At 62.9% G+C, this 450,508-nt stretch carries 451 protein-coding genes, 7 tRNA genes and 5 pseudogenes (2 of these 463 running past the window's edge); 235 read left to right on the top strand and 228 right to left on the bottom strand.

The genetic code is table 11. The features are described from left to right. Both QY049_RS04065 and efp read right to left on the bottom strand, forming a co-directional pair. Positions 1-986 carry the 5' portion of a M23 family peptidase gene (locus tag QY049_RS04065; RefSeq protein WP_301269008.1) on the bottom strand. It extends 637 nt beyond the left edge of the window, so 986 of the gene's 1,623 nt are visible here — the first part of the coding sequence; it begins with the start codon at positions 984-986; its stop codon lies off the left edge, out of view. Between the two features lie 18 nt (positions 987-1,004). Then, the gene (gene efp / locus QY049_RS04060) at positions 1,005-1,571 is read right to left on the bottom strand and encodes an elongation factor P (protein WP_194476041.1); all 567 of its coding nucleotides are present in this window, start codon (positions 1,569-1,571) and stop codon (positions 1,005-1,007) included. Between the two features lie 162 nt (positions 1,572-1,733). On the opposite strand from efp, the gene epmA reads away from it, so the two are divergent. From epmA to QY049_RS04045, 3 genes are read left to right on the top strand one after another with little or no spacing between them, the layout of a single operon-like run. Continuing rightward, positions 1,734-2,786 carry an EF-P lysine aminoacylase EpmA gene (epmA, locus tag QY049_RS04055; RefSeq protein ID WP_301269007.1) on the top strand — a complete coding sequence of 351 codons (1,053 nt, stop codon included), beginning with the start codon at positions 1,734-1,736 and terminating at the stop codon, positions 2,784-2,786. After that, the gene (locus tag QY049_RS04050) at positions 2,783-3,877 is read left to right on the top strand and encodes a lysine-2,3-aminomutase-like protein (protein ID WP_301269006.1); all 1,095 of its coding nucleotides are present in this window, start codon (positions 2,783-2,785) and stop codon (positions 3,875-3,877) included. The genes epmA and QY049_RS04050 overlap by 4 nt, the downstream gene beginning before the upstream one ends. 40 nt (positions 3,878-3,917) lie before the next feature. After that, positions 3,918-4,169: a hypothetical protein gene (locus QY049_RS04045; protein WP_194476038.1), complete on the top strand. Its 252-nt coding sequence runs from the start codon at positions 3,918-3,920 to the stop codon at positions 4,167-4,169. Positions 4,170-4,223: 54 nt separating this feature from the next. Here QY049_RS04045 and QY049_RS04040 read toward each other — a convergent pair whose 3' ends face one another. From QY049_RS04040 to QY049_RS04020, 5 genes are all read right to left on the bottom strand, one after another. Continuing rightward, positions 4,224-5,309, bottom strand: coding sequence for a 3-deoxy-7-phosphoheptulonate synthase (locus QY049_RS04040; RefSeq protein ID WP_301269005.1), 1,086 nt, complete (start codon positions 5,307-5,309; stop codon positions 4,224-4,226). A 234-nt stretch (positions 5,310-5,543) separates the two neighbouring features. Then, positions 5,544-6,122, bottom strand: a complete 579-nt coding sequence (locus QY049_RS04035) for an HdeD family acid-resistance protein (RefSeq protein WP_301269004.1) — start codon at positions 6,120-6,122, stop codon at positions 5,544-5,546. Between the two features lie 69 nt (positions 6,123-6,191). Continuing rightward, on the bottom strand, positions 6,192-7,232 hold the full coding sequence (locus QY049_RS04030) for a PrsW family glutamic-type intramembrane protease (protein ID WP_301269003.1): 1,041 nt from the start codon (positions 7,230-7,232) through the stop codon (positions 6,192-6,194). A 618-nt stretch (positions 7,233-7,850) separates the two neighbouring features. After that, positions 7,851-8,093, bottom strand: coding sequence for a hypothetical protein (locus QY049_RS04025; protein WP_194476034.1), 243 nt, complete (start codon positions 8,091-8,093; stop codon positions 7,851-7,853). Between the two features lie 115 nt (positions 8,094-8,208). Beyond that, complete coding sequence (locus QY049_RS04020) at positions 8,209-8,835, bottom strand: PilZ domain-containing protein (protein ID WP_301269002.1); 627 nt, start codon at positions 8,833-8,835, stop codon at positions 8,209-8,211. Between the two features lie 129 nt (positions 8,836-8,964). On the opposite strand from QY049_RS04020, the gene QY049_RS04015 reads away from it, so the two are divergent. From QY049_RS04015 to QY049_RS04000, 4 genes are all read left to right on the top strand, one after another. Then, the gene (locus tag QY049_RS04015) at positions 8,965-9,219 is read left to right on the top strand and encodes a hypothetical protein (RefSeq protein WP_194476032.1); all 255 of its coding nucleotides are present in this window, start codon (positions 8,965-8,967) and stop codon (positions 9,217-9,219) included. 250 nt (positions 9,220-9,469) lie between these two features. Further along, on the top strand, positions 9,470-10,915 hold the full coding sequence (locus QY049_RS04010; protein ID WP_301269001.1) for a glycosyltransferase: 1,446 nt from the start codon (positions 9,470-9,472) through the stop codon (positions 10,913-10,915). Positions 10,916-10,977: 62 nt separating this feature from the next. Further along, complete coding sequence (locus QY049_RS04005) at positions 10,978-12,585, top strand: hypothetical protein (RefSeq protein ID WP_301269000.1); 1,608 nt, start codon at positions 10,978-10,980, stop codon at positions 12,583-12,585. Between the two features lie 289 nt (positions 12,586-12,874). Then, the gene (locus QY049_RS04000) at positions 12,875-13,147 is read left to right on the top strand and encodes a hypothetical protein (protein WP_258762386.1); all 273 of its coding nucleotides are present in this window, start codon (positions 12,875-12,877) and stop codon (positions 13,145-13,147) included. Positions 13,148-13,864: 717 nt separating this feature from the next. On the opposite strand, the gene QY049_RS03995 is transcribed toward QY049_RS04000, so the two are convergent. From QY049_RS03995 to QY049_RS03980, 4 genes are all read right to left on the bottom strand, one after another. Beyond that, positions 13,865-14,047, bottom strand: coding sequence for a hypothetical protein (locus QY049_RS03995; RefSeq protein WP_301268999.1), 183 nt, complete (start codon positions 14,045-14,047; stop codon positions 13,865-13,867). A gap of 37 nt (positions 14,048-14,084) precedes the next feature. Beyond that, a complete protein-coding gene (locus QY049_RS03990) occupies positions 14,085-14,288 on the bottom strand; it encodes a hypothetical protein (RefSeq protein ID WP_301268998.1) in 204 nt (67 codons plus the stop codon). 473 nt (positions 14,289-14,761) lie between these two features. Further along, positions 14,762-15,457 (bottom strand): hypothetical protein, encoded by a 696-nt coding sequence (locus QY049_RS03985; RefSeq protein ID WP_301268997.1) that lies wholly within the window; start codon positions 15,455-15,457, stop codon positions 14,762-14,764. A 9-nt stretch (positions 15,458-15,466) separates the two neighbouring features. Beyond that, complete coding sequence (locus QY049_RS03980; RefSeq protein ID WP_301268996.1) at positions 15,467-15,688, bottom strand: hypothetical protein; 222 nt, start codon at positions 15,686-15,688, stop codon at positions 15,467-15,469. Positions 15,689-16,000: 312 nt separating this feature from the next. On the opposite strand from QY049_RS03980, the gene QY049_RS03975 reads away from it, so the two are divergent. From QY049_RS03975 to QY049_RS03965, 3 genes are read left to right on the top strand one after another with little or no spacing between them, the layout of a single operon-like run. Continuing rightward, on the top strand, positions 16,001-17,062 hold the full coding sequence (locus QY049_RS03975) for a hypothetical protein (protein WP_301268995.1): 1,062 nt from the start codon (positions 16,001-16,003) through the stop codon (positions 17,060-17,062). Between the two features lie 41 nt (positions 17,063-17,103). Continuing rightward, positions 17,104-17,619 (top strand): hypothetical protein, encoded by a 516-nt coding sequence (locus QY049_RS03970; RefSeq protein ID WP_301268994.1) that lies wholly within the window; start codon positions 17,104-17,106, stop codon positions 17,617-17,619. Positions 17,620-17,635: 16 nt separating this feature from the next. Then, positions 17,636-17,923 (top strand): hypothetical protein, encoded by a 288-nt coding sequence (locus QY049_RS03965; protein WP_367401172.1) that lies wholly within the window; start codon positions 17,636-17,638, stop codon positions 17,921-17,923. A 346-nt stretch (positions 17,924-18,269) separates the two neighbouring features. Here the strand turns inward: QY049_RS03965 and QY049_RS03960 are convergent, their stop codons facing one another. The 11 genes from QY049_RS03960 to QY049_RS03910 all read right to left on the bottom strand — a co-directional run bounded on the left by QY049_RS03960 (position 18,270) and on the right by QY049_RS03910 (position 29,393). Beyond that, positions 18,270-18,446 carry a hypothetical protein gene (locus tag QY049_RS03960; protein ID WP_301268993.1) on the bottom strand — a complete coding sequence of 59 codons (177 nt, stop codon included), beginning with the start codon at positions 18,444-18,446 and terminating at the stop codon, positions 18,270-18,272. Positions 18,447-18,545: 99 nt separating this feature from the next. Then, complete coding sequence (locus QY049_RS03955; protein ID WP_301268992.1) at positions 18,546-18,791, bottom strand: hypothetical protein; 246 nt, start codon at positions 18,789-18,791, stop codon at positions 18,546-18,548. A gap of 227 nt (positions 18,792-19,018) precedes the next feature. Beyond that, the gene (locus QY049_RS03950) at positions 19,019-21,163 is read right to left on the bottom strand and encodes a hypothetical protein (protein WP_301268991.1); all 2,145 of its coding nucleotides are present in this window, start codon (positions 21,161-21,163) and stop codon (positions 19,019-19,021) included. 227 nt (positions 21,164-21,390) lie between these two features. After that, entirely contained in the window at positions 21,391-21,726 is a 336-nt protein-coding gene (locus QY049_RS03945) for a DUF2190 family protein (RefSeq protein ID WP_301268990.1), read from the bottom strand. 57 nt (positions 21,727-21,783) lie between these two features. Next, positions 21,784-23,625: an HK97 family phage prohead protease gene (locus QY049_RS03940; protein WP_301268989.1), complete on the bottom strand. Its 1,842-nt coding sequence runs from the start codon at positions 23,623-23,625 to the stop codon at positions 21,784-21,786. Between the two features lie 57 nt (positions 23,626-23,682). Beyond that, positions 23,683-24,153 (bottom strand): hypothetical protein, encoded by a 471-nt coding sequence (locus QY049_RS03935; protein ID WP_301268988.1) that lies wholly within the window; start codon positions 24,151-24,153, stop codon positions 23,683-23,685. A 478-nt stretch (positions 24,154-24,631) separates the two neighbouring features. Continuing rightward, positions 24,632-25,114, bottom strand: coding sequence for a hypothetical protein (locus QY049_RS03930; RefSeq protein ID WP_301268987.1), 483 nt, complete (start codon positions 25,112-25,114; stop codon positions 24,632-24,634). A gap of 1,094 nt (positions 25,115-26,208) precedes the next feature. Beyond that, entirely contained in the window at positions 26,209-26,460 is a 252-nt protein-coding gene (locus tag QY049_RS03925) for a hypothetical protein (protein WP_301268986.1), read from the bottom strand. Positions 26,461-26,787: 327 nt separating this feature from the next. Continuing rightward, positions 26,788-27,084, bottom strand: coding sequence for a hypothetical protein (locus tag QY049_RS03920; protein WP_301268985.1), 297 nt, complete (start codon positions 27,082-27,084; stop codon positions 26,788-26,790). 71 nt (positions 27,085-27,155) lie between these two features. Beyond that, positions 27,156-27,797, bottom strand: coding sequence for a hypothetical protein (locus QY049_RS03915; protein ID WP_367401171.1), 642 nt, complete (start codon positions 27,795-27,797; stop codon positions 27,156-27,158). Between the two features lie 639 nt (positions 27,798-28,436). After that, positions 28,437-29,393: a hypothetical protein gene (locus QY049_RS03910; RefSeq protein ID WP_301268984.1), complete on the bottom strand. Its 957-nt coding sequence runs from the start codon at positions 29,391-29,393 to the stop codon at positions 28,437-28,439. A 259-nt stretch (positions 29,394-29,652) separates the two neighbouring features. Here QY049_RS03910 and QY049_RS03905 point away from each other — a divergent pair, with 259 nt between their 5' ends. Next, positions 29,653-30,015 carry a hypothetical protein gene (locus tag QY049_RS03905; protein ID WP_301268983.1) on the top strand — a complete coding sequence of 121 codons (363 nt, stop codon included), beginning with the start codon at positions 29,653-29,655 and terminating at the stop codon, positions 30,013-30,015. Here the strand turns inward: QY049_RS03905 and QY049_RS03900 are convergent. Beyond that, positions 30,003-31,334, bottom strand: a complete 1,332-nt coding sequence (locus QY049_RS03900; protein ID WP_301268982.1) for a hypothetical protein — start codon at positions 31,332-31,334, stop codon at positions 30,003-30,005. The two genes, QY049_RS03905 and QY049_RS03900, sit on opposite strands and share 13 nt — an antisense overlap. Positions 31,335-31,454: 120 nt before the next feature. Next, positions 31,455-31,529 (bottom strand) — tRNA-Glu (locus tag QY049_RS03895). Positions 31,530-31,756: 227 nt separating this feature from the next. On the opposite strand from QY049_RS03895, the gene QY049_RS03890 reads away from it, so the two are divergent. Together QY049_RS03890 and QY049_RS03885 are read left to right on the top strand one after the other, a co-directional pair. Further along, a complete protein-coding gene (locus QY049_RS03890) occupies positions 31,757-32,011 on the top strand; it encodes a PilZ domain-containing protein (RefSeq protein ID WP_194476029.1) in 255 nt (84 codons plus the stop codon). Between the two features lie 53 nt (positions 32,012-32,064). Beyond that, the gene (locus QY049_RS03885; RefSeq protein ID WP_301268981.1) at positions 32,065-32,298 is read left to right on the top strand and encodes a hypothetical protein; all 234 of its coding nucleotides are present in this window, start codon (positions 32,065-32,067) and stop codon (positions 32,296-32,298) included. 168 nt (positions 32,299-32,466) lie between these two features. Here QY049_RS03885 and QY049_RS03880 read toward each other — a convergent pair whose 3' ends face one another. Both QY049_RS03880 and QY049_RS03875 read right to left on the bottom strand, forming a co-directional pair. After that, positions 32,467-33,105 (bottom strand): glutathione S-transferase family protein, encoded by a 639-nt coding sequence (locus QY049_RS03880; RefSeq protein ID WP_194476027.1) that lies wholly within the window; start codon positions 33,103-33,105, stop codon positions 32,467-32,469. A 314-nt stretch (positions 33,106-33,419) separates the two neighbouring features. Further along, positions 33,420-33,872 (bottom strand): VOC family protein, encoded by a 453-nt coding sequence (locus QY049_RS03875; protein ID WP_301268980.1) that lies wholly within the window; start codon positions 33,870-33,872, stop codon positions 33,420-33,422. Between the two features lie 295 nt (positions 33,873-34,167). On the opposite strand from QY049_RS03875, the gene QY049_RS03870 reads away from it, so the two are divergent. Further along, entirely contained in the window at positions 34,168-34,803 is a 636-nt protein-coding gene (locus tag QY049_RS03870) for a LysE family translocator (protein WP_301268979.1), read from the top strand. A 112-nt stretch (positions 34,804-34,915) separates the two neighbouring features. Here QY049_RS03870 and QY049_RS03865 read toward each other — a convergent pair whose 3' ends face one another. Both QY049_RS03865 and QY049_RS03860 read right to left on the bottom strand, forming a co-directional pair. Continuing rightward, positions 34,916-36,217: a hypothetical protein gene (locus QY049_RS03865; RefSeq protein ID WP_301268978.1), complete on the bottom strand. Its 1,302-nt coding sequence runs from the start codon at positions 36,215-36,217 to the stop codon at positions 34,916-34,918. Positions 36,218-36,321: 104 nt separating this feature from the next. Beyond that, positions 36,322-36,972 carry a glutathione S-transferase family protein gene (locus tag QY049_RS03860; protein WP_301268977.1) on the bottom strand — a complete coding sequence of 217 codons (651 nt, stop codon included), beginning with the start codon at positions 36,970-36,972 and terminating at the stop codon, positions 36,322-36,324. A 236-nt stretch (positions 36,973-37,208) separates the two neighbouring features. Here QY049_RS03860 and QY049_RS03855 point away from each other — a divergent pair, with 236 nt between their 5' ends. The 4 genes from QY049_RS03855 to QY049_RS03840 all read left to right on the top strand — a co-directional run bounded on the left by QY049_RS03855 (position 37,209) and on the right by QY049_RS03840 (position 39,941). Then, positions 37,209-37,571, top strand: coding sequence for a YciI family protein (locus tag QY049_RS03855; RefSeq protein ID WP_194476022.1), 363 nt, complete (start codon positions 37,209-37,211; stop codon positions 37,569-37,571). Then, positions 37,568-38,806: an RNA polymerase sigma factor gene (locus QY049_RS03850; RefSeq protein WP_301268976.1), complete on the top strand. Its 1,239-nt coding sequence runs from the start codon at positions 37,568-37,570 to the stop codon at positions 38,804-38,806. The genes QY049_RS03855 and QY049_RS03850 overlap by 4 nt, the downstream gene beginning before the upstream one ends. A 78-nt stretch (positions 38,807-38,884) precedes the next feature. Then, positions 38,885-39,253 carry a VOC family protein gene (locus QY049_RS03845; RefSeq protein ID WP_301268975.1) on the top strand — a complete coding sequence of 123 codons (369 nt, stop codon included), beginning with the start codon at positions 38,885-38,887 and terminating at the stop codon, positions 39,251-39,253. Between the two features lie 388 nt (positions 39,254-39,641). After that, on the top strand, positions 39,642-39,941 hold the full coding sequence (locus QY049_RS03840) for a hypothetical protein (RefSeq protein ID WP_301268974.1): 300 nt from the start codon (positions 39,642-39,644) through the stop codon (positions 39,939-39,941). 755 nt (positions 39,942-40,696) lie between these two features. Here the strand turns inward: QY049_RS03840 and QY049_RS03835 are convergent. Further along, positions 40,697-40,879, bottom strand: a complete 183-nt coding sequence (locus tag QY049_RS03835) for a hypothetical protein (RefSeq protein WP_194476018.1) — start codon at positions 40,877-40,879, stop codon at positions 40,697-40,699. 371 nt (positions 40,880-41,250) lie between these two features. Between QY049_RS03835 and QY049_RS03830 the strand changes: the two genes are divergently transcribed. Continuing rightward, positions 41,251-41,514, top strand: a complete 264-nt coding sequence (locus QY049_RS03830; protein WP_301268973.1) for a hypothetical protein — start codon at positions 41,251-41,253, stop codon at positions 41,512-41,514. A 141-nt stretch (positions 41,515-41,655) separates the two neighbouring features. Here the strand turns inward: QY049_RS03830 and QY049_RS03825 are convergent, their stop codons facing one another. Further along, positions 41,656-41,883: a hypothetical protein gene (locus tag QY049_RS03825; protein WP_301268972.1), complete on the bottom strand. Its 228-nt coding sequence runs from the start codon at positions 41,881-41,883 to the stop codon at positions 41,656-41,658. A gap of 105 nt (positions 41,884-41,988) precedes the next feature. On the opposite strand from QY049_RS03825, the gene QY049_RS03820 reads away from it, so the two are divergent. Continuing rightward, positions 41,989-42,138 carry a hypothetical protein gene (locus QY049_RS03820; protein WP_301268971.1) on the top strand — a complete coding sequence of 50 codons (150 nt, stop codon included), beginning with the start codon at positions 41,989-41,991 and terminating at the stop codon, positions 42,136-42,138. Positions 42,139-42,802: 664 nt separating this feature from the next. On the opposite strand, the gene QY049_RS03815 is transcribed toward QY049_RS03820, so the two are convergent. Both QY049_RS03815 and QY049_RS03810 read right to left on the bottom strand, forming a co-directional pair. Then, the gene (locus QY049_RS03815; RefSeq protein WP_194476015.1) at positions 42,803-43,105 is read right to left on the bottom strand and encodes a hypothetical protein; all 303 of its coding nucleotides are present in this window, start codon (positions 43,103-43,105) and stop codon (positions 42,803-42,805) included. 158 nt (positions 43,106-43,263) lie between these two features. Continuing rightward, a complete protein-coding gene (locus QY049_RS03810) occupies positions 43,264-44,814 on the bottom strand; it encodes a carboxylesterase/lipase family protein (protein ID WP_301268970.1) in 1,551 nt (516 codons plus the stop codon). A gap of 95 nt (positions 44,815-44,909) precedes the next feature. Here QY049_RS03810 and QY049_RS03805 point away from each other — a divergent pair, with 95 nt between their 5' ends. From QY049_RS03805 to QY049_RS03785, 5 genes are all read left to right on the top strand, one after another. After that, positions 44,910-45,734, top strand: coding sequence for a helix-turn-helix domain-containing protein (locus tag QY049_RS03805; RefSeq protein WP_301268969.1), 825 nt, complete (start codon positions 44,910-44,912; stop codon positions 45,732-45,734). A gap of 153 nt (positions 45,735-45,887) precedes the next feature. Then, on the top strand, positions 45,888-46,184 hold the full coding sequence (locus QY049_RS03800; protein ID WP_194476012.1) for an HU family DNA-binding protein: 297 nt from the start codon (positions 45,888-45,890) through the stop codon (positions 46,182-46,184). Positions 46,185-46,676: 492 nt separating this feature from the next. Then, the gene (locus QY049_RS03795; protein ID WP_301268968.1) at positions 46,677-46,817 is read left to right on the top strand and encodes a hypothetical protein; all 141 of its coding nucleotides are present in this window, start codon (positions 46,677-46,679) and stop codon (positions 46,815-46,817) included. Between the two features lie 433 nt (positions 46,818-47,250). Then, complete coding sequence (locus QY049_RS03790) at positions 47,251-47,601, top strand: GrlR family regulatory protein (protein WP_301268967.1); 351 nt, start codon at positions 47,251-47,253, stop codon at positions 47,599-47,601. A gap of 139 nt (positions 47,602-47,740) precedes the next feature. Then, positions 47,741-47,938 (top strand): hypothetical protein, encoded by a 198-nt coding sequence (locus tag QY049_RS03785; RefSeq protein ID WP_194476009.1) that lies wholly within the window; start codon positions 47,741-47,743, stop codon positions 47,936-47,938. Here QY049_RS03785 and QY049_RS03780 read toward each other — a convergent pair. From QY049_RS03780 to QY049_RS03765, 4 genes are all read right to left on the bottom strand, one after another. Further along, positions 47,935-48,060: a hypothetical protein gene (locus QY049_RS03780; RefSeq protein WP_301268966.1), complete on the bottom strand. Its 126-nt coding sequence runs from the start codon at positions 48,058-48,060 to the stop codon at positions 47,935-47,937. The genes QY049_RS03785 and QY049_RS03780 overlap by 4 nt on opposite strands. Before the next feature lie 78 nt (positions 48,061-48,138). Beyond that, positions 48,139-48,369 (bottom strand): hypothetical protein, encoded by a 231-nt coding sequence (locus QY049_RS03775; RefSeq protein WP_258761702.1) that lies wholly within the window; start codon positions 48,367-48,369, stop codon positions 48,139-48,141. Positions 48,370-48,622: 253 nt separating this feature from the next. Beyond that, positions 48,623-48,805 (bottom strand): hypothetical protein, encoded by a 183-nt coding sequence (locus tag QY049_RS38945; protein ID WP_367401170.1) that lies wholly within the window; start codon positions 48,803-48,805, stop codon positions 48,623-48,625. Positions 48,806-49,006: 201 nt separating this feature from the next. Beyond that, positions 49,007-49,171 carry a hypothetical protein gene (locus QY049_RS03765; protein ID WP_164933808.1) on the bottom strand — a complete coding sequence of 55 codons (165 nt, stop codon included), beginning with the start codon at positions 49,169-49,171 and terminating at the stop codon, positions 49,007-49,009. Between the two features lie 269 nt (positions 49,172-49,440). Here QY049_RS03765 and QY049_RS03760 point away from each other — a divergent pair, with 269 nt between their 5' ends. The 5 genes from QY049_RS03760 to QY049_RS03740 all read left to right on the top strand — a co-directional run bounded on the left by QY049_RS03760 (position 49,441) and on the right by QY049_RS03740 (position 52,292). Beyond that, complete coding sequence (locus tag QY049_RS03760) at positions 49,441-50,202, top strand: NAD-dependent protein deacetylase (RefSeq protein ID WP_301268965.1); 762 nt, start codon at positions 49,441-49,443, stop codon at positions 50,200-50,202. A gap of 199 nt (positions 50,203-50,401) precedes the next feature. After that, positions 50,402-51,034 (top strand): cold-shock protein, encoded by a 633-nt coding sequence (locus tag QY049_RS03755; RefSeq protein ID WP_194476005.1) that lies wholly within the window; start codon positions 50,402-50,404, stop codon positions 51,032-51,034. A 162-nt stretch (positions 51,035-51,196) separates the two neighbouring features. Next, a complete protein-coding gene (locus QY049_RS03750) occupies positions 51,197-51,682 on the top strand; it encodes a DUF192 domain-containing protein (RefSeq protein WP_301268964.1) in 486 nt (161 codons plus the stop codon). Positions 51,683-51,773: 91 nt separating this feature from the next. Next, positions 51,774-51,850 (top strand) — tRNA-Pro (locus QY049_RS03745). A gap of 181 nt (positions 51,851-52,031) precedes the next feature. Next, positions 52,032-52,292, top strand: a complete 261-nt coding sequence (locus tag QY049_RS03740) for a hypothetical protein (protein WP_194476003.1) — start codon at positions 52,032-52,034, stop codon at positions 52,290-52,292. A gap of 121 nt (positions 52,293-52,413) precedes the next feature. Here QY049_RS03740 and QY049_RS03735 read toward each other — a convergent pair whose 3' ends face one another. After that, positions 52,414-52,632: an RNA-binding protein gene (locus QY049_RS03735; RefSeq protein ID WP_301268963.1), complete on the bottom strand. Its 219-nt coding sequence runs from the start codon at positions 52,630-52,632 to the stop codon at positions 52,414-52,416. Between the two features lie 274 nt (positions 52,633-52,906). Between QY049_RS03735 and QY049_RS03730 the strand changes: the two genes are divergently transcribed. Both QY049_RS03730 and QY049_RS03725 read left to right on the top strand, forming a co-directional pair. After that, on the top strand, positions 52,907-53,290 hold the full coding sequence (locus tag QY049_RS03730) for a hypothetical protein (RefSeq protein ID WP_301268962.1): 384 nt from the start codon (positions 52,907-52,909) through the stop codon (positions 53,288-53,290). A 633-nt stretch (positions 53,291-53,923) separates the two neighbouring features. Continuing rightward, complete coding sequence (locus QY049_RS03725; RefSeq protein WP_194476000.1) at positions 53,924-54,118, top strand: hypothetical protein; 195 nt, start codon at positions 53,924-53,926, stop codon at positions 54,116-54,118. Between the two features lie 19 nt (positions 54,119-54,137). Here QY049_RS03725 and QY049_RS03720 read toward each other — a convergent pair whose 3' ends face one another. Beyond that, the gene (locus QY049_RS03720; protein WP_194475999.1) at positions 54,138-55,331 is read right to left on the bottom strand and encodes an OpgC domain-containing protein; all 1,194 of its coding nucleotides are present in this window, start codon (positions 55,329-55,331) and stop codon (positions 54,138-54,140) included. Between the two features lie 285 nt (positions 55,332-55,616). Here QY049_RS03720 and QY049_RS03715 point away from each other — a divergent pair, with 285 nt between their 5' ends. Both QY049_RS03715 and QY049_RS03710 read left to right on the top strand, forming a co-directional pair. Next, the gene (locus QY049_RS03715) at positions 55,617-55,922 is read left to right on the top strand and encodes an ETC complex I subunit (protein ID WP_194475998.1); all 306 of its coding nucleotides are present in this window, start codon (positions 55,617-55,619) and stop codon (positions 55,920-55,922) included. A 93-nt stretch (positions 55,923-56,015) separates the two neighbouring features. After that, the gene (locus QY049_RS03710; RefSeq protein ID WP_301268961.1) at positions 56,016-56,507 is read left to right on the top strand and encodes an Lrp/AsnC family transcriptional regulator; all 492 of its coding nucleotides are present in this window, start codon (positions 56,016-56,018) and stop codon (positions 56,505-56,507) included. A 30-nt stretch (positions 56,508-56,537) separates the two neighbouring features. On the opposite strand, the gene QY049_RS03705 is transcribed toward QY049_RS03710, so the two are convergent. Further along, positions 56,538-57,566: an AraC family transcriptional regulator gene (locus tag QY049_RS03705; protein WP_301268960.1), complete on the bottom strand. Its 1,029-nt coding sequence runs from the start codon at positions 57,564-57,566 to the stop codon at positions 56,538-56,540. A gap of 115 nt (positions 57,567-57,681) precedes the next feature. On the opposite strand from QY049_RS03705, the gene QY049_RS03700 reads away from it, so the two are divergent. The 4 genes from QY049_RS03700 to QY049_RS03685 are packed head-to-tail and all read left to right on the top strand — an operon-like array spanning position 57,682 to position 63,420. Beyond that, entirely contained in the window at positions 57,682-58,854 is a 1,173-nt protein-coding gene (locus tag QY049_RS03700) for an isovaleryl-CoA dehydrogenase (protein ID WP_194475995.1), read from the top strand. 40 nt (positions 58,855-58,894) lie between these two features. Beyond that, positions 58,895-60,499 (top strand): carboxyl transferase domain-containing protein, encoded by a 1,605-nt coding sequence (locus QY049_RS03695; protein WP_301268959.1) that lies wholly within the window; start codon positions 58,895-58,897, stop codon positions 60,497-60,499. 4 nt (positions 60,500-60,503) lie between these two features. Continuing rightward, positions 60,504-62,507 (top strand): acetyl/propionyl/methylcrotonyl-CoA carboxylase subunit alpha, encoded by a 2,004-nt coding sequence (locus QY049_RS03690; RefSeq protein WP_301268958.1) that lies wholly within the window; start codon positions 60,504-60,506, stop codon positions 62,505-62,507. Position 62,508: 1 nt separating this feature from the next. Next, positions 62,509-63,420: a hydroxymethylglutaryl-CoA lyase gene (locus QY049_RS03685; RefSeq protein WP_301268957.1), complete on the top strand. Its 912-nt coding sequence runs from the start codon at positions 62,509-62,511 to the stop codon at positions 63,418-63,420. 19 nt (positions 63,421-63,439) lie between these two features. Here the strand turns inward: QY049_RS03685 and QY049_RS03680 are convergent, their stop codons facing one another. From QY049_RS03680 to dctP, 3 genes are read right to left on the bottom strand one after another with little or no spacing between them, the layout of a single operon-like run. Further along, positions 63,440-64,798, bottom strand: coding sequence for a TRAP transporter large permease (locus QY049_RS03680; RefSeq protein ID WP_258761670.1), 1,359 nt, complete (start codon positions 64,796-64,798; stop codon positions 63,440-63,442). Further along, positions 64,795-65,349, bottom strand: a complete 555-nt coding sequence (locus QY049_RS03675; RefSeq protein ID WP_194475990.1) for a TRAP transporter small permease — start codon at positions 65,347-65,349, stop codon at positions 64,795-64,797. Before QY049_RS03675 ends, QY049_RS03680 begins: the two co-directional genes overlap by 4 nt. Further along, a complete protein-coding gene (gene dctP, locus QY049_RS03670) occupies positions 65,346-66,368 on the bottom strand; it encodes a TRAP transporter substrate-binding protein DctP (RefSeq protein ID WP_301268956.1) in 1,023 nt (340 codons plus the stop codon). Before dctP ends, QY049_RS03675 begins: the two co-directional genes overlap by 4 nt. A gap of 351 nt (positions 66,369-66,719) precedes the next feature. Between dctP and QY049_RS03665 the strand changes: the two genes are divergently transcribed. Continuing rightward, the gene (locus QY049_RS03665) at positions 66,720-66,962 is read left to right on the top strand and encodes a pentapeptide MXKDX repeat protein (protein ID WP_194475988.1); all 243 of its coding nucleotides are present in this window, start codon (positions 66,720-66,722) and stop codon (positions 66,960-66,962) included. A 155-nt stretch (positions 66,963-67,117) separates the two neighbouring features. Here the strand turns inward: QY049_RS03665 and QY049_RS03660 are convergent, their stop codons facing one another. Then, positions 67,118-67,465 carry a DUF6481 family protein gene (locus QY049_RS03660; protein WP_301268955.1) on the bottom strand — a complete coding sequence of 116 codons (348 nt, stop codon included), beginning with the start codon at positions 67,463-67,465 and terminating at the stop codon, positions 67,118-67,120. Between the two features lie 264 nt (positions 67,466-67,729). Here QY049_RS03660 and QY049_RS03655 point away from each other — a divergent pair, with 264 nt between their 5' ends. From QY049_RS03655 to QY049_RS03645, 3 genes are all read left to right on the top strand, one after another. Next, positions 67,730-67,966, top strand: coding sequence for a hypothetical protein (locus tag QY049_RS03655; RefSeq protein ID WP_258761667.1), 237 nt, complete (start codon positions 67,730-67,732; stop codon positions 67,964-67,966). Positions 67,967-68,042: 76 nt separating this feature from the next. Further along, the gene (locus tag QY049_RS03650) at positions 68,043-68,279 is read left to right on the top strand and encodes a DUF2273 domain-containing protein (protein ID WP_301268954.1); all 237 of its coding nucleotides are present in this window, start codon (positions 68,043-68,045) and stop codon (positions 68,277-68,279) included. 172 nt (positions 68,280-68,451) lie between these two features. After that, positions 68,452-69,243, top strand: a complete 792-nt coding sequence (locus QY049_RS03645; RefSeq protein ID WP_301268953.1) for a hypothetical protein — start codon at positions 68,452-68,454, stop codon at positions 69,241-69,243. A gap of 82 nt (positions 69,244-69,325) precedes the next feature. Here the strand turns inward: QY049_RS03645 and QY049_RS03640 are convergent, their stop codons facing one another. The 3 genes from QY049_RS03640 to QY049_RS03630 form a co-directional block, all read right to left on the bottom strand. Beyond that, positions 69,326-69,487 carry a hypothetical protein gene (locus tag QY049_RS03640; protein ID WP_194475983.1) on the bottom strand — a complete coding sequence of 54 codons (162 nt, stop codon included), beginning with the start codon at positions 69,485-69,487 and terminating at the stop codon, positions 69,326-69,328. Positions 69,488-70,401: 914 nt separating this feature from the next. Continuing rightward, positions 70,402-70,647, bottom strand: a complete 246-nt coding sequence (locus QY049_RS03635) for a hypothetical protein (RefSeq protein ID WP_301268952.1) — start codon at positions 70,645-70,647, stop codon at positions 70,402-70,404. Positions 70,648-70,922: 275 nt separating this feature from the next. Continuing rightward, positions 70,923-72,131 carry a site-specific integrase gene (locus QY049_RS03630; protein ID WP_301268951.1) on the bottom strand — a complete coding sequence of 403 codons (1,209 nt, stop codon included), beginning with the start codon at positions 72,129-72,131 and terminating at the stop codon, positions 70,923-70,925. 661 nt (positions 72,132-72,792) lie between these two features. On the opposite strand from QY049_RS03630, the gene QY049_RS03625 reads away from it, so the two are divergent. From QY049_RS03625 to QY049_RS03610, 4 genes are read left to right on the top strand one after another with little or no spacing between them, the layout of a single operon-like run. Then, positions 72,793-72,987 carry a helix-turn-helix domain-containing protein gene (locus QY049_RS03625; RefSeq protein WP_301268950.1) on the top strand — a complete coding sequence of 65 codons (195 nt, stop codon included), beginning with the start codon at positions 72,793-72,795 and terminating at the stop codon, positions 72,985-72,987. Next, complete coding sequence (locus tag QY049_RS03620; protein WP_301268949.1) at positions 72,984-73,229, top strand: DUF6074 family protein; 246 nt, start codon at positions 72,984-72,986, stop codon at positions 73,227-73,229. Before QY049_RS03625 ends, QY049_RS03620 begins: the two co-directional genes overlap by 4 nt. Next, positions 73,226-74,050 (top strand): hypothetical protein, encoded by an 825-nt coding sequence (locus QY049_RS03615; protein ID WP_301268948.1) that lies wholly within the window; start codon positions 73,226-73,228, stop codon positions 74,048-74,050. The genes QY049_RS03620 and QY049_RS03615 overlap by 4 nt, the downstream gene beginning before the upstream one ends. A 5-nt stretch (positions 74,051-74,055) precedes the next feature. After that, positions 74,056-74,268, top strand: a complete 213-nt coding sequence (locus QY049_RS03610) for a hypothetical protein (protein WP_301268947.1) — start codon at positions 74,056-74,058, stop codon at positions 74,266-74,268. A 49-nt stretch (positions 74,269-74,317) separates the two neighbouring features. On the opposite strand, the gene QY049_RS03605 is transcribed toward QY049_RS03610, so the two are convergent. Further along, positions 74,318-74,533 (bottom strand): hypothetical protein, encoded by a 216-nt coding sequence (locus QY049_RS03605; protein WP_301268946.1) that lies wholly within the window; start codon positions 74,531-74,533, stop codon positions 74,318-74,320. A gap of 457 nt (positions 74,534-74,990) precedes the next feature. Between QY049_RS03605 and QY049_RS03600 the strand changes: the two genes are divergently transcribed. The 4 genes from QY049_RS03600 (at position 74,991) to QY049_RS03585 (ending at position 78,061) form a co-directional block, all read left to right on the top strand. Beyond that, complete coding sequence (locus tag QY049_RS03600; RefSeq protein ID WP_301268945.1) at positions 74,991-75,362, top strand: hypothetical protein; 372 nt, start codon at positions 74,991-74,993, stop codon at positions 75,360-75,362. 64 nt (positions 75,363-75,426) lie between these two features. Next, a complete protein-coding gene (locus QY049_RS03595; protein ID WP_301268944.1) occupies positions 75,427-76,041 on the top strand; it encodes a hypothetical protein in 615 nt (204 codons plus the stop codon). Between the two features lie 439 nt (positions 76,042-76,480). Further along, positions 76,481-76,831, top strand: coding sequence for a P27 family phage terminase small subunit (locus QY049_RS03590; protein WP_301268943.1), 351 nt, complete (start codon positions 76,481-76,483; stop codon positions 76,829-76,831). A 609-nt stretch (positions 76,832-77,440) separates the two neighbouring features. Continuing rightward, on the top strand, positions 77,441-78,061 hold the full coding sequence (locus QY049_RS03585; protein WP_301268942.1) for a hypothetical protein: 621 nt from the start codon (positions 77,441-77,443) through the stop codon (positions 78,059-78,061). Positions 78,062-78,088: 27 nt separating this feature from the next. On the opposite strand, the gene QY049_RS03580 is transcribed toward QY049_RS03585, so the two are convergent. After that, complete coding sequence (locus QY049_RS03580; RefSeq protein WP_301268941.1) at positions 78,089-78,223, bottom strand: hypothetical protein; 135 nt, start codon at positions 78,221-78,223, stop codon at positions 78,089-78,091. A 394-nt stretch (positions 78,224-78,617) separates the two neighbouring features. On the opposite strand from QY049_RS03580, the gene QY049_RS03575 reads away from it, so the two are divergent. From QY049_RS03575 to QY049_RS03565, 3 genes are all read left to right on the top strand, one after another. Then, on the top strand, positions 78,618-78,881 hold the full coding sequence (locus QY049_RS03575) for a hypothetical protein (protein ID WP_301268940.1): 264 nt from the start codon (positions 78,618-78,620) through the stop codon (positions 78,879-78,881). A gap of 94 nt (positions 78,882-78,975) precedes the next feature. Then, entirely contained in the window at positions 78,976-79,176 is a 201-nt protein-coding gene (locus QY049_RS03570; RefSeq protein WP_301268939.1) for a hypothetical protein, read from the top strand. 576 nt (positions 79,177-79,752) lie between these two features. Next, positions 79,753-79,887, top strand: a complete 135-nt coding sequence (locus tag QY049_RS03565; protein WP_301268938.1) for a hypothetical protein — start codon at positions 79,753-79,755, stop codon at positions 79,885-79,887. 193 nt (positions 79,888-80,080) lie between these two features. Here the strand turns inward: QY049_RS03565 and QY049_RS03560 are convergent, their stop codons facing one another. After that, positions 80,081-80,347, bottom strand: coding sequence for a hypothetical protein (locus QY049_RS03560; protein ID WP_301268937.1), 267 nt, complete (start codon positions 80,345-80,347; stop codon positions 80,081-80,083). Positions 80,348-80,889: 542 nt separating this feature from the next. On the opposite strand from QY049_RS03560, the gene QY049_RS03555 reads away from it, so the two are divergent. Next, a complete protein-coding gene (locus QY049_RS03555) occupies positions 80,890-81,132 on the top strand; it encodes a hypothetical protein (protein ID WP_301268936.1) in 243 nt (80 codons plus the stop codon). Positions 81,133-81,501: 369 nt separating this feature from the next. On the opposite strand, the gene QY049_RS03550 is transcribed toward QY049_RS03555, so the two are convergent. Together QY049_RS03550 and QY049_RS03545 are read right to left on the bottom strand one after the other, a co-directional pair. Next, complete coding sequence (locus QY049_RS03550) at positions 81,502-81,810, bottom strand: hypothetical protein (protein WP_301268935.1); 309 nt, start codon at positions 81,808-81,810, stop codon at positions 81,502-81,504. Positions 81,811-81,857: 47 nt separating this feature from the next. After that, positions 81,858-82,160, bottom strand: a complete 303-nt coding sequence (locus QY049_RS03545) for a hypothetical protein (protein ID WP_301268934.1) — start codon at positions 82,158-82,160, stop codon at positions 81,858-81,860. Positions 82,161-82,345: 185 nt separating this feature from the next. Here QY049_RS03545 and QY049_RS03540 point away from each other — a divergent pair, with 185 nt between their 5' ends. Next, complete coding sequence (locus QY049_RS03540) at positions 82,346-82,693, top strand: hypothetical protein (protein WP_301268933.1); 348 nt, start codon at positions 82,346-82,348, stop codon at positions 82,691-82,693. An 11-nt stretch (positions 82,694-82,704) separates the two neighbouring features. On the opposite strand, the gene QY049_RS03535 is transcribed toward QY049_RS03540, so the two are convergent. Together QY049_RS03535 and QY049_RS03530 are read right to left on the bottom strand one after the other, a co-directional pair. After that, positions 82,705-83,319 (bottom strand): hypothetical protein, encoded by a 615-nt coding sequence (locus QY049_RS03535; RefSeq protein WP_301268932.1) that lies wholly within the window; start codon positions 83,317-83,319, stop codon positions 82,705-82,707. Further along, positions 83,316-83,624: a nucleotidyltransferase family protein gene (locus QY049_RS03530; protein WP_301268931.1), complete on the bottom strand. Its 309-nt coding sequence runs from the start codon at positions 83,622-83,624 to the stop codon at positions 83,316-83,318. Before QY049_RS03530 ends, QY049_RS03535 begins: the two co-directional genes overlap by 4 nt. A gap of 153 nt (positions 83,625-83,777) precedes the next feature. Between QY049_RS03530 and QY049_RS03525 the strand changes: the two genes are divergently transcribed. Next, a complete protein-coding gene (locus tag QY049_RS03525; RefSeq protein ID WP_301268930.1) occupies positions 83,778-84,749 on the top strand; it encodes a hypothetical protein in 972 nt (323 codons plus the stop codon). A 28-nt stretch (positions 84,750-84,777) separates the two neighbouring features. On the opposite strand, the gene QY049_RS03520 is transcribed toward QY049_RS03525, so the two are convergent. Next, positions 84,778-85,197, bottom strand: coding sequence for a hypothetical protein (locus QY049_RS03520; protein ID WP_301268929.1), 420 nt, complete (start codon positions 85,195-85,197; stop codon positions 84,778-84,780). Positions 85,198-85,772: 575 nt separating this feature from the next. On the opposite strand from QY049_RS03520, the gene QY049_RS03515 reads away from it, so the two are divergent. Together QY049_RS03515 and QY049_RS03510 are read left to right on the top strand one after the other, a co-directional pair. Beyond that, positions 85,773-86,222, top strand: a complete 450-nt coding sequence (locus QY049_RS03515; protein WP_301268928.1) for a hypothetical protein — start codon at positions 85,773-85,775, stop codon at positions 86,220-86,222. Further along, positions 86,219-86,446: a hypothetical protein gene (locus tag QY049_RS03510; RefSeq protein ID WP_301268927.1), complete on the top strand. Its 228-nt coding sequence runs from the start codon at positions 86,219-86,221 to the stop codon at positions 86,444-86,446. Before QY049_RS03515 ends, QY049_RS03510 begins: the two co-directional genes overlap by 4 nt. A gap of 702 nt (positions 86,447-87,148) precedes the next feature. Here QY049_RS03510 and QY049_RS03505 read toward each other — a convergent pair. Further along, a tRNA-Arg gene (locus QY049_RS03505) sits at positions 87,149-87,225 on the bottom strand. A 405-nt stretch (positions 87,226-87,630) separates the two neighbouring features. On the opposite strand from QY049_RS03505, the gene QY049_RS03500 reads away from it, so the two are divergent. The 6 genes from QY049_RS03500 (at position 87,631) to QY049_RS03475 (ending at position 98,796) form a co-directional block, all read left to right on the top strand. Next, positions 87,631-92,835 (top strand): alpha-2-macroglobulin, encoded by a 5,205-nt coding sequence (locus tag QY049_RS03500; RefSeq protein WP_301268926.1) that lies wholly within the window; start codon positions 87,631-87,633, stop codon positions 92,833-92,835. A gap of 137 nt (positions 92,836-92,972) precedes the next feature. Next, positions 92,973-95,033, top strand: a complete 2,061-nt coding sequence (pbpC, locus tag QY049_RS03495) for a penicillin-binding protein 1C (RefSeq protein WP_301268925.1) — start codon at positions 92,973-92,975, stop codon at positions 95,031-95,033. Between the two features lie 50 nt (positions 95,034-95,083). Continuing rightward, complete coding sequence (locus QY049_RS03490) at positions 95,084-96,826, top strand: glycosyltransferase family 39 protein (protein WP_301268924.1); 1,743 nt, start codon at positions 95,084-95,086, stop codon at positions 96,824-96,826. 1 nt (position 96,827) lies between these two features. Beyond that, positions 96,828-97,661: a phosphatase PAP2 family protein gene (locus QY049_RS03485; RefSeq protein WP_301268923.1), complete on the top strand. Its 834-nt coding sequence runs from the start codon at positions 96,828-96,830 to the stop codon at positions 97,659-97,661. 65 nt (positions 97,662-97,726) lie between these two features. Continuing rightward, on the top strand, positions 97,727-98,461 hold the full coding sequence (locus tag QY049_RS03480; protein WP_301268922.1) for a glycosyltransferase family 2 protein: 735 nt from the start codon (positions 97,727-97,729) through the stop codon (positions 98,459-98,461). Beyond that, a complete protein-coding gene (locus QY049_RS03475; protein ID WP_194475976.1) occupies positions 98,458-98,796 on the top strand; it encodes a lipid-A-disaccharide synthase N-terminal domain-containing protein in 339 nt (112 codons plus the stop codon). Before QY049_RS03480 ends, QY049_RS03475 begins: the two co-directional genes overlap by 4 nt. Before the next feature lie 14 nt (positions 98,797-98,810). Here QY049_RS03475 and QY049_RS03470 read toward each other — a convergent pair. Together QY049_RS03470 and metC are read right to left on the bottom strand one after the other, a co-directional pair. Beyond that, positions 98,811-100,498, bottom strand: a pseudogene (locus QY049_RS03470) (Na/Pi cotransporter family protein). Between the two features lie 183 nt (positions 100,499-100,681). Next, positions 100,682-101,866 (bottom strand): cystathionine beta-lyase, encoded by a 1,185-nt coding sequence (gene metC, locus QY049_RS03465; RefSeq protein ID WP_194475974.1) that lies wholly within the window; start codon positions 101,864-101,866, stop codon positions 100,682-100,684. A gap of 401 nt (positions 101,867-102,267) precedes the next feature. On the opposite strand from metC, the gene QY049_RS03460 reads away from it, so the two are divergent. From QY049_RS03460 to QY049_RS03435, 6 genes are all read left to right on the top strand, one after another. Then, positions 102,268-103,284, top strand: a complete 1,017-nt coding sequence (locus tag QY049_RS03460; RefSeq protein ID WP_194475973.1) for an amino acid ABC transporter substrate-binding protein — start codon at positions 102,268-102,270, stop codon at positions 103,282-103,284. A gap of 27 nt (positions 103,285-103,311) precedes the next feature. Then, positions 103,312-104,517 (top strand): amino acid ABC transporter permease, encoded by a 1,206-nt coding sequence (locus QY049_RS03455; RefSeq protein WP_194475972.1) that lies wholly within the window; start codon positions 103,312-103,314, stop codon positions 104,515-104,517. Further along, entirely contained in the window at positions 104,514-106,019 is a 1,506-nt protein-coding gene (locus QY049_RS03450; protein ID WP_301268921.1) for an amino acid ABC transporter permease, read from the top strand. The genes QY049_RS03455 and QY049_RS03450 overlap by 4 nt, the downstream gene beginning before the upstream one ends. Before the next feature lie 11 nt (positions 106,020-106,030). Beyond that, positions 106,031-106,768, top strand: a complete 738-nt coding sequence (locus QY049_RS03445; protein ID WP_194475970.1) for an amino acid ABC transporter ATP-binding protein — start codon at positions 106,031-106,033, stop codon at positions 106,766-106,768. Between the two features lie 90 nt (positions 106,769-106,858). Continuing rightward, entirely contained in the window at positions 106,859-109,081 is a 2,223-nt protein-coding gene (locus tag QY049_RS03440; protein ID WP_301268920.1) for a tetratricopeptide repeat protein, read from the top strand. 130 nt (positions 109,082-109,211) lie between these two features. Continuing rightward, on the top strand, positions 109,212-109,748 hold the full coding sequence (locus QY049_RS03435; RefSeq protein WP_301268919.1) for a DUF805 domain-containing protein: 537 nt from the start codon (positions 109,212-109,214) through the stop codon (positions 109,746-109,748). A gap of 8 nt (positions 109,749-109,756) precedes the next feature. On the opposite strand, the gene QY049_RS03430 is transcribed toward QY049_RS03435, so the two are convergent. From QY049_RS03430 to QY049_RS03415, 4 genes are all read right to left on the bottom strand, one after another. After that, on the bottom strand, positions 109,757-110,791 hold the full coding sequence (locus tag QY049_RS03430) for a cysteine synthase A (protein WP_301268918.1): 1,035 nt from the start codon (positions 110,789-110,791) through the stop codon (positions 109,757-109,759). A gap of 83 nt (positions 110,792-110,874) precedes the next feature. Next, complete coding sequence (locus QY049_RS03425; RefSeq protein WP_301268917.1) at positions 110,875-112,104, bottom strand: cyclopropane-fatty-acyl-phospholipid synthase family protein; 1,230 nt, start codon at positions 112,102-112,104, stop codon at positions 110,875-110,877. Between the two features lie 94 nt (positions 112,105-112,198). Next, a complete protein-coding gene (locus tag QY049_RS03420; RefSeq protein ID WP_301268916.1) occupies positions 112,199-113,035 on the bottom strand; it encodes a DUF1365 domain-containing protein in 837 nt (278 codons plus the stop codon). 4 nt (positions 113,036-113,039) lie between these two features. Further along, a complete protein-coding gene (locus tag QY049_RS03415) occupies positions 113,040-114,353 on the bottom strand; it encodes an NAD(P)/FAD-dependent oxidoreductase (protein ID WP_301268915.1) in 1,314 nt (437 codons plus the stop codon). A 394-nt stretch (positions 114,354-114,747) separates the two neighbouring features. Here QY049_RS03415 and QY049_RS03410 point away from each other — a divergent pair, with 394 nt between their 5' ends. The 7 genes from QY049_RS03410 to QY049_RS03380 all read left to right on the top strand — a co-directional run bounded on the left by QY049_RS03410 (position 114,748) and on the right by QY049_RS03380 (position 125,155). After that, positions 114,748-116,223: an efflux transporter outer membrane subunit gene (locus QY049_RS03410; protein WP_301268914.1), complete on the top strand. Its 1,476-nt coding sequence runs from the start codon at positions 114,748-114,750 to the stop codon at positions 116,221-116,223. Further along, complete coding sequence (locus QY049_RS03405) at positions 116,213-117,574, top strand: efflux RND transporter periplasmic adaptor subunit (RefSeq protein WP_301268913.1); 1,362 nt, start codon at positions 116,213-116,215, stop codon at positions 117,572-117,574. The genes QY049_RS03410 and QY049_RS03405 overlap by 11 nt, the downstream gene beginning before the upstream one ends. A gap of 36 nt (positions 117,575-117,610) precedes the next feature. Next, entirely contained in the window at positions 117,611-120,760 is a 3,150-nt protein-coding gene (locus tag QY049_RS03400; protein ID WP_301268912.1) for an efflux RND transporter permease subunit, read from the top strand. Beyond that, on the top strand, positions 120,760-123,864 hold the full coding sequence (locus QY049_RS03395) for an efflux RND transporter permease subunit (protein WP_301268911.1): 3,105 nt from the start codon (positions 120,760-120,762) through the stop codon (positions 123,862-123,864). Before QY049_RS03400 ends, QY049_RS03395 begins: the two co-directional genes overlap by 1 nt. 41 nt (positions 123,865-123,905) lie before the next feature. Beyond that, complete coding sequence (locus tag QY049_RS03390; protein ID WP_194475959.1) at positions 123,906-124,646, top strand: tRNA-uridine aminocarboxypropyltransferase; 741 nt, start codon at positions 123,906-123,908, stop codon at positions 124,644-124,646. Between the two features lie 100 nt (positions 124,647-124,746). Continuing rightward, positions 124,747-124,820: transfer RNA gene (locus QY049_RS03385), tRNA-Cys, on the top strand. 188 nt (positions 124,821-125,008) lie between these two features. Then, entirely contained in the window at positions 125,009-125,155 is a 147-nt protein-coding gene (locus QY049_RS03380; RefSeq protein ID WP_194475958.1) for a hypothetical protein, read from the top strand. Positions 125,156-125,226: 71 nt separating this feature from the next. On the opposite strand, the gene QY049_RS03375 is transcribed toward QY049_RS03380, so the two are convergent. Further along, positions 125,227-125,421, bottom strand: coding sequence for a hypothetical protein (locus tag QY049_RS03375; protein WP_301268910.1), 195 nt, complete (start codon positions 125,419-125,421; stop codon positions 125,227-125,229). 286 nt (positions 125,422-125,707) lie between these two features. Between QY049_RS03375 and QY049_RS03370 the strand changes: the two genes are divergently transcribed. Beyond that, a complete protein-coding gene (locus tag QY049_RS03370; protein WP_258761645.1) occupies positions 125,708-125,971 on the top strand; it encodes a hypothetical protein in 264 nt (87 codons plus the stop codon). A gap of 239 nt (positions 125,972-126,210) precedes the next feature. Here the strand turns inward: QY049_RS03370 and QY049_RS03365 are convergent, their stop codons facing one another. Further along, positions 126,211-127,353 carry a transporter substrate-binding domain-containing protein gene (locus QY049_RS03365; protein ID WP_301268909.1) on the bottom strand — a complete coding sequence of 381 codons (1,143 nt, stop codon included), beginning with the start codon at positions 127,351-127,353 and terminating at the stop codon, positions 126,211-126,213. A 961-nt stretch (positions 127,354-128,314) separates the two neighbouring features. Between QY049_RS03365 and QY049_RS03360 the strand changes: the two genes are divergently transcribed. The 5 genes from QY049_RS03360 (at position 128,315) to QY049_RS03340 (ending at position 132,522) form a co-directional block, all read left to right on the top strand. Beyond that, the gene (locus tag QY049_RS03360; protein WP_194475954.1) at positions 128,315-129,478 is read left to right on the top strand and encodes a PspA/IM30 family protein; all 1,164 of its coding nucleotides are present in this window, start codon (positions 128,315-128,317) and stop codon (positions 129,476-129,478) included. A gap of 12 nt (positions 129,479-129,490) precedes the next feature. Next, positions 129,491-130,153, top strand: a complete 663-nt coding sequence (locus QY049_RS03355; RefSeq protein WP_194475953.1) for an OB-fold-containig protein — start codon at positions 129,491-129,493, stop codon at positions 130,151-130,153. Positions 130,154-130,172: 19 nt separating this feature from the next. Continuing rightward, positions 130,173-131,882 (top strand): flotillin family protein, encoded by a 1,710-nt coding sequence (locus tag QY049_RS03350; protein WP_194475952.1) that lies wholly within the window; start codon positions 130,173-130,175, stop codon positions 131,880-131,882. Positions 131,883-132,123: 241 nt separating this feature from the next. Further along, complete coding sequence (locus QY049_RS03345; RefSeq protein ID WP_301268908.1) at positions 132,124-132,312, top strand: hypothetical protein; 189 nt, start codon at positions 132,124-132,126, stop codon at positions 132,310-132,312. A 135-nt stretch (positions 132,313-132,447) separates the two neighbouring features. Next, positions 132,448-132,522: transfer RNA gene (locus QY049_RS03340), tRNA-Asn, on the top strand. 1,359 nt (positions 132,523-133,881) lie between these two features. Here QY049_RS03340 and QY049_RS03335 read toward each other — a convergent pair. Both QY049_RS03335 and QY049_RS03330 read right to left on the bottom strand, forming a co-directional pair. Next, positions 133,882-134,055, bottom strand: a complete 174-nt coding sequence (locus QY049_RS03335) for a hypothetical protein (RefSeq protein WP_301268907.1) — start codon at positions 134,053-134,055, stop codon at positions 133,882-133,884. Continuing rightward, a complete protein-coding gene (locus QY049_RS03330) occupies positions 134,052-134,492 on the bottom strand; it encodes a hypothetical protein (protein WP_301268906.1) in 441 nt (146 codons plus the stop codon). The genes QY049_RS03335 and QY049_RS03330 overlap by 4 nt, the downstream gene beginning before the upstream one ends. Before the next feature lie 412 nt (positions 134,493-134,904). Here QY049_RS03330 and QY049_RS03325 point away from each other — a divergent pair, with 412 nt between their 5' ends. Together QY049_RS03325 and QY049_RS03320 are read left to right on the top strand one after the other, a co-directional pair. Further along, entirely contained in the window at positions 134,905-136,437 is a 1,533-nt protein-coding gene (locus QY049_RS03325) for a hypothetical protein (protein ID WP_301268905.1), read from the top strand. 7 nt (positions 136,438-136,444) lie between these two features. Then, positions 136,445-137,233, top strand: coding sequence for a hypothetical protein (locus QY049_RS03320; protein ID WP_301268904.1), 789 nt, complete (start codon positions 136,445-136,447; stop codon positions 137,231-137,233). 21 nt (positions 137,234-137,254) lie between these two features. Here QY049_RS03320 and QY049_RS03315 read toward each other — a convergent pair whose 3' ends face one another. The 18 genes from QY049_RS03315 to QY049_RS03230 all read right to left on the bottom strand — a co-directional run bounded on the left by QY049_RS03315 (position 137,255) and on the right by QY049_RS03230 (position 147,095). Continuing rightward, positions 137,255-138,715: a terminase family protein gene (locus QY049_RS03315; RefSeq protein WP_301268903.1), complete on the bottom strand. Its 1,461-nt coding sequence runs from the start codon at positions 138,713-138,715 to the stop codon at positions 137,255-137,257. Further along, positions 138,627-138,974 (bottom strand): hypothetical protein, encoded by a 348-nt coding sequence (locus QY049_RS03310; RefSeq protein WP_301268902.1) that lies wholly within the window; start codon positions 138,972-138,974, stop codon positions 138,627-138,629. Before QY049_RS03310 ends, QY049_RS03315 begins: the two co-directional genes overlap by 89 nt. Continuing rightward, a complete protein-coding gene (locus QY049_RS03305) occupies positions 138,974-139,747 on the bottom strand; it encodes a hypothetical protein (RefSeq protein ID WP_301268901.1) in 774 nt (257 codons plus the stop codon). Before QY049_RS03305 ends, QY049_RS03310 begins: the two co-directional genes overlap by 1 nt. A gap of 41 nt (positions 139,748-139,788) precedes the next feature. After that, positions 139,789-140,187: a hypothetical protein gene (locus tag QY049_RS03300; protein ID WP_301268900.1), complete on the bottom strand. Its 399-nt coding sequence runs from the start codon at positions 140,185-140,187 to the stop codon at positions 139,789-139,791. Continuing rightward, positions 140,184-140,987: a hypothetical protein gene (locus tag QY049_RS03295; RefSeq protein ID WP_301268899.1), complete on the bottom strand. Its 804-nt coding sequence runs from the start codon at positions 140,985-140,987 to the stop codon at positions 140,184-140,186. Before QY049_RS03295 ends, QY049_RS03300 begins: the two co-directional genes overlap by 4 nt. Continuing rightward, complete coding sequence (locus tag QY049_RS03290) at positions 140,988-141,329, bottom strand: hypothetical protein (RefSeq protein WP_301268898.1); 342 nt, start codon at positions 141,327-141,329, stop codon at positions 140,988-140,990. It lies immediately after the preceding gene. Between the two features lie 2 nt (positions 141,330-141,331). Then, positions 141,332-141,550: a hypothetical protein gene (locus QY049_RS03285; protein ID WP_301268897.1), complete on the bottom strand. Its 219-nt coding sequence runs from the start codon at positions 141,548-141,550 to the stop codon at positions 141,332-141,334. Further along, positions 141,550-141,744: a hypothetical protein gene (locus QY049_RS03280; protein WP_301268896.1), complete on the bottom strand. Its 195-nt coding sequence runs from the start codon at positions 141,742-141,744 to the stop codon at positions 141,550-141,552. The genes QY049_RS03285 and QY049_RS03280 overlap by 1 nt, the downstream gene beginning before the upstream one ends. A 184-nt stretch (positions 141,745-141,928) precedes the next feature. Then, complete coding sequence (locus tag QY049_RS03275; RefSeq protein ID WP_301268895.1) at positions 141,929-142,129, bottom strand: hypothetical protein; 201 nt, start codon at positions 142,127-142,129, stop codon at positions 141,929-141,931. Between the two features lie 368 nt (positions 142,130-142,497). Then, positions 142,498-142,671 carry a hypothetical protein gene (locus QY049_RS03270; protein ID WP_301268894.1) on the bottom strand — a complete coding sequence of 58 codons (174 nt, stop codon included), beginning with the start codon at positions 142,669-142,671 and terminating at the stop codon, positions 142,498-142,500. A 218-nt stretch (positions 142,672-142,889) separates the two neighbouring features. Beyond that, positions 142,890-144,059, bottom strand: a complete 1,170-nt coding sequence (locus tag QY049_RS03265; RefSeq protein WP_301268893.1) for an AAA family ATPase — start codon at positions 144,057-144,059, stop codon at positions 142,890-142,892. Next, entirely contained in the window at positions 144,056-144,295 is a 240-nt protein-coding gene (locus QY049_RS03260; protein WP_301268892.1) for a hypothetical protein, read from the bottom strand. The genes QY049_RS03265 and QY049_RS03260 overlap by 4 nt, the downstream gene beginning before the upstream one ends. Then, positions 144,292-144,717 (bottom strand): RusA family crossover junction endodeoxyribonuclease, encoded by a 426-nt coding sequence (locus tag QY049_RS03255; RefSeq protein WP_301268891.1) that lies wholly within the window; start codon positions 144,715-144,717, stop codon positions 144,292-144,294. Before QY049_RS03255 ends, QY049_RS03260 begins: the two co-directional genes overlap by 4 nt. Next, positions 144,714-144,899: a hypothetical protein gene (locus tag QY049_RS03250; RefSeq protein WP_301268890.1), complete on the bottom strand. Its 186-nt coding sequence runs from the start codon at positions 144,897-144,899 to the stop codon at positions 144,714-144,716. The genes QY049_RS03255 and QY049_RS03250 overlap by 4 nt, the downstream gene beginning before the upstream one ends. After that, a complete protein-coding gene (locus QY049_RS03245; RefSeq protein WP_301268889.1) occupies positions 144,899-145,090 on the bottom strand; it encodes a hypothetical protein in 192 nt (63 codons plus the stop codon). The genes QY049_RS03250 and QY049_RS03245 overlap by 1 nt, the downstream gene beginning before the upstream one ends. Before the next feature lie 2 nt (positions 145,091-145,092). Next, positions 145,093-145,245, bottom strand: a complete 153-nt coding sequence (locus QY049_RS03240) for a hypothetical protein (RefSeq protein ID WP_301268888.1) — start codon at positions 145,243-145,245, stop codon at positions 145,093-145,095. A gap of 138 nt (positions 145,246-145,383) precedes the next feature. Further along, positions 145,384-145,857: a hypothetical protein gene (locus QY049_RS03235; RefSeq protein WP_301268887.1), complete on the bottom strand. Its 474-nt coding sequence runs from the start codon at positions 145,855-145,857 to the stop codon at positions 145,384-145,386. Beyond that, positions 145,854-147,095, bottom strand: a complete 1,242-nt coding sequence (locus QY049_RS03230; RefSeq protein WP_301268886.1) for a site-specific integrase — start codon at positions 147,093-147,095, stop codon at positions 145,854-145,856. The genes QY049_RS03235 and QY049_RS03230 overlap by 4 nt, the downstream gene beginning before the upstream one ends. A 411-nt stretch (positions 147,096-147,506) precedes the next feature. Here QY049_RS03230 and QY049_RS03225 point away from each other — a divergent pair, with 411 nt between their 5' ends. From QY049_RS03225 to QY049_RS03205, 5 genes are all read left to right on the top strand, one after another. Further along, the gene (locus QY049_RS03225) at positions 147,507-147,686 is read left to right on the top strand and encodes a hypothetical protein (protein ID WP_301268885.1); all 180 of its coding nucleotides are present in this window, start codon (positions 147,507-147,509) and stop codon (positions 147,684-147,686) included. A gap of 137 nt (positions 147,687-147,823) precedes the next feature. Further along, complete coding sequence (locus QY049_RS03220) at positions 147,824-148,486, top strand: protein-L-isoaspartate O-methyltransferase (protein WP_301268884.1); 663 nt, start codon at positions 147,824-147,826, stop codon at positions 148,484-148,486. A 205-nt stretch (positions 148,487-148,691) separates the two neighbouring features. Then, a complete protein-coding gene (locus QY049_RS03215) occupies positions 148,692-150,083 on the top strand; it encodes a TolC family outer membrane protein (protein ID WP_194482742.1) in 1,392 nt (463 codons plus the stop codon). 303 nt (positions 150,084-150,386) lie between these two features. Beyond that, positions 150,387-151,175, top strand: a complete 789-nt coding sequence (locus tag QY049_RS03210) for a PopZ family protein (RefSeq protein WP_301268883.1) — start codon at positions 150,387-150,389, stop codon at positions 151,173-151,175. Between the two features lie 129 nt (positions 151,176-151,304). Further along, positions 151,305-154,181, top strand: coding sequence for a valine--tRNA ligase (locus QY049_RS03205; protein WP_301268882.1), 2,877 nt, complete (start codon positions 151,305-151,307; stop codon positions 154,179-154,181). Between the two features lie 2 nt (positions 154,182-154,183). Here QY049_RS03205 and QY049_RS03200 read toward each other — a convergent pair whose 3' ends face one another. Then, positions 154,184-154,786 carry a DNA-3-methyladenine glycosylase gene (locus QY049_RS03200; RefSeq protein ID WP_194475947.1) on the bottom strand — a complete coding sequence of 201 codons (603 nt, stop codon included), beginning with the start codon at positions 154,784-154,786 and terminating at the stop codon, positions 154,184-154,186. A 130-nt stretch (positions 154,787-154,916) separates the two neighbouring features. On the opposite strand from QY049_RS03200, the gene lipA reads away from it, so the two are divergent. From lipA to QY049_RS03170, 6 genes are all read left to right on the top strand, one after another. Further along, entirely contained in the window at positions 154,917-155,873 is a 957-nt protein-coding gene (lipA, locus tag QY049_RS03195; RefSeq protein WP_301268881.1) for a lipoyl synthase, read from the top strand. 6 nt (positions 155,874-155,879) lie between these two features. Further along, positions 155,880-156,362, top strand: a complete 483-nt coding sequence (locus QY049_RS03190) for a type II toxin-antitoxin system RatA family toxin (RefSeq protein WP_194475945.1) — start codon at positions 155,880-155,882, stop codon at positions 156,360-156,362. A 431-nt stretch (positions 156,363-156,793) separates the two neighbouring features. After that, a complete protein-coding gene (locus QY049_RS03185; protein ID WP_301268880.1) occupies positions 156,794-158,029 on the top strand; it encodes a site-specific integrase in 1,236 nt (411 codons plus the stop codon). Positions 158,030-158,231: 202 nt separating this feature from the next. Beyond that, the gene (locus QY049_RS03180) at positions 158,232-158,468 is read left to right on the top strand and encodes a hypothetical protein (RefSeq protein ID WP_301268879.1); all 237 of its coding nucleotides are present in this window, start codon (positions 158,232-158,234) and stop codon (positions 158,466-158,468) included. 126 nt (positions 158,469-158,594) lie between these two features. Further along, on the top strand, positions 158,595-160,928 hold the full coding sequence (locus QY049_RS03175; protein ID WP_301268878.1) for a phage/plasmid primase, P4 family: 2,334 nt from the start codon (positions 158,595-158,597) through the stop codon (positions 160,926-160,928). Positions 160,929-161,195: 267 nt separating this feature from the next. Next, on the top strand, positions 161,196-161,498 hold the full coding sequence (locus tag QY049_RS03170) for a hypothetical protein (RefSeq protein WP_301268877.1): 303 nt from the start codon (positions 161,196-161,198) through the stop codon (positions 161,496-161,498). Positions 161,499-162,038: 540 nt separating this feature from the next. Here QY049_RS03170 and QY049_RS03165 read toward each other — a convergent pair. Further along, on the bottom strand, positions 162,039-162,719 hold the full coding sequence (locus QY049_RS03165) for a hypothetical protein (protein WP_301268876.1): 681 nt from the start codon (positions 162,717-162,719) through the stop codon (positions 162,039-162,041). A gap of 131 nt (positions 162,720-162,850) precedes the next feature. Between QY049_RS03165 and QY049_RS03160 the strand changes: the two genes are divergently transcribed. Further along, a complete protein-coding gene (locus QY049_RS03160; RefSeq protein WP_301268875.1) occupies positions 162,851-163,498 on the top strand; it encodes a hypothetical protein in 648 nt (215 codons plus the stop codon). 20 nt (positions 163,499-163,518) lie between these two features. Here the strand turns inward: QY049_RS03160 and QY049_RS03155 are convergent, their stop codons facing one another. Further along, a complete protein-coding gene (locus tag QY049_RS03155; protein WP_301268874.1) occupies positions 163,519-163,695 on the bottom strand; it encodes a hypothetical protein in 177 nt (58 codons plus the stop codon). A gap of 16 nt (positions 163,696-163,711) precedes the next feature. On the opposite strand from QY049_RS03155, the gene QY049_RS03150 reads away from it, so the two are divergent. Then, positions 163,712-164,533 carry a hypothetical protein gene (locus QY049_RS03150; RefSeq protein WP_301268873.1) on the top strand — a complete coding sequence of 274 codons (822 nt, stop codon included), beginning with the start codon at positions 163,712-163,714 and terminating at the stop codon, positions 164,531-164,533. 280 nt (positions 164,534-164,813) lie between these two features. Beyond that, positions 164,814-165,104 carry a hypothetical protein gene (locus QY049_RS03145; RefSeq protein WP_301268872.1) on the top strand — a complete coding sequence of 97 codons (291 nt, stop codon included), beginning with the start codon at positions 164,814-164,816 and terminating at the stop codon, positions 165,102-165,104. Positions 165,105-165,233: 129 nt separating this feature from the next. On the opposite strand, the gene QY049_RS03140 is transcribed toward QY049_RS03145, so the two are convergent. The 3 genes from QY049_RS03140 to QY049_RS03130 all read right to left on the bottom strand — a co-directional run bounded on the left by QY049_RS03140 (position 165,234) and on the right by QY049_RS03130 (position 167,336). Next, positions 165,234-165,884, bottom strand: a complete 651-nt coding sequence (locus QY049_RS03140; protein ID WP_301268871.1) for a hypothetical protein — start codon at positions 165,882-165,884, stop codon at positions 165,234-165,236. 546 nt (positions 165,885-166,430) lie between these two features. Further along, positions 166,431-167,114, bottom strand: a complete 684-nt coding sequence (locus QY049_RS03135) for a hypothetical protein (protein WP_301268870.1) — start codon at positions 167,112-167,114, stop codon at positions 166,431-166,433. 51 nt (positions 167,115-167,165) lie between these two features. After that, on the bottom strand, positions 167,166-167,336 hold the full coding sequence (locus tag QY049_RS03130; RefSeq protein ID WP_301268869.1) for a hypothetical protein: 171 nt from the start codon (positions 167,334-167,336) through the stop codon (positions 167,166-167,168). Between the two features lie 615 nt (positions 167,337-167,951). Here QY049_RS03130 and QY049_RS03125 point away from each other — a divergent pair. From QY049_RS03125 to QY049_RS03100, 6 genes are all read left to right on the top strand, one after another. Beyond that, on the top strand, positions 167,952-168,344 hold the full coding sequence (locus tag QY049_RS03125; RefSeq protein ID WP_301268868.1) for a hypothetical protein: 393 nt from the start codon (positions 167,952-167,954) through the stop codon (positions 168,342-168,344). A 64-nt stretch (positions 168,345-168,408) separates the two neighbouring features. After that, complete coding sequence (locus QY049_RS03120; protein ID WP_301268867.1) at positions 168,409-169,272, top strand: SDR family oxidoreductase; 864 nt, start codon at positions 168,409-168,411, stop codon at positions 169,270-169,272. 65 nt (positions 169,273-169,337) lie between these two features. Continuing rightward, positions 169,338-170,270 (top strand): ketopantoate reductase family protein, encoded by a 933-nt coding sequence (locus tag QY049_RS03115; protein ID WP_301268866.1) that lies wholly within the window; start codon positions 169,338-169,340, stop codon positions 170,268-170,270. Between the two features lie 47 nt (positions 170,271-170,317). After that, entirely contained in the window at positions 170,318-170,683 is a 366-nt protein-coding gene (locus QY049_RS03110) for an excalibur calcium-binding domain-containing protein (protein ID WP_301268865.1), read from the top strand. Between the two features lie 241 nt (positions 170,684-170,924). Further along, complete coding sequence (locus tag QY049_RS03105) at positions 170,925-171,059, top strand: hypothetical protein (RefSeq protein ID WP_258762217.1); 135 nt, start codon at positions 170,925-170,927, stop codon at positions 171,057-171,059. 26 nt (positions 171,060-171,085) lie between these two features. Further along, positions 171,086-171,295 (top strand): hypothetical protein, encoded by a 210-nt coding sequence (locus QY049_RS03100; RefSeq protein ID WP_301268864.1) that lies wholly within the window; start codon positions 171,086-171,088, stop codon positions 171,293-171,295. Here the strand turns inward: QY049_RS03100 and QY049_RS03095 are convergent. Continuing rightward, entirely contained in the window at positions 171,292-171,492 is a 201-nt protein-coding gene (locus QY049_RS03095; RefSeq protein WP_258762215.1) for a hypothetical protein, read from the bottom strand. The genes QY049_RS03100 and QY049_RS03095 overlap by 4 nt on opposite strands. A 188-nt stretch (positions 171,493-171,680) precedes the next feature. On the opposite strand from QY049_RS03095, the gene QY049_RS03090 reads away from it, so the two are divergent. After that, positions 171,681-171,863, top strand: coding sequence for a hypothetical protein (locus QY049_RS03090; protein WP_301268863.1), 183 nt, complete (start codon positions 171,681-171,683; stop codon positions 171,861-171,863). A gap of 10 nt (positions 171,864-171,873) precedes the next feature. Here QY049_RS03090 and QY049_RS03085 read toward each other — a convergent pair whose 3' ends face one another. The 3 genes from QY049_RS03085 to QY049_RS03075 form a co-directional block, all read right to left on the bottom strand. Then, entirely contained in the window at positions 171,874-172,350 is a 477-nt protein-coding gene (locus QY049_RS03085) for a hypothetical protein (protein WP_301268862.1), read from the bottom strand. 72 nt (positions 172,351-172,422) lie between these two features. Then, on the bottom strand, positions 172,423-173,814 hold the full coding sequence (locus tag QY049_RS03080; RefSeq protein ID WP_301268861.1) for a hypothetical protein: 1,392 nt from the start codon (positions 173,812-173,814) through the stop codon (positions 172,423-172,425). A 92-nt stretch (positions 173,815-173,906) separates the two neighbouring features. Beyond that, positions 173,907-174,944 (bottom strand): AbiJ-NTD4 domain-containing protein, encoded by a 1,038-nt coding sequence (locus tag QY049_RS03075; protein ID WP_301268860.1) that lies wholly within the window; start codon positions 174,942-174,944, stop codon positions 173,907-173,909. A 183-nt stretch (positions 174,945-175,127) separates the two neighbouring features. Here QY049_RS03075 and QY049_RS03070 point away from each other — a divergent pair, with 183 nt between their 5' ends. Then, positions 175,128-175,289 carry a Flp family type IVb pilin gene (locus tag QY049_RS03070; RefSeq protein WP_301268859.1) on the top strand — a complete coding sequence of 54 codons (162 nt, stop codon included), beginning with the start codon at positions 175,128-175,130 and terminating at the stop codon, positions 175,287-175,289. Between the two features lie 2,281 nt (positions 175,290-177,570). Here the strand turns inward: QY049_RS03070 and QY049_RS03065 are convergent. Next, positions 177,571-178,182, bottom strand: coding sequence for a CinA family protein (locus QY049_RS03065; protein WP_258761637.1), 612 nt, complete (start codon positions 178,180-178,182; stop codon positions 177,571-177,573). A gap of 3 nt (positions 178,183-178,185) precedes the next feature. Continuing rightward, positions 178,186-179,367 (bottom strand): bifunctional 2-C-methyl-D-erythritol 4-phosphate cytidylyltransferase/2-C-methyl-D-erythritol 2,4-cyclodiphosphate synthase, encoded by a 1,182-nt coding sequence (locus tag QY049_RS03060; protein WP_301268858.1) that lies wholly within the window; start codon positions 179,365-179,367, stop codon positions 178,186-178,188. A 281-nt stretch (positions 179,368-179,648) separates the two neighbouring features. On the opposite strand from QY049_RS03060, the gene dusB reads away from it, so the two are divergent. Genes dusB through ntrC form a run of 3 tightly spaced genes read left to right on the top strand, consistent with a single transcriptional unit; the run spans position 179,649 to position 183,268 of the window. After that, positions 179,649-180,650 (top strand): tRNA dihydrouridine synthase DusB, encoded by a 1,002-nt coding sequence (gene dusB, locus QY049_RS03055; protein WP_258766965.1) that lies wholly within the window; start codon positions 179,649-179,651, stop codon positions 180,648-180,650. After that, positions 180,647-181,816, top strand: a complete 1,170-nt coding sequence (locus QY049_RS03050; RefSeq protein ID WP_194475942.1) for a nitrogen regulation protein NR(II) — start codon at positions 180,647-180,649, stop codon at positions 181,814-181,816. The genes dusB and QY049_RS03050 overlap by 4 nt, the downstream gene beginning before the upstream one ends. 9 nt (positions 181,817-181,825) lie before the next feature. Beyond that, on the top strand, positions 181,826-183,268 hold the full coding sequence (ntrC, locus tag QY049_RS03045; RefSeq protein ID WP_194475941.1) for a nitrogen regulation protein NR(I): 1,443 nt from the start codon (positions 181,826-181,828) through the stop codon (positions 183,266-183,268). A 191-nt stretch (positions 183,269-183,459) separates the two neighbouring features. Here the strand turns inward: ntrC and QY049_RS03040 are convergent, their stop codons facing one another. Continuing rightward, on the bottom strand, positions 183,460-183,606 hold the full coding sequence (locus tag QY049_RS03040; protein WP_194475940.1) for a hypothetical protein: 147 nt from the start codon (positions 183,604-183,606) through the stop codon (positions 183,460-183,462). 186 nt (positions 183,607-183,792) lie between these two features. Here QY049_RS03040 and QY049_RS03035 point away from each other — a divergent pair, with 186 nt between their 5' ends. The 4 genes from QY049_RS03035 to hflX all read left to right on the top strand — a co-directional run bounded on the left by QY049_RS03035 (position 183,793) and on the right by hflX (position 189,435). Continuing rightward, the gene (locus QY049_RS03035) at positions 183,793-186,141 is read left to right on the top strand and encodes a PAS domain-containing sensor histidine kinase (RefSeq protein WP_258761635.1); all 2,349 of its coding nucleotides are present in this window, start codon (positions 183,793-183,795) and stop codon (positions 186,139-186,141) included. A gap of 17 nt (positions 186,142-186,158) precedes the next feature. Next, entirely contained in the window at positions 186,159-187,529 is a 1,371-nt protein-coding gene (locus tag QY049_RS03030) for a sigma-54 dependent transcriptional regulator (protein WP_194475938.1), read from the top strand. A 248-nt stretch (positions 187,530-187,777) separates the two neighbouring features. Next, the gene (gene hfq, locus QY049_RS03025; RefSeq protein ID WP_007591126.1) at positions 187,778-188,026 is read left to right on the top strand and encodes an RNA chaperone Hfq; all 249 of its coding nucleotides are present in this window, start codon (positions 187,778-187,780) and stop codon (positions 188,024-188,026) included. A gap of 11 nt (positions 188,027-188,037) precedes the next feature. Next, complete coding sequence (gene hflX / locus QY049_RS03020) at positions 188,038-189,435, top strand: GTPase HflX (protein WP_301268857.1); 1,398 nt, start codon at positions 188,038-188,040, stop codon at positions 189,433-189,435. A gap of 14 nt (positions 189,436-189,449) precedes the next feature. Here hflX and QY049_RS03015 read toward each other — a convergent pair whose 3' ends face one another. Beyond that, positions 189,450-189,908, bottom strand: a complete 459-nt coding sequence (locus tag QY049_RS03015; RefSeq protein ID WP_194475936.1) for a GNAT family N-acetyltransferase — start codon at positions 189,906-189,908, stop codon at positions 189,450-189,452. Positions 189,909-189,922: 14 nt separating this feature from the next. After that, positions 189,923-190,741, bottom strand: a complete 819-nt coding sequence (gene mazG / locus QY049_RS03010) for a nucleoside triphosphate pyrophosphohydrolase (RefSeq protein ID WP_301268856.1) — start codon at positions 190,739-190,741, stop codon at positions 189,923-189,925. Between the two features lie 127 nt (positions 190,742-190,868). Here mazG and queC point away from each other — a divergent pair, with 127 nt between their 5' ends. Beyond that, complete coding sequence (queC, locus tag QY049_RS03005) at positions 190,869-191,582, top strand: 7-cyano-7-deazaguanine synthase QueC (RefSeq protein ID WP_194475934.1); 714 nt, start codon at positions 190,869-190,871, stop codon at positions 191,580-191,582. A 120-nt stretch (positions 191,583-191,702) separates the two neighbouring features. Here the strand turns inward: queC and QY049_RS03000 are convergent, their stop codons facing one another. Genes QY049_RS03000 through nthA form a run of 3 tightly spaced genes read right to left on the bottom strand, consistent with a single transcriptional unit; the run spans position 191,703 to position 193,368 of the window. Further along, positions 191,703-192,080, bottom strand: coding sequence for a nitrile hydratase accessory protein (locus tag QY049_RS03000; protein WP_194475933.1), 378 nt, complete (start codon positions 192,078-192,080; stop codon positions 191,703-191,705). After that, on the bottom strand, positions 192,080-192,739 hold the full coding sequence (gene nthB, locus QY049_RS02995; protein WP_301268855.1) for a nitrile hydratase subunit beta: 660 nt from the start codon (positions 192,737-192,739) through the stop codon (positions 192,080-192,082). Before nthB ends, QY049_RS03000 begins: the two co-directional genes overlap by 1 nt. After that, on the bottom strand, positions 192,736-193,368 hold the full coding sequence (gene nthA / locus QY049_RS02990; protein ID WP_194482740.1) for a nitrile hydratase subunit alpha: 633 nt from the start codon (positions 193,366-193,368) through the stop codon (positions 192,736-192,738). The genes nthB and nthA overlap by 4 nt, the downstream gene beginning before the upstream one ends. A 121-nt stretch (positions 193,369-193,489) precedes the next feature. Here nthA and QY049_RS02985 point away from each other — a divergent pair, with 121 nt between their 5' ends. Then, positions 193,490-194,296: an enoyl-CoA hydratase/isomerase family protein gene (locus QY049_RS02985; protein ID WP_301268854.1), complete on the top strand. Its 807-nt coding sequence runs from the start codon at positions 193,490-193,492 to the stop codon at positions 194,294-194,296. A 186-nt stretch (positions 194,297-194,482) separates the two neighbouring features. Here QY049_RS02985 and QY049_RS02980 read toward each other — a convergent pair whose 3' ends face one another. Continuing rightward, positions 194,483-195,466 (bottom strand): helix-turn-helix domain-containing protein, encoded by a 984-nt coding sequence (locus QY049_RS02980; RefSeq protein WP_301268853.1) that lies wholly within the window; start codon positions 195,464-195,466, stop codon positions 194,483-194,485. A 177-nt stretch (positions 195,467-195,643) separates the two neighbouring features. Here QY049_RS02980 and QY049_RS02975 point away from each other — a divergent pair, with 177 nt between their 5' ends. The 5 genes from QY049_RS02975 (at position 195,644) to QY049_RS02955 (ending at position 200,584) form a co-directional block, all read left to right on the top strand. Beyond that, positions 195,644-196,840: a serine hydrolase gene (locus tag QY049_RS02975; protein ID WP_301268852.1), complete on the top strand. Its 1,197-nt coding sequence runs from the start codon at positions 195,644-195,646 to the stop codon at positions 196,838-196,840. A 15-nt stretch (positions 196,841-196,855) separates the two neighbouring features. Further along, entirely contained in the window at positions 196,856-198,856 is a 2,001-nt protein-coding gene (locus tag QY049_RS02970) for a primary-amine oxidase (RefSeq protein ID WP_301268851.1), read from the top strand. 93 nt (positions 198,857-198,949) lie between these two features. After that, entirely contained in the window at positions 198,950-199,765 is an 816-nt protein-coding gene (locus tag QY049_RS02965) for a hypothetical protein (protein ID WP_301268850.1), read from the top strand. A gap of 175 nt (positions 199,766-199,940) precedes the next feature. Continuing rightward, a complete protein-coding gene (locus QY049_RS02960; protein WP_301268849.1) occupies positions 199,941-200,435 on the top strand; it encodes a type II 3-dehydroquinate dehydratase in 495 nt (164 codons plus the stop codon). After that, a complete protein-coding gene (locus QY049_RS02955; protein ID WP_301268848.1) occupies positions 200,432-200,584 on the top strand; it encodes a hypothetical protein in 153 nt (50 codons plus the stop codon). Before QY049_RS02960 ends, QY049_RS02955 begins: the two co-directional genes overlap by 4 nt. A 10-nt stretch (positions 200,585-200,594) precedes the next feature. On the opposite strand, the gene QY049_RS02950 is transcribed toward QY049_RS02955, so the two are convergent. Next, the gene (locus tag QY049_RS02950) at positions 200,595-201,302 is read right to left on the bottom strand and encodes a c-type cytochrome (RefSeq protein ID WP_301268847.1); all 708 of its coding nucleotides are present in this window, start codon (positions 201,300-201,302) and stop codon (positions 200,595-200,597) included. Positions 201,303-201,420: 118 nt separating this feature from the next. Between QY049_RS02950 and QY049_RS02945 the strand changes: the two genes are divergently transcribed. Next, complete coding sequence (locus QY049_RS02945; protein ID WP_301268846.1) at positions 201,421-202,179, top strand: CBS domain-containing protein; 759 nt, start codon at positions 201,421-201,423, stop codon at positions 202,177-202,179. Positions 202,180-202,221: 42 nt separating this feature from the next. Here the strand turns inward: QY049_RS02945 and QY049_RS02940 are convergent, their stop codons facing one another. Together QY049_RS02940 and QY049_RS02935 are read right to left on the bottom strand one after the other, a co-directional pair. Beyond that, complete coding sequence (locus tag QY049_RS02940) at positions 202,222-202,356, bottom strand: hypothetical protein (RefSeq protein WP_256442382.1); 135 nt, start codon at positions 202,354-202,356, stop codon at positions 202,222-202,224. Between the two features lie 25 nt (positions 202,357-202,381). Further along, entirely contained in the window at positions 202,382-202,597 is a 216-nt protein-coding gene (locus QY049_RS02935; RefSeq protein WP_301268845.1) for a hypothetical protein, read from the bottom strand. Positions 202,598-202,855: 258 nt separating this feature from the next. On the opposite strand from QY049_RS02935, the gene QY049_RS02930 reads away from it, so the two are divergent. Then, entirely contained in the window at positions 202,856-203,605 is a 750-nt protein-coding gene (locus tag QY049_RS02930) for a trypsin-like peptidase domain-containing protein (protein ID WP_301268844.1), read from the top strand. A gap of 61 nt (positions 203,606-203,666) precedes the next feature. Here QY049_RS02930 and QY049_RS02925 read toward each other — a convergent pair whose 3' ends face one another. Further along, positions 203,667-204,188: an Hsp20/alpha crystallin family protein gene (locus QY049_RS02925; protein WP_301268843.1), complete on the bottom strand. Its 522-nt coding sequence runs from the start codon at positions 204,186-204,188 to the stop codon at positions 203,667-203,669. Between the two features lie 204 nt (positions 204,189-204,392). Here QY049_RS02925 and ftsH point away from each other — a divergent pair, with 204 nt between their 5' ends. Next, positions 204,393-206,237, top strand: a complete 1,845-nt coding sequence (ftsH, locus tag QY049_RS02920; protein WP_301268842.1) for an ATP-dependent zinc metalloprotease FtsH — start codon at positions 204,393-204,395, stop codon at positions 206,235-206,237. Positions 206,238-206,627: 390 nt separating this feature from the next. Here ftsH and QY049_RS02915 read toward each other — a convergent pair whose 3' ends face one another. From QY049_RS02915 to QY049_RS02895, 5 genes are read right to left on the bottom strand one after another with little or no spacing between them, the layout of a single operon-like run. Further along, the gene (locus QY049_RS02915) at positions 206,628-207,566 is read right to left on the bottom strand and encodes a hypothetical protein (protein WP_301268841.1); all 939 of its coding nucleotides are present in this window, start codon (positions 207,564-207,566) and stop codon (positions 206,628-206,630) included. Next, positions 207,563-208,444, bottom strand: a complete 882-nt coding sequence (locus QY049_RS02910; RefSeq protein WP_301268840.1) for a TniQ family protein — start codon at positions 208,442-208,444, stop codon at positions 207,563-207,565. The genes QY049_RS02915 and QY049_RS02910 overlap by 4 nt, the downstream gene beginning before the upstream one ends. Next, entirely contained in the window at positions 208,441-209,448 is a 1,008-nt protein-coding gene (locus QY049_RS02905; protein ID WP_301268839.1) for a TniB family NTP-binding protein, read from the bottom strand. The genes QY049_RS02910 and QY049_RS02905 overlap by 4 nt, the downstream gene beginning before the upstream one ends. Continuing rightward, a complete protein-coding gene (locus QY049_RS02900; RefSeq protein WP_301268838.1) occupies positions 209,445-211,682 on the bottom strand; it encodes a hypothetical protein in 2,238 nt (745 codons plus the stop codon). Before QY049_RS02900 ends, QY049_RS02905 begins: the two co-directional genes overlap by 4 nt. Continuing rightward, entirely contained in the window at positions 211,676-212,548 is an 873-nt protein-coding gene (locus tag QY049_RS02895; protein ID WP_301268837.1) for a hypothetical protein, read from the bottom strand. The genes QY049_RS02900 and QY049_RS02895 overlap by 7 nt, the downstream gene beginning before the upstream one ends. A gap of 603 nt (positions 212,549-213,151) precedes the next feature. Here QY049_RS02895 and QY049_RS02890 point away from each other — a divergent pair. Next, positions 213,152-213,598, top strand: coding sequence for a hypothetical protein (locus QY049_RS02890; protein WP_301268836.1), 447 nt, complete (start codon positions 213,152-213,154; stop codon positions 213,596-213,598). Here the strand turns inward: QY049_RS02890 and xerC are convergent. The 6 genes and pseudogenes from xerC to QY049_RS02865 all read right to left on the bottom strand — a co-directional run bounded on the left by xerC (position 213,570) and on the right by QY049_RS02865 (position 218,328). Further along, positions 213,570-214,070 (bottom strand): tyrosine recombinase XerC, encoded by a 501-nt coding sequence (gene xerC / locus QY049_RS02885; RefSeq protein ID WP_301268835.1) that lies wholly within the window; start codon positions 214,068-214,070, stop codon positions 213,570-213,572. The genes QY049_RS02890 and xerC overlap by 29 nt on opposite strands. A gap of 102 nt (positions 214,071-214,172) precedes the next feature. Beyond that, a pseudogene (locus tag QY049_RS38940) lies at positions 214,173-214,430 on the bottom strand (site-specific integrase); the annotation flags it as partial. Between the two features lie 81 nt (positions 214,431-214,511). Then, entirely contained in the window at positions 214,512-216,494 is a 1,983-nt protein-coding gene (locus QY049_RS02880; protein WP_301268834.1) for an AAA family ATPase, read from the bottom strand. Beyond that, entirely contained in the window at positions 216,491-216,979 is a 489-nt protein-coding gene (locus QY049_RS02875) for a hypothetical protein (RefSeq protein ID WP_301268833.1), read from the bottom strand. Before QY049_RS02875 ends, QY049_RS02880 begins: the two co-directional genes overlap by 4 nt. 150 nt (positions 216,980-217,129) lie before the next feature. Continuing rightward, positions 217,130-217,666, bottom strand: coding sequence for a hypothetical protein (locus QY049_RS02870; RefSeq protein WP_301268832.1), 537 nt, complete (start codon positions 217,664-217,666; stop codon positions 217,130-217,132). Beyond that, positions 217,663-218,328 carry a hypothetical protein gene (locus QY049_RS02865; protein ID WP_301268831.1) on the bottom strand — a complete coding sequence of 222 codons (666 nt, stop codon included), beginning with the start codon at positions 218,326-218,328 and terminating at the stop codon, positions 217,663-217,665. Before QY049_RS02865 ends, QY049_RS02870 begins: the two co-directional genes overlap by 4 nt. Positions 218,329-218,583: 255 nt before the next feature. On the opposite strand from QY049_RS02865, the gene QY049_RS02860 reads away from it, so the two are divergent. The 12 genes and pseudogenes from QY049_RS02860 (at position 218,584) to QY049_RS02805 (ending at position 232,686) form a co-directional block, all read left to right on the top strand. Then, positions 218,584-218,811, top strand: coding sequence for a hypothetical protein (locus QY049_RS02860; RefSeq protein ID WP_301268830.1), 228 nt, complete (start codon positions 218,584-218,586; stop codon positions 218,809-218,811). A 749-nt stretch (positions 218,812-219,560) separates the two neighbouring features. Next, positions 219,561-219,917 (top strand): hypothetical protein, encoded by a 357-nt coding sequence (locus tag QY049_RS02855; protein WP_301268829.1) that lies wholly within the window; start codon positions 219,561-219,563, stop codon positions 219,915-219,917. Positions 219,918-220,017: 100 nt separating this feature from the next. Continuing rightward, positions 220,018-220,425, top strand: a complete 408-nt coding sequence (locus QY049_RS02850; protein WP_301268828.1) for a FixH family protein — start codon at positions 220,018-220,020, stop codon at positions 220,423-220,425. Continuing rightward, positions 220,422-221,870, top strand: coding sequence for an efflux RND transporter periplasmic adaptor subunit (locus QY049_RS02845; RefSeq protein ID WP_301268827.1), 1,449 nt, complete (start codon positions 220,422-220,424; stop codon positions 221,868-221,870). Before QY049_RS02850 ends, QY049_RS02845 begins: the two co-directional genes overlap by 4 nt. Next, positions 221,867-225,082, top strand: a complete 3,216-nt coding sequence (locus QY049_RS02840) for an efflux RND transporter permease subunit (protein ID WP_301268826.1) — start codon at positions 221,867-221,869, stop codon at positions 225,080-225,082. The genes QY049_RS02845 and QY049_RS02840 overlap by 4 nt, the downstream gene beginning before the upstream one ends. Positions 225,083-225,259: 177 nt before the next feature. Continuing rightward, positions 225,260-225,595 (top strand): hypothetical protein, encoded by a 336-nt coding sequence (locus tag QY049_RS02835; RefSeq protein WP_301268825.1) that lies wholly within the window; start codon positions 225,260-225,262, stop codon positions 225,593-225,595. Between the two features lie 58 nt (positions 225,596-225,653). Continuing rightward, a complete protein-coding gene (gene ihpA, locus QY049_RS02830; RefSeq protein WP_301268824.1) occupies positions 225,654-226,925 on the top strand; it encodes a divalent metal ion exporter subunit IhpA in 1,272 nt (423 codons plus the stop codon). Then, positions 226,922-227,869, top strand: coding sequence for a divalent metal ion exporter adaptor subunit IhpB (ihpB, locus tag QY049_RS02825; protein ID WP_301268823.1), 948 nt, complete (start codon positions 226,922-226,924; stop codon positions 227,867-227,869). The genes ihpA and ihpB overlap by 4 nt, the downstream gene beginning before the upstream one ends. Continuing rightward, a complete protein-coding gene (locus QY049_RS02820; protein WP_301268822.1) occupies positions 227,862-231,065 on the top strand; it encodes an efflux RND transporter permease subunit in 3,204 nt (1,067 codons plus the stop codon). Before ihpB ends, QY049_RS02820 begins: the two co-directional genes overlap by 8 nt. Next, entirely contained in the window at positions 231,062-231,433 is a 372-nt protein-coding gene (locus QY049_RS02815; RefSeq protein ID WP_301268821.1) for a hypothetical protein, read from the top strand. The genes QY049_RS02820 and QY049_RS02815 overlap by 4 nt, the downstream gene beginning before the upstream one ends. 88 nt (positions 231,434-231,521) lie before the next feature. After that, a pseudogene (locus tag QY049_RS02810) lies at positions 231,522-231,821 on the top strand (hypothetical protein); the annotation flags it as partial. Positions 231,822-231,828: 7 nt separating this feature from the next. Further along, a complete protein-coding gene (locus tag QY049_RS02805; RefSeq protein ID WP_301268820.1) occupies positions 231,829-232,686 on the top strand; it encodes a cation diffusion facilitator family transporter in 858 nt (285 codons plus the stop codon). Between the two features lie 37 nt (positions 232,687-232,723). On the opposite strand, the gene ligD is transcribed toward QY049_RS02805, so the two are convergent. Further along, a complete protein-coding gene (gene ligD, locus QY049_RS02800; RefSeq protein ID WP_301268819.1) occupies positions 232,724-233,644 on the bottom strand; it encodes a non-homologous end-joining DNA ligase in 921 nt (306 codons plus the stop codon). Positions 233,645-233,760: 116 nt separating this feature from the next. Here ligD and QY049_RS02795 point away from each other — a divergent pair, with 116 nt between their 5' ends. Next, entirely contained in the window at positions 233,761-233,952 is a 192-nt protein-coding gene (locus tag QY049_RS02795; RefSeq protein WP_301268818.1) for a DUF3606 domain-containing protein, read from the top strand. 13 nt (positions 233,953-233,965) lie between these two features. Here QY049_RS02795 and QY049_RS02790 read toward each other — a convergent pair whose 3' ends face one another. Then, a complete protein-coding gene (locus QY049_RS02790; RefSeq protein WP_301268817.1) occupies positions 233,966-235,168 on the bottom strand; it encodes an RES family NAD+ phosphorylase in 1,203 nt (400 codons plus the stop codon). Between the two features lie 872 nt (positions 235,169-236,040). Between QY049_RS02790 and QY049_RS02785 the strand changes: the two genes are divergently transcribed. Together QY049_RS02785 and QY049_RS02780 are read left to right on the top strand one after the other, a co-directional pair. Then, entirely contained in the window at positions 236,041-236,835 is a 795-nt protein-coding gene (locus tag QY049_RS02785) for a hypothetical protein (RefSeq protein WP_301268816.1), read from the top strand. Then, a complete protein-coding gene (locus QY049_RS02780; protein ID WP_301268815.1) occupies positions 236,832-238,043 on the top strand; it encodes a hypothetical protein in 1,212 nt (403 codons plus the stop codon). The genes QY049_RS02785 and QY049_RS02780 overlap by 4 nt, the downstream gene beginning before the upstream one ends. 151 nt (positions 238,044-238,194) lie before the next feature. Here the strand turns inward: QY049_RS02780 and QY049_RS02775 are convergent, their stop codons facing one another. The 3 genes from QY049_RS02775 to QY049_RS02765 are packed head-to-tail and all read right to left on the bottom strand — an operon-like array spanning position 238,195 to position 240,379. After that, positions 238,195-239,217, bottom strand: a complete 1,023-nt coding sequence (locus QY049_RS02775; RefSeq protein ID WP_301268814.1) for a hypothetical protein — start codon at positions 239,215-239,217, stop codon at positions 238,195-238,197. Then, the gene (locus tag QY049_RS02770) at positions 239,204-239,926 is read right to left on the bottom strand and encodes an SOS response-associated peptidase (RefSeq protein ID WP_301268813.1); all 723 of its coding nucleotides are present in this window, start codon (positions 239,924-239,926) and stop codon (positions 239,204-239,206) included. The genes QY049_RS02775 and QY049_RS02770 overlap by 14 nt, the downstream gene beginning before the upstream one ends. Continuing rightward, entirely contained in the window at positions 239,927-240,379 is a 453-nt protein-coding gene (locus QY049_RS02765; protein ID WP_301268812.1) for a hypothetical protein, read from the bottom strand. Positions 240,380-240,950: 571 nt separating this feature from the next. On the opposite strand from QY049_RS02765, the pseudogene QY049_RS02755 reads away from it, so the two are divergent. After that, positions 240,951-241,878 (top strand): annotated as a pseudogene (locus QY049_RS02755) (Ku protein). Between the two features lie 1,221 nt (positions 241,879-243,099). Here the strand turns inward: QY049_RS02755 and qatD are convergent. The 4 genes from qatD to qatA are packed head-to-tail and all read right to left on the bottom strand — an operon-like array spanning position 243,100 to position 248,255. Beyond that, entirely contained in the window at positions 243,100-243,837 is a 738-nt protein-coding gene (gene qatD, locus QY049_RS02750; RefSeq protein WP_301268810.1) for a Qat anti-phage system TatD family nuclease QatD, read from the bottom strand. Beyond that, positions 243,834-245,237 carry a Qat anti-phage system QueC-like protein QatC gene (qatC, locus tag QY049_RS02745; RefSeq protein ID WP_301268809.1) on the bottom strand — a complete coding sequence of 468 codons (1,404 nt, stop codon included), beginning with the start codon at positions 245,235-245,237 and terminating at the stop codon, positions 243,834-243,836. The genes qatD and qatC overlap by 4 nt, the downstream gene beginning before the upstream one ends. Beyond that, on the bottom strand, positions 245,237-246,274 hold the full coding sequence (gene qatB, locus QY049_RS02740; protein ID WP_301268808.1) for a Qat anti-phage system associated protein QatB: 1,038 nt from the start codon (positions 246,272-246,274) through the stop codon (positions 245,237-245,239). Before qatB ends, qatC begins: the two co-directional genes overlap by 1 nt. After that, complete coding sequence (gene qatA / locus QY049_RS02735; protein WP_301268807.1) at positions 246,261-248,255, bottom strand: Qat anti-phage system ATPase QatA; 1,995 nt, start codon at positions 248,253-248,255, stop codon at positions 246,261-246,263. The genes qatB and qatA overlap by 14 nt, the downstream gene beginning before the upstream one ends. 371 nt (positions 248,256-248,626) lie before the next feature. Here qatA and QY049_RS02730 point away from each other — a divergent pair, with 371 nt between their 5' ends. The 5 genes from QY049_RS02730 (at position 248,627) to QY049_RS02710 (ending at position 256,477) form a co-directional block, all read left to right on the top strand. Further along, positions 248,627-249,760 carry a DUF2235 domain-containing protein gene (locus QY049_RS02730; protein ID WP_301268806.1) on the top strand — a complete coding sequence of 378 codons (1,134 nt, stop codon included), beginning with the start codon at positions 248,627-248,629 and terminating at the stop codon, positions 249,758-249,760. 469 nt (positions 249,761-250,229) lie between these two features. Next, positions 250,230-251,249, top strand: coding sequence for a TRAP transporter substrate-binding protein (locus QY049_RS02725; RefSeq protein WP_194475919.1), 1,020 nt, complete (start codon positions 250,230-250,232; stop codon positions 251,247-251,249). Between the two features lie 15 nt (positions 251,250-251,264). Then, positions 251,265-253,154 carry a TRAP transporter large permease subunit gene (locus QY049_RS02720; protein ID WP_258761617.1) on the top strand — a complete coding sequence of 630 codons (1,890 nt, stop codon included), beginning with the start codon at positions 251,265-251,267 and terminating at the stop codon, positions 253,152-253,154. A gap of 26 nt (positions 253,155-253,180) precedes the next feature. After that, entirely contained in the window at positions 253,181-254,830 is a 1,650-nt protein-coding gene (locus QY049_RS02715) for an acyl-CoA synthetase (protein ID WP_301268805.1), read from the top strand. Between the two features lie 243 nt (positions 254,831-255,073). Then, positions 255,074-256,477 carry an autotransporter outer membrane beta-barrel domain-containing protein gene (locus tag QY049_RS02710; RefSeq protein WP_301268804.1) on the top strand — a complete coding sequence of 468 codons (1,404 nt, stop codon included), beginning with the start codon at positions 255,074-255,076 and terminating at the stop codon, positions 256,475-256,477. Positions 256,478-256,546: 69 nt separating this feature from the next. Here the strand turns inward: QY049_RS02710 and QY049_RS02705 are convergent, their stop codons facing one another. The 10 genes from QY049_RS02705 to QY049_RS02660 form a co-directional block, all read right to left on the bottom strand. After that, on the bottom strand, positions 256,547-257,524 hold the full coding sequence (locus QY049_RS02705) for a TRAP transporter substrate-binding protein (protein ID WP_301268803.1): 978 nt from the start codon (positions 257,522-257,524) through the stop codon (positions 256,547-256,549). Between the two features lie 32 nt (positions 257,525-257,556). Continuing rightward, on the bottom strand, positions 257,557-258,870 hold the full coding sequence (locus QY049_RS02700; protein WP_301268802.1) for a TRAP transporter large permease: 1,314 nt from the start codon (positions 258,868-258,870) through the stop codon (positions 257,557-257,559). A 2-nt stretch (positions 258,871-258,872) separates the two neighbouring features. Beyond that, complete coding sequence (locus QY049_RS02695) at positions 258,873-259,469, bottom strand: TRAP transporter small permease (protein ID WP_258761613.1); 597 nt, start codon at positions 259,467-259,469, stop codon at positions 258,873-258,875. A gap of 149 nt (positions 259,470-259,618) precedes the next feature. Next, complete coding sequence (locus tag QY049_RS02690) at positions 259,619-260,416, bottom strand: MBL fold metallo-hydrolase (protein WP_258761612.1); 798 nt, start codon at positions 260,414-260,416, stop codon at positions 259,619-259,621. A gap of 13 nt (positions 260,417-260,429) precedes the next feature. After that, the gene (locus QY049_RS02685; RefSeq protein WP_301268801.1) at positions 260,430-261,206 is read right to left on the bottom strand and encodes a TatD family hydrolase; all 777 of its coding nucleotides are present in this window, start codon (positions 261,204-261,206) and stop codon (positions 260,430-260,432) included. Positions 261,207-261,365: 159 nt separating this feature from the next. Further along, the gene (locus QY049_RS02680) at positions 261,366-263,423 is read right to left on the bottom strand and encodes a PAS domain-containing sensor histidine kinase (RefSeq protein ID WP_301268800.1); all 2,058 of its coding nucleotides are present in this window, start codon (positions 263,421-263,423) and stop codon (positions 261,366-261,368) included. Between the two features lie 221 nt (positions 263,424-263,644). Continuing rightward, positions 263,645-265,609 carry a methionine--tRNA ligase gene (metG, locus tag QY049_RS02675; RefSeq protein ID WP_301268799.1) on the bottom strand — a complete coding sequence of 655 codons (1,965 nt, stop codon included), beginning with the start codon at positions 265,607-265,609 and terminating at the stop codon, positions 263,645-263,647. 109 nt (positions 265,610-265,718) lie between these two features. Beyond that, positions 265,719-266,765, bottom strand: coding sequence for a DNA polymerase III subunit delta' (locus QY049_RS02670; protein ID WP_301268798.1), 1,047 nt, complete (start codon positions 266,763-266,765; stop codon positions 265,719-265,721). Beyond that, on the bottom strand, positions 266,762-267,448 hold the full coding sequence (gene tmk / locus QY049_RS02665) for a dTMP kinase (protein ID WP_301268797.1): 687 nt from the start codon (positions 267,446-267,448) through the stop codon (positions 266,762-266,764). Before tmk ends, QY049_RS02670 begins: the two co-directional genes overlap by 4 nt. A 2-nt stretch (positions 267,449-267,450) precedes the next feature. Beyond that, positions 267,451-268,713, bottom strand: coding sequence for a D-alanyl-D-alanine carboxypeptidase family protein (locus QY049_RS02660; protein ID WP_301268796.1), 1,263 nt, complete (start codon positions 268,711-268,713; stop codon positions 267,451-267,453). A gap of 153 nt (positions 268,714-268,866) precedes the next feature. On the opposite strand from QY049_RS02660, the gene QY049_RS02655 reads away from it, so the two are divergent. Then, positions 268,867-269,823: an alpha/beta fold hydrolase gene (locus QY049_RS02655; protein ID WP_301268795.1), complete on the top strand. Its 957-nt coding sequence runs from the start codon at positions 268,867-268,869 to the stop codon at positions 269,821-269,823. On the opposite strand, the gene QY049_RS02650 is transcribed toward QY049_RS02655, so the two are convergent. From QY049_RS02650 to QY049_RS02635, 4 genes are all read right to left on the bottom strand, one after another. Continuing rightward, positions 269,824-270,339 carry a GNAT family N-acetyltransferase gene (locus QY049_RS02650; protein WP_301268794.1) on the bottom strand — a complete coding sequence of 172 codons (516 nt, stop codon included), beginning with the start codon at positions 270,337-270,339 and terminating at the stop codon, positions 269,824-269,826. 23 nt (positions 270,340-270,362) lie between these two features. Further along, a complete protein-coding gene (locus tag QY049_RS02645) occupies positions 270,363-270,905 on the bottom strand; it encodes a phage tail protein (RefSeq protein ID WP_194475903.1) in 543 nt (180 codons plus the stop codon). A 34-nt stretch (positions 270,906-270,939) separates the two neighbouring features. After that, the gene (locus QY049_RS02640) at positions 270,940-271,467 is read right to left on the bottom strand and encodes a phage tail protein (RefSeq protein ID WP_194475902.1); all 528 of its coding nucleotides are present in this window, start codon (positions 271,465-271,467) and stop codon (positions 270,940-270,942) included. A gap of 109 nt (positions 271,468-271,576) precedes the next feature. Beyond that, positions 271,577-272,125 (bottom strand): phage tail protein, encoded by a 549-nt coding sequence (locus QY049_RS02635; RefSeq protein WP_301269255.1) that lies wholly within the window; start codon positions 272,123-272,125, stop codon positions 271,577-271,579. An 837-nt stretch (positions 272,126-272,962) separates the two neighbouring features. Between QY049_RS02635 and QY049_RS02630 the strand changes: the two genes are divergently transcribed. Beyond that, on the top strand, positions 272,963-276,904 hold the full coding sequence (locus QY049_RS02630; RefSeq protein WP_301268793.1) for an IPT/TIG domain-containing protein: 3,942 nt from the start codon (positions 272,963-272,965) through the stop codon (positions 276,902-276,904). A gap of 53 nt (positions 276,905-276,957) precedes the next feature. On the opposite strand, the gene QY049_RS02625 is transcribed toward QY049_RS02630, so the two are convergent. Further along, complete coding sequence (locus QY049_RS02625; RefSeq protein WP_301268792.1) at positions 276,958-277,887, bottom strand: septal ring lytic transglycosylase RlpA family protein; 930 nt, start codon at positions 277,885-277,887, stop codon at positions 276,958-276,960. An 800-nt stretch (positions 277,888-278,687) separates the two neighbouring features. On the opposite strand from QY049_RS02625, the gene QY049_RS02620 reads away from it, so the two are divergent. After that, positions 278,688-278,816 carry a hypothetical protein gene (locus tag QY049_RS02620; protein WP_256442381.1) on the top strand — a complete coding sequence of 43 codons (129 nt, stop codon included), beginning with the start codon at positions 278,688-278,690 and terminating at the stop codon, positions 278,814-278,816. A gap of 18 nt (positions 278,817-278,834) precedes the next feature. Here the strand turns inward: QY049_RS02620 and QY049_RS02615 are convergent, their stop codons facing one another. After that, positions 278,835-279,131 (bottom strand): hypothetical protein, encoded by a 297-nt coding sequence (locus tag QY049_RS02615; RefSeq protein WP_301268791.1) that lies wholly within the window; start codon positions 279,129-279,131, stop codon positions 278,835-278,837. A 144-nt stretch (positions 279,132-279,275) separates the two neighbouring features. On the opposite strand from QY049_RS02615, the gene QY049_RS02610 reads away from it, so the two are divergent. Beyond that, positions 279,276-279,854: a TIGR00645 family protein gene (locus QY049_RS02610; protein ID WP_301268790.1), complete on the top strand. Its 579-nt coding sequence runs from the start codon at positions 279,276-279,278 to the stop codon at positions 279,852-279,854. A gap of 15 nt (positions 279,855-279,869) precedes the next feature. On the opposite strand, the gene QY049_RS02605 is transcribed toward QY049_RS02610, so the two are convergent. Continuing rightward, positions 279,870-280,199, bottom strand: coding sequence for a DUF1476 domain-containing protein (locus QY049_RS02605; RefSeq protein ID WP_194475896.1), 330 nt, complete (start codon positions 280,197-280,199; stop codon positions 279,870-279,872). Between the two features lie 243 nt (positions 280,200-280,442). Here QY049_RS02605 and QY049_RS02600 point away from each other — a divergent pair, with 243 nt between their 5' ends. Continuing rightward, positions 280,443-280,670, top strand: a complete 228-nt coding sequence (locus QY049_RS02600; protein ID WP_301268789.1) for a hypothetical protein — start codon at positions 280,443-280,445, stop codon at positions 280,668-280,670. Positions 280,671-280,718: 48 nt separating this feature from the next. Here QY049_RS02600 and QY049_RS02595 read toward each other — a convergent pair whose 3' ends face one another. Then, a complete protein-coding gene (locus QY049_RS02595; RefSeq protein ID WP_194475894.1) occupies positions 280,719-280,910 on the bottom strand; it encodes a hypothetical protein in 192 nt (63 codons plus the stop codon). Between the two features lie 382 nt (positions 280,911-281,292). Between QY049_RS02595 and QY049_RS02590 the strand changes: the two genes are divergently transcribed. From QY049_RS02590 to QY049_RS02580, 3 genes are all read left to right on the top strand, one after another. After that, positions 281,293-281,544 carry a DUF3551 domain-containing protein gene (locus QY049_RS02590; RefSeq protein ID WP_301268788.1) on the top strand — a complete coding sequence of 84 codons (252 nt, stop codon included), beginning with the start codon at positions 281,293-281,295 and terminating at the stop codon, positions 281,542-281,544. A gap of 1,545 nt (positions 281,545-283,089) precedes the next feature. Then, positions 283,090-283,317: a hypothetical protein gene (locus tag QY049_RS02585; RefSeq protein ID WP_301268787.1), complete on the top strand. Its 228-nt coding sequence runs from the start codon at positions 283,090-283,092 to the stop codon at positions 283,315-283,317. Positions 283,318-284,380: 1,063 nt separating this feature from the next. After that, positions 284,381-284,584 carry a hypothetical protein gene (locus tag QY049_RS02580; protein ID WP_301268786.1) on the top strand — a complete coding sequence of 68 codons (204 nt, stop codon included), beginning with the start codon at positions 284,381-284,383 and terminating at the stop codon, positions 284,582-284,584. A 302-nt stretch (positions 284,585-284,886) separates the two neighbouring features. On the opposite strand, the gene QY049_RS02575 is transcribed toward QY049_RS02580, so the two are convergent. The 6 genes from QY049_RS02575 to pncA all read right to left on the bottom strand — a co-directional run bounded on the left by QY049_RS02575 (position 284,887) and on the right by pncA (position 292,272). Further along, a tRNA-Ser gene (locus QY049_RS02575) sits at positions 284,887-284,976 on the bottom strand. A gap of 344 nt (positions 284,977-285,320) precedes the next feature. Continuing rightward, positions 285,321-285,644 carry a hypothetical protein gene (locus QY049_RS02570; protein ID WP_194482739.1) on the bottom strand — a complete coding sequence of 108 codons (324 nt, stop codon included), beginning with the start codon at positions 285,642-285,644 and terminating at the stop codon, positions 285,321-285,323. A gap of 244 nt (positions 285,645-285,888) precedes the next feature. Beyond that, positions 285,889-287,736, bottom strand: a complete 1,848-nt coding sequence (ilvD, locus tag QY049_RS02565; RefSeq protein WP_301268785.1) for a dihydroxy-acid dehydratase — start codon at positions 287,734-287,736, stop codon at positions 285,889-285,891. A gap of 618 nt (positions 287,737-288,354) precedes the next feature. After that, positions 288,355-290,388 carry an NAD(+) synthase gene (locus QY049_RS02560; protein WP_301268784.1) on the bottom strand — a complete coding sequence of 678 codons (2,034 nt, stop codon included), beginning with the start codon at positions 290,386-290,388 and terminating at the stop codon, positions 288,355-288,357. Positions 290,389-290,516: 128 nt separating this feature from the next. Further along, complete coding sequence (locus QY049_RS02555) at positions 290,517-291,632, bottom strand: alpha/beta fold hydrolase (RefSeq protein ID WP_301268783.1); 1,116 nt, start codon at positions 291,630-291,632, stop codon at positions 290,517-290,519. Between the two features lie 13 nt (positions 291,633-291,645). Then, entirely contained in the window at positions 291,646-292,272 is a 627-nt protein-coding gene (pncA, locus tag QY049_RS02550; protein WP_301268782.1) for a bifunctional nicotinamidase/pyrazinamidase, read from the bottom strand. Between the two features lie 269 nt (positions 292,273-292,541). On the opposite strand from pncA, the gene glk reads away from it, so the two are divergent. From glk to QY049_RS02535, 3 genes are all read left to right on the top strand, one after another. Then, complete coding sequence (glk, locus tag QY049_RS02545) at positions 292,542-293,510, top strand: glucokinase (RefSeq protein ID WP_301268781.1); 969 nt, start codon at positions 292,542-292,544, stop codon at positions 293,508-293,510. Positions 293,511-293,658: 148 nt separating this feature from the next. Beyond that, positions 293,659-293,862 carry a hypothetical protein gene (locus QY049_RS02540; RefSeq protein WP_301268780.1) on the top strand — a complete coding sequence of 68 codons (204 nt, stop codon included), beginning with the start codon at positions 293,659-293,661 and terminating at the stop codon, positions 293,860-293,862. Between the two features lie 144 nt (positions 293,863-294,006). Then, positions 294,007-294,162: a hypothetical protein gene (locus QY049_RS02535; RefSeq protein ID WP_194475885.1), complete on the top strand. Its 156-nt coding sequence runs from the start codon at positions 294,007-294,009 to the stop codon at positions 294,160-294,162. An 82-nt stretch (positions 294,163-294,244) separates the two neighbouring features. Here QY049_RS02535 and QY049_RS02530 read toward each other — a convergent pair whose 3' ends face one another. Next, a complete protein-coding gene (locus QY049_RS02530; RefSeq protein ID WP_194475884.1) occupies positions 294,245-294,622 on the bottom strand; it encodes a response regulator in 378 nt (125 codons plus the stop codon). Between the two features lie 122 nt (positions 294,623-294,744). Then, positions 294,745-295,563: a Spy/CpxP family protein refolding chaperone gene (locus tag QY049_RS02525; RefSeq protein WP_301269254.1), complete on the bottom strand. Its 819-nt coding sequence runs from the start codon at positions 295,561-295,563 to the stop codon at positions 294,745-294,747. Positions 295,564-296,072: 509 nt separating this feature from the next. Between QY049_RS02525 and QY049_RS02520 the strand changes: the two genes are divergently transcribed. The 6 genes from QY049_RS02520 (at position 296,073) to QY049_RS02495 (ending at position 302,195) form a co-directional block, all read left to right on the top strand. Further along, entirely contained in the window at positions 296,073-297,413 is a 1,341-nt protein-coding gene (locus tag QY049_RS02520; RefSeq protein ID WP_258761589.1) for an ABC transporter substrate-binding protein, read from the top strand. Between the two features lie 144 nt (positions 297,414-297,557). Then, positions 297,558-298,496, top strand: coding sequence for a carbohydrate ABC transporter permease (locus QY049_RS02515; RefSeq protein WP_194475882.1), 939 nt, complete (start codon positions 297,558-297,560; stop codon positions 298,494-298,496). Further along, on the top strand, positions 298,496-299,401 hold the full coding sequence (locus QY049_RS02510; RefSeq protein ID WP_194475881.1) for a carbohydrate ABC transporter permease: 906 nt from the start codon (positions 298,496-298,498) through the stop codon (positions 299,399-299,401). The genes QY049_RS02515 and QY049_RS02510 overlap by 1 nt, the downstream gene beginning before the upstream one ends. A gap of 20 nt (positions 299,402-299,421) precedes the next feature. After that, complete coding sequence (locus QY049_RS02505; protein ID WP_301268779.1) at positions 299,422-300,522, top strand: ABC transporter ATP-binding protein; 1,101 nt, start codon at positions 299,422-299,424, stop codon at positions 300,520-300,522. A 36-nt stretch (positions 300,523-300,558) separates the two neighbouring features. After that, entirely contained in the window at positions 300,559-301,548 is a 990-nt protein-coding gene (locus QY049_RS02500) for a hydroxyacid dehydrogenase (RefSeq protein WP_194475879.1), read from the top strand. Between the two features lie 170 nt (positions 301,549-301,718). Continuing rightward, positions 301,719-302,195: a hypothetical protein gene (locus tag QY049_RS02495; protein WP_301268778.1), complete on the top strand. Its 477-nt coding sequence runs from the start codon at positions 301,719-301,721 to the stop codon at positions 302,193-302,195. A 61-nt stretch (positions 302,196-302,256) separates the two neighbouring features. On the opposite strand, the gene QY049_RS02490 is transcribed toward QY049_RS02495, so the two are convergent. Continuing rightward, entirely contained in the window at positions 302,257-302,754 is a 498-nt protein-coding gene (locus tag QY049_RS02490) for a DUF1993 family protein (RefSeq protein ID WP_301269253.1), read from the bottom strand. A 114-nt stretch (positions 302,755-302,868) separates the two neighbouring features. Between QY049_RS02490 and QY049_RS02485 the strand changes: the two genes are divergently transcribed. From QY049_RS02485 to QY049_RS02475, 3 genes are all read left to right on the top strand, one after another. Next, entirely contained in the window at positions 302,869-303,651 is a 783-nt protein-coding gene (locus tag QY049_RS02485) for a transporter substrate-binding domain-containing protein (protein ID WP_301268777.1), read from the top strand. 155 nt (positions 303,652-303,806) lie between these two features. Further along, on the top strand, positions 303,807-304,718 hold the full coding sequence (locus QY049_RS02480) for a DUF2147 domain-containing protein (protein WP_301268776.1): 912 nt from the start codon (positions 303,807-303,809) through the stop codon (positions 304,716-304,718). Between the two features lie 176 nt (positions 304,719-304,894). After that, complete coding sequence (locus QY049_RS02475) at positions 304,895-305,251, top strand: hypothetical protein (RefSeq protein WP_301268775.1); 357 nt, start codon at positions 304,895-304,897, stop codon at positions 305,249-305,251. 63 nt (positions 305,252-305,314) lie between these two features. On the opposite strand, the gene QY049_RS02470 is transcribed toward QY049_RS02475, so the two are convergent. Beyond that, positions 305,315-305,719 carry a cupin domain-containing protein gene (locus QY049_RS02470; RefSeq protein WP_194475874.1) on the bottom strand — a complete coding sequence of 135 codons (405 nt, stop codon included), beginning with the start codon at positions 305,717-305,719 and terminating at the stop codon, positions 305,315-305,317. 17 nt (positions 305,720-305,736) lie between these two features. Continuing rightward, positions 305,737-306,435 (bottom strand): ribonuclease activity regulator RraA, encoded by a 699-nt coding sequence (locus QY049_RS02465; protein ID WP_194475873.1) that lies wholly within the window; start codon positions 306,433-306,435, stop codon positions 305,737-305,739. Between the two features lie 246 nt (positions 306,436-306,681). Here QY049_RS02465 and pxpB point away from each other — a divergent pair, with 246 nt between their 5' ends. From pxpB to QY049_RS02450, 3 genes are read left to right on the top strand one after another with little or no spacing between them, the layout of a single operon-like run. Then, positions 306,682-307,413 (top strand): 5-oxoprolinase subunit PxpB, encoded by a 732-nt coding sequence (gene pxpB / locus QY049_RS02460; RefSeq protein ID WP_194475872.1) that lies wholly within the window; start codon positions 306,682-306,684, stop codon positions 307,411-307,413. Then, positions 307,410-308,447 (top strand): biotin-dependent carboxyltransferase family protein, encoded by a 1,038-nt coding sequence (locus tag QY049_RS02455; RefSeq protein ID WP_301268774.1) that lies wholly within the window; start codon positions 307,410-307,412, stop codon positions 308,445-308,447. The genes pxpB and QY049_RS02455 overlap by 4 nt, the downstream gene beginning before the upstream one ends. A 27-nt stretch (positions 308,448-308,474) precedes the next feature. Continuing rightward, positions 308,475-309,245, top strand: coding sequence for a LamB/YcsF family protein (locus QY049_RS02450; RefSeq protein ID WP_301268773.1), 771 nt, complete (start codon positions 308,475-308,477; stop codon positions 309,243-309,245). 103 nt (positions 309,246-309,348) lie between these two features. Here QY049_RS02450 and QY049_RS02445 read toward each other — a convergent pair whose 3' ends face one another. From QY049_RS02445 to QY049_RS02425, 5 genes are all read right to left on the bottom strand, one after another. After that, positions 309,349-310,965, bottom strand: a complete 1,617-nt coding sequence (locus QY049_RS02445; RefSeq protein ID WP_194475869.1) for a sulfite reductase subunit alpha — start codon at positions 310,963-310,965, stop codon at positions 309,349-309,351. Beyond that, the gene (locus QY049_RS02440) at positions 310,962-312,758 is read right to left on the bottom strand and encodes a NirA family protein (RefSeq protein WP_301268772.1); all 1,797 of its coding nucleotides are present in this window, start codon (positions 312,756-312,758) and stop codon (positions 310,962-310,964) included. The genes QY049_RS02445 and QY049_RS02440 overlap by 4 nt, the downstream gene beginning before the upstream one ends. Before the next feature lie 13 nt (positions 312,759-312,771). After that, positions 312,772-313,602 carry a formate/nitrite transporter family protein gene (locus tag QY049_RS02435; RefSeq protein ID WP_194475867.1) on the bottom strand — a complete coding sequence of 277 codons (831 nt, stop codon included), beginning with the start codon at positions 313,600-313,602 and terminating at the stop codon, positions 312,772-312,774. A 348-nt stretch (positions 313,603-313,950) separates the two neighbouring features. Beyond that, positions 313,951-315,114, bottom strand: a complete 1,164-nt coding sequence (locus tag QY049_RS02430) for a CmpA/NrtA family ABC transporter substrate-binding protein (RefSeq protein WP_194475866.1) — start codon at positions 315,112-315,114, stop codon at positions 313,951-313,953. Beyond that, complete coding sequence (locus tag QY049_RS02425) at positions 315,111-315,701, bottom strand: ANTAR domain-containing response regulator (RefSeq protein WP_194475865.1); 591 nt, start codon at positions 315,699-315,701, stop codon at positions 315,111-315,113. Before QY049_RS02425 ends, QY049_RS02430 begins: the two co-directional genes overlap by 4 nt. A gap of 111 nt (positions 315,702-315,812) precedes the next feature. Here QY049_RS02425 and rimO point away from each other — a divergent pair, with 111 nt between their 5' ends. Beyond that, entirely contained in the window at positions 315,813-317,138 is a 1,326-nt protein-coding gene (rimO, locus tag QY049_RS02420; protein WP_301268771.1) for a 30S ribosomal protein S12 methylthiotransferase RimO, read from the top strand. Positions 317,139-317,236: 98 nt separating this feature from the next. On the opposite strand, the gene QY049_RS02415 is transcribed toward rimO, so the two are convergent. Next, entirely contained in the window at positions 317,237-318,172 is a 936-nt protein-coding gene (locus QY049_RS02415; RefSeq protein WP_367401178.1) for a hypothetical protein, read from the bottom strand. A 124-nt stretch (positions 318,173-318,296) separates the two neighbouring features. On the opposite strand from QY049_RS02415, the gene QY049_RS02410 reads away from it, so the two are divergent. Further along, positions 318,297-319,445: a tetratricopeptide repeat protein gene (locus QY049_RS02410; RefSeq protein ID WP_301268769.1), complete on the top strand. Its 1,149-nt coding sequence runs from the start codon at positions 318,297-318,299 to the stop codon at positions 319,443-319,445. A gap of 346 nt (positions 319,446-319,791) precedes the next feature. Continuing rightward, complete coding sequence (locus QY049_RS02405) at positions 319,792-320,988, top strand: acetylornithine transaminase (protein ID WP_301268768.1); 1,197 nt, start codon at positions 319,792-319,794, stop codon at positions 320,986-320,988. 113 nt (positions 320,989-321,101) lie between these two features. Here QY049_RS02405 and QY049_RS02400 read toward each other — a convergent pair whose 3' ends face one another. The 3 genes from QY049_RS02400 to pcsA form a co-directional block, all read right to left on the bottom strand. Beyond that, positions 321,102-322,076 (bottom strand): quinone oxidoreductase, encoded by a 975-nt coding sequence (locus QY049_RS02400; protein ID WP_301268767.1) that lies wholly within the window; start codon positions 322,074-322,076, stop codon positions 321,102-321,104. A gap of 75 nt (positions 322,077-322,151) precedes the next feature. After that, positions 322,152-322,877 carry a TerC family protein gene (locus QY049_RS02395; protein WP_301268766.1) on the bottom strand — a complete coding sequence of 242 codons (726 nt, stop codon included), beginning with the start codon at positions 322,875-322,877 and terminating at the stop codon, positions 322,152-322,154. After that, positions 322,874-323,599, bottom strand: a complete 726-nt coding sequence (pcsA, locus tag QY049_RS02390; protein ID WP_194475858.1) for a phosphatidylcholine synthase — start codon at positions 323,597-323,599, stop codon at positions 322,874-322,876. The genes QY049_RS02395 and pcsA overlap by 4 nt, the downstream gene beginning before the upstream one ends. Before the next feature lie 128 nt (positions 323,600-323,727). Between pcsA and QY049_RS02385 the strand changes: the two genes are divergently transcribed. Further along, positions 323,728-324,912, top strand: a complete 1,185-nt coding sequence (locus tag QY049_RS02385; RefSeq protein WP_301268765.1) for a UbiH/UbiF family hydroxylase — start codon at positions 323,728-323,730, stop codon at positions 324,910-324,912. Between the two features lie 17 nt (positions 324,913-324,929). On the opposite strand, the gene QY049_RS02380 is transcribed toward QY049_RS02385, so the two are convergent. Beyond that, positions 324,930-325,883, bottom strand: a complete 954-nt coding sequence (locus QY049_RS02380) for an AEC family transporter (protein WP_194475856.1) — start codon at positions 325,881-325,883, stop codon at positions 324,930-324,932. A gap of 106 nt (positions 325,884-325,989) precedes the next feature. Between QY049_RS02380 and hspQ the strand changes: the two genes are divergently transcribed. After that, positions 325,990-326,322, top strand: coding sequence for a heat shock protein HspQ (hspQ, locus tag QY049_RS02375; protein WP_018317973.1), 333 nt, complete (start codon positions 325,990-325,992; stop codon positions 326,320-326,322). 96 nt (positions 326,323-326,418) lie between these two features. Here the strand turns inward: hspQ and QY049_RS02370 are convergent, their stop codons facing one another. After that, positions 326,419-327,210 carry an invasion associated locus B family protein gene (locus tag QY049_RS02370; RefSeq protein WP_258761569.1) on the bottom strand — a complete coding sequence of 264 codons (792 nt, stop codon included), beginning with the start codon at positions 327,208-327,210 and terminating at the stop codon, positions 326,419-326,421. A 257-nt stretch (positions 327,211-327,467) separates the two neighbouring features. On the opposite strand from QY049_RS02370, the gene QY049_RS02365 reads away from it, so the two are divergent. From QY049_RS02365 to QY049_RS02355, 3 genes are all read left to right on the top strand, one after another. Then, positions 327,468-329,318 carry an extracellular solute-binding protein gene (locus QY049_RS02365; RefSeq protein ID WP_301268764.1) on the top strand — a complete coding sequence of 617 codons (1,851 nt, stop codon included), beginning with the start codon at positions 327,468-327,470 and terminating at the stop codon, positions 329,316-329,318. A gap of 4 nt (positions 329,319-329,322) precedes the next feature. Continuing rightward, on the top strand, positions 329,323-330,825 hold the full coding sequence (locus QY049_RS02360; RefSeq protein ID WP_301268763.1) for a class I adenylate-forming enzyme family protein: 1,503 nt from the start codon (positions 329,323-329,325) through the stop codon (positions 330,823-330,825). An 85-nt stretch (positions 330,826-330,910) separates the two neighbouring features. Continuing rightward, entirely contained in the window at positions 330,911-332,134 is a 1,224-nt protein-coding gene (locus QY049_RS02355; RefSeq protein ID WP_301268762.1) for a GGDEF domain-containing protein, read from the top strand. A gap of 133 nt (positions 332,135-332,267) precedes the next feature. Here the strand turns inward: QY049_RS02355 and mfd are convergent, their stop codons facing one another. After that, positions 332,268-335,786: a transcription-repair coupling factor gene (gene mfd / locus QY049_RS02350; RefSeq protein WP_301268761.1), complete on the bottom strand. Its 3,519-nt coding sequence runs from the start codon at positions 335,784-335,786 to the stop codon at positions 332,268-332,270. Continuing rightward, positions 335,783-336,073: a succinate dehydrogenase assembly factor 2 gene (locus QY049_RS02345; RefSeq protein ID WP_301268760.1), complete on the bottom strand. Its 291-nt coding sequence runs from the start codon at positions 336,071-336,073 to the stop codon at positions 335,783-335,785. The genes mfd and QY049_RS02345 overlap by 4 nt, the downstream gene beginning before the upstream one ends. 193 nt (positions 336,074-336,266) lie before the next feature. Here QY049_RS02345 and recG point away from each other — a divergent pair, with 193 nt between their 5' ends. Then, positions 336,267-338,375: an ATP-dependent DNA helicase RecG gene (recG, locus tag QY049_RS02340; protein WP_301269252.1), complete on the top strand. Its 2,109-nt coding sequence runs from the start codon at positions 336,267-336,269 to the stop codon at positions 338,373-338,375. Here recG and panE read toward each other — a convergent pair. The 4 genes from panE to glmS all read right to left on the bottom strand — a co-directional run bounded on the left by panE (position 338,372) and on the right by glmS (position 343,019). Next, positions 338,372-339,301: a 2-dehydropantoate 2-reductase gene (panE, locus tag QY049_RS02335; protein WP_301268759.1), complete on the bottom strand. Its 930-nt coding sequence runs from the start codon at positions 339,299-339,301 to the stop codon at positions 338,372-338,374. The two genes, recG and panE, sit on opposite strands and share 4 nt — an antisense overlap. Before the next feature lie 64 nt (positions 339,302-339,365). Beyond that, positions 339,366-340,223 carry an NAD(P)-dependent oxidoreductase gene (locus QY049_RS02330; RefSeq protein WP_301268758.1) on the bottom strand — a complete coding sequence of 286 codons (858 nt, stop codon included), beginning with the start codon at positions 340,221-340,223 and terminating at the stop codon, positions 339,366-339,368. Positions 340,224-340,331: 108 nt separating this feature from the next. Then, positions 340,332-341,102, bottom strand: coding sequence for a DUF502 domain-containing protein (locus QY049_RS02325; protein WP_301268757.1), 771 nt, complete (start codon positions 341,100-341,102; stop codon positions 340,332-340,334). A 90-nt stretch (positions 341,103-341,192) separates the two neighbouring features. Beyond that, positions 341,193-343,019 (bottom strand): glutamine--fructose-6-phosphate transaminase (isomerizing), encoded by a 1,827-nt coding sequence (glmS, locus tag QY049_RS02320; RefSeq protein ID WP_258761562.1) that lies wholly within the window; start codon positions 343,017-343,019, stop codon positions 341,193-341,195. A 221-nt stretch (positions 343,020-343,240) separates the two neighbouring features. Between glmS and QY049_RS02315 the strand changes: the two genes are divergently transcribed. Beyond that, entirely contained in the window at positions 343,241-343,459 is a 219-nt protein-coding gene (locus QY049_RS02315) for a hypothetical protein (protein ID WP_194475845.1), read from the top strand. Between the two features lie 20 nt (positions 343,460-343,479). Here QY049_RS02315 and glmU read toward each other — a convergent pair whose 3' ends face one another. After that, complete coding sequence (glmU, locus tag QY049_RS02310; RefSeq protein WP_301268756.1) at positions 343,480-344,835, bottom strand: bifunctional UDP-N-acetylglucosamine diphosphorylase/glucosamine-1-phosphate N-acetyltransferase GlmU; 1,356 nt, start codon at positions 344,833-344,835, stop codon at positions 343,480-343,482. Positions 344,836-345,001: 166 nt separating this feature from the next. Between glmU and QY049_RS02305 the strand changes: the two genes are divergently transcribed. Together QY049_RS02305 and QY049_RS02300 are read left to right on the top strand one after the other, a co-directional pair. Further along, positions 345,002-346,357, top strand: coding sequence for a hypothetical protein (locus QY049_RS02305; protein WP_301268755.1), 1,356 nt, complete (start codon positions 345,002-345,004; stop codon positions 346,355-346,357). Between the two features lie 381 nt (positions 346,358-346,738). Then, positions 346,739-347,119 carry a hypothetical protein gene (locus QY049_RS02300; protein ID WP_194475842.1) on the top strand — a complete coding sequence of 127 codons (381 nt, stop codon included), beginning with the start codon at positions 346,739-346,741 and terminating at the stop codon, positions 347,117-347,119. Here the strand turns inward: QY049_RS02300 and QY049_RS02295 are convergent. Next, on the bottom strand, positions 347,079-348,638 hold the full coding sequence (locus tag QY049_RS02295; protein WP_301268754.1) for a beta-(1-6) glucans synthase: 1,560 nt from the start codon (positions 348,636-348,638) through the stop codon (positions 347,079-347,081). The two genes, QY049_RS02300 and QY049_RS02295, sit on opposite strands and share 41 nt — an antisense overlap. A 335-nt stretch (positions 348,639-348,973) precedes the next feature. Here QY049_RS02295 and QY049_RS02290 point away from each other — a divergent pair, with 335 nt between their 5' ends. From QY049_RS02290 to QY049_RS02280, 3 genes are all read left to right on the top strand, one after another. After that, positions 348,974-349,573, top strand: a complete 600-nt coding sequence (locus tag QY049_RS02290; RefSeq protein ID WP_258761557.1) for a beta-1-3, beta-1-6-glucan biosynthesis protein — start codon at positions 348,974-348,976, stop codon at positions 349,571-349,573. A gap of 213 nt (positions 349,574-349,786) precedes the next feature. Then, complete coding sequence (locus QY049_RS02285; protein ID WP_301268753.1) at positions 349,787-352,459, top strand: glycosyltransferase; 2,673 nt, start codon at positions 349,787-349,789, stop codon at positions 352,457-352,459. Positions 352,460-352,780: 321 nt separating this feature from the next. After that, positions 352,781-352,856, top strand: a tRNA-Lys gene (locus tag QY049_RS02280). 99 nt (positions 352,857-352,955) lie between these two features. Here QY049_RS02280 and QY049_RS02275 read toward each other — a convergent pair. From QY049_RS02275 to QY049_RS02240, 8 genes are all read right to left on the bottom strand, one after another. Beyond that, positions 352,956-353,633 (bottom strand): hypothetical protein, encoded by a 678-nt coding sequence (locus QY049_RS02275; RefSeq protein ID WP_301268752.1) that lies wholly within the window; start codon positions 353,631-353,633, stop codon positions 352,956-352,958. A 172-nt stretch (positions 353,634-353,805) separates the two neighbouring features. Beyond that, positions 353,806-354,234 (bottom strand): hypothetical protein, encoded by a 429-nt coding sequence (locus tag QY049_RS02270; RefSeq protein WP_367401169.1) that lies wholly within the window; start codon positions 354,232-354,234, stop codon positions 353,806-353,808. A gap of 13 nt (positions 354,235-354,247) precedes the next feature. After that, a complete protein-coding gene (locus tag QY049_RS02265) occupies positions 354,248-355,165 on the bottom strand; it encodes a DUF2950 domain-containing protein (RefSeq protein ID WP_301268750.1) in 918 nt (305 codons plus the stop codon). Next, a complete protein-coding gene (locus tag QY049_RS02260) occupies positions 355,162-356,832 on the bottom strand; it encodes a DUF3300 domain-containing protein (protein ID WP_301268749.1) in 1,671 nt (556 codons plus the stop codon). The genes QY049_RS02265 and QY049_RS02260 overlap by 4 nt, the downstream gene beginning before the upstream one ends. Before the next feature lie 161 nt (positions 356,833-356,993). Then, positions 356,994-358,907 carry a HAMP domain-containing sensor histidine kinase gene (locus QY049_RS02255; RefSeq protein WP_301268748.1) on the bottom strand — a complete coding sequence of 638 codons (1,914 nt, stop codon included), beginning with the start codon at positions 358,905-358,907 and terminating at the stop codon, positions 356,994-356,996. 88 nt (positions 358,908-358,995) lie between these two features. Continuing rightward, positions 358,996-359,415 carry a hypothetical protein gene (locus QY049_RS02250; RefSeq protein WP_301268747.1) on the bottom strand — a complete coding sequence of 140 codons (420 nt, stop codon included), beginning with the start codon at positions 359,413-359,415 and terminating at the stop codon, positions 358,996-358,998. A 19-nt stretch (positions 359,416-359,434) separates the two neighbouring features. Beyond that, positions 359,435-360,667 carry an HlyD family secretion protein gene (locus tag QY049_RS02245; protein WP_194475834.1) on the bottom strand — a complete coding sequence of 411 codons (1,233 nt, stop codon included), beginning with the start codon at positions 360,665-360,667 and terminating at the stop codon, positions 359,435-359,437. Continuing rightward, positions 360,660-361,070 carry a hypothetical protein gene (locus QY049_RS02240; protein ID WP_194482733.1) on the bottom strand — a complete coding sequence of 137 codons (411 nt, stop codon included), beginning with the start codon at positions 361,068-361,070 and terminating at the stop codon, positions 360,660-360,662. The genes QY049_RS02245 and QY049_RS02240 overlap by 8 nt, the downstream gene beginning before the upstream one ends. Before the next feature lie 161 nt (positions 361,071-361,231). On the opposite strand from QY049_RS02240, the gene QY049_RS02235 reads away from it, so the two are divergent. Together QY049_RS02235 and ppk2 are read left to right on the top strand one after the other, a co-directional pair. Further along, complete coding sequence (locus QY049_RS02235) at positions 361,232-361,684, top strand: hypothetical protein (RefSeq protein WP_194475833.1); 453 nt, start codon at positions 361,232-361,234, stop codon at positions 361,682-361,684. 40 nt (positions 361,685-361,724) lie between these two features. Continuing rightward, positions 361,725-362,525: a polyphosphate kinase 2 gene (ppk2, locus tag QY049_RS02230; protein WP_194475832.1), complete on the top strand. Its 801-nt coding sequence runs from the start codon at positions 361,725-361,727 to the stop codon at positions 362,523-362,525. 73 nt (positions 362,526-362,598) lie between these two features. On the opposite strand, the gene QY049_RS02225 is transcribed toward ppk2, so the two are convergent. The 4 genes from QY049_RS02225 to QY049_RS02210 form a co-directional block, all read right to left on the bottom strand. Beyond that, on the bottom strand, positions 362,599-363,033 hold the full coding sequence (locus QY049_RS02225; RefSeq protein WP_194475831.1) for a hypothetical protein: 435 nt from the start codon (positions 363,031-363,033) through the stop codon (positions 362,599-362,601). A gap of 18 nt (positions 363,034-363,051) precedes the next feature. Continuing rightward, entirely contained in the window at positions 363,052-364,752 is a 1,701-nt protein-coding gene (locus tag QY049_RS02220; protein WP_301268746.1) for an aspartate:alanine exchanger family transporter, read from the bottom strand. Positions 364,753-364,770: 18 nt separating this feature from the next. Beyond that, complete coding sequence (locus QY049_RS02215; RefSeq protein WP_301268745.1) at positions 364,771-367,524, bottom strand: decarboxylase; 2,754 nt, start codon at positions 367,522-367,524, stop codon at positions 364,771-364,773. Between the two features lie 177 nt (positions 367,525-367,701). Then, positions 367,702-368,382 (bottom strand): YoaK family protein, encoded by a 681-nt coding sequence (locus tag QY049_RS02210; RefSeq protein ID WP_301268744.1) that lies wholly within the window; start codon positions 368,380-368,382, stop codon positions 367,702-367,704. Between the two features lie 135 nt (positions 368,383-368,517). Here QY049_RS02210 and QY049_RS02205 point away from each other — a divergent pair, with 135 nt between their 5' ends. From QY049_RS02205 to QY049_RS02195, 3 genes are read left to right on the top strand one after another with little or no spacing between them, the layout of a single operon-like run. Beyond that, on the top strand, positions 368,518-370,206 hold the full coding sequence (locus QY049_RS02205; RefSeq protein WP_194475827.1) for an aspartate:alanine exchanger family transporter: 1,689 nt from the start codon (positions 368,518-368,520) through the stop codon (positions 370,204-370,206). An 11-nt stretch (positions 370,207-370,217) separates the two neighbouring features. Then, positions 370,218-371,105 carry a S9 family peptidase gene (locus QY049_RS02200; protein WP_301268743.1) on the top strand — a complete coding sequence of 296 codons (888 nt, stop codon included), beginning with the start codon at positions 370,218-370,220 and terminating at the stop codon, positions 371,103-371,105. A 23-nt stretch (positions 371,106-371,128) separates the two neighbouring features. Further along, entirely contained in the window at positions 371,129-371,701 is a 573-nt protein-coding gene (locus tag QY049_RS02195) for an invasion associated locus B family protein (RefSeq protein WP_301268742.1), read from the top strand. A gap of 39 nt (positions 371,702-371,740) precedes the next feature. Here QY049_RS02195 and QY049_RS02190 read toward each other — a convergent pair whose 3' ends face one another. Further along, entirely contained in the window at positions 371,741-372,355 is a 615-nt protein-coding gene (locus tag QY049_RS02190) for a response regulator transcription factor (protein WP_194475824.1), read from the bottom strand. Positions 372,356-372,656: 301 nt separating this feature from the next. On the opposite strand from QY049_RS02190, the gene QY049_RS02185 reads away from it, so the two are divergent. Then, positions 372,657-373,340 carry a helix-turn-helix domain-containing protein gene (locus tag QY049_RS02185; protein ID WP_301268741.1) on the top strand — a complete coding sequence of 228 codons (684 nt, stop codon included), beginning with the start codon at positions 372,657-372,659 and terminating at the stop codon, positions 373,338-373,340. Between the two features lie 14 nt (positions 373,341-373,354). On the opposite strand, the gene QY049_RS02180 is transcribed toward QY049_RS02185, so the two are convergent. The 6 genes from QY049_RS02180 to QY049_RS02155 form a co-directional block, all read right to left on the bottom strand. Further along, positions 373,355-374,044, bottom strand: coding sequence for a MarC family protein (locus tag QY049_RS02180; RefSeq protein WP_301268740.1), 690 nt, complete (start codon positions 374,042-374,044; stop codon positions 373,355-373,357). Positions 374,045-374,211: 167 nt separating this feature from the next. Next, entirely contained in the window at positions 374,212-374,658 is a 447-nt protein-coding gene (locus QY049_RS02175; RefSeq protein ID WP_194475822.1) for a potassium channel family protein, read from the bottom strand. 16 nt (positions 374,659-374,674) lie between these two features. Further along, positions 374,675-374,851: a hypothetical protein gene (locus QY049_RS02170; RefSeq protein WP_194475821.1), complete on the bottom strand. Its 177-nt coding sequence runs from the start codon at positions 374,849-374,851 to the stop codon at positions 374,675-374,677. A 70-nt stretch (positions 374,852-374,921) separates the two neighbouring features. Continuing rightward, a complete protein-coding gene (locus tag QY049_RS02165) occupies positions 374,922-375,272 on the bottom strand; it encodes a phasin (RefSeq protein WP_301268739.1) in 351 nt (116 codons plus the stop codon). 27 nt (positions 375,273-375,299) lie between these two features. Continuing rightward, positions 375,300-376,163, bottom strand: coding sequence for an alpha/beta fold hydrolase (locus tag QY049_RS02160; RefSeq protein ID WP_301268738.1), 864 nt, complete (start codon positions 376,161-376,163; stop codon positions 375,300-375,302). A gap of 8 nt (positions 376,164-376,171) precedes the next feature. Beyond that, a complete protein-coding gene (locus QY049_RS02155) occupies positions 376,172-378,679 on the bottom strand; it encodes an alpha/beta hydrolase (protein WP_301268737.1) in 2,508 nt (835 codons plus the stop codon). Between the two features lie 132 nt (positions 378,680-378,811). Between QY049_RS02155 and QY049_RS02150 the strand changes: the two genes are divergently transcribed. The 5 genes from QY049_RS02150 (at position 378,812) to QY049_RS02130 (ending at position 382,192) form a co-directional block, all read left to right on the top strand. Beyond that, positions 378,812-379,738, top strand: coding sequence for an alpha/beta fold hydrolase (locus QY049_RS02150; RefSeq protein WP_301268736.1), 927 nt, complete (start codon positions 378,812-378,814; stop codon positions 379,736-379,738). Next, positions 379,735-380,343: a hypothetical protein gene (locus QY049_RS02145; RefSeq protein ID WP_301268735.1), complete on the top strand. Its 609-nt coding sequence runs from the start codon at positions 379,735-379,737 to the stop codon at positions 380,341-380,343. The genes QY049_RS02150 and QY049_RS02145 overlap by 4 nt, the downstream gene beginning before the upstream one ends. Before the next feature lie 75 nt (positions 380,344-380,418). Next, positions 380,419-381,066 carry a CoA transferase subunit A gene (locus tag QY049_RS02140; protein WP_258766856.1) on the top strand — a complete coding sequence of 216 codons (648 nt, stop codon included), beginning with the start codon at positions 380,419-380,421 and terminating at the stop codon, positions 381,064-381,066. Positions 381,067-381,069: 3 nt separating this feature from the next. Then, entirely contained in the window at positions 381,070-381,720 is a 651-nt protein-coding gene (locus QY049_RS02135) for a 3-oxoacid CoA-transferase subunit B (RefSeq protein ID WP_194475814.1), read from the top strand. A 13-nt stretch (positions 381,721-381,733) separates the two neighbouring features. After that, positions 381,734-382,192 carry a MaoC family dehydratase gene (locus tag QY049_RS02130; RefSeq protein ID WP_301268734.1) on the top strand — a complete coding sequence of 153 codons (459 nt, stop codon included), beginning with the start codon at positions 381,734-381,736 and terminating at the stop codon, positions 382,190-382,192. Between the two features lie 186 nt (positions 382,193-382,378). Here the strand turns inward: QY049_RS02130 and fabI are convergent, their stop codons facing one another. The 5 genes from fabI to QY049_RS02105 form a co-directional block, all read right to left on the bottom strand. Then, positions 382,379-383,167, bottom strand: a complete 789-nt coding sequence (gene fabI / locus QY049_RS02125; protein WP_194475812.1) for an enoyl-ACP reductase FabI — start codon at positions 383,165-383,167, stop codon at positions 382,379-382,381. Beyond that, positions 383,164-384,378, bottom strand: coding sequence for an acetate/propionate family kinase (locus QY049_RS02120; protein WP_301268733.1), 1,215 nt, complete (start codon positions 384,376-384,378; stop codon positions 383,164-383,166). The genes fabI and QY049_RS02120 overlap by 4 nt, the downstream gene beginning before the upstream one ends. Before the next feature lie 5 nt (positions 384,379-384,383). Beyond that, positions 384,384-385,346, bottom strand: coding sequence for a phosphate acetyltransferase (locus QY049_RS02115; protein ID WP_301268732.1), 963 nt, complete (start codon positions 385,344-385,346; stop codon positions 384,384-384,386). A gap of 29 nt (positions 385,347-385,375) precedes the next feature. After that, a complete protein-coding gene (locus QY049_RS02110; protein ID WP_301268731.1) occupies positions 385,376-387,610 on the bottom strand; it encodes a DUF3141 domain-containing protein in 2,235 nt (744 codons plus the stop codon). 63 nt (positions 387,611-387,673) lie between these two features. Beyond that, complete coding sequence (locus QY049_RS02105) at positions 387,674-388,717, bottom strand: AI-2E family transporter (protein ID WP_301269251.1); 1,044 nt, start codon at positions 388,715-388,717, stop codon at positions 387,674-387,676. Positions 388,718-388,902: 185 nt separating this feature from the next. Here QY049_RS02105 and QY049_RS02100 point away from each other — a divergent pair, with 185 nt between their 5' ends. From QY049_RS02100 to QY049_RS02085, 4 genes are all read left to right on the top strand, one after another. Then, complete coding sequence (locus tag QY049_RS02100) at positions 388,903-389,454, top strand: GNAT family N-acetyltransferase (RefSeq protein WP_301268730.1); 552 nt, start codon at positions 388,903-388,905, stop codon at positions 389,452-389,454. 89 nt (positions 389,455-389,543) lie between these two features. Then, on the top strand, positions 389,544-389,714 hold the full coding sequence (locus QY049_RS02095; RefSeq protein ID WP_164933852.1) for a hypothetical protein: 171 nt from the start codon (positions 389,544-389,546) through the stop codon (positions 389,712-389,714). An 82-nt stretch (positions 389,715-389,796) separates the two neighbouring features. After that, positions 389,797-390,039: a hypothetical protein gene (locus QY049_RS02090; protein ID WP_258766849.1), complete on the top strand. Its 243-nt coding sequence runs from the start codon at positions 389,797-389,799 to the stop codon at positions 390,037-390,039. 427 nt (positions 390,040-390,466) lie between these two features. Further along, positions 390,467-390,736, top strand: a complete 270-nt coding sequence (locus tag QY049_RS02085) for a YciI family protein (RefSeq protein ID WP_367401177.1) — start codon at positions 390,467-390,469, stop codon at positions 390,734-390,736. 292 nt (positions 390,737-391,028) lie between these two features. Here QY049_RS02085 and QY049_RS02080 read toward each other — a convergent pair whose 3' ends face one another. From QY049_RS02080 to QY049_RS02070, 3 genes are all read right to left on the bottom strand, one after another. Continuing rightward, complete coding sequence (locus tag QY049_RS02080) at positions 391,029-391,421, bottom strand: NUDIX hydrolase (RefSeq protein WP_194475806.1); 393 nt, start codon at positions 391,419-391,421, stop codon at positions 391,029-391,031. A gap of 145 nt (positions 391,422-391,566) precedes the next feature. Next, positions 391,567-392,667 carry an AI-2E family transporter gene (locus QY049_RS02075; RefSeq protein WP_309493979.1) on the bottom strand — a complete coding sequence of 367 codons (1,101 nt, stop codon included), beginning with the start codon at positions 392,665-392,667 and terminating at the stop codon, positions 391,567-391,569. A 169-nt stretch (positions 392,668-392,836) separates the two neighbouring features. After that, positions 392,837-393,559, bottom strand: coding sequence for an outer membrane protein (locus tag QY049_RS02070; protein WP_301268728.1), 723 nt, complete (start codon positions 393,557-393,559; stop codon positions 392,837-392,839). A gap of 259 nt (positions 393,560-393,818) precedes the next feature. Here QY049_RS02070 and QY049_RS02065 point away from each other — a divergent pair, with 259 nt between their 5' ends. Beyond that, entirely contained in the window at positions 393,819-394,046 is a 228-nt protein-coding gene (locus tag QY049_RS02065) for a hypothetical protein (protein WP_194475803.1), read from the top strand. 60 nt (positions 394,047-394,106) lie between these two features. Here the strand turns inward: QY049_RS02065 and QY049_RS02060 are convergent, their stop codons facing one another. Next, positions 394,107-394,376: a hypothetical protein gene (locus tag QY049_RS02060; RefSeq protein WP_194475802.1), complete on the bottom strand. Its 270-nt coding sequence runs from the start codon at positions 394,374-394,376 to the stop codon at positions 394,107-394,109. 244 nt (positions 394,377-394,620) lie between these two features. Here QY049_RS02060 and QY049_RS02055 point away from each other — a divergent pair, with 244 nt between their 5' ends. Next, positions 394,621-396,669, top strand: coding sequence for an acetoacetate--CoA ligase (locus QY049_RS02055; protein ID WP_301268727.1), 2,049 nt, complete (start codon positions 394,621-394,623; stop codon positions 396,667-396,669). 92 nt (positions 396,670-396,761) lie between these two features. Continuing rightward, positions 396,762-397,064 carry a hypothetical protein gene (locus QY049_RS02050; RefSeq protein WP_301268726.1) on the top strand — a complete coding sequence of 101 codons (303 nt, stop codon included), beginning with the start codon at positions 396,762-396,764 and terminating at the stop codon, positions 397,062-397,064. Between the two features lie 5 nt (positions 397,065-397,069). On the opposite strand, the gene QY049_RS02045 is transcribed toward QY049_RS02050, so the two are convergent. Both QY049_RS02045 and QY049_RS02040 read right to left on the bottom strand, forming a co-directional pair. After that, a complete protein-coding gene (locus QY049_RS02045) occupies positions 397,070-397,306 on the bottom strand; it encodes a hypothetical protein (protein WP_301268725.1) in 237 nt (78 codons plus the stop codon). Between the two features lie 198 nt (positions 397,307-397,504). Then, positions 397,505-397,789, bottom strand: coding sequence for a hypothetical protein (locus tag QY049_RS02040; protein WP_194475798.1), 285 nt, complete (start codon positions 397,787-397,789; stop codon positions 397,505-397,507). Between the two features lie 190 nt (positions 397,790-397,979). Between QY049_RS02040 and QY049_RS02035 the strand changes: the two genes are divergently transcribed. The 3 genes from QY049_RS02035 (at position 397,980) to QY049_RS02025 (ending at position 399,605) form a co-directional block, all read left to right on the top strand. Continuing rightward, on the top strand, positions 397,980-398,567 hold the full coding sequence (locus tag QY049_RS02035) for a formyltransferase family protein (protein WP_258766843.1): 588 nt from the start codon (positions 397,980-397,982) through the stop codon (positions 398,565-398,567). A gap of 197 nt (positions 398,568-398,764) precedes the next feature. After that, positions 398,765-399,115 (top strand): hypothetical protein, encoded by a 351-nt coding sequence (locus QY049_RS02030; protein WP_194475796.1) that lies wholly within the window; start codon positions 398,765-398,767, stop codon positions 399,113-399,115. Continuing rightward, positions 399,060-399,605 carry a hypothetical protein gene (locus QY049_RS02025; RefSeq protein ID WP_301268724.1) on the top strand — a complete coding sequence of 182 codons (546 nt, stop codon included), beginning with the start codon at positions 399,060-399,062 and terminating at the stop codon, positions 399,603-399,605. Before QY049_RS02030 ends, QY049_RS02025 begins: the two co-directional genes overlap by 56 nt. A gap of 52 nt (positions 399,606-399,657) precedes the next feature. Here QY049_RS02025 and QY049_RS02020 read toward each other — a convergent pair whose 3' ends face one another. Further along, on the bottom strand, positions 399,658-400,056 hold the full coding sequence (locus QY049_RS02020; protein ID WP_194475794.1) for a RidA family protein: 399 nt from the start codon (positions 400,054-400,056) through the stop codon (positions 399,658-399,660). Between the two features lie 148 nt (positions 400,057-400,204). Here QY049_RS02020 and QY049_RS02015 point away from each other — a divergent pair, with 148 nt between their 5' ends. Both QY049_RS02015 and QY049_RS02010 read left to right on the top strand, forming a co-directional pair. Continuing rightward, on the top strand, positions 400,205-401,083 hold the full coding sequence (locus QY049_RS02015) for a DMT family transporter (protein ID WP_258766960.1): 879 nt from the start codon (positions 400,205-400,207) through the stop codon (positions 401,081-401,083). 211 nt (positions 401,084-401,294) lie between these two features. Next, a complete protein-coding gene (locus QY049_RS02010) occupies positions 401,295-402,716 on the top strand; it encodes a caspase family protein (protein ID WP_301268723.1) in 1,422 nt (473 codons plus the stop codon). Between the two features lie 100 nt (positions 402,717-402,816). Here QY049_RS02010 and QY049_RS02005 read toward each other — a convergent pair whose 3' ends face one another. Together QY049_RS02005 and cysK are read right to left on the bottom strand one after the other, a co-directional pair. Beyond that, the gene (locus QY049_RS02005; protein ID WP_194475792.1) at positions 402,817-403,056 is read right to left on the bottom strand and encodes a BrnA antitoxin family protein; all 240 of its coding nucleotides are present in this window, start codon (positions 403,054-403,056) and stop codon (positions 402,817-402,819) included. Between the two features lie 3 nt (positions 403,057-403,059). Then, positions 403,060-404,037: a cysteine synthase A gene (cysK, locus tag QY049_RS02000; RefSeq protein ID WP_301268722.1), complete on the bottom strand. Its 978-nt coding sequence runs from the start codon at positions 404,035-404,037 to the stop codon at positions 403,060-403,062. A gap of 303 nt (positions 404,038-404,340) precedes the next feature. Between cysK and QY049_RS01995 the strand changes: the two genes are divergently transcribed. The 3 genes from QY049_RS01995 to QY049_RS01985 all read left to right on the top strand — a co-directional run bounded on the left by QY049_RS01995 (position 404,341) and on the right by QY049_RS01985 (position 406,702). Continuing rightward, positions 404,341-404,754, top strand: coding sequence for a DUF305 domain-containing protein (locus tag QY049_RS01995; RefSeq protein WP_194475790.1), 414 nt, complete (start codon positions 404,341-404,343; stop codon positions 404,752-404,754). Positions 404,755-404,767: 13 nt separating this feature from the next. Then, positions 404,768-406,276, top strand: coding sequence for a YncE family protein (locus tag QY049_RS01990; protein WP_301268721.1), 1,509 nt, complete (start codon positions 404,768-404,770; stop codon positions 406,274-406,276). A 207-nt stretch (positions 406,277-406,483) separates the two neighbouring features. Further along, the gene (locus QY049_RS01985) at positions 406,484-406,702 is read left to right on the top strand and encodes a hypothetical protein (protein ID WP_194475788.1); all 219 of its coding nucleotides are present in this window, start codon (positions 406,484-406,486) and stop codon (positions 406,700-406,702) included. Between the two features lie 14 nt (positions 406,703-406,716). On the opposite strand, the gene tgt is transcribed toward QY049_RS01985, so the two are convergent. Next, complete coding sequence (gene tgt / locus QY049_RS01980) at positions 406,717-407,850, bottom strand: tRNA guanosine(34) transglycosylase Tgt (RefSeq protein ID WP_301268720.1); 1,134 nt, start codon at positions 407,848-407,850, stop codon at positions 406,717-406,719. A 222-nt stretch (positions 407,851-408,072) separates the two neighbouring features. On the opposite strand from tgt, the gene QY049_RS01975 reads away from it, so the two are divergent. From QY049_RS01975 to QY049_RS01960, 4 genes are all read left to right on the top strand, one after another. Further along, positions 408,073-409,227: a patatin-like phospholipase family protein gene (locus QY049_RS01975; protein WP_301269250.1), complete on the top strand. Its 1,155-nt coding sequence runs from the start codon at positions 408,073-408,075 to the stop codon at positions 409,225-409,227. A 147-nt stretch (positions 409,228-409,374) separates the two neighbouring features. Further along, positions 409,375-410,121, top strand: a complete 747-nt coding sequence (locus QY049_RS01970; RefSeq protein ID WP_301268719.1) for a TetR/AcrR family transcriptional regulator — start codon at positions 409,375-409,377, stop codon at positions 410,119-410,121. A gap of 270 nt (positions 410,122-410,391) precedes the next feature. Next, positions 410,392-410,997, top strand: coding sequence for a PepSY domain-containing protein (locus QY049_RS01965; RefSeq protein ID WP_194475786.1), 606 nt, complete (start codon positions 410,392-410,394; stop codon positions 410,995-410,997). A 219-nt stretch (positions 410,998-411,216) separates the two neighbouring features. Then, entirely contained in the window at positions 411,217-412,254 is a 1,038-nt protein-coding gene (locus tag QY049_RS01960; protein ID WP_194475785.1) for an aspartate-semialdehyde dehydrogenase, read from the top strand. Positions 412,255-412,301: 47 nt separating this feature from the next. Here the strand turns inward: QY049_RS01960 and queA are convergent, their stop codons facing one another. From queA to coaD, 5 genes are read right to left on the bottom strand one after another with little or no spacing between them, the layout of a single operon-like run. After that, the gene (gene queA / locus QY049_RS01955; protein ID WP_301268718.1) at positions 412,302-413,375 is read right to left on the bottom strand and encodes a tRNA preQ1(34) S-adenosylmethionine ribosyltransferase-isomerase QueA; all 1,074 of its coding nucleotides are present in this window, start codon (positions 413,373-413,375) and stop codon (positions 412,302-412,304) included. 51 nt (positions 413,376-413,426) lie between these two features. Next, positions 413,427-413,891: a peptidylprolyl isomerase gene (locus QY049_RS01950; protein ID WP_128966363.1), complete on the bottom strand. Its 465-nt coding sequence runs from the start codon at positions 413,889-413,891 to the stop codon at positions 413,427-413,429. Then, on the bottom strand, positions 413,888-414,313 hold the full coding sequence (locus QY049_RS01945; protein ID WP_194475783.1) for a hypothetical protein: 426 nt from the start codon (positions 414,311-414,313) through the stop codon (positions 413,888-413,890). Before QY049_RS01945 ends, QY049_RS01950 begins: the two co-directional genes overlap by 4 nt. Positions 414,314-414,321: 8 nt before the next feature. Continuing rightward, positions 414,322-414,897, bottom strand: a complete 576-nt coding sequence (locus tag QY049_RS01940; RefSeq protein WP_194475782.1) for a peptidylprolyl isomerase — start codon at positions 414,895-414,897, stop codon at positions 414,322-414,324. A gap of 40 nt (positions 414,898-414,937) precedes the next feature. Beyond that, positions 414,938-415,432 (bottom strand): pantetheine-phosphate adenylyltransferase, encoded by a 495-nt coding sequence (coaD, locus tag QY049_RS01935; RefSeq protein ID WP_258766834.1) that lies wholly within the window; start codon positions 415,430-415,432, stop codon positions 414,938-414,940. 248 nt (positions 415,433-415,680) lie between these two features. Here coaD and QY049_RS01930 point away from each other — a divergent pair, with 248 nt between their 5' ends. The 3 genes from QY049_RS01930 (at position 415,681) to QY049_RS01920 (ending at position 418,149) form a co-directional block, all read left to right on the top strand. Then, on the top strand, positions 415,681-415,938 hold the full coding sequence (locus QY049_RS01930) for a hypothetical protein (RefSeq protein WP_301268717.1): 258 nt from the start codon (positions 415,681-415,683) through the stop codon (positions 415,936-415,938). 191 nt (positions 415,939-416,129) lie between these two features. Continuing rightward, entirely contained in the window at positions 416,130-417,983 is a 1,854-nt protein-coding gene (locus QY049_RS01925) for a potassium transporter Kup (RefSeq protein WP_194482727.1), read from the top strand. A 34-nt stretch (positions 417,984-418,017) separates the two neighbouring features. Then, positions 418,018-418,149 carry a hypothetical protein gene (locus QY049_RS01920; RefSeq protein WP_258766833.1) on the top strand — a complete coding sequence of 44 codons (132 nt, stop codon included), beginning with the start codon at positions 418,018-418,020 and terminating at the stop codon, positions 418,147-418,149. 9 nt (positions 418,150-418,158) lie between these two features. Here QY049_RS01920 and gyrA read toward each other — a convergent pair whose 3' ends face one another. The 3 genes and pseudogenes from gyrA to QY049_RS01905 all read right to left on the bottom strand — a co-directional run bounded on the left by gyrA (position 418,159) and on the right by QY049_RS01905 (position 422,159). Continuing rightward, entirely contained in the window at positions 418,159-420,903 is a 2,745-nt protein-coding gene (gyrA, locus tag QY049_RS01915) for a DNA gyrase subunit A (protein WP_194475779.1), read from the bottom strand. Between the two features lie 168 nt (positions 420,904-421,071). Beyond that, a pseudogene (locus tag QY049_RS01910) lies at positions 421,072-421,409 on the bottom strand (DUF2306 domain-containing protein). Between the two features lie 252 nt (positions 421,410-421,661). Then, positions 421,662-422,159, bottom strand: coding sequence for a single-stranded DNA-binding protein (locus QY049_RS01905; protein WP_092234768.1), 498 nt, complete (start codon positions 422,157-422,159; stop codon positions 421,662-421,664). A gap of 425 nt (positions 422,160-422,584) precedes the next feature. Here QY049_RS01905 and QY049_RS01900 point away from each other — a divergent pair, with 425 nt between their 5' ends. The 6 genes from QY049_RS01900 to QY049_RS01875 all read left to right on the top strand — a co-directional run bounded on the left by QY049_RS01900 (position 422,585) and on the right by QY049_RS01875 (position 429,766). Next, positions 422,585-423,355 (top strand): outer membrane protein, encoded by a 771-nt coding sequence (locus QY049_RS01900; RefSeq protein ID WP_301268716.1) that lies wholly within the window; start codon positions 422,585-422,587, stop codon positions 423,353-423,355. Positions 423,356-423,590: 235 nt separating this feature from the next. Beyond that, on the top strand, positions 423,591-424,268 hold the full coding sequence (locus QY049_RS01895) for an outer membrane protein (RefSeq protein WP_301268715.1): 678 nt from the start codon (positions 423,591-423,593) through the stop codon (positions 424,266-424,268). Positions 424,269-424,540: 272 nt separating this feature from the next. Further along, positions 424,541-427,519 carry an excinuclease ABC subunit UvrA gene (gene uvrA, locus QY049_RS01890; protein WP_301268714.1) on the top strand — a complete coding sequence of 993 codons (2,979 nt, stop codon included), beginning with the start codon at positions 424,541-424,543 and terminating at the stop codon, positions 427,517-427,519. A gap of 70 nt (positions 427,520-427,589) precedes the next feature. After that, the gene (locus QY049_RS01885) at positions 427,590-428,153 is read left to right on the top strand and encodes a DinB family protein (protein ID WP_301268713.1); all 564 of its coding nucleotides are present in this window, start codon (positions 427,590-427,592) and stop codon (positions 428,151-428,153) included. Between the two features lie 18 nt (positions 428,154-428,171). Further along, on the top strand, positions 428,172-428,813 hold the full coding sequence (locus QY049_RS01880) for an HAD-IA family hydrolase (RefSeq protein WP_301268712.1): 642 nt from the start codon (positions 428,172-428,174) through the stop codon (positions 428,811-428,813). Between the two features lie 32 nt (positions 428,814-428,845). After that, on the top strand, positions 428,846-429,766 hold the full coding sequence (locus QY049_RS01875) for a nucleoside hydrolase (protein ID WP_301268711.1): 921 nt from the start codon (positions 428,846-428,848) through the stop codon (positions 429,764-429,766). Between the two features lie 771 nt (positions 429,767-430,537). On the opposite strand, the gene QY049_RS01870 is transcribed toward QY049_RS01875, so the two are convergent. From QY049_RS01870 to QY049_RS01855, 4 genes are all read right to left on the bottom strand, one after another. Further along, entirely contained in the window at positions 430,538-431,305 is a 768-nt protein-coding gene (locus tag QY049_RS01870; protein WP_301269249.1) for an AAA family ATPase, read from the bottom strand. Positions 431,306-431,412: 107 nt separating this feature from the next. Next, positions 431,413-432,273, bottom strand: a complete 861-nt coding sequence (locus QY049_RS01865) for a DUF296 domain-containing protein (RefSeq protein WP_301268710.1) — start codon at positions 432,271-432,273, stop codon at positions 431,413-431,415. Between the two features lie 9 nt (positions 432,274-432,282). Then, complete coding sequence (locus QY049_RS01860) at positions 432,283-433,890, bottom strand: acyl-CoA synthetase (protein ID WP_301268709.1); 1,608 nt, start codon at positions 433,888-433,890, stop codon at positions 432,283-432,285. Positions 433,891-434,013: 123 nt separating this feature from the next. Further along, entirely contained in the window at positions 434,014-434,511 is a 498-nt protein-coding gene (locus tag QY049_RS01855) for a hypothetical protein (RefSeq protein WP_301268708.1), read from the bottom strand. Between the two features lie 94 nt (positions 434,512-434,605). Between QY049_RS01855 and QY049_RS01850 the strand changes: the two genes are divergently transcribed. The 3 genes from QY049_RS01850 to QY049_RS01840 all read left to right on the top strand — a co-directional run bounded on the left by QY049_RS01850 (position 434,606) and on the right by QY049_RS01840 (position 435,812). Next, on the top strand, positions 434,606-434,917 hold the full coding sequence (locus tag QY049_RS01850; protein ID WP_301268707.1) for a hypothetical protein: 312 nt from the start codon (positions 434,606-434,608) through the stop codon (positions 434,915-434,917). Positions 434,918-435,009: 92 nt separating this feature from the next. Then, on the top strand, positions 435,010-435,525 hold the full coding sequence (locus QY049_RS01845) for a DUF3828 domain-containing protein (RefSeq protein WP_301268706.1): 516 nt from the start codon (positions 435,010-435,012) through the stop codon (positions 435,523-435,525). A gap of 11 nt (positions 435,526-435,536) precedes the next feature. Continuing rightward, positions 435,537-435,812, top strand: a complete 276-nt coding sequence (locus QY049_RS01840) for a GNAT family N-acetyltransferase (protein WP_194475766.1) — start codon at positions 435,537-435,539, stop codon at positions 435,810-435,812. Between the two features lie 50 nt (positions 435,813-435,862). Here QY049_RS01840 and QY049_RS01835 read toward each other — a convergent pair whose 3' ends face one another. Next, a complete protein-coding gene (locus tag QY049_RS01835) occupies positions 435,863-436,261 on the bottom strand; it encodes an SPW repeat protein (RefSeq protein WP_194475765.1) in 399 nt (132 codons plus the stop codon). Between the two features lie 326 nt (positions 436,262-436,587). Between QY049_RS01835 and QY049_RS01830 the strand changes: the two genes are divergently transcribed. Next, entirely contained in the window at positions 436,588-436,863 is a 276-nt protein-coding gene (locus tag QY049_RS01830) for a GNAT family N-acetyltransferase (RefSeq protein ID WP_194475764.1), read from the top strand. Positions 436,864-436,929: 66 nt separating this feature from the next. On the opposite strand, the gene QY049_RS01825 is transcribed toward QY049_RS01830, so the two are convergent. Then, positions 436,930-437,349, bottom strand: a complete 420-nt coding sequence (locus QY049_RS01825; RefSeq protein WP_258766819.1) for a DUF3597 domain-containing protein — start codon at positions 437,347-437,349, stop codon at positions 436,930-436,932. A gap of 333 nt (positions 437,350-437,682) precedes the next feature. On the opposite strand from QY049_RS01825, the gene QY049_RS01820 reads away from it, so the two are divergent. Next, positions 437,683-438,585 (top strand): DUF2189 domain-containing protein, encoded by a 903-nt coding sequence (locus QY049_RS01820; protein ID WP_301268705.1) that lies wholly within the window; start codon positions 437,683-437,685, stop codon positions 438,583-438,585. Between the two features lie 145 nt (positions 438,586-438,730). Then, positions 438,731-439,555, top strand: coding sequence for a lytic murein transglycosylase (locus QY049_RS01815; protein ID WP_194475761.1), 825 nt, complete (start codon positions 438,731-438,733; stop codon positions 439,553-439,555). A 78-nt stretch (positions 439,556-439,633) separates the two neighbouring features. Here QY049_RS01815 and QY049_RS01810 read toward each other — a convergent pair whose 3' ends face one another. Next, on the bottom strand, positions 439,634-439,960 hold the full coding sequence (locus QY049_RS01810; RefSeq protein WP_301268704.1) for a hypothetical protein: 327 nt from the start codon (positions 439,958-439,960) through the stop codon (positions 439,634-439,636). A gap of 650 nt (positions 439,961-440,610) precedes the next feature. Here QY049_RS01810 and QY049_RS01805 point away from each other — a divergent pair. The 5 genes from QY049_RS01805 (at position 440,611) to QY049_RS01785 (ending at position 445,328) form a co-directional block, all read left to right on the top strand. Next, entirely contained in the window at positions 440,611-440,763 is a 153-nt protein-coding gene (locus QY049_RS01805) for a DUF1127 domain-containing protein (protein ID WP_301268703.1), read from the top strand. 125 nt (positions 440,764-440,888) lie between these two features. Further along, positions 440,889-442,316: a methylenetetrahydrofolate--tRNA-(uracil(54)-C(5))-methyltransferase (FADH(2)-oxidizing) TrmFO gene (trmFO, locus tag QY049_RS01800; protein WP_258766815.1), complete on the top strand. Its 1,428-nt coding sequence runs from the start codon at positions 440,889-440,891 to the stop codon at positions 442,314-442,316. A gap of 7 nt (positions 442,317-442,323) precedes the next feature. Beyond that, a complete protein-coding gene (locus QY049_RS01795) occupies positions 442,324-443,433 on the top strand; it encodes a serine/threonine protein kinase (RefSeq protein WP_194475758.1) in 1,110 nt (369 codons plus the stop codon). 70 nt (positions 443,434-443,503) lie between these two features. Next, the gene (locus QY049_RS01790; protein WP_301268702.1) at positions 443,504-444,067 is read left to right on the top strand and encodes a CAP domain-containing protein; all 564 of its coding nucleotides are present in this window, start codon (positions 443,504-443,506) and stop codon (positions 444,065-444,067) included. An 82-nt stretch (positions 444,068-444,149) separates the two neighbouring features. Continuing rightward, a complete protein-coding gene (locus QY049_RS01785; protein ID WP_301268701.1) occupies positions 444,150-445,328 on the top strand; it encodes an aminotransferase class V-fold PLP-dependent enzyme in 1,179 nt (392 codons plus the stop codon). 21 nt (positions 445,329-445,349) lie between these two features. Here the strand turns inward: QY049_RS01785 and QY049_RS01780 are convergent, their stop codons facing one another. Further along, the gene (locus QY049_RS01780; RefSeq protein ID WP_301268700.1) at positions 445,350-445,811 is read right to left on the bottom strand and encodes a cupin domain-containing protein; all 462 of its coding nucleotides are present in this window, start codon (positions 445,809-445,811) and stop codon (positions 445,350-445,352) included. A gap of 127 nt (positions 445,812-445,938) precedes the next feature. Here QY049_RS01780 and QY049_RS01775 point away from each other — a divergent pair, with 127 nt between their 5' ends. Further along, positions 445,939-447,480, top strand: a complete 1,542-nt coding sequence (locus QY049_RS01775) for a winged helix-turn-helix domain-containing tetratricopeptide repeat protein (protein WP_301269248.1) — start codon at positions 445,939-445,941, stop codon at positions 447,478-447,480. A gap of 6 nt (positions 447,481-447,486) precedes the next feature. Here the strand turns inward: QY049_RS01775 and QY049_RS01770 are convergent, their stop codons facing one another. The 4 genes in view from QY049_RS01770 to secF are tightly spaced (at most 60 nt apart) and all read right to left on the bottom strand, a layout consistent with a single transcriptional unit that may run on beyond the window. After that, a complete protein-coding gene (locus QY049_RS01770) occupies positions 447,487-448,731 on the bottom strand; it encodes a threonine ammonia-lyase (protein WP_301268699.1) in 1,245 nt (414 codons plus the stop codon). Between the two features lie 45 nt (positions 448,732-448,776). Then, positions 448,777-449,640: a phytoene/squalene synthase family protein gene (locus QY049_RS01765; RefSeq protein WP_301268698.1), complete on the bottom strand. Its 864-nt coding sequence runs from the start codon at positions 449,638-449,640 to the stop codon at positions 448,777-448,779. After that, on the bottom strand, positions 449,637-450,020 hold the full coding sequence (locus tag QY049_RS01760) for an Mth938-like domain-containing protein (protein WP_258766809.1): 384 nt from the start codon (positions 450,018-450,020) through the stop codon (positions 449,637-449,639). The genes QY049_RS01765 and QY049_RS01760 overlap by 4 nt, the downstream gene beginning before the upstream one ends. Positions 450,021-450,080: 60 nt before the next feature. Further along, a protein-coding gene (gene secF, locus QY049_RS01755) for a protein translocase subunit SecF (protein ID WP_301268697.1) crosses the window boundary here: on the bottom strand, positions 450,081-450,508 show its end. The gene runs 592 nt beyond the window's last position; only the last 428 of its 1,020 coding nucleotides appear in the window; the start codon falls outside the window, past its right edge — the gene reads right to left on this strand; the stop codon is at positions 450,081-450,083.

Below are 450,508 nucleotides of genomic sequence, written 5' to 3'. Positions count from 1 at the left end.
AAGGCCGGCGCCTTCTCGAGCGGAAAGCGGATCTGTGCATAAGCCATCGCATCGGGATGGCCGCCCTGTTTGCGATAGCCGGTGTTCGGGATGATGTCGCCGCTCGGCCGGTAGCTGAAATCTGCCGAACGCGCCGCGGGGCGATCGGTCACGTAGGATGCAATATCCATTAGCGGCCGCAGGCGCTGGCCGCCTGCGACGCGCAGCGCCTTCAGGAAGCGTTCGGCAACGGGATACGCCTCCTTGCAGGCGAGCCGCCGCGGTTTTGCGACGCTGTCGAGGCACTGGATCGACACCACATAGGCGACGCCGAAGCGCGTGAAGGCGTAACGCACGTAGCCTTCGCGGATAAACTTGCGCAGATCCGGGTAGATGGCCGCAAGCGCCTTGACCGGCTCGCCCTTGCCGCCCGAGGGATCGGCAATGTCGTAGACGAGCGCCGATCCCGTGATCTGAATCTCGACGGGCTTCGTAAAGACGCGCGTCGGCATGCCGTCACCGGCGCCGGGCTCGAGCGAAAAGCTCGCGCTGTAGCCGGCGGGGCCAGCGTCGAACATGTCGACGGGATTGAAATCGGCCTGGTAGCGCGATGGCGCGAGCGTGGCCGGTGCACCGCTGCGTTGCGCCTCGAGATAAGCCGCGGCGTCGAACGGCAGCAGCACGGGAACTGAGCTGCGGGCGATGCCGGTGAAGAACTGCGAGGAGACGGCGTTGAGCTGTACCAGCGCAGGCATCGCGCGAGGATCGAACGGCGGCACCGAACGGCGTGGCACGAAGATGAAATCGCCCGCGACCTGCGGGCGGCTGTTGATCTCGGAGCGGAGCTGGTCGAGCGCCGCGCGCCAATCGACGCGCAGGGCCGTGAGGGACGGGCTGCGGATTTCATCCGCAGCGAGAGGCGTGGTGGTGAGGAGCGAAAGCGACGCCAGAAGCAGCGAGACGAAGCGGAAACTCTTCCCAACCACTGTCTCGCCCCCCGGCGGCACCTGTCCCTGATCCCTCGCTTAGTCCTTGGCGCGCTCGGAGTAGGACCCGTCTTCAGTCATCACCACGATACGGGTGCCGACCGAAATGTGCGGCGGCACGGTGGTGCGGATGCCGTTGGACAGCACTGCGGGCTTGTAGGACGAGGAAGCCGTCTGGCCCTTGGTCACCGGCTCGGTCTCGACCACTTCCAGCGTCACGCGCTGCGGCAGCGCGAGCGAGACCACGTTGACGTCGTGGGTCGACAGCTTGACGGTCATGTCTGGCTGAAGATAGGCGGCGGCATCGCCGACGACGTCCTTGGGGACCTGGACCTGGTCATAGGTCTCGGGGTTCATGAAGTGGAAGCCGTCGCCATCTTCATACAGGAAGGTGTAGTTGCGCTCTTCGATCGTGGCCTTTTCGACCTGGTCGGTGGTCTTGTAGCGCTCGGAGATCTTTACCCCGTCCGAGATTCGGCGCATTTCGATCTGGCTGACCGGCGTGCCCTTGCCGGGATGGATGTTCTCGGCGCTCACGACGACATAGAGCTTGCCGTCTTGCTCGATCACGTTGCCCTTGCGAATAGAACTGGCGATGACTCTCAAAGCTATATTTCCTGCTTGCTTGGCCCGGCACCGGCCAGGACGTGGTCAAATCGATGGGGGACTTGGGGCCTCAAATCAGGCCTCGGCGCCCTTTTCGGGCCGCAACATACTGATTTTGCCGTTGGATGCCAGCACTTTGCTGGCTCAGAGGGCGGTCGGTTAATGGCTGGGGACAAGCCGATTTCGCCGTTCTGGAGCCCATCGCGGCATCTCGACCGGCGGCCATTCCTCCAGGCCAGGGGGGCCATCACCGGGGCTGTCAGGGACTTTTTCGCCGAGCAGGGCTTCGTCGAGGTCGAAACCTCGATCCTCCAGGTCTCCCCGGGCAATGAGACCCATCTGCACGCCCCCCGGACCGAGATCGTCCGGCCCGATGGCAGCCGGGCCAGCCGATACATGCGGACTTCGCCTGAATTCGCCTGCAAGAAGCTGCTGGCGGCCGGCGAGGAGCGGATTTTCGAGTTCGCCCGGGTGTTCCGCGACCGCGAACGCGGCGACCTGCACCTGCCCGAATTCACCATGCTGGAATGGTACCGGGCGGGCGCGCCCTACGACGCCATCATGGCCGACACGGTGGTCGTCATCGCCAGCGCGGCACAGGCGACGGGAATCGGGACCTTTGCCTTCCGGGGCCGGACCGCCGACCCCTTCGCCGAGCCGGAGCTTCTGACGGTCGCCGGAGCCTTCGAGCAGTTCGCCGGGATCGACCTGCTGTCGACAATCTCTGGCAACGAGGGTAACCGTGCCGGGCTCGCTGAGGCGGCAGCCGGCAAGGTCCGGGTGGCCGAGGACGACACATGGTCGGACATCTTCAGCAAGGTCCTGGTCGAACATGTCGAGCCGCATCTGGGGCAGGGGCGTTTGACCATCCTGTTCGAATACCCATCTCCAGAGGCGGCGCTGGCGCGGGTTAAAACGGACGACCCACGGGTCGCGGAACGGTTCGAGGTCTATGCTTGCGGGGTCGAACTCGCCAACGGGTTTGGCGAACTCACCGACGCTGAGGAACAGCGCAAGCGCTTCACCGAGTCCATGGCGGAGAAGCAGCGCCGTTACGGCGAGGCCTATCCGCTCGATGAGGACTTTCTGGCCGCCGTCGCCGCGATGCCGGAGGCGAGCGGTGTCGCGCTCGGCTTTGATCGGCTGGTGATGCTGGCAAGCGGTGCAACACGGATTGATCAGGTGGTGTGGACACCGCCCGCGGATGAGAGATGACGAAGACCAGTCTTTTGCGAACATTGCGCGAGCCGGCCGATCTCGCGGCCGCGGACCTGGCGCCGGCCACGGCGCTGCCCGCGCTGGAACGCGTTGCGGCGCGTTATGCCGTCGCGATCACGCCGGCGCTGGTTGAACTGATCGACACCTCGGATCCTGACGACCCCATCGCGCGGCAGTTCGTTCCGTCCGCCGCGGAGCTGGAGATGCAGCCCGGCGAGAGCGCCGATCCGATCGGCGACAATCCGCATTCGCCGGTTCCCGGGATCGTGCACCGCTATCCCGATCGTGTCCTGTTCAAGCTCGTTCACGTCTGCGCGGTCTATTGTCGCTTCTGCTTCCGCCGCGAGATGGTGGGTCCCGGCAAGGAGAATGCACTGTCGGACAGCGCCTACCGCGCCGCGATCGACTACATCCGCGCCCATAGCGAGATCTGGGAGGTGATCTTGACCGGCGGCGATCCCTTGATGCTGTCGTCGCGTCGGATGAGCGAGATCATGGCTGATCTTGCTGCGATCGATCACGTCAAGATCATCCGTCTTCACACCCGCGTGCCCGTGGCCGAGCCCGCGCGTATCACTGACGAGATGGTCGCTGCGCTGAAAGTCGAGGGTGCCACCACCTGGGTTGCACTTCATGCAAACCATGCGCGGGAGCTGACAAACATGGCCCGCGCCGCCTGCGCGCGGCTGGTCGACGCCGGCATTCCCATGGTGAGTCAGTCGGTGCTTTTGCGCGGGGTCAATGACAATGTCGTCGCCCTGTCGGATTTGATGCGGGCCTTCGTCGAGTGCCGGATCAAGCCGTACTATCTTCATCACGGCGATCTCGCGCCGGGGACGGCGCATCTGCGCACGACGCTGGCGCAAGGGCAGGACTTGATGCGGCAGTTGCGAGGGCGGGTGTCAGGGCTGTGTCAGCCGGAATACGTGATCGATATCCCCGGCGGCGCCGGCAAGTCGCCGGTCGGGCCGAATTATGTGTTGGCGGCGCAAAATACCGCAGCCAACGCGGGTGATGCGGTGACGGAAACGCGCTATCGTATCGTGGACTATTGCGGCGACGTTCATCTCTATCCGCCCGAAGCTTGAGCGGTGAGAGAAGGCTGGTTTGAGGAACGGAGGATCGGACATGAAGAAGTTCATGGTGGCAGCATCGCTCGTGGTCTTGCTTGGCGGTGCGGCGGTCGCGCAGACCGGGACCAAGGGCGCGACGTCGGGCGGCGCCACGTCAGGCACGCTGCCGCAGGCGCCCGTCGGTCACCGCCAGCCGCGCGCCGGCGACGTGCCGAGCGAGAAGAGCCTGAACGATCCGAACAATCCCGTGAACAAGGAAGACGCTCTGCTCGACAAGAAGATCAAGAGCATCTGCCGCGGCTGCTGATAACAACAACGGGCAGGGCGCGAACACCATCGCCCCGCCCGCCTTGGGCCCTGCTTACGCAGAACGCTCGTGCAGTCCGGCGCGCGCGGTGTTGCGGCGGATCTCGACCGCATCAGCGAGCTGCTCGAGCACCTTGGCAGTGGTCGCCCAATCAATGCATCCGTCGGTGATGCTCTGGCCGTAAGTCAGCGGCTTGCCCGGCACCACGTCCTGACGTCCGGCGACGAGATTGCTCTCGATCATCACACCCATGATGCGGTTCTCGCCGCCCGAGATCTGCCCGGCAATGTCGGCCATCACCAGCGGCTGGTTCTCCGGCTTCTTGCTCGAATTGGCGTGGCTCGCATCCACCATCACCAGCGGTGCAACGCCGGATTTCGCCAGATCGTTGCAGGCCGCCGCGATGCTTGCCGAGTCGAAGTTCGGCTGGCTGCCGCCGCGCAAGATGATGTGGCAGTCTTCGTTTCCCGCAGTCGAGGCGATCGCCGAACGGCCGAGCTTCGTCACCGCCATGAAGTGATGCGGATGCGAGGCCGACTTCACGGCATCCGCTGCGATCCGCACATTGCCGTCCGTGCCGTTCTTGAAGCCGACGGGGCAGGAGAGCCCCGAGGCCAGCTCGCGATGGATCTGGCTCTCAGTGGTGCGCGCGCCGATCGCAGCCCAGGAGACGAGGTCGGCGATGTATTGCGGCGTGGTCATGTCGAGAAATTCGGTGCCGGCGGGCAGGCCGAGATTGTTCACCGCCGAGAGCACGTTGCGCGCAAGCCGCAGGCCCTTGTTGATGTCGAAACTGCCGTCGAGATCAGGATCGTTGATCAGGCCTTTCCAGCCGACCGTGGTGCGCGGCTTCTCGAAATAGACCCGCATCACGATCTCGAGCTGGTCGGCGAGGTCCTCGCGCAGCTTGGCGAGGTGTTCGGCATACTCGATCGCGGCCTTGGGATCATGCACCGAGCACGGACCGACCACGACCAGAAGCCGGTCGTCCTGGCCGTTTAGGATGGCGTGGATGGCGTTGCGCGCCGCCATCACCACACGGGTTGCCGTGAGCGTGCGCGGGACCTCCCGCATCACGTCCTCGGGCGTGCTCAGCTCTTTCAGTTCGCGGATACGAAGATCGTCGGTCGTGCTCAGCACGGCGGGCTCCTGTTTGTTTCAGAACCTGCCGGCCAATAAAAAAGCCGCCAGGTCTGGCGGCTGTTCGGACGTTTGCTTCAATATTCTAGATTGAGCGCGATCCCCCTGCCGCCAGCAAGCTGTCGTAGCTAAAGTACCAAAAATAGCTGGTGGCGACGGTGATCATGGACGGCCATATAGCGCGCCATTGGCGCCTTGTCACCCCCCAATCGGCGCGCGGGTCTGCGAGACGCCTCAACTGTTGCTTTTGCGTGCCGCCAGGGCCATGCCGATCAGGGTGGCACCGCCGAACAAAAGGTTGATGCCGACGAGCACGCCGATGGCCCATTCCGCCGTGCTCGGCAGTCCCGTGATCACCATGAACGCAATCGCGATATCGACGAGGCCCGAGATCAGGAGCCACGACCAGCGGCCGCTCAGCTCGCGGCGGTGCTCCAGCGCGTACATGATGGTGGTGACGCCTTCGGCGAGGAAATAGGCGCCGAGCACGATGGTCAGCGTCAGCACGGCCTGCATCGGACGGGCCAGTAGCAGCATGCCAGCGAACACGGCGAGGGCTGCCGAGATCAATGACCACCAGAAACCAGGCGTGGCGCGCGCCCAATAGGTTGCGATCAATCCGCCGATGCCGCTGATCAGGAACATCCAGCCGAGGAAGATCGTGATGGCAAGGCTTGCGAGCGGCGGCAGGATCAGCGCCGCGATGCCGAGGACGGCGAGCAAAATGCCTTCGAACAGAAAGGCCTTCCAATGTGCCTTCACCGCCTGGCTCATCGCGGATTGCAGCCGTGAAAAGTCTTCAGGCGATGTCATCGGCAAGCTCCAGATCGAAAGATGAGCCCACAATCTAGTATGCGCACGCCAGGCTGGCCATCCCGTAGGTCAGCCGCCGCCGTGCGCTGACGAAAAACCTTCGCCGCTGGTGCGGATGCGGTTGCGGCCGAGGACGTAGATCGCGGTCGTGACGATCAGGAGCGCGAGGCCGAGCAGGATCGAGACGAAGCCGATCGGGATCAACGCCAGAGTCAGATTGCGCTCGGGGTTGATGAGCCAATGGTGGATCGAGGTGAGCACGAAGGCGAGGCCGAGGAAGCCGACGCCGCCGCCGGCGAGCAGCAGCGCCCACATTCGCCGCAACTGGCTGAGCCGTTCCCGCGCGATGTCGGTTCGGGGTGCATGATGGCGCGCGACGCGGCGGACCAGGCGTATGGCAAAGGCGATCGAGCTGAAGCCGACCAGCAGGCTCGCGCCGCCAAGCCACATCCGCAAAGTCGGATCGAGGTCCGGCATACGCTGGAGCGTAAGGAGCGGAAGGTCGAAGGCCGTATGCAGCGCCAGTGGTCCGGCGAAGATCAGCAGGCGGCTGGAGAGGCGGGCCCAGTCGCGGTGATGGCGGTTCGCGCCCAGCGCCGTGCCGGCCCGCGCGATGGTCAGATAGGCGCCCGCGATGATGCCGAGGGCGCCGTGAAACGGCACGGTGAGCACGCTGCGCAGGGCTGCCAGCGACCGCCACATCTCGGCATGCTGAACCAGATAAGCGAGGTTTTCGTAAGCCGCGAAGCCGAGGCCGACGGCTGCGCCATAAACCACGGTATCCATCGGGTTTGAGAAGGTCCGCCGCTTGGTCGATGACACCAGCACGATTGCGATAACTTTCACCGCCTCCTCGGGCACGGCGACGCCGAACACCGAATGCATGACGAGCGCCGTCCAGGGATTGTCGGGCGCCGCAACCATCTTGGCGAAGGGGGCCCGGGCGAGACCCAGCAGCGAGATGCTGGCCGCCCCCAACAGGAAGGCGGTCCAAACCTGGGCCGGGGGGCCAGGTCGTTCTTCGGCGGCAATGACAAGCCACAGCATCAGCAGCGCCGGGGCGATGGCGGCCGTTCCGATGACAGTGGGTAACGCTTCAATCAGATACATCGGCGCCGAAACTAGGTTCCCTTGGTCCGCTTATCTACGTCTGCCGATGCGACCATCTGTCATGTGCTCCCTGTCCCGTCGCTTAACAAGCGCGACAGCTGGCGTTCATCGGGGCTGCAAGGCGTAGAATGCGAGCGCAATCAATTGCATGACAGGACGGCCTCGTCATCGACGGCAACGGCGGCTGGCGCGTTACCGGATTGCGATTGATAAGTCAGATCAAGGCAATATGCAGGTTTCTTCGATTCACGATGCACGCGCGAAGGCGGCGAGTCCAGAGGCGGAATGAGCCTCGTTCGGACCTCACCCATCAGCCGGATTGCCTAATCACGTTTCGTCGGGCGTCCACGGGGGCGCGACGCAATCCGGCGGGCTCGCACCTGCTCCAACTCCCAAAGGGCGCGTATGAGACACGTGCCAAGGCAGAAGACGATGAGCAACAACAGGAAGGCCTGGTCGGTGGATGGGATCTGGGTCATGCCGTTGAATAAGCAACCCGCGTGCCATGCGTTCCCCAAAAAGGCTTCCGGGCCACGCAGGGCGTCTCAGGCGAAGCGCCACCTGCTCCAATTCGAATCGCTGGCTCCCGCGGTCGCTCAAGGACCGTGCTTTCGGTCCTCAATGTGTGGTGAAGGGCGGCGGTGCTTCGGGTGCAATGTCGAAGGCGCCAAGGTGAAATTCTTCGCCGATGGTCTCGTCTGGCTCGGAGTGCTGCGTCAGCAGCGTGAATGCGGCCTGCGGATATTGCTTCCAGATATCGAGGTCGCCGGCCGTGATGGTGAGCCAGCCGAACGTGTACATGTAGCGCCCGGGCTCGGTGACCCGGCCCACCCTGTCCCAGGTGATTTTGTTGACTGCCATCCGGTCCCCCGATCGCAAGTCCGCAAATGACGTCCGGGCACGAGGCTCAGACGCTCCAAAGCTGATCCCGCAATGGGGCCGCGATAGGGCAGCGAAACGGATTGACCGGCCGGGTTCAGGCGGACTGCAACAAGGGTTGGCGCACGAGGAGGCGCACGAGATCGTCCCGCTGCTTCCTCTCGGCGAACTTGACGGCGAAGCCATTGTCGAACTTGCGGATGACGCGCCCGACGCAGGCGCCGACGGCAAGCGGGGTTCCGACTGGCGGGTCGTATTCGCAGGAGATCGCAACGCCGGCGGTGGAGACGTCGATGATGAAGCAGGGGTGAGTGCTGCCGTCAGCGAGCGCCAGAACAGTGTGTGAGGCCTGGGGAACGAAGCGCGCGTCGCGTCGCAGTTCCTCGATGCTGTCGTCCTTCTGCTTCTTTTCGAGCCAGGTCAACTTTTCCGACATCCAGGCGCGACGTGCCCGCGTCATGTCGAGCTCCATCAGAAAGCCCGACTTCAGCGTCGCGCTGATCGTGCATTGGAATTCGCCGAAGTCCTGGAAGTAGGAGGTCACGCGCTCGCCGATCTTGCCGACGACAGGCACGTCGACGATCATGCGGAAGGGAGAGACGCGTTTGGTGCGGCAGGCGAAGTTGCGCAGCTTGCCCTCACAATCGTACCAGCGATGCAGCGAATAGCTGCCGCTCACGCTCACTTCCACTGCTCGCTGCCTGAGGAACTCTGCGACGGACATGGGTGCCAAATGGTGTTTCTGATTGTTTCCGTAATTCCACGGTAGCGATCAATTTCTAAGCAAATGATACCGTCGCTCGCGAGCAGGGGTAAATTTCCGGTAAACGGGCTGGGCGAAGATGTGCCGAGGATGGCGGCAAAACGTCCCGGTTGTCGCGTGGGCACGTTCACAACCACGTCATGGCATCTGCGGCAGCAGGTCAACGCTGTCGCCGCTTCAGCCGTTCCGGCATTTGTCGATGATGCCGTCGACCTGGCGGATCTCATCGAGAGTCCAGTTGCCGAGCAGGGTGATGATCGCCTCGCGCCGATAGTGATGCCGCTCGCGCCGCGGCGTCTGCCGGTAGTCGATGCAGTCCTGACGCGCCGGCGATTAGCGAATTAGTGAACTTGCACAATTGCGAGCGCGCTTCCTCGATGCGCTCGCCGCTTGTCAGGAACATGAACTGATTTCGCCGGATGCGTCCTCGACAATCTTCCTGTTGATCTCGCCCCCCAGTTGCGCTTGTGTAACGAGAGGTCTGGGGGACCATTTTGATGGCTATTTTCAAGGCTGCGTCTTGCGCAGCCGCGTCCGGTTTTACAGTTCGTTTCAATTCGAGCAGGCCCAACCGGGCCTGTGTCTCGCAATGGACATGACAGTGATGTCCGGCTGCCTGTCGCCGCGGAAAGCAGGTATTCTCGATCATGCCGACCGGATCGCCACGGATCGTCTGGCTTGGCGTGAAAAGAACAGCTTCTTTCACGACGAGGATGAACGCTATCTCCGGTTTCTAATTCCGCCCGGAAGTCGCGTCCTCGACATCGGCTGCGGCGTTGGCGATACACTCGCGAGCCTCGCGCCATCATATGGCGTCGGGGTCGATTTCTGTCACAAGCAAATCGGGATCGCGCGGCAGCGTCACCCCGATCTCACTTTCGTCGAGGGTGATGCCGAAGACCCCGCGACGCTCGATGGGCTGCAAGGTCCGTTCGACTTCATCCTCGTCCTCGATACGATCGGTTCGCTCGAGGATTGCCAGAAGTTCATCGCCCTGCTGCATCCGTTTTGCACGCGGGATACGCGGCTGGTGATCGGTTACTTCTCGCATCTCTGGTACCCCGTGCTGAAATTCGCCGAGTTCGTCGGCCTGAGGATGCCGCAGCCGGAGCAGAACGTGCTGTCGCCGTCGGACTTGCGCGGCCTTGCCAGGCTTGCGGATTTCGACCCGGTGAAGTCGGAGCAACGCGTGCTCTCGCCGGTGCGAATGTTAGGGCTTGGGCGTTTTCTCAATCGTTTCGTCAGCGTGCTGCCGGGGATACGCCAGCTGGCGCTCCGCCACTATCTGGTGGCACGCTCGAGCCGCAAAGCGAGGGAAGAATTCGCATCCGCCACCGTCGTCGTGCCGGCGCGCAACGAGCGCGGCAATATCGAGCCCGCGGTCCAGCGCATTCCCGATTTTTGCAGCGACATCGAGATCATCTTCATCGAAGGCCACAGCCAGGACGGCACCTTCGAGGAGATGGAGCGGGTCAAGCAGGCGTATCCATCCAAGGACATCAAGGTGATGCGCCAGCCCGGCAAGGGCAAGGCCGACGCCGTCTTCACCGCCTTCGATGCGGCGCGCGGTGACGTGCTGATCATTCTCGACGCCGACCTGACCATGCCGCCGGAGCAGCTTCCGAAATTTTCCGAAGCACTGCTGTCGGGCAAGGGCGAGTTCGTCAATGGATCGCGTCTGGTCTATCCCATGGACGACGGCGCCATGCGTTTCCTCAACTTGATTGCCAACAAGATCTTTTCCTATCTGTTCTCCTGGCTGCTCAACCAGCGCTATACGGATACGCTGTGCGGCACCAAAGTCCTGCGCCGCAGCGACTATCTGCGCCTGAAGGCCGGCAAGGCCTATTTCGGTGATTTCGATCCATTCGGCGATTTCGACCTGATCTTCGGCGCATCGAAACTTAATCTGAAATCCGTGGATCTTCCGATCCGCTACGCCGCGCGCACTTATGGCGAGACCCAGATCTCGAGGTTTCGCCATGGCTGGATGCTGCTGAAGATGGTGGCGTTCGCCTTCCTTAAGATCAAGGCGATTTAGCCCGTGGAAGCCGCGGTTCGACGACGATGATGTCTGGCGATTGCTGTTTTCCCGACGCGCGGGTGAGCGGAAGGATCAGGACGCTGCTGGTCCTCATCGTGCCGTCGCTGTATCTGGCGGCAACGCTGCTCTATTCGGCCTGGCAGGCGGTATGGGGCGTCCAGGTCGATCCGGAATCGGCCTACACCATGAACGGGCTGGTGGCGGCGGCTGGTTACGGCTCGCTGAAGTTCGACCACCCGGGAACGACGACGACGCTGCTTGTCGAACTGATCGTCAGGGGTTGGGCCCTGGTCGCCCGCGCCGAGGATATCGTCGCGTTCGGGCTCAAGCACTACGATGCGATCACATACGCGGCGCGAACCGGCGAGGCGGTGGTGCTGACGGGCGCGTTGCTGGCGGGCGGGCTCATCGTCGGACGGACGACGCAGAGTGCCATCGCCGCGATGCTGTTTCAGGCCGGCGCGTTCGTGCATCCCGACGCGTTTCATTTCCAGACAGTGCTTGCGCCGGAAGGCCTCATGGCCGCGTTCGCGCTGTTCGGCATGGCGATCGTGGTCAAGGCTGCGCTCGACGCCCATCCGCCGGAAACCAGCCTCGGTGTCATGTCCGGGGTGATCTTCGCGCTCGGGTTCTCGACCAAATATCTCTATCTGCCGCAGGCGGTGTTCGGCGTGTGCCTGCTCAGAAACAGACGGGCGTTCGTCGCAGCCATGATCACCGGCGCGATCGGCTTCGTCGGCTTCAGTCTGATCTTAAATCCGGGAACGATCACGCGCGGGTTCGGATGGCTCGTGCAGATCGCCACCCACAAGGGACAATACGGCGAGGGCGAGGCGGGGTTCATCGACTTCGGCACGTTCTGGTCCAACATGCGCGGGATCGTTGCATCGGCACCGCTCGTGCTCGGCGTTTACGTCGCAGCCGCGGGCACGGTGCTGGCCTGGTGCGCCAAGAGCCGGAGCTGGCGCGATCCGGTCAGCCTGACGCTCGGCGCCGCCGTCCTGGTCTTTGCCGCGCATCTGGTGGCGACGTCGAAGCATTTTGCGCTTCACTACATGCTGGCGCCGTGGGTCCAGACCGGGGGCGTCCTGGTCCTGGTTCTGGTGCTGCTCAGGCGCCTGGTCCCGGCCGTCCCGTCGGCTGCGCTGAGCCTGCTGGCGGGCAGCCTGTGCATCGTAACGGGTGCGGTGACATTGATCGACGCCCGCGCCGCGGCCCTGCAATCGTCGGCGCTGAACGCGGTTGGGGCACGGCTTTCGAAGGCGGTGGTCGCGGCCGGTCCCGCCTGCGCCAACGTCTCCGGCATGTTCGTGCGCGCCCCGGAGAACGACATGAACCACGGCTGGGACATGACGTTGCAGCTCTGGGGCGACCAGGCCATGCGCGAGAGATTTTCCAAGGCCTATGCCAGCGTCTTCACGGTGCCGCTGCTGGACCACAACACTTATACGCACGTCCTCAAGAACGACTTTCGCCCCACCAGCTATGCGAAGCTTGCGGCGGACTATCCCTGCATCGTCGTCCGTTCGGCGGTGGCGCTCGACGCCGAGAATGCGATCGGGCTGCTGGCGCTCGATCCGGACCATTGCGAGATCGCGGGGGTCCACGTCTATACCGTCAACCTCGCCTGCGCGAAGGTGCAGGGCAGCTTCCTGGGCGAGCGATGAGGGGACGTGGTTGGGCTGGCGCTCCCTAGCGGAATGAAACCGCCATCAAGCCTCTAATTTTTGGTTAGATATCAATAGTTTGGATTTTTGGCTCTCTGACGTGTGTCTACGCAGTGTGTCAACGTTTGGGGCAGGGGCGTCTATAGCGCGTATGACGCGCCATCACCGGGACTGCGATCGGTGGACTCCGTCGTCTACCCGCTTGACCAACTTCATGTGATCCGACGCGCGAGCGGCCCCTAGCCCTCGCGGATTGCACCAAGCGATCTCCGCCGCTGTAATCGCGGCCATGCCTACGCTCACCCGCCGCCCTGATCCACACCGCCCAGAGTGCTGGCGCATCCTCTACGGTGACGTTCACGTCGGCACGATCGCCAAGGCGGTCGGCAATCCGAACGCAGGACCTCAATGGCAGTGGTCGTGCGGCTTTTATCCCGGCTCGCGGCCGGGCGAGTGCAGCACCGGCAGCGCCGGGAGCTTCGATCAGGCCCGCGACGACTTCCTTACCGCATGGACGGTGTTTCTGTCCAAGCGGACCACGGACGACTTCGACGCGGCATGATCGTCCGCCTTATCAAGCACGAATGCGTTCCGGGCACTGGTAGCTTTGAGGTGCGCTTCAACGATGGACGCCGGAGTGTCTACTTCTACTTCGACGATCTTCCTTCGCGACGGCTGCGGCCGGAGCAGATGCTCCGAGAACAAGCACTCGGTTGGGCGAAGATGTTCGCGCGGATCATGCGAGGGCTAATCGAAGGGTGGCCGGGGTGTACCCCGCCGCAATCGGCATCATAGGTCAGGTGTCGTAGGGGCCTGTCGGATTAGGGCACGGCAAGTGCCAGCCCAAATAAGACCCGCCCTCTGGAGTTCAGAGGGCGGGTGGTCGAGGGATTATCACTATGCGTAGCGCCGAAGCGCCGGATGAAACGCTACGTCACTCGGGAACAAGTGGCAATTACCTGATGGAACTTTGTTCGTGGTCGGAGAACGCAAAAACGCCGCTCGCTTAAAACTGGCGCGAGCGGCGGTTATCCAGCCCCGAGGGGGATTGATGCAAAACCCCGGCAACTATTGGGTATGCACGAGCCACGCCAAGGTTCATGGCCTAGCGCCGGATATTGGGAAATTTACGGGTGCTCGTTAGGAACGGTCGGCCGATTGCTAAGTTTTCCCGTTGCCCTTCCCCAAGGGTAACCCCGTCGGCCCCAGCTCCATCGCCCCCCACTACGCGAGCTGGGGCCTTTTCGCGGTTGCTCTGAGGGCCGCCGACCGAGCATCATCAGTTCATCTTTTGCCGGAGCTTACGGAGAACCTCCCGAAGGTCGTTCGCGTACTCCTCGATAACGCGCCGCGCTTCCTCCAGCCGGGATGGCTTCGGCTCCTGTACCTCGCTCTGTTTGACTGGCTCGGTCATGGCTTGATGCTCTGCCACGTCGGCGGCGAAACTTTTGAGCCAGATCAAAATCGAACTCTGTTCTAGGCTGGAGTCCGCGCGGTATTTAGTTAGGCAGCTGCAAACCATGTGAGCTGAGCCAATCGTTGATGCGCGATCCGGTCTCCGCGATCTCGGCTCGCCTAAGCAGATCGTCCCGCTCCTTGCCTGCGGGAAGATGGCTGGCTTGCTCTTTGAGCTTTGCGGCCTGTTCGGCCATTCGTTCTTCAAGAGAACGGGTTTGCGTCACGCGACGCCGACGGTTGCTCATTACCATCCTCCTAATCCGCAGGGTTCAAGGTGACGTGCTTAGTCAACAATATGCGCGTGTGCGGCTGTCGGTTCCATCAAGGAGCCTGTCAGATGACTCAGGGAGCCCCGAGGAGAGCCGGTGAGCTAGGCCGGGGGCAAACTGCCGGGTCGGTTTCCAAGCTCATCAGGGATCCGCGCTGACTCATCCATGCTATGGTTCCACCCCCTGCCTGACACCGGAAACGCGCGTTCCTAGTCCCATGACACGCAAGCCCATAGCGCTGCCACTCGGATCAGGACAGAAGTTCGTCGCTGACATGCGAGCGTACTTCGCGGCTGAGACCGAGCTGCAAAGGGATGAGATCGCAGCGAGGCAGCTTCATCGGCTGAGCCAGCATCTCAGGCCGGGGGACAAGAAGCTCCGGCTGAGCGACGTGCGCAAGATGTTTGAGCTGCTCCGCGATGAGATGGACGGGCAATGAGCTTGGGCGATCAGAACACCGGCACGGCATCGCGCCGGAGGCACGCTGCAACACGGTCGAGGGCCTGCCGGTTGAGCTTCTTTACCACACGCCAGTCGCGGCGGAGCTTCATCGCAGCGTAGTCGCTGTCGTACCCCAGCGCTCGATAGAATGCGACGCCTTGCGCGATCTTCGAGAGATCGGGGTCGGAGGCGAGGTATTCCACCGGCCATGCGAGGGCTGCTTCCATGCGGCTGATATCTTGAGCTGATGGTCTATTGCGATGGTTGAACTTCATCAGCTCGGCTTGCTCGGTCTCGCTCATCGCTTCCCATGCCTCGGTGTGGTTCTCATTGTCGTCGGGATCGCGGAAAATCTGGGGCCAGAAGCCACGAGCCGAACGGCTCGGCCTGCCACGCTCCGGCAACGCTGCGAGCGTCTGGTACGCTTCCACAAGCCGGAGACCGACATGCGGGCCATCCCATGCAGAAGGCACGTACTCCTCGCCCTGATCCAGCGGGCTCCAACTCTGACCGGGCACGAGAAACGCTGTCGTCGGTTTAGGCAAGATGATCTCCATCAGGGCAAATAAAAAAAGCAGCCGCCTCACGATGGAGACGGCTGCTTTCGATGCGTTGAGTTGCGGTGCGATGCGGCGCGCGGCGCTGCGGAGCGCGGCGGCGCGATGCCCAAGTTGGCTATATGGTCGCTCGTTGCGAACGTTCAAGCCGCAGCATTAGGAGTACCTCACTCCGGCACGTTCGCACGCTTCATCAGCATAGTCTGTCGCGATCTCCGCGAGCCTGTAGACATTCATGCGTTCGCTGTTGGAAGTCGTCGGCCACTTGACGCCCATGGCCTTCGCCAGCCGCGAAGCCAGCTCGCGTTGATCGATCTCGACAACGCCTTCACGACGTACAGGCTTCGTCAGAACCACATACTTTGCATTCCGTGTCATTGCTCCGTCTCCCGTTGGGTTGATATCGAGGCGACACGTAGCGCGCCGTCGCGCCGCTGCAAGAGTCGAGAACCGCGAGCAAACCCTGCACCGTCAAGTGGCACTTGCTGTTCCTGTCAATCTGCGCCTAGTTGTCGAACGATCACAAAGCCTACGGGCGAGATCAGTGCGTACTGCATGTCAAGTCATGTAGCTATGCGACCGAGCGCTCCTAGATTGATGGGATGGACGGAAACGCAAAAAACGCCCGACCAACCCACACGTGGGCTGACCGGGCGGTATGAGCATCCGTCTCCATGCCTCGAAGGCCGGATGCGTCAATTCAACCTTGTTGGTGGTGATTATCCGTTCGTGCAGCTTGCGCGCGTTGCCCGCTTCCGCTTGAATATCGGGGATCGAAGGCCGGGGAGCTTAGAAGTGACGATCGCTGATGACGACCGCGAGCCAGTTAGCCGACAGACCTTTCAGGTTGCTTACGATGGTGCCGATGACGTTCACTCGATGGACGTTCAGGAGTTAGGGCCAGCGCTCTTGGCTTTCGGGCGTTTGGTTCGTGAGGCAAATGCGGAATTGAACGGGAAGCGCGCGACCATGAAGGTGCTCGTTCAATCCGACTTTGAGCACAAGTGCTTCAACATAAATTTTGAGATCGTACAGACGATCCTCGACCATATCGTAGGCTTTCTTACGAGCGCGGAAGTCAAGACTGCGAGGCAAATCCTCATCGATCTCGGCATCATCGGCGGCGGAAGCGGACTCGGATTGTTCGGATACCTGAAACTGCGTCGCGGTCGTGCGGTGAAGGAGGTTAGCGAACCGGATCATCATGGCGTCGTCATCGTTCAATTCGGCGACGGCAACAATGCCACCGTAAGCCGCGACGCCATCGAGCTTGCCAGAAGTCCTAAGATCAGGTCTGCGGTCGAAGCCGTTCTAGCCCCACTCGGAACAGACGGTATACGCCGGATTTCCTTCCGGGAGATGGCGAAAGAGCTGGAGCACGCGAACGAAGATGACGCAAAGGATATGTTAGCGTCATTTGACATTGCGACCACAGCAGAGATCGAAGATGCCGGAGAGCCTGAGATCGTGACGGCTTGGCTTCGGGTCTATTCTCCAGTCTACGACGAGAAGGCCGACAAGTGGCGGTTCTGGTACGGTGACCATCCAATCTACGCAGACATTACTGAAACGAGCATCGCGAAGGACGCGATTGCGCGTGGAGGCGCTCTTATGAACGACCTCTACAAGGTCAAGCTCCAGATCACTCAGCATCTAACCAAGGGCGGCGCGACGCGACCAGAGTTTAAGATCGTTCAAGTCATGGATTTCAGGGAAGCGCCGCAGCAACGATCGCTTGACCTCTCTCGCTAACGACATGCGGCCTCCCAATCACTCATCGCGGCCTTGATACTATGAACGATTTTTTCCCTGTAGCGGCGCTCTTGGTTTCAGGCTTAGCGTTGATCGTGTCTGCGCTGAGTCTATTTCTCAATTACCGAACTGCGCAACGGGCAAAGGCCGAGAAGGCGATCAACGCGTGGATCGTGTTGTCACATCGCCTCGACAACGAGTGGTGGCTGGCAAAATTGAGCGTCAAAAATAACTCGCACTTGGATATTGCAATCGAGAAGATAGCCGTCGCACCGCCAGATTTTCTTCTGGGAGATTATTCTAAGATAAAATTGGTAGTGGGGCGTGACGAAATTCCGACCGGCTTTATTGCGCTCAAGGACTTTGACCGCTACTTGGCGATGCCGCTCAGTGTTCTTGTTTCGGCAGGCGACACGACGGAAGCAAAGTTTCTTTTACATCAGCCGTCTTACAGCCGACGTAAGGGCACCAAAGTCAGAGTAATGTACTGGACACAGGAGCCCAAACGAAAATGGTGCATTTTACCGGTGGCCGTGCTGACCAGAAGTGACTTCTAGCGACGAGCGCACTCGCGTGCTTGCCGCACTTGACGACTCAGCCTATCGCAGCGCGATGAAGCACGCCGCTCCTCGCCCCTTCGCCGACCCGGAAGCCGCCGCCCGAAAGCTGGTCGAGATAGCCAGCGGGATTGAGCCCGTGCAGGACGGTCGCATCTTCATTGAGCGGGTCAATATGCCGTTTCTCAGGAGCGGCGGTAACGGTGAGGAGTTTCGCGCTGGCATCATGCTCGCCCATGAGCGTGACATGCTAGAGCTTCACGAGTCTGGGACATACGTGCGGTTGCTGACGCGATTGGAATGAAAGAACAAAAAAGGTCCCAGCATCAGAGATGCCGGGGCCATTCTTAGGTCACTCGACGCTGGTACGTCCGCAGCATCAAACGACCCAAGTACCACGTTGCGGCGACCAGTAGATTGCCCCACAGCGGGTCAACACTTCGGTCGCGCCATAGCAACCCCGTGAATGATTGAACACACGAGTGAACGCCGCTGCCCCGCAGTATGCCGAACAGGATGCTACCGCCTCCGCCGCTGCGATTGCCGTTTCCGCCGATGGCATCTCGAATGCAGCGGTCTCATCAGGGACGATCCCGCCGTCGTCGGCACGCTGAGCGATGGGCAGAACCCAAAATAAATCGGAATGCATTTCACTCCTCCGCCTTCGGCTCTGGCTGAGTCTGAAACAGTAAGCTCTCAGCAATCTTGGTATGGCGAGCCTGCGCTTGACGGTCGCCGCGATTGCGAGCAACTCTGGCCTTTTCTGCGTGCCAGCGCGACGTAGCGATCAGGCGGGCGTTTCGTTCGTGGATGGTCGTCGTGGTCATAGCTTCCTTTCCTTCGTTCAAACGAAAACGGAGACCGGCATTGCTGCCGATCTCCGTTCAAACCTGTTTCGTGCTTCTGCTTTTGGATCAGTGTGCAGCTCAACCGCCGCCAGTAACGACCGATGCGATGTAGCCGAGACAGAGCACGGCACCGACGAAAAGCGCCCAGCGTAGAGCCACCGGCATGAAGTAGTCGGTCCCGCTCGACCTCGCCGGTATCTGCGGCAGATCGATCGGAGCCGCGCCATCGCGTGATCGCAACGCGGCGAGCAGCTCCTCATGTTGGCGACGTTGCAGCTCGATCCGATTGAGATCAGGCAGCAACGCGAGCACGATGCCTGCCACGAGCGGCGAAGCCACAACAGCGAATGCGAACCAATTAACTCGGTCGCGTCCACGGCTGTGCGATGCCCAACTCACAAGGGCAGCAAACGATATCCAAGCGACTATCAGTATCATGAAGGGGCGTTCTCATTTTGGGTGATATTCTCCCGACCGACATGGAGTCAGCCCCATCACGCCGCAAGGTCGTCCGCTACGGAACTTTGTCGTCGCTTCCGGCCTCGAACCGATCAGCTATCCTGCGATGCCATAGCCATCGGCCTACCACGATTGAGCTTCACAGCCTTGAACATGCCGCTCGCGCTGGAAGCGAAGCGAGTGCCCTTCGGGAAGCCGTTGAGATCGACGCGGAGCGACGCATCGCCCTGCACCTTCACCGGCCCGCCACTCATGCCCGATCTGATACCCTCATGAACGCTGTGCCGGATATGATCCGAGAGGTGAGCGCCGGTCGTGCCGTGCATAGCCGCGACGGCGACGCCGTGCTCAAGTGCTTCACGGAAGCGTCGAGCGACTGAGTGACCACCGGGACCACCGCCCCAATCGTTGAAGATGTTGCCGCCACCGAAGTCTTTGTAGCCGCCACGCCACCGTCCGTTGGGATCAGTTTTCATCCCCTGATCGGTAGCGCCTTCGAGATCGTTGCTGCCGAAGGCATCCTGCATCGCCTTGTCGAGGCGAGCCTTGAGCTTCGGGTCTCTGCGGATGCGGGCGATAGCGCCTGCGAGCTTGCCGTGGTTGATCGGGCCATAGAAGCCGGAATGCAGCATCCTGCGGACGGACTTGATATTGCCGCCCATGGACCGCTCATAGTCCATACGATTGAGAAGCGACTCCATCGTATGCTTCGGCGTGCCTTCGGTGAGCAACATGCCGCGAACCTCATCCTTGAGGCCGGGATTGCTGTTGATCTCATCCATGAACGGCTTGCGCCGCGCTCGGAGATAATCAGAACCATGCAGGCCAGCTCCGAGATCGGGGCCGGTCATGGAAACGTCGCCGCCAGTGCCCTTAGGAAGCCGCTTGCCGGGCATCCGCTTCGGCGTGATGCCGGTGATGCCCTTGTGAGCATTGCCGCCCTCGATCTGGCTTCCGCCGTCGTCGTATCCAGTGCCGAACGAACCGTTCTGAGAAAGGTGGAAGCTCCTGCCGCTGCGGGTGGTGAATGAAGCATTCTGGATACCTCCGCTTCCCGGAGCGGCGCTCGCACCGGCCCATTCACGGAAGGCCGATAGAACGCCATCTCGAACGCCCTCAGAGAGCGACTTCATCGCGTCGGAGCCACGGTATACAACCGGAGACATGCCAGCGGCGAGCTTCTGCGCCGGAGACCAATCATTGAAGCTGTTGGGCTGCGCGAGGCTGTTATCCTTGGGTCGGTTGAGATCGTGCCACAACTCGCCGGGGGTTTTCTTGAGCCAACCGATGTTCGGTCCATCCCAGATCGCCTCGAGCACCTTATAGAGTGCCTTCGCGTCTCGCACTTCATCATCGATATGCTTCTCGACTTCGCCCATTGAGTCGGCGAGCTTGTCGATCATCTGGACAGCGCCGGGGCCAAACGTGTTGACCAGATCGTTGGAGAGAAGCTGTATCTTGATGCCCAGCTCGGTGTAGGCGTCATCGAGCTTTTTCGTCAGCTTGAAGTCGAGCGAGTGATCGGTGGCGTCGCGCATGCTCTTGATGATCTGCTCGCGCAACTCCTCACCACTCTTGGAAGCAATGCGAGGATCGATGTGGAAGGCGTCCGCCAGCTTGCGCCGCTGGTCGATTGGAATGCGCTCATCCGTCAGCGCCTTCATGATCCGGGTCGAGGCTTCCTCATATGACTGAGCGCCTTTGAGGACGCGCTCAATCCATGGAAGTGTGTTTCCGAACGTGCCCTGTAAGCGCTGCATCTCCTGCGCATTGCCGCGCCGGAGCTTATCGAGCGTCTCGCCAGTCTCGGAGATGAAGCCGTTGGCTTTCGACGCATCTATACCAAGACGCTGGAACGCGAGGCCCATACCCTGCACGAACTGCGACGACACATGGCCGCGCTTTATCGTGTCGTTGAGAATGTTGTATTGCTCTCCAGCGGCCTTGATCTTCTCGGCCATGACGCCGATCGCTTCGCCGACGCTGAATACCGTAATGCCAGCGGTTGCCAGCGCGGGTGTCAGTGCATCCGATACGAATTCCTTCGTCTTAGCGAGACGCTCGTGCAGCTCGCGAATGTGCTTGGCGTGCTCGCGTGCTTCCTTGCTGCCCTTCTTGTGAGCCTTCTGCGACTCCTCGCCGAGGCTCTTGAACGCCTCGCCCATCCTTTTGATCGGGCCGGTGGTCTTATCGACCACCTCCGCGATGAGACGCATCGTTTCGTCTTGAGCGCTCATATGCGCTTACTCCTAGAGTTGATTGTGTTGCTTGCTGCTTCGTGGCGTAGCCAACCGCCATGCGCGACCGAAAACGCAGAATTGAAAAAGGAGCGCGAGACGCGATCACGTTGCGAATGATCGACCCGTGAAGGCCCGGATGATCAGCGCCTCGCGCGACCCAGCGGAGTTGGCATCGAGTGGAAGATCAAAACCCCTCGACGAGAGGATGGCCGCTGGGATTGAAATTAAATGAACGAGCCGTTGAGCCGAACGACGCCGGTTGCGGATGGGTTCGCCGCTGCGACGATAGCGACGCCGATGAGCGTGTTCGCCGTGGCCGTCGTCGTGACGAAGCGCGAGGTGTTGTCCCAAAACACCTTGTCGCCAACGCTCCACGACTCCAAGCTGCGCTTTGTGATGGTGAAACAGCCCTTGACGACGAGAACATCTTCGTCGCCTGAGCTGCCACCATTAGCGCATACGCCGAACATCGAGCCGATGAGAGCGCCGTCGCCCGGATTGCGAGCGTATGGTAGCGCCACGTCGATGTGATCGCCGTAACTTTGATACTGATTTTTCATTCTGTATCCGTGGTGAGGGGCGACGAGCTGTTGCTCGTCGCCGATCAGACTTGAGGGTCACGCGCCGGGGTTCTTGTAGAAGCCCCGGTAATCGATGGCCCCCACCCCGAAGTCGTGCTCCAGCGAAATCTTCACGCCTTGCAGGCCGAAGGGGCTGTGAATATTGGTGCGAGGACCGGACGAACCATTGAGGAAGCCGTAGATGAAGCACGGGACGCGGGTGGGGTCTGATGCGATGTACCACTCATTGCCGGTGATGTTCGCGTCGGTGACGTTGCGCAGCTTGCCCGAGAACGGGTTGACGGACCCAACCAGCGTCGGGGTGATCGAAGCGACGAGCTGATCGGCGACAGTTTCGGTCGAAGGGCCGGTAACTATAAGCGCCGGGGGCACGTTGATGAAGTTGCCAGAGAGCGACTTCATGCCACGCAGCGCTTCGCGAGCTGCCGAGACTGTATCCAAGGACGGAGCCGCGCCAGTGCCAGCGAGGTTTCCGTGGCCGGATGCGAACACAGCGGTTGCGTCGGTCGCGAGCACGGGGTTCGATTTGAACATCGTGAAGAACGTATCGTTCTCGAACACGAGGACGGTATCGCCAGCCGACGCCAAAATCTGATCGATCGCGCCCAGATCGTCGTTCACGAGCATCTGACGAGAGATGGTGAACACGATACCATACGGGCTGACCGACGTGCTCTCGGAGCCGTCGAGCGAACCGCCGACTTTCAGCTCACCGTTCTGTTGCACGGGCTGGATCGCCGGGAAGTCGCCGGTACGAACCTGCGGATGCGGACGGAAGTCTTTGAACGGACGCTCCACCGCGAGCTGCCGATAGGTCGGCATCACGAGCTGGTATCGCGCGAGCAGCGACTTATTGAGCGCGTTCGAGAAGATCGCCGGGAAGTCCGACGTGCCGTTGAATGCACGTTCCAGAATTTGGAGCTTGGCAACGGTGCTCGCGGAGTAAACCGAAGCGCCGCGATGGCCGACGCACTCCGCAGCCATCTCGATCAGTCCATAGCCGAGATACTGACGGGCCTGATCTTTGTGCTGCTCGAAGTGCGCTTTCCCATAGCGGTCCTTCGGGCCGGTGTATTCCATGCCGGACGATGCGAGGATGCGCGTCGTCAAGGCGATCTGCATCGCGTCGGCGACGCCTTCGCGCTCATCGCGAACGATCTGGATACGGGACATTGTGTTCTCCTGCGTGATGCGCTGCGGCGTTTGGGCACTCGCAGCGGAATTGATCTGAGGTTGTGGCTGGTGTGAGCCGACAGTGAGCGATGCTTGCGCGTCAATCATTCGCTGTCTCGACTTCATGCGAGCGAGAGGGCCGGTCACTGGCGATGGAGATGCAGCATCGAGGGAGCGGATCATCGCGCTTGCGTCGGCAGGCACGGTAACCAAGCTCGCTTCAAGTAATTCCCAGCGAGTGGCCGTGAAGGTCAGATCGTCATCCATGCGGATGCGATCTTTTTCGGGGTCGAGTACATTTCCCTCGCCATCGGTAATCGACCACTCGGTCACAATGTATCCGGCCGAAATTCCGGCGATCTCGCCACGGGCAACCATGCCCTCTGCGAGGCGACCGCGTTCGGTGTCGTTGAACTGGAGACGACCCATCAAAGCGCCGTCTTTGAACCAAGTTCGAGTGAAGCGACCGAGGTGGTTTTCAATACCTCTCTGGTTGTGGCTGTCCAAGAGCGGGATGCCGGCCGACGCCATGCGGCTGAGATCGACTGCATCAGGCGAAATTCTCAGCTTCTCAATGCCATAGAACCGCTTGACCGGGGAGCCCATCGAGATCACCGCATCCGCAGAGCGCGATTTCGCGTCGTAACTTGATGGCGCGGCGATGCTCTCCGCAAAGCGTGTGCCTTGCAAATCACGAAGTTTCATGTTCGGAGTTTCCTATCGAGCCGATTTGCATCGGCCCTTAATCGTTGATGCACTCGATCAGGCTGCGCGATCGACCTTGACGAACTTGGCGGGGCGTTCGCGCTTGATCAGCTCAACCGTGTAGCGCACTTCGTCCGCGAGGCGACGAGCTGCGGTCGGCACTTCGGCACCGATGGCACGAGCCAGATTTTCAATCTCGGAAGCGGTGAACATAGTCGCACGCAGCTTGGTTGCCAGGGGAAGCAGCTCGTTCGCATCGGTGACGAGCGCATTCAGCTTCGTCGCAAACGCAGCGTGGTCACGCTCAAGCTCGGCAGCGGCACGTTCCGCAGCTTCGTGCGCGAGATGCTCATCCAATTCGGCTTGCGCGTCGGTGAGTTTGCGATCGTGATCGGCGATGGCCGATTTAAGCGAAGATATACGTCGCTCCGTGATTGCGAGCCGATCTTCCATCTTGGCGATTGCAGCGATAGGGACGCCGTCCTCGTGTGCAGCAAGCAGATCGTCACTGGCGGCCGATGCCGACACGGTGGCTTCATCGAGCTGTGCAATGAGATCAGCGCGACGGTCGTTGAGCTTGACGAGATCGGCCCGCAGGCGAACGTCAATGGGCTCCTTTCTCAATGAAAAAGCCATTGGATGGTCTCCATGTTTTGATTGATGCGAGAGATGGGAATTCCGGTTGATTGAAATCGCGGGTCGATCGACCTACCACGCTCGCGGTTGCGTGCGGCTTGGCTTCGTTCGCCCTATAGCGCGGCTCACGCCGACTTTCTGTCGCTTCCGATCTCTCGCGATCGGGGAGAACGCCTGATCGCTACAGCCCGAGATTACCTGTTAGGCTTGCGATGCCGAGCCCTTCACCGACCGGACGGTATATAGCTTCGACTTGATGCGTGGTCCTACGCCGCAAACGGGAGCCATCGATCAACGATGACACCGTGCAAGATATCTGCCGCATTCTTGGTTCGCATGCCGCTTCCGAAAATTTCCGAAAATGCAAAGCTCAGCTTGACACTTTGCTCGATCGCATCGCTCGGCGATCGTAAGCCGACAAGAAGTCGGAGACCTTCACGGTGATCAACGTTCCGGCTCCGCCCGGCTGGCGACACATGATCGCATTGTCCGGTCGGGCTTCCTCATTTCGACCTGCCCTGACCCACCGGAGGTAACGCTGGCAAAGATCGTTCGCCGTCGAGCCGGGCATGATTTGTGGATCAACCATCTCCAGCGCCAGCACCTCCGGGAGTGTCATCCACGTTGGAAGCTGTGCTCGGTTGGTCGCCTTGATCGGAGCCGTGATGGCATCGATGGGGCTGGGAGAGTTGAGCCGCGCCTTGAGGCGCGCGTTCTCGCGCCGTAGATCGGCGATCTCGCGCTTTAGCTCCCCATCCCGTTCTCGTAGCAGGGCGGCGATCTGAACGGGGTCGGCGGGATTAATGCGCCGGAGCCGCAAGCCGGTCAGAAGATCGAAGTCGTCGCTGGTCATTTGGATATCCCCCTTGCTCCGACATGGGCGCGTTCATCTCGACCCGCAACGTCCGATCAGATTACAGCTCGGCAATCTGCCGTTGACTCTCCGTCGCCGTGAGCGAGGCCGTACAGCGCGCCCGTTTCGGCGTGGTGCTTGGGGCGGTGCCCGGCTCGGTGGATCGCTATGTCAGCTCCGCTGAGTCAGCGTGGGGCCATCTGCCCGATGGCATATTGGGCATTGCCCCGGCCTGTCTCCATCTTCGCATCAAGTGTACGGAGAACGATGCCGGGAGAGATGCGTTCGGCATCGCGCAGTTGGCGCATGTGAGCAACATCACGGCTATGCAAGCCAACATCACGGTGCTTTCGTCAGATGCCTTCCTTGAGGGCATCCGGTCTGTCCTTTTGTGGCAAGTTCGCCCGCCCGCTGAGCGGCGTCTATCTCATCAGCAAGCCGACGCTTCGCTTGCGCCTCGATATCGAGGGCGTCGGCATTCGCCTTGTCCTGCCGTCGCGCCCGATGCGTGGCTCAACTGCCTCATGCGGGGCAGTTGATCGGTGCCGAGCGCGTCGAACCGTTTCGGCCCCAACCCCGATCTGCGCCGCTATCGCTCGATCCGATCTGGCTGGAGTGGTCCTGATCGACTGCATTGCTCATATCTGAGCCAAATGTCAGAGCAGTTGCGCAACATCTGCAAACAAGAACCGGAATTCCTTGTAATTTTATTGCGTCTAGCCCTATGCCGAGCTTGCGCGTTACCGAAATGGCCCTCCGTAGGGAGAAGGACCCGCGCAAGTTGTGCATGGTCACAGATCTATCCCTATGCACGAGCACGTCAGTCTCGATGCGGGGCGGGCAGTGCCATCAGAGGAGAGGAGGGGAATGCTTCCCTTTGATGTACGGGCTCTGCCTTCCTGCATCTCGGTCGGTGTCATTCAATGCGTTCCCTGTGTGGTCGCTGTGCAACGGTTCGATCCGATCGGCTTCAACAGCGCTCCGCTGCGCTCACCCATCGTTTCGATGGATGATGCGATCTCCTGCATGCGGCGAGCGGTGATGCCGGTGGATGACGTAACGCTACGCCAACGTCGTGGGGCTCTCTTGCTGCCTCAGTTCCGCACCATCGAGCGAGCCCGTGTGATCACAGCTCCTCGCAACGGATGCGCCGGCTCATGCTTCATCGCGAGGCGATAGGCAGCCTCGATCTGGTAGCGCGGAGCTGACTTATCGAGCAAGTACCCGATCAAATGCCAGAGGCTTTCCGGTTCGTTGCCCATGTCCCAATTGTGCCAATAGATGCCTTCCGCGATCTGTTGCCATGTGCCGTTGGCCTTGAGGTGCCTTCTGATCTTATCGTCCATTAAACTTCGTCCATCTCAGTTCATCATTTGCCGGGCCTATGGACTCGACTGAGCGGGTGTCCGTTTGGCCGGTGTAATCCAGCGTCCCGATCGCTCCGCGCGCTGTGCGGCTTCGACGGACAGCGGGATCATGGTTCCCATCGGCAATGCTCACGATCTCCAGCGGGCCAGTGTGGCCCTCTGGAGCCGGTCCAAGCCGGTCCAAAATGGGAGCGAACCAAAACTTGCGCGGTACGGTGTAGCGTAAGTTCGCCTTCACAGATCGGCAGAACGGTCGGCATGCAGCGAATGGCAGATCGGTTACGGTGTACTGATTTTGCCCGAGCATCACCGACCGTGAGAGTGCTCACCGCTGCGGTAGCGCGGCACATACGTCGCGGTTCGACCCCGATCGATGCGCTTCATCGCACGATCACGTCGCGCTTCCATCTGGCGTTCATGCTGGCGTTCGGCCGAGAACGTGTCGGCCGCTTCGAGTGCTGCCGATCGATACGGCTTGCCGGGCTGTTCAACGTGCGTACCGGGCACCATCCATACCGAGCAGCTTCGTCCGTGATCGCGATGGTAGACGACGAAAGCAGCCTGCATCGCATGCTTACGCTCGATGTAGGTCGTCGTGCTCAATTTCTGCTCCGGTGGACGCTGTGACTGATTGCGACCCACCACTATCAAATGATCATCGCGCCCGTCGCGGCCTAGTGTGAGTTGGAGCCACGATGCTGATCGGCAGGCCGCGCGTTACGCTCCGTCCTTGTCACGCCATTTGCGATGCGGCTGGTCTGCTGGCTGCCGGGTACCTGTCGGGGAGGCTGCGCGAAAACGAAACGAGACGATACAGGAACTTCCGCATCTGCTCTGCCGTCTTGGCCTATTAAGATCAATCCGGCTCCGCCGTTGGCCACGTTGAGAATAGTCGGTTCGCCCTCCCACGTTCTAATCGCTTCCATTCCGATGATGAGAAACTCACCCAAAGGCTGGTCCAAATATTGAATTCGCAGTTGCGGACCGACCTCCGCCGCAGCAAGTTCAAATCCGAGTTGTCGAGCGCGCTTATAGGCCGCAGCCAATGTCACAGTCTCGGACGTGAACCCAAGCTGGGTTGGCGATACGACGACAAGCTCAACGGCTTGCCTGCTAGGACTGACAGTGAAGGCTGGTCGAGCTAGTACTTCCGCAGCCTCTCCGCCCACCCCGCAACCCATCGCGTCGAGCTTATTCCGAAGCGCAACAGGATCGGCAAAGTTGCCCAGTTCAATCGTCCTCCACGTCGGGACCTCATGGGCGGACTCAATCAATGGCTGGGGCGGAGCGACTGATTGTGCGTTGCCGCCATGCATCAGTTGTCTCTGCAAAATGTCACGAGCTGTGCATTGAGCCCATGCAGAGCTTGCGAATTGAGCGATGCAAGTCGCGCAAAAGATCGTGACGACGAAGCTGCGGCAGTCTCGCCATGAACTCGAATGATGTTCAATGACACTGCGAGCAGCGCGGTCTAGGAGAATAGACATCTCGAAAATCGCAATGTGTTAAATTATCGGACAGAAAAATCCCGCCTCCGAGTCATGGGAAGAACGGAGGGAAAATGCATCACAACAAACATTGCCCAGCCGACTTTTGAAATGCGGCCGGAGGCGGGGCCTCTTAGGGCTAAGAATTTCCAGTTAGCAAATGACAGGCGGTAGTCCGTAAGCCTGATCGCCCGCCCACATCAGACCTAGGAGGAATGATGCTACCTGCACGATAGCACTGCGGTTTCGTCGCTTCAATCCTCTAAATCGAACGGCACGTCGATCCACCGCCGCCAGAGTTGCTCTTTTGCCTTGATCGGCAAAGAGCCTCGCGAAGTCGGCACGTCGCCATTCGCGAACGGGGCATTCAAATCGCATCTCGTGCGCGAATGCCAATCGCTGGTCTCCGACTTGATGCACTCGCCAGCTTGGCGATTTCGCTAGTCGGTCAGCCGGACATCATCTTGATCATTGCCTCGATCTCTTGAGCTTGATGGAGCCGATGGCATCAGATGAAAGACGCGAACGATGGAGCCACGGATCGAAGGGCTTCACCTCACGGCGTAGCGCAGCCGAAGAAACTGCGCCTCTAATGAGAGGCGGGGATGCAATCCGATGGAACGTTTCCACGACATGTGGGGCGGGGCGCTTGCGCGCCCGCCCTGTGGATACACCGTGACGACGCCACACGAGTGCGTTACGCTTAATCGCGTCCACGAGCTTATTATAAAAGAAGAAAACGGACGGAGTTTTGCGTAACGCTTTGCGTCTCTGCCTCATGCGCCTCATTCGCTCAGCGGCTAGAGAATTGCTGCGTTTCAGCTTCTCCTCCTGCGACAGTTTCAGCGCAGGACGCCCCGGCTTGCGACCGGTGCTCCTCGCTGCACGACGCCGCCGATGCCGTTCGGCGTCCTTCTCGGCCTTGATCTTGGCGCGCTTCTCGTAACTAGGATCGTCGCATGCGCCGATCTGGCGAAAGCCCATGGCCGCACGGTCATCGGCTGTTACCCCCAGCACCGTAGCGATCTGATCGGTAGTCCACAGCTTGTTGGAAGTCTCGGTCGCGGCGACGATCATATCCAACTTGGGGCCGAATGCTTGACCGTATCTACGGCACCACCGCCGCACCGAGAGCTCCGGGTTTGACGGGCCTGCAAGCCACGCCAAGTCAGCGCCGAGCCTAAGAATGCAAAGACCTCTATCGGTCTGGGGTAAGAATTTCCAACCGAGATGTTCGAATAGCCGCCGCATCTCGGACAATATGCATCGGGCGCGCATCGCGGCGTTGCTGGTGAGATCGGGTTCCTCGTTTGTGAAGTTCTCGCGCTCAGCTTCCTCGCGGATTGCGACGGCGAAAGCCTCGTTGGCTTCGTCAAATGACCCAAGGTATTCGTGTGGAGCTTGCGAAGCGGATGATGCGGTCATATCTGATCTTTGTTCCTTATCGTCTCGAAGCCGGTCCCACAGGCAGCAATTCTGGGGCCGGCTCTTTTTTCGTCTCAGGGGTGAATAGCTTGCGGCGACATATGCGCTCGGCCTCGATTTTCACGTCTCAACTGTTGGGGATAAGCGTGATGGGATTGCGATCTCTCGCCATCGTGGTTGACGTGCGAGCCCATTGACCTATGTCGGGGGCTGCGAAGCACCTGTTCTAGAAACGACGAATGCCAGAGAGCCAATCCATATGAACCAAGCCATCCCATCGCCTGCGTCTTACGCTGCCCATCAGAGCGCGGCGTGGTTGCGGCTTGTGGTGGACAACAAGGCGATGCCAGTCGTCAGTTTCCGGTTGAAGCCTAGATCAAATCAATGGGACGGTGACACTGGCGGGCTATGGCTGCGATGCGACGTGAGCGATCACGTGACCATCCAGCGGCTGGAAGCCGCGCTCGATCTGATCTCTGAGTGCATGGTGATGCACAACCGTCCACAGTTCGGGCCATACGTTGAGAGGCTGGAGCGCGAGATCGCCGCTCTGCGCTCGACTGATGACGTGATGGAGCGTGCTCGTCGTCGCCTTGCTAAGCGACGCGATCAGGCTGCTTGAGCCTGATCTTCCGCCGCTGGCGTCAACGCGATTGCATTGAGATATTTCGATTTGAGGGCGAGCCCGTAGCCGTCGCCATAGCGCGGCTTGCCGGTGCTGTGCCCCATCAACTCGTCAATCATCTCCTCAGGACACTCAGCGGCCTTGAGACGATCCTTGAAAGCGTGACGTAGGGAGTAAATCGAATGCCTTGGCGTCGGCAGCAAGCCGCGCGCCTTGAAGTGCTTCATGAGCGTTGCGCTGAGGTTTGAGCCCTTGTCGTGATAGCGGGGGAAGCCGTTGCGGTGCCGCTTCATCGCTTCGTGCGCTAGGCCGACGAGCGGAATATCACGTTCGCTGTGCTCGGTCTTGAGCAAGCGGCCTTCGGCCTGAATGCGGATATACGGCACGTCGCAGTCGAGATGGATACGGGACTTGCTGAGGTTCACGATCTCAGAGGGGCGGGCACCTGTCTCCATCACGACATAGATCACGTCGCGAGCTTCATCGTTGAGCCCGTCGAGTGCGCCGGGCGCAAGGATGCGCTCCCGGATATGCTGCACGGTGAACGGAGAGCGCTTGCCATCTCTGCCGCCATCGAGACGGGTGCCTGCGAACACGTTGTCGAGCCCGAGTTGTAGTCGCTTGTTCACGGCTTTGATCATGCCACCGATGTGGCTGATGTTCTTGTTTGCCGACGAGGCGGAGATGCCTTCGGCGATCGTGCGGCCTTCCCAAAAGTCGGCATATGCCACGGCATCAGTGCGGGTAAGGTCTTGCAGGGCTTTGTTGCCACGCTTCTCGATGAGCTTGGCGACCGCGTTCTGCTTTGCAGCACGCCACTTGCGCAACTGATCGGTGGACATTTTCGAGATTGCTGTTCGCTGCGTCTGCTCGAATTCGGCGAACAGATCGCTCAACATGATCCGAGGCTTCTCGACACCACCGAGCACGGCATCCACGACGGCCGGATCAGCCCTACGTTCACCGACCTTCAAGGTCTCGATGCGGGCGAGCAACTCGCTGATCTCGGCCTTCACAGCTTCGGCGGGAGATACGTAGTCGAGCCCATGGGCGCGGGCGAGGGTGACGGCATCCTGATAGCGCTGCTTCGCGGGTGTGCCGGACGCGAGGCTCCGCCAGTGCGCTTCCGTCTGCTCATTGATGCGCGCGGCCACTCGTGCAGCCTTGGTGCCGGTGTGGTCGTCGGCAACCTTGATCTTGGTGGAGATGACGACGAATTTGGCGCGCTTGCCGCCGAGCCCTTGGTACGCTTTGGGCACTCTCCGGCGATACTGCCAGAAGCCGTTTCGCTTAATCAGATAGTCGGGTCGTTGCATTGCTGTTCGACTTCGATGTGTCTACGCGATGTGTCATCGTTTAGATAGCGTCGAAGGGTCGAAAATGCCAGTCGTGGTCGGTAAGTATCTGAATTTGCGATTGTTTTGCTTGGGGTGCTTTGGCGCTCCCTAGCGGAATCGAACCGCTCTCTCCACCGTGAAAGGGTGGCGTCCTAACCGATAGACGAAGGGAGCAAACGCAGGGCCTGACAGCATGTGGCGACGGGCCCGCTGGCCGGTCCGAGTCGTGCCCGGCGGCTTGCAGCGGGCGAACGTATAGTGGCCTTTGCGCCGGTGGGCAAGCCGTTCCGGAACGCTCTTTTGGGCCCGGTGGATAGCCTGACCCGGGATCATCAGGGCTGCGATTTCAACGGTTTTTTAGGGTTCCCTGGGCTAGCGCTGGGGCGGGAGATTTTTCGCCGATGCCACAGCCCAAGAAGCGCGCAGCCCGCAAACTGCTGTCGCAGCATGCCTGGATCACGCTCGAGGGCGGATTCGCGGCGCGGCATTGCCTGGTCCAGGATATCTCGGCCTCGGGCGCCAGGATCACCATGGACGAGGATGCGAGCCAGCTGCCGGGCGTGATCCGCATGGCCTTCGCACGCGACGCCCGGACCGGGCGGAGCTGCCAGGTGGTCTGGCGCCGCGGCAAGTCGGCCGGGGTCCGGTTCCTCTGAGCCCAAGCCGGCCCGGATGGCGCCTGCCGCCGGTCCGGGCTACAAGGCGGCCCATGCGCGCCGCCGTTCTCGTTCTCGCCTCACTCGCACTGACCGCCGCAGCCGGGGCCGAAACCCTGCGCCTGCCGCCGGCCGAGCAGCCGAAGTCCGGCAAGACGCTGCCGCTGAAGGGCGCCGCCGCCAGGCCCAATGGCTGCGCCTCCTATGGTCGGGGTTTTGCGATGGTCGAGGGCACCTGCGTGAAGATCGGCGGCACGGTCCGGATCGACGCCGTGACCGGCCGCTGAGCTGGCGCCGATCGTCGTCGTGCTGGTCGAGCGTCGCATGCACTGGACCAGGCCGCCCGAACCAAAACGCGAAAACAACCCCATGCACAGTAGCCGGCGCGCGCGGCGCGTTTGCGCGGCAAGCGCGATTCATCACGTCCGCACCACACCTTGAGCCGCTTCAGCGGCTCAGGACATCGGCGGGGCCACGTGCTGGGCAAATCCGGGCCGCCGGCCGAGCTCGGCGAGCCACCTCGTCAGGTGCGGCTGCGCCGGCCGGGTGATCCCCTCGACGCCGAGCCAGCGCCGCGCATAGGCGCCGATGGCGATATCGGCGAGCGTGAACGCGTCGCCCTCCATGAACGGCCGCGTCGCGAGCAGGCGGTCGGCGATCGCCCAGACTTCGGCGGCGGCATCGGCATCCTGCTGCACCTTGATCATGTCGCGCTCGGCGGGTGGCGTGCGCACGATGCCCCAGAACACCGGGCGGTCCACCGGCTGTACCATCGCCAGCGTCCAGTCGAGCCAGCGGTCGACACTGGCTCTGCGCTTCGGCGCCTCCGGATAGATCGGCGTGCCGCGCCCATGCGCCATGCAGAGATAGCGCATGATCGAATTGGACTCCCACAGCACGTAGTCGCCCTCGACCAGCGTCGGGATCCGCGCATTCGGGTTCATCGCGAGATAGTCGGCCTCGCGGGTCTTGCCGTATTGCATGCCGGCGTCGATGCGCTGATAGGGCAGCGCAAGCTCGGTGAGGCACCACAGCACCTTCTGCACGTTGACCGAATTGGCGCGGCCCCAGATCGTCAGCTGTGTGTCAGGCATCGAGCGTCTCCCGCGGCGTTCATTTCCCGCGCGTGATAGCGGAATTTCGCGCAAGCAGCGATGCCGATTGCCGCCAGCCACTCATGCAAAAAGCTCCGCTCTGGGAGCGGAGCTTTCATTGCAGAGCAACCGGTCGCGACAAACCCAAGATGCGTTTGCGCTGATATCAATGGCCGAAGAACAGCCACAACAGAATGATCACCGGGATCGGCACGCCCAGCAGCCACAACAAAATTCCGCGTCCCATCGCGTCCTCCTCCAGTATTGTCCTGGGGTGAACGCGGGGGAGCGGCGGTGGTTCCTGCAGATAGCGCCTACCAATGGCCGGTATTCGGCATCGAAGCCCAAGGCTCGGCCGGCGCCTTCGGCTCGCCCTTCTGCAGCAGCTCGATCGAGTGCAAATCGGGCGAGCGGACGAAGGCCATGTTGCCGTCGCGCGGGGGCCGGTTGATGGTGACGCCGGCCTTCATCAGCTTCTCGCAGGTGGCGTAGATGTCGTCGACCTCGTAGGCGAGGTGGCCGAAGAAGCGGTCCTCGCCGTACTTCTCCTCGTCCCAGTTCCAGGTAAGCTCGACCAGCGGCGCACCGCGCGTCTGCGGCTGCTTCTTCAGCGCCTCGAGATCGTCAGCCGAGCACAGGAACACGAGCGTGAAGCGCCCCTTGTCGTTCTCGATCCGCCGCACCTCCTTGAGCCCCAGCGCATCCTGGTAGAACTTCAGCGCGACATCGAGATTGCGCACGCGCAGCATGGTGTGGAGATAACGCATGGTTGTTGCTCCCTTGGACGGTGGGGTTTTGGTTTGGGCCGGAACGGCGGGGGAGAGATAGCAGGAAAGTGGCGGGAGGGGCAGGGGGCGGGGGAAACGTGTGCGTGAAATGAAGGCCAATGGCTACATCAATCAAGCATAGTGACGATGCACTTAAGTCCAGCGACACGTGAGCGAGTGGAGTGCACAATGACCGCAATCACTGTCACCGTATTTTATGATCTCCATTGGGGTGCACCGGGCCGAGCCAAGACCTCGGCAGTGTATCGACGGGAACGTGGAGGAGCAGCGGAATATGTTATTCTTCCTTGCATTCATCGGGACATCGATTGTTGTGATTGTCACGCCGGGGCCTGACACGGCCACGACCATCCGCAGCACCCTTTTGGCCGGGCGGACGGGCGGAATCTGCACGGCGGCTGGCATAGCGGTTGGTCAGACAGTCTGGGCCCTGGCGACCAGCGTCGGCCTTGCTGCTCTCCTGGTGGCCTCGGCGCCGCTGTTTCTTGCCATCAAGTATCTGGGCGCCGCTTACCTTATCTATCTAGGCGTCCTCGCGCTATACGAAGCCCTTCGGCCGCCGGAGCAGGGTTCGGGGATCGCGGTGGGGAACTACGCGCATGGTCGCGTAAGCCCTTGGGTCGCTTTCAGGCAGGGGCTCATCAGCGATCTCGGCAATCCCAAGATGGCTGTTTTCTTCACGAGCCTGCTTCCTCAGTTCGTGCCGACAGGCGGATCGACCTTTGCGGCACTGCTCGCTCTTGGAATTGTCTTTGCAGGCATGACCTTCCTGTGGCTCGCATTTTATGCCGCAGCTATCCACAAGGTGCGGAATGCACTTCAACGGCCTACCGTGCGTCGCCTCGTGGAGGGCGTGACGGGAGTTGTCCTGATTGCTCTGGGTTTGCGCATCGCCACAGAGCAGCGGTGAATGGTGCCAGCTTCGTGAATTCCCGCGGATGGCGCCGCCGAATTACGGCGGCAGGCCCCTATATTGGCCGCAAGGAAAGCGCGCACCACGCCATTTCGTGCGATTGCCTGCCTCAAATCGCCTTCGCCTTCTTCAGCGCATCGAGGTCGTGCCGCACGCCGGCAAGGCCGTCGTGGTTGTAGCGGATCAGAATCCGCTCGGCGCTGAGATATGACAGGGCCGGGTTGCGGAAGCCGTTGTTGAACTTCGCCGCATCCGCAGGGTCGAAGCCGTAGTCGGGCGCGAGCTTGGCGAGGATCGCCACCGCCGCCGTCACCGCAGGTCCCGCGAAGATGTAGTCAGCATCCGACAGATTGTGGATCACGGTCTCGGCCGAGAGGTTGCCGAGCTTGGCAGCGAGGAAGTCGATGTTGTCGGTGGTGCGCGCCGGCGGCAGGCGGAGATGGCCGCTCGCATCCTTCACCAGATAGCCGCGCGCGATCGGGTCGACATGGGCGATGATCGCCGCGGCGCGCAGCCAGTTCACCACCATGTACTCGTGGCCGAGCGTCGGCGCGCTGTGGGCCGAGGCCTGGATCACGATGAACGGCGCGGGCAGGTCGCGCGCCATGGATTCGGCGACGCCGAGAATGTGATGGCCGCCGGTGCGGCTGTCGCCCTTGGCGCCATCAGCATCGGTCTCGCCGTTGCCGCCGAAGTTGAACTCGGCGAACTCGCTGCCGTCGGCATTCCACTGGAACACGATCGGCTTGGCCCAGTCGTGCCACATCGGGGCTGCGATGATTGCGTCGTTGTTGATGACGAGATCGGAGTGGTTGACCGCGTCGAGCGAACCGTTCGGCGGCAGCGGCGCCACCCGCGGCAGACCGTCCTCGCCAGTCAGGCCGACGTTGAGGCGGTAGTTCTCGCTGAAGCTGATGGCGCTCGACAGGTTGAACGATTCATGCACCGGCAGGCCGCCGGGATAGGAGTGGTGGCCGGTGAATCCGCTGCCGGGCGCGGCACCCCAGGCCATCGGCAGGTGCGGGCAGGCGGTGCCGTCGTCGCGCAGCGGCGGAAACACGCCTGTCACCGCGCCGCCCGGAAAAGCCTTGCCGTCGGCTTCGTTGATCAGGCCGAGGCTGACGAGCTCGGCGACGATCTTGTCCTTGTCCGAAGCGGTGAGGTTGGCGCGATGGGCGACACAGGTGTTCGGGTTGAACAGGGCGTCATGGGTGGCGGCCTTCAGCCTGGCGTCGTCGATGCTGGCGATGACCTGCTCGATGCGGGCCAGCGCAGATTTCACCAGCGGCGAACGGGCGGCGAGCTCGCCCGCCGCGGCGTTGCCGGCACCAGGCACGGTCTGGTCGACGGCCAAAGCCGGGGCGGAGGTCGCCAGCACGGCAGCGGCGACGACGGGAAGCATGAGGCGCATCAGCGGGCTCCTTTTGAAACGAGGCGCAGCGCTAGCATCGGATAATGACAGCTCAGTAACAGCAATAGCCACTGACGTTTCTGGAGCGCGCGATCGGCGCGCGTTCAGTTGCGCGACGCCGCGGCGAACACCGCCATTTGCGCATCGAAGGCGCGCCGGAACGCCGGCCGCGTTTCGCCGCGGGCTACATAAGCCGGGAGGTTTGGATATTCGTCCAGCAGGCCGGATGCCTTCAACCGCCGCAGCACCGTGATCATCATGAGGTCGCCGGCGCTGAAGGCGCCATCGAGCCAATCCGCATTGCCGAGACGGACGGACAAATCCCGCAAGCGCTCCCGGATGCGGTCCTTCACGCGCGGCAGTCGCTGCTCGTACCAGGCCTCGTTGCGCTCCACGATCACTGCGATTGTCAGGTCGAGGACCGGTGGCTCCAAGGAGCTGAGCGCGGCGAACATCCACGCGATCGCGCACGCCCGGCCTTCGGGTTCGTCCGGCAACAATCCGGCATGGCGCTCGGCGATGTGGAGCACGATCGCGCCGGACTCGAACAGCACGACGCCGCCGTCCTCATAGGTCGGGATCTGTCCGAAGGGATGCAGCGCGCGATGCGAAGCCTGCTTCATCTCGCTGAACGAGAGCAGACGGACATCGTAGGGCTGTCCAACCTCCTCGAGCGCCCATCGCACCCCCATGTCGCGGGCCAGTCCGCGGCCGCGGTCCGGCGCGTTTGCGAAGGCGGTGATGGTCGGGGGCATGGAAGGCTCCGGGGACGGGAAGAGGAGGCTAGGCGGCCAGAGGACGAACGACCCCAGCCGCTCCCGACATCTTGGCGCAATTTTTCTTGTTGCCCGGAATTGCGGTGATTGGAATTACGGTGATGGTGCACTCAACTGCCGACCTGAGGCGTTGACGGAATCTGCCAGGCAACGATGGTCGAGTTTGTTGCACCGTCACCTTAAATGCTGCAGGCTTTCATCGAGGACAGGATTACATGCGTTACATGCTCATGCTCCACGCTGACGAAGCTGCAGGAAGAGCTGTAGCACCGCAGGATATGGCGCGTTTCATGGGCCAAATGTATGCCTATCAACAGGCTCTGGAGAAGGCCGCGGTATTCATTTCAACGGACGCCCTGGTCAGCTCCTCAGAGGCAAGCATCGTGCGCGTCAAGGACGGTGAAATCAGTGTTCTGGACGGCCCCTATGCCGATGCTCGCGAACAGTTGGGCGGCTATTTCATCATAGACGTTGCCGATATCGACGAAGCCAACAAATGGGCGGCACGCTGTCCCGCCGCGACATGGGGCTCGGTCGAGGTACGCCGCATCAGGGATCGATCGGAATATGCGGGATGACGGTTTCGCAGTCCGCCCTCGCGCGATCCGTTGCGGAGAAGGTCGCGCGCGAGAGCTATGGTCGCCTGGTCGCTTATCTTGGCGGGCGCTCAGGTGATCTGGCATCTGCGGAGGATGCACTCGCGGAAGCATTCCTGGCGGCACTCGAGAAATGGCCTGATACCGGCGTGCCTGATAACCCCGATGCCTGGATGCTGACCATCGCGCGAAGGCGCAGGCTCGACGATTGGCGCAAGGAGAAGGTCAGGGAAAAGAGTGCAGATCATCTCGATCTCGTTGCCGACGAGCTCTCTGCGGCAACGGGTCTGGATGAAGGGATTCCAGATAGACGACTGGCACTCATGTTTGCTTGTGCGCATCCCAGCATCGATGCGGCGGCGCGAACGCCCCTGATGCTCCAAACCGTGCTCGGCCTGACGGCGATGGATATCAGCGCACGATTTCTCGTTTCCCCAAAGACCATGGGCCAGAGGCTCGTGAGAGCCAAGGCGAGGATCAGGGACGAAAAAATTCCATTCCTCGTGCCTGAAAGGGAGGAACTGCCGACGCGCCTGCCGCCAGTGCTGGCGTCCATCTATGCCGCCTACACGAACGGGTGGATGGAGATTGATAGGGCGAAAGCCCTTGGACACGAGGCAATCTGGCTTGCACGCGTGGTCGTATCCCTGCTTCCGCAAGAACCGGAGGCGAAAGGCCTGCTTGCGCTGATGTTTTATGCAGAAGCGCGACGTTCATCTCGCCAGGACCCCGACGGTGGATTCGTGCCACTGGACGAGCAAGACGTCGGACTTTGGGATCGCGCGCAATTGCAAATGGCGGAGGGGCTGTTGCGTGAGGCCAACGCAAACGGTCCCACCGGTCGTTATCAGATCGAAGCAGCGATCCAGTCCGCCCATGTCGCGCGCTGTTTGAGCGGCGTGTCGAACTGGCAGGCTGTGGTTTCCCTCTATGATGTGCTGGAAAGGATCGCTCCATCGCCGGTCGTGACGCTCAACCGCTCCGTGGCTCTTGCACGGATGGGGCACACGGACGCGGCTCTTGCCGACATCGACGCCCTTGCCGGCGATATCAGGATGGCCGACTATTTGCCCTATTGGGCGGCCCGTGCGCAGATTTGTGCCGATCTCGGCAAGCGGGCGGAGGCGGTGGAAGCTTTCACCATAGCCGTCGGATTGTGCTGGTCGGAGGGGGAGCGACGCTATCTCGAAGAACGGCGCTCAAGAATTTTGAGCTAATCGCGAATGTTTTCGCGCCGCCTGTCGAAATCGAGACCTCCTGGACGACATCCATCTGTCCAACCCAGGAGAACGATCATGACGACCAGGATGACCGTACAAGGCATTTACGCTTGCGCTACCGTTTCCAACTTCGACGAAGCTCTCGTCTGGTATGAAAAGCTCATGGGGCGTCCGGCCGACGACCAGCCGATGCCGGGCATGGCCCAGTGGCGCAACATGGGCGCGGCCGGCCTGCAGGTCTGGAAGGATGACGAACGCGCCGGCAGGGGGATCGTGACGATCGTCACTCCCGTGCTCGAAGTTGAGAACGCACGGCTGGCGAGCCTCGGCTTGCAACTCGTCAACAAGATGGAAGGAAAGTTTGGAGCCGTGGCTCAGATATTTGACGCTGAGGGCAACCGCATCAACATGGTCGAGCCTCCCAAGGGCCATGTGAGCGGCTGAATTCGGATCCAGACTCCGGCCCAGGGTAATATCTGCTCTGGGCCGTTCGTCGGAAGTACGGTGACGGTGCACTCAATGGACGCAGTCCCCGAGCAGGACTGAAGCCCGCGGAGAGCGACCGGGAAATGGAATTGGTGCACTGGCCTGCACCGTCACTGCAATTGCAGCTCTAAGGTTCGAACGACCGGACGGGGTGCCGTTTGCTACGGCTTGACATAGAGTACGGCGATTCAACGCGCCGCACCTGGAGGGCAAGCTTATGGCGGATGAGAAGCGAGGGCTCCTATGGCATGGCGCGGCCTTGTTCTTGATAGGATTGCTGACGGGGCTGGTCGAGCAGCATTTCACCAATGTGAGGATGGGATTGGCCGCCCACTTGGAGGGCGTGATGAACGGCACGTTCCTGCTGGCGGTCGGCGCCATCTGGAACGAGGTCAGATTATCGGTACGAACGAAAGCCGTGGCCTATTGGGCGCTGCTGATCGGAACATACGGCAATTGGATCGTCACGACGTCGGCCGCCGTGCTTGGGACTGCCGCGCTCTCGCCGATCACGGCGGCGGAGCACGAAGCGGCGCCCTGGAAGGAGGCCATGATAACAGGCGCATTCGTATTCATCGGCCTGGCCATCATCCTGGCCGCCGTATTGCTCATGCTCGGGTTGCGGAGAACGGCACAGCCGCAGTGAGGCGACGAGCGGGCATGACCCGTTACGTAATTCGTAGCTCCCCTCTTTATTTCATTCTTGATGCTCACTCCAACCGGCCTTGTCCAATTTTGTCGGGTGGGTATTGTACCCCATTGCAACCTGGGGGAGAGTTATGAAGTCGACATTATGTGCGGTACTGGCAATCTGTGTTCTCGCATCTGAAGCCTTCGCCGCGGGCTGTGGCGGGATGGTGTGCAACCACAATTCGACCTGCCAGAGTTTGCGCAATGCAGGCAATTGCGAAGCCGCCCGTGCGGCCGGCGGCACCAGGCCCGACGCTGGCGCCAGCGGCAAGACCGCAAGCGAGTGTCAACGGCAGGCCGGGTTCACGTTCGCGCAATGGCAGGCCGGACAAACCACCAAGGCTCAGCGCAGGGCTTGGGACAAGTGCATGGGTCGGTGAAGCAAGACCGGACGAGCGCAGGGCTTCGGTGAAAGCCGAGGCCTTTTTCTCATCTGAGAGGAGCAGGTGAGCGAACGACCGCTCCGCTCCCCGTTTCGGCCGGAGATCGTCCCGCGCTTTCCTGAGTGGGTGATTGTCTGGTCCAGGGCGCGCTGCTTCGGCTCAGCAGAAGACAAAAACAGCCAAGGTGAAAGAGCATTCGCTCCGTCCCCAAGCATGGACTGAAGCCGCATGGTCGCAAGATTGCCGGCGAATGAATTCAATGCACAGTCAACGTACGTCAATCCATCCACCGCTTCTTGGCGGGCCGTCCGCTCTCAGGGACCGCGCATCAAACTTCAGGCTTGAGCGCAGCGGCGTCGGCTTCCTGGCTCGAGCCTTCGCGCGCGCCGGCGTCGACCGACGGGACGATGTCCGGTGCGGTGTCGGTCTCGCCGAAAAGTCTGACGTACTCCGAAAGCGGCATATAGCCGGCTTCAACCAGTGCTCGAGCACTCGTGCGATCAATGGACATGCGTTCCTCCAGCCTCAGCGTCAGCTTTACTGCTAGGCTGGCTCCGGTAAAGGCGACGTTAGATTGTTGCTTAACGGTCGCGCTGCAGTGCGGTATTTCCTGGTTCCCAGCGGTAGTTTGTTCCCTCAAAGCCAGGGAACCTCCGTGTTTCTACCGCCATTAAATTCGCGTTTACCGTCAGTAAATCCAGTTTATCGGCAGCACATGCCGGAGCTATCGCATCTGAGAGGCCTTCCTGGCTGCGGAGTGCGGCACCTGAACCGCCGGCGAGGCCGCGCGACTAAGCTGCATGGTTCAGAGCTGAAGACGAATCTCGAGATCGCGCTGGCCGCCCGGTTTCTGGTCTCCTCGGTTCTCATGACGAGAGCGGCATGAAGCGCTGGGTACGAAGCCTCGGAAAGATTGCGCGGGTAGCCGCGCTTTGCGGGACCTTCGCGTGGCTTGCGCTCACGACGATCTCTCCTCGAGAGCCTGATGCGAACCATCCTGAACGCTACGTCCAACGGCACGACGTCCGTTACGTCAGCGAGGACATGGGATTGACCCTGCGAATTCTGCTTGGCGCGTCGTTCACGCTCGCCATGGTGGCCTTTGGATGCCACTTCGCGACCAGGGACGCCGCAGATGATTGGTAGCGGGAGGCAAGCCGCTGCCGGCGGATGCGCGATCTTCCGTTCTTGCGACGGTGCAAGCATCTGGACAAACGGTTCATGAATCGAAGAGGCCGCCAACCGAGGCGGCCTCCGGATTTCGCGATGACGTCCGGGAAGACGATATCAGAAGGGAGGCTGGCCCGGTCCACTCCCCGGCCCGAACGGGCCGCGCAGATTGCCCGGGCCCTGCAAGGCGCCGGCGATGACACCGCCGACCCACTCGACGGCGTGGACGATGGCGTTGCCGATGGCGCGGAAGGCGTCGCCCAGCCAGTTGCCGCCGACGATCGAATCGAGCTCGGCATCCGTCAGCTCGATCATTCCCGAGTTCTTGTGTTCACTGCTCTGCATGGTCTGCTCCTGTTGAGATCGGACGGCGGACCATTCCGCCGTCGACGGGGAGTGTTCCCCTTGCACCTGTGATGTCAGGAGTACGCGAGGCGCGTCCGGGCCGCCGTGATCGTCGTCACACAGCAAATGGCGGTGGTGCCCGGCGAGTTCGTGGTCGACATCAAGTCGCGCCTCGTGCGTTGGCAGCGCCGCTGCATTCAACCGTCAGGACCGGCAGAGCCGGCAAGCGGCATGAAGCATGGCGAGGCAGGATGAGCGGCGATGCTTGACGCCTTGCTCTGCCCTGTCTTCGACGTGATCCTCGGCGCGGTCGAGACCGCCATCGTCAAATCGTTCGGTGCGTCCGCGCCGTTGCTAGTAACATCTGGCTGATTGGCTGCCTGGATGCTGGGATTGCCTTGCAATCCAGGATTCCGCAGCACGTCGGCTGTGGAAGCTCCCGACCAGCTGCTCCGACGTTCCGTCGGCGTGGGTCTCCTCGATGACGAAGAGCCCGGTCGCATGAACACACACGGAGTACCGGCAGGCAGGGTCAGGAAGCATGTGCATGTCCCGCGAAGGAGGCTCACGTGCTTCGCAATATATGCGCGCGTTGGTTGCAGGTCTTTGATGCAGATCATGCCGATCGGCACGGCGCCATCGGAATCATAGTGACACCGTGCAGTGGCGCCGTCATTTGCGACGTCGCAACCAAGAAGGTGCAGCTGCCGGGAACAGGTCAGTCGTCAGCGCGTACCGATACGTTGATGTCGCGGGCAGAAACCGGAAAAATGCTCCGCGTCCGACATCCCCATTGCGTCCGGTTGTCACCCGGCAGTGCTTTCGACAACGCCATCGGGCTCAGCCGGTTCAACGGGGCTGGGCCCCAAACGCGGCAGAGCCGGGAGTTCCGTCCGCACGAGGCCTGTCGATGATCCGCTTATGCCGCAATCCGCTGGTCGGTCGGCGCGGTCAGGTATTTCAGCACTTCGGCATGCTCGAGATCGGGAACCGCGATGGCCGTGTGGCTGTAGGCCGCGTGCGAGCGGGACGTCGCGATCTGGTCCAGGATCGCCTTGCCCTTGATCACATGGAGGCCCATGCCGTCTCCGGACGGGAAGATCGCCAGCACGACGTCGTAGGCGTCGATGACGGATCTGAGCGCCGCGGCCTTGTCTTCGGCGACATCGACAAACACGCGGACATCGGCTGCGAGTTCACGCAGCTCATCAAAATTCAGCACTGTAGGTACTCCAACGCAACAAGACTGGAATTGAGAGTGGCGGCGTTGGGTTACCAGAGTCTGAACAACATCGTTCGGATCGAAAGTTTCACGACGAGGTGACGCATGGTGTGGACAACTCCGCCGGGGGCAAGCGGAGGTTTCCTGCGCTGCGGTCGCTAGGCGATGTCGCGCCAGCGCATCGGAAGAGCCCCGTCCTCCCTGAAGCTGCCGAGGAAGCGGAAGCGCTTCGCATGCGGATTGGGGCGGGCTTCGATCGGGGCGCCCAGGATCTGCACGATGTCGGTCTCGTCATAGGCCGGCCAGTCGGGCAGGCCCGGTCCGTTGGGATCGCCTGATGTCGCGAAGTTGACCCAATAGCTCATCATGGTCTGTGACAGCGCACGGTCGGCTTCGGCGGGCGGCGCCGTGCTGCCGATCACCCGCTGCGGTGTCAGGGTGCCGAACACGAAGGGGATCTCGGTGACGTGCGAGGCGATCGGCGTGTACGGCGAGGTGTAGACGAAGTGGTAGCCATAGACGGGCGCGCGCGTGCTGCTGCGATGCAGGCGAAGCGCCTGCCAGCACTGCTCGCCGACCACCATGTCGCCCGTGAGCGCCGCGGCGGAGGCCTTGGCCTGTGCGTCGGTGTCGGCGGGGTAGAGTGTCCGGACATCGGCGACACGGTGCTTGCCGAACATCGCCCCCGTGGCCGTGCGAAAGGCCTGCGGCTGGTGATGGAGAAGCGCTAGCCGCATGAAGGGGAATTCCTCCGCGCTGTTCCACCCCGACAGCAGGGGAATGTGCATCTGCTCGCCGCGCTGGAAGCGCCGCGCGGGCACATCCGGCACCACATGACGATCGATGCTCGGCGAGAACGCCTGCGTGACGTGATCTTGCGCAAAACTCCACGGCGCGGCTGCGTTCAACTGTTCGGCCGGCACCGCGCGCAAGGCCGCGATCGATCCGCTGCCGTAGTTGCGGACGAACGCTGTGCCTCGCGCGCGGGCTTCGTCGAAACCTTGCAGCGGTCCGTGCCGGCCGTCCCAGAAGGCGCCGCTTTCGCAAATGGCTTTGTGGAACAGCCCGTGCGCGAGCGGCGATGCCATCAGGATGCCGACGGCCATCGCGCCGGCGGATTCGCCGAACAGGGTGACGTTGTCGCCGTCGCCGCCGAAGGCTGCAATGTTGGCCTCCACCCAGCGGAGCGCGGCGAGCTGATCCAGCAGGCCGTAGTTGCCTGACGGGGCTTCCGCGTCGAGCTCGGGATGGGCGAGGAAGCCCAGGACGCCCAGGCGATAGTTGAAGCTGACGACGACGACACCCTTCGCCGCCAGCAGCGCACCATCGGTGGCGGGATTGGCGGAGGAGCCGAACTGAAAGCCGCCGCCGTGGATCCAGACCATCACCGGCCGCTTCTCGTCCGCCTCTTGCGCGGCGGTCCAGACATTGAGCGTGAGGCAATCCTCATTGCGCGGCCCGGGCCGCGGATCGTCTTCGAGTGACGAGAGAGACGCCGCGCCGAAGGCCTGCGCATCGCGTACGCCGCTCCATGGCGTCGGCGGCTGCGGCGAGCGCCACCGTAGCGATCCGACGGGAGGCGCTGCGTAGGGGATGCCCTTGAACGCGAGCACGCCGTTTGCGTCGCGTGGCGCGCCGCGCACCTGGCCGGCTCGCGTGCGAACGGTTCGGCCCGGCGGGGTGGATTTCGTGATCATCGCGCCATGCACGGTCGCTTCTCCTCAATTCGGGGCGACCTCAGAACTAACGGCTTTGCGGCTGGATGAATTTATATATAATTCCAATCAATCGCTAAAAATCGTCAATGGTTAGGCAAAAACTCAGCTATCCCTGGCTCGACCTGGATGTGGACGACCGGTCCGCGCCCGTCATTGCCGTGCGCGTCGATGCCGACGGGACCAGGGGCGAGGTGCCCGACCACCGCCATCGCAAGGGACAGCTCGTGGTGTCGCTCGGCGGCGGCGTCACCTGTCGTGTGCCTGACGGCCTGTGGATGGTGCCGCCGCATTGTGCGGTCTGGATTCCGAGCCGCATGGCGCACAGCAATCGCGCCACCGCCAATGCGCGATTGTTCTTCGTCTACATCGAGGCCGAGCTGGTCGACCTTCCGGATCGCTGCTGCACCATTTCGATCTCGCCCTTGCTGCGCGAACTGATCGTCGAGCTGTCCGACGGCGCGCAGCACGACGAGGCGAGGCGGGAGCGCCTGATCGGCGTGCTGCTCGGCGAGTTGCCGCGCATGCCCGTGCAGCAATTGCATCTGCCGCTCTCGACCGAGCCGCGGTTGAAGCGCATCGCCGCAAGCCTGGCGGACAATCCCGCCGACCGCCGCACCCTGGCGGAATGGGCCGATCACGTCGCACTCAGCCAGAGCAGTCTTGCGCGTCTCGTTGCGAAGCAGACGGGGCTGACGTTCGGGCGCTGGCGTCAGCAACTGCATCTGATCGTCGCGATCCGCGAGCTCGCTGCGGGCGCGAGCGTGCAGCAGGTCTCGGCGGACCTCGGCTATGAATCCGTCACGGCCTTCATCACGATGTTCAGAAAGGCGCTGGGCAAGCCGCCCGCGAAATATCTCGCCGGTGTTGCCCGGACGCCATTGCCCGACGGAAACATCACGGAACTCACGTAGAACTGCTGCTTGCGTTTTCGGCCTCGATAGGTTCTAAGCCCGGCTGCTTCGTGGCCGACAGGCATGAGCAGACGCGCCGCCCGCGCAGTTTTACCGCTTCCCGGACATAGCACCATCGCAGCTTGCGCGCACCCAATTCAGAGGAATCCAGACATGGCGAAGATGACCAAGACTCAATTGATCGATGCGATTGCCGAGGGCACGCAGCTCGCGAAGAACGACGTGAAGTCGGTCATTGAGTACATGGCGACGGTCGGCTACAAGGAGCTCAACGAGGCCGGCGAGTTCGTCATTCCCGGTTTCGTGAAGATGTCCGTCGTCAACAAGCCCGCGACCGAAGCCCGCATGGGCGTCAATCCCTTCACCAAGGAGCCGATGCAGTTCGCGGCGAAGCCGGCGAGCAAGTCGGTCAAGGCCTCGCCGCTGAAGGTCGCCAAGGACGCCGTCTGATCTGGCCACCGCATCGCGGCGTGGCCCGAAGGGCGCGCAGGCAATGTGTGCAGCAAAAAGAGGAAAACCCCGCTTGGGGGGAGCGGGGTTTTCTGATGGGGTGAAGCCTGGGGGAAGCTTCATTGAATTAGACGCGCGAGCGCTGAAAAAGTTCAGCGCAGGACGCGCAAGGCGTCAGCCGCATTCGCAAAAAGAAAAACCCCGCGCTTGCGCACGGGGCTCTCTTGCTGACGGCGTTGGGATTTCAGCGCCTGGCCGCCAGCAGTGCCTCTAACTTAAGGTTGAAAATCCAAAAAGCAACAGCGCCGCGGTGACGGAATATATTCGTCCATCGCGGCGCTGTCATGTTAACTGGGCGCTGAAATCCCCAGCATCCGTACGTCTACGGGGCGGCGAAAAGGTTCAACGTGGCTTGCACAGAAATCTGGGGCAAGGGCTGGACTTTTTGTTCTTCCTTTGTTCTAGTTGAGTCATCAGCTTTGGAGATGACTCATGACGCCAGAGAAGCAGCGCGAAGTGATCCGGCTCTGGAACCAGCTCAGGAAGGTCGAGGGCCCGGCCGCGGAAGAGCTCCGCATCCAGATCCTGGAATGCTTCTCGGAGAAGGGTGACGCCAGGCGGGCGGCGGCCTGAGCGTCGTCGCGGACGCGCGCGCGAGGTGACGGCGCGTCGCTTCATCGATCGTTAGGAATCGTGTCGCGCTGATTTGCGCGACTCCGATTCGTTCTTCGGGAACGAAATGGAGTCGTTTGCAGAACAAGTCGCGCGTGTTCGCAGTCGTGCTTGCGACCTGTAGCGAAACGGGTCGGCGCGATGCCTTGAATCACCGTGTCATCGTCGCGGCCGCCGCGAACGATGTGCGACGTGATGGTGCGATCTTTCGCTTGCCGTGGAGCGTCGCTCGTTTGCGTGCAAACGAATGTTTAAGAATTGCGTCGCACCGATTTCGTCGATTCCGATTCGTTCTCCGAGAACGAAATGGTAGCGAAGCCGGAACAAAGCTGGTTGCTGCCTCGACGCTTCCCATGCCCCGCGCTATCGTCACCAGGGGACGGCGGGCGCATCCATGAAGAACGGGCTTTACTCGGTCCACATCCACATGCTCGACGGCGTGAAGGGCCGCGACAGCGGCGTGTTGATCCTGCGCGATGGCGTGCTGCTCGGCGGCGGACCCTACTTCTGGTCGCGCGGCACCTACACGTTCGGCAACGGCACCTGGAAGGGCGAGCTCGCCACCAACCAGCATTCACCGTTCGCCGATCCGCTCGTGAGGCCGCTGTTCGCAGGCAGCGAGGCGACCAGCGGTTTTTCCGGCACGTTCAGCGAGGAGGGGGCCGAGGTCTACGGCACCGTGCTGGTCGCCGGTCATCGCAGCCTCGGTTTTCAAGCGACGCTGAAGTGGCTGGCCGAGATCTGAGGCGCGTCGCAATCTCCTAACGAAAACTTGCGGGAAGCGCGATAACCCTATTCGGTTAGGTTAAGAGTCCAATCGCGTTGCGCTTGCCGCGGGTTGAGATAGGTGTCTGGCAAAGACAACAAGAAAACCGACTATTGCCATGACCCCGTTTTCTGAGCCGTCATTTTATCAGGGCGATCGCCAGACCTATCGCCGCGTCGCCGTCGTCGGCACGCTGTTCTGTCTCGCCTTTGTGACCATCAGCGTTTCGCTGCGGCCGCAGCTCGGCGACTCGCGCGTCGCGGTCAAGGCCGACCGGCTCGTGCGCACCGCGGGCCAGCCGCTGCACGCCAACTAGCGCTTGCCGCGATAGACCTCGTCGTCGGCGGTGTCCTGCCGGCACGCGACGCCGCTGCTCGCAAGCGCGACGAAGCCGGCATAGCCGGACAGATTGAGCAATATCTCGAGCCAGGCGGGCATGGCGAGCCTCCTCGTGCGGAAGATCACCTCAACGTGCGCGGGAGACACTTGTTCCGGGCTTGCAAAGCAAACGCCGCCTCAGAGCGGCGAGGTGGGATCGAGCCGCCGGCCCAGCGCCGCGACCGATTCCGTCGTGGGCGCATCCTTGAGGAACTCGGCGATGGCGCGGGCGAGCTCGCCGTCGCTCATCGGCGTCGGCGGCGGACGCAGCGCGCCGACACCGAAATTGCGGACGATCTCGTCATAGTGCCGTGCGTTGGTGTTGGGAACGAGCCTTCGAATGCGGGACAGCAGAGCGGATATCGGCAATCTCTCCTCCTCGACCTCCGCCCCGTTGGCAGCAATTGATCTCTGCTGCCATTTTCTCGTTTGAAACTGAAAACCCCGCCAGCACCGCGGAGATGCTGACGGGGTCTTCGTGCTGTCGCCTCAACCCGGATGGCGAAGGCTCCCGCACTTGCAGGTTCAATCCGCGCTTGCGGACATTGTTCCCTGCGCTGCGAGATTTTTTCTGCGCCGCTCGGTTCCGACAGACGCGAACCATCGCGCCCGATCGGCGTTGTCATGCCGAGATGCGAAGGAGGAGATCATGAAGAAGACACTCGCTGTTCTTGCGACCGTCGCCGCCGTCGGCGTGACCGCGGTTGCGGCACCGGCGCCTGCGCAGGCGCGCGGCATCGGCCCGGGTCTGGCGTTCGGTCTGGCCGCTGGTGCGATCACCGCTGGCGCGGTCGCCGCGTCCCATCCGTACGGCTATGGCTATTACGGCCCGGGCTACGCCTATTATGGCGGCCCGGCTTACTACGGTCCCGGCCCGTACGCCTATTACGGCAGGCCGTATTATCGACATCACCGTTACTACCGTCACTGGTAACGGTTGAGGAATCGAAAAGCCCGGAGCGACGCTCCGGGCTTTTTTCGTTTGCGCAAATTGCTGCGCGATCTCTCAAGGCCACAGCGAGGGCCGTTCAACCTTGCGGGCGTTCTCGAGCGTCGAGACAAAATACTCTTCGCGCTCGCGCTTGAATTTTTCCTGCGTGGCACGGAAGGCGGCGACACGGGCGGCGATCTCTTCGCGTTCGCGGATCTTGCGTTGTTCGTCTTCGGTCATGTCAAATCCCCACTCCACTTGAGTATGTGTGCACTTCTGAACTCAAGCACTGCCGCCGCAATCACGTTGAGTCGCGTCAACACATGCATTGGCGCTTCTGATTGGGGCGTCAATGGGGAGGCGGCATTGCAGGATTGTGATAAGCGATGGTCGGAAAAAATTGCCGCGCTGATGTCGTCGACGACTTGCGCGGCGGTGGATAAGAGCGTCAACAATCTTGTCGCTTGCGCATGATGCGGCTAGCGCGAGATTGAATCGGGAGGCGGCGCGTGATTGCAGAAGACCTTCAGAGCGGCGTCGAACGGCTCGGCGACATGATCGCGCGCGCGAAGATTATCGTGCCGTTCACCGGCGCCGGCATCTCGACCGAATGCGGCATTCCCGACTTCCGCTCGCCGGGCGGAATTTGGACTCGCAACCGCCCGATCCAGTTCGACGAGTTCGTCGCGAGCCAGTCGGCGCGCGACGAATCCTGGCGGCGGCGTTTTGCGATGGAGGAGGTGTTCGCTGCAGCCAGGCCCGGACGCGGCCATCGCGCGCTTGCCTCGCTTCATCGTGCCGGCAAGATCCCCGCGGTCATCACCCAGAACATCGACAATCTGCACCAGGCCTCGGGCTTCGCCGCCGATCGCGTGATTGAACTTCACGGCAATACCACTTACGCGCGCTGCATCGGATGTGGGCAGGCCTATCAGCTCGACTGGGTGAAGCGCCGTTTCGACGCCGACGGCGCCGCGCCCAACTGCACCGCATGCGACGAGCCGGTGAAAACCGCAACGATCTCATTCGGTCAGGCGATGCCCGAGGACGAAATGCAACGTGCGACCGAGCTGTCGCAGGCCTGCGATCTCTTCATCGCCATCGGTTCCTCGCTGGTGGTGTGGCCGGCGGCGGGTTTTCCGATGATGGCGAAGAACGCCGGTGCACGTTTGGTGATCATCAATCGCGAGCCGACCGAGCAGGACGACATCGCCGACCTCGTCATCCACCACGACATCGGCGAAACGCTCGGGCCGTTCGTCGGCAATTGAGGCGTTATTTTGATTCGCGGCTGTGCAAGCTGTTCATAGGTTCCGGCGAATCTCTTTTTTGTCTATGCCTCGCAACCGGGAGTGTTATCTTTTGAGTCGAAAGATTCGCGTCGCGTCGAAGTGAGAAGATTCTCTTAAGACGCGTGATTCGAGCGCCGCCAATGTGGCGGGTTGCATGAAATGTGTGGGGTCCGGGGTTATGGGGTCGTCGGACGGATTTGAGTCCAAGAAGCTGGGAGTTCCGGCGTCAGCCGAGCACGGCGCCGGTCGCGACAGCGCACTCAGTCCCTTCACCGGGTTAGGTGAGGGCAGCGCCAACCTCGTCGAGGTTCATGGCGTCATCAAATGGTTCGACGCCTCAAAGGGCTACGGCTTCATCGTTCCCGACAATGGCTGGGCCGACGTGCTCCTGCACGTTACCGTGCTTAGGCGCGACGGCTTCCAGACCGCCTACGAGGGCGCCCGCATCGTCGTCGAGTGCATCCAGCGCGCCAAGGGCTACCAGGCCTTCCGCGTGGTCTCGATGGACGAGTCGACCGCGATCCATCCCGCGCAGATGCTGCCGCCGCGCACCCACGTCACGGTGACCGCGACCAGCGGCCTCGAGCGGGCCCAGGTCAAATGGTTCAATCGTCTGCGCGGCTTTGGCTTCCTGACTTGCGGGGAGGGCACCCCCGACATCTTCGTTCACATGGAGACGCTGCGTCGTTTCGGCATGACCGAGCTGCGGCCGGGCCAGTACGTGCTGGTCCGCTTCGGGCCGGGCTCCAAGGGCATGATGGCGGCCGAGATCCATCCCGAGACTGGATCGCCGGGCCTCCAGTCGCATTAGCGGCTTCAAATTCCCGCATTCGTGAGCAGAAGCGCGCGGCCCCGGCCGGCGCGCTTCTGGCTTTTGGGACGGTGGCCGCGTAAGGATGTCGCAGTCCCACACCGTTGGGCCAGTCATTGCCGTTTCGAGTTTCCTGCCCAGTGTCCTGCCGAGTTTCCCGCCATGAGCTTTGATCGAAAGACCGCCTGGTCCGTTGCCGGGTGCTGGCTTGCCGCCGCTCTCGTCATTGTCGGGTTCGCCGTTTCAGGCGCGACCGTCCGCGCCGCCAGCTTCCAGCCGCTCGAGATCGTCACCAGGAACGGCGTCCAGGTGTTCTCGGTGGAGATGGCGACCACGGAGGAGGAGAAGCAGACCGGGCTGATGTACCGCAAGGAATTGGCGGACGGCAAAGGCATGCTGTTCGACTTCAATCCCGAGCAGGAAGTATCGATGTGGATGAAGAACACTTATGTCTCGCTCGACATGATCTTCATTCGCGCCGACGGCCGCATCCTGCGCATCGCGGAAAACACCGAGCCGCTCTCGACCAGGATCATCTCGTCAAAAGGGCCCGCCCGCGCGGTGCTGGAGGTGGTGGCGGGAACAGCGCAGAAATACGGCATCCGCCCCGGCGATCGGGTCGGTCATCCCCTGTTCGGCAGCAAATAGGCTCTGAGGATGTCGCCTGGTCGCTCTGGCCGGTGGCGGGACGCTTGCTGGGCCTTCTGGAAGCGTGTATCGACGGGGCTCGCCGGACATTCGGGGTATAGCGCAGCCTGGTAGCGCGGCAGTTTTGGGTACTGCAGGTCGTTGGTTCGAATCCAGCTGCCCCGACCAGCATTTTCAACGGCTTACACCAGAAGAGAGTCGTCCAGCCTCCCGGAAAATTTGAGTTGGAGGGGGCCCGGTCCCGCGGACATCTTGCGGCTGAAGTCGCGCGCCTTGGGATGTTCTCGCTTGCGCGCGCTGTGCGGTTGTTGGAGCATTTCCTTCATAGGGGCGAGCGAGGAGAAATGACATGGCGCAGACCATTCATTCAGGCATCCTCCGAAAGCTGATTGCCGTCTCACTGGTGCTCGGCAGCTCGAGCGTTCACGCGCAAAACTGCGCGCAAATGTCTCCGGGTCCGCTTCGCCGCCAGTGTGCGGCCGCGAACCATCCGGGATTCGAGGCGAGGCTGGAAAGGTGCAAAGACGAGGCCCGATCGATGGGGCTCACCAAGAGCGCGGGAGATCCCGCCATCAAGGAGTACGTGCAATCGTGCATGCACCGTCGATAGCCGCATAATTCGGTGATGCGCACGGTGGCCGACCTCGATCACGCGATTCCCATGCCGCGACGATCGACGTGAACTGAATCGCCCTGCTGATCGGTTCGGGCGCGGCCGGCCAGTTCCGCCGTCAGGATAACAGCCAGTCGACCAGATGCCAGGCGAGCCAGCCCAGCGCGCAAATCCACCCCATCATCGCGATTGCCGCGACCCCCAGCCAGAACAGTGCAAACAGCGATGTCCGGGGCTCCACTGCCTCGGACAGTTTCTCGGTCGTATCGATTTGGCTCACATCATCCCCTTGGCCGGCGGCCTGTTCGTTGGTCTCTGTTGGTTCACGAAAATTCACCGGCCGCGCTCCAACTCACACGGACGTGAGACGTGGTGACTGTCCATCACGGGCAAGCGGGAGCCGACAGCGAACTGCTCGCCGGCCCGGTGAACAGATGGGAAAAACCTGCAACTCGGCGCGGGGCGATTGGTTGCTGGCCGGGAAGCCGAGATTGATGGGGCCGACGCCTTTAATGCGTGCGGAGCGCCTGATTCGCGCAGTCCCGGCGTTGAAGGGATGAACAGGGCGCAAACGACGCCGTGCCCTCGAGGTCCCTTCAAGCGAGGTTCTCATGTCGATCAGTGCGATTGCGTCATCCACCGCCGCGATGACGGCGATCCCGTCGAGCGCCGCGAAATCGTCCTCGACAAATTCGTCCACGTCGTCGACCTCGTCCACGTCGACCACCTCGTCAGCGACATCGTCGTCGCAATCGGCGAGCGGCAGTTCGGGATCGGGCGGCGGCAGCTCGTCCAAGACCATCGTCAGCGAGGTCTCAACCACCATCAACGGGATCACGACGACGACGATCACCTATTCCGACGGAACCACCGAGGTGGAGACATCGGCCGCCAGCTCCCAGGCCAGCCAGCGCAACAGCCAGGCGGGACAGACCTACAACGCGCAGGGCGCGCTGAGCACCAACGCCGCGACGGCCGCGGCCGGCGGCGTCTGAACCGGCGCGCAATCACCTGGACTTCATCGAACCTTTGGGCGTCGCCATAGACATATCGGTGTTGGGGATTTCAGCGCCCAATGCCTAACGGACGCCGCCAAGCGATGATATTCCGCTTGCGCGGCGTTGCGCTTCTTGCAGCTCAGCTCGATGCGTGCCAGCCCGCCGGAAACGGGATCAGCGGCCAGACCTGATAGTTGTCGTTGGCGGCGTTCGGCGACCCCTCAAGGGGCGGCGCGTCTTGAGGTGGCTTCTCATGAGCTGGTCTGGCCCCGGGTGTCGGCGAAAACATCGCCAGCTGCAAATATGCACACTGCAAATTCATGATGATCAACCTGCGCAATCAGCTTTTCAAAATTCAGTCTGAGCTCGAAATCGAGGGCAGGCACTTCGCAAACGACGTGCGTATTCTCAAATTGTGCAGGTATCTTAGAAAAAATAGACAGGCGATTCAACCGGCAAGGCTGCTGTCTGTCGCCAGGTAAGGTTGATCGGTTAGGTTAAGCACGAGCTCTCGTTGCGGCCGTTTCGGCGGCTGCTATCAAACCGGTCCCGGCACGCGACGACATCCGATCAGCGCCTCACACGAGATCACATTCGTCGCGGCATTTCGTTTCGCGCGAGTTGTCCGTCATGGCTTTCGATCTCACTTCGAAAACTCTCCGCCAACGGTCGAACTGGACCGAGATCTGGCACCTCTGGACCATCATCGTGCCGCGCCGTTCAATCAACGGGCAGCTCGTCTACGGCAAAGTCTGGCGCCGTCACGACGGCCGTGACTGGATCTACAAGAAGTTCACCGAGTATGACGGCGAGGCGGCGGCCTGAACGGACGCCGCCACGCGTCTCAGGCGGCCTTCTCGGCAGCCTTGGTGGCGGCCGGAGGAGCTGCGGGCTTCGCCGGCGGCGGCTTCAGCGGCTTGTCCTGTCGCTTCGACCAGGAGATGTAGTAGGCGACCGTCGTCATGATCGCGATGCCCGCGATGGAGACGAACAGCTGGGCGAACAGCGAGCCCGAGCTCATCGACAACTCGAAATGGCCGACGAAGGACAGGAACACGCCGACGCAGAACACGGCGAGCGATTGCTGGCCGCACACGATCACAGGGTCGAAGATCTTCCACTCCAGGCCCGGCCACTCCTTCGGCACGAAGCGGATCACCATGATCACGATCACGACGAAGTGGATGAAGCGGTAGGGCGCCAGATTGGTCTTGTCGTTCGGGTTGAACGCCGAGAACAGCCATTCCGGAAACATGCCGCCGAAGGTGGGGAAGCGGCCGGCCATGGTCATGACCAGCGCGAACAGCAGATAGGCAATGCAGAACCAGAGCGTGATCGGCGAGTTGATCAGCGTCATCGAGCGGCGTGCGCCGCCCATCGCACACCAGGCGCCGAACACGAACAGCACCTGCCAGCAATAGGGGTTGAAGTACCACTGGCCGGCCGGATAGGCGTTGAGGTTCAGGCCGAAGTGGCGCGCGGTCAGCCACAGGATGATGGAGACCGCCATCGTCAGATCGGGCTTTCGCAGCATGAACCACAGCACCGGCGGAAACAGCCCCATCAGCACGATGTAGAGCGGCAGCACGTCGAGATTGAGCGGCTTGAAGCGCAGGAACAGGCCCTGGCGCAACGTCTCGGTGGCGTTGTCGACGAGGCCTGCGACGTTGAACTCGTTGATCATCTCGGAATCGCCGAAGCGCAGCGCCAGATAGCTGATCGAGGCGATGTAGATCACGAACAGGATGATGTGGGCGACGTAGAGCTGCCACACCCGCTTGGTCAGGCGCGTCGCGCCGACGACGAAGCCGCGCTCCAGCATCATCCGCGCATAGACGAAGGAGGCGGTGTAGCCGGAAATGAAGACGAAAAGGTCGGCTGCGTCCGAAAAGCCGTAATTGCGCGTCGTGATCCAGTTCACGACGTTGTCGGGGATGTGGTCGAGGAAGATCGCCCAGTTGGCGATGCCGCGAAACAGGTCGAGCCTGAGGTCGCGGCCCTTTTCGGGGAGCGTGGCGTTGATGTTCAGGAAGGCCATGCGACGGAAGCTCTCGAATGGGGCGGGTACGCTGAAGTCGGCGAGGCGGATGTTGGCGAGGCAGATGTTGGCAAGAATTGGCCGCCGGGCGGGATTTCCGGGCGGAAGGCGGGGACGCAATTGTCACAGTGCAGCATAATGACTATACCCGTCGGTGAAGGACCCGGGAGGGCCGGAATCACCGATCAGTTCCCGAAGGGTGTCTCTATACTATGCCCGCGGTTTGCACCAATCGCTACCGTGACGCATGAAAATCGAACGAAAGACCAAGAGGCCGGACCGCCAATGACCGCACGCATTTTCAAGCCCGCCAAGAACGCGATGCAATCCGGCCGGTCCAAGACCAAGGAATGGCAGCTCGACTACGAGCCGGAGCAGCCGCGCGCGGTCGAGCCGCTGATGGGCTGGACCTCGTCCGGCGACATGAAGCAGCAGATCACGCTGCGCTTCCACACCAGGGACGAGGCGGTCGCCTATTGCGAGCGCAAGGGCATCGCCTACCAGGTGATCGAGCCCCAGGAATCCCTGCACCGCCAGGTCGCCTACGCCGACAATTTCTCCTTCCGTCGCGGCGAGCCCTGGACGCACTGAGGGCCCCTCGGCCGCCTGATCGCGAGAAGCCTTGGCACCTCTTCCACCGCGTGCTTCGCTGGCCCGCATGACGGGACCATGACGAGGTGGGGGATGGCCGGGCGTGACCAGCTCGACGGCATCGATCTGAAGATACTCTCCGAGCTGCAGCAGGACGGGCGCGTTCGCAACAACGAGCTGGCGCTGCGCGTCGGCGTGTCCGCGCCGAACTGCCTGCGGCGGCTCAAATCGCTGTTCGGCCGCGGCGTGATCCGTGCGGTCCGTGCCGTCATCGACGAACGGCTGCTCGGCTATGAGGTGGTGTCGTTCGTCTCGATCCAGCTCCGCAGTCAGGCCCAGCCGGTGCTCGAGGCGTTCGAGGGCTCGATAGCCGCGATCCCGCGGATCCAGCAGTGCTGGCGGATTTCCGGCGACACCGACTATCTCCTCAAATGCGTGGCGCCGAGCGTCGAGAGCATGCGCCAGCAGCTTCTGCATTTCGCCGCCATGCCCAACGTCAAGAACGTCCGCAGCTTTCCCGTGCTCGGCGTCGCCAAGGACGTACCGCTGCCGGTGCAGGAGCTCGCGGCTGCGGCGGCAGGATAGGGCCATGCGAGATGACGGCGGCTTCGCGCTTCAGCGATAGCGGCCACGAAACTCGCGCGGGCTGGCGCCGGTCCAGGTGCGGAAGGCCCGCGAAAAGCTCTTTTCGTTTCGGAAGCCGGCGATCTCCGCGATCCGCTTGATCGGGGTGCGGCCGCGCATCAGCTCCTGCTTGGCGAGCTCGAGTTTTGCCTCTTCCTTGAGTTCGCGCAGCGAGGTGGCTTCCTCGCGCAGGCGGCGGTGCATGGTGCGGGTGGAGAGCGCGAGCTCGCTGGCGACATCCTCCGCGCCCAGGATACGCCCGCGCGCCTCGCGCAGCACGCGCCTGACGCGCTCGACCAGCAGCCGGTCGCGGCGATAGGGCAGCACGGTCAGCCGCAGCGCGCCCTTGAGCATGCTGTCGAGGTCCGCGGCGCTACGGGTCAGCGGCAGCGAGAGGTAATGCTTGTCGAAGACGATGCGGGCACCGTCCGCATCGAAGCGGACATGCTTGCAGAAGATGGTCGGATAGACCGAGACGTGGCCGGGCTCTGGATACGGGAATTCCGCGGCGCTGAGCGCGATCGCGGAATCCACCGCCCAACAGGAGAATCCGAGGACATAGCGGAGCAGGGTGACGAGGCAGAATTCGCGTAAGGGTCCGAGATCGCGCTGCTCGCGAAGGGAGACGGTCGCGGTCTCGCCGCTGACCGCGAGCTCGAACAGCACGTCCTCGGTCAGCAGGCGGTGATGCCGGCACCAGCGCTTGAGCGCCACTTCGAGATTGGGTGCGGTGATCGAGGCACGGCACAGCATGCCGTAGGTGCCCCACGGCAGTCTGCGCGAAAACCAGCCGAGCGCCTCGTCGTCGAGCTCGCGCATGGCGTGGCCCGCCAGCGCTTCGAACTGGGCCGCCGTGACCCGCCCATCGGCCGATCCTGCCACGTCGGGCTGGACCTGTCCCCTGGCTAGCGCCTCGGCCGGATCCCGCCCGTAACGGCGATAGGCCGCGACCACGCCGCGGACGAAGGCGACGGGGGTCATGGCACGGCGGGGCGTGGCGGTTGCGGCCTGAAAGGTCATCGAAAATCCCTTGGAAAATCCTCGCCAAACTTGGCGGAAAATGCAACCTTTTCGACCGCCACGGCGCCCGGGCGGGGGTAGGTTCGGGGCCGATAAGACCATTGGAGGAATCGCCGTGAACATCCCGAGCATCGACTTCGATCTGGGCGAAGACATCGGCATGCTGCGCGATACCGTGCGCGCCTTCGTGGAAGCGGAGGTCGCCCCGCGCGCCGCCGAGGTCGAAAAGGCAAACCTGTTTCCTGCCGATCTCTGGAAGCGCTTCGGCGATCTCGGCCTGCTCGGCATGACCGCGCCGGAGCAATATGGCGGGTCCAACATGGGCTACCTCGCCCATGTCGTCGCCATGGAGGAGATTTCGCGTGGCTCGGCCGCGGTCGGGCTGTCCTACGGCGCCCATTCCAACCTCTGCGTCAACCAGATCCGCCGCAACGGCAATGATGCGCAGCGACAGCGCTATCTGCCGAAGCTGATCTCCGGCGAATATGTCGGTGCGCTCGCGATGTCCGAGCCGGGTGCCGGCTCCGACGTGGTGTCGATGAAGCTGCGCGCCGACAAGCGCGGCGACCGCTACGTGCTCAACGGCTCGAAGATGTGGATCACCAATGGCGGCGATGCCGACGTGCTGGTGGTCTACGCCAAGACCGATCCTGAGGCCGGCCCGCGCGGCATGACCGCCTTCCTGATCGAGAAAGGATTCAAAGGTTTTACGCATGGCCAGCATCTCGACAAGCTGGGCATGCGCGGCTCCAACACTTATCCGCTGTTCTTCGACGAGTGCGAGGTACCGGCAGAGAACGTGCTCGGCAATGTCGGCGAGGGCGTCAAGGTGCTGATGTCCGGTCTCGACTATGAGCGCGCGGTGCTGTCTGGCGGCCCGCTCGGCATCATGGCGGCCTGCATGGACGCGGTGGTGCCCTACATGCACGAGCGCAAGCAGTTCGGCCAGCCGATCGGCGATTTCCAGCTGATGCAGGGCAAGCTCGCCGACATGTATTCGACCTGGCAGGCCACGCGCGCCTATGTCTATGCCGTGGGCAAGGCCTGCGACCGCGCCAATCACGCGCGCACGCTGCGCAAGGACGCGGCGGCTGCGATCCTGTATTCCGCGGAGAAGGCGACTTGGATGGCCGGCGAGGCGATCCAGGCACTCGGCGGCGTCGGCTACACCAGCGAGTTTCCGGTCGGCCGGCTGTGGCGGGACGCCAAGCTCTACGAGATCGGGGCGGGTACGTCCGAGGTGCGGCGCATGCTGATCGGCCGCGAGCTGATGTCGGAAACCGCTTAAATCCTCCACGCAACCTCGTCACCAGAAACGCGGGACCTCAATGCCGCTCCATTCCAGCATCGATCCATCCTCCCAGGATTTCGCGCGCAATTCCGAATCCATGCGGGCGCTCGTCGCGGATTTGCGCGAGAAGCTCGCCCAGGTCGCCGGCGGCGGCGGCGAGGCCTCGCGCAACCGCCACACCTCGCGCGGCAAGATGCTGGCGCGCGAGCGCGTCGATCTCCTGGTCGATCCCGGCACCTCGTTCCTGGAACTGTCGCCGCTCGCGGCCCATGGCCTCTATGGCGGCGACGTACATTCGGCGAGCGTCGTCACCGGCGTCGGGCGCATTTCGGGGCGCGAGTGCGTCATCGTCGCCAATGATGCCACCATCAAGGGCGGCACCTACTACCCCATGACCGTGAAGAAGCATCTGCGTGCGCAGGACATTGCGCGACAGAACAATCTGCCCTGCGTCTACATGGTCGATTCCGGCGGCGCCTTCCTGCCGCTACAGGACGAGATCTTTCCGGACGAGCGCCATTTCGGCCGCATCTTCTACAACCAGGCCCAGATGTCCTCGCAGGGCATCCCGCAGATCGCCATCGTGATGGGCTCCTGCACCGCCGGCGGCGCCTACGTGCCTGCGATGTCGGACGAGAGCATCATCGTGCGCAACCAGGGCACCATCTTCCTCGGCGGCCCGCCGCTGGTGAAGGCTGCGACGGGCGAGGTCGTCAGCGCCGAAGAGCTCGGCGGGGCCGACGTGCATTCGCGGCAATCGGGCGTGACCGACCACTATGCCCAGAACGACGCCCACGCGATCGGCATCGCGCGTCGCATCGTCGGTACGCTGAAGCCGTCTGCGCGGCCAAACCTCAACATGCATCCGCCGCGCGATCCGCTGTTTGCGGCGGAGGAGATCTATGGCGTGGTGCCCGTGGACGGCAGAAAGCCGTTCGACGTGCGCGATATCATTGCTCGCGTAGTAGACGGTTCCGAGTTCGACGAGTTCAAGAAACTCTATGGCACGACGCTGGTGTGTGGCTTCGCGCATATCTGGGGCTACCCGGTCGGCATCATCGCCAACAACGGCATCCTCTTCAGCGAAAGTTCGCTGAAAGGCGCGCATTTCATCGAGCTGTGCTGCCAGCGCGGCATTCCGCTGGTGTTCCTGCAGAACATCACAGGCTTCATGGTCGGCAAGAAATACGAGGCCGGCGGCATTGCGCGCGACGGCGCCAAGCTGGTGACGGCGGTCGCGACCGCATCCGTGCCGAAATTCACCGTGGTGATCGGCGGCTCCTACGGCGCCGGCAATTACGGCATGTGCGGCCGTGCTTATTCACCGCGCTTTCTGTGGATGTGGCCGAACGCGCGCATCTCGGTGATGGGCGGCGAGCAGGCCTCGATGGTGCTGAGTCAGGTCCGCCGCGACAATATCGAGGCCAAGGGCGATAGCTGGTCGAAGGAGGCAGAGGACAAATTCCGCAAGCCGATCCGCGACCAATATGAGAGCCAGGGGCATCCCTATTACGCGACCGCGCGGCTGTGGGACGACGGCGTGATCGACCCAGCCGACACCCGCCTCGTGCTCGGCCTTGGCCTTTCGGCGGCATCGAATGCGCCGATCGAGCCGACGAAGTTCGGCCTGTTCAGGATGTGATGCGATGGACCGCTCAAAGCTCTACCGCCGTTTTCGCACGCTCCTGATCGCCAATCGCGGCGAGATCGCCTGCCGCGTGATCCGCACCGCGCGCGCCATGGGTCTGCGCACGGTGGCGGTCTATTCCGAAGCCGATCGCGATGCGATGCATGTCGCGCTCGCGGACGAGGCCGTGCTGCTCGGGCCTGCGCGCGCCCGCGACAGCTACCTCGATGTCGAGCGGCTGATCGAGGCCGCGCGCAAGACCGGCGCCGAGGCCGTGCACCCCGGCTACGGCTTCCTGTCGGAGAACGCCGAGTTCGCGCAGGCTTGCCTCGATGCCGGCCTCGTGTTCGTCGGCCCGACCGCCGAGATGATGACGGCGATGGGCTCGAAGTCAGGCTCGAAAGCACTGATGGAGAAGGCGGGCGTCCCGCTGGTGCCCGGCTATCACGGCGAGGCCCAGGACGATGCGACGCTGGCGAAGGCCGCCGACAAGATCGGATTCCCGATCCTGGTCAAGGCGTCCGCCGGCGGCGGCGGTCGCGGCATGCGCATCGTGCGCTCGGCGGCCGAGCTTACGCCGGCCATCGTCAGCGCCAAGCGCGAGGCCAAGGCGGCATTCGGCGACGACCGCATGCTGATCGAAAAATATGTCGACAATCCCCGCCATATCGAGGTGCAGATCATCGGCGACAGCCACGGCAATCTGCTCTCGCTGTTCGAGCGCGAATGCACCTTGCAGCGCCGGCACCAGAAGGTGATCGAGGAGGCGCCGTCGCCGACGCTCAATGCGGCCCAGCGCGAGACGGTCTGTGCCGCAGCGCGGAAGGCGGCGGGTGCGGTGAGCTATGTCGGCGCGGGCACGATCGAGTTCGTCTCCGACGGCAAGGACGTGTTCTTCATCGAGATGAACACGCGCCTCCAGGTCGAGCATCCCGTGACCGAATTGATCACTGGGATCGACCTCGTCGAATGGCAGCTGCGTGTCGCCTTCGGCGAGGCGCTGCCCATGAGACAGGACGAGATCAAGCTCAACGGCCATGCCATCGAGGCGCGCGTCTACGCGGAGAATCCGACGAAGAATTTCATGCCGTCGGTCGGCAGGATCTCGACATGGCGTTTGCCGGCCGAGACCGGCGGCCTGCGCATCGATGCCGGCTATCGCGAGGGCGATGGCGTCTCGCCGTATTACGATGCGATGCTCGCCAAAATGATCGCATGGGCGCCGACGCGCGATGTCGCGATCGATCGGCTCAATCGTGGCCTGGAAGATTCCGATGTCCGCGGCATCGTCACCAACATCCCGTTCCTGTCGGCGCTGATCACGCATCCGAAGGTGCGGGCGAATGCGATCGACACCGGCTTCATCGAGCGCGAGCTGGCGGTGCTGACGCAGGCCCCGTCGGCGCCCGGCGAGCTCGATCTGTGTGCCGCGGTTGCCGCAATCGTCGATGACGAGCGACAGGTAGCGCTAGGTGAGGCGGCGTCACCCTGGCAGATCTTTGGCTGGCAGCCGGTCGGCCGCCGCCAGCGCAATTTTGCGTTCCGCGTCGGGCATGGGTCCGAGCAGAAGATCACGCTGAACTATGGCAGCGGCCCGTCGACGCTCGTTATCGGCGAGCGTGAGCTGGCGTTCACGGTTGCGCCGAAGGATGGCGGCTTCGATCTGACGCTGGATGGCGTCAAGTCCTCCGTTGCCGTCGTGATCGACGGCCACGAACTCTACTTGCGTACACGCAATGGCCGCTTCGACCTGCACTGGGTCGATCCGTTCGGCGGCGAGAGCGAGGAGCATGTCGGCGAAGACAAGATTGCGGCGCCGCTGCCGGGCACCGTCGTCGCCGTGCTGGCCGAGGAGGGCGCCAAGCTCGAGAAGGGCGCCCCCATTCTCACGCTGGAAGTGATGAAAATGGAGCAGACGCTGCGGGCGCCCTATGCCGGCGTGCTGAAATCGATCAAGTGCAAGGTCGGCGATATCGTTCAGGAAGGCATCGAGCTCGCTGTGGTCGAGGCTTCCGGGGAGTGACATGAGCGAACCCGTCCGCATCATCGAGATGGGGCCGCGCGACGGCCTCCAGAACGAGAAGACGCCTGTGAGCGTCGAGGCTCGCATCGCCTTCATCGAGGCGCTGGTCGCCGCCGGGCTCGATACGGTCGAGGTCGGCGCGTTCGTCTCGCCCAAGGCGATCCCTCAGATGGCAAGCTCGGACGCCGTGCTGCGCGGCGTAAGCCACGTGAAGGGCGCCGAGTTCCATGTGCTGGTGCCGAACGAGAAGGGCTATGACGCCGCACGCGCCGCAGGCGCCAAAGTGGTCTCCGTGTTCGCTGCGGCCTCGGAAGGCTTTTCGCGCGCCAACATCAATTGCACCGTCGCGGAATCCATCGAGCGGTTCAAGCCGGTGCTGGCGCGCGCCAAGGCCGACGGCGTCCCGGTGCGCGGCTATATCTCCTGCGTGCTCGGCTGTCCTTTCGACGGCGAGATCAAGCCGAAGGCGGTCGCAGATCTTGCGAGCACGCTGTGGGAGCTCGGCTGCTACGAGATCTCGCTCGGCGATACCATCGGCGTCGGCACGCCCGACAAGGCGAAGGAGATGCTGCGTGCGGTCAGCGCCAATATCCCGCCGGCAAAGCTCGCGATGCATTTCCACGACACTTACGGTCAGGCGCTCGCCAATCTCTATGCCGGGATGGAGGAGGGGGTCCGGGTCATCGATGCCGCCGCCGGTGGGCTCGGCGGCTGTCCCTACGCGCCCGGCGCGACCGGCAATGTCGCGACCGAAGACGTCGTCTACATGCTTGAGGGCATGGGCGTGAAGACCGGCGTCGACATGGAGAAGCTGCTGGCGGCGACCAACGCGATGAGTGTCGTGCTGGGCAAGCCGCCCGTGAGCCGCGTGGCCTCTGCGCTGAACGCGAAGAAGAAGCGGGCCGTCTCCTAGTCCTCCGGCGGAGAGGGCGCTACCTGCTCCCGTCCGGCCCCATCACCAGGTCCGGCAGCCAGGTCGAAATCTCCGGCACCAGGCACAGCAGCAGCACCGCGGCCATCATCAAGAGCACGAAGGGCAGCGTGCCCCAGATCACCTCGCTCAGCGAGATGTCGGGAGCAACGTTGCGGATGACGAAGATGTTGAGGCCGACGGGTGGATGGATCAGTCCCATCTCCATCACGATGGTCATGACCACGCCGAACCAGATGATGTCGAAATTGGCGGCGCGGAGCGGCGGCAGGATGATCGGCGCGGTCATCAGGATGATCGACACCGGCGGCAGGAAAAAGCCGAGCACGACCACCATGACGAGGATCGCGAACAACAGCCCCCAGCGCGGCAGATGCATCGCGACGACGGATTCGGCCGCCGATTGCGAGATGTGCAGATAGCTCATCACGTAGGAATAGAGCAGCGACATGCCGATGATCATCATCAGCATGGTCGATTCCCGGATCGTCGACTTCATGATCGGGCCGAGATCTTCGGGCCGCCACACGCCATAGATCGCCGCGATCAGCCCGAGCGCCAGGAGGCCGCCGAGGCCGGCCGTCTCCGACGGCGTGGCGAAGCCGCCATAGAGGGCTGCCATGACGCCGGTCAGGAGCAGCACGAACGGGATCACGCGCGGCAGCACGCTGAAGCGTTCGGCGAGCGTGTACTCGTCGCGGGCGAGAATGGCGGCCTCGGGGCCGCCGTTCTTGTAGGCGGCTTCGGCCGCGGCATATTCCTGGCGAAAGCGGAAGACCGCATAGAATCCGAACAGCGAGACCAGCAGCAGGCCGGGGCCGATGCCGGCGAGGAACAGGCGCCCCAGCGACTTCTCGGCAGCGACTGCAAACAGGATCATGGTGATCGACGGCGGCAGCAAAATGCCGAGCGTGCCGCCGGCGGCAATGATGCCGGCCGCGAAACCGCCGGAATAGCCGCGCTTGCGCATCTCGGGGATGCCGGCCGAACCGATCGCCGAGCAGGTCGCCGGGCTCGAGCCCGCCATCGCCGCGAACAGCGCGCAGGCGAACACGTTGGCAACGCCGAGACCGCCCGGCACGCGATGCAGCCAGGCATGCAGGGCGGAATAGAGGTCCTGGCCGGCGCGCGATTTGCCGATCGCGGCGCCCTTGAGGATGAAGAGCGGGATCGACAGCAGCGTGATTGAGGCCATCTCCTCATAGACGTTCTGCGTCACCGTATCGAGCGAGGCCGCGGGCATGTAGATGCCCATGAACGCGACCGCGACCGCGCCGAGCGCGAATGCGATCGGCATGCCCGAAAACATCACGAGCAGCGTCACGACCCCATAAGCGACGCCGATGCCGAAAACGCTCATGGACGCCTGGCTCCCGCGAAAGGCAGCGCCAGCTGCACGAGGATCTGTACGCAGAGCAGGCTCATGCCGAGCGCCATCAGGGAATAGGGAATGGCGAGCGGCGGCGACCACATCGAGTTCGAGACCTGGCCGTCGACATAGGCCTCGTGGGTCAGCGTCCACGACTTCCAGGTGAAGAAGGCGCAGAACAGGAATGTCGCGACGTCGACGATCCAGAGCCGGATTTTGTTCGCAAGGGGCGACAGCAGGCCGACGAAGGCTTCGATGCCGATATGGCCGCGGCTCTGCTGTACATAGGCTGCCGTCATGAAGGTCGCGCCGACCAGCAGGAACACGGCCGCCTCGTCCTGCCAGTAGTTGGCGGCCTTGAACAGCGCGCGGCTCAGCACGCTGTAGCTCAGGATGGCGCAGGCCGCGACCAGCGCCAGCGCTGCGAACACGACGATGACGCGATTGAGGATGGCGAGGCCGCGATCGAGCACTGCCGCAAGGCCGGTTCCTGCGGCAGTATTCGCCGTGTCGTCACGATCCGTCAGCGGACCGTGGCTCATGCAGCGACGTCGGAGGCGAGCTTGAGCAGGTTCGCGGCGGTCGCGGTCTTGGCGCCGTAATCCTTCCACGCGGTGTCGCGCGCGATGTCGCGCCACTTGCCGACGGTCGCGGCGTCGAGCGCCGAGACCTTGGCGCCGGCCTTCTCGTAGACCTTGGCAACCTCGATGTCGTCATCCTGCGCGCCCTTTCGGCCGAAGGCCTCGAGCTCCTGACCGACCGCGACCAGGATGTCCTGCTGGTTCTTCGGCAGCTTGTCGAAGATCGCCTTCGACATCATCAGCGGCTCGAGCATGAACCAGTAGGACGCGCCCGCACCAGAGGTCAGCGACTTCGCGACCTCTTCGAGGCGGAACGAGATCAGGCTGGTGGAGGAGGTGATACCGGCGTCGCACGCGCCGGTCTGCATCGCCGCGTAGATTTCGTTGGAGGGCACCGACAGCACCGAGGCGCCGGCGGTCTGGAGCACCATGTCCATCTCGCGCGAGCCGCCGCGCACCTTCATGCCCTTGGCATCTTCCGGCGCCACGATCGGCTTGGAGCGGCTGGCGACGCCGCCGGCCTGCCAAACCCAGGTGAGCAGGATGATGCCCTTGTCGGCGAGGAAGTCGGTCAGCGCCTTGCCGACCGGTTCCTTCTTCCAGCGCATGCCCTGGTCGTAGGTGGTGACGAGGCCGGGCATCAGGCCGATATTGGTCTCGGGGAGTTCGCCGCCGGCATACGGCATCGGATAGAGCGAGATGTCGAGCGCGGCCTTGCGCATCGCGGAGAACTGCGCGTTCGTCTTGATCAGCGAGGAGTTCGGATAGATCTCGGCCGCGATTTCGCCGTTGCTGCGCTTGCTGACTTCGGCTGCGAACATGCGGCACAGCCGGTCGCGGAAATCGCCCTTGTCGATGGTGCCGCCGGGGAATTGGTGCGAGATCTTCAGCGTGGTCGCGGCATGCGCGGTGCCGATGCCGAAGCGAAGAATGGCGGGTGCGACGACGGCGGTCGCGAGCAGATGGCGGCGCGTGAGCATTGGAGTATCCCCCTGGAGCGGTTCTTCGGACGGTTCTTGTTGGACGTGATCTGGGTGGGTGGTGAGATGAGACCGGCGCGGAGGCCATCCTAGCCTGTCTTCAACCCCGAGTTCTCTCATTTGATAGGGCGAGACGGAATGCCGCGGCAAGTGTTCGCCTTGCTGCGCTGCACACGCCCGGCCTGATGTTCCGATCGTTAACGCCGTACATCAGGTGACGATCGGGCGAGGCGCGCCCCACGGCCTCCGAAAAAATCTAGGATCTCGCGTAACAAGGACGTGCATCGATCCGTCGAGATTGTTTAGCGGCACACGTCGCTGACAAACATCACCTCGAAGGGAAGATTTCTCATGACCATTCGCACCCGCATCGTGCTCGGCGTCTCGGCTGCCGCTCTCTCGCTTGGCCTTGCGCTGTCGCCGGCCGCTTTCGCCCAGGACAAGATGGGCAAGGACGACGGCATGATGAAGAAGGACACGATGTCCAAGGACAGCATGAAGAAAGATCACATGTCCAAGGACGACGGCATGAAGAAGGACACGATGTCGAAGGACGGCATGAAGAAGGACGACGGGATGATGAAGAAGAACTGATCTCCTGCCGTCACCCCGGTCGCCTCGATCAGGCGCGCCGGCCATGCGCTCGAGCCGGTTTCGGCCCGGACTCCGTCGTCGCGTCGCGCGCACCCGGCTGATCCGTCATGATTTGACCTGAAGCAAATGCGCTTCAGGTCAAATTCTGTTGAAGCTTACTTCCGCTTGGCCTTGCGGGCGGCGTAACGGGCGTCGCGCTTGGCCTTCTGCTCGGCTTCGAGCTCAGCTTGCCTGGCGATCGCTTCCTCTGCCTCACGGGCTATCCGCGCGGCCTCGGCCGCTGCAGCCTCTTCCGCGATACGCTTCTGCTCGGCCTTTTCGGCTTCGCGCGTGGCTTTTGCCTCGGCGCGCTTGGCCGCGAGCGCTTCGCGCTCGGCACGCTTCGCCGCAACCGCTGGGTCATCGGGCCCGGGCTGCGACTTGAATTTGTTCAAAAGATTTTTGCGTGCGTCCTGCGCCGCCTTTTGCCGGTCTGCGAAGCCGGGTTCCCTGAATCCACTCATCGACGAGCCTTGTCTTCCTCGCTTTCAGTCCTACATCACTGCGTGTTGGTACGTCGGCTGGGCACAAGCAGGCGCCACGCGACGCAGAAGCGTGTACATCGCCGCGCGCCGCGAAGCCACCCATAATCGCAGCCGATCAGGTCCACGAAATCGCTGAACCAGCCGATCCATCGTAGCCCGGAAAAACTGCCGAATTGTGATGTCCCTCATAAGGGCACCCAGCGGCGGCGCCTAGCGTCCGCCCCAACGAGACGGAGCACGGGCATGATGTTTTTCCGGCTGAGCCTGAAAGCCCTTGCAATCACGGTCGCCGCGGTGGCGGTCGCAGGCGCGGTGCTGTTGGCCGCGCGTCCCCAGCCCATCGAGAGCGCCGTTCTGGGGGCCGCCTGGGAGTGCACCCAGACCGCGTTCATCCTCACGAGCTGCGCGCCGCGCAGGCAACAGGTGATCCCGGCGGTCGAGACCTCGCGCAAGGAAGCGCTATTGCCGACCAAGGGCTGAGTCCCGAGGGTACCGGGCTGGATGTGACGCGACGTCGCAGAGGTGATAAAGCGCCTCGCCGAGCGACAGGGTCCCCATGTCCAATTTTGAGTCCAAGCCTGAAATCAAGCCTGGCCCCGCCGAAAAACCCGGTGCATCGGCAAAGCCCCAATCCGGCGACAATCGCCGGGGCGCGATCGCCGGGCTGATCATTGCCGCCGTCATCCTCGGTATCGGCTTGTGGCTCGCCCGCGATCTCACCGCGGCCAGCAAGATGCAGGACTGCCTGATGTCGGGGCGCACCAATTGCAATGTGATCGAGCCGGCGCGCTAGAGCCGTCTCGCGGCCCGCCGGGCCGAAAAATTGCCGTGATCTTAAACATTTGTAACGGGACACGGCCGGCTTTGGCAGGTCAGTTATGTCAGCCGGCATCAGTCAGGCGCGCTCCGAATCGTCTATCGCGCCTGAACCACGGCATTTTCTGGAAGTTGAGGGGTAGGCACGAATGAGTGCGTCCAGCCGCATGAAGATCATCATTCCCATGGTTTCGGCCATGTCCCTGCTGGCGTTGTCGGCGCAAGCGCAGGACGCGGGTCCGCCCAAGGGCGGCGGACAGCCGCCGGGGCAGGACGCCGGTGCTCCGCCCCCGGCCAATCAGAACATCCGCAAGGGGCCTCCGCCGCAGCAGGCGGCGCACCCGGCGCCTCCGCCGGGCGGGCAGGCCCATGCGGGTCCAGGAGCAGGTCCCGGCCAACGTCACGCCGGAGGCCCGCCTCCCGGTCCCGGTCGCCACATGGCACGCGGGCCAGTACCGATGCGCGACTGGGGCGGGCATGCCTACCGCGGCAATCTGGCCTGGGACGGCGGACGCTGGCGCCACGAGGTCCACAACGGCCGGGCCGGCTGGTGGTGGGATGTCGGCGGCGTCTGGTACTATTATCCGCAGCGGATGGATGGCCCGCCCGCCTACATCTCCGAGGACTATATCGACGATGCGCCGGTGGCCTACGCGCCGCCCGGTCCGCCGGTCGCCTATGAACCGCCGCCGCCTCCACCGCCGCCCGCCGATCCCGGCGCGAGTGCGCTCGGCGGGGCCCTCGTCGGCGGTGTGCTCGGTGGTCTGCTTTCGGGCAACGCCACGGGTGCAGCCGCAGGCGCCGTGATCGGCGGTGCGACCGGTGCCATCGCCGGCGCGACCGCCGCGTCGCGACCCGGTTATTATTTCGCCCAGGGCAATTGCTACTACCGCTATCCAAGCGGCCAGTACGTGCAGGCCGACCCGCGCGCCTGCTACTGAAGCTCTCGAGCGAAATCTGACTGAGAAGAGGCGGGCCCGGTGCCCGCCTCTTTTGCGTTTGCGCGCGCGACGGCGTTGAGCGTTAGCCGACGAGCCAGGTCATGAACGCCATCGCAGCCCACACCAGGCCGCCGATCCAGGCCGTCATCACCAGGACGACGGTGGCGAGAAGGGCGAGACCGAACAGGTCGGTCTTGCGGGATGATGTGCCAGCCTGTGCCGCCGCTTCTGCCTTGTGAGCCATGAGAAGATCAGCCGCTCCGTCCCGGGTCGCGTGTTCTTGTCTTGCGTAGCGTGGTGTTTAGCGAACGGGCGGAAACTTGGCTGTGATGCAATTCACAGATGCGCCGGAATGACATCCGGCCTCGGGGGCAGTCGGCCTCAGTTTATGAAAATACGAATGCCGGCGCCGTTGGCGTTGTCACTGACGTCTTTGCGTTTCGGCGGGGATGTTACTGCGCAAAGGTGAGTTTGCGCTGCACGCAGCCGCCCGCCAATGGATCGCGGTAATATCGTGGGGAAACTGCGCGCCGATGCGACTTTTTCCTCCGCAATCATACGGACGAAATTGCCACGTATTTGTTCATATCGGCCGGCTAGACTTGGCTCTATGTGTATGACGTACGACCCACAGCACGAAGCCGAGGCGGCGATGAAGCGCGCAGCGGCGTCCGAAGGCCCGGACCGGCAACGACTCATTGAACTGGCCCTTGCCTGGCATCAGCTCGCCCGCGATCGTCGCGACGACGAGCGGAGAAGCTGATCGTTGTCTGACAGGAAAGTGCGTCCGGTTCAGTCTCGTCACCAGTCATGAGAAAGCCCCGTGCTCGGGGGACAAGCACGGGGTCCTTCAAAGCCGACCGGGGGGTGGTAGGTCGGCACCACTCTGTTTCGTCACATCCAACCTGCGGGTCGTGATCTCGTTCCACGCCAATGCGCATTTTGTCGGATGCCGCAAACGATCCGCGCCGGATTCGGCGCGTGCTCGCACTGCGAATGTGTCGACGGACTGGTTGGACGAAACACGGCGTTAAGACATACGCCGTGAGGGTTTTTCCGATTGCGATTCGTGCGCCGCGAACGGAGCGGAATCGGACCGTGAACAAGCAAACCGGCCGAGTTGTCAGGATGGCGGGCTGACTTGCTGGCGTGCTTGAATCACTCGATCGCGAGGCAATGCTCCAAGGCCGGCTCCTCCTGGCCGTGGCGTGTCCAGGCCTGAACGATGAAGGCGGGTTGGTGCTGAGCCATGGCGGCATCCGCAATGGACGCGCGCGCCGCCTCGATGCGCCCTGCGATTGCGCTTGAGTTGACGTCCACGATCGCATCGAGCGCCAGAAACGACATCGCAACGATCGCCACCACGAAGGCGATTCCCATTCTCGTCAATTCGGCGCGCGGCATTCACAGTCCTTCTCGGGCAAACCTCGCCCGCCGCGCATAGATAGGCCGCGTCCCTACCGTTCAAAGACCGGAGTAAGCCTACCCACGCGTTCGTGAAAGACGATGGATTGCAGAGGGCGACGGGTGGCGCGTTAGGATGAGTGCTGGCGCACTTCGACAAGACCGAGGCTTGGCGATCCCGGCAGGAATCGAACCTGCAACCCTCAGAGTAGAAACCTTTTGTCGCATCAAATAAATCAAAGACTTAGATCGTTCGTGTACTATTGGCGTCTCATTCACGCGCCTAGAAGTCGGGCTTGCACGTTTGCGGCGGCGCGCTGATCGGCATCGGCGTCCGCGAAGAGGTGGCCGTAGATGTCGAACGTCACCTTGATCGAGCTGTGTCCCATTAGCCGCTGGATCTGCTTCGGATTGTAGCCGCTCTCGATCCACAGGGAGGCGCAGGCGTGGCGGAGCGAGTGCATGCCGTATTTGGGCAGGTGCGTTATCTTTGGCTTGCCAGCGTCGTTTAAAACCGGCTTGCCGGCCTCGTCCAGGATGGGGTGAGGTTCGGTGATCTCTTTGGCGACCAGAATCGGTTGGAGCCCACGCTCGAGGAGGTTCGAATGGCTCTCGACTTTGCCGACGCCGTTCGGAAACACCAGGTCCAGCACCCTGATAGGATCTCCGCCGGCGCCTTTTTTCCCGGTATCGCGCTTCGGACAGGCCAGCTTCCATTCTCGCAGCGCGTTGATCACGATCGGCGGACAGGGGATCGAGCGATAGGCGGCCTTCGATTTGAGCTTGCCGATTCGATGCGAGGCATCCGCGCGCTGGGTTAAGCTCAACTGCCTTCCATCGAGATCCACGTTCGACCAGGCGAGGCCGCGGAGTTCGCTGGCGCGTAGTCCGCAGAAGATGGCTGTGAGAATGACCGGACGCCATCGGCCCACAGCCCCGGCAATTATTTCCTGCAACTCGGCCTTGGTCGGAATAACCGGGCGGGGGTCGTCGCGCTCAGGAAGGTCGAGGTCGACACCGACCGTCGGCGCGGTGCTGCATAGACCGCGGCGCCTCAGTTCCTTGAAGATGGCACCGAGCGATCCGACGATTTTCTTTATCATTTCGGCCGAGCGGCCAGCATCGCGCAGTTGGTCGGCGAAAGCATTGACCATTGGCACGTTGAACTCGGAGGCCTTCTTCGTACCGATAAAAGGAACGATGTGCAGATCAACGTGCTCCTCGTAGCACCTCACGGTTGTCGGCTCGAGGCCCTTTTCGTTGCAGCGCTTGATCCACAGGGCGGCACCTTCCTTGATGGTAGGAGAGACGCTTGCTGGCGTATGGAGGCCGCGGGCAACATCGTGTTGCACCTCAACGAGCCAAGCCTCACCATCGCTTTTGCGCGCGAATTGCTTTGTTCTTCGAACACCACCGCCGTCCGTGTAGGAGGCGCGCCAACGAACTAAGCCAGAAGGAAGCACTCGTTTACGGACGGTCGCCATGTTCGATTACTCCGGTTTCTCAGTGGGCTTCCGAAATTCCGCCAGTGCGAGACTAATTTTGTCGAGGTCGCTTAGGATTGATTGTTTAAGAACGCCCGGGTGGCGAGCATCTTCCTCTGGAATGTACAGTTCATAGTGCCGCGGAGCCGCGCCTCTACGCGAGACGAAGTAGGATACCCTCACCAAATTCGAGTTCAGCTCGATCTGAATACGAGGGATACGGCTAGCCAATTCGGGCTCCGTTAGTGCAGTTGTCAAAATATCCGAGAGAAAACTTTTGCCCGTCACCGGGCACGAATGGGAGTCAGGTAGGAAGAAGCTTGCAGCGCAAACCCTTTCAGTGCGGCGAACTTCGGCCAGCGAGTCCGTGCCTGCATATGCAAGCAAAAGAACCGCTACCGTATGCGGCGACAGCCTAACTCCGCTGCCAGGTCCTCGACCTTGTAGCGATTCGAGAAGTCCTCTCTGCACGAGCGAGCGCTGCCGCTCGTACAGAACGCCTTGAGATGCTCCAACTATCTCGGACAGGACGGGAAGGAAGGCGTTTAGGCTTGTCATGGCGACACTGTACACAGGCCAATGCCGTAGGTCTACAACATTCCTTGCGCGCCTGCCCTGAATATTGTAGAGCTACAATATTTGGCGCGGCGGAGGCCATAGCGTGACTGATAGTGACCAGGAAGCGGGGTGTCTCGTTTACACCGTCCCGGAAGCGGGGGCGAAACTTGGGTTGAACAAGAACGCGGCTTATGCGGCGGCTGCTCGTGGCGATCTGCCAACAATCCGCATCGGCAAGCTGCTTAAGGTGCCGAAAGCTGCGTTTCACGCCATGATCGAGGCGGCGGGCCAGAAATGAGCGCCGTAGTCCTTCCGTTTCCGCTCTCACGCCGGTTGGACCTTATCCAGCGACAGGCCGAGTATGCGTTGGCGCTGAAGCCTGACAAAGGTGAGGCCCATATCGAGCGCCAGATCCGCTACCAGGCCGATGCGCTCCGCCGCCGAGGTATTCCCGAGGAGCTTGTCCGGCGCGAGTTAGCGAGCATGCGGGCGGCCATCGGGGTCGCGATGTGGCGCCTAACGTTCGGCGAGACTGCATGAAACGCCGACGCAACCGGATTCTTAGCCAATTTGCCGCGCGCCCGATCGAAATGCTGGAGTCGCCGGCCTTTCGCGCGCTCAGCTTAGCGGCCCGCCGTGTGCTCGACCGTGTCGAGATCGAGTCCGCCCACCATGGCGGTCAGGACAATGGCAAGCTGCCGGTTACATTCGACCAGTTCTGCGAGTACGGCTTACATCGTCACTCGATCGCGCCCGGCATACGGGAATGTGTTGCACTGGGCTTTCTGGAGATCACTCAAAAGGGCAGGGCAGGCAACGCTGAGCACCGTGCGCCCAATCTCTTCCGGCTGACATACCGGTATGCAGATGGGGTCCCGGGCGACGGTTCGCACGAGTGGAAATCTATCAAATGCTTAGCAGATGCGGAGCGTTTGGCAGCCGCCGCGCGCGCCGCTAAGTCCTTCAAGAAAACGAAAAACCAGTGCCGGGAAATGCCAAGTTTCAGTGCCAAAAACCGGCACCGAAACCTGGATTCTCCGGTGCCAAAAACCGGCACTAAGGAAGCGGCAAAAACCGGCACTACCTCTATATCTCGGGACCCTACGGAGCAGACGCCCCGCGAAGCGCGCCTGCCTCAAGGCGCCGTAGCGAGCGGGGCGGCGGGCCACGACGAACCAATTCGCCTGGACCATCTGCACGCCCGCTTAGCGCAGAAGCTGAGCTGGGACGTCGTCAGCAGCATGTCCGATTCAGAGCTCGAAGCCGCGGCGGAGCTGGAGCGGGTCGGGTCATTGGATGGCGTCGCGGCCATACAAATCAGGCTTCGCAACAAGGTGGCGGGTGGAAGGAGTGCCGGATGAGGCCATTGCGCAACCGTCACCAACCGCAGCAGATCGGCGGCGTCGTAAGCCTGACTCGGCTCAGAGATCGAATGGGCGAGGGCGACGAGAGGTTCTCGGTGTCGTGGCACTCGATCGGCGGCGATCTCCGCTGGTTATCGCCGGGCATGTCGGAGGAGGTTGCCGCGGCGGCAGCGCAGTTGCTCGCCAATTTTACCGGAGGAGTGCTCAGAAGGTGACTGTCACCTGGGCCGACGACCCTCACCATCGCCAATGCGGTCGCGCTGCTCAGAAGCGAACCCCGACCGGATCGAACGACGACTTCGGGTACCCGCCGCCAGTGGTCGAAGGACCCGTGGGGCCAGCGGGACCGCTGGGGCCCGTAGGGGCTTGGTTGGTCGACGACGACGAGGTCTTCAGAATCGTCGGAATGAACAACTGCCCGAAGAGGCCCAAGCCGCTGCCTGCCACCGTTTCTAGTTGCGCTTCGTTGAGTTCGAACATTGGTCGTCTCCCGGTTTGTAATGACTGTGGCCCCAACCATACCGCAGGCCGGATTCTGCGAACCGTGACCGACATCACTTGGCTCTATACCCCAGTCTACACCCCTCGCAGCCCTCACAGAGGCGGAGCAGTGAGCGGTGTGAGCACTGTTAGCGGGATTGAGACTGCGTCCACCGCTCCAGCCGCCCGATCGCTGCTTCTCGTTCGTGTTGAGCATACCAAAGCAGAAACAGCGCGATGGACCCGGCGAAGGCCACGATCCCAATCAGAAGGTTTCGATTCCTCATCGTCGAAGAATGTCCGCCGACCGATATGGTTCCGTTGTGGCGCAGGGTGGCATTTCAATCTCTACGCGTTTGGGCAGCCGCAACCGCACACCCCTCACAGTTGGTCAGATGAGGAGGTGGAGCAGTGAGCGGTGTGAGCACTGTGCAGAGTTACTGGGGACGCTGACGCGATGTCCTCTCCAGGTAAATCCTTGACGGTTCTTACTGCGGCTGACGTGCGCGCCGAAGTTGCCAGGCTCAAGCTTTTGGCGGAGCAATCCACAGACGCAACGATTAGGGCTGCTTATCAACGAGCGCTCCGCGCGTTCTTTCAGCAAGCTCCCGGCCGGCCCGCCAAATACAAAGATCTCGACCGATCGCTCTTGGATGATGTCGCTAATAGACTCGCAGCCGGTAACTGGAAGTCCGAACGTGATGTCATTCTGGACGTTGTATGGAGCCGTTCGCATGACGAAAAGGATTTGAAACGGCACTATCGGCGCATTGTGCGCCACCGCCGCAAGCAGGGTCTTAAGCCACCTCAAAAAAAACGTGTGACATAATGATTTTTGTCACACCTCAGGTCCTCTAGCGTGCTTCTCGTCAACTCCATTGGGTAAACGCTAGATGCCAGTCGCTGCCTTGAAATCTGCGAAGCAAAAGGACTTCACGATTCCCTCTCTTGCCGAGGCTTCACCTAAGTATGCCGAAATGATTGCTCGTCGGCAGCAATTGCTCACTGATGCGAGCTCAACTGACGCCGAGATCGCACGGGTCGAAGTGCAGATACGTGGGGTCCCTCGCGAACTTCGACGCGCGAAGGTGGCTGAATTGGTCGGGGATCAAATCCCTGATGCGCCGTCCGCCACTCCCGAAAGGCTGAGAGAGCTTCAACAGCATGCGCGTGCGTTGAAGGATGCCGTTAGCGTGCTGGACACCCGCATCGGGCAGGAGCGCACTAACGCATCCGTGGCCATCTGTAATCAGGTCCGTGAAGAGCACCACCGACGCGCCCGCGAGGTGTGCCTGAAGCTGATCGATTTGCGTCAATCAATGCTGGCGTATGCCGAACTGATCGACGCTCTCAATGCTGAGGACGTCGCTTGGTCCTATCTCGGGCCAGCTCAGCTACTCGCCTTGGGCAACCCGCGGGATAATCAGTCTCGAATGGCGATCTACCTCCGGCAAATGGTGGAAGCCGGACACCTTGATGCAACCGAAGTTCCTCAAGCAATACGATAGGGGCGAACAATGTCTATGCGAACGGTCAATGGTTTCCGGCTGGAGAAGCCCGCAGTTACAGATCTGAGTGATACCTGTGTGATCAGGCTGCGGGGAGGTGGGAAGCTGGAGTTCAAGGGCCATGACGTACCTTCATCGCATACGATCGCACGCGTCTTGAAGGCACGAAATAAGCGGCGCGGGACTGGCCTCAAGGATCGGATGGTTCGCGACCTTGCCGCTCGAGAGCGCTGCTAGTCCGGGCTTGAGGATAAGGACAACGAAGCGATGTTCTTCGACGCGCATCGAGCGAGGCGGCAAACAGCTAGACGAGGACGGCTGGCCGACCCAGGGGTAGGGGGTGGTCAAATCTCTGGAGGGTGGGGCGCCGGAACCGGCCAGGGCCAAAAACGCGCAATCGCGCCGCCCCCGATGAAAAACTGCCAACTTCTGAGCTGACATGAAGCCTAAAACACCGAAAGCACCGCCGCATTTAACAGATCCAACGCGCCTTTGGTGGCGGTCTGTCGTCCGAGAATACGCGCTAGAGCCGCATCATTTGCGGCTGCTTCAAGCCGCCTGCGAGTGCTGGGACCGACTTCAGCAATCTCGAGAGCTGCTTGCCCGTGACGGTCTGGTAGTTGAGGGACGGGAGGGCGGTGTCCGTCCACATCCTGCCGTGGCGATCGAACGAGATAGCCGCATTTCGTTCGCAAGGCTCGTCAGAGAGCTCGATTTGGATACCGAACCCGCGCCAAGTGTCAGAACAGCGCCGCCGGCTCTCCGCTCGAACAGGCGGAGCAGCCTCTAATGCCGGTAAAGCGACGCATTGCGAAGCAGCGCGCATTGTCACCGGCTGACGAGATGTTGGCCTGGCACACGATGTTCGATTGCGGCTTCGATTTCTTCGACGACTTGGGGGACATCGGAGTGGAGCCGAGCGATAGCGAGGGGCACCCGCAAGCGGAAGACGCTTGGCATCGCTTGGGCGCGGAGTGGCTGCGGCGCGGTGACCACGCCGGCAGATCGTGTTGGGCGCTTGATACATTTGGTCCGCCAAGGGGGGCTCATGCCCGTTAAACGTCGCGTCTCGAAGAGGCGTGCGATCACGCTCACTCCCGAGGTATTCGCGGTCTTTGAGGCTGGTGACGAATACGCGCTGCGGCGAGCGTTGAGCCTCCCGCCGTGGCACGCATCGCCTCTTGATGACGACTTAGTTGGACCGTCTTACGGCGAAAGTCTCTTGCGTAACGAAACGCGCCAGGCCGCCCTCGAAATCCGCAATGAGATCATCGCTGCGATGGGCCGGGCTAGATGAGCGTCACCGGACGGATCGAAAGAGTTTCGGCGACCGCGGATGTACCGGCGCCAAAGCGACGCTTTCGCGAAGCGGCCCAACTGAATTGAAAGGATACGAGTTATGTTGTTTAGCCCACAGCTTGCAATTCGACGCGCTCGATCAGCCGCTAGCGGCGGCGGGACCACGCCGACGACCTGGAATGCCGGCGACAGCACAAACGTCACGCTTACCGGCAGCAATCTAATCGCGACGGTCGGATCGGGAAGCGGTGGTGTTCGCGGCGTCGCGTCCCTGTCCACCGGCAAGTATTATTTTGAATACACCTACGCAATCCACACGAATTCCTTCAACACCGGCATCGCGCTCGCATCGGCGAGCGTCACGGGATCGACTGGAACGGGGATCGCGTATGTGACCAGGTCTTCCGGTGGAATTTTCGTCAATGGCACAGACTCAGGAAGCGCACTAGGCCTCATCGCGCAGGGTGCCGTCGTGGGTATCGCGGTCGACTTCTCCGCGAATTTAATTTGGTTCAGAATTGCGCCGTCTGGCGCGTGGAATGGCGACGGCTCGGCAAATCCCGCGACAGGCGTTGGCGGCGTCGACATCTCGTCGATCAGCTCGGGGCCGCTATTCCCTATCTTCTTTGGTGCATCCGGCGATGCGGTCACGGCCAATTTCGGCGCAACATCCTTCACCGGCTCGGTGCCTTCGGGCTTCAGCTCGGGATTTCTCGGATAATGCGCCGCTCAGCGCGAAACTGGGCGGCTATTTGCTGCCCACGGCTCGCATGGCGTTTTTGGCCATCTGCTGGCGGTAGGACGCGCGCTCTTTGAAGCGCGCTTTGGCTAGCATCGCCACGCTGACAATTAGGAGAAAAGCCACGGTGCCGATGGTCGCCATCGTCGTCTAGCTCCCGGTAATGCCTTCGGGAATCCTGAATCAACTGAGAGTCGAGCGCAAGGGAAAAGTGATCGAATGCAAAAGACTTCAGCCCGATCCGGGCTACCGCCAAGGAACCCGCTCCCTGCCGTTAACGCAGGGAGCGGGTAGCCAAAAGGGCGCACGAGGGACGGACGCCCGAAAGGGAACAAGCCATTTTCGAGAAAACGCGGCAATATGCCATTAGTGATATTAGGGACGCTATTGCGGGCTGCATTAATACCGTCCGGCTACCGGCCAGCCCTGCGTCCCAGATTGAGACGTATGGCGCAGCCAATTCCAACGAACGGGGAAAACTTGGCAAATTGACGCTGTTAGAGGTACGCTTTGAGTTTCAAGCGTGGGGTGGCGTTACATGAGTAAATGGCAGGACGATTTGAAAGCGCTCGTTGCCGAGTCAACGGAATTTGTGAAGGCAGTCGATTGGGAAACAAATCGTCCCGCGCCGCCCCGAAGAGAGGATGTTGAACGCGTTGGCTTGAAGCCGCTTGATTACGGCAAAGCTGAGCGCGCAGAGATAGCAAGGCGCGTTGAGACCTTCAGGGCGCACCAGGAGCGCTTCGATCGCGAGCGGAAAGAGTTTGCCGCCGCCGCGCTCAAGCGGGCGCTTAAATCCTGATCGTGATAATCGCTGAGTGAGCCGCCCGCCTATCCCAGAACTCGGGTCATGGCCGGGTGCGCTCGGCTGCTCGCTAGCGACGCTCGACACCGCCATGATGAGCACTGCGCCGCCGCGGTTGGGAGTGCCTAAGGAAGGGTTTGAATTTCCGACTCAGGTCCATGTGCTCGATGCGTTCATCCATCAATTTGTTCAATTTCTTGTCCTGCTGAGTATCTCTCTTATGGAGCCTGCGATACAGGTCATAGGCAACGAGCGTCAGGACAATCGCAGCGCCCGCAAAATAGTAGATTAAGGTTTGGTGGAACACGGACACTGCGCTGTCAGTTTGATTGGGCGGGAGCGCGGCCGGCGTTCTCATCACAGATAAAAGCCATATGTCGAGCTGTGATACTTGAAGTGTGCGCCTGTATCTGGGGAATAGCGAGCTGTTTATTTCAGGCTTAAGAATGCGCGCCCCGCCGCCGACCGGGACAGCGAGAGTACAGCTCCTATGGATCGAAACCGAAAACGGCTCCGAGCGTGATCCGGGGCTGGCCGGGAATTCGCTGGAGCCGTTTCGGGGCAGCCGAATCAAACGGCGCGCACTCGCTCAGCATTCCTCATTCTCAGATTTTGCGCACTAACATATGAACCAAAAATTGGCCCCAGCTCGCAGGGTCAGAGGAGCTGGGGCCAGTGGGGTCTGCCCTTCATGGCGGCGAAGGGCGAAGGGAAAACTTGGCAACCCATCGACCGTTCCTATGACCAACCCGTAAATTTCCCAATGGCGCTTCAATTGCGCTGAATCCGCCTCTGCGGGCGTCGGAATTGAAAGGAGATTTTGATTTATCTCAAAGGCGATTCCGCCCCTCTTAGGGATCATCGGGCCATGACGAAGCCCGACAACCAAGCCAAGGAGAAGGAACCTAAACCATCACGCTCCGATGAGACCCGCCGGATCATTGAGGAGTATGCCGACGATCTGCGGGAGATCATCCGAAAGCTTCGCAGCAAGTTGCATTAAGGGCCGCCTCAGTCGCCTCGCTGACGAATATGATGCCGCACAAGAGCGGGGCGAAGTGGCAACACACGGCAGGACAAGTGACGTTCAGCTCGGGAACGTCACCCCGGCCACGGCCGCCGACGTTGGTCTAACGCGCAAAGACATCCACGAAGCTCGCATCATTCGTGATGCTGAAGTGGCTACCTTCCCTTCGCTAGTCCGATCCCAACAAGCCGGCGGGCTCCTTGCGCACCGCGCCACCCGCAGGCTGTCCGTCCTGGCATCTAATCCCGAAGTTGTCGCAGGTCAGGGCAAAAGCTTCTTTCGCCTTTGCATCCTCGAAGCAGAAGCGAGTACCGAGGTCGGCACGATCGGTCCACCAGCCGACCTTGTTGTCTTTTGCAATGCGGAAAGCTTCGCCACGCAACAGATCCAATTGTCTTCCAGCCGCGAGAACAACTAAGCAATTTTCATTTGTCATGAATGTGATCCTCAAAATGAAGCAACGACACCATTTTGATTCCGACAAAAGATGAAAATCGTGTGGCGGCACGGCGAGAGACGGCCCCGGCTTCAGGGAGGCTTTTGGGGTGCGCCGGGGCCGCTCCGCCAGCCCGGCGGCGGGCCAGCGCGATTCAATAACCGCACCGCCTCCAATGTTCCTACCAGCCTCCACTTTGGGAGAGTTACGGCTGCCGGTTCACGCCGGGCGGGCCTTGGTGCGAGCTTCGCAGCACCAGCCGCAGGAGCTGTGCCAGAAGCAGCGCCTGCGGCTTTCGTCTAAAACCAAACCCCTTGCACGCCGAGAAGCACAGCTACGATCGACAGGAGAAGACCAATTCCTGAGAAAATGGCGACCGCGACGAATTGGTCGGCCTCCCTATCCAATGAGGCAGATTTTCGAGCATAGATCGCGCGTGCTGAAATCGATGTTGGCATAATCGCTCCGAGATGGTGCCCCGCCCGTTAAGGATGTCTTCGCGTGCCGCTTAAAGGTTCAAGCAAGCTGAAATCGCAGCGCAGATGGCTCTGGCGGAATCGGATCCGGATAAGGCCCTCGCGGTGCACCTTCTTGCGCTGAACTACTTCGACCAGGCACATCGAGCCATCAAAGACACGGCACCGGCTCCCGGAGAAGCCAACGCCTTCTGTCATCGGCCGACAATGATGCAAGATCCTGAGGTCGAGACCTACTCATTCCACGCGCGCGTTTGCCTCAGCATCGCTGTCGTTGGCTTCGTGATATTAATCGCCGGTTTCTGCTGAGCGCCATTTGGGCGCCTCAGTAAGAGCAACCTAACATTTGTTGTATTGCCCCTGCTTGGGTGGACGGCCTTGCAATGCCTGAACCAAGGCAAACCAACGCTGTGGAATTTACGGTCCGGGCTCGTGCGGACTAGCTGAAGGGCGCCGACACGCTTAAGTCGCACCGATAGCTGATCTTCATTGTGCAGCCACCATATGCCTTTCGTCAAATTCCCAAAGACCCACACCGGTTCTCACCGAGGCGTTCCTTACGTCTTGACACGCGCGAGTCCTGATCGCTGGCAATACTCACTATCCCTCGGTGAAACGGAAAAGACCGGCTCCGTGAAAGCAAAGCTCGGATTGTTGGCGGTCCGGCGCGTGCAAATGCTAATTGATCGCCTGCAAAGGACGGCGGAAGGATGAATTATATTTGAGCAGATCTTCGCCGGGCGGCGTCAGCTTCAAATACGTTCCGCTTTCATGCAGTTCGAGCCAGCCCTGCTGTACGGCGTACTCGATGCCGGCGCTGAACTCAGGCCCGGTGGCTTTGCAGCCGTCTTTCGATAGGAACGGCGCGTTGATTTTCTCGATGTGAATGCGGCCGTCCTGAACCGCCTCTATCGTCTTGGTCAATTCGATCAGCTTGCGAGCCGCAGCCTCGGGGGCGGAATAGGGACGCTCGCTTTTCATGTTCATGGATCAGCCCCAGCCAAATTATGCCGATCGTATAGGCGATTCTCAATTCACGGCCGGCTATTCTTTCTCGGCAAGATCGCTTGCTCGGTGCCGTTGCTACCGGCGACAATGTTGAACCCGCGCATGCCGCAGGCCGTGCAGACGAACCGCGGCTCGAGCTGCGATATCCTGATCTCGTTCGGCCATCGGTCGACGTAGTCGGCTGCAAGCTTGACGTTGTGGCTGCACCGATAGTCCTGGCAAAACACGAGCAAATCGCGCACGCCCGTTGCTCGCAGTTCGCCCAGAGTGATCTTGACCGGGCGCCCATCAAGTTCCGTGCGGTCCTTACGTCGTGGCTGGCGGGACATGCCGCCATCGAAGCGATGTGCCGGTAGGAGTCAAATCGTCAATGGGTTGCGGCCAGGAACGCGATTGGGGCCCAGCGGGTAGGGGTGTGGATAAGTCGACTCGAAAGCTGCGACTGCTTGCGCCGTTGACAATCTCATCTAGCTCAATCAAAAATTGTATCGGTAATAGGTATTTCGAGGCACCAATGAGATTGAAGCTATTCGCGACAACTCTTGCTTTTACTTTTTGCGGTTCGGCTTGGGCGGCGGACGGTCTTAAGCCCGTCGATCAGATGTTGAAGTTTTCATGCCCTGCCGGCCAAAGCTGTAAGGTAAAGTGCTGGGGCGCCGGCGGCGACCTGGACCAGTCCTATGCCAACGTCTTGATCTATCAATTCAAGGATCACCCAACGCGGATGTGGTTGTATGTCGACGACAAGTACAGCTTCGTTCTTGGCGTCGATCAGACGTGCAAGTTCGATGGCACTCTTCTTGTCGGGGGAGTGCCACCTGTCGACCTCAAGCCGACCCCTGGTCCAACTCCGGTCCGATAAATGAGAGCCGCCTACGAGCGTTGAAATACCGACGCCGGAAAGCAAAGCGGATTTCCCTCTGTTCGGCTATCTTGGAGCACAGCCGTGTCGTGGCGGTATTTTTCGACAGCGCGACGCAGTCGCCGCTTCTGCTCAGTACGCGTTTGCTTCATCACGTCTGGGAAGAGCTTCCGGATGGTGGCCAAGTCGGCGCCAGGCGCGAGCTTTTCTTCGTTGAGTGAGAACCACCAAAGTTGGAACACCTGCACCGGCAGCGGTAGTCGGCCCGTCACAGAAAAATAGTCCCACCAACCAATGAAGATTGCCGCATCGTTTGCCGTGTCGTTGAAAGATGCCAAGAGCTCGTCATCCTCCCTGCGGAATCCCTCCTTGGTGCTTAGATGTTTAAAGGCATTCCAATATTGTCGCTGAAGGCGACGAATTTTTCCGACGTCTAGATCAGGGTAAGTACCCAGTATGTGACTCGAAAAGGTCTTTATGTTTTCGGAAGCAGCGATTGCTTCAATCAATTCGGCGCCGCCGCAAGCAAGGCATTGCACCGCGATCGGATCGCGATCCTTGATGAAGAGATCAAGGGCGGTACCAAGCTGGTGTCTCGCAACGTTCAGTTTCGATAGCGTCGTCATCGCCGCCAAATCATCAGCACTCTGGGATCAAATTTGCAGTCGAGATCTTCCCGAAAACATACAAGACTCAAATCGGATTGCAGGAGATTTCGAATTTCGACCTTCCACGTGTCGCCATCAAAAAAATACTCTGTGAAAGCCCAGTCGTTCTTTCCACGTCTTGCTGCGAGTTCGAGTGCGATATCGTAGTCGCTGTCCGGTCGGTGATCGCCGCGCGCTCGGCTACCAAACAACCACACGGCTACGATGGCCGGCTTTTGTGCAGCCCACTTCGATAGTGCTTCGACTAGATGCCGTTCGATCATCAATACAGACCTTCGAATCAGCGGCGGCTCCCAACTTCTTGGGAAATCCTAGCTCGCCGCATCTGGGCAGAACAGTGCAACGATTCGCCAATTTGACGCCTCGACTCAGGCGCGCCCTTCCGCAGAGCAATTTCGCGCTTTATGGAGGCGAGTATGTCCCGTGTCCAAAAATTTCGTTCACATGAGGAGCGCAGCGCGGCCAGACGGAAGTGGATGGGTGTCCCTCCAGGCATGACACCTGCGCTTGCCGACGAGTTTATGCGGAGATTGGTCGCTGGTGACACGCTTAGGAAGATCACGTCGGGCGACAAGCAGTGCGGGCCCGCATTGGTTACGGCGCAGCGGTTCAAGAAGCATTGCCAGCTTCATCCTGAATGGGGCGCTGACGCGATGCGCCTGGCCGACGCCAACTTCAAGGCTGCCGATGCTTCAAAAGGATGGAAGGGGGGCAGAACACATTGTAAGAGCGGCCATCCCTACGCAATCTACGGCATTCTTCGGAAGAATCATTGCGGGCGAGCGTACCGGTATTGCACCGCTTGTGTGAATGAAAGCTACACTGCCCCCCAAACTCTGCCATCGAGCGATGTGATCGAAAAGGCCCAGCAGCTCTTGAAGGCGGGCATACCGGTTAGGCAATTCACTACATCCGGACTCCCTCGCTATCTCTGCAAGTTTCGAGCGGTGAGGGCCATGCGTCTGCTTGTACCGGGTTTCAATGAGATGGTTTTGATGAACCAAAGCAAGATGCGGCGGATCATCAAGCCCATCATAACTACGATCGTAAAGCCGAACGCGCATGTCGCGCCGCGCTCGACAAATCTGAGGGCGCCTGGGCTAACCGGCCGGATCGCCGGAAATTCGGACTATTTGTTCACTATGGTCGAAGATGTGGTGCCGCGAGCTTTGCCGCGTGATATCCGAATGGAAGTGATTAGTATGGTGGTTCTTGATGTGCTGGATGGCAAGGTTCGCCTCGCCGACATCAAAAGGACTGCCCATAGATACGCGAGCAACCTCTACAATGAGCAGAAGTATATCGTCTCGCTCGACGCCCCGGCATTCAGAGAGGGGGGCGGGTCGCTTATCGATCGGCTCTCGGACGCTGATGGCCTTTGGGCGTAGCGCGCGAGACGAGCAGTAGGGCGTCGCCTCAGGCATCGAAAGTGGCCGACTTCTGATCGCCTGCCATGCGAGGGACCATCTTGAATAACTCTGGCTTGCCGTACACGCGGTAGGTACGGCGGCGGCCGAGTATCATGCCGACGCCGAAGATGATGGCGCTGCTAATCAGCCCGACGCTCGCCAGGATCTGTTGAAGGACGTTCCGCGCGTCATCCATCGCGTAGATGGACAGCAGGATGGAGAACACCAGCGCCGCCCGGCTGAACCACCCCCAGCCGGTGATCCGAAATTCCTCGGCCACCGCGCCAATTTCGGTCATCGCGGCGATCGCGTCCCGTCGCGCGATCGCTTTCTCACGCTCCCTGAAGATCTTTACCAGCAAAAAAATCGCGAGCGCTGCAACAACGACTACGAGCAGCATCGATCCAACCGTTACGCCGCCAGCCATTTCCAACCCCCGTAAAAAGATTGACTCTAGCATTGTTTCAACCTGCGGGGGAGCGGTCGTCATCCCAACCAGTATAAGGAAATACAAATCGGGATTGTGTGCGATGCGGGGACTGAATGAACTATCTGTCCTTCGCCTTCAGGCCGATCTCGACAAGCCGGCGGATTGCCTCGACCTGTGTCGCGTTTGGACCTAGGTCGCGCTCGCGGGTCGGATTCGGACCCGCAACAAAGTCGGCCCCAGAGGGGCTTGGCAATCGCTGCAAATCAGGAATACGGTATAGGCGGAGCGTCGAAACTCCCGCCAAAGACCCTTGCCGGGGTCCGTTTGGCACCAGGGCGATGGCAGGGCGATCCTTGCCGGGATCAACTGTCGCCATCGATTAGAAGCGCGCTGGTCAACCGCCAGTGTGAACGGCAGCACTATGCCGGGCAGGCGGCGGTTATACAAGACCCGAAAGGGAAAGACCGTCGCGCGTCGTCTCTGGCGGCGTTTCGAACTGCTCCCGGCGCCAGTGCTGACTACTGGCACATCCCCGGCCGTCGAAAGCCGGTTTTTGATCCAGAGAACCACCCATGCAAGCCATCGCAGAACTGCGCCCGGAGTCCGTCCGTGCGACATCCCCCGGCCTGGCCGCCCAAGAGCGGTCCAGAGAAAAGGCGCTCAGGCGCCTCCGTAGACTCAGGAAATGGGCCTCCGCCGAAATCGAGCGTCTGCTAGCCTTCCTCGATCAGTCCGACGAATACGTCCAGACCGAGCTGGAGGACGACATCTCCGCGGACCTGGAGGAGGTTGGCGACGACGAGCCATCGCTCGGCAGCCCTGACCGCTTGACGGAACAGTTCCGTTGGGCCGGGAGTGGCGGATCATCTCGCGATACCATTGATTGCGAGCCAGACCACGCTGACGACGAGCCTAGCCTCGGCTGGGCCGAAGAGGAGCCGGCCCATGGGTGCTACGTTGGCGTCACGCCCAGCACCGTCGACGTCGAAGAGCAGTGTGAGGACGAGGGGGTGTCGGTATGAGCACGATCAAAACCCAAAGCGACCTTTTGGACGCTGCTGAGTGTGCGAAGGCCATACTCAATTATAGCACCCTGCTCGGGGTGCTCTTGGCGGGGCCAGACGCGGAAACCGCCGTCGACGGGATGCACCAACTGATGCTGGAGGTCACGGATCTCGCGCGGACGCTGAAGACGATCCTTGATCGCGTAAGCGGCGGATGCCTTGATACCGCAGACGGGGGGTGATCCGATGAGCAACCCGGACACCTTCGGACTGCCGGAATACTTCATCTCCACCATGCTCAGTGAGGCGGACGGCCCAAACGTCCGTGTGATATGCGGTGTCAGGCGCGGCGGGGAACGCAGTGGCTTTTCAGCTTCGTCATGCGCGCGGACTTCGTCGCCTTCAACGCCGAGGTGCTCAAGGGCGCGGCCAAGGAGGGGTTCATCATTCACGAGCGAGCTGGTGTAGGCTCCAGTAACCTGAACTGACCAACCCTGAGTCTCGACCAGCGGGGCCCGCCCTTACCGGCGGGCCTTTTCACGCCCGGGACGCCGCGCTGTTACAGCGTCGGTTCGAGCTTCCTCATCTCCTGAAGCCGGGCCAGGCAAAACTCGCGATACAAGCTGTCAATGAGCGTCCACATGGCAGTCCCCCTTAATCCAATGAGGGGAGGCTAGCCCCGCTCTGTTTCGGGGATGCTTCGCGACGTTCGAAAATGGCTTCGGGCCCCCTCTAATGGCATGAACGATAAGAACTCTGGAAGCTCAGCCCATGCTCGCTTGTGAAGCCTTCAGGAATAGAACAAATGCTGAAGCGCCATGTACCATCCGTGTACTACGGACTCAGCGGTACTAAACGGGAAAGCCTGAAATTAAAGCGTTTTTCCCTCCACTAAGTGAGACACTGTTTTTGGAAGAAAAGAACGCCCATGTTTTTGAAAACACTGGCGATCCCGGCAGGAATCGAACCTGCAACCCTCAGAGTAGAAATCTGATGCTCTATCCAGTTGAGCTACGGGACCGTCCTGGGCCGTCCCGATTGGGGGCCGGCTGTTCATATAGCATGCCAATATGAAAAATCCGGTCTTTCGCCAAGTCTGAACCGAACCGTTTTCCTCACTGGCGCGACAAAGCGGAACGGTGGAGTGTCAGGGTGCCGGGTTGAGCGGCAGCGGACTGGACGACGGATCACGTCGCCGGCAACGCTGGCCAGCTTCCGGGACACGGTCGCCGGTCGACTGTTTCGGGTATTGCCTGCGCCACAGGACGGCGTGCGCGGCGATATCTAAATCGGTCTCCTCTGGGCGTGCCTTGCCATGGCGAATGCGACGTTTTGCACCTTCGGTTCCCCCGCCTTGAGTCTGTCACCCTTTCCGCGCAGTTTAGCGCCGCCGCGGCGTTCGTCCGCGATTTCCGGGAGTGCCTTCATGATCGGTCTGGTTCGCGCCGTCACATTCTGCGCCGTGCTGGCGTTTGGCCTGGGAGCGGCCCATGCCGCAGACAAGGCGTTCAGGCGCGACGATCTCGCCGATTCCGCGATCAAGCTGGAGGCGCAGATCAAGAGCGAGGCGGGGCCGGTCGGCAAGACCAATGCGACGCTGAAGACGGACGTCGACGCCGCCTTCAAGCGCAACGACTACCGTACCGGCCTCTCGGTGCTCGGCCAGATCGCCGCGACCACGCCAGAGGACGCCGGCAACTGGCTGCGGCTCGCAAAAGTCATCTTCCAGATCACGCCGAAGAGCTCGAGCGAGCAGACATTCCTCTGGGAGCGCGCTTCGACTGCCGCCTACATCGCTTACATGCGTGCGGGCAATGCGGGCGAGGAAGCCGATGCGCTCGCCGTGCTCGGCAAATCGCTCGCTGAACGGCATCTGTTCCGGCCGGCGTTGGACGCATTGCGGCTGTCGCTGGATATGCGCGAGGTCGCGGATGTCCGTGGTCAGTATGAGAAGCTGCGCGACGAGCACGGTTTCCGGCTGCTCGACTACACCGTGGACTCGGATTCGGCGAGCCCGCGCGCCTGCTTCCAGTTCTCGGAAGAACTCGCCAAGCGCACAGATTTCGCGCCGTTTCTGGCGCTGGCAGGCACAGACAAGCCGGCGCTGTCGGTCGAGGGCAAGCAGCTCTGCGTCGACGGGCTGAAGCACGGCGAGCGCTACAACGTCAATCTGCGCGCAGGTCTGCCGTCGACCGTCAAGGAAGGCCTGCCGAAATCGGCCGAGTTCAACATCTATGTGCGCGACCGCAAGCCGTTCGTGCGCTTCACCAGCCGCGCCTATGTGCTGCCGCGCACCGGCCAACGCGGCATTCCCGTGGTCAGCGTCAACACGACCGCGGTGAACATCAACGTGTTCCGCATCGGCGATCGCAACCTGATCAACACGGTGGTGGACAGCGACTTCCAGAAGACGCTGTCGAAATATCAGCTCTCGGATCTCGGGGACGAGCGCGGCGTAAAGGTCTGGTCCGGCGAGCTCGCGACCGCGATGAATCTGAACCAGGACGTCATCACCGCTTTTCCGGTCGATCAGGCGCTGGGCGAGCTCCAGCCCGGCGTCTACGTGATGACGGCGGCGGCCAAGGGTCCGGGCAGTGACGATGATTATCAGCTCGCTACCCAATGGTTCATCGTGTCCGATCTCGGCGTCACGGCCTATTCCGGCAATGACGGCATCCACGTCTTCGTCAATTCGCTGGCCTCGACCGATCCGGTCGGCAAAGCCGAGGTGCGGCTGGTCGCGCGCAACAACGAGATCCTGGCGACGCGCAAGACCGACGATGCAGGCCATGTGCTGTTCGAGGCGGGCCTGGCGCGCGGCGAGGGCGGCCTGTCGCCGGCAATGCTGACGGTCACCGGCGAGAAGGCCGACTATGCCTTCCTCAGCCTGAAGACCTCGGCCTTCGACCTGTCCGACCGCGGCGTCGCGGGCCGCGCGGTGCCTGCGGGCGCCGATGCCTTCGTCTATGCCGAGCGCGGCGTCTATCGCTCCAGCGAGACCGTCTACCTCACCGCGCTGCTGCGCGACGGGCAGGGCAATGCCGTCAATGGCGGGCCGCTGACCCTGGTGATCGAGCGCCCGGATGGCGTCGAATTTCGCCGCGCCATGCTCGCTGACCAAGGCGCCGGCGGCCGCACGCTGGCCGTGCCGCTCAACTCGGCCGTTCCGACCGGGACCTGGCGGGTACGCGCGTTCACCGATCCGAAGGGCTCTTCGGTCGGCGAGACCACGTTCATGGTCGAGGATTACGTTCCTGACCGGATCGAATTCGACTTGTCCGCCAAGGACAAGCTGATCAAAGCTAACGCTCCTGTGGAGCTCAAGGCCGACGGTCATTTCCTCTATGGCGCGCCGGCGTCGGGCCTCAGCCTCGAAGGCGACATGCTGATCGCACCGGCGGCCGAACGGCCGGGCTTTGCCGGCTACCAGTTCGGTGTCGCCGACGAAGAGACCACCTCGAACGAGCGTACGCCGCTGGAGAATTTGCCGGACGCCGACGCCAACGGCGTTGCGACCTTCCCGGTGACGCTGGAGAAGCAGCCGGCCTCGACGCGTCCGCAGGAGGCGCAGATCTTCATCCGCATGGTCGAGACGGGGGGGCGCGCCGTCGAGCGCAAGCTCGTGCTGCCGGTCGCGCCCGCGACCGCGCTGATCGGCATCAAGCCGCTGTTCGGCGACAAGAACGTCGCGGAGGGCGACAAGGCCGAGTTCGACGTCGTGTTCGTCTCCCCCGAGGGCAAGACGCTTGCCCGCGACGGGCTGCGCTACGAACTCCTGAAGATGGAGTCGCGCTACCAGTGGTATCGCCAGAACAATTACTGGGAGTACGAGCCGGTCAAGTCGACCTCGCGCGTCGCCGACGGTGACGTCACGATCGCCGCCGACAAGCCGTCCCGCATCTCGCTGGCGCCGCGCCCTGGCCGCTACCGGCTGGACGTGAAGTCGAACGATGCGGATGGCCCGGTGACCTCGGTGCAGTTCGACGTCGGCTGGTATTCGGACGGCAGTGCCGACACGCCGGACCTGCTGGAGACATCGATCGACAAGCCGCAATATGCCTCCGGCGACACGATGACCGTGTCGGTCAATGCGCGCACCGCCGGCAAGCTCACCGTCAACGTCGTCGGTGACCGCCTGCTGACCACACAAACCATCGACGTCAAGGAAGGCACTGCGCAGGTGAAGATCCCGGTCGGCCGAGACTGGGGCACCGGTGCCTATGTGGTGGCGACGCTGCGCCGTCCACTCGATGCGGCGGCCCAGCGCATGCCGGGCCGTGCGATCGGCTTGAAATGGTTCGGCATCGACAAGCAGGCCCGCACGCTTTCCGTCAAGCTGACGCCGCCGGATCTGATCCGGCCGAATTCGATGCTGAAGATCCCGGTCAAGCTCGACGGGCTCAATCCCGGCGAGGACGCCAAGGTGGTGATCGCTGCGGTCGATGTCGGCATCCTCAACCTCACCAATTACAAGCCGCCGGCGCCGGATGATTATTATCTCGGCCAGCGCCAGTTGAGCGCCGAGATCCGCGATCTCTATGGGCAACTGATCGACGGCATGTCGGGGACGCGAGGCCAGATCAAATCCGGCGGCGACGCAGGGGCTGCCGAGCTGCAGGGGTCGCCGCCCGCGCAGAAACCGCTGGCGCTCTATTCCGGCATCGTCACGGTTGGCGCCGACGGCACGGTCGAAGTCAGCTTCGACATTCCTGATTTCGCCGGCACCGCGCGCGTGATGGCGGTGGCTTGGACGGCGACAAAGCTCGGCCGCGCCAACACCGACGTCGTGATCCGCGATCCCGTCGTGCTGACCACGACGCTGCCGCGCTTCCTGCTCAATGGCGACCACGGCACGGTCAATCTCGAGATCGACAATGTCGAGGGCCAGGCTGGCGACTACGTCATCAGCGTCAAGACCGGCGGCCCGGTGAAGATGTCAGGCAATGCTGCCACCACCGTCAAGCTCGCCGCCAAGCAGCGCAATTCGTTTGCATTGGCGCTCGATGCGACCGCGGCGGGTCCGGCGACGCTCGACGTCGACATCAGGGGGCCGAATGGACTGGCCCTCGCGCGCCACTATGCGCTCGACGTCAAGGCGGCGACGCAAGTCCTGGCGCGGCGTTCGATCCGCACGCTGGCGAAGGGTGAGAGCCTGACGCTGACCTCGGACATGTTCTCCGACCTCGTGCCGGGCACCGGCAGCGTCTCGGTCTCGGCGAGCCTGTCGACCGCGCTCGACGCGGCGACGATCCTCAAAGCGCTTGACCGCTATCCCTATGGCTGCTCGGAGCAGATCACCAGCCGCGCGATGCCGCTGCTCTACGTCAACGATCTCGCGGCCGGGGCGCATCTGGCCATGGACACCGAGGTCGACCAGCGCATCCGCGATGCGATCGAGCGGCTCTTGGCGCGCCAGGGCTCGAACGGCTCGTTCGGCCTGTGGTCGGCGGGCGGCGACGATGCGTGGCTCGATGCATACGTGACTGATTTCCTCACCCGCGCTCGTGAAAAGGGCTTTGTGGTGCCTGACGTCCTGTTCAAGAACGCGCTGGATCGTATCCGCAACTCCGTCGTCAACGGCAACGAGCCGGAGAAGGACGGCGGCCGCGATCTCGCATACGGCCTCTACGTGCTCGCCCGCAACGGAGCGGCGCCGATCGGCGATCTCCGCTATCTCGCCGACACCAAGCTGAGCAATCTGGCGACGCCGATCGCCAAGTCTCAGCTTGCGGCGGCGCTCGCCCTGGTCGGCGACCGCAACCGCGCCGAGCGGGTCTATGGTGCAGCGCTCGACAGCCTCGCGCCAAAGCCGGTGCTGGAGTTCGGCCGCAGCGACTACGGCTCGCAGCTTCGCGACGCCGCAGCGCTCGTTTCCCTCGCGAGCGAAGGCAACGCGCCGAAGGCAACGCTGACGCAGGCCGTGGCGCGGGTCGAAACCGCGCGCGGGCTCACGCCCTACACCTCCACGCAGGAGAATGCGTGGTTGGTACTGGCGGCGCGGGCGCTTGCGAAGGAGAACCTGTCGATCGATGTCGACGGCCAGCCGGTCAAGACCGCGCTCTACCGCAGCTACAAGGCTGACGCGCTGAGCGCCAAGCCGCTGAAGATCACCAACACCGGCGATGCGCCGGTGCAGACGGTGATCTCGGTGTCGGGCTCGCCGGTCACGCCGGAGCCGGCGGCGTCGAACGGCTTCAAGATCGAGCGGAACTATTTTACGCTCGACGGCAAGCCGGCCGATATCAGCAAGGTCAGGCAGAACGATCGCTACGCCGTGGTGTTGAAGATTACGGAAGCCAAGCCCGAGTACGGCCACATCATGGTGTCCGACTATCTGCCGGCGGGCCTCGAGATCGACAATCCCAAGCTGGTGTCGTCGGGCGACAGCGGCACGCTGGACTGGATCGAGGACGGTGCGGAGCCCGCGGATACCGAGTTCCGTGACGACCGTTTCACCGCGGCCGTGGATCGTGCCTCGGACTCCAAGGCGGTGTTCACCGTCGCCTACGTCGCGCGCGTCGTCTCGCCCGGCAAATACGTGCTGCCGCAGGCCTATGTCGAGGACATGTACAATCCCTCGCGCTACGGCCGCACCGGCACGGGGACCGTCGAGGTGCGGGCAGCGAAGTGAGTGGCGAGATGAACGAAGCCAATCAAGTATCTCGTCATTCCGGGGCGGCTCGGAGAGCCGAACCCGGAATCTCGAGGTTCCGGATCTGGTCCTTCGGACCATCCCGGAACGACGGCAGCAGGGGAGGACGCACAACCATGCGCATCCTCTCCGCCCTCGCTTTCACGCTGATCCTCGCCATCATCGGCTTCGTCGGCTGGGTCTATTCCCTCGGCCCGCTGCCGCTCGACGAGGCGCGCCGCGTTTCGACCTCCGTGGTCGACCGCAACGGAAAGCTGTTGCGCGCCTTTGCCATGGCCGATGGGCGCTGGCGGCTGCCGGTCGATGCCAGGACAAACGTCGATCCGACTTATCTCAAGTTGCTGTTCGCCTATGAAGACCAGCGTTTCTATGTCCATGACGGCATCGATCCGCTGGCGCTGGGCCGCGCGGCGTTGCAGCTCGGAACGCGCGGGCACATCGTATCAGGCGGCTCGACCATCTCGATGCAGCTCGCCCGGCTGATGGAGCCGCGGCGGCAGCGCTCGCTCTACGCGAAACTGCACCAGATCGTCCGCGCGATCGAGCTGGAGCGCAGCTTGAGCAAGGACGAGATCCTCAACCTCTACCTCGCGCTCGCGCCCTATGGCGGCAATCTCGAGGGCATCCGCGCCGCTTCGATCGCCTATCTCGGCAAGGAGCCGAAGCGGCTGTCGCTGGCGGAAGCCGCGCTGCTGGTGGCGCTGCCGCAATCGCCGGAAACGCGCCGGCTCGACCGTCATCCGGAAGCCGCGCGCATCGCCCGCGATCGCGTGCTCGATCGCATGGTCGAGGAGCATGTCGTCAGCGCTGAGGACGCGAAGCAGGCCAAGGCGGTGCCTGTGCCGAAACTGCGCAAGCCCATGCCGATCCTGGCGCCGCATGCCTCCGACAGCGCGCTGGCGACCGTCAAGGACGCGCCGGTGATCAAGCTGACGCTGGATTCCAATCTTCAAAAGGTGCTGGAGCCCCTGGCACGTGACCGCGCCATTGCGCTGGGACCGAACATCTCGGTCGGCATCATCGTCGTCGACGTCGAGAGCGGCGACGTGCTCGCCCGCGTCGGCTCTGCCGGTTATTTCGACGACAGCCGGGCAGGGCAGGTCGACATGACCCGCGCCATTCGCTCGCCAGGCTCGACGCTGAAGCCGTTCATCTACGGCCTCGCCTTCGAAGACGGCTTCGTTCACCCTGATAGCCTGATCGACGATCGTCCGGTGCGCTTCGGCTCGTACGCCCCGGAAAATTTCGACATGACGTTCCAGGGCACGGTGCCGGTGAAGAAGGCGCTGCAGCTGTCGCTGAACGTGCCGGCGATCGTGCTGCTCGACCGCGTCGGCTCGAGCCGGCTGGCGTCGCGGCTGCGGCAGGCCGGCGGCAACCTCGTTCTGCCCAAGGACGAGGCACCGGGGCTCGCGATGGGCCTCGGCGGCGTCGGCGTGAGCCTTCAGGACCTCGTACAGCTCTATGCAGGCTTTCCCCGGCTCGGGATCACCAAGCCTCTGCGCGAGATCGTGACGGTCAAGGACGACCGCGAGTCGCTGCGGCTGCTGGACCCGGTCGCGGCCTGGCAGGTCGGCAACGTGCTGCTGGGAACCCCGCCGCCGGAGAACGCGGTCCATAACCGCATTGCCTTCAAGACCGGCACGTCCTACGGCTATCGCGATGCCTGGTCGGTCGGGTTCGATGGCCGGATGACCATCGGCGTCTGGGTCGGCCGGCCCGACGGGGCGCCGGTTCCCGGCCTGATCGGGCGCGTCGCCGCGGCGCCCATCCTGTTCGACGCCTTTGCGCGGACCGGCAAGACGCTGGCCCCGCTGCCCAAGCCACCCAAGGGAACCCTGGTCGCCAGCAACGCGAAGTTGCCGCTGCCGTTGAAGCGGTTCCGCCCCGTTGGGGAACTCGTGCGCACCGGCGGCGAGCAGGCACTCCATATCCAGTTCCCACTTAACGGCTCCCGGATCGACGTGGATCGCTCAGGCGGAGCCGAGGCCGCCGCCATGCCCGTCAAGGTCGCCGGCGGGGTGTTGCCGATGACGGTCATGGTTAACGGTAAGTCACTCGGTGAGATCGACGGACGGCGCCAGCGCCTGATCGATCCGCCCGGCCTGGGGTTTGCACGGCTGACCGTGATAGACGCTACGGGCGCCGCGGACACAGTTGTCATTCGAATTCAATGACGGTGGCTCAAGCGGTTGTGGCGATGGCGGTTTCAGCGTAAGCGGAACCAATGGCCGAGACCTACCTAACACCCCGTTTTGGAGCGCCCCGAGAGCCGAAACAGCCCGCAAATCCGGGCAGCCGGCTCGTGCTGATGCTCGACTTCGTCACCGCCAGCCACGCGCGTGCCGTGAGCTTTCTGGTGCTGTGCGCGCTGCTGCTGTTCCTGCCCGGCTTCTTCACCATCCCGCCGGTCGACCGTGACGAGGCGCGCTTTGCGCAGGCCACCAAGCAGATGGTCGAGAGCGGCGACTATGTCGACATCCGCTTCCAGGAGGATGTGCGCTACAAGAAACCGGTCGGCATCTACTGGTTGCAATCCGCGGCGGTCGAAGCGGCCACCGCGCTGAAGCTGCCGAAGGCCGAACTGCGGATCTGGGTCTATCGGCTGCCCTCGCTGTTCGGTGCCATCGGCGCGGTGCTGACGACCTATTGGGCGGCGCTCGGCTTCGTGACGCGACGCGCCGCAGTGCTTGCTGCGCTCCTGATGTCCGCCTCCGTGCTGCTGGGGGTCGAGGCGCGTCTCGCCAAGACCGACGCCGTGCTGCTGTTCTCGGTGGTCGCCGCGATGGGGGCGATGGCGCGGGCCTATCTGTCGTGGCAGCGCGCCGAGGACGAGACCCATCCGCCCTGGAGCTGGCCCGCGATCTTCTGGACCGCGCTCGCCGTCGGCATCCTGATCAAGGGGCCGCTGATCCTGATGTTCGCGGGGCTCACTATCATCGCACTCGCGATCCAGGACCGCGATTCCTCCTGGCTGTGGCGCTTGCGTCCCGTCTGGGGCCTGATGTGGATGCTGGTGCTGGTGTTGCCCTGGTTCGTCGCGATCTTCTGGCGCGCGGGCGATGCATTCTTCGCCGACTCCGTCGGCGGCGACATGCTGAGCAAGCTCAGCGCGCAGGAATCCCATGGTGCGCCGCCCGGTCTCTACCTGGTGCTGTTCTGGATCACCTTCTGGCCGGGCGCGCCGCTGGCGGCGATGGCGACGCCTGCGGTGTGGCGGGCGCGTCGCGAGCCCGGGGCGCAATTCCTGCTGGCCTGGCTGATCCCGTCCTGGATCGTGTTCGAGGCGGTGCTGACCAAGCTGCCGCATTACGTGCTGCCACTCTATCCGGCGATCGCGATCCTCACCGCCGGTGCGCTGGAGCGGAACGTGTTGTCGCGCTCCTGGCTGGCGCGCGGCTCGGCCTGGTGGTTCGCGATCCCCGCCGGGGCGTCGATCATCGCGGTGGTCGGCGCCGTCATGCTGACGCGCCAGCCGGCTTTCGTCGCCTGGCCCTTCATCGCGGCCTCGCTGATCTTCGGCCTGTTCGCCTGGTGGCTGTTCGACACCAACCGCGCCGAGCGTTCGCTGCTGAACGCGCTGGTCGCGGCGCTAATGCTGGCGGTGGTGGTCTACGGCATCGTGCTGCCCTCGCTGACGCCGTTGTTTCCGAGCATCGAGATTGCGCGCGCGCTCCGCAACGTGACCTGCGTCGGGCCCAAGGCGGCCTCGGCCGGCTATGCCGAGCCCAGCCTCGTCTTCCTCACGGGCACCCAGACGCTGCTGACCGACGGCTCTGGCGCTGCCGATTTTCTCCGGCAGGGAAGCTGCCGGTTTGCACTGATCGAGCAGCGCTCGGAACGCAGCTTCGTGCAGCGCGCCGAGGCGATCGGGCTGCGCTACAAGGTCGGCGCGCGCATCGACGGCTATAACTTCTCGCAAGGACGCGCGATCTCGATCTCGATCTTCCGCTCCGAGGGCACCGAATAGGATGTCTGATACCACCAACGTTGCGCCGCGCGCGAGCTATCCCGTGCAGCTGATCACGGTCGCTGGCCATGCGCTGGCGCAACTGGTGCGTACGCCTTCTCATTCCCGCCGTGCCGCGGCAGCGCGAAAGCTCGCGCGGCATTCGCTCTGGCTCAGTGCGGCCGGCGCCGCCCTGGTCATCGTGCTGATGCTCGCGTTCGATCGGACCGAGATCCAGCTGATGCCGGCGCGCGACACGCCGGCGCTCTGGCCGATCCGCATCCTCACCGATTTCGGCAGGGACGAGAATGTGCTCTCGGTGCTGGGCGTGGCCCTGGTGATCGTGGCGCTCTTTGCCGGCGGGATGCATGGTACCCGCCGCGCGCTGCTGCTCGGCTTCGGCACGAGGCTGCAATATCTGTTTCTGTCCGTTGCCCTGTCGGTGTTCGTCACCGAGATCCTGAAATATCTCATCGGCCGCGGACGTCCTTTCGTCGGCGGCAAGGCCGATCCGTTCAACTTCATCCCGCTCGAAGGCACGGGGGCTTATGCCAGCCTGCCGTCGGGTCACGCGGTGACGGCATTCGCCCTGGCCTTTGCGGTCTCCGCGCTCTGGCCACGCCTGCGCGTGTTCATGTTTACTTACGCGATCGTGATCCTGCTGACGCGCCTGGTGCTGCTGGCGCATCATCCGAGTGACGTCACGGCTGGTGCCCTGGTCGGCATGGTCGGCGCCATGGCGGTCCGCTACTGGTTTGCGGCGCGCCGGCTCGCTTTTGCCATCCGGGCCGACGGCACCATCGTGCCGCTTCCGGGCCGCCTCAAAAGGGTTGCCCGCGGGGCATCTGCCCCATAAAAGCGGCTGCTTCCCGGGTCTGCCGGTTCCCCGGAGGCAGGCCAATTCCAACCACGAGCTTCGATTTGTCGTCGTCCCAGCCTTCGGTTTCCATCGTCGTCCCCGTGCGCAACGAAGCCGACAACATTGCGCCCCTGATCGAGGAGATCGCGGCCGCGCTCGATGGCCGCTGGGTCTATGAGATCATCTATGTCAACGACGGCTCGACCGATGCGACCGGCGAGCGGCTCGCGGCCATCATGGCGCAGCGGGACAATCTGCGGCAGTTGCGTCACGCCAAATCGACCGGCCAGTCGGCGGCGGTGCGCAGCGGCGTGCGCGCGGCCCACGGCACGATCGTGGCAACGCTCGATGGCGACGGCCAGAACAATCCGGCCTTCCTGCCGGACCTGATCGCGGCGGTCGAGAAGGGCGTCAATGTCGGGCTTGCCGCCGGACAGCGCGTCGGGCGCAAGGACACCGGCTTCAAGAAGCTTCAGTCGCGCATCGCCAACGGCGTGCGCGGCTCCATCCTGAACGACGGTACCCGCGATACCGGCTGCGGGCTAAAGGCATTCCGGCGCGATGTGTTCCTGATGATGCCCTATTTCGACGGATTGCACCGCTTCCTGCCCGCTTTGGTGCGCCGCGAGGGCTACGAGATCGCCTATGTCGATGTGATCGACCGGCCGCGCCATTCGGGCGTTTCAAACTATGGTTTCTTCGACCGCCTGTGGATCGGCATCATGGATCTCGCCGGCGTGTGGTGGCTGATCCGCCGCAAGAAGCCGACGCCAGAAGTGACCGAGGTGAAGGCATGATCATCCAATATGGCCAAGCGTTGAGCAATTATCTCTACGACGTCTTCGTCGCCAAGTTCGATTTCTGGCTCGCCTTCGGCCTCGTCGCGCAGCTGTTCTTCACCGCGCGCTTCCTGGTGCAATGGATCGCGAGCGAGCGCGCCGGCAACAGCGTGGTGCCGATCGCGTTCTGGTTCTGCTCGATGGGCGGCGGCATGATGACGCTGGTCTACGGCGTCGTGAAACGCGAGCCGGTCATCATTCTCGGTCAGGCGCTGGCGACCGTGATCTATGTCCGCAACATCATGCTGATCATCAAGAACCGCGGCCGCGCGTCGAAGACGCTGGATCGCTGATCCCTGGCCCTGATCTAGCGGGGCAGCGCCGTGGCACCGGCGGCGGGCAGGGCTGATGTCTCCGCCTCGGGTCGGCGATAGGGCTCGCCCGCCGCGTCCAGCACGGATAGGCGACCGAGCAGATATGGGAATGGATGCGCCGCAGATCGCGCAGCACGTCCAGATGCAGCGACGTCGTCTCGATGGTCTCGGGGCGGCCCTCGCGCAGCCGGTCGAGATGGCGCTCCACGGCGGCAAGCTCGGTGTTCTTCAGCGCGGTTTTTTCCACCAGCAGCTTGCGGGCCTCGTTGGCGTCGCCCGACATGAAGACGCCGAAGGCGATCCGCAGCGAATCCATCGTGCGCTTGTGGAAGGCTGCGAGCTCCTCGGCGCCCTCGGCCGAGAACTGGAAGCGCCGCTTGATCTTCTTGGTGGCGAGCTCGCTCAAATTCTTATCGATGATGTCGCCGATATGCTCGAGGTTGATCGCGAAGGAGATGATCTCCATCGCGCGCCGGCCCTCGCTCTCGTCGAGACTGCCGCGGGTCAGTTTTGTGACATAGAGCTTGATGGCTTCGTCCAGGCTGTCAACGACATTGTCGGTCTTCGAGACCTGGTCGACCAGGGAGCGGTCGCCGGTCATCATCGCGGCCATCACCTTGCGCAGCATGGTTTCGACCAGATCGCCCATGCGCAGCGTCTCGCGTGCTGCATCGGCGAGCGCAAGCGAGGGCGTCTCCAGCGCGGTCTCGTCGAGATAGCGCGGCCGGGCGGGATCGGTTTCCTGAACGCGATCGGGCAGGAAGCGGGTCAGCAGGCGCGACATGGTGTCGAGCAGGCCGATGAAGAGGAGGGCCGTTCCGACGTTGAAAGCGATGTGGAACGCCGCGATCATCTTGGCGAGATCGGGCTGCCAGGCATGCATGTGAACAGCGATCGTGCCCAGGAACGGCAGGACCAGCGCGATGCCGATGACACGATTGACGAGATTGCCGGCCGGCAGGCGATAGCTCGCGGGATCGTCGCGCCTTGCCCCTTCGAACACGGGGTTGACGGCACTGCCGAGATTGGCCCCGAGCACGAGCGCCAGCGCCGCATCTGAGGTGATGAACTGCGAATAGGCCAGCGACATGATCAGCAGCACGCTGGCGACGCTGGAATGCACGGCCCAGGTCAGGAGAGCGGCGACGATGATGCACAGGATGGGGTCGCCGGTGATGGCCGACATCACCACGCGCACGCCCGGCGCGTTCTCCGCCGGCGCCAGCGTGTCGAGCAGGATGTGCAGCGACAGCAGCATCAGTCCGAGGCCGATGAAGAGCCGGCCGATATCCTTGATCCGCGAGCGCGGGCCGGAGCGGAAGGCGACGAGGCCGAGCACGAACAGCACGGGCGCGACGGCTGCGATGTTGAACGACAGCGCCTGCACGATCAGCGTCGTGCCGACATTGGCCCCCAGCATGATGGCGAGCGCGGCGACGAGGCTGAGCAGGCCCTCGGCGGCAAAGGAGCTGGTGAGGAGCGCGGTCGCCGTGCTGCTCTGAAGCAGTGCGGTAAGGCCGAGGCCCGCGGCGAACGCGCTGAAGCGGTTGCCGAGCGCCTTGCCGAGCAGGCGTCGCAAATCGGGGCCAAAGGCGCGCAGGATGCCGCTCTGGACCATGTGCAGGCCCCACAGCAGCAGCGCTACGCCGCCCATCAGGTCGAGCAGAACCAACGTTCCCATGCTCCGTGTCCGGATCGAGAGTCGATTGGTGAGGCTAGCGCCAAATGCTTGAGGTTCAAACCATTTCTTGGCGCATCGGCGTTAACGTCCGCGCGCCGTGCTCGTTCCCGCCGCGGGGTGCATCGGCACGTCCGCCGCGGGGTGCATTGGCGCGTCCGCAGGCGCATTGCCCCGTGAGCAGGCTCACAGTGCCGCTTTGAGGGCAGCGAAACCGCGATCGAGGTCGGCCTTGAGGTCGTCGACGCTCTCGAGCCCGATATGGAGCCGCAGCGTCGGGCCGCCCGGCGCCCACTTGGTCGCGGTGCGATAGGCGTCACAGTCGAAGGGAATCGCAAGGCTCTCGAAGCCGCCCCAGGAAAAGCCCATGCCGAACAGCTTGAGCGAGTTGAGCATGGCGTCGACGGCGCTCTGCGGCGCTGGCTTGAGCACGATGCTGAACAGGCCCGAGGCGCCGGTGAAGTCGCGCTTCCAGATCGCATGACCCGGATCGGTCTCGAGCCCCGGGTGCAGAACGCGTGCGACCTCGGGTCTTGCGGCAAGCCAACGCGCCATCTCCAGACCGGAACGATGATGCTGGGCGAGGCGCACCGACAGCGTGCGCAGGCCGCGCAGCGCGAGGAAGACGTCATCTGGACCGGCGCAGACGCCGAGCAGGCGGATGCCTTCGGCGATCTGCGGCCAGGTCTTGGCATTGGCCGAGATCGTGCCGAACATGATGTCGGAATGGCCGCCGATGTATTTGGTGGCAGCCTGCATGCTGATATCGACGCCCTGCTCGAGCGAGCGATGGTAGAGCGGCGTCGCCCAGGTGTTGTCGTCGATGACGAGCGCGTCGCGCGCATGCGCAATGTGGGCGATGGCGCGAATGTCGGGCATCTCGAAAGATTGCGAGCCGGGCGCTTCGACCAGAACCGCGCGGGTGTTCGGCTTGAACAGCTTCTCGATGCCGGCGCCGATCAGCGGATCAAAATAGGTGGTCTCGACGCCGTAACGGGCCAGCATGCCGTTGCAGAAATTGCGCGAAGGCCGATAGATGTTGTCAACGACCAGGATGTGGTCGCCGGCCTTCAGCACCGAGAGCAGGGTGGTCGAAATCGCCGAAAGCCCCGACGGCACGATGCCGACGCCGGCGCATTGCGGTCCCTCCAGCGCCATCAGCGTGTCCTGGAACGCCCTGGTGGTTGGGGTACCGTGCCGGCCATAGGTGAATTCGCCGCGATGGGCATGCAGATCCTCGGCGGTCGGATAGAGCACGGTCGAGCCGTGGAACACCGGCGGATTGACGAACCCCTTCTGCGCCTTGGTGTCGCGGCCGGAGGTGACCAGCCGGGTCTCGGCGTGCTGCTGTGCGGGGTGCGAAGAATCCATGCGTCTGCTTCCAAAAGGCGTTTGGGCCGGGCGCGGATCGCACGGCCGGGACGGCCGGGAGGCCGCAAACGTTAATAACAGAACACAGAAGAGTCCCGTCAACCCCTTGACCCGGCTCGCCAGTCGTTCTGTGATGCGCAGGTGCTATTCAGTCGCCGCATGTTGAGGGGCAGCCGCGACCTTCGATCCATCGTTTGACCGGACCTTGCGTCACAGCCATCAAGGCGGGCGCCAGCGGCGGGGATTAGGGTGTGGCGTGCGGCCTCTCGGGATGGGCGGGTGTTCGGCAAGGTTTTCCAGCATGACTCTTGCAAGGCGGATCCTAAATAGGATTGCCCTGGCAGAGACGATCCTGAGACAACGTTCCTGTCCTTGAGACGACCTTGAAAGGCCTTTAGCCCATGAAACGCGTAACCCTGGCTCTCACTTTCGCACTCGCCGCCGGCCTGACTGCCCAAGCCGCCGACGCGCAAACGCTCAAGACCGTCAAGGAGCGGGGCGTATTGTCCTGCGGCGTCAGCCAGGGGCTGCCTGGCTTCTCCTCGCCCGACGACAAGGGCAACTGGACCGGCCTCGACGTCGATGTCTGCCGCGCGATCGCAGCCGCCATCTTCAACGATCCGACCAAAGTCAAATACGTGCCGACCTCGGCCAAGGACCGTTTTACCGCGCTGCAATCCGGCGAGATCGACGTGCTGTCGCGCAACACCACCTGGACCATCTCGCGCGACACCTCGCTCGGCGCCAACTTCACCGGCGTGACCTATTATGACGGGCAGGGCTTCATGGTGAAGAAGTCGCTCAAGGTGAATTCCGCGCTGGAACTGAACAGCGCTTCGGTCTGCGTGCAGACCGGCACCACCACGGAGCAGAATCTGGCCGACTACTTCAAGGCCAACAACATGAAGTATGAGGTGATCGCGTTCGGCACCAACGACGAAACCATCAAGGCCTACGAGGCCGGCCGCTGCGACGTCTTCACCACCGACCAGTCCGGCCTCTATGCCAATCGCCTGAAGCTCGCCAATCCCAACGACCACATGGTTCTGCCGGAGATCATCTCGAAGGAGCCGCTCGGCCCGATGGTGCGCCACGGCGACGACCAGTGGTTCGATCTCGTGAAGTGGACGCTGTTCGCGATGGTCACCGCCGAGGAACTCGGCATCACGTCCAAGAATGTCGACGAAAAAGCCAAGATCGAGAATCCGGAGCTGAAACGCGTCCTCGGCACCGACGGCAATTTCGGCGAACAGCTCGGCCTGACCAAGGACTGGGTCGTCCGCATCGTGAAGGCCGTCGGCAATTACGGCGAGTCTTTCGATCGCAACGTCGGCGCGGGCTCGCCGCTCGCCATCAATCGCGGTCTGAACAATCTCTGGAACAAGGGTGGTCTCCAGTACGCGCCGCCGATCCGCTGATCCCGCTCGATCGGCCGGCGCACGGCAATGAGCACCTCAGCCCGTAAACCGCCGCTCCAGATCGCGCTGAAGATCAGGCGCATTCTGGGCGGCAAGGCAGGCTGGAACGGCGTCGCCGTCCAGTTTGCCTTCGCTGCGGTGCTGGGCTGGATTGCCTACGAGATCATCTCCAATGCCCGCGCCAATCTCGAAAACCAGCACATCGCCGCCGGCTTCGGCTTCCTCAGCAACAACGCCGGCTTCGACGTCAACCAGACCCTGATCTCCTACACCGGCTCGGACACGTTCCTGCGGGTGTTCGTGGTCGGACTACTCAACACGCTCGTGGTCTCCGTGGTGGGCATCGTGTTCGCCACGGTGATCGGCTTCATCGTCGCATTGTGCCGGCTGTCGCCGAACTGGCTGGTTTCGCGAATCGGCGAGATCTACGTCGAGATCATCCGCAATCTGCCGCTGCTGTTCCAGATCCTGTTCTGGTACCTGGCGGTGCTCGCGGCGCTGCCCAATCCCAGGCAGAGCATCTCGCTGTTCGGCGTCGCCTTCATCAGCAACCGGGGCCTCGTCATTCCGCAGCCGATCGGGCAGGCGGGCCTTGCGCCGTTCCTGACGGTGCTGGGATTTGGCATCGTCACGGCGCTGGCCCTGCGCATTTATGCGCGGCGGGCGCTGTTCCAGCGCGGGCAGATGATCCGCATCTGGCCTTACGTGCTGGGCCTCGTGATCGGGCTGCCCCTCGTCACCATGGGGGTGTTCGGTTTGCCCCTCACGGTCGAGCTGCCGCAGCTCAAGGGTTTCAACTTCGCCGGCGGCGCGCGCATCATTCCGGAATTCGTCGCGCTGACCTTGGCGCTGTCGACCTATACCGCGGCCTTCATCGCCGAGATCGTGCGCGCCGGCATCCTGTCGGTCCACAAGGGACAGATGGAGGCGGGGTCCTCGCTGGGCCTGAGCCGTGGCACCACGCTGCGGCTGATCGTGGTGCCGCAGGCGATGCGGGTGATCGTGCCGCCGCTGACCAACCAGTACCTCAATCTCACCAAGAATTCGTCGCTGGCGGTCGCAATCGGCTATCCTGACCTCGTGTCGGTCTGGGCCGGCACGTCGCTGAGCCAGACCGGCCAGGCGATCGAGATCATCGCCATGACGATGGGCGTCTATCTCCTGATTTCGCTCTTCACCAGCTTCGTGATGAGCGTCTATGGCTGGCGCCTGAACCGGAGCCTTGGGGCATGACCGACATCGCCGCGTCATCCTTCGTCCGCCAGGACCTGGTCGCCGAGCGTCCGGCGCCGATCAAGACATCGGGCTTCATCGGGACGCTGCGCACCCGCCTGTTCAACTCGCCGACCAACATCCTGCTCACGATCGTCGGTGCGTTGCTGCTCTGGTTCACCATCATCCCGTCGGTCAAATTCCTGATCGTCGATGCGGTATGGACCGGCCAGGATCGCGCCGCCTGCCTGGCCGAGAACGGCGCCTGCTGGCCCTACATCCAGGCCAAGCTGCCGCAGCTGATCTACGGCTTCTATCCCGAAGCCGAGCGCTGGCGGGTCAATTTTGCGCTGATGCTGGCAGCAGTGCTGCTGCTCCCGCTCTTGATTCCACGGCTGCCGGCGAAGGGGCTCAACGCCAGCCTTTTCTTCTTTGCCTTTCCGGTCGTCGCGTTCTTCCTGCTGCATGGCGGCGGCATCAGCGGCTTTGGTCTCAGCTGGACGGCCGGCCTGCTGGAATTGTTCGACGACAGCATCGTCAGCGCCGGGCAGGTGCTGCTCAGCCTGAGCAAGACATCGGCGATCGCGCCGATCTTGTGGGTCGTCGGCAGTCTGATCGTTTTGATCGGCAACGCCATTCATTGGCTGATCTTTCCGCTGACCTGGCTGCGCGATCAGCTGGAGGCGTCGGGGCAGTCGCTCTGGACCGATTTCTTCATCACGACCGTCGTCGTGTCCTTGATTGCGTTCGTGATGGGCGGAGGCGTGCGGACGGGATGGCGCCCCCTGGCGGCAAGCATCGCGACCTTCATTGCGATCGCCGCTGTGATCAAGCTGATGGGGCTCGATCACGGCGGGCTTCCCGTCGTCCAGACCAGGCTGTGGGGCGGTCTTCTGGTGACGCTGGTGGTGTCGGTCGCCGGCATCGTCACCTCGTTGCCGATCGGCATCGCGCTCGCGCTCGGCCGCCGGTCCAGCATTCCGCTGATCCGGATCTTCGCGATTGCCTTCATCGAATTCTGGCGCGGCGTGCCGCTGATCACCGTGCTGTTCTTCGCCACCTACATGCTGCCGCTGTTCCTGCCCGGCAATTTCTCCGTCGACGGCCTCGTCCGCGCGCTGATCGGCATCGCGCTGTTCACGGGCGCCTATCAGGCCGAGAACGTCCGCGGCGGCCTTGCGGCGATCCCGCGCGGGCAGAGCGAAGCGGCGGCGGCGCTGGGATTGTCCTGGTGGAAGACGACGTCGCTGATCGTGCTGCCGCAGGCGCTCCGCCACGTCATCCCGAACCTCGTCAACAGCTTCATATCGCTGTTCAAGGACACCTCGCTGGTGTCGATCGTCGCGCTGTTCGATCTGCTGGGCTCGCTGCGCGCCTCGTTTGCGGATCCGAAATGGTCGGCGCCGTCGACCTTGTTCACCGGCTTTGCCTTCGCCGGCATCATCTACTTCCTGTTCTGCTTTGGAATGTCGCGCTACTCGCTCTTCGTCGAGCGTCGCCTCAACGCCCATCGTCGCAACTGATCGAGCTCACCATGTCCGAACCCATCGTCAATATTTCCGGCCTGAACAAATGGTACGGCGAATTTCACGTGCTGCGCGACATCGACCTCGAGGTCAGCAAGGGCGAGCGCATCGTGATCTGCGGGCCCTCGGGCTCGGGCAAGTCGACCTTGATCCGCTGCATCAACGCGCTCGAGGAGTTCCAGGAAGGCGAGATCGTCGTCGACGGCATCTCGCTCGGACCCAACCTCAAGCATGTCGACGCGGTGCGCCGCGAGGTCGGCATGGTGTTCCAGAGCTTCAATCTGTTCCCGCATCTCACGGTTCTCGACAATTGCACGTTGGCACCGATCTGGGTGCGCAACATTCCCAAGAAGGACGCCGAGGCGACCGCGATGAAGTTTCTGGAGCGGGTCAAGATCCCGCACCAGGCCAACAAGTTTCCCGGACAGATGTCCGGCGGCCAGCAGCAGCGTGTCGCCATCGCGCGGGCCCTGACCATGAACCCGAAGGTGATGCTGTTCGACGAGCCGACCTCGGCGCTCGATCCTGAAATGGTCAAGGAGGTGCTCGATACCATGGTCGACCTCGCCGAGGAGGGCATGACCATGCTGGTCGTCACCCACGAGATGGGCTTTGCCAAGGAAGTCGCCAACCGCGTGGTGTTCATGGACGCCGGCCAGATCATCGAGGCCAACACGCCGAACGAGTTCTTCGCCACGCCCCAGCACGCCCGCACAAAGCTGTTCCTGAGCCAGATCCTGCGCTGATATCGGGGACATCCCGGGGGCGCGGCCGCCCAGCCGGCGAAAGGCGCGAATCAGCTAGACTCTCCACCGGCCATCCCGGGGAGAGCGACCTTGCAGAGCAGCGCCGGCGAGCGTGCGTTCCAGAACGCGCGATTGCAGAAGAAATTCAAGAAGCAGGCGGAAGCCCTCATCTCCGCCGCAAACACGGCCTTTGGCCAGGGCCGGCATGCTGAGGCCGAGGCGCTCTGCCGCCAGATCCTGAACGAACTCCCGGAGCATTTCAGCGCCTTGCACCTGCTCGGCTTGTGCGCGTTCGCAGGGCAGCACTTCGAGGCAGCCAAACAAGCTCTCGAGCAGGCCGTGACCGTCGACCCGCGCTCGGCGCAGGCCTTATCCGATCTCGGCGCGACGCATTTCGCACTTGGGCAGTATGAGGAAGCCCGCACGTTTCTGGAGAAAGCCATCGCGCTGAAGCCGAGCTTCCCGATGGCTCTGGCCAATCTCGGCAATGCTTTGCTGCACCTGAACCAGGTCGAGCCGGCCATTGAACTCTACGACCGTGCCATCGAGCTGAAGCCCGACCATGTCGATGCGCTGTGCAATCGTGGCCTGGCGCAGCTGGCACTACAGCACTTCGATCGCGCCAGGCAAAGCTTCGAGCGCGCCTTGCTGTTTCAGCCGCGGCATGTGGAAGCGCTCGTCGGCAAGGGATTGGTCGATATCGAGCTCAAGAACTACGACGAGGCGAAGAGCGCGCTTGAGGCGGCACTCGCGCTCAGGCCCGGGTCGGCGAAGATCCTGGCGAACCGCGGACGGGTCAATCTCGAACTGTCGAGGTTCGAACAGGCGGCGGCGGATTTCGACGCAGCGCTTGCGATGTCCCCCAGGCTCGAGGTGGCCTTGCAGGGCAAGGCCCAGGTCTCGCTCAACCTGGGAAATACGGCGCAGGCCATGCTGGCCTGCACGACGCTGCTCGAGGAAAATCCGCGCTCTGCGGTCGCGATGGCGCTGCTGAGCGCTTGTTTCGCAAACCAGGGCGAGATCGCGTCCGCAATCGAACTGCTCGACGCTGCGGTGGCCATTGCGCCGAATGCGGACTTGATCGGACGAAAGATCTTCTTTCTGGACTTTCTCGCCGATGCCGATTTCGCGGTCCAGCAGGCCGCGCGAAAGCAGTGGTGGAATGCGGTCGGCACCAGATTTACGCAAAGGACGCTTTCACCGAGGTCGCTTGATCCGGACAGGCGGATCGTCATCGGCTATGTCTCGGCCGAGTTCTGGTACCACTCGGCGGCGTTCGCGCTGTTGCCGGTCTTGCGCCATCACGATCGCGCCAAATTCCAGATCGTCTGCTACGCGTGCTCGTCGACCCAGGACGAGGTGACCGCCAGCTTCAGGCAAATGGCCGACGTCTGGGTCGATGCCTGGCAGCTGTCGGATGACGAATTGGCCGATCGCATTCAGGCCGACAACGTCGATATCCTGGTCGACGTATCGGGCCATACGACCGGCAACAGGCTTCCTGTCTTTGCACGCAAGCCGGCCCCCATCCAGGTCACGGCCTTCGGACATGCGTCGGGCACGGGCCTTCAAACCATGGACTACGTGCTTGCGGATACGGTCTTCATTCCGCAGGCGGCGCGCCATCTGCTGGCAGAAAAGGTCTACGACCTGCCGTGCCTGAACACGCTGGATCCCATCCTGGATGTGCCGACGTCGGAGCTTCCGATGCTCCGCAATGGTTATGTGACCTTCGGCGTGTTCAACCGCATCAACAAGATATCGGACGACGCCATTCGGGTGTGGTCGAAATTGATACACGAGGTCACGGGATCGAAAATCATCCTGAAGCACACGCTGCTCGATGATCCCCTGGTGCGCCAGCGCCTGCTCGCGCGATTTGTGGCGCACGGGATTGCCGAGGCTGACATCACCTGCCTGGGCATGACCCCGCGCCACGAGCATCTCCGGGCCTTTGCCGAGGTCGACATTTCGCTCGATCCATTCCCGCAGAATGGCGGCATCAGCACGTGGGAATCGCTCTATGCCGGCGTTCCCGTCGTCGCCAAGCTCGGCAACGCGTCGTCCTCGCGCGCCGGCGCCTCGATCGTGGCGGCCGTCGGCCTCAACGACTGGGTGGCCGAAGACGACGATGGCTATTCCGCGATCGCCTGTAAATTCGCGGCGCAACCGGATGAGCTCGCGAAGCTGCGCGCGAGCTTGCCTGCCCGGATTGCGTCTTCGCCCGCCGGCAATGTCGAGATCTACGCCGGCAGGGTCGAGGCGGGCTATCGCCAGTTCTGGCGCGATTATTGTGCGTCGATGACCCCGTAGACGGGGCAGACCCGTAAAAGTTTACGCAATTCCGTCGCCGACCCCAAACCATGCGGCGCACGACAGCCCCTCGCTTCACGCGTCCGAAAGCTCTGTCCGCGCATGTGGACCCCGAATGGGGGTGCGTCAGATGCTCGGTTTCGTATTCGGCCTCAACGCCCGGCTCGGGCGACTACATTTTTTCTTCGCTACGATCGCGCTGGCGTTCGTGATGACCGCGATCTGCTTTGCGATCGCGATGGCGGTGCTGCGCACGACGTCGCCGAGCATGGTGCGCCCCGAGGACCTTACACATAACAGGGCCATCATCGCCGCGATGATCTTCTTTGGCCTAGCGACCTTCATGCTGCAATCGATGCGAATCCGCGATATCGGCTGGGATCCGGTCTGCGTCATCCCGGCCTGGATCGCGCTCATGTTCGTCGATCATGTCGTGGCCGGCCGGTTTCCGGCCTGGGCGATGGGGCAGGAGCATCAGGGCACGATGGTCGGCGGGCTGGTCAATGTCGCGCTGCTGCTCGCCCTCACGTTCTGGCCGGGGGCCGAGGGCGACGGCGCCTTCACCAACCCGTTCGAGCCGCCCGCGCGCGCGGCCAGCAAGACGTCGACGTCGGACGAGCGCCTTGCGCGCGTGTCTCAAGGCACGACGCGACCGACCTGGGGCTAGGGCCTTGGCTAGACGAACGGCAGTTTGATGTTGCTGCGCTTCTCCAGCCATTCCGGCACCGGCAGGTTCTTGGCGCGCATGAAGTCGGCGTTGAACAGCTTCGACTGATAGCGGCTGCCGGAATCGCAGAGAATGGTGACGATGGTCTTGCCCGGCCCAAGCTGCTTGGCGAGCCGCATCGCGCCGACAATGTTGATGCCGGTGGAGCCGCCGAGGCACAGGCCTTCGTGCTGGAGCAGCTCGTAGATCGTCGTGACGGCTTCGGCATCGGGAATGAGATAGGCATCATCGACCTTCGCGCTCTCGACGATCGGGGTCGCACGGCCGAGGCCGATGCCCTCGGTGATGGAATCGCCTGGGGTCGCCTTGGCGGTGCCGGTCCTGAAGTACTCGAACATGCCGGCGCCGTGCGGATCGGCGCAGGCGATCCGGACGTCCTTGCTCTTCTCTTTCAGAAAACGGCTGGTGCCGGCGAGCGTACCGCCGCTGCCGACCGAACAGACGAAGCCGTCGATCTTGCCGCCGGTCTGCGCCCAGATCTCGGGACCGGTCGAGTCGTAATGCGCCTTGGCGTTGTCCAGGTTATTCCACTGGTCGGCGAACAGCACGCCGTTCGGCTCGGTCTTGCGCAATTCGTCGGCGAGGCGGCGGCCGACATGCTGGTAGTTGTTCGGATTGGAATAGGGAAGTGCCGGCGATTCCAGCAGCTCGGCGCCGCACAGCTTCAAGAAGTCCTTCTTCTCCTGGCTCTGCGTCTCCGGGATCACGATCAGCGTGCGATAGCCGCGCGCGCTCGCCACCACCGCAAGGCCGATGCCGGTGTTGCCGGCGGTCGCTTCCACCACGAGGCCGCCCGGCTTCAACTCGCCGCGCTTCTCGGCCTCCAGGATCATCCATTTGCCGGCGCGGTCCTTGACCGACTGGCCGGGATTCATGAACTCGGCCTTGCCGAGAATGGTGCAGCCGGTGAGCTCGGAGGCGCGCTTGAGCTTGATGAGCGGGGTGTTGCCGATGGCTTCGACAACGTCGTTTTTTATGGTCATGTCAGGCAATTACCGGCTGGTTCACGATGTGGGCGCGACCCTAAAGTAGGGTCGCCGGCCACACAAGGCGAGGGCGCAAACTCTTATTGCTGCTTTGCGAAGATGACCTGCCGGACGTCGATATTGCCGGAGAGGAATCCGGCCTCGCAATAGGCGAGATAGTACTCCCAGAGCCGCCGGAACCGGTCGTCGAACCCGAGCGGCACCAGGCCCGGCCAGGCCGCGCGGAAGTTATTTCGCCAGGTGGCAAGCGTCTTGGCATAATCTTGCCCGAAGATGCGCTCGCGGATGACAGGAACGCCGAATCTGTCCCCGAGCGATTTCAGCACCGCGGGCGAGGGCAGCATGCCGCCGGGGAAGACGTAGCGCTGGATGAAGTCGACCTCGCGGCGGTAGCCCTGGAAAAGCTTGTCCTGGATCGTGATGGCCTGGATCCCGGCCAGTCCGTCCGGCAAGAGCCGGTCACGTAATTGGGCGAAATAGCGCGGCCAGAACGCCTCGCCGACCGCTTCGATCATTTCGATCGAGGCGATCCGGTCGTAGCGGTCGCGCTCGTCACGATAGTCCTGAAGCCGGATCTCGACCTGTTCGGCGAGACCCGCCTCAAAGATGCGCCGCTGCGCGAAGTCGCGCTGCTCGGTCGAGATCGTGAGGCCGACGACGCGCGCGCCGAAGGTCTTGGCGGCGAATTCGGCGAAGCCGCCCCAGCCGCAGCCGATCTCGAGCAGCTTTTGTCCCGGCTTCAAATCGAGGGCCTCGGCGAGGCGGCGATATTTGTTGGTCTGTGCGGCCGTAAGGTCGGTGGTCGATTCCTCGAACAGGGCCGAGGAATACGTCATGCTCGGATCGAGCCAGGCCGAGTAGAACGCATTGCCGATGTCGTAATGGGCGTGGATGTTGCGTCTCGCCTGACGCCGCGTGTTGCGGTTGAACCAGTGCTGCACCATCTGCACGAACCGCATCAGCGGCTTGTCGTGCAGCATGGCCTGGATCAGATCGTGGTTGACGCAGAACAGGTAGAGAAACTGCGTCAGGTCAGGCGTATCCCAATCGCCGGCGAGATAGGCTTCGGCAATGCCGATGTCACCGCCGTTGATGAGGCGCGATGCGAAACTGTAGTTGTGCAGGCGCATGGCGGCATTTGGACCCGGCTCGTGTCCGCCAAGCCGGATCACGCGGCCATCGGGCAGAGTGACATCGAGCGTTCCGCGACGCAGCCGTGCCCCAAAGGTCAGTGCAAGGCGAACGATCCGCGGCAGGTCGGCAAGCACTGTTTCGACGTCGTCAGGCGTGACGGAAATGGCATTCGACATCGGCAGATCCATGAGCTCAACGGATGCTGTCCGACCGCCAGCCGCGCGCGCCCCTCCCGCGTCTATGCTGAACCCGAGCGCGCCCCGCAAACGGTCAGCGATTTCTAATATAGGGGTGCGTTTGGCCGCGCGCCAAGGCGGTTCTGCCGTTACGCTGCTCTGCGGCATCATGTCGTGGCACCAGCCGGGCGCCCTTCAGCCAGAGCCGCAGCGCTTCCCAGTGGATCGCCGCCATCACCTTGAGGGTCACGAGCGGCAGGGCGAAGAACGATCGTAGCAGCGCCCGCGAGGTCAGGGCGCGGCGGCGGCCGTTGAAGGTCGCCGCGAGCAGCGGGCCGTCGCGGTCGGTCTCCAGGATGCGCAGCTTGACCGTACCCGACGGCGGCAACACGCGGAAACGGTAGCGCATTGCCATCGGCAGGAAGGGCGAGACGTAGAACAGCTTGTCTTGCTGCTGCCGCAGGCCGGCATCGCTCAGCTCGCCTGCCTTGACCGGCAAGATATACGGATGAATCTCGCCAAACGTGTTGCGGACCTCGTAGATCGTCAGCGCCAGCGCGCCGATGGCACCATAGCAAAAATAGACCGAGAGCGGATTGAAGCCGTAGCCGAGCAGACGGGGATAGCAGAGCAGTTCGACCCTGCCACCGCAGAGGTCGATGCCTTCAGCGGCGGCACAGCGTTCTGCATAGGCGCGCAGCGAGGAGCCGTCGCGCGGACCGTGGTCCGCCTCGTGGAAACTGTAGAGCGCGCCGCGGTTGACCCCGAACAGCGCCGATTGACGGTCAGCCTCATCCAGCCTGTCGAGATCGATCAGCAGGCTCATGACGCGGTAGCTGAATCGATGACCCATCGGCCTCAGGCGCGCATGCATGACATCGCCGAAATAAAGTGCGGCGGCATCGGTTGAGGAAAGGGCTGTCGTCACCATCGCGCTACTCTGCAGCTTCTGCCAGTTCCACTGGCGCCGCGCGCCAGGGCGCGGTCGCCCCGAGCGCCTCGGCCACGCGAAGGCCGGAGCGCAGGCCATCCTCGTGAAAGCCAAAGCCGGTCCAGGCGCCGCAGAACCAAATGTGCCGCTGCCCCTGGATCTCGGCGAGCCGCTTCTGCGCGGCAAAGGCGGCGGCATTGTACTGCGGATGCTCACAGAGATATTGGCCGAAGGTGAGCTCCGGCGCGGGTTCGAACGGCGGATTGAGGCTGACGAACAAAGGCTTGTCGGCATCGATGCCCTGCAGGTTGTTCATCCAGTAGGTCACCGCGACGTCGTTCATCGCATCTCCCTCACGCTGCCAGCGCAGGAAATTCCACGACGCCCAGGCGCGCCGCCGCTTCGGCATCAGCCTGGTGTCACGATGAAGATAGACCTTGTTCGGGGAATAGCCGATCGCGCCGAGGATCTCGCGCTCGCGCTTGTCTGCGTCGGACAGCATCGCGAGCGCCTGATCGCTATGGGCTGCGATCACAACGTGGTCGAAGCACTCGTGCCGGCCGTGGCTGTCATGGACGATGACGCCCTGTGCGGAGCGTTCGATCGACGTGACTGCACAGCCGAGCCGGATACGATCCTTGAACGCAGCCTGGAGCCGGTCGACATAGTGCCGGCTGCCGCCCTTGACCGTGCGCCAGACCGGCCGGTCGTAACGCAGCAGGCGATGATTGTCGAAGAAGGCAACGAAATTCTCGGCCGGAAAGGCGAGCATCTCGCGTGCGGGCGCCGACCAGATCGCAGCGCCCATCGGCGCAAGATAGTCGGTCAGCAGCCGTTGGGAAAATCGCCGCTCACCGAAATAGTCACCGAGCGTCAATCCGGTCAGGCGGCCGTCGCGGAGGTCGTCGATGCTTTGCCGGCCGAACGTCGGGATCTCCGAGAGCATCCGCAGATAGGATGGGGAGAGCAGATTGCTGGGTTGAGCAAACAGGCCGGCCCCGGTCGCCCACCAATCGTTGCCGCCGCCGCGCCATTCGAAGCGACCGCCATCGGCGGACACCGCAAAGCTCATGCAGCTTGCGACCGTCTCGACTTCGAGATGGGCGAACATCGCCGTCAGATCAGGATAGTTAAGCTCGTTGTAGACGATGAAGCCTATGTCGACCGTAACCGGTGAGCCCTGGTAATCGATCGTGACGGTATGGCTGTGGCCGCCGGGGCGCAGCTCGCGGTCATAGACCGTCACCGGATAGCGCTGGGAGAGCGTCCAGGCCGCCGCGTTGCCGGCGATGCCTGTTCCGATGACCGCGATGCGCATGCGTAAGTGCCCCTGCCTTGTGGTGGACAAGCTACGGTGCGTTGCGGCGCGGGTTTCAGTGGGGTGTGGCCTGGTTCTGCGGCTTCAGTGCAACTGTGGCTGCAATATCACATGAAATCTTGGTAAGCTTGGTTCGGTTTCCGAACTTTTCTGGGGTGGAAGAAACCACTGCAAGACAGGCACATCTTGTGTTTCGATGGTCTCGACTGCGCTGCGTTCTGCTGTGCGCTTCGCAGGTGCGGGACTGTCCCGCAGTTCCACGCCCGGCTAGTATCGTCGTCATGTTCCGCAGAAAGCACCATGCTGTGAACGAGTTAGATCAAGGCCTCCCAACGTCCGCCCGCGAATCGGCTCATCCGGCCGCGCGGCGGCGGCATGATCTGCCCGGCAGGGGGTGGATGTGACACAGCGGGTTCCGGCCGTCGCCAGGCGGCCATTCCTGAAGTCTGCGTTCCGCACGCTGCGTGCTGTGGCCGCACTGTGCCTTGCTTCGAGTTCGGGCGCCTGCGTGCTCACGCAGGATCTTCCAGATCCCGCGCTCGATGTCCCCACGCAATACAAATACGCTGGGAAGGCCGATGCGCCGCCGACGCTGGATTGGTGGCGTGGCTTCCGTTCGGCGGAGCTGACGCAGCTGATGGAAGAGGCGCAGACCGTCAACCTCGACATCGCCGCCGCGGTCTCGCGCATCGTCGAGGCCGACGCCCAGGCGCGCCAGGCCGGCGCGGCGCTGTTGCCGAGCCTGTCGGGAACGGGACAGGAGGCTTATTCGCGCACGTCCGGCTCCTCGGCGTCGGGGCTCACCAACGGCGGCCGTGAGGTCGTCAACTACCAGGCGTCACTGAGCGCCAGCTACCAGCTCGATTTCTGGGGCCAGAATCGCGACGCGCTGCAGACGGCGGAGGAGACCGCCCATGCCAGCCGCTTCGACCGCGACACCGTCGCGCTGACGACGCTGGCGGCGGTCGCCAATGCCTATTTCCAGGTCCTGTCCTCGCAGGACCGCCTGCGCACCGCGCAGCGCAATATCGCCAGCGCCCAGCGTATCCTCGACGCCATCCGCGAGCGCCGCAAGGCCGGGACGGGGACCGACCTCGACGTCGCGCAGCAGGAGAGCGTGCTCGCCAACCAGAAGGCGCTGGTGCCGCCGCTGCGCCAGACGCTCGACCAGAACGCCAATGCGCTCGCGGTGCTGGTCTCGCGTCCGCCGGAGAGCGTCCGCCTTGCAGGCGGCTCGCTTGAAAGGATCGCGATCCCGCGCGTCACGCCCGGCCTGCCGTCGGAGCTCTTGACGCAACGGCCAGACATCCGCCGGCAGGAGGCGCAGCTTGCCTCCGCCACCGCCAACATCGGCAATGCCCGCGCGCAGTTCTTTCCGACCATCCAGCTCACCGGCAACGGCGGCTATCAGAGCTCGGCGCTGGTCTCGCTATTCCAGCCGCATGCGGCGTTCTTCCAGCTCGTCGGCAGCGCGGCCCAGCCGATCTTCGACGGCGGCAAGATCCTCGGCAATTTCGAATACGCCAAGGCGCGGCAGGATGAGTTGCTGCAGACCTACCGCAAGACCATCGTTCAGGCCTTCACCGACGTCGACAACGCACTATTTTCAATCAAGCAGACCACCATCAAGTTGCAATTGCAGCGCGACGTGGTCAACGCCTCGCGGCGCGCCTTCGACCTTGCCGAGCAGCAGTTGCGTGCCGGCACGGCCGATATCGTGACCGTGCTCAACACTCAGCTGACGCTATTCCAGGCCGAAGACACTCTGTCGCAAGCGCAGCTTGCACGCCTTCTTGCCATCGTCAGCCTGTATCAGGCGCTCGGCGGCGGCTGGGAGCCGCGTATGGAGAAACCGGTCAATGCTCTTTAAGCCGGATACGAAGGACGGCGCGAAGGAGGGGACGGCGAAGAAATCGCGCGGCCGCGGCTTCGTCATGACCCTGATCACACTCGCGATCCTCGGGGGCTTCGGCTATCTCGGCTGGACCTTGTGGCATCAGCAGCCGCAGCAGCAGGCTCCCTTCGGTCGCGGCCAGCAGCGGCCCGATCTGCCGGTGCCGGTGCTGGCGGCCACGCCACGGGTCCAGGACGTGCCCGTCTATCTCGACGGCGTCGGCGCGATCCGCGCGCTCAATACCGTCACCGTGCGCTCGCAGGTCGACGGCAAGCTGATCGCGGTGAAGTTCACCGAAGGCCAGGACGTCAAGAAGGGCGACGTGCTCGGCGAGATCGACCCGGCGCTCTACCAGGCAACCTACGACCAGGCCGTCGCCAAGAAGGCCCAGGACGAGGCCCAGCTCGCCAACCAGCGCATTGATCTCACGCGCTACGAACAGCTCGCTGCGTCCAATGCCGGCTCGAAGCAGCAGGCCGACACCCAGCGCGCCGCAGTCGCGCAGACCGAGGCGCTGGTCAAGGCCGACCAGGCCTCGATCGACAATGCGGCGGCGACGCTGAGCTACACCAAGATCGTTGCGCCTATATCGGGCCGCGTCGGCCTGCGCCAGGTCGACCAGGGCAACATCATTCACGCCTCCGACACCACCGGCCTCGTCGTCATCACGCAATTGCAGCCGATCGCGGCGTGGTTCAGCCTGCCGCAACAGCAGATCATGCGCGTCAATGCGGCTGCCGCGAAAGGCGCGCTGTCGGTCGATGTGTTCGGCAATGACGGCGTCACCGTGATCGACACCGGCAAGCTCACCGGCATCGACAACCAGGTCGACCAGACCACCGGCACGCTCAAGCTGAAGGCGGAATTTCCCAACGCCCAATACCAGCTCTGGCCGGGCCAGTTCGTCAATGTCCGCCTCAAGGTCGAGACCCTGAACCAGGCGCTGGTGGTGCCGACGTCGGCTGTTCAGCGCGGGCCGATCGGCACGTTCAGCTATGTCATAGGCGAGGACAACGTCGTTGCGGCCAAGCCGGTGACGGTGACGCAGCAGAACGAGCATGACGCCGTGATCGCGAGCGGCCTGACGGCGAACGACAAGGTTGTCACCACGGGCTTCGCCAATCTGTCCGATGGCTCCAAGGTCATCATCGGCCGCAACGAGCAGACGCCGTCGGCCGACCTCGCCCCGCGCAAGCGCACGCGCGCGCCGCAGGGCGACGGGAAGGGTGGTCAGGCCAAGGACGGTCAGAAGGACGGCCAGAAGAAGGGACAGACAGGACCGGGTGCAAGTCCGGGTGCGTCGGGGTCGGGAGCAAAGCAGCCATGACCCCGACAAAGCCGGACTGACGACGAGGCGCATCTCATGGGTGTTTCCGAACCCTTCATTCGCCGTCCGATCGCGACCTCGCTGCTCGGCATTGCGCTGTTGATCGGCGGTGCGCTCGGCTATTTCGCGCTGCCGGTCTCCGCGCTGCCGCAGGTCGACTTCCCGACCGTGCAGGTGTCGACGCAGTTGCCGGGCGCGAGCCCCGACGTCATCGCCTCGCTGATCACGGCGCCGCTGGAACGGCAACTCGGGCAGATCCCGTCGCTGACGGCGATGAACTCGACGAGCTCGTTCGGTGTCAGCCAGATCTCGCTCCAGTTCGACCTCAACCGCGACATCGACGGCGCGACCCAGGACGTGCAGGCCGCGATCAACGCCGCCGCCGGCGTGCTGCCCAAGACGCTGCCTTATCCGCCAACCTACGCCAAGGTGAACCCGGCCGATGCGCCCGTGATGACGCTGGCGCTGCGCTCGGACACGATCTCGCTGCGTGCGATGAGCGACATCGCCGACACGCTGCTGGCGCAGCGTCTCAGCCAGATATCCGGCGTCGGCCGCGTGTCCGTGCTCGGCGGACTGAAGCCGGCCGTGCGCATCCAGGCCGATCTGGCGCGGCTCGCGGCCTACGGCATCGCGATGGAGGATCTGCGCGCCGCGATCGCAAACGCCAACGTCTCCGGGCCAAAGGGCTCGCTCGACGGCGCCCAGCAAGCCTACATCATCGCGGCCAACGACCAGATCGCGGCCGCCGACGCCTACCGTCCCATCATCATCGCCTACCGCAACGGCTCGCCCGTGACGATCGGCGACGTCGCGCAGATCGTCGACGGGCTCGAGAACGACCGCACCGGCGGCTGGTACCAGGGGACGCCGGCCGTCATCATCGACATCCAGCGCCAGCCCGGCGCCAACGTCATCGACGTCGTCAAGCAGATCCGGGCCGAGATCCCCAAGGTCCAGCGCGCCATTCCGGCCGGCGTGAATCTCACCATCGTCTCCGACCGCACCGTCACCATTCGCGCTTCCGTCCATGACGTGCAGTTCACGCTGGTCCTTGCCGTCGTGCTGGTGACGTTGGTCGTGCTGCTGTTCCTGCGCTCGCTGCGCGCGACCGTGATCGCGGGAGTCGCGCTGCCGCTGTCGCTGATCACCAGCTTCGGCATCATGTATTTCGCCGGATTCAGCCTCGACAATCTGTCGCTGATGGCGTTGACGATCGGCACCGGTTTCGTCGTGGACGATGCCATCGTCATGATCGAGAACATCGTCCGCCACATGGAGGACGGCGACAACGCGATGACGGCCTCGCTCAAGGGCGCCAGCGAGATCGGCTTCACCGTAATCTCGCTGACGGTGTCGCTGATCGCGGTGTTCATCCCGCTGTTGTTCATGTCGGGCCTTGTCGGGCGCATGTTCCGCGAGTTCGCGCTGACGCTGACCATCGCCGTCGTGACCTCGGCTGTCGTATCGCTGACGCTGACGCCGATGATGTGCTCGCGGCTGCTCAAGCACGCCCATGAGGAGCTGGCGGTGCCGGGGCTTGCCGCCGTGAGCCGCTTCATCGACCGTACCGTCGAATTCTACCACCGCACGCTGCTCTGGGTGCTGCAGCGCCAGCGCGCCACGCTGGTCGTGACGTTCGCGACGCTGGTCGCGACCCTGGTCCTCTATGTCGTCGCGCCCAAGGGGTTTCTGCCGCTTCAGGATACTGCCTCGATCACGGCGGTGACGGAGGCGGGGCCTGACGTGTCATTCGCCGAGATGCAAAAGCGGCAGGCCGAGGCCGCCGGCGCCATCAAGGCCGATCCTGACGTGACGGGCGTGGTGTCCGTGATCGGCGCGGGCTCGGTCAATCCGACCACCAATGTCGGGCGCCTGGTCATGACCCTGAAGCCGCGAGGTGAGCGACGCGACGATGTCGGCGTGGTCATCACCCGTCTGAAGGAGAAGGTTGCCGGCATTCCCGGCATGACCGTCTATTTCCAGCCGGTGCAGGACGTGCAGATCTCGACCCAGTCGAGCCGCTCGCAATACCAGTACACGCTGACCGGCACCGATGCGGCGCTGGTATCGGAATGGGCGCGCAAGCTCGTCGACGAGATGCGGCGCGATCCCCTGTTCCGCGATGTCTCCTCGGAGGCGCAGGAAGGTGGCCTGCGCGCGCAGCTCGACGTCGACCGCACCCGCGCCGGCCAGCTCGGCGTCAGCCTGCAAGCCATCACCGACACGCTGAACGACGCCTTTGCGCAGCGGCAGATCTCGACCATCTACGGCCAGGCCAACCAGTACCGCGTGGTGCTGGAGGCGCTGCCGATGTACCAGCGCGATCCCTCGATCCTGTCGAAGCTCTATCTGCCGGGCGGCGTGAGCAGCTCCGCGGCCGGCGCGCCCAACGCCCAGGTGCCGCTCGATGCGGTGGCGACGCTGAAGCGCACCACGGCGCCGCTCGCGATCTCGCACCAGGCGCAGTTCCCGGCGATCTCGCTCTCCTTCAACCTCGCGCCGGGTGCCGCGCTCGGCGACGCCGTCCAGGCGGTGAAGGCGATCGAGACCCGGATCGAAATGCCCAGCAGCATCGTCGGCGTGTACGCGGGCGATGCCGCCGAATTCGCCAGGGCGCTCGCCGGCCAGCCCTGGCTTTTGCTTGCCGCCGTGATCACGATCTACATCGTGCTGGGCGTGCTCTACGAGAGTTACATCCACCCGATCACGATCCTCTCGACGCTGCCCTCGGCCGGCGTCGGCGCCATCGTGGCGCTGATCCTGTGCGGGCAGGACCTCTCGGTCATCGGCCTGATCGGCATCATCCTCTTGATGGGCATCGTCAAGAAGAACGCGATCATGATGATCGACTTCGCGCTGGAGGCCGAGCGCGGGCAGGGCATGCCGGCGCATGAGGCGATCGTGCAGGCCTGTCTGTTGCGCTTCCGCCCGATCATGATGACGACGCTGGCCGCGCTGTTCGGCGCACTGCCGCTGGCGATCGAGAGCGGCACCGGCGCCGAGCTGCGCTTTCCGCTCGGCATCTCCATCATCGGCGGCCTGCTGCTGAGCCAGCTGCTGACGCTCTACACGACGCCCGTGATCTACCTCGCGCTCGACCGCATCAACCGCCGCCTCGAGCAGGCACTGCCGCCGCCGGAGCCCGAAGCGCCAACGGCCGGCGCGACCGAGGGGATGCAGTGATGGCATCGATCTCGGAGCCCTTCATCCGGCGCCCCGTCGCGACCACGCTGCTGTCGATCGGGCTGTTCCTGCTGGGGGGCGTCGCTTACGAGTTCCTGCCGGTCGCCTCGGTCCCGAACGTCGACTTTCCCGCCATCTTCGTCTCGGCGAGCCGTCCCGGCGCCGATCCTTCCGTGATGGCGGCGACCGTCGCCGCGCCGCTGGAACGGCGGCTCGGCGAGATCGCAGGCATCAACCAGATCACCTCGACGTCGTCGCTCGGCACGGCGAACATCCAGCTCCAGTTCGACATCGGCCGCAACATCGACAAGGCCGCGCGCGACGTGCAGGCCGCCATCAACGCCGCGCTGGTCGATTTGCCGAGCGATCTGCCGGCGCTGCCGCGCTTCCGGAAAGCGAATACGGCCGGCGCGCCGGTCTTCGTGCTGGCGCTGACCTCCAAGACGCTGTCCGCCAGCGCGATCTACGACGTCGCCGATACCGTGCTGGCGCAACGCATCTCGCAGGTCCCGGGCGTCGGCGACGTGACCGTGTCGGGCGCCGACCAGCCGGCGGTGCGGATCCAGCTCAACCCCGTGGCACTGTCGAACGCGGGTATCGCGACCGACGACGTGCGGACCGCCATCGTCAACGCCAACCCGCTCGGGCCCGTCGGCATCTTCAACGGCGAGCGCCAGAGCGAAACGCTCTCGCTCAACAAGCAGATGCGCACGGCGCAGGAATTCCGCGACATCATCATCAAGAGCTCGAACGGCAATTTCGTCCGGCTCGCCGACGTCGCCGAAATCGAGGATTCAGTCCGCAACGCGCGCTCGATCGCCTGGTTCAACAAGCAGCCGGCGGTGCTGATCCAGATCACCAAGCAGGGCGACGCGAACGTCATCGACACCGTCGACCGGGTCAAGGCGCTGATCCCTGCGCTGAAGCAGTGGATCCCGGCCGGCGTTGATGTCTCCACCCTGGTCGACCGCACCTCGACGATCCGTGCCAGCGTGATGGACATGCAGTGGACGCTGCTCGCGACCGCCGTTCTGGTCATGGTCGTGGTGTTCGTGTTCCTGCGCCGCGTGACACCGACGATTGCCGCCGGCATCTCGGTGCCGCTGGCGCTGGCCGGCACCTGCGCCGGCATGTGGGTCGCCGGCTTCTCGATCGACAATCTGTCGCTGATGGCGCTCGCGATCTCGGTCGGCTTCGTCGTCGACGACGCCATCGTCATGATCGAGAACATGTTCCGCAATCTCGAGCATGGCATGCGGCCGATGCGGGCAGCGCTGGAGGGCGCCAGGCAGATCGGCTTCACGGTGGTCTCGATCAGCCTGTCGCTGATCGCAGCGTTCACGCCGCTGATCTTCATGGACGGCATCGTCGGCCGCCTCTTGCGCGAATTTTCGCTGACGCTGACCTTCGCGATCGTCGTCTCGACCCTGGTGTCGCTGACGGTCACGCCGATGATTTGCGCGCACTACGTCAGGCAAACCACCTCGGGGTCCGCCACGGTGTTTGACCGCCTGATCGAAGGCTCGCTGTCGCGCATCGTCGCGTTCTACACCCGCACCCTGCGGGCCGTGCTCGAGTTTCCGTTGCTGACGCTGCTCGTGTTCTTCGCCACCATCGGTCTGACGGTGATGCTCTACATCAAGGTGCCCAAGGGCTATTTCCCCACGGACGATTCCGGCTTCGTCATCGGCGCGACGCGGGCCTCGGCGGACATCTCGTTCCAGTCGATGCTGACGCTCCAGCAGAGGCTCGCCGACATCGTGATGCAGGACCCGGCCGTGGCCGGCATCGGTTCGACCGTCGGCGGCGGAGCCGGGCCGGGAGGCGCGACCTCGAACCGCGGCGTCATGTACATCAGCCTGAAGCCGCCCGAGGAGCGCGATCACATCTCGACCCAGGTCGTGATCGATCGTCTCAGGAAGGCGCTGTTCCCAGTGCCCGGCATCCGTCTCTTCATGTTCGCCGCGCAGGACGTCCGCGCCGGCGGCCGCCAGAGCGACTCCAACTACCAGTATACGCTCTCGAGCACCGACCTCGACCTGCTGCAGAAGTGGGCGCCGATCGTGGCCAAGCGGATGGAGACGGTGGAAGGCATCACCGATATTTCCAGCGACCGTGACCCCGGCGGACTTCAGCTCACGCTGAACATCGACCGCCAGAAGGCAGCAGCGCTCGGCGTCAAGGTGCAGGACATCGACAATGCCCTGAACAACGCCTTCTCGCAGCGCCAGATCTCGATCATCTACACCCAGCGCAACCAGTACATGACCGTGCTGGAGATCGATCCGAAATTCCAGGTCGATCCCTCCAACCTGGAGCGCATCTACGTCGCTGGCGCCGGCGACGTGCAGGTGCCGCTGTCCGCCGTGGTCCACGCGACGCGCGGGCTCGCCGCGCTCGCAGTCTATCACTCGCAGTCGGTGCCCTCGACCACGGTGTCGTTCAACACCTTGCCCGACGTGGAGTTGCAGGCCGCCACGCAGAACATCCAGCGCGCGGTGGACGAGTTGCATATGCCCGAAGGTATTCGCGGCAGTTTTGACGGCAATGCCGGCGATTTCGCCAAGACCAGCGGGCGTCAACCCCTTTTGATCCTCGGCGCGCTGGTGGCGATGTATATCGTGCTCGGCGTGCTCTACGAGAGCCTCGCCCATCCGCTCACGATCATCTCGACGCTGCCCTCGGCAGGCCTCGGCGCGCTGCTGGCGCTCCAGATCACCAATACGCCGCTGACGGTGATCGCCTTTGTCGGCATCATCCTCTTGATCGGCATCGTCAAGAAGAACGGCATCATGATGGTCGACTTCGCGCTCGATGCCGAGCGCCAGCGCGGTCTGTCGTCGGCCGAGGCGATCTTCGAGGCCTGCCAGGCGCGCTTCCGCCCGATCCTGATGACGACCATGGCGGCGCTGTTCGCCGGCATTCCGCTGGTCATCGCGACCGGGCCGGGCACCGAGCTGCGGCGCCCGCTCGGCATCACCATCATCGGCGGCCTGTTCGTCTCGCAGGTCCTGACGCTCTACACCACGCCCGTGATCTACCTCTTGATCGACCGCCTGCGCCGGCGGTCCGAGCCGCGTGCGCTGGCAGCTCCGGCGGAATAGGCGGGTTGTTGAACCGCCGTGCGGAGCGTATAGCGGCGACCATGTCGAACCCAGCCGAGACCGCGGCCGCAGCGCCCGAGCCCATTCCCGAATGCCCGCACTGCCAGAAGCCGATGCCGCTGTGCATCTGCGACAGTGTCACGCCGATCGAGAACAAGCTCTCGCTCCTGATCCTGCAGCATCCACAGGAGCAGGACAGGGCGCTCGGCACGGCGCGGCTGCTTGCCAAGCATTTCGCCGATGCGACGGTGAAGGTCGGCCTGTCCTGGCCGAGCCTGTCCAAGGCGCTCGGCCGTCCGATCGAGAATGCCTCGCACTGGGCGGTGCTCTATCTCGGCTCGGCGCGCGCGGCCGATCTCGACGTGGACGGCGAGATCGTCGCGCTCAACCGCAAGGGCGAGGTCGCGGAGAACCAGCGCGCGATCCTCGGCAAGCTCGAAGGCGTGGTGCTTCTCGACGGCACCTGGAGCCAGGCCAAGGCGCTGTGGTGGCGCAATCCCTGGATGCTGAAATGCCAGCGCGTGATCCTCAATCCGAAGCACCCGTCGCGCTACGGGCGCCTGCGCCGCGAGCCACGCAAGGACGGACTGTCGACAATCGAAGCGGCCGCGACGTTGCTGTCGGGGCTGGAGCGGCGCCCCGACATTGCCGAGACGCTGAACGCCAGTTTCGAACGGCTGTTGGCACGCTATCGCGAGGTTCAGGCCGAGATGCCGGATCTCGCGCCGAAGCCGGCGCCAAAAGGCCGCCGACGCGATTTCCGCCGAGGCAAGCGGTCCTGATTTTGCGGTCATCGCGGCGGAGCCCGGGACAAGGAGGCCTGAGCCCGCCCCGCGGGGTTGCCTAAACGTCTGATCCCCTATATTGCTCCGCCCTCGTTGAGGCCACGTGGCGGAGTGGTTACGCAACGGTCTGCAAAACCGTGTACACCAGTTCAATTCTGGTCGTGGCCTCCATCACAACTCCCTGATATCCCAGCAAAAAAATCTTCGCGCCGGTTCCGCACGCGACCGGGACGGCATCTTGCGCCTGCCCGGCACCGTGTTCGCCCGGGGGTGGCCGGAAACCCGCGATTCAGGTGGTCTGGCATAGAGTTCGCATCAGCTGGGTGATGCAGTCCCACCAACCGAGCCCTGGAGAGCACGTGGGCGAGATCGTACGATTTATCCCGAAGTCCGAGCTGGAGCGGGCGCGCCTCATTCAAGAGGCACGCGCGATCTATGACAGCATCTTCCCGCCTGCCGTGCCCGACCGGGCGCCGCAGGATGACGAGGACAGCGTCAAGAATTGATCGTCGGACGGCGTGATCGCGCCTCGCGTGTCGCGACGTCGACCTGTTGTATCAGGCCGGGCCAGGATGTCTCAGCAGGCGGCGTACCAACCGTCCGGAAAGGGCAGCAGGGGCCAGGCGCCCTCATTGTCGTTGGCCGCTTTCGGCGTCGCGTCGAAGCTCCACGAGCGGGACAGGAAGTCCTCCTCCGGTGCGGGCGCGAAATTGTTATGAATCATGGCGTCGCGGACGGCATCCAGCATCAAGTTGAATTCGGCTTCGCTCATCACACCCTCCGGACCACGGATGGCGCACTGTCGCAAAGCCGGTTTGTTACCCGATTGACCCGATCGCTCGCATTTTAACGATCAGGCGATCAGGGCCCGTTTGGTTAGCGTTTCGTGAAAATCCCCAAAGAAAATCCCCGAGGAAAAAACCCCGAAGGAAAGTCTAGGTTCCTGCGCGGCGATGCCAGTGTGAAAGAGATCACATTCCCCGGGATTTAATCCTCCTACCTCTTTGCCCACACCGGCCAACGGCGGCCGGGCGGGCAAGGCAGACAGGAGACCGGTCATGAAGGCGAGGTTCTTGCGGTTTGCGCGTGTGAGAAGCCGGGCGCGCCGCGCCTCCACGGTCGGGCTGTTCCTGACGCTGTTTGCCACCACAGCCCAGGCGCAACAGGGCACGCCGGAACAGCGCCGGGCCTGCACACCCGACGTCTACCGGCTCTGCGCCGGCGAGATCCCGAACGTCCGCGCCATCACGGCCTGTCTGCGTCGTAACCGCTCAAGCCTGAGCGAGGCTTGCCGCAGCGTGTTCGACCAAACGGGCAACTGAGCCAGGTTGGCTGTGGATTTGTGCGCAGCAAGTGGCTGGTGAATTCTGCACAAATCGTCCGCGTCGAGCTGTGGATATGCTGCGGACAAGCTGTTGAACGACCGGGGTCCGAGGCCGGTCCGGGAAATCTCGGAATCACACCTGACGGATTCGTGACGCAGATTCGCCTTGCAGCAAGATCGTCTGATTTGTCAGGACGCCTCAGCCCGAACGACGGGACCTCGTTCCGGCTGACCTATCTAACGTTTGCCGAACCATTCCTCGTAAATCCTCTGATATGTGTCGCCCTCGCGGAGCCCCAGAAGAGCTTCGTTCACTTGCTTGCGCAGGGGACTGCCCATCGGAAAAACGATGCCGTAGTCTTCCTTGTGGAACACCTCGCCAACGGTCCGGGCCAATCCTCTGCCGTCGTGGGTCGTGAAGTAAAGCAGGGCGGGTGAATCGAACACGACCGCGTCGACCTGCTGGTCCAGTAGCGCGTGGTAGAGGTCATCGACCTTCTCGTATTCGCGAACCTCGGTCTTGAGCTCATTCAGATAAGCCGTCGCCGTGCTGCCCCGTGTCGTGCCGACGGTCTTGCCGACGAGATCCTGCGGGCCGTTGATCGGTCCCTTGATCTGCTGCACGGTCAGAGACGCCGTCAGCTGCGCCGTATAGAAGGCGACGAACACCACCCCCGTGAACATCCATAGCACGGCCACGATGCGAGCCATCCAGTGCCGCGGCATCTGGTCGGCCTGGGTGGCGAGCGTGCCCGCCGCCCAAAACATCGCATGGAAAATTCCGGGGAAATATTTCCGGGTGGGAATGATTCCGCTGTGATGCGTTCGCTCGACCAGAAACATCAGATGTGCGGGAACGAGGATCAGGAGAAGCGCAACACCGAGCCAGATCAGCAGCGTGCGTGAGAAGAACAGTTGCATCAGTTCGCGCAACGGATTGGCTGCGACATTGACGGCATTGCCACGCACCAGAACCTGCAGGCCCGAGTTCATGATCGGCTGGGAGAAGTCGAATCTGTCCTCTCGCTCCGACGTGATCGAGATGGCCGCGATGGCGAGATCGGCCCGTCCACTTGCCACAGCGTCGAGCAATTCGCGCACATCCGGCAACACGACATATTCGGTCTCGCGGTTCAGTCGTTTTCCGATGCTGTTCCAGAGCTCGATACTGAAGCCGCCCAGCGTGCCGTTCTTCTCGACGACCATGGGTGGCACGACGCGGGTCGCCACCCGGAGCCTGGCGGTCTCTGCCTGGGCCGTAGACCAGGTCACGCAGATGAGCAGTGCCAACACCAGCCCGCGCGTGACCTTGGCCGCGAGCGGCCAGGGCAGCCGACCGGTTCGAGCGCGAGAGCTGGTGGCCGGTTGCGGACGTGTCATCGATGTTTCCTGGTCTCGAGCCGCGTCATTGGCGGATCCTTGAGGACCGTCCCGTCACGAATTGATGGCTCAGTCCGCCATAAAACACCATCCCTTGCGTTGCCCGTCGGGCAAAACACCCAATCAGCGGGTCAATCGTCGCCGGCGAAAATATTCTCCTTTACCGAATTTCTGATTTGCAGTAGACATCCGCCACCTCATCCCGGTCAGGGGGCGTATCGCGATCGTCACGAACGTGGGATGAGCCGTGGTGGACGTGGGTCACACCGGCGCGAAGGGTTTTGCAGGGCGGGCAACCGTGAGCAAAGGCTTCGCGCACACGACCGGTGTGACGGCGTACGGCAAAACCGTGTCGTCCTGACGCCCGGAGTCTGTGCGTCAAGTCTTGCGGTGATGCGTGCAGCTCAACCGGGCCCGCGCATCAGCCATCTGCAAGGCGACGGGGGCAATAGTGCATCGCTCCCCGGGGAGAACTCGGCATAAGCCGTCAACCCACTGCGCAGGGAAGGCCGGATGTTTTGGCTTCACCTGTATGCCGCTGTGCAGTCTCTTGTAGCGCAGATATCGCACAGTGGACCGCGGGTGCCAGCCGGCACCCGGTCTTCCCTGCACCCTCTGACATTGGAGGGGTGATGCGGCGATGCAAAGCTCGGGCGCAACTCGCCGCGAGGATGAGAAGGTGTGTCTGCGTGTTGGGATACGAAGGGATAGCGCACAGTCCGTGCCCCGCACGCGGCGATGACGGCGAGAGAGTTGCCCATCACAACCCTGGTCCCAGTCGCTGTCGACTTTACGTAAAATTGCAACCCGAGCGTGCAGGAAGTCTTGATCGGCGGTGAACTAGGAGTGATGGCCCGCCTTGAACGCGGCCCCGGGCGACAGCGACTAACCTTCAGAGTGCATCAGGATCAGCGGAACGTGATCGAACTCTCCCTTTGTAAAGCACCAAAATGGTGCTTTAGTGCTTTCTATGAGCCCGTCGCCCCGAAATGCGCCATCGGCGCTTCGATACCGGCTTGCCCCTGATCCGGCCGCCAAGGCCGCCATGGAAGCGACGTTCCAGGCTTATGACCGCATGATGGAGATCCTGGATGAGGTCGCACGAACCCATAACGTGGGCTCCAATGTCGTGCTGCTGCATGCCCATGCCTACGAGCCGATCCGGAAAGAAACCGCGCTGCCGTCGCGGCTGGTGACGCTGGGCCTGCGCGACCGCGCGGACTATCGCGCCGCGCAAGGCCGCCGCCTGCCGCTCGACGACAAGCTCGCCAAGATCAAGGGGCCGGCCACCATTTCGATTTCCACCGTGCAAGGGCGCTTCAGCGTGCCCTTCGACTACGTCGGTTACGCGGACGGCTGGGGCCAGAGCGTGCCCGCGCACCTGATCCGCACCGACGACGGTTTCGAAGTTCACTACGGCGTCACGCCGAACAGTCTGCCAGAGGAGGAGAACGCTATGGATACCATCGCAGCCGCTCCCGAGAATTTCCTGTCCCGGGTCGGACGTCTCATTGCCGGCATCGCCTATGACGCGATCGAGCAGGCGGAAGGCAACAACAAGCTGAAAGTGGTCGGCCAGGCCATTCGCGAGATCGAGCGCGCCGAGAGCGAGGCGCGCGATGCGCTTGCTGCCGCGCGCGCCGAGGAATACCGCCTCAATGCGCGCCGTACCGAGATCGAACGCGAGATGACCGATCTCGCTGCCAAGATCGAGGGCGCGATCGCCGACAGCCGCGACGATCTCGCCCGCGCCGGTATCGCGCGGCAGATGGATCTGGAGGCGCAGTTCGAGGTGCTCTCCCGCGCCATCGACGAGAACAACGAGAAGATCGAGCAATGCGTCACCTCGCTGCGCGCAGTGCTCTCGGCGCTTCAGGATGCCGAACGGCGCCGCGTCGATCTTGAAAAGAGCGAGGCCGCGGCGAGCCACCAGGCGTCGAATTCGCCGCGGAAGCGTGGCGGCAGCTCCGCGACGGCGAAGGCGCTGCGTGCGGGCAGGGCGGTGGCGCGCGTCACCGGCGTGCCGCCGGGCATTCCGTATTCGAGTGACATCGACGAACTCAGCGCGCTCCATCGCGACAAGGAAATTGCGGCGAGGCTCGCGCGGTTGAAGTCGCGTTCCTGAGAGCATCGTGTCATGAGCGCATTGCTCGAACACGTCATGTCGCCGGAGGTCCGGCCGTTCGCGATCGCGGCGGCCATGATCCTCATCGTCGGCACGCTCGAAGTGGTCACGATGCTGGTCGGGGCCTCGCTAAGCGAGATGCTCGGCACCAGCATCGATTTCAGCCATCCCAGCGACAACGGCGTCATCAACGCCATCTCCTGGATCAACGTCGGCGGCGTGCCGCTGCTGATCTTCCTGTTGCTGGCGCTCGGCGCCTTCTCGATCACGGGCTTCCTGATCCAGGACGTCGCACGGATGGTGGCCGGCCCGTTGCCCGCCTCGATCGCCTCCCTTGCCGCGGTCGTCGTCTCGGTGCCGCTGGTCCGTGCCGCGAGCGGCGGCATCGCACGGATCATTCCCAAGGACGAGAGCTACGCCGTCGGCCTCGGCGATCTCGTCGGCCGCGTCGGGGAGGTCGTGGTCGGTCCGCTCGACCAGGGGCCGCCCGGCCGTGTCAGCGTCGCGGACATCCACGGCAACAGGCATTTCGTCTCGGCGGTTGCCGCGCCCACGTCATCGCCGCTGCCCCAAGGCACATTGGTACTCCTGGTCGATCGCGTCGACACGCGTTTCGTGGCTGTCAGGGCTGACGATGAACTGAAACCGACAAAACCTACTCCAAGCAGCAGCTAAGTCATTATCGGAGAAAATCATGTTCGACATCGCAGTCCCGGCCGTGATCGGCGTCGCGCTGATCGTCGTTTTGGGCATTATCTTCACCATTCTCTACAAGCGCGCCACGCGCGATGAGGCCTTCGTGCGCACCGGCCTCGGTGGCAAGAAAGTCGTGCTCGACGGCGGCGCCATGATCCTGCCGATCTTCCATTCCTATGCCAGCGTGAACCTGAAAACGCTCAGGCTTACGGTCGAGCGGAAGGAGAGGGAATCCCTCATCACCAAGGATCGGCTGCGCGTGGATATCGTGGCCGAGTTCTACGTCCGTGTTCGCCCGGATGACGAGAGCATTGCGCTGGCGAGCCAGACCCTGGGCGCATTGACCAACGACGCCGAAGCCCTGCGCAACCAGGTCGAGGCCAAATTCGTCGACGGCCTGCGTTCGGTGGCGGCGACCATGACCATCCTGGAGCTCCAGGAAAAACGTTCGGACTTCGTCAAGCACGTGCAGGCGACCGTGGAGTCCGACGTGAAATCCAACGGCCTCGAGCTGGAGTCGGTATCGCTCACGAAGCTCGACCAGACCGACGTCAAATTCTTCAACCCCGAGAACTTCTTCGACGCCGAAGGCCTGACCCAGCTCAAGACCATCACGGAAACCCGCCGACGCGACCGCAACGCGATCGTGCGCGACAACGAGGTCGCGATCGCGCAGAAGGATCTGGAGGCGCGCCAGCAGACGCTGGGGATCGAGCGGACCAAGAAGGAAGCCGAGCTGTCGCAGGAGCGCGACATTGCCAACAAGACCGCGAGCACGCGCGCCGAGGTCGCCACCGCGACGCAGACCGCGCGCCTGACCGAGGAGAACGCCCGCATCGACACCGACCGGGCGGTCGCGGAGAAGGAGGCGGGCGCCAAGCAGGTCAAGGAGACCGCCGTCATCGAGTCGGATCTCGCAATCAACAAGCGCAAGACCGACGCGCAGCGCGAAATCCAGATCGCAACCCAGGAAAACGAGATCCAGATCGCGTCCAAGAGCAAGCAGACTTCGGAGGCCGTAGCCGAAGCCAAGGCGGCCGAAGCACTCGCCGTATCGGCGGAGGAAAAGGTCGTGACCGCGCGCGCCGTCGAGGTTGCGGATCGCGCCCGACTGACCCAGGTGCTCGCCGCGCGCACCGAGGCCGAACGCAAATCCACCGAGTTGATCGTCGCGGCCGAAGCCGACAAGAAGGCTTCGCTCGACCGCGCCGAAGCCGTCAAGACGCTGGCGACGGCCGAAGCCGAGTCCAACAAGATCAAGGCGGTTGGCGTGCGCAACATCGGTGAGGCCGAGGCCGCCGTCATCACCATGAAGAACGAGGCGCAGAACAAGCTCGGCAGCAACGTCATCGATTTCGAGATTGCCAAGAAGCGGATCGAGACGATGCCGTCGGCGCTGGCCGAGATGGTCAAGCCGATCGCCAACCTCAAGGACGTTCGCATCCTGCACACCGGCGGTGCGTTCGGCGGCAACGGCAGCGGAGCTGCAGGCGGCGGCGTCGGCTTCGGCGAGGGGCTCGCCGGCGAACTGCTCAAGGTGCACGCGCTGCGTCCGATGATCGACGAGATCCTGCGCCAGAGCGGCTTTGCACCGGGCGATGATCCCGTGAAGTCACTGGTTGGCGCCGTTACAGGCAAGGCCAACGGTGCCGCGACCGTGCCGGCGGCGGTGCCTGCGCCGGAGAAAACAAACTCCGCCGATCTATGAATGTCGGTTCATTGCTACGGAGAATTCGAAACGATATGACTTGGCTCGTTGCGCGTCTCGCGTCGCGCAACGAGCCGGAGCGCGGGTCGAGAGGCCGTCGAAACTCTCGACCACGCTCCGGACGAACTGTTCAAGGCAACGCCTTGGTTGCCGCGGCGCTTGCGCCGATCGACGTCAATTCCTCGGCCTCAACGTACCGGACGATGGCTAGGACGAATGGGACAACGAGCTGGACAAGGTCTTGCAGAACCAGGCCAGCACCTATGTCGAGTTCGACGATGATGACGAAGGCTGCGTCTGGAACATCCGCGTTGATTGGGAGAACTACAACGAGTCCGTCCTCTGGAAGAACGTCAACCTCTGCAAGTTCACCGCGCTTCGCCTGCGCCACGATTCCGGCACCAAGTCCACCTCGTTCGTCGCCGAGTAATTTGACCTGACCCAAGCCGAGGAGGGGCTGGATCAGTCCTTTCTCAATGCTCTGCACACGATGGCGAATTCGTCCTTTGCAAGCGCAACCGGCTTTGTTATACGCAGCCCCGCGCGAGCGACTGGTTCGCTCTTTTCCTCGGTAGCTCAGCGGTAGAGCATCCGACTGTTAATCGGATGGTCGCTGGTTCGAATCCAGCCCGGGGAGCCAACAAATTCAATCACTTAGGTGAGAATTGGTTGGTCGCCTTTTTCGGCGTTCACACGCCATGCACACATTTTCGTGAGGTTGAGTTCGGGCCGACCTTCGATTCTGTTCTGCCGGGTCTCGTCGTGGCACCTCTCGACCAGGCGCCCGCCTCACGGCCTGCAGCCTACCCCCGTAAATTTCCCAAGTCAGCCAGCGCGCCTTTCGTGCTTTCCAGCGGTGGTGGCCGTCAATGACCAAGGCCAAGGCATTCCTGCTCGCAGTCGTTCTGCTGGCGGTGTTCTCACCAATGATCTGGTTCATAGTCGAGCTCTTTCTCCGAATGCCGAAGGGCTGACACGGAGTTGGAACCGCAAAGCAGCTACCAAGTTTTCCCGATTGCCGGGGTACGTGATGCCCCAGCGAGAAGGCATACCTTGCCCCAGTTCACTGATCCTTTGGTGAGGCTGGGGGCCTTTTCGCTGAGCCGTTCACGTCCACGACCTTGCTAGGAGCGAGATCGGCGCGCTCTGATCCTTTCGGTGACCCTGTCCGCCGCAACCGCGGCCATCGAGCAGGCTACCACCAGCAGGCCAGCGAATATCGCCAGAAACCAATTTTGAATCATCGCAATGATGCTCTTGGCGACCGCGCAACGTCTCGTGGGCGTCCGCCTTCTTTATCCATTCGTCGGACTCGACTCGTCAAACAGGCCATGGTTGTGTGCGGGTATTCATAAAACCTGTTCGGGAAGGGCTGAAATTGAAGACAATCGCACTAGCCATCGCTCTGACGCTTGTCGGTACCGCCGCACACGCTCAATATCTCAGCGGCACCGGCTCGAACCCGAGCACGCACACTTCATCGGGCTACACTCGCAGCAACGGCACATACGTAGCTCCCTACGTTGCGACCAACCCGAATGGTACCCAGCGGGACAACTTCGGCACCAGTGGCAACGTAAACCCATATACCGGCGCGACCGGCCACAGGACCCCGCGCTACTGAACCGACGACCGGGCACCCATAGGGGAGGGCGATCATGTCTGTGAGCCAAGCTGAAAATTATGCACGCCGAGCCAAGCAAGCCGGAGATGCAGACAAGGCAGTCGATAATTTGGTCAAGGCAATTGATCAGCTATGCAGTGAGGTACGCTCGCTGCAGGCAGAACTCGTGCGAGTGAAGAGATTAGCTCGTAGTTGAGAGCAAAAAAGGCCCCGCCGGCATCACCACCGGCGGGCCGATTCTCAAAATGCCGGATAATCCGGCAATAAGGCGATTAGATCAGTCATTGCAGCCGGTTAATCACCGATTTGTTCGATGGCGCCACTCAGCGCGCTTGCGAGCCCATCTAAGTCGATGGAGCGCCCAAAGGGCTCGGATCAATCGCACTTCACAGCATCCTTTATCCGGTCGGCCTTAGCCCCGATCTCCAGCGCCACTAAACGGGCGCCGTCAGATGCGTTTTCAGGATCAGGCCCGGCGAAGAGCACCGCCAAGAGATCGGCGAGGTGCACAATCTCGGAGGCAAGGTCGTGAGCGACGGCCGCTTTCATGCCATTGCCCCTTGCTGCCAGTCCTGCGTTCCGGCCTGCTCAAGCAAGCCGTCGCGGTCTCCGATGCCGCTCTCAGCGTGGTCTAGCTCAAGGTCTCGCCGGCCACCCGATGCCCAGCGCGTCTGATCACCACCCCAGATGGACGGATCACAGCTGCCAAGTGAAGGCTCGCCGTCTACGTCAGGCTCGCGGCCGTCGTGCTCGGCGCCCTCATCCTCACACTGTGCGCCTTCGTCTTCGCATTCTTCCTCGAGCTCGTTCATGACGTAGGGGTCTGAGGCGTCCAGGAACGCGATCAGCCGGGTAATCTCGGCGGATGCCTCTTTCCTGAGTCTGGCGAGGTCGGTGAGGGAGGTTTGTCTCGCCCGCTGTTGGATAGCCAGCCCGGACAAAATCGCACGGGTGGACTCCGTATCAAGTTCTCTGATGTTTTCCATGGTGGTTGCTCTGTTTTGGCCTGCTACAGCCGCGCCCCGAAACGGACGGGGCAGCCGGGGGGTAGCAACCCGCCAGAGCGACGGGTCGGACGCTTTTAGGGATTTCTCCCCTGGACAGCACAGTCCGCCCCCGGCCACTTGCCCTCGGAATCCGAATAGGCAATAAGGTTCGGGTCGGAGCCGCACCGCCAAGTGCGCCCGTCGACTGCCGGAAACCGGCAATCTGAATTCAGCCGCGATCGCTCGTCGCCAAACGAGTGATTTCCTGACCAAGGAATGCGGCTCTAGCTCTGGTCCGGGTTGCTACACCCACGGACAGTCCACCACTGATTTGGTTAAAAATCCACCCCCTTCCTAGGGGCAAGGGCCCGCGCTACCATTGCGTGCATTATGCTTTGGGAGGGGGCAAGATATGGCCGTTAAGCGACCCTCGAGATTTGCCGAGAACCTCTTTGCGACACTTTGCTCTGCTGGAGGAGCAAAGGCGCACAAAGCGCAGGAAGACGAAAACGGATGGGACTATTTCGTGGAGCTGCCAATCGGCAGTCACCTAGGTCCGCTTGACACGCAGCCTGCAGAACCGACCGCCTTCGTTCAAGTAAAATCGAAAACCACCCGGGGGCTCAGCATAGAGATCAAACTATCAAATGCATTGAAGGCAGCGGCATCTGCGTTGCCATTTTTTATCGTTCTGGTCGTGATTCCAAAAGGCGCGACAACGCACAAGGTATATGCCAAGCACGTTTGGACGGAAATGATCACATCGGCCCTTCGCGAAGGACGTCTTGCCGAACGCGATGGTACGGCCCCCAATAAGAAGCGGATCCCCGTTAAGTTTAGCCCCAACGATGAAGTCACCGGCGGAATTGTAAGCTGGATGGTGGCACAGATCTCGATGATCGAAGGCGACTATCAATCGAAAAAGGCCAAGCTGTACCACGAAATTGGCCACGACACCTCGCTCGGCAGTCTCACATTCCAAGGAACCATGCCAGAGATCTACCGCGCGTTTCTTGGTATAGGAAATGGCCTGCCCGTCAAAAATTTCTCGTACTCACCGCTGCGCTTCGGGATCTCTTCGCCGAAGAGCGACATCAAGGGGGCATCTGGCACCGTTTACATCGAACCGAAGCCCATCAGCGATTGCGAAATCAAATTGCAAGGATCTGCCGACACGCCAGCAATCGCGGTCGCCGCGAAGCTCTATTATTACAACCCGACAGATAGGACAGCAGACGGCAGCTTTAGAGCATCAACCGGCGCGATAGAGCTTCTGCACGGCCCGGAGGGAGTTAGCGGCTTTTCATATAACCTTGATCCAACCGCTTTGCTGAGCATAAAGGCACTCCACGATTACGTTCTGTTCAATTGCTGGCGGTATCGATCGGCGAGAATTTCTGCTGAGGTGATTCACGAAAGCGGAATGCGATTGTTCCGCGGCACGATTAGCGAACCCGCAGGCCCCAGGGGCGATTGGGATGATATCCTTAAAATCGCCGACACGCTCAAGACTATTGTCGGTTCTTCGAAGTTCGAAATTAGTCTTGCGGAATTCCAGAATAGAATAAACGATCTGAATTTCGTCCACCAAATGATCACAGCATCTACTATGCACTATGAGGCGAAGATTAGCGACGCGCCGCCAGCGATCGATTTTCTAGCGTACTATTGTCACCTGCAGCTTGGAGACTACCATCTAGTCTCGATCATGCGTCGGGCTAAGACAGATCGACAGTTTGTGGATGATACCTGCATATTCGACTTCGGAGTTGTTGCCGATCAAGAAAACTATGTCCTTCGTTCTGGCATGGGCGATGCCAAAACGATCGCTCAGAAAGTTTATGACGACAAGGTTGGTCGACTTGGAGAGTCGTGCCGAGTGCTGAATGTTGGCGACATGCGAGCTTTTGCCGATCAATTAAATGCGCTAAATGCCACGGCGTGAAGAAACAATGGCTGACCAACAAATCGTCTTGAACATCAACCTCGACGGAGTCGCGGTACCGGCGACGTCGGCCGCTGCAGTCTGCAAGGAAATTGTAGATCTCTATTTCGCCGCGCTCGATAAAACGGATCTGTCGAAAAAGCCCGAGGACCAGTCAGACGGCAAGTCCATGAAGGTTGGTTTTTCGGGACTTGATCTCACAGCGAACGAACGCCGCGCCGTCCATCAGAGCTGGATCCTTGCTAGGGCATTTCAGGACCTCATGCGAGGTGTTCGCCGATCGCTTGAGGAAGCCTATTTTGTTCTGGAGCTTACAAGGGTCGGCAAGGTGCGAGCGGCCACCGACGGTACGTTGGATGACGTGTTGCGGCCATTTCGAAAGGCCGCGAACGATCTGAACTTTCCTAACCTTCTCGCCGCGGTAAATGCGCATCTCGATCCTCATTTCGAATTCACCGATGCGTACCAATCGATGCAGACCGCGAGAAATTGCCTTGAGCATCGAAATGGCATCGTTGGCAAGACCGATGCTGGTGACGACGGCAAGTTGGTGCTGCAATTTCCACGGATCAAGGTTTATGTCGAACGAGATGGAGGCGAAGTCGAGATTTTTCCCGGGATGCACGTTGAAGCTGGGACGATAATCATGGTCAAAACTGAATTGCGGCGACGAGAGTACACGATAGGACAACCTTTGATCATATCGGCCGTCGACTTTGATGAGATTGCGATCGCCTGTTCACAGTTTGGGGCTGCTCTTGCGCAAAAGCTCTCCGTAAAATTGGCGCCAAAGTGAGAACGCGGCAACGGTGGTAAGCTAGCCTCTCATCCAGGCACCTGAATCGTGCCCACCGCCCCAGAAGAAACCCCGCCGGCGCCGCGGCTTGTCCCGCCGATAGATCTGCTCAGCGAAGCGCAGCATCATGATCGCGTAGCGGGTCGCTGAGAGCAGGTCGTCGCCCAGCTTCACCACCTTGCCGTCCTTGCGGTGGTACAGGCGGAATTCCTCGAACCAGTCGAGCAGGGTGCTGAACACCTTCAGCTTGCCGGTTTCCATCCTGGTTAGCATGTCCATCAGGCCGGCCTCGACGCTCACGGAGCCGTCCTGAAACTGTGCATGTAAGTCCAGCATGTTGAGCTGTTGGTCGCGGTACTGCTGCGCCAGGGCGACGCCAGCGCCTTCCAGCGTCTCCCGGCGGCCATCACGGGGCCAAGCCCAGGGTAGGGGCCCCCAAGACCTAATAGCACCCGCGTGCACCACGGGAGTGGCCTCCCGCAGCCGATGCGCTTTGATCACATAGACCACGTCCTGGTCGGCATCCCAGGCCAGCTCAACGGCGGCAAAGGGATGGTCCCAACCGAAATCCATGCCGCCGATACGGTGCCAGTGTGTCGGGATCTCGAACGGCGCGACCGTGATCGACTCCTCCGTGACCGGAAAGATCCGGCCGGATCCCAAAATCGGGATGCCCTTAGTGCGCGCATCGCGCTCGTGGGCCGGATAGCTGGCGATGATCTTCTGCCGCTGCTCGGGCGTGTAGTGCTCGGCTTCCTCGATCGTCATGGAGGTGTCGTGCCGATCGGGCGACTTCTCGAGGAGGAAGCGCCGCACCACCTCTGACATGCCGAGCAGCGGCGTGAACGTCAGCCAGACCGGACCCGCGGTGACGTTGGTCCGGGTTAGCCCTTCCGAATAGATATCCTCCGGCGGCTCCTCATCGAACCAGAGCCAGTGCAGGCTTTCACCCTGCCACTTCTCGCGGCCCTGGACGTAGGACTTGAGGCCGATCGAGCTTTGACCGGCCTGGACGTCACCGCCGCCGCCCCAGCGAACAATGATGCTGCCCACAAGGTCAGGCACGCCGGCGCCGGGCACGGTCTCGATAATGGCGTCCTTCGGGATCGAGCCGGTCCCATGCTGACCAACGCGACCAAGCAAGATACGCTGCGGATTGTCGCGCAGGGTCTCGCCGGTCGGGCTACCGACCCAGGCATAGGTGGGCTCATCAAAGACTTTGCCCTTCCAGTCGTCGGGATAGCGGCCGGTCGCGTGCATGGCAGCTTCAAAGCCGCCGGCGATCGTCTTGCCAACCTGGTTGGCTGCACGAAAGAGCCGCTCTCGATAGACGAGACCAGCCTCGTGGAAAGATCGCTGCTTGGGGTAGGGGCGATAGTACTTCAGGCGGTTCTCAGTTGAGCGCCGCTTTTGCTCCGCCGTTAGCTCCGCTTCCAACCTGCTCAGATTTGAGACGTCGAATCTCGGCGAGGTATTCTGCAATCTCTTCGTCTCCCATCGCGTCGAGCCGGCCATCCTCCAGGATGAATTCCTTTGGCAGCACGGCCGTGATGATCTTCAGATAATCCTTTGGGCTTTCCTTGAAGACGATGTCGATCGCTGCCTTGCCGAACTCGGTGAAGTGCTCCTGAAGCGCGACAACAAAATCAGCGTGCAGCCGATTGCGCGCACCTTTGCGCCGGCCGCCATTGCCCTTGTTGCCGGGCAGGAACTTTCCGGTCCTATCGTCCTGCTCGGCCATCACTCGTCGTCTTTGTTCGCATTGTTGCTGAGGATGGAGCCGAGACTGAGCTCGGTATCATGCTCCACGTAGCCGCCGGGATGATGCGAGCCAGAGGCGCTTTTGCCGTGGTCAAGATCAAAAACCTTGTCGAGATCAGTGACGCCGTCCTTATCAGTTGCTTTCTCCCAGTTGGAGCGATCATCTCGCTCTAGCGAGAACTTCTCTGCCTTGCTGCCGTCGCTCTTTTTAGAGTCGCCGTATTTGTCGTTAATAAACCGCGCAAGCTCGCTGTCGTGGTCGCGGGGTTCGTCATAGTGGCTCTCGAACACCTTCCAGGCAGCCCCTTCATGGTCGCCATCAGCAATCATTTCATCTAGGTGTTCGTTCTTGCCGACGTGATCGCGGGAAAGCTGCGCATATGTCTTGTTATCGATGGCACCCTGCAACCACTTCAGCTCAAGCGCATCGGCCTTGACCTTGCGCTCGATGGCTTTGCGCCCTTCCAAAACGTCGTGGGAGTCGCGGTCGTCGTCGTATCCGCGCGCCAAGGCTTCCAGATCCTGGAGCGAGCCATCGGCTTGCATCTCGGAGAAAACGTCCACCGGCATTTTGTCGAGCATCTCGTGCCAGAGATGTGCCTCGAATTCCTTGTATTCCTTGTGCGTCAGTTTTCCCGCAGACACCATCTGGCCCGCGTGTGCAATGGCAAGATTCGCGCCGCGCAGATCATCGTCCCATTCGGGATTGCGCTTGGCGTGTGCAGTGCGCTTGAGAAGTTCTCGGCTCGGCATCAGAGATCCTTTCCCTCTTCAGGTAATCGTCGCGCCAGTGGCTATTCCGGCGCCATCACAACGGCGGGATCAGCACCCACAGCTTGAACCACCGCTAGCGTTTCAGGGTCGTCCGCGTTCACAGCGGGCTGGTCAGGCGCTCGCCATCGCTCCTGTTGCCGCACCGTCAGCATCGAAATTGCCTGCGTCAGTTGCGCGTCCGTCAGGCGCGAGATCAGTGTGCTCTTGCGGATGCGGTGGTACGGCGGGACATTTGCCCCGCGGAGAAACTCAACCAGATCGGCTTGCGTTGCGAGTTGCGACACAGAATTTCCGTCGACCGCAGACCAAGCGACAAAGCCGGCATCGTCAACAGCGACGTAGATCGCGCGCTTGCTCGAGTAGACCTGTGCATGGTCGCCACCGATCGACCAATAGTGATCGTTCCAATCAAAGTTCACGGCGCCACCTCATACTGCCCGTCGAAATTGACCATCGCGCCGCTAACGAGCATCCCCGTGCCGTCGTAGTAGTCGCAGCGAAAGTTGCCGCCCGACAGCAGGCCACGCGCTACTTTTCCCGTGTTGAGTGACGCGCCAGTCAGGAAGGCATTTCGCAAGGGCGTGCCGAGCGGAGGAGGGGAGACGATTGTGGTTCCAGTCGCGGTTCCGACCGTCGTCACGTTGAGCTCGAAGTGGAAAAAGACGGTCGTCCTGACCTTTTTCGCCCGCGCGACATAAGACATGGTCGTAAACGAGCCGCCGCCGCTGGGAGTGACCGTAGCTGTGTAGGCCGCCCACTCGCCTGCGTGGCTGTCAGTAACGAAGCCACCGCCGGCGCAGACGAGCCGCATCTTCTCACCCTGATAAATCGAGGCCGTGGACGCTCCATCGATCGTTTCGGACGCATTCGGGTCTATCGTGACGACACCCGTGTTGACGTTCTGAATGAAGCAATACCAGCCGTCGCCAAGTGTCGCCGCCGCCGTCACGGCCAGGGCGATCGACGTAGCGTTGTTGAGCAGAATTGTCTTCCCGTAATCTGATGCGACAAGCGTATCGCTTGAGGCCGTGATCGTGCGGCTTGCTATCTTGGGGAGAAGGGAAGCCGGAATTGTCGAAGTCGTGCTGAGGAAGTAGCTTCCTAGCGCATTGATATCCAGGCCGAATGCATAAGTCAGTCCGGTCTTGACGAGCGTCAGTGGGCTCGACGCCGTAACCAGCGCCGGGAAATGAGTCCGAAATTTTGCCCTGAGCTTCATTCAAACTCCCTCAACAACCGAGAGCGTGCCGTCGATCAGATCGGTCGCAAAACCATTGATTGTCACTTTGACACCCAAGCCATATCGCCCCGCGCATAGAGCGTTTAAGTCGTTGCTCGCGAATTGCCATTGGAAGCCGGGGCCAGGGACCGAAACCTTCCCGTTGCTGATCGATGCGGTCGCCCGCAGACAACCGTTCTCGTCCTTGATCGTCACGAGAATATCCAGCGGGCTTACCGCGGTGAGATCGGTTGTGGTCCCGTCGTCTTCGTCGACAAGTTCGACCACATCGCTCAGCCAGTCGGACTTGTTTGAAATCGTCGCAACCTCGCCGGTGTACATGCCTACACCGCCTTCAGATGGTTTTTGCGCAGCACCGTGTTCGCCAGCTTGTCCGGGTTCTCACGGAGAATGGACATCAGGTCGGAGAGCTTCACCGGGTTGGCGTCAGCCGCCTGAATGCGACTAGCGATGCCGCGCAGCAGCAAGCCAATGCGTTCCTCCGGGGTGCCGCTATCGATCTCACGGCAGAGGTCGTCGTACAGGCTGTTGTGGATGATCATCAGGCCGCTCCCACAGTCGCGCGCGGGGAGGGGATCACACCCTCACGCCGCAGCCGCTCCACCACCGTGTCGCGCAGGAAGTTCGATCGGGTGGTGAAGCTGGCCGCGGCCGAGCGGTCGATAACCTCAAGAAGCTCGGGCGAGCACTTGAAGACAGCTCGTTCAGTGAAGTGATCGGACGTTTGATCGGACATCTTGGTTCGCACCAGTGAGTGATTTGGTGCGAACAGGATACGCCTTATGGGAATCCGAACAAAGAAAATTGTGCTTCTGTATCAATGACTTGAAATTGCTCAGCGGGATTTGCCGTGCAAGCTAAGTGACAATGATGAAGTTGTCGGTTGAAAAGAAATTCAGCGCTTTTTTGTTACCACCGCCTCATGGCAGCACATGATAGCCGGCGCTGGCGATCACAGCGGGGTCAAACCCGGGCGGGTAGGGCTCGACTGCGTCATCCAGCCTGCGCACCGCCTGCCACTCGATGCCGACACCGCGGTCGAGGTTCGGGAGGTTTCCGCCATCCAGCCTTACCGTGACCGCAGTTCGCGTGCCGTCCGAGAATATGTATCGCAACGCCATTTTAGACCTCCGATTTGTGCACTTGCGTGTGCATCCAACAGAAACTTGAATTTCTGCAATAAAATCAATTATGAGCATCCGATAGATTGTCGGGTGCTCCGTCTAAAGCCCTGAAAACGACGCCTCCAGGCCGATCTCGGCGGATCCGCTTTGCCACTCGCTCAGCAGCTCGAACAATCGCCTTGCGGTGCTTGTGCAGCGGCTTGCCCTCCAATCGCGGATAACACCATTTCGCTAAATCCGAAGTTGTGAGTTCCATTTTAGGGTTAGCCATGAAGCAGCGCCAAATCCTGCGCTGGACCCTTCCGGCACCTCGCAAGGGGACAACCGGAACCGCTGAGCCGCTTCCGCCGGCGGCTGGCGGCCTTCTATTCCCCTCTTTCGGCATTTCTCAACGCCATAAGCTCGTCAACGATCGCTTCGAGTTCCCTAGTCTGTCTTTCAAAGATAGTCATCTGTTCCTCTGCCCTTGAGACCGCGTCGGCCCAGAGCGTTTCCCGCACGTTGGCGGTTACCTCAATCTCGAACTTCCCAAGTTTCATTTCAAATCTCCGTCGGCCTTTGCCTGAGCAACCTCTGTCTTCTCTTCGTTGGTCGCCCGCGTCCCCAGAGCGGGCGTTTCCAACGCACTGGGGGTATGGGGGGTTGGAAACACACGGTTGGTAGGGGGGTTGGAAGCTGTTGGAAGGCAGTTAGCACCCCCGTTGGTAGGGGGGTTGGAAGGGTCGGAAGTGAGTTGGTAGGGGGGTTGGAAGGCCACTCATGCCCTCCTTTCGAGGTGAGTGCGGCGTCGAGAGGCCGAACCCGTCTCGACAACACGGATGCTGCCGGCGGATAGCAGGCGCTCCATCGCGCCACGGAAGGCGTTGACCTTGACGCCGCCGGCGTCCGGATCATCGGCAAATTCTGTCGGTGCACTTCCCTTGGCATTCTTAGCGTGCACGGGACGACCTTGAGCATTGCGTTTGTCGAGCAGCCTAAGGAACAGATCCTCAACGTCGCGGTCAGCAGCGGCTCGATATGACGAGCTTTCGCCGGCCATTGCCGTGGTGAAGGTGAGGCCTTCCCACCGGAGCGTCACTTTCTCGCCAGTGCGGCCGCGGTTCGATTTGGTAACTGTGAGGGTGCGCGCGTCCGGATCGTCCTTCTCGGGGTCGCTAAGGTGCAGCATAGAGCGCACCGAGTTGCGCCAGTCCACCGAGTTGGCGGTCCCGCTACCATCGGCCATGCCGCGCACTGAGGGATGGTCGAGCAGCACGATCGCGGTGTCATGCTTACGGGCGATCTTGCGCAACATCGCGAGAAAGGCGCGGACCTGTCGCCGAGCGATGGCCTCACCGTCGAAAACGGCGGCAACATTGTCGATCACCACCAGGCGGGGCTCGTGCGTCTCGATCCATGTTTCCAGCCAGTCGAGCAGCGGAGCGCGCGCAAGACGCCCGTCCTTCCCGGCGTGCACAAGCCAAGTGCTTTCCAGGTCTGGAAACACCATGTGCAGGTCCGGTAGATTGTACGGGTCAATGCAACGGTGCTTGCAGATGCGCTCTTCGCGCTCCCGGATGTTTTGCTCCGGCTCCTCGCAGCTGAGGAGGAGCACGACGCCGTTCTCGATCGTGCAGCCTAGCCAGTCGGAGAGGCCGGCAGAGACGTAGACGAGCAGCTGCATGACGATCTCGGTTTTGCCGCTCCCACCGTTCCCGGAGATGATAGTCAGATCGCCGCTAGGAATGCGCGACGAGGCCAGCCAGCGCTGCTGCTCAGGCTCGGCGCCTTTCCAGACCGCGGGGGTGATCGTCACATAGACAGGCTTTGTCGGGCCCGGGGCCGGGGTTATCCCGGTCATCGGCTCCGCGATATGCTCCCCATCCGCACCGTCTGGATAGGCGTCCGGTGTCGGCCCAAAATCTCTATCAAAGGCATGCAAGTTCATTCGTGCAGGCCCTCCGCCATGACCTTTTGGATGCGATCTTGGCCGTATTCGAAAGTAAGCTGGTTATAGGTCGCGATTTCCTGGAGCAGGTCAGCGGCTTCGGGCCTGCTCAGCAAGCCGAGATGCACGAGCTCTCCGATGTCATTGGCAGCATCTGCAAACGCAAAAAACTTCGCGTTTGCAACTGACATGACGTAGCGGACGTGCAGGGGAGACCATTCGCAGATGTCCATCATTCGATGGGCCTCACGGTCACGACCACGAGCGGCTGAGGTCCGTAGCGCTTCTCTACAGCGAACAGCACCACCTGCGAGTCATCGCGATAGACGACGCCGTTCAGCCCATCGTTCCAGGCTTTGAGCACGTTATCGAGGTCCGGCTTTTTGGTCGGCTTGATCTCCCCGGTGATGGCCTGCTGCTGCTTACGCTGCGACCACGAGGCCGGCACGGGATAGATGGCGCGCAGAGTGAACTCCACCGCTTGCTCGAATGGCGGACGATCGCCCATGGCGTCCACCGCGGCGCCGAAGATCAGGCTTTCGTAGGTGCGAGTTTTCTGCGGCGTGTAGTGGCCCACACGTCCGCCGCGGATGAACGCGCGAGCTCGGCCCTTACCCTGGGGCGGGCCCTGTACGGTGATGGTAACAGGCTCGGTCATGCTGCGCCCCTCGGATTAGAGGGCAACAGGGACACCACAAATCCGACCGTCCTGCTGGACTCAATGCGCCGCGCGGCTTCACGGAGTCGCCGGGCAAGCTCTTCCTGCTCACCGCGGGCATAGTGCTCAAGGGCATGGTCGCGAATGCAATCGATTTGCTGTTTGAGCGCTTCCAGATGCATCAACGTGCCTCCCCGAAAGCCAGCTCAGCAACGGTGACAGCCGTGCTAGCGGGGAGGGCGAAGATCTCGGCGAGGTATTGCGCGCGAAGGGTCTCGAGGCGTATATGTTCGGAATTGATCTTTGCCAGATCGCAATTCCGAAGGTCCGTTCCCGTGGCGACGGGGACGGCCTTCAACGTTTTGGAGGTCATGCTTAAGCGGCCTCCGTCTCGGAGGTCGATTGCCGGACGCCGCTGGCGATAAATGCCTCGATATCTTCGTCGCGGTAGCAGATCTTCCCGCCGATACGGACGAAGCGGGGGCCTTTGCCCTGAATGCGCCAGTTGGAAAGCGTGCCATCGGCCACGCACAAGATCTTGGACGTTGCCTTACTGTCCCTAAGTGCCATCTTTCACCCATCGGGTTTGCCGGTGTTGCCGGCGTGCTTCGGATGGGTGCAAATATGAGTGCGTCGTTCTGCGTTGAGAATCGATAAGCCCGGTCGCTAATCGGTCGCTAATTCCGTCTTCCGTATCCGAGCGATTAGACGACGCACGCGGCGGGCGTGAACCGAGGTTTTGACGTTCCTTCCGTCAAATCCTTTGAATGCGATCGCTTCGTCAATCAGCTTTTCAACTGATTTCCCAGGCTGCGGCTGCGCGAGGTACATTCGCGCGATGGTGAGGTCATTCATCGGCACCCGTTCCGCTGGGCGCCGTCCCGCCTTGCTCTTAGGCTGTCGCAGCTCGGCTTTCAAAGCGTCTATTTCGCTCGACTTCGCCTTGGCGAAATTGGCCGCGCGAAGGGCATTTGGTCGCGCCCATAGAAGCCCGATATGGAAATAGCACTCATCCCCTAGATCGGTGGCCCTCCGCCTGACGTCATTCAGCTTTTTTGGAGGCAGCGTCGATGACTCTAAGAGGGCTCTTAACCCGTCCAGCGACAGCGACAGCTCGAATAAGCTGTCATGTCCGCTCATGACCGCGCCTCGAACTGCAAGACATTGTCCGCCGGCGGGTTGAGGATGATCGAGAGCAGCCCGGCCAGCTTCTCCAGCGCGTCCCGCTTTTCCGCGGCGTAGCTGTACCGGTCATACACACGGCGGATGCCCGGCAGTTTGTGGCCGAGAACCAGCTCCGCAATGTCGCTGTTGACGCCGGCGCGCGACATGAGGCTGCGCGCGGTGCGCCGCAAGTCATGCAGACGCCATTCCGCCATCGGCTTCAGTTGATCCGCCTTGCGTTGCTTGGCGATCACAGCACCGAGTTGGTTCTTGGCCTTGCTGTAGCCGCTGAAGGGCCTTTTGCCCTCGGTGGTCGAGAACACATAGCCGGACTTGCGGTCGCCAATCCATTGGCGGGCGTCGGCCGTTAATGGCACGGCATTGAGTTCGCCGGTTTTGTATCGCTCCCCGGGAATGATGAACGTATCGCCATCGATCTCTTCCGCTTGCATGAGACCGATCTCGTCGCGCCGTTGCGCCGTCAACAGCAGCACGCGAACCAGCTTTCGGAAGGGTTCGGGGCCAGCCTCGGAACTGTCGAGCGCCTTCCAGAGGCTGCGGATTTCATCGTCGGCTAGAATGCGGTCCCGCGCGCGGTCAGCAGGCTTGGTGCGGGCCATGCCCTTGACGATAGGCGAGGTGAACTCGTCATCCCGAGCCATCTGCCAATTGAACGCCTTGCGCACGTATGCGAGCACGCGGTCGGCGGTGACGGCAAGCTCGCCGTCCTTGCCCTCGATCGCGTCGAGCATGTCCACGATGTCACGGCGCTTGAGGTCATAGATGGATTTGCTGCCGATCTTGGGGCGCACATAGTCATCGAGGCATTGCTTGACCGTGGCGGCGCTGCGGAGGCTTTCCACGTGGCGCTTGACGAATTGGTCCAGGACGACGTTGACGGTGTTCTGAGCGGCCTGTTTCGCCTGATGAGCCTTTTCCCGCTCAGCCAGTTTGGCGGCGCCCGGATCCTTCCCGCCGGCGACTTGGCCTTGGAATACCTTTGCCTGCGCGCGCGCCGTGTCCGCGGTGGTGCCGCTCTGGCCGTGCACGCCCAGCGCCAACCACCATTGCTTGCCGTTCTTCCGGTAGCGGAACCCGTAGGAGACTTTGCCGCTCGGCAGCTTGCGGGCAACGAAGCCGTCAATCTTGGTGTCGACCAGCAGGGCGCCGGCCGGCAGAGCATCCACTGAGGTTTTGCTGATCAATTGCTTCACGTTGAGTCCTCCAAATCCCGTGCACACGATCATGCACACACTGCGGAGTGAATTCAAGTGAAGTTGGGTGGTTTGGAGTGGACAGCGATTAAGACTTGTATTGTAGTGTTTTCTCTGCGTTTCGCGCTAAATCAGAGTCGGCTCAACAACTTAGGAGGGGTAAATACATCCGACTGTTAATCGGATGGTCGCTGGTTCGAATCCAGCCCGGGGAGCCAAATTCCGCTTTCTTACCAATGATTTGTGGGTCGCTGTTGATGTGACGCGCGACGTCGCTCGACCAAGTTCGCAGCCTCGAGGCATCCGAACCCAGCGCAGAATCGCGTTCAAGCGGACGTGTCCTGCACGGCACCAAATCGACTTAATTCAATTCGAGCTTTGCGGGGCCGGACTCTTACGGAGCTGATTCCCATGCCCGACATCGAGATCGAACGTGTCCAACTGGCCCCTTCGATTTTGCCGGCGGATGTTCCTGAATTGAGCGACGATGAGTGCCTCGCGTGTCTTGCTCGCGCGGTCGAGAGCTCCGATTCAGCGCGACTGGACGAAGTGGCAGCCCTGATCGGCCGCCTTGCCGTCGCGATCGAATAGGACCTCTCTCCTCCGCCGCCATGCGCTGTGCAACCGTTGGCGGACCGGCCAACGGACGTGTTGCGTTTTCGCGGAGCCTGCTCCAAAGATGCCGCCAATCCATCTCCGCGGCATCGTCCGCCTTGCAGGGTCCGCAAATGTCCGGTTTCTCGACCGCGCGCCAAAAAATGGTCGATGGCCAGGTGCGCACCAATGACGTCACCGATCGCCGCATTCTCGATGCCATGCTCACGGTTCCCCGTGAGCTGTTCGTGCCTGCGAGCCGGCAGGCCCTGGCCTATCTCGACATCGATCTCGACGTCAGCGAGAGCGGCGCCAAGCGCTTCCTGATCAAGCCGCAACTTACCGGCAAGCTGCTTCAGGCCGCCGAGATCGGCGAGGACGACAACGTGCTGGTCGTTGGCTGCGCCACCGGTTACCTCGCCGCGCTCACTGCCAAGCTTGCGCGTCAGGTCACCGCAACGGAAAGCGATTCGGCTCTGGTCGCGAAAGCCAGGGAAGCCGTCGCCAACCTGGGGCTCACCAATGTGACCTGCAAAGCCGCGGCCTGTGTCGACGGCGACGCGTCCGCCGCACCCTATGACGTGATCGTCCTCAACGGCGCCACCGAGGTGACGCCGGACGGCCTGTTTGGGCAACTTCGGGAAGGTGGACGCCTGGTCGGGGTCTCGGCCGAATCACGGCCGTCGCGCGCCATGATCGTGACCCGTTCCCACGGCGAATTCGGCTATCGTCCGTTGTTCGACGCGGCGGCTCCGGTGCTGCCCGGCCTGGAACGGGCCGCCGCCTTCGTCTTTTGACGGCCGAAATCCTGTTAAAATACCGTTCTGAATCAGAAGTGTGGCCGGGATGCTGCACGTGAAGAGTTTCCGCTGAGAACCACCCCGAGGTAGTTCCGTCGCGCTTGACCGCGTCCTATGTTGCTACGGGGCAACGACTCCACTCGGATACGGTATCCAGGTTCGCGGGCACGAGCTTGGCGTGAGAATGAACGGAATTTCAGGGATGCATGGGGTGAAGCTTTTCACCGGAGCAGCGGTTTCGGTCCTCCTGGCGGCACTTGCCGGGCCGACGCCTGCATTAGCGGATACGATCGAGGCTGCGCTGGTGCGCGCCTATCAAAACAATCCGCAGCTCAACGCGCAGCGCGCCCAGGTGCGCTCGACCGACGAGAACGTGCCGCAGGCCCTGTCGGGCTATCGCCCCAAGGTCAATCTGAGCCTCAGCACCGGCTATCAATATCAGGACATTCAGGCGGTGCAGAAGGGCCTGGGGATCCATAGCGATCCGCCGCTGCAGCCCAACGCCGCCAGCCTGACCGTCAACCAGACCGTCTATAACGGCAACCAGACTGCCAACAAGACGCGCGCGGCGGAAAGCCAGGTCTCGGGAGCGCGCGAGGCTTTGCGCGTGCTCGAGCAGACGGTGCTTCTGCAAGCTGCAACGACCTACATGGACTACCTGCGTGATTCGGCGACGCTCGAGGTTCAGCGCAGCAACGTGCGCGTGCTCGAGCAGACGCTCAAGCAGACGCGCGATCGTTTCAATGTCGGCGAGGTCACGCGCACAGACGTCGCGCAATCCGAAGCGCAGCTGGCTGCCGGCAAGACCCAGGCACTGACCGCCGAATCGAATCTCACGACGACGCGTTCTAACTTCCGCCGGATCATCGGGAACGAGCCTTCGAACCTGGCCCCGGGTTCGCCGGTTGATCGCTTCCTGCCCACTTCGATCGCCTCTGCAGTCAATCTCAGCCTGGTGGAGAACCCCAACGTCACGGCCTCGATGTATGGCATCGACGTCAACTATCTCCAGGTCAAGATCAACGAAGGTGCGCTGTTGCCGACGGTCACGGTTCAGGCCGGCATCAGCCAGTCGTATCAGCAGACCCTGACCGTTTTCCGAACGACGTCCGCCTCCGCCATCGCGACAGCGTCCGTGCCGATCTTTCAGGGCGGTGCTGAATACGCGCTGATCCGGCAGTCGAAGGAAAACCTGGCGCAGCAGCGACTGAACCTCGAAACCACCCGCGATCAGACCCGGGCCAACGTCGTGCAGGCCTGGGGTCAGCTGGAAGCCGGCAAGGCGCAGGTGCAGTCCGCGCAGGCGCAGGTGACGGCCTCCGAGATCGCGCTGAACGGCGTGCGCGAAGAAGCCAAGGCCGGCCAGCGCACCACGCTCGACGTGCTCAACGCGCAGCAGGCGCTGGTCAACGCGCGCGTTGCGCTCGTCACAGCTCAGCATGACCGCGTGGTCGCGTCCTACTCCGTGCTCAATGCGGTTGGTCGCCTCGCGCCGCAGGTGCTCGGCCTCAACACCACTGTATACGATCCCAGCGTGCACTACCACCAGGTTCGCGACAGCTGGGCCGGCGTGCGCACGCCTGACGGGCGCTGATTGCCGTAGTTCTCCGGTCGGCCTCGCAAACAGTCGACGCCGACCGGTGCTTTGCTTGCAATCATCAAAATCCCTGACATAGCCTTGCCAAGAAGCTGCGGGTCGATTCGCTCCGCATCCGATGTTGCGTGGGTACTGCGTGAGTGACGGGGCAGGGGCGCGCCGCCTGACGCTGAGCCGTGATCTGGGGACAAGTCTGGCTGTCGCGACGAAAATGTCGGGGCACACGTCCGGAACCGGCCAATCCTGTCGTGCTTGGTGTAAAACAACGCATGCGAGGGCGTTGATGATGTGGAGTCGGAGATGACGCAGCCTGCAAAGGTCACAGAGCCCTCCATGGAGGAGATTCTGGCCTCGATCCGGCGCATCATTGCCGATGATGAGGCCAAGCCGCCGCCGGCAGAAGCTGCCAAGCCCGCACCGGCGCCGGCCGCGCCCGCACCAAAGCCGCAGGCGATGGCCGACATACCGCCGTCCAAAGTCGCCGCGCCTGCAAAACCGGCGGCTGAAAAGCCCGCGCCGCCACCGGCTGCCAAGCCCGCTGCGCCGCCGCCTCAGCCCGCGCCTGCGGCGGATGCCGGCCCCAACAACCAGGACGATATCGACGCGCTGCTGGCGGGCCTCGACGAGGCGACGCCTGCGCCTGAGGTGCGGGCCCCGGAACCGGAGCCTGAGCCTGAGCCTGAGCCCGACGTGCTCGAGCTGACCGATGAGATGGCGATGGATCCCGCACCGACACCGGCACCGCCGCCGCCGAGCTTCCGCAGGGTCGAGCCGCGCGATGACCTCGAATTCGCCGAAGCGCCGCCGCCCCGTCCGGCGCCCGCGCCATCCTATGCGCCGGTGGATTTCGACGGGCCGCCGCTGCCGCCACAGCAGCCGATCCTGGCCCAGTCGACCGTCTCGGCAGTCGAGTCCGCCTTCAACTCTCTGGCTCACACGGTGCTTAGCAGCAACGCCCGGACGCTGGAGGATCTCGTCAAGGAAATGCTGCGTCCGATGCTGAAATCCTGGCTCGACGACAATCTGCCCGGCTTGGTCGAACGCATCGTGAAGGCCGAAATCGAGCGGGTCTCGCGCGGCGGTCGCTGAAGCAGGCCCCTCGGCCCCGATAAAGCCCTGCTCCCGTGTCATACTTGACCTGCCGGTCGGGCCGGAAAGCCCTTCTGCCGCCGAGCTTTCCGTTGACTTGAACCCCGCGTGCGGCTTTCTAGCAGCCCCATGATCGAGAAAAACTACCAGCCCGCCGATATCGAAACCCGCATGTCCGTCGTGTGGGAGGACAGCCTTGCCTTCAAGGCCGGCCGTCCCGACCGCCGCGACGCGGTGCCCTTTACCATCGTGATCCCGCCGCCGAACGTGACGGGCTCGCTGCACATGGGCCACGCGCTCAACAACACGCTTCAGGACATCCTGTGCCGGTTCGAGCGCATGCGTGGCCGCGACGTGCTTTGGCAGCCCGGGACCGACCATGCCGGCATTGCCACCCAGATGGTGGTGGAGCGGCAGCTGCTGGAGCGCCAGCAGCCGGGCCGCCGCGAGATGGGCCGCGAGAAATTCCTGGAGCGGGTCTGGCAGTGGAAGGCCGAGAGCGGCGACACCATCATCAACCAGCTCAAGCGCCTCGGCGCCTCCTGCGACTGGTCGCGCGAGCGCTTCACCATGGACGAGGGCCTGTCCAAAGCGGTGGTCAAGGTGTTCGTCGAGCTGCACCGCGACGGCCTGATCTACAAGGACAAGCGCCTGGTGAACTGGGACACCAAGCTCTTGACGGCGATCTCCGATCTCGAAGTGCAGCAGACCGAGGTGAAGGGCCACCTCTGGTATCTGCGCTATCCGATCGAGGGCAAGACGTTCGACCCGGAGGATCGCTCGACCTTCATCGTGGTCGCTACGACGCGTCCTGAGACCATGCTCGGCGATACCGGCGTTGCCGTGCATCCCGAGGACGAGCGCTATTTGAAGCTGATCGGAAAGAACGTGATCCTGCCGCTGGTCGGCCGCAAGATCAGGATCGTTGCCGACGAATATTCCGATCCCGAGAAGGGTTCGGGTGCGGTCAAGGTGACGCCGGCGCACGACTTCAACGACTTCGAGGTCGGCAATCGTCACGGCCTGCGCCGCATCAGTGTGCTCGACAGGGAAGGTTGCCTCGATCTCGTCGACAACGAGGATTACCTGCGCGACCTGCCGGAAGGCGCCTCGCAATTCGCCGAGGAGTTCAACAAGGTCGACCGCTTCGCGGCGCGCAAGCGCATCGTCGAGCGGCTGGAATCCTTCGGCTTCATCGAGCGGATCGAGCCGCACACCCACATGGTGCCGCACGGCGATCGCTCCAACAGCGTGATCGAGCCGTACCTGACCGACCAGTGGTACGTCGACGCCAAGACGCTGGCGAGGCCTGCGATCGCGGCGGTGCGCTCGGGCGAAACCTCGTTCGTGCCGAAGAACTGGGAAAAGACCTATTTCGAATGGATGGAGAACATCCAGCCCTGGTGCATCTCGCGCCAGCTCTGGTGGGGCCATCAGATCCCGGCATGGTATGGCCCCGACGGCAAGGTGTTCGTCGCGGAGACCGAGGAAGAGGCGATCAGCCACGCGCTCGGCTACTACGTCGAGCAGGAAGTGATCACGGCCGAGCAGGGCCGCGAGATGGCGCTCGACCGCAACAAGCGTGAAGGCTTCATCACCCGTGACGAGGACGTGCTCGATACATGGTTCTCTTCGGCGCTGTGGCCGTTCTCGACGCTCGGCTGGCCCGAAGACGCGCCTGAAGTCAAGCGCTACTACCCGACCAACGTGCTGGTCACCGGCTTCGACATCATCTTTTTCTGGGTCGCCCGGATGATGATGATGGGCCTGCACTTCATGAAGGAAGTGCCGTTCTCGACGATCTACATTCACGCCCTCGTCCGCGACGAGAAGGGCGCCAAGATGTCGAAGTCGAAAGGCAACGTCATCGATCCGCTCAACCTGATCGACGAATACGGCGCGGACGCGCTGCGCTTCACGCTGGCGGCGATGGCGGCGCAGGGACGCGACATCAAGCTCGCCACCAGCCGCGTCGAGGGCTATCGCAATTTCGCGACCAAGCTGTGGAATGCCTCCCGCTTTGCGGAGATGAACCACTGCGCCGTGCCCGAGGGGTTCGAGCCGGCCAAGGCGAAGGAAACGCTCAACCGCTGGATCGCCCATGAGAGCGCGCACACCACGCGCGAGGTGACCGAGGCCATCGAAGCGTATCGCTTCAACGATGCCGCCGGCGCGATCTACCGCTTCGTCTGGAACGTCTATTGCGACTGGTATGTCGAACTCGCGAAGCCCGTGCTGCTCGGTCCTGATGGCCCCGTCAAGGACGAGACCCGCGCCATGGTCGCGTGGGCGCGTGACGAGATCCTGAAGCTGCTGCATCCCTTCATGCCCTTCATCACCGAGGAGCTGTGGGAGGTGACGGCCAAGCGCGACGGTCTGCTCGCTTTGGCGCCGTGGCCGCTGAAGCGGTCCGAACCGACGGCGGAGCAGCTCGCGATGCTCGCGGCGGCGGCCGGGCCGACCGATCCGCTGGTGTCGCCGGCGTTCGTGATGCCGATCTTCGATCATGCCGACTTCACCGATCCCAAGGCGGAAGCCGAGATCGGCTGGGTGATCGACCTCGTGACGCAGATCCGCTCGGTGCGCGCCGAGATGAACATCCCGCCGTCGACGCTGACAGCGCTTGTGCTCGCAGGCGCGTCGGCCGAAACCAAGGAGCGCGCTCCGCGCTGGACTGACGTCATCAAGCGCATGGCGCGGTTGTCGGACATTTCGTTCGCCGATCGCGCTCCTGATGGAGCCGTCCAGCTCCTCGTGCGCGGCGAGGTCGCCGCGTTGCCGCTCAAAGGCGTTATCGACGTCGCCGCCGAGCGCACGCGCCTCGACAAGGAGATCGCGAAGGCCGACGCCGACATCAAGCGGGCTGAGTCGAAACTCGCGAACGAAAAGTTCGTCGCCAACGCGGCCGAAGAGGTCGTCGAGGAAGAGCGCGAGAAGCGCGAGGCAGCGCTGGCCCGCAAGGCCAAGCTGCTCGAGGCGCTGGAACGGCTGAAGCAGGCGTCGTAAGTCTATTTCGGAAACGGCTTGCTGAGGAATTTCGAGCCCCTGACGCCATAGCGCCAGGGCAGCTCGACCGCCTTGGTGATGCCGATCCGGATTCCGGTTGCCACCTCGACGTCCTCGGTCCGCGCATGCAGTGAGATCGGCGGCCGGTCCAGGGGCAGGGTGTTGTGCGCGATGGTGATCCCGAGCGCCTCCGTCAGCTTGCCCGGGCCCGAGCACAACGCATGCACATCCTGGAGATGACGGCGGCGCCGCATTGCCGCGATCCCATGCGTCGGTTCCAGCGCGCGGATCAAGACTGCGGCGGCGGTGCCTATTTCCTCGCAGACGAAGTTCACACACCAGTGGATGCCGTAGGAGCGATAGACGTAAGCGAAGCCGGGCGGACCGAACATGATCTGGTTCCGCGGCGTCGGGCCATTGTAGGAGTGCGCCGCCGGCTCGGTATGATGATAGGCCTCGACCTCGACGATGATCCCGCCGACGCCATCGACCAGCATGGTCGCGCCAATCAGGTCGTGGGCGACCTCGCGGACGCCGCGGTCGAAAAAACCGCGCTTCAGGGCCTTGCCGAGCCGCGGTGTGGAAGTCTTCGAGGTTGGAGCCATTCGAGGTGAGAATCGCCTGAGAACAGAGCAGGATATTGCCCATATCTGCCATGTTCCCTGAGGCGGCGCGAGCCGGGTTGCGGCAGGCAGCCAGACCGACTAGGTAGGACCTGAACAGACCGGACAGATCATGGTCGTTATTGTCGATACCATCACGAACCCGTTGCGCCCGCGTCACCCCGAAAAGGTGAATCGGCCGGACTCGACTTCGCCGCCGAAGCCGGACTGGATCCGCGTCCGCGCGCCGAATGCCCGCGGCTATGCCGACACCCGCAACATCGTGCGCGCCAACGGCTTGCACACGGTGTGCGAAGAAGCGGGGTGTCCAAACATCGGCGAGTGCTGGGACAAGAAGCACGCGACCTTCATGATCATGGGTGACACCTGCACCCGGGCCTGTGCGTTTTGCAACGTCAAGACGGGCCTGCCCAATGCGCTCGATGCAGCCGAGCCGCAGAATGTCGCCGAGGCCGTCGCCAAGCTTGGCCTTGCCCACGTCGTCATCACCTCGGTCGACCGCGACGATCTCGCCGACGGCGGCGCCGAGCACTTTGCCCAGACCATTCGCGCGATCCGCACGGCGTGCCCGTCGACCACGATCGAGATCCTGACGCCCGACTTTCTGCGCAAGCAAGGCGCGCTGGAGGTGGTCGTTGCCGCGCGGCCCGACGTCTTCAACCACAATCTCGAGACCGTACCGTCGCGTTACCTGACGGTGCGGCCGGGCGCGCGTTACTTCCACTCCATCCGGCTCCTGCAGCGGGTCAAGGAGCTCGATCCCACCGTCTTCACCAAGTCCGGCATCATGGTCGGCCTCGGCGAGGAGCGCCACGAGGTGCAGCAGGTGATGGACGATCTGCGCTCGGCCGACGTCGACTTCCTGACCATCGGGCAGTATCTCCAGCCGACCCGCAAGCATCACGCCGTGATGCGCTACGTGCCGCCGGACGAGTTCAGCTCTTACGAGAAGGTCGCCTACACCAAGGGCTTCCTGATGGTATCGGCAAGCCCGCTCACCCGCTCGTCGCATCACGCCGGCGAGGACTTTGCGAGATTGAAGGCCGCGCGGGCCGCAGCGGCCCGCTAGACTGACATGCCCAAATTTTCGAGCAAGCGCCGTGTCACTCACAGCGCATCCGAGATGTTTGATCTGGTCGCCGATGTCGAGCGCTACCCGGAATTCGTGCCGCTGTGCAGCGCGCTGAAAATCCGCCAGCGCATGGCCAAGCCCGACGGCACCGAGGTGCTGGTCGCCGACATGACGGTGTCGTTCAAGCTGGTCAAAGAATCCTTCACCAGCCGCGTGACGCTCGACCGCGCCAATCTGAAGATCCTGGTCGAATATCTGCAAGGTCCGTTCAGCAATCTCGAAAACCGCTGGACGTTCGAGCCGAAAGGCCAACAGGAAGGCAACGACTTTTGCGACGTCGGCTTCTTCCTCGCCTATGAATTCAAGAGCCGCGTGCTGGCGATGCTGATGGGCTCGATGTTCGACGCAGCGTTCGCGCGGTTCTCCACCGCGTTCGAAAAGCGCGCCGACGCGATCTACGGCCGGCCGAAACTGGCGTCCTCGTAGCACGTTCTCTCGCCGTCGTCATCGCGAGGAACTCGCGATGACGGAGTACGAGGCCTGCACAGAGGGTCATTCGCTCTCGTCTCAATTTGCAGACACACCTTCTCATCCTCGCGGCGAGTTGCGCCCGAGCTTTGCATCACCGTGTCACCCCCTGATGTCAGAGGGTGCAGGGAAGACCGGGTGCCGGCTGGCACCCGCGGTCCACTGTGCGATATCTGCGCTACAAGAGACTGCACAGCGGCATACAGGTGAAGCCAAAACATCCGGCCTTCCCTGCGCAGGGGGAAAATTAATATGCCCGCGCACGCGCACGCACATGGACGCACTCGTCATCTCATTGATTATTCGAAACTTCTGTCCCCATAATGTCCCACGCATGCGTCGGCGTGCGCGGACACAATCGCGACACATCGCGAGAACGGGGACAAATCATGGCTCGCAAAGTCAGCTTTAGCGCCCTCGAAAGCCGCAGTGCTCGCCTCCGCCTGAAAGTCCGCCGCAGGCCCTATAGCGGTCCATCACTCGCACGCGGCATCTCGTTGATGTATCGCCGCAACAAGACCAACGGCACTTGGGTCCTCAAGGCAAGCGATGGTCACGGCGCCTACTGGACGAAGGGCTTCGCGCTCGCCGACGACTTTGAAGATAGCAATACCAAGAGCGTGCTGACGTTCTATGAGGCCCAAGACGCCGCCAAGAAGATGGCGCGCGGCGATACCGATGCAGCGCCGATCACGGTGGACGTCGCCTTGACCGCCTACCGGCTCGACCTCGAAGCGCGCGGGGCCAACCCTTACAACGCAGAATGGCCGCGCCTGCACTTGAGCCCGACGTTGCTGCCAAGACCCGTTCAATTGCTTGTTCCGAACGAGTTGAAGAAGTGGCGTGATAGTCTGCTGCCCAAGATGGCGGCCTCAACGATCAATCGGCTCTGCCGCTGCCTTGCCGCCGCGCTCGAATTAGCCCGACAGCACGACGATCGCATTCAGAACCGACAAGCTTGGGAAGTCGGATTGGCTGGCTTGCCGGACGCTGTTGAAGCGCGCAACGTGATCTTGTCGGACGATCAGGTGCGGCATTTTATTGCCGCTGCATACACGCGAGGCGACAAGCTCGGCCTACTGATCGACGTCCTCGCGAATACCGGCGCGCGACCGTCACAGGTCGTGAGACTGCTCGTCGCGGACTTTCGCGACCATCCGACAAGGCCGCGTTTGATGATGCCAAAGTCAGCTAAGGGCGGCGGCAGGAACCGCAGCCAGAAGAAGCACGAGCGTTATAGCGTGGACATCACGACGCAACTCGCGACGAAGCTCAGAGCAGCAGCACGCGGCCGCATCGATACGGCTCCTCTACTGTTGCAGGAGGACGGCACGGCGTGGGGTCAAAATCCGGGTCAGAGATATCACCGTCAAGTTGACCAAATCGTCGTCGAAATTGGTCTCGACCCAGCTGACGCAACTGTCTACAGCTTGCGGCATTCCTCGATAGTGAGAATGCTTTTGAAGAACGTCCCAATCCGCTATGTAGCCTCGCTTCACAACACCAGCGTTCGCATGATTGAAGCACACTACTCGCGGTTTATTGTGGAACATGGCGATTTTCGTAACGCGCTGTTGCAGAACGAACCTCCGTCTGGCTCCAACATCGTCCCGTTGGCGAGTTGACCGGCAACGCAAGCGTCAAAGTTGTCGTCAAGCTTTGACCGCGCGCGTTAATCCGGAAGTTATCCACAAAGAGCCTGACACAGTGTCAGGATTGGCAATGCATTTGTCGCTAACTCAAGGTCATTTTCGGTAACTCGCTTCCCAAATCTCCGCGAAACACCAAAAGTGTCGAGCGTACAGCAACGCACGCGGAGAAACCAAAATGGGCCCCAAACTTACTAGTCGCAAGCCGAGCCATGCCACTCCGACGATTGAGGCCGATGCCTTGAGCATTGACGAGTTCTGCGCTCGTCACCGTATCAGCCGCACGCTTTTCTACAAGCTGAAGTCGGAGGGCTTGACGCCCGCCACGTTCAAGCTCGGCGCTCGCGTGTTGATCTCCCGCGAGGCCGCAGTGTCTTGGCGTCGTGCGCGTGAGAACGCGAACAGCGCGGCGTAGTCATAGAAATGGCGGCTCGCCACAAGCCGCCTTTAAAGCCGATCAGAACATCATTCACGCTGTTTTCCTATGGCCTCGTCACAGGTCATGGAAAACGATCACCCGTACCTCTGGAAAGGATACATCATGAACGATAGCACGAATTCATTTGAGGAAGCAAAGTTTGAAGAGCATTGCGCATTTGTTAGCACGGTAGCCGAAGTTCGCAATTATAGCGATCTGTTTGACCGTGACGAATGGGTGCCGAAGCTCGGCACCCCCGGCGCTGTTGCGCTTGAATTCGTGATGCGCGGCTGGAACCCTATCCCGCTCCCTCTCCGTAAGAAAGCGCCGATCGGCACCGATTGGCAGCACCAAGTCATCACCGGAAGCAAGGTTCAGCGCTTCTTCGGCGATAAGCCGCAGAACATTGGCGTGCAGCTCGGCTCCAAGTCGAGCGGTCTGACGGACGTTGATCTGGATTGTCCGGAGGCTGTGACTATTGCGCGCGCGGTTCTGCCAAAGACTGGTGCGGTCTTCGGTCGCTCCTCAAAGCGCGACAGCCACTACCTTTATAACACCGCCATTGCGGAGAGCCTCGATCAGGGCTCGTTGCCATTCAAGGACCCGATGAACAAGGCGATGTTGCTTGAGGTTCGTATCGGCGGTGGCAACAAAGGCGCCCAGACCGTCTTCCCCGGCTCGGTGCACGAGAGTGGCGAGCCCATCCGCTGGGAGGAGAATGGTGAACCTGCTCAGGTTGCAGACGATGAGCTGATGCGGCGAGCCAAGCTGCTGGCTGCACTCTGCTTGATTGCACGCTATTGGCCGGCGGCTGGCGGCCGCCATGACGCCGCCCTGACGGTCGGCGGGTTCCTTGCCCGGTGCGGCATCGACCTGCCGCACATCAAGCTGTACGCCGAGTACATCGCGCGAGCCGCGAATGACGAAGATTGGCGGGATCGCGTTCGGACAGCGCAGGATGCCGCGACTACCTACGACAAGGGTGACCGCACGCGCGGCTATCCCTCGCTGAAAGAGCTCTTTGGCGAGAAGGTCTCCGCCAAGATCGCCGAGTGGTTGGACCATAAGGAAGCGGGTGCAGCGCCCCCTAATGCGTGGTCACAGACGCCCCACAGCAACCGCAGCATCGCGCAACCCCGTTCTGCGGGCATGTCGAATGACATCCTGACTGAAGACAGCGCCGCGCAGCAGTTCGTTGACTTGCACGGCGAAAACCTGCGCTACTGCCATACGCAGGGTTCATGGTTCTATTGGAATGGCATCTGCTGGAAGCCCGACAGCACCGGCCGCGCGTTCGACTTCGCCCGTAAGCTCGCTCGCCACCTTTCCGAGCACCAAGACGAGCGCAAGCGCTACATCACCAATAAAACCAGCTTCTCGGCCGGCGTCGAGCGCTTTTCCAAACACGATCAGAACGTCGCAGTGACCAACGAATATTGGGACCGCGATCCTTGGTTGCTGGGTACGCCCGGCGGCACGGTCGATCTGCGTACCGGCAAACTTCGTCCCAGCGTCCCGGAGGAGGGCATCACGAAGACCACAGCGGTGACGCCTGCTGATAACGGCTGCCCGCTTTGGCTCAGCTTCTTGAAGGAAGCGACAAACGGCGACGACGAACTGATCCGCTTCTTGCAGCAGTGGTGCGGCTATGCGTTGACTGGCGACACGTCGGAACACGCGCTCTTGTTCGTGTATGGTCCCGGTGGCAACGGTAAGAGCGTGTACCTGAACACCACATCGCATATTTTGCACGACTACGCGGCGGTGTCAGCGATGGAAACCTTCACGGCATCGGCCAACGACAAGCATCCGACTGACTTGGCGATGTTGCATGGCGCGCGCATGGTCACGGCTTCGGAAACTGAAGCTGGCCGGGCTTGGGCGGAAGCCCGCATCAAGCAGATGACAGGCGGCGATCGCATCAGCGCGCGGTTCATGCGGCAAGACTTCTTCACCTACATGCCTCAGTTCAAGCTGACGATCATCGGCAACCACAAGCCGACCCTGACCAACGTCGATGAAGCCGCTCGCCGGCGGTTCAATATCGTGCCGTTCGTCCATAAGCCCTCCACGCCCGATCGTCAGCTTCCTGAGAAGCTGCTGACTGAAGCTCCGGGCATCTTGCACTGGATGATTGAGGGCTGTCTTGACTGGCAGAAAAATGGTCTCGTTCGGCCGAGCTGCGTGATCGAGGCGACTGAGGAATACTTCAGCGATCAGGAGGTGTTTCCGCGTTGGCTGGAAGAGCAGTGCATTACTGGTGGTACGATTTCCGAAGCCAGCAGCACGCTTTACCGTTCGTGGTCTGAGTACGCCCGCTCGGTCGGCGCGAAGCCCGGCACGCAGGCGGATTTCAAGGAAAGCATGCGGAAAGCGGGCTTTGCCTACCGCAAACGCAACAATGTGCGTGAGTTTTGCGGCGTTGCCTTGAAGCCGGACGACGGCACTGATGCGTGAAATCTGTAGTCGGTGACAAGCGTGGCAAGAGTGACGGCTTTTTCTCATTACAAGATCGCGCGCGCGTGGGGTCGATAAAACGAAGACGGCTGTCACGGTTGTCCCGGCTGTCACCAAGGGGGACAGGCGTGGCAGGCGTGACACGTATTCGCCAAGGTTCTTCTCAGGCCACCCTCCATACGGGTGGCGCTTGCGCGCCCGGGCTCCCTAGTGCCAGCCTTTGCCCAAGGGTTGCTATTAATCATCACCACAACTTAGGAAATGATAATGACTGCAATCTCGACTGTGGTGCCCAAAGCGGCGGATGACCCCGCCGCTGGTCACGACCAGCATGCCGCCATCACCGAGCTAAAGCGCGCCATTGCGATGCTGACGGCGCGCGTTACACAGCTCGAACAGACGCCCGAAGAGTGGTTGCCCTTAAAGGCCGCCGCTCACGACGCGGATGTCTTGTACGAAACTGCACGCCTCTGGGCGAAGGCTGGGTTGATCCAAGCTCGCCGCGTGGGTAAGCGCTGGATCGTCAATGTGGTGACCCTCAAGGCCCGCAAGCAGCTCTTCACGCATTAAGTCTGGTCTGCCGTACAGTCATCAAGGCCGCTCCATCAGAGTGCGGGGCACCAACATTGGCGCCCGTCACAGCGAGGTGGCTTGCGATCGGGGCAAAGTCTCGCTGCTGGGCTGGCTGCGCCGGATCGACCGGCTCCGCCCGATTGATCGGCTTCTTCGGATTGACCGGCTCCATCAGTCTGATCTGCCTTATCTGCCTTATCTGCTTCGCTATCGTCGTCGCTATCCTCGTCCTCAGCTTGAGCAAAGAGCATGTTGGAATAGGAGTAGCAGCCGCGCAGGGAGTTTTGCACTCTCAAGCCCGAAACTCCGCTGCCCGATATGCCGGTTGCGGCCGGGCAGAGGCGGCCAAGCAGCCTTTGACCGTGAGTTGGCTGGGAGCTGATTATTAGTAGCGCGGAGAGCAAAAGTAGGGTTCGCAATGCAACCTCCTTGGGTAATGACCAATAGTTGCATGACCGGCCAGCGCACGCAATATGATTACACCAACATGGCAGCGACCTGACGGCTGATTATCTCCGCTCTCAACAATAAGCTGGGCTATTTGTTGCCTGCGTCGTCCCGGAGCCGCTTCACGTCAACAAATGCGTCAAATACCCCCCGTGACCGCAGGTCCTTCGGCAGCCCCAGAACGGCATGAATAAGTCGGATAGCTCCGTGCCATTCTTCTTCGGTCACCGGACCTTGCATATCCTCAGCATTCACGAAGTACAGGAACACTAAGCTGCTCTTCAAGCCGTTGAGCCGCGTCAAGAAGTAGTGGTGCGCGAGCCGGTTGGCATATTGATAGAAGAGGTTCGTCCAGATCGCGCTCGCTTTGGGTGCATAGAATTTTCGCGCTTCACTGAGGCTCTTCTCGATTAGCTCGAATGACTGCGGCGATGCCTTCGTCGGCGGTGACGCTGCTTCGGGAATGTGAGCCTTAGCCTCAACAAACACCGGGGTCTTGTCGGCAGTGAAACCAACCGCATCCCAAACCGGGCCGCGCGCAGGCCAGAACTCTGCAAGCGACTTTCTAAGGCCGGCGATCCCGGCTTTGCTAATGGCCGCCATATCGCGGTATTCGCGAAAGCCGTCGTCTCGAAGGGGAGATGCCCAAAGCACCGAAGCGGTTGGTCCAATGGCACCACTTAGCCGCAAAGCGCTTTCCAGAACTTCGGGCTTCTTGTTCACCGCAATCTGTAACCAACGCTGGCTGCCCGCCGACGCATAATCGCTCATCGGATCAAATCCCTTGTCAGTATCTAGCGGCCTAGCTATGGCTGCCGCCCGTTTTGTAAGAATTTGGTTTTCAATGTGTGCGACGCGCGCCGCACCCACCTACACTAGCTTCATCTCAAGGAGCTAGACAAATGGCATTCTTTAAATCATCGAACCCGGAAAAGGTGTTGCAGCGCGATATCGATGCCGCCAATGCAAATCGTGAACGCATTTCCGCCCGGCTTGCCGAGTGCGATCAGGCGGTCACACGTCATCAGGTGTCAGCCAAAGAGTGTGCGCTGTCGGGCGACGACGCCGGGCTGGACTTGGCCCAAGCCTCTCTTCGTGCTGCTCAAGATCGCGCCGTCACGCTGCGCAGCGCGCTGTCTGAGATCGATCAGCAGATCGCGAACCTTGAGCAAGCCAAAGCCGAAATCGCGGATCGAAAACTGCGTTCTGAGACGGCTGCGGAAGTTGAGCTGCTCGCCCGCAAGCTGGGCGAGCTTGGCGCCGAGTTTAACGAGGCGGCCGAGCGCCTTTCCAAGCACTCGCGGCGGGCTGTCCCGGTCATCTACGAAGCTCTTGGCATTGAGAACTTTGCGAAGGTCTGTCTGGCTGAGGTTCCGCAGGCTATTGATCTGGTGACCACGATGCTTCGCGCACATGCTGACGCCGTGCTCGCGGGCACTGCTCCGGCTAAGTTGCCATTGCCTGAGGAGCCGGTGGAAGCGCCGGCACCCGCTGCGCCGGAGGACCGCTTTCCTTACTTGCCCATCAAGCCGAAATTCGGTCTCAGCTAGGAGGTTTCTCTCTCATGAAATCAGCTCCGCCCGGTTGGCAGCCGCACCAGATCGTCTCCCGCATTGACGGCTGGATCGTCGATCCACAGAACACGAATGCCGTTCCGGCTCGCCTTGCCGAGATGATTGCTCGCGCAATGCCCCAACTTGCCGACGCTCGCGTCGCGGCTATCCGCGCACGGATGGTCGCGCGTCAATTGAAGGTTATCGGTCATGTCTGAGCACCGTTCGATCGAGGATGGCTTCGCTGACGATGCGGTCCATTCTGCCGGAGCTGGGGCCGCCGCCGACGATGAAATGATCGTTCCTGCGTCTGGCGGCGGTCCCGATGAGCAACCGGACGAGTACGACGAACTGCTTGCCGCGCTTGGTCGGACGAAGGAGCAAGATCAACGGATCGCGGTTCACGAAGCTGGTCATGCCGTCTGCGCGCGCTTGTTGGGCCACGAGGTTGGTGGCGTCACGATCAACCCGGACCCAATCCGTGGTTTCGAAGGCTTGTGTTGGGATGTCGGTCATGCAGAGGCATACTCTGACGGCCGGGGCGATGCCTCCGACGTTCGGGCTGTGATCGCTCCGATGATGCCTAAGGCCGGCGAAGACCGCCGTCCGATCGCTGACGTCTTTGGCAGTGTCTACTCCAAATGCATTGAATTCGTTGCCGGCCGTGCCGCCGAGCGATTGCTGATGGAAGGTAAGCCCTGCCGGCCTGTTGATGATCTTCGGCAGGCGCGTGAACTTGCCTTGCTGATCTGCTCTAGCGACGAGGCAATCGAGACGTTTCTTGCGCACTGTGACGTCGTTGCCCGTGATCTGCTGGCGCCCTACGGCGACGTCCTGATGGTGTTGTCCACGGTTCTGCGTATCAAGCGGACGCTGGGTGGCACGGAGATCGATGAGATCATTTCTGACGTGGTGACGCGCAAGGCGATGGCAGTTGAGAAAGCGCGCCGAAAGCGGTGGCAGCGCGCCCTTGAGCAAGCCCGCGCCTTTCGGACAACGGTGATCTGTCGCGGCGACGACGTCTTCATCTGATTGAGATGGGGCGGCCCGCATTAGTCAAGCCGAATTCGCGACGCCAGTTACGCGCTCGACGATGACAAAAATAAATTATGAAACGATGATTCTTCTTGCAACTGAGAAAATGCTGCGATCACAGACACATCAGAAGACGATCTTGCAATCCAACGGGGAAGTGCACTTGAGCTCACCCCGCAGTCGCATTTTGCGCCGTAGTGAGCTTGATCCACGCTCGTTCGATGAAGATCATTAACTCTGCGTCAAATCACTGAAAGAAAGCCAAAGGAGGATCACAATGAACCGACAGAAACACCGAGCGCAAAACACGTCGTCGCTGGCAAGCCCGCCGAAATTGTTTATGGAGGAGGTCAGCGCCAGTCATAGCGAGACTGGGCACGACGAACTCTATTTAGTGATGGATGGCGCTCGCGTGGCATATCGCGGTCATCCGGGAACATCTGAGGCTGGGCAGTGGATTTCGCTTGATCCGGCTATTCAGGTTCTTAACGGAGCCCCTGAGGGTATGCCCATCTACAGTGGAGGCGAGATCGAAGTGTTTCCTGAACCCAAAAGTTGCACGCAGTAGACAGCAGGGTAGTCGTTTGAAATGTTCTTCGCCCGGCGCTCACCGCGCCGGGCGGCCAGAAGCCGATGGATATCTAGGCGTCCTCGCACGATCAAGTGCAGTGGTCGGAGCCTGCCGCCACCACGGTCATCATTCGAGACGTTCCTGCACCAGCTTGACCAAACGGTCATTTGCTGCGTCGTTTCGCGCTAAGTAGCCCCTCTGCACGTTCACGAGAGGTGCAAACAGCGTTCCGCGATATCTTTTACCTCTTTCGAGTCCCCAAGAGGTCGCTGCCCGCATGCAGATCACAACGACTTCACCATTTTCCGCCTTCGGAAACAGCACGTTCTGCGCCCAGTCCAAGGACGCGCGACTTGATGGCAACGAAGTAACGGCACGCCAGTCTTTCACGCGGAGAGAATGATATGCACCGATGTTGAGCACGGCGAGCTTATGCCGGATTTCGTCGTAGTCGCCAAAGCGCTTCACGATACTCCTAAGCCATTTGCTTCCGTCACCTTCATCACGAAAGGGCTCTCGGCCCTTCCATCGGCGCATGTAGTAATCTTTTCCCTCCTTCGTATTGGCGTCGGAGAGGTCCAGTTGGCTGCTCAATCCGGGGGAAGCGAAGAGCAAAACGACCTTAGCGGTTTTCAAAGGGCCTCCAAATGCTGCCGGTAGGCACCTTAAGTCAAAGCCGTGCTTTTCAGCACCGAGACGCGCGAAGACATCTGCATCTGCTGGATGGATGCGTGAACCTCGCTCAATCCGCGACCAGAACTTGAAAATGTCGCTCATTGCGTTCCTCCGGTAACGCTGGTCGAGGTACGATATCTACGTAGTCACCCGTTATCAGAACTCACTAGCGGACGCTTCCCTTTCATTCGAGTGAGCCAGCGACTTTCTTCCGCGATTGGAGGTGGCATACCATTTCGGTCTTCGGCAACTTGCGGCGCATACGTCCTCGTCAACGACCAGACTAATGCGATTACCCAGCCAATGTTCGTTGAACCTCCAAAGATGTACATGGCAATGAGGGACGCAAGTCGTGCCGGCGGGTCATCCTTGGGGAGATAGTATGTCATCACGAGTAGATACACGAGCACAACGGCCCCAGCAGAGATATCGAGGGCTACAATGGCTTTTAGTTGATGATGACGACGCTCGGCAGCGACGAGGCTGGGGCTAGATAGATCAAAAGGGAAATGCCAATCAGTATCCAAAATGCTCCGTCCATCTAATTTCTCCGATCAATATCGCGGCCAAGCCGCGCTGCCTCAAGCAAACTATCGCATACAACGTGCAGTCCAGCTCGTATTGCTCGGCCCCGAACTCGAAGGGACATCAGCTAACTTGCAATCGAACTACCTCGACACGCCGCACCCCGAAAACGCTTCTGAGTAAGTCGATAGTTAAAGCGGAGAGTTTGTGTAACTCATTTGAGGGAAACCGCCGCTCATAAAGGCTTTCCATGCCCACGTCAGACGTATCAGCGATGAAATCGTTTGATAAAAACCATTCTCGGTCTGCATCGCGAAAGACTTCATCGCGTGGAAACACAACGACGGTTACGTATTCATCATCATCTGGCACCCACTGCACTAAGGCGCCTTGATCATCAAGAAGGAAATCCACGAGCGAGCCTGAACTAGCTCGTTGGGTCGCCTCAGAAATCAACAGCAGCCAAGTCTTTTCTGTTGGGCTCGCCTTTAGCTTACGACGTGCTCGATCGTTCCATTGGTCGATAGCCGCTCGATCCTCGTGTACTCTTGCGTCTGTATGTGAATGTCCACCTTCGGACCTGAGCATGTAATAGGTTGCAATTCCGACAATGACGACGGCTGCAACCAACGCACTGATCAGGATCTTCACCACCCAGTAGCTCAGCAAAATGGCTCCTGCGCCGATAACGAGCGCCGGCGCGAGAGCCACGGCGATAATTAGGAGCAAAATCAAAATGAATAATTGCACTATTGGCTCCAAAGTGACGCTAAGCAATTCCGTCCGGCCTTGGTCGGAGCGATACATGTGCCGCTCTTCCAAACTGAAGGGAGAGTGCACCGGCATGGAGATCCCAAACTATGGATCTGACTGGCGAAGCTCGCGCGCAGCTAGCTCGAACTCCAGTTCGCGAAGCTGCTCAATCAGCAATGCTACGATCTCCTCGTAGTCAGATCGCGATAGCGAGCTAATACCGCGTGATGTCATCTGCTCTTGGAGAATGGTTGCCATCATGGCTTTGACGCTCATTGGCGCCCCGTCTGAAAATCGAGTGGTCATCAAAACAATCTGAAGTAGAGACGAAACGGGAAAAATATGCAATGTCCGTAGAATTACGGGCAACGGTGCGGGCCTTTGCACTACAGACGGAGCAAACCCTCGACACTCGTACCCGAACAACCTGCCGTTCAGGCCGCTGCGGTTAGCCCGGCTCGCAGGCACGCCGGTCCTTGCCTTATTCCGGTACTGAAGCGGAAGTGATCCGCTGGCAAGGAAGGCATTTGTAGACCCGCACCGCCGGCCGACCTGCGATTGCTCGCAACGCTCCTAGCGGTACCATTTCGCGCGTGCATTTCTCACATGCTGGCAGTCGTTCGGTTTGGTCAGGAGGTAGCATAGCCGAGCCGTACCGGATTGGCGGCGGCGCGACACTTGGGAAATTTACGGGTGGGTGACTTGCCCAGATTTTAGGGGGGAGAATAGCATCACTTCCGTGCTCTAGCGGTCCGACCGGACGAATACTCTCCTCAGCGCGGCGTGGGCACGCTTCAGGTGTCACGCCGCCGCAATACCTCTTCCCTGTGGCTTCGATTTAGGCAAATATATCCGCGTATTTTATTGCTTATAGTTTTGGCTGAGGGGCGAATGATCAGTCAGCGCGCTGTTTTCATAACCGGAGCTATTTTCAACCTTGCCGTGGGGTTCGGGTTGCTCTTCTTGTTTCCGTTATTGCAGCCCTATCTTGGAGTGGTGCCCGTACCTCCAGAACTGAAGTTTCTCGTCGATATCGTCGGCATGTTTGTGTGTGCCTTCGGAGTTGCGTACTGGTTATTAGCCATTGATTTTCCGCGCTATCGACCCTTTGCAATATTCGGAGCAAGCTGCAAGTTACTCGTGGTGATGATCATCGCTTTGCACTTCTTCGCAGGACATGTCGGCTGGCAGCTTCTCGCCCTAGCGATGATGGATTTGGTATATGCCATTCTCTTCATCCTTATTTTGCGAGGCTCCCGCGCAATCGTCCTCCGAGCGGCTTAGCCACGCCGCATGCGCAATATGAAATAGCTACATTGTCCGTCGCGTTTTCGAAAGGATCACAAATATGTCCATTGCAGTAATTACCGGCACAAGCTCCGGAATTGGCCTTGCAAGCGCGATTACTTTGGCACGCGCAGGACACACCGTGTTCGCTGGCATGCGCAATCTCGACAAGAGCGCTGAGCTGCGAGAAGTAGCGGGTAAAGAGAACCTTCCCATCACCGTCGTAAAGTTGGACGTTGACAGTGACCAATCGGTCAAAGACGCTTTCGCGCGAATTATGAGCGAAAGCGGGCACATTGACGTGTTGGTCAACAATGCTGGGATTGGAGGAAGGGGCTACATTGAGGACGCGCCGATTGCCCTTTTTCGCCAAGTCATGGAGACCAACCTCTATGGCGGAATTAGATGCATCCAAGCTGTCGTCCCCAGCATGCGAGAGCGCCGGAGCGGCTGCATCATCAATATCACGTCCGTTGCCGGGCAGTTTGGAATGCCCCCGCAGGGGCCTTACGCAGCTTCCAAATGGGCTTTCGAAGGACTTAGCGAGTGCTTGGCGCAAGAGCTAAGTCCTTTCAACGTACGGGTGGCGATTGTTGAGCCGGGCGTGATCGCTACCCCAATGACAACCACGCCAAGACCGGCACCGCCGCCTAGCCCCTACTCAATGCACGGACGGCGCATCGCCGCGTACTTTATGGCCTCGCTGAGTAAGCCTACGTCACCATTCGCGGTCGCCGATGCAATCAAGGATATCGTAGACGGCAAGAGCACCAAATTGCGCAACCCTGCCGGAGCCGATGGCGCCGCGCTCATCAACTGGCGCAAAAGCAAGACTGACGAGGAGTGGGTTGCGTTGGGAGCTGCCACGGACGATGAGTGGATAGCTGATGCGAAAAAGCATTTTGGAATGGATATTAAGTTCTAGCGCCAGCTCCGAAGAGCAACCCAATAGGCTCGCGGCCTGAATTTCTAAATTCAAAGGTTAGTCACATGCGGTACCTTATATTGGGCGCCGGCGCCCTTGGCGGCTACTTTGGCGGGATGCTCCTGAAAGGTGGCGCCGACGTCACTTTTCTAGTCCGGCCCGCACGCGCTGACCAATTGAGGCGTGATGGTCTCATCGTGAAGACACAAGATGGAGGCGAGCTACGAACGCCAGTCAGAACCGCCGTCCAAGGAGACCTCGCAGGGCAATATGATGTCGTCCTGCTTTGTTGTAAGGCATACGATCTAGACAGCGCGATGGATGCGATAGGGGCAGCCGTCGGGCCAGAAACGACGATCCTGCCCCTACTCAATGGCGTTCGTCATCTAGATGTTCTGGCAAACCGGTTTGGTCGGCGCGCCGTGCTGGGTGGGCTCACGGTAATTAATGCTGCTTTGCTGTCGGATGGCACCATCCAGCAAAGCCAAGTTCGCGTGAATATCACTGCGATCGGCGAGCTGGATGGGAGCGGTTCTGATCGATGCTCCAACATCAAAGCCGCTTTAGAAGCGGGCGGCATCGCGGTGCAGGTGAGTGACAACATAACCGCTATGATGTGGGAGAAATTTTACGGCTTCGTCTGTAGCGCGACAGTCGCCACGTTGTGCCGCTCGCGCTCGGGATCAATCGCTCGCGCTCCTAGTGGCAGCGCGTTTGTGTCTGCGGTCATCGACGAATGCGCGCGTGTGGTCACGGGGCTTGGTCATCCGCCCATTGCAGCGCTTGATAGCGGGGGCCAACTCAAGGGGCTATTTGCCCAAACGGGGCTGAACTATGGACCATCTATCCTTATTGATATGGAGGACGGCCGGGCGACGGAAGGTGAGCATACGATCGGCGATATGGCTGAACGCGCTGCTAAAGCCGGCATCAACGCGCCTTTACTGACGGCCGCCCGCTGCAATCTCGAAGCATACGAGATTAATCGCAAACGGTAGCCCAACTAGTTGCTCTTACTAGCTTAGATGTCAGCCCTGATGAGTTCATGCCGCACCTTCCTAACCCAAACCCAGTTCATTCCGGCCCCGGTCCAGATCGGCGATTGCGTGACTTGCAACGCCGTTTCCGCGCGCTATCGGCGCGCGGAGATCGTACCAGTAACCTGCGATGGGCTATTGCGGCGTTGAGTACCATCGCTGTCGTTTTGGTTGTTTATCCGGCCATCTTTCTCCTTATTTCGAGCCCTTGGCCGGCCACGACAACGCTTAGACATATCGCTTCCGCCCCGAACTGCGAATTTGCCCGTTTGGTCGGTTTGGCGCCGGCAAGGCGTGGAGAGCCCGGCTATTGGAAACACCACGATCGCGACCGGGACGGCATTGCTTGCGAACCATGGCCCAGTCGGCGGTAAGTTGCTTCGCAGCTGCTTCCGCCTACTCGGCACGGGTAAGAGCGAAAGCATCATCGGGTAAAAGGGACTACAATTCATTGGCCTCAGCCCCTACGTGTACGAACCGGGGTCGCACCCGTTAAGGAATTGGTGAGAGGTCGATGTCACCTTTTGCAAATTAGGCCGCGATACGCGGCAGCACATTCTAGGAACCGTAGATTTTCAACACGCCCAGTTGGCGGTCTCTTGAAGGAGAGGCCCAATGTTTAAGGGCTTCGCGGTGGCAGTTGTGGCGCTGTTAAGCACAGCGCAGCTGGATCAATACTTAAGTGACGGTCGGTACACAGATGCCGCCATGGCTATGCTGCGGCAAATCACACGCGCATTTGGTTTTTAGATAATTGTTTAGCGAGGAGCCGCGTGATGGACATCTCATGGGCTGATCTCGATAGCGATGAACAGCGCACCATTGCTGTATTGGGAGCCGGACTTTCCGTTGAACTGTGCGACCCTCTCGCCCTCCTGACGTTGAGGCGTCTCGGTCTAATCGTCGGGTTCGATCTGACTGCTGCCGGACACAATCTGCGAAGAGATGTCGTTGTGACGAGTATCGCAGGCTCGCACTCGATCTAGGCTATCCGCTCCTTTGCGACCCGCGAGTTGCGAACGTAGAAGCCGTGTTGCTGAACTGCCGATTTGATCTCGCCGCTGACTTTCAGAACTCGTTTTCTGCTCTTGCGCCACTTCTTGCCCGAGCAAACCGCCGGTATGTGCGAGCCCAAACTTAGAACGAGCAGGCCGCCCGTCCCGTTACGATAGACGTCAAACATTTCGTCCCCCACTAATCTATGATGAAGTAACTGATGAAGTACTTTTTTGTCACCTCAATGAGCCGGCTCGGCAACTTGGATGCTGCACAGGTTGTATCTTCGCAACAATATTTACTGCACGTGAATTGCGGGGAAACTCCCGGTACCGTGGCACCATCTACTTAGGTTTCTGTTTGGATGTTGTTCGTATGCCACGCCAACGCACCAACTCCGCGCTTGATCAATACGAGCTGGCGGTTGATGAGATCGTTGCCGCTTGTGACGGCGACCTGCGCGGCGCAGTTAGAGTGCTGATGCTGTCGAACGAGCGGTTGGAGCTGAGAGTGGAGCAGATGAGTGAGGTTCATCCTCCTCACCAGCGATTGCATTAGCTGCGCGCTCTCAAAGCATCTGCCGCTTCGGCGATTTCTCCTTGTCGTTGAACTCCGGCAATCGACCGAAAAGGGCCGCGTATTTTGCAAAAGCAAGGTACTCAGCTCGCACGACATCGCCCATCACCCTCAAGTCTTTAGGCAGGTTCGAAGAGACGTTGCACTCGAATGGACAGACAGCCACATAGAGCTTCTTCGCAAGCAAATTGCCATTGCGGTATTTGCCGCGAAACCTCTCGGCGCCGCCATGGCCCGGACCGGATTTGTCACGCAACGTGTTATTGAAGGCATTGAGGCGACCGCGAAGGCCGCTTACCGCATTCGTGAAGCCAAAATAGCGAATATGCTTCGACCAACCAAACCGCTTGCCTGCAATATTGGTACTGGAAATTGCTATGGCGTATACGCCGGGGTAATTTGTGTTTTTCAGCAGGTCTCGCTGATCGAACTTCACCCAACTTGAAAATCGCATTGCTTCCTTCATCATGTCTTGCGCGGCGCCGGGTATAAGCGCCTGTAAACACCACCGCCTGCAAACACGGCACAGCCAGTAACGGTTTTAGTGATGATAGGCCGTGACGCGTGCTTTGGCCTCATATGTCGCATAACTGGCGCGAAGCAATTCGCGCGTCAGCGCGTGTACCAGCTCGACTAAATCACCCAGCTTCTTATCTTCCTCCTCCTGCGAAAATGGCGACAGTAACGTTCCGTGCATCACTGAGTTACGTATGTCGTTCCATGCCGAAAATTGCGATGATGTGATTGCCGCTCTCTCTCTAAGCCTTCGCAGATCATTCTTGGTCGTTTCATTTTCAAAACTAAAGTTTTGAACAGCCTTGATTGCCGCCCCCCTGAGCCGGTCCGGAGCCGTCGCGCTCTCGATTACTTTAACTAGAGCGGCTTTCTGCTCCTTATCAACCTTTTTGTCTTTGCTTACCACCTGTTTTGCCGGGCGCAATAGCTTGGTCAGGCCTTCGGTCGCGCTCGCCAGAGTAAGAGCCATGACCCAACGCGAAGCAAATGCAACTTGCGCCAACTCGTCGTAAAAGCTGGTTATCGGATGAGGAGCGAAGTTGGGTCGGCCACAATCATCTCTCGCAAGCGCGATCAAACTTAGAAATTGGCTATACCATTCAAAGAAATCCCCCCACTTCTGGTCATCTCCCCAGTGCCAGAATGCGGACCAAACCGCACTTTTCACCTTCGGCACAGTGGAGACACAGACCATCGAACGGTCGCCAAAATTCCGCGCATAGAGACGCGGCATAACAGGCTGTCCGAACAACACTCGAAATGGCTCGACCAACCATCGCTCTGTATACGTTGGAGGAAGCTGCTCCGAATGCGGAGCTTTAACGGTGACGCAATGGGATTCCCGGTCATGAGTGAATGTAATGGCCGAGCCGAGCATCTCAATTGTCTTGTCCCTGTGGCCGTTCAGCGCAAGTGCCAGAGGATGGTGCCCATCAACGGAATATATCAGTTCGGTGCATGAGGTTCGAGTGATGCCCTCACTTGTATCGTCACAGATAAGCGAGGACAATTCTCCCTCAAACCGTCCTTCGATTATATTTCTTCGATTTGGGATTGTGTATCCGCATGACCATTCAACCCCATCCACGTCCACACCTTCGAGACGCATGCGAGCACTTGCATCGTATGAATTATCGCGCTGATAACGCATGGTGTCCATCAGCGCTGCGAAATCCATCGAAGAGGCCTGAAATTCGTAGGATAAGTCCGATAGGGATTGCATGCTTATCGTCCCGCTGCCGATTGCGAGCGGAGAAGGAAGGTGGTCGCGTCCAATCAGTTGCATTTGAGGGAAGGTGAGAGCTTTCGGCGCGATCAGAAATGATCGCCATCGGTCTAAGGTTGACAACGTAGGGCCTCCTAATCTTGCGCCCATCAGGCCGCCGCGGCGCGCATTGGCCAAGCGCAAGTGATCCATCGAATACATCCGACGTGTTGTTTTGGCGCGCTTCTCAAAAGGGGTGATCCATCGCGCAACGTGTAATGTACATTCTCCGGCGTATGTGCTCGTTACATTCTTCGTATAAGGCTTTTGATCCAGATCATCGAGTTTTCTATAGCCCAGCTAGTCTGGTGATCGGTAAGACTTGGCATGGGCGCAGCGCCGGGACCGTGCCCGAATGGATTGCGGACCTTCGTAAAAAAGTGTTTCAGCGCCTCCATCTCCCACACCTCAATGAGTTTCGCGCCCACCAAGTTATCAATGTAGTTGGAAGCGCCTTTCTCGCTGCCTCTGGTCAACCGCTTTTCGCCCGAGATAATCTTGATGGCGCTTTCCAGAGAGCGGGCGGCATAGAGGGCCGGATCGCGCCCGCCCGTATCGCGCAGATCGATAGCCTCCTTCATATCGTGGTCGACGTTGAGCCACTTCGGCTCCGCTACCAGCTTCCAGAATGGCGTCTCGATCTCCCGCGCTACCGTTTGATCTTCAGAGATTTGGATAAACGCGTTGTGATAGTGCAACTGGCGCTGCGCTTGCCGTAGGCGGGTATTCAGCTCTGCCACGGCTTCGCGAAAATCTTTATTCATCTTCTCATTCTGCGCCCGAATTTCATCGGAATAGTTTCCGGGAATGCGGGGCTTCCCGCTGCGAGCGCTTCTGGTGCTAAAAAAATCGTCCATTTCCCCGATAGCTGCCGGCAAGTTGGCGTTGTTGGTGGCGATGCGCTCTTCGACCAGACGAAAAGCAAGCTCGATAAAGCTTATTCGTTCCTTCATGAAGCGATCGGGTTGATCGCTTCCACCGAAGTCTTGCAAGAACCACGCTTTGCAAACGTCATCGATGCCCCACGATCCATAATAGTGGTGTGGTTGCCCGTTCCACGTTCCCATGAAATTGTAGGTTAGAGGCGAAAGAGATGCTTGGCCCAATTCCATTGAAAGCCTGCTCTGCACTTCAGACCAGAGGCCCTTGTTGCTGTCGTTGAAGCGACAGAGTTGCTCCGAAAATAATCGGTACATTTGGACCAGCAGCCGCTGCTCGGTCGTGGTGAAAATGGTCCACAGCGGCGTCTGCTTGTAGCGCTCTGCAAAGATGTCGGTCAGCATTGCGGGTAATCCAATGTCCTCGAATCAACGAGGGATGGTTACACGTGAGCGCTACACGCCAGACAGTTTTTGTAGGGTAATGTCCGCGAAATTCACAGGGTTGCCACGAGCGCTCGGCTCTGCTGCCGTACTCATGGCCCGAAACGATAGGGAACCTCCAATATCTAAGGCAAGGGGCTCTCTATGACTTTGATTAATCGTTTCATCGCAGACGAAGGCGGTGCTACCGCGATCGAGTACGGTCGGATCGCAGTCGGCATTGCGCTGGCGATCATCACGGTCGTCAACAATCTCGGTACCACGCTCAACGACAAGTTCGGATCGATCAGCAGCTCGCTGAAATAGCCGGCACCCACTCCATCACCAATGCGAGCTCGCGCATTAGCCACAGCGCGGCCGAGCGCGAACGCGCGCATCTGTACGATCCGACCGATCAACCGGGCAAAGGCCAATCTGCGTGTAGCACCGCGACGGAAGGCGCGCGAAGGCGTACCGGATCGTGCGGTGAGCATGGTTCGGCAGCCGACGTGGATGTCACTTGGACGATGGGCCAGACTGCGGAAGTACCTTCACGGTGCATTGGCTGTTGTAAGAATGCCAAACACCTGTCTTGAGGCAGATATCGTACGACGCCTTGCAATCGGCGTGGGTCTGACCAGCGTATTGTCGCGCTTCGCATATTGATCTGGTGGCCTCGCAGCTGCTGCTTGAGCAAAGGGGCTGAGCAAGCGCAGCTTCAACCGCACCGAAGGCTAAAATAGCAGCCATGACTACCGTTGAAAAAATCTTCATTGCAATTCTCCCTGGTTGAAAAAGCGGCATAATTCTCGATGCAGCGTTCCAGTGCAACGCCTCTCGATTCTTTAAAGTCGGCATGGCTGAGGTGAAGGGCTGGGGCCGCCCGTTCGACGGTCCTATCAAGTTGGATGACGGCAGGACGTTGCGCATCTTGCGGGACGCTGGGCCTGCTGCCGAAGCGCGCTAATCACCGCCCGTACCGTGCCCGGCCGGTTCGCGTGCGCTCGTCGTGGCCGGGCCACCTAAGCGCTGAAAGACAGGCCCTTTTTGTTCGAGTGTCGTTCGGCTTCGAGAACTAGGGAGTTCCGATGTTGATACGCGCGCAAGCCATCACTACCCAACGGAACGTCGGTTGGCTGTGAGTGTTACGTTTTGAACAGATTGGTCGCGCCGATGAAAGATGCCTATCAGCTTGCACTTGCAATGTTTGTTCTGGCTTGGACTGGCGTAATGCTGGTCACCGGCCAACTTTATATGGAGTATCGTGCGGTACATATGCCGGCACCGCCGGCCGCTGCTGCGGCTCATAATGTATCAGCTATCCCTGACCGAAACCGAAGTGCTCAGAGCCTCGCCGTGCGATAGCTGCGTCAAAGGGTGACCCCGATTAGGCGCTGGCGTTTTCTCCTAAGCTCGCGAGCTGGGCTATCTTATCATGTGTTAGTGCGTGCAATCTGAAGGCGAGGAAAAACTGGCAGAGGCGCGCCTGTTTCGGCTGCGCCGAAGCGGCCTCAGCATCGGGTTCCACCCTCGGCGACGCGCGGGACCGTTCTCGTTTGAGCAGTGAAACCGGCTCTAGGGCAGTCCGTACATACGCGGACGGTCGCGCCGTGTCTCCATCCCACCCTCCTGCGGCCGTCCGGCCCCCGCGCAGTCTGCGGCGCTGGGGGCCGCTTTTTGAATTCTATGGCCGGGCCTTTCCCTGCTCGACCGCCGTAAGCCGAGCAAATTACGAGCGCGCCTTAAATCGGATACGTTTCTTTGTCGCGAAACCATGAGCCGTTTGAAAAGAACAAGGGCGGACTTAACCCGCTTAAATGTGGGGCACCCAGCTATGTCAGAACCCTCAAAACCAAAGAGTCTTAAATGCCCGCATTGCGGCTTCGCGATGCTTGCAGATGGAAAGCGCTTTTTTGGGTCGCGCGAGCGCATCTATGATTGTCTGAACTGCGGCAATGAAGTGAAAGGTAATGACCTCGCCCCTTGTCGCGAAAAACCCGCGAAGTAGGACCTCCGCCTACTGCGCGGCCTCTTTCGCAAGTATCGGCGTGCTCGCCCTTGAAATTTTTGTGGATTTTCGGATTGCGACACAACGGAGGATGCAAGTCGCGCAATGCGTTGATTTTGCTTGTTTTTTAACGTTATACACTCCCTGCGCAGTGGGTTGACGGCTTATGCCGTGGTCTCCCCGGGGAGCGATGCACTATTGCCCCCGTCGCCTTGCAGATGGCTGATGCGCGGGCCCGGTTGGGCCGCACGCATCACCGCAAGACTTGACGCACAGACTCCGGGCGTCAGGACGACACGGTTTTGCCGTACGCCGTCACACCGGTCGTGTGCGCGAGGCCTTTGCTCACGGTTGCCCGCCCTGCAAAACCCTTCGCGCCGGTGTGACCAACGTCCACCACGGCTCATCCCACGTTCGTGACGATCGCGATACGCCCCCTGACCGGGATGAGGTGGCGGATGTCTACTGCAAATCAGAAATTCGGTAAAGGAGAATATTTTCGCCAGCGACGATTGACCCGCTGATCGGGTGTTTTGCTCGTCGGGCAACGCAACCTCTTGTAGCCCGGATTGCCCTTCGCTCCATCCGGGCGACGGGACTTCAACCCCGCGGCGAACGCGGCGGCCTTCGTTTCACGGCGTGCCTTCGCGGCGAGCGGGTGGCACGGGGACGGAGCCGCGTTGCCGCCGCGGCGCGGCGCGGCTTGGCAGGGGCTTGCGGGCCGCGGGCGAGTTCCATCAGCATGCGGAGCGCCTCGACCACCGAGCGTTGACGGACCGCCGTGCGGCCGATCGCGCCAAAACGCTGCTCACGATGGATGATGCGGCCGTCGCGTGCCGCGGCGGCGAAATGAACGAGGCCGACCGGCTTGCCGGGCGTGGCACCGCCGGGGCCGGCAATGCCGGTGATGGCGACCGCAAGATCGACGCCGGCGCGCTCCAGTGCGCCGATGGCCATGGCGGTCGCGGTCTCCTTGCTGACGGCGCCGAAATTGGCGAGCGTGCCGGCCTCGACGCCGAGCATCGCGCGCTTGGCGTCGTTGGAATAGGTGACGAAGCCGCGGTCGATCACGTCCGACGAGCCGGGGATGTCGGTCAGCGCGCCGGCCACGAGCCCGCCGGTGCAGGACTCCGCGGTCGCGATCGTCAGCTTGCGCATCCGGCATAGATCGAGCAGCGAGCGGGAGAGGGCGCGTGCGTCGCTGCCGCCCATGGTCTAGACGCTCCAGGGAAGGCGGATGGTGGCGCTCGCGGTGGCCGCGATGCCTTCCTCGCGGCCTGTGAAGCCGAGCCGCTCGCTGGTCGTCGCCTTCACGGCGACGCGGGAGATGTCGACGGCGGAGATTTCGGCGATCCGCGCGCGCATGACGTCACGCAGCGGGCCGATCTTCGGCCGCTCGCAGATCATGGTGACCTCGAGATTGGCGATGCGCCCGCCGCGCGCCGTGACGCGCTCGATGGCGTATTTCAGGAACTGGTCGGAGGAGGCGCCCTTCCACTTCGCATCGCTCGGCGGGAAGTGCGAACCGATGTCGCCGTCGGCGAGCGCGCCGAGGATGGCATCGACCAGCGCATGCAGGCCGACGTCGCCGTCGGAATGCGCCAGGAAGCCTTTGGTGTGCGGCACGCGCACTCCGCAGAGCACGAGATGGTCGCCCTCGCCGAAGGCGTGCACGTCATAACCCGTGCCGGTCCTGATGTCGCCGAGCAGGCTGGCAAGGCGCGCTTCCTCGCGCACGAAATCTTCCGGGGTGGTGAGCTTCATATTGGCAACATCGCCTTCAAAGGTCGCAACCGTCAATCCCGCCCATTCGGCGATCGCAGCATCATCGGTGAAATCAGATCGTCCGTCCTTTGCCGCGCGACGATGCGCTTCGAGGATGACATCGAAACGAAAGGATTGCGGCGTCTGCGCGATTCGCAAGGCTGCCCGGTCCGGCGTGTCCTCGACATCGCCGCTCGCGCTGGTGACCTTGATGGTGTCGGTGACAGGGACGACGGGGATCGCGGCGCCCGTGCGGCCTGCCGCCTCGATCGCGCGCGAGATCACGCCCGAAGAGACGAAGGGGCGCGCGGCGTCGTGGATCAGAACGATGTCGGGCTTGTGCCTGGCCAGCGCTTCGAGGCCTGACAGCACCGAGGCCTGACGCGTCGCACCACCATTGGTCGGCGCCTCGTGCTTGAGGCCTGCGACCGCGGCCGTGAAGATGGCGCTGTCGTCGGGATTCACCACCGGCTGCACGGCGAACACGTCGGGGTGGGTGCTGAACGCTTCCATTGCGCGATAGATCACGGGCACGCCGCCGATCTGGCGATATTGCTTGGGACCGCCGACGCCTGCGCGCAGGCCACGTCCGGCCGCGACAAGAACGACTGCGGTGCGCTGTGATTTCGCCATAGGACTCAAATATTCAGCTGTTAAGGGAAGAGTCGGAAGAGGGGTGATTGCCGGCATGCCTCTAGCACGGCAGGCCCGCAAAAAAAGGGGGTTTCCCCGGATTGTGGGATTCAGCATTTTGTTGCACTGCACTTGAAAGATCTGCAGAACTGTCTAAACTGTAGGCATGGCGCTTGACTGCACAAGAATTGTGCGCAAGATAGGCCATGGCAGGCGCGATGAGGCCCTGCCCACGCAACGAGACCCCTGTGACCGGCTCGGCAGTATCAGGCTCTAAGCCGTTGAAAATAGGCGATATTGATATCGCCAATCCGGTCTTCCTGGCACCGATGTCGGGAGTAACGGACTCACCCGTTCGCAGGCTCGCCGCCGAGCTTGGAGCCGGCTTGGTCGTCTCCGAAATGACCGCCAGCGATGAACTCGCCAACGGCCACCGCATGTCGCGGTTGCGCTGCGAAGCGACCGGGGTCGGCCCGCACGTGGTCCAGCTCGCCGGCTGCGAGGCGCATTGGATGGCGGAGGGCGCCAGGATCGCCGAAGCCGAGGGCGCCGACATCATCGACATCAACATGGGCTGTCCGGCACGCCACGTGACCGGCGGCCAGTCGGGCTCGGCCCTGATGCGCGATCTCGATCACGCCGTGAGCCTGATCGAGGCGACGATATCAGCCGTGAAAGTGCCGGTGACGCTGAAGATGCGGCTCGGCTGGGACGATCGCACCCGCAACGCCCCCGAGCTGGCGCGTCGTGCGGAGACCGCCGGCGTCAAGCTCGTCACCGTCCATGGCCGCACTCGCTGCCAGTTCTACAAGGGCGAGGCCGATTGGGATGCGATCCGCGCGGTCCGCGAGGCCATCACCATTCCGCTCGTCGTCAATGGCGACATCACCACTTTCGAGAAGGCGCTCGCGGCGCTCGAGGCCTCGGGCGCCGACGCCGTGATGATCGGCCGCGGCGCGCAGGGCCAGCCCTGGCTGCCCGGCGAGATCGGCCGCCGCCTGAACGGCGGGGCGGCCGAAGCCACGCCGTCGCTCGCCACGCAGCTGGATTACGTCCGCACGCTTTATGACGGCGTCTGCGCGCTCTACGGCATGCGCGTGGGCCTCAAGCATGCACGCAAACATCTCGGCTGGGCGCTCGATGTTGCTGCCGAAGCGAGCAGCGTCCCGGTCGAGACGCTGAAGGCCTGGCGCCAGAAGATTCTGACGTCTGAGGATCCGCATCTGGTCCACAAGTCGCTGCAGGATGCGTACGACGACTTCGCATGGAGCGCCGCTGCATGACCTCAGCCGCCGACCATCGCAAGCCGACCGACAGCGACGCGATTCTCGATGCCTTGCCCAATCCCGTTCTCATGATCGGGCCGGACGGCAAGATCGTCGCCGCCAATATCGCGACCGAAGCGTTCTTCGATATCTCGACACAGTTCCTGAAGCGGCAGTCGCTGAAAGAGCTGGTGCCGTTCGGAAGTCCCTTGCTGGCCTTGATCGACCAGGTGCGCTCGTCGAATTCGCCGGTCAACGAGTACAAGGTCGATCTCGGCACGCCGCGCATGGGCGGCGATCGTCAGGTCGATCTCCACGTCGCCCCGCTGACCGAGCGGCCGGGCCATATCGTTGTGATGCTCCAGGAGCGTTCCATCGCCGACAAGATGGACCGGCAGCTCACCCACCGCAGCGCCGCGCGCTCGGTGATCGCTCTGGCAGCCATGCTGGCGCATGAGATCAAGAATCCGCTCTCCGGCATCCGTGGCGCGGCGCAGTTGCTCGAGCAGCAGGCCTCGACCGAAGACCGCATGCTGACGCGGCTGATCTGCGACGAGGCCGACCGCATCGTGACGCTGGTCGACCGCATGGAGGTGTTCGGCGACGAGCGGCCCGTGGTGCGCGGCCCCGTCAACATCCATTCGGTGCTCGATCACGTGAAGCGGCTGGCGCAGTCCGGCTTTGCCCGCAACATCCGCTTCATCGAGGATTACGATCCCTCGCTGCCGCCGGTGCTGGCGAACCAGGATCAGCTCATCCAGGTTTTCCTCAATCTGGTGAAGAACGCCGCCGAAGCGCTGATCGACGTGCCCGACGCCGAGATCCAGCTCACCACCGCATTCCGCCCAGGCGTGCGCCTGTCAGTCCCCGGTCAAAAAACCCGGGTATCCCTGCCGCTTGAATTCTGCGTGAGGGACAATGGACCAGGCGTACCTGATGATCTTCTGCCCAACCTGTTCGATCCCTTCGTGACCACCAAGCAGACCGGCTCTGGCCTCGGTCTTGCTCTGGTTGCCAAGATCGTCGGCGATCACGGGGGCATCATCGAATGCGAGTCTCAGCCGCGCAAGACCACCTTCCGCGTGCTGATGCCGATGTACTCGACATCGGCCAGGACAACCGATCACAGCAGTCGCGACGGCTCTGCCGGGAAGTCGTCGTCTGCATCACAGGGGGCAAAATGAGGATTAACGATGCCCGCAGGTAGCATTCTCGTAGCTGATGACGACACCGCCATCCGCACGGTTCTCAACCAGGCACTTTCCCGGGCCGGGTACGAAGTCAGGCTGACCGGCAACGCCGCGACGTTGTGGCGTTGGGTCAGCCAGGGGGAGGGCGATCTCGTCATCACCGACGTCGTGATGCCGGACGAAAACGCCTTCGACCTGCTGCCGCGGATCAAGAAGATGCGGCCGAATTTGCCCGTCATCGTCATGAGCGCACAAAACACCTTCATGACGGCGATCCGCGCCTCCGAGCGTGGGGCGTACGAATACCTGCCGAAGCCCTTCGACCTGAAGGAGCTGATCGCGATCGTCGGCCGCGCGCTCGCCGAGCCGAAAGAGCGGGTTGCAACGCCCGACGACGACGCCGAGATGGAGGCGATCCCGCTGGTCGGCCGGTCGCCGGCCATGCAGGAAATCTACCGTGTGCTCGCACGGCTGATGCAGACCGACCTCACCGTGATGATCACGGGCGAGTCCGGCACCGGCAAGGAGTTGGTGGCGCGCGCGCTGCACGATTACGGCAAGCGCCGCAACGGCCCGTTCGTCGCGGTCAACATGGCGGCGATCCCGCGCGATCTCATCGAGTCCGAATTGTTCGGCCACGAGCGCGGCGCGTTCACCGGCGCCAACACGCGGGCATCCGGCCGGTTCGAGCAGGCCGAGGGGGGCACGCTGTTCCTGGACGAGATCGGCGACATGCCGATGGAGGCGCAGACTCGATTGCTGCGCGTGCTGCAGCAGGGTGAATACACCACCGTCGGTGGTCGCACCCCGATCAAGACCGACGTGCGCATCGTCGCGGCCTCCAACAAGGATCTGCGCGTGCTGATCCAGCAGGGGCTGTTCCGCGAGGATCTGTTCTTCCGCCTCAACGTCGTGCCGCTGCGGCTGCCGCCCTTGCGCGAACGCATCGAGGACTTGCCGGATCTCGTGCGTCACTTCTTCGCTCTCGCCGAGAAGGACGGATTGCCGCCGAAGAAGCTCGACGCGCTGGCGCTGGAGCGGCTGAAGCAGCATCGCTGGCCCGGCAACGTGCGCGAGCTGGAGAACCTCGCCCGGCGCCTCGCCGCGCTCTATCCGCAGGACGTGATCACGGCCTCCGTCATCGACGGCGAGCTGGCGCCGCCCTCGGTCAGCCCGGGGGCCGCGGTCCAGCAGGGCGTCGACAATCTCGGCGGCGCGGTGGAAGCCTATCTCTCGTCGCACTTCCAGGGTTTTCCCAACGGCGTGCCGCCGCCGGGCCTCTATCACCGCATCCTCAAGGAGATCGAGGTGCCGCTGTTGACGGCCGCGCTCGCCGCCACCCGCGGCAACCAGATCCGCGCGGCCGACCTGCTCGGCCTCAACCGCAACACGCTGCGGAAGAAGATCCGGGATCTCGATATCCAGGTGTACAGGAGCGGGGGCTAATCATCGCGACAAACACTCAACGCGTTTGCGCGGGAGTGGCTCAGCTCTCCCTACCAAAGCGGAGCTGAGCCTGTCCGGATCGCGCTGGCCGTTGTGGTCTGCGCGGTGAGCAGAAGTCCGGATCGGGCTGAATGTTCCCCTGGAACACAGGAAAATGAAGCGTCGGGCCGCAGGGCGTGGCGTCTCATCATCTATCTGATGAGGCGCGCCATGATCGGCTGAATATTGGCCATCTCCGCCGTCTGCTCCTGCCTGCTCGAGCCGTTGACCAGAAGGTCAGAGGCCACGATCAGCAGCAGCACCGCCGAGACCATGATTGCGAGAAATATCCTTTCCATGCCGGTTTAAGCCGGAATGGCCGGATTCCGTTCCGGGGAAACTCGCCGGTGGCCACCATCGTCTGTGGATGCGCCCGCCTGCCGCGGGATAGACGCCGCGGAATTGTCGCAATTCGGCAACAATGTGGTACGAATACATCAGTATCCGCGCGTCGCGGACCTGTTTTCAGCACCCTATTGCCCGGAATGACCAGCGCAGACACCTCGGCCGCATCCTTTGACACGGCTCCAGCGGAAGAGCCCCGGCGCTGGTCGGTGTGGCGCTGGCTGGGACCGTTTGCCGTTGCGCTGGCGTTGCTGTCGGCGCTCCTGACTTTCCTGGTCTTGACCGGGTTGACCAGCATCGAGCCGACCCCGGAGGTCGTCAGCTCCTTCCTGGCGATCAATGCCGGCACCATCCTGCTCCTGATCGGGATCATCGGCCGCGAGGTCTGGCAGATGATCCAGGCCCGTCGGCGGGGACGGGCAGCGGCGCGGCTGCATGTCCAGATCGTCGGCCTGTTCTCGATCGTCGCCGTGCTGCCGGCGGTGCTGGTCGCCGTCGTCGCCAACGTCACGATCGAGCGCGGCCTCGACCGGCTGTTCTCGGGTCCGACCAAGGAAGTGATTCAGAACTCACTGACGATCGCGCGCGCCTATGTGCAGGAGCACGCGCAAGTGATCCGCGGCGACATCCTCGGCATGGCCAACGACGTCTCGCGCGTTCCGATGCTGTTCGACCAGGACCGCCAGTCGTTCCTGCAGCTCCTGACCTCGAGCGCGGCGGCACGCAACCTGCCGGGCGCGATGCTCATGGGCAAGGACGCCAATCCGATCCTGTCGGCGGAAACCGGTGGCGTTCCGCTCGCCTTTGCGCCGCCTGCGCCGGAGTTTCTTCAGAACGTCAACGAGAACGAGCCCGAGATCGCGGTCTTGCCCGATCAAAATCTGGTGGCCGCCGTGATCAGGCTCAGGGGCTTCACCAACACCTTCCTCTACGTCGCGCGCCCCCTCGATCCGAGGGTCGTCGCCCAGCTCAGGCAGACCGAGCTGAGTGTCGCCGAATATGCCCAGATCGAGTCGCGCAAGCTCGGGATCCAGGTCGCGTTCGCGCTGATGTTCGCGGTGATCGCGCTGACCATCCTGATGGCCTCGGTGCTGATCGGGCTCAACTTCGCAAACTCTCTGGTGGCGCCGATCCGGCGGCTGATGAACGCCGCCAACACCGTCTCGACCGGCGATCTGCATGTCCAGGTGCCCGTGCACAAATCGGAAGGCGATTTGGCCCAGCTCGGCGAGACGTTCAACAAGATGACGCAGGAACTGCGCAGCCAGCGCGACGAGCTCGTCAACGCCAGCGACCTCATCGACAGCCGCCGCCGCTTCATCGAGGCCGTGCTGTCGTCGGCGAGCGCCGGCATCATCGGTGTCGACACCTCCGGCAGCGTCGGCATCCTGAATCGCTCCGCCGAGAAGCTGATCGGGCATTCCGAGGCCGAGACGCTCGGCCATCCGCTCTCCGACGTGCTGCCCGAACTCGAGGAGATGATGACGGCGGCGCGGGAAGGGACCCAGCGCCTGGTGCAGGGCCAGATCACGATCACGCGCGACGGCACCGAGCGCAATCTGTCGGTGCGGGTCAGCGCCGAGAAGAACCAGCCGCACGACAGCTACATCATCACGCTCGACGACATCACCGAGCTGGTCTCGGCGCAGCGCACCTCGGCCTGGGGCGATGTCGCGCGCCGCATCGCCCACGAGATCAAGAATCCGCTGACGCCGATCCAGCTCTCGGCCGAGCGCATCCGCCGCAAGTTCGGCAAGGACATCACCGAGACCAAGGACAAGCAGATCTTCGACCAGTGCACCGACACCATCGTGCGCCAGGTCGACGACATCAGGCGTATGGTCGACGAGTTCTCGCGCTTCGCCCGGATGCCAAAGCCCGTGATGGAGGGCGAGGACGTCGCCGACACCGTGCGGCAGGCGGTGTTCCTGATGAAGGTCGCCCATCCCGAGCTCGATATCGAGGCCGAGTTCAAGGAGGATCCGCTGCGCGCCCAGTTCGACCGGCGGCTGATCTCGCAGGCGGTCACCAACATCGTCAAGAACGCCACGGAGGCGATCGAGCAGGTGCCGCCGGAGGAGCTTGGCAAGGACGGGGGAAAGGGTCGCATCGACGTCGTGGTGTCGCGCGACGGCGAGGACGTGCTGATCGACGTCATCGACAACGGCATCGGCCTGCCCAAGGTCGCACGCTCGCGGCTGCTCGAGCCCTATGTGACGACGCGCGCCAAGGGCACCGGCCTTGGCCTCGCCATCGTCGGCCGCGTGCTCGAAGACCATGGCGGCCGTATCGAATTGAAGGACGCCTCCGACTTCCGCCAGGGCCAGCGTGGCGCCTGGATGCGGATGCGCTTTGCGATCTCCGGCCAGGCCAAGAAGGCCGATGGCGCCGTCGTGACGCAGGAAACAAAAGAGCCGGCGGCCGAAACCAAAGAGCCCGCTGAAAAGACCAATGATTCAACGAAAATCGAAGCCTCAACAGGCAGCTGACAAGACAGGCGCGACCCATGGCAAGTGAAATTCTGATTGTCGATGATGAGGCCGATATTCGGGATCTCGTTGCGGGCATCCTCGAAGACGAGGGTTTTGTCACCCGCACGGCACGCGACAGCGACTCGGCTTTGGCCGAAATCGCCAACCGCAGGCCGCACCTCGTCTTCCTCGACATCTGGCTGCAAGGCTCCAAGCTCGACGGCTTGCAGCTCCTGGAGCAGGTCAAGAAGGACAATGCCGACCTGCCTGTCGTGATGATCTCCGGCCACGGCAACATCGAGACCGCGGTCGCCGCGATCAAGCGCGGCGCCTATGACTTCATCGAGAAGCCGTTCAAGGCGGACCGGTTGATCCTGGTCGCCAACCGCGCACTGGAAAACTCGCGCCTCAAGCGCGAGGTGAAGGAGCTGAAGCAGCTCGCGCCGAGCGCCAGCCAGCTCGTCGGCCGCTCGCCCAGCATGAACCAGCTGCGCCAGACCATCGAGCGCGCGGCCAAAGCCAACAGCCGGATCCTGATCGTCGGCCCCGCCGGCGCCGGCAAGGAATTGACCGCGCGCACGCTGCACACGGCCTCGGGTCGCGCCGACGGTCCCTTCGTCGTCATCAACGCCGCCGCGATCACGCCGGAGCGGATGGAGCACGAGCTGTTCGGCGTCGAGCAATCCAACGGCGAGCAGCCGCGCAAGCCCGGCGCGCTCGAAGAGGCGCACGGCGGCACGCTGTTCATCGACGAGATCGCGGACATGCCGCGCGAGACCCAGAACAAGATTTTGCGCGTGCTCGTCGAGCAGTCGTTCCAGCGCGTCGGCGGCACCGCCAAGGTGCAGGTCGACGTCCGCATCATCTCCTCGACCGCGCGCAATCTCGAAGAAGAGATCGCGGCCGGCCATTTCCGCGAAGATCTGTATCATCGGCTTTCGGTAGTGCCGATCCGCGTGCCCGCGCTGTCGGAGCGGCGTGAGGACATTCCTGAGCTGATCGACTATTTCATGGAGCAGATCTCGGCTGGCAGCGGCCTGCCCAAGCGTCAGATCGGACAGGACGCGATGGCGGTGCTGCAATCGCATGTCTGGCCGGGTAATGTGCGCCAGCTCCGCAACAACGTTGAACGAGTCATGATTCTGGCTGCCGGCGGGCCGGAGGTGATCATCACCGCCGACATGCTGCCGCAGGACGTCGGTTCGATGGTGCCGGCGATGCCGACCAGCAACAATGGCGAGCACATCATGGGCCTGCCCCTGCGCGAGGCACGTGAAGTGTTCGAGCGCGACTATTTGATTGCCCAGATCAGCCGTTTCTCAGGAAATATTTCTCGTACGGCCGAGTTTGTTGGCATGGAACGTTCGGCGCTACACCGGAAGTTGAAGGCGCTCGGGGTCGGTTGACGCGCGACGGCGCGGCGCTACCTTTAGGGATATCTGAGGAAAATCATCTGTTTCCGTAATTTTTCGGAGAAAATCGGCGCGCCCTGCCGCGTGAAGCGGCTTGCCTAAAGTGTTCGCCTGCCTTCTAATCATCCTGCTGTTCCCTAGAGGGGGATCTCATGAGGGACGGCAACCGGACGAAGGCCCAAACTTTCAAAACAGGGCCGCGACCGGCGCTATAAAAAGAAACTCAAAGCGAGAAAAAAACAATGGCGGCAGACCGCGCACAAAACCTACAGGACACCTTCCTTAATCACGTTCGCAAAACCAAGACGCCACTGACGATCTTTCTGGTCAACGGAGTGAAGCTCCAGGGCATCGTGACCTGGTTCGACAATTTCTGTCTGCTGCTTCGGCGCGACGGTCATTCGCAGCTGGTCTACAAGCATGCGATCTCGACCATCATGCCGGGCGCTCCGATCCAGCTGTTCGAAGGCGGCGAGGATCAGCCGGCTTGAGAGTGATCTGATTGGAACCCCGGAATTTCGACGGGGATGCCGACCGTTCGCGGTCGGCAGGGGCTAAGCAGACGGGGCGGGTGCTTGTCATCGGCCCCTATTTGCGGGCGCGTGCGGGTAGTGCCGACGCGCAATCGGAGAGCCATGCCTCTGCCAGTCATGTCCAGCGTGACGCCGAGGCCCGGCTCGACGAAGCGACGGGCCTTGCGCGTGCGATCGATCTCGTCATTGCCGATGCCATCATTGCGCCGATCAGCCAGATCCGGCCCGCGACCTATATCGGCAAGGGCAAGGTCGAGGAGATTGCCGCGCTCGCCAAGAGTCTCGACGTCGAGCTCGTGGTGATGGACTGCGCGCTGGCGCCGATCCAGCAGCGCAATCTCGAGAAGGAATTGCATGCCAAGGTGCTGGACCGCACCGGGCTCATTCTCGAGATCTTCGGCCGCCGCGCCAAGACCAAGGAAGGCTCGCTCCAGGTCGAGCTCGCGCATCTCAACTACCAGCGTTCGCGCCTGGTGCGATCGTGGACCCATCTGGAGCGCCAGCGCGGCGGCTTTGGATTCATGGGCGGCCCCGGCGAGACGCAGATCGAAGCCGACCGCCGCCTCATCCAGGAGCGCATCACCAAGCTCGAGGGCGAGCTGAAGAAGGTGCAGGCAACGCGCCGTCTGCATCGCGCCGGGCGCCAGCGTGTGCCGTACCGCGTCGTCGCGCTGGTCGGCTACACAAATGCCGGCAAGTCGACACTGTTCAACCGCCTGACCCGCGCCGACGTGCAAGCCGCCGACATGCTGTTCGCGACGCTCGATCCCACCTTGCGGGCGCTGACACTGCCGCATGGCGGCAAGGCGATGCTGTCTGATACCGTCGGATTCATCTCCAATCTGCCGACCCAGCTCGTCGCCGCCTTCCGCGCCACGCTGGAGGAGGTGCTGGAAGCCGACGTCATTCTGCATGTCCGCGACATCTCGCATGAGGATGCCGAGGCCCAGCAGAGCGACGTCGATGCTGTGCTGCGCCAGCTCGGTATCAACCCCGACGATTCCGGCCGCATCATCGAGGTCTGGAACAAGATCGATCGTTACGATCCGGAGCAGCGCGAAGAGCTCCTGAACATCGCCGCGCGCCGGCCGGAGGATCATCCTGCGATGCTGGTCTCGGCCGTCTCAGGCGAAGGCATCGATGCGCTGCTCGCCGCGATCGAGGAGCGTCTCGCCGCCAAACGCACCACGCTCGACCTCTCGATCGACGCTGCCGACGGCGCGGGAATCTCCTGGCTGCACCGCAATTCCGAGGTGCTGGCCAAGGAGCTGCACGACGGCCGCTTCGACATGACCGTGCGGGTGGACGAGACCAAGCGGGATATCGTGGTGAACAGGTTCGACGCGGTGCCGCGTTTGTCGGCGTGAGCCGCTTAGTTAAGTTACCGCGAAAGGTCGAGGCTTAGAAACTGGTTGTGCGCACTCGCCTGGTAGTCGGCGAACGGCGCGCAGGACACGAAGCCAACGCTGCGATAGAGCGCGACGGCAGGAACGTGCAGGGGAGCCGTCCCGGTCTCCAGGCTCAGACGCGAATATCCGCGCTTTCGGCTTTCAGCGATGATGTGGTTCAGAATCGAGCGTCCGGCGCCGGTCCGCCGCACGGCGGGTGCGGCGCGCATCGACTTCACTTCGCCATGCGTCGCGTCCAGTTGCTTCAGCGCACCAAAACCAGCGAGCATATCGTCCTGCCAGGCCGTCCAGAACGTTACGGACGGAGCCGACAGGCCGCTCGCGTCGAGTGCCTGCGCGTGCTCCCCCATGACGCTGCGCAGCTCTTCGAGATGATGCGCCAACAAGGCGGCAACATGGGGCGCTTTCGGGTCGTCCTGCTTGATCTCCACTGCGCGTCCCTGTGTCAGGTCGCCGTCTTCGCCGCATTCCACAACGCGTCCATCTCCGCCAGCGACGCCTGCTCCAGCGTGCGGCCCTGCGCTTCCAGCGTCCGCTCGATATAGGCAAAGCGCTTTTCGAACTTCGCGTTGGTCGCGCGCAATGCGGCTTCGGGATCGGCATCGACGTGTCGGGCGAGGTTGACGAGGGCGAACATGAGGTCGCCGGTTTCTTCCGCGATCTCCTGCTTGTCGTTGCGGTCGAGCGCGGCCTCAATCTCGTCAGCTTCCTCGCGGATCTTTTGCAAGACAGCGCGCGGATCGTTCCAGTCGAAGCCGACTGTGGAGGCCTTGCGCTGCAGCTCCATTGCGCGCGTCAGAGCAGGCTGGCCTGCCTTGACGCCCGAGAGTAGCGATTGGTGCTTCGGTGCAGCTTCCGGCCGCCGGCGCGCGGCGCGCTCGGCTTTCTCCTCGGCCTTGATGCGGTCCCAGACCTCCTTGACGTGCGAGGAGGCGAGGTTGCCGTCCTTGTCGGCGAACACATGTGGATGGCGCCGGATCATTTTTCGAGTGATGGCCTCGACGACATCGCCGAACGAAAAAACGTTCTGCTCCGACGCCATCTGGGCGTGGAACACGACCTGCAAGAGCAGGTCTCCGAGCTCCTCGCGGAGATCGTCGAGGTCGCCGCGGTCGATGGCGTCGACCACCTCATACGCTTCCTCGATCGTGTACGGCGCGATCGTCGCGAAATTCTGCTCGAGGTCCCAGGGGCAGCCGGTCACCGGCTTGCGCAGCGCCGCCATGATCTCGATCAGGCGGGAAATGTCGCGGGAAGGGGTCATTGCGGGGCAGTCTCCTGGGTCCGAAACCTTATGCCAAAAGCGGGCCGCCGTTCCCAGCGGGGCGCGCCGGAAAGGGCCGATTTCCACCGATTGGCTGACACGTCCTGCAATGCTAAAGCGCAAGGCCATGAGTGACGCATTTTCATCACAAACCGCGCTGGTGCTGTTTTCCGGGGGCCAGGACTCCACCACCTGTCTCGCCTGGGCGCTGAGCCGCTTCGCCCGCGTGGAGACGCTGGGGTTCGAATACGGCCAGCGCCACGCCGTCGAGCTCGACTGCCGCGACCGGCTGGTCGACGGCATCAAGGGTCTTCGCGCGGATTGGGCTGCAAAACTCGGTGAGAGCCACACGTTGTCCATCCCGACCCTGGCGGCCGTGTCGGAGACGGCACTGACGCGCGATGTCGCGATCGCAATGGGCGCCGACGGGTTGCCGAACACGTTTGTGCCCGGCCGCAATCTGGTGTTTTTGACGTTCGCCGCGGCGCTGGCCTATCGTCGGGGAATTACCCACATCGTCGGCGGCATGTGCGAGACCGACTATTCCGGCTATCCCGATTGCCGCGACGATACCATCCGCGCGATGCAGTCGGCGCTCTCGCTCGGCATGGCAAGGAAGTTCGAACTGCATACGCCGCTGATGTGGATCGACAAGGCCGCAACATGGAAGCTCGCGCATGACCTCGGCGGCGACGCGCTGGTCGATCTCATCCGCGAGCAGTCCCACACCTGTTATCTCGGCGAACGCGGCGCGCAGCACGATTGGGGCTATGGCTGTGGCGAATGCCCGGCGTGCAGCCTGCGCGCGAAGGGATGGCGGGAGTTTGTGGCGCAGAGGTAGCCAACGAAATGGTGTCATTGCCCGCGAAATGTTTAGTCTGGAGACATGGCTGACACCTGTTCGGACACATCACTGACTGGTTGGTCATTGGTCAAGCCGGGCGACGACAAACGGCACCAGCTAGCCAAAATCCTCCGGCTTTAGCTCGATCGGCTTGCCGTGCGGCGTGCGATCAGCCGCATGATCCCAGGCATTGCGATAGCGATGCAGTGTATCCATCGACGCGACGCCCTTGCGCGCGACGAGGCCCTCCAGTGTGGCGAGCCAGTGCAGATAGTAGGTCTCGCCGGTGTCAGGATCGCCGGCGGCCTGCGCGCGCTTGATTTCGTCGGCGAGTGCTGCAGCCCATTCGGGCCAGGTGAACACGCCACGGTCGTGCAGGCTCAAGGCCATCGCAAAGGCGTGGGCTTCCCAGGGCGCGCGGAAAACCGGGCCGTCATCGTCGCGCGGAATGCTCGGAATGGCCGCCGTCGCGGCGGCGGCAGCCTCACTGCTCATCACGCCGGGTCCAGGTAGGGCTCGAACGCATCGATCGAGACCTTCAGGGTCGGATCACCATCCGCGCCCCAGAGATCACGGCCTGCAAACACGACCGTATAGAGCCATTGCGGATTCTCGCCGAGCTCCATCGCGGCCGTGTCAGGAAACACGTGGCAGCCATGGTTCAGCTCGACCACGCCGACATGGCCGCGCACGTAGCGCGGCAGCCGCGTGTGCGTGGTGGGATGAATGTTCTTGGCGCGAACGCGATCGCCGATGTTGAATTTGGCGGGCGCAGGCGCTGGGTGGGCAAACTTGCCGCGCACCATGATGCGCTCGACATTGGCGAGATCGAACTTGCCGTGCTTGAGCGCCTTGCCGGGCTGCATCGCATGGCCGGCGGCAACCTCCTCGCGGGTAAGGTAGCCCTTCTCGATCAGCATCTCCTCGAGGCCGAGGAACCACTTCTTGTAGTAGGAGCTCGACAGGTACACGTGTGGCGGAAGCGTCTCGCGATAGAAGCGCGAGGTGTCGATGTTGAACGCACCGGCCGCGCCCATCGCGCGCACCATGGCGAGCACGCGCGACTCCCATTCCTCATGAAACATCGGCTCGTTCGGCTCGGCTTCGACCTTGCCGAACCCATCCATGCCGCCCATGTCATGGACGCCGTTCACGACGGCGCTCCCGGCGTTTTGGGAAACCCAGTGCCGATCATGGAGTCGCGCGTGACGAGCTCGGCGAGCTGTTCCTCGCTCCAGCCTTCGGTGCCCGCAGGGCGCATCGGCAGCACCAGGAAGCGCGTCTCGGCGGTGGAATCCCAGACCCGGATCTCAATGTCCTTCGGCAGTATGACGTCGAAGTCGGCGAGCACACCGCGCGGGTCCTTCACCGCACGCGAACGGTAGGGCGAGGCCTTGTACCAGACCGGCGGCAGACCCAGCATTTCCCAGGGGTAGCAGGAGCATAGCGTACACACGACCATGTTGTGACGCTGCGGCGTGTTCTCGACCACGACGAGATGGTCGCCGACGCGGCTGACATGGCCGAGCGTGCCGATCGCCTTGCTGCCGTCCTCCAGCAGCGCCTTCTTGAACGCCGGATCGGTCCAGGCCCTGGCGACGACGCGCGCGCCATTATGCGGGCCGATCTTGGTCTCGTAGGCCTGGATGATGGCGTCGAGCGCGGCCGGTTCGACATAGCCTTTTTCTGTCAGAATCGTCTCGAGCGCGCGCACGCGCAGCTCGGTCTCCGACAATTCCGAATGATCGTCGTCGTGATGATGGTGGTCGTGATCGTCGCTCATGGCCCGAAAGACTAAGCGCATGGCCCTTGCCTGTCGAGCATTCGTTGCGCCACGATCGGTCTCATATTCGTGACGCCGTTTGCGCGCTATGATCAAAGAAAAATCGACCTTGGAGGCGCCCATGAAAGACTTCGTCAAGATCGAGAAAGGTCTTGGGCCCGAGGGACGGATCGCGGTGGTGCGGTTCGACCGCCATGACGGCATCAACGCGCTGTCGCCGGACGCGATGCGCCAGCTCACGGCGGCCGCGCGCAGTTTCGAGGACGACGCGGCGACTTCCGTCGTGGTCTTGACGGGGAATGTGGGTGCCTTCAGCGCCGGTTTCGACCTGAAGGACGCCGAAGGGCGTGCGCGCAAGGAAATGGACCTTGGCACGCTGCGGCGGCATCTCAAGCTCGGGCCGCGCCTGACGCATGCCTGGCACGAGATGGAGCAGATCACGATCGCCGCGATCGAAGGCTTCTGCATTGGCGGCGGCGTGGCGCTTGCTGTCGCGCTCGACTTTCGCGTCATGGGGAGCGACGCGCATCTGCGTGTGCCCGAGATCGGGCTCGGCATGAACATGAGCTGGCAGAGCATCCCGCGCATGCTGCATCTGATCGGACCTGCCCGCACCAAGCAGGCGGTGATCCTGGCCGATGAACGCATCACCGCCGACGAAGCCTATGAATGGGGCCTGGTTGAGCAGGTCGTGGACCCCGGCAGGGCCTTCGATGCCGCGATGGAGCTGGCCCGCAAGGTCGCCGCGCAGCCGCCGCTCTCGGTTGCCATGACCAAGCTCACCGTCAACCGGCTTGCGCATGCGCTGGACGATCTCGCCAGCCACATGGACCTCGACCAGTTCGCGCTGGCGAGCCTCAGCGACGACCACAAGGAAGGCGTCGAAGCGTTTTTGGGGCGCCGCAAGCCGCACTTCAAGGGGCGCTAGCTAGGCCATACGCTTGCGGGGACGATCCGGTCGATGGGCCGCGCGGTGCGACGACGATTGAGGGGGAGGGCGCATGACCGCCAGTTCGAAGGCACCTGAGGCGAAAGGCCTTCGCTGCTCGTGCAGAGCGCTGGCGGTTATCTGGCGCGCCGGGTTAATCGCCGGCCGCAGCACCGCTGATCCGCGTCAGGCGGCGAGCTTCGACCGCCGCAGCGTTTCCGAAGGCAGCTCTGAGAAATGGCGCTTATAGTCGAGCGAGAACTGGCTGAAGTGCCAGAAGCCGTACTGCACGGCGACGTCGTAGACTGACGCATCCGTGCCGCGCTTGAGGTCGCGCCGGACGCGGTTGAGCCGCATCGCGCGCCAATAATGCATCGGGCTCGTGCCCAACACCTCCTGGAAGCAATAGCCGAGCTTGCGCGGACTGGCGCCGACCGCCTTGCAGACCTCCAGCAGCGAGAGCGAGCGGTCGCCGCTGCCGTGCATCAGCGCGCGGGCGCGGTCCACGGTGTGCTTGCGCGCCAGGGCGCTGCGGCCGGGATCGGCAGGGCGCGCCGTGGGCAGCATATCCATGATCTCGACGAGGAGCGCATCCTCCAGCGCCTGCCGGGCGGCCGGATCGTCAAAACGTTCGGGCGCGGTCGTGATGGTTTCCTGGATCGCGGCAAGATGGGTACGCAGCCGTGCGACCGGCGCCTCCGCCATCTCCATCGCCAGCAGTTGGTGCCAGACCGAACGCGGCAGCTCGATGCCGAGGTTGGCGGCAAGCTCCTCGATCAGAGCCACGCCGGTCACGACACCGCGGAGTTCAAACGCCTTCGGCGTGCACATGTCGACCTCGGCGTCGATGCAGGCGATCACTTGTTTGCCTGCAACGCTGGTGCCATTGCAATTGACCTCGCCATCGCCGCGCCAGGGCAGGCCGATGCCAAAGCTGTCGGCACCAAGCTGGCCGTATTGGCGGACCTGCTGGCTGGTGATCTCGCGGAACACATCGACGCGGGGGAGCGAGAGCTGGGTAAAGCTGCCGGAGAATGCGCCGGCGCTGATCTGGTCGTAATTCAGCCGCCAGCGGCCGAGCGCTGCGCAATGCTCGTCAACATCGGTGCTGCTCGCCTCGAACAGGTTTGCAGCCGAGTCTTGAATCGGAAGAATTGCGCTTAAGTCCATAATAATACGTCGGAATTTACAAGCCGGACAGCGAGCAAGGGCCGCGCCAGCTTGGCACGGCCCCGGGCGCTGTCCAGCAAAATATTGCGGGATCTCGATAACGCTCAGCGCGGCCGCTGTGCAGGCTGGCTCATTGCCATTCCCGGCAGCGAGGCCGGGCCTTGCGGAGGGATCGAGATGCGACCGACCGAGATCATGCGCGGCAGCCCGCCCGCGCCCGAGGTCCAGGTGACCCGCGCCAACTGGCGCAGTTTTCCCGCGATACGCTGGGGCTTCACTCACGTTCGCGAAGTGCTGCCGACCGCCGACATCCGCCGCTCCGCCCGACCGACGCCCATGCCGAGCGCGCCGCGCGAGTTGGCGAAGCTTGGCTTCACCGCGCCCGACGGCAAGGCGACCACGATCGAGGCGACGCTGCGGGAAACCTTTGCCGATGCGCTGCTGGTGATGCATCGAGGCACGCTGATCCACGAATGGTACGGCGACGGCATGAGCGTGATCACGCCGCACCTGATCTGCTCGATCAGCAAGGCGATCGCCGGCACGCTCGGCGGCGTACTTGCCGCGCGCGGCCTGGTCGATCCGGAGGCGAGGGTGGTGCGCTACATCCCGGAGCTCGAGACTTCGGTCTATGGCGGCTGCACGGTGCGCAACCTGCTCGACATGGCCGTCGCCATCCAGTTCGAGGAGGACTACGAGGACCCCGCCGGCGACGTCGCGCGCTACCGGTTCTCTTCAGGGTGGGACGTGCCGCCGCCTGGCGTCGAGCCAGGCCATCAACGGGCCTATCTCGCCACGCTGCGCGGCACCGGCAAGCCACACGGCAAGGTGTTTCACTACGTCTCGACCAACACCGAGGTGCTAGGCTGGGTCTATGAGCGTGCCTGCGGCATGCCTTACCACCGCATCCTCTCCGACTATCTCTGGCAGCCCTTGGGTGCCGAGGAGGACGGCTCGCTCACCCTCGACAGCCACGGCATGGGCCGCCTCGCGGGCGGTATCTCCGTGACCGCGCGCGATCTGCTGCGCTTCGGCGAGATGATGCGCAATCGCGGCGTGGTGGAGGGGCGGCAGGTGGTGCCGGGCTGGTGGATCGACGATATCAGAGAGAACGGCGATCCCAAGGCCTGGGCCGACGGCGACCTCGCCGAGTACTTCCCGGGTGCGCGCTACCGCAGCAAATGGTTCACGATCGACCCCTCGCGCAATGCGCTGACCGGGATCGGCATTCACGGCCAGCACCTCTATGTCGATCTCGATTCGGATACCGTCATCGTCAAGCTCGCGACGCAGCCCAAGGCGATGGACGTCCCGATCGACCAACGCTGGTTCGCGGCCTTCCGCGCCATCACGACACATCTCGCTCCACGCTGATTTCTGGACATCACGATGCTCGATACCGCCAAAGCCAAATCGCAGGCGCAGAGCGCGACGCTGCATCCGCTCGATCCGCTGACGGCGGAGGAGATTACCGCGGCCTGCACGCTGGTGCGTGCAGCAGCCGTCTCGCCGGAAAGCTGCCGCTTCCCGACTGTGCGGCTGGAGGAGCCTACCAAGCAGGAGTTGGCCGCAGGCAGCGTGCCGCGCCGCGCCTTTGCGCTGACGCTCGACGTGATGACGGGCGAAGCGACCGAGCACATCGTCGATCTCGCAAGCAAGGAGATCGTCGGCCGCAAAGTCATTCCGAACCGCGAGGCGCCCTTTGGACAGCCATCGGTCATGCTGGAGGAGTTCTTCAAGTGCGAGGCCGTGGTCAAGGCCGATCCCGGCTGGCGTGCGGCAATGGTTCGGCGCGGCCTCACGGACAAGGACATCGAACTGGTCCAGGTCGACCCGTTTTCTTCAGGCTTCTTCGACTATGAGTACGAGCGCGGTGCGCGCATCGTTCGTGCCGTCAGCTTCTTCCGGGAGTATCTCCAGGACAACGGCTACGCCCATCCGATCGAGGGCGTCGTTGCCGTCGTCGATCTGATCGGCGGCAAGGTCATCGACCTCACCGACGAGGATCCGGTCGTGCCGATCCCGCGCAAGAAGCGGAACTACGGTGCGCACGAAGTCACCAATCCGCGCACCGACATCAAGCCGCTGCATATCGAGCAGCCTGAGGGCGCGAGCTTCAGGGTCGATGGCTGGAAGGTCGACTGGCAGAAATGGAGCTTTCGCGTCGGCTTCACGCCGCGCGAGGGACTGGTGCTGCACCAGCTTGCCTACCAGGACGGCGACCGGAAGCGTTCGCTGATCCATCGCGCCAGCGTCACCGAGATGGTGGTGCCTTACGCCGATCCGACCGCGAACCATTTCTGGAAGTCGGCGTTTGATGCCGGCGAATACGGGCTCGGAATACTCGCCAACGCGCTCGAACTCGGCTGCGACTGCCTCGGCAATATCCACTATTTCGACGTGCCGGCCGCCGACAACAAGGGCGAGCCCTTCGTCATGCAGAACGCCATCTGCTTGCATGAAGAAGACTATGGAATTGCGTGGAAACACTACGAATTCCGCAACGGCCTGTTCGAGGTCCGGCGTTCAAGGCGCCTCGTCATCTCGTTCTTCGCGACCGTCGGCAATTACGACTATGGCTTCTACTGGTATCTCTATCAGGACGGAACGATCCAGTTAGAGACAAAACTCACCGGCATCATCCAGACCGCCGCCGTGCAGCCGGGCGAGAAGTACAAATGGGGCGGCATGGTCGACGACAATCTGGGCGGCCCCACGCATCAGCACTTCTTCAACGTGCGCATGCACATGGATCTCGACGGCGGCGGCAACACCGTCAGCGAGCACGAGTTCGTGCCGCGGCCCTGGGGACGCGACAATCCGCACGGCAACGTGTTCGACACGACGACGCGCGTATTGTCACGCGAGTGGGATGCGGCGGCCATTGCCAATGGCGAGAGCGGCCGGTTCTGGAAGATCAGCAACCCCAACGAGACCAATTCGGTCGGCAATGCGCCCGCGTACAAGCTCGTCGTCAATCCGAGCCCATTGATGCTGGCGCAGGAGGGCAGCTACGTGCGCAAGCGCGGAGGTTTTGCCACCAGGCATGTCTGGGTCACCGCCTTCGACGCGGCGGAAAAGTACGCCAGCGGCGATTATCCCAACAACCATGCCGGGGGCGACGGCCTGCCGCGCTACGTCGCGCAGAACCGCAGCATCGAGAATACGGATATCGTGTTGTGGCACTCGTTTGGCCACACCCATATCTGCAAGCCCGAGGATTTTCCGATCATGCCGGTCGAATATGCCGGCTTCACGCTGAAGCCGACCGGTTTCTTCGCAGCAAACGCCGCCGGCGACGTTCCGCCTGATCGTAACAGCCGCAGCGTGCTGGCCAGCGATCAGACCCGCGCCGGCGCCGGCAGCGGGTCGTGCTGCCACAAAGGCTAGCCGGCCGTCGGCAGGGCGCCCCGCCGGGATGAACCTTCCGGACCGACAACGCCACCAAGACTGAAGATCGCTCCCGGCCTTCAGGACGTCGCAATGAGATTGCTCGCCTTGCTCTGCCTGCTCGCCTTCGCGGCGCGCGTAAACGCGGCGTCTCCCGAGCAGCACTATCTCGACCTGCGCGACCGCTACATTGCAAAGTTCTCGAAGGCCCAGGAAAGCGACGAGACCTCTAGGCAGCACGATGCGGCCCTCAGCGAGTTGACAGGGATACTGCGTGGCTTTGTCGGTCCCGTCACGATCAAGGGGCTCCCGGCCGATGGCCAGTCGAACGTCGACACGCTTTTCAAGGAGGACATCGGGTTCGGCCATCTCGACGGGCTCGGCTTTGCCACCGAAGGCGACAAGCAGCAGGCCGTGGTGACCACGACCTCGCTGCTCAAACACTGGCTGCGCGAGCACGGCAAGGACGGCATGCCGCAGGAGATCGATGCGGCGTTCCGATCGGATCGCTTCTACTATCAGGCCATCCAGGACGCGGCCTTCGCCAAATATGCAGAGTTGCCGATCACAAAGCCGGCGTCCGTCAGTGCCGCAGTGGCCGTGCTCGGCGTCCGCGGCAATGGTGATTTGAAGGGACCGCCGCACGAGATCGATGTGGTCGCGATCCAGGGCGATAAGGTCTATTACCTCGCCGCAAGCGGAGCCGTGAAGACGGCCGAGATCGCGGCTTGCGAAAGGATATGGAAGCAGATGATGGCCAGGAAGGTCCCGCAGGATTCCATGGCTAGGGAAGATCAGGCGATGGATGCCTACACGAAGTGTTTCGCCAGGGAAGCACCAAGCCAGAGCTGGTTCGCTGCGACCGTCAGGAAGGCGCAAAGCCAGCTGGAGCAATTGCCGTTGCGCTAATCGATGCGGTGTTTCCAAAGGTCCTGCGCGGCGTCTACGCCAGACGATCTGGCCCTTCATGATTGGGCAGCTGATCGTCCTGTTCGGGATGGTATTGTTCCCCGGACTGGTGACGATTCCGGCAAAATGGTTCGCGGCTGGTCGTAGCGAAAAACAATTGGAACGGAGCAGGGCAATGGCCGCCAAAATCATGATCCTCAACGGGCCCAATCTCAATTTCCTCGGCATCAGGGAGCCGCATATTTACGGTCGGACGACGCTCAAGGAGATCGAGACGGGCTGCCAGGCGATGGCCGACCAACTCGGGGTCTCGCTCTCGTTCCATCAGTCCAACATGGAGGGCGAACTCGTCAGCCTGATCCAGTCCGCGCACGGCACGGCGGACGCGATCATCGTCAACCCGGCCGCCTATTCCTTCACGTCGATCGCGCTGATCGATGCGCTGAAGATCTTCGAGGGCGTGAAGATCGAGCTGCATATCTCGAACATTCACGCCCGCGACGAGTTGCACCGCCACTCGATCACGTCGAGCGCCTGCACGGCCGTGATTTGCGGCCTCGGCCCGTATGGCTATCTCGCCGCGATGCTGGCGGCCGTTCAGCGGCTCGGACAATTGCCCGCAACCATCCCGCCGGCTCTGCATGGGCTCGCGGCGGCGGGCAAAGCATGAGCAGGAGGGCGATGCGCGGATCGGGATTTCTCGCCATCTGGAGCGACGTCGCGGCGCAGCACCTGACCGACTATCGGCACCGGCTGATGCGCGGGCACATCTATCAAGCGACGTTCGCATTCGATGCCCGTATCGCCGATTTCGGCTGACGGCTTGGTCTCAGTGACGCTGGTCCGCGCGCAAAGTCTCCAGATAGGCCACGATGGCTTCGATCTGAGATTCGGAGAGCCTCGGATTCGGCATGGCCTGATCCGGACCGAGGCGCCGATGGCTTGACGTCAGGAACTGCCGGAGGCCGTCGGCGGAGAACGAAGGTCGGCTGACGATCTCCGGAAAGCCTGGTGGTGGTGGACGGAAGGCAGGCGTGTCCCTCACGGTATCAGCGACGAGGTGGCACGTCCCGCAAGATGCATTGGCAAGCGCACGGCCCTCGGACACCTGGTCGACGAACAACTGATTGGGGACGGGTAGGGTGAGCGGGATCTGCATGACGATCGAGGCATATCCGCTGCTCCGATGGCACCCGTTGCACTCGTTTGTCAGGGCGCCATACGACGCCATGAACGCGGGAACGTCCTTCGATTGGAGTGCCTTGCGCACGGCCCGAAGCCGTTCCTGAACCCGATCGGCTTGCGACGGGTCTGCCAACAATTTGCGCGCCGCTTCGAGATTCGCCCCGATCTGTTGAACCTCGTAGTCCGCCAGGTGCCAATTGCTCAGCTTGCCCGCAAACCATAATTTCGCGTGCTGAAGCTGGAGTTTGGTCATGAGGTCGGACAGTGCGACAGACACGTCTGCCGGGGCCGCAGCGCTGGAGGCGAACAGCGTGACGAGGATCCAAACCAACAGAACCGTTCGCATGCGCATGATCGAAGTGTTCCGATTTCAGCGGTCAGGATGGCACCGCGGCCTGTTCCGGACTTGATCCTGATCAAGACATCATCTGCCACGGCAAATACTTCTTGCGTCTCTCGGAGAGAAAGACATGCGCGCACACCACATCATGTCCCGACGCGTCGTGACGATCCGGCCCGACGCGCCGATCGCCGATGCAGTCAAGGTGATGCTTGCCCATCACATCAGTGGCCTGCCGGTCGTGGACGAGGCGGGGAAACTGGTCGGCATCCTCTGCGAGAGCGACTTTCTCAGGCGGGCCGAAATCGGGACGGAGCACGTGCGCAACCGATTGCTCACGATGCTGCTCGGTACCAATCGAATCGCAGGTGAGTTCGTGAAGGAACACGGAGGCACGGTCGAGGAAGTCATGACCCGCCAACCGGTCTCGACCACTGAGCAGGCGACGCTTGCGGAGGTCGCGGACTTGATGGAGCGGCGGCATTTCAATCATGTTCCGGTCATGCGTGACGAGCGTATCGTCGGCATCATCACCCGATCAGACTTCCTGTCCGCAATTGCCGGTCCGCTGACGAGCGCTTCCGGCTACGCCAGGGATGACAATCGGGTCCGCCGGTCCGTTATTGCCGCACTGGCCGGAATACCGTGGCAACCGGTCTGCCTGAACGTCAGCGTGAAGGATGGCACAGTCACCCTGCGTGGCGTCGTCAAGGCAGGAAACGCGCGTAGGGCAGTCATCGTGACGTGCGAGAACGTTCCAGGCGTTCGGAGGGTCGATGACCGCCTTTGTGTCCAGTCCGAACAACCCGATCCCGAGGAGGATTACGGCGGAGGCGACTTCGTGTCGCTTCAGACGGAGCCGTCCACCCTCGATGACGAACCCCTCTAGTCAAAGCGAAAGCCGCCATCGTTCAGAGCCGCGCTCGCGAATTTACCTACCAGCGCGACGCTTTCTGGACGGCACGGTACGCCTGGCAAAGCTGCCGATCGACGAGGAAAAGAACGCGATCTCGAGCACTCCGTAGAGCGCGAGCACCATCAGCGCCTTGATCGCTTCGTTGGTCATTTGGGTATCCTCCACCAGATGGGATCTAGATCGGATGCTTCTCCAGTCGGGTCATTTCGGCAAGCGCATGGCCTGAATGAGGCTGGTACACGGTCCGGGCCGCCGTCACTCGCGCATTGACGTCCGGGTGTGCCATGCGGGCCGTCAACGACATCGCCATCATGGCGATGCTGCCGACAAGCACCAATACGACCACCTTCAGGTGGGTCGTCTTATCTACGGTGTAGATCGAGTGATTCACTGCGGGCTCCATCGTAAACGACCCGAATGCGTGCTGGCGATCTGCTTCTAACGCATCAGTCGGACGACTGAAATTCGGGCCCGTCACCTAGGGAAATATCCGTAGCGCCGCACGCAACAAGGCGCGGGGGCTCGCGCCCGACGTTCACGGGAAGGTTCCGAAACGGCCGTGCCGAACCTTGAGAATCCTCAAATCGCGCCAAACCGCTGTGGTTAGGCTCTCCGAGCAGCGTCACTCGGATCGTCGGAGGCGTCTCTCATGTCGCGTAGCTCCTTCTACCATTCTCTCAAATGGACAGGCGTGTCGGCGCTGAGTCTGGCGCTCGTCCTTGGATCCGGGGTCTGCCGAGGCAATGAATTCTACGGGGAACACACAGAAGCGTTTTCGACCACGAACCTTGCGCCTCTCGTGAAACGCATCTCGCCAGCCGTGGTGGGAATCCGGGCCTGGGGTGTGCGATCGGAGTCGCGGATCTTTGATCCTGAAGCCGGATTCCCCGATCCTCCCGGGCTGCGCGAACGGCAGGGAGCGGGTGTCGTCGTGGATGCCCTGGCAGGTTTCATCGTGACCGCAAATCAGCTGGTCGCCGGTGCGACCGTCGTAAAGGCTCAGCTCCAGGATGGGCGAGCGTTGGACGCCCTCGTGCTCGTGCGGTCCGATCGAGATGATGTTGCGCTGCTCCGGGTGGAGCCCGACCATCTTCGCGCGATGACGCTCGATTATGCCGGTGCGCTCGACGTGGGAGACCCGGTGCTGGCGATCGGCAATCCCGGTGATTGGGGACAGAGCGTGACACTTGGAATTGTGTCGGCCTTGCATCGTTCGTGCCCGGGCATTGCCAATACCGATCTGATCCAATCGGACGTTCGCGTCAGCCAAGGGAATGCGGGCGGCGCGCTGGTCAACATGCAGGGGAAGCTGATCGCGGTGGTCCTCGCACGACGGAGCGGGTTTGCGTTCGCAGTGCCGGTCGACGCGGTCAGGAAGCTCTTTGTGGCCGCGCAGTAATGGACCATTGCGCGTCATCCGAGGCGAGACTGCGAATGTAGTCCCGCCTCGGCAATGTCGCTCAGGCGGCCTTCACGTTGATCGTCTTGGCCGACTTCTGCGCGTCCTCGGTCTTCGGAAGCGTAACCTTGAGGACGCCGTTCCTGAAGGTCGCTTCGATCTTATCGGCGTTAACGCCGTCGGGCAGGGTGAAGTACCGTTCGAAAGTGCCATAGCGGCGTTCGGAAACGTAATAGTCCTTCTTCTTCTCCTCGCTCTCTTCCCGTTTCTCGGCCTTGATGGTCAGGCCGCCATTGGCCAGCTTGATGTCGATGTTCTTTTCATCCAGGCCCGGAAGCTCCGCCGTGATTTCATACGCGTTGGCGCTTTCGACGACATCGACCGCCGGCGCCGAGATCGACTTGGCAAGTTCGCGTTCGAGCCATGCAGGAGACCGGAAAGGCCGGTTCCAGAAGCCGTTGCCGAACTCGTCGAAGATCTGGTCGATCTCGCTCCTCAATGCCTGAAACGGTCGCCAGGTCTGTCCAGTGACTGTCGGCGACGTTGCAGATTTCGTCACGGGTAATTTGGTCTCGTTTGCCATGATCATTTCTCCTGAGAGGCTTGACCATCTTGGTCGCCGGCAAGCGTACTCACGGTCGGCGATGCGAAAATTGATCTTGCTCAATCTGGAGCGGCACTCGCAACCGTTCCTGCGTTGACTTAGCGCAATCTGCTCAGACTGCTGTCGCGGTAAACGCCCAAAAGACCCCGGTACCATTGCGGCCGACGTCGATGGGAGGAGCAGGTGGAGTCCGAACAGATTTCCCGCAAGCAGACGATAGCGATGGCCCTGATCTTCGCGGGCGGCATGCTGCTCGTGGTGCGGCAGTTCATGTTCACTGCCTACAACTCGATCGAGACCATTCCCTACAGCCAGTTTGAGCAACTGCTCGCCCAGGACAAGCTCGTCGAAGTGACCGTCGGTCCGGATACGATACAGGGAAAACTGAAGGAACCGCTCTCGAGCGGAAAATCAGCCTTCGTGACCGCACGGGTTGATCTGGCGCTGGCCGAAAAGCTTGCGGCAAAGGGCGTGAGCGTGACCGGCGTTCCCGCAAACAGCGGGCTGCAAAACCTGCTATCCTGGATTTTCCCGGTCATCGTCTTCTTCGTCATCTGGTTCTGGCTTGGGCGGAGCATGGCCGGGCGCCAGGGTTTCGGCGGACTGATGTCGATCGGGAAATCGCACGCCAAGGTCTATATCGAAAAGGACATCAAGGTCACCTTCGCCGATGTTGCCGGCGTCGACGAGGCGAAGTTCGAGCTTCAGGAGGTGGTGTCGTTTCTGAAGGATCCCAAGAGTTACGGCCGCCTCGGGGCCCATGTGCCGAAGGGAATTTTGCTGGTCGGGCCGCCGGGGACTGGAAAGACGTTGCTTGCGCGCGCGGTTGCGGGCGAGGCCGGTGTCCCATTCTTCTCGATCTCGGGCTCTGAATTCGTCGAGATGTTCGTCGGGGTCGGCGCGGCGCGCGTTCGGGATCTGTTCGAGCAAGCCCGCAAGGCCGCCCCGTGCATCATTTTCGTGGACGAGCTCGACGCGCTGGGACGCAGCCGCGGGCCGCTGTCGGTTGGCGGTTACGACGAGAAAGAGCAGACGCTCAACCAACTCCTGTCGGAACTCGATGGATTCGACCCAAGCGCAGGCGTGATCCTGCTCGCAGCCACCAATCGCCCCGAAATCCTCGATCCTGCCCTGTTGCGGGCCGGGAGATTCGATCGGCAGGTCCTTGTGGACCGGCCGGACAAGACTGGACGCGTTGCCATTCTCAAGGTGCACGTCCGTAAGATTCAACTTGGCAAGGATGTCGACCTCGACAAGGTCGCAGGTCTCACGACCGGATTCACCGGAGCTGATCTCGCCAACCTCATCAACGAGGCCGCCATCGCTGCGACCAGGCGAAGCGGCGAAGCGGTGTCGTTCGCCGATTTCGTCACGGCGATCGAACGGATCGTGGCCGGGGTCGAAAAGAAGAGCAGGGTGCTCGGCAAGGACGAACGGCGAAGGGTTGCATATCACGAAATGGGACATGCCCTTGTCGCGGCCAGCCTGCCCGGCGTCGATCCCGTGCAGAAGGTGTCGATCATTCCACGTGGAATCGGAGCGCTGGGGTACACCATCCAGCGACCGACCGAAGACAGGTTCCTGCTCACGGCCGGGGAGTTGAAAAACCGCATCGCCGTGCTGATGGGAGGACGCGCGTCGGAGCGCCTGATTTTCGACGGGGCCATTTCGACCGGCGCCGCAGATGATCTTCAGCGAGCGACCGAAGTCGCCATCGAGATGGTGACCAAATACGGCATGGACGAGACGGTCGGCCAACGCACCTACGCGCCCAAACCGCAAACCTTTGTTGCGGCCCCCCAGGATATGGTCGTTGCGGCCGCGGAAGCCACCGGCCGAGAGATTGATCTTGCCGTGCGGAACCTGGTCGAGGAGGGCGAGCGTTGCGCCCACGATATCCTGCAACGGCGGCGTGCCGATCTCGAAGCTGGTGTAGAGCTATTGATCGCAAACGAAACGGTGACGTCGGAACAGTTTGCCCCGTTGGTCGGCAAGAGTGCCCAGCGAAGCGAATCGGTTGCCGCCTGATCCGCCGTATGGATCGCCCGAGGCGACATGGCGTCCGTCCTTCTTGCTTCGAAGGAACCCTCCAAGCAACTTGCTGCCGGCTGGACCGGCCAACCGGCTGATGGCTTGCTCCGTCACGTCGCTGAAGAACGGGGGCTCCGCAAGGCGGATGGTCCCGACGACGTTGATACTTCTCACGCCAATTGAGTCCTGCGTAGCAAAATACATAGTGAAATCAGTGGCTGGTCCATCGAGCATATCGAGTCCCGGAACCTCGAATTCCGAGTCCACGGCCTACCGGCTCGCTCCAATTTTGAGTCCACGGCATGGTCGCTTAAGCCCTTGAAAACACGAAAAAAGCCGCCACAAGTGGCGGCCCTTTTTCAATCCCAGAACCCAACGTCTCGCCGGCTAATCATCTTCCCACGCTTGCGTTGGTCGGGCACATGACCCGAGGGGATGAAATCGCTCGACCATCAGCGCCAGCTTCTCAATAGACGGAGCGGGCCGGGCGACAGCCGGTACGCTTTTACGGCCTCCTGCGCTGATCGCTAAATTCCAACCGTGCCCATCCTCAACGATTGCTGAATACATGCTTCTATAAAGCGTTCCAGCGGTCAGGTGGGAGTAACGCGGCCCCGCGGCCTCGATAATGCGTGCGACAACGTGGGAGATGGCCTTCACTCCAAGACGAGTCCACGGCGGGAGCGAGGCAGGAAATAGCGATTCGTCAGCAGCCGGAATGCTCGCTCGATATTCAAGCCACTCCAACATCGCAGCCGACGCCAACTCATCAAGACGCACCAAGCGTTCGCGCGAGCTGTTTCGCCCGGCTGTCACGCCGTTTGTCGAGCTATCGGCGACGTCGAGGCCTACCAATTCGGCCACGGTAATTCCTGCAGCAAGAAGACAAACCAGGACAAGAGCGCGGAGTTCGAAGGGATATCTCGATCCTTGCGTTAGTTGAAGACGGCGCCGCTGCCACGAAACCAATGCGTCGACTTCCGCGCGCTTTATCGAATAGTTCGGCGGGATAGTGGTTTTCGCAAAGAACGGAAGCAGCAGGGCGGGGTTATCGGTACGAAGTCCAGCATTGACGAGCATCTGAATCGCAGTCCGGAGACTCCAGATGAGCCGATTCATTGATCGTTCGCTCCGAGTCTTGGCACGCTCCTGGCAAAATGCGGTCAAATCCAAAAGATCAGCAGTAAGAAAATCCTTATTGGTTCTGGCGAGAAACTCCGAGAACCAAGGAAGCACGATGGAAACGTTATACGCTTCAGTGGGACTGATCGAGGTCTTGACGGCTTCAATTACTACCTCAGTTAGATTTCGGGTTGCCAGCGTCATAGGCGCTCCAAGACCAGCGCGAGACGCTTTCTGACTCGAAGAGAATACAGGCGGTTGATGCGAACAGCGAGGTTCGCGAACGCCACCAAACTAGACATGCGCGGAGCCTGCCGGCGCAATTCAGATAGGCGGCCCGCGAGGAGCGAGGCGATGGCGCCTTGTCCCGTGTAGAGGGCATTCAAGGCGTCGCCTTCCTCCGCACTTGATGGACCGAGATCGCAAAGAGCGTCGGCCATCTCCAGCAGATCGGCTTCTGCCCAAGTCGCCATGTCGTCGGGCAGGGAGCGTCGAAATTCGGTACGCTGGCGGACCGAAGACGACAACAACTTCGCGCAAAACACCGCCTTGGCGTCATCGGAAACCTTCGGCCTCGCCGTCATGCGCGTCGCCTCTCCGCCGCAGCCGTGACAGCGCGCGAGTGCGCTGGCGGCGGACCAGCGAAAGTGCTCCGAACAGAAGGCACACCGATCTTCGAGAGGTGTGCCGGTGTCGGGGTCTCTACGAAGAGCGCAAACCGACCAGACGAGGCGATGATAGGGATGCTCGTCTTTCCGCAATATGTCGAACGCAAATCGGACCGGCGTTTGACGGACCTGATCCCAGCGGAATACAAAGTCGCCGAGACGTACGTGATGAGGTCGATTGTCGTCCGGGACAAGCATCGTCGGGATCAATTCGCTCGGAGCTACGTTGAGGTAGTCCGCGAGTTCCTTCATGCGGTCGATGCGGGTTGCCGCCGATGCTAGATGCTCCGGGTTGCCGAGGAGATCATGCACCACATGTTGCGGGGAGGGTGTCAACGTACTCGCTGCGCGCAGCAGAAGCGAAGGCAGTGACTCGCCTGGTAATGGTGCAAACTTCGTCCCCCGCGACTTCATGACGAGTCGCTCCGGTTTTTTGCCCACAGGACCGCTGCGCGGTTCGTAACAGTCGGCGACGACTGCTTCGTCATACGGAGCGTTTCCAGAGGAATTTTGTCGAATGGATTCGGTCCACGTCCGGGCCGGCACGCGAACGCTGCGAGGTAGTGGCGGCGTGTAAGTTCCAGCGATTTCTCGCCGAATATCGCGATCCTGGAAGCCGCCTGGGTCAGACGCATCAAGTCAGGCATGCCGCCAGCCGCTGCGATTTGCAATCGCTCGGGCATTTCGTCCGTCAGGATTTCAGTAGTCCGAAAGGGCAGCTTCTCGTTCAGAAGATTACAAGTCGTTAGCCAGTCCTTTCCGTAGGGCATCCGCGATATTGGAAGATGTAATGGAAATCTACCCGCCAGGCGATCGCACTTCTCGATGACGTCGCCGAACCCGTCTTGCCCGATGATCATGATAGGACAGGGTGTCAGGTCGAGAAGATCCTCCAGAAGATCTACACCCTTCTCGGAAATAGCGTCCCCGCGCATCAGACGGTCCGCGTGATTAAGAATAAGGAGACGGGCTTGCACCTTCTCCAGGAAAAGCTTGATCTGAATCCAGGCCAGTTCATCGCTGTTGCTATTGCGAACTTGCGGCCAACCGCCACTCGCGAGCACGGCATGCGCCAGATCCCTCGCGCTCGCCGACCGCGAGAACTTGCTGAATAGCACCGGCTGGCGAGCAATCGGATCGGCCGGAATTGGTGGGTTTTGCGACAGAAAATGCTCAGCGAGCGAGGTCTTTCCGGAGCCTTCCGGACCGTGCATCACGATATTGGTGTGTAGGCCCGACGTAGTGCGTTCGTAGAGAACGTGCTTCATCGATCTGACCGCCTTGCCGAACTCGGGCGTGTAGAAAACGTGCCTATCGATCGATGCGAGGCGATCCTCAATGGGCAGCAAGATTAACTCGGCCTTGGTCAGCGGCGGTGGTGCCGCGAGGGCCGGAAGGGGTGTGGGCTTCGAGTTCATGACGTAGCCCGCGGGTCGAAGTCCGCTGAGGGATCGATCGTTTGGTCGACGAACTCTTCTTCTGCCGGCGGAAGCGTAACGTATTGATATTCGCTGCGCTTCTGAGCAGGAGTGGGAGCCTTAGGTTCGACCTCCCAATACCCGCTGTCGCCCTTCACCAGGTCGATAAGTGCACTTGGCGGCTTGACACCGCTATGCCAGGCGCGAGCTTCCTGTCGCGCGACGGCAGTGGCCAAGTCGAGATTGCGCCCCAGCACCACGACGCCGTCTCGCAACGACCGCGAAGATGCTTTAGCATGGCCGGTGATATCAAAAAGCTGACATAGAAGGGCGTGTTCGTTCGCCTGATACTTAGCGAGAGTCGGTTTCGGTTTCCGCTTTTCCAGCGCGGCCTGTTTGGTCTCGTCCTCGACAATGTGGGCCCAAACCTTGCGATGAATGGTCACATCGAGGCCCGTCGCATAGACCGTATCCGTGCAGTCGACGAAGACGTATTCATTTCGAACGGGGTGATAAACGAGAGCTTGGCCCAGATCTTCGAAGTCGAACCTGCTTGGCAGCCTGGCTCGGTCGGCGATGCCATCGAGACCGCCGCTGTAAAAGAGGTTCTCGAAGCGAACGCCTTTCGTCTTGTAGTATGTGAGGGTCCGCCGGATTGAAAACATCAGTTTCCACTCGAGAGCGGTGTAGTCGCTGAAGAAACGCAGCGGCGGCGAATAGCCGCGAGACCGTTCCGCGTCGAGCCGACGAAGTCCGGACGTCATCGCCATCAGGGGCGTCTGGCGGCGAAGGCCGGCGTGGGGCCGAATGTGATAGACGTCCATGATGAAGTGCCAGATAAAGTGCTCGAGCTCCTTCATAGTCAGAGGATTCGCGGGGTTACCTTCTTTCGTCTTCGGACCTCTTTTGTTGGAAGCGTCCTTTGCTTCGGCACCACGGATCTTCCGGAGATACGCCTTCAGCGTCCTGAAGAACCTCTCCACGAACGGCTTGTGGTCACCGCGGTAGACACCCGCGAATTGCTGGGTGATCAGCAGATCCGAAAGGAGCGCTGACACGTCCTTCGAATGGAAGTCCTTGCCGTTGTCCATGACCAGCACGACGGGGATCATCGCGACATCGTAGGCGTTTTCGATTCCGAGATCGGCAAACAACTCGAATTTCGGTGACATGGCCATCTTGAGGGCCTTCATCGTCCGGAGGCTATTCGGTCCGTCGATGCCTAGAATCGCCGCGAGAACGAACCTCGTCGCGGCGTCGATGACGACGGTGATCCAAACCTTGCCGACAATGATCCGCTTCGTCTCTCCGTTCTCGTCCTTGTATTCGAACGCTACTCGGATCGGCAACAGGCTGTGATCGACCTCCCAGCGACTGTGAGGGAAATCGGGAATGAGGATCTTGCCTTTGGGCTGATGCTGCCGGTCAGCCTCGTACACGCCCTCGCGGAGCTGGACGAGCAAATAATTGTTCAGCTTCTTCCGATAGCGCGCGATCGTCGCCAGAGAAGGGATCATCTCGACCAGCAACTCGCCTTCTGCGAAGCGCGTTCCGATCTCGTCAGCGATCTTCGACTGGATATTCTCGAGCGAGAGATCTGGATTCGGCCCCCAATAGGTCTCGATGACGTCGTTGATTATGTCGACGACGATATCGTCGAAGATAGATTTACGGGACGATCCCTTGTTCCCGTGAGCCAAAACACATTTGTTTCGTCCGGACGCGAGCCACAACGCGTAGTCCCGCATCACCTGACCGCGGGAAGGCTTCTTGGTCTCGCCCTCATAAGGCTCCAGCTTGGCCAGCCAGGTTTTAACATCGTCCTTGGACCGGCAGCGAACGGCCTCGGGAGGCGGCTCAAGTCCGGCCATCCTCGCGTTCTCCGCCAAGAACAGCGCATGGTCCAACTTGACGCAATAGTAAAGTTTGCGCTCGATGAACTGCTGCGTTTTGGGATCGAAGAACTCGAATGGAGTATTCGCGAGGCGCAGCTTGTTAGCGGACCGAAGCTCCTTTCGCTCGACCGTCAGCTCATGATGCTTCCAATACCAGCAGTATTGATTCCACGTCATGGGCAGGGTGTGCATGCGGTCATGCCGACGGAAGACCATTTGGTTTCCGGTCACCTCTGTGAGCTCATAGGACGCGCCGGTGATCTTCACTTTCGAATGGAGCGGAAGCACCGGCGGCCCAACCAGGGACAAGTCTTCTTGCGGCGCGCGCGTGACTAGCATCCCGCGTACTCCACGTCGTCTTCAAATGCAGGAGCTTCGATCCAGAAGGGACGGCCCGTCGGGAGCTCGACTTTGCTTTCGAGGGAGAATGGATTGCGGAGATCGTATTCGGCGTGCCCGCGGGCGATCGCCGCGAAAAGCCAATCGGCCGGGAACGCGCGATCGGAGAACGCAGCAATGCAATCGCGGAACGGCAATGGGCCGGACGCGAGCAATTCCGTGAGATGCGCGATCTCTTCCGACGCGGGAATTTTCCCACGTTGCCAGAAGGCGCGGTTCACATTATCCGCGACCGTCTTCGAACGACAGAAGCTCTGATTCAAGGCAACGTAGGACAGGCCGGCTTTCATGAAGGCGCGGCGCAGCCTGGCGAGCTTGCCCTCTAATTTCGGCGAGATCCCCTGTTCGAGTTTCTTGAGGTTATTTGGGCCGTGGAGGAGACGCGTCGCATATTTCCCTTCGATCCAGATGGGCTCCTGCGTGCGCCGAAGAAGCGCGAAAGCGTCGGGGCAAGCCCAGGTCTCGCCAAGCTCGTCATGAATCTCCACCACGTCGAGCTGGTCGCGATAGAACTCGATCGAAGCGTCGATCTCGAGGACGCAGAAGAGGGGAAATTCGCCCTTCGACTCGCAGTGAATATCGCGAGCGGAGTTCTTCGTACTGGTAAATCGGACCGTCTCAAAACCGCGCCGTCCGTTCACTGGTCGGCGTACCCGCTCGTCGTCGACCCTGCGGTGGACCTTCAATCCATCGCCGCACTCGCAGGTACGGAAATTTTTCAGACCACCCGCTTCTTCAATCAGACGCTTAGGAATCAGCGATCCGATGTCTGGCGGTCCGAATTTATGTCCCATGATGCCGAGCATGCCGGCCATCTCCAGTCGAGCTACGCCACGAAAGCGTCCGATCGAGAGAGCCGCAGCCGAGCAAAACCAGGCTTGCGTCCGGAATCCGCGTGTGCGAATCTCGGGCCATTGAGAACGGTACTCTCGATAATTGTTGGCCTCGGCGTCTACCGCGGCCGGCGACTTAGTCCTGCAGCAGCCGGCTTAGGGCCTTGGAACCCTAAGCCGGCTGCTCTGCGTTCAGCGCATAGTTTGTTCTCCGAGTGAGGTAGGGGCTAGTATCGCCAAGCTCGCTTTCCTTAGCAACTACTTGAATCCTTTGAGTGAATTACTCTACAGGTGGCTGAATTTCGTCTTGATCGGCAAGGTGCCGTCAACAAATTTGGCCGCTGAATCCAGCGGCGAAGAAGATCGCAACTAAAACCCCTGATTGTGGGTTGCGTTGCGAATCCAGACTCGCCCGAGTTGTGGCGGCGGCGAAAACATATTGGTTCGCGAGCAAATCGAAGACGAAACGGAGCATTTACGACACTCTGAGAACGTCGAGCCATGCGGAATTTACCCAGCTCGGCGGACTGCGAAGCTCTGGCGTCCTTTGGACCCGAGGGCGACCGGGAAGCGGCGATGTGGAACGCCGTCGTCGCCTTGATATATTCGATCGGTGCGATGCCCTCGGAGCTCGCCAACCTGCGCTGGAAGGATGCGGACCGGCCGAAGGTCGGGCAATGGGTACTGACGCTGCACGGCAAGGCAGCGCGGCCGGTCCCCGTGCTGGTCTGGTCTAGTGATCGGCTGCGCACATATGAGAGCCTTTCCCAACCCATAGCCGAGGGGCTGATGTTCCCCTCAGACCAGCAGCGCTTCGCCAAATTGGCGTCGTCTGAGATCAGGCGCAGATCGCACATCCTCGGCTTACGGCCGACCGCTACCCCTCGGGCCATCAGGAGCGCCTGCATCCGGGATCTCATCCGAGCCGGCGCTACCCTGGAGGACGTGGCAGACCTGGTGGGATCCAAAGGGCTCAATGATTTCGGTCGTTTCGTCAATTCTCTCTTCCCCCCGACCGATTGAAGAGGCGGTGGGCACTGAGCGGATGAAGGCCCAGCACAGATGCGACGATGTCGGACGATCCGGATTGCGCTGCAAGCTTGGTACCGCAGCGGGATCTCAGAGAGCCGGGTCCACTTACCCCAACGATGCCAAGCAACCGGATAAGGTTGCGAAAGCGCAACTGCACGGTCCGAACCGAGATACGCGTGCCGCGCCGGTTGATGAACAGGGGGCCGCTCAGGGTCAACCGAAATGGGACCGTTGAACGGTACTCTGTCACGGCAGCTATTGCCCGATCCGTGAGGGCGACGGTACGCGGCGCAAAAGCGGTCGACCTGACGGTCACCACGGATCTCCCGATATCGCCGAGATCGAGCGCCACTACTTCGGCGGCCGATAAGCCCGCATCGTTCATCAGCAGATTGATCGCGCCATCCCGAAGTGCCTCCCAATCGTCTGCCGCGGTGGTGCAAGACGACAACAGTTCATCCATTTGACCATCTGGCGGAAGGGGGCGGGGCAAGCGATCGAAAGAAGGCAACTGGGCCGCAAGGAGCCCAGCGCATGGAATGCCTTCCGAGACGGTTAGAAAGCGCGCGAACGAGCGCAGGGCGCATAGCCGACGGTACCGCGTCGCCGAAGAAACCCCAGAACGCTTCCAATCGTTTGCCATCTTGTCGAGAGCGCCTTGATCCACCTTCGCAAGCTGACGAGTTACTCTGACCTGCAGACCGGCCGCTACATCACGAAGATCACGAGAATAGCAGTCGATCGTCTGTGGTGATTTGCCGTCCGCTCTCAGGGCGGAGAGCCAACGATCGCTTGAGGGGGCGAAGGGCAAACGGGACGTCACGGGCGCCCTCGCGTCTCTGCAAGATCGTTCATAATTATCGTGCGGACGGGCACGTAACCGCACAGATAATTCTCGACCAAACTAATCATGTCCGCTTCCATACTTCGATGATGGTTTAGAGCCGTGCGGCCGCTTGGTGCTGTCGAGCATCTGGCGGACCGTTTCGCCTGAGAGGTATCGGGTCTCGGCAAGCCTGTCGGCAATCGCGAGGATGGCACGCCGATTTCGTTTAACGAGCCGCTCGGCCTCCTTCTCAAGGCGGACGAGGTCGGCTTCTACGCGGCGGCGCAGAGACCGATCGTGCGCAACAGCGGAAAGGACATGATTCTGGTCGGCCGTGAAGGCGAGCCTCCCGCCGAGGCCTGTCGCATGAAGCGATCCGATGATCCGCGTGGCGATCGCCATGTCACTTTGATCACTCAGACCGCTGCCTACAGAGACTTCGCCGACGAGCAGGCGCTCTGCGGCGCGACCGCACAGGGTCGCAACGACGCGGCCCTCGAAGTCGCGACGAGTTGGCATGTCATCGTTGTCATAGGCGACCTGGGTTCGCGCGGCCTCGCCGATCCGCGTTTTAATGACTATGCCCACCAGGGTGCCGCAGGCCAATGCCAAGATTCCGACCGCGTGCGCCGCTTCATGAACGCAGATCCGACGCAGGCGCACAGGGGGAATTGCCTCGTTCGGGAGCGCAGCCGCACGAACGTCCTCGGCCTCTAAGGCACGCGCTTCACGGCGTGCGATCCGCCGCGCGTCCCGGGCCACCATCATGAGTTCGGCGCCGGTTGATCCGCGGAGGAGCCGCCCGAACTCGGCACGGTCGGCGTCCTTGATCTCAGGTAGGTAATGGGCGAGGATATTGATCGTACCGGCAAGATCCGGACGGCTAATCTCGATACACCGCTCGTAGCGACCTGGCCGCAGTAACGCGGAATCGATGCGTTCGATATAATTCGTAGCGCCGATAAAGACTATTTCGTCGCCACGCCGGGTACCGCTGCGCGTCTGGCCCCCGTGCGAAAAAGCTCCATCCAACTTGACTAGGAAATTTGCAACTACAGGTAGCCACCAATCACGACCGCGCGGAGAAAGGGTGGAGCGATCAGGTAGCGCGTCAAGTTCATCTAGGAACAAAACACAACTTCTAGATGCGTATGCCCTCTCGAACATGGCGTTCGTCGCTTGGACCACGCCGCCAAGCATTCCGTCCGAATTTGCAAAGAGATCCGCTATGGAAAAAGCAAGGAGGGGGAGGCCTAGAAAGCGGGAGACCATCCTCGCGAAAATCGTCTTGCCGGTACCCGATTCTCCAAATACGATCAGAGATCGTGATATCTGACTGAACTCTATCTTACGTTGTCTATAGTCTTCGAGATCCTGCGCAAGATCTAACGCCCAGCTCCTAGCCGCTCCGAATTCGAAGGCGGTCTCTAAAGAAGGCAAGCGCTCATCATCCTCGGAGCCGATCCTCCTTGTCGTGGCCCGCTCCATACGGTTAACGATTTGGCGAGGGGTCGATCCTGGTCGGAAAGTGGCGGCCAGGTCGTCAATGTCCAACCCGATTCCGACCAGCGAGGGCACAGGACAGGCAACGGCTCGACCGAGATGCCTTTCGACGACCTGTTTCAGAGTGCCGCCGGTCGGGGTTGCGAGATTGATCGTCTGATCCGCACTCGCCATGAGAGTGGATGGCAGCACGCTGGTCGAGGTCGCGATACCGACCACCGGATGGCCGTCCGCGAGCGCTTTAGCAATGACTGAGTTCCCGAGCGTGCTCTTGTGCTCGGCGCGATTTCCGCCGTCTCGGGCGACAACATGCCAACGCTCGCCGAAACGGCGTTTCCAGAAGCGTTCGCAGGGCGCGACCCATGCAGCCGTCGGAACGATGACAACAATCGCCAACACTGCTTTCCCCGCGAGCGAACGCTCGAGCGCCGAAGTCATCGCCTGCTCGAAGGCCACATCGACTATCGCATCGGCTGGAGTTTGCTTGTCGCGGACAGGCATTGCCGTAGTCTCTGAATCATCGTCTTCTTCGATAGAGCGCAGGCGATCAAAGCTCACTGTCGCAGTCTCGTCGTGGTGCGCGGGCCCAGTGGCGTCGAGGCGAGGTCGAGTTCGATGAGGTCGTGACAAGCCAGGGACATCACCGCGGTCGCTGGATCGCGGTGGCTCCGGAGGCGGTGCAGAAGCTCGCCAAGCTGCATGGGGCCGTCGTCCGTGAGCGCGCCGAGGATCTGCATGCGCAGCCCGAGGTCAATCGGGCGACCGGCATACTCGAAAACCGTCCTGGCATTGGAGCAGCGGGGTTCGCGCAAGACGTCCGTCTCCGTCCGGACCAACGGTCGAAGTCCCAGGTCAAGCAAGGCCTGCGCGACCATGAGTTTCTGGGCGATGGAGCGGCGCGGCCTGGCTTCGACGATGTCGAGATAGTAGCGGCCGTCGTCGTGTTCGATCGCGATTGCGTCGACACCCCATGTCGCCGGCGTGGTTGGGATCATCGGCAAATACTCGATCGATCGGACCGCCGGGTCGAGCGCAGCTTGCACCAGCGCGTCCCTGATGAGGGGATGCCGCACCGGGACGACCAATCCTCCGCATTTCACCGATACGAACTGGCCGACCTGGGACAGTCGCTCGCTTCTCCTTAAGCCCATCTTTTGCCCTTTCTTTGCGCTCTCTCGTCGGCTCATGCACGATCATCCATGAGGCGCCTTCGCCTTTGGATCTACGGACGTCGGAAGATCGAGGAAGGCGTCCGAGTCCCAGTCGTATCGGGACCGGACGAGAACAGGGCGCTCCCTCACGACGCCTCGCCGAAGATAGACATCGCGACCCGCGACGATCGGAACGGGCGTGCCGCGCTGATGGAGCTTGCAGAGCGGTGCGAGTACGAAGTTGGTAGCGAACAATCGCCCCTCGGCGCCACATTCGATGCACGCGCTTGCGGAGCGAGCCTCCGCGAGACCAATGGCTTCCTCGATTTTGAGGGCCTGTCGCTGCGAAATCTCGGACCTGCTACTCCAATGAGTACGCAACACGCCGTTCTCGCTGACCATGTGGGTGAAATAGACAGAGCCATCTTTCGCTGCAGCGGCCACTCGTTCCACCAGACGCGCCACCACGTGCTCCCAGCCAGCGGCGCAGCGCGGATATCCCGGCGCGAACGCCACCCCACGGAAAGAGCGCACAAAAAGCGATGGATTCCTCCGGATGAGCTTCTCTTGCCAGGTCATTTCGGCGCTCCAAGTTTTAAGCTTGTCGATTTCGCCGTCTTGCAGCTCAGCGATGAGTTCTCGACCAAGCGATCGGAGCGACGAGCCACCCAGGCGTCGCGATCGGGAAAGGTCGCGAGGTCCGTGCAGAGAACACGTTTGCAGATCAGGCTACAGACGATCGGCGTAATGTTCCGTTCCCCAACGGCCTGACCCAGCTCGCGAACGCTGAGACGATCTCTTTCAAGCGCACGTTCAATCCTTGCGCCAAGGCAACGGTCGATCTCAAGCGCGCGATGTTCCCAAATGCGCTCGCAGTGGGAGGCGAACGGCTGCGCGCAGATCGAAAAGGTATCTACCGCACGCAGGGTAATGTCGTGCTGATCAAGCGCGATCAGCAGCATGCCTTCGGTATCGATGTCGCGATCGACGCGCTCGTCCACGATGTCATATGCAACGAAACCGTTGTCGCGCCCGGCTACCAGCATCCCGACGTCGATTTGCTCGCCAGCGACCGGCAGAGTAGCGACAAAGCTCAACGAGCGAACCGTCGGATCCAGCGTCAACTGGACCGCAAGCCTCCGGCAGTTCGATTCATTTCCGCAGCCGAGCAGCGCTTGGCCGCTGGCGGAAAGCAAATCAATCGATGCAAAGCGACGGGAACCGGTTTTTTTCTGCGGCACGAATTGTCTCCGACTTCGCCGGATAAGGCCGATCGCCAAGCCCTCATCCGGTCCGCTGACCTAAAGAGAGCAGGGCGCGTCACTAGAGTCAAGATAGTTAGCTATCTAGAGCGGACGGTAACTGTTTATGACCAGGGCCGCATGCTGCCTAGGATGTGGATATCTTGGGGTTTTCCGAAAATCAGCACTTCCGCCCGACTTGGGGCGATGCTAAAGGAGCCTAGATGGTCAGCTATCTGACGCGGGGGGCATGCTGTGCGCGAGCCGAAGACGAAGGCAGCAAAGGCGAGAAAGAAGCGGACAGACGGCCGAAGTCAGATCCTTATCTACATGGACCCGTCCGTGATCGGGCGGCTCAAGCTGGCAGCTTTGGCTATGAAGAAGCCAGCATTCGTGCTTGCGGAAAAGGCGATCGAAGAGTGGCTGAAGAACCATCAGGCCGAAATTAAGCAGGGGACGGCAAAGATTTCGCGTGGTGAGTGAAGGCGAGCTCCGGAACAGCGCTGCGAATAGACCACTTTCACTACGACGGCGTTTTCGGGCGCCGGAAACGACCCCTCCTCACGCATCGAGAACGGCGGGGGCACGTTCCGCGAAGCGCCCTTCGCCGGCTCGATGTGCTCCCGATTCCGGGGACCGTTGACCTTGTCGCCTACCTGGCGGGCGAGGGCGGCGTCAAAATCCTGGAGCAGGAGGAACTCGATCTGGCGCTTCCGGACGTCGCGCAGCTTGTCCGAGATCCAAGGGTGGCCTGAGAGGCCGGTCCTCGGGTCGCCACGCGCCCCCATTCTCGTCGGAGAAAACGTGGCTCTCAGAGGCAATCAGGTGCACCCACGGGTGATTGATCATCTCGGCGTGGGCGGATCGGCTTAACGGTCGCTCCAGATGACGTAGTCCGAAGACCCCCACGAAGCAGCGAAGCCCTTAGCTTCCCATTGCCTCCGGCGGCGAAAATCCGGGTGTCCGGAGGCTCGTTGCCTTGCCTCTGTCGGCGCAAGAGCCTCGCGCGAACCGTGGCAAGACCGATCCGGCTGTGGTCATACTGCGGCGCATCGGCCTACAACGCTTTTCTCGTCGGTAGAAGATTGCTCCGGGAGCGGCAATTCGGCACGAACTTGCCAATGAGGCGTCCTAGTGCGATGAGAAAAGTCCCGGCCTCGCGACCCGTATCTGGCGCGATCGTGATGGACCCCCGATTTGCACGTCCAGTCCGAACATGGGAAAAGGAGCCCATGGATCCGAGGATGGTCGTCAATTGGCTGATCGCGCTGACGGTGGCGGCGGGGCTTCTCGCCGCGCCCCTGTCGGGGCCGGCCCTGGCAGCCCTGCAACCGGCGGCCGCTGCCGACGGGATGCAGGCGGACGATATGCCGTGCTGCCCAGGTGAGCAGGACCAAAAGGCCAAGGACTGCGCATCCTGCCCGTTCATCGCACTCTGCATGCTGACGATCACCATGCCGGCCCCCGATAGCGCCGGCTTGCTGCTTGATCGCACATTCTCACGCAGCGCGTTCGCCCTGCCTGACAATCTGCTGATCGACGGACTCGGCGAACATCCGCCGGACCACCCACCTCGAACCGTGATCTGACCGGCGCCTCGGCGCCGGAGTGTCGGCGCGCGACCGTTGAGGACGCGCGTTGAAGCTTGCCGCTTCGGCGGTCCATCAGACGTTTCGAGGAAATGACATCATGAAGACTACTACTGCTGCGCGAGCGGTCGCCGCCGCGCTGCTCGGCCTCACCATCGTGGGGGCGCCGAAGCTCGCGCTTGCCGACATCAAGGACTACGAATTCCAGCTCGTCGAGCCGTCCGTCCAGGCCGGCGCCGACAGGATCGTCACGGTCAAGCTGATGAACAAGAAGACCGGGAAGGCGGTGCCTGACGCCGTCATCTTCGCGTCCAGGCTCGACATGGCGCCGGACGGCATGCAGGAGATGGTCACGAAGGTGACGCCCATGCCGGGCACGGAGCCGGGGACATACCGCTTCAAGGCCAACTTCAGCATGGCCGGCCGTTGGCAGTTGTCGCTCGGCGCCAAGGTCCAGGGCGAGACGGGTTCCGTCGAGAACAAGCTCGTCGTCACGGCGCAGAAATGAGGCCCGCCGTCGTCATGGGCGCGACCGCTGCGATCTTCGCAGCGGTCGGTGCCGCCTTGCTCGCGGGCGCGATCCCGCGGGCAAAGCCGTTCGTTGCCGCGTCGGTCGTCGCGGCCGCAGGCGCCGCGGAAAGCGGCGCGCCGATCTACTATCAGGATCCGGACGGGAAGCCGCTTTACTCCCTCACGCCGAAAAAGACGTCGGACGGCCGTGCCTGGCGCGCCGTCCCGCCGAGCGCGGACATTAGCTTCGATGAGGCAGAACAGGAGCCGTCCGGAGCAAAGGCCGCCGACGCGAAGGCGGATCGCAAGATCAAATACTATCGCAATCCGATGGGCCTGCCGGACACCTCGCCGGTGCCGAAGAAAGACTCCATGGGCATGGACTACATCGCGGTCTACGAAGGCGAGGACAGCGACGACGGAAGCGTGAAGCTCTCGCCGGGAAAGATTCAGCGCACCGGCGCGAAGTCCGAGCCGGTCGTGCGCCAAGCGGTCAAGTCGATCGTTCGCGCGCCTGGTGTCGTCAAAGAGGACGAGCGTCGCATCTCGGTCGTCGCGCTGCGCTTCGAGGGCTTCGTGGAGAGCGTCGCCAACGTCACGACCGGCGATCATGTGCACAAGGGGCAGCCGCTCCTGAACGTATACAGCTCGGCGCTTTCCAGCGCGGCCGCGGAATATCTCTCCGCCGTCAACGCCGGCGCGACCGGCCAGGCGCTCAAGGGCGCGCGACGCAGGCTGGAGAATCTCGCGGCGCCGGAGCCGTCCATCAAGGAACTCGAGCGCACCAAGGAGATCTCGCTCTCGATCCCGTGGCTCGCGCCGCAGGACGGCGAGATCCTCGAGCGCAACGTCGTTCCCGGCATGCGCGCGGGGCCCGGCGACGTGCTCTTCCGGATCGCCGATCACCGCCTGGTATGGGTTCTCATCGACGTCGCCGAGCGCGACCTGGTGCAGGTCGCCGTCGGCACCAAGGTGACCATCAGGCCCCGCGCGCTCGCGGGGCAGAGCTTCGGCGGGACGGTGGCGTTGGTCTATCCGCATCTCAACGCCACAACGCGCACCGCGCGCATCCGGGTCGAAGTGCCTAATCCCGACGAGCTGCTGCGCCCCGAGATGTACGTCGACGCCGAGATCGAGACCGGCACGCCGGAGCCGGTGCTGGCTGTACCGGAGAGCGCCGTGCTCGACAGCGGGAGCCGCCAGGCCGTTCTCGTCGACAAGGGCGGAGGACGATTCGAGCCGAGGGAAGTGAAGCTTGGGAGGCGGGGTGGCGGCTCGATTGAGGTCACTCAAGGGGTGTCCGAGGGTGAATCCGTCGTCACCTCGGCCAATTTCTTGATCGATGCCGAGAGCAACCTGAAAGCCGCGCTGAAGGGGTTTGCGGAGTCGAGCAGCGAGAAGCCGGCCGAGCCGGCGGCCGGCACCGCGGGGGCGCGTCCATGATCGCCCGCCTGATCGCCTGGTCGGCGCGCAACCTGCTGCTGGTGCTGTTCGGCACCGGCTTCGCTGCCGCTGCGGGAATCTACGCGCTCGTCCATCTGCCGCTGGACGCCATTCCGGATCTCTCCGACACCCAGGTCATCGTCTACACGGAGTATCCGGGGCAGGCGCCGCAGGTGATCGAAGATCAGGTCACCTATCCGCTCGCGACCGCGATGCTGACGGTGCCGAAATCCAAGGTGGTTCGCGGCTTCTCGTTCTTCGGGGTCTCGTTCGTATACGTGATCTTCGAGGACGGCACCGACATCTACTGGGCGCGCTCGCGGGTGCTCGAATTCCTCAATGGAGCGGCGTCGCGATTGCCGGCGGGAGTGACGCCGACCATCGGTCCCGACGCGACCGGCGTAGGCTGGGTCTACCAGTACGCCGTGATGTCGAAGGAGCTCAATCTCGCGGACACGCGGACCATCCAGGACTGGAATCTGAAGTTCGCGCTCGCCAAGGCCGAGGGCGTCGCTGAGGTGGCGAGCGTCGGCGGCTTCGTGAAGCAATACAACGTCGTTCTCGATGCGCAGCGGATGCGCGACTTCGGCATCACCATGCAGAAGGTCCGGGACGCGATCCGCGCCAGCAACGCCGACGTCGGCGGGCGGACCGTCGAGCTGTCGGAGTTCGAATACGTCATCCGGGGCCGCGGCTATCTGAAGAGCATCGACGATCTCGGCGGCATTGTCCTCAAGTCCGACGGGGGCACGCCGGTGCTGCTGCGCGACGTGTCCCGGGTCGAATTGGGACCCGACGAACGGCGCGGTATAACCGAACTGAACGGCGAGGGCGAGGTGGCCAGCGGCATCGTGCTGCAGCGTTTCGGAATGAACGCCCTGGACGTCATCGAGAACGTCAAGAAGCGGTTCAAGGAGATCGCGACCAGCCTTCCGAGGTCGGTCGAGATCGTTCCGGTCTACGACCGGTCGAATCTGATCTACGCCGCGATCGACACGCTCAAGCGCACGCTGTTCGAGGAAAGCCTCGTCGTCGCCCTGGTGTGCATTGTTTTCCTGCTGCACGTCCGCAGCGCGCTCGTCGCCATCCTGATGTTGCCGGTCGGCGTCCTGATGGCGTTCGGCGCGATGAAACTGCTCGGGATCGGCTCCAACATCATGAGCCTCGGCGGCATCGCCATCGCGATCGGCGCGATGGTGGACGCCGCCATCGTGATGATCGAGAATGCGCACAAGCATCTCGAGCGGGCCGAGCCCGGCAAATCGCGGGTCGCCATCCTGATCGAGGCGGCCTCGGAGGTCGGCCCGGCGCTGTTCTTCAGCCTGCTGATCATCACCGTCTCCTTCATGCCGATCTTCACGCTAGAATCGCAGGAGGGGCGGCTGTTCAGTCCGCTGGCCTTCACCAAGACCTTCGCCATGGCCGCGGCGGCACTGCTCTCGGTGACCCTGGTGCCGGCCCTGATGGTCATCTTCGTCCGCGGGCGGATCGTTCCGGAGCACCGAAACCCGATCAACCGCTTCCTGATCTGGATCTACCGCCCCCTCATCAACGGCGTGCTCCGGGCGAAGACGTTGGTTGTCCTGCTCGCGCTTGCCGTGCTCGCGGTGACGATCTGGCCGGCGCGGCAGCTCGGCACGGAGTTCATGCCGAACCTCAACGAGGGAACGCTGCTCTACATGCCAACGACGCTGCCCGGCATTTCGGTCACGAAGGCGACCGAACTAATGCAGACGCAAGATCGGATCATCAAATCGTTTCCGGAGGTGGAGTCTGTCTACGGCAAGGCCGGCCGCGCTTCTACCTCGACCGACCCGGCGCCGACCGAAATGTTCGAGACGGTCGTCAACCTCAAACCGAAGGAGCAGTGGCGGCCAGGTCTCACGATCGATGGACTGATCGTCGAGATGGACAAGGCGCTGCAGTTTCCCGGCGTGTCGAACGCCTGGACGATGCCCATCAAGGCGCGCATCGACATGCTCTCGACCGGCATCCGGACGCCGGTCGGCGTCAAGGTGATCGGCACCGACCTCGTCGAAATCGACAGGCTGGCCAAGCAGGTCGAGCAGGTGCTGCGGGCCGTGCCCGGAACCTCGTCCGCCTACGCGGAGCGCGGCATCGGTGGCTACTACCTAGAAATCGCGCCCGATCGGGCGGCGCTCGCACGCTATGGGATCATGGTCCAGGACGTCCAGGACACGATCGCGACGGCGCTTGGAGGCCAGACCGTCACCACGACGGTCGAGGGGCGGCAGCGCTTCACCGTCAACATGCGCTATCCGCGCGACCTCCGGGACAATCCGAAGAAGATCGCAAGCGACATCCTCGTTCCCATGCCGGCAGGAGGCGCCGTCCCGCTCGCGGAAGTCGCGACGGTCCAACTCACGCGCGGCCCGACCTCGATCCGGACGGAGAACGCGCAGCTTGCGACCTACGTCTACGTCGACATCCGCGACCGCGATCTCGGCGGTTACGTCGCCGACGCGCAGCGTGCCGTCCAGGCCAGCATCCAGTTTCCGCCAGGCTATTACGTCGTTTGGAGCGGCCAGTACGAATATCTGGAGCGGGCGGCGGCGCGTCTCAAGATCGTGGTCCCCGCGGCGCTGCTTATCATCTTCCTGTTGCTGTATTTGAACTTCCGGTCGATCACCGAGACGTTGATCGTAATGCTCTCGCTCCCATTCGCGCTGGTCGGCGGGCTCTGGCTGATGTGGTGGCTCGGCTTCAACCTCTCGGTCGCCGTCGCCGTCGGCTTCATCGCGCTCGCCGGCGTGGCCGCCGAGACCGGCGTGGTGATGCTGATCTACCTCAACCACGCGCTGGAGGAGGTCAAGAGCCGCCGTCTTGCCGAGGGGCGGACGTTGAGCCGCGCCGACCTGCGCGAGGCGATCATGAAGGGCGCGGTCGAACGGGTCCGGCCGAAGATGATGACGGTTGTCGCCATCATGGCTGGACTGCTGCCGATCATGTGGAGCGCGGGGACCGGCTCCGAGATCATGCAACGCATCGCGGTGCCGATGATCGGCGGCATGATCTCTTCGACCCTGCTGACCCTGATCGTCATCCCCGCGATCTTCGGCCTGGTGAAGGGGGTCGGCATGAAGGACAAGGGGGAAGCCGCTGCGCCGGCGCTCGCCCCCGACGCGCCGCGGAAAGTCGCCGAGTTTGCCGGTCCGTCGAAGCCTCGCAAAGACCCGCTTTCGGTCCGATGAACCCGGCGGGCCCGGGGCTGACCTTGAATGTGATACCTCGGGCGAAGCGCCGACACGCCGCCTCGGCTTTGCCGGAGCTTTTCGAAACTGAATTGGGATGGTGTTCGAGGCCTGTCCTTGCTACCCATAGGCCCGATGAAACGGCAAATCGGCCATCGGCGAGGGAGGGTTGCACGCGTGCTGCGCGGGCTGCTGACCGTTTGCCTTACGATTGCATACGTTCTCGTCGGGGTGGCAGGGGAGATCGCCTGCGCCGAGGAGACGCCTTCGCTCGTCGAGCAGGCCGCACAACTCGAACTGGGCGGTTCGCCCGACAAGGCCGACCAGGATTCGAAGAAGCCGGCCGTCACTGTCGTCGATCATTGCTACACCTGTGTTCCACTCCTCCTTCCGCCGCCGCTCCTGGTCATCGAGCCGGCGGGAAAGTCGGTCTCGCCGAATTACGCGACCCCGACCTTCTCCGTTGAGGAGCATCCGGGCCTCGATACGCCGCCGCCCAAATACCGGACCTGAGAGCGTTTTCTCGGGGCGCGCGAGCGCTCGATCGATCTGCTTGGTCAGGTAACTGCTCATGTTTCGGAAAAAGGCCGCGCTCTTGGCGTGTGCGGCAGTATTTCTGGTCAGCCCGTTGCTGACGGGCGCTTCACATTCGCAAACCCTCACGATGAGGGCCGCGCTGGCGCGCGCGCTCGCGGCCAGCCCGCGTCTCACCGCGGCCGAACGGGACGTCGGAATCGCGACGGGACAGCGCATCCAGGCCGGAGCCCTGCTCAATCCGGAGGTGTCATACGAACAGGACGATTCCTTCGGGTCGGGCAAGTATCGGGGCACCAAGTCCGCAGAGACCACGTTACAAATCAGCCAGGCCTTCGAATGGTTCGGCAAGCGTGAGGCGCGCGTCGCGGCTGGCGCAGCGGGTGTCGAGACCGCGGCGATACAGCGTCAGGCAGTCCGGCTGGAGGTGCTGTCCGAGACGGCGATTGCCTTCCTCAACGTGCTCGGAGCACAGCGTCGAATCCATATTCTCGACGAGCAGGTCGCTGCCATCGATCGGTTGACCCCACTCCTGCAGCGGCGCGTCGAGGCCGGCGCGTCGTCGCCGGCGGAGACCGGGCGAGCCGAAGTAGCTTCCGCGCTGGTCAAGGCGGATCGGGAAAGGCTCCGGTCGACGCTTGCCAGCGCGCGGCGCGAGCTGGCGGTGCTCATGGGCGACACGGCGGCGAAGTTCACTAGCGTCTCGGGGCGGTTCGACGCCACCGGTCGGCCGCCGTCCTTTCAGGCAGTGGTGGCAGCGATTGACGCAAATCCGCAATTGGTCCGCTGGACGGCGGTCTACGCCCAGCGGAACGCGGAGCTCCTATTGGCGCGGCTCAGGCCCTATCCGGACGTGCGCATCGCCGCCGGCTGGCGTCATTTCAACGAGACTAACGACGATGCCGTCCGCCTCACACTGTCGGTGCCGATCCCTGTGTTTGATCAGAACCAGGGCAACATCCTCTCGGCGCAGGAGAGCCTAGCGAAGACAAGGGCGGAGCGGGAGGCGAACCGGAACACGCTGATCGTGATCGCCGGCCGCGCCTACGACTCGCTGCAGGGCTCGCTGCGGGAGCTTGCGATCCTCCGCGAGACCGCGATCCCGAAAGCCGAGCAGGCGTCGCAGGCCATCTCGGACGGGTACGGCCAGGGCCGGTACACGCTTCTCGAAGTGCTGGATGCCCAGGCGAGCCTCGCGCAGGCCCGTCTGCGCGAACAGGAAGCATTGCAGAATTTCCACGTTGCCGTCGCGACCATCGAAGGACTCGTTGGCAATCCGTTTTCGCTGGCACGCGAGAGTTCAAGATGATCCGACGATTACTCCGATTTCTGGTTTTCGCCTCGGTCGCCGTCGGGCTGATCTACGTCGGCTACCGCCTGTCGACGCCGGCGACGACCAAGTCGGCGGCCACCGAGAAGGCGGAAGAGGAGGAACATTCGAACAGCGTCGCCATGACCGACGCCAAGGTCGCCGCGGCCGGGATCGAGCTGGCGAAGGCATCACCCGCCGTGTTGCACGACAACCTGCTGCTCAACGGAATGGTTCAGCCGAACCAGGAATCCCTTGTCCAGGTCACGCCGCGCTTCCCCGGTATCGTGCGCGACGTACGCAAGCGGATCGGAGATCGCGTCCAGAAGGGCGACGTCCTCGCCGTCGTCGAGAGCAACCAGAGCCTCACGCCCTATGAGCTGAAGGCGGTTCTCGGCGGGACGGTGATCGACCGCCAGACCACGTTGGGCGAATACGTCTCCGAACAGAAGCCGGCCTTCGTCATCGCGGATCTGTCGACAGTCTGGGTGGACTTCTCCGTCTACCGCCGCGATCTTGGCCGGGTCAACGTCGGCGACCAGATTCTGATCGAGCCAGCCGACGGCAAGCCGACCATCGAGGCGAAGATTTCCTATCTTTCGCCGGTCGGCAGCAGCGATACCCAGAGCGCCATCGCAAGAGCGATCGTGCCGAACACGGATCAGCGCCTGCGTCCCGGACTGTTCATCACAGGTCGCCTGATGCTCTCGGCCAAGCAGGTGCCGATCGCGGTGAAAGTCTCGGCGCTGCAGACGGTCGAGAATCGCACCGTCGTCTTCGTCCGCGACGGCGACAAGTTCGAAGCCCGCGACGTCGAGCTTGGCGAGCGGGATTCGGAATCGGTGGAGATCACCTTCGGCGTGCTGGAAGGCGACACGTACGCGGCGAAGAACAGCTTCATCGTGAAGGCGGAGATGGCGAAGGGAGGAGCGGACAATGATTGACGGCATTCTCTCCTTCGCGATCCGCCAGCGGTGGCTGGTGATGATCGGCGTGGTCGCGATGGCCGGCTTCGGCGCGTGGAATTTCACGCTTCTGCCAATCGACGCCGTTCCCGACATCACGAACGTGCAGGTCCAGATCAACAGCCGCGCGCCCGGTTATTCGCCGTTGGAAGTCGAGCAGCGCATTACTTTCCCGGTCGAGACCGCGATGGGCGGCTTGCCTCGCCTCGAAAGCACGCGGTCGCAATCCCGCTACGGCCTCAGCCAGGTCACCGTCATCTTCAAGGACGGCACCGACATCTATTTCGCCCGGCAGTTGGTTAACGAACGGATACAACAGGTACGGGATCAGTTGCCGGCGGGCATCGAGACCGCCATGGGACCTATCTCCACGGGGCTCGGTGAAATCTTCATGTACACCATCGGAGCCCGGCATGACGCCCGCAAGCCGAACGGAGAGGAGTACACGGCCACCGATTTGCGGACCGTTCAGGACTGGATCGTCCGGCCTCAGTTGCGGACAGTGGCGGGTGTCAGCGAGGTCAACACCGTCGGCGGCTTCGAGAAGCAGTTTCACGTGCTGCCGGATCCCACGCAACTGATGGCGCACAAGATCAGCTTCCGCGAAGTCATGTCCGCTCTGGCCGCCAACAACGCGAATGTCGGAGCCGGCTACATCGAGCGGAACGGCGAGCAGTATCTCGTCCGCACCCCCGGCCAGGTCGGGAGCATCGAGGAGATCAAGGACATTGTGATTGGCTCGCGAAACGGCGTTCCGGTCCGGATATCCGACGTCGCCGAGGTCAGGCAGGGCAAGGAGCTGCGGACCGGCGCCGCGACACTGAACGGCAACGAAGTCGTGCTCGGCACCGCCATGCTTCTCATCGGCGAGAATAGCCGAACGGTGGCGCAGCGCGTTGCCGCCAAGATCAGGGAGATTGGACGCTCGCTACCGGATGGGGTGATCGCCCACGTCGTTTATGACCGGACGCGTCTGGTAGAGGCGACCATCGCGACGGTCCGAAACAACCTCGTCGAGGGTGCTTTGCTAGTCGTCGTGGTGCTGTTCCTGACGCTCGGGAACTTCAAGGCGGCGGTCGCGACGGCATCCGTCATTCCACTCGCCATGCTGTTCGCCATCACCGGAATGGCCCAGACACGGGTCAGCGCCAACCTGATGAGCCTGGGCGCGATCGATTTCGGCATCGTCATCGACGGCGCCGTCATCATCGTCGAGAACTGCCTGCGCCTGCTCGCCGTGGAGCAGCGCCGGCTCGGCCGCGTACTCGATCGCGAGGAACGATTTGCCACTATCCTCGCGGGATCGCGTGAAGTCATTCGGCCCAGCCTGTTCGGAACGTTCATCATCGCCGCCGTCTATCTGCCGGTCCTGACCCTCACCGGCGTCGAGGGAAAGATGTTCACGCCCATGGCGTTAACAGTGCTGATGGTGCTGGCGGGCGCCAGCATCCTGTCGCTCACGTTCGTGCCCGCGGCAGTCGCGCTGCTGGTCAACGGGAAAGTATCGGAGCATGAGAACCTGTTAATGCGAGGGGCGCGGCGTATCTACGCGCCACTGCTCGCGGCGTCGATCCGGAACAGGTTCGGTGTCGCGGTCATCGCAGCCCTGCTCGTCTCGGTCTGCGGAATCGCGGCGACCCACATGGGTGCGGAGTTCATACCTGGTCTCGATGAAGGCGACGCTTCGTTCGAGGCCGTCCGGATTCCGGGAACGAGCCTGACACAATCGGTCGAGATGCAGGGCATGATCGAGAAGCGCCTCGGCAAGCTTCCGGAAGTCAAGGAAGTCTTCGCCCGCACCGGAACGGCGGAGGTCGCAACCGACCCGATGCCGCCATCCGCGGGCGACGGTTACGTGATGCTGAAGCCGCGAAAGGAATGGCCGGATCCCGACAAGTCGAAGGCAGCGGTCGTTGCCGAGATCCAGGAGGCGGCGCAAGACGTCCCAGGGAACGCCTACGGCTTCTCGCAACCCATCCAGCAACGCATGAACGAGCTCATCTCCGGCGTCCGTAGCGATGTCGCGGTGAAGATATTCGGCGACGACCTCGACGAGCTCATCCAGGGCGCGGCGCGGGTCCAGGCGGTGCTGCAGAAGATACCCGGCGCAGCCGACGTCAAGACCGAGCAGACCACCGGCCTGCCGGTCCTGACGGTGAAGCTAAATCGCCAAGTGCTGTCGCGCTACGGGATCAACGTCGCCGATGTGCAAAACCTCGTCGAGATCGCCGTCGGCGGCAAGACCGCGGGCCGCGTATTCGAGGGAGACAGACGGTTCGACATCGTGGTGCGGCTGCCTGAGCACCTTCGTTCGGACATTGAAGCGATCAAGTCGCTCGCGGTGCCGTTGCCGCCGGTCGAAAACCAGGCCAAGGCGACGCCGGCCTTGTGGGGCAGTTCGGCCCTCGCCCAGATTCGCTACGTGCCACTCTCGGAGATCGCCCAGATCGATCTGGCTCCCGGGCCCAACCTCATCAGCAGAGAAGACGGCAAGCGGCGCGTCGTCGTCACGGCCAACGTTCGCGGCCGTGATCTCGGCTCCTTCATCGCCGACGCCCAGGAGCAGGTCGTGCGGAAGGTGAAGCTTCCACCTGGTTACTGGATCGGTTGGGGCGGCCAGTTCGAGCAACTGGTCTCGGCGACGCAGCGGCTGACGGTCGTCGTGCCTGTCGCACTGTTCCTGATCTTCCTCCTGCTCTTCATCAGCCTCGGGTCGATGCCCGACGCGCTGCTGGTGTTCAGCGGCGTACCGCTCGCGCTGACGGGGGGCGTCGTTGCGCTTTTGCTCAGGGGAATTCCCCTCTCGATCAGCGCGGGGATCGGCTTCATCGCGCTCTCAGGGGTCGCCGTACTCAACGGCCTCGTCATCATCACCTTCATCGAGAAGCTCCGTCGGGAAGGACTAGCTTTGGCGGACGCGGTCCGCGAAGGCGCGCTGACGCGGCTACGTCCCGTCCTGATGACCGCGCTTGTTGCCGCCCTCGGCTTCGTCCCGATGGCGATCGCGTCGGGCGCCGGCGCCGAGGTGCAGCGGCCGTTGGCCACCGTCGTGATCGGCGGAATCGTTTCCTCGACCATCCTTACACTTCTGGTCCTGCCCGCGCTCTACGTTCTGTTCAGGCGGGAGCACGCCAGCCGACCACTTTCGCCAGCCACAATGGGAGAACTTCCATGAGAATTACCAGTTGGATCGTCGCCGTATTGCTGCTCGCCACCCCGGCAGCGGCGGAAGACTACGAAAAAGGCCCAAACGGGGGACTGATGCTGGACGTGGCCGGCATCGACGCCGAACTCCTGACGTCGGGCAATACGGTCACTATCAACGTCTTCGAGGCCTTCAAGGCGAAGCCGGTATCCACCAAAGGATACGTCGGCGCCGTGCTGATCGCCGGCGGATCGGCGCGGGAAACTGTGACCCTCGCGCCCCAGGGCGAGAATTCGCTCAAGGGCGACGCCAAGAATCCGATCCCGGCCGGCGCGACGATCACTCTCACGATCAAGACCGCTGAGGGAAAATCGGGCCAGGCCAAATTCAAGAAGTAGGCTCGCGGACGTGCGCATCCGACGCTGGGTAGCCGCTCTAATGATGTGGCCATTGGGCTGGAACGCAGTGGCCGCGGAAGAGCAGGATGCGCGTACCGCCCGGATCGTCGGTCTGGGAGCCACGACATGCCGGCAGTTCAAGGCCGATGCGGCGGCTGATCCGCAGGTGCGAAAGGATTACCTGGCATGGGCGCAGGGCTTCATGAGCGGGATCGTGTTGAGCAGGCCGGCAGGTATCGACGTCGGCCTCGATCTCAATCCGCCGACGTTCGGCTTGATGGCACAGCTATGGTTCCTTGAGGAGCACTGCGCGCGGAACGAGACGATCGATTTCTCCGCCGCCGTCGAAGCGCTTTACAAGCGGCTGCGGCTGGAAGGCAAGACTTGATTGGAGGATGTTTGCGATGACGCAAACTGAGGTGGCCGAAGCCCGCTACCGTGTGACGGGCATGGATTGCTCCGCCTGCGCTGCCAAGATCGAGGCCGCCGCGCGTTCGATCGCCGGCGTGCGGGAAGCGAAGGTGTCGATTGCCTCGCAGGAGATGACGCTACGCACGGAAGCCGGGACTGCGCTGCCCGAGGTCGAGCGATCGATCACCGACCTCGGCTACAGACTTGCACGCGTGGAGGATGGCGAGGATGACGACAAGTTTCCAGACCTCTCGCACGTGACGCCTGCCTACAAACGCGCCCTTTGGATCGTGGTTCTGCTCAATGCCGGCTACGGCATCGGCGAAATCGTCGGCGGCTTTCTCGCCGGCTCGCAATCCGTGAAGGCCGATGCGCTCGACTTCATAGGCGACGGGGTGATCTCGTTCCTGGGGCTGATTGCGGTTGGCTGGGGACTGGCGGCCCGCGCCGAGGCCGCCCTGCTGCAGGGAATTTTTCTCGGCGTCCTCGGGGCCGGCGTTCTCGTCGGGACCGCCTACCGCGTGCTGGTGCAGCACCAGCCGGAAGCCGAGCTGATGGGGATCCTCGCGCTCGTCGGATTGCTGGTGAACGTGATGGCGGCCGTGGTGCTCATTCCGCACCGGCACGGCGATGCCAACGTGCGCGCGGTCTGGCTGTTCAGCCGCAACGACGCGATCGGCAACGTCGCAGTGATAGTTGCCGCCGTTCTGGTCGCGTGGACCCAAACGCCATGGCCCGACCTGGTCGTCGCGGTCGTCATCGCCGCCCTGTTCCTGCAGTCGTCGTTCTCCATCATCAAGGATGCCCGCAACGACTTGAGCCGAGCCACCTCAGGGCAGTGAGCGGGACCGGCCATCCGTCCCGCCGCCGGAGGCCGCCTCACAGATCGTCGCGCAGGCCTTTGAAGAATGGATGTCTTACCTTTCCCTCGGCCGACTTGGCCCGATACTCGACCTCCGCAAGCAACTTCGGTTCGACCCAGATGCCCTTGTGGGCGATCCGCTTAGCGTAGGGCTGCGTCTTCCTAATCAGTGGCTTCAGTCGTCTCTGAAGGTCGGCGGCGGAGACCTTGTCGAAGCCATGATCGACCTTACCGGCGTAAACCAGGTCGTCACCCTTCCGCCGGCCGAGGTAGATACCGTCCCATTTTGCGTCGTCTAGCGCGAAGCCAGCGATCGCCAGCGTCTCTCGCTGCGCGCAGGTCTTCTTCACCCAGTTATTGCTTCGTCCGCTGGCGTATACGCTGTCGCGGACCTTCGAGACCACGCCCTCCAAGCCGACCTTGCAGGCGTGGGCGAACATGTCGGCGCCTTCGATCTCGAAGCTTTCACTGAACTGGATCTCGGTGCCGGCGATGATCTTCTTGAGCTCCGCCTTCCGTTGGATGAGCGGAAGCTTCCGCAAGTCGCGCCCGTTCAGGTACAGCAGGTCGAAGGCGACCAGGACGATGCTGGTGGACTTGCCCTTCAACTCGTTCTGCAGGACCGAGAAGTCCGTCGTGCCATCGGCGGCCGGGACCACGACCTCGCCATCGACGATCGCGGATCCGGCCTTGATGTGCCAGGCGTCGTCGGCGACCTTCTTGAAGCGGTTGGTCCAGTCGTGACCGCGGCGGGTGAAGACCCTCACCGCCTCATTGGCCAGATGGATCTGGACGCGGTAGCCGTCGAACTTGATTTCGTGGATCCATCGGGCGCCAGAAGGCACCTTCTCGATCGAGGATGCCAGGGCCGGTTCTACGAAGCCGGGAAACGGCGCTTTGACGCCGATCGCCGACGATTTGCGCCGCTGAGACGCCACTCCACGAACTCCAACGCAACAACTCGCGGACTCAAGCCGGGACGGCCGGATTCGTTTCCGGAACCCGCGAATCCTTGCGGCGTTGAACTGCAACCATCGACAAGAGGAAGAGCAAAATGGCGGCGAGTAAGACCAAAAAAGCGACGGTGCGCGGACGCAAGCAGGACCGCGCCCGGGTGGCGGGCGGGCAGAAGTATGAAGTGGCATACGAAGCCAAGAAGAGCGGCCGTTCGGCGTCGGCCGTGAAGAAGGCAGTCAAGAAGGTCGGCAACAGCCGTAAGCGCGTTGAGAAGCGGCTGGGCCGCTAAGGATCGGTGCGTTCTAGAACGCCATCCCGTCGACGACGGTATATCTGACGTCGACGACGTTCCGCATCGACCAGTCGACATACGTAACTACACCGGGATGATCGTCTGCCACGAAGATATCCCGGTGCAGAATGACGATGTTGCGGTTGTCCTCTGCGCCGTCCCTCTGCATCGACGACTTGAAGATAACTGCGTCGCAGCCGAAGTACGACTTCAGGTATTCCGCGACGATTTGCGTGGCGATGTACTCGCGTTGCCGTTCGTGCGGTCGCACGGGTCGGCTGATTTGGGCTTGCATCTGTTCGATGAACTCGTACCGGCTGTGCATATAGAAGTGCGCCCGATCGGCTGCGCGACGGTCAAAAACCGTAAAGTCGAAGACTTTGAGCGGCACGCGAGTGGTGAATCTGCCTATTGCGATCGAGTCACCGATGCTTGGCCTGAGTTCGGCGATTGCGGTCGCGTCAGCGAACGTTGCGTAGAAAACTGGGATGAATTCAACATTCATGCGCCCACTCTGTGCCCTTGAGGCCGGCGGAGCGCCCAAGAGCCGTGCGCCATCTGTTTGTAGCGCCTGCTCGCTCAGATCGGAGTTCATCAGGCGCGCGCGATAAAGAGTTTGACCGGGTGCGAGTTCATAGAGTGGCCTCACCGGACCTTCGCCATATTCCTCTGGCTTGCCGAATAGTGCATCTAAGCGTTCTTTGATGCCGAAGAAGCGTGAGGAGAACTGCACTTCCTTGCAGAAGTCCTCCCATTCGAAAGTGTACCTATTGGCAAACCAATAGTCGTCCTGATCGGCCTTTTCCCTAGCGCGAGCGTTCTCGATCGGTTCGAAGTTGTACGCGTCCGTGTAGTAGCGCTCTCCGCCTTGCGCGATTTCATGGTGGGACGCATCGGGCAGCGCGTCCAGCACGGCTTGCAGCACGTCGCCCGACGAGCCGAGCTCTTCGGCGAATATCTCTTCGTACGGTTGTCCATAGGTGCCGTGGTAGACCCGGTCACTTTCTGGGTCCGGATCGACTTCGTACGTTTCATCGCCAGGCTGATAGTGGGTTTGGAACCAGCGGTCCGCCTCTTCGGCGAGTTCGTCTATCTCCACGCAGGCGACGCCTGTGTGAGTTGAATCGAAATCGCAGTCGTCGTCGGATCCGACTTCCAGGATCCAATCACGAAGTGGCCCTTGTTGGAGACAACGCGAACAAACCTTGGTCACGCGCGCTCCCCTTGCTGTGGACCACTTTGGATAGCTCTACTTGGGAGCGGCGGTTCTGTCGACCGATCGGGATCGATCTGCTTCTCGTTCAGCGGGTCCGCAGGGACACCGTAGGCGAGAAGCTGTTCCTCGATGCCAAACACCCAGAGCTACACCGCGAGCTGTTCGAGTTGCCGGGGACCAATCGGGCAGGCTAGGGGGGCTTTGTCCTCTCTGCCTGCCCATAGCTGATTCACTGCGGTTGACGCCGGCCCGGATCAGAATTCCGCGTTTTCGGACGACTTTTCCAAAATTTGGACAGCGGGTTTGCTACCTTGCTCGTTGCGCTTCTGCAAAGGGTCTAACCTTTTGAAATGACGAGCGTAAAAAACGCTTCCCAGAGCCCTGTGCGGTTGGTGCGTTGCGGTTTGATAAAATAACCATTGGTGTTGGATGAAGCGTCCAAGAGGTTTTTCCAAACTGCAAACCCGGTGAGGCTAGTCGTGGTGCGTTGTTAGCGGTTGAGGGCCGGGGAATGGTCGTACGGTACAAGCCGGGAATATCCCGGAGGCTTACTTTCGGAGACGGGCATGGCTAAAGCCACGCAAAGGCGAGAACCGAGCCTGGCAAGGTTCATGGTAGGGATGGGTGGAATCCTATCACAGTCCGAGACCGTCGTTAGAGCCTTTGGCCCGGACCGGGGCTTTATTCTCATGCTGTTGGCCGTCCTCGCCGGCCTGCTTGTCCCCCTCGGCACGGTGCTGTTGATCGCCCGTGGGATAGCCCGACATATCGGTTGAGTAGTGGGGATAGCTGTGGTTGTGAAGCTACCTGCCCCAAACGATATTGATACATTGGCAGCAGGGTGATTTTCTGCAGCTCATGGGTATCCGATGGTCAAGCCTAGAAAGGTAAATCTCAGCGACTTTCTGAAGAACAGCAACCTCGCTGTTCCAAAGAGCCCGCCATGGGTTCACAGCACCGCGTCGAGCAATCTGATCCCGATCCTCAACGACGAGAAGCTTCTCGCTGTGAAGTGCAATGTCTTCAAGGGCGAAAAGCTCTGTTATCTGTTCGTGGGCCGCGCCGCCTATAAAGGCAAGGACGCGCTCAACCCCGAACCATGGCAGCTCCCATCGGTCTTCGTGATGCGCTTCAATAATCCACCGCCGCTCAAGCGCATCCATCCCTTTGATACAGGTGCCTTCGAACGTGGGGTGATGCCCGATTACCTATCGACATTCAAACTGGAAGACTTCAACCTCGGTACCGATCAAGACCAGATTGGACGGCTTATCTCATTGTATTTTGGAACGTCGCGCCGGTACGTCGATCGGGACGCAAATGACCAGAAGAAGTTGAAGGAAGAGCACCTGCTCGACATGAGCCACGACAAGATTCTTGCGGTCTCTAAGCTTTACAAGGAAGGGTCGACCAGGGACTGCGACGATCGAGGAGCGGTGATCGAGCTTCAGGTGGAAGAGGATATTCCGCTCAAGAAGGAAAATCTGCTGGGCGTCGTCATCCCCGAAGAATATCAGCGGACGCCTGGTGTCGTTCAATCATTGAAACAACTGACAAATGTGGTCGAGACCTATCGATTGTTGCCACTGAACATCAGCCATCATTACGGCCTGATCTATGAGTGCGTGGAGCAGGTCTATAAGCGGGCAGGGATCAACCTTTGACGCCTGACGCTATGGTAGTCTCCGCCGCAATCAGGCTGTCGCCGGTCGACTCGATCGGTGTACCCGTCTTTCTGGCCGGCAACTCGATGTATCTTCCCGAGATGGACGCAGACTTCAACATCAGCGCCTTCCTGCACTTCGATAATGCCGACGGATACGAAGTGACTGGCCTCATTCCAGACACCTACCGGCAGCAGCTGTTCCGCATTGGAGATCCGGCGCCTATCATCTTTTGGATAGACCAGTCGCCATATATCGTCGAAGGCGACGCGGAGAGAGCAAAGCTAGAGGAAATCTTCGGTACGAGGTCCCGAACCCATCCCGTCCTGAAGGACCTCGGGGGCATGTTGCACGACGCCCGTACGGGGGTTTTCAGGCGTCAGCAGGAGGAATGGCTCGCGCGAGAGCTGGAGTTGGCTTATGGCGACGTCTTCCTGGAGCCGCCGAGCCGCACAAAATATTGGATACACCGCTATAGGGTCGCGCTTGAGAATGCCCGGAAGTTGACGCAGCCTCCGCATCCCATTGACGTACGCTTGCGCCGTGCCTCGACGGAATGGATGGAGAAATTCGCTACCAAAGCCGAACTGCCCATGATCTCCGCGCTTCTTGGGGAAGCCTCTCAAGGCGTCTATTCGATTCGCCAGATTGGCGAGATCATGTTTGCGTACCTAAGCAACAAGTTGTCTGCAGCCCGTTCGGTCGAGATAAACAAAATCGCGGGCGACAAGACCATCCGATCGCTGTTCCCTCACGGGATGTATGACTTCTACATCCAGAACGGTTGGCCCAACGCTCCGTTTGAATATGCCAAGCTGAGCTTCGTCGAACTGATGAAAGAACGACTGGTGCAGGGAAAGGAAAGCTGGACGTGGGACTCAGCCCTTCAACTCTCCAAGCTTTTGTTTGGCGATAAAGACGTTCCTCCCGAAGTCGAGGATGTCGCGATGATGTACATGAGGCCGATCCTTCAGGACTACAAAAGGATGCTAGATGAGGTGGCCAACATGTACACGTATAATGGCGAGCCCATATCCAGCGAAGGCATCCTGGAGCGCTCAGTGGCGATTCTTGATGGTTTCGCTCGGATTCAGGAACTGGGCCGCGTGATCGTTGGTGCTGACCGCGATAAAACCGCAATGATGGATGGGCGCTATCAGGTCAGTGAAAGTCAGATCACGTGGCATCGGCGGTATCTCGAAGACTGATTGGGATGGGGAGCGTGGATTGACATGAAGGTATTTTGGGCTTGGCAGTCGGTCATCCGTCTTCAACGCCTCGATTGCTTCACGCAGCGCGTCGCGCACGAAGACTCGACGTCCTTCGGCGTATCTGATTGCCAAGACGTGAAGATTTTCGTCATTCATTTTCCTCTGGCGCGGGGCCGCTCTGAAGCGCCCACTCATAACCGGTCTTGTGTTTGAGCCGCTCGAGCAATTTGTCGATCCTGCCGGAGTAGATGGCCTCGACGGAGTTCACCAGATCCGGCCACTCCTTGGCGCCTCCTATGCTGTATCCAAGCGAGATTCCAAATTTAACTTCGAAGCGGCTGTCTTCAAAGAACAGCTCAAGCGCGTCGGAAACCGAATCATGCGCGTCGTTATGCGCGAACCGCTTGTTTCTCAAGCCAAGCACGACATCGTGGATGCCTCGCAATTTTTCCGGGATGCTGTCGCGCGAAAAGCCACTTCCGGTTCCACCTTGATGCAGCCTCACGTAGATGACTACGAAAGCTGTCGTCAGCATTTCGAGCTCCAGTAAAGCATCCATATTCAGTTCGAACTTGTATCCTGTCAGTCGCTTCTGCACGTGCTTCAGCGTCATCACGGCCGTGAACGAATTCAGCACCCTAACCAATTGCGTTAATTCGTTATCGACGGACTTCAGGATGACGCGCCCATTGTCTGCCATCGCCTGAAAGTGATCTCTCCATTCCTCGGGCAGAAATTGGAGCGCGTCCTCGGGCAAAGCGTAATATGCCTCGGGGTCTTCTGAAACGTTCACGTCCTCTTCTGCGGTCTTCATTGCAGACACCTGGTTCATCGCAGCGGCAACGCGCTCCGCATCTTCCTTGGGAAAGAAGCGAGCGAGTGAATTACAATAGGCGTTTCTCACTATCCAATAGGGCCAGGATTGATTGTTCTTGTTGCTGGCAGTCTCGGCGTAGAACGGAGGCGTCATGCTGATTCCGCGTTTGGTTGCCAGCATTTCCCGCGCGAAGTCGTTGACGTCGATAGACATTGATTTCGGCGGATCCAGCGCACTAAGGGCCTGCTGGTTGCGAGCGACGGCTGCTTCTTCTTTATCAAGGGCCGCTTGCGCGCTTTTGGTCGGCTCGTTTGGCACCGACGACTGAAATTTGCGGGTGTCACTCTTTCGCATTCGCGTCTTCCTTGACGCCGCGGGCGACGATTCGAAGCGCGCCGTCGGCCAGCGGTCGTTGCAACTCAAAGGCCTCCTCGGCGGGCGCCGTCATCCAGGTCTCGACCTCGTCGGGCGTCGTCAGGATCACCGGCATCGCCTTCGGATGGATGGCGTACACCTCGGCATTGGCCTCCGTCGTCAGGAATGCATAGAGGTCGTTTGTGGTCTCGCCTTCCTTGACCTTCCGGACGGATGTCCAAGTCGTCCAGATGCCGGCGAAGCAGGCGAGGGGACGGCTCTCGTCGAGCGCGAACCAAATGTCGCCGCCTTCGGCCTTGTTGAACTCGCTGAATGAATTGAACGGCACGACGCAGCGGTTCTCGGGTCCCAGCCAGCGCGTCCAATGTTTGCTCTTCACGTTGCGGATGTTGGTGGTGCCGCCGTCGGGCTCCACGCGGAGCAACTCCTTGAAGTCGACTGCCTTGCCTTTGGCCTGCAGCTTCTCGGCGCGCTTCTTCGTCGCGTCCATCAGCGCCTTCGATGACGACGGCATGCCCCAGCGGGCAAGCGCGAGCTCACGGCCGTCGGCGCCGTTCCGGACGATCGGCGCCCTGTAGTCCGGAAACACGCCGGGCATCGGCGGGAGGTTTCCGACGTACCTGTTAACGACCCGAAACAGCGCGCCGATGGCGGCTTGGTTGGTCGTGATTGAGTAGAGATTACACATTCAGGAGACTTCCGGATCAGGATGGCGAGCTCGCTGGGATAGCTGTAGCAGCGTCGCCGACGGTCGGCGACCGGCCTTGGCACACTTGCTGCAGCGGAGGCGGCTCGCCAGGTCGTGGACGAACGTGGTCGGCGGGTGGCGCAGCGTCGCCAGGTCGACGTCCCGCTTGGTCTTGCAGCGCGAACACTCGATCTCGAGCCACGCGTACATGCCGTTGATGGCTTGGTCGACGGTCGGAGAGGGGTCGATCGGGCCGCCGTCGGCCCACATGCGCTCGTTCCATGACTCGCACAGCAACTTGTCGGCCTGGCGGAGGAGTGCCTCCCCCTTGGTACGGGCTTCGGCCGACTGCGCAGCGAGAATGCTGGTCATCGCTCGCGCGCGGCTGAGCTCCTTGGCGAGCGCCTTCCGGTCTCCTCCGGAGAGGGGCGTCGGGTGGTGCTTCGGGGCCATGGCAGCATCCAGTCTTGGGCGCGCCGGCGACTACTCGAACGTGGGCCAGCAGCCGTCTTCCTCATTGTGCCCACTGCGGCTCGGGCACGTGTTGTCCAGCAGACGTTGCCCAACCGCTTTCCACAATGCTTCCGGCCCGTAGAGGCGAACCGCGTCGACCTTCTGAACTTCGACGGTTCGACCGCAGCGCCGGCATCCCACCCTAAGCAGGTGGCTAGGAATTTGGTCCAGCCGCTGCGCCCCGATAGACGCCCGAAGGCGCTGATCGGCCCCCTCGGGGGCAGGGTCCTCTAGAAGGGCCTTCCAGTATTCCGGCGGCAGAGCCGCATCCGGAGCCAATCCGGGGCTCGGAAGGGTGCTTTTGCCGACGGCAGCGGCCATCTTTTGCATCTGCTTTGGTGTGGGCATGCGCCAGCTCGCAGGTCTATCAGCCATCCTCCTATAGAACATAACAAGAACAAAAGAGTCGATAGGCCCGCGAAAAGATTTGCATTGAGCAGGGGCTATGCTGTCGGAACCGGTTGCAATTGTTCGTCTCGAATCCGACGTCCCGAATCGGAGTTCTGCGTACATGGCCCCGCGTGCCAACTGGAAAGGTTTCCTGCGTCTCTCCCTGGTTACGTGCCCCGTCGCCCTCTATCCGGCGACTTCTGACAGCGAGAAGATCTCGTTCAATCAGCTCAACCGGACGACTGGCCACCGCATCAAATATCTGAAGGTGGATACGGACAGTTGGCGACGAGGTGCCGAACGAGGACATCGTCAAGGGCTATGAGGTCGAGAAGGGGCAGTTCATCGAGCTGACCAAGGAGGAGCTCGAGGAGATCGCGCTCGAGTCCACGCGGACAATCGAGATCGACGAGTTCGTCGATAGGACCGACATCGATCCGCGCTATCTCATCCGCCCGTACTACCTGCGGCCCGACGGCAAGGTCGGCCACGACGCCTTCGCGGTGATCCGCGAGACCATCCGCGAGATGGACAAGGTTGCGATCGGCCGGGTCGTGCTTACGAACCGGGAGCACATCATTGCGCTCGAAGCGCGCGATAAAGGCCTGATCGGCACGTTGCTGCGGTATCCCTACGAAGTGCGAGATCCCGCCGAGTATTTCGACGACATCCAGGACGTGAAAGTCACGAAGGACATGCTCGACCTGGCCAAGCACATCGTGAATCAGAAGGCTGGTAACTTCGAGCCCGACAAATTCGAGGACCATTACGAAAGCGCGCTGGTCGACCTGATTAATCAGAAGCGCGCCGGAAAGGTGATCCGCCCGAAAGAACGGCCTAAAGGCGAGAACGTGGTCGATCTGATGGAGGCGCTGCGGCAGAGCGTCGGTCGGGAAGCGACGCCAGCGAACGCAGGCAAACCAGCCAAGAAGGCGAAGAAGGCATCCGTTGGCCAAAAGGAAATGTTGATGCCCATCGCCGGCAAGAAGCCGGCGAAGGAAGCGGCGGCGAAAAAAACCGCGACGGGCCAACGGCGGAAGTCGGCCTAGGCGGTTGATGTCCCGGCACCGGCGGTGCATCAGGAAGCCGCGCCCCAACGCGCGATAAGGTTCCTCAATCGGACGCTTCGATGACCTTCACGATCGGCATCATCTCGGATACGCACGGCCTGCTCAGGCCAGAGGCGCTGCGCGCGCTGGTTCCGACGTCAGTATGGGAGCGAGCAGGGGGATGGTTCGAATGCGCTACCCATCCCGATCCGCTCGGACCCCGGCACGACGAGCGCGGGCTAAAGGCCTACGGGAGATCCAGCCTTGGGGGATCTTACATTCCAGCGCCGCTGAAAGAACCCGCACTCTCTCGTCGGAGGAAACGGGGGCCTGCGAGGCTTTTGCGGCCTCGCGCGGATGAAGAGCCATCCCCAGGTTATCCCGGCGCACCGGAACCGTGCCTTCCCGGTCGTCGTTCGGAGGCAGGACCAGCAGCGAAAAAAGCTTAGCTTCCCATTTGATCCGCGATCGCAAAATGCGGGCTTTGACCGACAGATGGCCCGCTCAGACGCCTCGAGTTGGGGGCCCGTGAGCGCCACAGCGGAAGACGTACGCCTAAGTTCAGGGGAGCCGCGGTGCCGCCGGTGGGGGAACGGCACGATGCGAGTCTGGCGTCGTCCGCCTGGGCGACGATGGGACCTAGCGGAGGGAGCCACAACATCGCGGCTGGGCGCCGCGGCGCCCCTTGTCCACGACCACTTCCGAGGGGGCCCTGATCATGCGCACGTCGTCCGGATCGCACGGTAGGATACCCTGCGATCCGGGCTGTAGAAAAATTAGCTTCCCAATGCCGGTCCCGAAGCCGGCGGCTTGTACACCCGCAAATGATGCAGGCGGCCCCGCTCCGATCCACGACGCGCAAACGAGGCGCCGAGCAGTTCTACTAGCGTTCGCAATCAGTCTGCCGTTGGCGGCGAAATGCGAACTCGACTGAAGGAGATCAACTGTGCCCGTCGCCGCAAAGCAGACGCAGACTCACAGTTCGAGTGCATCTAAAACTGTGGACTCACAATTCGTGAGTTCGAGACTCGGAATAGGTGAAAACGGACTGCCTGATTTCGCTGGATATTTCCGACTGCTTGAGAATTCGAATGTGCGAAAAACGCGCGTTTATGCTCGCGGGCCCATTTCTCGGGTATTCTGAGTCTGTGCGGACTGCAGCCAACGCGGGCAGCGCCCCAACTGACGCTATTGCGATCGGCCGACCGGGCAGAGAGACGGCTAACCCGTCAGCTTCTTAAGATTTCGCAGCACGACGGCGGCGCTTTCCTCGCTCGATATGCCTCTCGTCGCCGCTAGTTGCTTCACGGTCTGTCCAACGTCGCGCGGCCTGGCGGGGTCCGCACCTTGGGATGTGAAAGGACCATCGGTTTCGGTGAGAAGGCGGTCGATCGGTAATGACGTAACCAACGCCCGACCTCGATCCGTCGCCAGCATCTGACTGTTGATTGAGAAGTAGCAGCCAAGATCTGCGGCTCGCCTTGCGTCCGCCGCCGATCCCGTGAACCAGTGAAAGACGAATTTCGCTCGTCCCTCCGGAACCTCTTGTTCGATCAGGTCGAGCACCTTGGGAGCCGTGCGCACACTGTGGATGGACAGAATCTTGCCGCCCGCCTGCGCGCAGGAACGCAAAATGCGGCGGAAGACCTCAATCTGACGGTCCATCGACGCATAGAAGCGGGGGCCGGCATCGAGACCCACTTCGCCGACGTAGCGCGTTTCGGCGAGAAGCCTTTCCCACAGATCGATCTCCCTCCAGCGCTCAGCCACCAACTGCGGATGAAGTCCGAGCGCGGCTCTGACGTATTTCGTGGACGACGCCAGCTTGTTGTTGCGCGCCCAAGCCTTCGGGGTGGTGGTGACCGCGAGGGTAAAGATCCTGAGCCGGTCGCTCTCGGCGACGAGCGCTTCGAAGTCGGGATAAAGGTCGAGGTGGCAGTGGAAGTCGACGAGCCTCATGCCGTCATCTCGGCCTCGGCCGCCGGTGAAAATGTCTCTACGCCGCGCAGCAATTCGCTGACCTCTGTAATGCCGCGCGAATAGACGCCGGCCAACCCGTCGAGGTGGGCGATGTCTTCGAGCAGCGGTCCCGGCTTGTGGACCAGAACACGGGCAAGATCGGGGCGGCCTTCGAGGCGCGCCACGGCGTATTGGAAGGCGCGCACCTGTTTGCCTTCCGCCGTCTGCGTGCTTAGCCGATTCCGGTGAATGTCGATCCTGTATCCCGTGGGGTCGTTCCCGCGCCCCCATGCGTGGTCAAAGGCGGCTTGGCGGATGAGGCACGGGACACAATGGCCGCAGTGGGTGTGTCGGCCGGTCGCGGATTTGACCCATCGGCCGGCTGCTGGATGAGCGCAGGAGAGGGAGTCGCCGGCGAGATCGCGCAGCAGGTCCTGGTTGAGGCATCTGTCCATCATCTCACCCTTCGTCTTGTCCCAGTACCGGTTGACGATGACACCGTCGATCGCGATCTGCGACAGCAGTTGGTTCCAACGACGCAGGTAGAAGGGGTGGGTCGTGCGGGTGCTCAACGATCCGAGCCTGACGGCGTCGAGCGGAACGTTGAGAGCGATCAGCCCGTTCTCCGGGACTTCGAGCGAGAAGCGCCGTCGCAATCCGGACCCAGCCATGGCGGCTATCGCGATGAAGAGGAACGAACGGCCGCGGGTGCTTTCCTCGCGACCGACTCCGGGAGCGATATTGCCGGTGAAGCTCATTCCCAGGCGGATGCGCTTCGGTTCGCGGTCATCGCTCCGGTATGCGGACGCGACGTCCATGAACAGATCCTTCTGCGGTTTGCTGATCGCTCCGTCGCCGCCATGGCTGACGAATAGGGGGTAGGAGCCCTGCTGCAGACGATCGATCGCGCCGATCAGGCTGTCCAGCCCGCCGGAGAACAGCGCGACACTGTCAAACCCGTGGTTCTGGAGACCCGCAACCGGACGCCTGACGAAGTCGGCCATTTCTTCGGGGCGTGCCCTGAACGACACCAACCAGTGGTCGCCGGTAAGGAATCTCAGCATTTTTTCGAGCAGTGCTCGCTGTCCGGTCCAAAGCTCTGGATCGGATACCGGCACGCAAATGCCGAGTTCGCGCGTCCACGCGTCTTGCGACGTCTGAACGCGGTTGATCCGCGTATCGGCGGCGTGCACCATGGCCGCGAGGACCAGGACGTCGATACCGACTTCGCTCGGATAGACCCCGAGCTTTCCGAGGCTCCGGATGACGCCCGCCATTCCGAATCCCAAGGTCCGATTGCCGCTCAGAAGATCGAGTCGGAATTGGGCCTTCCACCGACCCGTCAGGTCCGGCGCCTCGTCTCCAGGTCCCATCTGTCCGATCAGCGCATAGGCCGCCATCACGCCATCTCCTCTTGAGCATCCGTCGCGAGGTCATCATCAGTGTCGTGATCGCGACCGTCTTGATCCGATCCCTCCAACAGGACGACCGAACGTTCGTAGATGTCGTCGATGGTCGATACGATCCGATCCAGGGGAAAATCCTCACCGGCCTCGGCCATCGCGTCGTTCACGTTGCCGCGGATAAAGTCGTTGATCTGTTGTTCGACGTTCTGGACCGAAGCCACGTCGCGGGGAATCGAGACGACCTTGTTTCCGATCGCGTTGAGCAGCCTGTTCTCGATCGCGTTGGCGATGAAGGAGGCGAGGAATGACACCGAGGTTTCGGGAGAAGGCCGTTCTAGATCGGTCTGGGCCTCGCTGATTTCGGCCAGTGCCTTGAGGTAGGCCTCTCTTGCGAACGACTCGTCGAGTTCGCCACCGGGCTCGCAGATAAAGTCGACCAGCGCGGCATAGATGTCTTGGACCGGCAGCGTCGCCAACTGCGCGAGGCCGAGGCGGCGGACGGTCTCCTGAATGCCTGAGGTGCCGGCGCTCGAAAGGATCCGTCCCAAGCTCGCCGTGGCGGCGCGTTCCGACGCCATGCGCTGCGTCGCGCGATGGGCGCCGCCGCTCGATTTGCCGACGAACGACCGGACCGCGCGGCGGAGGTTTCGATTGGTCCCGTCACCGCGTCCGGGACCTCCGCCGCCCGCACCGCCTCCGCCGGACTTGGCGAACTTGAAGAAGTTGGTACGGGCGCTCTGGAAGCGGTTCGGCGCCGGCGCGTCGCCATCGCCCGGGCCGCCGAAATTGTCTCCGCCTGCCGGTGCATTGCCCGGATTGCCGGCAGGGGGGCCGCCGGCCGGGTTCGCTCCGCCGGGATTGGCGTTTCCGGGGGCGGGGGTACCGGGAGCACCGGGACCTGGCGCACCCGGAGCTGGAGCGTTGGGCGGCGGAGCGCCGGGTGGAGGACCTCCAGGACCGGGCCCACCGACCCAGTCCGGCACCAGCGGATTGCGGTTGTTGCCGCCGCCGAACGGATTAGACGTGCCCATAGCCGCGGCCCCCGCGTGTCGGTTTCTTCGGCTCCAATTCGCTCTTCAACAGCGGATTTTTTGTCGTCTTCTTCCACTTTTCGCGCAGCGCCTCGATGCGGGCCTTCGGGGTCTCTTCGGTGACGAAGGAATGTCCAGATGCGACCCATAGACCGACGCGATCGGACGGCAGGGATTCGAGGATGTCGACGTACCGGCCTTGCAGTGGCGAGTGGGCTTCGACGAGGACAGCGATGCCCGCCATCGCCGCCGGTCGTACGTCGAAACTCGACACCTCGCGCATCTTCCGGCGCAGGGCATCGAACAACAGCACCACTTCGGGAAGAACGAGGTTTCTGACGTCGGCGAGGACCGACTTGGCCGCCATGTCGCCGCCTAGCAGCTTCTCGAGAAACGCGGCGAGTTTGGGCGGCAGGGGAGCGGCAGATCCGAGGTAATTCTTCCGGTCCTTGATCACGAACAGGTAGGGTTTCAACGAAACCGCGCCGAGATCCGGCTTGACCGCGGCCCATCGCATGACGTCGGGGCGGGTCTTCCATTCGTCGATCACGGGGTTCGTGTTCTCCGGAGCCCCATTTTCCTGGCCGTCCGCCGTCGCGGACCCGGCGCCGTCGGCGACGATCTTTTCGATCAGCGCTATCTCCGGACAGATGCCATCCTCGGAGTTGGCCGCAGTCGTTGCGATGTGATCGAACACGGTCGGATGGAGGTACATCTCGGCCAGCATGACCTTCGCCAGACGGGGCTCTTCGATGGCGTTGCCGAAGCCTCGCTCGTTGGCGACGGCAAGCCTGAGCGCGAGAGCGTTCAGGAAGCGTTTGATCTGTCGGGGATTCCCCTTCGTACCGGCAGCCAGCACGGGGCTCACGCGGTCGGCGAGCGTCACCGCGTGGACGATCTCGTCGAACCGCTTTCCGACCGCAGCCTTGATCGCGTCGTGGTCAATCCCCTTGCCCTCCCAGGGCTTGCTCAAGGCGGCGCGACCGAGAGCCAGCAACTTTTCGAACTCGGGCGAGTCCTCGCCGAGGGCACGGCCGAGCAGTAGGAGCGTGACGTATATCCCGGTCTCGGTCTCGCCGAGGGCGGGGATCCGGAACGGCACCTGAAGAAGCTTTTCCAGATACGACCGCGTGTATTTCTGACCGGTGTCGTGGGGATTGTTCGAAGAGACGTCAATTTCGGGGAGGTTCTTGAAGTGATCGCGGACCGCGATTTCGATCATGCCTTCGTCCGCTCCGACGATGAATGCCGTCCTGTCCCAGAGCACGAACAGCCTAATCGCTTCGAGGGTCTCGATGGCGGTCTGAGGTAGGCAGCGGTCGAGGTCATCGATGAGGACGACGAGCCGCTTGATGCCGGCCTTCTTGATCAGTTCCTTATAGGCCTCGCGGAATTCCTTGATCTCGGTCGGTACGCTCTTGCTCGCGGCCTCGTCGCTCTTTTCCTTCTTGAAATCCTCGATCTGCTTGATGGCCGCTTCGCGCGCCTCCTTGTCGGTGAAGGCGTTCTTCACGCTGTCGACGACGGAACCGAGCAGATCGTCGAGGCCCGTGAGCGGCAGGCCGGTGTAGGCCGTCAGCGCCAGTCCGCCGCCTTTCTTGGCGACCTTCAGCCAGTCCACGCTTTTGAGGATCCGCTTGACCTCTTCGACCGCTTTGGTGGCGAGTGATCGCTTTTCGATGAGCCCTGTCACCACGCCTTCGATCAGCGCGATCTTGGCGTCTTCGAAACCCTGGAATTGCCAGCCGCTGAATTTGAGACAGAGCACGTCGCCGTCATCCGGGAAGGCCTTCTCGACCATCTCCAGCACGCTCGATTTTCCGGCGCCCCAGTCGCCGTGGACGCCGATCGTGACGGCGGAATCGACCGTCTCGTTGATCAGTCGGACGATGGTCTTTGAGATCGCCTCGTTGTTGAGGAGATCGACCTTGGTCTCTTGGTCGCTCAGATAGCCGAGCGGTGAACGTTTCGCCGTAGTCACGCGATCCTCCATTGCCCGGGTCCCTTCGCCGCGCCGGATAAGCCCTGGTCATCGACAACATCGAGTGCCAAGGCCCACCAATGAGCCGCGGGACGAGGGTGCTTCTTCTGCGCGGATGGTTTGAGCCGCTGGCGGCCCATTAGGTTCGGCCCCGCTCACGGACCACAAAATCAGCTCACATGGGTATAGTGTTGGTTGCAAATGCTTGGTTCCAAATGACTAAAATTTAGCGTATCTCCCATATTTGGTATCTAAAACAAGTAATTCCAGTAGATATTGCGCCAAATCGACACAACCATATGTAGAGTATTAGCTAAGTCGTCGCGCATTCCAGATCCGGCTAGACTTCTCTTTGTATTTCAAGGCCTTGCATGAATAAGCTAGCGATCTACCTCGACGGTACGTTCAACACGCTCAACAACAACACCAACGTCTGGCGGCTGAAGTCACTTACCTCGGAGACCCCGGAGCAGCGCGTCTATTACTCGCAGGGCGTCGGTACGATCCGCGGAGAGGTGGTCCGCGGAGGCGTTGCCGGCTACGGCATCGACGACGAGATCATCCAGGCGTACACGTGGCTGATAGAGAACTTCGATGACCGCGACGAGATCTTCATCTTCGGCTTCAGCCGCGGCGCCTACACGGCCAGGTCGCTGTCAGGACTAATCAGCAAGTGCGGAATCCTGCGGCTCGGCGCGCCGTTGTCCATAGAGCAGTTGTACGCCCGATACCGGCTGTACGTTGCGCCGACCATCAGGTCGCTGCTCGGGAAGCCTCTGCCGGCGGAGGCTTCAATCGAGGAGAGGTGGCTCACGAAGTATTCGCGGCCAGCGAAAATCAAGTTCGTCGGCGTCTGGGACACGGTCGGGTCGATGGGCATCCCCGTCGGCAGCGCCGAAGCCAAGGTCCACAAGTACCGCTTCCTTGACACCCATCTGCGCCTCGACAACGAGTACGCGTTCCACGCGCTGGCGCTCGACGAGCACCGGGCAAACTTCGAGGCGACGTTCTGGACGCGGACTGTGAAGACAGGAGAGGCGGGAGCACCCGAGCGCGCTATCGATCGCGTCGAACAGCGCTGGTTCGTCGGCTGCCATGCAAACGTCGGCGGTGGCTACGCGAGCGATCCGCTGTCCCAACGCCCGTTGGTCTGGCTCATGGAGAAAGCCGGCGCTCTGGGACTCGCCTATCGCGATAAGGTCGAGATCGATGTGACGGAGAAGGTCCCGACGATCAACGATTCCTACAGCGAGTTCGGGAAGGGGCTCTACCACTTGTTTTCGAAACGGTTCTTTCGGCCGGTTGGAACCCCGCCGGAGACGGGCACCGCGGCGACGACCTCCCGGATCAATGAGACCATCGACGGCTCCGTATTCGACCGCTGGCGCAGTGACGCCACGTACCGTCCAGCAAATCTAGTCGCATGGGCCGAGGCGAAGAAGATAGATCCCGCCACGCTGGTCGGCGCTGTCATGGCGGCCGACCCAGGCGTCGCGGTACGCTGAAGCAGGCCAGATCGCACGGTATTGTACCGTGCGATCTGGCGGACTTAGCTTCCCACGTTTTGCCCGTGCGGTCAGTCACGCCCGCGGTTCTGTGCGTCATAGGGGACAGACTCAGAATTGCCGAAAACAGACTCGGATTCGGAGAGAAGGTTCAGACGTTCGACAACACCTCTACCTATATCCGAAATTCGCATAAGGTATATTATGGAATTTATTTATACTCAATTGGATCAGATATTTACACCCGTTTCCTTCCATTGCAGCTTCACTGGCTCGACATTCTCGCCGCCTTGACCTGAGCATCGATCCACACGCCGCAAGCATCGATGATCTTGTCTGAAAGCCGATATTGCCGCGACCTGATCCGGCTGCAATAAGCGAGCCTCACGAGATCGCAGATGACTGCTGACCAGACGTCCGTATAGGTTTGCGTCTCAGAACAAGAACAAACTTCCGAGGAAGCAGACCCATGAGTTTTTCCCGCCGCACGCTTCTCAAGGCCTCCGCCGCGACCGCCGTCTTTGGCGGTGTCAGCGCGCCCTATGTGGCCCGTGCCCAGGCCGCCGAGTTCTCGTACAAATACGCCAACAACCTGCCTGACTCGCACCCGATGAACGCCCGCGCCAAGGAGATGGCTGCGGCGATCAAGAGCGAGACCAACGGCAAGTTCGACCTCCAGATCTTTCCGAACAACCAGCTCGGTTCCGACACCGACATGCTGAGCCAAATCCGTTCCGGCGGCGTCGAGTTCTTCACGCTGTCCGGCCTGATCCTGTCGACCCTGGTGCCGGCGGCCTCGATCAACGGCATCGGCTTTGCGTTTCCGGACTATCCAACGGTCTGGAAGGCCATGGACGGCGACCTCGGCGCCTACGTCCGCGGCGAGATCAAGAAGGCCGGTCTCGAGGTCATGGACAAGATCTGGGACAACGGCTTCCGCCAGACCACCTCATCGACCAAGCCGATCACCGGCCCGGATGATTTCAAGGGCTTCAAGATCCGCGTGCCGGTGTCGCCCCTGTGGACCTCGATGTTCAAGGCGTTCGACGCGGCGCCCGCGTCGATCAATTTCGCCGAGGTCTATTCCGCGCTCCAGACCAAGATCGTCGAAGGCCAGGAGAACCCGCTGGCGATCATCTCGACGGCAAAACTCTATGAGGTGCAGAAATACTGCTCGCTGACCAACCACATGTGGGACGGCTTCTGGTTCCTGGCCAACCGGAGAGCCTGGGAAAAGCTCCCACAGGACGTACGCGCCATCGTCGCCAAGAATATCAATGCCGCCGCGGTCAAGGAACGTGAAGATACCGCCAAGCTGAACGCCAGCCTCCAGCAGGAGCTCGCCGGCAAGGGCCTGACCTTCAACCAGCCCACGGTCGCGCCCTTCCGCGACAAGCTGCGGGCTGCCGGCTTCTATGCCGAATGGAAGGGTAAATATGGCGAGCAGGCCTGGGAGCTCCTGGAAAAGTCCGTCGGCAAGCTGTCGTAACGCGCTGGGGCCGTCATGGCTCATGTCGAGGTTCAGGTGACCGAAATGGTGGGCGAGGTGGCTGTTCAGTCCCCTCGCCGACCTTCATGGCTGGCCTCGCTGGAGCGCGTTCTCGGCCTCGCCGTTGAGATCCCCGCAGCGATTCTGGTCGTCGCCGAGATCGCGATCTTGTTTGCCGGTGTGGTCGCGCGCTACGGCTTGCATCGGCCGCTGATCTGGTCGGACGAGCTTGCCTCGATCCTGTTCCTGTGGCTGGCCATGCTGGGCGCGGCGGTGGCGTTCCGCCGCTCCGAGCACATGCGCATGACCGCGATCGTCGCCAGCGCAGGACCTGCAGCGCGAGCGTGGCTCGATCTGGTGGCGGTCTCAGCCGCGCTGGCGTTTCTGGCGATGATCGTCTGGCCGGCCTACGACTATGCCTACGAAGAGAGCTTCATCACCACGCCGGCGCTCCAGATCTCGAACATGTGGCGCGCCGTCGCGTTACCGGTCGGCATCTGCCTGATGGCGGCCTTTGCCTTGTTGCGTCTCGTACGCGCGGCCGATTACCGGACGGTGCTGACGGCCGCGCTGACGGTCGCTGTCGTCGTCGGGCTGTTCTGGCTGGCACAGCCTTACCTGCGGCCGCTCGGCAACCTCAACCTCCTCATCTTCTTCGTCGGTGTCGCTGGCTTTTGCGTATTCGCCGGCGTCCCGATTGCGTTCGGCTTTGGCCTTGCGATTCTCGGCTATCTGGCGCTGACCACGCACACGCCGGTCATGGTACTGGTCGGACGGATGGACGAAGGCATGAGCCATCTCATCCTGCTGTCCGTACCGCTCTTCGTGTTCCTGGGCCTGCTGATCGAAATGACCGGCATGGCGCGGGCCATGGTGGCGTTCCTGGCGAGCTTGCTGGGCCATGTCCGCGGCGGTCTGCATTACGTGCTGGTCGGCGCCATGTACCTGGTCTCCGGCATCTCCGGTGCCAAGGCCGCCGACATGGCTGCAGTCGCGCCCGTGCTGTTCCCGGAGATGAAACAGCGGGGTGCCAAGCCCGGCGATCTCGTCGCGCTGCTCGCGGCCACCGGCGCCCAGACTGAAACCATCCCGCCAAGCCTGGTGCTGATCACGATCGGCTCGGTCACCGGCGTCTCGATCGCCGCCCTGTTCACCGGCGGCCTGCTGCCCGGCGTCGTGCTCGCGCTCACGCTCTGCACGCTGGTGTGGTGGCGCTATCGCCGCGAGGACATGAGCCATGTCCGTCGCGCCACCGCGTCCGAGATCGGCAAGACCTTCGTCATCGCCCTGCCCGCGCTCGCGCTGCCCTTCGTGATCCGCTACGCCGTCGTCGAAGGCATTGCGACCGCCACCGAAGTCTCCACCATCGGCATCGTGTATGGCGCCCTCGTCGGCCTGATCATCTACCGCCGCTTCGACTGGCGGCGACTGTTTCCGATGCTGGTTGAGACGGCCGCGCTGTCGGGGGCGATCCTGCTGATCATCGGCACCGCCACCGGCATGGCCTGGGGCCTGACGCAATCAGGCTTCTCACGCTCGCTGGCATCAGCCATGACCGGACTGCCGGGGGGAGCTGCGAGCTTCATCGCCGTGTCGATCCTGGCCTTCACCATCCTCGGCAGCGTGCTGGAGGGCATTCCGGCAATCGTGCTGTTCGGGCCGCTGCTGTTTCCGATCGCCCGCGCCGTCGGCGTTCATGAAGTGCACTACGCCATGATCATCATTCTGGCTATGGGTATCGGGCTATTCGCCCCGCCGTTCGGCGTCGGCTATTATGCCGCCTGTGCCATCGGAAAGGTCGAGCCGGCCGAGGGCATCAGGCCGATCTGGGGCTATCTGCTGGCGTTGCTGGTGGGATTGATCATCGTCGCGGTCTTCCCCTGGATCTCGATCGGATTCCTGTAGAGCGCGCGGCGTCAAGGAGGATGTCGATGAGCGATCGGAACAACCAGTACAATATCGGCCTCGACAAGACCCCTGCCAACTACGTGCCGCTGTCGCCGCTGAGCTTCCTCGCGCGCAGCGCCGCCGTCTATCCTGACCACGTCAGCACGGTCTATGAGGGGCGCAGCTTCACCTGGGCCCAGACGCATGAACGCTGCAAGCGCTTTGCGTCGTATCTGGCGGGTAAGGGCATCGGCGTCGGCGATACCGTCGCGGCGATGCTGCCGAACATTCCGGCGATGAACGAGGCGCATTTTGCCGTGCCGATGACCGGTGCCGTGCTCAACGCGCTCAACATCCGCCTCGACGCGCCGTCCATCGCGTTCCAGCTCGATCATGGCGGCGCCAAGATCATTCTGGTCGATCCCGAATTTTCACTCGTCATCACCGACGCGCTCGCGCAGATGAAGGGACCGAAGCCGTTCATCGTCGACGTTGACGATGTATCCTTCAAGGGGGGCAAGCGCATCGGAGAGATCGAATATGAAGCCGCCGTTGCGCAAGGCGATCCGAGCTTCACGGCGATCCCGCCTGGGGATGAATGGGACGCAATCGCACTGAGCTACACTTCAGGCACCACCGGCAATCCCAAGGGCGTCGTCACGCATCATCGCGGTGCCTATCTGAACGCCGTCAGCAACATTCTCGCCGGCAATCTCGGCCAGCATCCGGTCTATCTCTGGACGCTGCCGATGTTCCACTGCAACGGCTGGTGCTTTCCCTGGACCCTTGCGGCCGCCGCAGGCATCAATGTCTGCCTGCGCAAGGTCGAGCCGACCAAGATATTCGAACTGATCAAGCAGCACGGCGTGACCCACATGTGCGGCGCGCCGATCGTCTACAACACGCTGATCAATGCGCCCGATGCGCCGAAGGGCGGCACCGCCCGCCGCGTCGTCGGCCTGATCGCCGGCGCGGCGCCGCCGGTCGCCGTGCTCGAAGGCGCGGAGAGCATCGGCATCAAGCTGACGCATGTCTACGGCCTGACCGAAGTCTACGGCCCCGCCTCCGTCTGCGCCGAGCAGCCAGGCTGGGATGAGTTGCCCGCCGCCGAGCGCGCGAAGATGAAGCGGCGCCAGGGCGTGCCCTACCCGCTCGAGGAAGGGGTCACCGTCATCAATCCGCAGACCATGCAGGAGGTGCCGCGCGACGGCGAGACCATCGGCGAGGTCATGTTCCGCGGCAACATCGTGATGAAGGGCTACCTCAAGAACGAGAAGGCGACCAAGGAAGCTTTCGAAGGCGGCTGGTTTCACACCGGCGATCTCGGCGTGCTCGACGCGCACGGCTACGTCACCATCAAGGACCGCTCCAAGGACATCATCATCTCCGGCGGCGAGAACATCTCCTCCGTCGAGGTTGAGGACATCCTCTACAAGCACCCTGCCGTGCTTTTTGCGGCCGTCGTCGCCAAGCCCGATCCAAAATGGGGCGAAGTGCCCTGCGCCTTTGTCGAGCTCAAGGACGGCGCGAGCGCAAGCGAAGCCGACATCATCGCGTTCTGCCGAACGCATATGAGCGGCTTCAAGACGCCGAAGGCGGTCGTGTTTGGACCGATCCCGAAGACCTCCACGGGCAAGATCCAGAAATTCCTGCTGCGCAACGAGGTCGGCTCTGCCAAGGCCATCACGGCATGAAGCGCGCTCGGGCCTCAGACCCCCGTAGAAGCACGGGAGATGTGGCTGCGTCGTAACCTTGAAATGATCGTGCATGCCCGACGACATCGGGACACCGCAGGAAAAGATTGGAAAAGATTAGAGGCGCATTTACGTTTCTCTCCCGTCGGATTCGCCGATTCCACCTGATTCGCCGCGCAGGCTGCGCGGCCGGCGACCGGCTCGGTTGGGGCGCTTCATGCGGTTCGTGTCGTGAGCACAGACGTGCGTGTGCGTCTGGCGCTGCTGCTATTGGTGGCCGGATTGCTGCTACCGCGCGCGGCGGACGCGCAGGTCATGCGCGAGTACGGTGCTTTCGCAGGCTCCGAGAATTTTGGCTATCCCGGTCCAAACCCGCCCGGCGGCTTCGGCAATTTTGCCAATGGCAATGGCTTTGGCGGCATGGGCGGCGGCTCGATGTTCGCTACCCCACCCCCGATGCCGGGTTTTGGTGGCGCACCGTACGGCGCCGGCAATATTGGCGGCCCGGGGATGCAGTCGAACCCTGGCTGGAGCGCCGTGCCGCCAGGTCTCGCCGGCGCAGGCAGGCTCGGCATGCGACAGGCCTTTGGCGGCTCCGCGGCTTCCTCGCAGACCGAGACCGCGCAGGCCACGTTCCTCGCGATGACGCAGTTCACCCAGACCCTGCTCGATCCCGCGATCGATGGACGCGGCCTTGGCCGTCCCGAGTTCGACACGGAGCTCTCGAACTATGCCGATCTCGGCAACGACCGCACGCATGGCGGCATCGGGCGCGAGGCCTATGCGGCAATCTACGGCAAGCCGTCACTTGCAGCTCCGCATTGGAGCATATGGGCTGCGGGCTTCGGCGGTTCGCAGGCCACGACCGACGGCAACGGTTCGTCGGCCCGCAGCTACGCCACGGCCGTCGGCGCCGACTACTCGCTCTCGCCGCAGACGCGGATGGGATTTGCGCTCGCCGGCGGCGGCACCGGCTTTGCCAATAGTTTTTCGAGCGGCCGCTCCGACCTGTTCCAGGCCGGCACCTTCGTCAGGCGCTCCATCGGCGCGGCCTATGTCGCGACCGCGCTGGCTTATGGCTGGCAGGCTATCACCAGCGATCGGCAGACGGCCATTGCCGGCGGCGATCAGCTCAGCGCCGCCGTCAACGCCAACGCCTATTCCAGCCGTATCGAGAGCGGCTACCGGATCGCGACGCCATGGCTCGGCGTCACGCCCTACGTGGCCGGCCAGGTGACGATGTTCCGCCTCGCCGCCTACACGGGACAGTCGTCCTACGCCGATCCATCCCAGCCGTCAGCGATCAGTAACAGTTTCACCGACGGGCGGAGCGAGCTCGGCCTGCGCACGAGCATGTCCTTCGTGCTGGCGGGCAGTCTGCTCGATCTGCGTGGGCGCGTGGCCTGGGCGCATGATTTCAGCGCGATGCAGGCAATGCCTGCAGTGTTCCAGGCGATCTCCGGCCAAGGTTCCGGCCAAGGTTTCGTGATCGGGACCACGGCGCTTGCGCCGAACTCGGCGTTGACAGGCGTAGCTCTCGAGCTGCGCGGCATGAACGGCTGGTCGTCCAGCGCAAATTTCGACAGCGAGCTGTCGAGCCTGGTGCGCGCTTACACCGGCAAGGCGATTGTCCGCTACGCCTGGTGATCGATCTGCAAGACACAAGCGAGAAATCCCGCCCGCATGCACGACTGCGAACGGGATTTCTCTTTGCCGTTACATCTTCTTATAGGCGTCGATAATGGCCTGGCCGTCCGCACCGGCCTTCTTGAGCCAGTCGGCGGTAAGCTGCTCACCGATCTTCTGGAAACCCGCCTTCAGCGCCGGACTGGGCGGCTCAACGGTCATGCCCTTGGCCTTGAGCTGATCGATGTACCAATTGGCCTTCTCTTCCCATGCCTTCCAGCCGCGCGTTTCCGCGGTGGCGGCGGCCTTGAGAATGGCATCCTGTGTCGGCTTGTCGAGCGCCTCGAACGCGGCTTTGTTGACGAACGTGTAATCCTTCGGAATCCAGGCCTGCACATCGTAGAAGTACTTCAGCGACTCCCAGGCCTTGGAATCGTAGCCCGTCCCGCCCGACGACATGAATGAATTCACCACGCCCGTGGCCAGCGCTTGCGGCAGCTCCGCGGCCTGAATCGTGACCGACTGGGCACCGACCAAGTCGCCGATACGCGCGGTACCGACGTTATAAGCGCGCCATTTGAGGCCTTTCATGTCTTCGATCGAGGCGAGCGGCTTGTTGACGTAGACGCCCTGCGGCGCCCACGGCACCGCGAACAGAAGCTTGAGACCTTGCGCGTCCAGCTTCTTTTCGATCAGCGGCCTCGACGCCTGATATAGTTTCATCGCTTGGGGAAAGCTCGTCGCAAGGAACGGCACGACATCGATGCCGAACACCGGATCTTCGTTCTCGTGGATCGAAAGGAGCAATTCGCCCATTTGCGCCTGCCCGGTCACCACGGCGCGCTTGATATCCGGCGCCTTGAACAGCGAGGCGTTGGGATGAACCGTGATCAGAAGCTTTCCGGAGGTGGCGGCTTCGACGTCCTTGGCGAACGCCACCAGGTTTTCCGAGTGCGGATTGTCGACCGGATATGCCGCCGGCAAATTCCATTTGGTCTGGGCGAAGGCAGGCGTGGCGGCAAACAGCGCGCCAGCGATCAGTCCTGAGAGCAACAAGCGAGACGTCATCGAGCTTCTCCTCACGGTAAAACGCGCCAACCTCAGTCGGGGAACGCGAGCTTGGGCAGATATAAAACGATCTGCGGATATTCGGTGATGATGAACACGGCGGCTAGAAGCAGCACAAAGAACGGGAACGCCGCCCGGGCGACAGTCAGGGTATCGCGACCGCTCATGTTCTGAAGCACGAACAGGTTGAAGCCGACAGGCGGGGTGATCTGCGCCATCTCGACATGAATGATGAGGTAGACGCCGAACCACACCAGATCGAGCCCGGCCTGTTTCACCATCGGCAGCACGATGACGGCAGTCAGCACGATCATCGAGATGCCGTCGATCAGGCAGCCGAGGATGATGTACATGATGCTCAGATACAGTGCGAGCATGCCGGGCGTGAGCTGCTGCCCCTGGACCCAGGTGGCGAGCGCCGCCGGGATGCCCGTATAGGCCATCGCGGCGGTGGTGTAGGCGGCTCCCGCAAGGATGAGCATGATCATGCAGGTCAGGCGCGTCGCGCTCATGACGCTCTCGACGAAGTTCTTGCGCGTGAGCGTTCCGCTCCACCACGCCAGCAGCAGCGCGCCCGCGACGCCCCATGCTGCGCATTCGGTCGCGGTTGCAAAGCCAAGCACGAGCGAGAGGAAGACGGCGAGGATCAGCAGCAGGCACGGTACGAGCTTGGCCGACTCCTTCAGCTTCCGCCGGAACGGCATCGGGGGATCGCGCGGCGGGATCTTCGTCGGATTGAGCAGCGACCAGATGATGATGTAGCCGGAGTAGAGCACCATGACGAGTGCCCCCGGCAGGAAGCCGCCAAGGAATACCTGCAAGACGGAGACGTTGGCCGTGACTGCATACACGACCATCGGGATCGACGGTGGGATCAGCAGGCCGAGTGTGCCGGAGCCCGCCAGAGAGCCGAGGCTGAGGCCCTTGTCGTAGCCGCGTCCATCGAGCTCAGGTAGCGCGATCTTGCCGATCGTCGCGCAAGTCGCAGCCGATGAGCCCGACACCGCCGCAAAGATTCCGCAGCCGATGACGTTCACATGCGTCAGCCGCCCGGGCAGCCATTGCACCCAGGGAGATAGGCCTCGAAACATCTCTTCCGATAACTTCGTCCGGAACAGGATCTCTCCCATCCAGATGAACAGCGGCAAAGCGGCGAGAGTCCAGGACGAGCTCGCACTCCAGGTCGTGGTCGCCAGTACCGAACCGAGCGGCAGGCTCGTGGTCAGAGCCATCGCCACGAAGCCGACGAGTCCCAGCGACACTGCGATCCAGACGCCGCTCCCGAGCAGCAGGATCATTACGCCAAGCAGAATGAACGAGAGTTCGATCATGCCGAGATTGGCCATGGTCACCCTCCCCCGCCCTGCGAGATGCGCTCGATGAACTCGTCCGGCGTCTCGTCCGGCGATGCCTTCTCGTAGCTCGGCCGACGGCCGCGCAGCACGTTGATCATCTCGTCGATCACCGCGATGGACAGTATCGCGAGGCCGCCAGCAAAGCCGAGCTGCGGAATCCACAGCGGGACGGGGACGACGCCCTGGGCCACGTCGTTGAAGCGCCAGGAATCGTAGGCCATCTGCGCCCCCCAGCGGGTGAAATAAAGGATGAAGATCGTCGCGATTCCGAGTGCCACGACCTCTGCGAGCTGCCGCATGCGTCCGCGCAGACGCTCCAGCAGAAGGCCGACGCGGATCATCTCGCCACGTTTGAAGGTGTGAGCCAGGCCGAGAAAGGCCATCGCGGCCATGCACCAGGACGCAAAATCGTCGCCGGCCGGAATGTTGATCGCGAACTGCCTGCCGACCGACATGACCATCATGATCGCAAATATCGCGACCAGGAACATGCCGGCAGCATAGCCCGCCCCGAGATAGAGAAGGTCGAGAGCGCGCCGGAGCAATCCCGGTGCTTCGATGTCGTCATGCTCCGCCAATGCGGCCCCCAATCCTCGCGCACCCCAATATTCGGCGCGTTGCCGGCTTCGTTGATTATGGCCGCCGTCACACGCCTGTCTTTGAGACGTTAGACCAACACGATACGGCCCCTGCAAGCAAGGAAGATGCCGGCGCGTTGGAGAATTTCCCCCAGCCGGGCCTACACGGTCTCCAGCCGCAGCCCGTCGTAGGCCGGCACCACGCCCGCGGGCAGCGTCCGCCGGATGACCTCGTAGTCGACGTCGGCGGTCATGTTGGTGATGACGGCACGCTTTGGCTTGAAGCGTTCGATCCAGGACAGTGCGTCGTTGATGCTGAAATGGCTCGGATGGCCGGTGTAGCGCAGGCCGTCGACGATCCAGAGATCGAGGTTCTCCAGGGCGCCCCAGCTCTCGCGCGGAATGTCGTTGAGATCGGGCGTGTAGGCGGCATTGCCGATGCGATAACCGAGGGCGGGAATGTTGCCGTGCTGGACCAGGAAGGCGGTCATGGTCACATCTCCGCCCTTGCCGATGACGATCTGGCTCCCGCCTGCCTCGATCGAATGCCGCGTCAGGATCGGCGGATAATCGCTGCCCTCCGGCGAGATGAAGCAGTACGAGAACCGCGCCATGATGTCCTTCGCGGTCGACTGGTTGAAATAAACGGGAATGCGCTTGCGCATGTGGATCACCACGGAGCGCAGGTCGTCCATGCCGTGGGTCTGGTCGGCATGCTCATGCGTCAGGAACACTGCGTCGATGTGGTCGACGTCGGTCGCGATCAACTGCTCGCGCAGGTCGGGCGAGGTGTCGATCACGATACGCGTGGTGCCGTGGTGCGATGTCCTTTCGACCAGCAGCGAGCAGCGGCGGCGGCGGTTCTTGGGATTCGCAGGGTCGCAGGCACCCCAACCGAGGGCCGGGCGCGGCACCCCGGCGGAAGAGCCGCAGCCCAGGATCGTCAGCGTCAGCGTCATGCGGCTCTGAACCTCAAGCTTTCACCTTGGAGAACAGGCGGAAGAAGTTTTCGCTGGTCTGGCGTGAGATCTCGTCAAACGACACGCCACGCGTCTCGGCCAGCACCTTCGCAACCTCGACCACATAGGCCGGCTCGTTGCGTTTGCCCCGGAACTTGCCCGGCGCAAGGTAGGGCGAGTCTGTTTCAACCAGAATACGGTCGGACGGCAATTCGGCCGCAAGCGCGCGCAATGTATCCGACTTCTTGAAGGTCAGGATGCCCGTGAAGCCGATATAGAGCCCGAGCGACACAGCTTTCAGCGCCAGCTCGCGCCCGCCGGTGTAACAATGCAGCACGGCGCGAAACGATCCTTTCGCCGCCTCCTCTTCCAGGATGCGGGCGCAATCCTCATCCGCCTCGCGGGTATGGATTACCAGCGGCAGGCCGGTGGCGCGGGCAGCCGCGATGTGGGCACGAAAGCCCCTCGCCTGCGCTTCCGGTGAGCCGTCATCGTAGAAATAATCGAGCCCGGCTTCGCCGAGCGCAACGACTTTGGGATGCTGCGTGAGGGCGATCAGTTCGTCCGGCGAAATGCCGTCTTCCTCATCCGCGTTGTGCGGATGAGTGCCGACCGTGCAATAGACGTCGTCGTAGCGCCCGGCGATGGCGAGAAGCTGATCGAGCCTGCGCACCCGCGTCGAGATCGTGACCATGCGCGTGAGGCCGGCCGCACGGGCACGCGACACGATCCCGTCGAGATCTTCCGCAAAGTCGGGAAAATCCAGATGGCAGTGGCTGTCGACCAGCATTTTTCGAGTATCGCTTTCCAAAGAGTCCCGAGGTCGGACGGGACCATCCTTTCACAGGTAGGCGAAGCGTGCGGGGACGTCAACGGGACCGAAAATGGCTCAGTCGGCCGGTTCCGAAGCACATTCACCCAAACGCTGAGACCAGCAGTTGCTGCGGTATCAGAGGTCCAAAACCTCTCGTACCTTGTGCGCGAGCTTCTCGCTCCTGTATGGCTTTTGCAGCAGATGCACACCGGGATCCAGCCGGCCATGATGGAGGCTCGAGTTCTCGGTATAGCCCGAGGTGTACAGGACCTTGATGCCGGGGGCCATCTGCCCGACCCGCTCGGCGAGTTGGCTTCCGGTCATGCCGCCAGGCATGACGACATCTGTGAACAACAGATCGGGCGCACCTGAACGCGCCACCTCCTGCAGCGCGGAACGTCCGTCGCTGGCCTCGGTCACACTGTAACCCAAGCGGCGCAATTGCTGGACCGCGAATAGGCGCACATGAGGATCGTCCTCGACAACGAGGATCGATTCAGTGCCCGTCGCGAGAGTTGCAGGAGTCCAGGCTGATGGAACAGCGGTCGTCGCATCGGCTTTGGCACGTGGCAAAAAGATCTTCACGCAGGTGCCGTGTCCGACCTCGCTGTAGATCTGGATGTGGCCGCCGGTCTGCTTGACGAAGCCATGCACCATGCTCAACCCAAGGCCCGTTCCCTTGCCGACGGGCTTGGTCGTGAAGAACGGCTCGAAGATGCGATCGAGTATTTCGGGCGCAATGCCGCTTCCCGTATCGGACAGGGCCATCATGACGTATTGGCCCGGAATCACCTCCACACTGTGGGCCGCATAATCTTCCGACAGTTCGACATTGCCAGTCTCGATCGTCAGCTTGCCTCCCTGCGGCATCGCATCGCGCGCGTTGAGAACGACGTTGAGAATTGCAGTCTCCATTTGACGGATATCGGTTGTTACTCTCCACAACGATTTCGTCAGCCGAAGATCGACTTCGACATTCTCGCCAATAGTGCGTCGCATCAGCGCATTCATGCGCGTCACGACCTCATTCAGATCAAAAGTGCTCGACTCGAGCGCCTGGCGACGAGCAAAGGCGAGCATCAGATGCGTCAGACCTGCGCCGCGCTCGGCGGCCGCAAAGATAGGTTCGACCAGCTTTCGATGTGCATCGTCATCTTTCATCTCGTCCAGCAAGGTTTCTGCGTTGCCGAGAATGACCGTCAGGAGATTGTTGAAGTCGTGCGCGATGCCGCCCGTCAGTTGCCCAATGGCCTGCATCTTCTGCGCCTGCAACAGCTGCGCTTCCATCCGCTTGCGATCCGTGATGTCCTCGGTCAGGAAGGCAACGCCGCCAATATTGCCAAGGGTGTCAAACCAGGGGCGCACCTCCCAGCGCAGCCATTGCACGCGCCCGTCGCCCCTCGTGAACGAATCTTCATCGGCACGAAGCGTCTCGCCTGCAAGTGCCCGGCGATGAATGTCGCGCCAGCGATCCGGGATCTCAGGAAAGACTTCATAATGTGACAGCCCGCGCAGGTCCCGCCCCGCGAGGCCATAGTCGGCGAGCCACCGGTCGCTGTAAACGAGGTAGCGCAGTTCCTTATCGAGTATCGCAATCGCGGCCGGAGAGTATTTGATGAAGTATCTCAGGCGCCTTTCGCTTTCCCGCAAGGCTTCCGCTGCTTTTTGCTGAAGGGCTTCAAGGGCTCTGCGAGCAGAAATGTCTCTCACCGCGGCGATTGCCGCGGCTCTATCGGCCATTGCAACCGGACTGAGGCTGATCTCCGCTGGAAACTCCGTCGCATCCTTGCGACGGCCCCATAAGAACAGCCCACTTCCCATCATCCGGGTCGTCGGCTTCCTGAAATAGGTTTTGAGCTGATCGAGGTGTGCACCACGAAATCGTTCGGGGATGAGCACCTCAATTGGCTTGTCGGCAAGCTCGCCAGGCGCATATCCGAAGATATCCGTGACACGGTCGCTGGCGAATTCGATCAGGCCCGCGTCGTTGACTATGATAACAGAGTCTGGACTGGCCGCCAGGACTCCTTTGAACCTAGCCTCGCTCGCGCGCAAATCGGTTGTTGTCTGGTCTCGATGTGCGGCCCCCTTCCCCAATCGCAGGTTTCGTAATCGCTGCCGCAGTCCAAGTCTGGGCAAACTACCAAACCTTCCGAGCGTCTTGCCGTCCTCTTTGATGGCCAGTGGATTCAATTCTCACCTATTTGCTTAGGTGCGAAGAGCAGAGTCCATGACACGAATTGCATTGATTCGGATCAATGACTCCGACGAAGTCGCGCAGTCATCGTCAGTCGCGCGATTCGTTACCCATCTGGATACCTGTCTAAGGTGATCAGGTGAGGGATGGTACAGGTCCCGGAATCCAGCGCAGGTCGCCCAAGGCGCGCCTGAATTCCGAGTTGCCGGTCAACGCCTCAGGCCGCCGGCTCGATGTAGCGCGGGAAGGCCGGCGTCGGCGCTGGCAGCGTCGAGCCGGGCGCGATCCGCTTCGCGCCGCCGAGCATTGCGAAGTTGCGCTCGTCCGCGGGAATGCCGAGGCTGTCGAGCAGCAAGCTCGAGGCTGTCGGCATCGCCGGCTGGGCCAGGATCGCGATCTGGCGCACGACCTCGGCGGTGACGTAGAGCACCGTTTTCTGCCTGACAGGATCGGTCTTGGCCAGCGCCCACGGTGCCTCGCCCGCGAAATAGCGGTTGGCCTCCGCGACCACGGCCCACACGGCATTGAGCCATTGATGGATCTGCTGCGTCGACATTGCCTCCCGCGACGCGGCGACCATGCCGTCGGCCATCGCCACGATCGCCTTGTCGTTGTCGCTGAACTCGCCGGGCGCCGGCAGAACGCCACCGAGTTGCTTGGCGATCATCGACAGCGAGCGCTGCGCGAGGTTGCCGAGATCGTTGGCGAGATCGGCATTGATGCGCGCGACGATGGCTTCATGATTGTAGTTGCCGTCCTGCCCGAACGGCACCTCGCGCAGGAAGAAATAGCGCATCTGGTCGACGCCGTACTGGTCGGCAAGGTTGAAGGGATCGACGACATTGCCGACCGACTTCGACATCTTCTCGCCCCTGTTGAACAGGAATCCGTGGGCATAGACCCGCTTCTGCACGGGAATGCCGGCTGACATCAGGAATGCAGGCCAGTACACCGCGTGGAAGCGGATGATGTCCTTGCCGATGATGTGGACGTCCGCCGGCCAATAGCGCCAGTTCTTGTCGCTCTCGTCGGGGAAGCCGACGCCGGTGATGTAGTTGGTCAGCGCATCGACCCAGACATACATCACGTGCTCCTCGTCGCCGGGTACCTTCACGCCCCAGTCGAACGTGGTGCGCGAGATCGAGAGATCGCGCAGGCCACCCCTCACGAAGCTCACCACCTCATTCTTGCGGGAGTCGGGTCCGATGAAGTCGGGGCGATCCGTGTAGAGCTTCAGCAGCTTGTCCTGATAGGCCGAGAGACGGAAGAAATAGCTTTTCTCCTCGACCCACTCGACCGGCGTGCCCTGCGGGCCCAACCTCACGCCGTCGTCGTTCAGGCGCGTCTCGTCCTCGGCGTAATACGCCTCGTCGCGCACGGAGTACCAGCCGGAATAGGTGTCGGCATAGATGTCGCCGTTCGCTTCCATGCGACGCCAGATCTCCTGGGTCGAGCGATGGTGCTGCTCCTCCGTGGTGCGGATGAAGCGGTCGAACGACACATTCAGTCGCTCGTCCATCTCCTTGAAGCGGGCGGCGTTGCGAGCTGCGAGCGCGGCGGGTGTCAGGCCCTCGTTCTGCGCGGTCTGGACCATCTTCAGGCCGTGCTCGTCGGTACCGGTCAGGAAGAACACATCCTTGCCGTCGAGCCGCGCAAAACGCGCCAGCACGTCGGTGGCGATCGCCTCATAGGCGTGGCCGATATGAGGACTGCCATTGGGATAGGCGATCGCGGTGGTGATGTAGAAAACATTGTCGCGCGCGGGGGCGGCAACGGACGCTGCCTGCTTCGGCGCAGGCCGGGCTTTGGGTCTTGAGACCTTGGGCTTCACAGCCTTCGGCGGAGCGACACCAGAAGCCGGTGCGGCGATGACGGCCGGTGCTGTCGCGTTCCTGGCCGCCTTCTTCGTGGGAGCCTCGACTGCCTTTTTAGCTGCCTTCTTCACCGTCTTCTTGGCGACGACCTGCTTCTTCGCAGCCTTTTTGCCTGCCTTCTTTGCTGTTTTCGCGGCAGCCTTTTTCACGCCTTTCTTCGCGGCAGCCTTCTTGGTCTTTCTGACCTTCTTGGCAGCTTTGCGCGCAAGCGCCTTCACGGCCTTCTTCGTGGCTTTCTTGGCAGTCGTCTTGGCTGCCTTTTTCGCAACCTTCTTGCCCTTGGCGGTTTTCTTAGCTCGCGTTGCCACGACGAATTCCTTTACCGGCTTCTCGAAATATGAAATCGAATTTGCGTTAGGTTGTTGCTTTGAGCACGTTCATTTCGGAAAACCGCTCCGCACTTTTCCGGATCGTGCTCTAGCGCGTTGCGTCCGCCAGCCAGCCGAACACCGAGAAAACCAAGGGCTTTCGCTCCAGATTATAGGTTTCGGTGTCGCGCGCGGCGCGGACGATCTTTTCCCATACCTCGGCAAGGCGCGCAAGGCGCGGCAGGTTCTGGTTGGCGTTGGCCTCGTCCGCATGCAGGCGGTCCGCGATCCAGCGATCGACGCCGTCGATGAAGGCCGCAAGCGCGACGCGGTCGCTGGTGCCGAGCGATTCGCCGAGGGTGTGCAACTCGCGCGGATCGACCTCCGGCAGTCGCGCCAGGAGTGCCGCCGTGCGCTGCTGGAGTTTCAGCGCATCCCCGCCGAGCAGCGTCAGTGCCCGTGCAACGCTGCCCTCGGAGGCTTCTGCGGCTTCGCGCAGGGCGAGATCGGTCGGCGCGAGATCAGCGGCCGCGGCGGCTGCCCCTATCACCTCGTCGGTTGAAAGCGCGCGCAGGCGCAGCTTTCGGCAGCGCGACTGGATGGTGGCAAGCACGCGCGCCGGTGCGTGGCTTACCAAAAGGAATAGCGATCGCTGCGGCGGCTCCTCGAGGATTTTCAGAAGCGCGTTCGCAGCATTTGGGTTGAGCTCGTCGACGGTGTCGACGATGCAGACGCGCCAGCCTTCCGCGGCAGCCGTCGAGCCGAAGAACGAGATGGTTTCGCGCGTTTCGTCGACGGTGATGACGGTGCGCATGACGCCGCGGTCGTTGGCGGTGCGCTCCAGCGTCAGCAGGCCGCCATGCGAACTCGCTGCGACCTGCCGCGCCACGGCATCATCTGGATCGATCGCGAGGTCCCGGGCGTTCTGGACAGCAGGTGCAAGCGGCTGGCCGTGGGCGAGCACGAAGCGCGCCATGCGATAGGCCAGCGTCGCCTTGCCGATGCCCTGCGGCCCGCCGATCAGCCAGCCGTGCGGAATACGCCCGCTGCGATAGGCGGTCAGCAGCGCGGTCTCGGCCTCGCGATGGCCGAACAGAAGGCTCGTCTCGCGCGGATGCGGAATGGCGCTCTCGCGCTCGACCTGACGCGGGCTCATGCCGAGACCACCGAGGCCGGCGTCGGCAGGAGACGATCGCGCAGCGCGGTCCAGACGCGCCCGGCGACCGTGTCGGGGTCGGAATTCGCGTCGATCAGCACGCAGCGCGCGGGCTCGTCCCCGGCGATCTTGCGATAGGCCTCGCGCAGGCCCTGATGGAAAGTAAGCTTCTCGCCCTCGAACCTGTCAGGCGTGCCGCTGCCGCGCCGTACCGCCGCGCGGGCCAGGCCGATTTCGACCGGCAGATCGAGGATGATGGTGAGGTCAGGCTTGAGGTCACCGATCGTGACCCGCTGCATGGCGTTGATCAGCCCCGCAGGCACGCTGCCGAGACTGCCTTGATAGGCCCGCGTCGAGTCGGCGAAGCGATCACACAGCACCCAGACGCCCTGCTTCAGCGCGGGCTCGATCACGGTGCGGACGTGGTCATCTCGCGCCGCCGCGAACAGCAGCGTCTCTGCCTCCGGTCCGAGCAGCTTGCCCATGCCAGACAGCACCAGATGGCGCATGATCTCGGCGCCCGGCGAACCGCCCGGCTCGCGCGTAACCAGGGTGCGGAGCCTGGCCGCGCCGAGACGATCGGCGAGCTTCTTGATCTGGGTCGACTTGCCCGTCCCCTCGCCGCCTTCAAAGGTGATGAAGCGTCCGCGTCCGGACGGCCGCTGTCCCGTGCTCTCACTCATGATCAGAGCTTCTCGGCGCCTGCGCGGAACATGCCGATGACGAGCTCGCTGGCGCCGTCGATCGCGCGCCGCACGGTCGAGCCGGTGCCGATCGACTCGGCCGCATAAACAGGCGTTTCCACCGCGATATTGCCGCCGCGCCAGACCCTGACGACGCCGACCAACTGTCCCGCTTGAATCGGTGCGCGCACCGGGCCGCTATAGACGACGCGCGCGATCAGCTTGTCGCCGCCGCTCTTGTGCACCATCACCTTCACCGGCTCTTTCGCGACAAGCTTCACCGAGCGGCTCTCGCCGCCGAACACCTTGGCATAGCCGACCGGCTGGTCTGCCGCGATCAGCGTGCGGGTCTCGAAATTTCGAAATCCCCATTCCAGCATCTTCTTGGCTTCGGTGGCGCGGTCCTCGACGTCTTCAAGCCCGTTGACGACGACGATCAACCGCGTGCCGTTCTGCACAGCCGAGCCGACCATGCCGTAGCCGCCTTCCTTGGTGTAACCGGTCTTCAGTCCGTCGGCGCCTTCCATCGAATTGAGCAGCGGATTGCGGTTGGGCTGGCGGATCTTGTTCCAGGTGAACTCCTTCTCGCCGAACAGTTTATAGAATTCGGGGAAGTCCAGGATGATGTGCCGCGCGAGCATGCCGAGCTCGCGTACCGTCATCTTGTTGCCGGGGTCGGGCAAGCCGTTGGAATTGGCGAAGGTCGATTTGGTCATGCCGAGCTCGCGGGCGCGCTTGGTCATGAAGTCGGAGGCGAAGATCTTCTCGTTGCCGGCGATGCCTTCGGCCAGCGCGATGCAGGCGTCGTTGCCGCTCTGGATGATCGCGCCATGCAGCAGGTCATCGACCGAGACCTTGCTGTTGATGGCCGCGAACATGGTCGAGGTGCCGGAGGGCGCCCCGCCCTTGCGCCAGGCGTTCTCGCTGATCCGGTATTCGTCGGTCAGCTTGATGTCGCCCTTCTTGATCGCGTTGAACACGACCTCCGCGGTGACGAGCTTCATCATGCTGGAGGGCGCGCGCAGCTCATCCGCATTCTTCTCGAACAGCACGCTGCCGCTGGAGGCCTCCATCAGGATTGCGGTGGGAGCGTCGCCGTCGAAGCCGGCATCCTCGGTCTTCTTGGCGCCCTGGACGCTCTGGTTGGCGGCATACAGCACCCCGCCCCAGCTGAGGCTCACGGCGAGCGCCATCGCGACCAGCCCGCGCGCCAGCGCTCCGGCTGCGACGCCGGTGTGACGGAACGAGATGAGACGAAATGCCATGGCAAAGCCCTGAGAGCGGCGTTCTAACAAATGGGACCGGGGCGAACAACACGCAGACCGGTGCCTGTCCCAGAGATTGCACGATTCTCGCCGCATCCCTATCGTGGCACCTCACGTTTCCTGACCAAACCCCTGAAACAAGGCGGAAAAGCGATGTCCACCACCCGCGTGATCAAGACCAACGGGATCGACCTCTTCATCCGCGAGGCAGGTCAGGGGCCGCTCGTGCTGCTGTGCCATGGCTGGCCGGAACTGTCCTATTCCTGGCGGCATCAGATCCCGGCGTTGGCGGCTGCCGGGTTTCATGTCGTGGCCCCCGACATGCGCGGCTACGGTCAGAGCGCAGCGCCCGCCGATGTCGCGGCCTATTCGATCTTCGACCTGGTCGGCGACATGGTTGGCCTGGTGCAGGCGCTCGGCGAGACCAAGGCCATGGTGGTCGGCCACGATTGGGGCGCGCCGGTCGCCTGGCACGCGGCGCTATTCCGGCCCGACATCTTCACCGCGGTCGCGGGCCTGAGCGTGCCGCCGCCGTTCCGCGGGCGCGGCAGGCCGCTCGAGCTGCTGCGCCAGGGCGGCATCACCAATTTCTATTGGCAGTATTTCCAGGTGCCTGGTGTTGCTGAAAGCGAGTTCGAGCACGACGTCGCCCGCACCATGCGCATCGTGCTCGGTGGACGCGGACTTGCCGATCCGAACGCTGCGATGTTCGTGCAGGAGGGCAAGGGCTTTCTCGGCCATGCGACGGCTGAGGAGCCGCTGCCGGCGTGGCTGAGCGAGGATGACCTCGCCCATTTCACCGAAAGTTTCAGCAAGTCCGGATTCCGTGGCGGGCTGAACTGGTATCGCAACCTCGATCGCAATTGGGAGCTCACCGCGCCCTGGCAGGGCGCGCAGATTCACCAGCCTTCGCTTTTCATCGCCGGCGCGCAGGACGCCGTCATTACCGGCCTGATCGGTGCCAAGCGCGTCAACGAGCTGGAGCGCGTGCTGCCCAATCTCACGCGCAAGATGATCATCGAGGGCGCCGGCCATTGGGTGCAACAGGAGCGGCCCGACGAGGTCAACGCCGCACTGGCGAGATTCCTGCGCGAGGCGGCGTCGCGGTAGTTAGGCGAGGTCCTTCCTCATGGCGATGTGGGCCGCGCCCACAGATCCGGCTTCGGTAAATCCTTGCCTTGCGTAGAACCGGCGCGCGGCGAGATTGCTCGCGAGCACCGAGAGCGTCAGCGCACCGACACCCCGCTGCCGCGCGCTCGTTTCAAGAGCACCGAAAATCTGCTTACCGGTGCCGCGACCGCAATCGCGCGGCAGCAGCGCGATGTCGACGATATGCCAGCGCTCGCTCGCACAAGCGAGCAGCAGCCGACCGATCGCAGTTCCGTCCCGTGTGATGATCATTGAGATCGCCCCTGGAAACTGCATGGCATGGCCAGCCGCCTGACTGCGGAATTGTTGCGCGATCACCTGGCTGACGATCGGCCCGGACAAGCCGCTCGCTGTGATCTGCCCTGTCCGCACCTGCTCGAAGAGATGCCGGATGAACGGCCCGTCGATCGGGCTTGCGGGCCGCAGCCGCAGGGCCGGATCATGCGGGATGATGTCGAGCGACGCACGATCAATCATGACGCCGCTTCATGGCAGATTGCTCACCCGAAGGAAGGAAAGGTTCCCGCATAGGCAATACACCAGACGATCGCCAGCGTGGGCTGCGTGTTGTCGTGCGGCTGGTTCTGCCCGGTCAACGTGACGGCATTGGTCACCAAGGTCAAATTGCCTGGCGGCGGCACGAAGCCCGTGAAGTTCGGATCAATCGCCGCTGTCGTTCCTGCCGCTCCGGGACCCGCGGTGGCGCCTTGTGTGGTCTTGGCGCCGAGTTGCAGGGTATGCGTGTGCCGAGCCATGTTATCGCCGATCAAGGTCACCGTCGGGCTGCCGACAGTCTGACCGATGTCGTAATTCTGCAAACCCGGACCTTGCCCCTGGTTGATCGCGATCGCGCCGTTCAAGTTCGGCAGGGCGAAATTGGTCGTGCCGTTGCCGCCGTAATAGGTGCCGATCAATGCAAAAAGCGCAGTGAATTGCTGAATCGGCACCAGTTGGCCGCCGCAGGGCAGCCAGGCGCTATTGAAGCCGGTGACAGCAAAAGGAAACGGAAAGGCCTGGATTTCTCCAACAAACTGATCGGACATGATGTCTTTCCTCGAGAATGCGGGTGCGCGCAACCTAGCCGGATGATGGGAAGATGCCCTCGTTGCAGATGCAATAATTGGCAACGACCGTCGGCATCATGTTGTTGTGGCCGACGCTGTTTCCTGCGGTGGCGACGCAGGCGGCCATCGTGTCGTAGGTTCCGACGTTCGCAATCGGTGCATAGAGTTCACCTGCTGACGCCGTCGCAAGATGGACGGTCTGTCCGGGCGTCGGCGTCGTGCCCACTGTGGTGGACGACATCAGTGCGTGACTGTGGATCGGCATTTCGGCTTCGATCAGCGTGTGCGTCTCCTCACCCCCCGGCTGGCCCAATGTATAAGGCGGAAGGCTAGGACCCTGCCCCTGTCCGATCGGGACGCGGCCTCGCAGATCGGGAAGGTTGAACGTGGTGACACCGTCGCCGCCATAGGTGGTGCCGATCACAGTGTAAAGCACCTGATACTGAGCAATCGGCAGCGCCTGCCCGTTGCAAGCGAACCAGCCAATCGGCACCCGCGGAAAGCCAAACAACCTGATCTCGCCGACAAACGGATCTGACATCGCGTATGATCCTTTGCTTGTGCGCCCCGTTCGTTTGGTCCGTGAAGGCGCAAATATTCGGAATTGATGTGAATGGATTTCGTTTGCGACAACGCCTCAGCGCGGTCGATCAGTTTCGTGACGGATAAATCCCCTGAAGCGCAATCAGATAGCTGATGGCGAGATAGGGCTGCATGTTGTTGTGTGCTTGCCCACGCCCCTCGTTCACCAGATTGGTGCCGGGCGCCAATGACGTGTCGCCACTCCCGGCCGTCGCAAAGATCTTCGTCGGATTAGTCGCCGGCAGAGAGTTCGTTGCAAAGACGTTGCTGGTCGGAGGCACGGCCCCGCGTCCTCCGCCCCCGGTCGCAGCAGACACTTGAATGAGATGATTGTGAGCTGGCAGCTGAGATCCGATCAGCGTGACAGTCGGGGAACCGCCGACCGTGCCCACGGGATACTGACCGGCGTTGCCGGTAGAGCCGAGGATCGCGCGACCGCGCAGATCCGGCAGTGCAAAATTCGTCGTTCCGTTGCCGCCATAATAAGTGCCGAGCAGCGAGAACAGCGCTTGATTCTGCTGGATCGACATGAGCTGGCCGCTGCAAGGCGCCCAGTTTTTTGGAATGATCGTGCCCGCAAAAGGCATGATTTGGCCGAGTACTGGCGAGTACGGCATGACCCTCCCCCTGAAATTCATGCGATCCGTCGAGACGAATTCGATCAGGACGTCGACGCTTAAACTATAGAATGAATACTACTAGTGTGACCCGTCAAGATTGTTCACTACCCTGTGCTGACAGTCAAGCCACGCGCAACTATACATAAGCGCCTCGGCCGCGCCCCCTCGATTGCCATCAAAGCACGCCCTTGTTGCCGCCCTGCAACGGTTCGCCGAAAAGTGGTGCGGGAAGGGCTGGCTAATGCAGTTTGTTCGGCTCGCACGCTTGCGTTGTGCACTGCGTCTCGGCCAAATGCACGCAAAAATATAGGCGAATAATTTCACAATCAGAGATTTCAGTGCGGTCGCTTTTCAGGGAGCTGCCGCCAAGGGGGGCCGGTGAGTCACGCGATTGCGGTGGCCGAGCCAGATACAGCAGGGAAATTGGCGATCCGGTCGCGCGATCGCGCAGCTACGCCCTCACGATTCCTGCGCACTCTTTGGCGCGCAGCTCAACGCTTCTGCATCGCGGCGCTATTGACGCTCGGCGCAACGGCTGCGGCGAACGCGGCTTGCGATCAAACGACGGATTCCACGACGGGAGTGACCATCAACTTCACCTCAGTCGGCCAGACCTATCATCTGTGCTTAACCGTTGGCACGGCCGCGCCCTCGGCCGATGACTCGGTTGTCTACGGCGTTTATTCCGTCGCGGGTACAGATGCATTTTACAATGCGCCGATCGCCAATACGAGCGGCCATTCGGGCAGCCCAATATTCACAGCGGCTGACTATAGTCCGACCACGTCAAATGCAACTTACACATTTCATCCAACAAACCCGAACCAAAACGGTGTGAGCGCAAACGCCGGCCAGGCCGAGATCGATATTACGCTGAACAGCAAGACGGGTAATGGGCAGGACTCTATCATCCTGTACTACACACCGGGCTGTAGCGATTTCAACGTGGGCTGCACCGGAAGTTCGATAGCGAACACCCCTTACACGTTCACGATCAATCTACCCAGCCCGCCCACCGTGACCTCGATCTCACCGACCGCTGGTCCAACGGCTGGCGGCACGACGGTAATCATCACTGGCACCAATTTCACCGGCGCCACGGCGGTGAAATTCGGCGCCACCAATGCCGCAAGCTACTCGGTCGATTCCAGTACCCAGATTACGGCGCACACGGCCGCCGCCAGTGCTGGCACGGTCGATGTCACGGTCACCACAGCAAACGGCACGTCTGCGACCTCGTCTGCCGATCAGTTCACCTATACTCCGGTGCCTACGGTCACCTCGGTCGCGCCGACGTCCGGCCCAGCCGCCGGCAGCACCACGGTGACGGTCACTGGCACCGGCTTCGTCGTTGGCGCGACGACGGTGAGCTTCGGCGGGACCGCCGGCACTGGCGTCAGCGTCAGTTCCCCAACGTCCCTCACTGTGACCTCGCCAGCGCATGCCGCCGGTACTATCGACATCACCGTGACGACCGCAGGCGGCACCTCGGCGACATCAGGGGCAGACCAATTCACCTACATCGCTGCACCGACCGTTACATCGATCTCGCCCACCAGCGGCCCGGATACCGGCAGCACAAGCGTGACACTCACCGGTACCAACTTCACGGGTGTCACAGCCGTAACGTTCGGGGCGACGTCGGCCAGCTTCACATTCAACTCGGCGACATCGATCACGGCGACTGCGCCCGCCGGTACCGGCACCGTGGACGTCAGGGTGACGACTCCTGGCGGTACATCCGCAACATCGGCCGCCGACCAGTTCACCTATGTCGGCCCCCCGTCCGTTACATCGATCTCGCCGACGTCGGGATCGCTGGCTGGCGGCACCAGCGTCGTGATCACCGGTCTCAATTTGTCGGGGGCAACCGCCGTGAACTTCGGCGGAACTGCGGCAACGGGCTTTACCGTCAATTCGGCGACCCAGATCACCGCGACCTCACCGGCGGGTACAGGCACCGTCGATGTCAGGGTGACAACGGCGGGTGGAACGTCAGCCACGTCGGCGGCGGACCAGTTCACCTACCTCGCCGCACCGACCGTTACATCGATCTCGCCGACGGCAGGCCCGGGCGCAGGCGGTACGACCGTCACGATCACGGGGACGGGATTCTCGACCACAACGGCCGTAACCTTTGGCGCGACTTCGGCCACGGGCTTCACGATCAATTCCGCGACGTCGATCACCGCGACGGCGCCGGCCGGATCTGGCACCGTTGATCTCCGCGTGACCAATCCGGGCGGCACGTCAGCGATATCGGCGGCCGACCAGTTCACCTATGTGGCCTCGCCCACTGTTACGTCGATCTCACCGACAGCGGGACCCGCGGCCGGCGGCACTGTCGTGACGATCACAGGCACCAATTTCACCGGCGCGACCGCCGTGACGTTCGGTGCAACGGCGGCAACCGGCTTCACCGTCAATTCGGCGACCCAGATCACCGCGACATCGCCGGCCGGCACCGGCACTGTCGATATCAGGGTGACGAGTACCGGGGGCACCTCGGCAACATCGGCAGCCGATCAGTTCACCTATTTCGCGCTGCCGACCGTGACGTCGATCTCACCGACCGGCGGGCCGCTGGCCGGCGGCACGTCGGTGACGGTCACCGGCACCAATTTTACCGGTGCGACCGCTGTCAAATTTGGGGCGACGAACGCAACGAGCTTCACGGTCAATTCCGCGACCTCGATCACAGCAACCTCTCCCGCCGGGACCGGTACGGTTGATCTCACGGTCACAACGGCGGGTGGAACGTCAGCCACGTCGGCAGCAGACCAATTCACCTACGCCGCGGCGCCGACGGTGACGTCTGTTGCACCGAATGCGGGCCCCACGACGGGCGGGACGTCTGTCACCATCACGGGCACCGCATTGACCGGCGCAACTGCCGTGAAGTTCGGCGCGACCAATGCGACCAGCTTCACGGTCAATTCGGCGACCTCGATCACCGCGACGTCGCCGGCGGGCGCCGGCACAGTCGACGTCACGGTGACGACGCCGGGCGGAACGTCGGCCACGTCGGCATCAGACCAATTCAGTTACACGCCGGCGCCGACCGTCGGCTCGATCTCGCCGACCTCGGGATCCGCGCTCGGCGGCACCTCGGTGGCGATCACGGGGACCGGATTTACGGGCGCCACTGCGGTGAAATTCGGCGCCAACAATGCGACCAGCTTTACGGTGAACTCCGCAACCTCGATCACGGCGACCTCGCCGCCCGGAAGCGGCACTGTCGATGTTACCGTGACGACCGCCGGCGGCACGTCGCCAACGTCGGCCGCCGACCGGTTCAGCTATCTCTCTGCTTCGACCACGACGTCGCTCACGTCGTCGAAAAATCCGAGCAGTTCCGGCGATCCCGTGACGTTCTCGGCGACGGTGGGCAGTTCGGGCGGGACGCCGACGGGAACGGTGACCTTCAGCGATGGCGGCACCGCCATCGGCACCTCAACGCTGTCGGCCGGCATCGCGACCCTCACGACGGCAACGCTTGCCATCGGCAATCACACGATCACCGCGACCTATAACGGCAGCCCAGCGTTCAGCGCCTCGACCTCTCCGGCCCTGACCCAGTCGGTCTCCATTCCCGCCGACAGTGCCAGGCTGCGCGCGCTCCAGGTCAACGCGACCAAGATCGTGGCGCAGAACTCGGGCCAGGCAATATCAGGCGCGATCGACACCGCGATCTCCGAAGGTTTCAGCGATGGCGGACAATACATCACGCCGGGGTCTGGCGGGTTTCGGGTCAACTTCGCAGCGACGCCCGAGGATGACGACGACGACAAGCCGAAATCGGATGGCGCGTCCGCTCAGCAAGGTGGCAACGCCTATTCAAGCGAAGGGGCCGGCGGCCGTTCCGGCGCCGGCCGCGGTTCGTCGCGAATCGCCGACGCCTTCGCCGCGATCGATCGCGCAGCGCCCACCAAGGCGCCGCCGGCGCGCTTTCGTCCGCAACCGGACTGGCTGTTGTGGGCCGATGTCCGCGGCACCGGGATCGACCGCTGGGGCTCGTCCGGCAATATCGGCACGGGCGCCACGCAGGCCACGCTCTACGGTCAACAGATCAACCTGCTGTCGGGCCTGACTTACCGGGCAAGGCCCGACCTGCTGGTCGGCGTGGTCGGCGGCTACGAGAATTTCAGCTACACCGAGACCGACATCAACGGAAGGCTCAAGGGCGACGGCTGGACCGTCGGCACCTATCTCGGCTGGAAGATCATCCCGACGCTGCGCTACGACGTGGCCGTGACCTATTCAGGCATCGGCTATGACGGCACCGCCGGCACCGCACAAGGCAACTTCAACGGCAATCGCTGGATGCTCGCGACCGGCTTCACCGGCAGCTACCGCTGGGCCGATTTCAATTTCGAGCCGTCGGCGAAGGTCTATGCGCTGTGGGAGCGGGAGAACGCCTATGTCGATTCGCTCGGCACCCAGCAGGCCGCCCGCACCTTCTCAAGCGGCCGCGCCTCCGCCGGCAACAAGGTGTCCGTCCCCGTGCCGTGGCTCGATAGCGTGGTGCTGGCGCCCTATGCCGGCGTCTACGCCGACTACTATTTCAGCCAGGACGACGCGGCCGCCATCATCGCCGCCGGCGCCGTGCCGCTGGCATCGACGCCGCTGCTCCAGGGCTGGTCGGCACGGGTCACCGGTGGCATCGGTGCAAGGCTTGCGGGCGGCGCCACGGTTGGCTTCGGCGCCGAGCTCGGCGGCATCGGCGGCAACACGCAGATCTGGACATTCACCGGACGCGCGCGCGTCCCGTTCTGATCATCAAGCGGCAGCCCCACGGGACGGGCATCGTGCGGCAGCAGATATCGGGATCAGTACAAGCCGCGGCCGGTGAGGATGCTGCGCGCTTCGGCCGCGCCGTCATCGGCAGGCCCGGCAGCGCTATTGCTGGCGTAGCGGCCGTCCTGGTCGTAGGATACTTGGCGAACATTCTGGAGGGCCCGGCCGCGGCTGCGGCTCGAGGCCGACATCTCCGAGGTCGCGTTGAGCGAGGCAACATCGGCCGAGGTGTTGCCGAGGCTGTAGGGCCGGCCCTCCGGCATCGGCACTTCGCCGCGGATGGCGCCGCGGCCAGACGACGGCAGCTCCGGCACGAACGGCCTCGCCGAGGCGACCCGGACCATGGAGGGCGACGGCGCCGGCACGCCGGTGCGCAGGGTGGCCATCAGCTGGCGGTCGTCGGAGCCTTCGAGCGGCGCCCGACCAACATATTCGACGCGAACCTTGGCGACGCCGTTGCCTTTGAATTCAAGCAGTTCGGCGGCTTTGTTCGAGACGTCGATGAGGCGGTTGCCGTGATAGGGCCCCCGGTCATTGACGCGGACGATCAGCGATTTGCCGTTGGACAGGTTGGTCACGCGCGCATAGGACGGCATCGGCAGGGTCGGATGCGCCGCGGTCAACGAACCCATGTCGAACACTTCGCCATTGGCGGTCAGGCGGCCGTGGAAATCATCGCCGTACCAGGAGGCCATGCCCTCGGCGCGGTAGTTGACGTCCTCCTCCGGCACGTAGGTCCGCCCCGCCACCACATAAGGCTTGCCGACGCGATAGGTGCCGCCGCCCTTGGGCACGGGCTCGCCCCAGGCCACGACTCGCGGGCTCGAGGACACGCCGTATTTGGGATCGACCCGGCTGGCGAATTTGCTGGACGAGGCGCAATTGGCAAGCGCGAGGCAGCTGGCGACCACCGCGACGCACCGCGCGGCCCGCACCACCGAATCTGACCGTCGGATCCCCATTCGCCCCAAATACCATTTCACCGGAGACCGACCCAGCCCGCTTGCTGCGGGGGCGCCGTCCGGACCTCAACGCTCCGAGACGGCCCACCACCGTCTCAGCGGTAACGATAACGCAACCCGAACACGGCGGAAATGGGGAGCCCGCAGCGTTCGCAGCGGGATGGTAAACAGGACGTTCGCAATTCTCCGTTGATCTACGGTGCACCAGGCCCTCAACGCTGCCTCCGATGTGCCAGTCCCACACAAGCTGTTGCGCCAAAAGCTCACTCCACCCCCGATATCGCCGGCTTCACTGGAATTCTTTTGACTGTGCGAGGCTGCACGCGTTTTCTCGCCTGCAGGGGCGGGATTGGAATTTAACGATGATCGAGACGGTTTCGGCACTGATGGGTTTGGTAAGCGCGGGGATTTTCCTGGCCCATGCGTTTGAAGGCTACCGCACGAGGGCCTGAGGGCACTCGCGCGGGCGACATTGCATTACCTCTTCAAGACGGCGCGTTCGGACAATTTTAATCGATCCGATCGAACATCGAAGACGAGAGCAGGAGGTGTCACATGCGCAGACATGACCTCGTATCCGATGGCTTTCTGGCTTTGACCGCAGGCGGCTTGGTCCTGCTTTGCTCGAGCCTCGTCGCCCTGGCCTTCGGCTAATCCACAGTTCGCACCTTTCTGCTTTCACGACACGGCGCTCCTGCGGCGCAGCAGGCGGGATTCTCCCGCTCCCGTTTAGTTGATTGAATTTCCGCGTTCGGCGCCTCGACACATTTCAAGAGGCCCCACCAACGAAGGTGACGCACATGCTTGCCGAGAAATTCTTCCTGGTTCTGGAATCGCTGATCCGCGGCGGCCGCAACTACCCCGACGGAAGCCCCCGGGTCATCAGCACCTCCCCGCACGTTCCTGTGGCTCTGCCGAGCCGGAAATAGAAACGGCGTGCAGGTCGCTCAGCGCAAGCCGAACGGCGATCTGCGATAGAGACTGTCGCGCGCTTCGGTCTGGCAGACGAAGCTGCCGTCGAACCCCTGCCCATAGAGCTTCTGCCCCTTGCGGTAGTAGACGCCCTTTTTGAAATCCAGCCACACCACCTTGTCGCCGGGGCAATGGCGCTGGGCCTGCGCCTCGTAGCGGAACGGCGTCAGCGGTGTCGCAGAAACCTCCGCGGCCCAGCCGGCGCCGAGGACGATCCCCGCGCCCGCAAGCGCAAGCCCGCCAAACCCTCTCCAAGAGCCGTTCCGCAGCACTGAGCTCCACTCCGCTTCCCCGCCGCTCGAACGGCCTGCGTTCGGCACGATAGCATAAGAGGCGGCGAACTGGCGCTGCCGTCTTCCACCTGCCAACCCGGCGGGGTACATCAGGACGAGATCATCCAGACGTGTGGACGTTGAATGTCGGCAGAGCCAGAAACCACCACCGGACCCCGCCCGCCCTCGCCGCGGCTCGGCCTGCTGCCGATGATCATCTTCGGTTCACGCTGGCTCCAGCTGCCGCTTTATCTCGGGCTGATCGTGGCGCAGTGCGTCTACATCGTGCTGTTCCTGAAAGAACTCTGGCACCTCTCCTGGCACGCGCTCGATCTCACCGAGCAGGAGATCATGATGAGCGTGCTGGCGCTGATCGACGTCGTCATGATCTCCAACCTGCTGGTGATGGTGATCGTCGGTGGCTACGAGACCTTCGTCTCGCGGCTCGATCTCCAGGGCCATCCCGACGAGCCGGAATGGCTCGGCCACGTCAACGCCAGCGTGCTCAAGATCAAGCTCGCGATGGCGATCATCGGCATCTCCTCGATCGCCCTGCTGCGCACCTTCATCGAGGCCGGCAATCTCGGCTCGAGCCGCGCCAGCTTCACCGAGAACGGCGTGATGTGGCAGGTGCTGATCCACCTCACCTTCGTGGTCTCGGCGATCGGCATCGCCTTCGTCGACAAGTTCAGCGACGCGACCGCGCGCAAGCCCGCCGAGTGAGGCGCAGGCTCCCGCCTAGCTGGCCTGACGCGACGCGGCCTCGAGCTGCGCCAGCGCCTGATGCAGGCACTCCTGAACCTTTTGGGCGACCTGCTCGCGCGAAATCCCTTTTGCGGCGAGATCGTCCGACACCTTGTTCAGGGTCTGAACGATCGTCTGGTTGCCTAGATTGTCCGTGACCAGCGCCGTCGCGTAAGCCGACGCGGCATCGCCGCTGAGCCCGAGCTCGCCGGCGGCCCAGAGCCCGAGCAGCTTGTTCGACCGGGCCGCGGCCTTGAACATGAGCTCCTCGTCGTGGGCGAATTTGGCCTCGAAGCCCTGCTCGCGCTTGTCGAACGTGGTCATGGTCAGCTCCATTTGCGCTATCGCTGGTGGGATCTGGATCGGGAGCGAAAGTCTCCGTGGGTTCTCGTCAATTGTGGATCATTTGAATCTTCCGACCGAAGGCCGGCGCCGTCAAGTCGCCGCTCGGTCGCGGATGGCGAGAGCCTCAGGCCCGGACCAGCCCGGCCGGCCAAACGGCATGTTTACGACTTATTAAACAGACTCACGGCCGCATGGGCCCCTGGGGAAACCGAGAGCCGATGCATGAACAGAGAGCTTCGGGAATTTCGACGGCTTGAGCGCGTGTGCCTCGAGCAGGCGGCGCTGTCGACCATGGATCTCGCCCGGTCGGGCCTGCTGAAGGTTGCCGACGACTGCCGCCTCGCGGCCGAAGCCATCGAGGCCCAGCCGGCGCCCCGCGGTGCGATCGCCGTCGCCGTCCAGGCCTTCAGGCTGGCGCTGACGTCAGGGCGCACGCCCAGCCGGCACTGATACGCTGTTCGGTGAAAGCGGCCGGGGAAGCCCGACGGACACGCCCTCTCAGGCTTTGGCTGCGGCTGCCTCGCGCGCGAGCCGCTCGGCCTTGAGCCGCTCGCGATTGGCATGAAACGCCCGCTGCGCTTCCTCATGGTCGCGCATGGCCTTCTCGGCCTCGATCCGGCGTGCGGCATCGCGCGCCTGGCGCTGTTCGGGGGTCAAGGGCTTGCGTCGGAAGGAAAGGTCATCGGTCATGCCGGGATAACGCGGTGGTGGGGAGAAGGTTCCATCTCGCGGCCTGACCGCGCGCATCGGAAGAACGGAAATCTACACCGTTTCAATCGCTTAGCGGATAAGTACCCGACGGCATCGAAGGCTCCAAAGACTCAGCCCCCCGCCAAACCATCAAAACAACCCCATGCACAGTAGCCCACGCGCGTCGAATCAAGATCTTACCCAGCGGACCTCCGCGACGTTGCAAAAGCCAATTGACGCGCCGGGCAAAACACTGGCATAATGCGATTATTCCGAAATCGATCGACCTCCCCATGGGCCCCGCTGGAACCAAGGCCCGGACTTGCCATTGGCTTCGGCCCTCGAGGCTTTCATTGAGGGCGTCATTTCCTGGAGAACCAAGATGCGCACCACAGTCCTCGCCCTGCTGATCCTTCTGGGATCTCTCCCTGCTGCGCACGCAGACCGCGACTATCCCTGGTGCGTCGTCGGCGACGATCTCGGCTGGCCGGGCGAGTGCATGTACGAGACCCGGGAGCAATGCATGTGGTCGGCGTCAGGCCGCTGGAACACGACTTGCGACATCAATCCGCGCGTGAGGTTCAAGCAGCAGCAGCCCCAGCCCGCACCGAAGAAGTTGCAGCCACGTCGCTGACAGGCGCGGCGGCGATTCCGGGCGAAATCAACCAGGAAACCGAGCGAGATCACCGATACATCCCGACTGTCGACCATTTCAGGGACTGGTGGCCGCAAACACACGGTTCGGTGAAGGAAACGCATTCTCTCTCCTCTCGAAGCACTGCGGAAACCGAGCGGCGCTAGCTTCGCGTCGAGTTGGAGGGAGACTGAAGATGATCGCTCTCAAGGTGTTTGCAGTTGCTCTCGGCGCCGGATTTGCCATCTGGATGTATTCCGGCGACCTCGGCACCGACGTGGTGCTCGCCATCATTGCTTGCCTTGCATGATGAAAAAGGCCCGCCGCGTCACCGGCGGGCCTCGCCACCTCCAGACGATCCGGCTCGGCGGTAACGCCGACGATCTCGCCAGTGAAAGGCTTGTCGTTGCGAACGTGTCATCCGCCAGTTGGTGAAGGCGAAGGGTGTGCAGGACTCACCTTGTCGCCGGGTGACGCCCGGCTCCTGAAACTGCTATTTTTTCCCGGATTTAGATCGCTGATCTTGAAGAGGTGGTGATGGCAAAGCCATCTTCTCTTCCTCGGCAAGCTTGGGGCCGCGCTCCCCCAAGCCCAACCTCGCCTTCCAACTGAACGGCCACCACCATCGCCAGAACCTGCTGCGCCCACATAAGGCGCCGGACTTGCGAACGCCGCCACCGAACCCATGTCTACGGTCGGTGTCAGTCACCTGCCCGACCGGCTCACCTGAAACGGAACTCGGGATTGCCACTTTTTCCCGGTTGGTGTAGCTTACATCAGCGCTTCGGCGCTACGCATAGTAATATCTCTGCCGCCCGCCCCCTGCCGTCCCGCAAAGACGATCACGCAGGGGGCGGGTTTCATTTGGCGGGCAGAGTTGTAGTGACTTTCGTGCGCCCTGTGAGAAGCGCATCGCACGCCGGGCATTAAATTTGACGATAACCGGCCGGCCCGAATTGACCGCAGCGCACAAAATTGCGAATTTACCGCTACCGGGATTTTGCCAATCCTTCCCGGGGCTGGAGCAGCGCCGTCCGCGATCATTTCAAGCGGGCGGCGTTGTTGGTTTCGGGATGCCCCAGACAAAAAGACGGCCCCGGCGCGCGAGCACATCGGGGCCGGACGGCCGCAGGAGGTGGAATGGCGCAGCCATCCCCCTGAGAACGACCGGCCCGGCGGGTAGGTTTCGGACCCCCCGAACTAAACTGTTTATGGCGCAGACTTAAAATTTAAGCGGACCGAGGGAACCTTTTATGAACCTGGGCCCACAAGGTGCGGGCAAGGGACCTGCTGCGTTAAACAGGCGATTTCCGAGTTTTCCCGTCGGGTAGACACCATTCGCGCTTCGCTGCTTGCGCATGCAATGCCGCCCGCTCTCCGACCTCGTTCGCCGATCCGACAGGACACGGTCCGGTATCGCAAACCGATGTGTGGCGCGTGTCACAGATTGTGCTCGCCGTGTCGCGATATCCATTCACCGCTTCGCAGGCCCCAGGCCATGTCGACGCAGGACTTCCATCAAACCAGACAGAGAGGAATCAATCCATGTTGCGCAAGTTCTCTTTTATTGCTTTTGCCGCAGTTGCATTGGGTGCGGCTGCTCTGGCCCCGACCTCCGCCTCCGCATTCGAGTTTGGCGGCTGGCATCACGGGGGCGACCATCGGGGTGGTGTAACCATCGTCCTCGGCGGATCCGGTCACTATGGCTACGACGACTGCGACCGCGACTACGATTATTACCGGCACCATCCGCGCCGCTGGAGGCCGTTCTGAACGGCTGCTGACCCCAGTCGTCGTGAACGGTTTCAGAGGCGCGCGAATTGTATAATCCGCGCGCCTCTTTCATGCCTTCGCGAGGCGTCGTTCGCGCGTACAGTTTCCGCGACGCAAGTTTGACAAGGCCCCTCGCCCACGAAGCCATTTCCCTAGCGCTGTGAAGCCACTGAAATAAGGGGGCCCGGCATTCGATTGTTTGACCAACGGGGATTGTCATGTGGCCATTCATTGACAGAATTTACCGCGAGTTTTGCTTGGCTCAGCTCAGCTTCAGGAAATGAGGAAGCTCGAGTTAGCCGATTGACATCGTGAGCAAGCGCCATCGTAAATTTTTGGCATAGGCGAAGTTTCTATCCAGACCGACGTTCCAGCGTCGGCGAACGTCCGTAGATGTAGCCGAGCGCGTTCTCAGACTCGCGGCACAGGGGAAGCGTCGCCCCGAAACCAATAGGCGAATTTTGCGAAACGAGTTTTTCTGGTCGGACATCCCGAGGCATCAATAGATCAGCTCGCGCTGCACGGTCGCCACCGGGAGCACCAAGAGGCTGGCCAAGGCCCGGCGGTTCCAAACCGGAACAAGCCCCGGTTGATATTTGTTGTTGCGGGAATTTTGGGCAATTGGATAGATTGACACCGCCATGAAACGGGGTTGCCTCAAACTGAGGAGCTATCGTTGAATCGGGAATTAAAGGAATTCCGCAGGCTCGAACGCGCATGCAGAGAGCACGCGTCCATCGCTTCCTTCGATCTTGAGCGAGAGGGTCTTCTCAAGGTGGCCGAGTACTATCGGAAAGCGATCGAAGGCCTGCAACGCGGCCCCACAGCGGACACCCACTCGTAAACTTCCCAGGGAAGGCCCGCTCAACGCAAATCGACGGCGGGCCGTGTGTCGACCAGCTTGGATGTTCTCGTTTGAGCGCTCCCGGACGCCCCCATCTGTTCAAAGGCAATCACGGGCGCGTGCCCTGGCGGTTCCTGTGTGACAGCGATCACCGCGCCGAAAAGCCGCACCGCATACTCCGTCATGTAAGGGAATGGTCCCTTACAAAGGAGGATGAACATGAACACGCTGGATGTGGATTTTCTTTCCATCGACGATCTCGATGCGGTTGGCGGCGGCATGATGAACGATGGCCGGGGCCAGATGGATCCGAAAGCGCCCGGTGCATATGTGCCCTACGGCGGCCCCGGCATGAGTGTGGGTCAAACGGTGGGCGAACTCATTCTGACAGGCGTTGCTGTGGGGGTCGTATTGGGTTTGTGAGGACGTCGCCAAAGACGACGAGAGGCCGCCACGGCTTGGCGGCCTCATTTCAAGCTCGCCGCCCAAGTCGCCGCCTTTTCGTCGAGCACGCTTTCAGCTGTGGTGAGACGCGATCAAAAAGAAAGACCCGCCGACAGCGGCCCGCGTCACGAGCACCAACGCTGTTCACAAACGTGCAATCAGGGGTGGCTCCCGACCAGTTAGAAGAGGAGCCCAGCCTGGTAGCTCCCACCGCAATAGCGACGCCACCAAAAAGAATTCGGTTTGAACCGGACGTAGGTGGATGTCTGGGGAAGGCGTGCTGGCGGAAGGGGTGGGATTCGAACCCACGGTACCCTTGCGGGCACGCCGGTTTTCAAGACCGGTGCCTTAAACCACTCGGCCACCCTTCCAGGTCCGGAATTGCAGGTCCGGAACGGCTGTCGCTTAACCCAGTCGGCCGCGCAAGGCAACGCGAAGTTGGGTTGCCCGTATCGACTTCGCCACCAACGGCGACCTGTCAGGCGGGCGTCAGGCTGGTCCTCTAGCCTGAGCAGCACGCGGGTTGATTCATCGGCAATCGCCCCCTCAGCCATCCCGAACATCGGCGATGCCACCCAGGGCGTCGCTGGTCGCGAGGCCCGGTTGGATTCGCCTCCATTTCCGGGCCTCGTTTGGCTTGCCACAAAAGCAAACGCGGCGCCCCGAAAGACGCCGCGCCAAGCCTGTGTGTTGCGCTTGATTTGTGACTTCGGGCTCAGTAGCCGCAATGGCCGCAGGCAGGCTGCACGGGAGCGTAATAGGAATAGCCCGGCGAGACCATCTCGACGCGCTGGCGCGTCGCATATTGGGGCGGGATGCGTTCGTACTGGACGCTGGGCGGCGCCACCATCACGGTCTGCGGAACCATCACGGTGCGATACTGCGCCGGGGTGCGATGCGCGACGGTCGCACCGGGCGACACCATCACGGTCTCGTCGACGGTGCGGTATTGCGGCGCGACATATTGCTGCTGATAGCAGGTCGTGCACGGCGGCGGCGCGTAGCAATTGTAGCAGCCGGCCGAGGCCGCGCCCGTCATCGAAATCGCGGCGACGGCAGTCGAGAAAACAACAGCAAGAGTACGAGACATTATGGTGGTGCCCCAGTTGCCCGAAATGGATTTGCGAAGGTCGCATGCAGTATACGCCGCAAAATTCATTCCTGCCGAAGTTCGTCGAGGCATCCTTAATGCGAACGGCCGGCTTGCGCCGGCCGTTCAGAACTTGTTGACCATCCGCAAGGCGTGACCGCGAGCTTCGCGATCACGCCCGCGCGAGACGCGCCTATTTGCGACGCTTCACTTCACGCACGGCGCCGCGCGCGGCGCTGGTGGTGAGCGCAGCGTAGGCTTGCAGCGCAGTCGAGACGTTGCGCTTGCGCGCGGCCGGCTGCCAGGCGGCATCGCCCTTCGCCTCCTCCGCCGCGCGACGCTTCGCGAGCTCCTCGTCGGAGATCTCGAGGTTGATGCTGCGGTTGGGAATGTCGATCGCGATGCGGTCGCCGGTGCGCACCAGCGCGATGTTGCCGCCTTCGGCCGCTTCCGGCGAGAGATGGCCGATCGACAGGCCCGAGGAGCCGCCGGAGAAACGTCCGTCGGTGACGAGCGCGCAGGCTTTGCCGAGACCCATCGATTTCAGATAGCTGGTCGGATACAGCATCTCCTGCATGCCGGGGCCGCCGCGCGGTCCCTCGTAGATGATGACCACGATCTCGCCGGCCACGACCTTGCCGCCCAGAATGCCTTCGACGGCCGCGTCCTGGCTCTCGAACACGCGCGCGGGGCCGGCGAATTTCAGGATCGAGGCGTCAACGCCCGCGGTCTTCACGATGCAGCCGTCCTGCGCGAGGTTGCCGTAGAGCACGGCAAGACCACCGTCCTTGCTGAAGGCGTGCTCGAGATCGCGCACCACGCCCTTCTCGCGATCGGAATCGAGCTCGTCGTAGCGGCGCTCCTGGCTGAAGGCGACTTGCGTGGGGATGCCGCCCGGCGAGGCGCGATAGAAGGTTCTGACAGCCTCGCTCTTCGAGCGCTTGATGTCCCAGCGCTCCAGCGCCTCGTTCATGGTCGGCGCGTGCACGGTGGAGACCGACGTGTCGATCAGGCCGGCGCGGTCGAGCTCGCCCAAAATGCCCAGGATGCCGCCGGCGCGATGCACGTCCTCGACGTGGACGTCGGCGACCGATGGCGCCACCTTGCAGAGTACGGGGACGCGGCGCGACAGGCGGTCGATGTCCTGCATGGTGAAGGCGACCTCGCCCTCGTGGGCTGCGGCGAGCAGATGCAGCACGGTGTTGGTCGAGCCGCCCATCGCGATGTCGAGCGTCATCGCGTTCTCGAACGCCTTGAAGTTCGCGATATTGCGCGGGAGCACGGAGGCGTCGTCCTGCTCGTAATAGCGGCGGACGAGGTCGACGATGGTGTGGCCGGCTTCGACGAACAGGCGCTTGCGGTCGGCGTGGGTCGCGACCACGGTGCCGTTGCCGGGCAGCGCGAGACCAAGCGCCTCGGTCAGGCAGTTCATCGAATTGGCCGTGAACATGCCCGAGCAGGAGCCGCAGGTCGGGCAAGCCGAGCGCTCGATCACCTTGACGTCCTCGTCGCTGACCTTGGAGTCGGCGGCGGCGACCATGGCGTCGATGAGGTCGACGGCCTTGGTCTTGCCCTGCAGCTTGACCTTGCCGGCCTCCATCGGTCCGCCCGACACGAACACGGCAGGAATGTTGAGGCGCAGCGCGGCCATCAGCATGCCGGGCGTGATCTTGTCGCAGTTGGAAATGCAGACGAGGCCGTCGGCACAGTGCGCGTTGGCCATGTACTCGACGCTGTCGGCGATCAGCTCGCGCGACGGCAGGCTGTAGAGCATGCCGTCGTGGCCCATGGCGATGCCGTCGTCGACCGCGATGGTGTTGAACTCCTTGGCGACGCCGCCGGCCTGTTCGATTTCGCGCGCGACGAGCTGGCCGAGGTCCTTCAGATGGACGTGGCCGGGCACGAACTGGGTGAAGGAGTTGACGACCGCGATGATCGGCTTGCCGAAATCGCCGTCCTTCATGCCCGTCGCGCGCCAGAGGCCGCGGGCGCCCGCCATGTTGCGGCCGTGGGTGGTGGTGCGGGAGCGATAGGCTGGCATGGCGTTTCCGTCCTCGGGTTTGACTGCCTGGGCGGGAAAATCCGGAGCCGCTTCAGGCCTTTCCGGCCGGATAGCGCACGGGGTGGGTTGGCGCAACGGGAACTTGCCGCGAAAGGGCCCAGATCGGGCGATCGCAGGCCTCCCCTGCCGCTATTGCAGGGTCGGACCAAGCCGCCCGCGCGAGCCGATCGGCAGCAAAATGTTGACGAGACGAGCGAGCGACATCACCAGTCGTCGGAAGTCGGTTGCGCAGGTCGAATGACAATTGAAGCTGCGAGGCGCGATTGCCCGCGCGAGCGTGTGCGCGCAAACGCACACGCATTCGGGCGCGGATCAAGCACGTTTACGTCCGTAGTGATCCGGAATGGAATCCTATTTCGATCTCGCGTACATCGCGGGACATCGATCGGCGGCCTTCCAAGGGCATCACCTTCTGATCGCGCACCACGGGGTTGGGGGACCATCTGGGGCGGGGGAATCGAAGGCTGGGGCAAGGTGGCGAGGTCCGGACTCCTAGGCACTCCGGACCTCGTGCTTTCCAGATTGAACGTGATGTCGCGTCGCCGGCTCGATCAGCCGTGCGGCGCGAAGTCATCTCGGGTTGTCCTCATCGTCAGATCATTTCGGCACGTTGCGCTCGAGATCCTCGAGCCAGGCGGCCGCGCTCGAATCCGATGGCGCGCGCCAGTCGCCGCGCGGCGACAGCGAACCACCGGCCGAAACCTTCGGTCCGTTCGGCATTGCAGAGCGCTTGAACTGGCTGAACGCGAAGAAGCGGCGCAGGAACACTTCCAGCCAGCGGCGGATCTCATGAAGATCGTACGCCCTGCGCTTGTCGGCCGGGAATGCCGGCGGCCATTCGCCCTCAGCCGCATCCTTCCAGGCCTGCCACGCCATGAAGGCGATCTTCGACGGCCGCATCCCGAAGCGCAGCGTGTAGAACAGGTTGAAATCCTGCAGCTCGTAGGGTCCGACCGAGGCCTCCGTGCTCTGCGGCTTCTCGCCGGGCTTGACCGGAACCAGCTCCGGCGAGATTTCCGCCGACAGGATCGAGGCGAGCGTTCCGTTCACATCGCCGCTGAACTGTTTCGAGGCGATCACCCAACGGATCAGATGCTGGATCAGCGTCTTCGGCACGCCGGCGTTGACGTTATAGTGCGCCATCTGGTCGCCGACACCGTAGGTGCACCAGCCGAGCGCGAGCTCGGAGAGATCGCCGGTGCCGATGACGATGCCGCCGTGATGGTTGGCGAGGCGGAACAGATAGTCGGTGCGCAGGCCCGCCTGCACGTTCTCGAAGGTGACGTCGTAGACCTTCTCACCCTTGCCGAAGGGGTGGCCGATGTCCTTCAGCATCTGCGTGGCCGTGGTGCGGATGTCGAGCTCCTGCCAGGTCGTATTGAGCGCCTTCATCAGTGCCAGCGCGTTGGTCTTGCTCTCGCTGCCGGTGGCAAAGCCCGGCATGGTGTAGGCCAAAATATTCTCGCGCGGCAGGCCGAGCAGGTCGACGGCCTTGGCGGCGACGATCAGCGCATGGGTGGAATCCAGGCCGCCGGAGACGCCGATCACGACGCGCCTGGTGCCGGTGGCGCGCATGCGCTGCACCAGCCCTGCGACCTGGATGTTGTAGGCCTCGTAGCAATCCTGCTCGAGCAGGCTCTCGTCGCTCGGCACGAAGGGAAAGCGTTCGACCTTGCGCAAGAAGCCGATGTCGGCGGCCGGCGGCTTCAGGGCGAACGGCACTTTGCGGAAGCTGCCCTCGCGCTGCCGGCGGTTGTCGTCGAACGTGCCCATCAGCGCGCGTTCCTGCCTGAGCAGGTCGAGATCGACGTCGGCCGTCGTGATCTGGCCGCCCTGCCGGAAGCGCTCGCCCTCGGCCAGCAACGCGCCGTTCTCGTAGATCGAGGTCTGGCCGTCCCAGGCGAGATCAGTGGTGGATTCCCCTGCCCCGGCGGCCGAATAGACATAGGCCGCAAGACAGCGCGCCGAGGTCGATTGGCACAGCAGCGCACGCGCGCGGGCCCGGCCGATCGTGATCGGACTGCCCGAGAGATTGATCAGCACGCTGGCGCCGGCGAGCGCCAGCTCGGACCCCGGCGTCACCGGGATCCACATGTCCTCGCAGATCTCGACGCCGATGGTGAGGCCCGGGACATCCTCGGCCGCAAACAGCAGGTCGGTCCCGAACGGCGCCTGGAGCGCACCGATGGCGATCGCCTCGCCGGCGATGCCGGCGCCGGAAGCGAAATGGCGGCCCTCATAGAATTCGCGATAGGTCGGCAGATAGCTCTTGGGCACGACGCCCAGGACCTTCCCGCGATGGATGACGACCGCACAATTGTAGATGCGATGGCCAAATCGCAACGGCGCGCCGACGATCAGCGCGGTCATCAGTGCCGCGGAAGCCTCGACGACAGCGGCGAGCCCGCGCTCGACGGCATCGAGCAGCGGATCCTGCTTGACGAGGTCCTCGATCGCATAACCGGACAGGCACAGCTCGGGAAACACGGCGACCGCCGCCGACTGCGCGTCGCAAGCCTTTGCCGCCGCGATGACCGCTTTCGCATTGGCCGCGGGATCGGCCACGTGGGAGGTGGTGACGCAGGCCGCAACGCGCGCAAAACCGTGGGCGTAGATCGAGTGGAAGCTCATCGCGCAAAGGACCCTTGAATCTCATCGGACCGGCCGCGGCCGGCTCCGGACTCTATGTAGCCCATCAACCCGGCCGCGTGCAGGCCATCCGCCATCATGCATAACGGATTTGCACGCCACGCCTGATGTCAGGCGCGGCGCGCCAGTACGCTGGAGATGTCGTTGCGCAGCCATTCGGCGATCCGGGGCCAGGCATGGGCGTGGGTCCTGGCACCCATGAACAGGCCGAGATGGTTGCTGGGTTCGGAGGCTGCTGCGACGAACGCCGGCGGCGTGCCGATCAGATTTGTGGTCGCGAGCGCCTGCGTGGCCGGCACGACATCGTCATCGAGCCCGGCCAGCAGGAAGACCGGCGCCTTGACGTCCTTCAGGTCGATCGCACGGCCGAGTGCCGTGAAGTTGCCCGACGCGATCCGGTTCTCGCGAAAGATCCAGTTGACGATCTCCAGATAATAGCTGCCCGGCAGATTGAGCGTCTCGGTGTTCCAGCGGTCGAAGCGCGCGAGCAGGGCCGCGCCCTCCTCGTCCGAGAGGTCTCGCTGCAACGCCGCCGCGATATCGTCGCGATCGGGCGCCTTCGACCAGACATGCAGCATCTCCGCGCCGCTGACATTGCCGCCGCCACGCGCGACGAGCTGGTCGTAGACGATCTCGGGCGCATTGCGGGCGAGCTGCGCCAGCCTGGACTCGACCGAGAGATCGACCGGCGCGCCAACCAGCACCAGCCGCCGCACCTTGGCCGGAAAGCGCGCCGCGTAGAGCAGCGACAGCCAACCGCCCTGGCACAGGCCGATGAGATCAACGGGCGAACCGATTTCGTCGACGGCGACATTGAGATCGGACAGATAGCTGTCGATCGAGAGATAGCGCATCTCGGGCGAGGCCGATCGCCAATCGGTGAGATAGACCCGATCGATGCCGCCTTGTTGCAGCGACTGCAGCACGCTGTGGCCGGATGCGAAATCGGCGATCAGCGCACGGTGCAGCGCGTAAGGCGCGCAGACCAGCGCGGGCTGGCCGGATCGCGTCCGCGAACAATCGCGTAGCCGCATGGTGGAAAGCTCCAGCGCCACGATGCCTGATGTGGTCCAGGGAACATCGCTCTCGCCCTGCTCCACGGGGCCGCGCTCCAGCCACCACAAGCAGGCGTCCATCGCGAGCCGCGCCGCCGCGAACGGCCATAGCATGGGGTCGTCGGGACCACGGTCCGATCCAGCCGGATGCTGGCCGCTCTTCTCCACCATTATCGCGCGATCCTCACAGGAATGCCTCCAGGCTGACGACGGCGATGCCGAGCTCCCTGAAACTTCGATGGGTCGCTGCGACCGAGCCGTCGAGGTCGATGCCGCGGCAGGCGTCCTCGATCACCACGACCTCGAATCCCGCCTTGCGGGCGTCCTCGGCCGAGAAGCGGACGCAGAAGTCGAGCGCCAGGCCCGCGACGAAAACGTTCTTAAGCTCACGCTCGCGCAAATAGCCGAGCAGGCCGGTCGGCGTCTTCTTGTCGTTCTCGAACAGGGCCGAATAGGAATCGATGACGCGGCGAAAACCCTTGCGCACCACCAGGCCTGCCCGCGTGACGTCCAGATCCCGATGGAATTCGGCTCCGGCCGTGCCCTGGACGCAATGTGTCGGCCAGAGCACCTGGGTGCCATAGTCGAGCTCGATGGTCTGGAACGGCTGCCTGCCCGGATGGTTCGGCGCGAAGGAGACGTGGTCGGCGGGATGCCAGTCCTGCGTCAGCACCACATTGGTGAATTTTTGGGCGATCCGGTTGATGGCGGGGACGACCTTCTCGCCGCCGGGCACGGCGAGCGCCCCGCCCGTGCAGAAATCGTTCTGCACGTCGATCACCAGCAGCACGTCGCGGTCGGATATCTTCATCGAGAGATCCCATGTTATCCACCCGGCGCAGAAGTGGCACCGGCCGTTCCTGGCAATGTCGATCTTCCCGCGCGGCTTCGCAACCGCTGCTATCCTGCAACGATGTCGCGCGAATGGCCGGCGGCTCCGGATGCAACGCTTTGCCGCCGGCCGTGTTGACTAGCTGTACCCGAGTGCGGATTCTCTGGTATCCGCAACTTCAGGATTGGGTCGAAGCATCGGAGGAGATGGGTTCCCGCGGCTTGCAAGGTCACGGTAGCCGGATGGTCATGAGTATCGGCAAGACAGGAAACATACTTCTCGCCGATATCGGCGGCACCAATGCGCGCTTTGCGCTGAGCAACGGCGAGCGGATCGGACCGATCGACTATGTGAAGGTCGCCGACCATCCGACGGTCCGCGAAGCCATCGCCGACGTGCTGCGGCGGGCGGACGGCGAGAAGCCGGTCCGGGCCGTTCTGGCAGTGGCCGGTCCCGTCACCAACAACCGCTGCGTCATGACCAACAGCCCCTGGGTGATCGACGGCAACGAGCTCCAGCCCGCACTCGGCTTCGACAGCGTCCACGTGCTCAATGATTTCGAGGTCGTGGCCTGGTCCCTGCCCGCCCTCCAGCCGGCCGACCTGATTCCGCTCGGCGGACAGGACGGCATGTCCGGGGAGCCGCTGCTGGTGATCGGGCCCGGGACCGGTTTTGGCGTCTCCTGCCTGGTCGAGCGCCATGGCTCCCGACTCGCCGTCGTGACGGAGGCCGGTCACGCGACGCTGCCGGCAGAAAACGAGCGCGAGGAACGGGTGATCGCCTCCATGCGCCGGCGCTTCGGCCATGTCTCCATCGAGCGTGGCGCTCTCTCCGGCTCCGGCCTGCAATCCCTCTACGAGGCGATGGCCGAGGTCGATGAAGCCCAGGTGCCGCAACGCGATGCCGCAGGGATCACCAAGGCGGCGCTGGACGGTACTTGCGAGCTCAGCCGCGCGACCCTGGAGATGTTTTGCGCCATCCTCGGCTCCGTCGCCGGCAATCTCGCGGTGACATTCGGCGCCCGAGGCGGCGTCTACATTGCCGGCGGGATCGTGCCGCGCTTTCCGGAATTCCTTTCGGCTTCAGCGTTCCGCGCGCGTTTCGAAGCCAAGGGGCGCTTCCAGGATTACCTTCGCAACATCCCGACGCGCCTCGTCATGAAGCCCGATGCGAGCTTCGTCGGCCTGAAGATGTTCGCCGACCACAATCTGGGTTGAGCGCGCCCCGCCAACGCGCCGCACACGCCATTAACTATGCACAGTTGATTGCAGTGCACCCGCGGTTCCACGCAGGATCGTGCTTGCACCCTTGTTTCCCATGGGAAACAATTCGCGCGTGTGTGTGGCGTAGGTACGGGGGCGTGACATGCGTAAGCAGGATGTGGGCTTCGACTATCACCGCTATCACCGGCTGCTGACCGAGGCAGACGATGAAAGCAAGCGCATGGCGCTGATCGAACTGTTGATCGAGGAGAAGGCCCGGGACCGGTTGGCCGCGCAGCGCGCCTCGGACCGCGCGGCCATGACGGCCCACACCATCGCGACGGTGCTTAAGGGCGGTCGCAACTAACGCTTGCACGATCTACGAACTCGCGGCGGCGAGCCCGCGAGCGATTGCGATTCCGTTAAGGATCCCTGGCAATCCCGTATCAAACTTTTTGCTCTAGCAATGCCCTCACCTGATGCAATTCAGGATCAAACAGGGGGAATGAACATGAGCATGATTTCGCTCGCCGAAATGCCGGCTGCCGTCCAGACCCGGTCGAACGATTATTCTTTCAAGGCGATTGTCATCTTCTGCTGCCTGGGCCTCGTTGCCTCGGTCAGCCTGATGGCACACGGCGTCGATATCAGCGCCGGCCTGATGTGAACAGCTGACGGATCTTCCATGCGAAATGGCCGCCCCGTTCGGGCGGCCATTTTCGTCAACGTCGTCCCCGTCACTGACAGCGTTAGTGCGATGCCTTCGCCGGCGCATCCGGAAACAGCGAGTCGATCATGGTCTTGAGCTGGTCCAGCGCAATCGGCTTGCGCAGGATCGGCCGGCGCCGGAGCAAGGACGGCAACAACTCCGGCCCGTAGCCGGTGGCGAACAAGAACGGCTTGCCGCGACGCTCGATCAGATCGGCGACGGGATCGACGTAGACACCCATCAGATTGATGTCGAGGATTGCGAAATCGTACTGCGCGGTCATGGCGAACGCACTCGCATCGCGCACATTGTCCGCTTCCGCAACGACATGGTGGCCAAGCTCCTCCACCATGTCGGCGATCATCATCCGGATCAACGCCTCGTCTTCGACCAGGAAAACGGAGAGTCCGCCCGCCATATCAACCCCGCAAGCCTCATTGCGAAGTTAATCATACCCGATTTGCGAGAAGGATTCACGAATTCGTGGCCTTCAATTTCCACGAATGCATGCAATCCGATTCAAGCTCGAGCAATCCAGGATCAATCCAGGCCGCGCTCGTGGCTGAGGCGCACCATCTCCTGGATGAACACCTCCTTCTGCTTGTCGTCGAGGCTCGAATACAACGGTTCGGCGGCGTCGGCGACATTGCGCTGGTCGGCCGCGCGGTCGTTCAGGAATTGCGCCTCGTTGCGCATCTGCTCGATGATGTCGTCAGGCGGATCCCGCTTGGCCCGCGCAATGCGCAGGTTCAGCCGCTCGGCACCATTGTGTCCGAGATAGTGCATGGCGCTGGAGAAGCCGAACCAGTGCTTCTCCTGATCGGGCGTGAGATTGAGCTCGGTCTTGATCCGCTCGATGTAGGAATCGCTGTTGGCGACGATCTGGTCGGCGGTCAATTGCGGCGCGCCCGGCTGGGTCAGGACCGTGACGTCCTTGTCCTTGGCATCAGCCGCAGGCACATTCTTGGCCTCCTTGCTCGCCTTGGCCCCCTTGCCGGCCCTGGCCGTGTCCTTGCCGCCCTTGGCATCCTTGTCCTTGGCAGTGCCCGACTGCTTGGCATCTTTCGCATCCTTGGATGCGTCCTTGCCGGCGTCCTTGGCGGCCGGCTGCTGGCCGTTGTTGTTATTTCCCACGCCGAGCACGCCGGTGAAGACGCCGACCACACCGCCGATGGCGCCGCCGAGAACGCCTCCGACCGGACCCGCCGCCTTGTTGCCGGCTGCAGCGCCGTCCTGGACACCTTTGACCAAACCTTGTGCATTCGCAACTGCCGCCGCGCCAGTCAGCATTGTTAGCACGCAGCCGAGCACGAGCCAGCGTCGCAGGCCAAGCCGCGCAGGCGGCGCCGGGTTGATCATCTGGGTCTCCATCTCGATCTGCTTGCCTTCTCGCGAAAACGGCAGGCCTCCTGCCGGTTGCAACTCTACTGTTTTCGCCGCGCCGAGGTCTAGGCGCGGACCATCGCTGTCCCCGTTTGAAAGGGTGTTGGCTTGAAAGGTCTCGGCCGCGAAGCGGTGGCGCAGGCTCATTCGGAACTGCGGCGTAATTGCGCACTGACCGTTCTTGGCCACTTCTTGGCCGGCGCGCTTCGCAGTGTGCGACGCAATAAGAACAATCGCCCATCACCGATAGAGGCTGCGGTCTTTCGGTACACAACGTTAGTTCTAGAGGGCAAGCCATTCGGCTTTCTCGACAGACGCAATCAATCATGATCTGATCGCGCTACCAATTTGCCGCGTCCCGCGTGATTTGCCGCCAGGGCCGACGGCGCCAATAAGAAACGACCAACAACAAAAGCAAAAAAAGCAAACTTGGAAATTCAGAGGAAACGACAGAACAATAAAGCACACCAAGGCGAGGAAACGAGATGTCACGCAAGACACTGACGCGACGTCAATTTGTGGCTGCCACTGCAATGTCCTCCACGGCGCTGATCGCAGCGCCTTATGTCCGGGGCGCTTACGCCGCCGGCAAACTCTCGATCGGCTTCTGGGACCATTGGGTGCCCGGCGCCAACCAGGCTTCGACCGATCTCGTCAACGAATGGGCGGCAAAGGAGAAGGTCGAGGTTTCCATCGACTACATCACCAGCAACAACAAGAAGATCGAATTGACCGCGGCGGCCGAAGCGCAAGCGAAGTCCGGTCACGACATCCTTCAGATGCCAAGCTGGTGGCCGCACGCCTATTCCGAGAATCTCGAGCCGCTCAACGACGTCATGGAGCCGCTCATCAAGCAGAACGGCGAGGTGAACGGCACCGTCAAATATCTCGCACAGTCGGGCGGCAAATGGCTCGCAGTGCCGGCGACGCCGGGCAGCCAGATCAAGGGTCCCTGCTCACGCATCGATCTGATGAAGAAGTTCGCCAATATCGACGTCCAGGAAATGTATCCGGCGGGCAGCGCGCCCAAGGCCGACAACTGGACGATGGAGACCTTCCTCAAGGCCGCGGAAGCTTGCCAGAAGGGCGGCTTCCCGTTCGGCATCGGCCTGGGCGAGACCACCGACAGTGTCGATACCGCCGGCGCGATCTTCGAGTCGTTCGGGGCTCAGCTGGTCAACGCCAAGGGCGACATCACCGTCAAGACCGACCAGGTTCGCCAGGCCATGGAGTACTACAAGAAGCTGATCGCCGTTCTGCCGACGGACGCGCCGTCATGGGACGATGCCTCCAACAACAAATGGCTGATCTCGGGCCGCGGCGCGCTGATCATGAATCCGCCGAGCGCCTGGGCCGTCGCCAAGCGCGATGCGCCCCAGGTTGCCGAACAATGCTGGACCCATGGCTTCCCGTCGGGGCCGAAAGGACGCTTCGCGCCGTTCCTCCCCTACTTCTGGGGCGTCTGGAGCTTCGGCAAGAACAAGGAGGCGGCCAAGAGCCTGCTCGTCCATATGTCCTCGCCCGCAGCGATTGAAAAATTCGTCGTGGCGAGCGGCGGCTATGATCTCCCGGCCTATGCGAACATGACCAAGCTGAAGACCTGGGCGGAGGAAGGCCCCCCGAAGGGCACGCTGTTCCACTACCCGGATCCCTACAAACAGCAGACACTGTCGATCGCTGCATCGCCCGCGCCGCCGAAGATAGCGCAGCAGATCTATTTCCAGGCGACACTGACGAAGCTCGTGTTGCGCTATGCACAAGGCGAGAAGATGGAGACCGCGCTCGCGTGGGCCGAGGGCGAGTGCGAAGGCTTCATGCGGAGCTGAGCCGGGTGTGTGCCACGGCGGTTCATGCGTTCTCGCGTGAACTGCCAAGGCCCCGCTCCCAGCCTGCGCACATCACAACAAGCCGACCGGTCGCCGGCTTTGGCGTTGAACCATCCGTCTGCAAGACTCAGAGGTTTTCCTCCCATGGCCGATGTCGTCGTTGAGCAAGGTCGCCTCGTCAGCTCCGCGCGCCCGCGAAAAGGCAGAGGTCTGCGCAATATGCTGGGTCGGAAATCGACCGTGGCGTTCTTCCTGACGCTACCGCTGATCCTCCTGATCGCGCTGCTCGTGCTCTATCCCGCGTTCTATTCTCTCTATCTGGCGACCCTGAACAAGGCGATGACGAAATTCGTCGGGCTGAGCAACTTCACCTTCCTGTTCAAGCGCGAAACGTTCTGGATGGTGGTGAAGCAGTCCTGCATCTTCGCGATCACCGCCGTGATCTTCAAGGCGCTGATCGGCTTCATCGTCGCGCATTTCGTCCACAACATTCCCGGCAAGAAGCAGCGCAAATGGCGCGGCATGCTGCTGGTGCCCTGGGTGATTCCGCCCGCGATGAGCACGCTGGCCTGGCTCTGGCTGTTCGACCCCTCCTACAGCGCCTTCAACTACACGCTGTCCTTCTTCGGCGTCGGTCCGGTCCCCTGGCTCGGCGAGACCTTCTGGGCGCGCTTCTCCGTCATCCTCGTCAACGTCTGGTACGGCGCGCCGTTCTTCCTGATCATGTACCTGGCCGCGCTCAAATCGGTTCCGGACCAGCTCTATGAGGCGGCCGCGATCGACGGAGCCAATTGGTGGCAGAAGATCTGGTACGTCACGCTGCCGATGATGCGAAACATCATCGCCATCACGACGCTGTTCTCGTTGATCGTGACTTTCGCCAATTTCGACATCGTGCGCATCCTGACCTCGGGCGGTCCGCTGGATACTACGCATCTGTTCGCGACCTGGGCGTTCCAGGTCGGCATCCAGAGCAGCGACATCCCGCTCGGCGCCTGCGTCTCGCTGTTCATGGTACCTATCCTCGCCGTCGCAGCGATCTTCATCCTGCGCGACATCACCAAACGCGGGAACGAAGCCTGATGAGCACGATGGCAATCGACAAGGCCGGGCCAACCCGCAAGCTCGGCAGCATGAGCAGGGATCGCGCCTGGGCGCTACGCTGGTCCTATTTTTTCCTGGTTCTGTTTGCGATCTTCTTCCTGACGCCGCCGGTCTACATGCTGATCACCTCGCTCAAGAGCAGCGCGGAGATATCGGCGGCGACCAATCCGTGGTGGGTGTTTCATCCGACGCTCTCGAACTACGTGGAGCTCTTGACCTCGAACCAGTTCCTGCGCTTCTTCTGGAACTCGTCGATCGTGGCGATCGTGGTCGTGATCATCACCATGTTGATCAGCATCCCCGCCGCCTTTGCGCTTGCGCGGATGAAGTTCTGGGGCTCGGCGACGCTCGCCACCGGCGTCTTCCTCACCTATCTGATCCCGGACAGCCTGCTGTTCATTCCAATGTTCAAGACGCTCGGGGTCATCCAGGACCTGACCGGCATCACGCTGCTCAACCGATGGTATGTGCTGCTGTTCGTCTATCCGACGCTGACGGTGCCGTTCTGTACCTGGATCATGATCGGCTATTTCGCCTCGATTCCGAAGGAGCTGGATGAGGCTGCGCTGATTGACGGTGCCTCCTGGCTCCAGACGCTGACGCGCATCTTCATTCCGGTGGCGCTGCCAGGTCTGATCGCGGCGACGATCTTCGCCTTCACGGTGTCATGGGCCCAGTTCCTCTATCCTCTCGTGTTCACGACGTCGGTGGACCAGCTGGTGCTGCCGGTCGGCATCACCACGACGCTGATCAAGGGCGACGTCTTCAACTGGGGCCAGATCATGACCGGCGCGCTGCTCGGCGCCGCGCCGCCGCTGATCATCTACGCCTTCCTGATGGACTACTACATTGCCGGCCTCACCGCCGGCGCGACAAAGGGTTGAGAGCGAGAGGTTGAAGTGCAATGGCCGACGTTTCCCTGCGTAAGGTGATCAAGCGTTACGACGATGTCGAAGCGGTGCGCGGCATCGATCTCGATATCTCCGACCACGAGTTCATCGTTCTGGTCGGCCCCTCCGGCTGCGGCAAATCGACCACGCTGCGTATGATCGCAGGACTCGAGGACATCAGCGACGGCGACATCATGATCGGGGGCGACGTGGTCAACGACGTGCCGCCGAAGGACCGCGACATCGCGATGGTGTTCCAGAACTACGCACTCTACCCGCACATGACGGTCGCAGAGAACATGTCGTTCGGGTTGCGGCTGAAGCACTATCCCAAGGACGAGATCAAGGCGCGGGTGACGGAGGCCGCGCGCCTGCTCGACATCACCGATCTGATCGACCGCAAGCCGAAGCAACTCTCCGGCGGCCAGCGCCAGCGCGTCGCCATGGGCCGGGCCATCGTGCGCAATCCGAAGGTGTTCCTGTTCGACGAGCCGCTGTCCAATCTCGACGCCAAGCTGCGCGTGCAGATGCGGATCGAGATCAAGAAGGTGCACCAGAAGGTGCGCACCACGACAGTCTATGTCACGCACGACCAGGTCGAGGCGATGACCTTGGCCGACCGCGTGGTGGTGATGAACAAGGGACGGATCGAGCAGATCGGCACACCGAACGAGCTCTACCACAAGCCGGCGACACGCTTCGTCGCGGGCTTCATCGGCTCGCCCGCGATGAACTTCATCTCGTGCCGCCTCGAGGATGCCGGCGGCGCGCTGCAGATCCGCCTCACGGACCGCATCGCCTTTCCGCTGCCGCCGGCGCGTGCCGCACGCTACAACGCGCTGCCGCGCACCGACAAGCTGCTGCTCGGCATCCGCCCCGAGCATCTCACCGAGGCGCATGCGCATCTGGATCCCGGCGTCGAGACCTTCGACACCGTACTCGACGTCACCGAGCCGATGGGGATGGAGACGCTGGTTTATTTCGGCCTCGACGGCACGCCGGTCTGCGGCCGGGTCAATCCCAATGCCGGCGCCAAGGACGGGGCTCCCATGCGTTTGGCGATGGACCTCAACAACATGCACCTGCTAAACGAGGAGACCGGCGTCGTGCTGTGACGCCGTGATCCAAGAAGCGCTAGCAGGCAGGGAGCGATGGCGACCAACAAGAAGAAGATTTTCGTTACACAAACCTTGTCGCAAGGGGCACGCGCCCTCCTCACCCAGCGGGACGATATCGAACTCGTCGAGTTTGCGAACCTGATCTCCGCCAAGGATTTCGAGGCCCTGCTCAAGAGCCATGCGCCGGTTCATGGCGTGGCGCTGGGCGCTACGGCATTCGGCGAGACCGAACTCGACGCCGCCAAGGACATGAAGGTGGTCACCCGCATCGGCGTCGGCTACGACGCCGTCGACGTGCCCGCCCTCTCGCGCCGCAGAGTGCCGCTGATGGTCGCGGGCAGCGCCAACTCGCCCTCGGTTGCCGAGCAGGCGCTGTTCATGATGCTGACGCTGGCCAAGCGCGCCAACGAGATGCACGCCTGTGTCAAGGACGGCAAATGGGCCGAGCGGCTCAGCATGCTGCCGTTCGATCTCTACGGCAAGACCGTGCTGATCATCGGCTTCGGCCGCATCGGCAGCCGCACCGCCAGGCGCTGCCTGGCGATGGAAATGAGCGTACAGGTCTACGACCCCTACAAGCCAGCGGCCGACATCAAGGCCGCCGGCTGCGAGCCCGTTAGTGACCTCGACGCCGCGCTGCCGAGCGCCGACTTCGTCACCATCCACTGCCCGAAGACCCCTGAGACCGTCGGACTGTTCGACGCGGCGCGGATCGGCCGGATGAAGCCAAGGTCCTATCTCATCAACACCGCACGCGGCGGCATCGTGAAGGAGGCGGCGCTGTACGATGCGCTCGTCTCCGGCAAGATTGCCGGCGCCGGCATCGACGTGTTCGAGGTCGAGCCGCCGCCGGTCTCCAATGCGCTGTTCGCGCTGCCCAACGTCATCATGGCCCCGCACGTCGCGGGCGTGACCGTCGAGGCCGTCAGCCGCATGAGCGAGCAGACCGCGCGCAACATCCTGAGTGTTCTGGACGGCGATCCCATCAGGCAGAACATCATCAATCAGGACGTGCTGGGCTGAGCTAAATCCGGGAGCGGACAGTCGATCTGTCCGCCTTCGGACGGACAGAATGCGTCCCATTTTGGTGCAGATCGGGCCCCAACTCAGCCTTAATCAAACCCGCGTAATGTAGCCGGCCGCGGCGGCAGTGGGACAGACTTGCCAGCCGCGTCGAGCTGGAGGATGGACCCTTGTCAGAGATCGACCCGACCGACCACGCGCTGGCGACCATCGCAAGCATTTTGGATCACCCCGAGCCGCTTCAGGTCGTCCGCGACGGCGATGCGGAAACGGCGGCCGCCGATGACAATGCGGTCGCAGACGAGCATGACGAGCATCATGTGTCCGAAGAGCATCCAGTGGTCGAAGAGCAGCCGCTGGTCCCTGACCACACCGATGCCGACGGCTACAGCAAGGTCGGCCCCGGCCCGATGGTGGCGATCCGCCTGAAATGGACGGTCCATCGCGGCGACGACGGCCAGTATTACGTGCACGAGACCATCGGTGAGCAGTCCGCCCCCGTGATCAGCGGCCCGATGACGAGCGAGGCCGCGGTGCGTTTCGTCGACGAACACGAGAACGAGGCGAACAAGCGCTTCGAGCTGCTGCGCAGCGAGATCGCCGGCCGAAGCTCGCTTGCCGACTACGAACGCAAGGGCGAAGCTTGAGACTCTTTTTGCCGACCCCTCCGTACACCTCTCCCCGGCGGGGAGAGGTAAACACCGAACTCTATTTCCGCCCCAGAAAATCCTTCTTCACCAGTTCGACGCCGGCGTGACGCAGCAGGTCGTACGCGGTCGTGACGTGAAAGAAGAATTGCGGGATGCTGTTCGTCAGCAGCAGCGTCCTCCCAGTGAACGGCAGCTCGGTCCCGTTCTTCAGCTTGAAGAAGACCTTCAGCTCCGCAGCCGCATCGATCTCGGTACGCGGCAGGCTTTCGATGAACTCGATTGAGGTGGCGATCCGCGCCTGAAGCCCGGCCATGTCGTGCTCCAGCGGCGGCAGCGCGACGGGCTCGCACTGGGCCAGCAAGGCCGGCGCGACGGTCGCGTGCCGGCAAGCCTCGCCGACCTGCTGCGCCAGATCGTACATGTTTGGCGCCATGCGCATTCCAAGCAGGACCGCGGGATTGAACTTGCGGGTCTCCGCATAGGCAACGCCCTTGTCGAGCAGGACCGACAGGTTGCGCAGATAAGGCACGAAGAGGCCGACCGAGGCCTCGTACATCGAGATTGTCACTCTACGATTCCTTTCAATTCCGTCTCGCCAGAAACGGGCATCTGGTCTAAATCCACGTCTCACGAGCCATACAATGACAGCTCGCACTTGGGTGGAAAAGAGATGACTGTTCGAATCCTGGCGGCCTTGGCCGTGATGTTGCTGGCAAACCTCTCGGCTTACGCGCAGCAGCCGGCCCCCTCGCGCCTCGACGAAATCATCAAGCGCGGCACCTTGCGTGTCGGCATGACCGGCGACTACAAGCCTTTCACCTATCTGGACAAGACCACGCAGCAGTTCTCTGGTTTCGACGTGGACATGGCGGAGGCGTTGGGCAAGGCGCTCGGCGTCAAGGTCGAGTTCGTGCCGACGGCCTGGCCCAAGCTGATGAAGGATTTCGAGGCCGACCAGTTCGACATCGCCATGGGCGGCGTCTCTGTGACGCTCGATCGCCAGAAGAAGGGCTTCTTCTCAATTCCGATCATGCGCGAGGGCAAGACGCCGATCGCGCGCTGCGCCGACACGGCCAAGTACCAGACGCTCGCCGACATCGACAAGAAAGGCACCCGCGTGATCGTCAATCCCGGCGGGACCAACGAGCGTTTTGCGCGCGCCAACGTCAAGGACGCCGACATCACGGTCTTCCCCGACAATACCCGGATCTTCGACGAGATCGCCAAAGGCAACGCCGACCTGATGATGACGGACGCGTCCGAGACCCGCTACCAGCAGAAGCAGCATTCCGGCGTATTGTGCGCGGTGCACCCGGACAAGCCGTTCGACTTCTCCGAGAAGGCCTACTGGCTCCAGCGCGACATGGCTCTGAAAGCCTTCGTCGACCAGTGGCTGCACATCTCCATGGAGGACGGCAGCTACAAGAAGATCTACGCCGCGTGGTTCGACTAGAGCGTCGTCCGCCGCCAAACCTTGGGGGCTTCCCGGTGCATTGAACCCGGAACCGCTGGTGGACGACTCATACCGTGACAGTGATCTGGATCACTTTTCGCGATCCGACCGGGGCGTAAGCCTCGGCGTGGGGACCACCTGTTCGGGAGATGGAAATGAGGAAGCTGTTGGCCACGGCCGCATTCCTTCTGGCAAGCACCGCAGCACACGCTCAGTACACGTTCGAGTATGGTGGCCGCACCATCCGGATCGATCCCGACCGCGGCACGGTGCAAATTCCCGGCGTGTACGACAACACCGGCCAGGGCAAGGCCAAGAAGGCCAAAAACGACACCAAGCAGACTCCAAAGACCGAACCGCAGGCGCCGCAACAGGCCAAGGTCGATCCGCAAACGCCGACAGCACCGCCGCCGGCTCCAGTTCCTGTTGCCGTGCCACCCGCTACAGAACAAGCGCCTGCGGCACCTGCCCCCGCGGCCGCAGCACCACCTCCTTCCGCACCGCCCCAACTTGCTCCGGCAGCAACCGCCAGCACTGCGCCGGCTGACGATGCGATGGTGCCGCCACCGCAACCTGCTCCGAGTGCGGCCCCGACGGTCGCCGCGGTCCCACCCGCGCCGCCCGCACCACCTCCGCCACCAGCTCCGACCGTGGCGGCGGTGCCTCCGACGCCACCTCCGCCACCTGCACCGGTGCCAGCCCCGGCTCCCGTTCAGGCCGCCGCTGTCTCACCGCCACCTCCGGCAACCGCGCCGACACGCGACCTCAATTCACCGCTCGGCGTCTGGCTCACCGAGGAGAAGGAAGGCAAGGTTCGCATCGAGCAATGCGGCAACAACCTCTGCGGCTATTCGGTCGACAGCAAATCGAACCAGAACGGCGAACAGGTCCTGATCAACATGAAGCCCGGCAAAGACCTGAAATGGTCCGGCCGCATCCTCGATCCCAACAGTGGCTCGACCTACGATTCCACGATCACGTTGAAGGGAGGCGACCGCCTGCGCGTGCAAGGCTGCGCCTTCGGCGGCATGTTCTGCGGCGGCCAGACCTGGACGCGTGTGAACTAGACTAGAACGCGTCGCGCGAGACAGACAGGGGTCCGTCATCCGGCCGCTTTGAGTCTGCCGCGACGCTATCGCGATGTGAGTCATCTCACAGCGAGCGTGGCGCGCGTGACTGTCCTCACATCGCTGGTTCCGCGCCCGTGACACGATCCCCGCATAGTCAACCCACGGGGCGTGTCATGCACGGTTTTCGCAAGAGTCTCTTCGCCACCATCGTCGCCATCGTCGTCCCGCTCACGCAGGCGGATGCGGCGGGCTCTGCCTTCGACGGCGCCTGGAATGTCCGCATCTCCTCATCGAGCGAGACTTGCGGCAACGGCGCGAGCGTCGCGATCGGAATCAGCAACGGGCAGATTGCGTCGAGCAGCGCCGCGGTGACCGCATCGGGCCGGGTCGCGGATGCCGGCAGCATCAACGTCACCTTGAGCACCGGCATCAAGCGCGCCGTCGGCTCTGGCCGGCTCAGCGGCACCTCAGGCTCCGGCACCTGGCGTGGCGCCATGTGCTCGGGTACGTGGACGGCGGAGCGAATATAACTCCAAGCCGATGGGTGACGCATCGCCCTCCGGCGATGCGCCGTATTCAGGAACGGGCCCAGTCTAGCCGAGCGGCGCCGAGTAGTCGGCGTCGGTGACCGGCTCGAGCCAGGTCGAATAGACGCCGTCGAGCGCTTCCTGCATGGCGATGTGGCACATGCTGTTGCCAGGCGAGGCGCCGTGCCAGTGCACTTCACCCGGCGGGATCCAGACGGTGTCGCCGGGGCGGATTTCCTTGACCGGACCGCCCTTGGTCTGGACGCGGCCGACACCGGAAATCACGTAGAGCGTCTGCCCGAGCGGATGGTGGTGCCAGTTGGTGCGGGCGCCGGGCTCGAACGAAACGCGTGAGACGTTCAGCCGCGCCGGCGCGGGCGCCATGTTGATGGGATCCTGCAACACGGTGCCGGTGAAGTTTTCCTTGGGCGCACGGCGTGTCGGCCGCGTACCTGCGAGCGTGATGTCCATGGGGTCCTCGTTTCCTGTTACTTCTTGCTGGCGGCGTAGCGCGCCTTGGTTTCGGCGTTCATGGGATAGAGGCCCGGCAGCGCCGCGCCGTTGTTCACCTCGTTGACGATCCAGGCTTCCATCCGCTCCTGCTCGACACCTTCATTGAGCACATGCTCGAGCATCGCTTGCGGAATCAGCACGCAGCCGTCCTGGTCGGCGACGACGATGTCGTTCGGGAACACGGCGACACCGCCGCAGCCGATCGGCTCGCCCCAACCGACGAAGGTGAGACCCGCGACGGACGGCGGCGCGGCATAGCCATCACACCAAACCGGAAGATTGGTGCCGAGCACTCCCTCGACGTCACGAACCACGCCGTCGGTGACGAGCGCGGTCACGCCGCGCTTGACCATGCGGGCGCAGAGGATGTCGCCGAAAATGCCGGCGTCGGTGATGCCCATGGCGTCGACCACGGCGATGCAGCCTTCGGGCATCGCCTCGATCGCGGTGCGGGTCGAGATCGGCGACGACCAGGATTCCGGCGTCGCCAGATCCTCGCGCGCCGGTACGAAGCGCAGCGTAAAGGCAGGTCCCACCAGGCGCGGCAGGCCCGGGCGCAGCGGGCGCGCGCCGCGCATCCACACATTGCGCAGGCCCTTCTTCAGCAGGACCGTGGTGATGGTGGCAGTGGTGATGCCGGCGAGGGTCTTGCGGGCTTCGGGGGACAGCGACATGGACGAGAACGAGCTCCGAGGTGCAGGAAAGAACGCGCGCATCTTGCGAGCCGGGCGCTTGCCGTCAAGGCCCAAAGCCCTGCAATAATGCGGCCCTGCCGGGCTGTTATGCGACGCGATAACAAGGCTTTATCGCCACCCCTTGCATTAATTTATTGGACTTGCGGGCGCATTTACGCGAAGCAAAGGCATTCGCGGAGCTCAAGGCTGAGCCCGCGCTTTTCTCAAGACCGATTTCGAGAGGTCATGGCCGCAACGCTTCCCCCGCCCCGCCTTCTGCCCAGCGGCGACAGCGCCGTCACGGTCGAGTTCAGCCGCACCATCGACGATGCCGCCAACGAGCGCGTGCTCGCGCTCGACAAGGCGCTCGCGGCAAGCCCCATCGAGGGCATCTCCGAGACGATCCCGACCTATCGCTCGCTGCTGGTTCATTACGATCCCGGCAAGATCGGGTTCGACGCGCTCGGCGAAAAGCTGCTTGCGATCGCCAGCCAGAAGCTGCCGCCCACGACCAAGGCGCGGCGCTGGCGCATTCCGGTGGCCTATGGCGGCGAACACGGCATCGATCTCGAGGACGTCGCGAAAGCGCTGAACACCACGCCCGAAGACATCATCGCCCGGCACATCGGCGGCGACTATCGCGTCGCCATGATCGGCTTCACGCCGGGCTGGTCCTATCTTAGCGGCCTCGACAAATCGCTGCACATGTCGCGGCGCGAGAGCCCGCGGCTGTTCACGCCGGCAGGCACGATCTCGATCGGCGGCATCCAGGCGGGCATCCAGTGCCTGGCCGCGCCGAGCGGCTGGCACCTGCTGGGCCGTACGCCCGTACGGACCTATCAGCTCCACCGGAATCCGACATTCCTCACCGAACCCGGTGATCGCGTGACGTTTTTCGCCATCGACCACAAGACGTTCGAGGAGCAGGACCGCGCCGCCGAGGCTGGCGAGATCATCGCCGAGCGGGTCGACGCATGAGCCGGCTCGTCGTCAGCACCATCGGTCCTGCAAGCTCCGTCCAGGACGGCGGACGGCTGGGCGCGCAGCGTTATGGGCTGACGGTCAGCGGCGCGATGGACCGGCTGGCGCTGGCCGCGGCGAACACGCTCGTTGGCAACGCGCCGTTCGCAGCCGCTGTCGAGATCGGCCCGTTCGGCGCGACGTTCACGGCCAAGGACGGCGCCGTGCGCGTCGCGATTTCCGGCGCGCCGCGCAATGCCGACATTGCCGGGAAACCGGTGCCGATGGATTCATCCGCCACGCTGAAGGACGGCGAGACCCTGACGCTCGGCTTTGCCCGCGGCGGCGCGTTCAGCTATCTGGCCATCGAAGGCGCCATCAAGGGCGAAGAGGTGTTCGGCAGCCTCGCGGTGAATGCCCGCGCCGGGCTCGGCAGTCCCTACCCGCGCCCGCTTCAGGCCGGCGACGAGTTTACGGTCGACGCCGCGAGCGGCGTGCCGGAGTTGCGGATCGAACTGCCGAAGCCTGCGAGCGGTCCGATCCGCGTCGTGCTGGGCCCGCAGGACGACGAGTTCGACGACGCCAACAAGGCGCTGTTTTTGGACAGCGAATGGAGGATCTCGGCGACGTCTGACCGCATGGGCTACCGGCTCGAAGGCCCCGCCATCAAGCATCTGCACGGCCACAACATCGTCTCCGACGGCACCGTCAACGGCAGCATCCAGGTGCCCGGCAACGGATCGCCGATCGCGCTGATGATGGACCGCGGCACATCAGGCGGTTATCCCAAGATCGCAACCGTGATCACGGCCGATGTCGGTCGCCTCGCACAGACCTCGGCGGGCACGGCGTTCCGCTTCAAGGCCGTCACCATGGCCGAAGCACAGGACGAGGCGCGCAATTTTCAACAGCTGATCCGCACCCTGCCCGATCGCCTGCGCTCGTCCGACACGGTCGACCTCAACATCGAGGCGCTGAGCGATGCCAACGTCGCGGGCTATGCCGTGAGCGCCATGGATGCCGGGACCTGGCAGGTCACGGCGGAGCCTTAGACACAGGACCAAAGGCGGAGAGCAACCATGAAGACGATCGATCTCAATTGCGACCTCGGCGAAGGTTTTGGCGCATGGGAGATGGGCAACGACGCCGCGATGATCGAGCTCGCAAGCTCGGTCAACGTCGCCTGCGGTTTCCACGCCGGCGACCCCGACATCATGCGGCGGACGGTTGAGCTGGCGAAGGCGCGCGGCGTCTCGGTCGGCGCGCATCCCGGATATCGCGACCTGCACGGTTTTGGCCGCCATCCGATCGCGGGCCTGAAGGCGTCCGAGATCGAGAACCTCGTCGCCTACCAGATCGGCGCGCTGCAGGCGATCGCGACTGCGGCCGGCCACAAGGTGACGCATGTGAAGGCGCATGGCGCACTCTCCAACGTCGCCTGTGAGGACGACATGACGGCCAAGGCGATCGCCGCCGGCATCAGGGCGGTCGACCCCAGCCTGATCTTCGTCGTGCTGGCCAATTCAAAACTGGTGAAGGCCGGCGAGGAAGCCAATTTGCCGATGGTGCACGAGGTGTTCGCAGACCGCGCCTATGAGGACGACGGCAACCTCGTCTCGCGCAAGAAGCCCGGCGCGGTGCTGCACGATGCGAAAGTCATTGCCGATCGCGTGGTGCGCATGGTGCAGGACGGCGCGGTGGTGTCGGTCACCGGGAAGGTCATCAAGATGCGCACGGACACGGTGTGCATCCACGGCGACACGCATGGCGCGGTCGAGATCGCGCGGGCGCTGCGTCAGGCGTTGAAGGATGCGGGGATCGAGGTCGCGCCGTTCAGGCGCGGGTCGTGAGGTCCGCGCGCTGCTCAAATCGCGAAAACAACCCCATGCACAGTCGAAGGCCACCGCCGGCGGACAGCGCGGCGGCGGCGATTAGTCCTGATCCCGCCGCGGCCTAGTATACGTCAGCCTGGAAGCGGCCCTTCTTCTTGAGGTCGGCGACAAAGCTCACGGCCTCGTCGGTCGAGCGCGCCCCGAACTGGGCGACGATGTCGACCAGCGCGCGCTCGACGTCCTTGGCCATCCGCTTGGCATCGCCGCAGATGTAGAGATGCGCGCCTTCGGCAAGCCAGGTCCAGACCTCGCGGCCGAGTTCGCGCATGCGATCCTGCACGTAGAACTTCTTCTCGCCGTCGCGCGACCAGGCCAGCGACAAGCGCGTCAGGAGGCCCGAGGTCTTCATCGCGTTGAGCTCGTCACGATAGAAGAAGTCGCAATCGCTGCGCTGATGGCCGAAGAACAGCCAGTTCTTGCCCTGCGCGCCGGTTGCCTTGCGGTCGAGCAGGAAGGCGCGGAACGGCGCGATGCCGGTGCCGGGGCCGATCATGATGACCGGAATCTTCGGATCCTCCGGCAGGCCGAAGCCATGCGCCTTCTGCACATAGACCTTGAGCTTGTCGCCCTCGTTGATGCGCTCGCCGAGGAAGGTCGAGGCGACGCCGAGCCGCTTGCGCTTGCCGATGACGTAGCGCACGGAATCGACCGTCAGCGAGAGCTTTCCGGGCGTCGCATTGTGCGACGACGAGATCGAATAAAGCCGCGGCTGCAGCGGCTCCAGCGCCTCGACGAACGCCTCCGGATGCGGCCGCGTACCCGAAAACTTCTGAAGCGCGGCCATCACGTCGAGAGTTGCGGCATCGCCATCGGGATCCTCGCCCTGCGCCAGCGCCCTCGCCTTCTCGCGCTGCGCGCCGCCGGTGATGAAGGAGAGCAACTCGAACAGCTTGTCGGGCGCCGGCGACAGCGAGACGTCCTCGACCAGCGCCTCGCGCAGCGTCTTGTTGTTGACCTTGGTGGTGTGGGAGGCGCCGAGCAATGCGATGATCTGGTCGACGAGGCCGAGGTCGTTGCGGGCGAACACGCCGAAGCTGTCGCCGACGACGTAGTCGAGCTTGCTCTCGGAAAGATCGAACTCGACGTGATAGGTTTCCTTCTCCGAGCCGCCCTTGTTGAGCAGGCGGCGCGACAGGAAGGTGGCGTCAGCCGGATTTTCGCGGGCACGACCGAGTTCGGCTTTCACCTCCGGCGCAGCGGGTGCGCTTGCAGCGGGCGCGGCAGCTCCGCCACCAGGCTTGGCGGCCGGCGCCTTGTCGACCTCCTCGAACAGCTGTTTGAGCATCCGCGCCGTCTCCTTGCCGCCGGGGGCGCAGAGGTTGAGCCGGGCTTCGCTCTTGTTGGCGATCGAGTCCGAATAGTCGGCGCAATTGTAGCCGCACTGGCCGCAATCCTGCTGCGCCATCGCCGCCATCATGCGGCGGCGGAGCGGACGCCCCTCTGCGAGCTTCATGCGGTCGGCGATCGGCATTGCCGGGTCGTGCCAGGGTGCCTCCCCGTCATCGCCATCGCCCTGCGGCGCCAGCACCGCGCCGTTCTCCGCCGGCGACAGCGGCGTCGAGCCGTCGAGACCGAACATGCCGACAAGAAAGCCGTTCAGCCACAGCCGCTGGCCCTCGGTGAACGGTGCATTGGCCGGAATGATCTCGATCTTGGGAGGCACGGACATCTGGGTCATGCTGCTACTTCCGCTTCGGCGAGTTTTCGTAAGGCTTCACCGTCATGGCGACGGGAGAAGGTCAGGAACGTCTCTTCGGGTGAGGCGCGATGGGCGAGATAGGCCTTGAGCAGGCCCTCCACCCTCACAGGCACATCCTCGGCCTTCACGTCGTGGAACACCTCCTGTCCGATATCGGCATCGGGACCGAATCCGCCGCCGGTGAACAGGTGATAACCCTCGACCTGGTCATCCTCGCTGGCGCCGGGCACCTTGGCCGCGATCAGGCCGATGTCGGAGATGTAGTGCTGCGCACAGGAGTGATGGCAGCCGGTCAGATGGATGTTGAGCGGCGTGTCGAGTTTGATGCGCTCGTCGCACCAGTCGCCGATCGCGGCGGCATGACGCTTGGTGTCCGAGGCCGCGAACTTGCAGCCGGCATTGCCGGTGCAGGCGATCAGGCCGGCACGGACGTTCGAGACTTCAGTGGCGAGGCCGAGCTTCTCCACCGCGGCGGTAACGAGCGCGACGTTCTCGTCGCGGACGCCCGAAATCAGCAGGTTCTGCCAGACCGTCAGGCGGATATCGCCGTCGCCGAGATCCTGCGCGATCTTGGCAAGCCCGCGCATCTGCTCGCAGGTGAGCTTGCCGATCGGCAGCGCGACACCGACCCAGTTGAGTCCGCCCTGCTTCTGCTTGTGCACGCCGATATGGGCCATGCGATCGGACAAGGGCCGCGACAGCAGCGCTTCCGCCGGCACGCGCGCGAACGGCTTCTTCAGCCGCTCCTCGACCAGCTTGAGGAAGCCGTCGTGGCCCATGATGTCGAGCACGTATTTCAGCCGCGCCTTGTTGCGGTTGGTGCGATCGCCATGCTCGATGAAAACGCGCACGATGGCATCGGCAACCGCGGTCGCATCTTCAGGGCGAACGACGATGCCGGAATATTTTGCAAAGTCCTTGTGGCCGGTGATGCCGCCGAGGCCGAGCTTGAACCAGACGCCCGGATCGACGCCAAAACCGTCCTTCACTTCGACCGCGGTGAAGGCGATGTCGTTGGTCTCCTCCAGCGCTGCGATCTTGCCGGCGCCGTCGAAGGCGACGTTGAACTTGCGCGGCAGGCCGAACAGCGAGCGGTCGTTGAGGATGTGGTAGTGCCATTCGCGCGCATAGGGGCGCGTGTCGAGCAGCTCCTGCGGATCGATGCCAGCCGTCGGCGTGCCCGTGACGTTGCGGATATTGTCGGCGCCGGCGCCGCGCGAGCACAGGCCGATGTCCTGCACGCCTTCGATCAGCCTGACCGCGTTCTTCGGCTCGATTTCGCGGATCTGGAAGTTGGCGCGGGTGGTGACATGGGTGTAGCCGCCGCCGCAGCTTTCGGCGATGTCGGCGAGCCCCGACATCTGCCAGTGCTTCAGGATGCCGTTGGGAATGCGCAGGCGCGCCATGTAGGAGGTCTGTGCCGGCGCGACCCAGAAGATGCCGTAGTAGCGCCAGCGGAAATTGTCCGCCGGCGTCGGATTGGCGTTGTTGCGCGCCTGGTCCTTCAGCCGCTCATAGGCGTCGAACGGATGCATCTCGCGCTTGAACTTCTCCTGGTCGGCGAGCTTCTTGCCCGCCGCCGTAAGCTTGTCCTGCGCCTTGATCGCCGCAGCGTCCGGCCCCGTCGGTTCAGACGGAGCGCCGGCCGCAGGCGCGCCGCCGGCTGCAAAGGCGCGCCCGACACGTCCGACCTGCATGCCGGACATGAAGCCTTCGAGATAGCGCTTCTGCTCGTCTGAGAAATCGGCCGTGGGTGCTGTATCGAGTTTCATGGATTGAATGGACCTACTCTGCTGCCTGGACCGCGACCTGCGCGACATCGGCCGTGGGCGTTGCGGGCTTGTACGTCGTGTAGAGCGCAAGGCCGGTGAAGACGAAGCCGCCGACGAGATTTCCCAAGGTCACCGGGATCTGATTCCACAGCCACCAGTCGGAGACGCTGACCTTGGCGCCGAGCATCATGCCCGTCGGGATGATGAACATGTTGACGACGGCATGCTCGTAGCCGAGCGCGAAGAACAGGAAGATCGGCAGCCAGGTCGCCGCAATCTTGCCGACCGTCGAAGTCGAGGTCATCGCCATGACGACGCCGAGGCAGACCAGCCAGTTGCAGAGGATCGCCTTTACAAAGACCGAGACGAGGCCTGCCGTGCCGATCGCGGCGTTGCCGATCGTCTTGGCCTCGGCGACCGCAACGATCTTTGCGGCGACGCCGGCCACTTCGACCTTGCCCATGTTGGTGAGCGAGATGGCGATCAGCGCGCCGACGGCAATGCTGCCGAGCAGGTTGGCGACGAAGACCCACGACCAGTTGGCGATGACCGCATTCCAGCTTGCCTTGCCTTCGAGACGTGCGAGCGGAACGATCGCGAAGCTGCCGGTGACGAGTTCGAGACCGAGCAGCACGATCATCACGAGGCTGACCGGGAAGATCAGCGCGCCGACGATCGGTTGCCCCGTCGTGACCGCGCCGGTCAGGGCGAGCGTGGTGGCCGCGCCCAGCAGTGCACCCGAGATCGCGCCGCGGATCATGATGTCGCGCGGGGCGAGCGCCAGCTTCTTCAGGCTGGCATCGACCATCGAGGCCACGACGTCGGAGGGTTTCGCGTAATCCATTTCGAAGCTCCAGCTTGCCGCGCGATAGGCGGCGTCAACGGGTTGAACTGACGTTGATCGCTGGGAGCCGGTTACAGGCACGCGCCTCTCCGGAACCCGGGCGATCCGATCAGCCTCGTTGCTGCGGAAATCCACCATGGACCTGGAGCCGCCGGCGCCCACGCCGGGCGGCTTGGGCTCTCTCTATTCAAGGAGTGTGCCAACGCAGCATAAGCTACAAAATCACATAAAATCAGTGATTTAATCTTATGTGCAGCGCATGAAGTGGATCATGGTTCATGCTGCTTCGGGCAGCAATAGCCCAAAGATTAAGCTTCGAATCGAACTGAGTAATATTTGAGCAGAGCCTTACGGCACGCGCCGCCCGACCTCAAACGAGGCGAGATAACCGGCGACATCGCCGGGATCAAAAGCCGGTCCGGCAAAGGCGCCGAAGGGGGCGCTCGCCTGCACCTCTCCGCTCCGCCCAATGGCGGCATCATAGAGATCCGGCCGAAATACCGCCATCGCCGTCTTGAGCGCCTCCGGGCTGAGGGCCGTCTGACCCCAGCGTACCATCTGCGCGTAGAGCCAGGCCGCCTGAACCGGGTCCGGGCGCCCCGCTCCTTCGCGGCCGACCAGGAGGTAGCGGCCGCTCTCGCGCACCGCACCATCGGGCGAAATCTTCAGCCGCCCGGTGAGCGAGCGCTGGATCACCTCGGCATCGACACCGATCCGCTCGGGCTGCGCCAGGATTTGCGCGGCCTCCGCCAGGTTCTCAGGCTGCTCGATGAACGCGGCTCCCTTGACCGCCGCACGCACAAGGCTCGCGACCACATCCGGATGCTTGTCCGACCAGACCTGGCGGACCGCCAGCACCTTCTCCGCCGCACGCACCAGGATGTCGGAAACGAAATGCAGGATGTGGCCAATACCGAGATCGACCGCGATCGAATTCCAGGGCGCGCCGACGCAGAAGGCATCGACGTGGCCGCTCTTGAGGCTGTCCACCATGTAGGGGGGCGGCAGCACGACAAGGCGCACGTCCTCGTCCGGATCGACGCCCGCGGCCGCCATCCAGAACCGCAATTGGTAATTGTGGGTCGAGAACGGGAAGGTCATGCCGAAGGTCAGCGGATCGGCGCCCGCCTTGCGCCTGATGGCAACGACCTTCGCCAGCGCCTTTGCGGTGGCGAGCGGATCGAAACGGTCGCCGTCGATTTGATCCATCAGCGCAGCATGCAGCGCCGGCGAGACCGTGATCGCATTGCCGTTGACGCCGAGATTGAAGGGCGCGGCGATCGGCACCTTGACGTGACCGAGCCCGAGCGAGGACGCGATCGCGACCGGCGCCAGCAGATGCGCGGCATCGAACAGGCCGATGTTCAGCTTGTCGCGGACGTTCGACCACGACACCTCGCGCACCAGCTCGACCTCGAGCCCCTCGGCCGCGGCAAATCCCTTGTCGACGGCGACGATCAGGGCGGCGGCATCGACCAGCGGAATGAAACCGATGCGGAGGGAAGCGGTCATTTCAGCATCTCCGACGCGGTGATGATCGACTGCGCGATCTCGCCGATTTTCTTCTTCTCGCGCATGGCGGTCGAGCGCAGCAGCACGTAGGCCTCGTCCTCGGTGAGGCCCTTGACCTTCATCAGAATGCCCTTGGCCTTCTCGATGATCTTGCGATCCTCGAGCTGAGACTTGGTGCGCTCCAGCTCCTCCTGAAGCTTTGCGAAGGCGTTGAAACGCGACACGCAGAGATCGAGGATCGGCTTGATCCGCTCCTTCTTCAGACCGTCGACGATATAGGCAGACACGCCAGCCTCGACCGAGGCCTGGATCGAGGCGGAGTCGCTCTGGTCGACGAACATCGCGATCGGCCGCTTCACCGCACGACTGACCTGGAACATCGCCTCCAGCACGTCGCGGCTGGGGTTTTCCAGATCGATCAGGATGATGTCGGGGTCCACCGCATAAATACGGGCGAGCAGGCTCTGCATCTCGCTGATATGGACGACCTGCGTGAATCCGGCCTCCCGCAACCCCTCCTCTAGGATCGCAGCCCGGACAGGGCTTTCGTCGACAATCACGATTTTGGGCGACTGTTCGGCGCTCATGGCTCACTCACGGCAGGCGATTCATCCATAGCATGCCGGACGGCCATGCAAAGGGTTGTAATTATGGGCAATTGGGACTAGCTCAAGCCTGTCAATCAGGCAGATTTGGATATGGATCAGACGGCTGCGCCCAAGGTCAGCTTCGTGTCACTCGGGTGTCCCAAGGCTTTGGTGGATTCCGAGCGTATCATCACGCGCCTCCGCGCCGAGGGCTACGAGCTCGCGCGCAAGCATGACGGGGCCGACGTCGTCATCGTCAACACCTGTGGCTTCCTCGACAGCGCCAAGCAGGAATCGCTCTCGGCGATCGGCGAGGCCATGGCCGAGAACGGCAAGGTGATCGTGACCGGCTGCATGGGCGCCGAGCCTGAAGCGATCGAGCAGGCCTATCCCGGCGTGCTCTCCATCACCGGTCCGCAGCAATATGAGAGCGTGCTCGATGCCGTGCATCGCGCGCTGCCGCCGGCGCATAATCCGCATCTCGACCTGGTGCCGCCGCAGGGCATCAAGCTGACGCCGCGCCACTACGCCTACCTGAAGATTTCCGAAGGCTGCAACAACCGCTGCACCTTCTGCATCATCCCGAAGCTGCGCGGGGATCTCGTGTCGCGTCCGGCCGATGACGTACTGCGCGAGGCCGAGCGGCTGGTCAGCGCCGGCGTGAAAGAGCTGCTGGTGATCTCGCAGGACACCTCGGCCTATGGCGTCGATCTCAAATACGCCGAAAGCCCGTGGAAGGATCGCCAGGTCCGCGCCAAATTCCTCGATCTCGCGCGCGAGCTCGGCGAACTCGGCGCCTGGGTCCGGCTGCAATACGTTTACCCCTACCCGCATGTCGACGAGGTCATCGCGCTGATGAACGAGGGCAAGGTGTTGCCCTATCTCGACATCCCGTTCCAGCATGCGAGCCCCGAGGTGCTGAAGGCGATGAAGCGCCCGGCAGCACAGGACAAGACGCTGGCGCGGATCAAGCGCTGGCGCGAGGAATGTCCTGACCTTGCGCTGCGCTCGACCTTCATCGTCGGCTTCCCCGGCGAGACCGATGCCGACTTCGCCTATCTGCTCGACTGGCTCGATGAAGCCGAGATCGATCGCCTCGGCTGCTTCAAGTACGAGCCGGTTGCGGGCGCGACGTCGAACGCGATCGCCAATCCCGTGCCGGAAGAGGTCAAGCAGGAGCGCTACAACGCGCTGATGGCGCGCCAGCAGAAGATCTCGGCGCGCCGGCTGAAGCGCAAGGTCGGCACGCGCCAGCAGATCATCATCGACGAGGTCGGACCGACCGTCGCGAAGGGCCGCTCAAAGGCCGATGCGCCCGAGATTGACGGCGCGGTCTATCTGTCGAGCCGCCGGCCCCTGCGCGTCGGCGAGATCGTCACCGCGAAGATCGAGCGCGCGGATCAATATGATCTGCACGGCAGCGTCGCTGGGTTCTGAGCGCCGACCGTTCGTTGTTGCGAACGAGCTAGCCGCGGGGGCTCGCTGCAACCTCTCCCGCGAGCGGGAGCAAACCCGCGGCTGGAGCTTCCGCTATCTCACGCCAGCCATTTCGGCACCCAGCGCTCGGGGCGCGGGGCGCGGGTGAGATCGGCCCTGGCTTCGGAGAGCAGCGCCGGCTCGCCCCCGATGGTCGGGCGCACATCGTACTCGAAATTCGGCATGACGCGGCCGTCGGCGGAAAGGCCGAACTTCATCGCGTACCACAGGCCGAGCTCGGGCTGGGCGCGGCGCATCTCCTCGCGCAGGTCACGCAGCAGGGATTCGATCGAGGCGGCCTCCTCGAACGGCTGCGGCCCACGCGACAGCACGCGCGCTTCATACTGCTTGCCGACGATGGCGACCTCGAAATGGGTCTTGTCCCAGGAGTTCTTGCCTTTGGGCAGATGCGCGGCCAGCCGCCAGCCAAGCTCGGCCATCAGGCGGTGATTGGCCCAGTATTCCTCGCGATCCCGGCTCCACTTCTCGACGAAGCCGCGGAAGTCGGGCAGCTCGCCGTCCTCGCAAGGCGCCGGCTCGCCGGCCGGCTGCCGGGCCAGCCATTGCGCGAGCTCGACCGTCTGCGGCTCGACCTCGTCGTGCGGCCGCAGATCGTGCCAGGCCTCGTCGAATTGCTGCGACGTTAGTTTGATGAGCAGCACGTCGAGGGACGGCGCAAGCAACTCGTAATCGCCCTCGGAGCCCAGCCCCACGATCGGCGGATTGTCCCGGTCGAGGCCCGCGCCATACCAGCCGCCGACAGCCGAACCGTCCGGCAGCCGCATGAACAGCGAGAACCTGTCGCGCAACGGGCTGCCGTCGAAGATCGGCGCCTGATCGGAGAACTGGCCCTGCAGGGAGAAGCAGCCGACGCTGCCCCAGGGGCGCCCCTTCAGCCAAATGGCGAAGTCGACCAGAAGCGGCGGCGCCTCAATGCCCGGCGGAAACGCGCCGCGAATGCTGTCGAGGTCGATCGGGTAAGGGGTGTCGGACAAGGCTGCAAACTGTCTGGTTGGTCCCGCCTTCTTGGTCTCGACCGGCTTCGGTTCGGTTCGAACCAATTCGCGTCCTGAGATCACAAACGCGCTAGGGGCTTTTTTGTTTCTGGGCGGCAATCGAATGACACGCAATCACGTGATCGGTATCCGGGGCGGCGTCTGCGCGATCAGTGCAGCATTGATTCTGCTTGCCCTTCCCGCCGCGGCGCAATCTCCACCAGCCGATCAGGCGCGTCAATGGTGCTTCGGTTCCAGCGACATCGGCGACGACCAGCGCATCGACGGATGTACGATTGTGCTGCAGGCCGATCCGTCGAACGTCGGCGCACTCGTGAACCGGGGCAAATCGTTTCGGCGCAAGAAAAAAACGCAGCAGGCCCTCGCCGACTACACCCGCGCCGTCGAGCTGGCCCCTGACAATCCCGAAATCTCGTTCGGTCGCGGGATCACCTATGCCGATCTCGGCGATCGCGACCACGCCATCGCGGACTACACGCACGCGATCGAGCTGAAACCTGACAACGCGTCTTACTGGTGCAACCGCGGCAATGTGCGCATCGCGCAGAACGACTTCGAGCATGGGTTCGCCGACTTCGACCAGGCCATCAGCATCGATCCGAAATTCGCGCTGTGCTATTTCAACCGCGGCACGGCTCGTGCGTGGCATCGCGAGCCCGATCGCGCGCTCGCTGATCTCGACATGGCGATCAAGCTCGATCCAAACTACGCGGCCGCATACGGCAATCGCGCCCGCCTCTATCGCGACCGCGGCGATCGCGATCACGCACTGGCCGACTTCACCAAATCACTTGAGCTTAATCCGAACAATGCCGGCGATGCCTATGCGCGCGGCGACATGTATCTCGACGCGCATGATTACGAGCGTGCGCAGGCGGATTTCGACCGCTCGATCAAGGCCAATCCAAATTACGCCGGCGTATTCTACGGGCGCTGCGTAACCCACGAGATCCTGCACCAGTTTCCCGAGGCCCTGGCCGATTGCGATCAATCGCTGCGGATGAAGCCGAATGAACCCAACATGCTGAGCAGCCGAGGCCGCATCAAGCTTCGGCTCGGGCAATACGACGCGGCGATGGCAGATTTCGATGCCGCGCTGAGCGTGAATCCGAACTCCGAAACCGCGCTCTACGGGCGCGGACTTGCGAAGCGCAAGAAGGGCGACAGCGAAGGCGCTGCGCGCGATATTGCGGCGGCCAAGGCGATCAATGTGGGGATCTCAGGCGCATACGAGCATCTCGCACTTCCTTGAGTTTCTTGCCGCTGCATGCGCGCCGCCATGTGACACTGAGGGCGGCGCATTTGAGCTGAGCGATCTACGCCAGCGCGGCATCGTGCAAATTGCCCGCTTGACAGACCCTGCCCTTCGGCTGTACGGACGCGCCCCATGATCAACTCTCGGACCCAACTGCGCCAGACCATGCGTCGTCGCTCCCGCGACGATGATGGGTTGCGCCATGTCCGACGACGCCGCTGAACCAGTAAATTCAGCACAGTTTTCGAGAAGGCCGCACCCGCAAAGTGCGGCCTTCTTGCTTTTCGCGTCCGTTTTTCACCCACCTCCCAAGATCTTCCTATCGCAAAGAGGAGTTCGAGACATGACGACCGCCACCCATCCGTATGATGCGCTGATGGACATCACCGCACGACCCAAGGCCGTGTTCGTCCGCGGTGCCGGCTCATACCTCTGGGATGACAGCCGCAAGCGCTATCTCGATTTCGTGCAGGGCTGGGCCGTCAACTGCCTCGGCCACTCCCCACCGGCGGTGGCCGAAGCGCTGGCCGCGCAAGCCAAGCGGCTGCTGACGCCGAGCCCGGCCTTCTACAACGAGCCGAGCCTGAAGCTCGCGCAGGCCCTCGTCGAGAGCAGCGCGTTCGACCAGGTGTTCTTTGCCAATTCAGGCGCGGAGGCCAATGAAGGCGCGATCAAGCTCGCGCGCAAATTCGGCAGCCTGCACAAGAACGGCGCGTTCGAGATCATCACGTTCGAAGGCGGCTTCCACGGACGGACGCTGGCGACGATGTCGGCCTCGGGCAAGAAGGCGTTCGAGCCGCTGTTCGAACCGAAGGTATCAGGCTTCAAGAAAGCGAAGCTCAACGACATCGCCTCGGTCGAGAGCCTGATCAACGGCAACACCGTCGCTGTCATGCTCGAGCCGATCCAGGGCGAGTCCGGCGTGTGGCCGGCGACCGATCAGTTCCTGCGGGAGCTGCGCGCGCTCACCGAGGCGCACGGCCTGCTGCTCATCTTCGACGAGATCCAGACCGGCATGGGCCGGACCGGAAAGCTCTTCCACTATGAGCACACGGGGATTGCACCCGATATCATGACGCTCGGCAAGGGCATCGGCGGCGGCGTACCGCTCGCGGCCTTGCTCGCGACCGAGCGCGCCTCGTGCTTCGAGCACGGCGACCAGGGCGGCACGTTCAACGGCAATCCGGTGATGTGCGCGGCCGGTCTTGCGGTGCTGGAAGAAGTCGGCAAGCCCGACTTCCTGAAGCAGGTGGGTGAGACCGGCCTGCTGCTCGAATGCGAGCTGCAAAAAGTATCAGTGCGGCACGGCCTCGGCGGCGTGCGCGGCCGCGGCCTGCTGCTGGCGCTCGACCTCAAGCTGCCGATCGCGCCCGGCATCGTCGCGCAGGCCTTCGAGGCCGGCGTGCTGCTGAACGCGCCGCAGCTCGACACGCTGCGCTTCATGCCGGCGCTGAATGTGGCGAAGGCGGAGATCGCCGAGATGATCGGCTGTCTCGACGAGATCTTGACCAAGGCCGGCGCGGCAAGACGGGTGGCGTAACCAACGCCGTCGTTCCGGGGCGGTCCGCAGGACCGAACTATGGTGCGCAACTGCGCACCTGAGAATCTCGTCGTTCCGGGTTCGATGCTGCGCATCGCCCCGGAACGACGAGCCTACGGCTTCAAGATCGAAGCCCCGGTCGTCTTGCGACTTTCCAAATCGACATGGGCCTTGGCCGCATCCTTGAGCGCATAGGCATGATTGATCGGCACGTGCAGCTTGCCGTTGATAACGGCGGAGAACAGCGTGTCGGCGCCTTCCAGCAGATCCTTGCGCGTGCCGATATAGTCGTTGAGCTTCGGCCGGGTCGCGAACAGCGAGCCGTGGTTGTTCAGCTCGGCGATCGCGAACGGCGGTACCGGGCCTGAGGCGTTGCCGAAAGAGACGAACATGCCGCGCGGCTTCAGGCAGGACAGCGAGCCCGGAAAGGTCGCCTTGCCGACGCCGTCATAGACGACGTCGCAGCCCTCGTTGCGGCTGATCTGCTTCACGCGCGCAACGAAGTCTTCCTCGTTGTAGAGGATGACGTGGTCGCAACCATTGGCTTCAGCAAGCTCGGCCTTGGCGCGCGAGCCGACCGTACCGATGACGTGCGCCCCGAGCGCCCTCGCCCACTGGCAGGCGAGCAGGCCGATGCCGCCGGCCGCAGCATGGATCAGCACGCGATGATGCGGCTCGACCTCGAAGGTCTTGTGGAGGAGATACCAGACGGTCAGGCCCTTGAGCATCAGCACCGCGCCCTGCTCGTGGGTGATGTGATCCGGCAGCTTGACCAGCTTCTCCCAGGAGATGTTGCGCTCGCTCGCATACGCGCCGAGATTGTGATAGTAGGCGACGCGGTCACCGGGGTGGAAATTGGTCACGCCCGGCCCGACCGCGACCACCTCGCCCGAGGCCTCGTTGCCGGCGATGAAGGGCAAGCCCGGCGCCTTGTAGAGACCGGTGCGATAATAAACGTCGATGAAGTTCAGGCCGACCGCATGCTGGCGGATGCGCACCTCGCCGGCGCCGGGCGCCGGGACATCGACGCTCTCATAGACCAGGGCCTCAGGGCCCCCGACCTTGTGCACCCGGACGGCTTTGGTCATCACCTGACCTCCTCTTCTCCAAGGCCAGCGAAAGACATAGCGCTTGCCTTGTCAACTCGACGCCAGCCGGAGCGGCTAGCCGGGCTTTTTCTTGCGGTTGCGCTTGGCCAGCACGTTGAAGAATTCCACCGCCGCAGAGAACGCAATTGCGAAATAGATGTAGCCGCGCGGGATATGGAATTTGAATCCGTCCGCGACCAGGGCGACGCCGATCAACACCAGAAATGCCAGCGCCAGCATCTTGGTGGTCGGATGTTCCGCGACGAATCGCGCCACGGGTCCGGACGAAATGTACATGATCAGGCAGGCGATCACGACGGCCGCGATCATGATCTCAATGTCCTGCGCCATGCCGATCGCGGTGATGATCGAGTCGAGCGAGAACACGATGTCGATGACGACGATCTGAGCGATCACCCAGAAGAAGGCGCTGCGAGCGGACTTGCCCTCGCCCTCCTCGTCGTCGGCGTCGACTTCGGCGTGGATCTCGTGGGTTGCCTTGGCGATCAGGAACAGGCCGCCGCCGATCAGGATGAGGTCACGCCACGAGAAATCGTAGCCAGCGAGCAAAAACACCGGCGCCGTCAGGCCGATCAGCCAGACCAGCACGCTGAGCAGGATGATGCGGAAGACCAGCGCCAGCGCCAGCCCGATCTGGCGCGCACGATGGGCCTGCGGCTCGGGAATGCGCGAGACGATCACCGACAGGAAGATGACGTTGTCGATGCCGAGCACGATCTCGAGCGAAGTCAGGGTCAGCAGCGCGGCCCAGGCCTCGGGGCTGGTCAACAAATGCATCACGTGAAGGACCTCACCAACCGGATCAATGCATCGCTGAAGGCGATCCAGAGCGCGATCGCGCACAGCGCGACAGTCACGCCGGCGCCGACGCGAAAATCCATCTCCAGCGCATAGAACCCGAGCACTGCCCATAGCGCGATCAGCGACATCGTCAGCCAGCGCAGCCGCACGACGCGGACCGGATGCAGCACGTGGAACGGCACGAAGGTCAGCACCACGAGGGCTGCGACCAGCAGCGTCGACGACAGCGGCGGCCAGTGCAGCAGGAACAGATAGAACGCCGCCGCATTCCACAGCGCCGGAAAGCCGCGGAAATGGTTGTCGTCCGCCTTCATGCGCAGATCGGCGAAATAGAGCGCGCTGGTGACGATGATGGCGATGCCGAGCAAGGGCGCCGCCACCGGCAGCAGCATGCCGCTCGCCACGATCGCATAGGCGGGCACGAACACATAGGTGACGAAATCGACCACGAGGTCGAGCACATCGCCCGACCAGTTCGGCTGCACGTTCTTGACGTCGAGCAGGCGCGCGATCGGCCCGTCGATCGCATCGATGATGAGCGCGACGCCCAGCCAACCGAACATCGCCGCCCAGTGCTCGCGCACGGCCTCCAGCATCGCCAGCAGCGCGATGGCCGCGCCGAAGGCGGTGAAGATGTGCACCGAGAACGCCGCGGCACGGATCGCGGGGGTCGGCTTGAGGGAATCCTCTTGGCTGTCCATGCTTTCTGCTACCAGAACGGGACCGGTTTGCACATCCGCCGTCGCGGCATTGCGCCGCGCTATCAGTCATAAAATCAGGCAAAATAGGTGGGCTTGAATTTGCCGCGGGGCGTGTCAAATGTCGTGACATGACAGACGCACCGACACTCTTTGACGTAAGCGTTATCGGCGGTGGACCGGCCGGCCTTGCGGCCGGAATTGCCCTGGCGCAGCGAGGGGCGCGAACCGCGCTGGTGGCGCGGCGCCTGCCCTATGCCGACAACAGGACCACCGCGCTGCTGGGCGCCTCGGTCGATCTCCTGGAGAGCCTCGACGTCTGGCCTCGCTGCAAGGACAAGGCAGCCGCCCTCGAAGTGATGCGCCTCGTCGACGACACCAACAGGCTGTTCCGCGCGCCGGAGGTCCGGTTCTCCTGTCACGAGATCGGCCGCGACGCGTTCGGCTACAACATCGACAACCGCTCGCTGATGCTGGCGCTGGAAGCGCGCGCGGCCGAGCTGCCCAATCTCGTCCGCTTCGACGACGAGGCCGAGAGCGCCGTCATCGAAGCCGATGACGTCGCCATCCGCACGGCGTCCGGGCAATTCCTCTCGGCCCGGCTCGTGGTCGGCGCCGACGGCCGGCACTCGCTGTGCCGGGAGGCGGCCGGCATCGCGGTCACGCGGCGCGACCTGACGCAGACCGCCCTGACCTTCAACGTCAGCCATGCCAGGCCACATCGCAATGTGTCGACCGAGTTCCACACGCCGCACGGGCCCTGTGTGTTCGTACCCCTGCCCGGCAACCGCTGCAGCATCGTCTGGGTCTCTGCCCCCGCGGAAGCCGAGCGGCTTCGGGCTCTCAGCGACGAGGAACTCTCCGCCGCGATCGAGAAACAGTCGCATTCGATCCTCGGCCGGATGACGGTCGAGCCCGGCCGCAACATGTTCCCGCTCGCGATCGAACGGCCGCAATCGTTCGCGCGCGACCGCATCGCGCTGGTCGGCGAAGCCGCCCATGTGGTTCCGCCGATCGGCGCCCAGGGCCTCAATCTCGGCTTGCGGGATGCAGCCGACATTGCCCGCCTTGCCGGCGAAGCCGTCGCATCGGAGCAGGATCCAGGCGCGGCTGATGTGCTCAGGCGTTACGATCGGGCACGCCGGCCCGACATTTTGAGCCGGACTTTTGCGATCGACATCGCCAATCGCTCGCTGCTCAACGACTTCCTGCCGCTCCAGCCGGTCCGCGCCGTCGGCATGCACCTGCTCGGCGCCATCGGCCCGCTCCGGCGCTTTGCGATGCGCGAAGGGCTGACGCCGACTTGGCGCAGGTAGTTTGGCGCAGGTAGGATCTACGGAAACACCAATCGCCCGGTTTGAAGCAGCCACATCACGCTGGTCAGCGTGACCACGGATGCAAACGTGCCGAGCAGCACGGCGACGGAGGCGGATTCGATCCACGCATCGTTTTGCCGGGCGATCACGAACACATTCAGCGCCGGCGGCAGCGAGGCCATCAGGATGGCTGTCGCGGCCCAGGGCTGTGCGAACGGACCGAATGCCAGCATCAGGCCGAATGCCGCGAGCGGATGGATCAGGAGTTTGACCGCGATCACGCCAGGCACCTCCCAGGGCACGCGGTCGAACGGCCGCAGCGCCACCGTCACGCCGAGCACGAACAGCGCAGTCGGCGCCGCCGCATTCTGGAGGAAGGTGATGGTGCGGTCGAGCGCCACCGGCAGCTCGATATGGAGCGCAGCCACCGCTGCGCCAAAGCAGGCCGACATGATCAGCGGGTTGAGCACGATCTGCTTCAGTACGACGCCGAAGGCGTGAACGATCGAAGGATGATCGCGGTCTGACAGTTCGATCAGCAGCGGCACGATGGTGAACAGGAAGATGCTGTCGCAGCAGAAGATCAGCGCGGTCGGCGCCGCCGCTTTCGACCCGAGCACGGCGAGCGCCAGTCCCGGGCCCATGTAGCCGATATTGCCGTAGCCGCCTGAGAGGCCCGCGAGCGTCGCCTCGCGCAGGGACAGCCCGCCGAGCACCTTGCCGACGACCAGCGCGATGGTGAACGCCGCAACCGTCGACAGCGTGGTCGCGACCAGGAACGGCGGGTTGTTCAATTCCGAAAACGGCGTCTTCGACATGATCGCGAACAGCAGCGCCGGCAGCGACACGTAGAGCAGGAAGAAGTTCATCCAGGCGAGGCCTGATTCCGGCAGCGACTTGGCCTTGCCGCAGGCGAATCCAACGAAGATCAAGCCGAAATAAGGTAGCGCCAGGTTGAGGATATCGACCATTGATGAAGTGTTTTCTGAGGATTTGGGAGCTATCTGCCGCGCAGCCGCGGGTTAATTCCGGATCAGGGCACTAGCATCGGCCACAATCCTGGTCTATCGACGAAGGATGATTAAAGCGCGGACAGCCAAATTCCAGATCGGACAGGTCGTGCGCCACCGGATCTTCTCGTTCCGGGGGGTGATCTTCGACATCGATCCGGAATTCAACAACACCGAGGAGTGGTGGTTGTCGATCCCCGAAGAGGTGCGGCCCCACAAGGACCAACCGTTCTACCACTTGCTCGCGGAAAACGCGGAGTCCGAGTACGTCGCCTACGTCTCCGAGCAGAACCTTTTGCCCGACGAGTCCGGCGAGCCGATCCGCCACTCCCAGGTCGCCGAGATCTTCATCAAGAACAAGGACGGCGGCTACCGCCCGCGCAATCCGTCGCTGAACTGAGCCGAGCTCCGTTGACCTGAGTTTCACCGCCGTCACGCGGTCAGCAAAAAAGGCGCTCGAGATAAGCGCCTTTTTCATGTCCGGGATTTGGCCCGATTACTTCTGGGCGGCCGGAGGCGCACCAGGCGCGCCGCCGCTCTGCTCGAGCTTCTTGCGTTGCTCTTCAGCCTTCTTCTGAAGCTCTTCCTGGAGCTTCTTCTGGTTTTCCTCGAACACCTTTGGATCGGTCGGCGGACCGTCATAGGCCTTCTGGAATTCACCCGTGAGCGGCAACGGCAGGGTCAGCGGCTGGCCATTGGCGTTGATCGCCTGGACAACGAGATTCTGGCCCTTCTTCAGGTTTGCGATGAGCTCGGGGGTCGCCTCGTAGTCCGACATGCAGCCGTTCTGGAAGCAGATCACGTACGGGCTCTGCAGCGGCGGATTGTTGTCGACGATGATGCGGGTGCCGTGCACGAGTTGCATGCCGAGCGGCAGCGTCACGCGCAGGATCTTCTTGGGCTCGCCTTCCGGCTCGATGATCACGGCCGCGATGACCGGCTGGCCCGATTCGATGCGGCCGTCCTTGCCGGTGAAGCACACCTGCTTGGCGTTGGCCTCCTGGCCCTTGAGGCAGAACTTGGTCCAGGGTGCGTAGATCAGCTGGATCTGCTGATCCGCAGGCTGGGCGCCCTGAGCCGCCGGAGCGCCCTGCTGCGCCGGGGCCTGCTGGGCCTGTGGAGCCGGCGCCGGAGCCTTGGGGGCAGCCTTCGGAGCAGCTTTCGGGGCAGCCTTCGGTGCGGGCGCCTGGGCCTCAGCGGCAAACGGGACGACCAATGCCGTCGCCGTCAACAGGGCGAGAAGTCGCCCGCGCGGCCGGACGGACGCGGCCAAATAACGGAAATTCATTGCAGAAAACCCTTTCTGAACGGGAAGTGCCCGAACCGCTCCGAAGCACCGAACCAAGCCGCCTTGGGCGCGGCTCTCTCCCCGTCAATTGAGGCGGATAAGTGACGGGCTCGGCGCTCCTGCGCGATTGCGTGCCTTCTTAACGTGGTCGACGGAAAGATCAATGCCGACAAGCGTCTTTGCCCCTATCCGGGCGGGCGCCCAGTGAAATCCCTGTGATAGGATTCAGGGCACGCCCCTCGAATCAACGTGTCCGAATGTTCATGTTCCAACGCCTGCTCGAGGGCCCAAGCGTCCGCCTTTGCAGCCTTGTCCGCCTTTGCAGTCTCGTCCTGATCCTTACGGCCAATGCAGCGCGGGCCGAGGAGGCCCATGCGATCGCCATGCATGGCAAGCCGGCACTGCCGGCCGATTTCACCCACATGCCCTACGCCAATCCCGATGCCCCCAAGGGCGGCCGGCTGACCTGGGGCATTCTCGGCACGTTCGACAGTCTCAATCCATTCATCGTGAAAGGATTGGCGGTGCAGCCGATCCGCGCCTATGTGGTCGAGAGCCTGATGGCGCGCGGCCAGGACGAGCCATTCACGCTCTACGGCCTGCTCGCCAAGACCGTCGAGACCGACAAGGAGCGGAGCTACGTCACGTTCCGTCTCGACCCCCGCGCCCGCTTCTCCGACGGCAACCCGGTGCAAGCCGAGGACGTGCTGTTCTCCTGGCAATTGCTGCGTGACCATGGCCGTCCGAACCTCCGGCAATATTACGCCAAGGTCGCCAAGGCGGAGGCGACCGATCCCCTCACCGTCCGCTTCGACCTCACCGGCGCCGACGACCGCGAGCTGCCGCTGATCCTCGGCCTGATGCCGATCCTGCCGAAGCACGCGGTCGATGTCGCGACCTTCGAGGAGACGACGCTGACCGGTCCGATCGCCTCGGGCCCCTACCGCGTCACCGCGGTGAAGCCCGGCGCCAGCGTCACGCTGACGCGCAATCCCGATTATTGGGGCCGCGATCTTCCCATCAATCGCGGTCTCTTCAACTTCGACGAGATCCGGCTCGACTATTACCGCGAGGGCAACGGCCAGTTCGAAGCCTTCAAGCGCGGCCTCTATGATTTCCGCGTCGAGAACGAGCCGTTGCGGTGGCACGAGGGCTACGATTTTCCGGCCGCCAAAAACGGCGAGGTGATCCGCGACACCTTCAAGCCCGGCCTGCCGCAGCCCTCGGAATTCCTGGTGTTCAACACCAGGCGTCCGATCTTCGCCGACATCCGCGTGCGCCAGGCGCTGACGCAGCTGTTCGATTTCGAGCTGGTCAACCGCAACTATTTCTTCTCGCTCTATTCGCGCGTCGCCGGCTATTTCGCGGGCTCCGACCTCTCGGCCTATGGGCGGCCAGCGGATGCGCGTGAGCGCGAGCTCCTGAAACCCTTCGCCGCGCAGATCCCCGAAAACATCATGGATGGCAGCTACCGCCTGCCGGTCACCGATGGATCGGGACGCGACCGCACCACGCTGCGCGCGGCGCTGAAGTTGCTGTCGGACGCCGGCTACGATCTCGAGGGTACCATCCTGCGCAACCGCACCACGAAGGCGCCCTTCACCTTCGAGATGCTGGTGACGACGCGCGACCAGGAGCGCATCGCGCTCGCCTTCCAGCGGGACCTCAAGCGCGCCGGCATCGATGCGAGCGTGCGCACCGTCGATCCCGTGCAGTTCGATCAGCGCCGGCTGTCCTACGAGTTCGACATGATCCAGAACCGATGGGACCAGTCGCTCTCGCCCGGCAACGAGCAGTATTTTTACTGGGGCAGCGCGGCCGCGGACAATCCGGGCACCCGCAACTACATGGGCGCCAGGGATCCCGCCGTCGACGCCATGATCAAGGCCCTGCTGGAGGCCCGCGATCACGGGGAATTTGTCTCGGCGGTGCGGGCACTCGACCGCGCCCTGATGGCGGGCTTCTACACAATCCCCCTGTTTAACGTATCCGAGCAATGGATCGCGCGCTGGAATCGGATAGAACGACCATCGACCACCGCACTCTCCGGCTACCTGCCGGAGACCTGGTGGGCGAAGGGTGTGCCTCAAGCCAGTCCAGCGAAGTGACGCCGTGAACCAGCAAGCCGTATCGCCTACGCTCGACACCCTGTTCCAGCGGACGCTGATGCGGCAGCCGCACGCGCCCGCTCTGCTCGATCCTCTCAACAAATCCCGCATCACCGGGCACCAGCCGCGGCGGATGACCTACGCCGAAGCCGACACCGCCATCGAGGCACTGTCGGCGCATTTCGTCGAATCGGGCTTGCCGGCCAATTCGGTGATCGCGATCCAGTTGCCCGCGACGGTCGAGTTCGTGCTGACGGTGCTGGCGGCCCATCGCGCCGGCCTCGTTGTCGCCGTGCTGCCGCTGCTGTGGCGGCAGGCGGAGCTTGCAGCCGCGCTCAACCGCACCGCGGCGCGCGCCATCGTCACCATGAGCAAGGTCGACGGCATCAGCTATGCCGATCTTGCCATGCACGCAGCCGCCGAGGCGTTCTCGATCCGCCACGTGTTCGGCTTCGGAACCGATTTGCCTGAGGGCATGGCCTCTCTCGACGAGGTGCTGGCGCGTCCGCCCGGTGCCACGCGCGCGGTGATCCAGGACGGCCGCAAGGCGGCGATGATCTCCTTCGACGTCACGGCAGAGGGTTTCCGCCCGGTGCCGCGGCCGCATTTCAGCCTGATCGCAGGTGGCCTTGCGATGTCGCTGGAAGCCGACATCCAGCAGGGCGCGACCGTGATGTCGGCGTTCGCGCCGATGTCGTTCGCCGGCCTCGCTTCCTCGCTCGCGGTGTGGCTGCTGTGCGGCGGCACGCTGGCGCTTCATCATCCCTTCGAGGGCGAGGTGCTCGAGCAGCAAATCAACGAGCACGAATGCGACGTGCTGATCGCGCCGGCCCAGCTCGCGCTGCGCCTCGGCGATTCCGCTCTGGCGGCGCGGATGCCGACCTTGCGCAACGTCATCGGTCTGTGGCGCGCGCCGGAGCAGGTGGCGGCGAGCGAAGCCTGGATCGCGCCGCATGCGCCGCTCACCGACATCTATCTGTTCGGCGAAGCCGGTCTGTTCGGCGCCCGGCGCGGCGAGGACGGCGTCCCTGTCGCGGTGATGCCCGGGCCGCACGGGGCGCCGCGCGAGCAGGCGGGGTCGTCGATCGCAGGCGAGATCCTGTTGACCCAGAAGGGCACGCTCGGCCTGCGCGGCCCGATGGTGCCGATCGCAGCCTACGCGCCACCACAGCCGGTCGGCGAGACGCTGACGGCGCAGCCGCCGCGCGACTATGTCGATACCGGATATGCCGCCCGGATCGACCGGGCCAGCGGCGCGATCTGCATCACCGCGCCGCCATCAGGCATCATGGCCGTCGGCGGCTATCGCTTCCTGTCCAACGACCTCCAGGAATGGGCGCGCCGGCTCGGCCAGGGTGCGCTGCTCACCGCCCTGCCCGACCGCCTCTCCGGCCATCGGCTGGCGGGCCGGGCCCAGGACAATGCCCGCGCCCGCGAGGCGCTCAGCGAACTTGGCCTTAACCCCCTGATGGTCGAGGCTTTTCGCGACCGCTCAGGCCCGGTCTAGGAACAGTTTCGCAGGGAACATTGACGCTGCATTAAGGCGAGCGGACTAGATTGCGCAGCGTCGATTGCGTGATCAGAGTTTCCTGATGTCCCAGGCGGGCCCGATCCTGTTTGTATCCAATACCGAGCGCCCCGCCTTCATTGCGGCGCTGGACGAGGCCCGTCTGTTCCCGGTCGTCGACACCGATTGGGCGAGCGCCGCACGTGCCGTCGAGCAGGTGCAGCCGGCCGCGGTCCTCGCCGCGATGTCCGGCGGGCACGAAGCACATATGCCCCTGCTCGCAAAGAAGATCGCCGATCAGCCGCTGTATCTCCCGCTGGTCGCGTTCGATGCGCAGGCCACGCTACCCCACAACGCGCTGCCGTTCTCCACGCGCGGCAACGCTGCCGAACGCCTGATCGCGCGCCTGCGCGCCGCGATTCGCGTCCGCACGCTGCATGCCACCGTGCTGCGCCGGCTGCCGGAGGCGAAGGTGGCACTGCCGGAGGCCGATCCGGTGCGCGATGCCATCGTGCTGTTGATCGGCCGCGGCGCTGCTTATCCTGCCCTCTCCGTCGCGCTCGGCGAGCGTACCGGCGTCGTCGGCGCGCTCTCGATCGAGGCCGCGGCCAAGCATCTCAACACCCGCGACATCGACGGCGTCGTGCTCTCCGACGGATTTACGCCGCGCGTCACCGACGCTTTCCTTACCGTGCTCGCGGAGGACACCCGCTTCCGCAACCTGCCCGTGGTCGTCACCGCGCACCAGCTCACCCAGAGCTACGATCTGCCCAACCTCGAGCTGATCGCGGGCGAGCCCGCCAAGGTCGCGGCCAACGCGCTGCCGCTGATCCGCCAGCACGCCATGGAAGCGCAATTGAGCCGGACGCTGCGCTCGATCGACGCCGGCGGCTGGCTCGATCCGCGCAGCGGTCTCTTGACGGTCGAAGCCTTTGCCCGCGATTTCTCCAAGGCCGTGGAGCAGACGCTCGCGCGCGGCGGCGGCCTGTCGGTGGCGCGCTTCGCCTTCGATCCCGGCAATGCCCGCGCGCAGCTCGATGCCGCGCGCATCCTCAGCCGCCTGATGCGGCAGATGGACTTTGGCGCGGCACAGAAGGACGGCTCGGTGATCGTGGTGTTCGCCGAAACCGACTTCCGGACGGCGCACATGATCGCCCGCCGCCTGTCGGCGGTGATGAAGCACACGTCCAACGGCAAGCACGAGATGCGCAGCGATCCCGTCGTATCAGTGGATTCGCTGTCGCCATCGGATACGGCGAGGTCGTTGCTGGGCCGGCTATCGGCGGACGCGTCGCGGGCGGCGTCCTAGCTTTTTGGCCGACTGCCTCAACAGCCTCCGTCATTGCGAACGAAGCGAAGTTATTCGGAATCTCTCAGCGGAAAGATTCTGGATTGCTTCGTCGCAGGAGCTCGTCGCAATGACGTGGCGAGAGCGATAGCTCTCACGCCGCCTTCTTTTTCTGCGCGAGCTGCGACAATTGCCGCATGATCTCGGTGGTGCCGGCGAGACGCTCTTCCGGGGTTTGCCAATCCTGCAGGAACACCACCTTCATGTCGGGCCGCACCTTGGCGGCCTGGCCGTGGCTCTTGATGAACGACACCAGGCGATCGGGATAGGCGAAGGAATTGTCGCGGAAGGTGATGACGGCGCCCTTTGGACCCGCATCGATCTTCTCGACATTGGCCTGGCGGCAGAACGCCTTGATCGCGGCGACCTTGAAGAGATAGCGCACCTCGTCCGGCAGCACGCCGAAGCGGTCGCGCATCTCGGCGCCAAAATTCTCGATCTCCTCCTCGCTGTCGAGATCGGCGAGGCGCCGGTAGAGCGAGAGGCGCACCGAGAGATCGCCGACGTAATCCTCAGGGATCAGCACGGGCATGCCGATGGTGATCGTCGGCGACCAGCGGTCCGCGGCGGGCTCGGACACGCCGGCCTTGAGGTTGACGATCGCTTCCTCCAGCATCGACTGGTAGAGCTCGAAACCGACCTCCTTGATGTGGCCGGACTGTTCCTCGCCCAAAAGATTGCCGGCGCCGCGGATATCGAGGTCATGCGAGGCGAGCTGGAAGCCCGCGCCTAACGTCTCCAGCGATTGCAGCACGGTGAGCCGCCGCTCGGCCTGCGCGGTGATCTTCTGCTGCGCCGGCAGCGTGAACAGCGCATAGGCCCGCAGCTTGGATCGGCCGACGCGGCCGCGGAGCTGGTAGAGCTGGGCGAGACCGAACATGTCGGCGCGATGCACGATCAGCGTGTTGGCGTTGGGAATGTCGAGGCCGGATTCGACGATCGTGGTCGAGAGCAGGATGTCGAACTTGCCGTCGTAGAACGCGGTCATGATGTCCTCGATCACCGCGGGCGGCATCTGCCCGTGCGCGACCGCGACCTTCATCTCCGGAACGTTCTTGTCGAGGAAATCCTTGACCTCGGCGAGATCGTCGATGCGCGGCACGACGTAGAACGCCTGGCCGCCGCGATAGCGCTCGCGCAGCAGCGCCTCGCGGATCATCAACGGATCGTGCGGGGCAACGAAAGTGCGGACCGCCAGGCGATCGACCGGGGGCGAAGCAATTATCGAGAGCTCGCGGACGCCGGTGAGCGCCAATTGCAGCGTGCGCGGGATCGGGGTTGCCGACAGCGTCAGCACATGCACCTCGGAGCGCAGCGCCTTCAGTCGCTCCTTGTGGGTGACGCCAAAGTGCTGCTCCTCGTCGACGATGACGAGGCCGAGATCGCGGAACTTGATCGCCTTGCCGAGCAGCGCGTGGGTGCCGACGACGATATCGACCGAACCGTCGGCGATGCCCTTCTTGACCAGGTTGAGCTCCTTGGTCGCGACCAGGCGCGAGGCCTGCGCCACATTCACCGGAAAGCCCTTGAAGCGCTCGGTGAAGGTTTTGGCGTGCTGGCGCGCCAGCAGCGTGGTCGGCACCACGACCGCGACCTGCTTGCCTTCGAGCGCGACGGCGAACGCGGCGCGCAGCGCCACCTCGGTCTTGCCGAAGCCGACGTCGCCGCAGATCAGCCGGTCCATGGGACGGCCGAGCTCGAGGTCCTTCAGCGTGGATTCGATCGCCCCGAGCTGATCCTCGGTCTCGTCATAAGGGAAACGCGCGCAGAACTCGTCATAGAGGCCCTGCTGCACCGGCAGTTTGGGCGCCTCGTGCAGATGGCGCGCGGCGGCGATCTTGATCAACTCGCCTGCGATCTCGCGGATACGGTTCTTGAGTTTGGCCTTGCGGGTCTGCCAGCCGGAGCCGCCAAGGCGATCAAGCTCGACCGTGGTCTGGTCGGAGCCGTAGCGCGACAGCAGTTCGATGTTCTCGACCGGCAGGAACAGCTTGGTCTCGGCGGCATAATGCAGCTCGAGACAGTCATGCGGCGCGCCGGCGACGTCGAGGGTCTGCAGGCCAATGAAGCGACCGATGCCGTGATCGACGTGGACGACGATGTCGCCGGCGGTGAGGCTCGTGACCTCCGAGATGAAATTGTCGAGCTTGCGGCTCGCCTTGCGCGGCCGCACCAGACGATCGCCCAGGATATCCTGCTCGCTGATGACAGCGATCTCGTCGGTCTCGAAGCCGCTTTCGAGCCCGAGCACGGCCAGCATGGTCTCGTTGCGCGGGGTTGCCTGCACCGTCCGCCAGGCGTTGACGCTGGTGGTGTGAGCAAGCTTGTGATCGCGCAGCATCGAGGTCATGCGGTCGCGCGAGCCTTCGCTCCACAGCGCGATCACGACCTTCTTGCGTTGGGCTTGCAGCGCCATGACGTGGCTGACGACGGATTCGAACACGTTGACCGTGGTATCGTTACGCTCGGGCGCAAAGTCGCGGCCCTTGCGCGCGCCGGCGTCGACGACGCTGGTGCCGTCGGCCGGCACGGAGAAGGCCGTCAGCCGGATCAGCGGCATGTCGCGTTCGCGCTTGCCCCACTCCTCCTCGGTCAGATAGAGCCGATCCGGCGGCAGCGGCTTGTAGATGGCGCCACCGCCCGGATGCTCCATCGCATCGCGGCGGGCCTCGTAATAGTCCTGGATCTGCTTGAAGCGCTCGCGGACGGCGTCCTCGGCCTGCGGCTCGATCGCAACCGCGGCGCCCTGCAGATAATCGAACAGCGTGTCCATGCGGTCCTGGAACAGCGGTAGCCAGTGCTCCATACCAGGGTGGCGGCGGCCTTCGCTGACGGCCTCGTAGAGCGCATCGTCCCGCTCGGGCGCACCGAACTCGGCGACATAGCCCATGCGGAAACGGCGGATGGTATCGGTGACGAGCTGGAATTCCGAGATCGGCACAAGATCGAGCGAGCGCATGTCGAGCAGCGTGCGCTGCGTCTCGGCATCGAACGAGCGTATCGATTCCAGGCTGTCGCCGAAGAAGTCGAAGCGAACAGGCTGCTCGAGCCCGGCCGGAAACAGATCGAGAATGCCGCCACGCACGGCGTACTCGCCGGGTTCGCGCACGGTCGAGGAACGGTTGTAGCCGTTGTGCTCGAGCCAGGCGACGATGGTGTCCATCGGCACGACATTGCCGGGCGCGACCGAGAGTGCCTGGGCGGCGACCAGCTCGCGCGCGGGTACGCGCTGCACGACGGCGTTCACCGTCGTCAGGACGATCAGCGGCTTGTCACTGCCGGTGAGCGCGGCGAGCCGTGCCAGCGTTGTCAGGCGCTGCGCAAGGATGCCGCCATGCGGCGAAACGCGGTCATAGGGCTGGCAGTCCCAGGCCGGAAAGGTCAGCACCGGCAGATCGGGCGCAAAGAATTGCAGCGTCCGTTCGAGCTGCTGCATGCGTCCGCCGTCGCGGCAGACGACCGCAAGGCTGACGGCCGGCTTCTTCGGCCGCGCCGCAACGGCCCGCGCGAGATCGGAGACGATAAGGCCTTCGGCGCCCTCGGCAACATTGGCAAGCGTCAGCGCGCGGCCGGGCGTCAGCAGCTCGGCCGGAGATTTCATGCCCAGCTTCATAAGTCGCCGTCCGCAATCGGAGACGCCTTGATGCGGGCGAACAACGCGCCGTTGACGTCGGCTGGCAGCAGCTTGTCACCCGTGATGGCGGCATAGAGATCGGGATCGTTGACCTCGAGCAGGGTCTCGAGCTCGGTCAGCTCGACCTCAGACAGGTTGCCGATCTCGGCATCGGCGAAGCGGCCGAGGATCAGGTCCATCTCGCGCGTGCCGCGGTGCCAGCAGCGGAACAGCAGCCGCTTGCGGCGGTCGTCCAGCCCGTTGCTCGATCGTGTCGTTCCCGTCATGTCTCAAATCCAGTCAAACGCCGAAAGCCCGGACGTGCCGGGCCGGGGTGATATAGCCACTCGAACCTGCCGTGTCAGCCCTTTGTTCTTGCAATTGTTTGGGGACTGTCATTGCCGGGCTTGACCCGGCAATCCATCGTCCTTGAAAAGATGGATGCGCGGGTCGAGCCCGCGCATGACGAATGTTGCGAGAATGCGCCCCAGCCTGCTCAATCCGCTGTTTGCTCCCGTGACCAGCCTGCCCGGCGTCGGTCCAAAGCAGGACAAGCTGCTGCAATACCTGCTCAGCCGCAGCGAGACGCCGCGGCTGGTCGACCTGTTGCTGCATCTGCCGAGCCAGGTCATCGACCGCCGGGCGCGGCCGAAGATCCGCGATGCGGTGCAGGGAACCATGGCGACGCTCGAGGTCACGGTCGATCGCCACCGCCCGCCTCCGCCGCGCAATCCGCGCGCGCCGTATCTGGTCTATGCCAGCGACGACACCGGCGATGTCGTGCTGACGTTCTTCCGCGCCAAGCCGGGCTATGTCGAGAAGCTGCTGCCAACAGGCGAGAAGCGCTACGTCTCAGGCACCCTCCAGATGTACGACGGCATCCCGCAGATCGTGCATCCCGACCGCGTGCTCGACGAGGACGCGATCGCAAAGCTCTCCGGGATAGATCCGGTCTACCCGCTCACCACGGGCCTCGCGCTCGGCTCGCTGCGCCGCGCGATTGCGCAGGCGCTGCAGAAGCTGCCCGCGCTGCCGGAATGGATCAGCCCGGAGGTGCTGCGCCGCTGCAATTTCCCGCCTGTTACGGAAGCGCTCCATCGCGTGCACCAGCCGGTCGAGCTCACGGACATCCTGCCCGACCAGCGCTTCTGGTCCCGCCTCGCCTTCGACGAATTGCTCGCCGGGCAGCTCGCGCTCGCCTTGATCCGCGCACAACTGCGACGGCCCGCCGGCGTGCGCAACGCCGGCGACGGACATCTTCGCAACAGGATCATCGACGCCCTGCCCTATGCGCTCACGCCATCCCAGCGCAACGCCGCGGCCGCCATCGCCGAAGACCTGAAGCAGCCCGTACGCATGTTGCGTCTGCTCCAGGGCGACGTCGGCTCGGGCAAGACCGTGGTGGCGCTGCTGGCCGCCGCGGCCGTCGCCGAAGTCGGCAAGCAGGCCGCGCTGATGGCCCCGACCGAAATCCTGGCGCGCCAGCACATCAAGACCATAGTGCCGCTCGCCGAGCGGGCCGGCATGCGGGTGGCGATCCTCACAGGCCGCGAAAAAGGCAAGGAGCGGCGCGAGATCATCACGCAGCTTGCCGCAGGCGAGATCGATCTCCTCGTCGGCACCCATGCGCTGATCCAGGACGATGTGATCTTCAGAGATCTCGCGCTCGCGATCGTGGACGAGCAGCACCGCTTCGGCGTACGCGAGCGGCTGGCGCTGACATCGAAGGGCGAAGCCGTCGATGTGCTGGTGCTCAGCGCCACGCCGATCCCGCGCACGCTGGTGCTGACCTATTTCGGCGACATGGACATCTCGGAGCTGCGCGAAAAACCAGCCGGCCGCCAGCCGATCGACACCCGCGCCGTCGCCATGAGCCGGCTCGGCGAGGTCATTGACGGCGTCGGACGCGCGCTGGAATCCGGCAAGCTGGTGTACTGGATCTGCCCCCTGGTCGAGGAATCCGAGGCCGAAGGCACCGAGCATCTCACCAATGCGACGAAGCGTTTCGAAAGCCTGCAAAGGCGCTTTGGAGATCGCGCCGGCCTCGTCCACGGCCAGATGAAGGGCTCCGAGAAGGATCGCGTGATGGGCCAGTTCGCTGCGCACGAGATCGGCCTTCTGGTCGCGACCACCGTCGTCGAGGTCGGCGTCGACGTGCCGGCGGCAACCATCATGGTGATCGAGAATGCCGAGCGCTTTGGACTTGCCCAGCTGCACCAGTTGCGCGGCCGCATCGGACGCGGCTCGGAGGCCTCGACCTGCATTCTGCTCTACAGCGAGCCGCTCGGAGAAATGTCGAAGGCGCGGCTGAAGGTGATCCGCGAGACCACCGACGGGTTTCGCATCGCCGAGGAGGACCTGAAGCTGCGCGGCGAAGGCGACGTGCTGGGCGTGCGCCAGAGCGGCCTGCCCGGCTACCGCATCGCGCGCTCGGAGGTGCATGGCCAGCTCATCACCCAGGCCCGTGACGAGGCATTGCGGATCATGAAGGACGATCCGAAGCTGGAGGGCGAACGCGGCGAGGCGCTGCGCTGCCTGCTGTATCTCTACGAGCGGGACGAGGCGATCCCGTTGATCGGCGCGGGCTAGCTCGCGGCCCTTCGTCGTCCAACCTCGTAGGCGGCGACATGCGCCCGGGCGAGATCCAGCAGCGGCGTGTCGATATTCAGCTTGCGGGCCCGATTGGCCATGTCGCCGAGGATATGCTCCGCCTCGGTGATCGAGCCGCGCTCGATATCGCGCAGCATGGAAGCCTTGAGCGGCGAGTCCAGCGTCGTGAACAGTTTGCGGTCGAACTCGATGAACGGGGCGCGCGGTTCAAAGCCGGAAGCCGTCGCAACGGCACAACATTCCGCGAACAGGCGGAAGATCGATTGCTCGCCGTTCGGCACAGCCAGGATGTCCCCGATGCTCGCGCGCATCAGGCAGGTGATGCCGGCGAGCGTCGAGAGCTGGACGAACTTCTCCCACATGTCCTGCATGATCGCTTCGCTGGCGCGCACGTCGATACCGGGGACATCGAGCAGCTTTTCCAGAGCAAGCGTGCGATCGCTCAGCGCTCCCCTGGTCTCGCCAAAGACAATCGTCTGATTGGCCATGAACTGAACGACGCGGCCATCCGCATCGAGCCCTGCGCTGACATTCGCAAGCCCGCCGAGAACGTGCGCGGCGCCGAACTTCGCCGTCAGCGCATCGATATGTTTCAAGCCGTTCAGGATCGGCAAGATCATCGTGCCGGCGCCAACCGCCGGGGCGAACTGATCCATCGCGTCGTCGAGCGAATAGGCCTTTACGCCGACGAGCACGACGTCGAACGGCTCCTCGAGCTCATTTGCCTGGAGGAGCTTCGGCTGCACGGCGAAATCGCCATGCGGGCTTTTGACCCTCAATCCATCCCGCCGCAATTGCTCGGCCCGGGCGGATCGCACCAGAAACGTAACGTCGGCGCCTGCTCGGACCAGGCAAGCTCCGTAATAACCGCCGAGCGCTCCCGCGCCGATCACCAGCACTCTCATTCCAGCTCCTGCGTCATGCTCCCGGACAGGTCAGCCAAGGCTTTGGCTGCCGAATAACTGAGGATCAGGCCTTCTTCTCCGCGATACTGGCGGCGAACGCCTTCAACAGCGACGCATCGACCGCCTCGCCTTTCGCGTCGGCGGCCAGATGCTCGAACCATTTGGCAAAGCCTTCGTAGATCTGGCTGGCCGGATGATCCGGCCCGAGAAAGCCTGATATCTCCTGCATCTCCGCAACCCAGCGATAGGCCTTCGGGATCATGTCAGGGAGCGCGACCTCGAGCCGCGCCAGGATCGCGGGCTGGCTGAGCGCGAGCTCGTCGCGGAGCGCATCGGCAGCCCCTGCCTTGGTCGCAGCGACCACCATGGCCGAGCCGATGCCGGCGAGACCTTTGACGATCCCGGCGTAGGACATCTTGAGCGCGGAGGCAGCGCCGACCGGCCCCTCGACGATGCGCAGATCGAGCCCGAAATCCCTCAGTACCGCGAGATCCCCGGCGTGCTCTCCGGACATGTAGAAGGCCGGGCTCTTGCCGCCCGGCTGCGGCGGAAAGCCGATGATGCCGCCGTCGACGAAGGGCGCCTGCGCCGATCCGATGATCTCCTCGATCCGCTTCACCGTATCGACATTGACGGCGTTGCAGTCGACCACGACAGGCTTCTTCGCACGCTTCACGATCAGGGCCGCCAGCCGCTCGGCGAGCGCCACCGCCTCGCCCGGCGGCACGATCGAAAGAATGATGTCGGCATCCGCGATCGCATCGTCCTCGGCGCCGATCATGCCGGCATCCGCCGCCCGCTTCAGCGTCGCCTCGCTGCGCCCCTTGAGCGACGTCAGCACCCGCGCGCCGTTTTCGCTCAAGCGTCGCGCCACCGCGCTGCCCATGGCACCGGGCGCGAGGATCGCAATGGTCTTCGACATCGGGACACTCCAGTTCGACTTCCGAGCGCGACGCTCAGTTTCGACCGGAACATTAGCAGACGACGCGAGCGCCCGCGTGACCCCAGGCCATCCCGCCGGGGAATAGCCCTACTCCACCTTTGCAGGCTCGGGCTGGAGCGTGGAGGCGTCGGCAATGCGCGCGGCATTGGCCATGCCCGCGAGCGCAGCCGCCTTCTTCGGGTCGGGCGCGGAGCCGGGCTGCACCACGCCGGCCGACATGATCAGCGTTGCGGCATCCTCGGCACTGAGGTCGACCTCGATGATCTTGCTCTTGGGCACGTAGAAGAAGAAGCCGGTGGTCGGGTTCGGCGAGCACGGCAGAAACACCGAGACATGCTCCTCCTGCCCCGGCAGGCTTCGCGCGATGTCCTCGCTCGGCGATTGCGAGATCAGCACGATCGACCACATGCCGGGCGATGGAAACTCGACGAGGCCGACCTTGCGGAAGCTCGATCCCTTGCCCGAAAAAAGCGTCTCGAACACCTGCTTCAGGCCGCGATAGATCGCACGCACGGCCGGGATCCGGCCCAGGAACGTCTCGCCGACATCGACCAGCGTGCGGCCGATCAGGTTCGCCGCGAGGAATCCGACCAGGGTCAGCGTGAAGAATGCGACAATCAGTCCCCAACCGGGAACGCCGTAGGGAAGATAGGTTTCCGGCCGATAGGCCAGCGGCACGAAGGGTCGCACCACGCCATCGACCCAGGTGACGAACCACCAGACCAGGTACAGCGTGATCGCAATCGGACCGGTGACGATCAGTCCGGTCAGGAAATAATTGCGGAAACGGCCCATCAGGCCGGTATGCGGTTCCGGGGCGGGATCAAGAGGCGCAGGCGCGTCGTCGCGGGCGGTCATTCGGGTTCCAGGTCGGTCGCTTCGCACAAGCTAGGGTCTTCTAGCAGGTTTTGGAAGATCACGAAGCGTCCCGGCCGGATTCCCCCTTGCCTATTCCACGGTCACGGACTTGGCGAGGTTGCGCGGCTGGTCGACGTCCGTGCCCATCACGACGGCCGTATGATAGGCGAGCAGCTGCACCGGGACGGCATAGACCATCGGCGTGAAGGCCGCGGCCATGTCGGGCATGACGATGGTGACGAGCGAATCCACCGTCGCCTCCGCCGCACCCTTGGCGTCGGTCATCAGGATGATGTTGCCACCGCGGGCGGCAACCTCCTGCATGTTGGAGACGGTTTTCTCGAACACGCGGTCGTGGGGCGCGATGACCACCACAGGCATGGTCTCGTCGATCAGCGCGATCGGGCCGTGCTTGAGCTCGCCGGCGGCATAGCCCTCGGCGTGGATGTAGGAGATTTCCTTCAGCTTCAGCGCGCCCTCCAGTGCCAGCGGGAAGCTGGTGCCGCGGCCGAGATAGAGCACGTCGCGGGATTTTGCGATCCGGTGCGCGAGCTTCTCGACCTGGGGCTCGGTGGTGAGCGCATCCGACATCAGGCGCGGGACCTCGACGAGGCCGTGGACGAGCCTGGTCTCGTCCTGCTCGGACAATTCGCCTCTGGCCTTGCCGGCGGCAATCGCCAGATTCGCCAGCACCATGAGCTGGCAGGTGAAGGCCTTGGTCGAGGCGACGCCGATCTCGGGGCCGGCCAGCGTTTGCAGCACGGTCTCGCTCTCGCGCGCGATGGTCGAGGTCGGCACGTTGACGACGGCAACGGTGTGTGCGCCCTCGGCCTTGGCGTAGCGCAAGGCGGCCAGCGTGTCGGCGGTCTCGCCGGATTGCGAGATGAAGATCGCAAGATCGCCCTTGCGCAGCGGCGCTTCGCGGTAGCGGAACTCGGAGGCGACGTCGACTTCGACCGGCAGTCGCGCAAAGCGCTCGAACCAGTACTTTGCGACGATGCCGGCGTAGCTCGCGGTGCCGCAAGCGGTGATGTTGATGCGCTGGATGTCGTTGAAGTCGAACGGCAGCTTGACCGGCAGCGAGACACGCTCGGTCGCCATGTCGACGTAGCGCGCCAGCGTATGGCCGACGACTTCCGGCTGCTCGTGGATCTCCTTCGCCATGAAGTGGCGGTAATTCGCCTTGTCGACCAGCGAGGTCGAAGCGGCGTGGCGGATCTTGTCGCGCGCGACGGCCTGGCCGTCCTTGTCGAAGATCGTGGCGCTCTTGCGGGTCAGCACGACCCAGTCGCCGTCCTCGAGGTAGCTGATCGTGTCGGTGAACGGGCCGAGCGCGATCGCGTCCGAGCCGAGATACATCTCGCCGTCGCCATAGCCGATCGCGAGCGGCGGGCCGTTGCGGGCGCCGATCATGAGATCGTCGTCGCCGGCAAAGATGAAGCCGAGCGCGAAGGCGCCGCGAAGGCGAGCCAGCGTCAGCTTCACCGCTTCGACCGGCTTGTTGCCGCGGGTCAGGAGGTCGTCGACGAGATGCAGCACGATCTCGGTATCGGTCTCGGTGTGGAACACCGTGCCGTTCTTCTCGAGCTCCTCGCGCAGCTCGCGGAAATTCTCGATGATGCCGTTGTGAACCACAGCAACGCGCTCGGTCGCATGCGGATGCGCATTGTTGACGGTCGGCTTGCCGTGGGTGGCCCACCGGGTGTGACCGATGCCGGTGGTGCCCTTGAGCGGCTCGGCTTCCAGCCGCTTCTCCAGATTCTTCAGCTTGCCCTCGGCGCGGCGGCGCTCGAGATGCTTGCCTTCAAGCGTGGCGACGCCCGCGGAATCATAGCCGCGATATTCGAGACGTTTGAGCGAATCCACCAATTGCTCTGCAACCGGCTCGCGCCCGAGAATGCCGACAATCCCGCACATGCGGATCACTATCCCCCAAATCGTCGAAAAATCGCCTAAACGACGCGCTCGGTTTTTAGCGAAGTTCCTAAGGAACCAGATACTCAATAATTATGACCGATTGCGACAGCATTCGCCGACGGAAATCCCGAGCCTGCGTCGATTTGGCTTGCCTTTAACCGCACGCATTAACCCAGCGTCAACAAGTTTGGCCAACGATTCGAGCCCGGGAGATCAGGGCCATGAAAGCCACGTCCGACCGCAAAGGTCTGTCTTCGATGTATATTCGTGCCAGCGAGACCTCCGGCACGCACCTTGCGCATTGGCCCCCGCCCCAGCGCGGCAAGGAAAGCAAGCCTGTCTTCGTGAAGCATCCGGAAGGCGAGCCGATCAAGCGCGCCAAGCCGCGCGGCTGGCGCCTGACGCGCGCCATCTTCTCCGAGTTCGCCGAAGACGAATGAGCGCCCGCTGACTTCGCCGGCTACTTCTCGGTTTTTTTGCCGCCGGTCTTCATCTCGCGATAGCGCGCCGCGCCGCCCTCGCGGATGGTCTGCTGGTTGCGCTCGAGCGCCATCGCGTCGTCGGGCACATCGCGCGTGATCACCGAGCCTGATCCGATATAGGCGCCGTTGCCGATCTTCACCGGCGCGACCAGCGAGGAGTTGGTGCCGACAAAGGCACCCTGCCCGATCACCGTCTTGTGCTTCTTGAAGCCATCGTAGTTGCAGGTGATGGTGCCGGCGCCGATGTTGGAATTGGCGCCGACGGTGGCATCGCCAATGTAGGAGAGATGGTTGACCTTGACGCCGGCCTCCAGCGTCGCCGCCTTGGTCTCCACGAAATTGCCGATCCGCGCGCCGTCGCCGAGCGAGGTGCCGGGACGCAGCCGCGCATAGGGGCCGATCGACACCCTCTTGCCGAGCGTGGTCTCGACGATATGCGAGAAGGAATGGATCACGGCGCCGTCGGCGATCGACACGCCGGGGCCGATCACCACGAACGGCTCGATGGTGACGTCCTTGCCGAACACGGTGTCGGCGGCGAGATAGACGGTTTCAGGGGCGACCAGCGTGACGCCGGCCTCCATCGCAGCCTTGCGCAGCCGCGTCTGCATCACGGCTTCGGCTTCCGCAAGCTGGGCCTTGGTGTTGATGCCGCGCACTTCGTCCTCGCTGGTCTCGATCACCACGGACTCCCATCCGATGTCGCGGACGATTCCGACCGCATCGGTCAGATAGTACTCGCCCTTGGAATTCGCATTGCCGATCTTGTCGAGGATCGCGAGCGCGCGCCGTCCGTCGATCGCCATCACGCCGGCATTGCACAGATCGATCTTGCGCTCCTCCGCGCCGGCGTCGGCATGCTCGCGGATCGCGACCAGGCGGTCGCCCTCGACGATGAAGCGGCCATAGCCGGTGGGATCCACCGCACGGAAGCCGAGCGCGGCAATCGCAGCACCGTTCGCGAGCGGCGCGCGGAGCCGCGCAAACGTCTCGGCCGAGATCAGCGGCGTATCGCCGAAGGCGATCAGGACATCATCCACGCCGCGCGCGATCGCCTCGCGCGCCGCCAGCACCGCATGCGCGGTGCCGAGGCGCTCGCGTTGCACGAAGATGAGCGCGTCGGAACGGATGCGCTTCGCCTCGTCGGCAACCGCCTGATGATCGGGACCGATCACGACGGCGAGCGCCGTGCCGGTTCCCGTCGGTGCGGCGCCGAGCACATGGGCGAGCAGGGTTTGGGAAGCCACGGGATGCAGCACCTTCGGCACGCTCGATCGCATGCGCGTGCCCTCGCCGGCGGCGAGCACGATCGTGAGGCTTGAGCGGGCGGTCATCGCAATCCTGTCAAATAAGGCCGAATCGATCGTTCACCGACGGGCGGCGAGCGGACGCCGCCTTGCTACCCCCGCAAACACCCGGAATTCAAGTGCGCACGGGTTTTCCTGTTAATGTTCCGTGATTGATTCGGGGACGCCGGACAGGGCTGGGCACTCAACGTTCATGGCAAAGGATTCGGACCCACTGGCGGATGCCTTCGGCGACAAGGAGACCGGAGGGCTGTTCTCCGGACTTTTGGCCGAGGAAAGCACGTTCGATCGCCGCATGCTGTGGCGCCTGGGCACCTGGGGCGTGGCCGCCGTCGGCGCCGTCGTGGTCGCCGTGATGGCCAACCAGGCCCAGCTCGGCTGGCGGCGCGATCAGGTCGCCTCCGCCGACCTCGCCCGCCAGTCAGACCGGCTCCAGGTGCTGACCAAGGAAAGCCAGCTCGAAACCCGTCGCCTCGCCTCCGCCATCGAGACGCTGAACACCGATCGTGACCGGCTCTATTCGCGCGTCACGGTGCTCGAGCAGGGGCTCGATTCCGTCACCGGTGCCATCGCCAAGCAGAATGCGACGTCGCAGCAAACGCCGGCCTCGAAGCCGCAGGACGCCCCCGTCGCCGCCGCTCAGCCCGCGACCCCGGCGCCGGACGTCGCACCGGTCGCATCGACTGCCGCCTCGCTGGTCGACAAGCCGCGCGGAAATGCCGGCAAGGGGCCCACGGACGGCTCGAAGGAGGCCGCGAAGGATCAATCGGGCCCGCCCCAAACCGCATCCGCCGCCTCGCTCGTTCCGCAGTCGCCGGCGACGACCTCGGCGATTCCGATCCTTCCGCTGGTGCCATCGAAATCCATCATGGCGCCACCGGATCCGGCCGCGTCGAAACTGATCCAGCCGGAAACGACCGAGAAGGCCGTCGAGACGAAGTCCGACGCAGCGCCCGCGCCAACCGAAGTCGCCGCAGCACCTGCCAAGCCGCCCGAGGCAACCGAAGCCGAGTCCCCCGCGATCACGGTGCAGCAGACCCGCTTTGCCATCGATCTCGGCGGCGCGAATTCCGTCGACGGCCTGCGCGCGCTCTGGCGCGGCCTGAGCAAGTCCCATCCGGAGGTCGCCGCGCTGCGGCCGATCATCATGATCAAGGAAGGCAAGAATGGCCTCGGGATGCAGCTTCACTTGGGCGCCGGCCCCCTGATCAATGCCGCCGCCGCCGCAAAGCTCTGCGCGGGCCTTGCCGAGAACGACCGCCATTGCGAGACCACGGTGTTCGACGGCCAGCGCCTGTCGATGCGCGGCGGCTCGGACAAGAACCAGGACAAGAATTCGGAAAAGAGCCAGGACTCGGTCCCACAAAGTGAAACCGCCCCTGCGCCCGTGCCCGCCGCCAAGCCCGAAAAGCACCGCCGCACTTATTCCTCCAGGCGCTCGTCAAGGCGCGAGGAGCCGGCGCCCGCACCAGCGCCCCAGCCGGCTGCTCAAGCCAAGCCCGAGACCGCCTCGGCGAGTTCGACGATATCGTCGTTCTTCAGACGGTGAGACGATCAGGGCGTTTGATTGAAAGACCGCAGCGACTCGCCCGAGAGGGCGCTTCTCAAATGACCGCGGCCAGTTGGCTGATCTTGATGGCAGCGCAGATGATCATACCCCACAGCGCAAAATTGATCTGCAACGCATCAGCCATTGCCAAACTCACCCGCATCCTCGCAGTCGCGCTCTTCGACGTGATCTGCTCCTGTTGGGATCCGCCCGCGCTGCGAGCCAAATGTTAGGCGGCCGAGCAACTCTCGCAAATCCGTACGGCTACGGTTCCGAGGCGCTCTGATTGACGAAAAAGGGTGCAACGGCCGCGCAGGGCGCCCGGTGTAAAAATTCCCCGGCCCTGTTGCTCCGTTCCGCCATCCCGACCATATTGCCGGCATGACAAAGAAGCCGTTTCGCCTCACGCCCTATCAGGTGCAGTTTCTCATCGTCGTCGGTTTCGTCACCGTCGGCTGGGCGCTCTATGTGCGCTATCTCGCGATCGAGTTTTCGCAGGTGGCGCTCGCCTGCGACGCCGGCTTGCAGACCATGGTCTGCAAGGCGCGCTCGGTGTCGACGTCGCTGTTCAAGAATTCGGTGTTCGGCATCGTCGCGCTCGTCATTGCGACGCTGAACCTGATGCGGCCCTCGATCGTGCTGCTCACGCTCGGCGTGGTCGCAGCAGGCCTCGGCATCGTGCTCTACAACATCGTGCTGGCGGGCCTTGCGATCGGCCTGCTCATCCTTGGCTTTGCTCGGCCCGCGCCCGCCACAGCGTGAGCGCGAACAAGAGATAGATTGCGCAGGTCCACATCGCCTGCCAATTGATGCGTCCTTCGTTCAGGATGACGTAGACCGCCGACAATGCCAGCACGCCCGCGAACACCGCTTCCGCGATCGGGCGCACGCCGATCTGCGGCCGGTTCAGCATCAACAGCGCAAACGGCACCACCGCCATCGTCAGCGAGGCGTAGGGGAAGTCGCGGTAGCGCGGGTCGAACACGAAGCCGAGCGCGGTCTCGGCCGCGATCACCGCCGTCACGGCCAGGGTCAGGCAAAGCAAGGCGCAAAGTTTTGACCATTTCCGGCCCTCGCGCGGACCGAGCAGGTCGAGGAAGGTCGGCAGGCTGCGGCCGATGACGAGCGCCTGCGCGCAGAAGATCGGCGAGAAGATGCCGGCGAGCAGCAGCACGCCCCATTGCAGCCAGCCGCCCCAACCATAGCTCTCGTAATACATCTTGTCGGCGGCGATCCCGAGCAGGATGCCCGCCGATGTCGCGGAGATGCCGACGCCAAGCCAGGCCGAGAAGCGCGGCGTCCAGGGCCGGCGGCGCAGCGTGAGGCCGGCCACCGCGAACACCAGCACGCTGAGACCCATGCCCGCGCCCATGTACCATTTCCAGAACGGGAAGTTGCTGATCGGCTCGCCCGGCGGATATTTCAGATGGCGCCGCACCGAATCGAGCAGGCCCCAATAGCCGCCGACGGTACCCTCGAGCCGCCGCTTCCACGGCTGGTCATAGGCCTCGATCAGGTTGACGCGAAACTTCTGGGACTTTGCGAGGGCCAGGATTTCCGAGACGACGCGCGCCTGGTTGGTGCGGGACGGCAGCGCGCCCTCGCGCATGCGGCCCTCGCTCGGCCAGCCGGTCTCGCCGATCAGGATCTCCTTGTCGGGGAACGCCACCGCCATGCGCTCGCGGATCGCCTCGACATGGGAAGATGCGAATTTCGCCTTCACCGGCACATCCTCCCAGTACGGCAGGATATGAATCGTGACGAAATCGACGGCGTCATAGACCTCGCGGTTCTTCAGCCAATATTCCCATACGTCGGCATAGGTCACGGGCACGCTGACCTGGGCCTTCACCGAACGGATGATCGCGATGAGATCCTGCGTCGTCATCTCTCCGCGCAGGAGCACCTCGTTGCCGACGACGAGCGCGGAGATGGTGTCGGGAAATTCCTTGGTGAGGCGGATGGCGGTCGCCACTTGCTCGAAATTCTTGGCGCGGTTGCTGCCGAGCCAGATGCCCTGGATCACCTTCAGCCCGCCGACCTTGGTCGCCACCGAAGGCACCTGGTCGAGCCCGTTCTCGATCGAGTAGGTGCGGACGCAGTCGGTGATCTGCTTGAGCTGCCGCAGATCCTGCTCGATCTGGTCGGCCTCGATATGGGTCCATGGGTTCAGCGGCGTCTGCTCGCCGCGGAACGGCGCGTAGGAGACGCATTGGACCTTGTCATTGGGATCGATCGGGGCGCGCGCAAGCGTGATCGGCGTGGCAAGCCACCACCACACGGCAGCAATCGCACCCAGAGAAACGAGCAGGAGCGCCAGTGGCGTACGAAGTGAAATCGGTTCCGTCCTCCGCGAAGGGTCCGTCGATTACCTGCTCGCACGCCGTCTGCCAAGGGGGGTGACGCGCCTTGGCCGCACCCTCTCCCCGACGAATTGGGCTGCGGCCGTTCGAATGGGCCGTAGGATCGTGACTTTGCTGGACAAAAATCCAAATACAGGTCAATGGATTTCGCGGGACTTTTCCGCCGCATTGGAGACCCATTTGGACGCCATCACGGCGGCGTCCGCGAGGTCCTCCCGCGCGGGCGGACGGCTGAGACACTTTTGGGGAATTCATGCGGCGACGGGTGTTCGAGTTACGAAATGCGGTCCTGCGGCAGTTCGCCGCCTCGTTGGCCGTCTCCTCCCTTGTCCTTCTGACCAGCCTCGGCGGCGCCTCCGCCCAGAGCGGCACGCCGGCCCCTGACCAGGGCAAGGCCGCTGCACAGCCCGCCGATGCCGCCAAGGAGGCGACCGCCCAGAGCCAGCGCCGCACCGACGAATTCGCCGAGGCCGCCCAGGCCATCAACGGGCCCGCCGGTAACCCGGAATGCGTCTGGCTCGGCCGCCGCGTGGTGCGGCTGATGTGGCGGGATGATCTCGATACCGCGTTCCGCCATCTCGACCTCTATGATCGCTTCGGCTGCCCCGGCGGTCACATCCAGGCCGCGTTCCGCTGCCTGACCCGCTTCGGCGCCCAGATCGATCCGAAGGTCGCGGAAACCCTGGACAGCCGGGTGCACGCCTGCTGGATCAATCCGGCCGCCCAGCCGCAACAGGCGGCGACCACCGCCTCCCAGCCGCCAGCCGCGCCAAGCACCGGCAATTCGCCGGCCCCTCAGCCAGCCGCCAGCCCGGCGCCTGCGGCGAGCCCGTCACCTGCCCCCCAGAAATAGCCGCGATCGTTTCAGCCTCCGTTCAGGAACGATCGGTCATATCTGCGGTTGGCACTGCCGCGCTTCCAAAAAGCTCATGCCCTGATAAGGACATGAGCCCATGACAGTTGTGAAACCGCGCCGCAGAGGTATGCTCCATTTGCCGCGGACTTGGTCGAATCTCGGGGTCGGATCCGCTTCCCTGACCCCTCAGCCCCTTTTGGTTTAGCCGCGATGCGCGTTGTCGCCGCCGTTCTGTTGTTCGTGTCCGTGCTCCACGCCGGCCTTTGGGGAGTCCTGCGCGACAAGGAACCGGCGCCTGATTTCAAGGGCCTGTTACCCAGCGTCTCCTACGCACCGTTCGAAGGTTCGGCCCACCCCGACATCGACAACATCCCGACGATCGAGAAAATCCGCGCCGACCTGAAGAAGCTGTCGACGATGACGCGCGCGATCCGCCTCTATTCGTCAACGGGCGGCGTGGAACTGGTTCCGCCTATCGCCGCGGAGTTCGGCCTCAAGGTCACCGTCGGTGCCTGGATCGACAAGGACCCGGATCGCAACGAGCGCGAGATCAAGGCTGCGATCGAGCTCGCCCGCAAGAACAGCAACGTCAACGGCGTCGTCGTTGGCAACGAGGTGATCTACCGCGGCGAGCAGAAGGTCGAAGATCTCATCGAGATGATCAAGCGGGTGAAGAGCGCGGTCCGCGTCCCCGTCACGACAGGCGAAATCTGGAACATCTGGCGCGACAACCCCGACCTCGGCTCCAACGTCGATTTCATCGCCGCGCACGTCCTGCCCTATTGGGAAAATTTCCGCTCGGACCAGGCGGTCGACCAGGCCGTGGATCGCTACAACCTCTTGCGCAATCAGTTCCCCGGCAAGCGCATCGTGATCGCCGAGTTCGGTTGGCCGAGCGCCGGCTATAACTTGCGCAACGCAGACCCCGGTCCGTTCCAGCAGGCCCTGACGCTGCGCAACTTCGTCAGCCGCGCCGAAGCGATCGGCATGGAATACAACATCGTCGAGGCGATCGATCAGCCCTGGAAGTATTTTGAGGGCGGCGTCGGCCCGTACTGGGGCATCCTCAACGCCAACCGCGAGCCGAAATTCGCCTGGACCGGCCCGGTCGAAAACCCCGACTATTGGAAGCTGATGACGATCGCGCTTTTGGTCGGCATCCTCCTGTCGCTGCCGATCCTGCGGCTGGAGCAGCCGACCGCGAAACAGGCGTTCGTGCTGTCGGCCGCCGCCAACGGCGTCGGCGCCTGGGCCGCGACCGTGTTCGCATTCTGGAACGGGCACTATTTCATCTTCGGCTCCGCCTTCGCGCTGACGCTCGGCATGATTCTGCTTGTTCCGCTCGTCCTCATCGCGATGGCACGCATCGACGAGATTGCAGCGGTAGCGTTCGGCCGGCCGCCGCAGCGGCTGCTCGCCAAGGACAAGCCGATCGAGAACGTGCCGGAAAACTACTATCCGAAGGTCTCGATCCATATCCCGGCGTATTTCGAGCCGGTCGATATGCTGAAACAGACGCTCGATGCGCTGTCGCGGCTCGACTATCCGAACTACGAATGCGTGGTCATCATCAACAACACGCCGGATCCCGCATTCTGGCAGCCGATCCAGGACCATTGCCGCGCGCTCGGGGAGCGCTTCAAGTTCATCAACGCCGAGAAGGTGCAGGGCTTCAAGGCCGGCGCGCTGCGCATCGCGATGGACCGCACCGCTGCCGATGCCGAGATCATCGGCATCCTCGATGCCGACTATGTCGTCGAGCCCGACTGGCTCAAGGACCTCGTGCCTGCTTTCGCCGACCCGCGTGTGGGTCTCGTGCAGGCGCCGCAGGAGCATCGCGACGGCGACCTGTCGATCATGCATTACATCATGAACGGCGAATATGCCGGCTTCTTCGACATCGGCATGGTCCAGCGCAACGAGCTCAACGCCGTCATCGTGCACGGCACGATGTGCCTGATCCGCCGCGCCGCGATGGACATGGCCGGCGGCTGGTCATCCGACACGATCTGTGAAGATTCGGACCTCGGCCTTGCGATCCAGGAGCTCGGCTGGACCACCCACTACACCAACCACCGCTACGGCAAGGGCCTGCTCCCCGACACCTACGAGGCCTTCAAGAAGCAGCGTCATCGCTGGGCCTATGGCGGCCTCCAGATCGTCAAGAAGCACTGGCGGCACTTCCTGCCCGGACGGAGCCGGCTGACGCCCGACCAGAAGCGCGAATATGGTCTCGGCTGGCTGAACTGGCTCGGGGCCGAAAGCCTCGGCGTCGTCGTGGCGCTGCTCAACCTCGTCTGGGTGCCGATCGTCGCCTTCGCCGACATCGCAATTCCCGACAAGATCCTGACGCTGCCGATCATCGGCGCCTTCGTCGTCTCGCTCGTGCACTTCCTGTCGATGTACCGCGCGCGCGTCGCGATCAAGCCGGGCCAGATGCTGGGCGCGATGATCGCCGCGATGAGCGTGCAGTGGACGGTGTCACGCGCGGTCGCGCAGGGCCTGATCACCGAGCACATCGCGTTCGCGCGGACGTCCAAGGGCGGCCTGTCCAGAATGTCGATCGAGTTCCAGGCGTTCTGGGAGGCCGTGATCGGCACCCTGCTCCTGGTCGGCGCCGGCGTGCTGATCGCCTCCAACTCTTTCCGCCAGATCACCGAGATCTACATCTTCGCGGGCGTGCTGGTGCTGCAAAGCCTACCGTTCCTGGCGGCGGTCGCGATTGCAATCCTCGAGCTCAGCCGCATCAACTCGTTCCAGTTCTGGCGCGACAGCGCTATCCGTACCGCCGAACTGATCGGCCTGCGCCCCGTCGCGCTGCCGACGCCAGCTGGTACCGGGCAGCAGCCGGTGCCGAGCGAGGTGCGGCGGGAAGCGAACTGACGGGGCAGATTTGGACGCCTCGAACCCCGGGACTAAAAGTCATGGGGTCTTTGGACGTGGATGACGCACCGCCAATCAGGTTGAAAACCTCGGCCTAAGCGATGGAAGCGGCAAGCAAATCCTCGCTACTGCCGCGTGTTTTGGCAACCACTCCTGCTATTGACCTCAGCGCCCCATCCCCCTACACAGCGCGGGCCGAAAGCATGATCCGGAAACAGCCGGTTTTCCCCGCGACGCAAACCCTACGCGCAGCGGCAAGACATGCTTCTCGAATGTCCGAAGACGATGGCGATCGATCTCTAGAGCCATCAGCGGCCATGGGAGCGCGTAGCTCAGCCGGTAGAGCACGTGACTTTTAATCACGGGGTCCTGGGTTCGAGCCCCAGCGCGCTCACCAAATCTTTCCCAACGATCGATGGTCAAGTCGGGTTTCAGCGTGAACCCGCCTGCGCGGTTCACGCAAATGCAGCCCCGAGCAATCGACCCCGGCGCGCCTTCAGCTCTCCGGCGCGGCAACCGTCGCCGGCGCGCTCAACGGAGCGCCGCCAACCGAAACCGGCCCGACGGATTTCGACTGCCGCTCGAGCATCCGCTTGCGCAAGGCCGCCGGCAGTCCATAGCGAGCATGCGCTCTCCGAATGGAAGCCGTGACGTCCGACATCATCGTGTTTTGCAGCGTGTCGATCTTCGCGATCAACGTCGAAAGCTGCGGCGAGATCTTCTTCACGTCGCCCCGCTCGTCGGTGATGCTCTGCCGGAGCGACACGAGGACCGTCGAATCCTGCTGCCGCAAAGCCGTGTTTTGCTGCAGGGAGGAATTGATCTCCTGCAGAGCGGCCGCCTGCTGCTGCTGGGCCGATTGGATCTGCATCAAGGCAGCGACAACGGGATCCGGCTTTGGCGCGACGGCTTCCCGGCTCGGAAGCAGCGCGGCCAGGTTGCCGATGTCCGGCACCGAAAGATCAAACGGCGATGTATAGATCGCCGCTGCGCCGTTGATGGCCAGGGCACACACTGCCAGGGCAAGGACCGATTTCCGGCTCGAGTGTTTGCCGGGTGCCGGCGCTTCCGGGGCTTCAAGCTCGGGTTGGGGTTCGGACGCCGCGGCCGCAAGTGCTGCTGCGTCGAGGTGCTCGGCAAAGCACAGCGTGTCTGAAGACGTGGTCATCTGCATTGACCTCATGAGCGAGCAAAAGGAGGCCGTCGCCGGAACGTCCTCGCGACGCCTCCTTTACGCAGCACTCACTTACACAACTGCATAAAATTGTGGGCATTTCGGATTAATTCCACGTTAGCGACGTAGCCGTCCGGCCTGCCCTGGAACCCCGGCCGACTACGGAGTTGCGTCACCTCAGGGAGATCACGATGGTGCCGAGATTGGCGGCCAGCTCCAGTCCCGCCTTCGGGCCCTGGAGCACGATCGTGACGCCCTTCTCGTTACGGAGGTGGACGCCGTTGACGCCGCCGACCAGGGCAAGGCCGCCGCCGACGGAGCTGTAGGTGCCGGCAAAATCACCGACCTCGCGGATATCGGAAGCCCAGCCGTCGAGACGACCGATCGTGGCGCCGGCCGTGATGCCGAAGCTCAGGCCCGTGACCCTGAACGGATAGGTCTTGCCGCGATAGACCAGCGTTCCGTTGCCGATACCGCCGCCGACCAGCAGGCCGGCCTTGACGATCTTGACCCGGACATGGCCGGCCGCCTGCGCGAATGATGGTGTCGCAGGGACTGCGAGCCCGAGCGCGAGCAGGAGCATCGCCATCAGACGGAGCATGCGCACACGCCGTTCAGGGCTTTGCGGCATCGACCTTCTTCCAGGTCTCATCGGGGTCGAACAGCGTAGTGCGCTCGGCGATGAACTCGGTGCGCTTGCCGAGGTCCTTCTGGTAGACGGTGCCGGCATGATTGACCAGGAAGGTCATGATGCCGGAATTGCCGTATTCGGCGGGCCAGGCGATCAGCGCGAAGCCGCCGATCATCCTGCCCTTCACGACATAGTTCAGCGCGCCGCCGGGCGCATCGCGGCCCTGCCCTTTGAGGATGTGGAAATAATAGCCATGGTAGGGCGCGGGCCCGACGTCGCCGGACTTGTAGCCCTCCCTGGACGCATCGGCCGCAAGCGCCCCGAGCGGGCTCGGATCGCTGTCGTCGCGCCAGAACAGGCCATCCTTCTTGCCGGGCGAGGAGACGATGCGCTGGGCATAGACGCCGACGCCCTCACCGCGGTCCTTGTCGGCATATTCGTTCTGCGCGTCGACATAAGCGAGCGCGGTCTGGATCGCGTCGAGCTCGTTGCGGCCGATGCGGCGGCGAAGCACCTCGATCCGTCCCTCGTCAGTGTTGAACTCCCACCCGGCCTTGCCGTTGACCAGCGGAATCGGGAACGGGAAATCATCCGGTCCCAGCATCAGGGTTGCGGTCTTGTTGCCCTCCGCCTTGATGCCGTGCTTGGCCTCGTACAACGACGTGAAGCGCGCGCGGATATCCTTGTCGGCGACCTCGTCGCCCGAGGAGACGATGTCCTCGGCGGCCCTGCCGAGCACTTTCAGGATGTCCTTCGGCCCGCTCTTGACCGCTGCGGCGAGCGCAGCGGCGGCATCCTCCGGTGATTTGTAGGATTCCTGTGCGAGTGACGGTGAGCCGCACAGGCTGAGCGCCACGATGCCGGGCAGGAACGCGCGATGGAGCGATTTCAGGCCGTTCATCGCAGCACCTCCGCAGGGATCTTCGCGCCACCGGCGAGCCAGTCGCGGTAGGTGCGGAACGTCAGCCCGAGCTTGTCGTAGTAGACGCGCAGATAACCATCGCTGCCGCGGGTCACCGCGTCGGGCATCACCTGCTCGACCTCCTGCGCCATCACACCGACATAGGCCTTGTCGCTGCCGATATAGCTGAAGCGATAATAGCCGAGGCCACTCGAGAGATGGCCGAGCAGGACGATGTCGTGCTTCAGCGCGATATCGGACCGCCGTCCACCGCCGCCGCCTCCACGACCTCCGCCGCCTCCGAAGCCGCCGCCTCCACCACGCGCAGCCATTCCACCACCCCCGCCGCGCCCGGCCATGCTGGGCCCGCCGCCGCCACCGCGCGGCATGCTCGCCATGCTTGATCTTCCACGCGCCGATGCTGCGGCGGCCGACCGGCCGGAAGAGACGTTCATGGCGCCGCCGCGATTGCCGCCACCGCGGTTGGCGGCAGCACTGCCGCCAGCACGGTTTGCAGCCTTGGCACGGTCACCTCCGCCCTTGGCACGGTCGCCGGCGCCGGCACGATCACCGCCACCGGGCCGATCCCGCGTCCCTGCGCTCGGGCGATCGCCGGCACCCGGACGATCCGCACGATTGCCAGCGCCGCCGCGATCACCGGGGCCGCCACGATCCCCCGCGCGATCGCCTGCTCGATCTCCCGGGCCGCCCTGGCTCGGGCGCAGCACCTGGTTGCCGTCACGGCCGCGGAAGTCCATCCGGTCGGACGCGCCGGCCCTGATGTTGGTGTTGCCGAAGCGGTTCTGAACGTTGGTGTTGTTGTAGCGCACCCCGCCGCGATGCGCCGGATTGTGCTGCCAGCCGCCACTGATGTTGGTGGTGCGATGATTGACGTAGACGTTGCGGTTGCCCCAGTTGCAGCCGCCGCCCCAGTAATTGCCCCAGCGCCCGATCGCCCAGGCGGTGCCGAAGGCGATGCCGGCCGCGACCATGCCGGCGCCGATATAGGACGGATAGCCCCAATAATACGGAGGATATTCCGCATAGGGCCAGGTGCCGTAGACCGTCGCCGGATCGTAGTACGGCACGTACATCTCCGCGGGATCGGCCTGCTGGATCACGACGACCTGCTTGCCTTCCTGGGACTGGACGCTGACCTTCTGCTGCTTGGTCGTGACCAGCTTCTTGTTGTCATAGGCCTTGTTGCGCAATCGCTGGATCGCATCCATCACGTCGGGCTGCTGGGCGAGAAAGGCATCACCGAGCTTCTGGGTCCAGTCGAGCTTGTCGCTCATCATGGCCAGAACATCCGCCGTGCTGGCGAGCGCCTTGACGCTATCGTCCCAGCTCTGCTTGTCGACCTGTGTCTTCAGCGCGTCGCCCTTCAGGCTCTTGTTGTCTTTCAGCCAGCGATCGGCCTGTACCACTTCGAGCGGATAGGTCGAGGCGGCCAGCACATTGGCAAGGAGCTCGTCGGGATAGAGCGCGATCGGCGCGACCAGAGCCTCGAGCTGCTCCGGCTTCAGGAGCTCGGCGGTCGGCGCCGGTGGCGCTGCGGGCTGGGCCTGCGTCGTTGGAGCGGCCGGCGTGGTGGCCTGAGCGATGGCAGCGGTGGGGACCGCCAATGCCAGCGCAAGCGCCATGAGGATCTTGCCGCAGCGAAACATCACGACCTCCACAAAGCTTTCCGTTCGCGACCATCGGGCCGGAGGACAGACGTTCGTTGATCGAGATCAACGAAATCACGCCGCCGCACCTGACGCGGTCGACATAACCGGTGCCATCGCGAAACTGCCGCGTGAGATCGAAACTGTAGAACTACCGCCCGTTACCGCATGATCGGCAGCCTGACCGTGAACAGCGCCCCGCCGGCCGGCAAGTTCTCGGCCGCCATCGTGCCGTGATGGGCCTCGACAATCGTCTTGGCGATCGCGAGCCCCATTCCCATGCCCTCCGGCTTGGTCGTGAAGAAGGGATTGAAGACGTTTGCGAGATCGCCTGCGGCAATGCCGGGGCCGGTGTCGGCGATCCTGATCTCGGCCTGGTTGCCGGCGCGATACGTCGTGACGCTCACCTCCCGCTTCTTCATGTCCGCATCGGAAATTGCGTCCATCGCGTTGATGATGAGGTTGAGAATGACCTGTTGGAGCTGGACCGGATCGCCCTTGACGGGCAGATCGGAGACGGCAGGCACATAGCTCAGCGTAATGCGGCGGCCATCGGCGACCGCGGCCGCGAGCCCGATCGCCTCCCACACCGTGCCGTTGAGCTCGAGATTTTGGACCTCGAACGGGCTCTTCCTCAGCACGCTGCGCAGGCGGCGGATCACCTCGCTCGCGCGCTGGTCGTCACGCTTGATGTCGGCGAGGATTTGCCCGATTTCGTCGAGATCGGGCGAGGCGCCTTTGAGCATGAGCTCGGCCGTCTCGGTATTGGTCAGGATGGAGCCGAGCGGCTGGTTCAGCTCGTGGGCGATCGACGTCGTCAGCTCGCCGACGGCCGAATAGCGGTTGGCGTGCGCGAGTTCGGCCAGGCGTTGGCGTGACTCGACTTCGGCGATCTGGCGGCGGCGCCGCTCGTGCAGCAACCCGCTGATCAGGCCTGCCTGTACCAGGATGATGGCGGTGATCAGCAGCATCTGCCAGCGATAGCTTTCCCACATGGTCGGCTCGCGAAACAGAATCTCGCTTCCCGCGGGCAGATTGCTCTCGCTGATCCCCCAGCGCTGAAGCTCCCGCCAGTCGTATTTGGGTGGCGCAAACCCGATCGGCTGGTACTTGATGCTGGACGGCCTTTCACCACCGAGGATGCGGATGGCGGCATCGACCGTCTTCTGGGTCGTCTCTGCCGTGGAATGCATCGGGCCTCCGACGGTGCTGCCGCCGAAGAATGGCTCCTGGTAGGAAAAAATCGGCGCGTTTGCGACTGCATGCAGGCTGCGCAGCGCGATGTCGCCCTCATGGACGATTCCGGCGGCATCGACCGACATCAGACCCCAGAACAACACGGTGTGCGGCGGAAGCTTCGCGGCCCGCTTCAGGATCTCCTCGAACGACAGGTCCGAATACCAGACGATGGTGAGCCGGTCTGCGAGCGGCTTGAGTTCGCGTGCCACTTCATCGATCCAGTACTTCTCCAACGGAGAAGCGCCGATCACCACGGCAACCGTCCTGGTATCCGGCATCACCTGGAGAATGTTCTTGAAGGCCGCCATGAAATCGTTGCGAACCGACACGACGACGTCGTCCCCGGTGAGATCGGAACGATTGACCAACCGCTCCTCGACCACCGTCAGCACCATCGGCGTGCCCGGAAACAACTTGCCCCGGTATCTCTGCACGAACCGCGCCGCCGGTGCACCGATGCTGATGACGATGTCGGGCAACGAGCCCTGGTAGAGCGAGGCCAGGTATTCGATGAAGGGGGCTTCCGGGCCGGGATTGTTGAACCGGGCCGTCAGCAGAGTGTGCTCCTGAATGTCGAGTGGCCAGGGCGACTGCCGCTCGAGCTCGGCCTTGATGCTGCGCGCATATTCGCTCCATGGGCGGAATTCACGCCCGAAGGAATGCAGCACCAGCACGCGCTTGGCCTCCCGGCGCGGGATTACGTCCGGCTCGTCGGCCCTGGCGGACGCGGACAAGACGCAAGCGAGGAGCAGCAGGGCAAACAGCAGGTCACAACGACGCAACGCGGCCGCGACCGCCCACGGCTTTACCGATCCAATGGTCACGCGCCGGCTCATTGATCTCCTGGGCAGCTTCAAACGGCCGCTCCCCCAGGCAATCCTAGCGGCAATTGCAGGGCTCCAACAGCCTGCAGACCGCGCAACATTATCCCGGATTTGCCGGGCAGCGGTGATAACGGATCTCCATGTCCTCCATGCCCGGGAACAGGCGGACGAGACTATCGGCTTCGAGCTCCTTCAGGCTGAGTTGGACGCTGGAGAGCATGATGTCGGTCGCGCAGGCCGCGATCAGATTGATGTTTGGTCCGCTGTCCTTGCGCGCCTTGATCCGGCAGCGCGCGAATTTGCCGATGATCTGGTCGCCGTCGACGATGAAGCCGCCGCCGAAAACCTCGGACATGTCGGTGAAGCCGATCTGGCCGCCTTTGCGCTCGAAGACTTTTGGGCAGTTGTTGGCGTCGGTCGCCCATGGACCGTTGAGATCGAGAGCCTGGACCTTACTGCTGGTGACAAGCAACGAGGCGAACAGGAGGCCACCTAGCACGATCGATTTGCGTGGATTCATCTTCCATTCCCTCGCGCTTTCAATGACCGCTGAAAACCAGCGTCTTGATGGGCATCAGCAACGCTTGAATACGCAGCAGCAACGCGTGCACGAGGCCGACGCCGTCAATCACGTGCAGGCCGATCGCCCGGCTCGTGCTGGTATGCTCCGCGGCGATTTCCTCATGATTGCTTGTATAGGCGTTGACGATGCAGCTGCTTCCCGGCGTAACGCCGTCGAGCCCGTTCTTGTAGAGCGGTTCGAGGAACACGAGGATCGTGCCGGGCTTGGGACCGTTCTGAACCTCGAGCAATTGCTGTCCGGTCTGGAATTGTCCCGCAGCGATGTAATCCTGCACCGTCGTGATCACCATCGGGATGATGACCCAGGGTTTGGAGATGCAGGCAGCTTCCGCCACCATCCCTGCCTTCAACACACCCGCCTCGATCTGCCCGTAGCCGGCTTGCAATATCTTTCGGCCCGCTTCCTCCGGAATGAGAACCCCCGCAGGACGCATCAACTGATTGACGACGTCGCCGGGACGGATCAGGAATTGCTCGACCCGGCCATCGACACCGGCATGGATAATGGTCTTGTCGAGGTCGACCTGGGCCTGATCGAGTGCCGCTGCGGCGCTGGCCTTCTGCGCCGGCAGCAGAGTGGAGACCTGCAGGCTCGCGGACTGCTTCGCGGCGGTCGCGGCATCGACGCCGGCTTGACGCTGATCGACCAGCACCTGCAGCTTTTCGATGTCGCGTTGCGGAACGATGCCGGGATTGCGGCGCTGTAGCTCGCTCTTGACGTCGAGCTCGTCCTTGGCCTGCTGAAGATTGGCTTTCGCCTCCCCAATTTGCGCCTCCGCCTTGGATACGTCGGCCTGCGCCGTCTCCATCGCGGCATCGACCTCGGCAACTTTCCGCTTGGCGGTTTCGAACGCAGCCTGCTGCTTGGAGCTGTCAAGCGTGAACAGCACGTCGCCCTTCTTCACTGGCTGGCTGAAACCGACCTTCACTTCGGCAACCCGGCCCGATCCCTCCGGCAGGATCGGCACGGTGCGGAAATAGAGCGTGGCCGACTCCGTGGCCGGGTGGAAGTAGAAGATCATGGTGATCAGCGAAATCGTCAGCATCAGGCACCCGGTGATGCCCCAGCGCAGCTCATACCAGACCGAGAAGAAAGTGATCTCCTTGCCGAAGCGTTTGCCCTGCGCATAGCGGCGATAGAGGTAATCAGGCAGGATCGTCAGGAGCGAGCAGAACATGAGCTCAAACATGGCTGGGCTCCTTCTCCTGCGGGGCGGAGGCCTTGCCGGCCGGCGACGGGGTTTCCGTCGGCTCGCCCTCCTCTCCCGGCGTCGCGTCGGCGATCTTCTCGACGGAATCGGCGATGCTGCGCAGCGGCGTACCGAAATCGGGGATATCGATCAGCGCGATCAGCAGGCCTGCAATCCAGAAGATGTGCATGTGCGTGAACAGCGAGATCAGGCCGAGCACGGCGACGAACTCGAACTGGAGCTTCTGCGACTTGTGCGCCATTCGCTCCGGCAGGCTATGCAGCTTCCAATAGAGCGTGCCGACCCACAGGAGGGTGCCGATCAGGAATATCCCCATCACCACCATCAGCGTATCGGTGCCGCTTCCCGGCGCGAGATAGAACGGCAGGTGGTGCGGCGCCATCGGATTGAGCTGATCGTTCAAATGACTCTCCCGGCCAGACTTGCACTTGCGACACCTTGTTCGCGAGACCGGCCGGTTTGCTTGATTTGAATCAAGGGAATGCCCGTCGCCGGACATAGCGTTTGTGAATGCCGAATGAATAGTCACAGGGAGTCATTGCCATGTCCGGCCTCGATGATCTCATTCCAGATGCCAAACAGATCCGAAAGGAAGCCGCCCTCAAGGAGGCCGAGAAGGCGGAGGAATATGTCCGTCTCGCCGCGGCCGCCGAAGCCGAGAAGCACGCCCTGATCGAGCGCCTGAGCAAGCCCTCCGGCAAGAGCGAGGAGGAAAAGATCAAGCTCGCCGCAACCGTCATCCAGCGGGCCGTGCGCAACGGACTGACCGAGGTGCTCGTCTATCGTTTCCCCAACTCGCTCTGCACCGACAAGGGACGCGCCATCAATCAGATGGAAAAGGGTTGGGAAAAGACGCTAACCGGCATCCCCAAGGAAATCTTCCAGCTCTGGGCCGATTATCTCCAGCCGCGCGGTTATCGCATTGCCTACCAGGTCATCGACTTCCCCGGCGGCATCCCCGGCGATATCGGCGTGACCCTTTCCTGGGACAAGTGATTTCGGGACGAGCGACGAACGCAACAGCGAAGGGACAGGCATGGCCAAGGACAAGCCCACGGAGAAAATGAAGCGCAAAGTCTACGAGAAAGAGCTCGAAAAACTCCAGGTCGAGCTGTGTCACCTCCAGGAGTGGGTCAAGGCGCAGAAACTCAAGGTGATCATCCTCTTCGAGGGCCGCGACGCTGCCGGCAAGGGCGGGACCATCAAGGCCTTGACCGAGAAGGTCAGCCCGCGCGTGTTCCGCGTCTGCGCCCTGCCCGCGCCCTCCGACCGGCAGAAATCGCAGCTGTTCCTGCAGCGCTATATCGAGCAATACCCGGCAGGCGGTGAGATCGTGATCTTCGACCGGAGCTGGTACAACCGCGCCGGCGTCGAATATGTCATGGGTTTCTGCTCGCCGGCCGAGCACAAGCGCTTCCTGGAATTATGTCCGCAAGTCGAGAAATTCGCCGTGGACGCTGGCATCATCCTGATCAAGCTATGGCTCGAGGTCGGAATGGAGGAGCAGGAGGTTCGCTTCAAGGCGCGCATCGAGGATCCCCTGCGGCAATGGAAGCTGAGCCCGATGGACACCGAGTCGTTCGGGCGCTGGTACGATTATTCGCGCGCGCGCGACGTGATGTTCGAGGCGACCGACACCAAGCACGCGCCATGGCGGCTGATCCGCTCCGACGACAAGCGGCGGGCGCGCCTCAACGTCATCTCGCACATCCTGCAAACGATCCCCTACAAGAAGGTCAAGCGCGAGAAGGTCAAGCTCCCGCAGCGCTCCCACAAGGGACGCTACAACGACCAGGCCAGCCTGCGCGGGCTGAAGTTTGTCGAAGAGCGGTACTGAAACTGCACAATCCTGAAATGCGAACGGGCTGCGGCGACGCAGCCCGTTATATTTACACGCCTCGTTCGTGAGCTTACTTCAGCTTGATGGTAACGCCGCCGACTGCCGCCGATACTTCGGCGCCGACCTTCGGTCCGCTGAGCTGAAGGATCACGCCATTGCCGTTCTGGAGCTGCACGGCGCCACCGCCAGCGGCGATCGCACCCCCCGCTCCACCGGCTGCATAGGAGCCTTCGATCGATTGCGGCCCCTTCAGATTGAGCGCACGGCCGACCAGCTTGGTGGTCGAAGCACCGATGGTGAAGCCGACACTCATGCCGGAGACGGTGAACGGATATTTATGGCCCCGGTAGAGCAGCACGCCCTCCCCGCCACCAACGCCGACGATGAAGCCCCCCTTGGTGAAGACGACGGCGACCTGGCCGGTATCGGCGCGCGAGGGCGTGCTGAAACCGGCGGCGACCGCAAGCGAAGCAACCACGGCGGCTCCGATAGTCAATTTTCTCATAGCATTCTTCCCCTTTGTTCACTGCGCCAGCAGCATTGCGAAGTAGCCGAAGATCGTGAGCAGGATGCCCGAGACGGCATAGCCGACCGGGAATCCGATCCAGGGCACGGAGCTCTGGATCTCAACTGCGGCCTCGCGGCACGGGCCGGAATGCGACCGCGCACCGGCAACGCCACCCATCAGTACGGCCGGGTTGATCTTGAAGACGTGGAAGCCGATCGCCCAGACGATGAACGGCGGGATCGTGCAGGCGATGAAGCCGACGATGAATATCTTGAGGGCGACCGCACCGGTGAGCTGAGCCAAAAGGCCCGCACCGGCATTGACGCCAACGATCGCAACGAAGACCACCAGACCCAGATCCTCGAGCACGTTGCGCGCTGCATTCGGCGTATTGCCGAAGAACCGCAGCCGCGAGACGATCGAGGACACGATCACGCCGGACAGCAGCAGACCGCCGGCATTGCCGAGGCCGACCTTGGCACCAAAGGCCGGGAATTCGACCATGCCGATCAGGAAGCCGATGATCATTCCGACCGAGAGTGTCAGCAGATCCGTCGACGTGTTGGTCCGCGCGATGCGGCCCCACATGTCGCCGAGTTCATTGACCGCGGACTTCAGGCCGACCACCGAGACGATGTCCATCCGCTCCAGCTTGGTCTTGAGACCAGCCGGAATCTGGACCCCGCCGCGCTCGACCTTGGTGACTTGCAATTGACCCGCGATTGCGGTGTCGCGGAAGGATTCGAAAGTGCGTCCCACCATCTCCTTGTTGGTGACCAGGATGTCAGCCTGGTCCATGGGAATGCCGAGCGTCTTGGCATCCGCGACCTCAGGGCCGATCAGGCCCATCTTGTCGGTGAGACTTTCCGTCGAGCCGCCCAGTGCGACGATGTCGCCCTTTTGCAGCACGAGATCGGCATCAGCGCCTTGCGGTTCACCGTTACGCCCGACATTGACGATCCGGTATTCCGGATTCATGGCGCGGAACTTGGCGATGCTGATACCCGCCGTCGCCGGGTTTTCCAGCCTATAGGCCCGGAGGCCGAACTGGCGGTAGCCGGTCAAGCCGCCTCCTTCGAGATCCTTGACGCCGAACTCCTGCTCATACTGCCTCGCGGCAGCGCGGGCGTCGACGCCCCACCAGCGCGGTAGATATTTGCAGATCAGGATGATGCCGACGGTACCCCAGATGTAGGTGATGCCGTAGGAGAGCGCGATCATGCCGGAAGCCTCTTCAGGCTTCATTCCCGCGGGCAGCTTGACGACACCTGACGTGACGGCTTGTTCGGCGGAGCCGATCGCAGCCGACATGGTCTGCGATCCTGCCAGCATGCCACCGGCCGCACCGACCGGCAGATTGAACATCTTCGTGCCAATGACCACCAGCGCAAGACCAAGGACACTCGACACCACCGCCAGAATGCAGAACTTCAGTCCGTCACCCTTCAGGCTGTTGATGAAGGACGGACCGACGCGCAAACCGACGCCGTACATGAAGAGGTAATAGAACAGGCTCTTGGCAAAATTATTCAGTTCGAGCTTCACGCCGTAGGTCGACGCCCAGACGGACAGGCCCGCACCCACGATGATGGCGCCGGCGACCATGCCGAGGCCGTAACCCTTGATGCTGGCCCGGCCGATATAGACGGCGAGGCCAACGACGAAGAACAGCAGCAGATACGGATACTGCTGCAAGAACGTGAAGAACGCCTGCATGTTGGTCCCCCTTTCGGCTTATGACGCGGCCTTGAGCTTCGGCGTGGCGCCGGGCTTCGGCCGGCCGAGTTTCGCCAGGGCTTCAGTGCGCACGAGCTTCAGTCCTTCCTTGGCGTCGTAGCCGTGGATCTCCTTCACATCGAGCTTGCGCATGAAGTCGATGGTTTCCTGGGTGATCACCTGACCGGGCACCATGATCGGGAAGCCCGGTGGGTACGGGATCACGAAGTTCGCCGAGACGAGCTCGGGTCCGGCCTTCAGCCGCCGGTCGATCTCGGGATCGTTGAGACGGATGTGCTCGCAGCCCGCGATGTCGTAGGCGGCGTAGAACCCGGTGCGGATATCGCCCTCGTTGGTCTTGGCGCCGGCATCGCCGCGGAAGCTCGGGTGGAATTGCGAGAAGTTCGGCAGATCAGGCACGTCCTTCATCAGGCTCTTGACGCGCGCCTCGAAGGTCTTCCGCGCATTTTCGCCGCCCTGCGTCAGCCCACGATCGACCTCGCCCGCGATCTCGGCGAGGACGCGGATGAGATGCGCGACGTCGCTCCGGGTGTTGTTGATGTTGGACTGAACCAGGACCGAGTTGCGCGAGGTCTTGTTGACCTGGATGTTGTACTCGTTGGCCAGGATGCCCTTGAACTGGGTGCCGTCGAAGCCGGCCGTGCCGCACACCAGCGTCATGCGGGTCGGATCGAGACAGAACTCGTCCTCGTCCAGGCTCTTGATCGCATTCGCCCAGTTCACGCCATCGGCGAGATAGTCGGTAAAGCCGCTCTGGCGATATTGCGCCGGAACCATCGCGTCGGCCGGGAGCACACGGAAGTATTTCGAGAGCAGCGGATTGTTGTTGACCGCCTGGCGGATCGCGAACGCAATCTCGATCGCATTGGCGACGAGGCCATAGCCTTCCAGCTCCATCTGCCGCCGCGAGATGTCGAGGCTGGCGATGAGTTGCTGGTTCGGGCTGGTGGAGGCGTGGGTGAACACGGCCTCCTTGAATTGCTGTTCGACGGTGTGGAATTCGACGTCCTTGACCGACAGCATCGAGCCCTGCCGGATCGCCGACATCGATTTGTGGGTTGAGTTCGTCTGGTAGACACGGAGACGAATTCGCCGCGGATCGGGAACCAGCCTCGTCTTGAGCAGCACCTCGTCCGTCGGATTCTTGCCGAGCTGTGCCTGTTGCTTCTCATACGCTTCGACCGACTTCGGATCACGCATCCACGCCTCGATCTCGTTGGCGGCACCCAATCCGGTACGGCGGCGCAGGAACGGCGAGAAACGCGCGAAGCCGAACCAGGCCTCGTCCCACAGGAAGATCAGGTCGGGCTTGATGGCGAGACATTCCTCCATCACCCGCCGGGTGTTGTAGATATGGCCGTCGAAAGTGCAGTTCGTCAGGTCGACCATCTTCACGCGATCGAGCCGGCCGTCAGCCCTGGCGTTCAGCAGCGCCTGCTTGATTGTCTTCAGCGGCACCGCGCCGTACATCGAATATTCCGTCATCGGGAAGGCTTCGACATAGAGCGGCTGGGCGCCGGCGAGCACCATGCCGTAATGGTGCGACTTGTGGCAGTTGCGGTCGACGATCGCGATGTCCCCCGGCGCGAGCAGCGCCTGCACCGCCATCTTGTTCGAGGTCGAGGTGCCGTTGGTGACGAAGAAGACGCGGTCGGCGCCAAGCGCCCTCGCCGCCTTCTCCTGCGCCTTCTTGATGTTGCCGGTCGGCTCCAGCATGCTGTCGAGGCCGCCCGTGGTGGCGCTGCTCTCGGCCAGGAACAGGTTCGGGCCGTAGAACTCGCCCATGTCGCGGATCCAGTCGGACTTGAAGATCGATTTGCCGCGGGCGATCGGCAACGCGTGGAACGTTCCGATCGGACGCTGCGCGTATTTCTTGAGGTTGTCGAAGAAAGGCGTGTCGTAGCGATCCTGGATTCCCTCGAGGATCGAAAGATGCAGCTCCAGCAGCTCCTCCACCGAGTAGAAGATGCGGCGGACGACATCCGCCTCGGGATTGCCGGCGAGCTCTTCGACGTCGCGGTTCGAGATCATGTAGAGATCGAGCTCGGGCCTGGCGCGCTTGATGATCTGGGCGAGGCGCAGCGCGGAGGCGTCGGATTCGTCCTTGAGGCCGGCCGAGGCCGTCATCGACCGGAGGATCGGCGCCTCGTGCCGCGAGCGGAGCCCGAAGCCTTCGTTGATGATGACGGCCCCGAGGTTGGGATTGAGCATGGTCGCGCAGAAGGCGTCTTCGAGACTGCCGACGATGACGGGCTCATAGATGAAGCCGTCCTCGGGGCGGCGCAGCTTGCGCCATTCGGCCGCGAGCGCCGGCCACTGGCTGGACGACACGCCAGTCACAATCAAGGTTTCGAAATAGGGCCGGCGTGCCTTGTGCGCACCGAAGGTGGGCGACACAAGTTCGGGCACATCGCCGTTGCCGTCGTCCTTGGCATTCCAATCGCCGGCGTGTTGACGAAAGGATCGCGTCACCAGGGCCTGTGTGATCCGCGACGCAAGCGACAGCGATGCCGCCGCATCGCCGCTCGAGGCTGCTTCGCGCAAGGCGCCCATCAACTGCAGGCCGGGATAGCCATGGAATTCTTCGGTGGCCGATAGGTTGGCCAGGGCCGCATCATAGGCCGCACGATTGCCGCCGCGGGCCCACGTCTTCGCCGCCTCGACCAGATCGCGCCAATCGTCTGCCCGCGCGCCGGGACCGGAAAAGAACTGGTCGATGCGCTTCTGCGCGGCTTTGGTGTCCTTGGACATATGTCTCTCCCGATCCTTTGGGGCGAAAGGTGATGAGGGATCGTGCTTTTGGCGCCGATCGCTCCATTGATCCAAGTCAACGGTCGCATGCATTCTCGAAATGCCGTGCGGTGCTATTCGCGCTGCAGCAGGCTTGTCATGTCGCCGGCCGGTGGGAGGAAGCGCGTCCAGTTTGCTTCATGTGACCGCCTCACGTGGCGTCACTTCGCAGCGCAGCAGGACAATCAGCAGCGCAACCACGGGAATGCCGAGCGCGACGTTGGGAATGGCCTTGGTCGCGAAAGCACCGGCAGCCGCGCCGCAGCCGAACACCGCGCACAGCGCGAAGAAAATGGCGGACTTGCGCAGCGCCCCCAGCGGCGCACCTCCGTAGACCACGGCGAAGATGTTCTCGACGGTCTGGCGCATGTTGCCGGTGATCATCACCGTGCTGCACGCCGCGCCCTCGACCCTGATGAATATGGCCGACTGCATGGCCGCGACCATGGAAATACCGAGCGTTCCAGCAAGGTCCGGCACGCGGTTGTGCAGGATGCCGATCACGATCAGAAAGACGATCTCGACCAGGACACTGAGCGCACTGGCGCGCTCCCCGGCGACACGGCGCAACCAGGCAGCAATCACAATGCCGACCGTGAAGGCCAGGATCGGCGGCACGAAGTGAACGGCCTTGATCCAATCGCCGGCCATCGCATAGACCCAGAGAAAGATCACATTGGCGGTCTGTGCATTCGCCATGACGCCGTGGATGATCCAGGTATAGGCGTCGATGTAGCCGCCGGCAAAGGCCAGAAGCAGGACGATCTCAACCGTTTCGTCTCGGCGGATCGCGCCGGCGGCGACGTCCATGGTACTCATGTCGACAATGCCGGCTGTGGCAAATAGTGCATACCTCATTGGCGGCGCCTTGACGCCCGCGATGCTTGATCTGGATCAAGCAAATGTTTTCCTGCCGGCACTCAAATCAGTGCAGAGCGCCGGGGGACTGCAATCATGGATACTGTCAGGTGGATCATCACCACCGCTCCGGAAATTTTTCTGCTGCTGGCGATTGCGCTCGGCACCATCCTCGGCCGGCAGAAAATTCGAGGCTTCTCGATCGGTACCACCGCCTGCATCCTGATCGTCGCGGTCCTGATCGGGCAACTCGGAACGTTCACGTTTCCATCGCTGTTGCGGGTGATCCTGTTCAGCCTGTTCGTGTTCACGATCGGCTACCGCTCGGGTCCGGAATTCTTTGCCTCCCTGAGCATTCGTACGCTGGCGCAAGTGGCCATGGCGCTCGTGCTCGGCGGCACCGGGCTCGTCATCGTCTTGATCTTCGCCCACAGCTTCAAGCTCGATCCCGGCACGGCTTCCGGCATCGCCGCCGGCGCGCTGACGCAGTCCTCGGTGATCGGTACCGCATCCGGCGCGCTGGCCCAGCTCGGCCTGCCGGCCGACGTGCTGAAGCAGCAGGAGGCCAACATCGCGGCCGGATACGCCGTGACATACGTCCTCGGCTATATCCTGACGCTTCTGTACGTCCCCTTCGTCGCGCCGAAGCTGATGCGGATCGATCTGAAGGCTGAGGCGAAGAAGCTCGAAGCCGAGCTCGCTGGCGGCGATCCGCCCCGAAGCGAGAATCTCTCCTATCGCAAGTTCCAGGCCCGCGCCTATCGCGTGACTGCAGGCGCCGGCCGCACTGTCAAATCCATCGAGGAGGAGATCGGTAGCCGGACGGTGATCGATCGCATCGTCCGTGGCGGCACGGACATCGAGCCGCATCTGGACACGGTCCTGGAATCCGGAGACGACATCGTCATTACCGGCCGCACTGCGGTGATCGTCGCCGCCAAGCCGATCATCGGCACCGAGATCGATGCGGACGAAATCCTGAAGGCGATGCCAGGGAACGTGCTCGAGGTGCTCGTCGACAGCCGTCATCTTCACGGCCGCTCGATCAGGGAGGTCGCGGACCAGGTCGGCGGCGACGCACGCGGCGTGTTCCTGCGCGCCCTGACGCGGACGGGCCGCGAGGTCCCCCTGAGCGCGGAAACGAGGGTTTACATCGGAGACGTCATGACCCTGGTCGGCAGCACGCGCAACATCGAGCGGGCAGCGAAGAGCGTCGGCCAGATCCTCCGCGCCGGCGACCGCGCCGACATAGCCTTTCTTGCCGCTGGTATCGCTGCCGGGCTTCTGATGGGTCTCCTCAGCTTCAAGGTCGGCGGCATCGCGTTGACCCTCGGTGGCGGCGGCGGCGCCCTGATCGCCGGCCTCGCCTGTGGCTGGCTCCGCGCACGGCGGCCGACCATGGGCGCATTGCCGCCGCAGGCACAACAGACCCTGAGCGATCTCGGCCTCGGCGGCTTCATCGCCGCCATCGGGCTTGGCAATGGTGCGGCGGCTTGGTCCGCCATCCAGGCTCATGGGCTGCTGCTGGTCGGCATGGGCCTCGTCATCACGGTCGTACCGCTCATCGTCGCGACGCTGTTTGCGCGCTACGTGCTGCACATGAATCCGGTCGTGACCTGCGGCGCGCTGGCCGGCGCCATGACGGTCGATGCCGCCGTGACCGGCGCATGCGACGTGGCCGAAAGCCAGACCCCGGTGCTGGGCGTCGCCGTTCCCTATGCGGTCGGCAATGTCATCCTGACCGTGCTCGGGCCGATCATCGTCGCTCTGACCTACACGGGCTGAGGGACGCTACGATGCATGCGCTTGCAGTTGCAATCCTCCGGCTCCTCACAGCGACCGTGGCGCTGGTTGCGGCATTCGCCCTGCCCGCGCATGCCGCGGACGAGGTCCGCATCCAGGAGGAGATCTGGGCGCTGCCGCTGCCGCTGCCGATGTTCGCCTATCTGGTCCGTCCGGTGGGTGACGGCCCCTTCCCGCTGGTGATCATGAATCACGGTGTTTCACTCAATCCGACCGAACGGAGCTTCTTTCCGCTGGTTGAATTCCGCGACGCAGCCCAATGGTTCGCAAAACGCGGCTATCTGGTGGTGGCGCCGGTCGGCAGCGGCTATGGCGCCGCCGCCATCGACATTCCCGAACGGGCGCTCTACGGCCCGTTCTTCTCCAAGATCGGCAAATGCATCAACCCCAACTTCCATGCTGCAGGACTGGCAGTCGCTCAGGCCGATCTCTGGATCATCGACTACCTGGCCGCCGAAAAGCGCATCATTCCGAAGGACGTGATCGTGATCGGCCAGTCCGCCGGCGGCTGGGCGTCGATCGCCCTGTCGAGCCTGAACCCGCCGCCGGTAAAGGCGATCATCGCTTTCGCCGCAGGCCGCGGCGGTCGCGTCGGTGGCAAGCCCAACAACAATTGCGCACCTGACAAGCTGGTCGAAGCAACCGCGGATTTCGGCCGCACCTCGCGGGTGCCGATGCTGTGGATCTACATCGAGAACGACACGTTCTTTGGCCCTGATCTGTCGAAGCGGATGCGTGACGCCTTCACGGCCGCCGGCGGCAAGGCCGAGTACCACTTGATACCACCGTTCGGCAACGAGGGTCACTTCTTCATTGGCTCACCGGACGCGATCCCGATCTGGTCGCCAATAGTGGCGAAATTTCTCGATGCGCAGAAATAGAACCCGGGCAGGGAGACGCAAGGATGCCCAGCACCCATCGCAATCTCGTGGCTCTTCCCGTCGCCATCATCGCCGCGACGTCGGCGCTCCCCGGGCGCGCGGCCCAAGCCGATAAGCCGGCCGAGGTCGCGACGCGCGGTCAACGCGAGGCCAAGGACATCACCTACGGCGACTGGCAGAAGCTGTGCTTCAAGGCAGGTGGGGCACCGACCCTGTGCCGGACTTCGATCACGGGCAAATTCCCGACCGGTCAGATGGCCATACGCATCGACCTGATCGAGCGCGAAGGCACCTCGACGGCGCGACTGCAGCTCTTCGTACCCGTAGGCTCGTATCTGCAACACCCGGTCAAGCTAACCATCGACCACGGCAGCCCCATCCGCGTGCCATACACCTGGTGCCTGACGAATACCTGCATCGCCGCAGACGTCGCACCGCCAGAGACCATCAAGAAGCTGGAGACTGGAAAGACCTTGACGCTGGAAACCGTCGACTCCAACCTCCTGGCGCTCACGACATCAGTGCCACTCGCCCAATTTGCGGCCGCTCATAAAGGCGCTCCAGCCAAGGTTCTGGAGCAGTACGTCGACGAATGAGCGACCGTAGCTGGCAATAGGTCGCGGAACCGCCGGGCGCTACATCTCGAGCATTCCGAGGCGCTCCGCGACCGAAACGAGCTCCGCGAGCGAATGGACCTGCATCTTTTCCATCACCTGGTGGCGGTGCGCCTTCACGGTGCGCTCGGTCGTTCCAAGCTCATGCGCGACCTGCTTGTTGATCCGGCCGCGCACGATGAGATCGAACACCTGCCGTTCGCGCTGGGTCAAGGTTGCGAGGCGTGTGCGGAAGGTCTCGAGCTTGCCGCGTTGCGCACGTGCGGTGTTCTGCCGCTCCAGTGCGCGCGCGATCGCCTCGAGCAACTGCTCCGAGGACACTGGTTTGGTCAAAAAATCTTCCGCCCCCGCTTTGATGGCCCGCACGGTGGTCGGCGTATCGGCATGCCCGGTTAGAAAGATGATCGGCAGCGTCGAGCCCCGGGCGATCAGTCGGCCCTGCAAGTCCGGTCCGCTCATCCCTGGAATCCGAACGTCCAGAAGAATGCATCCGGGCTGCATGTCGTCGGGATCTGCATCAAGCAGATCCTCAGCCGTCGCATAGGTCGCGACATCATAGCCCGCAAGCTTCAGCCGGCGCTCGATCGCTGTCCGGAATGACGCGTCGTCGTCGACAACATGTACCAGACCGGGCACCCCAGACCTCTCGTCAGATCCATCAAGACGGGATTGAAATTCTCTAAGTACTAAACGTCTCGTCAAACAGTTCGACAATCGTGGCATATCCTCGAAAACGGGATGCATTCTCGCGGCAGCAGGCGCCTTCTCATTCCGCGAACAATAGTGCACGAACGCCCCTTGGTACTATGCACCTAAGGACAATGGATTGAAATACCGCCTTGGCCGTAAATCAACCTCGGCGGGAGTGGGATAGCGCGGCGCATTCCCTGCGAAAAGTATCAGTCTGACATACCAATTCGGCAATGAGGAGTTGGCCATGTTTGTTCGGATCAACACGGATTCCGCACTGCGCCCCAATTCCCTGCGAGAGCTCGGAATGACCAGCGGGTCAAATGCGCTCGTCAGTTTAAGCGAATTTTCCTACAAGAAAGGCACCGAGATCTACGGCGAGAAGGAGCCTGCCGACTACGTCTATCAGGTCAAGCTCGGCGCGGTGCGAAGCTACAAGCTGCTATCGGACGGCCGCAGGCAGATCGGTGCGTTTCATCTGGCCGGTGACATATTCGGCCTGGAGAACGGTGGGGAGCACCGCTTCACGGCGGAAGCGATCGTCGATACCCATGTGCGGCTCATCAAGCGGCAGAGCCTCGAAATCGTGGCCGAAAGCGACGCAATGGTGGCCAAGCACCTGCTCAGCATGACCACGAACAATCTCCAGCACGCGGAAGACCATATGCTGCTGCTCGGCCGCAAGACCTCGCTGGAGCGGGTCGCGGCCTTCCTGCTGGAGATGGACAAGCGCTTGACGGCCGCCGGCGTCATGGCGCTGCCGATGTCCCGGCGCGATATCGCTGATTATCTCGGCCTGACCTTGGAGACGGTCTCACGCGCATTGTCGCGGCTGCACGAGCTCGGCATTCTCGGCTTCATCGGCAACACCCAGCGCCAGATCGTGCTGCTGGATCGGGACCAGCTCGCGAGCCTTGATTTGCAGCCCTGACCCGGCCGGAAGCGTCACTGCACGACGCGCAATGCGCCCTCGAGAAGCGGTCGTGTCGCCTCCGAAACCCCTGTGATGATGATCTGCACGCCGATGCAGAGCAGCAGGAATGCTGACAGTTTCGTCACCACGCTGGTGCCTTCCTCGCCGAACAGACGCGCCATCGCGCTCGATTTTCGGTAGGCGTGATAAATCGCCGCAGTCACGGCGATCGCGACGAGGAGGGATACGACCGACGATCCAAACATCGCGTCGAGGCTATCGGTCCGGCTGATTCCAATGGCGATGGCGGTCGCGATGGTCCCCGGCCCGGTCGTGAGCGGGATCGCGAGCGGAAAAAACGCCATCCGCTTCATGGTCGCGAGATCTGCGGGCGATTCGGCATGAGGCCCGGCCGCACCGGGTTCGGCGTGAAGCATCGACCAGCCGGTCGCGGCAACCACGAGGCCTCCCGCAATCCTGAGCGCCGGCATGGTCACGCCAAAAAAGTTCAGAATCTGGCTGCCGAGGAACTGCGATACCAGAAGAACAGCAAAAGCATATCCGGCCACCCGAAGCGCCAGGTCGGCGCGTTCGTCGTCAGACAGGCCTCTTGTTCGCTCCAGGAAGATGAAAGCCAGCCCGTAAGGGTTGATAATCGCAAACAATGCGCCAAAACCGAACAAGAAATCGGCAAGCCAGCGGGAAGTCTCTGAATTCGGCATCTGGTGCTCGGATCAATCCGCTATGCGGTGACGCGCACTGGCACAAACTGCATATCGCATCGGCCCACCTCGATGGTAACCTCGATCCATGTCAAGCGAGATCGCCTTTCGGATCGCTGTCGTCGTCATCGGCTCGCTGCCGGTCGCGTTCGCGGCGCTTGTCCTTTTCATGGGATGACGTCGTCCTTGATCAGTCCGACATGGTCGAGCGTCTTGCGCAAGACCTCGAACAGGATGGCGGCTGACCAGCCGAACAGCAGCACGCCGTTCATGGCGGTCAGCGGGCCGAGGAGGCGCCAGGCCTGTACCGGCGTGATATCGCCATAGCCGAGTGTCGTGTAGTTGACGAAGGCGAAATAGAGCAGTTCGCTGTCGGAAACGGGGGCCGCGCGGACGATGTCGTACGTCCAGGCCCACACCAGGATTTCCAGCGCGTGCGCGATCTCCAGCACCGCCGCGGTCGCAACCATCACACCCATCAGGTGCAGTCTCGGCCGCACGGTCACGCGGAGACCGGCGCTCCGGGCTATAGCGACGGCGACGACGGTGACCAGCGCGTGGATTCCGATGTTGATCGCGCTGACCAGCGCGCCGACGAGAAACTGAAACAGCATCTGACCTGGCCAGACCTTACTCGCTATCGCCAGGCGGACGCTCGAGGCGCGATCTTTGCGCACGCATGCGCTTGATCTCGCGCCTGAGCGCCTCGGCTTTTTCGTCCCGCTGCTCACTTGCCGTTTGCAATGGGTCGTCGCGGCGCAGCTTTTCGAGCGCCTTTTCGACGGAAAGCTTGTTGGTCTCAGCCATGGCAGACCTCTCCTGCGCCGCCTCGCCCGTCAGTATCCATCGGGATAGTTCTGCGGGCAGATATACTTGTTCAGGCCTTCGGGCTGAACATGCCGCCTGCGGCTTTCATCGCGGACTCGCCGGCCGTCCTGGCCTGATCGGTCAGCGTCCGCATCTGCTCCTGGAAGAATTCGGCCTGAAGCTTGAGCGCATCCTGCACATCCTTGGCATGGATCAGCTTGTCGCCGAGATCGAAGGTTGCTGTGACGTGGCGCCGCATGAATGTACAAAACTCCTTCGCCTGGCTCGCCATCGGCAGCGGCGAAGAGCTCAAACCTTTTTCCAGCAGATCGAAATAGTCGGTGTTGGCCTTGCGCACGCGCTCGAGCGCTTCGGTCAATGTCGCACGCATGCCTTCAGCGGATACGTTGATTTCAGCCATGGCGAATCTCCTTTCAGGAGTTGGCAGTTACGCGGGAAGTCCTCCAAACCAGGCGCCGAAATAGCCGGCATAGAGCGCCGGCATCTCGAGATTCATCGAATGTCCAATACGGGGCACCACCACAAGGCGGCAGTCCGGCATCGCCTCGGCCATCACGCGCAGATCAGCCGGCGGGATCCAGCCGTCCCATTCGCCCCAGAGCACGAGATGTGGGTGATGCAGCTGCTTCATGCGGCGCTCGAGCTCCCGGGTTTCTCTTTCCCGCGTTAGATTGACCGGCGTGCCGATCCAGATACCTTCCGAGACGCTAAAGGTCTGATCGACGATGCGGTCGAACAGCGCCTGTATCTCGCCCAAGCCTTCACGGAGGCGGGGCACGGCGTTCGGCGCCATGCTTTCAGGCACGAACAGCGACGAGGCCGCCGTCGCCATGACCGTCCGCGTCAGCTCCTTGCTCTCCATCATGGCGCGAAACAGGCCGATCTGGTCTGCGTTGAAGGCCATGCCGAGCGGCGTCACGGGGTCGAGCGCAAACACGCGGCCGAAGCGCTGCGGCTGCGCCAAGAGCATGCGTGCGGCAATGATGCCGCCGGTCGAATGCGTGGCGAGGTGACAGTAGCGGATGCCCAGCGCATCGAGCGCGGCGAGCACGTCGTCGGCATGCTGCTGCATCGAGTAGTTGGAATAATCCGCCGCAGGCTTCGGCCGATCGCTGTCGCCGCAGCCGCGCCAGTCGATGCCGATGACGCGGAGGCCTGCGGGAAACATGGGTGCGGCGAGTTCGATCCAGTCCTTGCTGGCGAGATTGCCGTGGATGAAGACGACGGTGACGTCGCCCTCTCCCCAACTCCGCCAGCCAAGCTGGACCTCACCCGCCTGCACTCTAGCCATGCGCGGTCCTATTTGTTGAGCCCGGCTGTGGGCGCGGCCCCTGCGGGGGTCGGTGCCACCGGCAAGGCCGAAACCACGGCGCCCTTGATCATTCGATCGGTGCCGAGCGGCGATGACGTATCGACCGTGCCCTTGGTCACGAAATCAATGACGTCCGCTGCATACTCGACCGGGTTATCCGTATGGATGAAGTGCCCAGTCTCCGGATAGATTTTGAGCATCGGCCGGTTGCCGGCATTCGTCATGCGCGACATGAAGGGCGTGATGACGTCGCGGCCGAGATCCGTCAGCCCGTTGAACGCGGGCGTCGGAATGAACGGCTCCTTGTCGCCGAACGCCAGGAAGATCGGCGCCTTGATCTGGGTAAGCCGCTCATAGAGGTTCTTCGGATCATCCTGCTGAAGCTCAGATCCGATGGTGTAGATGTCGTAGATGAAGACGTTGCACCATTGATCGAGCTCTTTGGGGTTGCCTTTGATGAGGCCGACGCGTTGCTCGGTGTGGAAGCGGGCATATTCGCTGTCGCTGAAGAAATAGCCGCTCTTCGAGGCCGAGACCGCTCCCGTATTGGGATCGCGCTTCTTGAAATAGAAGAAATCGCGAACACTCTGCTCATCCCGCGCCTTCTCCGCGGCAAGGATGCCGGTCTGGTCCCACGTCGCCTTCCACTTGTCGAAATCATGGTCGAAGGCCGGGTCGAACAGCTTTGCCTTCTTGTCCTTGGCGATGGTGATCTCGCGCGGGTATTCCTCGAGGCCTGACGGCGCCTCGAGCGCAAGGCCTTGCACCGCGTCCGGCCAGGTCAGCGCGTAGCCCATGACGAACTGGCCGCCGAGCGAATGGCCGAGATAATAGGCCTTCTTGACGCCGAGCTGGTTGACCACGAGATCGTAGATCACTTCGCGCATGTCCTGCATGGTGCGCGCCGGGCTCTTGTCGAGATTGCCGGGCCCGGACATGCCGTAATGCGGCAGGTCGGGCACGATCACGCGCAGTCCGCTGCGGAGCGCATATTGCATGATGTTGCCGTAGTGCCCGCCGAACGCGCCCTTGCCGTGGATGATGACGAGCACCTTCGGATCCTTGTCGGTGCCGTTGTATTCATCCATGTAGCCGATCTGCCATGCGTTGCCGCTCTTGTCCTTGGCATTGGCGTACTTGACCGGATAGGGGTAGGTTACAAAGTCCTTCCAGAACGACTTCTTGGGGTCGATGCTTTCGGCAACGCCAGGCACGCGATAGTTCTTGTCGATGAATTTCTGAGCGCGATCGAGGCTCGCAACGTCGTCCATGAAGGCGACGAATTTCGGATCGTTCTTGCGATCATTGATGATCGGGAAAACACCGTAGTGCGCGACCGGGCTCTCTTCGGCGATGAGGTCGGCGCCCGGAACGCGATCGACCGCCTTCTGGGCAAGCTTGAAGTTCAACCACTGATCATTGGTGATGTGCATCACCAGCGTGCGCGCCCGGATTCGGCCGAGATAGGGATTGACGTTGTGAATCTCGCCGACGCGGTTGCGCCAGATGAGGTCGACGGCATCATAGAGTTTGGCGCGGTTGATGACGCTGAGACCTGCCTTCTCGTTCGGCGGATCCCAATAGAATATCTCCGGCTGCACTGCACTCCAGTTCTGGGTCGTGCGGAAGCCGAAATCGTAACCGGTCATGCCCAGGATCGACCAGCCGAACGCCACGCCCGGCACTGGATGCTTCTCTTTGGGCAGCTTGTAATAGTCGCCCTTGGTGGATTGCCAGACCGGATCGGACTCGATCGCAGCCGTCATCATCTGGAAGGTCCAGTTGCCGACGGGGTCCTCGCTGTCCGACTGCGTCGTACCGCCGATCGGCATCAGCGCGTTGATGTATTCCGGATGCATCACGCCCCAGACATAGGTCTGGGTGCCGCCCATGGAGACGCCGGTGACCAGCGCGACGCGCGCGACCTTGAGCTCGTCCCGCAGCAAGCGGTAATTCGCCTGCACCATGTCGTAGTAGCTGTACTGCGGAAATTTGATGCCGAGTCCATCCGACGGCTTGCTGGCGCCCCAGGTGCCGAGCGGATCGACCATGATGACGTAATAGCGGTCGGTGTCGATCGGTCGGCCCGGGCCGATAATGGGAACGCCGCCGGACAAGGCAGCACCTTTGACCCACTGCTCATACATATCGGTGGAGTCGCCCGAGTAATAGGAGTTGATCACGACCGCATTCGTGATCTCGCCGGCAGCATTCTTCCGGGCGTTGCCGATCGCAATATAGGCGGTTCGCAGCTTGCCTCCGCCCAGCGATTCCAGCGTCACGCCGCCCTCGCCGCCATTCTCCCATTTCGAGGGATCGGCGAGGTCGTACTTCCCGCCGAGACGGAAGTTTGCGATCTCATAGGACTTCTTGAGACCGTCATGCTGCATCTGCGACGAGCGGCGCGTGAACGGTTGGGCCATCGCGAGCGCGGTGCCGACCAGCAGCAAGATCAAGCTGACGAAGCAACGCTTGAGTGCGCTTCTCCCGGTCATGACGAATTTCCTCCTGGGCGATGTTTGCGCCTACGCTAGGTTTGGCATCAGGCCGAGGTTTGATTTAGCTCAATGGATTGCTCGCGCCCGCGTTGAGGATCGTCGTCATCATCACGCTAGCCGGTCCCCGCAATGCCCTTCCTCAGTCATGGCTCATACCGGATCCGCTATGAGCTGGACGGACCGGCGGATGCGCCGGCCTATGTGCTGGTCAACGGCCTTACGCAATATTCGGAACTGTGGGGGGCTTATCGCGACGCGCTGATCGCGCGGCGTTTCCGGGTCGCGACATTCGACCTGCTCGGCCAGGGCGTCTCTGACAAGCCTGCGCTCTACATCAATCAGGACGATCACGTCGCCGTACTGCACCGGCTGATTGGCGAACTCGGCGACGGACCGATCTTTCTCAGCGGCATCAGCTTTGGCGGCATGATCGCGCTGCGCTACGCCATCGAGCACGGTGCACGACTATCGGGACTGGTGCCGATGAGCTGCTTTGCCGAGCTGTCGCCGCAACTCCTCCTGATCGGCAATGCCTTGCGCACCGGGCTGATCCTCGGAGGCACCAGCTACCTTCAGGATCTGCTGCTGCCGATGAATCTGTCGGACGCGTGGCTGAAACCGCTGCTGGACAAGCTCGACGGCGTCAAGCGGCAGGGCTGGCTGGTCAACGACGTCTATGCCCTGCAGAACCTGATGGAGTCCTTCCTCGACTTCAAGCCGCTGACGCCACGGCTTTCGTCCATCGCCATGCCGACCATGATCCTGAACGGCGAGTTCGACTTCCTCACGCCGCGGACGCTGCACGAGACCTTGCGTGTCGAGATTCCCGACAGTGCCCTTGTGATCATTCCAAACGCTTACCACGCCTTCACGCTCGAAAAGGCCGCACTGACCGCAGACCTGCTGGCCCGCTTTGCCGAGGACGTGATGGCCGGGCGCTGGCACGGCGACAAGCGGGTCCTGATCGCGCCGGAAGATCCGGGCGGCGAGCTTTCGCCGTTTCCGGCCGGTTATGACCATCTGCGCGCGATCCCGGTGCAGAGGATCGCGACATGAGTGCGTTCTTTGGACCGCTCGAGGCCGATGGCCGCGTGCCGCCGCACCAGCAGACGCGAGCGGCCGCGTTCCTTGTCTCTGCCCATGGCGCGCTGGCGCGGCAATTCGCCATCGCCCTGCCTGCGAAATTCGATGCAGCCTGGCAGACCGAGTTGAACGCGCAATTCTATCGCGAGAGCGAGATCGTCTCGCTGCTCATGCGCGCGACCACATGGGTCCCGGATCTCGCACTCGGTCCGATGGCGACATCCTGGGAGATGGCCTGGCTTCCGACGCCGATTGAAGGGATGGCCGACCACGCTCACGTGCAGGCCATTCAGCTGGCGACGCTGGCGCATGCAGTGCATGCGGGGGTCCGGCCGGCCGCCCTGCTCCCGACGGAAGCGAAAGCGGATGATCCCTTTGTGTTCGCGCTGCGCCGGATCGAGTTCGAGAGCAGCCGGTTGTTGCAAGCGCAGATCCTGTACTTGAAGGGACCCGACCTCGTTCCCTTCCGGGATGCTGTCAGCGCGGCGCTCGAACGGCGGCATGGTGAGGTGCGCAGGCTGTGGCGAGAGGCCCTCGACAGCATCGATATCTCGCTCGCGAACGACACGAAGCCTTGACGCAGATCAAGGCTGCGGGACCGCGCGCGCCCAACATCCATCCGTCTCTCACGTCCGCCGATTGGAGTTGCGACCATGAAGGCCGTTTCCGTCGAAGAAGCCGTTGCGATGATCCCGGCCGGCGCCAGCGTCATGGTCGGCGGCTTCATGGGCGTCGGCACGCCCGAACGTCTGCTCGACGAGCTCGTGCGCCAGAACAAGACCGGCCTCTCCTTGATCTGCAATGATGCGGCGACGCCGGGCAAGGGCGTCGGCAAGCTGTTCGATGCGGGGCAGGTCTCGAAGCTGACCGCCACCCATATCGGCCTCAACCCGAAGGCGCAGCAGCAGATGCTGGGTCGCCAGATCACGGTGGATCTCGTGCCGCAGGGGACTTTCGTCGAGCGCATCCGGGCCGGCGGATGTGGCCTCGGCGGCGTGCTCACGCCGACCGGCGTCGGCACGCTCGTCGCGGAAGGCAAGCGCCAGATCGAGGTCGACGGCAAGCCGTATTTGCTAGAGACCGCCATCCGCGCCCAGTTCGCGCTGGTCCACGCCTTCCTCGCCGATTACCTCGGCAACCTCACCTACGCGCTGACGGCGCGCAACTTCAACCCGATCATGGCGATGGCGGCCGACACGGTGATCGTCACGGCCGAGCACATCGTCCCGGTCGGCGTGATCGCGCCCGACCATGTTTTGACGCCGGCGCCGCTCGTCGACTACCTCATTGCGAACGGGTGACCCATGGATCCGCAAATCATCATCGCCCGCCGCGTTGCCAAGGAATTGAAGAGCGGCAACCTCGTCAATCTCGGCATCGGCATCCCGACGCTGGTCGCGAACTACGTGCCATCGGACCTCAAGGTGTTCTTCCAGTCCGAGAACGGCCTGATCGGCACCGGACCCATTCCGGAGCAAGGCATGGCGCATCCACTGCTCACCGACGCCGGCGGCCGGCCGATCAGCGCGCTGCCGGGTGCGGCGACCTTCGACAGTGCGATGTCGTTCGGCTTGATCCGCGGCGGTCATGTCGACGTCACGGTGCTCGGGGGCTTGCAGGTTGATGCGCAGGGCCATCTCGCCAACTGGATGATCCCCGGCAAGATGGTTCCTGGCATGGGCGGCGCGATGGATCTCGTCAGCGGCGCCAGGCGCGTCATCGTCGCCATGCAGCACGCGGCCAAGGGCAAATCGAAGATCGTCCCGAAATGCACCCTGCCCCTGACCTCGGCACGGCCGGTGAGCCTGGTGGTGACAGACATGGCCGTGATCGGCTTTCCCGACGGCAAGGCGACGCTGCTGGAAACTGCGCCCGGCGTCAGCGTCGGCGAGGTCCTGGCGGTCACGGACGCCGAGGTCGCCGTTCCCGACCATGTCCCGGAAATGAAGCTCTGATCAGGTGACGGCCATGCGGGTGTTCAACGACTTCAACGAGATCAAATCGGCCGTCGGCAGCGAGATCGGTGTCAGCGACTGGGTCGAGGTGACGCAGGACCGCATCAACCAGTTTGCGGAAGCAACCTGCGACGAGCAGTGGATCCATGTCGACCAGGCGCGCGCAGCCAAGGAAATGCCCGGCGGCAAGACCATCGCCCATGGCCTCCTGTCGCTCGCGCTCGCCCCGCTGTTCATCCGCTCGGTGATCGGATTGAAGGGCCTGCGCAACACGCTCAACTACGGCGCCGACCGGATCAGATATCTCGCGCCGGTGCCGGCCGGATCGAAGCTGCGCGGCCGTGTCACGGTGGCGGAGGCCGAAGACGTTCCGCCGGATGGCTTGCGCGTGAACTACCATCTCGTGATCGAGATCGAGGGCGCCAAGAAGCCGGCCTGCGTCGCAGAATTGATCGCCCTGCACTACCGCTGAACAAAAGGAGCGTCCGCTATCGCTGCGGGTGGGACTCTGCGGTGAGAACTGATCATGCCACTATGCCGGTGTTTTGCCCGACGGAGCAACCGGTTTCTGGTTGACCTGTCTCAGTGGCGGAAAACGTAATGACTACAAGCCTCCGCCTACTGTGCATGGGGTTGTTTTAGCTTCCCCGCCCTCGCGTCAGTCGATGATGTGATAACCGCCGTCGATGTAGAGCACGCCGCCCGTGATCAGCTTGGCGCCGTCGAGCGCGAGGAACGCGGTGGCGTTGCCGACATCGTCGATGCTGACGAGACTACGCGTCGGCGCCTTCGACTGCGCCTTGTCCATGAGCTCGTCGAATTCGGGAATGCCCGATGCCGCGCGCGTCGCCAGCGGGCCCGGCGAGATCGCGTGGACACGAATGCCCTTCGGACCGAGCTCGGCGGCGATGTAGCGAACCGAGGCTTCGAGCGCCGCTTTCGCGACGCCCATCACGTTGTAGTTCTCCACCACCATCTGGCTGCCGTAATAGGTCATCGTGAACAGCGTGCCGCCTTTCTTCATCAGAGGCTCGGCGAGATGGGCCATGCGCATGAACGACCAGCAGGAGACGTCCATGGTCTTGAGGAATCCGTCGCGGCCGACGTCGACGACCCGGCCGTGCAAGGCTTCCTTGGGGGAGAAGGCGATGGAATGGAGCAGGAAGTCGAGCTGTCCCCATTCGGATGCGATGCGTTCAAACACGGCCTCGGTCTGGCCCTCGGCCATCACGTCGAGCGGCATGAAGATCGGCGCCTCCAGCGCCTGCGCCAGCGGCTCGACATGCTTCCGGGCCCGGTCGTTCAGATAGGTCACCGCGAGATCGGCGCCGAGCGCGCGAAACGCCCGCGCGCAGCCCCATGCGATCGACTGGTCATTGGCGATGCCGACGATCAGGCCCTTCTTGCCCTTGAGGGCAACCTTGCTGTCAGGGAATACGGGGATCATGACACCCTCTCAGGTCTGGTGTTGGTCGATTGACCATCCATCAACAGCGACAGCGTGTGCTGCGCGATCATCAGTTCCTCATCCGTCGGCACGACGTAGACGGGAATGCGACTGTCTGCCCGCGAGATCAGCCGGGCATGCCGGGCGTTCTCGCCGGGATCGAGCGTGACGCCGAGCCAGCCGAGTTGCTCGGCGATGCGCGCGCGGATCGAGGCCGAGTTCTCGCCGATCCCGGCGGTGAAGACGAAGGCGTCGAGGCCCTGCAAGGCCGCCGCCAACATGCCGGCGTTGAGGCCGATGCGGTAAACGAAATGGTCGATCGCGAGCCGCGCGTGAGGATCGGCGCTCGCCTCGAGTTCGCGCATGTCGTTGCTGACGCCCGAGAGCCCCTTCAGGCCGCAATCGCGGTAGAGGAAATCCTGCACCTTGGCCGCGGGCATGCCCTTCTCGGAGATGAGATAGAGCACTACGCCGGGATCGATCTGGCCGGGACGCGTTCCCATCGGCAGTCCGTCGAGCGCCGTAAAGCCCATCGTGCTTTCGACGCTGCGCCCATCCCTGATCGCGCACATCGAGGCGCCGCTGCCGAGATGGGCGACGATCACCCGCCCCTTGGCAATCTCGGGCGCCACCGAAGGGAGCGTCCGGGCAATGTATTCATAGGAAAGGCCGTGAAAGCCGTAGCGCCTGACGCCCTCGGCATAGAGCCGCTGCGGGATGGCGTAGTGATCGGCGACGAGATCATGGGTGCGGTGAAACGCCGTGTCGAAGCACGCCACCTGCGGCAGCGTCGGGAAATTCACGAGCAGCGAGCGGATCGGCGCCAGATTATGCGGCTGATGCAGCGGCGCCAGGCTGACAAAGCGTTCGAGACGGGAGACGACACCGTGGTCGATCAGGACCGGCCGGACATAGTCCGGCCCGCCATGCACGACGCGGTGGCCGACCGCCATCGGCGCGACCCGAAGCTCTTCGCGCAGCCAGTCGCCGGCCACCGCCATGGCGGCGGGCACATCTGGCACGGCTTCGATCGGATAGGCGCGGTCGGCCAGCGGATCGCCGCTTGGACCGTTGGCGCGCAAGCGCGGGCGGCTGCCGATGCCGTCCATCTGCCCCTTGATCTGGCGGCGGAGTGCGCCGTCACCCTCGGCCGAATAGACCTGAAACTTGACGCTGGAGGAGCCGGCATTGACGACCAGAATGGTATCCATGGTGATCACGCCGCCACTGTCGGCGCCTTCTGGCGCCGGGCGCGCGCGTAAAGCGCGGCCACTGCACAGGACGCCATCCGCGCCCGCGGCGAATCCGCTCGCGAGGTCAGGACAACGGGCACGCGGGCGCCGAGCACGATGCCGGCGCCATCCGCCTTGGCGAAGTAGGCAAGGTTCTTGGCCAGCATGTTTCCGGCCTCCAGATCCGGAACGACCAGGATCTGCGCGCGGCCGGCCACCTCCGACGTGATGCCCTTGATCCGCGCGGCTTCCGGATCGATGGCGTTGTCGAACGCAAGGGGACCATCGAGCACGCCGCCGGTGATCTGGCCGCGATCGGCCATCTTGCAGAGCGCCGCGGCTTCGATCGTCGAGGGAATCTTCGAGGTCACCGTCTCCACGGCCGACAGGATCGCCACGCGCGGCTTCGTGCCGAAGCCCGCCTGGTTGTAGAGATCGATCGCGTTCTGGATGATGTCGCGCTTGGCGTCGAGATCGGGAAAGATGTTGATGGCGGCATCCGTGACGAAGATGGTCTCGGCGTAGGCAGGCACGTCCATGACGAAGACGTGGCTGATGCGCCGGTTGGTGCGCAAGCCGCCGGTCTTGGCGGTGACCGCCCGCATCAGCTCGTCGGTGTGCAGGCTGCCCTTCATCAAGAGCTCGCCCCGCGCGGCATGGATGAGCTCGACGCCCTTGGCTGCCGCTTCGTCGCTGTGCGCGGCATCGACGATCTCGAAGCCCGAGACGTCGAGATCGAATTTGGCGGCGGTATCCCTGATCTTCCGCTCCGGCCCGACCAGGATCGGCCGGATGATGCCGGCGCTGGCGCTGTCGACGGCACCGCGCAGCGAGGTCTCGTCGCAGGGGTGGACGACGACGGTCGGTGTCGGAGGCATCGCCCGCGCCGCCGCGATCAAGCGGTCATATTTGCTGCCAGTCTGGGCTTGCGCCGCTTCGGTCGACATCCTGTCACTCCCGCTTCCGCCAATGCGTGTTACGACGCCCGTGCCCTTGGATCGGCCTTGGGATCGAAAGGGGCGACGTTCGACGTCCACTCTCCTTCCGCCTCCAAACCGAACAGCTCGGCGACCTGCTTCAAGCGCCTGGCGCGCTCGCCGGTGATGTCCGCGCTCGCCGACAGCACTTCGCGCATCGCGGTGAAGGCAGCGCGCCGCTGGTTCATGTCGTCAGGCAGCAGTTTCGGAATGGCCGCCAAAGTCGCATCGCGGTCCAGCAGCAGCATGAAGAACTGCTCGCGCACCAGCATCTTGAACTCGGCGAGCGTCTTCCGTGGTCCGGCATGGTCAAGCCGAACCTGCCGCAACGCCTCGACGCTGCGCTCGTCGACCATGCCGCGCGCGGAGCCGACATAGAGCAGCGCCCGCAGCGCCGCCTCGCGAAGGCCGCCCTCGCCGATATGGGACTTCAGCTCGGCAATTCGCTTCGCGAGCATGGCCTGATGCTCGGCCGACATCTCACGCCGGCGCGACGGCGCGGAATTCGGATCGATGCCGAGGGCGGCCTGAAGCACGGGCGAGCCGTAGACATTGAGGAAAATTGTCTCGCTCAGCGCTTCCTGGGCGTCGCGCCAGCTGTCGAGGGCATGGACGATCTGCTTCGACATCTGCTCCTGGAAGGCCAGGAACGGATTGTCCTGCGAGACCGGCTTGCGATTGTCCTCGACGCGGTCAGCCGCCGACTTGATCGTGGCCATCCACGGATTCTTGCTGCTGAAGGCCTCATATTGCATCCGCAGCGGATGTATGTTGCGCGCCCATTCGGCGAGCTGCGGCGTCACCATGCCCTTGACCCAGGGCCGCATGAATTTCTGATAGGCCGCGAGATTGAGCTCGGAGACGCGCTTGGCCGCCGCAAAGCGGCGCTCGTCCTCGGGCGAATTGCCGCCCATGGCGCGGATATCGTCGAGCGTCCGGGCCTCGCAACGCATCACCCACTGGCCGACCGCGAGATCGGCGTTGAGGGTGTCATCGCTCCGCGCTTCGAACGTGGCTTCATAGAGGCCGGGCGGCAGCACATCGATCAGGTCGATGTTGCTGGAGAATTCGGCGTGCTCCTTCTTCGCCACACCGCCGGACACGAAGATGCCGAGATGGCCGATGCTCTCGTGAACGGTGTAGACGATTGTCTGGCCATAGGCCCTGATCTCGTCGACATCGGCGTAGCAGTCGAGAATCCAGTCCAGCGCCTGCTGCGGCGGCGTGACGTTGTCGCCCTTGGAGCAGAACACCACGATCGGCGAGCGGATGTTGCGCAGGTCGACCTTCTGCCCGTCCGACATCTCGATGCGGCCCGCGGCGAGATTGTTGCCGATGAACAGCTCGTCGACGATGAACTGGATCTCTTCGGCATTGAGGTTGACGTGCCCGCCCCACCACCGCTCGAAATCGAGGTAACGCTCGGCCTCGGTGTCGACCTTGGAATAGACGTTGTACTGCTTGGTCCAGAGCGTGTTCGACGGGTTCTGGTTCTCGAAGTTCTGAACCAGCCAGGCGCCGTCGAACTTGCCGGCGCCGAGATCGCTGGTCAGCGCCGTCAGCCAGCTCCCGCCGAGAAGGCCGCCGGAATAGCGCATCGGATACTGGCCGTGCACGCCTGCCCAATAAGCAAGCGGCGCGCCGGCGATGACCAGGGGGCCGAACAGTTCCGGCCGCAGCGAGGCCAGGATCATGAGGGCCCAGCCGGCCTGGCAATTGCCGATCACGCAGGGCTTGCCGTCGGCATCGGGGTGACGGCTGATGACGGTCTCGATGAACTTTGCTTCTGCGCGCGCGATGCGCTCGATGGTCTGGCCCGGCACCGGCTCGGGGAGGAAGCCGATGAAATAGCAGGGATGCCCTGCCCTCATCGCGACGCCGATCTCGCTGTCGGCCTTGAAGCCGCCGATGCCAGGGCCGTGGCCGGCGCGCGGATCGATCACGACGAACGGCCGCCGGGTCATGTCGATCTCGACATCCTTCGGCGGAATGATGCGCACCAGCGCATAATTGACCGGCTCGTCCAGCGTGCGGCCGTCGGTGATCAATTCAGCAGCATACTGCAGGACATGCGGCGCCGTTTGCGCGACATGGTCGCGATACTGGTCGCCGCGCTGGCGCATGATGTCCAGGAACAGCACGCTGCGCTGTCCGGCATCGACCATGTATTCCACGGCTGAAGAGACCAGGCCCGACATCGGGCCACCGGGCAGTTTCATATTTTCTGTCGCCATGTTCGACCTCGCCGTCGCTCATGGCCATTGAATGTGCACTGCATCAGCAGACCTTGATTTAGGTCAACGGTCGGCGACAACATCAGGCACCGGCGCGGCGCGCTCGATACGAATCCAGGCCGCGGCAAGTTCCCAGGCGACCGCCAGAATGATCGGCCCGATAAAGAGGCCGATGATACCGTGCGCAAGCGTTCCGCCGATCACGCCGATCAGGATCACCAGTGTCGGCGTGGTCAACCCGCGTCCCATCACCAGCGGTTTCAGGATGTTGTCGAGCAGACCGACGATGACGAAGAATATCGTCAGCGGCAGCGCCGTGGTCACGTCCTTGTCCATCCAGATCCAGATGATCGTGGGAAGGAGCACAACGGCCGCGCCGATCTGCACGATCGACAACAACAGAACCATGATGGCGAGCAGGCCGGCGCTCGGAATGGCGGCGAGCTTGAAGCCGATGCCGGCGAGCAAGGCCTGAACGATCGCAACGCCGATCACGCCCTGCGACACCGCGCGGATGGTCGCACCCGAAAGCTCGAGAAAATGCTCGCTCTGTTCCGGCACGATCCGAAACAGAAAACCGCGGATCGCGCCGGCAAGCTGCGGCCCGTAGGGAAACAGGAGGCCGGCGACCAGCACCGACAGCAGGAACTGGAGCGTGCCAACGCCGGCGCTGCCGACGAACGACAACATGAACCCGGCAAGCGGCTTCAGGTACGGCGTCACCTCCTTCAGCACTGCACGGATGTTGGTGTAGGCCAAATTCCAGAAATCGTAGAGCTGCGGGCCGATCAGGGGCCAGCTCTTGACCTGCTCCGGCGCGGCGTGAAGCGCGAGATCGCCCGCGCTGATCTGGCTTGCGATATCCCTGATCCCGTCGACGGCACTGAGACCCAGCCACGCCGCCGGGCCAATGACAATGCCGAGCATGATCACGGTGAGAATGGCCGCCGCGATGCGTGGGCTGCCACCAAGCAGTTTGGCGAGCCGGCTGAACACCGGATAAAACGCCACCGCCAGCACCGCGCTCCAGGTCAGGATCGGGATGAACGGCTTGACGATCAGGAACGTCCAGACGATCAGCATCGCCAGCAATGCCAGCCGGATCACGAGCTGGACGACGGCGTCGGCGGGCAGGAAGCTGCGAAGTGTCTTCACGATCGAGAGCCCGTGTTTCGCGGGAAGCGGCGCTCGGCAAGCGTAGCGGTCCTGCTCGTGCGGCTGGCTTGATCCAGATCAAGCCGTTGATCGTGGCCAGCGGCGTGATCGGCCCATCAGCGCAGCGAGACCAACGCATGACAGACGCCGCGAGCTATAGTCGCCGGGAGCAATTGCGCGACGGCACGCCCGTCGAGATCCGGGCGCTTCGCCCCGACGACGAAGTCGGAATGCTGGCCGCGCTCGACCGGACCAGCGCGCAGTCGCGCCAGCGCCGCTTCTTCATCCCGAAGCGGCATTTCTCGGACAAGGAGCGCGACTTCTTCATGGAGATCGATTTCGTGCAGCATGTCGCGCTGGTGGCCTGTGTCGATGACGCGGGCTACAGCAGCATCGTCGGCGGCGGCCGCTACATCGTCGCCGAGCCCGGCCGCGCCGAGATGGCCTTCATGGTGATCGACGCCTGGCAGGGACGCGGCATCGGCTCGACGCTGGCGCGCCATCTCATCGTGCTCGCGCGCGAGGCCGGGCTGACGGAGCTGGTCGCGGAGGTCCTCCTCGAGAACCGCGCGATGCGCGATGTGTTCAACCGGCTCGGCTTCGTGACCGCCCCGAAGCGGGATCCGGACACGGTCCATCTGGTGCTGAACCTCAACAATTTACCGCACCCCGGTGCTGCACCGCGCTAATTCTGTCCCCTGTTCCGTCCGCCGGCTCAAAAAAGCCAGAAGACAACCTGCTGGAAAGGTGTAGGATTCGCCCAAACGGGAGGAACGGCATGTTTGAAATCACCGGTTTCGACACGGCAGGCGTCGTCAACCTCAAGCGGGAGTCGCTCGCCGCCGCCCTGAAGAAGGCCAGGGAGCTGATCCAGGACGGTTGCCGGGACGTTCAGATCGTCGATCCCAATGGCCGGGTCTACACCTCCTTCGAGGAGCAGGCCGCCTAGCCGCCTCTCACCCACCTTCGCCGAACGCACCGTTGAGCCGCCCGCAACCGGGCGCTAGAGTGGGCCTTTTACGGAGGCTCATTTGAAACAGGTCATTATTGCTGTCGCAGCCGTCGCGCTGCTCTCGACGTCGTCTGCCCGGTCCCAGGCACTTGTTGATCCCAGCAAAGTTGCGCCCGAATACCGCGAGGCCGCGGAAAAGCGCCGCGCCGAGCAGATTCGCCAGCGCGAATGCGGCCAGAAAGCGGATCTGGCAAAGGTGCTGCCGCGCGACCGGGCCGAGTATGTCAATCACTGCCTCGACGCGATGGCCGCCAAGCAATAGCGGCTCGCGCACCGTTCCACGCTACTCGCGCGATCGGGTCGCAACCGGCCTTCAGGCTTTCTTCAGAAATTCGGCTCACCTTGGCCGCCGATTTCCAGTGTTCATTGTTGTCGGCGCATGAATTCCGTCCAGATCCAGTGCACGCGTTGCAAGACGATGTTTCGCGACCGCGCGGGACGGTTGCAGGACGGCTATTCCAGGCAATGTCCGTCTTGCGAGGTGGTGTTGTTCTTCGCCGAGGACTCGACGCATCCCTTCATCAAGCGTGCGATGAAAAACGCGCGGAAGGCCCGGAAGGAACAGCGAGAGGCCGAAGAGATCAGGATCGCTGCCCCGCCGGAGCCGCGTGCGGCTCCCCGGTCGCGATCCTCAATCGGTCGAGCGCGGGTTCAGGGTCGATCGGAATAGCCTTGGCTATTTCGCCTCGATCCAGATCCGGCATCCGACTGCGCGCGGATGTGTTGCCAATTACGACGCTCACAAGACGTTCCTGAGCGACACCTCGCGCTATGGCGTCAATATCATGATGTTGGGACCGCTGGTCGCCGACGATGGCGCTACCATGATCGGCAGCCTGTTCCTGATCGAAGCCCCCGGTCCTGCCGAGGTCGAGGTGTTCAGCCGCGCCGACCCGTTCGCGGCGGCCGGCATCTGGGAGAAGGTCACGATCACCGGGTTCTTGCGCCGGCAGGGCTGAGCAATCCAGCCCGCCCGCTTATGCGAAAAACCCCAGCGCTTTCGGGCGCTGGGGCGTTTCAAAAAAATGGATTGGTAAGGCAATAACGTCTCTATAGCAGCGCTCGCCTCTGCCGCTTGTGAACTGGTTCACACATGATGCGAGGAATGATCGGACGATTTGTCACACTCAGATTGCTAGCTAAGCGGGAGTGTATTTTTGTTGAACGATGCGACCCGAGGAGAGCTCCGATCACCTCTCCCATAGGGAGAGGTGATCACGGACGCCCGATCGAACCCGACTCCATCGAGCTTCAGCTCCGTCTCCGCTTTCTCGGAAACAGGCGATCGCGGATGTAGCGCGAGGTCGCGGTCAGGCGGATGCCGCGCGGCTTCTGCCAGGCGGCGCGGTCGAGCTCCTTCTTGTCGCCGATCGCCAGGCGCCCCTTGGCGCTCTTGGCGATGAAGATCGCGTCGCTCATCTTGCGGCCGGAGCGCTTGTTCTTGGCTTTCACTTCCTTCCAGAGGCTGATCCGGCCGAGCTTCAGCTTCGGCAGCTCCTCCTTGATCTCGCGCCGCAGGCAGTCCTTGTCGGATTCACGCGCACGCTTGCGGCCGCCCGGGAACATCCACAGCCCGTCCGACCGTCGCCTGACCAACAGAACCTTGCCGCGCCTGGCGGCAACCAGCTTGGAAGACTTTGCCATTCCCGTCGCAAACCGAGAAAAGAATCTCGATACCATCGTAACTTGTCTATTTCATTAGACAAGTTCGATGGCCGGTCCGGCCGACTCCGCCAGGCGCAGTTGTCCACATCTCGCGAGACAGGTGTGATCGGCGCATGACGCGCGATCAGGTCTCGTCGGGTATCGGCGGCTCGGCCACCCGCTTCGACGCCGTCCCGATCCAGGCCGCGGCCATCTCCCATGCCACCGACAGGATGATCGGCCCGATGAACAGACCGACAATGCCGTGGGCCAGCGTGCCACCGATGACGCCGACGAAGATCACGATGGTCGGCGTGTTGAGGCCGCGTCCCATCACGAGCGGCTTCAACATGGTGTCGATGAAGCCGACCACGACGAAGAACACGGTGAGCACCAGCGCCGTGGTGACGTCCTTGGCGGTCCAGATCCAGATGATGACCGGCAGCAGCACCAGGAAGGCGCCGATCTGGACGATCGACAGCAGCAGCACGATGAAGGCAAGCAGTCCCGCGCTCGGCACGGCTGCGAGCTTGAAGCCGATGCCGGCGAGCAGCGCCTGCACGATGGCGACGCCGATGACGCCTTGCGCCACGGCGCGGATGGTGGCGCCGCCGAGCTCGAGAAAATGCTCGCTCTGCTCGGGCACGATGCGCGACAGGAAACCGCGCCCGGCCGCGACCAGCCTTGGCCCGTGCGGAAACAGGAAACCGGCCACGAACACCGAGACCAGGAACTGGAGCGTGCCGAGGCTGGCATCGCCCGCCAGCACCAGTAGCGGTCCCGCCAGCGGCTGGAGATAGGGCGCGACCTCGCGCAGCACGGCGCGGATGTTGTTATAGGCCTGGTCCCAAAGCTCATAGAGCGTCGGGCCGATCACCGGCCAGGACTTGATCTGCTCCGGCGCCGACTGGAGCGCGAGATCCCCGGTGCCAAGCTCGTGCGCCAGCTCCCTCACCCCGTCCACAGCACTGAGGCCGAGCCAGGTGGCGGGCCCGAGGACAATGCCTAGAGTGATCAAGGTGAGGATGGCGGCGGCGGTCTTGGGCCGGCCACCGAGCGCTTTGGCGACCCAGCTGAACGCCGGATAGAATGCCACCGCGAGCACGCCGCTCCAGGCCAGGATCGGCACGAACGGCCGGACGATCAGGAAGGTCCAGATGATCAGCAGCGCCAACAGGCCGAGCCGGATCACGAGCTGGATAACGTCCTCGCCCGTCAGGAGCTGACGCAGACTTTTCACGGGCACGGCTTTCCTTGCGGCATCAACGCGGGTTCCGGCGCTTGCGCGGCCCAGCGTTATTGCCAGCCCCGGGCCGTGCGTCAAGACGAGCGGATGCGGCGGCCCGTCCCCGGAGGGCCGACCGCATCGGGCGTCAGGATCACATAGCGGTCACGAAAGCCGCCCAGAGCCGGGCCTAGAAGTGATAGTTGACGCCGATCGTGCCGGTCTGGATGTTCAGCTTCACATTTGCGGGCGTGGCCACCAGATTGCCCGATGTCACCGGCTGCTCGGTGATGGCGCCGAAGCCGAGATAGTTGTACTCGGCCCGCACCGACCAGTTCGGCATGAACATCCATTCGCCGCCGCCGCCGGCGACCCAGCCAGTGCGATTGAAGGCGCCTGCGGCGGAGCCGGCGAGCGCGCCGGCCAGACCGTTATTGGCGCTGTACTTGTCACGGGTGAAGGCCGCGCCGCCCTTGGCGTAGAGCAGGACGCGGTCGAAGGCGACGCCGAGGCGACCGGCGACCGTGGCGACATAGTCGTTCTTCAGCGTCAGATTGAAGCCGGCACCGCCGCCGAACGGGCCGCCCGCGTTGAGCGTGACACTCGACCAGGCGCCGGTGCCTTCGAGGCCCACCACGAAATTGCTGATCTGGTAGTTGCCGCCGATCTGGCCGCCGACCACGCCGCCGCTGGCCGAGACCGAGCTCCAGGTCGACGTCGGATCGGTCGGGTCGATGCCGGTCCATTTGCTCCAGGCGCCGCCGCCATGGGCGCCGATATAGAAGCCGGTCCATGTGAAGATCGGAGCCGGCGGCATCGGCGCCTTCACCGGCACGGGCTGAAAGATATCGGCCGCGAACGCCGGCGTTGCCAGCGACAACAGCGCAGCCGTCAGAACCAGTTTCTTCCCCATCACACGCCCCCGTTTCGCACGCCTCCCAACCGAGGCTGTGGGGGTAAAATCTAACGATCGGGTCAAGAATGCGCTTGGACCGACCGGCGGTGCCGTTTGGACTGACGGGCGCTGCAAAAATCGGGAAAATCCTGCAATACCTGGCGATGCCGCGAGGTTTGCCTAACGGCGATTAACCGGATTTCACCTGACAGGTTTACGCCGATGCAAAGGCTCGCACCTAGGCTTCGGCTCAGGTCCCCAACACATCTGCGGTGCAATGGCCAACAGCATCTGGACGATCGAAGAATTCACCTGCACGGGTTGCGGCATGAACTACACCGCGACGAGAGAGGAGCACGCCGAGGCGCATGCCGGCAGCTTCAAATGCAGCATTTGCAGCAGCGTGGTGCACAGCTGGTCCGGCAAGCATCATTTCTTCGGCTGGCAGGCGGTGAAGACCAAGCCGGCCGTGTTCGGCCGCCGCTGGGCTGGCGTGCAGTGGTAGCGACAGCGGATCACGACGCCGGCTCCGGTCGCCGGCGTTCGTGACCCGCGTGCCGTTCGCCTAGCGGCGCACGCCGACGCGATTGACGCCGCCATTCAGATTGGTCCCGCTCGCGGTGCCGGCGCGAACCGCGGCACGCGCGACCGGACGCGGCCGCAGTACCACGCCGGCGCGCGCGACGCAGGACGGCGGATAATCGATGTATTGGCAATAAACCACGGCATGCGCCGGTGTCGGGCTGAAGGTCACTCCCGCAAGCCCCAGGAGACCGGCAGCCGCAATCGCTGCGACCGATACCGACTTCATCGAAAGACGCACACTCCGGCGCATGGTGATCCTCCCTCGTTGCACGCGTAAAGCGCTAACAGGCGCCGCCCCAGCGCGGCCCACCCCAAATTGAGCGCCAGCGCAACGGCCGCGTTGACGTAGATCAACGGTGGGCGCGGCATCGCAGCTTGCTGGAGCACGACGCGAAATCGCGGCGTCATGCCTGCCATTCGACTGACATGCGCGGCTTTTGCCGACGCGCGACACCGGCTAAGTTCGCCCTCCCCGCAACTGAAGCCGATACGCAATGACCGCTCCTTTCGTCCCGCAGATCGCCCTCTATCGCAACTGGCTCGCCGACAAGCGCGGCCTCACCTTCTCGAACTACGAGGAGATGCGGCAATGGTCCGTTCGCGATCTCGAAGCGTTCTGGCGCAGCATCTGGGACTACTACGATCTGCAATCACCGACGCCATTTTCCGCCGTCATCACCGAGCGCAAGATGCCCGGCGCGGTGTGGTTTCCCGGCGCGCAGGTGAACTATGCGCGGCAGGTGTTCCGGCATGTCGAGGCGGCACATGCCGCCGGCCTGCCCGCAATCGTCAGCAGCGGCGAAGACGGCAAGCTGACGGAGACCAGCTGGCCGGAGTTGCGGCGCAAGGCGGCCGCGCTCGCGCTGCATCTGAAGGACTGGGGGATCAAGCCCGGCGACCGCATCGCGGCCTATCTGCCCAATATCCCCGAAACAATCATCGCGTTTCTCGCGAGCGCCAGCATCGGCGCGGTCTGGAGCGTCTGCGCCCCTGACATGGCCGCGCCTGCCGTGATCGACCGCTTCAAGCAGATCGAGCCGAAGGTGCTGATCGCCTGCGACGCGGTGACGTATGCCGGGCGCAGGCATGACCGCAGGGACGTCGTCGCCGAACTGCGGCGATCGCTGCCGAGCCTGGAGCACGTCATCCTGCACAGCGACGCCTCCGCGCCTGCCACACCGGACGCCCTCCTCTCCGACATCACTGCAAGGACGGGCGCCGCAATCGACGCGTTCGAGCCGATGTGGCTGCCGTTCGACCATCCGCTCTGGATCGTCTATTCCAGCGGCACCACCGGCCTGCCGAAGCCGATCGTGCACGGCCATGGCGGCATCGTCATCGTGGTTCTGGCGCTGCTCGGCCTCCACAACGACATCGGCTGCTCCTACCACGAAAATTCGTTCGGCGAGCGTTATCACTGGTACTCGTCGACGGGCTGGATCATGTGGAACAGCCAGGTCGGCGGCCTGCTCAGCGGCACCACCTGCTGCATCTTCGACGGCAGCCCCGGCGGCACCAAGGACAAACCCGATTGGTCGACGCTGTGGCGCTTCGTGGCGCAATCGAAAGCGACCTTCTTTGGCGCGGGCGCGGCGTTCTTCGCCAACTGCGCCAAGGCGGAGATCGATCTCACCGCCGCCGGCGACCTGTCACGGCTGCGCTGTCTCGGCTCGACCGGCTCGCCGCTCAGCGCCGACACGCAAGCCTGGTTCAATGCGCGCTTTGCTGACTTGTCCAAAACCAACGGCAGCAAAGCCCAGGCCGACATCTGGTGGGCGAACATTTCCGGCGGCACCGATTTCGCCGGCGCCTTCATCGGCGGCAACAGGGAATTGCCGCAGACGCCGGGCGCGATGCAATGCCGCCTGCTCGGCGCGGCCGTCGAAGCCTTCAGCGAACAGGGCCGCGCCGTGATTGACGAGGTCGGCGAACTCGTCTGCACCGAGCCGATGCCGTCGATGCCGCTGTATTTCTGGAACGACGAGGCCAACGCGCGCTACCTCGCCAGCTATTTCGAAAGCTATCCCGACAATTTCGACGGCAGCGGCCGCGGGCCGGTGTGGCGCCACGGCGACTGGCTCAAGGTCAACCTGGATGGTTCCTGCGTGATCTATGGCCGCAGCGATGCGACCATCAACCGGCACGGCCTGCGGATGGGCACGAGCGAGCTCTATTCCGCGATCGAGGCGCTGCCGGAAGTGCTCGACAGTCTCGTCGTCGATCTCGAATATCTCGGCCGCGACAGCTACATGCCGCTGTTCGTGGTGCTGCGGGAGGGCGTCGCGTTCGACGATGCGATGCGGGCGAAGATCAACAAGGCGATCGAGGCAGGCCTGTCCCGCCGCTTCCTGCCGAACGAAATTTTTTCCGTCACTGAAATTCCGCGCACGCTGTCGGGCAAGAAGCAGGAGCTGCCGATCAAGAAACTGCTGCTCGGCCAGCCCGTCGAGAAAGTCATCAACAAGGAGGCGATGGCCAATCCGGCCTGCCTCGACTGGTATCTCGCCTTTGCGCGCGACTATCTGGCGCGAACCGCGGCGTGACGGAAGATCGCCTCAATTGCGCCTGTCACGTTTGGACTCCGTTCACCGATCGCCGCTAGATGGACGGGGATCTTCCGCAACGAACATGTGCCATGGCCGACCTCAACGCCGTCATCATCAGGCTCAACGACCGCCTGCTCCGCCTCGAGGGCGAGCTGTTCGTGCTGCGCTCGCTGGCGCGCGCGACGCTCACCGCCGGCGACGACCACGGCGCGCGCATGCGCAAGCTGGTCGAGGCCGCCAAGGTCGCGCTCGACGACGAGGCCAAACGCGAGCTCGACAAGCCTACGCGCAAATATGTCGATGCGGCGAGCGCGCTGGTGGAGGAGTTGCTGGAGGAGCCGACCGCGGCACGGCCACTGTTCACCGTGATCCAGGGCGGCCGGCGCGACTGAGCACGTCAGATCGGGCGTGTCATGCCTGTCTCGGCGGATTCGGCTTTCAGCCGGCTGAGACCTTCCTCGATGATCGCGATCTCCGCATCGATCTTGCCGATCGGCAGGCTGAAATCGAAAGCGCCTGACCTGCTCTTCAGATCGACGGCAAGCCGCTGCCTGTGCATCATCAGCTCGTCGAGGCCACGGCGGTTCTTCAGCCGCACATAGGTGTCCACGATCTGCGTAATTGCGTTCGACATGACATCGGTTCCGGCAAAAATGCCCGCGCGACGCACCCACGCCGGCGGGACATTTTTGGTGTCGCGGTACGCAATACAAATCCGCGACGGATTCGTCGATACGCCGGCAAGGTTGAGAACGCGTTACCGTTTGATAATTTTGCGATGGCAGAAAAGCGCGGAGGTCATTTGCCGCCGACCGTGGCCGCGCGGCAACGGTCAGTCCGTGACGCAGAAATATTTGCGCGGCCATTTGCGATAGGCGCTGTAGCGGTAATACGGCCGGTAGGCGTAGCCGCGATAGAGCGCCGGCGGCTCCTCGCCGTAATAGGCACCGAAGTAGAAATTGTGGATCGTGCCTTCCGCGCAGCGATAGCCATCCCAGGTCGGGCCGATGAAGGGCGCTACGCCGGTTTCAGGCGGTACGACCGGATACGGCCCGCCGGCTTGGGCTGAAGCTGCCGCAATCAGGACGGTGGGAAGGACAAACCACGCGCTACGCATCGGCTCGCTCCGGGCAGGTCACACGGCACGCATGGAAGCACCGGAACGGCGGGCGACGCAATTGTCGAGTTCATTCCGCCCGCGCGCTTTGCGCATTGTTGATAACCGGCGCAAACGCCGCGCGGGTGGTGACAGGACGGCTGGACGTGTTATCGGGGAATGACGCAGCTGCGAGACGGATCGGACCATCATGCGCATTACCCTCGTCGGCTCCCGCCATTTCGGCGTGACCACCCTGAACATGCTCCGCGAACACGGTGTCGGGGTCGTGCGGGTCGTGGTGGCCGACGCGGATGACCGCCTGGCCGCGACTGCCAAGGCGGCCGGCATCGAGGTGGTGGTGCAGGCCAATCCGAAGCTTGTGGTGGCCTCCGAGATCGCGCCCGACACCGATCTGATCATCACCGCCCACAGCCATGCCCGGATCGGCAAGGACGCGCTCGCCGCGGCCAAGCTCGGCGGGATCGGCTATCACCCTTCGCTGCTGCCGCGTCATCGCGGCAAGGCCGCGGTGGAATGGACCATCAGGGAAGGCGACCCAATCGCCGGCGGCACGATCTATCATCTCGCCGAGCGTATGGACGCCGGCGCCATCGCCGCGCAGGATTGGTGCTTCGTGAAGAAGGGCGAGAGCGCCCGCGAACTCTGGGAGCGTGCGCTGGCTCCGCTCGGCCTCAAGCTGCTGGCCGACGTGATCGATTACGCCAAGGTCCACAAGGCGCTGCCGGCCAAGGCCCAGGACGAGCAGTTCGCGACCTCGGCGCCAAGCCTGTCCTGACACAGCCTGACCCGAGTCGGTCCTGACGTTAACGATTAACGCGAGGGCGCCTTGATTTCGCTTCGAAAATTGGAACCGGAAACGCAAATAAACCATTGTTTCCACAGGAACAATTTTCGACTTTGCATTGCACCAAATTTCCGTCACATTTCGCCCGAATAAGCGTCAGTATATCAGACACATTCAAGGACGAATTCATGCGTTTTGGTCGCATCGCGGCGTTCTGTGCCGCATCAGTCATTACCGCCACCCTCGCCGCTCCTGCGCTCGCCCAGACTCCCTTTGACGGCAATTGGCAGGTCACCATCGTGACCAAGACCGGCTCGTGCGAACCGACTGCAAGCTCCATGCTGACGGTTGCCGACGGCAAGATCACCGCGCCGGGCGCTAACGTTTCCGGCACCATCGGCAGTGGGGGTCTTGTGAAAGTTTCGATCAATGGTGCATATGCCAACGGTCAACTCAACGGCAACGCCGGATCGGGAAAGTGGAATGGAGCATCTGCAGGCATACCGTGCAGCGGGCGGTGGGAAGCATCGCGCCAATAAGCAATTCTGGACGAACCTCCTCAACCGGCGGCTGCTGATCGCGGCCGCCGTTTTGTTTGCGGCAGCGGTCGCCAACTCCGAAAGCAAGGCTCAAGCCGGCCCATTCGCCCCAATGGCCGGCAACTGGAGCGGCGGCGGCGTCGTCACGCTGGATGACGGGTCCACCGAACGCATCCGCTGCCGTGCCAAATACGCCCCGATCGGACCGACGATGGAGATGTCGCTGACCTGTGCCAGCGACGCCTACAAGTTCAACCTCGGCGCCAGCGTCAAGGCCGAGGGCAGCAGCATCACCGGCAGTTGGTCTGAAACCAGCCGCAACATCTCCGGCTCGCTGCAGGGCCGCGGCGGTGGCGGGAACTTCGAGGTGGTCGCCTCTGCGGCCGGCTTCAACGCCAATATCGGACTGAGAACGAGCGGCAACAAACAGAGCGTCACGATCCGCGCAGACAGCCAGTTCCGCGGCGCCAACATCTCGCTGTCGAGATAAGACGGCGGCACGGCGGAACGATCATCGACCCGGCGGCCTCGCCGGGTCTTTTTTATGCGTCCGGCACGAACGCCGTGACCTCGATCTCGACCTTGGCACGGTCGTCGACGAGACCGCCGATATAGAGCAGCGTCGAGGGCGGGAAATTGCGCCCGAGCGTCTCCTTCCAGGCCGCGCCAATGCCGGCGCCTGCGGCCTCATACTCGCTGCGGCTGGTCAGGTACCAGGTCAGGCGCACGATGTGCTCGGGGCCGGCGCCGGCCTCCGCGAGCAGCTTGATGATCCGCTTCAGCGCGGTCGCAACCTGAGCAGCCATGTCAGGCGCGTAACTGCCGGCCTCGTCGCCGCCGGTCTGCCCGGCGAGCACGACCCAGCGGCCCGGCCCCTGCGCCACCACGCCATGCGAGAAACCGCGCGGCTTTTTCCATTCGGCTGGCTGCAAGATGCGCATGAGCGGAGATCTCCCGATTTTCTTATTGACGTATACCTGCCTTAGCACGCCGCATTGCATCGCTGCACCGGCAGATTTGGCCGTTGCAAACGGCGGCGATGTCGCCGATACCGGCTGCCCCTCGAGTTCGATCTCCCTGCCCGCACCGATGAGCACAACACCGTCCAAAACGATGGCTGCACTGTGGATGGCCGGCTGGCTGTCCCTGATGCTGGTCATGGCGGTGGCCGGGCGCGAGACCACGCGCGACCTCAGCGTGTTCCAGATCATGGAGGTGCGCTCGCTGATCGGCTTCACGCTGCTCCTGCCGATCATCCACCGGTCCGGCGGCTTCAAGGCAGTCGCGACCAAACGCCTGCCCCAGCACCTCGCGCGCAACGGCGTGCATTATTTCGCGCAGCTCGGCTGGTTCTACGCACTGACGCTGATCGGAATCGGCCAGGTCGTCGCGATCGAATTCACCATGCCGATCTGGACCGCGCTGCTCGCCGCATCCTTCCTGTCCGAGCGCATGACGACCTGGAAGATCGCCGCCATCGTGCTCGGCATCGTCGGCGTCGTCATGATCGTGCGGCCCGCTACCGGCGAGATCAATCCGGGCCAGTTGATCGCGCTCGGGGCCGCGATCGGCTTCAGCATCTCCATGGCTTTGGCGAAATCGCTGACCCGGACCGAGAGCGCCTTGTCGATCCTGTTCTGGATGATCATGGTCCAGATGATCGTGGGCTTCGTGCCGACGCTCTACGTCTGGACCTGGCCCTCGGCCACGATGTGGGGCTGGCTCTTCGTCATCGGGATCTGCGGCACTTTTTCGCACTATTGTCTCGCCAGCGCGCTGCGCTACGCGGATGCCACGATCGTGGTTCCCATGGATTTCCTGCGGGTTCCCCTTACCGCAACCGCCGGCTGGCTGCTCTATTCCGAGCGGCTGGATGCCTGGACCGTGCTGGGCGCAGCCCTGATCCTGTGCGGCAACCTCCTCAACTTGAAGCCGGCCGCCGCCCCGGTTCCCGCGCGCGCGCAGTGAACCCGCGCGCCGCCTGGCGCGACCAATCCAAGTGGTCGAGCGTGATCTGGATCACGTTGGAGGGGCATTCCGTCGTGCGCACTCGGTCACAGAGCGACGGGTTGGATCAGTCGGGTGATCGGTCGATTTGCTGGCGCGAGGCCGGACGCTTTCGTGTAGCTTCGACACCAATTTGTTGCGGCCTTTCATTCGATTCTGTTGGGGATTTCAGATGCGCACTCTCACCATCATCGTTTCGCTGATGTGCATGGCGCTGTCGGTCAGCGCCGCGAAGGCCGACCGCCGCGTCGCCTTTGTCGTCGGCAACGGCGCCTACAAGAACGTCGCCCAATTGCCGAACCCGCCGATCGACGCCAGGGCGATGGCCGCCACACTGCGCAATGTCGGCTTCGAGGTGATCGAAGGCTCCAACCTCACCCGCGACCAGATGACGGAGAAGCTGCTCGATTTCGGCCGCAAGGCGCAGGGGTCCGATGTCGCCGTGTTCTATTATGCCGGCCACGGCATCGCCGTCGGCGGCACCAACTATCTCCTGCCCGTCGATGCCGACATCAAGTCGGAGATGGACGTCAAGCTGGGGGCCGCCATCAACATCGACCTGACGCTCGACCAGACCATGGGCGATGCCAAGGTCAAGCTGGTGTTCCTCGACGCCTGCCGCGACAATCCGTTCGCCGCCAAGATCAAGTCGAACTCCGCCACCCGCAGCGTCAACGTCGGCAGCGGTCTCGCCGAGATGAAATCCGGCGAAGGCACGCTGATCGCATTCGCCACCGGCCCGGGCCAGACCGCGCTCGACGGCCAGGAGGGCAACAACAGCCCGTTCACCCGCGCGCTGATCGACAACATCACCAAACCCGGCGTCGAGATCCAGCAGGCGATGACCTCGGTGCGCGCCCAGGTGAATGAGGAGACCCACAAGGGCCAGCTGCCCTGGGGCCACACCAACCTGATCGGCGCTGTCTACCTCAATCCATCGCAGCCGGGTCAGCAGGTCGCCAACGCCGCGCCGACCGCCTCAAGCAGCGCGCCCGCAGTTGCGACCACCGGCAATTCCGAGGGTGTGGAACTCGAATTCTGGCGCTCGGTGAAGGAATCCAACAAGCCGGAAGAGCTCAACGCCTACCTCTCCGCTTATCCCAACGGCCAGTTCAAGCCGCTGGCGCTGGCACGGCTCGCGGCGATCCAGAACGGTCCGTCGACCACGACCCGCAATCTCAATGCCGGTGTCGATCCCGCCACCTTCACCGATGACGCCACCCAGCTGACGGAGGACCAGATCGGCCTCGACAAGGGGCAGCGCCGCGACGTGCAGCGCCGCCTCACCGGCCTCGGCTTCGACACCAAGGTCTCAGGCGTGTTCAACGACCAGACCCGCTCGGTGCTGAAGCGCTGGCAGGCCGCCCGCGGCTATCCGTCGACGGGCTTCCTCAACAAGCTCCAGCACAAGGCCCTGCTGTCAGAGATCGTGGCGTCGACGACCACCGCGAGCGATGACAGCCCGAAGCCGGCCCGGCGCGCCGCACCCGCGCAGAGCGCGCCGGCGCCCCGCCACAGCGGTGGCGGCGACGCCGGCGCGGCCTTCGTGGGCGGCGTCGTCGGCGGCATGATGGGCGGCATGTTCCGCCGCTGAGGCGAGCCTCTCTCACAAACACAAAAGCCCGGCTCGCGCCGGGCTTTTTTGGTGGGTGGCTCCTCATCAGGATGAGGAGCCAATGCCACGCGAGAAACAACTACTTCCCCGCCGCCTTGCGCAGCGCCTCGTTGATGCGGTCCTGCCAGCCGGGGCCACCTTCCTGGAAGAACTCGAGCACGTCCTGGTCTATCCGCAGCGTGACCTGCTCCTTGATCCCGGGCGCCACATTCTGCTTCGGCGGAGGCGCGGCGACCTTGGCCGTTACCTTCTTGAACGCCGCCTCGGCTTCGGTGCGCGCGTCGCCCAATGTCCGCGGCCGCCTCGGTTGATCCGCCATGTCCTAGATTCCTTCAAACAGAGCCGTCGAAAGATAGCGCTCGGAGAAGGACGGCACGATGGCCAAAATGGTTTTTCCCGCAGCTTCCGGCCGCTTGCCGATCTGGAGGGCAGCCGCAATTGCGGCACCGGAGGAGATACCGCCTGGGATGCCCTCATGCCGCGCCAACGCCCGCGACGTCTCGATCGCGGTGGTCGAGTTGATCTTCACGATCTCGTCGATCACGGAGCGGTCGAGAATGTCGGGCACGAAGCCGGCGCCGATGCCCTGGATCTTGTGCGGCGTGTGCTGGCCGCCCGACAGCACCGGGCTCTCCTCGGGCTCGACCGCGACCACGCGCAAGGCCGCCTTGCGCGGCTTCAGGATCTGACCAACGCCGGTGATGGTGCCGCCGGTGCCGACGCCGGCGACGAAGTAATCGATATTGCCGGACGTGTCGTTCCAGATCTCCTCCGCCGTGGTGCGACGATGCACCTCTGGATTGGCCAGGTTCTTGAACTGCTGCGGCATCACCGAGTTCGGCGTCGTCTTCAGGAGTTCTTCGGCCGCGGCGATCGCGCCTTTCATGCCTTGGGCCGCCGGCGTCAGCACCAGCTCGGCGCCGAGGAAGGCCAGCATCTTGCGTCGCTCGATCGACATCGATTCCGGCATCACCAGCTTCAAGCGATAGCCGCGCGACGCCGCGACGAACGCAAGCGCAATACCGGTATTGCCAGAGGTCGGCTCGATCAGCACCGTGTCCGGCTTGATGATCCCGGCCTTCTCCATGGCGATGATCATGGCCGCGCCGATGCGGTCCTTCACGCTCGCGGCCGGATTGAAATATTCCAGCTTGGCCAGAACGGTCGCCTTGACGCCGTGCATGCCCGGCAGCCAGCGCAGGCGCACGATCGGCGTGTCGCCGAAAGCCTCGACGATGGAGTCATAGATGCGGCCGCGGCCGGGTTGGCGTCCTGCACCCGCTTCAGGCGATGCGTCCATGGTCGACTCCCTGTTACGACGATTCGTGGCGTTTCCGGGCGTCTGGATCGCACGACCGTCGACGTCCGTGCAATCACAATAGCAACAGGCGGGATCGACTTCCATCAACTCACGTCAATTTCGCATTCGCACGGATACTCAATCGCTTGCAGGTATTTTCAGGTGTCTCTCGGCGAGCCCGGAGGCAGTATGCGCGGCGCGCGACTTCTTCCGCCCTGAGACAAGTCGCGGTGAATTCCGAAATGACCGTAACAAAGAGGCGACTGCTGGCGAAGTAACGATCTGAGATCTGAGGAGCGTCCGATGTGGAAAGTCTTGGCAGTCGCCCTGCCCCTCGCCGCTGTCGCGTTCGCCGGTGGTGCCAGGTTCGGCAGCCAACCCGCGCATATGGCGTCGCAAATGATGATGTCCGAACTGTGCGGCGATGAAGCGCCGTTCATGGCTGAGAACCAGACGGCGATGCATCGAATGATGAGCGACATGGACATCGCGCCATCCGGCGACGTCGATCGTGATTTCTCCGCCATGATGATCCCGCATCACCGCGGCGCCATCGCAATGGCGCAGGCCGAATTGCGTTACGGCCGCAACGAATCCCTGCGGCGGATCGCGCAGGAAATCATTGTCGATCAGCAGCAGGAGATCGCCGTCATGCGACTCGCGCTCGATCAACCGCCGCCGCCATCGACCGCCACAGCGGTCCTGGTTCGCAGATAGAGGAGAACCTGCCATGAAGCGAATTCTCGCGCTCACTACGTCGCTTTGCCTGTCAGGTTTCTCGGCGATGCCGGCCTGGAGCGGACAGGCGCCGGGATCTTCCGCCGCAGCCGACGTTCCCATCAGCCATCATGACCGCGTCTATGCAGCCGAGCAGTTCTCCAACACGGTCTCGGTGACCGATCCCGCGGACAACAAGCTGCTCGGCGTCATCAGACTGGGCGCGCCTTCGCCGCAAAACTTCAGCCCGCTCTACCGGGGACAGTTGCTGGTGCACGGCATGGGTTTTTCGCCCGATCATCGCACCCTGGCCGTGGTCTCGATCGGATCCAACTCGATCACGTTCATCGACACCGCAACCAACATGGTCAAGCACACGACCTATGTCGGCCGCTCGCCGCACGAGGCCTTCTTCACGCCAGACGGCAAGGAAGTCTGGGTGACCGTGCGCGGCGAGAACTACGTCGCCGTGCTCGATCCCGTCAGCTTTGAAGAGAAGACGCGGATCGTCGTGGCGAACGGACCGGGGATGCAGATCTTCTCGCCCGAAGGCAAATACGGCTATGTCTGCTCGTCGTTCAATCCGGAGATTGCGGTCATCTCGGTCGCTGATCACGCCATCGTCGGCAAGGTCGCTCAGGCGAGCCCGTTCTGTCCCGATCTCGCCGCGACGCCTGACGGCGCGCAGGTCTGGTTCACGCTGAAGGATACCGGCAAGGCGCAGGTCTTCGACGCGCGGCCTCCGTTCAACCTGCTCAAGACGCTGGATACCGGCCCGATCACCAATCACGTCAACATCGTGCGTAACGCGAACGGACAATTCGCCTACATCACCGTTGGCGGCCTGAACGAGGTCCAAGTTTACCGCACCGACGACTTTACGAAGGTCGCAACCATTCCGGTCGGCAGGCTGCCTCACGGCATCTGGCCGTCGGGCGATGGCTCGCGGGTCTATGTCGGATTGGAGAATGACGACCAGCTCACCGCCATCGACACGCTCACGAACCGGGTCATCGCCAATGTCCCGATCGGCCAGGCGCCTCAGGCCGTCGCCTATGTGCCCGATGCCGTGCCTGCCGCGCGTGAATCCGGAAACGGCGCCATGAGCGTGATGGACGATACGACCAGTCCCGAAGCCACGAACTTGCAGCAGCTCGGCATTGCCGGCCAGGTCGCGCATTTCGCCATGGCTCCGGTCGGCCAAGCCTCCGAACATCCGAAGCCGCTGACCAGTGTCAGCCTGTTCGAACAGGGCCTGTCCCAGGTGTTGCAGGCCGCAGCGACCGGGCTCGAGCCGAAACACAACTACGTGTTGGCGCTGGCCACGCATGCCGACGGCAGCGGCAAGCTCGAACCTCTGGCAGGCTTCATGACCAACCCGGCGGGATCGGCGATCGTGAACGCGCTGGGTCCGATCCGTCAGATTGTGCAGAGCGACACAGCGGACTCGCGCCGTTTTCTCGTGATCGCGCCGGGCTCCATGACGGAAGTTGGAAAGCCGGTGCAGATCCAGGCGCCCTGAGCGGTCTGGCACGACATCATCACGATGCCATCACCACGGCGTCATCTCTCTATCGCAACGCACACATTGCGTTGCGATAAATCGGAACAAGGCCAAGACACGTTCGAACCAAACGCAATTACGAAAAATCAACGCATTCGTGTTGCGACCTCGTCAACTGATTCTGCTTATGTTAGACTTAGGTCTTGAAGCAGGGAGGTCACCACGATGTCAGCAGTCGCTGAAGTGTTGTCGACCGTCGCGCAAAGGCGTGATCCGCGTTGCAGCGAGTTGCCCACCTGTCCCGTATGCGCCGACTCCATGGTCGCCGCCGAAGCTTCTGCCTACGTCTCGGACCACGTGATCAGCTATCTCTGGACCTGCGACACCTGCGGCTATGGCTTCGTCACCAAGCACGCCGTCAAGCAGCGGCTCGTGTGCAACTAGCCGAATGCATTGGTCTAGCGCGGGGCGATATCGCCCCTCGCCCAATCCTCGCGCGTACGCCGATAGAACGCATCGAACGTTCCGTGTGCGATCGCGTCCCTGATGCCCTGCATCAGGAACTGGTAGTAGGCGATATTGATTTCAGACAGCAGCATCGCCCCCAGCGTCTCGCCGGCCTTGACGAGATGGTGCAGATAGGCGCGCGCGTAGTTGTGCGCTGACGGCCACGGGCTTTCTTCGTCGAGCGGGCGCGGATCGTCGGCGTGGCGCGCGTTGCGCAAGTTGACCTGGCCGAAGCGCGTGAAGGCGACCCCGTGGCGGCCATTGCGCGTCGGCATCACGCAATCGAACATGTCGACACCGCGCTTCACCGCCTCGAGAATGTCGTCCGGCGTACCGACGCCCATCAGGTAGCGCGGCCGGTCGGCCGGCAGCGCCGGCGCGGTCTCGTCGATCATCGCCAGCATCACGGCCTGCGGCTCGCCGACGGCCAGACCGCCGATCGCGTAGCCGTGGAAGCCGATCTCGACCAGGCCCTGCGCGCTGGAATGGCGCAGCTGCGGGATGTCGCCGCCCTGGACGATGCCGAACAGCATGTAGCCGTCGGGCGCGCTTTCGAACGCGCGCTTGCTGCGTTCGGCCCAGCGCAGCGACAGCCGCATCGCGCGGTCGATGTCGTCGCGCTCGGCCGGCAGCCGCACGCATTCGTCCATCTGCATCGCGATGTCCGAGCCGAGCAGGCGCTGTACCTCGATCGAGCGCTCCGGCGACAGCTCGATCTTGGCGCCGTCGATATGCGAGCGGAAGGTGACGGCATGCTCGCTGATCTTGCGCAGGTCCGACAGCGACATCACCTGGAAGCCGCCGGAATCCGTGAGCATCGGCCCGTTCCAGCCGGTGAACCGCTGCAAGCCACCAAGGCCGTTGATGCGCTCCGCGCCGGGCCGCAGCATCAGGTGATAGGTGTTGCCGAGCACGATGTCGGCGCCGGCATCGCGCACCTCGCGCCAGTGCATGCCCTTCATGGCGCCGGCGGTGCCGACGGGCATGAAGGCCGGGGTCCGCACCACGCCGTGCGGCGTGGTCAGGCGGCCGGTGCGCGCGGTGCCATCGGTGGCGAGCAGCTCGAAATGATTGGGCAGAGTCATGGCGGTGCTTATTGCGTGTCGGGCGAGCCCGATCAACCCGCACGATGCCCCAGACCAGGACAGCGTTGACGCGGACGTGATCTACGCCGCGGCTTGATAAATAAAACGACACCGTATAGTTTCGTAGCGGGGCCGGACGAGACGCCGCGGCAGATTGCCGGCGGCCGTAGATGCGTGATCCTCAGCCAGCCGCCGATGCCCCTCCTCACACGTTCGACCGGCATGTCCGCCACCTCCGATGGCCGGACAAGCCCGACAGTCGCCCGCCTGATCAGGTCGCTGGTGCTGGCGTGCAGCCTGGCGCTTGCCGCCTGCACCTCGCTCCCCCGCACGCCCTATACGGCGGCCGACGCCAGTGCCTCGCGCGTCCTCGAGATCGACGGCCTCAGGCGCTACGCCGACGAGCCCGTCACCAAGTTCGGCTTCGAGCAGGACAAGGCGACCGGGAGCCGAACCTATCTGGCGCTCTCAGGCGGCGGCGCCGATGGCGCCTATGGTGTCGGCGTACTGAACGGCTGGACCGCGGCGCGCAATCGCCCGACCTTCTCGGTCGTCTCCGGCGTGAGCACCGGCGGCCTGATCGCGCCGTTTGCGTTCCTCGGGCCGCAATATGACGACACGCTGCGGGAGCTCTACACCAGTGGCATCGCCGAAAGCCTGCTGAACGATCCCAGCATCATGCGCGTGCTGTTCGGCTCCGGCCTGTTCGGCAATACGCGGCTGCGCGAACTCGTCGCGCGCTATGTCGGGCCGGAGATCATGGCGCAGGTCGCGCGCGAGAACGCCAAGGGCCGGCGGCTATTGGTGGTCACGACCGATCTCGACACCCAGCGCACCGCGATCTGGGACATGGGCAAGATCGCTGCGGTCGGCACGCCCGAAGCGTTAAAGCTGTTTCGCGACGTGATGGCGGCCTCCGCCAGCATTCCGCTGGTGTTTCCGCCGATCATGATCGAGGCCGAGGGCCAGGGCCGCAGGTTTCAGGAAATGCATGTCGACGGCGGCGTGACGGCCCCGTTGCTGACCTTGCCTGAGGCTCTGCTGCTCCAGGGACGCCTGCCCGGCAACGCGAAGATGGACATCTACATCCTCGTCAACAAGAAGATCGAACGCAACTTCGAACTCGTCGCCAACAGCACGATCGACGTCGCCTCACGCAGTCTGTCCGCTATCACGCAGTCGCAGACGCGCTCGATCATCTTCTCGACCTATGATTTCGCCCAGCGCAATCACCTCGGCTTCCATCTCTCCTACATCGAGCGCGACTATCCGGCGCCCCCGTCCGAAGGCTTCGACACCGGCTATATGCGGGCGCTGTACCAGTACGGATATGAGAAAGCGGCGAGCGGCCAGGCCTGGACCTCGCGAATGCCGTGATATCCGCGCGGCGGAACGGGATCGGTCGGAGACCGTTGACGATACGGCCAATTCGGCCAGATTCGCGATGACGCCCCTGTTGCTGCGCGTTATAGAGCAATGAATACTGTTGGGAATACGCAGGAATCATTGGGCAGATCATCGGGCATGGGATTGGCCGCGACCAAGACAAGAACGGCGGCACCGCGCCGCGAGACATCGAAGTCGCGCGGCGGCCGGCCGACCAAGAGCGCCGCGATCGAGCGCGATCAGCGGCTGATCGAGGTCGCCACACGCCTGTTCCTCGACCGCGGATTTGATGCGACCTCGCTCGATGCGGTGGCGGAAGCCGCGCGCGTCAGCAAGCCCACGGTCTATTCGCGCTACGGCGACAAGCGGGGCTTGTTCGCCGCCGTGCTCCGCCGCGAGATTGCGCGCTGGCTTGCGCCGCTGTCGGCGGCTGCCGAAACGCAGCTCGGCAGTTCGTCCGACATTTCGGTGGAGCAGCGTCTGGTGGAAATCGGGCGCGAAATGCTCAATTTCACCTGCGGACCCGACGCCGTGGCCTTCAGCCGCATGATGACGTCGCAGGCCATCAACTTCCCCGACGTCGCCAAGCTCGGCAAGGAGGAAGGCTGGCTGAAAGCCGTCGCCACCACCGCGCGATTCTTCGATCATCTGGTGGCGCAAGGCGCGCTCGATGTCGATGACACCACGATCGCAGCCGAAGTGTTCCTCGACGTCGTCGTCGGCCACACCCACCGCATGGCGACGTTCGGCACGCCGATGGAGCTCAAGGCCGCCGAGAAGCGGATGCGCGCGGCGATCAAGCTGTTCCTCGCCGGCGCACTGGGACCTGCCGGCCGTATTCCGGACACGTCCAAAGCCACTCAACGGCGCCGCAACTCCCGCTGACATTTCCGTGAGACCGCCGATTTGTCCCCTGCGGAAGATTGCCGCTTCGTTGACCGAAACAAAACGATACGGTATGGTTTTGTTTATAGAGCGGTGCGGGCCACTTTTTTTCACCAGCCCCAAAAGAGGACCGGACCGCTTAGATCGCCGCGACGGGTACGGCCCGCCACGACGCTCCGCGGCCGGCCGGTGCCCAAGGTCGGCCGCGAATTCTTTACGAACATCCGGCAGACTTGCGGGTTCAAGGCTTGCCGGCCGAAGGTTTGGACCATGAGCGCGACAAGACCAGGGGTGTACGGGTTGCTGGCGATCGTCCTGTCGGGGCTGCTCATCGCAGCGCCGGCCCGTGCAACCGTCTCGGCAGGCAGCACACCAGCCGCCCTTCACAGCGAGACAGATGGTGACGCCGCGGCGGACCGCCAGGCCGTCAGCCGCGAGATCGAACGTTTCCGCAGTTCGTCGATCTCGATCAGCCAGGCGATGGCGATCGCCGAAGCCCGCCATGCCGGCGCGACGACCGCAGATGTCAGCTTCGACGGCGGCTCCGGCGTACCGGTGTACCGGGTCAAGACCCTGCACAACGACCGGATCTGGCGCTACATCATCAACGCGGCGACCGGCGAGGTGATGGGCGGCGAAGCCGCCCTGCCCCTGGCCGAACTGGACCGCGAGGATCGCAGCAATCTCGCAGCGCTCGGCAGCATCAGGCACCGCCTCGCCGATGCCGTGCGCGTCGCCGAGAAGGCGGCCTCCGGCAAGGCCATCAGCGGCGGACTTGTTCGCGACGGCGGCCGGCTCAATTTCGCGATCGTCGTGATCAGCGGCGACGACCTCAAGGAGGTCATCCTCGAGCCGCCGGGCGTGCGGGGCAAATAGCGCGGGCCACAATCCCGCCCGAAAGCCATTGACGGACGCCAGACTCTCCCGCATAAGTCGCCGCCATGTTCACGACCACCAAACGCACGACCAAAACCACCACGGCCTTCGGGGCCCGGGGAGGCGTGCGCGCGTAGTCGTCGACTAGAACGCATCAAGCTCTACCGAAGCCCCGCCCTCGATGGTCCGGGGCTTTTTTGTTGTCTAAATCGATCTCAAATGGAGGACACAGTGAGTAACGATCCCGTCGTCGCAATTGTCGGCGTCACCGGCGCGGTGGGCGCCGAATTCATCGCCACCATGGACAAGCGCGGCTTTCGCGTCGGCAAGCTCAAGGCGCTCGCCAGCGCCCGCTCCGCCGGCAAGACGGTGTCGTTTCGCGGCAAGGATGTCGTCATCGAGGAGCTGACCGAGCGCGCCTTCGAGGGCGTCGACATCGCCCTGTTCTCGGCCGGCAGCGGCATCTCCAAGAAGTTCGCGCCCATCGCTGTCAAGGCCGGCGCCGTCGTGGTCGACAACTCGTCCGCCTTCCGCATGGATCCGAACGTGCCGCTGGTGATCCCCGAGGTCAACGGCAACCGCATCCGCGACCACAAGGGCATCATCGCCAATCCCAACTGCGCCGCGATCACCGCGCTGGTGCCGCTCTGGCCGATCCATCAGAAGAACCGCATCAAGCGCGTCATCATCTCGACCTATCAGGCGGCTTCCGGCGCCGGCGCCGCCGCGATGGAGGAACTCGTCGAGTCTACCCGCGCCAATCTCAACGGGCAGGTCTATACACCGAAGGTGATGCCGCACCCCTACGCCTTCAATCTCTTCAACCACAACACCGCCGTCGATCCCGAGACCGGCTACAACGACGAAGAGACCAAGGTCATCAAGGAGACCCGCAAGATCTTCGAAGATGAGAAGATCGCGATCGGCGTCACCTGCGTGCGCGTGCCGGTGCTGCGCGCCCATTGCGAAGCCATCACCTTCGAATGCGAGAAGCCGATCAATGAGGACCAGGTCCGCGCCATGATGGCCCAGGCACCGGGCGTGAAGGTCGTCGATGACCGCGTCAAGAACTACTTCCCGATGCCGATCGACGCCTCGGGCCAAGACGACGTCCTGGTCGGCCGCATCCGCAGGGACCTCAGCGATCCCTCCGGCCATTCGATCTCGATGTTCGTGGCCGCCGATCAGCTGCTCAAGGGCGCGGCGCTGAATGCGGTGCAGATCGCGGAGCTGTTGCCGCAGCGGGTGATGGCGTAACGGAAGATGCCGTAGGGTGGGTAACCCATCCTACGGCTCTGCCCTAACTACGGCTCTGCCCTAAACAACAGACACGCATCGCCATACGAATAAAACCGGTAGCCGCTCGCGATAGCGTGCGCATAGGCCTGCTTCATCATGTCCAGGCCGGCGAAAGCCGACACCAGCATGAACAGCGTCGACTTCGGCAAATGGAAATTCGTCATCAGGATATCGACCGCTCGGAAGCGATAGCCGGGCGTGATGAAGATCGAGGTCTCCGCCGCGAACGGCTGGATGATGCCATCCTCGCTGGCGGCGCTTTCCAGCAAACGCAGCGATGTGGTGCCGACGGCGATGATGCGGCCGCCATTGTTCCGCGCGGTGTTGAGCCGCTCCGCGGTCTCTGCCGAGATCGTGCCCCACTCGGCGTGCATCTTGTGGCCGTCGGTATCATCCACCTTCACCGGCAGGAAGGTCCCTGCCCCGACATGCAGCGTGATGCGGTTGATGCCGACGCCGCGCGCGCTCAGCGCCTGCTCCAGCGCGGGCGTGAAGTGCAGTCCCGCGGTGGGAGCAGCGACCGCGCCTTCATTCGCCGCAAACATCGTCTGGTAGTCGGCGAGATCCTGATCGTCGGGCGTACGCTTGGAGGCGATGTAGGGCGGCAGCGGCGGGCTGCCGAGATCGGCGATGGCCTGGTCGAGCGCCGGGCCGTGGAACGAGAATGACAACGTCACTTCTCCTTCCGCACCCTTGGCCTCGACCTCGGCGTCGAGATGGCCGAGCAGGCAGACCTTGCCTTCGTTGCCGAAGCGGATGCGATCACCGGCGACAAGCTTCTTGGCTGGCTTCACCAGCGCCTGCCAGCGCGAACCGTCGAGCCGCTTGATCAGCGTCGCCTCGATCTTCGGCTCGGTCTCGCGGCCGATGCGCCGGCCCTTGAGCTGCGCGGCGATCACCTTGGTGTCGTTGACGACGAGCTGATCGCCCGGCTTCAGCCAATGCGGCAGATCGGCGATGGTCTGGTCGCGCAACGCATCGTTCTCGACGACCAGCATTTTCGCGGAGTCGCGCGGATGCGCGGGGCGCAACGCGATGCGCTCCGGCGGCAGGTGGAAATCAAACAGATCAGTGCGCATTCGTCGCTTACCACCAGGGACGCGCCTACGCGCGCCCCTGGGATGATGAGCTTACTCCTTGTCGGCCGCCATCCGCGCCTTGACGATCTTGTCCGGGTTCTGCACCGGCTCGCCGCGCTTGATCTTGTCGACGTTCTCCATGCCCTCGGTGACCTTGCCCCATACCGTGTACTGGTTGTCGAGAAAGCGCGCATCGTCGAAGCAGATGAAGAACTGGCTGTCGCCGGAATCGGGGTTCGCAGCGCGCGCCATCGAGGCGGTGCCTCGCACGTGCGGCTCCTTGTTGAACTCGGCCTTCAGCTTCTTGCCGGAGCCGCCGGTGCCGGTGCCGTGTGGACAGCCGGTCTGCGCCATGAAGCCGTCGATCACGCGATGGAACACGATGCCGTCGTAGAAGCCTTCGCGGACCAGCTCCTTGATGCGCGCGACGTGGCCGGGCGCGAGGTCGGGACGCATCTCGATGGTGACGGGGCCCTGGGTGGTCTCGAGGATCAATGTGTTTTCGGTGACGCTCATGCTCGTCTCTCTTGCGTTGGAGGTGAAGTCTTGTCGGGTGACGATTTGCGGTTGCGGAACTGGATCGCGAATGGACGTCCCGCGGCGGCGCCGGCCATTGCATCGGTAAATGGCATCGGCGTGCATCGTTGCAACGCCTCCATCACCGCGATCCGGTATTGCAGCCGGTCATTGTCGGAGGCCTCCGCGGATTCATAGGTAATCCTCGGATGGCCCAGAATGTTTCCGGAGCGGTTAAAGCTCACGACGACGGTGATGTCGAGTGGGCGAGCCTTGGCCGGCGGCGGCGGCTTCCAGCAGCTCCGCAAGTGCTGGAAGACCTCCTTGATGGTGTTGACCTGCGCGTCCTCTGCAGCCGCACCGGAGATGCCGAACAGCAGCGCCGCGGCAGCGATCAGGAGCCTGCCGCCGCGGGGCGCCATGAGCCCTCCTACTTGATGTCGGAGGCGACCTGCACCTTCACCATCTTGTCGGGATCGGTGACGGTGCCGCTCGGCGAGCCGGCCGGGGCCTTCTTCAGCTTGTCGACCACGTCCATGCCCTGCACGACCTCGCCGACCACGGTGTACTGGCCATCGAGGCTGCCACCGTCGGCGAACATGATGAAGAACTGCGAGTTGGCGGTATCGACGCTGTCGCCGCGCCGGGCCATGCCGACGATGCCGCGGGCGAAGTGAACCTTGGAGAATTCCTGCTTCAGGTTCGGATATTTCGAGCCACCGGTGCCGTTGCCGTTCTGGCCATCGCCGGTCTGGGCCATGAAGCCGTCCATGACGCGGTGGAACGGCACGTTGTTGTAGAAGCCCTCGCGCGCGAGCTGCTTGAGGCGCTCGGCGTGCTGTGGCGCAAGGTCGTTCCTGAGCTTGATGACGATGCGGCCCTTGGTGGTGTCGATGACGAGCGCATTGGCCTTGTCGAGATTGGCCGGCAGCGGCTGCGCCACCACGGGGACCGCACCAACGAGCGCGACGAACATCGTGGCAAGAATTGCGAGACGACGGATCATGGAAACTCCGGATCAGGTGAGATGAAAAAGCCCGCCGTTTTCAGGCGAATTTTGCCTTGAGCTGGGATGCAACGAGCGGCGGTACGAAGGCCGAGACGTCTCCGCCCATGCCGGCGATCTGGCGCACCAATGTGCCCGTAATCGGGCGGACCAGAGGTGAGGCCGGCAGGAAGACGGTTTGCACCTCGGGCGCCATGGTGCCGTTCATGCCGGCGAGTTGCATCTCGTAGTCGAGATCGGTGCCGTCGCGCAGGCCCCTGATCATGATGGTCGCACCGTGTTTGCGCGCCGCGCTGACCGCGAGATCGTCATAGGTCACGGCCTCGAGCGTGCAGCCGGCCTGGGCTGCCACCGGCCCACAGACGTCATGAAGCATCTTGAGCCGCTCCTCGGTCGAGAACAGCGGCTTCTTGCCGGGATGGATGCCGACCGCGACCACCAGGCGGTCGCACAGCGGGACACTGCTCCGGACCACGTCCAGATGGCCGTTGGTGATGGGGTCGAAGGAACCTGGGTAGAAGGCAATGCGCGGCATGTCCACGTCCTACCGCGCCCGGCCCGGCCCGGCAAGCCGGACAGGTTCCCTGCCGGTTTTTCCGCCCAACGCCGTCGGAAAGCGCGGCTTTGTTTCGTCCTTGGGGCGTCCACGAAACAAAACGGGGCGACAACGAAACCATTTCCAGCATCGGCGAAGACGTCCGGAAACTGGCCATGGTTACTAATCCGGCCAACGAACGACGGGCCGCAAACTGGGCGTAGCGGCCGCATCACAGGGGACCGTCAATGATCAAGGCTCTTTCAGCGATCGCTCTTGCTGCGTGTGTTGCTGCAGCCCTCACCCTCCTGCCCGGTTTCGCTCCGTCAGTCGAAGCGAGCGTGCCGCAACCGCTTGCCAAGGGCGACCGGCTCGACATCAAGACCATCGGCAGGGATTGCTCGCAGCAGGCCTGGCCGAACTTCGAGGCGTCCTGCCTGCGCCGCGCCGGCACCAGGGCTGACGTTCGCATTGCTCGCCTCGTGACGGCGGACCGTACCCCGTAGGAGCCTGTCAGCTCGGCGTCATAATCCTCGGCATGAATCTCATGGCAATTTGCGACGTCCCGTCGCAGACTGTGTGATGCTCGCGCCCATCGGATCGGCCCGATGGGCGCGATCCCATTGAGGGATCGCCTTTGTCCAGTACGCCCGCAGTCGCTTCCGGCCATCATCATCCCGATCCGCTGCCGCTAGCCATGACCATGGGCGCCCTCGGGGTGGTCTATGGCGATATCGGCACCAGCCCCCTCTATGCCCTCAAGGAAGCCGCCAAGGCGGCCGCGCACGGCGACACGGTGACTCCGGAGGCTGTCCTGGGAGTTGCCTCACTGATCCTCTGGGCGCTGCTGCTGATCATCTCGCTGAAATATGCGATGCTGATCCTGCGCGCCGACAATCGCGGCGAAGGCGGCATCGTCGCGCTGTTGGCGCTGCTGCATGCCCGTCACGCCCAATCCGGCACCTGGCGCGCCCATCTACTGGTGGTCGGCCTCGTCGGCGCAGCGCTGCTCTACGGCGACGGCGCGATCACTCCGGCGATCTCGGTGCTCTCGGCCATCGAAGGCCTCAAGGTCGATGCTCCCTCGCTCTCGCCCGTGGTCGTTCCCATCACCATCGCCATCCTTGTCGGCCTGTTCATGATGCAGAAGCAGGGCACCGGCTTCATCGGCCGCATCTTCGGACCTGTCATGCTGGCCTGGTTCGTCGTTCTGGCCGCGCTCGGCATCCACGGCATCGTCAAGGCGCCGGCGGTGCTTGCCGCGCTCAGCCCGCTCTATGCTTTCGACTTCCTGATCCATCAGGACTTCCACGTCTCCTTCGCAATCCTCGGCGCGGCCTTCCTCGCGGTGACCGGCGGCGAGGCGATGTATGCCGACATGGGGCATTTCGGCCGTCTGCCGATCCGGCTCGCCTGGTTCGCGATCTGCCTGCCGGCGCTGGTGCTGAACTATTTCGGCCAGGCCGCGCTGCTGATCACCGATCCCGGCATGATCGAGAATCCGTTCTTCCAGCTCTGCCCCGACAGCCTGCACTACGCGCTGGTCGCGTTCTCCGCCGTTGCGACCGTCATCGCCTCGCAGGCGATCATCTCCGGCGTGTTCTCGCTGACCCAGCAATCGATCCAGCTCGGCTTCCTGCCGCGCATGCAGATCCGCCACACCACGAGCGATGCGATCGGCCAGATCTACGTGCCGCTGGTGAACTGGCTGCTTGCCGCAGCAACCCTCGGCGCGGTGCTGAGCTTCGGCACGTCGGACGCGCTCGCCGGCGCCTATGGCATCGCGGTGTCGCTGCTGATGGCGATCACCACCCTTCTCGCCGCCCTGGTCGCTATGCAGTGGGGCTATTCGCCCTGGCTCGTGGTCGCCGTGAACGGCTTCTTCTTCGTGATCGACGTGATCTTCTTCTCCGCCAACTCGATCAAGTTGTTCGAGGGTGGCTGGTTTCCGTTGCTGCTCGCGGGCCTCGTCGCCTTCCTGATGCTGACCTGGCGCGCCGGCGTCAAGCTCGTCGAAGCTGCGCGCGCAAAACTGCGCCAACCCGAGGAAGACCTGATCGAGACCGCAGTCAACAAGTGCAGCGCGCGCCTGCCCGGCACGGCCGTGTTCCTGGCCTCGGCAGCGAAAGGCGTGCCGCTCGCGCTGACGCAGTTCGTCAAGCACAACCGCGTGCTGCACGAGCGCATTGTCCTCGTCACCGTGCTGATCGAGGAGCTGCCGCACATCGACGACCAGGACCGCGCCGAAGTGATCGAGATCATTCCCGGCATCACCCGCGTGATCCTGCATTACGGCTTCATGCAGAACCCGACGATCTACGAAGGACTGACGCTCGCCTGCCGCCAGGGCAAGCTGCCCGGCATCGACCTCTCCGACATCACCTATTATGTCGGCCGCGAGACCATCATCCCGCGCGAGGACATCCCGGGCATGTGGGTGTGGCGCGAAGGCCTGTTCGCCTTCCTCCAGCGCAACGCCGAACGCTCCGCCGCGTTCTTCGGCGTGCCGACCAGGCAGGTGGTGGAGTTCGGCACGGAGCTGGAGATCTAGCACGGCTCCGCAGCGCTGCCGGAAGCGAGTGCCCATGCCCAGCGATCCGCCTTTGCAGCTGAAGCCCCGGCTGTCGATCTCGGTCGATCAGGCGCAATCGATCGTCCGCAGGGTGGCCTCGGATGCGCTTGCCGATCTGTCGCGAGAGCTTGCGGACGGCGTTTAGAACGGGGCGTTACTCCCCGCTCGCCTCGCCATTCGCCCCGTTGCCGCTCTCGGCCTCCTCCGTGATGTGCTCGACCGAGACGACGTGCTCGTCCTCGGCGGTGTCGAACACGATCACGCCCTGCGTCGAGCGGCCGGCGATACGGATGCCTTCGACCGGGCAGCGGATCAACTGCCCCTTGTCGGTCACCAGCATGATTTGATCGGCATCCTCCACGGGGAAGGACGCGACCAGATTGCCGTTGCGGTTGTTGACGCTCATGGCGACGATGCCTTTGCCGCCTCGGCCCGTGGTGCGGTACTCGTAGGACGAGGTCCGCTTGCCATAGCCGTTGACGGAGACGGTCAGCACGACCTGCTCGGCCGCCGACATCTCGGCATAGCGCTCCTGCGCCAGCTGGAAGCTGCCGGAGGTCTCCTCGGCCTCAGCGTCCGCTGCCGGCTCTTCAGCCGCAGCTTCGCCGGCGACCGCGCGGCGCATCTTCAGATAGGCCGAACGCTCGTCCGAGGTGGTCTCGACATGGCGCAGGATCGCGAGCGAGATCACCTTGTCGCCCTCGCCAAGCGCGATGCCGCGCACGCCCATCGAGGTGCGCCCGGTGAAGACGCGCACGTCGGGAACCGGGAAGCGGATGCACTGACCGCCGGCCCCAGTCAGCAGCACGTCGTCATGCTCGGTGCAGATCTGGACGTCGACGATCGCTTCGCCGTCGTCGAGCTTCATGGCGATGATGCCGGAGCGGCGGACGTCGACGAAGTCGGACAGCTTGTTGCGGCGGACGTTGCCGCCTGTGGTGGCGAACATCACATCGAGCTGGGCCCAGGTGGATTCATCCTCGGGCAGCGGCATGATGGTGGTGATGCGTTCGCCCTGCTCCAGCGGCAGGATGTTGATCAGCGCCTTGCCGCGCGCATTCGGCGCGGCCATCGGCAGGCGCCAGACCTTTTCCTTGTAGACCTGGCCGCGCGACGAGAAGAACAGCACCGGCGTATGCGTGGACGCCACGAACAGGCGGCTCACAAAATCCTCGTCGCGGGTCTGCATGCCGGAGCGGCCCTTGCCACCACGGCGCTGGGCGCGATAGGCCGACAGCGGCACGCGCTTGACGTAACCGGCGTGCGAGACGGTGACGACCATGTCCTCGCGCTGGATCAGGTCCTCGTCCTCGACCTCGCCTTCCTGCTCCATGATCACAGTCTTGCGCGGCGTGGCGAATTCCGCCTTCACCTCAGCGAGCTCGGTCTTGATGATGTCGAGAATCCGGTCGCGCGACTGCAGGATCTCGAGATACTCGCCGATCTCGCCAGCAAGCTTTGACAGCTCGTCGCCAATCTCGTCACGGCCAAGCGCTGTGAGGCGTGCGAGACGCAGTTCGAGGATCGCCTTCGCCTGATCCAGCGACAGGCGGATGGTGCCGTCCTCGTTGATGCGATGGCGGGGATCGTCGATCAGCGTGATGATGTCCTCGACGTCGCGCGCGGGCCAGTCGCGCGTCATCAGGGTTTCGCGCGCAACGGCCGGCGTCGGCGAGTGCCGGATGACCTTGATGATCTCGTCAATGTTAGCGACGGCAATCGCAAGGCCGACCTGCTCATGCGCGCGCTCGCGCGCCTTGCGCAGCTTGTACTTGGTCCTGCGGGTGACGACCTGCTCGCGGAATCCGACGAAGATCGTCAGCATGTCCTTCAGGTTCATCGTCAGCGGGCGGCCCGAATCGAGCGCGACGGCGTTGACGCCGAACGAGGTCTGCAGTGGCGTGAACTTGTAAAGCTGATTGAGCACCACGTCGGGCACGGCGTCGCGCTTGAGCTCAACGACGACGCGGTAGCCGTCGCGGTCGGATTCGTCGCGCAGATCCGAGATGCCCTCGATCTTCTTTTCCTTGTAGAGCTCGGCGATGCGCTCGACCATCGTCGCCTTGTTCACCTGATACGGGATCTCGGTGATGACGATCGCCTCGCGCTCTTTCCTGATCGTCTCGAACTCGACCTTGCCGCGCATCACGATGGAGCCGCGGCCGAGGTGATAGGCGCTGCGGATGCCCTGGCGTCCGAGGATGATGCCGCCGGTCGGGAAATCCGGCCCCGGGATGATGTTGTTGAGCTCGTCGATCGTCAGCGCCGGATTGTCGACCAGCGCGAGGCACGCGTCGATGACTTCGCCGAGATTGTGCGGCGGGATGTTGGTGGCCATGCCGACCGCGATGCCGCCTGCGCCATTGACCAGCAGGTTGGGGAACCGGGCCGGCAGAACCACCGGCTCCTTGGTCGAGCCGTCATAGTTGTCCTGGAAGTCGACGGTCTCGTTGTCGATGTCGTCGAGCAGCTTGAGCGCGATCTTGGTCAGGCGTGACTCGGTGTAGCGCATTGCCGCAGGCGGATCGCCGTCGACCGAGCCGAAATTGCCCTGCCCGTCCACCAGCAGCTCGCGCATCGAGAAAGGCTGCGCCATGCGCACCAGCGCGTCATAGATCGCCTGGTCGCCATGCGGATGGTATTGGCCCATGACGTTGCCGACGATACCGGCCGACTTCTTGTGCTTCTTGTCGGGCGTGTAGCCTTCCTCGTTCATCGAGAACAGGATGCGGCGATGAACCGGCTTCAACCCGTCGCGCGCATCGGGCAGCGCGCGCGACACGATCACGCTCATGGCGTAATCGAGATAGGACTTCTTCATCTCCTCGTAGATCGAAACGGGGCGAATGTCCGAGGGTTGCGCCGGCTGGTCGCCGGGCTTGTTGTCGTCGTCAGCCAAGGGGGAATCCGGTGAAATTTTATCTGGGAATCATATAGCGCATCGAGGCCCTGATAACCACCCTTGCAAGGGTCGAGACAGCGCTTTTTCCGACTGTTTTTCCAGAGACTTAGACCTTGTCCACCACCATCGGGAACGGGGCCCGCACGAGCCGGGCGGAACTGCCCGTTACGCCCCGAAAAACACGCTGTGCATGATGCGCCCGGGCAGCAGCGTGAACAGGCCCGCCACCACCAGCGCGCCGGTGAAAATGAAGATCATGCTCCACCGGTGAGCGACGACGCGATGCGTGTGCGCCCGCCATACCGCAAGCGGCAGCATCACCAGCGTGAAGATCGACAGCAGATGGATCGGGCTGAACGGCCCGACCAGGCGATCTGGTGGATCCAGAACGACGAGACCGCTACCAGGGCCATCAGCGCCACCCAGATCCAGCCGATCGTCCGGTGTGGCAGCGTACCCTTGGGGGCGGCGAACTGAACGATGCCGAGCACGAAGGCCGCCATCGCCGCGAAGGCGTGCAGCGGGATCGCCGGAGCAGCGTCAAGCAGCGGCGGGGCTCATGTGACGCGTCCCTTCGGCCGGGATCCCATGTGAATATGATTAACATTAAGTTAATACCATTCACATCATGGCCCGTCAAAGGCTTCAGGCAGCACATGAGGCCGGCCCGGAAAACCGAGCTCAGCCCGTAAATTGGTAGGAAATCCTGACGCTCTACGCGAGCGCAGCAAAGTTGGAAACGAAACTTGCCCGCCTCAGAACGGGATGTCGTCGTCCATGTCGTTGTTGCGGCCACCGCCGCCGGCGGCAACCGGGCGGCGCGGTGCGCTGCTGACGGGACCCGAGGAGCCGAAATCGCCGCCCGGCTCGTCGCCGAAGCTGCCGCCTCCTCCGCCGCCGCCGCGGCCGTCGAGCATCGTCAGCGTCGAGTTGAAGCCCTGGAGCACGACCTCGGTGGAGTACTTCTCCACGCCGCTCTGATCAGTCCATTTGCGGGTCTGAAGCGCGCCCTCGATGTACACCTTGGCGCCCTTCTTCAGATACTGCTCGGCGACCTTGCACAGCCCTTCGTTGAAGATCACGACACGGTGCCACTCGGTCTTTTCCTTGCGCTCGCCGCTGTTCTTGTCGCGCCAGGTCTCGGAGGTCGCGATGCTCAGATTCGCGATCGGCCGCCCGTCCTGGGTGCGGCGGATTTCCGGATCCTTGCCGAGATTTCCAACCAGAATGACCTTGTTGACGCTTCCCGCCATCGCCGCTCTCCACTCCAAATGCCACTGAATTTCGAAAAAGGCGCGCCCGCGCTGCCGCCCGTTGGGCCGACCCTATACGCTTACAAGGGCCGATCGGCCCGTCACGCCCTCGGTTATCCCCACATATAGCACCGGCCAGACATTTGTTCCAGATTTGTTCCCATCGAAATTGATGCGACCGAAGCGTGCATACGAACACCCTGCCCCGCTATGCACGCCGTCATGAATTGGAACCGAACAGAGCCGGAAAACGCTTAACATTCATCAGGTTAAGCGCATGTCAGTTGCCCGCCGACTGTTGCATTCCAGAGACGGACTCGGGCGTTCGATTGGATTACGGTTTTCTCGGAATTGGTTCTGATGGGCGTCGCGCCTGATGGGCCGCTTCGGGGACATCTGAAGCGGACGACACTGGGGAGACTGCAATGAAGAAAATTCTATTCGGTACAATTGGTATTGTTGCAATGGGCCTGTCTGCACCCGCGAGTGCAGCAGATCTTGCGGCTCGTCCCTACACCAAGGCGCCGCCGCCGATGATCGCCACCATCTACGACTGGAGCGGCTTCTACATCGGCATCAACGGCGGCGGCGGATCGAGCCACAAATGCTGGGACAACGTCGTTCTCGGCGGCGGCGCATTCGTGGGCGGCGAAGGCTGCCACAACGCCACCGGTGGCACGGTCGGCGGCCAGGTCGGCTATCGCTGGCAATCGGCCAGCTGGGTGTTCGGCCTCGAAGGCCAGGGCAACTGGGCCGACTTCTCCGGCGACAATGTCAGCAATTTCTTCCTGGCGCAGCGTAACCGCTCGCGGATCGACGCCTTCGGCCTGTTCACAGGCCAGATCGGCTATGCCTGGAACAACGTGCTGTTTTACGTGAAGGGCGGCGGCGCCGTAGTCGCGGACAAGTTCGACATCTACACGGCGCCCGGCTTCGTCGGTGCAGGCACCCTGCTCGCCTCAACCAGCGACACCCGCTGGGGCGGCACGGTCGGGGCCGGCCTCGAATTCGGCTTCGCGCCCAACTGGACGGTCGGCGTCGAGTACGATCACATCTTCCTCGGCAACCGGACGCTCACGCTCAACGCGCCCGTCGGCGGCGGCGCATTCCAGACCGACCGGATCAGCCAGGACGTCGACATGGGCCTCGTCCGCCTCAACTATCGCTGGGGCGGCCCCATCATCGCGAAGTACTGATCTTCCTGAAATCATTCGGGAATCGGAGGCCGGCCTCGTGCCGGCCTTTTTGTTGCCTGTTCCCGATGGGGAACTATAGGTCAGTGAGTATTACATTTTGTATTCGTTGTGACTTTTGAGAGACACAACTTACAGCTTCAGTGGTGTAAGCACGACATCAGTTGGACCAACGCGTCCGCTGTGCTTCCGACGCACGGAAGACAACAACAGAAACTGGGACTGGGATTACTTGAACATGAAAAAGATTTTGTTGGCTTCGGCCGCTCTGATCGCCCTCACCGGCGCCGCTTCGGCTGCCGACCTGGCGGCTCGCCCCTACACCAAGGCTCCGGTCGCGATGGCCTCGGTCTACAACTGGACCGGCTTCTATCTCGGTATCGTCGGCGGCGGCGCCTGGGAAGCCGCCTCTGGCGACCCGAAGATGAAGGGTGGCTTCGTCGGCGGCACCGCTGGCTACAACTGGCAGACCGGCAACGTCGTGTTCGGTATCGAGGCCGATGGCACCTGGGCCGACGTCAGCGCCTCCGCCGCAGCCACTGTTCCCGGCTTTGGCGTCGTGAGCGTGAGCTCGAAGACCGACGCGATGGGCACCGTCCGCGGCCGCATCGGCTATGCCGTCAACAACGTCCTGTTCTACGGCACCGGCGGCTACGCCTGGATCGACAACAAGATCAGCCTCTCCGCACTCGGCGTGTCCGTGTCGGACAGCAAGTGGCACTCTGGCTGGACCGTCGGCGCCGGCGTCGAGGCGTTCTTCGCTCCGCAGTGGTCGGTCAAGGGCGAGTACCTGTATCGCAGCCTTGGCGGCGAGACCTACTTCACGGGCGCTCTGCCCACCGGCACGGTCAACTTCCACACCGTGCAGGTCGGCGTGAACTATCACTTCAACGGCCCGGTCGTCGCCAAGTATTGATCTGAAGATCGCGACCGACGTCTCATCGTCACGAAAGGCCGGCCTCGCGCCGGCCTTTTTGTTGTTCCTTCCGTCCCGATCTCCAGGCGCTGCTGCCAAGTCCCGCCAGCGCACCAACAATCCGTTGACGATTCGCAAGTCCCTCTGGAAATCCGTCTCCGTTCTTCCTACGTTCGCCCACATACCCATTGGCGCCGATCCCGGTTCCGGGCGAAGCGCGCCCGAACGTTGGCGCGGTCGCTCGCTCGTGGGATTCCTTGAGGGCAACGCGGATGGATGAAGTGATCAAGGCGAAGCGCCAACAGCAGAACGCGGGATCACACCTGCGCGCAATTACGATCCGTGGCGCGCGCGAGCACAACCTCAAGAACATCGACGTCGAGATTCCCCGCGACAAGCTCGTGGTGTTCACCGGGCTATCGGGCTCCGGCAAATCCTCGCTCGCCTTCGACACCATCTACGCCGAAGGCCAGCGCCGCTACGTCGAGTCGCTCTCGGCCTATGCGCGCCAGTTCCTGGAGATGATGCAGAAGCCCGACGTCGACCAGATCGACGGCCTGTCGCCGGCGATCTCGATCGAGCAGAAGACGACGTCGAAGAACCCGCGCTCGACGGTCGGCACCGTCACCGAGATCTACGATTACATGCGCCTGCTCTGGGCGCGCGTCGGCGTGCCTTATTCGCCGGCCACGGGCCTTCCCATTGAAAGCCAGACCGTCTCGCAGATGGTCGATCGCGTGCTGGCGCTGCCCGAGGGCACCCGCCTCTATCTGCTGGCCCCCGTCGTGCGCGGCCGCAAGGGCGAGTACCGCAAGGAGCTCGCCGAATGGCTCAAGAAGGGCTTTCAGCGCGTCAAGATCGACGGCGCCTTCTACGAGCTCGCGGAAGCGCCTAACCTCGACAAGAAATTCCCGCACGACATCGACGTCGTCGTCGACCGCATCGTGGTGCGCGCCGATATCGGCCAGCGCCTGGCTGAGAGCTTCGAGACCGCGCTGAAGCTCGCCGAGGGCCTTGCCGTCATCGAGTATGCCGATGCACCGGCTGCTGCTGCGCCTGCCGAAGAGAAAAAGAAGACGGCAAAAATCCACGACAAGAGCGGGCCCGAGCGCATCCTGTTCTCGGAAAAGTTCGCCTGCCCCGTCTCCGGCTTCACCATTCCGGAGATCGAGCCCAGACTTTTTTCCTTCAACAACCCCTACGGCGCGTGCCCGGCCTGCGGCGGCCTCGGCGTCGAGCAGCATGTCGACGAAGACCTCGTCATTCCGGACAAGGAGCTCGCGATCGGCAAGGGCGCGATCGCGCCCTGGGCCAAGTCGTCGTCGCCCTATTACACGCAGACGCTGACGGCGCTCGGCAAGCACTACAAGTTCACCCTGACGACCAAGTGGAAGGATCTGCCCAAGAAGACGAGAGACGCGATCCTCCACGGCTCCGGCGAGGACGAGATCAAGTTCTCCTACGAGGACGGCGTCCGTTCCTACGACACCAAGAAGCCGTTCGAAGGCGTCATCACCAATATCAACCGCCGCTATCGCGAGACCGAAAGCGAGTGGGCGCGCGAGGAGCTGGCAAAATATTTCCACGACGTACCCTGCGGCGCCTGCAACGGCTTCCGGCTGAAGCCGGAGGCGCTGTGCGTCAAGGTCGGGGCCAAGCATATCGGCGAGATCTCGGAGCTGTCGGTCAGGAAGGCCGGCGAATGGTTCGAGACCGTGCCCGACGCGCTGAACAAGCAGCAGAACGAGATCGCCGGCCGCATCCTCAAGGAAATCCGCGAGCGCCTGACCTTCCTGCTCGACGTCGGCCTCAACTACCTCACCCTCTCCCGCTCCTCCGGCACGCTGTCCGGCGGCGAGAGCCAGCGCATTAGGCTGGCTTCCCAGATCGGCTCGGGTCTGACTGGCGTGCTCTACGTGCTGGATGAGCCTTCGATCGGCCTGCACCAGCGCGACAACGCGCGCCTGCTCGACACGCTGAAGCGCCTGCGCGACCTCGGCAACACCGTGGTCGTGGTCGAGCATGACGAGGACGCGATCCGGCTCGCAGACTACGTGCTCGACATCGGCCCCGGCGCCGGCATGCATGGCGGCAACATCGTCGCCGAAGGCACGCCCGACGAGATCATGCGCAACCCGAAATCCCTCACCGGCAAGTACCTGACCGGCGAGCTCGAAGTCGCGGTGCCGGAGCGGCGTCCGCCGAACCATCGCCGCACCATCAAGGTGGTGAACGCGCGCGGCAATAACCTCAAGAACGTCACGGCCGAGATTCCGCTCGGCCTGTTCACCGCCGTCACCGGCGTCTCCGGCGGCGGCAAGTCGACGCTGCTGATCGACACGCTCTACCGCGCCATCGCGCGCAAGCTCAACGGCGCCAGCGAAGGCGCCGCGCCGCACGACCGCATCGAGGGTCTCGAACACATCGACAAGATCATCGACATCGACCAGTCGCCGATCGGCCGCACTCCGCGCTCGAATCCGGCGACCTATACCGGCGCCTTCACACCGATCCGCGAGTGGTTTGCGGGCCTGCCCGAAGCCAAGGCGCGCGGCTACGAGCCCGGGCGCTTCTCCTTCAACGTCAAGGGCGGCCGTTGCGAGGCGTGCCAGGGCGACGGCGTCATCAAGATCGAGATGCACTTTTTGCCCGACGTCTACGTCACCTGCGACGTCTGCAAGGGCAAGCGCTACAATCGCGAGACGCTCGAAGTCCTGTTCAAGGGCAAGAGCATCGCCGACGTGCTCGACATGACCGTCGAGGAAGCCGCCGAGTTCTTCAAGGCGGTGCCGCGCGTGCGCGAGACATTCCAGACGCTGCACCGCGTCGGCCTCGACTACATCCATGTCGGCCAGCAGGCCACGACCCTCTCCGGCGGCGAAGCCCAGCGCGTCAAACTGGCGAAGGAATTGTCAAAACGCGCCACCGGCCGCACCCTCTACATCCTGGATGAGCCCACGACCGGCCTGCACTTCCACGACGTCAAGAAGCTGCTGGAGGTGCTGCACGAGCTGGTCGCGCAGGGCAACACGGTCGTCGTCATCGAGCACAATATCGAAGTCATCAAGACCGCGGACTGGGTCATCGACCTCGGCCCTGAAGGCGGCGACGGCGGCGGCGAGATCGTCGCCTGGGGTCCACCCGAGGACATCGTGAAAGCACAGCGGAGCTACACGGGCAAGTTCCTGGAGCCGGTGCTGAAGAAGGCAAGGAAGCCGAAACGAAGAAGCACGAGCGAAGCGGCGGAGTAGATCGAAACCGTAGAGGGCGGATTAGCGAAGCGTAGTCCGCCTGCGCTCCTCTCGTGAGACCGGTGCCGACATGCCTGCTGGACTTGTGCAAACCTATCGCGCCTTCGCTCGCAACAATGCCTGGGCGAACCATCGCCTGCTCACAGCGTGCGCCGGCCTCAGCCAGGCCGAGTTCGAAGCCCGGCGAACCGGGTTCTTCCCGAGCCTGCAGCGCACGCTGAACCACATCTATGTCATCGACCTCTTTTACGTCGATGCCCTTGAGGGTGGCTGGCTCGGACCACGCGCCTGGCAAAACGAAGTGCCGCACGGTTCGCTCTCCGAATTGAAGCCTGCCCAAGCTGCCATGGACAAGCGCCTGCTCGCTATCTGCGATGCGCTGACGCCTGAACGTCTTGACGACTCGGTCCGGATCAACCGCGACACCCGGGTCCAGACCGAGCGCCGCGACCGGCTGCTGATGCATCTCTTCCAGCATCAGATTCATCATCGCGGACAGGCGCACGCGATGATGTCCGAAACAGCTGTTGCCCCGCCGCAGCTCGATGAATTCTTCGCGGAAGGAGAAGCCCCGCTTCGGGCGGCCGAGTTTGCCGATCTCGGTTGGACCGAGGAGATCGTATGGAAATCCTAGCGGTGTAATTTTTCCTCCATGCCCTTCTCCCTCGCCATCTTCGATCTCGACGGCACGCTCGTCGACAGCTTCCCGTGGTTCCTGCGCACCATCAACGACGTCGCCGACCGCTTCGGCTTTCGGCGCGTGCGGGATGAGGATATCGAGGGGCTACGGCATGCCTCGACACGCGAGATCCTCAAGCAGCTCGAGGTACCCTTGTGGAAGCTGCCGGCGATCGCGCGCTATGCGCGGCGGCTGAAGGCAGAAGCCGCCGGCGAGATTTCGCTGTTTGCGGGCGCGGAGGCGATGCTGCGGACGCTCGCGGAGACTGGCGTGCAGCTCGCGCTGGTGACCTCGGACAGCGAGGTCAATGCGCGGCAGAAGCTCGGCGCATCGGCCGCTCTATTCCAGCATTTCGACTGCGCAGCCTCGGTGTTCGGCAAGCCCGCGAGATTCCGCCGCGTGATCCGGCGCGCCGGCGTTACCCCGGGCAATGTCGTTTCGATCGGCGACGAGGTCCGCGACATCGAGGCGGCGCGTGCGGTTGGGATTGCCTGCGGTGCCGTCAGCTGGGGCTATGCCGCGCCGGCCGCGTTGAGAGCTCTTGCGCCAGATTACATGTTCGCGCAGATGGATGAGATCGCGGATGCGGTCGGCCGGATGCCGGCAACAATTTGAAACGCAATCGCCTGCGGCTCGAGGAGACGGTGATGACACTCACGGATGCAGCCCGCCTCAAACTGCTGGAGCCCCCGGCCGGCAGGGTCCGCGTCGTGCTCGACACCGACACCTACAACGAGATCGACGATCAGTTCGCGCTGGTACAGATGCTGCTGTCGCCGGAGCGCTTCGACATCGAGGCGATCTACGCCGCGCCGTTCTTCAATGCGCGTGCAGAAAATCCCGGCCACGGCATGGAGCTGAGCTATCAGGAGATCCTGCGCCTGCTGGAACGCCTGAACGTCGCGCCTGACGGCCTGGTTCATCGTGGCGTCACCGACTATGTCGGTGCGGCCAAGACGGCGCGCGCTGCGCCCGCCGTGGACGACCTCGTGGCCCGGGCGCGCGCGGGCTCGCCTGACAATCCGCTCTACGTCATAGCCATCGGCGCTATCAGCAACGTCGCCTCGGCGCTGCTCTTGGCCCCCGATATCATCGACCGTGTCGTGGTGGTCTGGCTTGGCGGCCATGCGCTGGAATGGCCTGACACCATCGAGTTCAACCTCAAGCAGGACGTCGGCGGCGCGCAGGTGCTGCTCGATAGCGGCGTGCCGCTCGTGCTGGTGCCGTGCCGCGGCGTCACTTCGCGCCTGCACTCGACGGTGCCGGAGATCGAACGCTACGTCGAACCGCATGGCAGCATCGGCGCGTTTCTCGCCATGCGCTTCAAGGAGTATTCGTCCGATCACATGGGCTGGGCCAAGGAAATCTGGGACATGGCGCCGGTGGGCTGGCTGCTGAACCCTGCGTGGGCGCCGAGCGTGATCGTCTCGGCTCCTGTCCTCACGGAGCAGATGACGTGGAGCGTCGACCGAAGGCGCCATCCGATCCGCTACGTGACCTATGTGGACCGCAATCCGATCCTGAGGGATTTCTTCGTGAAGCTCGAAGCGTTTTCCCGCGCAAAATGAGCCCCGTCGTCTCGACGTGCCCACCACACCTCGTGTTGCCTGACGGGCAAAACACGCGAGATCGAGGTCAACACGTCTTGATCGAAATAATTCGCTTTACTAGAATTCGGAAATACAACATCATTCGCCCATCCCAACCCGGCCGAGGGGCGCTATCGCGATCGTCACGACACGCGGGAGGGGACGTGGTGGACGTGGGTCACATCGGCGCGAAGGGTTTGCAGGGCGGGCAACCGTGAGCAAGACCTCGCGCACACGACCGGTGTGATCCACGTACGGCAAAATCGTGTGGTCCTGGCGCCCGGAGCCTGCGCGCCAAGTCCTGAGGTGATGTGCGATGTCCAACCGGGCGCGCACATCAGCCATCCGCAGGGCGACGGGGCAATAGTGCATCGCTCCCCGGGGAGATCACGACATAAGCCGTCAAACCACTGCGCAGGGAAGGCCGGATGTTTGGCTTCACCTGTATGCCGCTGTGCAGCCTCTTGTAGCGCAGATATCGCACAGTGGACCGCGGGTGCCAGCCGGCACCCGGCCTTCCCTGCGCCCTCGGCACCTTCGAGGGCGGTGATTCCAGCAGAGCTCGGGCATGACGTGCCGCGAGAGCGTGAAACTGTGTCTGCGATTTCAAGGGCCAATTTGAAGTCGAACCTTGCGCCGAGACCGCCATTGCGAGCGCCGCGAAGCAATCCAGAGTGCCCCCGCGCAAAAATTCTGGATTGCTTCGTTGCAAGTGCTCCTCGCAATGACGACGGAAGCAGCGCCCCGCGCCTATTCCGCCAGCGTCGCCTCGACGAACCCGCGTGGGTCGTCGCAGAATTCTCGCATGACCCGGTAGTGATCGGTCTGCTCCACGGTAACAGGCTCGAGCCCGTATTTCCCCAACCGAAGCAGCTGCGCATGGGGATAGGCCATCAGGAGAGGTGCATGGGTCGCCATGATGACCTGGCAAATGCGGGACTCGTCCATACGCCGCAGCAGCTTGAGAAATTCGATCTGCCGCGCCGGCGACAGCGCCGATTCAGGCTCGTCGAAAATGAAGATGCCTTGCCGCTGGCAACGCTCCTCGAAAAAGCGCAGAAAGCCTTCGCCGTGCGAGTGCGACAGGAAGTCGGGACCGACCTGACCACTATCACGCGCGGCCTTGTCCAGATATCGCGCGACCGAGAAAAAACTCTCAGCGCGAAAGAACCAGCCGTTGGTGATCTTCGGCAGCCAGCTCGCGCGCAGCGCTTTGGAAAGTTGGCCGCCCATCTTTTCGCGCGCTTCGGAGTGATCGACGGGCATGTAGCCCTTCCCGCCACCGGCATCGTCATAGCCGGCGAGAGCGGCGATACCCTCCAAGATCGTCGACTTGCCGGTGCCGTTTTCGCCGACGATGATTGTGATCGCGGCCTCGAAGTTGAACTCGAAATCATCCGGAAAGATGGGCAAGCAAAACGGATAAGCCTCGCGATCGCGAACCTGCGACGGATCGAGCCAGACCCGCTTCAGATATGGCGCAGGCAGGTTGATCGTGCGATTGCCTCTTCGGCCCATTGCCGCCTCCCCGCCCGGTTTGCTCCGCTCACGCTGATCGGAACATAACGGGAACGCTGCTGGCAGGCAAGTGGTATGGACGGACCGGCACAAGCCTCAGGCGTGCGCTAATCCAGCGCCTCCAGCACCAGTTCCATCGTCATCAGCACGGGATTGTCGCCGCGGACGAGGCGTCCCTCGGCGATGCCGCCGGTGTAGTCGATAAGGGCGACGTCGAGCGCGGCTTCCAGCACCCCGGAAGCACCAGGCGCAACCGTCCCGGCAGTGATCGCCAGCTCCGTGGCGAACGGCTCGGTCACGCCGCCATGGGTGAAGCGCGCGCCGACGGTCGAGCCGACGCCGCCGTGGATTTTTGCGCGCGCAATTCGGTGGGCGTGGCAGAACGCCTCGAGACAACCGGCAAAATCCTGGTTCGGGCGCAGCCGCAGCGCGAAGGTACGGCTGGTCGTGCGCGCGCCCGAGTTCGCGGAAACGACCGGCCCGAACAGCTTGAAATTGGTCTCGGGGTCTGGCTCGGCGGCGAACATCGCGCCGTCGACGCCGAACGCCTGGACCTCGAACGGCTCGGCGACGACAGTCTCGTCCGGGAGCATGTGGCCGCCGCTCACCTTACCGTCGGCCTCGGTCCACAGCCCATGGCAATGAAAGAACGGCGCACCGTCGCGAACGCCGAGCGTCATGCTGCCGAGTCTGGTGTGGCTCACTCCCGCGGGCCGATAGGTGTCGCTATAGAACGCCGCGTTTTCGCCGGTCTTCGACAGCGCCGGCATCACGTAGCCGAACGGTCCGAGCGCGCCGCTCGTGAAATTCAGCACGCCGCCGGCAAAGCCCTCAGCCGCAAAACCGCGGCGCGCGGCCTCGAGCAGCGGCAGGCCGGCTTGAAGCGTGAACGAGAATCCGCGCCCCCTTGCCTCCACCCATTGGATACGTTCAGTAACCGACGCGCCCGGCTGCTTGATGCTCCGCATGCCCCGCGCTCAGCCCGCCTTGGTCTTGTCGAGATCGAGCAGCCCGCGCGCCTCGAGCTCGTCGCGCACCATGCGTTTCGGCACCTTGCCGTAGCCGGATTTCGGCAGTGCCTCCCAGAAGAAGAACCGCTTCGGCATCTTGTAGCGAGGGACCTTCGGCGAGAGAAACGCCGCCATCTCGGCTTCGCTCACGGCCTTCGCGCCCTCGCACGGAACGCAGACGGCGACGCCGACCTCGCCCCAGGTCGCGTCGGGCACGCCGAGCACCGCGACCTCGCCGACCGCGGGATGCGTCAGGATCTTCTCCTCGATCTCGCGCGGATAGATGTTGGAGCCGCCGGAGATGTACATATCGGAGGCGCGACCGGTGATGTAGACGAACCCCTCCTCGTCCATGTGGCCGAGATCGCCGGTGCGGAACCAGCCGTTGCGGAATGCCTTCGCATTGGCATCGGGATTGTCGTAATAGCCCGCGAGCACCGCGGGCCCGATCACGCAGATCTCGCCGCTCTGGTTCGCCTGGACCTCGCGGCCCTCGTCGTCCTGGATCGAGACCTGCATGCCGGTGCGCTCGAAGCCGCAGGTGCCGATCTTCGCATGCGGACCGTCCTCGGGGTCGTGCAGCGCCGCCGGCAGCACCGTGATGTTGCCGGTAACCTCGCCGAGGCCGAAATACTGCACGATGACCTTGCCGAGTTTCTTCAGCGCGGCCTTCTGATCCTCGCGATACATCGGCGCGCCGGCATAGATGACGTGGCGCAGCGAGGAATGATCGTATTTGTCGGCGGCGGGATGCTCGACCATCATCTTCAGGATGGTCGGCACCGTGAAGAGGTTGGCGACAAGATGCCTTTCGATCAGGCGGAATGCCTCATCGATGTCGAATTTTTCGGTCGACAGCAGCACGGTGCAGACGCCGCGCGCGGTCTGCACCAGCTGATGCACGCCGGCGCCATGCGACAGCGGAGCCACCACCAACGAGGCATCGGCCTCCGTGACGCCGGGGGTGAGATCGGCGAGATGGTTGGTGACGACAAAGCCCATCTGGCCGTGGGTCAGCACCGCGGCCTTGGAGCGGCCGGTGGTGCCGGACGTGAAAAAGAACCAGCAGGGGTCGTCATGCTCGACCGCGACGTTCTCGACCGCAACTCCCGCCTTCGATGCGATCGCATCGGCCACCGAGCGTTCGCCGAAAGATGCCTTGCCTTCGATGCTCCAGGTGAATTCCAGCGCGCCGCCTTTCACCAAAGCTGCGTGTTCCGGGAAATCGACATGACAGAGAAACGCCTTCGCGCCCGAGGCCTGTGCGAGATAGGCGACCTCGTCGGCCATCAAGCGGAAATTGGTGGGCACCCAGACCGCGCCGAGCCGGAAAGCCGCGAACATCGAAAAGAACATCTCGTCGCCATTCTTGGAATGAACGAGGATGCGGTCGCCCTTGTCGATGCCGCGCGCGGCGAGCGCCGCCGCGAGAGCCGAGACCTGCGCATCGATCTCGCGCCAGGTCCAGGTTTTGTCTCCCCAGACGAAACCGGGCCGCGAGCCATGCCGCCGCGCATTCTGCGTCAGCATATGAGCGAGATTCATGACACGGCGGGACATGCGGAGCGGCTGCATCGGGCTTCCTCTTGGGCGGCGAACGGCACGCAAGCCGTCCGCTCATTGAAGCCCATTTATCGCCATCGCCTGCGGCGTAGCAAGGCCGCCGGCCGCGCACCAGCCCCAAGGATTCCAAAACCCCTAGGGCTTTTTGAACTCGAACGGCGTCGCCGTGATCGCCTTCTCCTTGACACAGGCCTGCGAACCAAAACCGCCGCAATAGCTGCCGTGCAAGTCGAAGCGGATGGTGCGCGCCGCACCGTGCTTCATCGGCGGCGGCGCGATGCTGTAGCTGCGGACATAGCCGTCGAACACGGCAAGTACGGCGCCATCGGGCCGCGTCACCAGGATGTCCAGCAGGCAGCCACCGGTTCCGCAATAGGTGCTCTCGCGTTCGCCGCATTTGGTGTCGCGGAAATCGACGATGTAATCGTCGCGGCCATCGCCGGTCAGGTCGACTTTGCGCACCGTATCAGGTGCAAACGTCACGGCGCCGCCGCCCTGGCTGTCGCATTCCTCATTGGCGTAATGCACCGCCTTCTGCACGGCGGGCGGATAGTCGGCGGGATTGAACGGCTTGGCGTCGTCGGCGCGCGCCGCGGCCGTGAGCATCGTGAGCAGGACGATCAGACATCGCATGCGCGTTGGTCGCAGACGCAGCCGCCATCGTTCAGGGAATTTTAAACATGATCGGCGCAACCTCGCTTAGTTGTCGTGTACAGAGTGCCGCATCATGGTCAAAGCGCCCGTCGTTCTCCTGCTCTCGCTGGCGCTCGCCGGATGTGCCGTGGCTCCGCAAGCCCACCTCGCCGCGGATTCCGCATTCAAGCCCGCGCGCTATGCCTGGGATGGAGCAGGCGAAAATCCCAACCAGCCGCGCACCGCCATGCCGGCACAGGCATCGCGCATCGCTGCGCAAGCCGAGAGCGACGGGCTCGACGCCGACCAGGACGCCAAGGTCAATCGCTCTCTGGTTATCTGCCAAGGCTGCCTGCGCCCCAATCCTCAGCCGGAGAATTCGCGGCTCGCCAAGGCCGCAGATTGAACCGAACGGCTCTTGCGTCGGTCTACTGAGATACCGCGCTGACACGGGCCGTCCCGGCCTATGGTCGCGTGCCATCATCTCAGGGACCATCCATGCTCACCCGCCGCAACCTCATTGCCGCCTCTCTCCTCGTCGCCGCCAAGCCGGCCTTCGCTCAGGCCCCCGCCGCCAGCGACCCCGTTTTCATCCTGACGGCAATCTACACCCGCGCCGCCAAGGGCAAGGGCGAGGGTGGCGCAGCCTTCGTCACCGAGAACAAGGCGGCCAAAGCGAAATATCTTTCCAAGGCGCTGGTTGCGCTGTGGGCCAAGGCGGATGCGCACACGCCGAAGGGCGATGTCGGGCCGATCGACTTCGATCCGGTGACCAATTCGCAGGAACCGGACGTGAAGTCGTTCAAGGTTGACGCGGAGAAGACGGAGGCCGACAAGGCGAAGCTTGCGGTGACAATCACCGGCCACCGCAACGACCGCAAACCCGCCGACCAGATCGTGCGCTACGACTTCGTGCTCGAGGCCGGCAGCTGGAAGATCGACGACATCAAGGGCTCCTCCGACGGCGAAGCCTGGTCGATCCGCAAGATGCTGACGGACTCGCTGAAGAACTGACCGGAGACTTCATGAGCGACGTGATCAACAACAAAGCCCATCACCGCTACGAGCTGGAGGTGGAGGGCTACATCGCGACCGAACATTACAAGCTCGACGGCAACGTCATCACCTTCGAGCATACCGACGTGCCGAAGGAACTCGGCGGCAAAGGCGTCGGCTCGAGACTGGTGCAAGGCGCACTCGACCAGGTCCGCGCCAGCGGCCTGAGGCTGATCCCGCAATGCCCGTTCGTGAAGGCGTGGATCGAGAAGCACCCGGACTATCAGGACCTGGTGAAGAGATAAGCCGGCCCAAGCCCGCCGATCTCGCGACGGGCCTGCCGAAATTCCACGGCCTATTGCCCGTGCTTCAGCATATCCTGATCATTCAGGTCCCAGTCCTGCCACAGCTGGAGCACGCCGAGGACTACCGCGACCCCGCCGAGACTCGTGTGGTAGATTCTGAGAAAACCTTCGCCGGAATAGCCGAGCACGTAGGGCGAGACGATGAGCCACAGCCCGATCAGGATCGTCGCGGCCTCCTGCCATCGCTGCAAGGCGACATATTCGAGCTGGCTGAGGCCAAATATGACGAGCCCGACTACGACCGCGTTCACGACGATCGTCTGCTGCCCCGCGATCCCAGATTGATCCTGGATGGGAAACCACGGCGAGGCGACAATCAGCGCGCCGAGCAGCATCCCACACCAGTCTTCCCATGTGCGATGAGTATTCAAGAAACTAAAGTCCGACATCGTACCCTCCTACAAAAGAGGCATACGTCGGCGGCTGGCTCTCTTAATACTCCGAACGTCTAGCGACCCTGCCGGCCGCCTTCGGGCGTATGTCCTTCAAGGGACGTGGGAACCGCCGTGGAACTTGCAAGACCAATATCGAAGATTATTCGCGACCGCCACGCGATGTTCACGGCAGGAATTCATGCCGCACTACGCTATGAGGCGGACCGGGACACGCACTTTCCGGAGATCTCCTCTGCGACAACCTCCCTTGGTCCCGCCTTGGCAAGCGCGGGTTCAGGCGCCTAGATCACGGAACAAACATGGCTTCGGAAGGATCAGGCATGGCGGCATCGGTACGCGACAACAAGGACAGCAGCCGTTTCGAGCTCGATGTCGGCAGCGAGATCGCCTTCGCCAATTACCGGCTGACGCCCTCGGCCGTCATCATCACCCACACCGAGACGCCGCGCGCGCTGCGCGGCCGCGGCATTGCGTCCGAGCTGATCAAGGGCGCGCTCGATATCATCCGCGGCGACGGCAGAAAGGTGATCGCGGGCTGTGGCTTCGTCGTCGACTATCTCGACAGGCATCCGGAGAATGCGGATCTCAAGGCCTGAACGCGAAAGGGCCCGCGACGTCGCGGGCCCTTCCCTAGTTGCCTGGCGTCGACCGGAGCGTGCCGGTCAGTGCTTGATTTCAGGCGGCAGCTTGCCGCCATTGGCGGCGAGCTTGGACATCACCTGCTTGTGCAGCCAGACGTTCATGGTGGCGGAGTCGTTCGTGTCGCCGGTGTAGCCGAGCTCCTTGGCGAGGTCCTTGCGCGCAGCCAGGCTCGAATCGACGTCGAGGGCCTTCATCAGGTCGACGATCGAGGTCCGCCATTCCAGCTTCTCGCCCTTGTGCGCGGCGGCGGCCTTGTCGACGATCGCCGCAACATCCACAGTTGCAGCCGGCGCTGCGGCGGGCACAGACGCTGGCGCCGATCCGCCCGGCGCGGCTCCTGCGGGCGCAGGCGTGCTGCCCGCGGGTGCGCCGCCGGCGGGCGTCGCGGAAGCCGCATGGCTACCGAAGATTGCGCCCATGATTTTCCCGAAAATGCTCATGTCTGCTCCCCGAAAAGGATCCCTTGGAAGGCCCTGTGTTGGCACTTATAGACGAAGTTACGTCGTAGCGCCCGCGAAGTTCCGCGAACTCGCAGGCAGCATGAGCTTATCTGCGGCGAAATGACGACCGGATGACGTCACCGAGGTTGCACTGCGGCAACGAATCTCACCCAAGCGTGAGGGACAGGACTCGGAAATCGGCGTACGCTTCGCGTTCAGCTCGCGATGCCAACAGGAATTCGCGTCTGGTTGGACTCGCGAAACTCAGAGAAGCGGCCGCTTGCGCCGTTGTCGGCGCCGAATTCGGCTGCATGACAAGGGAGCAAGCCGACCATGGCCACACTCTATCAGGGCAATGTCCCCACGATGGGCCAGACCGCAGATGCGGCTGGACCGGTCATCCGAACCATAAAACTCTCCGACCTGCACGACGCGCTCAAGCGCGGTTGGGAAGACTTCAAGGCCGTTCCGAGCCACGCCATCATCCTCTGCGTGATCTATCCGGTGCTCGGCCTCGTGATCGCGCGCGTCGCGATGGGCTATTCGGTGATACCGCTGCTGTTTCCGCTGGCCGCGGGCTTCGCCCTGATCGGCCCGTTCGCAGCGCTCGGCCTTTATGAGCTCTCCAGCCGCCGCGAACGCCATGAGGAAGCCAGTGCCTGGGATGCGATGGACGTGCTGCGCTCCCCCTCCTTCGGCGCCATGCTCGGCCTCGGCACGCTGCTGCTCGCGTTGTTCGTGACCTGGGTCGCGACGGCGCAGGCGATCTATGTCGCCGCGTTCGGCTATGAGGGCGTGACCGGAATCTCGGATTTCGTGACGCGGGTGCTGACGACATCGCAGGGCTGGTGGCTGATCGTGGTCGGCTGCGGCACGGGCTTCCTGTTCGCGCTCGCAGCGCTCTGCCTCAGCGCCGTATCGTTTCCGCTGATGCTCGACCGCCATGCCGGAGCGTTCGAAGCGATGGTGACGTCGCTGCGCGTCGTCGCCAAGAACCCGGTGCCGATGGCAGCCTGGGGCCTGATCGTCGCGGTGCTGCTGGCGCTCGGAACGATCCCCGCGTTCCTCGGGCTCGCCGTGGTCATCCCCCTGCTTGGCCACGCCACCTGGCATCTCTACCGCAAGGTGATCGTCTCCGAGCCCGGTGCCCGGCCGGTGCCGCCTCCGCCGCAACGTCCGCGCAAGCCGGCCGCAGATTTCCCCGCCAATCTCTTCCCGTGGCGGAACAGGGAATAGCGCGACTGACCGGCGATCTCGTTCGGGCCGATCCCGCCCCATGTCCCGGGCGGGATCGGCTGCCGTCATAGGCCTTGCTTTGGCCGCGGTTACATCTGACATTGCCGCCGCCGGTCATATCGCTTCACGGAATCAATTACATCTGATGACCCTGACGATTTCTCGTCTCGCTCTCGCAGCCTTCGCCCTCTCAGCCTCCATCGTGTCCGCCGAGCCCGCTTTCGCCGCGGTCGCTTGCGGCTCGGGCAATTTTGACGCCTGGCTTGCGGATTTCAAAACCGAGGCCGCGGCCAAGGGCATTTCGCAACAGGCCATCACCGCTGGACTTGCCGGCGTCACGTTGGACCAGGGCGTGCTCAACCGCGACAAGTCGCAAAAGGTCTTCACGCAGACCTTCGAGGAGTTTTCCGGCCGCATGGTGCCGCCGCGGATGATGCGCGGGTCCAATAAGATGAAGCAGTACGGATCGGTGCTCTCGCGCATCGAACAAACCTATGGCGTGCCCGGCGAGATCCTGGTCGCGATCTGGGGTCTGGAAACCGATTTCGGCGTCAACACCGGCAAGTTCGCGACGATCCGCTCGCTGGCGACGCTCGCCTATGACTGCCGGCGCTCCGAGCAATTTCGCGGCGAGCTGATGGATGCGCTGCGTATCGTCCAACGCGGTGATCTCGCACCCGCCGACATGAAAGGCGCCTGGGCCGGCGAGCTCGGCCAGACCCAGTTCATGCCGTCATCATGGATGAAATACGCCGTCGATTTCGACGGCAACGGCAAGCGCGACCTGCTGCACAACGCGCCCGACGTGCTCGCCTCGACCGCCAACTATCTCGCCGGCTATGGCTGGCAAAGGGGCAAGGACTGGCAACCGGGCAGCCCGAACTTCGCGGTACTCCAGCAGTGGAACAAGAGCGAAGTCTATTCCAAGACGGTGGCCTATTTTGCCACCCAACTTGCGCACGCCCCTTAGGACACGCACGGAAACAAAGCGCGTCGGGCCGATCGCCCTGGCGACCGGCCCTCTCTTGGATTGCGCTTGCCTACCCGACTACTTACCCATGGTGGCGTGCATCGCCTTGTTCAGGTGCATGCCGCACGCACCCATTTTACCGTTGAGCATGGAGTCCTGCGCGGAAGCAATTTCCTTCTGCGCGGCCATTTTCACGTCGCCGTCCGGCATCCCCTCGACCGCGGTCTCGGTCTTTTCAAGATTGCCCGAGCTGCAGCCGCCCATGCCGTGCTTGGCGGCCTGGGCCGGTGCGACGGCGAATGCGACGGCGGCAATTGCGATAACCCCGAGTAACTTCGTCATGATGTTACTTTCCTTCTTTTGTTCTTGAGACAGGTCCAGCGACATTGCCGGAATCTGCGGCATGACTTTGCTTCGGACGCGACAACTTGCCGCAATAAATTCCCCGCGAGAATTGCGTGATGTTGCGCATCACGCAGAGCCCTCATGCGAAATTTCTGATTTTCATTACAACTTCGTAATCAGGATCTGCACGTTCAGCGTGTGCAACGCACCATCGAAATGGTCTCCGCCCGTCGATGGATCCGGCAGACCACGTAGGTCGCCGCGAGCCCTTTGAAGCGCTCACGGTGCTAACTCGTGGCCTTGATTGCCCTCTCTGACTTCAAACCGGATATTCACAGCTACGGGCATAGTATGAATATAAATTCGTTTCTATGAATTCCGATTCATGCGAATCGTGCATGGCTGACTTGGGCCTACAAGCTGGTCCGACGCCTTGCAGATCACGGGAACGTAACTTATTTCCGTAACGATCGGAACCGTCGAATAGTTGATAAATCCGTGATTTTACGGGTACTTATCGCATCGAATGCATGTTTCCGCCCAGCTATTGGGCGGCTGCGCCCAGAGGTTAAGCGTTTCTTACCCGCGCCATGCGCTTCACGCTTAGCTGCATCGCAACATCGGAACTTTCGCACTGCACTACGCTCACCTATATTCATTTCAACGATGACGCCCGGGCAAGGGCTGAATCGAACTACAGGAGACTACCAATGCTGCTCTCGCTCATCCGCATGATCCAGGCTTTCCGGGACTATCAGCGCAATGTTGCCGAGCTGTCCCAGCTCAGCGATCGCGAACTGGCCGACATCGGCCTCGATCGCTCGGACATCCCGCGCGTTGCCGCCGGTCAGCATCAGGGCTGATATCGTTCAGCCCTTTACCGGACGAACCGATAGCGCCCGCCTCGTGCGGGCGTTGTCGTTTCTGATGGCGAAAACCCGATCTCGGCGATTCCACTGACCGCCGAAAAGCGCTACCTGTCCGCCCCATGACAGGACCCCTATCCAACACCGTGCACGTCATCGGCGCCGGCCTTGCCGGTTCCGAAGCCGCCTGGCAGGTGGCCAAATCAGGCGTACCCGTGGTGCTGCACGAGATGCGGCCGGACCGCATGACCGAGGCGCACCGCACTGACGGGCTTGCCGAGCTCGTCTGCTCCAACTCGTTCCGCTCGGACGACGCCGCCAACAACGCCGTCGGCCTGCTGCACGCGGAGATGCGCCGCCTCGGCTCGCTGATCATGCGCGCGGCCGACGCCAACCAGGTCCCCGCCGGCGGTGCACTCGCCGTCGACCGCGACGGCTTCTCCGCGGCCGTGACCAAGGCGCTGGACGACCACCCCCTGATCGAGATCGCCCGCGGTGAGATCAAGGGCCTGCCGCCGGCCGAATGGAGCAACGTCATAGTTGCAACCGGCCCCCTCACCTCTGCCCCGCTGGCGGACGCCATCCGCGAGCTGACCGACGAGAACGCGCTCGCCTTCTTCGATGCGATCGCACCGATCGTGCATCGCGAATCCATCGACATGTCGGTGGCCTGGTTCCAGTCGCGCTACGACAAGGTCGGCCCCGGCGGCAACGGCGCCGACTACATCAATTGCCCGATGACCAAGGAGCAGTATGACGGCTTCGTCGCTGCGCTGATCGCGGGCGAGAAGACCGAGTTCAAGGAGTGGGAGACCAATACGCCCTATTTCGACGGCTGCCTGCCGATCGAGGTGATGGCGGAGCGCGGCCCCGAGACACTGCGTCACGGCCCGATGAAGCCGGTCGGCCTCACCAATCCGCACGATCCCGCGACAAAAGCCTACGCGATCGTGCAGCTGCGCCAGGACAACAAGCTCGGCACGCTCTACAACATCGTCGGCTTCCAGACGAAGCTGAAATACGGCGAGCAGCAGCGCATCTTCCGCACCATTCCAGGGCTGGAGAAAGCTGAATTCGCCCGCCTCGGCGGCCTGCATCGCAACACCTTCCTGAACTCGCCAAAGCTGCTCGACGGCCAATTGCGCCTGCGCGCGCAGCCGCGGCTGCGCTTTGCCGGCCAGATGACGGGCTGCGAGGGCTATGTCGAATCCGCCAGCGTCGGCCTGATCGCCGGCCTCTATGCGGCCGCGGATGCGCGCGGCGAGACACTTGCAAGCCCACCCAGCACCACGGCGCTCGGATCGCTGCTCGGCCACATCACCGGCGGCCATATCGAGACCATCGAGCCGGGCACGCGCTCGTTCCAGCCAATGAACATCAATTTCGGCCTGTTCCCGCCGCTTGCCAGCGCACCGACGAAGAAGCCAGACGGCACGCGCCTGCGCGGCAACGAGAAGACGGTGGCCAAGAAGCAGGCGATGAGCGCCTTGGCGCTCGCCGATCTCGATCGATGGATCGCCGATCATTTGCGCATCGCCGCAGCCGCGTGAGATATCGATGAGTCTCCCGAAAGACGACGCCGCGGTGCTCTCGGCGCGCTGGATCGAGGGCGTGCTGCTGAAGCGCGACGTGTTCTCGACGGTCGAGCGCGGCCGCTACCGCGATGACAGCGGCGAAGTCGACGCCGTACTGCGCCGGCTCGATGAAGTGCCGTGGTGGTCGTTCCTGCTCGCACGCCACCTGTTCGCGCGAGAGAAGCACGCACTGGCGCTCGCCAAGGGCCTCGATGTCGGCCCCGAGCTGCTCTGGGCCGGCCGCCGCGCGCTGGTGCGCGGCTTCGTCGACGGCGTCGCGCTGCATCTGGCCAAGCCGCATGGCGACCTCGCCTATTTCCGCTCGGCCAAGGCGGCGCTGCGCCGGCTGCGCCGCGCCGGCATCTGCCACAACGATCTCGCCAAGGAGCAGAACTGGCTGGTCGGCCGCGATGGGCGCGCCTACGTGACCGACTTCCAGCTCGCGGCCTGCTTTGCACGCCGCGGCCGGCTCTATCGCATCCTTGCCTATGAAGACCTCCGGCATCTGCTCAAGCACAAGCGCTCCTATGCGCCCGAGGCGCTGACGCCGCGCGAGCGCAAGATCCTGGCAAAGAAATCCTTCGCCGCGAGCCTATGGCTCGCCACCGGCAAGAAGGTCTATCGCGCCATCACCCGCGGTCTGTTCAACTTCACCGACCGCGAAGGCGGTGGCCGCCGGCTCGTCAACGACGCGCCGGTGCTGGCCAAGCTGATCCGCAAGAACCCCGCCGTGCGCGACACCGCCATCGTCGCGTTTGCCGACCGCCGCTCCGGCGTCGGGCTCTACGCGTTCGTGGAAGCCGACCAAGCCGCGCTCGAAGGCCAGCTCCGCAACGAGCTCACCGCTGCCAAGGGTCCGAAGCCCCCAGAACACATCCAGGTTGTCCACGCCCTGCCGCGCGATGCCGGCGGCAAGCCGCGCACCGAGATCCTGCAACTCGTGGCCATGAACCAGCTCGACCTGATCGAGCCAATGATGAAGAACGACCAGGACCGCGCCTTCCTGAGGGACATCCTGGAGCAGCGCAAGAACCTGCGCGACCGCTTCAACTTCGAGGCCGACCTGCCCACCAGTCAGACACCAGCGCCTTGAAGCGTCCACAATGCCGGTGGAGAAGCCGAAGATTACACAGACTTGGGGCACAATGACCAGCTGGGGGACCATGAGGCGCCGCGCCGCCCTGCTGATCGCAGGTCTGGTGCTGCTGGCGGTCGCGCCTGTGATGGCCGCGGAGTCCCCCGCCGAACAGATCTCCGCCTTCCGGGCGAAGCATGGTGAGGGCCGCGTCGTGCGCGACGCTACGCTTGACCACATCGCGATGAACCAGGCCCGCGCGATGGCGGCCAAGGATGATCTCAGCCACGATGCCCTTGGCCCGTTCACCAAGCGCGTCGCGCCGTCAGGCGCGGGCCGCGCCGCCGAGAACATCGCCTACGGCTACGACACCTTCGAGAAGACGCTCGGACAGTGGATCGACTCGTCCGGCCACCGCAAGAACCTGCTGCTGCACAATGCCTCGCGCGTCGGCATCGCCAGCGCGAAGAACGCCAGCGGCAAGCGCACCTATTGGGCGATGGTGATCGCCGGCGATTACGAGCCGAAGCCAGGGAAGGGCAAGGGCAACAAGGACAGCGAGCCACTGGTCGCTGTGAAACGCGAGGTCACTCCTGCGAGCAAGCCAAGATCCAGCAACTGCCACGTCAAGCTGCTCGGCCTCTGCATCTGAGACGTAGCCCGCTCCCGGCTTGCTCGCCTTGTTCGGCGCCTTTAATCCATGCTGATAGATGGATCGCGAGAGGGAGAGCCGATTGATCGACATCGATCGAATACGCGCCGACACGCCGGCCGCCTCCTGGCGCGCCTATCTCCACAATGCTGGAGCGGCACTGATGCCCACGCCGGTTGTGGAGGCGCTGAAGTCGCATATCGATCTGGAGAGCGAGATCGGCGGCTATGCCGCTGCCGACCGCGAGTCCGGCCGGCTCGACGCGGTCTACGGCTCGGTCGCGCGTTTGCTGAATGCCGCGCCGGACGAGATCGCGCTCATGGAGAACGCGACCGTCGCCTGGCAGATGGCGTTCTACGCGTTGCCGTTTTGCGCAGGCGACCGAATCCTGACCGCCGAGGCAGAATACGCCGCCAACTACGTCGCGTTCCTTCAGGTCGCCAAACGGACGGGCGCAGTCATCGACGTGGTTCCGAGCGATGCCACCGGCGAGCTCGACATCCAGGCGCTCGAACGCATGATCGACGACAAAGTGAAGCTGATCGCCATCACCTGGGTTCCGACCAATGGCGGACTGGTCAATCCCGCCGCGGCCATCGGCAAGATCGCGCGCGCACAAGGCATTCCCTATCTGCTCGATGCCTGTCAGGCGGTCGGGCAGATGCAAGTCGACGTCGAAGCGATCGGCTGTGACATGCTCTCCGCCACCGGCCGCAAGTTCCTGCGCGGTCCGCGCGGCACCGGCTTCCTTTACGTCCGCAGACCGCTGCTGCAAGGGCTGGAGCCGCCAATGATCGACCATTTTGCGGCGCCCTGGATCTCGCGGAACCACTATCAGCTCCGCGACGATGCGCGCCGGTTCGAGACCTGGGAGAACAATTACGCGGCGCGGCTTGGTCTGGGCGCCGCCGTCGACTATGCCCTCGCGATCGGCCTCTCCCCGATCGAGCAGCGCTGCCGCCTGCTGGCCGGCCGCCTTCGCAAGGGCCTCGCCGCTATCAGCGGTGTCACCATTCGCGACCTCGGCCGCACACCGGGTGCCATCGTCAGCTTCACGATGGACGGCTACGAAGCAGACGCGATCGTCAGCAGAGCGGCGGCAGCCGGCATCACCATCGGCGCATCAGATCCGTCGAGTACCCGGATCGATGCCGAAGCTCGCGCGCTGCCGGTGGTCGTGCGGGCGTCCCCGCATTACTACAACACGGAAGCGGAGATCGATCGATTGGTCGCCTTCCTCGCAGGCCTGGCATCGCGATAGCGCGCTTTTCCGCCAGGAGCTTCAGGCCCTCGTCGTCAGTGGCGACAGCTGGTCCGTATCGAAGCGGGCGCGCAACTCGCTGATCGCCTTTGCGTCCGGCGCTCCGCTGGCGGTGAGCCTGGCCAATTCCTCGAAATAGTGTTCGTGCCCCGGTGGGGAGACGGTCATGAGCACGCGTGCGGGCCTGTCGCTGACATTGGTAATGTTGTGAGGAACGCCCGGAGGAATGAAGAGGTAGGTCCCCGGCTTGGCCCGGACAACCTCTTCGGCGACGTGCCATTCGCACTCGCCTTCAAGCATGTAGAAGGTCTCTTCCTGCACACGATGAACATGCCGGCCCGTGGCGAACCCGGCCGGAATCGTCCAATCGAACATGCTGGTGTGACGGGTGTCCTCCCCCGTCACCAGAAAAGCCATCGGCTGACCGCGCAGCATCACTCCCCTGGTTTCGCCGGGCCTGCGGACGAGCGGCTTTGCGTTCATGTGGTCCTCCATGGCTGGTCGCCAGATTGCCTGGCAACGGCACCATGATGACCCGCCTGCTCCGGGAAGTAGCGAACCAACGCGGAAATCATTGCAAAAAACCTGCGAAATGTGGCCTTCTTCGGCAATGGTTGCGATCCTTGAATTTGGTCCGTTCCGCCTCGACGCCGATGCAGGGATTCTGTTCCGCGGGGCCGAGCCAACCCTGCTCGGCCAGCGCGCGGTGCAGCTTTTGACCTTGCTGGTGCAGCAAGCCGGCATGCCAGTATCGAAGGACGCCTTGATCGAGGCAGCGTGGCCCGCCCAGGCAATTGAAGACAGCAATCTGACAGTCCAAATGGCCGCCGTCCGGCGTACGCTGGCAGACGCTTCCGGGGGCGCGCAATGGATCGAGACCCTGCCACGGCGCGGCTATCGCTATGTCGGTCCGTCCGTGACGGTGTCCGACCCTGCGAAGGCCTCCACACCATCGCTGACATTGCCGGACAGACCATCAATCGCGGTGCTACCGTTCACGAACCTGAGCGGCGACGCGGAGCAGGACTATTTTGCCGACGGAATGGTCGACGACATCATCACCGGCCTGTCCCGCATCAACTGGCTGTTCGTGATCGCGCGAAACTCCACCTTTACGTACAAGGGCCGAGCGGTCGAGGTGAAGCAGGTCGGCCGCGAGCTTGGTGTGCGCTACGTGCTGGAAGGCAGCGTCCGCAAGACCGGCAGTAATGTGCGGATCACGGGTCAGCTGATTGATGCGTCGACCGGCACGCATGTGTGGGCCGAGCGTTATGACCGCCGGTCCGATGATATCTTCGCGCTTCAGGACGACATTGCCATGTCGGTCGTGGGCGCCATCGCGCCGAGCCTGCGCCGCGCCGAAATCAACCGGGTCAAGCGCCAGCGGCCCGACAGCCTCGATGCCTATGACCTGGTCCTGCGGGCCCAGCCTGATGTCGATTTCGGCATGCCGGAGCAGGTGACGCAAGCGCTTGTTCTGCTCGAGCGCGCGATCGCGCTCGAGCCCTCCTACGCACTGGCGCACGGCAACGCCGCGATGTGCCATCATTGCCTTTTCCTTCGTGCCGGTTTGCAGGAGGCGAGCCGCGCCGCCTCGATCAATCATGCACGAACGGCCATCGCCCACGGGCAGGATGACGCCGTTGCGCTCACATTGGCGGGCTTTTCGATCGGCATGGATGGGCACGATCGCTCCGCGGCATTCACCGCGCTCGACGCGGCGCTTTCGATCAGCCCGTCATCTGCGCTGACTTACATCCTCGGCAGCGTCATGCTGGGCTGGGGCGGCGATGCCGACCGCGCCATCGAATGGAGCGAGCGCGGCATGCGGCTCAGCCCGTTCGATTCCTGGGCGTTCGCAGCCTTCGACGCACAGGCGATGGGACACTTCCACCGCGGCCGATTTGAAGAGGCCTGCCGTGCGGCCTACCGCTCGGTTCAGGCCAATCCGCGCCACAGCATCACCCACGTGCAATTGGCGGCGGCGCTCGCAAAGCTCGGCCGATTGCAGGAGGCAAAAGCAGCCGCAGCCCGGGTGCTGGAACTGCACCCGACTTTCCGCTACGGCCGTCAATTCCAGGGCGTCAACTGTGCGCCGGCGTTGGCGGCGGCGCTTGGTGAGGCCCTTCGCGCCGCGGGGCTGCCGGAATAATCCACTTCAGGTGCAGCGCGCGCTCAAACCGGAGGCGCTGAGCTTGGCCATGACCTCGTCGAGATGCGCACTGTCGCGGGTCTCGATGACAAGTTGCAACAGCGTCGCCTTCGCCGGCAGATCCGAGAAGGTCCGCTGGTGCGAGACCTCGATGATGTTGGCACCGGCCTCTGCGAGCAACGCCGCGACCGCGGCCAATTGGCCGGGCCTGTCAGGAATATCGAGCGAGAGCTGCGTCAGCCGCCCCTCACGCGCGAGTTCGCGCGTCAGCACCGAGGCAATGAGCCTGGTGTCGATATTGCCGCCGCTCAGGACCAGACCAACCTTCTCGCCGGCGAACCGCGTGGGATCGGACATGATCGCCGCCAGGCCTGCGGCGCCGGCGCCCTCGACGACCGTCTTCTCGATCGAGATCAGGGTCGCGACCGCACGCTCGAGATCGGCTTCGTTGACGAGCGCGATGTCGTCGACGAGGCTGCGGACGATTTCCGTGGTGATCCTGCCCGGCGATTTGACCGCGATGCCTTCGGCGAGCGTATCGCCGCGCGCCGGTAGATTGCCGCCATGGACGGCATTGTACATCGAGGGATAAAGCCAGGCTTCGACGCCGAGAATCCGCAGCGACGGTTTTAGCGATCTTGCGGCAATGGCAATGCCGCTGATCAGGCCGCCACCGCCGATCGGGACGACCAGCGTGTCGAGTTCCGGCACCGCCTTGAGCATCTCCAGCCCGACCGTGCCCTGCCCCGCGATGACACGTGGATCGTCATACGGATGGACGAAGATCATGCCGCGGGCTTCGCCATGGCTTCGTGCAAACGCAGCCGCTTCCTCCAGCGTCGCGCCTGTCACCACCACCTCGGCACCATGATGCCTGGTGTTCTCGACCTTCACCATCGGCGTGCCCACGGGCATCACGATGGTGGCGGGAATGCCGAGCCGCCTGGCGTGATAGGCGACGCCCTGTGCATGGTTGCCCGCCGACATGGCGACGACGCCCCGCGCACGCTCCTCCGGCGTCAGTGCAGTCAGCCGGTTCAGCGCACCACGCTCCTTGAACGAGGACGTGAATTGGAGGTTTTCGAATTTGAGCCAGAGGTCGCAGCCGCAGATGTTGCTCAGCGTCCGGCTGTAGCTGCAGGGCGTCTCGACGACGGCGCCCCGGATGACCTCGGCCGCGGCGTGAATGTCAGCCGGCGTAACCGGAAGGCCGCTCAGATCGGAAGATGCGATTTGGGACATCTCAGCCATGGGACAGCATAGAGCATTTGGCTGGTTTGGGCGACAAGCCAACCGCTATTTGGTAAATTCCCGGGATCGTGAAGCCCGCCACAGCGTCCACAAGGTGCGCAACCGCGAGACCGGCTGCGGCGCGAAGGGATTGCGCCCCGGCCGCGACAACCGATCGAGATCGGCCCTTACCTGGCTCAGCGGCAGGAAGGCGGCCCGCGCCGAGAGCGGCACGTGCGCCAGCAGCGACAAGGCCGTCGCCAGATGCTGTCGCGCTTCGCCGATGAGCTGGTCCAGCACGGCATGGAGATCGGGTGTCGCCTTGCCAGCGAACACGTCCTCCATGCCGCAACCATGGCTGGTCAAAAATTGCTGCGGCAGAAACAATTGCCGATGCGACGAGTCCCGCGGCAGGTTCGCAATCACCTGCGTGATCCCTTGCGCCAATCCGGCGTGCCGCGCGAGATGCTCGGCCTCGTCCGAAGATACCCCCATGATCAGCGCTGCCAGCGCGAACAAAGCCGACGAGGTCGCGGCCAGATAGCCTTCAAGCGCCGTCATGGTCGGCATCGGATCGTTGTAGAGATCGAACTGATGCTCATCGACCAGCAACGACAATGGCTCGACCGGCAGGTCAAAATCACGGATCGCGCGCAGCAACTCGGCTGCCACTGGATTGCCCTCGGCGCTGCCGTGAACGAGTCCGGAGAACAGGTCGGTCCACCATTGAAAGCGTATTTCGCCCGGCAAAGGCTGGCTCACCTGGTCGCGAACGCGAACGATCTCGACATTGAAGGCGTAGAGCGCCAGCAGCGCGCGGCGCTCGGCGGCCGGCGCGAACAGGGTCGCGGCATACCGCGGAAAGTCGTGGCTGCGCACCAGGTCGGCGCAGAACGCCGCGGTATCCGGCGGCGGCGCAGTGCTGCTCATGGCACGGCAATCAGCGCAGCCGCGACGCGGCGCCGTTCGCCCATCATGATGTTGTAGGTGCGCACGGCCGGGCCGGTCTGCATCGTGTCCAGCACCACCCTCACCGCCTTCAGCGCCTGGCGTAACTCCGGCGGCGCCAGCCAGAGCCCGGTTCCGGTACCAACCAGAAGGGTGTCGATGCTGTTGGCAGCGGCGAAAACCCGATCCAGCGAATAGCGGTCGATCTTGGCGGGATCAGTCACGTCCCAGGCCCAGATCGCGTCGGGCAGGCAGAGCAGCGAGCCGCGGTGCGACATGCCGGCAAAGGCGAAACCGCCCTTGCCATAGGCCTCGATCGGCGCCGAGCGCGGGAAATGGGGAGCGTTGGGATCGCCGGCCATGAGCTTCGTCCGAATGAGGCTACTGCCCTCGCGAACTCATGCGAGGGCATGCGGTTCGGATCATGCCTTGTTTTTCTTCGCCGGCGGAGCCTCTTCCTTCGCATCTTCGCGATGCTCGCCGACGCCGAGATAGATCAGGATCGGTGCCGCGATGAAGATCGAGGTGTAGGTGCCGACCAGCACCACGCCGAACATCATGACGGCCGTGAAGCTGTGGATGGCATGACCGCCGAACAGCAACAGCGCCAGCAACGCCAGCGTCACCGTGAAGTGGGTGATGATGGAGCGTGACAGCGTCGAGTTGATGGACTCGTTCAGCAGCTGCGGCATCGGCATCTTCTTGTAGCGCCGCAGCATTTCACGGATACGGTCATAGATGACGACAGTGTCGTTGAGCGAATAACCCAGAATGGTCAGAAGCGCAGCGATGCTGGTCAGGTCGAAATCGACCTGGCTGATCGACATGAAGCCGATGGTCAGCACGATGT

The sequence above is a fragment of the Bradyrhizobium sp. WYCCWR 13022 genome, assembly GCF_030435535.1.
In the GTDB taxonomy this organism is placed as follows: domain Bacteria; phylum Pseudomonadota; class Alphaproteobacteria; order Rhizobiales; family Xanthobacteraceae; genus Bradyrhizobium.
Note: the sequence above shows the minus strand (reverse complement) of the source record. Positions and strands in the feature narration are given on the sequence as shown.

Bases quoted from the DNA above. Each gene is read 5' to 3' on its own strand.
- epmA (WP_301269007.1), top strand. From the start codon at position 1,734: ATGGCTGGGGACAAGCCGATTTCGCCGTTCTGGAGCCCATCGCGGCAT.
- QY049_RS04050 (WP_301269006.1), top strand. From the start codon at position 2,783: ATGACGAAGACCAGTCTTTTGCGAACATTGCGCGAGCCGGCCGATCTC.
- QY049_RS04045 (WP_194476038.1), top strand. From the start codon at position 3,918: ATGAAGAAGTTCATGGTGGCAGCATCGCTCGTGGTCTTGCTTGGCGGT.
- QY049_RS04035 (WP_301269004.1), bottom strand. From the start codon at position 6,122: ATGACATCGCCTGAAGACTTTTCACGGCTGCAATCCGCGATGAGCCAG.
- QY049_RS04030 (WP_301269003.1), bottom strand. From the start codon at position 7,232: ATGTATCTGATTGAAGCGTTACCCACTGTCATCGGAACGGCCGCCATC.
- QY049_RS04025 (WP_194476034.1), bottom strand. From the start codon at position 8,093: ATGGCAGTCAACAAAATCACCTGGGACAGGGTGGGCCGGGTCACCGAG.
- QY049_RS04020 (WP_301269002.1), bottom strand. From the start codon at position 8,835: ATGTCCGTCGCAGAGTTCCTCAGGCAGCGAGCAGTGGAAGTGAGCGTG.
- QY049_RS04015 (WP_194476032.1), top strand. From the start codon at position 8,965: ATGGCGGCAAAACGTCCCGGTTGTCGCGTGGGCACGTTCACAACCACG.
- QY049_RS04010 (WP_301269001.1), top strand. From the start codon at position 9,470: ATGACAGTGATGTCCGGCTGCCTGTCGCCGCGGAAAGCAGGTATTCTC.
- QY049_RS04000 (WP_258762386.1), top strand. From the start codon at position 12,875: ATGCCTACGCTCACCCGCCGCCCTGATCCACACCGCCCAGAGTGCTGG.
- QY049_RS03990 (WP_301268998.1), bottom strand. From the start codon at position 14,288: ATGAGCAACCGTCGGCGTCGCGTGACGCAAACCCGTTCTCTTGAAGAA.
- QY049_RS03980 (WP_301268996.1), bottom strand. From the start codon at position 15,688: ATGACACGGAATGCAAAGTATGTGGTTCTGACGAAGCCTGTACGTCGT.
- QY049_RS03975 (WP_301268995.1), top strand. From the start codon at position 16,001: ATGCGTCAATTCAACCTTGTTGGTGGTGATTATCCGTTCGTGCAGCTT.
- QY049_RS03970 (WP_301268994.1), top strand. From the start codon at position 17,104: ATGAACGATTTTTTCCCTGTAGCGGCGCTCTTGGTTTCAGGCTTAGCG.
- QY049_RS03960 (WP_301268993.1), bottom strand. From the start codon at position 18,446: ATGACCACGACGACCATCCACGAACGAAACGCCCGCCTGATCGCTACG.
- QY049_RS03950 (WP_301268991.1), bottom strand. From the start codon at position 21,163: ATGAGCGCTCAAGACGAAACGATGCGTCTCATCGCGGAGGTGGTCGAT.
- QY049_RS03945 (WP_301268990.1), bottom strand. From the start codon at position 21,726: ATGAAAAATCAGTATCAAAGTTACGGCGATCACATCGACGTGGCGCTA.
- QY049_RS03940 (WP_301268989.1), bottom strand. From the start codon at position 23,625: ATGAAACTTCGTGATTTGCAAGGCACACGCTTTGCGGAGAGCATCGCC.
- QY049_RS03930 (WP_301268987.1), bottom strand. From the start codon at position 25,114: ATGACCAGCGACGACTTCGATCTTCTGACCGGCTTGCGGCTCCGGCGC.
- QY049_RS03925 (WP_301268986.1), bottom strand. From the start codon at position 26,460: ATGGACGATAAGATCAGAAGGCACCTCAAGGCCAACGGCACATGGCAA.
- QY049_RS03915 (WP_367401171.1), bottom strand. From the start codon at position 27,797: ATGCATGGCGGCAACGCACAATCAGTCGCTCCGCCCCAGCCATTGATT.
- QY049_RS03910 (WP_301268984.1), bottom strand. From the start codon at position 29,393: ATGACCGCATCATCCGCTTCGCAAGCTCCACACGAATACCTTGGGTCA.
- QY049_RS03905 (WP_301268983.1), top strand. From the start codon at position 29,653: ATGAACCAAGCCATCCCATCGCCTGCGTCTTACGCTGCCCATCAGAGC.
- QY049_RS03900 (WP_301268982.1), bottom strand. From the start codon at position 31,334: ATGCAACGACCCGACTATCTGATTAAGCGAAACGGCTTCTGGCAGTAT.
- QY049_RS03890 (WP_194476029.1), top strand. From the start codon at position 31,757: ATGCCACAGCCCAAGAAGCGCGCAGCCCGCAAACTGCTGTCGCAGCAT.
- QY049_RS03885 (WP_301268981.1), top strand. From the start codon at position 32,065: ATGCGCGCCGCCGTTCTCGTTCTCGCCTCACTCGCACTGACCGCCGCA.
- QY049_RS03880 (WP_194476027.1), bottom strand. From the start codon at position 33,105: ATGCCTGACACACAGCTGACGATCTGGGGCCGCGCCAATTCGGTCAAC.
- QY049_RS03875 (WP_301268980.1), bottom strand. From the start codon at position 33,872: ATGCGTTATCTCCACACCATGCTGCGCGTGCGCAATCTCGATGTCGCG.
- QY049_RS03870 (WP_301268979.1), top strand. From the start codon at position 34,168: ATGTTATTCTTCCTTGCATTCATCGGGACATCGATTGTTGTGATTGTC.
- QY049_RS03865 (WP_301268978.1), bottom strand. From the start codon at position 36,217: ATGCGCCTCATGCTTCCCGTCGTCGCCGCTGCCGTGCTGGCGACCTCC.
- QY049_RS03860 (WP_301268977.1), bottom strand. From the start codon at position 36,972: ATGCCCCCGACCATCACCGCCTTCGCAAACGCGCCGGACCGCGGCCGC.
- QY049_RS03855 (WP_194476022.1), top strand. From the start codon at position 37,209: ATGCGTTACATGCTCATGCTCCACGCTGACGAAGCTGCAGGAAGAGCT.
- QY049_RS03850 (WP_301268976.1), top strand. From the start codon at position 37,568: ATGACGGTTTCGCAGTCCGCCCTCGCGCGATCCGTTGCGGAGAAGGTC.
- QY049_RS03845 (WP_301268975.1), top strand. From the start codon at position 38,885: ATGACGACCAGGATGACCGTACAAGGCATTTACGCTTGCGCTACCGTT.
- QY049_RS03840 (WP_301268974.1), top strand. From the start codon at position 39,642: ATGAACGGCACGTTCCTGCTGGCGGTCGGCGCCATCTGGAACGAGGTC.
- QY049_RS03835 (WP_194476018.1), bottom strand. From the start codon at position 40,879: ATGTCCATTGATCGCACGAGTGCTCGAGCACTGGTTGAAGCCGGCTAT.
- QY049_RS03830 (WP_301268973.1), top strand. From the start codon at position 41,251: ATGAAGCGCTGGGTACGAAGCCTCGGAAAGATTGCGCGGGTAGCCGCG.
- QY049_RS03825 (WP_301268972.1), bottom strand. From the start codon at position 41,883: ATGCAGAGCAGTGAACACAAGAACTCGGGAATGATCGAGCTGACGGAT.
- QY049_RS03805 (WP_301268969.1), top strand. From the start codon at position 44,910: ATGGTTAGGCAAAAACTCAGCTATCCCTGGCTCGACCTGGATGTGGAC.
- QY049_RS03800 (WP_194476012.1), top strand. From the start codon at position 45,888: ATGGCGAAGATGACCAAGACTCAATTGATCGATGCGATTGCCGAGGGC.
- QY049_RS03795 (WP_301268968.1), top strand. From the start codon at position 46,677: ATGACGCCAGAGAAGCAGCGCGAAGTGATCCGGCTCTGGAACCAGCTC.
- QY049_RS03790 (WP_301268967.1), top strand. From the start codon at position 47,251: ATGAAGAACGGGCTTTACTCGGTCCACATCCACATGCTCGACGGCGTG.
- QY049_RS03785 (WP_194476009.1), top strand. From the start codon at position 47,741: ATGACCCCGTTTTCTGAGCCGTCATTTTATCAGGGCGATCGCCAGACC.
- QY049_RS03780 (WP_301268966.1), bottom strand. From the start codon at position 48,060: ATGCCCGCCTGGCTCGAGATATTGCTCAATCTGTCCGGCTATGCCGGC.
- QY049_RS38945 (WP_367401170.1), bottom strand. From the start codon at position 48,805: ATGGGACGCGGCGACCGCGCCAGCGGTGATCGCACCAGCGGCCAGACC.
- QY049_RS03765 (WP_164933808.1), bottom strand. From the start codon at position 49,171: ATGACCGAAGACGAACAACGCAAGATCCGCGAACGCGAAGAGATCGCC.
- QY049_RS03755 (WP_194476005.1), top strand. From the start codon at position 50,402: ATGGGGTCGTCGGACGGATTTGAGTCCAAGAAGCTGGGAGTTCCGGCG.
- QY049_RS03750 (WP_301268964.1), top strand. From the start codon at position 51,197: ATGAGCTTTGATCGAAAGACCGCCTGGTCCGTTGCCGGGTGCTGGCTT.
- QY049_RS03740 (WP_194476003.1), top strand. From the start codon at position 52,032: ATGGCGCAGACCATTCATTCAGGCATCCTCCGAAAGCTGATTGCCGTC.
- QY049_RS03730 (WP_301268962.1), top strand. From the start codon at position 52,907: ATGTCGATCAGTGCGATTGCGTCATCCACCGCCGCGATGACGGCGATC.
- QY049_RS03725 (WP_194476000.1), top strand. From the start codon at position 53,924: ATGGCTTTCGATCTCACTTCGAAAACTCTCCGCCAACGGTCGAACTGG.
- QY049_RS03720 (WP_194475999.1), bottom strand. From the start codon at position 55,331: ATGGCCTTCCTGAACATCAACGCCACGCTCCCCGAAAAGGGCCGCGAC.
- QY049_RS03715 (WP_194475998.1), top strand. From the start codon at position 55,617: ATGACCGCACGCATTTTCAAGCCCGCCAAGAACGCGATGCAATCCGGC.
- QY049_RS03710 (WP_301268961.1), top strand. From the start codon at position 56,016: ATGGCCGGGCGTGACCAGCTCGACGGCATCGATCTGAAGATACTCTCC.
- QY049_RS03705 (WP_301268960.1), bottom strand. From the start codon at position 57,566: ATGACCTTTCAGGCCGCAACCGCCACGCCCCGCCGTGCCATGACCCCC.
- QY049_RS03695 (WP_301268959.1), top strand. From the start codon at position 58,895: ATGCCGCTCCATTCCAGCATCGATCCATCCTCCCAGGATTTCGCGCGC.
- QY049_RS03690 (WP_301268958.1), top strand. From the start codon at position 60,504: ATGGACCGCTCAAAGCTCTACCGCCGTTTTCGCACGCTCCTGATCGCC.
- QY049_RS03685 (WP_301268957.1), top strand. From the start codon at position 62,509: ATGAGCGAACCCGTCCGCATCATCGAGATGGGGCCGCGCGACGGCCTC.
- QY049_RS03680 (WP_258761670.1), bottom strand. From the start codon at position 64,798: ATGAGCGTTTTCGGCATCGGCGTCGCTTATGGGGTCGTGACGCTGCTC.
- QY049_RS03675 (WP_194475990.1), bottom strand. From the start codon at position 65,349: ATGAGCCACGGTCCGCTGACGGATCGTGACGACACGGCGAATACTGCC.
- dctP (WP_301268956.1), bottom strand. From the start codon at position 66,368: ATGCTCACGCGCCGCCATCTGCTCGCGACCGCCGTCGTCGCACCCGCC.
- QY049_RS03665 (WP_194475988.1), top strand. From the start codon at position 66,720: ATGACCATTCGCACCCGCATCGTGCTCGGCGTCTCGGCTGCCGCTCTC.
- QY049_RS03660 (WP_301268955.1), bottom strand. From the start codon at position 67,465: ATGAGTGGATTCAGGGAACCCGGCTTCGCAGACCGGCAAAAGGCGGCG.
- QY049_RS03655 (WP_258761667.1), top strand. From the start codon at position 67,730: ATGATGTTTTTCCGGCTGAGCCTGAAAGCCCTTGCAATCACGGTCGCC.
- QY049_RS03650 (WP_301268954.1), top strand. From the start codon at position 68,043: ATGTCCAATTTTGAGTCCAAGCCTGAAATCAAGCCTGGCCCCGCCGAA.
- QY049_RS03645 (WP_301268953.1), top strand. From the start codon at position 68,452: ATGAGTGCGTCCAGCCGCATGAAGATCATCATTCCCATGGTTTCGGCC.
- QY049_RS03640 (WP_194475983.1), bottom strand. From the start codon at position 69,487: ATGGCTCACAAGGCAGAAGCGGCGGCACAGGCTGGCACATCATCCCGC.
- QY049_RS03635 (WP_301268952.1), bottom strand. From the start codon at position 70,647: ATGCCGCGCGCCGAATTGACGAGAATGGGAATCGCCTTCGTGGTGGCG.
- QY049_RS03630 (WP_301268951.1), bottom strand. From the start codon at position 72,131: ATGGCGACCGTCCGTAAACGAGTGCTTCCTTCTGGCTTAGTTCGTTGG.
- QY049_RS03620 (WP_301268949.1), top strand. From the start codon at position 72,984: ATGAGCGCCGTAGTCCTTCCGTTTCCGCTCTCACGCCGGTTGGACCTT.
- QY049_RS03615 (WP_301268948.1), top strand. From the start codon at position 73,226: ATGAAACGCCGACGCAACCGGATTCTTAGCCAATTTGCCGCGCGCCCG.
- QY049_RS03605 (WP_301268946.1), bottom strand. From the start codon at position 74,533: ATGTTCGAACTCAACGAAGCGCAACTAGAAACGGTGGCAGGCAGCGGC.
- QY049_RS03600 (WP_301268945.1), top strand. From the start codon at position 74,991: ATGTCCTCTCCAGGTAAATCCTTGACGGTTCTTACTGCGGCTGACGTG.
- QY049_RS03595 (WP_301268944.1), top strand. From the start codon at position 75,427: ATGCCAGTCGCTGCCTTGAAATCTGCGAAGCAAAAGGACTTCACGATT.
- QY049_RS03590 (WP_301268943.1), top strand. From the start codon at position 76,481: ATGAAGCCTAAAACACCGAAAGCACCGCCGCATTTAACAGATCCAACG.
- QY049_RS03585 (WP_301268942.1), top strand. From the start codon at position 77,441: ATGTTGTTTAGCCCACAGCTTGCAATTCGACGCGCTCGATCAGCCGCT.
- QY049_RS03580 (WP_301268941.1), bottom strand. From the start codon at position 78,223: ATGGCGACCATCGGCACCGTGGCTTTTCTCCTAATTGTCAGCGTGGCG.
- QY049_RS03575 (WP_301268940.1), top strand. From the start codon at position 78,618: ATGAGTAAATGGCAGGACGATTTGAAAGCGCTCGTTGCCGAGTCAACG.
- QY049_RS03570 (WP_301268939.1), top strand. From the start codon at position 78,976: ATGATGAGCACTGCGCCGCCGCGGTTGGGAGTGCCTAAGGAAGGGTTT.
- QY049_RS03565 (WP_301268938.1), top strand. From the start codon at position 79,753: ATGACGAAGCCCGACAACCAAGCCAAGGAGAAGGAACCTAAACCATCA.
- QY049_RS03560 (WP_301268937.1), bottom strand. From the start codon at position 80,347: ATGACAAATGAAAATTGCTTAGTTGTTCTCGCGGCTGGAAGACAATTG.
- QY049_RS03555 (WP_301268936.1), top strand. From the start codon at position 80,890: ATGGCTCTGGCGGAATCGGATCCGGATAAGGCCCTCGCGGTGCACCTT.
- QY049_RS03550 (WP_301268935.1), bottom strand. From the start codon at position 81,810: ATGAACATGAAAAGCGAGCGTCCCTATTCCGCCCCCGAGGCTGCGGCT.
- QY049_RS03545 (WP_301268934.1), bottom strand. From the start codon at position 82,160: ATGTCCCGCCAGCCACGACGTAAGGACCGCACGGAACTTGATGGGCGC.
- QY049_RS03540 (WP_301268933.1), top strand. From the start codon at position 82,346: ATGAGATTGAAGCTATTCGCGACAACTCTTGCTTTTACTTTTTGCGGT.
- QY049_RS03535 (WP_301268932.1), bottom strand. From the start codon at position 83,319: ATGACGACGCTATCGAAACTGAACGTTGCGAGACACCAGCTTGGTACC.
- QY049_RS03530 (WP_301268931.1), bottom strand. From the start codon at position 83,624: ATGATCGAACGGCATCTAGTCGAAGCACTATCGAAGTGGGCTGCACAA.
- QY049_RS03525 (WP_301268930.1), top strand. From the start codon at position 83,778: ATGTCCCGTGTCCAAAAATTTCGTTCACATGAGGAGCGCAGCGCGGCC.
- QY049_RS03520 (WP_301268929.1), bottom strand. From the start codon at position 85,197: ATGGCTGGCGGCGTAACGGTTGGATCGATGCTGCTCGTAGTCGTTGTT.
- QY049_RS03515 (WP_301268928.1), top strand. From the start codon at position 85,773: ATGCAAGCCATCGCAGAACTGCGCCCGGAGTCCGTCCGTGCGACATCC.
- QY049_RS03510 (WP_301268927.1), top strand. From the start codon at position 86,219: ATGAGCACGATCAAAACCCAAAGCGACCTTTTGGACGCTGCTGAGTGT.
- QY049_RS03500 (WP_301268926.1), top strand. From the start codon at position 87,631: ATGATCGGTCTGGTTCGCGCCGTCACATTCTGCGCCGTGCTGGCGTTT.
- pbpC (WP_301268925.1), top strand. From the start codon at position 92,973: ATGCGCATCCTCTCCGCCCTCGCTTTCACGCTGATCCTCGCCATCATC.
- QY049_RS03490 (WP_301268924.1), top strand. From the start codon at position 95,084: ATGGCCGAGACCTACCTAACACCCCGTTTTGGAGCGCCCCGAGAGCCG.
- QY049_RS03485 (WP_301268923.1), top strand. From the start codon at position 96,828: ATGTCTGATACCACCAACGTTGCGCCGCGCGCGAGCTATCCCGTGCAG.
- QY049_RS03475 (WP_194475976.1), top strand. From the start codon at position 98,458: ATGATCATCCAATATGGCCAAGCGTTGAGCAATTATCTCTACGACGTC.
- metC (WP_194475974.1), bottom strand. From the start codon at position 101,866: ATGGATTCTTCGCACCCCGCACAGCAGCACGCCGAGACCCGGCTGGTC.
- QY049_RS03460 (WP_194475973.1), top strand. From the start codon at position 102,268: ATGAAACGCGTAACCCTGGCTCTCACTTTCGCACTCGCCGCCGGCCTG.
- QY049_RS03455 (WP_194475972.1), top strand. From the start codon at position 103,312: ATGAGCACCTCAGCCCGTAAACCGCCGCTCCAGATCGCGCTGAAGATC.
- QY049_RS03450 (WP_301268921.1), top strand. From the start codon at position 104,514: ATGACCGACATCGCCGCGTCATCCTTCGTCCGCCAGGACCTGGTCGCC.
- QY049_RS03445 (WP_194475970.1), top strand. From the start codon at position 106,031: ATGTCCGAACCCATCGTCAATATTTCCGGCCTGAACAAATGGTACGGC.
- QY049_RS03435 (WP_301268919.1), top strand. From the start codon at position 109,212: ATGCTCGGTTTCGTATTCGGCCTCAACGCCCGGCTCGGGCGACTACAT.
- QY049_RS03430 (WP_301268918.1), bottom strand. From the start codon at position 110,791: ATGACCATAAAAAACGACGTTGTCGAAGCCATCGGCAACACCCCGCTC.
- QY049_RS03425 (WP_301268917.1), bottom strand. From the start codon at position 112,104: ATGTCGAATGCCATTTCCGTCACGCCTGACGACGTCGAAACAGTGCTT.
- QY049_RS03420 (WP_301268916.1), bottom strand. From the start codon at position 113,035: ATGGTGACGACAGCCCTTTCCTCAACCGATGCCGCCGCACTTTATTTC.
- QY049_RS03415 (WP_301268915.1), bottom strand. From the start codon at position 114,353: ATGCGCATCGCGGTCATCGGAACAGGCATCGCCGGCAACGCGGCGGCC.
- QY049_RS03405 (WP_301268913.1), top strand. From the start codon at position 116,213: ATGCTCTTTAAGCCGGATACGAAGGACGGCGCGAAGGAGGGGACGGCG.
- QY049_RS03400 (WP_301268912.1), top strand. From the start codon at position 117,611: ATGGGTGTTTCCGAACCCTTCATTCGCCGTCCGATCGCGACCTCGCTG.
- QY049_RS03395 (WP_301268911.1), top strand. From the start codon at position 120,760: ATGGCATCGATCTCGGAGCCCTTCATCCGGCGCCCCGTCGCGACCACG.
- QY049_RS03390 (WP_194475959.1), top strand. From the start codon at position 123,906: ATGTCGAACCCAGCCGAGACCGCGGCCGCAGCGCCCGAGCCCATTCCC.
- QY049_RS03375 (WP_301268910.1), bottom strand. From the start codon at position 125,421: ATGAGCGAAGCCGAATTCAACTTGATGCTGGATGCCGTCCGCGACGCC.
- QY049_RS03370 (WP_258761645.1), top strand. From the start codon at position 125,708: ATGAAGGCGAGGTTCTTGCGGTTTGCGCGTGTGAGAAGCCGGGCGCGC.
- QY049_RS03365 (WP_301268909.1), bottom strand. From the start codon at position 127,353: ATGACACGTCCGCAACCGGCCACCAGCTCTCGCGCTCGAACCGGTCGG.
- QY049_RS03355 (WP_194475953.1), top strand. From the start codon at position 129,491: ATGAGCGCATTGCTCGAACACGTCATGTCGCCGGAGGTCCGGCCGTTC.
- QY049_RS03350 (WP_194475952.1), top strand. From the start codon at position 130,173: ATGTTCGACATCGCAGTCCCGGCCGTGATCGGCGTCGCGCTGATCGTC.
- QY049_RS03335 (WP_301268907.1), bottom strand. From the start codon at position 134,055: ATGAAAGCGGCCGTCGCTCACGACCTTGCCTCCGAGATTGTGCACCTC.
- QY049_RS03330 (WP_301268906.1), bottom strand. From the start codon at position 134,492: ATGGAAAACATCAGAGAACTTGATACGGAGTCCACCCGTGCGATTTTG.
- QY049_RS03325 (WP_301268905.1), top strand. From the start codon at position 134,905: ATGGCCGTTAAGCGACCCTCGAGATTTGCCGAGAACCTCTTTGCGACA.
- QY049_RS03320 (WP_301268904.1), top strand. From the start codon at position 136,445: ATGGCTGACCAACAAATCGTCTTGAACATCAACCTCGACGGAGTCGCG.
- QY049_RS03310 (WP_301268902.1), bottom strand. From the start codon at position 138,974: ATGGCCGAGCAGGACGATAGGACCGGAAAGTTCCTGCCCGGCAACAAG.
- QY049_RS03305 (WP_301268901.1), bottom strand. From the start codon at position 139,747: ATGCCGAGCCGAGAACTTCTCAAGCGCACTGCACACGCCAAGCGCAAT.
- QY049_RS03295 (WP_301268899.1), bottom strand. From the start codon at position 140,987: ATGAAGCTCAGGGCAAAATTTCGGACTCATTTCCCGGCGCTGGTTACG.
- QY049_RS03290 (WP_301268898.1), bottom strand. From the start codon at position 141,329: ATGTACACCGGCGAGGTTGCGACGATTTCAAACAAGTCCGACTGGCTG.
- QY049_RS03285 (WP_301268897.1), bottom strand. From the start codon at position 141,550: ATGATCATCCACAACAGCCTGTACGACGACCTCTGCCGTGAGATCGAT.
- QY049_RS03280 (WP_301268896.1), bottom strand. From the start codon at position 141,744: ATGTCCGATCAAACGTCCGATCACTTCACTGAACGAGCTGTCTTCAAG.
- QY049_RS03275 (WP_301268895.1), bottom strand. From the start codon at position 142,129: ATGGCGTTGCGATACATATTCTCGGACGGCACGCGAACTGCGGTCACG.
- QY049_RS03270 (WP_301268894.1), bottom strand. From the start codon at position 142,671: ATGAAACTTGGGAAGTTCGAGATTGAGGTAACCGCCAACGTGCGGGAA.
- QY049_RS03265 (WP_301268893.1), bottom strand. From the start codon at position 144,059: ATGAACTTGCATGCCTTTGATAGAGATTTTGGGCCGACACCGGACGCC.
- QY049_RS03260 (WP_301268892.1), bottom strand. From the start codon at position 144,295: ATGATGGACATCTGCGAATGGTCTCCCCTGCACGTCCGCTACGTCATG.
- QY049_RS03255 (WP_301268891.1), bottom strand. From the start codon at position 144,717: ATGACCGAGCCTGTTACCATCACCGTACAGGGCCCGCCCCAGGGTAAG.
- QY049_RS03250 (WP_301268890.1), bottom strand. From the start codon at position 144,899: ATGCATCTGGAAGCGCTCAAACAGCAAATCGATTGCATTCGCGACCAT.
- QY049_RS03245 (WP_301268889.1), bottom strand. From the start codon at position 145,090: ATGACCTCCAAAACGTTGAAGGCCGTCCCCGTCGCCACGGGAACGGAC.
- QY049_RS03235 (WP_301268887.1), bottom strand. From the start codon at position 145,857: ATGAGCGGACATGACAGCTTATTCGAGCTGTCGCTGTCGCTGGACGGG.
- QY049_RS03225 (WP_301268885.1), top strand. From the start codon at position 147,507: ATGCCCGACATCGAGATCGAACGTGTCCAACTGGCCCCTTCGATTTTG.
- QY049_RS03220 (WP_301268884.1), top strand. From the start codon at position 147,824: ATGTCCGGTTTCTCGACCGCGCGCCAAAAAATGGTCGATGGCCAGGTG.
- QY049_RS03215 (WP_194482742.1), top strand. From the start codon at position 148,692: ATGCATGGGGTGAAGCTTTTCACCGGAGCAGCGGTTTCGGTCCTCCTG.
- QY049_RS03210 (WP_301268883.1), top strand. From the start codon at position 150,387: ATGACGCAGCCTGCAAAGGTCACAGAGCCCTCCATGGAGGAGATTCTG.
- QY049_RS03205 (WP_301268882.1), top strand. From the start codon at position 151,305: ATGATCGAGAAAAACTACCAGCCCGCCGATATCGAAACCCGCATGTCC.
- QY049_RS03200 (WP_194475947.1), bottom strand. From the start codon at position 154,786: ATGGCTCCAACCTCGAAGACTTCCACACCGCGGCTCGGCAAGGCCCTG.
- lipA (WP_301268881.1), top strand. From the start codon at position 154,917: ATGGTCGTTATTGTCGATACCATCACGAACCCGTTGCGCCCGCGTCAC.
- QY049_RS03190 (WP_194475945.1), top strand. From the start codon at position 155,880: ATGCCCAAATTTTCGAGCAAGCGCCGTGTCACTCACAGCGCATCCGAG.
- QY049_RS03185 (WP_301268880.1), top strand. From the start codon at position 156,794: ATGGCTCGCAAAGTCAGCTTTAGCGCCCTCGAAAGCCGCAGTGCTCGC.
- QY049_RS03180 (WP_301268879.1), top strand. From the start codon at position 158,232: ATGGGCCCCAAACTTACTAGTCGCAAGCCGAGCCATGCCACTCCGACG.
- QY049_RS03175 (WP_301268878.1), top strand. From the start codon at position 158,595: ATGAACGATAGCACGAATTCATTTGAGGAAGCAAAGTTTGAAGAGCAT.
- QY049_RS03170 (WP_301268877.1), top strand. From the start codon at position 161,196: ATGACTGCAATCTCGACTGTGGTGCCCAAAGCGGCGGATGACCCCGCC.
- QY049_RS03165 (WP_301268876.1), bottom strand. From the start codon at position 162,719: ATGAGCGATTATGCGTCGGCGGGCAGCCAGCGTTGGTTACAGATTGCG.
- QY049_RS03160 (WP_301268875.1), top strand. From the start codon at position 162,851: ATGGCATTCTTTAAATCATCGAACCCGGAAAAGGTGTTGCAGCGCGAT.
- QY049_RS03150 (WP_301268873.1), top strand. From the start codon at position 163,712: ATGTCTGAGCACCGTTCGATCGAGGATGGCTTCGCTGACGATGCGGTC.
- QY049_RS03145 (WP_301268872.1), top strand. From the start codon at position 164,814: ATGAACCGACAGAAACACCGAGCGCAAAACACGTCGTCGCTGGCAAGC.
- QY049_RS03140 (WP_301268871.1), bottom strand. From the start codon at position 165,884: ATGAGCGACATTTTCAAGTTCTGGTCGCGGATTGAGCGAGGTTCACGC.
- QY049_RS03135 (WP_301268870.1), bottom strand. From the start codon at position 167,114: ATGTATCGCTCCGACCAAGGCCGGACGGAATTGCTTAGCGTCACTTTG.
- QY049_RS03130 (WP_301268869.1), bottom strand. From the start codon at position 167,336: ATGAGCGTCAAAGCCATGATGGCAACCATTCTCCAAGAGCAGATGACA.
- QY049_RS03125 (WP_301268868.1), top strand. From the start codon at position 167,952: ATGATCAGTCAGCGCGCTGTTTTCATAACCGGAGCTATTTTCAACCTT.
- QY049_RS03120 (WP_301268867.1), top strand. From the start codon at position 168,409: ATGTCCATTGCAGTAATTACCGGCACAAGCTCCGGAATTGGCCTTGCA.
- QY049_RS03115 (WP_301268866.1), top strand. From the start codon at position 169,338: ATGCGGTACCTTATATTGGGCGCCGGCGCCCTTGGCGGCTACTTTGGC.
- QY049_RS03110 (WP_301268865.1), top strand. From the start codon at position 170,318: ATGCCGCACCTTCCTAACCCAAACCCAGTTCATTCCGGCCCCGGTCCA.
- QY049_RS03105 (WP_258762217.1), top strand. From the start codon at position 170,925: ATGTTTAAGGGCTTCGCGGTGGCAGTTGTGGCGCTGTTAAGCACAGCG.
- QY049_RS03100 (WP_301268864.1), top strand. From the start codon at position 171,086: ATGGACATCTCATGGGCTGATCTCGATAGCGATGAACAGCGCACCATT.
- QY049_RS03095 (WP_258762215.1), bottom strand. From the start codon at position 171,492: ATGTTTGACGTCTATCGTAACGGGACGGGCGGCCTGCTCGTTCTAAGT.
- QY049_RS03090 (WP_301268863.1), top strand. From the start codon at position 171,681: ATGCCACGCCAACGCACCAACTCCGCGCTTGATCAATACGAGCTGGCG.
- QY049_RS03085 (WP_301268862.1), bottom strand. From the start codon at position 172,350: ATGATGAAGGAAGCAATGCGATTTTCAAGTTGGGTGAAGTTCGATCAG.
- QY049_RS03080 (WP_301268861.1), bottom strand. From the start codon at position 173,814: ATGGATCACTTGCGCTTGGCCAATGCGCGCCGCGGCGGCCTGATGGGC.
- QY049_RS03075 (WP_301268860.1), bottom strand. From the start codon at position 174,944: ATGCTGACCGACATCTTTGCAGAGCGCTACAAGCAGACGCCGCTGTGG.
- QY049_RS03070 (WP_301268859.1), top strand. From the start codon at position 175,128: ATGACTTTGATTAATCGTTTCATCGCAGACGAAGGCGGTGCTACCGCG.
- QY049_RS03065 (WP_258761637.1), bottom strand. From the start codon at position 178,182: ATGGGCGGCAGCGACGCACGCGCCCTCTCCCGCTCGCTGCTCGATCTA.
- QY049_RS03060 (WP_301268858.1), bottom strand. From the start codon at position 179,367: ATGGCGAAATCACAGCGCACCGCAGTCGTTCTTGTCGCGGCCGGACGT.
- QY049_RS03050 (WP_194475942.1), top strand. From the start codon at position 180,647: ATGACCTCAGCCGCCGACCATCGCAAGCCGACCGACAGCGACGCGATT.
- ntrC (WP_194475941.1), top strand. From the start codon at position 181,826: ATGCCCGCAGGTAGCATTCTCGTAGCTGATGACGACACCGCCATCCGC.
- QY049_RS03040 (WP_194475940.1), bottom strand. From the start codon at position 183,606: ATGGAAAGGATATTTCTCGCAATCATGGTCTCGGCGGTGCTGCTGCTG.
- QY049_RS03035 (WP_258761635.1), top strand. From the start codon at position 183,793: ATGACCAGCGCAGACACCTCGGCCGCATCCTTTGACACGGCTCCAGCG.
- QY049_RS03030 (WP_194475938.1), top strand. From the start codon at position 186,159: ATGGCAAGTGAAATTCTGATTGTCGATGATGAGGCCGATATTCGGGAT.
- hfq (WP_007591126.1), top strand. From the start codon at position 187,778: ATGGCGGCAGACCGCGCACAAAACCTACAGGACACCTTCCTTAATCAC.
- mazG (WP_301268856.1), bottom strand. From the start codon at position 190,741: ATGACCCCTTCCCGCGACATTTCCCGCCTGATCGAGATCATGGCGGCG.
- queC (WP_194475934.1), top strand. From the start codon at position 190,869: ATGAGTGACGCATTTTCATCACAAACCGCGCTGGTGCTGTTTTCCGGG.
- QY049_RS03000 (WP_194475933.1), bottom strand. From the start codon at position 192,080: ATGAGCAGTGAGGCTGCCGCCGCCGCGACGGCGGCCATTCCGAGCATT.
- nthA (WP_194482740.1), bottom strand. From the start codon at position 193,368: ATGAGCGACGATCACGACCACCATCATCACGACGACGATCATTCGGAA.
- QY049_RS02985 (WP_301268854.1), top strand. From the start codon at position 193,490: ATGAAAGACTTCGTCAAGATCGAGAAAGGTCTTGGGCCCGAGGGACGG.
- QY049_RS02980 (WP_301268853.1), bottom strand. From the start codon at position 195,466: ATGGACTTAAGCGCAATTCTTCCGATTCAAGACTCGGCTGCAAACCTG.
- QY049_RS02975 (WP_301268852.1), top strand. From the start codon at position 195,644: ATGCGACCGACCGAGATCATGCGCGGCAGCCCGCCCGCGCCCGAGGTC.
- QY049_RS02970 (WP_301268851.1), top strand. From the start codon at position 196,856: ATGCTCGATACCGCCAAAGCCAAATCGCAGGCGCAGAGCGCGACGCTG.
- QY049_RS02965 (WP_301268850.1), top strand. From the start codon at position 198,950: ATGAGATTGCTCGCCTTGCTCTGCCTGCTCGCCTTCGCGGCGCGCGTA.
- QY049_RS02960 (WP_301268849.1), top strand. From the start codon at position 199,941: ATGGCCGCCAAAATCATGATCCTCAACGGGCCCAATCTCAATTTCCTC.
- QY049_RS02955 (WP_301268848.1), top strand. From the start codon at position 200,432: ATGAGCAGGAGGGCGATGCGCGGATCGGGATTTCTCGCCATCTGGAGC.
- QY049_RS02950 (WP_301268847.1), bottom strand. From the start codon at position 201,302: ATGCGCATGCGAACGGTTCTGTTGGTTTGGATCCTCGTCACGCTGTTC.
- QY049_RS02945 (WP_301268846.1), top strand. From the start codon at position 201,421: ATGCGCGCACACCACATCATGTCCCGACGCGTCGTGACGATCCGGCCC.
- QY049_RS02940 (WP_256442382.1), bottom strand. From the start codon at position 202,356: ATGACCAACGAAGCGATCAAGGCGCTGATGGTGCTCGCGCTCTACGGA.
- QY049_RS02930 (WP_301268844.1), top strand. From the start codon at position 202,856: ATGTCGCGTAGCTCCTTCTACCATTCTCTCAAATGGACAGGCGTGTCG.
- QY049_RS02925 (WP_301268843.1), bottom strand. From the start codon at position 204,188: ATGGCAAACGAGACCAAATTACCCGTGACGAAATCTGCAACGTCGCCG.
- QY049_RS02915 (WP_301268841.1), bottom strand. From the start codon at position 207,566: ATGACGCTGGCAACCCGAAATCTAACTGAGGTAGTAATTGAAGCCGTC.
- QY049_RS02910 (WP_301268840.1), bottom strand. From the start codon at position 208,444: ATGAAGTCGCGGGGGACGAAGTTTGCACCATTACCAGGCGAGTCACTG.
- QY049_RS02905 (WP_301268839.1), bottom strand. From the start codon at position 209,448: ATGAACTCGAAGCCCACACCCCTTCCGGCCCTCGCGGCACCACCGCCG.
- QY049_RS02900 (WP_301268838.1), bottom strand. From the start codon at position 211,682: ATGCTAGTCACGCGCGCGCCGCAAGAAGACTTGTCCCTGGTTGGGCCG.
- QY049_RS02895 (WP_301268837.1), bottom strand. From the start codon at position 212,548: ATGCTCGGCATCATGGGACATAAATTCGGACCGCCAGACATCGGATCG.
- QY049_RS02890 (WP_301268836.1), top strand. From the start codon at position 213,152: ATGTGGAACGCCGTCGTCGCCTTGATATATTCGATCGGTGCGATGCCC.
- xerC (WP_301268835.1), bottom strand. From the start codon at position 214,070: ATGGATGAACTGTTGTCGTCTTGCACCACCGCGGCAGACGATTGGGAG.
- QY049_RS02870 (WP_301268832.1), bottom strand. From the start codon at position 217,666: ATGACCTGGCAAGAGAAGCTCATCCGGAGGAATCCATCGCTTTTTGTG.
- QY049_RS02855 (WP_301268829.1), top strand. From the start codon at position 219,561: ATGGATCCGAGGATGGTCGTCAATTGGCTGATCGCGCTGACGGTGGCG.
- QY049_RS02850 (WP_301268828.1), top strand. From the start codon at position 220,018: ATGAAGACTACTACTGCTGCGCGAGCGGTCGCCGCCGCGCTGCTCGGC.
- QY049_RS02845 (WP_301268827.1), top strand. From the start codon at position 220,422: ATGAGGCCCGCCGTCGTCATGGGCGCGACCGCTGCGATCTTCGCAGCG.
- QY049_RS02840 (WP_301268826.1), top strand. From the start codon at position 221,867: ATGATCGCCCGCCTGATCGCCTGGTCGGCGCGCAACCTGCTGCTGGTG.
- ihpA (WP_301268824.1), top strand. From the start codon at position 225,654: ATGTTTCGGAAAAAGGCCGCGCTCTTGGCGTGTGCGGCAGTATTTCTG.
- ihpB (WP_301268823.1), top strand. From the start codon at position 226,922: ATGATCCGACGATTACTCCGATTTCTGGTTTTCGCCTCGGTCGCCGTC.
- QY049_RS02820 (WP_301268822.1), top strand. From the start codon at position 227,862: ATGATTGACGGCATTCTCTCCTTCGCGATCCGCCAGCGGTGGCTGGTG.
- QY049_RS02815 (WP_301268821.1), top strand. From the start codon at position 231,062: ATGAGAATTACCAGTTGGATCGTCGCCGTATTGCTGCTCGCCACCCCG.
- QY049_RS02805 (WP_301268820.1), top strand. From the start codon at position 231,829: ATGTTTGCGATGACGCAAACTGAGGTGGCCGAAGCCCGCTACCGTGTG.
- QY049_RS02795 (WP_301268818.1), top strand. From the start codon at position 233,761: ATGGCGGCGAGTAAGACCAAAAAAGCGACGGTGCGCGGACGCAAGCAG.
- QY049_RS02785 (WP_301268816.1), top strand. From the start codon at position 236,041: ATGGTCAAGCCTAGAAAGGTAAATCTCAGCGACTTTCTGAAGAACAGC.
- QY049_RS02775 (WP_301268814.1), bottom strand. From the start codon at position 239,217: ATGCGAAAGAGTGACACCCGCAAATTTCAGTCGTCGGTGCCAAACGAG.
- QY049_RS02770 (WP_301268813.1), bottom strand. From the start codon at position 239,926: ATGTGTAATCTCTACTCAATCACGACCAACCAAGCCGCCATCGGCGCG.
- QY049_RS02765 (WP_301268812.1), bottom strand. From the start codon at position 240,379: ATGGCCCCGAAGCACCACCCGACGCCCCTCTCCGGAGGAGACCGGAAG.
- qatD (WP_301268810.1), bottom strand. From the start codon at position 243,837: ATGAGGCTCGTCGACTTCCACTGCCACCTCGACCTTTATCCCGACTTC.
- qatC (WP_301268809.1), bottom strand. From the start codon at position 245,237: ATGGCGGCCTATGCGCTGATCGGACAGATGGGACCTGGAGACGAGGCG.
- qatB (WP_301268808.1), bottom strand. From the start codon at position 246,274: ATGGGCACGTCTAATCCGTTCGGCGGCGGCAACAACCGCAATCCGCTG.
- QY049_RS02730 (WP_301268806.1), top strand. From the start codon at position 248,627: ATGAATAAGCTAGCGATCTACCTCGACGGTACGTTCAACACGCTCAAC.
- QY049_RS02725 (WP_194475919.1), top strand. From the start codon at position 250,230: ATGAGTTTTTCCCGCCGCACGCTTCTCAAGGCCTCCGCCGCGACCGCC.
- QY049_RS02720 (WP_258761617.1), top strand. From the start codon at position 251,265: ATGGCTCATGTCGAGGTTCAGGTGACCGAAATGGTGGGCGAGGTGGCT.
- QY049_RS02715 (WP_301268805.1), top strand. From the start codon at position 253,181: ATGAGCGATCGGAACAACCAGTACAATATCGGCCTCGACAAGACCCCT.
- QY049_RS02705 (WP_301268803.1), bottom strand. From the start codon at position 257,524: ATGACGTCTCGCTTGTTGCTCTCAGGACTGATCGCTGGCGCGCTGTTT.
- QY049_RS02700 (WP_301268802.1), bottom strand. From the start codon at position 258,870: ATGGCCAATCTCGGCATGATCGAACTCTCGTTCATTCTGCTTGGCGTA.
- QY049_RS02690 (WP_258761612.1), bottom strand. From the start codon at position 260,416: ATGACGCTGACGCTGACGATCCTGGGCTGCGGCTCTTCCGCCGGGGTG.
- QY049_RS02685 (WP_301268801.1), bottom strand. From the start codon at position 261,206: ATGCTGGTCGACAGCCACTGCCATCTGGATTTTCCCGACTTTGCGGAA.
- QY049_RS02670 (WP_301268798.1), bottom strand. From the start codon at position 266,765: ATGAGCCCGCGTCAGGTCGAGCGCGAGAGCGCCATTCCGCATCCGCGC.
- tmk (WP_301268797.1), bottom strand. From the start codon at position 267,448: ATGAGTGAGAGCACGGGACAGCGGCCGTCCGGACGCGGACGCTTCATC.
- QY049_RS02660 (WP_301268796.1), bottom strand. From the start codon at position 268,713: ATGGCATTTCGTCTCATCTCGTTCCGTCACACCGGCGTCGCAGCCGGA.
- QY049_RS02655 (WP_301268795.1), top strand. From the start codon at position 268,867: ATGTCCACCACCCGCGTGATCAAGACCAACGGGATCGACCTCTTCATC.
- QY049_RS02650 (WP_301268794.1), bottom strand. From the start codon at position 270,339: ATGATTGATCGTGCGTCGCTCGACATCATCCCGCATGATCCGGCCCTG.
- QY049_RS02645 (WP_194475903.1), bottom strand. From the start codon at position 270,905: ATGTCCGATCAGTTTGTTGGAGAAATCCAGGCCTTTCCGTTTCCTTTT.
- QY049_RS02640 (WP_194475902.1), bottom strand. From the start codon at position 271,467: ATGTCAGATCCGTTTGTCGGCGAGATCAGGTTGTTTGGCTTTCCGCGG.
- QY049_RS02635 (WP_301269255.1), bottom strand. From the start codon at position 272,125: ATGCCGTACTCGCCAGTACTCGGCCAAATCATGCCTTTTGCGGGCACG.
- QY049_RS02625 (WP_301268792.1), bottom strand. From the start codon at position 277,887: ATGGGGATCCGACGGTCAGATTCGGTGGTGCGGGCCGCGCGGTGCGTC.
- QY049_RS02620 (WP_256442381.1), top strand. From the start codon at position 278,688: ATGCTTGCCGAGAAATTCTTCCTGGTTCTGGAATCGCTGATCCGCGGC.
- QY049_RS02610 (WP_301268790.1), top strand. From the start codon at position 279,276: ATGTCGGCAGAGCCAGAAACCACCACCGGACCCCGCCCGCCCTCGCCG.
- QY049_RS02605 (WP_194475896.1), bottom strand. From the start codon at position 280,199: ATGACCACGTTCGACAAGCGCGAGCAGGGCTTCGAGGCCAAATTCGCC.
- QY049_RS02600 (WP_301268789.1), top strand. From the start codon at position 280,443: ATGAACAGAGAGCTTCGGGAATTTCGACGGCTTGAGCGCGTGTGCCTC.
- QY049_RS02595 (WP_194475894.1), bottom strand. From the start codon at position 280,910: ATGACCGATGACCTTTCCTTCCGACGCAAGCCCTTGACCCCCGAACAG.
- QY049_RS02590 (WP_301268788.1), top strand. From the start codon at position 281,293: ATGCGCACCACAGTCCTCGCCCTGCTGATCCTTCTGGGATCTCTCCCT.
- QY049_RS02585 (WP_301268787.1), top strand. From the start codon at position 283,090: ATGTTGCGCAAGTTCTCTTTTATTGCTTTTGCCGCAGTTGCATTGGGT.
- QY049_RS02580 (WP_301268786.1), top strand. From the start codon at position 284,381: ATGAACACGCTGGATGTGGATTTTCTTTCCATCGACGATCTCGATGCG.
- QY049_RS02570 (WP_194482739.1), bottom strand. From the start codon at position 285,644: ATGACGGGCGCGGCCTCGGCCGGCTGCTACAATTGCTACGCGCCGCCG.
- ilvD (WP_301268785.1), bottom strand. From the start codon at position 287,736: ATGCCAGCCTATCGCTCCCGCACCACCACCCACGGCCGCAACATGGCG.
- QY049_RS02560 (WP_301268784.1), bottom strand. From the start codon at position 290,388: ATGAGCTTCCACTCGATCTACGCCCACGGTTTTGCGCGCGTTGCGGCC.
- QY049_RS02555 (WP_301268783.1), bottom strand. From the start codon at position 291,632: ATGGTGGAGAAGAGCGGCCAGCATCCGGCTGGATCGGACCGTGGTCCC.
- pncA (WP_301268782.1), bottom strand. From the start codon at position 292,272: ATGAAGATATCCGACCGCGACGTGCTGCTGGTGATCGACGTGCAGAAC.
- glk (WP_301268781.1), top strand. From the start codon at position 292,542: ATGAGTATCGGCAAGACAGGAAACATACTTCTCGCCGATATCGGCGGC.
- QY049_RS02540 (WP_301268780.1), top strand. From the start codon at position 293,659: ATGCGTAAGCAGGATGTGGGCTTCGACTATCACCGCTATCACCGGCTG.
- QY049_RS02535 (WP_194475885.1), top strand. From the start codon at position 294,007: ATGAGCATGATTTCGCTCGCCGAAATGCCGGCTGCCGTCCAGACCCGG.
- QY049_RS02530 (WP_194475884.1), bottom strand. From the start codon at position 294,622: ATGGCGGGCGGACTCTCCGTTTTCCTGGTCGAAGACGAGGCGTTGATC.
- QY049_RS02525 (WP_301269254.1), bottom strand. From the start codon at position 295,563: ATGATCAACCCGGCGCCGCCTGCGCGGCTTGGCCTGCGACGCTGGCTC.
- QY049_RS02520 (WP_258761589.1), top strand. From the start codon at position 296,073: ATGTCACGCAAGACACTGACGCGACGTCAATTTGTGGCTGCCACTGCA.
- QY049_RS02515 (WP_194475882.1), top strand. From the start codon at position 297,558: ATGGCCGATGTCGTCGTTGAGCAAGGTCGCCTCGTCAGCTCCGCGCGC.
- QY049_RS02510 (WP_194475881.1), top strand. From the start codon at position 298,496: ATGAGCACGATGGCAATCGACAAGGCCGGGCCAACCCGCAAGCTCGGC.
- QY049_RS02505 (WP_301268779.1), top strand. From the start codon at position 299,422: ATGGCCGACGTTTCCCTGCGTAAGGTGATCAAGCGTTACGACGATGTC.
- QY049_RS02500 (WP_194475879.1), top strand. From the start codon at position 300,559: ATGGCGACCAACAAGAAGAAGATTTTCGTTACACAAACCTTGTCGCAA.
- QY049_RS02490 (WP_301269253.1), bottom strand. From the start codon at position 302,754: ATGTACGAGGCCTCGGTCGGCCTCTTCGTGCCTTATCTGCGCAACCTG.
- QY049_RS02485 (WP_301268777.1), top strand. From the start codon at position 302,869: ATGACTGTTCGAATCCTGGCGGCCTTGGCCGTGATGTTGCTGGCAAAC.
- QY049_RS02480 (WP_301268776.1), top strand. From the start codon at position 303,807: ATGAGGAAGCTGTTGGCCACGGCCGCATTCCTTCTGGCAAGCACCGCA.
- QY049_RS02475 (WP_301268775.1), top strand. From the start codon at position 304,895: ATGCACGGTTTTCGCAAGAGTCTCTTCGCCACCATCGTCGCCATCGTC.
- QY049_RS02470 (WP_194475874.1), bottom strand. From the start codon at position 305,719: ATGGACATCACGCTCGCAGGTACGCGGCCGACACGCCGTGCGCCCAAG.
- QY049_RS02465 (WP_194475873.1), bottom strand. From the start codon at position 306,435: ATGTCGCTGTCCCCCGAAGCCCGCAAGACCCTCGCCGGCATCACCACT.
- pxpB (WP_194475872.1), top strand. From the start codon at position 306,682: ATGGCCGCAACGCTTCCCCCGCCCCGCCTTCTGCCCAGCGGCGACAGC.
- QY049_RS02455 (WP_301268774.1), top strand. From the start codon at position 307,410: ATGAGCCGGCTCGTCGTCAGCACCATCGGTCCTGCAAGCTCCGTCCAG.
- QY049_RS02450 (WP_301268773.1), top strand. From the start codon at position 308,475: ATGAAGACGATCGATCTCAATTGCGACCTCGGCGAAGGTTTTGGCGCA.
- QY049_RS02445 (WP_194475869.1), bottom strand. From the start codon at position 310,965: ATGACCCAGATGTCCGTGCCTCCCAAGATCGAGATCATTCCGGCCAAT.
- QY049_RS02440 (WP_301268772.1), bottom strand. From the start codon at position 312,758: ATGAAACTCGATACAGCACCCACGGCCGATTTCTCAGACGAGCAGAAG.
- QY049_RS02435 (WP_194475867.1), bottom strand. From the start codon at position 313,602: ATGGATTACGCGAAACCCTCCGACGTCGTGGCCTCGATGGTCGATGCC.
- QY049_RS02430 (WP_194475866.1), bottom strand. From the start codon at position 315,114: ATGACCGCTTCCCTCCGCATCGGTTTCATTCCGCTGGTCGATGCCGCC.
- QY049_RS02425 (WP_194475865.1), bottom strand. From the start codon at position 315,701: ATGAGCGCCGAACAGTCGCCCAAAATCGTGATTGTCGACGAAAGCCCT.
- rimO (WP_301268771.1), top strand. From the start codon at position 315,813: ATGGATCAGACGGCTGCGCCCAAGGTCAGCTTCGTGTCACTCGGGTGT.
- QY049_RS02410 (WP_301268769.1), top strand. From the start codon at position 318,297: ATGACACGCAATCACGTGATCGGTATCCGGGGCGGCGTCTGCGCGATC.
- QY049_RS02405 (WP_301268768.1), top strand. From the start codon at position 319,792: ATGACGACCGCCACCCATCCGTATGATGCGCTGATGGACATCACCGCA.
- QY049_RS02400 (WP_301268767.1), bottom strand. From the start codon at position 322,076: ATGACCAAAGCCGTCCGGGTGCACAAGGTCGGGGGCCCTGAGGCCCTG.
- pcsA (WP_194475858.1), bottom strand. From the start codon at position 323,599: ATGGACAGCCAAGAGGATTCCCTCAAGCCGACCCCCGCGATCCGTGCC.
- QY049_RS02385 (WP_301268765.1), top strand. From the start codon at position 323,728: ATGACAGACGCACCGACACTCTTTGACGTAAGCGTTATCGGCGGTGGA.
- QY049_RS02380 (WP_194475856.1), bottom strand. From the start codon at position 325,883: ATGGTCGATATCCTCAACCTGGCGCTACCTTATTTCGGCTTGATCTTC.
- hspQ (WP_018317973.1), top strand. From the start codon at position 325,990: ATGATTAAAGCGCGGACAGCCAAATTCCAGATCGGACAGGTCGTGCGC.
- QY049_RS02370 (WP_258761569.1), bottom strand. From the start codon at position 327,210: ATGAATTTCCGTTATTTGGCCGCGTCCGTCCGGCCGCGCGGGCGACTT.
- QY049_RS02365 (WP_301268764.1), top strand. From the start codon at position 327,468: ATGTTCATGTTCCAACGCCTGCTCGAGGGCCCAAGCGTCCGCCTTTGC.
- QY049_RS02355 (WP_301268762.1), top strand. From the start codon at position 330,911: ATGTCCCAGGCGGGCCCGATCCTGTTTGTATCCAATACCGAGCGCCCC.
- mfd (WP_301268761.1), bottom strand. From the start codon at position 335,786: ATGAAGCTGGGCATGAAATCTCCGGCCGAGCTGCTGACGCCCGGCCGC.
- QY049_RS02345 (WP_301268760.1), bottom strand. From the start codon at position 336,073: ATGACGGGAACGACACGATCGAGCAACGGGCTGGACGACCGCCGCAAG.
- recG (WP_301269252.1), top strand. From the start codon at position 336,267: ATGCGCCCCAGCCTGCTCAATCCGCTGTTTGCTCCCGTGACCAGCCTG.
- panE (WP_301268759.1), bottom strand. From the start codon at position 339,301: ATGAGAGTGCTGGTGATCGGCGCGGGAGCGCTCGGCGGTTATTACGGA.
- QY049_RS02330 (WP_301268758.1), bottom strand. From the start codon at position 340,223: ATGTCGAAGACCATTGCGATCCTCGCGCCCGGTGCCATGGGCAGCGCG.
- QY049_RS02325 (WP_301268757.1), bottom strand. From the start codon at position 341,102: ATGACCGCCCGCGACGACGCGCCTGCGCCTCTTGATCCCGCCCCGGAA.
- glmS (WP_258761562.1), bottom strand. From the start codon at position 343,019: ATGTGCGGGATTGTCGGCATTCTCGGGCGCGAGCCGGTTGCAGAGCAA.
- QY049_RS02315 (WP_194475845.1), top strand. From the start codon at position 343,241: ATGAAAGCCACGTCCGACCGCAAAGGTCTGTCTTCGATGTATATTCGT.
- glmU (WP_301268756.1), bottom strand. From the start codon at position 344,835: ATGACCGCCCGCTCAAGCCTCACGATCGTGCTCGCCGCCGGCGAGGGC.
- QY049_RS02305 (WP_301268755.1), top strand. From the start codon at position 345,002: ATGGCAAAGGATTCGGACCCACTGGCGGATGCCTTCGGCGACAAGGAG.
- QY049_RS02300 (WP_194475842.1), top strand. From the start codon at position 346,739: ATGACAAAGAAGCCGTTTCGCCTCACGCCCTATCAGGTGCAGTTTCTC.
- QY049_RS02290 (WP_258761557.1), top strand. From the start codon at position 348,974: ATGCGGCGACGGGTGTTCGAGTTACGAAATGCGGTCCTGCGGCAGTTC.
- QY049_RS02285 (WP_301268753.1), top strand. From the start codon at position 349,787: ATGCGCGTTGTCGCCGCCGTTCTGTTGTTCGTGTCCGTGCTCCACGCC.
- QY049_RS02275 (WP_301268752.1), bottom strand. From the start codon at position 353,633: ATGCAGATGACCACGTCTTCAGACACGCTGTGCTTTGCCGAGCACCTC.
- QY049_RS02270 (WP_367401169.1), bottom strand. From the start codon at position 354,234: ATGCTCCGTCTGATGGCGATGCTCCTGCTCGCGCTCGGGCTCGCAGTC.
- QY049_RS02265 (WP_301268750.1), bottom strand. From the start codon at position 355,165: ATGAACGGCCTGAAATCGCTCCATCGCGCGTTCCTGCCCGGCATCGTG.
- QY049_RS02260 (WP_301268749.1), bottom strand. From the start codon at position 356,832: ATGTTTCGCTGCGGCAAGATCCTCATGGCGCTTGCGCTGGCATTGGCG.
- QY049_RS02255 (WP_301268748.1), bottom strand. From the start codon at position 358,907: ATGAGCCGGCGCGTGACCATTGGATCGGTAAAGCCGTGGGCGGTCGCG.
- QY049_RS02250 (WP_301268747.1), bottom strand. From the start codon at position 359,415: ATGAATCCACGCAAATCGATCGTGCTAGGTGGCCTCCTGTTCGCCTCG.
- QY049_RS02245 (WP_194475834.1), bottom strand. From the start codon at position 360,667: ATGTTTGAGCTCATGTTCTGCTCGCTCCTGACGATCCTGCCTGATTAC.
- QY049_RS02240 (WP_194482733.1), bottom strand. From the start codon at position 361,070: ATGGCGCCGCACCACCTGCCGTTCTATCTCGCGCCGGGAAGCGGCACC.
- QY049_RS02235 (WP_194475833.1), top strand. From the start codon at position 361,232: ATGTCCGGCCTCGATGATCTCATTCCAGATGCCAAACAGATCCGAAAG.
- ppk2 (WP_194475832.1), top strand. From the start codon at position 361,725: ATGGCCAAGGACAAGCCCACGGAGAAAATGAAGCGCAAAGTCTACGAG.
- QY049_RS02225 (WP_194475831.1), bottom strand. From the start codon at position 363,033: ATGAGAAAATTGACTATCGGAGCCGCCGTGGTTGCTTCGCTTGCGGTC.
- QY049_RS02220 (WP_301268746.1), bottom strand. From the start codon at position 364,752: ATGCAGGCGTTCTTCACGTTCTTGCAGCAGTATCCGTATCTGCTGCTG.
- QY049_RS02215 (WP_301268745.1), bottom strand. From the start codon at position 367,524: ATGTCCAAGGACACCAAAGCCGCGCAGAAGCGCATCGACCAGTTCTTT.
- QY049_RS02210 (WP_301268744.1), bottom strand. From the start codon at position 368,382: ATGAGTACCATGGACGTCGCCGCCGGCGCGATCCGCCGAGACGAAACG.
- QY049_RS02205 (WP_194475827.1), top strand. From the start codon at position 368,518: ATGGATACTGTCAGGTGGATCATCACCACCGCTCCGGAAATTTTTCTG.
- QY049_RS02200 (WP_301268743.1), top strand. From the start codon at position 370,218: ATGCATGCGCTTGCAGTTGCAATCCTCCGGCTCCTCACAGCGACCGTG.
- QY049_RS02195 (WP_301268742.1), top strand. From the start codon at position 371,129: ATGCCCAGCACCCATCGCAATCTCGTGGCTCTTCCCGTCGCCATCATC.
- QY049_RS02185 (WP_301268741.1), top strand. From the start codon at position 372,657: ATGTTTGTTCGGATCAACACGGATTCCGCACTGCGCCCCAATTCCCTG.
- QY049_RS02180 (WP_301268740.1), bottom strand. From the start codon at position 374,044: ATGCCGAATTCAGAGACTTCCCGCTGGCTTGCCGATTTCTTGTTCGGT.
- QY049_RS02175 (WP_194475822.1), bottom strand. From the start codon at position 374,658: ATGCTGTTTCAGTTTCTCGTCGGCGCGCTGGTCAGCGCGATCAACATC.
- QY049_RS02170 (WP_194475821.1), bottom strand. From the start codon at position 374,851: ATGGCTGAGACCAACAAGCTTTCCGTCGAAAAGGCGCTCGAAAAGCTG.
- QY049_RS02165 (WP_301268739.1), bottom strand. From the start codon at position 375,272: ATGGCTGAAATCAACGTATCCGCTGAAGGCATGCGTGCGACATTGACC.
- QY049_RS02160 (WP_301268738.1), bottom strand. From the start codon at position 376,163: ATGGCTAGAGTGCAGGCGGGTGAGGTCCAGCTTGGCTGGCGGAGTTGG.
- QY049_RS02155 (WP_301268737.1), bottom strand. From the start codon at position 378,679: ATGACCGGGAGAAGCGCACTCAAGCGTTGCTTCGTCAGCTTGATCTTG.
- QY049_RS02150 (WP_301268736.1), top strand. From the start codon at position 378,812: ATGCCCTTCCTCAGTCATGGCTCATACCGGATCCGCTATGAGCTGGAC.
- QY049_RS02145 (WP_301268735.1), top strand. From the start codon at position 379,735: ATGAGTGCGTTCTTTGGACCGCTCGAGGCCGATGGCCGCGTGCCGCCG.
- QY049_RS02140 (WP_258766856.1), top strand. From the start codon at position 380,419: ATGAAGGCCGTTTCCGTCGAAGAAGCCGTTGCGATGATCCCGGCCGGC.
- QY049_RS02135 (WP_194475814.1), top strand. From the start codon at position 381,070: ATGGATCCGCAAATCATCATCGCCCGCCGCGTTGCCAAGGAATTGAAG.
- QY049_RS02130 (WP_301268734.1), top strand. From the start codon at position 381,734: ATGCGGGTGTTCAACGACTTCAACGAGATCAAATCGGCCGTCGGCAGC.
- fabI (WP_194475812.1), bottom strand. From the start codon at position 383,167: ATGATCCCCGTATTCCCTGACAGCAAGGTTGCCCTCAAGGGCAAGAAG.
- QY049_RS02120 (WP_301268733.1), bottom strand. From the start codon at position 384,378: ATGGATACCATTCTGGTCGTCAATGCCGGCTCCTCCAGCGTCAAGTTT.
- QY049_RS02115 (WP_301268732.1), bottom strand. From the start codon at position 385,346: ATGTCGACCGAAGCGGCGCAAGCCCAGACTGGCAGCAAATATGACCGC.
- QY049_RS02110 (WP_301268731.1), bottom strand. From the start codon at position 387,610: ATGGCGACAGAAAATATGAAACTGCCCGGTGGCCCGATGTCGGGCCTG.
- QY049_RS02100 (WP_301268730.1), top strand. From the start codon at position 388,903: ATGACAGACGCCGCGAGCTATAGTCGCCGGGAGCAATTGCGCGACGGC.
- QY049_RS02095 (WP_164933852.1), top strand. From the start codon at position 389,544: ATGTTTGAAATCACCGGTTTCGACACGGCAGGCGTCGTCAACCTCAAG.
- QY049_RS02080 (WP_194475806.1), bottom strand. From the start codon at position 391,421: ATGGCAAAGTCTTCCAAGCTGGTTGCCGCCAGGCGCGGCAAGGTTCTG.
- QY049_RS02070 (WP_301268728.1), bottom strand. From the start codon at position 393,559: ATGGGGAAGAAACTGGTTCTGACGGCTGCGCTGTTGTCGCTGGCAACG.
- QY049_RS02065 (WP_194475803.1), top strand. From the start codon at position 393,819: ATGGCCAACAGCATCTGGACGATCGAAGAATTCACCTGCACGGGTTGC.
- QY049_RS02060 (WP_194475802.1), bottom strand. From the start codon at position 394,376: ATGCGCCGGAGTGTGCGTCTTTCGATGAAGTCGGTATCGGTCGCAGCG.
- QY049_RS02055 (WP_301268727.1), top strand. From the start codon at position 394,621: ATGACCGCTCCTTTCGTCCCGCAGATCGCCCTCTATCGCAACTGGCTC.
- QY049_RS02050 (WP_301268726.1), top strand. From the start codon at position 396,762: ATGGCCGACCTCAACGCCGTCATCATCAGGCTCAACGACCGCCTGCTC.
- QY049_RS02045 (WP_301268725.1), bottom strand. From the start codon at position 397,306: ATGTCGAACGCAATTACGCAGATCGTGGACACCTATGTGCGGCTGAAG.
- QY049_RS02040 (WP_194475798.1), bottom strand. From the start codon at position 397,789: ATGCGTAGCGCGTGGTTTGTCCTTCCCACCGTCCTGATTGCGGCAGCT.
- QY049_RS02035 (WP_258766843.1), top strand. From the start codon at position 397,980: ATGCGCATTACCCTCGTCGGCTCCCGCCATTTCGGCGTGACCACCCTG.
- QY049_RS02030 (WP_194475796.1), top strand. From the start codon at position 398,765: ATGCGTTTTGGTCGCATCGCGGCGTTCTGTGCCGCATCAGTCATTACC.
- QY049_RS02025 (WP_301268724.1), top strand. From the start codon at position 399,060: ATGGAGCATCTGCAGGCATACCGTGCAGCGGGCGGTGGGAAGCATCGC.
- QY049_RS02020 (WP_194475794.1), bottom strand. From the start codon at position 400,056: ATGCGCATCTTGCAGCCAGCCGAATGGAAAAAGCCGCGCGGTTTCTCG.
- QY049_RS02015 (WP_258766960.1), top strand. From the start codon at position 400,205: ATGAGCACAACACCGTCCAAAACGATGGCTGCACTGTGGATGGCCGGC.
- QY049_RS02010 (WP_301268723.1), top strand. From the start codon at position 401,295: ATGCGCACTCTCACCATCATCGTTTCGCTGATGTGCATGGCGCTGTCG.
- QY049_RS02005 (WP_194475792.1), bottom strand. From the start codon at position 403,056: ATGGCGGATCAACCGAGGCGGCCGCGGACATTGGGCGACGCGCGCACC.
- cysK (WP_301268722.1), bottom strand. From the start codon at position 404,037: ATGGACGCATCGCCTGAAGCGGGTGCAGGACGCCAACCCGGCCGCGGC.
- QY049_RS01995 (WP_194475790.1), top strand. From the start codon at position 404,341: ATGTGGAAAGTCTTGGCAGTCGCCCTGCCCCTCGCCGCTGTCGCGTTC.
- QY049_RS01990 (WP_301268721.1), top strand. From the start codon at position 404,768: ATGAAGCGAATTCTCGCGCTCACTACGTCGCTTTGCCTGTCAGGTTTC.
- QY049_RS01985 (WP_194475788.1), top strand. From the start codon at position 406,484: ATGTCAGCAGTCGCTGAAGTGTTGTCGACCGTCGCGCAAAGGCGTGAT.
- tgt (WP_301268720.1), bottom strand. From the start codon at position 407,850: ATGACTCTGCCCAATCATTTCGAGCTGCTCGCCACCGATGGCACCGCG.
- QY049_RS01975 (WP_301269250.1), top strand. From the start codon at position 408,073: ATGTCCGCCACCTCCGATGGCCGGACAAGCCCGACAGTCGCCCGCCTG.
- QY049_RS01970 (WP_301268719.1), top strand. From the start codon at position 409,375: ATGGGATTGGCCGCGACCAAGACAAGAACGGCGGCACCGCGCCGCGAG.
- QY049_RS01965 (WP_194475786.1), top strand. From the start codon at position 410,392: ATGAGCGCGACAAGACCAGGGGTGTACGGGTTGCTGGCGATCGTCCTG.
- QY049_RS01960 (WP_194475785.1), top strand. From the start codon at position 411,217: ATGGAGGACACAGTGAGTAACGATCCCGTCGTCGCAATTGTCGGCGTC.
- queA (WP_301268718.1), bottom strand. From the start codon at position 413,375: ATGCGCACTGATCTGTTTGATTTCCACCTGCCGCCGGAGCGCATCGCG.
- QY049_RS01950 (WP_128966363.1), bottom strand. From the start codon at position 413,891: ATGAGCGTCACCGAAAACACATTGATCCTCGAGACCACCCAGGGCCCC.
- QY049_RS01945 (WP_194475783.1), bottom strand. From the start codon at position 414,313: ATGGCGCCCCGCGGCGGCAGGCTCCTGATCGCTGCCGCGGCGCTGCTG.
- QY049_RS01940 (WP_194475782.1), bottom strand. From the start codon at position 414,897: ATGATCCGTCGTCTCGCAATTCTTGCCACGATGTTCGTCGCGCTCGTT.
- coaD (WP_258766834.1), bottom strand. From the start codon at position 415,432: ATGCCGCGCATTGCCTTCTACCCAGGTTCCTTCGACCCCATCACCAAC.
- QY049_RS01930 (WP_301268717.1), top strand. From the start codon at position 415,681: ATGATCAAGGCTCTTTCAGCGATCGCTCTTGCTGCGTGTGTTGCTGCA.
- QY049_RS01925 (WP_194482727.1), top strand. From the start codon at position 416,130: ATGACCATGGGCGCCCTCGGGGTGGTCTATGGCGATATCGGCACCAGC.
- QY049_RS01920 (WP_258766833.1), top strand. From the start codon at position 418,018: ATGCCCAGCGATCCGCCTTTGCAGCTGAAGCCCCGGCTGTCGATCTCG.
- QY049_RS01905 (WP_092234768.1), bottom strand. From the start codon at position 422,159: ATGGCGGGAAGCGTCAACAAGGTCATTCTGGTTGGAAATCTCGGCAAG.
- QY049_RS01900 (WP_301268716.1), top strand. From the start codon at position 422,585: ATGAAGAAAATTCTATTCGGTACAATTGGTATTGTTGCAATGGGCCTG.
- QY049_RS01895 (WP_301268715.1), top strand. From the start codon at position 423,591: ATGAAAAAGATTTTGTTGGCTTCGGCCGCTCTGATCGCCCTCACCGGC.
- uvrA (WP_301268714.1), top strand. From the start codon at position 424,541: ATGGATGAAGTGATCAAGGCGAAGCGCCAACAGCAGAACGCGGGATCA.
- QY049_RS01885 (WP_301268713.1), top strand. From the start codon at position 427,590: ATGCCTGCTGGACTTGTGCAAACCTATCGCGCCTTCGCTCGCAACAAT.
- QY049_RS01880 (WP_301268712.1), top strand. From the start codon at position 428,172: ATGCCCTTCTCCCTCGCCATCTTCGATCTCGACGGCACGCTCGTCGAC.
- QY049_RS01875 (WP_301268711.1), top strand. From the start codon at position 428,846: ATGACACTCACGGATGCAGCCCGCCTCAAACTGCTGGAGCCCCCGGCC.
- QY049_RS01870 (WP_301269249.1), bottom strand. From the start codon at position 431,305: ATGGGCCGAAGAGGCAATCGCACGATCAACCTGCCTGCGCCATATCTG.
- QY049_RS01865 (WP_301268710.1), bottom strand. From the start codon at position 432,273: ATGCGGAGCATCAAGCAGCCGGGCGCGTCGGTTACTGAACGTATCCAA.
- QY049_RS01860 (WP_301268709.1), bottom strand. From the start codon at position 433,890: ATGCAGCCGCTCCGCATGTCCCGCCGTGTCATGAATCTCGCTCATATG.
- QY049_RS01855 (WP_301268708.1), bottom strand. From the start codon at position 434,511: ATGCGATGTCTGATCGTCCTGCTCACGATGCTCACGGCCGCGGCGCGC.
- QY049_RS01850 (WP_301268707.1), top strand. From the start codon at position 434,606: ATGGTCAAAGCGCCCGTCGTTCTCCTGCTCTCGCTGGCGCTCGCCGGA.
- QY049_RS01845 (WP_301268706.1), top strand. From the start codon at position 435,010: ATGCTCACCCGCCGCAACCTCATTGCCGCCTCTCTCCTCGTCGCCGCC.
- QY049_RS01840 (WP_194475766.1), top strand. From the start codon at position 435,537: ATGAGCGACGTGATCAACAACAAAGCCCATCACCGCTACGAGCTGGAG.
- QY049_RS01835 (WP_194475765.1), bottom strand. From the start codon at position 436,261: ATGTCGGACTTTAGTTTCTTGAATACTCATCGCACATGGGAAGACTGG.
- QY049_RS01830 (WP_194475764.1), top strand. From the start codon at position 436,588: ATGGCGGCATCGGTACGCGACAACAAGGACAGCAGCCGTTTCGAGCTC.
- QY049_RS01825 (WP_258766819.1), bottom strand. From the start codon at position 437,349: ATGAGCATTTTCGGGAAAATCATGGGCGCAATCTTCGGTAGCCATGCG.
- QY049_RS01820 (WP_301268705.1), top strand. From the start codon at position 437,683: ATGGCCACACTCTATCAGGGCAATGTCCCCACGATGGGCCAGACCGCA.
- QY049_RS01815 (WP_194475761.1), top strand. From the start codon at position 438,731: ATGACCCTGACGATTTCTCGTCTCGCTCTCGCAGCCTTCGCCCTCTCA.
- QY049_RS01810 (WP_301268704.1), bottom strand. From the start codon at position 439,960: ATGCCGCAGATTCCGGCAATGTCGCTGGACCTGTCTCAAGAACAAAAG.
- QY049_RS01805 (WP_301268703.1), top strand. From the start codon at position 440,611: ATGCTGCTCTCGCTCATCCGCATGATCCAGGCTTTCCGGGACTATCAG.
- trmFO (WP_258766815.1), top strand. From the start codon at position 440,889: ATGACAGGACCCCTATCCAACACCGTGCACGTCATCGGCGCCGGCCTT.
- QY049_RS01795 (WP_194475758.1), top strand. From the start codon at position 442,324: ATGAGTCTCCCGAAAGACGACGCCGCGGTGCTCTCGGCGCGCTGGATC.
- QY049_RS01790 (WP_301268702.1), top strand. From the start codon at position 443,504: ATGAGGCGCCGCGCCGCCCTGCTGATCGCAGGTCTGGTGCTGCTGGCG.
- QY049_RS01780 (WP_301268700.1), bottom strand. From the start codon at position 445,811: ATGAACGCAAAGCCGCTCGTCCGCAGGCCCGGCGAAACCAGGGGAGTG.
- QY049_RS01775 (WP_301269248.1), top strand. From the start codon at position 445,939: ATGGTTGCGATCCTTGAATTTGGTCCGTTCCGCCTCGACGCCGATGCA.
- QY049_RS01770 (WP_301268699.1), bottom strand. From the start codon at position 448,731: ATGGCTGAGATGTCCCAAATCGCATCTTCCGATCTGAGCGGCCTTCCG.
- QY049_RS01765 (WP_301268698.1), bottom strand. From the start codon at position 449,640: ATGAGCAGCACTGCGCCGCCGCCGGATACCGCGGCGTTCTGCGCCGAC.
- QY049_RS01760 (WP_258766809.1), bottom strand. From the start codon at position 450,020: ATGGCCGGCGATCCCAACGCTCCCCATTTCCCGCGCTCGGCGCCGATC.